Origin of the sequence: Corynebacterium sp. CNJ-954 (genome assembly GCF_001942345.1) — a bacterium.
GTDB lineage: Bacteria > Actinomycetota > Actinomycetes > Mycobacteriales > Mycobacteriaceae > Corynebacterium.
The window spans coordinates 57,672-384,578 of the sequence record NZ_MKKI01000022.1; the positions used below are offsets into that span (position 1 = coordinate 57,672).

A 326,907-nucleotide genomic window follows, 5' to 3' on the forward strand; every position below is an offset into this window, starting at 1 on the left:
GAGGATGAGGGTGTCCCAGTGGCGTAGCCGCCAGGCGGCGGAGAGGCCGGACAAGCCTCCTCCGATGATGATTGCGTCCTTCACGGTGGACTCCTTCGCGAAGTGGGGCGTGGCGGGAGGTCGGGACCGGCCGCCGGATTCGCCGGGATTGGAGTGGATGAGCGCGGGGCCCCGTAGGTGTCCCAGTCAACAGTGGCTGTATTACTGTTGTGGAAACCACAGTAATATGTGATTTGTGATCACACAAGTGGGAATTCTGCTGATCCTGCCGCATGGTTGCGGCCCCGTCAGCTCAACGCATCACGGATGCGGCTATGGCCGAGTTCAGGGAGGCGTCGGTGATCCCCACTGCCGTCGACACATCCCCGGCCTGTGCGGCATCGATGAGATGGCGCTGGTGGGTGAGGAGCTCTGTGGCGGAACCGGATTCCAGCTCATCCCGTGCGCCCACGATCTTGAAGTGACGGCACCGGGCCCACAAGCTCCGGATCGTCTCGTCCAGCACCCTGTTGCCGGACGCGCCGTACACCGTTCCCAGTAGGTCCTCGTCGAGGGAGAGGTAGTCGATGACGTCACCGCGTTCCAGGGCGCTGTGCATCCTGTCGTACAGGGTCTCCAGGGTCTGAAGATCACCGGGCTCCAGCGCGGTGATGCCCGTCTCGGTGGCCCGGACCTCGAGAACCCGGCGGACCTCGTAGATGTCCAGCAGTTCCTCAGGGGAGAATGCCTTGACGACGGCACCACGACGGGGACGGGTCTCGACGAGTCCGACCTCCTCGAGCCGCTTGATGGCTTCGCGCACCGGCATCACGCTGATGCCGAGTTCTTCAGCGAGGTCCCGGATCTGCAGCCGTCGGCCTGCTTCGTAGCTTCCGTTGACGATTGCAGTATGGATCGCCTCATAGGCCAGGTCGCCTACGCGGTCAGTGGTCTGCAGTCGGCTGAGTGCCATGCGGTTCACTATACCGAGGGCGGCGGAGGGCTCTGCCCTCTGGGCGACCCGCTCTTGTGCCGGGCCGTGTGGGCCGATAGTTTCGTGATCACATATCACCTAGGAAAGGCAGGTTGTCCCTGTGGAGGTCTCTCCGGACACCCTCGAATCACAGTGCCGGGACGTTCTCCGACGGGCCGGCGCGAATGCCCTGACCGCAGGCAGTCTCGCCCGGGCCACCGTCGCCGCCGAGATCCGCGGACGCGCGGAGGTGGGCGTCCTGCACCTCCTGGACTACCTCACCGCCCTCCGGCGGGGCGCTCTCAACGGCACGGCGGTTCCCTCGGTCTCCCGGTCTGGAGCGGTCGTCAGCGTCGACGCCGTCGAAGGTACGGCGCAGGGGGCGTTCGACACCGCACTCCCCGCACTGCTCGAAGCCGCAGGTGACCAGGGTATTGCGGTGCTGCGTCTGCACAACTCGTTTACCTGTGGTGAACTCGCGTACTACACGACAGTGCTGACAGACCACGGTCTCATGTCCCTCGCGGTCGCGAACTCTCCGGCGCTCGTCGCTCCGGACGGTACCGTCACCGCAGTCCTCGGCACGAACCCGATGTCGTTCGCGGCGCCGGCCGATCCGTCACCGCTGGTGATAGACCAGGGCATCAGCGCAGCCGCGTATGTCACCGTCCGACGTCACGCCGACGAAGGACGGGAGATTCCGTCGACATGGGCCGTCGACCGTGACGGCCGTCCGACCAACGATGCCGCCGACGCACTCGCCGGCTCTCTCCGCCCGGCGGGCGGGCAGAAGATGACGAACATCGGACTGATGGTCGAGGCCCTCGCCGCATTCGCCGGTGCCCGGTGGTCCACCGATGCCGCCGGGTTCGACGCCGGGAGCGACAGCCCTTCCGTCGGGATGTTCCTGCTGGCCGTCCGTCCGGAGTCTGCGGTGGCGGGTTACACGGAGCGACTCGGCGCCCAACTGCGCCACCTCGAGGAGGATTACGGGATGGCCCTGCCCGGACGGCGACGACCTCCGGCGCAGGTTCTCGACATTGCCGACGACGTGTACCAGGCGCTCGTGGAAAAACTGTGACCTGCCATGTCATCTGAGCCGTCACACGGGGCGTGAACCTCCCGGCGATCAGGCCTTCAGGCGCTCCGACCTCAGCCGGGCGACCTCGTCGTCGAGCTGGGTGGCGAAAGCACCGGTCAGTGGGGGCAGCTCGGCGAGTGTCGTGTCCATCGCGGAGGCGAGCAGCAGATCAGCCAGCTGTGGGTTCCGGGCGAGCACCGGGCCGTGCATGTAGGTCGCCACGATCGAGCCCTGCACCGCACCCTCGAAGTACACTTCCTTGCCCGCACGGTCATGGCCCAGTCCGCCGGACAGTGCACCGTGGGCGTCGGTGTTGCCCACCCCTTCGGTGACGTACCCCAGCGGGGAGGCGTCCGGGCCCAGCAGCGTCGCCCCCTGGTGGTTCGCGAAGCCGGTCAACGGCTCGGTCAACACCCCTGCCGCGCCGAGCGAACCGGCGGTCAGCCCGAACCCCTTCAGGTCAGGGTTGGACCGCACTTCGCCGATCATGCGGGTCTGCAGGGAGGATGTGGTGACGTCGAGGAGTCCGAGACCGTCGACCATCCGGTCCGAGGCACGGAAGGAGGTGCCGAAGACCTGCAGACCGGCGCAGATCGCGAGGACAGGTCGGCCAGCCTGGACCGCGCGCGCCATCGCGCCGTCGGCGATCAGATGGTCGGCGGCGAGGATCTGGGCGACGTCCTCGCCACCGCCGACAGTGTAGATGTCCAGGGTCTCCGGAACACCGTCGCCGAGGGTGATGGGGTGGATCTCGGCGCTGATACCGCGCATCCGGGCACGTTGACGCAGGACCAGCGCGTTACCGTCGTCGCCGTAGGTGCCCAGGACGTCGGGCAGGACGAGGCCGATATTCAGGGTCGCTTCACGGGCAGCATTCACTGGGAGATCTCCTTCTGCAGGTCCTTACGCAGGTCTCGGAAAGCGGTGTAATTGGCCAGGACCTCCACCCGACCGGGCGGGCAGGCGCGCACCGCGGCGACGGTGTCGGTGACGGTCTGGTGTTCCACACCGGCGTAGCCCAACCGGACAGCCAGGTCGGCAGACCGTTCACCGGCGGCGACGACCTTGATGTCCTCGAAGTTCTCGAACTTCACGTCCCACAGCCAGGACAGGTCCTGACCGTCGGCGACCTGGCCATTGACCGCGATGACCAGGCCGTCCGCCGAACGGTCGACCATGGACAGGGCCTCCTGCCATCCCGCGGGGTTCTTCGCGAGGAGCAGGTGGATCTCGCGCCCCTCGAGGTTGACGGTGGAGTACCGGCCGGCGACATCGTCGACACGTTCGGCGGCGGCGAGAGCCGTCGTCTCGTCCACTCCCAGTGCGACGGCTGCGGCGATGGCCTGGGCGGCATTGCCGCGGTTGGCGTTGCCCGGCAGCTTCAGTGACATCGGCATCAGTTCCGCATCCGGGGTGGTCAGTCCCTCGGAGGTGACGGTCCAGGTGGGGGTCGGGCGACGGAACTCCCGGCCGTCCGGCAGGTGCTTCACCGCGAACCAGTCCGGCGAGCCGTCGGACTTCTCGGTTCGGACCACCGCACCGCCGGTGCGCGGGCAGGACGTGGAGTCACCGGTGAAACCGACACCGGCGGAGACCCACACGACGTTCGGGCAGTTCCACGCCACCGAGGTGACCTGGACGTCGTCGCAGTTGGCGATGACGGTCATCCCGGGACGCTTCTCCACGCACTCCCGCAGAACCCGTTCGATCTTGTTGATCTCGCCGACGCGGTCGAGCTGGTCGCGGGACAGGTTGAGCAGGACCAGCACATCGCAGTCGAGCTTCTCGGCGATGGCGGGAACGTGGAGTTCGTCGACCTCCAGGACGATACGGTCGCGGCCACGTCCAGCCAGCAGAGCAGAGATGACCCCGGCGTCCATGTTGTCGCCGCCGTCGTTGGTGGCGACGGTGCCCAGCGTGCGGACTGCTTCGGCGAGCATGCGGGTGGTCGTGGACTTGCCGTTCGTCCCGGTGACGATGGTGCAGGGGCGGCCGTCGCCGAGCTGCTCCATGAGCTTGGGGTCAATCATGTTGGCGATGAGCCCGCCGATCATGCCGCCGGAACCACGGCCCGTCTTCTTCGACGCCCAGGTCGCGAGGTCCGCGGCACGGACAGCAAGTGAGGTCAACACACCCATTGCTTCGATCACCCTCGTTTCTGATTCTGAGTCTGATTTTGAGTCTGGTTCTGTTTCTGCCGGTTCTGGTTTCCGCCGCCGGAGCGTCCTGAACCTCGCCGGCGCCGCCGACGGTTGGACGAGGAGCGTCCCGCTCCCGTCCCGCCACTGTTCCTGGTGGCGGAGGACGTCTCCTTCGACGTGTCATTCTTTTCGCTCTGGTCACCGTGGCCGGGCTGTTTCCCCTGACCACCCTGGCCGGCTTGCCCGCCTTGCCCGCCACGACCGCGCCCGCCGCGGGACTGGTTGCGGCTGCGGTTCTGACCGCGGCCCTGACCACGGCCCTGGTTCCTGCCCTGGTTGCGGTTCTTTCCCCGCTGGGGTGCAGGAATCCTGGGGGTCGCAGGCCGGGCGTCCGGCACCGCTATCTCCGTGGAGCCGTCGGAGACGTCCTCCAGTGCCGCGAGGAACTCGTCGTCCGTGAACAGCGGGATGTTCTTGCGCTCCCCGTGCATCGCCTTGCCGCGCAGTTCATGACTGCGGTTGCAGACCACCAGGCTGGAGGTCCGGTTGAGTTTCTCGCTGTAGACCAGGCCTGCGCGGGTCGCGGAGCTGATCAGGACGTCGGGGTCAACACCGACATCCGGGCTGACGACGAACTCCATGCCCTGGACCAGGTTCGGTCCGTCGGGCGTGCCGGGATTACCGAAGGGGCGTGGCGATGTCGTGGCGTCCACCCGGACTGCACTGCGCTGCAGGCCGAAGCGGTCGGCGGTGAGCACCGACGGGTCGGCGACCGACAAGCCACCGGGGGTATTGTCGGCCGTGTCCGCCGCCAGATACCGCTGGGTGCTGTAGAGCGGAAAGAGAATACGGTTGTCGGCGAGCAACAGGTCGTCGGCGAGGGTGTCGGCGCGTTCCAGACTCGCCACCTGACCCAGCCCCGGTAGGGCGTCGGAGGGAAGGACAAGACCGTGGGCCTCGGCGTAGTGGGCTGCGATGCTCCGTAAACGGGGGTCCGCCACCGGCACACCGGCGCGTTTCGACGACGCCAGGGTGTCGACGATGCGTGCCGGCGTGGGGACGGCGACCTTCTTCGGCCGGCGCTGGTTACGACGCCGCCCACGCGGGTTGTTCCGCTGGGCGCCCCGGTTGGCGGCGCGCTGTGCGCGCCGATACTCGAACTGGATGAAACCCCAGGTCAAGGTGGTGTTATGGCAGATCAGGGTCCGTCCGTCGATGAGGTCGAACAACAACGGGGCCACGGTGGCGAATCCGGGCGCCTGTCCGAGGTCAGCCTCGGTGTATCCGTGCAGGTGCCACGGGCCGGGGTCCTCGCCGGGGTTGATCTGCTGCACGATCCCGGTGACCGGGGTCGTTTCCACGGCTGGCTCGTCACCGCCGGCGGGGGAGCCTGCAGCCATGGTGGAGCCGGCCTGCGCGGAGGCGGGACGGTTTCCACTGAAGACGGCACGCTCACCGTCGGCGGTGTGCAGGGTCGCAGAGAACGCGACGAGCCGCGAGGTGCTGGGGTGGATCCCCGAGGCCGCAACGGTGATCTCGACGAAAGGCGCCTCTTCCGCACTCGGCAGCGTGCCGTGGAAAGTCTTCGGAAGATGGCGGTGCGAGGTCTTCGGGGGGAGGGTGCTGTCGGCACCAGCGGGGGTACCGGCAGCACCGGTACTGTTGCCCTGCTCGGCCTGCTCAGCCTGCTCGATGATCTGGGCCGACGGGGGTGCGGAGCGGCGGTGAACCTGACGGCGGCGGCGTCGGGAACGACCCTGCCCGCTTCGCGGGGCGCCGTCAGCGGCGTCGGGGCCGGAACCGGGGGAAGTCATGGAGGACATCATACGTTCCGCCACGCCGTGGGTGCTAAGGCTCCCGAACTTCGGGGCTGTCGGTGGTGAACCACACGGTGATCCAGTTGTTGGGGTCAGCCCCTCCGAGTTCCGCGGCGACGACCTGACGGATGCCGTGCCATTCGGTCAGTGGGCGTGGCGGAGTGTCGGGAGAGACATGGAAGGCGATCTCCACCTGGCGGGACCGTCCGACCTGCGCAGCATAGACCTCAGCACTGAGGAACCCCTCGTCCGCGACGACCCGGTCGGCGACCGCGCGTCCCTGCGCATGCAGTTCCGGTGGAGTGACCAGTGCGATCTCCGAGAGCGCGCGGGTGAGGGTGCGCAGCGGGACCGGAATCAGCACAATGGCCACGATGATCAGCACGACTGGGTCGACGTACGGCATCAGGTGCCCGTAGGACGTTCCGTCGATGATCATGCCGATGACGAATGCGACCAGCAGCGCGCCGGTCACCCCGGCCCCCATGATCCAGCCCTTGACGTCCATGGCGACGAGGGCGGAGTTGATCGTCCTGTTGGCACGGTGCTCGGCGACGGCGGTTCCACAGGCCAGGACCAGAACAACGACCGTGTAGATCACCGCGGGACCGAACTCCACCTCGCGGCCGCCGTCCAGCACCGCGGTAACTGCCTGAAGGAGTGCATAACCGGCGACCGACATCATCACCAGAGCATTCAGGCACAGGACGAGCGGTTCGAAGTGCCAGAACCCCATACTGAAGCGACGGGGGAGACCGCGTGCGGTAGAGGTGGCGATAAGCCCGGCGAGGATGATGGACACCACCGACATGACGGCGTCGACGAGGGAGAAGACACCGTCGAACATGATGGCTGCGGAGCCGGACACCAGGCCGAAGCCGATGCCGAGACAGGACAGGACGAGGATCGAGACCAGCGACACGCGCAGGGTCTGTTGTTCGGTACGCACGGGGCACCTCGGAGAGAAGAGTGAACGGCAGGCGGCGTCATGCGAAAAACGCCGGACACCGGAGGTGTCCGACGTTCACTCTGGCACAGTGGCCGAGGTCCGGCCAACTGCTGTCACACGGGCTCAGATCCCGCCGGGGACACTCTGGGCGACCGGCTCCTTGGCGTGGGCACGGTTGACACCGGAGGTGATCGCCTTCAGGGACGCGTAGGTGATCGAGCCGGCGATACCGACACCCCACACCTGCTGCCCGTCGATCTCCGCGAGGACGTAGGCGGCGGCCTCGGCGTCGTCACCGGCGGTGCGGGCGTGCTGGAAGTACTCCTGCACCTCCACGTCGACACCCAACGACTCCAGGGCATTGCAGTATGCGGCGATCGGGCCGTTGCCGCGACCCTGGATGGTCCGGGCGGAACCCTCCCACTCGACTTCGGCGGTGACCTTGGTCTCGGAGCCTTCGGACTGCGGGCCGTCGACCGTGACGGAGATCTGCTCCAGCGGGGCGGTCCGCTCCAGGTACTCACCGGTGAAGATGTCCCACATCGCCTTGGAGTTCACCTCGCCACCTTCCGCCTCGGTGACGGCCTGGACGACTCCGGAGAACTCGACCTGCATCGGGCGGGGCATGTCGATGCCGTGGTCGGTCTTCATGATGTAGGCCACCCCGCCCTTGCCGGACTGTGAGTTCACGCGGATGACGGCCTCGTAGCTGCGCCCGATGTCCTTCGGGTCGATCGGCAGGTAGGGCACCTCCCACTGGATCTTGCGGAACTCCTCCTCCGAGATCTCGTTGGCGTGGTGCCCGGGAGCGACGATCTCCGCCAGGGCGTCGATGCCCTTGTTGATGGCGTCCTGGTGCGACCCGGAGAATGCGGTGAAGACCAGGTCGCCGCCGTAGGGCTGGCGCTCGGGGACCACCAGCTGGTTGCAGTACTCGACTGTGCGGCGGATCTCGTCGATGTCGGAGAAGTCGATCTGCGGGTCGACACCCTGGGTGAACATGTTCAGGCCCAGGGTCACCAGGTCGACATTGCCGGTACGCTCACCGTTGCCGAACAGGCACCCCTCGATCCGGTCTGCTCCGGCCATGTAGCCCAGTTCCGCGGTGGCGACACCGGTGCCGCGGTCGTTGTGCGGATGCAGGGACAGAATCACCGAGTCACGACGGGAGATGTTCCGGCTCATCCACTCGATACCGTCGGCGTAGACGTTAGGGGTGATCATCTCCACGGTGGACGGCAGGTTGATGATGATCGGGTTGTCCGGCGTCGGTTCCATGATGTCGATGACCGCGTCACAGACCTCCTTGGCGTACTCCACCTCGGTGCCGGTGTAGGACTCCGGTGAGTACTGCCAGCGCCAGGTGGTGTCGGGGTAGTCCTTGGCGACGTCCTTGATCAGCTCCGCTGCATCGGTCGCCAGCTTCTTGATGGCGGCCTTGTCCTTACGGAACACGACCCGGCGCTGCAGGATCGACGTGGAGTTGTAGAAGTGCACGATCACGTTCTTCGCGCCTTCACAGGCCTCGAAGGTCCGACGGATCAGGTGCTCGCGGGCCTGGACCAGGACCTGGATGGTGACGTCCTCAGGGATCATGTCGTTCTCGATGATCTCGCGGACGAAGTCGAAGTCGGTCTGGGAGGCGGACGGGAAGCCGACCTCGATCTCCTTGTAGCCCATGCGGATCAGCAGGTCGAACATACGCCGTTTACGCTCCGGGCTCATCGGGTCGATCAGAGCCTGGTTACCGTCGCGCAGGTCGACGGCGCACCACTGCGGTGCGACGTCGATGACCTTGTCCGGCCACGTGCGGTCCGGCAGCTGGAAACGCTCGACCTCGGTGAAGTGCGGCTGGTAACGGTGTACCGGCATCCGGGAAGGGCGCTGCTTGTTCCAGCTCTTCTGTCCCTCGGGGATCTCACCGGCCGGAGTAGAGATGCGGGCAGGTGCTGCGATGAAAGAATCGGAGGGGGTCAAGGTGGTGCTCCTTGGATCGGTGGGAAGAAAAATGGTCATCACCGACCGGCACGACTCAACTCCGCGACGGGGAGCCGGTCGGTTTTTCAGAACCTGACCCCGCCGCGGCAGAGAAGGAGGAGCTGCGCGCGCGAGTTATGCATGGCGACCACTGTAACACGGTGACTGTCACGGAGTGAAAGGGGAAGTGTGACCGGGGCTACGTCCGGGGTGGGACGGTACGCTGGTCGACCGTGAACACTTCACTGTCCGCAGGTCCCCGCACGCCCCGTGCGACAGGGGCACACGTCCCGTTGACCACGGCGGTGGTCGCGGCCGTGGTGACCGTGGCGACCGGAGTCGTGCAGTTCATCGTGATGGCGGTCTGGGGTGGACGCGAGGGGCACAGTCTCCGTGAGGTCCTGATGCAGTGGGATGCGCACTGGATGACGATGATCTCGGAGTACGGCTACTCAGGTTTCGTGATGTCTCCTGACCAGACTGATCCCGTCCAGTGGGAGTCTGTGGCCTTCTTCCCCGGATATCCGGTGCTGGTACGGATTGTCGCGGCGCCAATGGCCGTGCTGGACGTGGCCGATGCCACCTATATTGCGTCGCTGATGGTGTCCACCGTTGCGACGGTGGTCCTGGCCTGGGGAGTGTCCATGCTGGCGGTGGAGTTGTGGCGTCGACGGGGGACGGAAGGTGGTGGTCTGCCCGACCGCAGGACGCTGGTCGTGCTGTCAGTGGTGGCGACGGTACTGGCGGTCGGGGCACCGATGGGGATCGTCTACTGGATGCCTTACTCGGAGAGCCTGTTCACCGCCGTGACGGTGTGGGCACTGTACTTTCTGCTGCGACGCCGTTTCCTCCTGGCCGGCGTCCTGACCATGGTCGCCGGTGCGACCCGTCTGACCGCCACGGCACTTATTCTCACCCTGTGCGTGGCTGCTGTCGCGGAACTGTGGCGGTGGTGGCGGAACCGTCGCACACCTCAGGAACGGCTGATGGGGGAGTTTCCTGCGACAGCAGTGGCCGCTCCGGTGATCGGGTCCCTCGGCATCGTGACCTATCTGGCGTGGGCCGACAGCAAGGTCGCGGACATCGGCGGGTACTTCGCCGCACAAGAACGGGGCTGGCACTCCGGGGTCGACCTGGGTGCGGCGACACTGCGGTGGGTGGCGGGAAACTTTCCCGGTGAACTGACCGGGTACACGATCTCCAGTTGGTCGATGATCCTGGTGGCCCTGCTGTGCGCAGTGTCGGTCTGGATTCTGTGGTCCGGACGTATCCCGTGGCAGGTGTGGCTGCCCGCGATCATTCTGGCCGGCATCGTCCTGGGCTCTGACGGGATCATGCATTCCCGTCCGCGACTCCTGCTGGTGCCGGTGCTTCTGCTCGCACTTCCCCTGGTGGTAGAGCTGGTGCGCATGTGGAGGACTGCGACGCGATCGCAAACGACCGTCATGGCGGGCGTGGCACTCGGTGCGGGTGCGGTGTTGTGGTGTGTGCTCGGCTTCTGGGTGTCCGGCGAGATGCTCATCGTCTTCGAATACGCGATCTGAGCCTTGCTGGAACCAAGGTTCTCCCCGGCTCGTGGTGTCGGGCGTCGGGGGTGAGTGCTGCTGTTATAGGGTATATGAGGTGCTTATGGCGGCCTGGGGTCCTCGGAGTAAGCAACCTACGCTGGTCTCATTATGACTGGTCGAATGACGCTTGAAGCGCTGAGGTACGCGGATGCCGTCACACATATCGGTTCGTTCAGCGCAGCGGCACGTCGGTTCGGTGTGACCCAGCCGGCGCTGTCGACGGCTATCGCCAAGCTCGAAGAACATCTCGGAGCCAAGTTGTTTCTGAGGACGCCCAGGGGGACCAGGCCGACCACCTTCGGTGAGACGATCCTCCCGAAGATCTCGCAGGCCATCTCGCTGTTGGCGAGTATGGAGACAGAGGCGGAGTCGCTCACGTTGAGCGGCTCTGGGACGGTCCGGGTGGGCACGTCACCACAAATCGACAAGAGAATCGTGGCGCAACTCAGGGATGCCGTGCACGGCCCCGATGCCCTGGTCTCCGGACGCGACCTCACTCTTCTTGAGGCCGAACTCGATCCATTGGAGGAACATCTGAGGATCGGCAGTCTCGATATGCTGATCATCCCTGCGCTGGGTGTACTGCCCACCTACAGCCACCGGCTGATCGACTCCGACTATCTTGTACTTGTTGAACCGAAAGACGACCCGACATCACTAGACGGCGACACCGGAACCCCTGTGACGGTGAAGCAGCTTTCCGAGCGGGAACTTATCCTGTCACGCCACGGATGCGGTATTACCCGGATGACCGAAGGAATGTTCCGGGAAGAAGGGTATGACCTGGTCCTGTCAGACGTGGAGGTGACGAACTGCAGCACCCTGCTGGGATGGGCTGACAAGGGGATGGGGTCGGTTCTGTTGCCGGAACGTAATGTACGGGGTTTTCCCACCAGACGTATCGCGCGGGAGGACGGGACTTTCGTGGAGATGTTCTACGAGTTCATCTGGAATCCCGAGTCCAGGAACGCCGTATACCTGGAAATGCTCGCTGATGTTCTCATGGCGGCATCGCTGAAGTCGGAGTGACCGGTGAGTAGAAGAAAGATCTGCTATTTCCCAGCTGAATGCCCGCCATTGCGAACGGTAATGAGGGGGCTTTCTCCAGACTATTTTCCACATTATCGTGCTGAGATATGACCGGACGTTTGACGCTCGAGGCGCTGCACTATGTTGATACCATTGTGGCTGCCGGATCTTTCAGCGCTGCCGCACGTCGGCTCGGTCTCACGCCCCGGGCACTGTCCCGCTCCATCGCTAAACTCGAGACGTATTTCGGCGCGGACCTCTTCCACCGGTCGTCACAAGGTACGGCGCTGACAGCGTTCGGGGAGACGGTTTTTCCCAGGGTCTCTCAGTTCCTCGAACTCCTCGACCATGTAGAGAAGGACGCGGAAGCTCTCACAGCGGGCGAACCCATGGTCGTGCGGGCCGGGGTGTCCCCCCAAATTGACATGTCGATCGTAGCCCGGCTGCGGGAGACTGTCCATGGTCCTGAGGCATCGGGGCCGAGACGGGGGCTCACAGTGCTGGAGGCGGAGCTTGATCCACTGGAGCGGGCGCTGCATTGCGACGACGTCGACATGCTGCTCGTTCCGGCACTAGGGGCTTTTCCGGAGTGCAGACACCGTCTGATCGATTCTGATTATCTTGTGCTGTCAGGGTCACCGGGCGACGTTCCCCCCGGATCGGAGAATGACGGGGCTTCGGTAACGGTGAAACAACTCTCCCAGCGTGAACTGATCCTGTCCCGCCATGGATGTGGAATCACCAGGGCGGTGAGGGAGATCCTGGACGAGGAGGGTTGTGCTCTGGCAGTAGCAGATGTGGAGGTGAGTAACTGCAGTACTCTTCCTGGGTGGGCAGTCACAGGGATGGGCTCCGTGGTATTGCCGGAGCGCAATGTTCCTCCGGGACGATCCGTGCAGAGGATCACACGCGAGGACGGTACGTTCGTCGAGGTGTTCTACGAGGCGGTTTGGAACCCGGAAGTCAGGGACTCGGAGTATCTGGAAGCTCTCGCGGAAACTCTCGCGTCGGTGATGTTGTGACGGCGTGCGGGACATAGAACTGGCTGATAGCCCACATAACCCGTTCGGCTCTACCGGGACACCGTACGCTTCCTTAGCCTGAGTATGACGATGAAATGTGACGGGCTCACGAGGTTTCCTTGATCCGGGCCGCCACGGAAGCTTCAGGAGGTACGGAAAAATGACTACCGTTGCGCCCCGGGAAGAGGAACAGGCTGTTCAGTCCCGACCGGCGCCCCATGGAGAGAGATCCAAGAAGGGCGGTCACGCATGGACGATGCTGACCACCACGGATCACAAGCAACTCGGCATCATGTACATCGTGACCGCTTTCATCTTCTTCGGCATCGGTGGACTGATGGCGCTGATGATGAGGACGGAGCTGTTCAATCCTGGTCTGCAGTTCCTGTCCAATGAGCAGTTCAACCAGCTGTTCACCATGCACGGTACGATCATGCTGCTGCTGTTTGGCACGCCGATCGTCTGGGGTTTCGCGAACTTCATCCTGCCGCTGCAGATCGGTGCGCCCGACGTCGCCTTCCCGCGGTTGAATGCTTTCGGTTTCTGGATCACCACGTTCGGCGGGATCATCATGTTGTCCGGTTTCCTGACCCCCGGCGGTGCAGCGGACTTCGGCTGGACGATGTACATGCCCCTGGCCGACGCCATCCATTCTCCCGGCGTGGGATCACATTTGTGGATCATCGGGGTGGGAATGACCGGTGTCGGTACGATCGCCTCGGCGATCAACATGATCACCACCCTGCTGTGCCTGCGTGCACCGGGTATGACGATGTTCCGGCTGCCGATCTTCTGCTGGGGAATCCTCACCACTGCGTTGCTCGCACTGTTGATCTTCCCGCTGCTGACCGCTGCCGCCCTCGGCGTGCTCTATGACCGGTTATTTGGCGGCCACATCTTCGACGCTGCCAACGGTGGCGCGATCCTGTGGCAGCACCTGTTCTGGTTCTTCGGTCACCCCGAGGTCTACGTGCTGGCCCTGCCGTTCTTCGGTGTAATTTCCGAGATTCTTCCAGTGTTCTCCCGCAAACCTGTGTTCGGCTATGTCGGCCTGGTGTTCGCGATGCTGTCGATTGCGGCGTTGTCGTTGGCGGTGTGGGCGCACCACATGTTTGTCACCGGTGCGGTGCTGCTGCCGTTCTTCAGTTTCATGACCTTCCTGATTGCTGTGCCGACCGGCATGAAGTTCTTCAACTGGCTGGGCACGATGTGGAAGGGCCGGATCAGTTTTGAGACACCGATGGTCTTTGCGCTCGGTTTCTTCGCTACCTTCCTGTTCGGTGGTCTGACCGGCATTATGTTGGCGTCCCCGGCACTGGACTTCCAGCTCTCGGACACCTACTTCGTGGTCGCGCACTTCCACTACACCTTGTACGGCACAGTTGCTTTCGCCTCGTTCGCTGCCGTGTACTTCTGGTTCCCGAAGATGACCGGCCGCATGCTGGATGAGAAGTTGGGCAAGATCCACTTCTGGTTGACCTTCATCGGTTTTCACATGACGTTCCTGGTGCAGCACTGGTTGGGCAACATGGGGATGCCCCGTCGTTACGCTGACTACCTGGATTCCGACGGGTTCACCCTGCTGAACCAGGTTTCCACGGTTGGTGCGTTGATTCTGGGTATCTCGGTGTTGCCGTTCGTGTGGAATGTGTTCAAGTCCTGGCGTTACGGTGAGGTCGTCACCGTGGATGATCCGTGGGGCTACGGTAATTCGCTGGAGTGGGCGACGTCGTGTCCGCCGCCGCGGCACAATTTCACGTCGATGCCGAAGATCCGTTCGGAGCGTCCCGCCTTCGAACTGCACTACCCGCACATGGTGAAGACCGCCCGCGAGGAAGCCCACGTCGGACGCCACTTCTAGGGCCCCTTTGGCTGGAATGGACCCTTGTAGCCTGGCAGCAATACTGATCGTGGGGCCGACCGGCTCGAGCCGGTCGGCCTTACGGCGACTGTAGTCTTCTGGTCCCCAACAAGATTCACGGCACCTCGGAGTGGAATGTTGGCCGTCGGGGCGCTGTCCCAGCGGGTCGGATGTAGCGTCGCGATGGTTGGATTATCCGGCACCACGATCTGCGGGGTTCCGCCGAAGAAGGCGAATGCTCTGCTGTGCGCGCCGAGCCAGGCGGGGATCTTCATGTCCGGGTAGGCGTGGGTGGACAGCGCCCCGGAGTAGGGGGGCAGTACCGCGACGAACAGTATCGCCCGGGTGACCGTGCCGGTGAATTCGTCGGTGATGGAGATGGTGCCGCCTGCCCAGTCGACCAGCATCGCGCGGCCGGGCTCGTGGGGGATGGCCCCAAAAAGGTCGTGGCGGCGGACGTGCTCGGCGAACAGGGCGCAGAACTGGGAGTGGAGTACGGGCCCGAACCCCGTGTCCACTATCCGAGGTTCGGGCCCCGATGAGATAGCTCGAGTAGGCCCGTCGTCTCTGGCAACCCCGGGTGTAGACGGGGAGTGGGACCGACCTCGTCCCTAGACACAGCAACAGCAGAATGCGCCTTCCGAGGACTACTACGGGCGAGTCCTGCTGTTCTCGGCTCGGACGTGGATCAGTGGTCATGCCCCGCGTGGGGGTTAACCTCCAGGTGCTCGGGACTGGCGACGGTGGCGTCAACGTGTTCGTCGATCCGCGTAGCTGGTGGGACCGGAGTAGCGTCCGCTTCACCGGGAGCGCCCGGCATATCATCAGCACCGTCGCTGAATGGGGCAGCCAGGGTGTCCTGGATGTACACATTGCCTCCGACCATGGTCATCTCGACATTCATGAGGGAGTCGATGTCCTCGAGAGGGTTGCCGTCCACTGCGATGAGGTCCGCGACCTTCCCCGGCTCAAGGGTCCCGACGTCGGAGTCGATCCCGAGGAAGCGTGCCGGGTTCACCGTCGCTGCCCTGAGGGCGTCAACGGGCTCCCATCCGTACCCCACCATCTCGCGCAGATTGGTATGCATTCCGAGACCTACGTGGTCCAAGGGGGCATCGGTGCCGACAAGGACCTGGGCGCCGGCTTCTCGGGCGCGGTCGAAGGCCTGGGCCTCGCGGCATTCTGCTGTCTGGCAGTCCGGATCTGACGGGTACTCGTCGTTCTCCCCGAATGCTTCCATAAGCTCGTCCTGTTTCCAGGAAGGGAACAACTGGAACTTCGGATCCGAGGTGAGATCGTCGGCGAGCATGAAATCCTTGCTGAAGAGCGTAGTCGTCATCGAACGGTTGCCTTCGCCGTAGATTTCCGGGACATCGTCATATGTCTGGCCGGTCTTGGATTGGGTCCTGGCGTATCCCAGTCGCTGGGTCGCAGCCAAATGTGAAGTGCCGTCCTGTCCCAGGAATAAGCCTGGGGCCATGTAGTGGGAGGCAGACGGCAGCCCGCGGTCATGGGCGGTCTCAATAACCTTCTCCATCCCTGCAGCGGGCAGTCGCACGTAGGTCTTGAAGAAGTCGTAGTCCAAGTTTTCTGCTCGGTCCAGTTCACGCTGGATGTCTGCGTCGCCGTCGGTCGGTCTCATGAAGTTGTAGTACACACGGGAACCGTCGACGGGTTCGCCGGTGGCATAGAACCTCGGACCCGCACGCTTCCCGGCGTCGACTGCGTCGCGGTTTTCCATCGCCCGGTACGCCTGATCGCCGAGCGAAAGCGTCGATGTCACCCCGTACGCGAGGTTGATACGGTCCTGCCGGTCACCGAAGAACCGCGACTCCAGCCCCTGGTGAATGTGCGCGTCCATCAGCCGGGCATGACCGTCTTATCCTTGAGATCGATGACGTCGCCCTGGGGGTCCTGTTCGTCGCGGTCGGTGATGGTGTCGATGCGATTGTCTTTGACGACGATGTCGACGTTTTCCCGGAGCGTGTCCGTTGTGCCATCCCAGATGGCGCCAGCCTGAATAGTCTGTGTGCCGGAGGCGATGTCAGGCTCGACGTCGAGGGGGACATCGATGGTTTCTGCGTCGCCGGACTCCACGTCGGCCAGTTTCACCTCGTCGCCGGAGAGGTAGAGGAGTGACGAAGAGTCGCCGCTCCAGGACGGAGCATCGGCGATATCGTCGTTCACGGGTTCCGGGTCACCCGTGGCTCGTCCGCTGTCATCGACATCCATGGTGAACAACTGTGAGTTGACGATGAACGCGAGCGAGGTCCCGTCAGGGGACCAGACGGGTCCGTCGTCACCGCGGGTGGAGATGGATGAGTCCTGTTCGCCGGGGGCTTGGAACGTCTGTTGCCCAGACTCCACGTCAACGGTGAGGATCTGACTGGTGCCCTCACGAAAACGCTCCGAATACTCCTTGACGGCGGCCAGCGCGATGGTGCTCCCGTCCTCGGACCATGTCGGGCGTCCGGGGCCGAAGATCTCCGGCACCAGTTCACGGACATTGTTGTCCTCCCGGTCCAGAACGTAGGTGGCTCCGTCCTGGTCCTGGAATGCCAGGCGAGAACCGCCCGGTGAGAATGACGGGGCGACCTCTGCGCCATCGATACTGGTGACGCGAGTCTCATCGTCGCCTTCCAGCGAGCGGACGTAAATGTCCTGGGTGCCGGCCTTGTCACTGGCATAGGCGATCTCCGTGCCGTCTGGAGAGAACACCGGGTCGACTTCATAGAACTCGTCGTCGGTAATCTGTTCCGGCTCGCCGCCGATAGGCATGTGCCAGATATCGCCGAGCGCGACGAAAAGGATGGACTTTCCGTCGGGGGACAATTGTGGTGTCAGCACTGTGGCCTGGCGGGACTCGGTGTTGTCGAAATCGTGAGATTTCTTGTCGTAGTCGGCACCCGGGATGGAGAAGGTCGCCTCAAACGGAATGTCCTTCACGTCGTCGGCATCGAGGGTCCTGTCGCGGAGTTTTCCGTCGGCGGTGTAACGGAGCTGATTATCCCCGGTCCAGGACGGGGTGAAGGGGAAGACGTCTTCGCCGTCAGTGACGGGTTCGTCGTCCAACATCAGGTCCGCGACGTTCTCGTCATGCCGAACCCATGCGACGTGTTCGCCGTCCGGGCTCATGGCGGGAGCGTGGACGGTCATGCCGTCCTCGGCACTGGATTCTTCTTCGCTGGGATCCTCTGGGGCAGGGTCTTCGACGAGAGTCTCGGTATCGCCGTCGGGGTTCACGGTCGCGATCTCGTTACCGTTGATGTAGACGATCTCTTCACCGTCGGAAGACCAGGAAGGTTGGGTCTCATCACCGGGATCGCTGGTCCATTGCGTGAACTCTCCACTGTCAATATCGATTGTCCAGATATCGTAGGAGCCCTTGTCGCGGTCGGAGGAGAACGTGATCTGTGTACCGTCCGGTGACCAGCGCGGTTCGCGGTAGTCGAAGTATCCGTCGGTGATCTTCTCCCGGTCTGAGCCGTCTGGTTCAGCGATCCAGATATCGAAGTCACCACCGTCGTAGGACTGGTAGACGATCCGTCCGTCGGGCCCTACGTGGGGACGGGCGACTTCGTGTTCCGGGTCGGAGAGTTTCTCTGCTTCACCACCGCCCTCCGGGACCCGGTAGAGCATGCCGTGGAGGTCCATGATGGTGGATCCGTCGGGGGCTGCGGTTGCGGTGATGTTTGTTCCCTCGGTGACCGTTACGTCTGCTTCACGTGGGAGGGAGCCTTCAGCGTTGGTCCCCGGCTCGCCGGAGTCTGAGCCAGCCGCGACCGCGAACCAAACGATGAGGGCAATTACGGCGAGGGCGGCCACAATTATCCAGGGAAGTACGTTCTTTTTTCCTGCAGGGGGAGTGCTGGTGTCAGTCATTTATACCTCTTGAGCCTCATTTTTTACCAGATGGTCGATGCGTCGTTTTCTGTGGTGCCACGTCAGCGGAACCTCCTGGATATGGTAGTGATGTAGATCATTTCCAGCAACTAATATTCAATAAATACTATAGATGTAGCTATTCTTTTGATCATTCAGAATTCGTGCTACAGGAATTCCTAAAGCTAGGACTTCAGTTGCCGGCGAAGGATGAAGTAGGATTCTTCTGCATAACGCGTCCGTAACAGCTCTCATCTTGTCCGACCGCGGCAGCAATAGCCTGGAGCACCATACCCGCTCAACTGCGATCACAGCGGTCCTGTTTCAGCGAATCCAGACCGTCCCGGTGGTTGTCGACAGGATGGCGAATGCACACGTCGCTGAGCATGTATAACTACGGCCTCAGGGTGGAATTGGCGCGAACGCCACAGCGAAGCGGGTATGACAGGCTCGGCTCGAACACGTCGGTTACCTCGACATCGTCGATACCATCCCTGGCGCGCCGACCGACCAAGTATCGAGGGGCCCCAGTGGTCGTCCCGACCGCTGAGTGCGCATCTCGTACTGGCTGACGCCACGGTTGTGCACGTCTGGCGGGCCTACGGGTACATCTCCTGGAATGCTGAAACGTAGACATTCCTCACCGATCGAGAGTTGGTCGCCAAGATCTTTGACGTCGTCGGCGTGTAGCCGGCGCGCCGGACAACGCGATTGTGTACTGCGTCGCTGAGAAGTCACAGTTCCAGGCGCAGGACCGCGATGCCCCGGTGAGACCGTTGCACATCAGTGGCACTGGAAAATCGCCCAGGACCGCAAGTATCACGGATCAAACACCGTTGTTCGACGGACTTGAGGTCGTCAATGGGAAGGTCGACGGTGCGGCCAAACCCAAGGACCGTCCCAGCGAGTCCTTGGGCCTCCCGCACCAGATCGACCGCGCTCACCCAGACCAAGAGTTGTACATGGTGATGGGTAATGACGTCATTCACGGAACCGCCGAGGTGCGAGAGGAGCTGATCAGTAACGTGGATTTCTGAAAGGTGTGGCCAGGCCGCGGGGTATTCATCGACAATCGGAAGGCACAGAAGAAGTGGTACTTTTGCCAGAATATCATCACCGCGTACCAGCAGGAGCATCACTGTGACGGGGACATCTCGAATGCTCATGCTGATCGAAGCGCTGCACCTGACGATCCTAACGATGGGCGGGAACCACCGGTACCAGGCCAGACGCGCGGGGGGGGGGGGGTGTCCCTATCTAGATTGTCAATCCCCTCGGACGTCTTTTCCCTGACCCGCGCCATCCGCCAGGATTGAGGGCTGTCGAACACGCGGGCGTAGACGTTCCACCGGTTGTTACGGTGGAACGCCGGACGTGCGGCTGGCGGGATTCAGCTCAACAATTTAGACAGCAACAACCTCCGCAGTCGGCCGGGGTGGCAGCTGCCGGAAGAACTCCCCGCGGGTGAGCATCGCGAACATCACGTTGCACCTGCGCCGTGCCAGACACATCACGGCCGCGTTGTGACGCTTACCCTCGGCCCGTTTCTTGGCGTAGTACGACCGGGAAGCGTCGTGGCAGTTCGATGCGATCCAGGCGGATCTGAACAGGGCATTCTTCAACCGTTTGTTGCCGGATCGGGCGGGAAACTCCCCACGGATTGATGTGCCGGACCGTCTGGTCACCGGGGCGATGCCGGCGTAGGCGGCCAGGTGGGCGGCGTCGGGGAAGTCGGAACAGTCGCCGACAGACAGCAGGATGTTGGCGGCGGTCTTGATGCCGACCCCGGGCATCGACATCAAGACTGCAACTGGCTCCAGGAAAGAGGGAAGTCATCAAGCATCTCCTCGACCTGCCCGGCGATGCTGTCACGCTGGGTTTTCAGCGCCTTGATGTTGGTCGCCAGCATCGGGATCGCCACTTCCGCGGCCGCGGTGCCCGGCACGGCGACGGTCTGGGCGTTCAGGGCTTGGAAGATGGCGTCGACCAGGGCCTCGGGGTCTTTCTTGGCGTGGTTTCGGGCCCAGGTTAGCACCCGCTTCCTGCCCATTTTCTTCAGTTTCGTGGGCCCGGCGTAGTGGATCAGCAGGTCCAGGACGAATGTTCGCTGGATGATCTCACCGGCGAAGACCCGCTCCAACGACGGGTAGATCTGCACCAGGATGCTGCGCAGCCGGTTGATCGTGCGGGTGGCGTCCCTTGCGATGTCGTCATCGAGTCCGGACAGCATCTTCAGTGCGGAAAATACCTCAGCATTGCGGTCCACCGCACGCAGGGTATGCGGCATCGTACGGGCGGTATTGGCGATGATGAACGCATCCCGCGGGTCAGTCTTGGCTTGTCCGGGGTACAGATCAGCTGCCTTACGCATCGCCAGGCCGGGCAGGTAGGCAACCGCGCAGTCGCAGGCCCTCGCTACGGCGATCGGCAGGGCACCGATGGTATTGGGCTGGTCCACGATCAACAGCACACTGCCATGGGCAGTGAGCTCGTCGAAGACGGTGCGCAGGCTGGTTTCGTCCTGGGGTAGAGCTTTGTCGTAGACCGTGGTGCCATCGGTGGTCAGTGCGCAGCCGTGGTGGGCGGTTTTGCCGACGTCGAGTCCGAGGTAGACGTCGTAGGTGGTGGTGTCTTCCATGGTGGTTCCCCTCCTTGAAGTGGGGAGGTTGGTATGTGGTTGTGGTGGAAGATCACTGGTGGTGGTCGGACACTCGGTGCGGGCACCCACGTTACTGAGAGACTTCACCGCACCCGAAAGCCGGTGAGCCGCGTCCCTATTAGCCGTCAGCGTGTGTCCTGGTACCTCGGCGGCAACACCCCCCGGATCATTGTGTAGAACAACAGGGCGAATCAGCCATACCAAGGCCAGTGACCTGCCCCCGAGCTTACGGGGGACACCATCAAGGTAACGGGCGCCGACGAGACACAAACCTACTTCAACACCGACAGGTTCAACGGTGTGAAGGAGAAAGTCAGCGGGAAGCTGGAGCACCTGCCTGGTAATCCCCCAGGGTTCTTCGACCAAGTCGAACTGCATCGTGGACCCCGATCCATTCTGGCAGGGTCCGGGAGGTTATCAGTGCATTCCGAAGCCAGAAGAGCCAGGAAACAGTATGTGTTCACCTCAGCCAGGATCCAGATTGGACGATCGAGACTATTGCCCGACGTAGGAATGGGGCATCGGCGGCTGTTTCCGTGGACGAAATACTGAGGATAGCGTTGAGAAATCGAGCCTTCGACAGCGTCCAGAAAAATGACACTAGATGGGGAGCCCTTCGAATGATAGCATTTTATCATGAGAACCAATGATGGGGATGCCGGAGGTGGCTTGCGTTCCGTCCAGAACGCTCTGCACATCATCAACTTCTTACAGGAACGGCATGGAGCCACACCCACTGATATCGTTGAAGCTCTCGGACTCGCTCGGTCGACTGTCCATAGGTTGCTTACTACGCTGGAGGCCGAAGGTTATGTCGAGCGTGACCGAGTGCAACGGAAGTACCGCACGGGTCGCGTCCTGGTTGCACTGGGTATCGAGGCAGCCGGCGGCTTCGATGTGAGGCGAAGGGCTCATCAGTATCTAAGCAAACTGTCGGAGGCTACAGGAGAGACTGCCCATCTCTTCATTCTCGAGGGTGCGAATGCCCGTGTTATCGACAGTGCTGAAGGTCGGTTGCCGGTGCGTGTAGCCCCGGAAACCGGACAACTGGTGCCCGCACACACGAGTGCTGCGGGAAAAGCACTACTCGCAGCCCTGTCGAATCAGGAACTCCATGAACGTTTCCCCCGCGGCTTGCCGAAGCTCACGGCGACGACGCTCTCTGGGTTACAGAACCTCGAAGACGAGATTGAGATGATTCGATCCCGTGGATTCGCAGTCAACCGGGGTGAGTTCAATAGGGACGTCGCAGGTATCGCAGTTCCAGTCCTGCACCCTGGTCGGCTACTCGTAACATCCCTGGCATTGGCTATTCCCGTAGAAAGGTTCCGCGAAGAGCGTATTTCCGGGCTCGTCGTCGAGCTCCGTAAGCAGGCGAGGTTATTAGCAGATAGCATTATCTGAGATAGGATACAGTTGGTCGAGTCAGTCGTGGAGACATCCGTTTGACGCAAGCGTCAACATCGCTCGGTGTACGCTGCGGACAGCAATGTCGAGAAGCCATAGCCTGGCCATTGCCTACGCTGAGGTCGCATCGAGTAGCCGGGACACGGCAGCATCGACCGTACTTCGCGGGCAGCCTAAATTTATCCGCATGTAGCCTTCCCCTTCGATGCCGAACTTGGTCCCTGCGTCGAGCCAGAGCCCCGCCTCCCGGAGCATGAAGTGGTGAAGTTCTTCGGGACTAAGGCCAAGCTCGCGACAGTCAATCCACGCCAAATACAAAGAATCTGAAGGTAAGACATGGAGGGGCGAGTCGGAGTCATTGATCGAATCGGCGAAGGAAGACCGATTTACTACAATATATTCGAGAAGACTCTTGAGCCACTTCGCTCCGTGTCTGTACGCTGCCTCTGCGGCCACGGTACCTAGAGCGTTGACCCTAGGGTACAGGTTCCGTGTGTACTGGCGAGCAAACTCTTCACGCAGGAAGCGATCAGGGATGAAGACGTTGGAGCATTGCAGTCCCGCGAGATTGAAGGTTTTGCTTGGCGCAGTACAAGTTATGCTGCGTGCAGCAATCCGGTGATCGAGCGAAGCGAAAGGGATATGTTTCTTTTCCGGGACAAGGATGAAATCTTGGTGAACCTCATCCGAGATAACCAGGACGTCATTTTTTAGGCAGATCTCCCCCATCAAACGAAGTTCCTCTTCACTCCAAACATTTCCCGTGGGGTTGTGAGGGTTGCTGAGAATGAATATCCGGGTAGACGGCGTTATAGCTGCTTCGAAAACTCCCGGGTCGAATACGTAGCGATCACCATTGCGGGCCAAAGGAGCGTAGGCCAAATGTCGTCCATTGACAAGAATATCATCATGGAAGTGACTGTAGACAGGTGGCTGAATGAGGACGGAGTCTCCCGGTGATGAGAACGCCTGGACCGCAGTTTTTAGAGCCGTGATGACGCCCGCGGTAGGTATAATCCAATCGCGAGGGATATCCCAACCAAACCTCTCTCCTTGCCAGTTGGATATAGCGTCAAAATACTCCTTCGAGGGAGCAGAGGGATAGCCAAAAACTCCGTGGTCGATCCTTTCGTGTAACGCCTCCAGGACCGGTCGGGGTGAGCGGAAGTCCATGTCTGCGACCCACATTGGTAGGACGTCTGAAGGCAAAGGCGTGTTGGTCGAGTCGAAATCATCATGGGACCACTTCAGTGACTGAGTGTTTTTCCTATCGACAGGGGAATCGAAAAATTGGTCAGTCCGCTCATAGCAGGACATATCAGAGTTCCTTTCAAGAAAGACGTTCGCGCCGTTCAGACACAGTGTGAACACGAGCATTATTCAAAGCAAAATCCGACAACTCATTCCCAATGCCGGGGATGTCTGGGATATCGAAGGACCCATCAACTGGCTGGTAATCGTGGCAACAGAGCTCTTTATTCCACTTCATCCGATTAATGACGTGGTGCTCATGAATCACAAAACTTGGTAGTGCGGCTTCCACTTGTAATGCCGCCGCGGTAGAAATTCCAGTACCACAGGCATGGACTTGTACTCCGACGTTGTACGTCGAGGCCATATCGCCGATCTTCTTGGCTTCGGTTATGCCACCGCATGTTCCCAGGTCCGGCTGTACTACACCGAGGATCCCTTGTTCGATATATGGAACGTACTCCCCACGTCCGTATATACGCTCTCCACTTGCGAGAGGAATACTTACCGCATCAGCAACTCGCTTGTGCAGTAGCGGTGAGGGGTCGGTGGGTTCCTCGTAGAAGAAGATCCCGTACTTCTCGGCGCGCTTTCCGATTTGGATCGCTGAAGCGACGTCGGTGTTCGAATGTGCCTCGATAATGATGTCACCCGAACCCATGGTTCGCCTGGTCTGCTCAAGACGACTTTCTACGAGATCGAGTATTGACGGGGGAAGAAGGCGGGTGGTCTCCTCAGGGCGGAATCTACGGCGGGAGGAGTCGAAAGTAAGGTAGTCAATTTTCACAGCATCGAATCCCTCGTCCAACGCACGTCGACACGCGTAGTCGTAATCTTCGAGGCTTGTTGCCTCTTCCAATGAGGACCCCCAACCGAAGTGCAGCTGGCTTGCGTAGCTGCGTAGCTTCGAACGGAGCTTCCCTCCGAGCAGAACGTGGACGGGTTGATCGTAGAACTTTCCCTTGATGTCCCACACTGCCATGTCAATCGCACTTATGGCGGCGAAAAATGCAGCGCCACCGTTCTGGGCCCACATCGTCTCACGATGCAATTTGTTCCAGATCACTTCATTCTCAATCGGGTGCATGCCGATCACAAGCCCCGAGAAGTCTTTCAGGGCGCCTGCTGCAGCCGACGAGCCGATACCGTAGGCGAGAGCAGCCTCTCCATAGCCATACACTCCGGCGTCGGTATTGACTCGACAAATCACTGGGTCCCAAAACATTCCGACGCTTCGGGTTTTCAGCTGCATGACATCAATCGAAGTAATCTTCATGAATGTACTCCATTCTGTATACTTTGGTGGGGCATCATTTCGGTTCATTTCTGTCCGCGGGCTCTGGAGGCGAACCGTCAGGATCAGACTCGCTGTTTGTACTTGAACTGCTGCGGCGAATGATCGAGAAGTCCTTACCCCTTAGTAAGGACAACATGACGATACTGCCGAAAAGACAGAGTCCGACTAGTCCAAGCACTCCGGTATTTCCAAACCGGTCGCTCAAAATCCCGATTACGGTGTTGGAGGCAAAGGTCGATGCGCTTGATGTTGAATTGATGATCGCAATACCCACGGCAGCCTGCGCGCCGGAAAGGTACATCGTCGGAATTGTCCAGAATATTCCATAGAACGCGGGGTATGCCGTGGCGTAAATTACGATTCCCGCTACTTGGATGATGATCTCGTTGCCGAGTACGGCAATGAGAATTCCAACTACTGCGATCGCAGGTGACGCTAGGGCGTGATATTTCCTCTCACCTGTGCGGTCAGAGTGCCGGCCGAGCAGCATCATGAAGGGAATGGCGAGAAGTGGGGGGACTGAGAGGATAAGCCCGATAGTCGTGTTTCCGAGTGTGTCGGAGAATCCTTGGAGGACACTAGGCGCCCAGTATCCCATTCCTTGAGTCGCCGCCTGAAAAAGAAGGTAGGTTACCGCGAGATGCCACACTTTGATGCTTTTGAAAGCCTGGGCAATACCGTGATCTTCAGTCCTGTTGGCCTCTCGTTCCGACGCAATCCTGGATGTTAACCACTCTTGTTCTTCCTGCGTGAGCCACTGGGCGTCCTTAGGTCGGTTGGACAGGTAGAACCAGGCGACGATACCTAGAATGATTGCGGGTATTCCCTCTAGGACGAACGTCCAGCGCCATCCGGCGTGTCCGAACCAAGAGATGTTGTCCATGATCCACGTCGACACTGGGCCGACTAGGGCAGTCCCGAACTGGCTCCCGACAAAGAACATCGTTGTTGCAAAGGCGCGCTGCTTGGCGGGGACCCATTGAGAGACGTAGTATACGATCCCCGGGAAGAAGCCAGCTTCCATTATCCCGAGGAGGACCCGTAGCGTATAGAGTTGCCAGTATTCGGTAACGAAGAACATGAGAAACGTAACTATTCCCCACGTAATCATTATTCTCGATATAACCGATCTTGCTCCGAATTTTTCGAGGAGGATGTTGCTCGGGACCTCAAAAAAGATGTAACCGATGTAGAACGCCGCGGCCAGGGAACCGAAGGCGGCTGCGGATATCATAAGATCCGTACGCATGTCGAGCGCGACATATCCTAGATTCATTCGGTCGAATATGTTCACGACATAGAGGATCATTATGAACGGAATTATCCGCCAAAGAACTTTGCGCGTGGTACGCGGACCGATGTGATCCGCGCTTGTCCTGCCGGGATTCATGCTCGTCCTTTCCGTGACGGTTTCTGACCGCCTCGCCCATGAAGGGGTGCTGCCTTCCCGGCAGTGACGTAGGTCACTTGATTGCCGGCTGTGTTCCTAGAGTGAAGTACTGGCTTCTTCGGGGCAACGCCGATGGGGCTTTTTCTTCTATGCGGCACGTGTGGTCTCACTTGCTGGGAATCCTACGGACCGCTCGTTGATTGACCGATACTCCAACATGGTGATGTGGCTACTCGCTGTCTCCGGCTTCGGAGGGGCTTGGCTCATGGTCGCAGTCGTCCGGTCACTGCGCCGTTAAGGGGCTCTTCGTGTGTTAGAGACCCTTCTATGTCTGTCAAGCCGCAATCAGTACAGGGTCCGCCGCGCTGAGTGTCCGATAGACTCTTCGGGCGAGATAGCGCTTCACACTGCGAAGAATCTCTTTGGTGGTGCGTCCCTCGGCCTGCCGTTTAGCGTCATAGGCCTTGGTTTCGGCGTCGTAGGTCATCCGGTTCAGCGCCACCATGTGCAGCGCCTGGTTGAGCCGACGGTCGCCACCTCGATTGAGCCGGTGGCGCACTGTGTTGCCCGACGACGCTGGAATGGGATTGACCCCTGCCAACGCGGCGAACGCGGCCTCTAATCGAATCCGACCGTGATGCGACCACGCCATCAGGCAAATCGCGGTGGCCACCGGCCCGAACCCAGGCTGAGCCAGCAGTGCGGCCCCTTGACTGAACTGCAGCAACTCAGTGAGCTCGACGAGATTGCCAGTGAGCTCAGCGTCGAGCGCTGTAACTCGTCGGGCCAGTCGCATCGCCTCAGCCCGGGCAGTGGCCTGCACCAGCGGTTCGTTGCGTGACCGCCAGCAACCCACCTGGTAAATCTGCGTGTTGGTCAACCTGCGGCGAGCATCGATTCTCAGATCATGGGTGCGCAGCAGCACGGTCAGCGCGTTGATGTCGCGGGTGCGCTCCTCGGCCATGGCGTCGCGGGCAGTGACAAGCACACGTACAGCGGCTCGGATTCCGTCATGGGTCCGGGGTGTGCGCAGTCGGGCTTCGTCGACCGGCAGGGTGTCCACGGCGATGCGCTGGGCATCCAGGGTGTCGGTCTTGCCCTTGCCAGCGGCAAGATGCCGGCCGAGCTGCGGTGCTTCGGCGACCCGGAATCCGCAGGTCGTGACCGCGGCGGTCAGCAGTGCCCCGTAGGAGGCTGCTCCTTCGATGACCCAGAGAATTTCTGGGGTGTCATCGGTACGTCGGGCAACCCAGTTCATGGCACGGTTGATGCCGGAGTTGCTGGTGGGGAAGATTCTCGTGTCGATGATTTTCACCGACGTTGGTGGTGATGGCGTAGACGTGGTTGCGGGCGTGGGTGTCGACACCGACGACAAATCGGTATGTGTGCGCAATAGTGGACATTGCGGCTGTTCCTCCCGTTCGACTCTTCGAGTGTGGGTCACGGTCGCAGACCGGCCGGTGCCCGTCCGGGTGGAGTCACTTCGGAACAACACTGTGATGAGTCACGCCCCGGATGGGTGTCTGGGGTGGACAACCTTCTGATCAAGTCACCGTAAGTGGGCCGAGTAGGTGCCGGCCGGCCACCCCAAGTCGTTTGATCGGACAGTTCTCTAACAAGGCACCCCATGGGGGCCGGTGCGTTGATGAGTCACGATCACAAGGGGCGGGTGCGGCCACCATCTACTCTGCCAGCCAGTCCCAGACCGGCCAGTTCCAAGTCTCACAGTGCGTTGATCCGGCGCTGCAGTTGCCCGGAGTGGATCAATGACCGCAAGATATAGTGGTCGAGTTTTCGGAAGCCCAAGGCGATGCCCCGCAGATGCTCCCACCGGCTCGACGGGCCCGTTGGACGCGCCGATGTCGAAGTACGCCAGCACGTCCTCTCGCCGCCGCCACATCGTCCGACCGAGCTGCGCTAGCTCCTCCAAACCCTTTGGTAGACCCCTACGCAGCATGTTGATCACCCCGCGCATCAGTTTCTTTCACTCCGCTTTGCGTGGGTGCCCGTACGCGGCGATCATCTCCTGGTAGAACCCCCAGGTCACCTGCAGTGCCGCGTAGTCATCGTCGGTGCTCCACAGCAGGTCCAGGCGTTGTCTCTCCCGGTCGGTGAGGTAGTTCATCCTGGTCAGCAGACTGCGCCGGTGCTTGTAGAGCGGATCGTCCTTGTGCCCGCGCCGCCCGGTCGTCTCTCGTTGCAGATGCTGTCGACACCCGGTGAGTTTCTCGGCGGCGAGGTGGACGACGTGGAACTTAGTCCATGACCTTCCGCGCCGCGGGAAGGGCATAGTCCACAGCGGTGGCGTACCCGGTGAACCCGTGCCACTCGTCACGACCTGCATCCCATCCCGGAAGTGCGGGTCACGTTCAGTCAGCCAGGTCTTCAGGACGTCTGCACGGCGGCCCGGCCGCATGTCGATCAGACGGGCCGGCCCGTGCCCATCGACCAGTGGAGTGAGGTTTACCAGGACCGTTACCATCGAGGAGGGCTCCCCGGGCCGGCGGGTGTGCTTCCACACGTGCTCGTCGACCCCCAGGATCCGCATGCCGGTGAGATGTTCGCTGGAGTCGGCGTAGACGAGGTTGCGGCACGCCTGCACTGCGACTGAGTTGACCAGTTGCCATCCGATACCCAGAGCTTTCGCGTCTCGCCGCCACGCTCATCCGGTCGACTGCGAGGCGTTGAAGGATACAGCGGGGCATCCGACCGGTGAGCTTCGCCCCGTCATCGGCGCAGGCTAACGAGATCTGGAAGATTATCCGGCTGCAGGAGGCATTGTGGCAGGTGAAGCGGGGAACTCGGATGTGTGGGCGGGTGGAGAAGCCCACCACCGGCAGGTCCGCCAGCCGGCGAGTCACGTGGTCTCTCCTGGTACCGCAGGTCCCTCAGTCCGGGAAGGTGTCGTCGACGGTGACCGGCACTGCGTCGATGACGGTTACCGTACCGGCGTCAGCGGCGTCGGTGATCGTCAATCCAAATCTCTTCCGGTGCGGCGTGAACAGTGTCGGCGACGAGGTTGCCAGTAGTGGGCACGGTAGTGTCCTGGTTCGGTCAGATGAAAGTGTGGTAACTCTTATCTTGTACCGTCCAGGGCCTCTACATGTTGTACCACACCGGACCCGCCCCACCGTCAGCTACGCACTCCGAACCGCGAGAAGCCCGTTAAGGGCCGGGCTTCGGACTCTGCGCTTTGCTGCCGTATCGACCGAGAAGCACTGGCAGTAGAGTGGCTGCACAGATGGCCGCTGATGCAACGAACGTGGTTGTTTTGGGGATCGTCGAAGATAGTGAATTGGTTAGTATTGGCCATGTGTAACCTGTGTATGCCAGGACGTAGAAGATGCCGGTAACCAGGGGTCGACTGGGCTTTTTTGCGATGCGCTGCACCGCCTGCAAACCCGTTGTTAGTAAAAATCCGTACGCGGCACCCAACATGAGTGCTGATAGGACGAGAAGAAGAGGTGCCTCGGTGACTATCGTCGCGCCGCCTACGAGTAGGCCAACTGAGAGAAGAATGAGTCCGAATGCTGTGGGAACGTCCAGCCGTCGGGCGGTCGCCCGGCGTGCGACGGGCTGTACGGCGACCCCGGTCATTAGGGTGAGGGCTGCCAACGCTCCGGAGCCTAGTGCCTGGGTGTGACCGAAACTCACTGATTGTGGAAGGACTACGATTGCTGCTGAGACGCTGGCGAATACCCACGGGGCGGTGGGTAGTATCAGGAAGAGGAATGTACGGCTGCGTAGCGTGGTGAAGACCTCGGCGGTGAGCTCCCGTGTTGCCCCTCGGGCTGGGGCTGTCTCTGGCGTGGCCCGGATCAGTGGTGTCACAATGAGGACGAGAATGATGTGGACGAGGTACGGCATGACTGAGGGGAGGGGCAGCCACTGTGCTAGCGCTCCGGTCACTAACGGACCGAAAGCGAAACCACTGGTCAGGGCTACAGAAGTGAGGACTGCAGTGGAACGGCCAGATCCGTAGCGTTCGCTGAGTTCGTTGAGCCACACTGTGCCTGGGCCGAAAGCGGCACCCGCGGCCATGCCGACGAGGATCCGCCCAGCGATCAGTCCGAACAGGGAATCGCCGGCGAGTATCAGAGCTGTGGAGCCGAATACCGAAACTGCTGCGACCGCGAACATGAGCGACCGACGTCCTAGGCGGTCGGAAAGTTGCGGTCCTGCGAGGAGGGACGGGAACAGTCCGAGTGCGTATGCTCCGAATATTACTGAGGTCTGGGTGTCATTTAGCGCACTGGAGTAGACGAACAGCATGGGGGTGAACATGTTGGCGCCCCATGCGACGGCGAACATTGCTGCTGCGGGGCGAACCAGCGCGGTGCGCGGCTGGACAGGTTCTTCATTCACGGCGGTCTTTCTGAGTGGTAGCGAGCTATTCGGATATCTTTAACAGATTTCCTTTGCTTGGTGTCTCCGGTGCAGAGGTGCCAGTGGGTAGTTCGGATCCAGCAAAGGCTATCAGGAGCTTCTGTCGGATCCTAACAATATTTCGCTATGGCATTATAGCCTGAGGTTAGAGTCGTGAAAGTTTCTGGTCCGAGTTTAGCCCTTCCGCATGTCTCTATCGGCACGTTACGGTTAATTTTAGTATTACAACTGGCTACGCGACTGGCGGGATTGGGTGGATTTTCGGTGTGTCGCCCGTGTTGGCTGACTATCACAAACTAGCGCAGAATTCTGAACTGCGACGTCACTAATTTATCATCTATTTGAGTATCTTCGGGAGCGACGGAACTGCCGCCACAGTATGCCGATATCAGCATACGATCGAGGTAGTAGGCTGAATACCGCCGAACGTGACACCGCCGTTGCACACCCGCGTCCCCGCTCAGCGGGTCTCCCGCTGCTGACAAGCGATTGATCCTGCCGTAGTCATGCCTGTTTGCCCGTCGCGGGAAGCATGACCAGCGATGGGGTTGGAGCCGAAGAATTCCTTCGACCTGCTGATGCGATGAACACGCTGAACTCGTTGGACCGGGGCTGTCGTTCACATTGCTGGGGTGCTCCGGATGTCCGCGACGAGTTACACCTCTGCCGCTCTTTTCGTTAGCAACGGCCCACTCGGCCCTGTCAGTGCCCGTCCCTCGGATGTCGGGTGATGACCACGGTACGTCTATCCCTGGCGCCGGGGAGGATTGGTGTAGACAGCAGAGTTTCGAGCGCTTGCGCCCCACGGTGGTCGAGATGCTCGAAGGGCTCATCCAGCAGGAGTATTGGTGCATCTGTGAGAAGCATGCGGGCGATGAGCAGTCTCCGACGTTCTCCACCGGACAGACTGTCGGCCCCTGCGGGGAGAAGGGTGGACAATCCAGAGGGGAGCGAGCCCACCCAGTCTTCCAGTCCCACCGCCTCCAGCACCTCGTGCATAAGGTCATCTTCGGCAGCAGGTGCCCCGACGGCGAGGTTATCGCGTACCGTTGTCGCGAAAATCCGTGCGTCCTCCGGGAGGTAGGCGACGGTACGGTGAAGGGACTCGGCATCAGTCGAGGCCAGATCCCGGAGATCCCTGCCGTCCAGGAGGACCCGTCCTTCATACGGCGGGATCAGGCCGGCCAGCGTCATCAGCATCGTGGTTTTCCCGGATCCGGACGGCGCTGTCAGAGCACGGAAGGACCCGAAAGGCAGGTCCAGGTTCATCGTGCCGAGGGCTGTGTCCCGGCCGTACGTCACGTCGGTTCCCGACAAACTCGGTTCGGGCCCGGTGCCTGCCGAGGGGTGGGCACCATTCGGTCCGTAGGGGCAGTCGGGGATGCTGCGGAACAAACCGCTGAGACGGTCAGCGGCACCCGATGCCCGGACCACCGACACGGCAGCGTCCGAGAGTCGGCTCGTCGCCTCGAATGCTGCGAGGCTGAGCAGGACCATGACACCAAACCACTGGGGAGAATATGTCGCAACTCCGCCGGTGGCGTAACCGGTCACAGCGACGAGGAGCACCCCCAACGCTGTACCGGCAGACGCGGCCACCGCCAAGGCCGCCCCCGCTGCCCGCGACGGGGCCCCTGCCTCGTCGGCCTGCGTCAGTTCGTGTGCCGTCGTCTGTGCGTCCTGGAGAACCGGATCCAGCTGCCCCCGTACGCGCAGAGCGGCGGGATCGGTGAGGACCCTGTCGACGGCAGATACGTACTGCTGAGCATGATGCGCCCGCCGGCTTTCCGCCAGTCTGACAGATCTGCTGACGGCCCACGGAGCGGCGACTCCTGCAACGAGAAGCCCCACGGCGAGGACCACGGCGGCCGGGACAGAGAGCAGTGCCATGAACGCGACCGCGACGACGCCGGTCACCAGGGACACCAGAGCAGGGATCACCGCCCGGACAATGACGTCGGACACCGCGTCGATATCGTCGGTGAGCCGTGTCGTCACATCGCCCCGACCGAGTGACGCGACTGATGCCGGAGGGGCGTCCGCGAGGGCACGGTATGTAGCGACCCGTGTCGTCGCCGCACAGCGGAGCGCGAGTCCGTGGGCGACGAGACGGTCGACGTAGCGAAAAGCGGCACGGGAAATACCGAGAGCCCTGACCGCCGTCACCGCCACGGTCAGGTCGAGTACCGGGGGCATCTCCCATGCACGGGCGATCAGCCACGCTGACACGACGGTGAGGGTGAGCGCCGACAACAGTGTCATCGTCCCGGCGAGGACGGGCCAGAGCAGGTTACGCCAGCGAAGTCCGGTCACCGGGAGAAGAGACACCAGCGTGCGGAGGCCGCGCATCACTCCACCTCGATCCGGTTGTCGGCCGCATTGACGACGACGGGGTCATGTGAGGCAGCCACAACGGTAGCACCCGCCGCAGCCCACCGCCGTAGTCGGTCCATCACCGCGACAGCGTTGTGTGTGTCGAGGTGCGCCGTCGGCTCATCCAGGACGAGAAGCGACCCCGGTGCCTGACGACCCTGGGGCCTCTCCACGTCCCCCAGTTCTTCATCGAGGGCCCGGCGTTGCTGTTGTCCGAGGGACAGCTCCGAGGTGTCGCCGATGAGCGTGGGGTCGAGAACCGGGCGCTGGGGGAGATAGGACGTTCGCTCCCAGAGGGGTCTCCCCGTGTAGACCGTACCGTCGACCGTGACGTCAGCACGCCCGTGGATACCGTCGGTGGCGATGCCGAGGAGGGCGAGGAGTGCCGTGGTCTTCCCTGACCCGTTGGGTCCGGAAAGCACAGTTAGCTCACCGGGGGCCGCAGTGCCCGTGACATCGCGGGGCCTGGGGCCGTCTCTGCCGTCAGCCCGCAGTCCTGAGAAGACCACCCGCACACCGAGATCACCGCTGTCGGTGTCTGCGCTGGGTGCACCGTCTGAACGGCTGCTTGGTCGGGGGGCACTGGACGACGTCTCTGTCGTGCCAGCCTCGTCAAGAAGGGTGAGGATACTGTCGACGGCGACAAAGCCGTCCTTGGCATCGTGGAATCTGGCCCCGACCTGGCGTACGGGATTGTAGACCTCGGGGATGACGATCAACACCGTGAGCCCCGCGGCCAGTGTCATCGACCCGTCGAGAAGTCGGAACCCGATACCGACGGCGACCAGTGCGATGGACAAGGTGGCGAGGAACTCGAGGACCATGCTGGACAGAAAGGCGACGCGCAGCACTGACATCGTCGACCTGCGGTGCTGGCCGGAGAGTCTGTCCACCTCGGCGACGGGGGTGTCGACACGACCGAGTCCCTTCAGCGTGGGAAGCCCGGCGATCAGATCGAGCATCTGGTCGGTGAGCACACCCAGGTCAGCGAGCTTGCGTTCAGTGCGGCCAGCGGTGAGCGTGCCCACCAACCACATGAATACCGGGGTCAGGGGTAGTGTCACGACGGCGATCAAGGCTGAGCCGGCATCGAGCCACCAGATGACCACCAGGGTCACCGGGACCGTCACGACGGTGGAGACCAACGCCGGCAGGTAACCGGTGAGATAGGGGCCGAGTCCCTCGACTCCCTCTGTGAGAAGCGTGCGCCATATCGCCCGGTCGACACGACGGGGGTCACTGACAGCCAGAACTCCCAGTGCAGTGACACGCAGGTCCTCCGTCGCCCGGGCGGCCGCCCGGTGGCTGTAGCGTTTCTCGGCCCAGGCGAGGACCACCTGTACTGCGACGAGAATGCCGAGACCAAGCAGAGGTCCGGCATGGTCGGACAGACTGAGGGACGGATCTGTCACCGTGTCGGCGGCGATGGACCCGGTGAGTACCCCCGTAGTCACCAGTGCCAGGGTGCGGCACGCGGTCAGCACCGACAGTAGAACGACCCACCGCCTGGTGTGCGAGGACAGCCTGAACAGCCGGAGGTCAACCGGCCCCGGTTTCTGCTGCCCTGCTTGCTTCCCTGTCTGAGCCTCCGCGCTCGTGTCTCCCTCTCCCTGTTCGATCGGAGCGTTCACGGTGTCGCGGCCCCTTCCGGCTCGGCGTCCACCGGGTCGGCGGCGATACGTTTGCGGAACACCCAGTAGGTCCACCCCTGGTACAACAGGATCAGGGGGACAATGAACAGCGTGGCCCAGGTCATCACCGTCAGCGTGTAGTCCGCGGACGAGGCGTTACGGATGTCGAGGCCGGTCCCGTCAGCAAGTGTTGTCGGCATCAGCCACGGGTACAGTGAGCCGAACAACAGGACCACCACCCCCAGGACCGTGACGGCGGTCGCGGCGAATGCCGTCCTGTCACGGTGCGTCACCATGGCGATCACCGCAACGACGACGCCAACCGCAGCGAGGGACGTTGCCACCCACGTCCACGGCTTGCCGTGGGAGAGTTGGGTCCACAGGACGAACGCCACAGCGGTGACCGCGGCCGACGCACCCGCCGGAAGGGTGATCCGGCCTGCACGCTCACGCAGAACCCCGGTCGTCTTCAGTCGAAGGAAGCTCAGTCCGTGCAGCAGGAAAAGACAGGTGAACGCTGCCGCTCCGAGTAGTGCATAAGGGTTCAGCAGGCCGAGCAAAGTGGACAGGTCACTGGACATTTTCTGATCGGCGTCCACCGGGACGCCCCGCACCAGGTTGGCGAACGCCATGCCCCACAGGATCGGCGGCAGCCACGAGGAGACCGCCACGGTGGCGTCACACCAACGACGCCAGCGTAGTGTGTCGACTTTCCCTCTCCACTCAAGAGCAACTGCACGGAGGATCAGCGCCATGAGTATGAGGAACAGCGGGAGGTAGAAACCGGAGAACATCGTGGCGTACCAGCCTGGGAACGCCGCGAACAATGCCCCGCCTGCGGTGATGAGCCAGACTTCGTTGCCGTCCCACACCGGACCAATGGTCCGCACCACACCGCTGAGTAGGGAGTCACTGTTCCTCCCGACTACCGGGAGCAGCATCCCGACCCCGAAATCGAAGCCCTCCAGGAGAAAGTATCCGGCGAACAGGACGGTGATCAGTATGAACCAGAGTACAGGCAGATCAAGACTGGACACGGGTCACTCCTTTCCTTCGGTTTCCGGGCCGCTGCCTGAGCTGGCGGCTGTACCGCCACCGGTCATGCTGAAACGTACCGGTGACCGCCCGTCCTCGGGGCCGGGGAGGCCGAACCGGGCGCCGACGGTTGCCGCGGGTCCCGGGGCGTCGTCGGCGGGCGGCCCGTCCTGATCGGGCGGGCCGGCGAGGACCACGCGACGGATGAGCCAGAACCAGATGATCGCCAGTACAAGGTAGACCACTGTGAATCCGACCAGGGTCACGATCACCGTCCACGGCGCGTGATCGGACACGCCCATGTCCACGGTCATCCGGATCAGTTCCGTCCGGGAATCCCCGACGGAATCGGGGTTCGGGTGAACCACCCACGGTTGACGTCCCATCTCCGTGAAGACCCACCCGGCGGAGTTCGCCAGGAACGGCGTGGGGATGGCCAGCAGGCTGATCCAGCTGAACAGCGTAGCGGAACGGCCCGTAGGCATTCGTCCCTTCCGGGTGAACCACCAGCTCACGGCCAACAGAATGCCGGAACCGGCCATCAGGCCGATCATCAGCCGAAAAGCCCAGTAGGTGACGAACAGGTTCGGGGAGTAGCTTCCTGCCCCGTACAGCATCTCTGACTGCTCCTGGAGGTCCTGGACCCCCTCCAGCGTCACACCGGAGAACTTCCCTTCGGCGAGATAAGGGAGGATCCAGGGCAGTTCGATGAGATGGTGGACCGAATCACAGTTGTTGTGCGTGCCGATGGTGAGAATCGAGAACATCGGGTCGGACTCGGTGTGACACAGTGACTCCGCCGACGCCATCTTCATCGGCTGCTGCTGGAACATCAGTTTCGCCTGGGAATCCCCCGTGATGAAGAGGCTACTGCCGATACCAACGTGGTCCACCAGGCAAAACGGTGTGCGGGACGGTGCATGTCGTGTCGTCCGTCGGTACCGCGTCCCCTGGTCGCGGAGGTGTTCTCCGGAACCTGTCCCGAAGCATTCAGGGCCCGGCGGGCACGGTGGTCACGGACCATCCACCAGCCGGTGATGCCCAGCACGAATGTCCCCGCAGTGAGGAAGGAACCGGCGACGGCGTGCGGGAATGCTGCGAGTGCCGTCGGGTTCGTCAGGAGTGCGACGACATCGGTGAGTTCGGCACGTCCGGTCTCATGGTTGTACTCCGCGCCGACGGGATGTTGCATGAAAGAGTTGGCCACGATGATGAAGTAGGCGGAGAGGTTCACCGCGACGGCCACGACCCAGATGGACGCGGTGTGCATCCACCCCGGGATTCTCCCCCACCCGAAGATCCACAGGCCCAGGAACGTGGATTCGAGGAAGAACGCAACAAGCCCTTCGAGCGCCAGGGGGCCGCCGAAGACATCGCCGATCATGCGTGAGTATTCCGACCAGTTCATGCCGAACTGGAACTCCTGGACTATGCCGGTGGCGACCCCCATCGCGAAGTTGACCAGGAGGACGGTGCCGAAGAACCTGGTCGCACGGTACCACGCAGGTTTCCCGGTGACCTGCCAGAACGTCTGCATGACCGCCACCATGGGGGCCAGCCCGATCGTCAGTGGAACGAAGATGAAGTGGTAGACGGTGGTGATACCGAACTGCCACCGTGAGATGTCGACGATGTCCATATGCCTGCCTCCGCAGTGTGGGTTGTTCCCTCTACGACATGTGTACGTCCTAGCGGTCGTTTCTGGTGGCAGGTTGGTTCCCGCGGGGGTGCGTGGCCGGTTATGTGGCCATTGAGGAACCGACGGAACACAGCATCCGACTACTGGGGGGAGTCGTCAGTTGTTTCCGCGTCCTGTCGAAAGGTCCCTGATGTTCACGTTCGATGCCATGCCGGTCATGTTCGTCGGCCTACTGGTGATGTTTGGTTGGTGCAGTGTCTGGTCGGCCCGGGAATTTGCCGGCAGCCGGGACACCCGGCAGGGAGTGTCGAACCTGCTGCACCTCGTGATGTCTGTCGTTATGCTGCTGATGGTGGCCCGCCCCACCTGGCGGGTGCTGACCGGTGTCATCCTCGTGCCGGGGCTTGTCGGGTTCTTCGCGGTGGCGACCGTCTGGTTTGTCTGGCTCGCCGTCGGGGCCGGTCGTTCGCCAGGGCGGGGCGCACGGCTCCACTTCCTCGGGCACGCCGTGATGTTCACCGCGATGACCTGGCACCTGTGGGCGATGGTGGTGAAACCGTCGGTGGGTCACGGAGCGCATGGAGGACACGAGTCTGCTGGTTCGGGCATGGACGGCTGGGTGAGCGCGCAGAGCCAGGCTGGTGGGATTCTCTGGTGGTTCGCCGTCATCGGTCTGCCTCTGATGGCGTACCTCCTGGTGGCCGGTGTCCGGGGAGTGTGGCTGGCGCTCTTCCCGGCTGCCCGGGTGCAGCCCCCCGACTGCCATGGCGCGCGGACCACGGGGCCAGCAACCTACCGGATGGCAGCGCTCACCGAATTCGCGATGAATGTCGGCATGTTCTGGATGAGTGTCGGGTTGATGACGCCCGTGCTTCCTTTCCTCGGTTCCCTTGCCTTCTGAATCTCCGGGTCGGTCGAAGGGGGACTCCTGACCCCGTCACGTCCAGGGAATATCGACGGGCTTCCCACGTCCGTCACAGTTGAGGACGGCTGCGACGTCGCCTGTCACCTGAGTGAGGGTGGCGCGTTCGCCGACGGTGCAGGTGTCCCGCAACTCCACGGGACGGTTGTGGTGACATGATTTGCGGCGGACCGTCAGCAAGGGGGTTCCCACATCGATCTGCAGCTGGTCTGCGATCTCCGGCCACGCGGGGGCAGCGGTGGTGTACTCGACGGTACCGGACAGCTCGACGCCGGCGACGGTGTGCAGGATCTCGTAGACGGAGCCGCTGGACAGGTCGGTGTCGAGCAACGGACGCGCCACGGCGACGTCAAACCAGAACCGGTCGGCGGAAAAAGGGAGGCCGTTGGTGTATCTAATTCGGACGGCATGGACATACTCGGTGGTGGATGGAAGCCCGAGTGCCGTGGAGACAGCAAGGTTCGTTTCTATCCGCTGGACGGGGATGGCAGGAGGGGTTTCGTCTCCTACCGCGCTGATCGCATCATGCAGGCTCCGCACGGGGCCGAGCCCAGGGGAGCGACCAGCGTCGATGACATAGGACTGTCGTCCGCGCCCTCCACCGACAATCCCCTGGTCCCGTAAGGGTTGGAGGGCGCGACGGATCGTGCCGCGGCTTACCCGGTACCGTTCGCTGAGCTCCAGCTCCCCGGGGAAGGTGTCGGAGAAGGCCCCGTCCTGCAGCTTCTGTAGGACGTCCTCACTGATTTGACGCCATCGGGGGGTCGAGGGCACGCCGCCTCCTTGTCGAATGTATATACATTACGTAGTGTACCCGTCATGAACTCCCGTACACGACGTATCCTCATCGTAGTCGGTGCTGTTGCCGTGATTGCGGTGCTCGCCATCGGACTGTTGTTCTCCACCAGGGACGGCGACGACGACGCCACTGCAGATAGCACCGCTTCGCAGGGCAGTCAGGCCCGCGCGGACGAGGAGGAGCTCGGTCTCGCCCGCCGCGACCCGGACGATGTCCTCGCTGTCGGTGACGTGGATGCACCGGTCGTGTTGATCGAGTACTCGGACTACCGCTGCCCGTTCTGTGGTGTCTTTTCCCGGGAGACCATGCCGAAGCTCCAGGAGAAGTACATCGACACCGGGAAAGTTCGTTTCGAGTGGCGTGACTTCCCGGTATTCGGTCCGGAATCTGTTGAGGGGGCTGTCGCCGCGCGTGCCGCTGGGGAACAGGGCCTGTACTGGGAGTATCACGATGCCCTCTACCGCGACGCGCCGACGAACGGGCACCTGGACATTGACCGTCAGAAGATCCTCGCGTGGGCTGAGGACGTTGGCGTCCCCGACATGGAGAAGTTCGAGGCGGATCTGGACGATCCGGAGCTCCAGTCGCTCGTTGATCAGGACGCGGAGGAGGCATCCCGACTCGGTACGACTGGAACCCCGACCTTCTTCATCGGTAAGACTCCCATGGTCGGGGCCCAGCCCGCGGACGTTTTCGACCAGTACATCGATGCTGAGCTCGAGAAAGCGGGTGTGAACTAGATGGACATCGGATATACCGGCGCATTCCTCGGCGGCATCCTCAGTCTCCTCAGCCCGTGTTCGGTACTGCTCCTCCCCGCCTTCTTCGCCTACGCCTTCACATCCCCGACGAAGCTCATCGGACGGACGGCGGTGTTCTATGCCGGTCTTGCTGCGACACTCGTTCCCCTCGGTGTCTTCTCCGGTACGTTGGGCTTTCTCGTCACCACTCACCGATCCACGCTGATCGCGATCGTGTCCGTGGTAGTTATCGTGCTCGGGTTGTGGCAGTTATCGGGGATCCCTTTCCCCGGTATGGTGAGGGTGCGGGCCCAGTCCGGCGACCGAACATCGCCTACCTCGGTTTTCGCCCTTGGGGCGGTCTACGCGGTGTCCGGCGTATGCGCCGGACCGATCCTTGGATCGGTCCTGATGGTGGCGGCACTCGGAGGAAATGCCGTGTACGGCGGTGTGATGCTCGCCCTCTACGCTCTGGGGATGACCGTCCCCTTGTTCATCCTCGCCTTTCTCTGGAAACGGGCGGGCAGTCGCGTCCGGTCGTTGGTGAAGCCGAGGAAGATCAGCATCGGCGTGTGGGAGAACACCTGGACCATGCTGATCTCCGGTGTCCTGTCCGTCGCCATCGGCGTATTCCTCCTGGTCACCGACGGCACGGCGGATCTCGGCGGGGTATTCACCATCGGCACCCAGTACGAGGCGGAGTCGTCCCTGTCCTCCTGGAGTCAGAATATCTCCGACATCTGGTTCGTCGTCGGGGCCGTCGTGGTCCTGGTGGTGTTGCTGCTGTGGCGGGCCCTGCGCGGGAACCGGCCTGGCGCGGGGGATACCGTCGGCAAAAGCGCAGGGGGCACAGACGACCTTTCTGATGCAGTGGGGTCAGTGGTCGACGCGTCCTTCGCACTGAGCGGGAAAAGAGGTCACGGTCCTGAAGAGACGAGGAGTGAGGACCTGTGACAGTGCGTCTGAAGTCTCTGCGGACCCTGTCCACCTGGCCGGCACGACGCTGGTTCACCGCGGTGGCCACTGCGGTGGCGACGGTCTTGGTCACCGCGGTTCCGACGGCGATGATCCCTACGCCGTACTTCACCCGCGACGTGCCGACGACTGCATGGGCGTGGCCGGTGCTTCTGGTGACGTCACTGCTGGTCGGGATGGTGACTGCCACCTACGTCGCGAGGAAGGACGCAATCCAGTCGAAGGACCGCAGTTCGCGGCTGGGTGCTCTCGGCGCCGCCACCACGTTTTTCGCCGTCGGCTGCCCGGTGTGCAACAAGCTTGTGCTCCTGGCCCTGGGGTACACCGGAGCGATGCAGTACTTCGCCCCGGTGCAACCGGCGCTGGCAGTACTGGCGGTGCTGGTGCTGGTGTGGGCCCTTGTCACACGGGTCCGCAGGGAGGACAGCTGCCCGGTCACTCCTGCTGTTGCTCTGGCCGGGGCGTCTCCCGGCGGACGAGGATGACTGTGTCCGCCGCGCGGTCACTGTTGTGTCCGGAGATACCGGAACGCACCACCGTCCATTCCGGCTGGGCCTGACCGTCATCCCCTGTCACCCCGAGCGCATTTAGTTCGGAGTCAGGAGAGTGCCGGGTGCGGTCGTTAGCGTTCTCTTCTCGGGAGACGGGCAGTGGGGGGAAGACGGAATGGGAGACAAGCAGGAGGTGCCCGCCGGGTCCTGTGGCGTCCCGTGCCGCGTGCAGGATGGCCCGCCGGAGTTCGTCGGCGCCAGGCATGTGAAGATAGCTGACAGTCACGAGTTCCATGGTCTCACCCGCCTGCGAGATCCGGGAGAGGTAGTCTACCGCGTCAGCGGTGATGAACCGGGTCCTGGAATCCAGGCTGTAACGGCGTGCGGCATCAGCGGCACGCCGAACCGCCACCGCTGACAGATCGACGCCGGTCACATCCCATCCACGGGAAGCCAGCCACAGGGCGTCCGCGCCTTCGCCGCAGCCCACGTCCAGTGCTCGACCGGTACCGGGGATCGCCTTCTCAACAGTAGCTTTCATCGCCGGGTTCACTGCTCCCGACCACACGCGGTCGCTCGAGGCGTACCGTTGGTCCCATTCTTCTCGGAGCGCGGCCGTGTCACAGGGATCTCCGGTGGCTTGTGGTGACGGGCGTGATGTCATCGTCGACTCCCCCTCCCCGGAGACATGTCGAGGACGATGCGAAAACGGGCCTCACCGGACTCCATTCTCTCCACCGCCTGCTCCGCCTCCTCCAACGGCATGATCTCCGTCCACGGCCGGATGCCGTTGACCAATGCGAACCGCATCGCGTCCTCGATATCCGTGGCACTGCCGGTGAGATGTCCGGTCAGTGTCTGGGAGTTCATCACCATCGGTGTGGTCGGGACACTGACGCTGTTGCCGTCCATCCCGATCATGGTGAGTCCACCTCCCACACGGAGACCGGCGAGAAGGTCCGGGACCGTAGTTGTCGTCGGCGCCGTGCAGATGATGAGGTCCGTACCGCCGCGAACATGCAGGGCTTCCCCGACTGATCCTTCTTCGGCGTCGATGTAGTGCGCGGCTCCGAGCTCTTCGGCCGCTGCCTTTCGTCCAGGGCCGCGTGCGATCACGGTCACCTCGTACCCCATTGCTCGAGCGAATTGCACAGCCAGGTGTCCCAGACCGCCGAGTCCGAAAACGGCCACATCGGCACCGGGGGCGAGGCCCGCTTCACGTAGGGCGTTGAAGGTGGTCACTCCGGCACAGCCAGGGGCGCGGCATCCGCCGGTGACAGACCGTCCGGGATCCGAGCTAACGCATCCGACGGCACCAGTATGCTTTCCGCCCACCCGCCAGCGTAGGAGATCCCCGGAGTCATCCGCTCCGGGCAGTGCACGACGTCGCCTCGTCGACAGAATCTGCAGTGGCCGCAACTGCCGCCGAACCATCCGACGGCCACAGCATCTCCGATGCTCCATCCGGCGACCCCGGCGCCGATCTCGTCCACGGTGCCGGCAATCTCGTGTCCCGGGGTTCTGGGCATGCCGTCCTGGTGGCCTCGGACGGCCCCTACATCCGCACCGCAGACACCGCAGGCTCCCACGGAGATACGGACCTCTCCTGGTCCAGGGGCAGCGAGGGGCACCGTGGTTGTCGTGAGACGGCGGGTCTCCGAGTCGATTGTCGCGGTCGCTGCTGTCGTTGTCATCCTTGAGAACTCCGTCGCTTCCCGTCGTGTTTAACAGTTTCCGTCATTCTAAGATCGCCCCCGGGGCCGCCGGTAGCCCACGGACGTCGATACCGCGATAACATAAGGGTATGCATGACAAGTTCAGTATTGACACCCTCCGCTACGTCCGGGCGGTAATGGACGAGTTGTCGTTCAGTGCGGCCGCCCGGGCACTAAAGGTGTCCCAACCTGCACTGTCGACTGCAATCGCGCGCCTGGAGCAGCAGCTCGGTCAGCGGATCTTCGACCGCTCGTCACGGGGCGTCACGACGACCGAGTTCGGGGAGGAGATTCGTCCGATGGTAGATGCAGCGCTGGGTGCGGTGGACGGAATAACTTCCCACGCCCGTCAGCGGCAGGAAGCCGAGCGCGGGACCATCAGGATGGGTGTGTCTCCCCTGATAGACACGTCACTGGTGGCCGGCATCCACAGTGAACTGGGAATCCGCTCCCAGGGGAACCACCGTCCCGTGCTCAGTGAGGGAAACCTCGATAGTTTGGTGAGAGATCTGAAGAACGGGGAACTGGACCTGCTGCTGGTCCCTTCGGTGCGACCGTTACCGGGATTCCGGCACAGGATTGTCGGGTCAGAGCCCATGGTCGTTGTGGAGCAGAACCCGGCACTCGACGGCCCGACTGAGTTGTCTGAACTCGCCGACCACCAGTTCATACTTGTTCCGGACGCCTGCGGACTGACAACGTTCACCCGAGACCTCTTCGCCGAGCAGGGACTGACGCTGAAACAATACCCCGGTGAAGCCGCCACCTACCGCGTGCTAGAAGAGTGGGCGGAACTGGGGCTCGGGGTTTCTGTCCTCCCGCGGTCGAAACTCCGAACTCCGGATGCACCGCATCGTCCACTGTACGAAGGGGCTTCGGAAGTTGAGATCTTCTATGAGATGGTGTGGAGCCCCTCCTCGCCGATGTCCGAGGATTTCAAACTGATCGCTGAGTCAGTGTTGCAGAGCGCCCACGAAGAAGATGCGCGGAGACAGCAGGACGGTGCGGTCCGGCGATAGCATCCAGTTATGCCGACATTGGCTGTTTCACTCTACCGCAGCCCAAGCACGTTGCTTAGTCTCGAGCTGGTACGAGATCAACAATCCTGACAAGGAGTGAACACCATGGCTTACCTTCAGATTACCCTCGATATTGCCCCAGCTGATCGCGAAGCGGCTGCCGGCGTGTACCAGAAGTACCGTCAGCCCTTCCTGGATACCGTTCCCGGAGCCACCAGCAAGGACCTGCTCATCCGTGACGAGGATGTCCAGGTTCTCCACGGATTCGACACCGCAGAGAATGCGCAGGCCTACCTCACCAGCGACCTGTTCACCAAGGACGTCGTCGGGGGGCTCTCCCCACTCCTCAAGTCCGAGCCCGAGATCCGCGTCTACGACGTCGCCTGAGACGCATGACGCACAATGACACCCCTACCATCGATGTCATCATCATCGGGGCCGGGATGGCTGGACTTACTGCCGCGGCGGAACTGCACCGTCGCGGCAGTTGTGTGCTTTGCCTCGAGGCACGTGACCGGGTTGGCGGCAGAGCATACAGTCGGTCGGTCGGGGAGAACGGAGAATTCTCCGACGTGGTGGACCTCGGTGCCACCTGGTATTGGCCAGGAGAGGAAACCGTAGCACAGCTGATCCAGGACCTCGGTGTGGCCACGTTCGACCACTACACCGCCGGGGACGCGCTCCTCCAGGGGGAGATCCCTGGCCAGGTCCCGGACGGTGTGCACCGTCTCCGGGGCAATATGATGGCAGGCCCGTCAAAGCGATTCACCGACGGTGCCCAGGCGCTTGCTGACGCGCTGAGGGACTCGCTGCCCACTGAGGCTGTCCGTACTGGAGCGGTCGTCACCGCTGTCACCGATACCGGTACCGGGGTCGAGGTGTCGGCGATTGACGAGCGAGACGGCACTACGGTCGTTTATTCGGCGGCATCGGCGATTCTCGCCGTACCACCGGCGTTGGCCGTTGACGGCATCGCGTTCTCCCCGGGGCTTGACGATGCCCTGGTGGATACCGCTCGTCGCACCCCGGTATGGATGGGCGGAGTAGTCAAGGCCGTCGCGACGTACTCGGGTTCGCCCTGGCGGGCCAGGGGGCTGGCCGGTACCGCAATGAGTCGTACCGGGCCGTTCACGGAGATCCAGGATCTTAGCGACGTCGCCGGCTCCACTGGGCGCCTGTTCGGCTTCGCACAGTCTGAGGTCTTCCACGGCGTAGGGAGGACCGAGATTCAGGACGCGTTTCTCCGCCAACTCGTCGCGATTTTCGGTGATGAGGTGGCACATCCGACGGACGTTTTGGTCATCGACTGGAACCGGGAGAAGTTCACGAGCCCGCAGGGCATCAGAGGCTACGGAAGGACGGCGTTGCCCTCCGACCCGTCGGCCATGAGTTACGGTCAACCCGTGTTCACCGCGGGCCAGTGGGAGGGCCGACTGCAGTGGGCGTCGACCGAGATCGACGATGTTTTCGGTGGACACATGGAAGGGGCATGCCGGGCAGGTCTCAGAGCGGCCGACGCGGTGACCGGGGACAGGAGCGGGCAATGAACGGGAAGACCGGGCTTGCCCCGTCTCGGAGCCGTTGGTTCGTGTGGGGGATCACCGCTGTCGTCCTCGTCGCGGTTCTGGCGGTTGCCGCTCTGGTGATTTACGGGCGCTCTGCTGGGGGAAAAGCGGCTTTCGAGGTGAGCTATGCAGACGGCGCTGTCACAGCACGCAGCGACCAGGCGACGGAGGAGACACCGGTCGTTGACGTCTTCAGCGATTTCAGCTGTTCCCACTGTGCCACGTTGGCCGAGGCGACCAGTGAAGACCTCAAGACCGCCGTCACAGCAGGAGATCTGGTCGTGAACTTCCGCTTCCTCAACTTCCTTGACGGTGACGATGCGGGTCCGTCGACACGTGCGGCGTCAGTTGTATCGGCGATGGGAGAAGCCGGTGATGCCGAGGCGTTCTGGGAACTGCATGACAAAGTGTTCTCCGATCAACAGACAGTGGCCACCACTTGGGGTGACGGTGAATTCGCTCAGGCTGCGGAGGATCTGGGCGTGGATGCGTCAGTTGTTGACGCGATCCGGGACGGCAGCGTCCGGGACGGTCGCGACGGGATGTTCCGGACCAACAGCGATGAACTTGAACGTCGCGCCGGGCAGGTGGCCACACCCATGGTCTTCCACGGGGACGACCAGATCGAGCTCCGCCGCGACCCCGCCACCGGGGGCATGGTGTCATGGGTTCCCGAGGTGGTCCGGTCCTGACAGGAGTGCAGTCAGGAAAACGGGTTGAAAAGGAGATAACCGTCGACTCGTTGGATAGCGCCGCTGTCGGGGTCGTCGGGGAGGGCGTGACCGAGATTCTGGGAGCGCACCTCCCCGATCCACTGGTCGTGCTGGTACTCGTGGTTGATCATGGCGGTGAGCATCGTGGCGGCCACGACCTCCATCTGAGCTGGCGAGCCCACCTGGCCAGACGCGATTACGCCGACACGCTCCCGCACCCGTTCGGCGACGGTCGCGCGGAAACCCCGGAGGCGGTCGATGGTGGGGAGGGCGCCCCGGAATTTCTCCGGGTTCGCCGAGTCCATGATCCTGTCGAGTTCCGGGTCCGGGCTCGGCTCGGCGGCGGTCAGGTTCCGTACCATGAAGTGGGCCACGTGCGCCTGGTGGCCGAGATGCCAACCGATCGGGGAGAAGTCCTCCTCGGGACGCCAGATGATCTCGTCCGGGGACAGGTCGCGCCACAGTTCGTCGGTGTAGGCGAGCGCGCGGTCGTATTCAGTGAGCAAGTCGTTCAATGACGGCATATCATCGGTCCTTGTCTACTAGGGCTGTCGTGTGTGCTGTTCCTGCGGGTATTCAGGGGCTCTCACGGCTGCCGGGAGCGGTGGGCCGAGCGTCCCGCTCAGACAGTTCGCGCAGCATGTCGTTGTAGGCGTCGACGTCGTGTGTCTGCCCGGAGTCCTCACGACGGTCGATACGGTGCCCGACCTTCTGATCGTGCCGGAACCACTGGACACCGACAGCGACCGCGACAATGAGAATGGGAATCTCGCTCAGGCCCCAGGCCAGTGCTCCACCGAGCCACTGGTCGTCCAGTCGGGAGGGCAACCAGTCGAATATCAGCCGGTTGTAGAAGTCACCGGCGACGAGTTCCTTCGTCGCCATCAGAGCGATGCCGAAGAACGCGTGGAAGGGCATCGCCCCCATCAGCAGGCCTAGCCGGGCCAGGTACGGCAGAGGTTTCGGTCCGGGGTCTGTACCGATGATCGTCCAGAAGAAGAGGTAGCCGGTGATCAGGAAGTGGATCGTGACCGCCATGTGCCACCAGTGGAATTTCGCGAACATCCCGTACAGGGGCGTGAAGTACACCACGTAGAGCGAACTGACGAACATGATGAACGTGAACGCAGGGTGGGTGATCAGCCGGGCGTAGCGGGAGTGCGTGAGCGAGACGATCCACTCCCGCGGTCCGGGAGCCGTCCCACGTGTGGATGCAGGGATGGCTCGCAGCGCGAGTCCGATCGGGGTAGCGAGGACCAGCATGACCGGCACGTACATGTTCAACAGCATGTGGTTACCCATGTGCACGCTGAACATCGGTGTGCTGTAGGCCACGAGCCCCGAGCTTGTACCGAAGAGCATGAGGACACACCCCGCCAGCCAGAAGAACAGTTTGTGGACCGGCCAGTCGACTCCTGCCCGCCGTAGCCGGACGAAGCCCCAGACGTAGAGGGCCGCCATGACGATGGCGGCGGTGCCGAGCAGGAAGTCGAACCGCCACTGGGTGAGTAGACGCAACGTGTCGGGCGGGCCGGGGAGCTCGTAGCCCAGGTAGACGTCCCAGATCGTGAAGTCGTGGGCCAACAGAGACGGGGCAGTGTAGAGATCGACTGCCGCGCGTACGGTGACCAGCACAATGGCGCCGACGATGGAGAGGGGGAGACCCGGTACCACCGGGAGACGTCCGATGCTGCTCTTGTTCCTGCGGTGCCGGTACACCACGGCAGTATCCGTGGCGGCGAACGCGAGCAGGACGACGCCTGTCGCCAGGCACGCCCACCCGTACACCGTGTTGGTGAGGAAATCCCCTGGTGCCAGAGTGAGGACCATCAGGATGCCGAAGACGAGAGCGACACCTTCTGCGATCAGCGTGACCAGGGAGGCCCGGTGGGTCGGGATCTTCGCCCCGTCGACGATGAAGATGGACATCGTCTTCATGCCGACGACCATGGGGATCAGTAGGAATACGACGACGCCTAGGGTAGTGAGCGTGTCGTGCTCGGGCCCCTGCCCGACGTCACCGGTCAGGGGGACGGCGAGGATACCGACGGCCACGGGCAGCGCCGTAAGCGTCGTGGGCGTCCACCGCGAGGAGAACGCCAGGATCAACCAGGAGACGGTGGCCGCAACCGCGGTCGCCAACCATGCGTAGGGGAGTTCCGCTGCCGACATCAGAGCCGTGAGGTTGCGAACCTCCACGACCCGGCTCAACGGGATCCCTGAGGTGACCGCCACGGAAGTAGCGACCATCAACCAGGACAATACTGCCCACATCAGGGCAGCACCGGTGGCGGCGCGCTGCACGAGATAGGTCTCCACCGACAACCAGCCCCGCCGGTCCGGCGTGGACAGGACCGCGACGAGGGCGATTCCGCCCAGGGTGAGCGAACCGGAGAACCAGGAGAGGCCCCCGGCCACGACAGACACCGTCGAGGTCACCGTGCCCGGAAATGGCTCGGTGGACTGAAGGTAGGGGGTTTCTCCAGCCCAGAGGGCAAGGAGGACCATGGCGGCTGCGGCGATGAGGAAGGCTGAAAGGGGAGCAACTGCCTTTCTGGTCACTGTTTCACCTCCGCCCTACGCAGTCGCAGGCTGTTCGCCACGACGAACAGTGAGGACAACGCCATCGCCAGACTGGCGATCAGCGGATTGAGGACGCCGACGGCAGCCAGGGGGATAGCGGCGGTGTTGTAACTGAACGCCCACGCCAGGTTACCGCGGATGGTGCGTCTTGTTCTCTCCGCCAACCGGAGAGCGGTGGCGACGGTGGTGAGGTCGTCACGGACGATGATGATGTCGGCGGTGTCGAGAGCGACATCGGTCCCGCTGCCGACGGCGATGCCGAGATCAGCAGCGGCCAGGGCAGGCGCGTCGTTGACCCCGTCCCCGACCATCGCTACGGTCGCCCCATCGGCACGCAGCGTCCGCAGATGGTCGACTTTCTCGGACGGTAGGACACCGGCGATGACAGAGTCCGGGGCGATTCCGGCGCGGCGGCCGAGAGCGCGTGCCGTCGTCGGGTCATCCCCGGTGAGCATCACGCAGCGCAGTCCCGCGGCCTTCAACTGCCGGATCGCTTCACAGGTCGACAGTCGCAGATCGTCGGCCACGCTGATAAAACCGACGACATCGTCACCGGCGGCGAAGAGCACGGCGGTTTCCCCTTTGTGCCGGGCCTGCTCGACAGCTGAGGCCAGAGGAGCGGGGACGTGACGCCTATGGCCGATCCACTCGGGGCGCCCCACACTGATCCGCTGTCCGGAGACGGTCGCGGACACCCCCTGCCCGTGGACGGTGTCAACGTCCTCCACGGGAGGCGGTGTCGTGCCGCCGGAGGTCTCGTTGTGGTGGGCGAGAACAGCCCGCGCTACCGGGTGTTGTGAGGTGTATTCGACGGCGGCGACTAGGGGGATCAGGTGACGCGTGTCGTGGAGACCGGTCACGACGGGAATACCGGTGGTGAGGGTTCCGGTCTTGTCGAAGACGACGGTGTCCACCGTTCCGGAGGCGTCCAGGGCGTCGTTGCCCTTGATGAAGACCCCAAGTTCGGCGCCTCGCCCGCTGGCGACCATCAGGGCCATCGGTGTGGCGAGGCCGAGGGCGCAGGGACAGGCGATGATAAGGACGGCGATGCCGTTGCGCACCGCGGTTGACAGGTCACCGGTGCCGACGCCCCAGGCAACCGCGGTGGCGACGGCGAGAACGAGCACCGTGGGGACGAACACGGCGGATATCCGGTCGGCGAGGCGCTGGGTGCCGGCCTTCTCCGTCTGAGCGTCGGACACGAGCCGGAGCATCTCCGCTAAGCGGGTGTCGTCGCCGACGCGGCGGGCCTCGACCGTGACCGCCCCGGACAGCGCGATGGTGCCTCCGGTCACGCTGTCCCCGGTGCCGACTGTCACGGGGCGGGACTCACCGGTCATTGCGCTGACGTCGACGTCAGCGTGTCCGTCGACGACGACGCCGTCGGCGGCGATGCGCTGCCCCGGACGTGTGAGGAACCGGTCGGAGACCGTGAGCGTACGGGTCGGCACCGTCATGGTCCCGCCGTCGGGGGAGAGGACCTCGACATCGTCAGGCACCATGCCGGCCAGCGCCCGCAGCGCCTGTCCGGCCGTCGACTTCGCCTTCGCCTCGACATAGCGACCGGCGAGAATGAAGACGGTGACGCCGGCGGCGACTTCGAAATACAGCGAATCGCTGTGGGCGACCGCGTCCCACACACCAGTGGGCACGCGCCCTTCATCGACGGTGAACATGGAGTAGACCGACCAGCCGGTCGCGGCGATGATTCCCGTGGAAACCAGGGTGTCCATGCTCGTCGCTCCGTGCATTAACCCCCTGACACTGTTGCGGTGCAGTGGCCACGCGCACCACACGACGACTGGGACGGCTACGGCGAGGAGGATCCACCTCCATCCGGGTACGCGCGTGTCCGGTAGGACGCTGAAGAGGATGGACAGGTCAGCGACGACGATGAACAGTACGATCGCGACGATCAGCCGAAGGAACATACTGTTCGCAGCGTCCCGGTCACGGTCGACGAACCTATTGCTCCGGTCTGACTGGGGAGTTGCGGTGTACCCCGCGGATGAGACGGTCTCGCAGAGCTCGTCGGTGGTGATACCGGAGGACGCGTCGACGGTCGCCGTGGCGGTGGCGTAGTTGACTGTCGCACGGACACCGCCGAGCTTGTTGAGCTTCCGCTCGACGCGGGCGGCGCAGGCTGCACAACTCATCCCTGAGACCTCGAGCTGTCGTCGACTGAGGGTGTCAGCCTCTCCTGTGATCGGTTGCCGCTCTATGGACTCGGAATAGCGCACGCCCGCCACGTTAGGACGAGGGGACGCCTGACGGTAGAGGAGTGACGGTGATGGGGACATAACCCAAGGCAATGGCCTCGACGCAACGGGTATAGGAGATCACTATAGCGGTATTGCCCTTGGAGGGGTTCAGTATAGGGTGCCGGTCCCCGTACTCTGAGCCAGTGAAATTCACCAGCGAGACAGTATCCGGCGCATCGCGGCCCACATCATCCGGAGATGCGGACCACCGTGGCCGTATTCAGAAGCGGACGATGGTCGTCTTGGCTATCTCCCAGGTCGTGGGCACGGTGGGCGTGGGGATCGCTCCGTCAATCGGTGTCCTTCTGGCGGAGGAGGTGACCTCGAGCGAGACCTGGGCCGGGCTTGCTCGTACTGCGAGTACGCTCGGTGCGGCTTTCCTGGGACTGCCGTTGGGGATGTTGGCGGCGAGGTTCGGACGGAGAGCCGCTCTTGCCTCGGGGTGGTGGGTGTCTGCGGTTGGTGCCGGCGTGCTGATTGCTGCGGCGCAGTGGAGCCTCACTGTGCCGATGTTCCTGGGGCTGCTGTTCATTGGCGCGGGTACGGCGACCAGCCTACAGTCCAGGTTCGCTGCCACCGACCGAGCGCGTCCGCAGGATCAGGCGAAGGCGCTGGCGTTGATTGTGTGGGTGGGGACGCTGGGCATGGTTTTGGGACCGAACCTCGGTGTCCCGGGTGGGGTGATCGGCGAGGCGACCGGGTTGACAGTGTTTGCCGGGGCATTCGCTATCGCCGCAGTGTGCCTGGCTGTGGCGGGCCTGCTGGTTTTCGTGTTCTTGCGCCCGGACCCTCTGGCGGGGCGGTCTGAAGAGGTGCGGCTGGCTGGGAAAAGTGGTGCCGGGCTGGTGAGGACACCGCTGAGGGAACGCGCGCGGGGGGCGGTGGATGAGCTCAGGTACAACCGTCCCGCTCGCACGGCCGTCATCGCGGTCGTCACTGCACAGGTGGTGATGGTCTCGGTGATGACGATGACGCCGGTGCATGTGTCGCATCAGGGTGGCTCCGTGGAGTTCGTCGGTGTGACGATCAGCCTGCACATCCTCGGCATGTACGCTCTGGCTCCCGTGGTGGGTCTCGTCACGGACCGGATCGGGCACCGTGCGACCATCGGAATCGGAATCGTCATCTTCGGAGCGTCACTCACTGTCGGTGCCGTGTCACCGGAGAGCCCCGCGGCGGTCGTGACATCACTGATATTGCTCGGGGTGGGGTGGTCATTCGTGAACGTGGCAGGTTCTGCGTTGTTCAGTCGAGCGGTGCCGGATGAGAATCGTGCAACTGCGCAGGGCGGGGTAGACGCTTTGTCGAACCTTTGTGGTGCTGTGGCGGCATTCGCATCAGGGCCGCTCATGGCCGTGACAAGTTTCCGGGTGTTGTGCATCATCGCCATGGTGGTTTTGGTGCCGTTGATCATCATCACCGTGGCACGTACCGAAAATAAGGTCGCTCCGGGCGCTCGGTCAGATGGCTAACGCCACTAGGAACCGTGAAACCATATTGTAGGCGGCGACAGTGGCCGTGGCTTCCACTGTCTGTTCTTCGCCAAATAGTTCCTTGACATCGTTGATGACGCCTCCGTCAACGCTGACGTTCAGTGTTGACTGGTCGGTCAGCTCCAGAAGCGCACGTTCTTCTTCACTGAAAATGTCCGCGACGGTTGTTTCTCTGAGCTTCAGTGCCTTGGCCTCCGACCCGCCGGCGTCGAGGTATGCAGGGTGGTGGACGTTCCACTCGAAGTCGGCTCCGTTGAGGTGGGCGACCCTCAGCATGATCATCTCCCTGTATTCCAGTTTGAGAGCGAACTCTGCGCGGACGCGTCCCAACAACCCGTTCCACCCGGTGGCGAGGGGAGTACTGCGGAGCAGCACGCGGTCGATCCCGATCAACTCACCCCCGGGGCGCCGTTGTCGTATTTCTTTAACGATATCGGGCTCATCGCCGTCCTGATCTTCGGAACTCCACGGCGTCACACGTACATTACTCATGGTATTTCCTTCTTCGGTAGTTCTCTTCCAGGGCCATGTTAAGCGGCCGGTGGAGTGTTTTCTCCTCCTGCTCGCCAGGACAACGAATATAGTCGGGTGGAAGTGCAGCTTCTAGGTCTGATTGTCGAATAGGAGGATAGCGTGTCGTTATATGTGCCGCTCTGGAGCGAAACCGTGGCGAAGAATGCGGCGTACTGCGGACTGTGTGGTGGCAGGCCCTAGTAGCGAGGAAGTGGTGGTATTCATTCCGTTGATGCCGCGATAGTCCCTGCAGGACTGGTGGTGCTACGGGAGGTGCGACAAGATAGGGGTATGTCACGTACATTTTCTGGTCAGAAAGTCATTGTCCTTGGCGGCACCAGCGGTATGGGCCTCGCCGTCGCAGGACAAGTCGCAGCCTCAGGCGGGGCAACGGTGGTCGTCGGTCGCAACAACCCATCGAAGCTCGAGACAGCCCGGACGGTTCTGTCCGAGTACGGTGTGGATGTCGACGTCATCGCGGCTGACCTCACTGCCGCCGCCGACGTCACCGAGCTGCGGCGCCAACTCACGGACCGCCACTTCGACGCCACCTTATTAGTGAACGCCGCGGGGGTATTCGTCCCCAAGCCCTTCCTGGAACACACCGAGACAGATTACGATTCCTATCTGGACCTCAACAAGTCCCTTTTCTTCATTACGCAGACAATCACCCAGAACATGGTCGACGCCGGCAACGGCGGGTCGATCGTGAACATCGGATCGATGTGGGCGCATCAGGCCATAGGTGCTACACCGTCGTCGGCGTACTCGATGGCGAAGGCAGGACTCCACGCTATGACGCGGAACATTGCGTTGGAACTGGCTGACAAGGGGATCAGGGTCAATGCCGTTGCTCCTGCCGTGGTGCGTACCCCGATATACGAGGGTTTCATACCGCAGGATGAGGTCTACGATGCGGTCAGCGGCTTCTCCGGTATGCACCCGCTTGGACGGGTGGGAACCCCAGAGGACGTCGCCAATGTCGTGGCTTTCCTTCTGTCCGGATCCGCGGACTGGGTGACCGGTGCGATCTGGGACACGGACGGAGGGGTCATGGCGGGGAGGAACTAGACTCGCGGCCCCCGGGGATCAGTCGTCGATGGCGGCGTCCTCATCGTCCGCGTTGGAGCGGGCGTCCTGTTCCTGTTCCCGATGTTCCTCGCACCGGCGCAGTCGCCACCGTCTCCGGCTCATGTCGCGTGCCAGCGTCATCGGCTGCCGCAGTTTCTTCTGCGTCGCCCATGAGAGGTCCTGCATGCCGGGGAGCACCCACCCCCGCCAGTAGGCGGTGATCATCAGCCCGGAGCCGAGGAACGGCGCGATGATCAGGCCGACCAGGAGCACCGGGAAGTCGCCCGCCACCCCGGACGCGTCGAGGGAGTAGATCCCGACCATGACGGCGGCGGTGAGGACGGCCGGCGTGGCGTAGAGCGTCGCTCCACCGAAGATGGCGGGGACCGAGCCGGTCATCACGTCGCGGATCATCCCGCCTCCGACTACGGTCAGTACGCCGAGGAAGAGGGCGGATGACCACGGAAGGCCGTTGGCCAGGGCCTTCGTTGAACCGGTGGCGGCCCAGACGCCGAGGACGACGGCATCGCCGTGGACGCGGAAGATCTCCCACCCACGCGAGTTCATGTGGATCATCGTCGACACCACAGCGCCTACCAGAGCCATGCCGAAGTACCGCATGTCCTGCATGGCTGCCGGAGGGCCGTTGTCGATGAGGACGTCCCGGATCATCCCACCGCCCAGGGCGGTGATGATGGAGAGGAAGACGATCCCGATGAAGTCCAGGTTGCGGGCGCGGGCGATGATCGCCCCGATCATCCCGTAGAGCACCACCCCGATCAGGTCGAGGGTCTCGTAGACCGTCCTGATCGACGGGTCGACAAAGTCCATGCCGCCGAGAGTATCGTTTCCTCGCCGATACTTGGCAACAGGGGCGGGTGGAGGTCACACCCCGGCTACTCGACTCCCCGCCGCGACAGCACGACCGTGGACACGATCATCACGACCAGCGCGCCGGCCATGATCAGCCACTGCGTCCCCTCCACCTGGAAGCGCTCACCGAGGACGAGGTATCCCAGGACGAAGGCGACGATCGGCTCGGTGATCGTCATTGCCGGCAGCGAGTTCTTCAGTGCGCCGGCATTGAAGCTGGCCTGTTGGACCAGCGTGCCGATGATGGCGCATGCGACCAGGCCGTAGGCCTCCCAGCTGGTCAGCAGGGCCGGGACGCCTTCCTGGTTGAAGATGTTGACGACCGACTTCGAGAGGACGGCGAGGTACCCCATGATGGCGCCGGTCACCGCCCCCAGAATCAGGGCGCGGGTGCGTAACCGGAGTCGGGTGGCCACCCACATCAGGCAGAGCAGGATGACCACCCCGACGCCCAGGGTCACCATCCATCTGCTCAGGGTGGGGAAGTCGTTTCCCGGTAAGGGGCGGCCCCAGACCACGACGACGCCGACGGCGACGGTGAGCAGGGCGGCCCACGCCATTTCCGGCCGCGATACCCGTCGTCCGTCGAACCGGGCTGCCAACGGCAGGGTGAACATCAGGGACAGGACGAGGATCGGCTGGACGACCAGCAACGTCCCGAATCCGAGGGCGACGATCTGCAGCCCGTAGGCTGACAGCGCGCAGAAGACGCCGGCCCACCACTTCGGGCGGGCGACGGCGGCGAGAACCGGGGTTCCGTGGGCGTTGTCGCGATCGCCTGATGTCTGTTCGGCGACCTGGTGCCGGAGGATGGTTCCCCAGGCGACGGTGAGGGCTGACAGGAGGGCGAAGACGACAGCGAGCAGGTTGCTGTGCATCATCAGCACCTCAGACTAGTCGCCGATTCACAGCGACGTGTCAGCGGCCTTACTTCTTGAAGTACTCCTCGATCTGGTCGAGCATCAGCATCGCGCTGTAGAAGTCGATGCGGAAGGTCTCAGCGCCGAACTCGAAGATGCGGTCGTTCTTGACCGCGTAGGTGTCACGGGCGGTGGGCTTCTCCTTCAGCTGCTCACTGACCGGGTTGTCGGCGTCGGCGTTCGTGGCAAAGACCGTCTTGCCGGTGAGACCCTTGTCCAGGTTCTCGTCGGTCACCTGCACCACGTCAGTACGTCCTGCGTAGTCGCCGTCGGTGCGCACCACGTCCTTACCGGGGACGTCGAGGTCCCAGCCCAGTTCGGTGATGATGCGGCCCTGGGCGGACTCGCCGGTCATGAAGTTCACGCCGCCGTCCTGCGCGGGCAGGATGAACTGGACGGGCTGCTCCGGTTCCTCGATGTTCTCGGTGACCTCGGATGCGCGGTCCTTGAACTCCTGGATGGTGTCCTCGGCCTCTGACTCATGGCCGGTGATCTCACCGAGCTGGGTGGTGACCTCGGTCCAGTCCTTGTCGGAGTAGTCCAGGACGACTGTCGGAGCAACCTCCTTGAGGCGGTCCACGAGGTCGACAGCGGTGTCGGCACCGGCGGAGGAGACGATGATGAGGTCGGGGTCCTCGGCGGCGATCTTCTCGAAGTCCGGCTCCAGCTGCCCGATCTCCTTGACTCCGCGCTCATCGGCGACGTCGGCCCACTGCTTGAAGAAGCCCTTGTCGTCCGAGGTCGGCCCCGGGCTGGCGGCGCCGGAGGCAATGACAGGAGCGTCGATGGAGAGCAGGCTGCCGGTGAGGGTCACCGAGGTGGAGACGATCTTCTCGGGCTTGGCCGGGATCTCGACCTCCTCGGTCTTGTCCGTGGGGCTGCCGTTGTCCACTGCGATCGAGTCGACGGTGCGCGGCCACTCACCCTGGGATTCCGAGGCAGACTCGGACGCCGACCCGGACGCCGACTCCGTGGCGGCACTGGTGTCGTCGGAGGACGAACTGTCGTCGTCGCTGGAGCAGGCGGCGAGGCTGACAGCGACGCCGGAGGCGAGGAGCGCGCCGACGATCCGGCGACGCATGGTAGGCAGGTGGGTCATGGGTTCTCTCCCTTGAAATGAACAGGACGACGGTGAAACGACCGCCGCGCAGGTTGTGCGGGGAACATATTAGCCACCGTGGCCCGCGTGGGGTAGGGGGTAGTTCAGGTGATGCTAACCTCGGTGTCGTTACTCTCCGTCCGCCCGCGCCGCCATCAACAGTGAGGACCTCCCCGACGTGCCACGTATCAGCCGAGACACCGACATCTACCCCATCACCATGCGCGAGCTGGAGGTGCTGCGTATCGAGGACGTCACCCCCGGAATGCGGCGCGTCGTGTTCGGCGGCGCGGGGCTGCGGGCCCATACCCGTGACGGTGAGGAGGTGCCGGCGATCGTCTCCGACGGTTTCGACGACGACATGCGGATGATCTTCCCCCACCCGGTCACCGGAGAGCGCCCCTACCCGGTCTCTCTCGGTGACGGCCGTCTGGACTGGACCGCAGAAGTCAACGAGCTCTTCCGTACGTACACGGTACGGAAGTGGGACCCGGAGGCCGGTGACTTCGGGGAACTGGTCGTCGACTTCGCCCGCCACGGTGCAGGTCTCGCCGAGGGGTGGTCGGCCGGCGCCTCCGTCGGCGACTGTGTTTTCGCCGCCGGGCCGAAGAACTGTGCCTCGCTGCCGGTGCACACCGACTGGCTGCTGCTCATCGGTGACGAAACCGCGCTGCCCGCCATCGGACGATGCCTGGAGGAGACGCCCGCGGGGCACCGGGTGGTGGCGGTGGTCGAGGTGGCTGAGCGCGCTGACATCCAGTCGGACCTCACCGAGGTCGCCTGTGCGGCCTCCCTCGACCTGCGCTGGGTCGTGCGTGCCGAAGGCGGGGATTTCACCGAGGTGGTTGCCGCGCTGAGGGATGAGGAAGATGTGCTGCCCAAGGGCACACCGTTCGTCTGGGCCGGGGGAGAGGCGGGACGCCTGAAGGCGGTGCGCCGTTTCGTCAAGGAACTCGGTGTCCCCCGGGAGCACGTGCAGATCACTGGCTACTGGCGCCGTAACGACGCTGCCACGGAGGCGGACGCCGGTGACGCCGCAGGGACGGACGCAGGCGCAGGCACCTCCAGTATTTCCCCGTTGATGCAGCTGCACGAACTCAGCGAGACTGCTCCGGGGTTCGCCCTGCAGGCCGCGGCGCAGCTCGGACTGTTTGAGGCGGTCGACACGGCGGCTGATGCTGCGTCCGGCGACGGGGCGCCCGTGGCGGCGGTCGCCGAGGCGGTGGGTGTCCCGCAGGAGCGTCTGGTGAGGTTCCTGCGGTACCTGGAGTCGGTCGGTCTGCTCACGCTGCACGCGGAATCGTCCGATGGAGGTCCGCTCGTGAGTCTCACCACGCTCGGGACGGAACTCGCTGACCCGGAAGGACTCGTCGCCGGTCTCACCGGCCCGGGCGCGCTGCAGTCGCTGACGTGGCTGCACCTGGCGGAAGGCCTGCGTGGCGGTGCGTCGGTGCAGGTGGGGGCCACCGGGAGCGACTGGGACGGACTGCGCCGTCAGGATCCGTCACTGGGGGAGTCGCTGGCGGACAGTGAGGCCACCCGGGCACAGTGGGTCGCTCCCGCACTGGCCACCCGACTGGACGATCTGCCGGGCGGAGCGCCTGCCCGTGTCGCCGTACTCGGCGGGGCGGAAGGCGTCGCCGCCGCCGTCTACGCCGATGAACTGCTGCGCCGCAACAGTGACCTGCAGGTCACCGTCCTGGTGATGCCCGACGGGCAGGGAAACCCACGCTGCCCGCATGAGCGACTGCGTGCCGAGGTCGGCGAACAGCGCCGCGACCGGGTCGAGATCAGCGACTGGGCCCGCGGTGGGGCCGAGGCAGACCTCGTGCTCCTGGTGGACCCCTTCGCGTTGTGCGTCCCCGACGACGTACCCGAACTGTTGGTGGCCGCAGCGGCGGCGACAGGTGGGACGGGACGGATCCTCGTGATCACCAGGTTGCTCGCCGTGAGCGGTGACGAGGACCACGACTACGAGGAAGACCTCACCCGCATGCTCGTCAACGGACGGTGTCTGCCCACCGCGCGTGACCTGTCCGACGCGGTGGCACAGGCGGGATTGCGCGGCGTGGCAGACATACCGGTCGGTTGGGGTAGCCACGCAGTCGTCATCGGTGCATGATGTGCCATGATGTGCGCAGTACGCGGGGGATAACCGCGGGTACCGACCGGGCCGTCTACTCAGGTACTCTGTCTAAGGTCTGAGCAATAATATCGAGTTATCCCGTCAACGCGGGAAGGTGGAGCTGGGAACTGTGGCCCTGATCGTCCAGAAGTACGGCGGATCGTCGTTGGAGAGCGCCGAACGTATCCGGCGCGTCGCACAGCGGATCGTGGAAACCAAGAAACAGGGCCACGACGTCGTCGTGGTGTGCTCTGCGATGGGTGACACCACCGACGAACTGCTCGATCTCGCCAACCAGGTCAATCCGGTGCCGCCGGGTCGTGAGATGGACATGCTCCTCACCGCCGGTGAGCGGATCTCCAACTCCTTGGTCGCCATGGCCATCGACTCCTTCGGTGCCGAGGCGCAGTCGTTCACCGGTTCCCAGGCCGGCGTGATCACCACCGAGCGTCACGGCAACGCCCGGATCGTCGACGTGACCCCCGGGCGCGTGCGTGAGGCGTTGGACGCGGGGAAGATCTGTCTCGTCGCCGGTTTCCAGGGCGTCAACCGTGAGACCCGTGACATCACCACACTCGGCCGTGGCGGTTCGGACACGACCGCGGTCGCACTCGCCGCGGCACTCCACGCCGACGTGTGCGAGATCTACTCCGACGTCGACGGTGTCTACACCGCCGACCCGCGCATCGTCCCGAACGCCAAGCGGCTGGACAACATCTCCTTCGAGGAGATGCTCGAGATGGCCGCCGTCGGTGCGAAGATCCTGATGTTGAGGTGTGTGGAGTACGCCCGTGCGTTCAACGTCCCGATCCGTGTCCGTTCATCATTCAGCAACGAAACCGGCACCCTCGTGTCCGGCTCATTGGAGGATATCCCCGTGGAAGAAGCAGTCCTGACCGGTGTCGCCCACGACCGTTCCGAGGCGAAGGTCACCGTCCTCGGCATCCCCGACAAACCGGGCGAGGCGGCGCGGGTCTTCCGTACCCTGGCGGACGCCGAAATCAACATCGACATGGTGCTGCAGAACGTCTCCTCACTCGCCGACAATCTCACCGACATCACCTTCACCTGCCCGCGTGAGGACGCCCCGCGTGCGGTGGAACTGCTCAAGGGACTGCAGGGCACCGAGGACCACCAGAAGTTCGGTCAGCTGCTCTTCGACGACCAGGTGGGCAAGGTTTCGCTGGTCGGCGCGGGCATGAAGTCGCACCCCGGCGTGACCGCAGACTTCTGCGAGGCACTGCGGGACGCCGGGATCAACATCGAGCTGATCTCCACCTCTGAGATCCGTATCTCCGTGCTGATCCGGGACACCGACCTCGACGCGGCCGTCGCCGCGCTGCACGAACGATTCCAGCTCGGTGGCGAGGAGACCGCCACCGTGTACGCCGGCACCGGCCGGTAACGTCACGGACGAAAGGACACCAGTCATGACCACCCTCGCCATCGTCGGCGCCACCGGCCAGGTCGGCCGCGTGATGCGTGACATCCTCGAACACCGTCCTTCTGTCCTCGAGAAGATCGACACGGTGCGGTTCTTCGCATCGGCACGTTCCGCCGGCACCGGTATCGAGTTCAACGGCGGCACCGTCGTCGTCGAGGACGTCGAGGCGACCTCCACCGAGGACCTGCGCGGCATCGACGTCGCCCTGTTCTCCGCCGGCGGCGCAACGTCCAAGGCACAGGCCCCCCGTTTCGTCGAGGCCGGTGCCACCGTGGTCGACAACTCGTCGGCGTGGCGCAAGGACCCGGACGTCCCTCTGATCGTCTCCGAGGTGAACCCGGAGGACGCGAAGGACGTGCCCAAGGGCATCATCGCCAACCCGAACTGCACCACCATGGCGGCTATGCCGGTGCTGGGGGCACTGCACGGCAAGGCGGGTCTGAAGCGCCTGCATGTGTCCAGCTACCAGGCCGTGTCCGGTTCCGGCCTGGCCGGAGTGAAGGCACTGGCGGACCAGGTCCGCGCGAATCTGGAGGTCCTGGAGAACCTCGCGACCGATGGGTCGGCCCTGCAGGTCGACGATTTCGGCCCGTATGTCGCCCCGATCGCGTTCAATGCGCTGCCGATGGCGGGAAGTATCGTCGATGACGGCTCCGGGGAGACCGATGAAGAGCAGAAGCTGCGCAATGAGTCGCGCAAGATCCTGCACCTTCCCGATCTGCCGGTGGCGGGTACGTGCGTGCGTGTGCCGGTGTTCACCGGCCACACCATGACCGTGCACGCGGAGTTCGACACCGCGATCACACCGGCCCAGGCCGAGGAGATCCTGTCTGATACCCCGGGTGTCCAGATCTCCGATGTCCCGACGCCACTGGCGGCGGCCGGTGTGGATCCGTCACTGGTGGGCCGTATCCGTCAGGACCAGTCGGTGGAGGACGGGCGCGGTCTCGTGCTCGTCGTCTCCGGAGACAACCTGCGTAAGGGTGCGGCACTGAACACCATCCAGATCGCCGAGCTGCTGCTGTAGCTCTCCGACTACCCGCACACCGCCCTTGTGCGTTCCGTGGCGTGTCATCTCACACGACCGCGGCGACCACCCGGGCGAGCGTCGTCCTGCCGTCCTCCAGGGACACCGTCCCGAGGATGTAGGCACGGGCGATACCGTCCGCCGCGCCGAGGATCGCCTGCATCGCGGCGTCGGTGACGTCCCCCGTCGTAGCGAAAGGCAGCAGCGCCGCCTTGCACCGCGTGCTGAAGGCCACATCCGCTTCCTGTCGCAGCTGTTCCAGCTCTGCCGAGCCCGACAGCGCACCGCTGACGCCCGGTAGGGCGGCGCTCTCCTCGTCCACGCAGTCCAGGTAGGAGTCTGCGACGACCTGCGCCGTCGATGCCAGCGTCGCGGCCGACCCCTCGGCGGCGGCAGCGTCGGCTGCCGCGTCCAGCTTGTCGTAGGTGCGGCCCTTGAACTCCCGGTAGAGCTCCACCAGGATGCCGGCCTTCGTTCCGAAGTGCTGGTAGACCAGCGGCTTCGTCACGCCGGCGTGCTCGGCGAGGCGGGCGGGGGTCAGTGCGTCGACACCTTCGCGGCCCAGGAAATCACGTGCGGCCTCCATCAACTGGGCATGACGGTCGTCGTAGGACATCCGGCGGCGGGAGCCGGTTGTGGCAGGGGGCATTGCGAACCTTTCAACGATGCGCTAAGTTACGAACAGTAAGTTACAGTTCGTAACTCCGTGAATACACCGCAGTCTAACCGAAAGGTGCAGCAGATGCATGCCCTCGTTCTCTTCGCACACCCGGAATCCGACTCCCTGACCGCCTCGGTCGCCCGCCAGGTCAGCGAACGGCTCGACCAGCAGGGATGGACGGCTGACATCGCCGATATCGCCGCTGAGGGGTTCGACTCCCGTCAGAGCAGTGCCGATCTCGACGTGGTCCGGGGAATCGGCGCCCCACCCGCTGACGTCGTACGTGAGCAGGAGCGCGTGGAACGCGCCGACGCCGTCGTCATCGTCCACCCGGTCTACTGGTGGGCCATGCCCGGTCTGATGAAGGGGTGGTTCGACCGCGTCCTGACCTTCGGGTGGGCCTTCGGCACCGACGACGCCACCGGCCTGGCGGACCGGGACATCCACCTCGTCCGTGTCGGCGGCAGCTCGCCGGAAACCTACGACAGGCACGGCTACCGCGATGCGATGCGCACCGGCGTCGAACACGGCATCTTCGAGTTCGCCGGCTCACCGCTGGTGTCGTCCCACCTCCTGCACAGCGCGCCGGAGGGCGTCGCTGGTCGGCTCGACGAAACCGTCGACGCTGTTGTCGACGCGGTCGTCAACGCCCGGGTGAAAGTGACGGTGTCCTAGATGAGTACACCTGAGAACCTCACCGCCGTCGAGATCGGGGTGGACACCTTCGGAGACGTGTCCTCCCTGGAGAGCGGCGTCGTCCTGACCCCCGCTCAGACACTGCGCGCCATCGTCGACGAAGCGGTGCTGGCGGACCGGGTCGGCCTGGACTTCTTCGGTATCGGTGAACACCACCGTGCCGACTACGCGGTGTCCTCACCGGAAATGGTGCTGTCCGCCATCGGCGCCCGGACCGCGAACATCCACCTGACCAGTGCCGTGACCGTGCTGAGCTCCGATGATCCGATGCGGGTCTACGAGCGGTTCTCCGCGCTGCAGGGGCTCACGTCAGGACGCGCCGAGATCATCGTGGGGCGTGGCTCCTACATTGAGTCGTTCCCACTGTTCGGCTACTCCCTGGACCAGTACGAGGAACTCTTCGACGACCGTCTCGACCTGTTCAGCAGGCTGATCACCGGCGAGCCGGTCACCTGGCAAGGCACCACCCGGGCCCCGCTGGAGAACCAGTCGGTGCATCCCGCAACGGAGTCCCCGCTGCCGGCCTGGGTGGCCGTGGGCGGTACTCCGCAGTCGGTCGTGCGAGCGGCACGCTACGGCATGCCCGTCATACTGGCGATCGTCGGTGGCCAGCCGGCCCGCTTCGCGCAGTTCGCCGACCTGCACCGTCGCGCCCTCGCAGAGTTCGGACACGCCCCGCAGTCCCTGGGGGTGCACTCACCCGGCTACATCGCAGAAACCGACGAACAGGCGCGCGACGAGTTCTTCCCCTACTTCGCGGAGGCGATGGAGAAGTTCTCCAAGGGGCGTGGCGGCACCGGTTACAGCCGGGCCCAGTTCGACCGGGACGCCACCCGGGGCGCATTGATGGTCGGCTCACCGGAGACCGTGGCGCCCCGGATTGCCGAGACATTGACCACGCTCGGCGCATCGCGGTTCTCGTTGAAGTACTCCAGTGGCCACATGCCCCACGAACTGTCCCTGAGGTCCATTGAACTGTACGGGACGGAGGTGGCTCCGCGGGTCCGGGAGATCCTCGGGCGGCAGACCGCGGCAACCAGAGAAGGAGAATGATGGGTCACCGTCTCAACGGGAAACGCGTCCTTGTCATCGGTGGCGCGAAGTACCTCGGCAAGTCCGTCGCACAGGCTGCGGCCGACGAGGGTGCCGTCGTGGTGCTCGGTGCACGCGACGAGAAACTGGCATGGTCCGTCGTCGCTGAACTCGGCGGTGACCACGCGCAGGATCACTCGGCGATCCACCTGGACGTGGCCGACGAGCCGTCCATCCTCGCCGCAGCCCAGTCGCTCGGCGAAGTGGACCATGTCGTGATCACCGCGTCCGCGCACCACAACGTCCCCGTCGCCGACCTGGAGCATGACGGCATCCTCAACGCCGTCGAGGCGAAGATCATCGGTCCGATGCTTGTCGCCAAACACTTCGCTCCGCGGATGCCGTCCACCGGGTCTTTCCTGCTGTTCTCCGGGACGGCGGCCTGGAATCCGTCTGCCGGGTTGACGGTGATGGGAGTGACCAACGGGGCGGTGGCCTTCATCGCCAGCCAGCTGGCGCATGAACTGGCCCCCGTGCGGGTCAACGCGATCTCGCCGGGGATCACCGACTCCGGCACGTGGGACGATCTCGACGAGGAGGGCCGCACGGGCATGTACGACAGTGCAGCAGCGGGAAGCCTCGCGGGACGGGTCGGTACCACGGACGACATCGCCGACGCCGCCGTATGGCTGCTGGCGGCCGAGTACGTCTCGGGCGAGACGATCCACGTCGACGGCGGCTCACGGCACGCCTGAGCGTCGATCTGGACAAACATGCAACACCACGAAGGAGAACACCCATGTCACGTATCGCAGTGATCTACTACTCGTCCACCGGATCCACCTACTCCATCGCGAAGGCCTTCGTCGAAGGCGCCGAAGCGACGGGGGCGGAGGTCCGCCTGCGACGCGCGGAGGAGCTCGTCCCGCAGCAGGTCATCGACAACAACCCTGCCTGGGCCGAGCATCTCGCCGCGACCAGCGACATCGAGGTCGCCACCGCGGACGACCTGGTGTGGGCGGACGGCTTCGTCCTGGGTTCCCCGACCCGGTTCGGTCAGCCTGCTTCGCAGCTCAAACAGTTCATCGACACGACCAGCGGTCCGTGGGCGGCCGGGGAACTCGCGGGTAAGCCCGCCTCGGTCTTCACCACGACGACGGAGGAGCACGGAGGCCAGGAGGCGACCCTGCTGGCACTGCACCACACACTCTTCCACTGGGGCGCCACGATCGTCCCGACCGGGTACGTGGATTACCCGCTCTCCCATGCGGCTGGAGGCAATCCCTACGGTGTCAGTGCCGTCACGGGGAACGGCGCCCCGGACGAGCATGTCCTGGCGCTGGCGACGTTCCAGGGTAAGCGTGTGGCTGCCATGGCGGACGCACTGGCACCGGTGAACGCCTAACGGACACCATGCATTGGCTGATGTGACGAGTGCTACTGTTTCTGTCATCGACTATTTGTGATCACAGATTTCATGAAGTGTCGGGACGCCAAACCTGGGACACCCCGGTTCCAGCACATCGCTGAGCAGCCTGTCAGGTCTCAGTAGCCAGCGCCCCGGCGCTGGAACAGGAGAGCTCTCGTGAAGAAGGCACTGGTCATCGCACTTGCCTATTTCGGCGTGACGGTGGGCGCAGGTTTCGCGTCAGGCCAGGAACTGCTGCAGTACTACGCTTCCTACGGGTTCTGGGGGATCGCGGGCGCCGCAGTGGTCGTGGTGCTCATGCCCGTCACCGCCATGGTGATTCTGCAGTACGGGAGCTACTTCAGGGCACAGTCCCACGAAAAGGTCTTCACGGGGGTCACGTCGAAACCAGTCGCAGTGTTCCTCGACTATTCATTGTCCGCAGCCCAGTTCTGTATCGGGTTCGTGATGATGGCCGGGGCAGGGTCCAACCTCAACCAGCAGTTCGGTCTACCACTCTGGGTCGGGTCAGGCCTGATGGCGGTCCTCGTCCTGATCACCGGCATGCTCGACGTCGACCGCGTCACCAATGTCATCGCGATGATCACCCCGGTGATGATCCTCCTGCTCGTTGCTGCGGGAATCTACGCCCTGACCAGTCCTCCTGAATCTCTGCAGGCAGCCAGCGACTTCGCGATCGCCAACGTGTCCTCCCCGTTGCCGGGGTGGTTCTTGTCGACGTTGAACTACGTGGGCCTGGCGATGTTCAGCGGGATCTCCATGGCGATCCTCATCGGCGGAAGCCACTGGAACACCAAGACCGCCGGATGGGGAGGGTTCCTCGGAGGCAGCCTCTTCGCCGGTATTCTGGTCCTCATCACCGTCGCATTGCTGTTCCGGATCACGGATGTCGCAGACAAGGACCTGCCCACCCTCGAGCTGATCAACCAGATGAACCCCGGTATCGGCATCGTGGCCTCCATCGCGACGTACCTGATGATCTTCAGTACCACGCTCGGCGTGTTGTACTCCCTGGGCAAGCGGCTGACGGTGAACAGGGCACAGGGGTACCGTCCGGTGTTTATCGTGCTGACGCTCGCCGCCTTCGGCCTGAGCTTCTTCGACTTCGCCCTGCTGGTCAACAACGTCTTCCCGATTCTCGGCTGGCTCGGTATCGCGTTGGTCGCTGTTCTGTTGGGGACGTGGGTGGCGAACGGGCGCAAGCGCATCGGCAGCGAGGTCCTGCGACGCGACCGGATCCGTACGCTGATTCTCCGCCTCGTCGATCCGAAGGGGAAGTTCACCCGGAAGGACTGGGTGACGCTCCAGAAGTCATTCAAGGAGTCCAACGTCGCCGTGGGCCAGCTGCGGGATGACGTCACCGAGGACGTCGTCGAGGAACTGGACAGCGACGACGAGAGCGAATTCTCGGCCGAGGACTTCGACTCCGAGGAATTCTGGGAAGAGACCGTCGAGGAACACCGGGGAGAGGGTCAGGACCGTTGACGGGCAGTCGTGGAGGCGGCCGCACCTGACGACTGGTCCACCAGGTCGAGCACCAGTTCGGTGAACTCGTGGGTCGGGCCGGGTGTCGCTGCGCGGACCATCGTGACCCCCAGCTTGGCTGCGGTGTCCGCAGCTTCATTGTCGAGGTCCCACATCACCTCCATGTGGTCCGAGATGAAACCGACGGGAACCAGCACGATGGGACGGGCGTCCCCGTCCTCTCCACCGACGGTGGCTTCCAGGTGGTCGCAGATGTCCGGTTCGAGCCACGGAATATGCGGGGGGCCGGAGCGGGACTGCCACACCAGCTCGACATCGGTTCCGTCGTCGCCGTCGGAGGCGAAGCTGCTCAATGCGCGGATCTCCCGTGCCGCGGTCAGGACCTGACCTGAGTAACGGTGGGTGGCGTCGACCGAGGACGCCTCGTCGGCGGACAGGGGCACCGAGTGGGCGGTGAACAGGAGGCGGGCGTCGTCCTGCTGGTCGGCGGGAAGTGACTGCCGGGCCTCGTCCACGAGCCGGGCGAACGTCGACAGGAACAAGGGGTGGTCGTGGAAGGGACGGATCTTCGTCATCGCCGGTGGGGTGATACCGGCGTCACGACAGGACTGCAGGGCTCGTTCGATGTCCTCGCGGTACTGGATGTCGCCGGAGTAACCGCCCCAGGCGGACGTGGCGAAGACGATGACCTCCGTGATGCCGTCGGCCACCATCTGCTTCGTGGTGTCCTCGACATACGGCTCCCAGTTACGGTTGCCGAAGTACACGGGGAGGTCCAGTCCACGTGCCGCGATCTCGGCGCGGAGATGGTCGATGATCTCGAGGTTCTGGTCGTTGATGGGGCTCTTGCCCCTGAAACGGTAGTAGTGCTCGCCGACCTCGACGAGCCTCTCCCGGGGGATGCCCCGCCCCCGGGTGACGTTCTCGAGGAAAGGGACCACATCCTCTTCCTTCTCCGGTCCTCCGAAAGAGAGGACGAGCAGTGCCCTGCGGGCGGTGGTGCCAGACATGCCAGACTCAGCCATGTCCCTGATCCTACTCGTCGGGGAGTCCCAACTCGTGGACCAGGGCGGTACGCAGGGTGGGGTGGCGGAAGGTGTGGCCGAGGGTTTCGAGGACCGAGGGGGCGACGTTCTGGTCGGCCAGGGCGAGCTCCTCCGCGCCCTGGACCCCGAGGAGCAGCGCCGGGGCGGCGGCCGGAACCGGGAGACTCAGCGGAACCCGGATGCGCTGCAGCTCAGCCAGGGTCGCGGTGAACTCGGCGTTCGTGATCATCTGCGGGCCGACCGCGTTGACCGGCCCCGTTGTCTCGCCGTCCAGCACAGCCCGCACATAGACATCCACCAGATCGTCCACCGAGATCCACGGGAAGTGCTGGCGACCCGAGCCGAGGGCGCCGCCTCCGAGACGACTCGAGGACCCCAGTGCGGTGAGCAGCGGTGACCCGCCGGCCATGACCAGACCGGTGCGTACGTTCACCACGCGGCGGTCGGCGTTGGCGGCCGGGCCGCAGGCGTTCTCCCACTCGGAGACGACGTCGGCGAGGAAACCTTCGCCGGCTCCGGCACGCTCATTGACCCGTCCTGCCCGGCTGTGCCCGTAGAAGCCGACCGCGGACGCACAGATGAACGCCTGGACACCTTCGGTGGCGGCCGCGAGTTCGGCGAGCCGTCGGGTCGGACCGATGCGGGAGTCGCGGACGGCCGCCTTGTGTTTCTCGGTGAAGCGTCCCGCTATGCCCGCGCCAGCGAGGTGGACGACCGTGTCGACACCGACGAGAAGGTCCGGTGACGGATCGTCAGGGATCCACACACGGGCGTCCGGCTCATGGGGGAGACGGGAGCGTGACAGCGGCACGACCGTGTGCCCCAGCGACCGGAGAAGAGCGACGAGACGGGTCCCGACAAGTCCCGTTGCCCCGGTCACGGCGACAGTGTGGTGTCCCGTGACCGACGCGTCCCCCACCCGCGCCCTGTGCTCCAGATCGGCGGCCAGCTGACGGTGACGGTAATGGAAGACCCGGTCGAGAAGCGCCGCCGGGGCGGTACCCTCCACCGCGTCGGTGAGCACGGCGCCGCGGGTGGTGGCGGTGTCGTCGTCACGGAAGGAGTGGGTGTGTCGCCAGTGGATGATCTGCCGGAGCGGAAAGTTGACGCACTCATCGACGAAGAGGTGTCCGTCGACGAAGTCGTCAGGCTGGTGCCGGGCCTGCCACTCCCGTAGCCCCGGGATCCTGCCGGGGAGGGAGAGCACGGTGGTGCCGTCCTTCAGCGACGATGCCTCGGCGGCAACGCTGAGCAGTGAGAATCCTGGTGTCAGGCGCGTCACCGCGCCGGGACGGGTGTGCCAGTCCCAGACATCCTGGCGGGGGAAAGGGAGGTGTTGGTGGTAGCGGTGGGTCACGAACCCCAGTGTAGGGCCGGTCCTGAGTCTGTGCCCTCAGTGTCGTTCCGCAGACTGCCTCGCCCTGAGGCTTCGAGCAGGTCCGCACGTGCCCGCGCGACCCGGGAACGGATCGTGCCCACCCTCACGCCGCAGATGTCGGCGGCCTCGGCGTAGGTGTGGCCGAGGATCTGGGTGAGGATCAGGGCCTCCCGTCGGTCCGGGGCCAGGTCATCGAGCATGGCGCGGGCGTCGACCAGTTCCGCCCAGGTCTGTCCACCCGTGGTATCCGGGGACGTGGTGAGTTCGGTGGCGTCCTCCCACTGCTCGGCGGACTTCCGCGGGCGGGCCATGTCGTGGCGTACGCTGTCGACCCAGGTGTGCCGGGCGAGTGCGAGGATCCACGTCCGCGCTGACGACCGGGCGGCGAACCGGGGGAGTCCGCTCAGTGCCCGGAGGTAGGTCTCCTGGGTGAGGTCGTCCGCTCGGTCAGCGTCGGCGAGATGGGCGAGAAGGCGCCAGACATCACTGTGGGTGGCCTCGATGAAGTCGTTGAGGGCTTTACGGTCGCCGCCGGCTGCGCGCAGGGCGAGGTCGGTGACGGCTTTGTCCGCCGTGTCGTTCGCACGGGCGCCGTCGCGTGCCGACTGCGGGGATCTTCTTCGCACGGTTCTGAAGTCTAGCACCGTGGACGGACCCCGGTGACCCTCTGTGACCCCCTGACGACCACTGATTCTGTCGCTATTACTATCGCAGATCGGTTACAAATAGTTGTAACCATTCAATGTCGGCATATTGATAGTGCGAACCTGAAGATTGACGTGTATAACGGGGATTGACGGCACAGCGCCTCCGTGACTGACGATCACGACCGCCGTGCGCCCGCCGTCATCCACGACTGACATGTGCGCGATCCGTGCACTACACGGCAGCCTCCAGGAGGGTTTACACATGAGCACCGACGACAACCGCACCACCGGAGCGGGCAGCTCCCCCAGCACTGAGGAGATCGCCAACCGCGGCGTCTGCCCCTACTCCGGGCATTCCACCAACGCCAATGGTTCGCCCGTCACCACCGAGGAACACTCGGTGACTGTCGGCGAGCAGGGCCCGATCGCCCTGACGGACGTCCACCTCGTCGAGAAGCACGCCCACTTCAACCGTGAGCGCATCCCCGAGCGCAACGTCCACGCCAAGGGCTCCGGCGCCTTCGGTGAACTCACCGTCACCGAGGACGTCTCCCGGTACACCCGTGCCGACCTCTTCCAGAAGGGGCGCGTCACCCCGATGCTCGCCCGGTTCTCCACCGTGGCAGGCGAGCAGGGCTTCCCGGACACCGTCCGCGACGTGCGCGGGTTCTCGCTGAAGTTCTACACGCAGGACGGAAACTACGACATCGTGGGCAACAACACCCCGGTGTTCTTCGTCCGTGACGGCATGAAGTTCCCTGACTTCATCCGTTCCCAGAAGCGACTGACCAACGGTCTGCGCAGCGCCGACATGCAGTGGGACTTCTGGACCCGCAGCCCGGAGTCCGCCCACCAGGTCACCTACCTCATGGGCGACCGCGGAATTCCCAAGGACTTCCGTCACATGGACGGCTTCAGCTCGCACACCTACCAGTGGATCAACGCCGACGGTGAGCGTTTCTGGGTGAAGTACCACTTCAAGACCCGTCAGGGCTGGGACTTCTTCACCGACGACGAAGCTGGCGAACTTGTCGGTTCCGGCGACTTCGACCACTCCCGTTCCGACCTCTACGAGGCCATCGAGCGGGGTGACTACCCGACCTGGGACGTCAAGGTGCAGATCATGCCCCTCGACGAGGCCGAGGGATACCGCTTCAACCCCTTCGACCTCACGAAGACCTGGTCGCAGAAGGACTACCCGCTGATCGACGTGGGTCACTTCACCCTCAACGCGAACCCGCAGAACTTCTTCGCGCAGATCGAGCAGGCGGCGTTCGCCCCCTCCAATATCGTCCCCGGTGTGGGCTTCTCCCCGGACAAGATGCTGATGGCCCGTGCCTTCGCCTACGCAGATACCCAGCGCTACCGCCTGGGTGCGAACTACCCGCAGCTTCCCGTCAACCGGCCTGTGGTGGAGGAGCGGAACTTCTACACCATGAAGGACGGTGCGGCAGCCTACGAGTTCCCTGCCGACGGCACCCCGGTCTACTCGCCGAACCGGTTCGAGCGTGCTGAAGGGACCGCGGACGTCTCCGACGGTTCCGGTGCCGTCGAGAAGGGCGTGGAGCCCGGTGAATCCACCTACGGTTTCGGACGTGGACAGGAGTCCGCCACGGGGCCCGCTGATGACCTCGGCCTCTTCGACAACAACTACGGTGGGGATCTGACCCGCGGTGCCTACGTCCGGCATGCGGAGGATGATGACTTCGCCCAGCCCGGGAACCTGGTGCGTGAGGTCCTGGACGATGCGGCCCGTGAGCGTCTGGCGGGCAACATCGCCCGCGCCATGCAGGGCGTGTCGGAGCAGGTCGAAGGGCAGTGCTGGACCTACTGGGGCAGGGTCGACGAGAACCTGCGCGACCGGGTCAAGGAGATCTACACCGAGCTCAAGAACGGGTAGAGCCTGAGGGCCACCGTCACCCCCGGGCTCGGGGAGGACCGCCGGGGCTGTCGACGGAACTCATGTACCGTGGTTTCCTGACAGAAAATTCGAGATGAACCTCGAATTTTCAGTGAGGATTCACATAAAACATGAGAAAGGTCGGCATGGCAGAAACCCGTATTGATTTTCGCTACCTCAACGAGCAGGAGATGATCGAAGCCGGTGTCACCGACGTCGCAGCATGCGTCGACACCATGGAGGAGACGCTGATTCTCCTGGCCGACGGTGACTACCGTATGGCCGGGCAGTCGGCCAACTCCCACGGTGCACAGATCAACTTCCCCGAGAAACCCGATCACGACGGAATGCCCGTCGACGGGCCAGATCGTCGCTTCATGGCGATGCCGGCCTATCTCGGCGGGCGTTTCCGTGCCTCGGGAGTGAAATGGTACGGGTCCAACACCGAGAACCGCGACCACGACCTGCCCAGGTCGATCCACCTGTTCATTCTCAACGACGCCGTCACCGGCGCACCACGTGCGGTGATGTCCGCCAACCTGCTCTCGGCGTACCGTACCGGCTCCGTCCCCGGCGTCGGAGTCAAGCACCTGGCCGTCCAGGATGCGGAGAGCGTCGGCATCATCGGCCCCGGTGTCATGAGCCGCACGAGTTTTTCGGCGGCGGTGAGCCAACGTCCGTCGATCCGCCGACTGAAAATCAAGGGCAGGTCGACGGCGTCCACGGAACGGGCCGCCCAGTGGTTCCGCGACCACCACCCCCAGCTGGACGAGGTCCGGGTCGTCGACAGTGAGCAGGAGGCTGTCGAAGGAAGTGACATCCTCATCGCCGGAACATCGACGTCGCCTGACGGGCCCGACGGATTCCCCTACTTCGCCACGGAGTGGCTCAAGCCCGGGGCCCTGTTGCTGATGCCGGCGGCCGCGAGGCTGGACGACGACTTCATCCGGAGTGAGCGGGCGAACCTCGTCGTCGACTACACCGGCCTCTACGCCGAGTGGTACGAGGAGAACGGTCCTGACGTGACCTATGAGCAGCTCCTCGGTATCCCCGGCAACCGTTGGTGGGACATGTACAAGGACGGCTCCCTCGACGGTGACCGTCTCACGAACATCGGTGACATCGCCGCTGGGCGTGCACCGGGCCGCACCGATGACGAGCAGATCTTCTGCTACTCGATCGGTGGTATGCCGGTCGAGGACGTCGCCTGGGCCTCTGACGTCTATGACAATGCGGTGGAGAAGGACATCGGAACGACGCTCAACCTCTGGGACGTCCCGGAGCTCAGATAGGAGCATTGGAAGTGGCGACCACATCACCCGACAGTGCTGACCCGCAGAGTCTCTCCCAGTTCATCGAGGACCGGGGAATCCGCTGGATCGACGTGCGGTTCACGGACGTTCCCGGCACCGAACAGCACCTGTCCGTCCCCGCGTCCTCGTTCAACGCCGAGGCGATGGAGGAGGGGCTCGCCTTCGACGGGTCCTCGATCAGCGGGTTCACCAGCGTCGAGAAGTCCGACATGCTGCTGTTGCCTGATCTGAAGACGGCGTACGTCGACCCTTTCGTCGACTCCCGTACGTTGAACATCCAGTTCTTCGTCCATGATCCCCGTACCCGGCAACCGTTCTCGCGCGACCCCCGCAATGTCGCCCGTAGTGCCGAGGAGTACCTCGTCTCCACCGGTGTGGCGGATGAATGCTACTTCGGGGCGGAAGCTGAGTTCTACATCTTCGACTCCGTCCGGTTCGACTCGGCGTCCAACTCCTCCTTCCATGTCGTGGATTCCGAGGAGGGCTGGTGGAGCACCGGCGCGGAGAAGGATCCGGACGGCACCACCAACCTGGGGCACAAGGTCCGGCAGAAGCGGGGATACTTCCCGACCGCGCCCTATGACCATCTCCAGAACCTGCGCAACGAGATCGCCGACAACCTCATCGACCTCGGCTTCGAGGTGGAACGGGCCCACCACGAGATGGGTAGCGGGGGCCAGCAGGAGATCAACTACCGGTTCAACACCCTGCTCCATGCAGCCGATGCACTGCAGACATTCAAGTACGTGGTGAAGAACACCGCGAAGGCGAACGGTAAATCGGCGACCTTCATGCCGAAGCCGCTGGCGGACGACGGTGGCTCGGGGATGCACATCCACCAGTCGTTGTGGAAGGACGGTCGCCCCCTGTTCTACGACGAGTCCGGGTACGGCGGGCTGTCTGACATGGCGCGGCACTACATCGGCGGGGTCCTGGCGCATGCACCGGCCGTCCTGGCCTTCACCAACCCGACGATGAACTCGTACCACCGGCTGGTCCCGGGCTTCGAAGCGCCGACCAACCTGGTGTACTCGGCGGAGAACCGCTCCGCAGCGATCCGGATCCCGGCCACGGGGACCAGCCCCAAGGCCAAGCGGATCGAGTTTCGGGCGCCGGACCCGTCCGGCAATCCCTACCTCGCGTTCGCGGCCGTGATGATGGCGGGGCTCGACGGGGTGGTCAACCGCACCGAGCCCGCGGATCCGGTGGACAAGGACCTCTACGAGCTGCCGCCCGAGGAGGCGGAGGGGATACCCACCACACCGACATCGTTGGAACAGACACTGGAGGCACTGCAGGAGGACCACGACTTCCTCACGGCGGGCGGAGTGTTCACTGAGGACCTGATCGAGAGCTACATCGCTGAGAAGGTCGACAACGAGATAACCCCCGCCCGGTTACGCCCCACGACCCTGGAGTACGAACTGTACTACGACTGCTGAGGGTAACCTGAGCTTCTCGTGGTGTTCTGATGTGAGTTACGGTGCATGTGACCCCTTAACCACGTCAATCACCACGCCGTGAGGAGAGCGCCATGAGCCGCCACCGAGATACCCCTGCCCGTACCCGTTCACTTCGGAGCCGTGTGCTGGCGGCGGGGACCGCCGTGCTGAGCGTCTTCGGTCTCGGGGCTACCGCCCTCCCCGCCGCTCAGGCTGACACCCGCAATATCGTGGCGCTCGGCGACTCGTTCTCGTCCAACCCGGATCAGGTCCGCAACACCTTGCGTGGCGTCCCGGGACCGATCGGGGACTGGGCGGACGACTACCCGCAGACCGCCGGTTGTCTGCAGGCGCCGAACAACTTCCCGGCGAAGCTCGCGCAAGCCACCGGCCGTCCTGTCGACGACTACTCCTGTACAGCCACGACCTCCGGATCGATGATGCACCGGATCAACCAGGCGATCGATGCGGGAGTCGTCCACGACGACTCGACTGTGGTCCTCGCTGTCGGCATGAACGACTACGGTCTCTTCGGAGCGTTCGACAACGGCACCAATATCCTCGACCCGGGCAATGTCGCTGCCGCCTACCGGTCCAACATGCAGAAGGCGGCGGACCGGATCCGGTCCGTCGCTCCGGAGGCGCGCATCGTCGTGCCCGGGGCCCTGCCGACGGTCGACCGTAAGAACACCACGTTCTGTGCACTCAACGTCGTCCCCGACTTCCCCATGGGGGTGCCGGTGCCGCCCCTGCGTGACGTGGAGAACTGGAACCGTGACAACCAGCGTGCCGCTGCGGAGGACATCGACGCGACCTACGTCGAGGTCATGGACGGAGCCCGCGGGCATGACACGTGTGCCGCCGACAGCGACCGCTATGTCGCCGGGATCATCGACACCACCACACCGAACTACAACATGATGTTCCACCCCTCGGAGAACGGCTCCCGGTACCTCGCAGACACGGTGGCGCCGCACGTCTGAACCGTGTTTTCGCAGCCACATCGCCTGAAACGGCAGAACCCCCGACGTGAGATACCCGAATCTCACCGTCGGGGGTTTCCTGCACATGCAGGATACTGTCGGGGGATCAGTTCGACTCCTTGGCCCGTTCACCGCCGGACAGCGGAACGGTGTGGTCCCACAGCGTGGCGTGCAGGGCACGGCCCATGACGTAGGACCCCACCGCCTGGACCACGAGTAGCGCCAGTACAGCGACAATACCCCTGACCAGGTAACCGACCACGAACCCTTCGGTTGCCCAGGAGTTCACGAAGTCGGCGGCGACGAGCAGAGGCAGGCCCATACCGAGGGCGGGGCCGAGCATGTTGACCTGGCTCAGCGCGTCGGGCGCGAGGTACATGGCGACAGCCGAGACGAGCACGTACAGTGCTCCGACTACGGCGAGGATACTGACGATGATGGCGGGGATCCACCCGATGTCGCTGGTCTCTTCAACGACGCTGCCTTCGGCGGCGAGCAGGTGGACGGTGGACAGGGTCTGTGTGGTCATCATTTCTCCTACCGGCGTCCTCGGGTGATGATTCGGGCGAAGGCCATGGTGCTGATCGCGCCGCCGAGACCAGCCACGAGAACGACGTCGTAGGTGATGGCGGAACTGTAGAACAGGCAGTACACCAGGAAACCGGCGATGATGGTCAGGAAGATCATGTCCGCCAGGACGGCCCGTCGGGCGTCGTTACGGGTCGACACCGCCCGCCACAGGACGAGCGCCATGGACGCGGCGATGATGACTGCGGCTGCCCCGGCGAAGATCCACAGGAACTGTGTCGGTGTCACTTCGACTCATCCTCTCTCGTGTCGGGCTCGGTCGGTTGCGGTTCGTCGGCGGTATGACCGGGATCGCCGGGTGCGGGGTGGCCGTGACGCCCTCTCAGACGCGACAGCGGTGTGCCGGGGAGCCCCCGACGACCACTGAGGTCCAGGTTGGGTTGCGGCAACCGCGACCGTACTTCGAGGGCATTGACCAGGGACGCGATCGGTGACGTGCGACGACCGCTCCGGCTGGCCCGGGAGCCTCCGGTCGTGGCGGCGCTGCCGACGCCCTCGGACAGCGCACTGATGCCACCGTCCTGTGACGGGGCGACGCGTGCCGGATCGATGCCCGCCTCGGTGTCCTCAGAATCATGGTCGTCGCCGTCGTCGTCAAGGTCGAGCTCCGGAGACTGAGCTCCTCGGCGAGCTTGCGCCGGCGACGCTGTTCCTCTTCCTCCAGCCTGCGGCGCTTCTCTTCGGCGGCCTTGCGGGCATGGGCCTTGGCGATCTTCTCCCGCTGTTCACGCGAGAGACTGTCGAGGTCGTTCTCGTCGAGATTGTCATCCTGGCGCATGATGGCCGCCACGAAAGCCGCCGCATGCGGCGTCGAATCGACTTTCTCGATGTCGAAGACCCCGTCCTCGCTGGCACGGCCACCCCGGTTGCCCCGGTAACCACGGGGACCGGGGACGCCACGCTCCACGAGGTGTTCCACGTCGAACTCGATCTTGCGTTTGCGGACCGACGGGGAGATCTTCGCCTCCATCACGGCCAGGGAGTGCAGCAGTTCCTGCGGATCGGCACCGTACATGGCGTGGACCGCGAGGAACCGTTGCACGCGGGTGAGCCCGTGGGTGCGGAATTCAGAGGTGGCCACGGAGCTGGCGTCGTCCAGATTGCGTTTACCGGCGGCGGCGTCCTCGTCGACCTCCTTCGGACCGGTCACACCGAGGGCGAGGGTGCCCGGGGTCATCGTGATGGACGCGATGAAGACCGCGATGTCACGTTCCCGGGTCAGCCGCAGCGGGTAGTAGATCATCACCGGTGCAATGTGGCGACCGGTGGTGAAGGTGTCGTAGGCCATGATCGTGGACTCCTTGACGATCTGGCCGATGAGCCAGACGGAGTAGGAGGTCCCGTGACCGATCTGGTGGAGAACGTTCTTCAGCCCCATCACCGCGCTCCTTCCGTGGCGGTCGCCGCATCAGGTGCAGCGGTGGTTGATCCGGAATCCGTGTGTGCCAGGCCGTACTCCTCTGAGGGCAGGACGGCTCCCACGGCCTCATCCGGGTCACCGATCACCGAGTGGACGTAGTCCGTGGTGTCGGTCAGTGATGCGGCAGCGTCCCCGGTGACCTGGGTGAGCACGCCGACGAAGAGGAACATGCCGACGCTGATCACCATCATCGTCGCGCTCGGGAGGGTGAGACGTACGCTGACCGCGAGACTGGGGTCCATGTCCTGCTTGTCCATCGGTTTGCCCCAGAAGCACTTGCGCCACACGTGCAGCATGCTCAGCAGCGCACCGACGGACGCCACGATGACCGCGCCGACACCGACCCAGACGGTCGGGCCGGAGTCGCGGACCATGGCGAAAATCAGCATCAGTTTGCCCCAGAGGCCGGAGAACGGGGGGAAGCCGATCAACGACATGGCCGCGGCAGCGAAGATGACGGAGATGATCGGGTCTCGGCGCATCAGACCCGAGAGGCGGCGGAGCCGACCGGTACCGTACGTCTCTTCGACGGCACCTGCGGCCATGATCATCGCCCCTGCGGTGATCATGTGGTGGAGCATGTAGAAGATCGCGGCGGAGAGCATCAGCTCGGCGCTGCCACCGAGGAAGGCCAGGGCGACGAGAATGAACGGGATGCCGTTGACCATCTGGTAGGAGATCACGCCGCGGAGGGTGGTTTCACCGAGTGCGGCGAAACCGCCGATCAGCATACCGATGACCGCGAACACCAGGATCGGCAGTGCCCACCGCTGGTCGCCTTCGAAGATGGTCATGTACACCCGCAGGATCGCGTAGACACCGACCTTGGTGTGCAGTCCGGAGAAGAGCGCCATCACCGACGGTGAGGTGGAACCGTAGGCCCGCGGCAGCCAGGTGTGCACGGGGGCGGCGCCCGACTTCACCGCGAGGGCGATCAGGACGATGCCCAGGGCGAGCCACAGTTGCCACTGGGTGCCGAAGATCCCGTCGGCGAACCCGTCGGAGCCGCGTTCACCGGCTGCGCCGGCGAGGGCGGCCATGTTCGTCGTACCGACGACGGCGTAAACCAGACCCACTCCAGACAGCAGGGTCAGCGACGTGACCAGGTTGACCAGGATAAACGTGCGGCCTGCGGCCAGGCGGGCCCAGGTACCGGTCATGGCGAGCAACCCGAACGAGGGCATCAGCATGACCTCGATGAAGACGAAGAGGTTGAACAGGTCCGCGGTGAGGAAAGCACCCCACACGCCGGACAACAGCATCAGGGTCATCGCCGGGTAGAAGCGGGAGCGGGATTCGCCGACGGTCTCGGCGAACCAGTTGGCCGTCAGTGCGACAACGGAGGTGGCCACGATCATGACCGCGGAGAGGGTGTCCGCGGCGAGAGGGATTGAGACTCCACCGACGAAGTCACCGATATTGTCGGCGACGACGGTCGTGTCACCTCCGCCTGACACCTGGGTGAGCAGCAGGACACCGCCGACGAGGCCGATGAAGGGGATGACGAGGCCGAGGAGGCGACGGGGGAAGCTCCACGGTAGAGCTGCCGCGATACCCGAGGACATCAGCGGGACGACGACGAACAGCGACAGGAGACTGCCGAGAGTATCGAGGCTCATCAGTAGTCCACCTCACGATCGCGGCGACGCTTCGCCTGTGCTGAGTCTTCGTCGATCCGGTGGGCGGAGCGGAGACCCACGGTGTCCAGTGCACGGAACTCCCGGCGGGCGCGCTGGACGTCTTCGCCCGAGCGGGTGTCGTCGTCGCGGCCGAGCCCGGCGAGAGCCAGCATGACGGCGGTGGCGGCCATCGAGATCACGATGGCGGTCAGCACGAAGGCCTGGGGGAGAGGGTCCGCGGCTTCCGAGACCGGGGTCCGGTCAGCGAGGGGGTCGGCACGCCAGGCGCCGATCCCCGCCGCCAGGAGAAGCAGGTTCACGCCGTGACTCATCAGTGTGGTGCCGATGATGACGCGGACCATGCCACGTTGCATCACCATGTAGACGCCGGCTGCGACGAGCAGGGCGATGATGGCCGCAATGATCACCGGTCTTCACCGTCCTTCCGGGGGTTCTCGTCGGTCGCTTGACCGTTTGCTTCGCGTCGTTCCTGTTCTCGACGGTGTTCCGTCTGGTTCTTCCGTTGTTCCTCCGCGACGGCGGAGGGGTTCAACGGGACCGCCGATCCTCCGGCGGTGACAGCCACCTTCGATCCGGCGACGGCCTGCAGCTCCGGTCGGTCGGCCAACGAACGTGAATACTCGACGGGGCTGGCCTTGGACGACTTGCCGGGCTCGGCGCCGGGCCGGTCCCGTCCGCCGAGTGTGTTGAGGACGATCATGACGGTGCCGATCACCGCGAGATAGACGCCACCGTCGAAGAACAGTGACGAGCTGAAGTGCTCTGACCCGATGTAGAAGTGGATCGGCGCGAGGAAACTTCCCTCGACGAATCCGAGTAGTCCGGTGAACAGGGCCAGGACAATGCCGCCGCCGGCCAGCTGGTAGCCGAGGTCGGCCCCGCCGATGCGCCGGGCCGTCGGCTGCACCAGGTACCAGAACACCAGCCCGAGGGCGAGCATCAGCGCGGCGAGGAATCCACCGCCCGGCGCCTGGTGGCCACGGTAGAAGGTCACGGCGGAGTAGACGATGAGCACAGCCAGGAACGGCCAGATCACGGCGCGGCCCAGGATCGAGTTCAGGTGGGTGCTGCGCAGGTACTTCGAGTAGAAGGGTGCCAGCTCGGGGATCTTGTGCACGTCCGGGAACTTGGTGGTGCCCTCTTTGCGGAACAGTTCGGCCGTGGAACCCGGGCCGTAGCCCGGCACCGGTGACTTCGGCACCGAGGACACGACTGCGGCGATGACGATACCCGCCATGGCCAGGACGGACAGCTCGCCGAGCGTATCCAGTGCACGGAACTCCACGATGATCGACGCCACGATGTTGTTGGCACCGGAGACGTCCGTGGATTCGTTGAGGTACCACTCCGCCAGTTCCGGTCGCGGGTGGCGACCCACGAGCAGCCAGACTCCGACGAAGACGACCAGACCGACGATCGCGGACAGCGTGACCGCGAACTTCGTGCGGTTCTCGCCCTCCTTCAGGTAGAGACGTGGCTGGTGGCGGATGATGAGCATGAGGAACACCGTCACGATCAGCTCGACCATGAGGTTGGTCATCGCGACGTCCGGGGCGCCCAGCGTCAGCATGATCCAGGAGACGCCGATCCCGGCGACGCCGACGAGGACCACTGAACCCATGCGGGAACGGGTGGAGATGATCGCCATGGTCACCAGGAACATGATGAGCAGTCCCGGGATGTCGGTGATGCTGTCGATCCCCGCGTCGCGTGGCGGCAGGGCACCGAGATGCTCGAGCCCGCCCGGCCCGAAGAATGCGGCGACGGTGAGCACCAGGATCATGACGAAGATCCACAGCAGATGACCGTTCGGGCTCAGGGTGTTCCCGAGACGGCTGACCAGCCGTCCCCACCTGTTCGCCATGCGCAGGGTGAAGGCGATGAGTTCGTTGCCGGTGAAGGGGAACAGCCGGTGGTCCTCCATCCAGTCCGTGTACGCCCGGTGCCGCAGGGCCACGAGGACGGCGCCGACGACGATCACTGCAGCAGTGATGAAGAGCGGGATGCCGAGCCCGTGCCACAATGCCAGGTGGGAATGGGACTCACCGGCACCGATTGACCCGACGACCGAGTCCAGCGGGGAGTCCATCGCGGTGAGGAAAAGCACGACCGGAAGGGAGAGGACGCCGGGGATGGCAGCGGGGAGCCAGAAGGAGACGGGTGCCTCCTTGACCTCGTCGACCGGGACAACGTCGGCAGTGTCCACGGCGGACCCGGAATCGATGAACGCGCCGATCAGGTACTTCGCGGAGTACATGAACGTCGCCACGGCGCCGATGCCGGCGGCGATGAGCAGGACGATTTCCCAGGACGGCACAAGCGGGGACTCGGTGAAGGACTCGAGCATTCCCTCCTTCGACACGAAGCCGAGTGTCGGCGGGATGCCCGCCATACTTGCAGCGGCAATGGCCGCAGCGGTGAAGGTCGCGGGCATCCGGCGCCAGATTGAACCGAGTTCGCGGATGTCACGTGAGCCGTTCTGGTGGTCGACGACACCGATGACCATGAACAGTGAGGACTTGAACATCGCGTGGGCGGCGGTGTGGACGACGGCGGCGGCGAGGGCGTAGGGGGTTCCGATCCCGATGGTCGCCACGATCCAGCCGAGCTGCGACACCGTGGAGTAGGCGGTGAGTCGCTTGAGATCGGTCTGCTGGTACGCGAAGACCGCGGCCATCACCGCCGTCGCCATGCCGGAGATGATCAGCATCAGGTTCCAGACCAGTACGTCCGAGAAGATTCCGGAGAACCGGAGCAGAAGGTAGATGCCGGCCTTGACCACGGCGGCGGCGTGCAGGAACGCCGAGACCGGAGTCGCCGCGGCCATGGCCTCGGGCAACCAGACGTGGAACGGCAACTGTGCGGCCTTGGAGAATCCGGCGAGAGCCACCAGGACTGCGACGATAGCGGTGAGCGAGGTGTTCTGGCTCCAGACGTCGCTGGCGATGATCCCGGAGATGCTCGTCGTTCCTGTTGCTACGACGGAGATGCCCAGGGCGACGAGGAGGCTGAGACCACCGGTGAAAGTCAGGATCAGCGTCCGGACGGCACCAGGTTCTCCGGTGTGCCCGGCTCGGGCGATGAGGAAGAAGGAGGCCAGGGAGACGAGCTCCCAGCCGATGAACAGCACGGCGACGTCATCGGCGAGGAACAGCAGCACCACCGAGAGCATGAACCCGGTCATCAGGACGTAGAAATTCATGATGTGCTCCCCGCGGTGGAGGTACCGCGCGGAGTAGGCGAAGACCGCTGAACCGATCAACAGCGCCAGCAGCGTGAAGAACATGCCCAGGGAATCCATGCGCAGGGCGAAGTCAAGATTGGCCCCGTCCCCGCTGGCGCCGGGGACGATGCCTTCCACCCAGGTGGCGGAGAAGACCGCGTCCTGTCCGTCTATGATGTCCCCGGCGTGGGACAGGACGTAGGCGGCCACCCCGAGGAACACCGCGGCCAACGGCCAGCCGGCGTTGCGGTCGAGAGTTTTGACCAGGACCGGGGTTAGTGCGAGAGCTATGGCAAGCACCACAGGAACGACGATCAAGGTCACGGTCTCATCAACACCTCACAGTTGTTCTGACTCGGCAGCCGCCCCGTGGTTCCCGCGGATCCGGCCTGGACCCCGGTAACCCTCATGCGACGCGCCCAGTTTATCAGGCGTGTCGCACACAGGTTCCGGCGGGACTTTGCAGTAGTGGCAGCCTCCGGGGGTTGTTATGATCGGGAGGATGTCGCATACAGCATCATCCACACCGACGTCACCGGAAACCTCCCTGGAACTTCCCGCACTCGGTTTCGGGACCTACAAGCTACGGGGGACCGACGGCAGCGAGGCGGTCGCCGGAGCGGTCGAGCTCGGCTACCGGCTCATCGACTCCGCCTACAACTACGAGAACGAAGGCACGGTGGGTGCGGGTATCCGCGCAGCGGTCGACGGCGGGCACGCGTCCCGTGAGGAGATCATCTACACCAGCAAGCTCCCCGGCCGGTACCACGAGAGGTCGGCCGCCCTCGCCACAGTGGAAGAGTCCTACTACCGCTCCGGTATCGGACCGATCGACCTGTACCTGATCCACTGGCCGAATCCGAAACAGGGTCACTACGTTGAGGCGTGGAAGGCGCTGATCGAGGCCCGTGAGCGCGGGTTGGTCAAACACATCGGGGTGTGCAACTTCCTTCCTGAGCATCTGGAGGTCCTGGAGAAGGAGACCGGTGAGCTGCCGGAGGTCAACCAGATCGAGCTCCATCCCGCGTTCCCACAGGTCGGCGCATTGGAATGGAACACCTCGCACGGCATCATCACCGAAGGTTGGAGCCCTCTCGGACGTGGGGCTGCACTCGACAGTGCGCCGGTGCTGGATGCTGCACGGGCGCACGACGCCACCCCGGGCCAGGTGGTTCTCGCCTGGCACCGTGCGGTCGGATCGCTGGCCATCCCCAAGGCGTCGAGCCGGGAGCGGCAGCAGGAGAACCTGGATTCCCTGAAACTGGACCTCACCACGGACGAGGTCGAGGCGATCACCTCGCTGGGTACGCCTGACGGCCGCCTGAAGGGGCAGGACCCGGCCACATACGAGGAGTTCTGAGCCTGCCGGCTCCGCTTGATTTCCCGGTGACAGGGGAGAACGACAGGCGGACCCAGTAGACTCAGTGATGTGTCTACTCCTTCTTCACCTCCCTACCGGCTTCGTCTGCTCAACGACTACGAGGTCGTGGTCGCGGGGCTCAGGACGATGCTCACGCCCTACCAGGACCGGGTCCGCATCGTCGAGACAGATGTCGGTACCACGGGAGACCGTGCGGTGGACCTGACCCTCTACGACACGTTCGGGTTGACCCAGGCAGACGGCAACGAGATTGACGAGGTCCTCCGCGATCCGGAGGCGGGTCACGTGGTGATCTACAGCTGGAACATGCAGGCGGACCTGATCCAGACCGCCCTGAACAAGGGGTGCAGGGGCTACATCGACAAGTCCATGGGGGCCGGTGTGCTGGTGGAGTGCCTTGAGGCGATCGGTGCGGGAGAGGTGCTGGTCTCGGACACGGCGGAGATCGTGGCCCCGGCAGGCGCTGTGGGCCTCTCCGGTACGACGACGGCGGACCCGGCCCTCGCCCGGGGGACCTGGCCCGGCCAGGCGGAGGGGCTGACTGCCAGGGAAGCGGAGATCGTCGCGCTGATCACCCGCGGCCTCACGAACGCCGAGATCGCCACGCGCAGCTACATCACCATCAATTCGCTGAAGTCGTGCATCCGTTCCGCCTACCGGAAGATGGGCGTGGAGCGGCGGTCGCAGGCGGTCCGGTGGGGGATGGAGCACGGTATGGTCCCGCCGCGGAAGGAGAAGATCCCGCAGTAGGCCCCGAAAGCGGAGGAACCCCGCCCCCAGGCACGCTTGTGTCCGGGGGCGGGGTTCCTGTGCATTGCAGCAGTCGGGGCTGGGGTCACCTCTTGCGGGTGAGCAGGCCGACGATCCACAGCAGGATCACCGCGCCGACCAGGCACGTGATGAAGCTGAAGATGATTCCGCCGCCGGCGACATCCACACCGAACAGGGTGAGCAGCCAGCCTCCGAGGAAGCCGCCGATCACGCCGACGATGATGTTGAGGATGATCCCCATGGAGGCGTCGGTGCCCATGATCTTCGAACCGATCCAGCCGGCGAGGCCGCCGACGATGATCCAGCCGATGAAGCTCAGCGTCGGCGCCGAGTCGGCTGCGAGGATTAGCGTGGTGGAGTCCATGTCATTCTCCGTTCATGAAGCGTTATGTGGTGCTCACGGACGGAAGTCCGCGATGCTCTAGTTTCCGGTGATCTTGTTGATTCCCTCGGAAACCTTGTCCTTGGCATTCTCTGCAGCGTCCTTGACGCTGGATTTTGCCTGATCCGTCTTTCCGTCGCCCTTGAGGCGATCGTTGTCAGTGGCGTCACCAGCGGCTTCCTTGGCCTTACCGGTGGCGTCCTCCGCCTTGTTCTTGATCTTGTCGTCGAGTCCCATGAGGGGTTCTCCTTTCGACCGTCGGAAACTATGTCAGTGCCCGACTGTACGTGAATAATGTGTCTTCGTGGGAAATGGAAGGAGAAATTTACGCGTTCATTCTCGACGTCAATATTCGTTAATGCACGCGAAAGTCGACGATCCGAATTTCGGCAAAACGGATCGACTTTTAAATCGTGTGAATGGAGGTAACTAGATGATGATGGTGGCTCTCCTCTTCTAGGTCTCGACCGTGGATTCCGCGGCTGGTTCGGTGCAGGACGTCTGGGTGTCCATGTCGCGCAGATAGTCGGCGAACCCGCCTGATACGCGGCTCGTCCGGCGCGCCGAGGTCAGGACTCGGCCACGGTCTGTCGCCGTCCATGGGACACCGATGTCCTTGAGCAGGCGAACCGTCGCCACGTCCTCACCCACCGCGATCCCGGCGAATCCACCGACGGCAAGCAACCGGTCGAGTCGCACTCCGAGGTTCGCTCCATGTACGGAGGCATGTCCCTCGTCCAGGGTGTGCCGTGCCGACCACAGGCGAACGGTCTCCGAGTCCGGGGCCTCGTCGGGGGTCACCGTCCCGATGACCAGGTCATGGCCGGCATCGGCGTCATCGCGCTGGCACGACAGCCACTGGGGCGGGACAAGGGAGTCGGCGTCCGTGTGTGCGGTCCAGTGACGCTCAAGTGGGACACCGGAGGTGGCACCCCAGGTTGCGGCATCAGCCACCCCGGCATTGCGCACTGCGCCGATGTGGGCGAAGTACCCGGACAGTGTCCGGATCTCCAGGTCGGCGCAGTAACCCCGCACGTCCTCGACCTGCTCCTCGCTGGTGTCGGTGCACCGGTCGAAGACCACGGTCAACGAGACCGGGAGATCCACCTGCCGAGCTGCCTCCGCCACGGCGGAGACGGCGGAACCGACGGTGCCGGCCTCATTGTGCACCGGCATGATGACGGACATCGCCGCCAGAGCACCCGGTGTTTGCGCTGAGCAGGTCATCAGTCGTCCTCTCCGTCGGTGGGGGTGGACCACATGATGACCTCGAAGTCCGGGTCTTCGATCCGTAGCGACTCCGGTAGCTCGAGGATCCCGGCGAGTGCGGCATGGACTGCCGCCGCGTCCAGCGGCCAGCCGACGACCGGATGCCGCCAGTGGCAGGCGAGGACGACCGGGGCACCCGAAGCCCGGATCCTGCGGGCAAGGGCCAGCATCCGGCCCGGGCTGAGGAAGTACCCGGTCTCCGAGAGCACCACGACGTCGGGGTGCAGCTCCCCGTCGGCGGAATCCGGGTCGGAGGGCCACTGCTCCGGTACCCGGCACTGTCGGAGATCCACCCGCGGATCCTGGATGGTGCGGCGGGCCTCGGCGAGGGCTGCCGCGCTCTCATCGACGGCGACGACGCGGTCACAACGGTCGGCGAGATCAGCGGCGAGGGTGCCGACCGAGCAGCCGATCTCGAGGATCGTACCGGTGCGGCTAAGAGGCAGTGCCGCCATGGTGAGTGCCCGCTTACGGGTCTCGTACCACCTTGACCTGGTCGACCAGGGGTCGTGGGAGCGCCGGTGCAGATCATCGAGAGGGGAGTGCCGGTCGGGCTCGGTCAGGACGAACGTCTCTGTGGCTCGGGAGAAATGCGTGAGGACGCCGTGGTGCAGGAGGGCCTCGTTGCCGGGTTCCGGACCGAGCGGCTTCACCTGGGACTCATGGGTGGTGATCGCAGACTGTTTGGCCGACCTGGCGGACCGGTCCAGGGCCAGGGTGAAGAGGCGGCCGTCCCGGGAGAGTAGAGGCAGGTCTGACGGGGACGCCCAGTGCCAGAACCACAGGGGTGTCTCCATGTGGGTGGCATCCGTCCGCCAGGCTGCCGCCGAAGCCGCGAGTGCGGCTGCACGGTGGTCGGGGTGACGGTCGCCGCGCCAGGTGGAGACCAGCAGGCAACCGGAGCCGTCGCCGACGGTCTCGACGGTGGCGGTGGTCATCGGCTCGGTGTTCTGCGAGGTCTCCCCGTCAGGAAGACACAGGAAACGGAGGTGTGCCTGCGGTGCGAGGCCTGTCACCGCGGACGTGCATTCACGGCGACGGAGGATGGCGAGGTCGTCCGGGGAGTGTGTGGGGGAGTCGGGGTGGGAGGCTTCCCCGTCGGTGGCCACGATGACCTCGACCGGCATACCCTGCGCGGCGGCCATCGCGATCAGGCCACCGCACATGAGGGTCTCATCGTCAGGGTGAGCGGCCAGCACCACCAGACGGTCGAACTCCGACAGATCCAGAGAGGAAGGGGTTTCGCAGGTCACCACGTTCGCCGCCTGCCACACCGACTCGTCGGTGCCGCCGTCACGGTGGTCGAATGCCGTCGTCTCGGCCACTACCGTCCACCCCAGACCGTGGGAAGGCCGTCGAGGGCGCGGGAACCCACGGTGGCGAGATCCTTCTGTGGTTTGTGCTGACGCAGGTAGACCTGGAGATCGGCGACACGGCGAGCATAGTCGTCGTCGCCTGTCAGGGGTGCCGGGCCGAGGGCATGCAGGACGTTGGTGAGGGTCGTTTCGCAGGCGTCATGGACGATTCCGCGGACGCGGAGCACCTCGGCCCATTCGGGACCGCGGTCGTCCTCCTCCCGGTCGGCGCGTCCGGCGGCCTGGTCGAGGACGGCGCCGGCTGCGGACAGCACCGAGTCGCAGCGTCCCAGCTGCCACAGACTGATCTGGTCGACGTCGTCGCCAGGGGCGTCCGGATCTGCGGTCTCGACGCGGTGTGACAGGTTCATGTGCAGTGCCTGGGCCAGGGCGGTGGCGGCGCCCCACCACACCGCGGCGACGCCGACGCCGCCGAGGGCGAATCCGGGGCGCGTCAGATACCAGTCTTCAGGGCCCACGTCGTGGGCCTGGACCGTGTCGAAGTCCAGGGTGACTGTCTCGACGTCGCGCAGTCCGCGGGAGACCCAGGGTGCATCGGAGACGGTCACCCCGTCCTCGTCGAGACGGACGGCGAAAAGGGTGCGTCCCGTCTCCGAGGTCCAGGCGCTGACGAGCGCATGACTCAGTGAACCTGCCAGCGAGCACCACGGTTTCCGGCCTGTGAGACGCCAACCACCCTCGGGGGCGCGCTCAGCGCGCAGTGGGGCGTCCCCTCCCTCGGCAGCGAAGACACCCCAGGTCGAGCGTTCGGGGACGAAGATCACCGGGTTGAATTCGCGTGCCTGATCGAGGATTCCGAGCGCGTCGAGGTGTGGCTCCACAGCCCGCGCCACTGTGAGGTCGAGCGCGCCGAGTTCCGCGAGGCCCTGCCACAGCCGGCGGGCGTTGCCGGGCGACTGCAGTCCGAGAGCTGTCCGGATCGCGGGCGCCAGGTCCAGGGCCTTACGCGCGTCTCCCCGTGCCCAACGGATCTTGGACTGGAGCGACACCGGATGGACATGGTGTTCGCCGTACGGGGTGAAACGTGTCATCCACCCAACGCTAGGAGGGTGCTGAGGCGCAGGACACACCCCTGAGGGTGGGATCGTGTGAGGCTTACAGCGGCATGTGGATGAGAAAAACACCCTCCGTCCTGCCTGAGCAGGTCGGAGGGTGTCCCTCTGGCTGTCGGGGTAGCGGGATTTGAACCCACGACCTCTTCGTCCCGAACGAAGCGCGCTGCCAAGCTGCGCCATACCCCGGTCTGGAACGGCACACCTCATCCCTTGCGGGAATCACTGTGTCGCAACAGATAAGCACTATAGACCGACATCCGGCCCACTGGCAAAACAGCTGTACACACCGCTGTCAGGAGGGCCGCTCCACCACCCTGAGTACCGTCGCCGACGGGCGGCAGAATGTACGGAACGGGACGTACTTCGATGTCCCCAGGCCGTTGGTCACGTGCAACCACATGCGCTCAGACCAGCGGGAGAGTCCTGACACCCGCGACCGGTCGATCCCGCAGTTGGTGACGACCGCCCGTCCGCCGGGGAGGCACAGTTGGCCACCATGCGTGTGGCCCGACATCATCAGCTGGTAGCCGTCCGCGGCGAACTCGTCGAGGACACGGGGCTCGGGGGAGTGGGACAGGCCGATCGCGAGATCGGCCTCCGGGTTGGGGGTACCGCCGAGGGCTGCGTAGTCGTCCCTGTCCAGGTGCGGGTCGTCCACCCCGCCGACCGCCAGTTTCACCCCGGCGGTGGCGAAGTCGACGCGACGGTGGGTGGCGTCCTCCCACCCGTGCTCGACGAAGGCTGCACGCATGCCACGCCACGGCAGCTCGACGTCACTCGGTTTGTTGCGCTTGCCCAGCAGGTAGTTGAAGGGATTGACCGGGTGAGGTGCGAAGTAGTCGTTGCTGCCGAAGATGAACACCCCTGGACGCCGTAGCAGGGGACCCAGGGCGCGCAGGACGGCAGGTACAGCCTGCTCCTCCCCCAGATTGTCGCCGGTGTTGACGACGAGGTCGGGTTCCAGGGCGTCGAGACCGGCGACCCAGTTCTGCTTGAGTCGCTGAGCAGCCAGCATGTGCAGGTCAGAGATGTGCAGGATCGTGAAAGCGTCCCGACCGTCGCCCAGCGTGCCGGGATCCAGCACCGGGACAGTCACCTCGTGCAGGACGAAGGCACGGGTCTCGAGGACAGCCGCTGCCGCGGTGGCGGCTCCGACCGCTGCCAACGCGCTCGTGGCGGAGAGTGCCGTCGAAGCGATCCGGGACAACGCACCCCGGTGCCGTTCCTCGGGGGGTGCGGATTCGCGGCGGGCAGCGGGCGGGTGTTCTGGACTGCGTCGGTTACTCACCCTGCCCAGTGTAACGGCGGGCAGCCGGTGCTCTACCCGACCTCGTCGAGTGTCATGTCCCAGCCGGTCGTGGTCTGCTGCTGCGACCCCGCGCCACCGGTGGCCCCGGACGTGTCCGCCGCATTGCGGTACCGGGTGGGGTTGCCCCGGTCGTAGCCGCGGTCGTACCGCGGCAGGCCGGTGCCGCCGTAGCTGTCGATGATCGAGTTCGCCGCAGTGAAGAACGCCCGCGCCGGCTCATTGCCGCCGTACAGGTCGCCGTTCCCGCACTGGCGTAGGGGGGAGGTGCACAGCGGCGAGGCCTGGGAACCGTCGTTGAAGGCGTAGGTGGCACCGGCCAACCCCGGGGTGAAGCCGAGGAATCCGGCGGAGAGGCTGGTCTCCGTTGTGCCGGTCTTCGCCGAGATCGGGCCGCTCCACCCGGACGCGTCCGCAGCACTGGACGCCGTACCGTTACGTACGTCGCCGCCCATCCCGTTGGCCAGGGCGTCCGCCACGCCCCGGGAGAGTGCCTGTTCGCAGGGCGCGGCGTCCAGGGCGACGTCTTCCCCGGTGCGGTCCTTGACCGACAGGACGGGGGACGGCTCGCACCAGCGGCCGTGGTCGGCGAGGCTGGCGGACACATTCGCCAGTTCCAGCGGATTGACCTCCAGCGGGCCCAGGACGAAAGAACCGAGGTTGCTGTCCTTGATGAACTCCGCGACCGAACTTTCCCCGTCGTACGATCCTGGTTCGCCGTAGGACCGCAGGCCGAGTTGCACGGCGATATCGGTCATCCGGTCCGTGCCGAGCTTCTCCGCCATGGCCACGAACGGGGTGTTGGGGCTGGTGGCGAGTGCCTCCCGCAGGCTCATACGGGGCTTGAAGCTGCCGGCGTTCTCCACGCAGTAGCGGTTCTCCGGGCAGCCGGCGGCACCGCCGCTGCCCATGCCTGACACCTCGATGCGGGAGGGGACGTCCAGGGTGGTGTCCAGGCCCATACCGTTCTCCATCGCCGCGGCGGCCGCGAAGATCTTGAAGATACTGCCTGCCCCGTTGCCCTCCGAGGTGTGGGTCACCGGGAGGACGGTCTCACTGACGTCGGCGTCGAGACCGTAGGTCCGCGACGATGCCATCGCGACGACCTCGTGGGCGTCGTCGGTGGGGGCGATGAAGTTGGAGGTCAGTGACACTCCCGGGGTGGAGGCGTCGGCCTGGGAACGTACCGAGTTCACCGCGGCCTCCTGTGCCGAGGGATCCAGGGTGGTGCGCACCGTGTAGCCGCCGCGTGCGAGTTCGTCGGTGTCGAGGTCGTGGTCCTCGAGATACGAGAGCACGTAGTCACAGAAGAAACCGGCGTTGTCGGCTCCGATGCAGCCGTTGGCCTGACCGACGGGGTTGTCGTTCACGCCGAGCGGCTCTTCGACGAAACGGTCGCGTTCAGCGGGGCTGAGGGCCCCGGTCGACTCCATGGCGTTGAGGACGTCATTCCGACGTGACGTGGCGCTCTCCGGGTTTGCCCACGGGTCGTGGGCGCTGGTGGACTGCACCATGCCGGCCAGCATCGCGGACTGGGGGACCGTGAGGTCTGCGGCGCTGGTGGAGAAGTATGTCCGTGCAGCTGCCTCGATGCCGTAGGCGCCGTTACCGAAGGAGATGAGGTTGAGGTAGCGGGTGAGGATCTCGTCCTTCGAGTACCGCTTCTCTAGATCGGTGGCCATCTTCATCTCCCGCAGCTTGCGGGTGGCCGATGTCTCGGTCGCCGCGGCGCGTTCCTCGTCGTTCGCGGCATCGATGAGCAGCAGATAATTCTTGATGTACTGCTGGTCGATGGTGGAAGCGCCCTGCTCCACGCCACCACTGGAGAAGTTCGCGGCCAGCGCCCGGAGGGTGCCGCGGACATCGACGCCGTCGTGTTCGTAGAATCGCCGGTCCTCGATCGCGACGATCGCCTGTTTCATGCTGTCGGCGATCTCGTCCTGGCCGACCGAGTACCGGCGCTGGTCGTAGAGGGTGGCGAGGGTGTTTCCGTCGCGGTCTGTGATGGTGCTGACCTCGGGGAGTGACTCATTGTCGTCGATGTCGGCCAGATCGCTGTCCACGGTGTCGGAGCCGGCGTTGACGGCGAAGCCCGCGCCCCCGACCAACGGGATGGCGGCGAACGCGGTCAGCACGCCGATCATGACGATGGCGAGGATGAGTGTGGCCGCGTTCCGGAGGTATGTCACACGCAAAGGGTATCGGATGCCGCCAGTGAGGGGGCGTTCCCGTCGGGATCGTCGGCAGGGGGAGTTTTCGGGGGTGGTGTCAGGACGGGGTCGCCGAGGGTCTGCGGAGTGCCGCGAAACCGGGTCGAAGTGCGTGCCCGGTAACAGTGCCGACGGATTCCGGCGGCGAAATCGACTATCGGTGACGGACATCACATGTCATCGAGTCGGTACGCCCCGGATGTGATGACCAGCACATTTTCTGGGACGTTCGCTCCATTCAGCCACGGCCGCCCGTCTGATGTGCTGTGGGTCAGGGAAAACTCGCACCGGTGTCCGTCGGTAACGCGCGGGGCGCGAGCGGAGGTCGGAGGAGGGGTCGGTCATCGTCCGGTGATGTGCCCCACACTTTCTCGGATCATGTGCGATTCGACACTTCTAAATCTGTGTGAATACACTTACATCCAGTTTGCTGATGATCACTTCCGGGGTCTCGATCTCCGGAGCCGGGGATCGTCATCCCGGCCACTATCCACAGCGGAAGGACATCATGACCGCATCACTCCGACACCCTGACAGCACCGCCGGCACCACGTGTGCGGACGACGGTGCCGCCCCCGAGGTCCGTAGCGGTAGCCAGGGCGTCCTGCACCGCACGGCCGGTCAGGTGACCACCCGCGAGTCCTTCAACAACCGCGGCGAGTGGATCACCCAGGCGCACTGCCGCAACATCGACCCTGAAGAACTGTTCGTCCGCGGTGCGGCCCAGCGCAAGGCCGTGGCGATCTGCCGCCACTGCCCGGTCGTGCTCCAGTGTCGCGCGGACGCCCTCGACAACGACGTCGAGTTCGGCGTGTGGGGAGGCATGACCGAGCGTCAGCGACGTGCCCTGCTGCGCAAGCACCCCGAGGTGGAGAGCTGGGCGGACTTCTTCGCCGGCCAGCTCGAGGCGTCCCAGGGCTGATTCCTCCCGGCCCCACCAGTCCCGCTCCGGTCCTGTTCCACGCGGCCGGAGCGTTTGTATACTCGTCGGCATGACTCAATGGGAATATGCCACCGTTCCGCTCCTGACCCACGCGACCAAGCAGATCCTCGACAACTGGGGTGAGGACGGCTGGGAGCTCGTGTCCGTCCTCCCCGGTCCCACCGGCGAACAGCATGTCGCCTACCTGAAGCGGGAGAAGTAGATGGCTGACGGTACCGCCGGTAACCGCACGGTCTCGGACCGCCTCGTCGCGCTGGGGATCACGCTTCCCCCCGTCGCAGCGCCGGTCGCCGCCTATGTTCCTGCGGTCCAGGCCGGTGACCTGGTCTTCACCTCGGGGCAACTGCCGTTCGCCGACGGTGCACTGCCCGCCACCGGGACTGTGGGTGAGGATGCGGCCGTGTCCCCGGAGGACGCCGCGTCCTACGCCCGCACCGCCACGCTCAACGCCCTGGCTGCGATCGACGATCTCGTGGGGGTCGACCGCGTCCGCCAGATCGTCAAGGTCGTCGGATTCGTGGCCTCTGCGCCCGGCTTCGGCGGACAGCCTGCCGTCGTCAACGGTGCCTCCGACCTGCTCGGCGAGATCTTCGGCGAGGCTGGCGCGCACGCCCGCAGTGCCGTCGGTGTCGCCGAACTGCCGTTGGGGAGTCCCGTCGAGGTCGAACTGGTCGTCCGCGTGTCGTAACTGCCCCGCCCGGGGATCACCCCCGCCGGGCCTGTCGATTGGCGTTCCCCACAGTAGGATCGGTGACATGGAGCACCCCGCGTACAGCCAGTTGCGTCCCGTCACCCCCTCCGTCGGAGTGGTTCTGTGTGACAACCCCAGCTACCAGGCCTCGAGGGCACCAACTCGTGGGTCATCCGGGCTCCCGGTGACGCTGTCAGTGTCATCGTCGATCCAGGCCCCCACGACGAAGGCCATCTCAATGTCCTCCGCAGAAAAGCCACCGAGGGCGGCGCAGAGGTGGCGCTGATCCTCCTGACCCACCATCATCCCGACCATGCTGACGGAGCTGGCCGGCTCCGGCAACTCGTCGGGGCCCCTGTGCGTGCCGTCGACAAGCGCTACTGCATCGGCGGGGAGCCGCTCGTCGACGGCGAGATCATCCGGTGCGACGGCATGACCCCGAGCATCGAGGTGCTCGCCACACCCGGTCACACCGACGACTCGGTCTGCTTCGCCGTTCACACCGAGGGTGGAGAGTCCAGGGAGGACCTCGAGGGGATCCTCACCGGTGACACGATCGCCGGTCGGCACACGACGATGATCTCGGAAACGACTGGTGACCTGGGAGACTATCTGGAGTCCCTGCGGTTGCTCGCGCGGCGGGGGTCCGGGGTTCGGATGCTGCCGGGGCACGGTCCTGACCGGGATGACACCGCCCAGTTGGCAGTCAAGTACCTGCAGCGGCGCGAACACCGGTTACGGCAGGTCACTGAGGCAGTGAAGGCGTTGGGCCCGGATGCGACCGTCGGGCAGATCGTCGACGAGATCTACACCGACGTCGACCCGGTGCTGCGGGACTCGGCCAAACAGTCCACCCGGGTGGCACTCCGGCACCTCGGCAAACTGTAGGCGGATCCCCGGGCTCCCGGACTCAACGGCTCTCCGTCGGGGAGCGTGACCGGTCCGGGGCGAGCGCAAGGACCACCAGCACCAGCCCGATCAGGACGAGGCCGATCCAGCCCAACGGGGCGAGCCGCTCTCCGACGACAAGTACCGCCAGCAGGGCGGCGACGGCCGGTTCGAGCAGTGTCACCGTGGTCGCTGTGCTCGGGAGAGTCGGGTGAGTCCGTAGCCGAACAACACGTACCCCAGGAACATGGGGACCAGCGAGATGTAGGCCGCCACACCCAGCGTCGTGGCGGAGTCCAGGAGAGGCGCACCCGTCGCCAGTAGCACGGGTACCAGCAGCGCCCCGCCGACGCCGAAAACCGATCCCATTGCCGCGGCCCGTCCCGTCCCGGCGAGTACTGGTAGAGATGCATATCAGGAAGTCGACAATCATCGGGGGTGACGGGTGTTGTTACGATCTTCGGCTTCACGTGGATACGGGAGCGTGTGCATCACGAGGCCGGGGACGAGATGAGGGGCATGGAGGAGCTCAGGCTACTGGGGTGGGGCCTTGGACTGAAATGTGACACTGTAGAGCGGTGAGACCACAGGGCACTCTGCTCTCACGGCTCTCGGTTCGGGCTTTGGCGACGTGCGCAGAGAGAGTATTCCGACATGACAGATACTGACGGTCTTGGAGCACCAGAACAATCTCGATAAAACGCGGACAACATGGGACCAGCTACGCTACCCCTGTTATCGAGCGTATCCAGCTGATTCTACTTTCAAGGGAACTATGCCACATTTTCTTTCCTTGTCCGGAAAGGCATGATGGATTGAATCCGCCTGCTGAGTGTACAGCGTATATAGTGGAACCTTTAAAAACGGGCGCGCCGGAATCTCCGCTGCATGACCTCGAAGCTGTCTCAGATGTTGACTCGATCATATCTTTATACTCGACATCACCGATTTTCTTACGGTCCAGCGTAGACTGGACCCGCACGGGAGCGGTAGACAGAAAGCCGTTCGCGATCCCATAACCAGACAAGGTTGCCGACTCGCCGTTCTTTAAAGCTCTCTCTGGAAGCTCAAATGGAGCCGCGTCGGACTCTATATCTACCTTCAGCAAGGCTACGTCTTCTTCAGGTGATTTGGAGTAGACTTCCAATATATTCGCTTCACTGAGGTCTCTGGACTTGAGATACCCACCCGTCTTTAGCTCAGAATTTACGCAATGTAGTGCGGTTACCCAGAATCTCTCTCCGATATATGAGGCAGTACACGTGGGGATATGAGATGAGGAGTGATTGGAGTCAGGCTCCCAAATCTGGGCTATCCTCGAGTCGCTTACCGGCACCGTGCTGGTCGCTTTAGGATGGATGTAGGGTTGGCCAGCTACGGTTTCCGCGAACGATAGCGGGTAAAATGGGAAAATACTTACAGCCAAGAAAGCTAGCATCATCTTCTTAATTCTCATTGTTAGCTCGCCTCGCTCACAGTAATCCGGTTAGAGGATTAAGTCTACGTTATATTCACTAATTATCACAGGAAGGATGATCCCATGCCGGGTCTTCTTCTAGCTTTTCGTTAATGTCGTCCAGTTCGTGCATGTCATCTCGGCTTCTGATGAAACCGACGACAACCAAGATTAGAGCCACAAGCCCAAAACTATGGACGAATATCTTCTGATCTTCTCCAACAGTAACGAGAAGTGCTAGGTATAAGACAACGAGAACTGCTGTAATCGATATCTGTCGTACTGCTGCTCTGCGGTCCACTGCAAGCCCTCTTCTCGTTCCCATCGGCGTTCCGTTCTAGTTTACTTTGAGCAGTTGAATGCCGCGTTGGCAATTCCTCCTGTGATCCCTGCGAGTGCTCCCGGCCCGCAACCTACTCCACCGAAGAAAGCGCCCGTTATGCAGCCTGCGGCGGCTCCACCGTTGACGGCATCCGTGTAGCAACGCCACTGAGGTTTCTGGAGACTCGGCTCGTCACTGGTGAACTGCATGATAGCCTCGTTGGCAGAGACTATCGAGTAGTGAACGTCGACTGTCTCCCCGGTTTCCAGCGTCACCGACTCAACGAGTTTCTCGACTGTCTGCCCGTCAGCGTCTACGATCTCGGTGTGTGAACCGACTTCGCGGAACTCAACACCGGAGACTCCGATTTGGACATCGCCGTTGTTTTGCGGTTTGACGGCCCAGGCACCCTGCCCCTGATCTGAATCCTTTGCGACCTGTACCGCATCTTCTTCAGCCTCGGGGGTGAGGTACGATCCCTCCAGTTGATCCTTGGATATCTGCCCGGCAGATTGGTTGTTTACCGGGGACCCCTGCGCTAGAGCGGGGGATGTCGTCAGAAGCGCGCCGCCAATCGCGACTGCGAAGATTGATTTCCGAAGGTGCATAAAAGTCTCCTCCTGCAAGAGCGAAGTTTAGCACTCGATCATCTTGAATCTAGTGCCATGTCATCAGTGGGATTACTGACACAGTGCTCATAGGATCACATCCTGTGGTCCTCGCGACAGGGGCAAACTTCGATTACCCCCGGGCTGGGGTGGCCAAGCAGATACCCTCCCCAGGGTACCCGAGTGTCATGCTAAACCCTTGGTGATCAGCAAAATTGACAGGATTGGGATACCGCTCCGATCCGCCGGATAAGCTCAAGGTCTACGCAGCGTAGCACATACGGAAGCTCTTCATTTTTTGCAGCTCGCGGTTCATTTTGATAGCTACTTCTGTGTTTGTAGAGTGAAGGTGGCAGATGGGAAATATTTTCAAGAAAAGGTGATCTGTTATTCTTCCGGCAGTCGCAAAGTGGGGTAGGATGTCCAGTCGCCCCCGGCGATCCGCCACCATGCATTGGCGGAAGTGGTGCTGATTCCCAGTAGGTCCGAAAGGACACGCGGGTGCATTTGTCTGGCCAGATCCATCAGCGCAAACGATCGAGCAGGTATGTTCTGAAATCCTTCTCGGCGAAGTCTCTTGCTTAACGCACTGGTACTCAGTGGGCTACCCGGAATGCGACCTGGGAAGAGCCAACTCGTGCAACGCTTAGCACTATCGTCTGCAAGTTCAGCGAGTGTCGTTCCGAGCCGGTCGGGTACTTCAATCGGGTCGCTTCCTATGGTGAGGGTGACCATGTCCGACTGGACATTGACTTGGGACGTACGAAGAGAAACGACGCGTGTGAGCTGCATTCCATAGAGTAGGACAAGAAGACCACCCGCGCGGGAGCGCACGTCCATGGGGGTGTCGGAAAGAAACTTCTTAGCCATCATCCATCTGTGATTGGCCTCACCGTGTGTTCCTTCAAGCTGGTGATTGCGATTCCCTACACGCAGCTTGGTGAGCCGTTCTTGACGTAGCCATCGCGTAAAACGGGCTAGAGCATCACGCTGGGACGATGAGCCACTGAGGTACGCTTCAAGCTTACTCTGTGGGAAAGACATCGTCGTGTCCCCGTGGGAACGAATCTCATACAATAATGCACGACATTCTTTTAGTATTGATCGGTATCGATTGTAACGCGATCTATAACTGCCGACTCTGTTGTTGGGCGGTGGGTTATTATCTGCGGTTGAGAGTAGGCTCCAGCGAGCGTATCGCTTAAGAATAAGACGGTCTTGGGGGTCGTCAATGTTCTTAAACCAGTCTTTTAACCAAAAGTCAAATCGGGCCTTTTGGACATCGAGTTCTGGGATCGTCCCAGAATGGGATAATAACGAGAGTAGAAAAACTACGGGGTTGTCAGCGTTAGCTCGTTGGATGATCGCATCAGGCTCGAGCGGCAGGGTTCGATCTGCTATCTCTCGGAGAATACTTGCGCATTTTCCTCTCTGGAGCCATATCTCGAGGGAGGCTGCTTTCTGATGGTGAGTAAGTAGGTAGTCAAATAGGGGCTGTAGATTCTGTGGTACTTCTTCATCGCTTCCGGAGAGAAACTCTTTCAAGATACTGGGGCGGCGACATGAGCTGCAGAAGTGGCTCTTTCGACTCTGGGTAATTGTCCCGCATCCCGGGCAGGCCATGCGCACTGGTTCGCCGGCACAGTTAGCACAGATCGCTTCGCCGTTCACAAACGAGGTGAGGAAAACCTCTCGCTGGCATCGTGGACAAGGGCGAGGGCGTCGCATGCTAGAGTAACAGCGCGAACATACGCATGTTCCGTCAATGTATACTGCTGGACGGCCCACTCTTTGGCAGTGCCCACATTGCTTTTCTGGTGCGGCATAGCAGTCGCGGCAGATGATGCGTGGTCGCCGCTGGATGACTGGTCCTTCTTGTCCACACTCTGAGCATTTATCGTACGAGCGCGGATCTCGGTGCCAGCAGTTGCGACAATAGTGTTCCTTGCCGACTGACGTGTATACCCGTTTAATGCGACCGCAGACAGCGCAGTTCGCGGCATTGCTTTTCGCGGCGCAGCTCGGACAGTGTCTCCCCCCTCCCGGTGCCTTATTTGGCATGTAAACTGCCCTGCCACAACCTTCGCATGTCGGAAGGACGACCCTAGTCGCTCCCGCTGCTGAGAGCGCGTGTGCGAGCTGTTGGATCGTTCTCGGAACATCCTTGTGCTCTCCGGAGAGGATCCCGGGAAGCTTTCTAAGTTTGATGACCAGTAGGCGACGCGTCGTGGTTCCGGGGGCAACGGTCATGACGATGTCTTCAAGTTGACGATCTGATAGCTCAGGGGTGAGTTCTCGTACCAAAAAAATAACTTCGTGGAGGTGTAGGTGGTCTTGGTTGTCGGTCATTGAGCTCTATTTCTCTCGTGGCCGTCGGATTGCGGCCCGCACAGGGCGTAGGTCACCAATGGAGCCACGGGTTTTCTCACCCCCTACCGCTTCTTTCTTTTCAGGCGATTCGTGACGGGTGATCGTGATCAAGTCTGATAGCGAGCATTCGAGGGCATCGCACAGTGCAGCGAGCACATCTAGTCGAACACGTTGCGGAGGTTGGGTAACCAGCCGATAGACTTGTTCTCGTGACAGCTCAATCCCTCGATCTTCGAGAAGGGGTTTGAGTTTTGAGGTTTGGAATATTCCTTGCGCAGCCATCAGGGGCCGTAGATTCCAGGATGTTGAGATATCAACGATCATGTTCTTCTCCTTCGATCAATGATTTGAGAGCTTTGGCTAGCACTCGGTTTTTGTAGTCTGAGCTCACTGATGCATATATTGAAGTGGTTGACGCATGCACATGTCCCACCTGTTCCTGTATAAACCTTTCAGCGTACCCGAACTCTAAAAGATGAGTGACGTATGAATGGCGAAGACTGTGAAGTGTAAGGTTGCTGGGGAGCGAGGCTTCATCGCGGATCTCGGAGAATCGACGGTCGAGATAGCCTGCGGATAGTCTCGTATTGCGTTCGGTTACCCATAGTGCTTCCAGGCTTCCTGGTGCGAAACGCTCACGGGCCTGTTCGACCCACTGTTGCATCCCCGGTATCCACCAGTCGAACTCGGGTACAAGCATTACGGTACGTCGACGGGGAGCGCCGCCGCCGGCTGCTTTCGCCCATCTTACGTACAATGCGCCGAAACGTCCCCACTGCTTCAGTTGGGGGTTGTGGTGAAGGTCAGCGACATCTAGCATGATTGCTTCGGTTCTCCGCAGGCCAAAGGCGTAGACGGTCTTGAGGAGCTGCGCGTCTCGTAGAGCCCCGAGCGCACCCTTTTTTCCCGAGTTTATGAGCGTGTCGACACGTTCATCGGCCGTGTCGAAAAGGCATTGAACTTCTTCGTAGGTGAGTGGACGCCTGGTAGCGCGCCCTTCAAATTCGTACTTGTGGGAGACAGTGTTCCAGGGAAGACATACTTGGGCAGGTACTTGGCTGAACTCGCTTTCGCAGATATCCATCCAGTCATACAGGGGGTCGGTGAGATACTCGCAGAACATGTGGAGCGCGTTGTGGTATTGGCGCACTGTGGATAGTGCTCGTGCGTTTGCGACGATTTCGCTGGTGAACTCGTCGACGTCTGCGACTGTCCACTGCCACGGCACTTTGTCGGTGTAGTCATGGAACCGGCGCACGACCGAGAGTCGCCGACGAATGGTGACAGCGCGAAGCCCGCGAGAGTCCTGCTGCTTCTTCCATCCTTCAAGCATGGCCTCGAAGACGTGATGCTCGGGGTTCGCCAAGGCGACATTCGCTGCCGACGTCGCCAATCGCAGCGGGGGCGGGGCACCTCCAAAATCTTTCATTAGATGCAACAACGTACGGACTACTGCATCGTTCTGTCAAGTACCCCCTGTCTTTGCTGGTATCGGCAGGGGTAGGCTGGCGTTGCCTGAATCGTGGTCGCCGGTTTGTGGTGCCTAGCGTTCAGCGATAGATGTATCAGGTGCAACAGTCGACGTTTCATCAGCCGGAAGGCCACCCAGGCGTACAGCGCATAGGACACCCCGGCCAGCAGGCCGAGCGCGATGCCGGCGAGGGTTGCTGAATTGTCGGCGGTCGTGTCGTCTCCGCCGGAGGCCGCACTGATCAGCACCGCGCCGGTGATCCCGAGCCCGGCTGCGCTGCTCCACCAGGGGCCCAACGAGGTCCCTCCGGTCATTTTCTCGATGACCCCGGCGGCCAGCGGCGCTGACGCCAGGGAGATGACCGTGCCCACTGCGACCCCGGCCAGGTGCATCGAACTGTAGAACGCCAGAGGATAGGTGAACACGGCGACGCCGCCCAGCAGGACCATGCCACGCTGCTCCCGGAGCAGTGCACGGGTGCGCCACAGGTCGGGAGCGGCGATCAGCGCCTGCAACAGGCCGCCGACCCCGAGGGACACGGCCCCGATCGCCAACGGGCCGACGTTCTCGGCCAGACTGGCGGCGGTGCCCGTGGTCCCCCAGAGCACGGCGGTGACGGTAACGGCCAGGAGAGCGGGAATGCGGGAGGCCGTCATGCGGCGCCGGGGAAGTCGGACGTGGCCCGCCGGACAATCTCCTCGGCAAGGTCACGCGCGCGACGCAGATGCTCCGTCGTGCCGTCCAGCCCTGAGCGTGTCATGGCGCCCTCCAACAGGAAGGAGAGGTGCCCGGCAGTGACGCAGACCGCGTCGACAGTCAGGGGGCTGGGTTCCAGGGCCGTACGCAGGAGATCCTCGACCTCTTGCTTGTGCCTGCTGACCTGGACACGCGGTGGCGAGCCGGCCGGGAACTCGGCGGCGCTGTTGAGGAGGCCACAGCCGCGGAAGCGCTGACCGTCGGCCTCGGCGTGGTCGGCGTAGGCGTCGAACACGGCGAGGACCCGGTCCGCCGGTGTGGGGCCCGCGTCCCGGAGACGGCCGTGGTAGAGGTCGAGCCACTGGTGGTGCCGTTGTTCGATGAAGGCGGCGATGAGATCGTCCTTCGACGAGAAATTGTTGTACAGGCTCTTACGGGCGACGCCGGCATGGTCGACGACGGTGTCGATGCCCGTAGCGGCGATCCCCCGCTCGTAGAACAGTTCTGTGGCTGCGGCGAGAATGCGCTCACGGGCAGGGCGGCGTCGGGTCTCCGGCACGATGATCTCCTCGGTCGAGTTAAGTAGCCAGATCAGTCTACCTACTTTTCTTGGACGGCGAGGCAGGCGGTCCATGGACGGCAAAAAGCGTGAGTTTCCGTCCCGTTCTGCCGTGCGCCGGTGTCACCGGGGCGGGGAACTGGGACGGAAACTCACGCTGGGACGGGAGCCGCCGGGAGGAAGGGGCTCAGCGGGCGCGCTTGGCCAGTCGCTCGGTGTCGGAGATCAGCACCGACTTGCCCTCCAGGCGGATCCAGCCGCGGTGGGCGAACTCGGCCAGGGCCTTGTTGACCGTCTCCCGCGACGCGCCGACGAGCTGTGCGATCTCCTCCTGGGTCAGGTCGTGGTGGACGCGGAGCGCGCCCCCCTCCTGGACGCCGAACCGGTTCGCCAACTGCAGCAGTGCCTTGGCCACGCGACCCGGGACATCGGTGAAGATCAGGTCCGCCAACGTGTTGTTCGTACGGCGCAGGCGACGGGCCAGTACCCGGAGCAGCTGTTCGGAGATCTCCGGATGAGCCGAGATCCAGTCATGCAACATCTGGGAGTCCATCGTGGCGGCGGTCATCTCGGTGACACACACGGCCGCGGAGGTGCGCGGCCCCGGGTCGAAGATGGACAGCTCGCCGAACATGTCGGACGGTCCCATGATCGTCAGCAGGTTCTCCCGACCGTCCGGCGCATGCCGGGCCAGCTTCACCTTGCCGCTGATGATGATGTAGAGCCGGTCGCCCGGTTCGCCCTCGTCGAAGATGGTGGTGCCTCGTGGGAACGTCACCGACTCCAACTGCTCGATGAGTGCGTTGACCGCGGTGGCCTCGACACCCTGGAAAATTCCGGCGCGAGACAGGATCTCAGGTACTTCACCCATTACTCGTCTGACTCCTGGTCTTGGTACTGTTTGTCTGCTGTTCGGTGGCAAGCTGGCGGTGCTGGCGATGCTCTGGCCGACGGTGACGGGTTGGTCACACCGGCCCCCGAAAAGGGTCACTCCACACAATACAGCGTAGGGGGCGTGTTCTGTGGAACGCGGGTTAGACTGTCTCCACCATGGTCGCCACATCCTCCTCCCAATCCTCCCGGTCTGCACGGTCCTCCCAATCCTCCCGGTCTGCACGGTCCTCACGGTCCTCGGCCTCCGCCGCCCGTCACCGTCCGTCCGGTGAGAGCCCGCTGGCGCTGACCCGTCGGACCCGTTGGGTCAACCGGACCCTGGCGCAGGAGTACCCGGACGCGCACTGCGAGCTCGACTACTCCACGCCGCTCGAACTCCTGGTCGCGACGGTGCTGTCCGCCCAGTGCACGGACAAGCGCGTCAACCAGGTCACTCCGGAACTGTTCCGGGAATTTCCGGACGCCGCCGCATACGCCGGTGCCGACCGGGAGCGGCTGGAGGAGCTCATCCGCCCGACGGGTTTCTTCCGGAACAAGGCGTCGAGCCTCATCGGTCTGGGGACCGCACTGTGCGATGAACACGGCGGAGAGGTGCCCGGGACGATGCCGGAACTGGTGGCCTTGCCCGGTGTGGGCCGCAAGACCGCGAATGTCGTGCTGGGCAATGCCTTCAACGTGCCGGGTTTCCCGGTGGACACCCATGTCGGGCGGGTCGTCCGCAGACTGGGGCTGACCACGCAGACCGACGCCGTCGCCGTGGAGCGGGAAATCACGGCGATGGTGGAGAAGAAGGAGTGGACGATGTTCTCGCACCGGTTGATCTTCCACGGTCGGCGTGTGTGCCATTCCCGCCGACCCGACTGCGCCAGTTGCGTCCTGGCGCCCAAGTGCCCGTCATCCGAGGCCGGGGACCAGGCAGGGGCGCGGGCGTGACCGGCTCTGAGGAAAAGTCCCGGACCCCGGACCGACCCGACGCCGCAGGATCGCGGTTGCGCACGGTCCTGCTGGTCGTGGTGGTCATCGTCGGGTTGGGTGTCGCTGCCGTGCCGATGATCATCTCGCTGACCGGTGGCGACGACGCGACGACCTCGGTTGCACCGACGTCCTCCGTCTCTCCCGATTCCGCGGAACCGGACGAGTCCACCCCACCGGACCCGGCCGGCACGTCCTACGATGTTCCGGCAGGCCAGCACATGTCCTGTCCGTCGCCGGAGGGTGACGCTCCGGTGGCACAGGACGCCGAGCTTGCCGACGTCGTCCTACCGTGCCTGACCGACGGAGGCGGGGAGTCCACCGCATCGGTGGCCGAACTCGCTTCAGGGCGCCCGACCCTGGTCAATGTCTGGGCATGGTGGTGCGGCCCGTGCCGTCAGGAACTGCCGGTGCTCCAGGAGGTCGCTGAGAAGCATCCGGAGTGGAATATCGTCGGTGTGCACGCCAATGAGCGTGGGCAGGCTGGTGTGGATCTCCTGGCCGACCTTGACGTCCGGATCGCGAGTTTCCAGGATTCGACGGGAGCCGTCGCCGCTGCGGCGTCGCTGCCGGCGGTCGTCCCCCTGTCGGTGGTCTACGACGCCGACGGTTCGCGTCTGGAGATGCACCCCGGCGAGCTGACCTCCGTGGAGCAGGTGGAAGAGCTGATGGCACGTAGTATGGGGAACTCATGAACCGACCCACCGGGTCCCCTGACCGGGACCACTCACTGCAGGACTGGCTGGATGCCGCCCAGACGCAGCCGGAACTCCCCGCTGACCTGCCTGGATGGGTCCGCGCCCTTGTCGGGGCAGCACGCACGGACGCCGGGGAGGACGCCGCGTCGGGAATCTTCAGCGAACCGGCACGGACTGTCCCGGACACCGGCCCGGACGGCACACCGCCGCGGTACTCCGCAGTGCTCGTGCTGGTCGGCGAGGACGGGACAGGGGAGAAGACAGTCCTGCTGACCCACCGTAACCCCAGGATGCGCACCCACTCCGGGCAGATCGCCTTCCCCGGGGGTCGTCGTGAGCCGCAGGACGCGGGCCCGGTGGAGACCGCCGTGCGCGAGGCGGTCGAGGAGACCGCCCTTGATCCTGACTCGGTTGTGCCTGTGACGGTGATGGACCCGTTGTACATCGACCGGACGAACCACGCGGTCATCCCGGTCATCGCCTGGTGGCGGACTCCGGGCCCGGTGCACCCGGCGACCCAGGAGTCGGACTGGGTGCGGGCCTACCCCGTGGCCCGCCTGGCGGAGCCCACCCTGCGCAGCAGGATCGGGTTCCTCGGCTGGCACGGTCCGGCCTTCGACGTCGACGGCTACCTCCTCTGGGGGTTCACCGGTGGCGTCGTCGACGCGTTGCTCCAGATAGCAGGATGGGATCGGGTCTGGGAGGATCCGTGGACCGACGGGGAGCCCCCCGAGGTCGGTGACCTGTTTGCGGCGCTGGAGGCGTCCCGTAACGGCGAGAACCTCGCCCCGGCAGTTCTCGGTGACCGTCTCGGTGGCGAGCTCGAGAACGACAACGGTGAGAACGAGAACGGGAAGGAACCCCGATGAGCGGTTCGGTCATCGTCGATGTCGCCCTGGTCGTCATCGCACTGTTCGCGCTGCTGTCCGGCTGGCGCCAGGGGGGCTTCTCCGCCCTGCTGTCACTGGCCGGCGTGCTCGGCGGCGGCGTGCTGGGCCTGCGGATCCTGCCGTGGGTGATGGGCTACGTCGACGGCGACACCCAGCGGTTCCTCGCCGCCCTCGCCGTCGTCGCCGGATCCGTCGTGATCGGGTACACGCTCGGATCGGTGATCGGTGGACGTCTGCGTGATCTCATCCGCACCCGGGTGGCCCTGCGTGCCGACTCCGTGGTCGGGGCGCTCGTACAGGTCGTCACCACAGTGGTCGTGGTCTGGCTGATCGTGGTTCCGGTGGCCGGCAACAACTCCGGTGACCTGGGAAAGTCGGTACGCGGCTCGTCGATTCTCTCGGGCGTCAGCGACATCGCCCCGTCGTGGCTGGAGGCGCTCCCGCAACAGACGGCGTCGTTCTTCAGCGACTCCGGGTTCCCCGTGATCACCGACCCGTTCGATGACGTCCCCTCGGCCGAGGTGGACGCGCCGGACACCGCGCTGTCGGACAATCCTGTCGTCGCTGAGACCCGTCCGTCGCTGGTGCGTGTGCTGGGTGAGGCCGAGCAGTGCAGCCGGATCCTGCAGGGATCCGGTTTTGCCGTCGAGCCGGACCTGGTCATGACGAACGCCCACGTTGTCGCCGGTACCGGCCGCGTTGCGCTGGAGACCGTGGACGGCGACGCCGAAGGTGAGGTGGTCTACTACAACCCGTCGGAGGACATCGCCCTGATCCGTACCACGGACGGGACGACGCTCCCGCCGCTGGACTGGGCTGACGGCCCTGCCGCGCAGAATGACGACGCCATCGTCATGGGATTCCCGCTCGGCGGCCCCTTCCAGGCCACTCCGGCGCGTATCCGGGAAATGTTCACGGTCTCCGGACCCGACATCTACGCGGACACGCGCGTGGACCGTGAAGCCTACACGCTGCGCGGAACCGTGGTGCAGGGAAACTCGGGCGGCCCCCTGCTCGACAGGGACGGTCGGGTCCTGGGGCTGGTCTTCGGTGCCGCCGTCGGGGACTCTGACACCGGATACGCACTGACCAAGAATGAAGTTCTCTCCCATGTCGGGGACATCGCGTCCTACCGCGACCCGGTGGACACGCAGAAGTGCGTGGTCAGCTGAGCCGGAGACAGGTGGACTGTCTAGACTCGGTGGGGTGACACGTGAGCCCGACAGTAGGAAGCGCCGCTGGTGGAGACGGGGTTCCGCCGTCCTGGCTGCCACCGCAGTCGGTGCCGCCGCGCTCTCACCCGTGGTAGTGCGTGACGGGAGGGATGAGGGGGGCTGTCGTCCTGATATCAGCGAGTTCCGCCACAAAGGGCGCAGCAGCCAGGTGTACACCTACAGCTGCGGAGAGGTCGCGGACCAGGACGGTTCGGGTCCGCCGAAGGGCGTGCTCGTCCACCTGCACGGCGACGGCGCGGGAGAGTTCGACCTTGACGGGGGCGGTGACGACGGGGGAGAACCCACACTGACCGAGATCGCACAGGTGGCGGCGTCCCGCGACATGGTCCTCATCGCACCCCGTACCCCGGACCACCGTCGCGGAGAAACGTGGTGGCGTAAACTCGACAGGAATCTCCGGTGGTTGAACGCGCTGGTCGATGACCGCGTACACGGCGAAAACGGGCTGGATCCGGGCAACGTCTGGTGGTCGGGATACTCAGGCGGGGCCGAGATGCTGAGTTACGGTGTTCTGCGCAGCGCCCGGGAGCTGGTGTCCGGCGGGGCGGTGCTGATGGCGGGAGGAGGGGCTCCCGAAGAGACACCTGACCCTGATGCCGAACCGCTCACGGTTCCGCTGCGGTGGTACGTCGGGGACCTCGATGACGGGACACGCAGCGCTGACGGCTTCGATGCTCTCAGCGCAGCCGCGGGAGGCTCCGCATGGCACCAGGCGGCAGGTGCCGAAGGGGTTGGGCTCCACATCCTCCCTGGTGTAGCCCACCTGGATTTCCCTCAGGCTGAGGTGCTCGACCGGGTACTGCCGCCTAGTGCTCCTGATCGTGACGGGAAACGGCGCGGATGATCGCCGCGACGGCCGGGGGGTCCTCGATGTGGGGGAAGTGGCCGACGCCGTAGAGGAGCTCCGATCCGGACCCTTCGGCCCCCCGGGCGGCCGAGCGCCGCGCGATCCGACGGGAGTAGGCGGGATCCATCGATCCGTCGACGCAGACGGCAGGGGCCTCGGTACGGGAGGGGAACGTCCGGTTGAAGTCGCCGCCCTCGGGACGCAGTCGGCTGCGCAGGGTCCAGCGCCGGTATTCACAGGACAGGTGTGCGACCTTGTCGATCTGCATCGCCTCACGGCGGAGCTCTTCGTGCTCCCGGCACCTGTCGGTACCACGGAATCCGGGTGCCACCTGGCGGCGGAAGGAGGTGGCTACGGCAGCGGAACCGTTCCTGCGCAGTGCACGCTCGGGGAGACGGGGAAGTTGGGCGTAGAGCGAGGCCCGCACCCGCGGCCACTGGGAAACCGGGTGCAGGAGGACTGACCGGGCAAGCACCAGGGGGTGCGCGGAGGCCAGGGTGACGATACCGCGGACACGTTGCGGCTCATGGGCGGCCATCGTCCAGGCAATCAGACCGCCTTCACCGTGTCCGACGACCAGGCGTCGGTGTGTCCGAGCGCGCGGATGGCCCCGCACATGTCGGAGGCGGCGGTGGTCAGGTCGTAGCCGCGGGGTGTCTTGTCCGAGCGGCCGTAGCCACGCAGGTCGACGGCGGCGACACGCACCGGCGGGGCGTCGGGGTCGCAGAGCTCAGGCATGAGGTCGCGCCAGTCGAAGTGACCGCCGGCGAAGCCGTGGATGAGCAGAACCAGCGGGGCATCGGCCGGGCCCTGGAGCACGACGTGCAACCGGATGCCCCGGGTATGGATGTACCGGTGCGCCGCGTCGGGGGGAGGGGTCATCGTAGAGAGGGGGTCGCCCGAGCGGGCTAGGTGAACATCCCGTTGTCTGCGGTGGCGTCGTTCTTGCCGGAGGGGACGACGGACTTCAGGTCATTGATGGAGTCGATTGTCGCCTGCGGTTTCTTGACCCCCTTCACGAACTTCACGCCGAAGAGCGCCAGGAGCGCCACCAGGACGAACATGATGCCGAAGACGATCAGGAACGCCGACCAGCGGGGCAGCCAGTTGTCCAGCAGCTCCGCGAGGAAGAAGAAGAAGAAAAAGGAGCTGTAGGCCAGCACGACGCCGGCGGCACCGAACAGGGCGACGGCGATCCCGGCCTTCTTGGCGGTGCCGGAGATCTCGGTCTTGGCCAGTTCCACTTCGGAGCGGATCAGGGAGGACACCTGGGCGGTGGCGTCTTTGACGAGGTCGGCGATACTGCCGCCACGACCTGCGGCCTGCGCGTCCACGTCGGACAGCGGAATGGAGTTGACCTTGGGGTTGAAGCTGTCCTGGTCAGTGAACAGGCCGTTGCTGTTCTTGTCGCTCACTACGCACTCTCCTGGTCGATGGTCTAACTCGGATCCTACTGGTTGGTTCTCCACGCTATTGTGCCAGAGGCTCTTCCATGGTGAGGGAGAAGCCGTACTCTTTCTACTCGTCCTCACGTCCCCGGAGCCAGACCAGCAGTCCTGCGGCGACAGTGCCGACGAGGGCGACAGCGGCGGAGGTGCCGGCGATGGCGCCGGTGTGCTCGGGAAGTGTGAACAGCGGTTCGGTGCGTCCGAACCTGGCGACGGGCCAGTCACGGGTGGTCGCTTCGCGGCGGAGGGCACGGTCGGGGTTCACTGCGGTGGGATGGCCGACAGCCTCGAGCAGGGGGAGGTCGGTCGCTGAATCGGTGTAGGCGTAGCTGACGGAGAGGTCGTAGCCTTCCGTCCCGGCGAGGCGGTGGAGCCCCTCCACCTTGGCCGGACCCTTGCAGAAGAACGGGACTTCGCCGGTGAACAGGCCGTCGTCGTCGACGTCGAGTTCGGTGGCGATGAGATGGTCGGCGCCGAGTTCGTCGGCGATGGGGGTCACCAGGACGCGGGCGGAGGCGGTGATGATCGCGACATGGTGCCCCAGGCGTGGTGCCGTGCGATGAGGGTGCGGGCCTCGGAGTAGATGACGGGGACGATCACGTCCTGCAGGGCTCCGTGTGCGACGTCGGCGAGATCGGCCTGGCTGCGCCCCCGGATCATGGCCACCAGGGTGTCGCGGGTGGTGTTCAGGGAGTTGTCGTCGTGTCCGCTGATCATGTAGTTGCCCAGCATCATGAGCATGCGCAGCATGTCGGTGGTGGTGATCAGCCCGCGTTCGGCGAGGGGTTTGCGGTAGGCCATCGACGCCGAGGTGTCGATGATCGTCTTGTCCAGGTCGAAGACGGCGAGGACGGTTGAGGGGTCCGCGCCGGAATCGGTGGTGATGGACTCGATCAGCTCGGCGACGGGTGTGTTCTCGGCATGGGCGTCGTCCGGCTCGCGTGGTTCTCCCTGCGGCGTAGTCACACCTACACCATACGTCCCAGCAGTCACATTCGTTACCCTGCGTCTCATATTTTCCTCTCTGGGTGAGCGTTGTCCACAGGGCCTGGGGACAGTGGCACGGAATCCGGTCCGAAGTTGTCCACAGGCTCACCTCCTGCTGGTCCGGCTCTACCGTCGGGGCGGCCGGTGGTGCCACTATCTACCGCCATGAGGGGAACACGAGGTGTCAGGGGAGTGTCCGGCAGGTACACCGGGGTCAGCCGTCGTCGGCGGGAGAAGGCTTCGCCGGTGCTGTTGATGCTTGATGACCCCGGGCTGGTGGACGAGGTCGCCATGATCATCACGGTGACCGGGAGACAGATTGTCCGGGAAGGTGAGGTCGCCGACCTCCCCGGTCTGGTCGTGGTGACGGACTCTCCGGATCCGGAGGTGCCGGAGACGGTCGGAGGCCGGTCCTCGGTGCGTGTCATCCGGGTCAGCGGTGTTCCGGGCGACGGGTCCGGGGCCCTGCAGATCCCGGAGGCGGCGAATGAGTTGGCGGCCGTGATCGGCTGTCATGACCCACGCGACATCGCTGTCGCGGGCGTGGTCGGCGGCGCCGGGACCAGTATCTTCGCTGCCGCACTCGCCGGAGCCGTGGCGGATCCGGGACCGGACGGTACGGACGGCCCTGGCCAGGCGCTGTTGGTGGATGACGACCCGTTGTCCCGGTCAGGGCAGTTCCGGCTGCTTCTCGGCGCCGAACGCGACGGGGAGGGCGACCCTGCCGACCGGGAGGTGACCTGGGTGCAGGATGTCGGTGTGGTCGAGCCCCGGAGTTCCTCCGTGGCGGTGTGCACGGCGCTTCCGTCGCGTCCGGTCGTCAGGGACTGCGGCCGCCGTGACCTGTCGGCACTGCCGGAGACGGTGACTGCACGGATTCTGGTTGTACCGCAGACCGTCCCGGCGGTCCTGGCGGCCCGGCATGTCGTGGACACCTGTAGCCGGATCCATGTCGTGTTGCGCGAACTTCCGCGTTCCGGCCTCACCTGGAACCAGACGCTGAGCCTGCTGGGACGGGCACCCACTGTGACCTGGGAGGACGATCCCTTCCTCACCGTGGATGTGGACCGCGGTGACTTCCGGCCCACGGGAAGCGCTGCGGGGACCGCCGGAACTGCGGCTCTTCGGTTGTTGGAGGAGCTCCGGTGATCGGTCGGATGAAAATGCGTGCGACGGCGCCTGTCCCGTCGACGGACTCCGGGGCCCACTCCCCGTCTCCCGCCCTTCTCGACAGGGTGAGGGATGAACTGGTGGACCGTGCCGTGCTCCGCCCGTCCCCGGGGGACATCGCCGGGGTCATCGGGGCACTGGATGGTGTGGAGGGCGCCGGGGTCGAGCAGGTGCGGGTACTCACCCGTGAGTTCTCCGGACTGGGTGAACTGGCGATTCCGTTGGGTGACCCGAACGTCACCGATGTCCTGATCAACGGGCCCGGGCCGGTCTGGATCGACCGGGGCAGGGGAGTGGAATCGACGGATCTGCGTCTGCCGGACGAGGACGCCTGTCGGCACATTGCCGTGCGTCTCGCAGCGGCGTGTGGTGTTCGTCTGGACGACGCCTGTCCCTTTGCCGACGGCATCCTCACTGATCTGCCACCGGGAGTGGCCGCGGCCGGGGTTCGTGTGCACGCCGTCCTGGACCCTCCTGCCGGCGCGGGTGCCTGCGTGAGCCTGCGGGCCCTGTCCGGTAGCCACCGCAACCTGGAAGCACTGCAGGATGCCGGTATGTTCCCGGCAGAAGGCGCCCGCCTGCTGCGCGAACTCATCGAACAACGGCGCTCGTTCCTCGTCAGTGGCGGTACGGGTGCAGGTAAGACGACTCTGCTTGCGGCATTGCTGAGCGAGGTTCCCGTCGACGAGCGGCTGCTGCTTGTCGAGGACACCCCGGAGCTTCTGCCGGACCATCCGCAGGCGGTGAGGCTGCGTACCCGGGACGAAGGGCCCGACGGGGCAGGCGGCATCGACATGCGGATGCTCGTGCGGCAGAGTCTGCGCATGCGTCCGGACCGCATCATCGTGGGAGAGATCCGCGGCGCAGAGATCGCGGAGCTGCTGCTGGCCTTCAACACCGGACATGCGGGTAGTGCGGGAACGCTGCACGCCAACAGTGTGTCTGCTGTTCCAGGACGCCTCCTTGCGCTCGGGGCGCTGGCGGGTATGCCGGCAGAGTCGGTGGCGCGTCAGGTTGTCGACGGAGTGGACACCGTGGTGCACCTGCACCGGCAGGAAGGGCAGCGGCGGCTCGCACAGATCGGTCAGTTGACCGGTACGCACGGCAGTCTGACGGTGGAACCGGTGTGGGGTCAGTCATGGTGACTGTGATGGCGTTGATCGGAACCACGGCGATGGTGCTCTTCACCGGCGGTCGTGTCATCAGCGCAGTCCGGGCATTGTCCGGGAGTCGGAGGAGGATCCGGGAATACCGTGACTTCACCGACGCCTTCGCGGTGGAACTGCTGGTTGGTGCGCGGCCGGTGAGAGCGGCGGAACACGCACTCACCCGGGAGCACGGTATCAGCGACGGGTTACGTCGGCAGATCCACCGGATCCGGCTCGGTGCGGACATTGACGGTGACCCTGACCAGGATCGTCCTGCAGGTGACGGAGTGGATCCGGAGCTTGTCAGACTCCTGCGACTGTGGGCTACCGCGGAGCACCACGGTCTGGCACTGGGAAGCCTGATGGGGCGGTCCGTCCAGGATCTGGACACCCGCCTGAACCACCTCGGCCACGTCTCCGGCGCACTGGCGGGTGCACGCATGACAGAGGTGATCCTGCTGCTCCTGCCGGTCGGGGCGCTCGGTATCGGCCAGTCCATGGGGCTGGAGCCGCTGGCATTCCTTGTCGGGACCACTCTGGGTGCTCTGGTGCTGCTGCTCGGGACCGGACTCGCCTGTGCCGGCGTCCTGTGGGTAGAGTCTCTGACCGTGACGGTGCTCGGCGGGGTCGGCGGTCGCGCCGGGCCGGGTGGAAAAGCAGGGGTCTCAGGGGGCTTTCGCATCCCGGGGGTCTCAGCCAAACAGGGTCTCGGCGCGATCGCTGCTGCCCGGGTTCTCGATGTCTTCGCCGCAGCTGTTCAGGCAGGTCTCCCTGTCGGGACGGCGTGGCGGGCAGCGGTACACGGGGCAGCTCAGGACACGCGGGATGACGATGACATGAACCACGCGGTCGCCGACCTGCTGCGCGTTGCCGGCCTACTTGAGTTGGGGGTGGGGGCGGGTGCATGGCAGCACCTGGCCTCCGACCCGAACTTCGGGCCGGTGGCGCGTCGGGCCGGGTCCCAGGTCAGGAACGGTGGGCGGATGTCAGAGGCAGTCACGGCGCAGGCAGACCGTCTACGGACACAGGCCGATGACAGTGCACGGGCGGCCGCGGAACGGGTGCTCGTCGCTGTTGCTGCACCGCTGACACTGTGCTTTCTCCCCGCTTTCGTGGTGGTGGGGCTGGTTCCACTGGTCATCGGATTCGCTGGTGTGTGACAACAATCGGAATTACGGAGGGGAAGACATGGAAGAGATGGAAGAGAACGGCATGGACAGGGACCGGGATGTCCGGCGGGACATCGATCGGAAAGAAGCCCCGGCAGCCCCGGAAACCCCGGTGGCTGCGGGGAAAGACGGGGTGGCGCTGCCGGTTATGGGCGATGACCAGGGGATGAGCACTATAGAGTACGCACTGGGATGCGTCGCGGCCGCGGCGCTAGGCGCACTGCTGTATCTCGTGGTGACATCTGACGCCGTGGAGGGCGCGTTGACGGCGATCTTCCAACGCGCGCTGGATACCCAGTAGCCGGTGGCGGCAGCGTGAGGAGGGTCTACGGCGATGACGGTTACGTGACGGTCGAGGCGGCCATTGTTTTCACCGCCTTGACCGCCGTCATCGGCACCGTCATCGCCGGGGTTCTCACAGTCGCGACGTCCCTCGGAGCGGTGAGCATAGCCCGCGACGGAGCCAGAGCCGCTGCGTTGGGTGACGCAGCGGCGGCACGGTCTGTCGTCACGGAGCGTGAACCGGAGGCGTCGGTGAGGGTGACCACCGGGTCTCCCGGAGGTCCGCCGGATTCAGGCACCGGTCATCTGGTGTACCGGGTGCATGTCACCGTGCCGGGACGGTTGTTTGATGTGTCCGCGACGGCGGTGATCGTCGGTGAACCACAGGATGTGCCGGGATGACGCCGGCTCTGTGACTGTGGCCGGCGTGTCAGTCATTCTGGCGGTGGTGGCGTTGGCTCTTGTCATCGGCACTGGTGTGGCAGGCATGCTGCAGGGTCATCGCGCGTCCGCAGCAGCGGACCTGACCGCGTTGTCGGCGGCGACGGTGATGCAGCACAAAGGTCTGGAGGAAGCGTGCGGGACGGCGGAGGAGATCGCCGAGGCGAACAGTGCCCGGCTCACCTCATGTGAACTGGTACGCGGTGAGGACACCGACTACGGCCCGTCAGGGGTCGTGGGGATCGGTGTCACCGTCGTCGTGGCAGGTACAACAGCCTCCGCTGCTGCAGGGGCAGTGAACTGACGCCGGTTCAGGATGCTCGTAGACAACTCGCGGTTGTCTCTTTCTGGCTGTTTCTCTGCGACCATGTAATGATCGGTGAATGGATTGTGGGGAACGGAACTTGAATGTCCGTGCCATAGTTTTCGACGTAGGCGAGACCCTGGTTGATGAGTCGAGGGCATGGGCCGCCCAAGCTGCTGCTGCAGGTGTGCCGGTGTTCACGTTCATTGCGTTGTTCGGCTCCTTGATTGAACGGGCCGAAGACCACCGGAAGATCTGGAGCGAGCTCGGGGTACCGTCGCCCCGAAGCTCTCCTGAGATCACACGAGCTGACCTCTACCCAGACGCCCTGCCATGTATCGAATCGGCACGGGCGGCAGGGTTTTCTGTCGGCATCGCAGGTAACCAGCCTGCAGGTGCCGCCGAACAGCTCACCAATGCCGGGCTGGCTGCTGACTTCATCGCGTCGTCCGCACAATGGGGCGTACACAAGCCGTCGGAGAAGTTCTTTGAGCGGGTTGTAGACGGGGCAGGAGTCGAAGCGTCTTCCATTCTCTATGTTGGCGATCGCCTCGATAACGACATTCTGCCCGCCCGGCGCGTGGGAATGAAGACGGCATTCCTCCGGCGTGGACCATGGGAGTACGTGCACTCCCGACGCCCCGAGGTGCAGCTGACGGATTTCCAGGTGGACTCGCTCGCTGAGCTGACCGAACTCTGGGCATCGCCGTAGCGCTAATTCTCAACCGGAGCTGAGCCCTGAGACCACGGACAGCCCCGGTGAACTGACGCCGGTTCAGGTGAACAGTGAGCGCAGGAACGGGGTGGAATCCGCCATTGAAGCGACCATCGCTCCGCTGTGGTCCTCGGGGTACCAGTGCACGTCGACCTGCTCATTGGAACCGACGAACTGATTGATCCACATCTGCGAGTTCAGGATTAGCCCGATGGGGCTGGGTACGTCGATGTCCAGGAGTCCGTGGCCCACGAACACCGGTTTGTCGTAACCGTCAGTCGGCGTGGCCATGTACGCGCGTAGGGCAGGCTCGAGACCAGGTACCGAGTTGATGGGGGCGGTGAAAGCGCGAGACATGCCAACTCCGTCGAGGGCGTCAGCCAACGCGGAGTAACAGGCTGTTTCAGCCATGTCGGCGATCCGCCGTCCTTCGTCCGACAGAACGGAATCCAGGTCGATCTCAGGGTGTGCCTCCCGGAATCCGGCGAGGATGTACGCGGTGTACACGTTCAACCCGGTCGGAAGCACGACCGGAGGGAAGGACGGCGACCCGGCGAGCACCAGTTCCTCGACGTAGGCAGGAGCACCGGTGGCGACACCGCCCCGGTAGTCCAGCCCGAGTTCGTTGCTGCGTTCCGTCGCAGCATGGGCAACGTGCAATGCCGCTCCGCCGCCCTGGGACTGGCCGATCACCGCCCAGGACGAGGACAGTGAGGCACCGACCGAGCCGAGGGACCCTGCCGCGGCCACTGAGTCGATGACATTGGCTGCGCTGACCGATCCGTTGAGATATGACATCAGTCCGGGCGTCCCCATCCCCACATAATCCGAGGCGACGATGGCATAGCCCTGGTCCAGCCAGTGGTTGAGGTAAGCGGCGTCCCGGTCCCCACGTGGCAGGGCAGACGGAGTGCAGTCGTTGCCGAGCCCCACGGTGCCGTGCGCCCAAGCCAGCACAGGCCACCCGCCCTCAGGAGTGGGGCCCGTCGGCAGGAAGACCGCAGCCGTAGATGCCGCAATCTCTCCGTGCTGGTCCACGGTCGAGTACACGAACCGCTGTTGGCTACCCGCAGAGCTCAGGCCGAGTCCCGGGGTGAGCGGTACCTCGTCGACGGGCTCGCCGACCCGGTCGGGAAGTCCGACACCGGAGGTGACATCGAGGCCGGACCAGTCCGGCGTCTCCTCATTGGCCGCCGGCTGGCGCGGAGCATTGCCGGCATCGACGAGATCCGTCGGGAGTGAGCCGACGGCGGAGCTGTCCGTCGCAGGCACAGGTACTGCGCCAGTGGCCGGGATGAGACCGCCACCCGCCAGTGCAAGGACAGCCGCGGGGACCAGGAGACTCCGGAGTGGGGAAAGTACGGATCGGGACATCGGACTCCTCGGGTTCCTCAACAAACATCACCGGCAAAACTATATTTTCTCCTACAGTAGCCTCCGGCAGACGGGTACGGACGGAAGAACACCCGGAGGGAACCGGTTCCCCGGTGTTCAGACGTGGGTGGAGGCATCCGCCAAGGCGCGCAGCAGTACCGCGGCGCCGTGTTTGAACAGTGGGTCATTGCCGTTGCCGCACTTCGGTGACTGCACGCAGGACGGGCACCCGGCTTCGCACGCACAGGACTCCACCGTGTCCGCGGTCATCGACATCCACTGGGTGAACCGTTCGAACCCTGCCTCGGCGAACCCGGCACCGCCCTCGTAACCGTCGTAGACGAAGACGGTGGGGAACCCGGTGTCGGCGTGCAGCACCGTCGAGACCCCGCCGATGTCCCACCGGTCACAGGTGGCCAGCAGGGGAAGCAGCCCGATGGCCGCATGCTCGGCGGCATGCAGCGTACCCGGCCACAGCGGTTCCTCGATACCGAGATCGAACAGGACGGCCGGATCCACGGTGTAGGCCACCGCGCGGGTGTGCAGCCGTTGTGGCGGATAGTCCAGCGGCACGGTGGTGAGTACCTCGCCGTCCAGCGTGCGCCGCTGGTAACCGGTGACCTGGTGGGAGACCTCGACGTCTACGTCCGCCATCCACACGCCCGACGGTGCGGATGCCGTGCCGCCGATCTCACGGGTGCGGCGCACACCGTCGACGCGGATGGAGACGGTCTCCTCCGGCCGGGTCGTCCACTCGGGGGTCTCCGGGTGCACCAGGGACACGGAGTCCTGCAGTGACAGTGCGTCGACCAGGTAGCTCTCCCCCTGGTGGACGTACACGGCGCCGTCGTGGACCTCGCTGACCGCCCGTGCGGCATCGACGGTGCCGAGCACCTGACCGGTGTACTGGTCGACGATGACCACCTCGTCGCCGGCACCGCCGCGGATACTGACCCGACCATGGACCTCTCCGGAGATCTCCAGGTCACAGAAGACTCCCCGGGGACGTCGGCGCAGCGAGCCGTCGGCCACGAGTGCGTCGACGACGCGCCGGGCCGTCGGGCCGAAGCCCTCGATCTCACCGTCGGTGAGGGGAGCTTCGGCGGCGGCACACAGTAGGTGACCGGCGAGGATGTAGGGGTTCGAGGGATCGAAGACACTGGCCTCCACGGGTGTGTCCAGCAGTGCCTCGGGATGGTGGACGAGGTAGGTGTCCAACGGATTGTCGCCGGCGACCATGACCACCAGGCACCCCTGCCCCCGTCGCCCGGCACGACCGGCCTGCTGCCGGAAGCTGGCGACCGTCCCGGGGAACCCGCAGGAGACCACCGCGTCCAGGCCGCCGACATCGATACCTAGTTCCAGGGCGCTCGTGGCGGCGAGGCCGAGCAATTCACCGTTGTCGAGGCGTCGTTCCAGGTCGCGTCGGGCTTCCGGGGTGTATCCGGCCCGGTAGGAGGCGATGCGGGAGGCATCCCCGGGGCGCCCGGCGGCGGAGAGGTCCTCGGCGCAGGCCAGCGCGGTGATCTCGGCGCCACGTCGGGAGCGCACGAACGTCAGCGTGCGCGCGCCCTCGCCGATGAGCCGGGCCATGATGCCCGCAGACTCCGTGGTGGCGGCGCGGCGGACGGGGGCACCGTGTTCGCCGACGACGTCCTCGCGGAAGCCCGGTTCCCACAGGGCGATGGTGCGCTCGCCCTGCGGCGAGCCGTCGTCGGTGACCGCGACGGTGGGACGACCGGTCAGGCGCTCGGCGTGACGTTCCGGTTCCGCGGTCGTCGCACTGGCCAGGATGATCGTCGGCTCCGCGCCTGCCCGCGCCGCCAGTCGCAGCAGACGTCGCAGCACCAGCGAGACGTGTGCGCCGAACACACCCCGGTACACGTGGCATTCGTCGACGACGATGAAACGCAGCGACCGTAGCAGCCGGGACCACCGTTGGGACTGTCCCAGCAGTGAGGCGTGCACCATGTCAGGGTTGCTGACGAGGATGCGGGCGTCGTCGCGGATCGTCCGCCGGGCCTCGGTCGGGGTGTCACCGTCGTAGGACGCGACCATCACATCGCGGAGCTGCGGGATCTGCGAACACAACCGGGCCAGGGCGGCGCGCTGGTCCTGCGCCAGCGCCTTGGTGGGGGAGAGGTACAGGCAGGACGCTGTCGGCTCGGACGCCAGACGTGACAGGATGGGCAGCTGGTAGCCCAGGGACTTTCCCGACGCGGTGCCGGTGGCGACAACCACGTCGTGGCCCTCCCAGGCGTGTCCGGCGGTGGCGACCTGGTGCGACCAGGGGGCGGTGATGCCGTTGTCCATGAGGTGGTCGCGGAGTGCGGGCAGCACCCAGTCCGGCCAGTCGGCCGGTGAGGAGGGTCGGGCGTCCTCGGTCCGCACGTGGGTCAGCGTGTCCGAATCGGCCCCTCGACCGGGACCTGATGCATGACGCAGCGTCTCGAGGAGTTCACCTCCGAAGGATTCGCTCATGGTGAACAGTCTAAGCGTGACCCCACCGGAGACATTCCGCGACGTATATGTGCAGGTCAATGCGGGTTATTTTGATGACAGGTATAACCGGAACCTGTGACCGGCCTGCGAATCCGGCATTTCGGGGGAGAAAATACCGCCGCTGGTATGGTGCTGCGGCGCGAAACGTGGAACACTGGTGGGCGGTCACAGTTTCTGTGCGTCGCTTTGCTCGCTGTATCACCGGTTAGACCCGCAGTCAGTAGGTAAAACGTTCGCGGGAGTTGTTTGCATGCGGACGGACCAACCTTTATCGGTGGTTCTAGCATCGGCCCGGTGGCCTCGCGAAAAGTTGGCGGGGCACCGATCACCGAGAAGTAAGTAAGGGAAAGAACATGGCACAGGGAACCGTCAAGTGGTTCAACGCTGAAAAGGGCTACGGCTTCATCGCACCGAACGATGGTGGCGCTGACGTCTTCGTCCACTACTCCGAGATCCAGGGCAACGGCTTCCGTACCCTCGAGGAGAACCAGCAGGTCGAGTTCGAGATCGGCGACGGCGCCAAGGGCCCCCAGGCTCAGGCTGTCACCGCTCTCTAAGAGCTGCGGCTGAACCCGCTGGCCCGGGGGTGACACCCCGGACCATGCAGTGAAAGACCGACGCCGCCCGGCGTCCGCGGAGTATTCCGTGGGCACCGGGCGGCGTTGTCGTACCTAAGGGGGCGGGTGACACCTGTGCTGGGCCGCGTGACGGGTTTTCGCACCCGTTAAGCAACTGACTGAAGTTTGACCTGGGGTTTCAGGTGCATCCCGTTCTTATGGGGTGCGAATGTCGACATCGTCCGTCCTGCGGTGCTCCACCACGTCCGACATGTGTGCGACCGTCCACTCGAACAGTGCATGGACAGGGGGTAGTGCAGACCTGCCGAGGTCCGTGAGTTCGTAGACCACCCGAGGGGGGATCTCGGGGAAGGCGGTGCGGGTGATCAGGCCGTCCGTCGCCAGAACAGTCAGGCGTTGGGACAGGACCCGTACGGAGATGCCGTCCACCGCCGACTGGATTTCACCGTTACGCAGGGGGCCCTGTTCCAGGGAGAGCAGGATCAGCATGTTCCACCGGTCGCCGAGGGTGCTGAACAGGTCACGGCTGGGGCAGTCGCGTGCGGCAGGGTTCCAGGGGGCGTCCGTCATGTGGGGAACTCTACCATGACACTATTTGAGGAATCCACTTTACAAATGGAAGTGACCAGCTTATGCTTCCGGACATGGCTAACATCACCGTTTACGGATCGACCGGCATGGTCGGCAGCGACATCACCCGTGAAGCAGTCTCCCGTGGTCACCGGGTCACCGGCGTCTCTCGCCGTGAGAACCCGGACAACCAGATTGACGGCGTCACCTATGTGACAGGAACTCTCCAGGACACCGCCGACGTGGTTTCCAAGGCGCAGGACGCCGACATCGTCGTCATCTCCGTGCCGGGACCGAGGGACGGCAGCTCCGTCCGGCCCGTCATCGACGCTCACGCCGCGCTGATTCCCGCTCTGGCGGACCAGGATGTCCGTGTCTTCGTCGTGGGTGGGGCAGGGGCGACCCTGACTGAGGACGGCACCATGCTCGTCGACACCCCGGATTTCCCCGAGGCGTACGCCGTCGAAGCCCGGTCTTTCGCCGAGGTGCTCGATCTCTACCGTGCTGCCCCCGGTTCCCTGGACTGGACGATGCTGGCTCCGGCCCCGGAGATCGCCCCGGGCGCACCCGCCGAATCGTATGTCCTCGGCGAGGATCACCCGGCCGGTGGCAGCGTCACGACCGGCACCTTCGCCCGCGCCGCCCTGGACGAACTCGAGAACCCGGTGCACCGTCGCGCCCGGTTCACCGTGGCTGACGCCTGAACCGGCCTGAAACCCCCCGTGGGGACGGCGTTTCCGCGGAGTTGCGCTCGCGGCGTGTAGGGTCTCACCTCGAACCCCCCTTGTGATTCAACTGGGCACATAGGAAAGGTTGAACACACGGGGCCACGGGAACGACAGGAGAAGGTGGGAGCAACACCGATGGCAGCGCAGGAGACCCAGGGCGGCGGCGGGAAGAAGCTCGTCATCGTCGAGTCCGCCACAAAGGCGAAGAAGATCCAGCGCTACCTCGGCGACAAGTACATTGTCGATGCGTCTGTCGGACATATCCGTGACCTTCCCCGCGGCGCCGCCGACGTCCCCGCCAAGCACAAGAAGGAACCCTGGGCCCGTCTGGGCGTGAACGTCGACGACGACTTCGAGGCCCTGTACGTCGTCAGCCCCGACAAGAAGAAGAAGGTCTCCGACCTCAAGAGCAAGCTCAAGCAGGTCGACGAAGTCTATCTCGCGACAGACCCCGACCGCGAGGGTGAGGCCATCGCCTGGCACCTGCTGCAGGTACTCAAGCCCAAGGTCCCGGTGCGCCGGATGGTGTTCCACGAGATCACCGAGGCTGCGATCAAGGAGGCCGCAGAGAACACCCGCGATCTCGACCTGGATCTCGTCGACGCACAGGAGACCCGTCGCGTCCTCGACCGTCTCTACGGTTACGAGGTCTCCCCGGTGCTGTGGCGCAAGGTCATGCCCCGGTTGTCCGCGGGCCGGGTGCAGTCCGTCGCCACCAGAGTGATCGTGGAGCGCGAACGCGAGCGCATGGCCTTCGTGTCTGCGGAGTACTGGGATCTCACCGCCACGCTGGACGCTGCGGACCTGAAGGACCAGGACTCCGGTTCGGCCAACCCGACGTCCTTCGACGCGTCACTGGTCGCCGTCGACGGTAAGCGCGTCGCGCAGGGGCGCGACTTCGGTGACGACGGCAAGCTCAAGTCCGGCAAGGCCCAGGCCAATGTCACCGTGATCAACCAGCAGGTCGCGGAGACCCTGGCGGAGAACCTCACCGGTGTGTCCATGTCGGTCTCGAAGATCGAGGAGAAGCCGTACACCCGGCGTCCCTACCCGCCGTTCATGACCTCAACGCTGCAGCAGGAGGCAGGACGCAAGCTGCACTACACCTCGGAGCGCACGATGCGGATCGCGCAGCGTCTCTACGAGAACGGCCACATCACCTACATGCGTACCGACTCGACGACCCTGTCGAAGTCCGGTATCGACGCCGCGCGTCAGCAGGCACGCGAGCTCTACGGTCCGAGTTTCGTCGCGGATGCGCCGCGTCAGTACAACCGTAAGGTCAAGAACTCGCAGGAGGCCCACGAGGCCATCCGTCCCGCCGGCGAGACCTTCGCCACCCCCGGGAAGCTGTCGAGCCAGCTCGACACCGAGGAGTTCAAGCTCTACGAACTGATCTGGCAGCGCACCGTCGCCAGCCAGATGGCGGACGCCCGTGGAACGTCGATGAAGGTGACGGTCTCCGGCACCGCCGCCAGCGGTGAGAAGACGGACTTCCAGGCGAACGGACGCACCATCACCTTCCCGGGCTTCCTGAAGGCGTACGTCGAGACCAGCCAGCTGTCGGACGGTCGCAACGTCGCCGACAACGCGGAGAAGGCGCTGCCGGTCCTCACCGAGGGCGACGGCCTGTCGACCGAGAAGGTCACCGCCGACGGCCACTCGACCAACCCTCCGGCACGTTTCACCGAAGCGTCACTGGTCAAGACGATGGAGGAGCTCGGTATCGGGCGTCCGTCCACCTACGCCTCGATCATCAACACGATCAAGGCCCGCGGCTACGTGGTGTCCCGTGGCTCGGCGCTGGTACCCAGCTGGGTGGCGTTCGCCGTGGTCGGGCTGATGGAGCAGAACTTCGGCTCGCTGGTGGACTACGAGTTCACCTCGTCGATGGAGGACGAGCTCGACCGCATCGCCCGCGGTGAGGAGAACCGGTCGCACTGGCTGCGCGGCTTTTACTTCGGCGACGACAAGGCTTCGGACGCCACGGCGGAGACCATTGCCCGTCTGGGCGGGCTCAAGACGATGGTCGGGGACAACCTGGAGCACATCGACGCCCGCAAGGTGAACTCCCTGCACCTGTTCGACGACTCCGAGGGCATCCCGGTGATCGTGCGCGTGGGTCGGTACGGTCCCTACCTGGAGCGCACGAAGCCTGTCCCGGACGGCGCACCGGAGGGTACCGAGCCCGAGGTGCAGCGCGCGAACCTGCCGGAGACGATCACCCCGGACGAGTTGACACGTGACGTCGCCGAGAAGCTGTTCGCCACGCCGCAGAGTGGGCGTGAGGTCGGCATCAACCCGGAGAACGGCCGGATGATTGTCGCCCGTGAGGGGCGTTACGGTCCCTACGTCACCGAGCAGGTCAAGGACGACGAGGAAGCCAGGGTCACCGCCGAGGCGGAGAAGACCGTGGAGGCCGAACGTGATCAGGAGGACGCCGACCGTGCGGCGGAAGGCAAGAAGCCGCTGAGCCGGGAGACGAAGACCGCGGCGAACAAGAAGGACAAGCGGATCAAGGAGATCCTCCAGGAGACGCTGAAGCCGAAGACAGCGTCCCTGTTCGAGTCGATGGACCCGGCTTCTGTGACTCTGGACGAGGCGCTGAAGCTGATGAGCCTGCCGCGCGAGGTGGGTGTCGATCCGTCGGACGGGGAGATGATCACGGCGCAGAACGGTCGGTACGGCGCATACCTGAAGAAGGGTTCGGATTCACGGTCCCTGCAGAACGAGGAGCAGATCTTCACGGTCACCCTGGATGAGGCACGGCGGATCTACGCCGAGCCGAAGCGTCGGGGACGGGCCGCGGCCAAGCCGCCGTTGAAGCAGCTGGGTGACAACGACGTGTCCGGCAAGCCGATGACGGTGAAGGACGGGCGCTTCGGGCCGTACGTCACCGACGGCACGACGAATGCGTCGCTGCGTCGCGGTGACTCGCCCGAGACGATGACGGACGCCCGTGGCAATGAACTTCTCAGTGAACGGCGCGCCAAGGAAGCGGCGGACGGTGGTGCCCCGGCGAAGAAGTCGGCGAAGTCCACGCGCAAGACCGCGAAGAAGTCCACCAAGAAGACCGTGAAGTCGACCACGAAGCGGACCGTGAAGAAGGGGTCGAAGAAGGCGGCGACGAAGAAAGGCTGATTTCTGGCGGCTTCTCTGCGCGTGAGGTATATAAGCTGACTGACCTGCCGTTAGGTACCCCCGGGGGTATCTTTCTCCCCTTTTAGTTTCCAGTGGGATAATGTTCAGGTTGTACGGGGAGTGATGACCTCCGCACAGGACTCACTGGATGGGTCGAACCTTTCGAAGTGAACGCGCGCTTTGGCGAAGGATCTTTCGCTGAAGTGCGCGTTTGCTCTGCGCTGGCCCTCGTATACCCCCGGGGGTAACTACGTTCACCAGGGGAATAGTTTTGCCGGGGATTGATCTGTATTCTCCGAGTTGTAGTGGAAACACCTGCTGCACCCCTTCCTCCTCAGAAAGAGAGACCATCATGATCGAGGCTATTCAGACCATCATCGGCGCCGTTGCTGACGCCATCGTCGGTGTCTTCAAGGCCCTCGTGGGCTCCCTCCAGGGCTGACGCACGCCGGCATCCGTGAGAAGAGCACCCCTGGGCCATGGCCCAGGGGTGCTCTCGATGGGGTGCTGTTGCCACCGGACGACAGTGTTTTTGCAAAAGTAGGTAGGATGCAGTGTGCGGCCCGGAACAGCCGGACCGTTCAGCATTGTCTTCCATCGAAAGGACGATCATCATGATCGAGACCATCCAGGGCATCATCACCACCGTTTCCGAGGCTCTCGTTGAGGTCTTCAACTCCATCGTCAGCTCCGTTCAGGGTGGCGGCGAGGCCTAAGTCGTATTAGCGACTGCGACCCCCGTGCTGCGGCACGGGGGTTTTGCATGGGCGGGTGCTGTGTTGCTCATGCTGTGATCGAGGTGCGCGGTCCTGCCGGCACAGGGCGACGTCGTTCGCCGGTGTGAGTGCTTGTTTGACCAGGTTTTTGCGTAAGCCTACGATCGAGTTCATTAGTTTGAACTTTAGATCTAAGGATGGCGAACAATGACGGTAGATGCGGCGGACGTCGATCTCGGGCAGCAGGATGCGCGAGCCGATTCGTTACAGAAGCAGCCACGTCTGACCAGCCTCCTCGGACCCGCGTTCGTGGCGGCCATCGCCTACGTCGACCCGGGGAATGTCGCTGCGAACCTGTCGGCGGGAGCCGAGTACGGCTACCTGTTGCTCTGGGTGCTCATCGTCGCCAACCTCATGGCCGCGGTGGTGCAGTACCTGTCGGCGAAGCTGGGGCTGGTCACGTCCAGGTCGCTCTCCGCCACGCTCGCAGACTGGTTCGACACACGCGAAAAGCGTGGCACGGTGGCACAGCGACGTCGGGGAAAGATCGGACGTCTGGCCTACTGGGGTCAGGCGGAGATTATCGCGGCAGCCACGGATGTCGCCGAAGTCGTCGGTGGCGCTATCGCCCTGAACCTTCTGTTCGGTACTCCACTGGTACTCGGTGGTGTGGTCGTCGGAGTGGTGTCGTTGGGCATGCTCGTGCTGCAGGGTGGGCGGACGCAGCGACGGTTCGAGTTCGTGATCATGGCATTTCTGCTGGTCATCACCATCGGATTTCTGTCTGGGCTGTTCGTCACCGGACTGTCGGTAGGCGAGATGGTCGAGGGGATCGTCCCCCGCTTCCAGGGCACGCACTCCGTGGTTCTCGCGGCGAGCATGCTCGGTGCCACGGTGATGCCGCATGCGGTGTACCTGCACTCCGGCCTCGTGCGTGACCGGCGCTTCATGCCGCAGGGGGAGGCGGGGATGAAACGGCACCTCACGGCCACCAAGTGGGACGTGGGAACTGCGCTTGTGGTGGCGGGGACGGTCAACATTGCGATGCTGTGCCTTGCCGCTCAGGCCCTGCGGGGTGTGGACGGTACCGACACCATTGAAGGTGCCCACGCTGCTGTCGAGGGTGCCCTGGGGCCGGTAATCGGCATGATGTTCGCGGTGGGGTTGCTGGCGTCGGGTCTGGCATCGACCTCCGTCGGCTGTTACGCCGGCGACATGGTGATGCGGGACCTGCTGAAGGTCCGGATTCCGTTGCTGTTGCGCCGGTTCCTGACGATGCTTCCGGCCCTGGTGATCCTCGGGGCGGGTGTCGAACCGACGTGGGCGCTGGTGATGAGCCAGGTCGTCCTCAGTGTCGGCATCCCTTTCGCTCTGGTGCCCTTGGTCGCGGCGACCGCGCGGAGGTCAGTGATGGGGCGGTGGGCGAATCCGCGGACACTGACCGTGCTGGCGGCGGTCATCTGCGCGGTGATCATCGCGTTGAATGTGGTGTTGATCTGGCTGACGCTGACCGGACAGGCTTAGCCAGTTAACCGCGTTCCGCCAGCGTCGACCGGATGGGGCGGGCGAGCTGGGTCATTTCCTTACGCCCGCGTAGTTCCACCGACTTCATCAACGTCCAGCGGGCCTGCTCTGCCTCATTGGCCTTGCGCAGCGTCGCCGCGTTGGTGAGGACGCGGCCGGGGGTGTCCTTCGCCAGCTCGGTCAGCCGGGCGGCGGCGTTCACCGCATCACCGATGACGGTGTATTCGAAGCGGTCGCTGGCGCCGATGTGGCCGGCCACGACTTCGCCGACTGCGGCGCCGATGCCGGCCGGGAGTTCATGGTCGGCGAGCTCCTGGTTGAGCTCCCGGGCCGCTGCCAGTGTGTGGCCTGCCATGTCGTCCAGCGGAATCGGGGCACCGAAGACTGCCAGGGCGGCGTCGCCCTCGAACTTGTTGATGATGCCCTTGTTGCGGTGCACCACCTCGACGACCTTGTCGAAGAAGCTGTTCAACGCCTTGACCACGTGTTGCGGGGACGAAGACACGGCGAAGCCGGTGGAGCCGATGACATCCACGAACAGCACACCGACGAACCGGTTCGCTCCGCCGAGCTCCGGTTTCTCCTCGATGGCTCGTCGGGCGACCTCCGTCCCGACGTAGCGTCCGAACAGCGTGCGCACCTGCTCGCGTTCGCGGAGCCCCTGCATCATCTCGTTGAAGCCGGCCTGCAGGACGCCGATCTCGGTGGCGTCGTAGATGCGCACCTGGGCACGTGAGTCGCCGCGACGTACCCGGTTCATGGCGTACTGCAGTTCACGGATGGGGTCGACCACGGTCATGGTGATCAGACGTGTCCCGGAGAAGCCGGTGAAGAGGGCGGTGAGGCTGAGTGCGAGGACGCCAGGCAGGATCTCGCGGGCGTCACCGGTGAAGAAGTTCGTCGCCTGGGCGACGACCATCAGCACCACACCGATGACGGGGACGGCGGACGTCAGGATCCAGACACTGGTGATCTGCAGGGACAGTGGCGAGATCCGTTCCTGGGGCGCACCGGTACGGTTGAGCGCCTTGGCAGCGACAGGGCGCACGAGACGCTCGGCGACCATGAACGTCATCAGGACGACCATCGCCCCACCGAGGATGGCTGTGACGGCCACGGAGAGGGCCCACCTGGCGGAGACCTGGGAGGCGACGACGGTGAAGATGACGACGCCAATGCCCCACAGCACCGCACCAAGGACGGCCTGGAGAGCGGGGATACGCAGGACAAGCCGTCTGATCATCACGGGATCGACGGGGTCCGGGTTGCGCTGCCACCGCAGTACCGGTGCGAAGAAGAAGAGGGTGGCGCTGATGCCCGTGACCAGGGCGACGATGAAGTACACGGTGTAGAGCGTTGCGGTCATGGTGTTGACCGTCGTCAGTTCGGCGGCTCCGCCGAGTGGCACGAGAAAACGGAGGAAAGACGCCACGGCAAGGGAACCCACGACATTGACCATGAACACGGACAGGGCGTACAGCGGCCAGGTGGTGCCCCACGCCCACGCAATGTACTGCCCCAGTCTCTGCATGCGCTCCAGACTATCGGAGGGTCACGTGGTTGTCCCCGTTGTGTCCGGACGAGGGGAGCGGGAGGGGACTAGACTGGATCCCTGTGAGTTCCTCGTCAGCGTCCGGAGTGACTGCCCTCCCCGAGTCCGTGTTTTCCGCAGCCGTGCTGAGCCCCCACGTGACCGAGCCGTTGATCGCTGCCGTGGAGGCGGCCCGGGGAGGTGGGCAGGCGGCGGCGATGACGCATTCATGGTTGTTCACCGGCCCGCCTGGTTCAGGACGGTCAGTGGCCGCGAAAGCGTTCGCCACGGCGCTGGTGTGTGAGGATCCGGACGTGCCCGGCTGCGGTCGGTGCGACAGTTGTCGGTCCGCTGCCGCAGGGTCACACCCCGATATCACCTGGGTGCACACCGACGGCGTGGTGATCCAGGTGTCCGAGGCGCGTGAAGTCATCAGGACCGCGGCGGCGATGCCGACGGTGGCGCCGTGGCGGATCGTGGTGTTCGAGGACGCGGACCGCTTCAACGACAGCAGTGCCAATGCACTGCTGAAGAGTATCGAGGAGCCGCCCGAGCGCACCGTGTTCATCCTCTGTGCCCCGAGCACGGATCCGGAGGACATCGCGGTGACGCTGCGGTCGCGGTGTCGGCACCTCTATGTTCCGACACCCTCGAGGGCAGAGGTGGAGGCCGTGCTGTTGGGTGATGCCCGGCTCGGGCTGTCCCAGGAACAGGCGTCCTGGGCGGCGGATGTCGCCGGGGGGCATATCGGACGGGCACGGCATCTGGCTTCGGAGGAGAAGGCGCGGGCGAAAAGGGCGAACGCCTTGAAGCTTCCCGGACTGGTGTATGAGCCGGGGGAGTCGTACCGTTTCGTCACTGACCTGGTGTCGTCGGCGACGGAGGAGGCGACTGCCACCGTGGCGGAGCGTGAGGAGAAGGAGCTCGCGGACCTCCAGAGTTCCCTGGGGATGGGAGCGAAGGGGCGTGGTGTGGCGAAGGCGCAGTCCGGCTCCGCCGGCCAGATCAAGGAGTTGGAGAAGGAGCAGAAGAACCGGCGGACCCGCATGCTGCGGGATTCGTTGGATCTGGCCCTGATCGATATCGCCGGCCTCTACCGGGATGCGATGATGATCGCGGCGGGCGCTGTTGAGGGTGATGAGCCGGTCGGCGGTTTCCTGCATCCCGACAAGTCGAAGGTCTCGAGGGAACTGGCCCGGCGCAACGCCCCGGAGAATCTGGTCCAGTGTATTGACGCAGTGTCAGCGTGCCGTGAGACTCTCACGTACAACGTGAAGCCGGAAGTGGCCTTGTCGGCCATGGTCGGGCGACTGCGGGAGTGTTGTGGGCAGGTCTGACCTGCAACGGAGGTGCTGTCGGGGGTCATTTTTGTGGAGGGTTGAGCTGTCCGCTAGGATTACCCGTCGTATGCAGCACCATCGTTGATGGAGTGCGTGCGCCGCCTTAGCTCAGTCGGTAGAGCGTTTCACTCGTAATGAAAAGGTCGCGAGTTCGATTCTCGCAGGCGGCTCAGAAACGAAGGCCCCGTCAGATGACGGGGCCTTTCGTGGTATTGCGGGGCGGTCAGTCCTCCGGAAGGGGCCATTCCTCGGTTCCGCCACCACCGCCAGGGATCCCCTGGGTGATGTAGCCGATGACCAGCTGCGCGATCTCGATGAGTTGTTGCAGTAGGTTTCCCAGAAACTCGAACATTGCGGCATTCTCCTCGTGTCAGGTTGTTCACCTCGTTGAATTATGAGTGTAGTGCATCGATGCAGCTCGCCAGCGCCTCATGGAGTTGAGCGCGCTGCTCATCGGAAAGCCTGGATACCATGAGGCTTCGATGGCCTGAATGTCACTTGTCGCATCGTCAAGCAGGCGGTCACCGTCGGCTGTCAGGGTGGTGGGCAGCGACCGGCCGGAGGGGGCGGTGGCCGGACGTTCGATCAGTCCGCGCTCCCGGAGGCTGCGTAGCAGGGTGCTCATGGTCTGCCTCGTGACGAAGGCGCCTCTGGCGAGTTCGGAGTTGGACGCGCCGGGGTTACGTCGGAGAAGCTCCAGGCAGACGTACTGGGGGGTCGTCAGGCCGAGGGGGCGGAGGGTCTCGTCCATCCGGGCGCGGAGGACGGATTGAGTCTCTTTGAGTTGGTAGCCGATGAGGGCGCCGAGTGCGACTGGTTCTTGCGTCATGTCAGCATTCTGTCATAGAGTGACATATGTCAGGACACTGACATTGTCGATATGTGAAGGAGATCCCGATGGCTGTCACTGGTCCAGATTTCATTGCCCTCCAGGTTCGTGACCTGGAGGCGTCCGCAGCATTCTATGAGGAGCGTCTCGGCCTACGCCGTGCCCCGGCATCCCCTCCGGGAGCCGTGGTATTCGCTACTAGCCCAATTCCGTTTGCTGTCCGGGAACCGCTTCCAGGTGTCGACCTGGACGGGGTGACGCGCCCAGGGCTCGGAGTGGCTCTCTGGTTGGCTGCCGAGCGACCGCAGGATCTGCACGATGCCCTGGACTCTGCGGGTACGCAGATCCTCAAGGCTCCTGAGAGCGGTCCCTTCGGCCTGAACTTCACCTTTGTGGACCCGGACGGCTACGTCGTGACGGTCCACGGTGACGCCTGACCGGCGAGGAGCCTACCGGGCACCGAAGTGGTCGGTAAGGTCGTCGTTCGGCTCCGTAGGCATGCCGGTGGTTTTCTCGTCCGGAACTTCCGGACCGTCCGTGGGCGTTTCGGAGGACTGACCGGGCTCATCATCGCCCCCGGTGTTGTCGTCCTCCTTGTCGGTGTCTGAGTTGCTGCCACCGCCGGAGTTTCCACCGCCGTTGCCCCCGGCGCCACCGCCGGTACCGGCTCCCCCGCCGGTACCGTTGCTGCCGGCGCCCCCGTTGTCCCCGGCGGGAGCGGGTTCACCGTTGCTTCCCTGACCTTCATCCTGGCCGCCGTTCTCACCGCCACGGTCGGCGTCCGACGATGCGGAACTCGAGGACGTGGCCGACGTCGTCGAGGACGCCGACGTCGTGGTCGTGGCAGAGGATGTCTCGGTGCTGTCACCAGCGTCGTCCGAGCCACAGGCGGTGAGTGAAACGGACAGGGCGGCTGCAGCGACGACAGCGCCGAGCTTGGTACGGTTGCGCATTTTAGTCTCCTGAATAGTCGTGCTGTCTCTCATGTGAGGAGAGACAGGCTGTGAGCAAACTAACGTACGGCGGTTTCTTTAGCAAACGATCTTTTTCTTTCTTCGGTCCGTGATATGGGGTCGATTTCTCCCCTCGGTCCGTTTCACGTCCGGGGTGGCCTGTAGAACTGTCACGGAAGTGGATGGCAGGCGCAGTCGTTGCGAGGAAGGTGGAACGCCAATGGTCATGGGGCCCTCTCATGCGATGTCTGGCGCTGCGTCAGGAGCGGCGGTAGCTGTCGTGGCGGCATACAGCACGGGAATTCCGGTCGACGCCACCTCGACGGTCGTCCTCGCGGGCGTCACGGCCGGGGCTGCCGTCCTGCCCGATCTGGATCACCCGTCGGGGACGGCGGCGCGGACCCTCGGACCGGTGAGCCGCCTGTTGTCCGTGTTCATCAACCGGGCGTCCTCGATGTTCGCCGAAGCCACTGGAGCGCAGGGGAGGCGGGTCGGCGGGCACCGGACCGCGACGCACACCCTGTTGTTCGCCGCGGTGACGGCAGCCGTGACATGGTGCGCCGTCGATCTCGGCGACCAGCGGGTGACGATCGGGATCTTCGCGACGTTGGTGCTTCTGGCGCTGCACTCGTTGGTCCGTCCGGTAGTCAGGAAATGGGGGTCTGTGGGGGCGGTGGTGATCGCAGTCATCCTGACCCTGCTGGTGACGAGGGACATGCCCGGGATGTTGTCGCCGTCCGTGATGGCCACCGCCGTCGGGGTGGGGTGCGTGGTGCACTGCGCAGGGGATGCGGTCACACGGTCCGGAGTGCCGTTCTTTGCCCCGTTCGTACCTGTCGGGGGCGACCGTTGGGGTGCGGTGCATCTCCTTCCGGGACCGTTGCGGATCCGTGCCGCAGGATTCGGAGACACCCTGGCCATGGCGGTGTTCACCGCTCTGCTCGTCGGGGTGTGCATGCTCGGTTGGAACCACGGGCTGATCGTGCGGTGACTCGCCCGCGGGTACTCTCGTGGTCAGTCACTGGGTGCTGACGATGCCCGGTCGTGAAACAGGAGGTTGACCATGTCCGTGCCGAAGGACACCGCTGAGCGTTTCCGCGTGATCGCGGACGGCTTCACAGAGCAGACCAGGAACAACGACTGGGATGCGCAGACCCCGTGCGAGGAATGGACAGCGCGCGACATCGTGGGGCACCTGATCAGCTGGTTCGGCCCCGCCCTGGAGGATGTCGGAGTCACGGTGGACGTCACGGAGGACAAGAACTCGGATCCGGCCGGAGCCTGGGAACAGTTTGCCGCGATCGTCCTGGCCACGCTGGAGGATGAGGTCAAGGCGGAGGCGCTGGTTACCCGTGGCCCGATCCCCGGGCAGTCCCTTGAGACGAATGCGAAGGGGTTCTTCATCCCGGACGTGTTCATGCACACCTGGGACCTCGCCCGCTCCCAGGGCCGTGATGTCGAGCTGGACGAGGAGTTCGCCGAGCGGAACCTCGGTGGGCTGCAGTCACTCGGCGAGCAGTTGCAGGCACGCGGCGGCTTCGGCCCGCCCCGGGAAACCCCCGCCGATGCTTCGTCGACGATCCGGCTGATGGCCTACGTAGGGCGCGACCCGAACTTCGGGTTGAGCTCCTGACCGGTTCTGGCGGCTCACTGCCAGAACACCGGGGGCGGCGGGGCGGGACGGCCCTCGTCACCGGAGCTGATCAGCGGACCGCCGTCGAAGCGTACACCCGCTGGCGGAGCGGTGGGTGCAGACTCCGCAGGATCCGTCACGGCGGCAACCGTCCCCCGGGCGTAGGCGTGTCCACGGACCAGGTCCTTTTCCGAGAGCGGGACACGGTTGGACACCGGGATGCCGCAGTTGTCATCCTCTCCGCCGCGGAGCCGTGTGGTGCCTGACCGGTCAGCGGCAACCGGGACCGTCCCAGGGGCGGGAACGGCGGTGCGGGCGGTGTCGGGTGCTCCACGGAGTACGGACGGGTCCTCGGGATTCCGGTTGTCCACGCCCACGAAGACCACGTCGTACGCGTAGCACACGTAGTGGTCGACCCCGTGGCCTTCTGAGGGGTCGGATAGCCGTACCTGGTCCGGGGACCGTACGACCTTGTCGTAGACGGTGATGTCCCACACGAAGAGCCGCCCGTCGTCGGCGGACGTGGCGACGGTGGCAGTTTCCCCGAAAGGCAGGGTGGACCCGCCCCGGGTGAGGGAGAGCTCCTTCCCGTCGGGGTACAGGGTCACGGATTCGCCGACGGTCGGTGCATGGTCCCCGGCAGACTCCGGAGCCTGATGCGGAGGTTGTTCCGTCGTCTCGGTTTCTCCGGGCGGTTCGCTGCGGTCTCCTCCACGACGGTCTGGACGGAGGGCTCGTGGAGGCCGACGTTCCCCCTCGTCGGAATCGCCGTGACGGTCAGGGGATCCCGGGCCGTCGGCGGCATCCGTTGCGGTGTTCTCCTCGGGAGGGTGTGGGAGGAACCGGTCACCGAAGCCCTCGGAACAGGCCGTGATACCCGATGCGCCGCCGATAACCGCCAGAACCCCGAGTACGGCGGCACACCGTCGGAACGTGAAGATACGGTTCACCGGCCCTCCTCGTGCAGTTCGTGGGTAACGTTTGGCTGGCCCGGTCGGTCCGGGGACCTGTCAGGGACGAGAACACGCCCGGCTGCCCGGCATGTCAGTGTGACGATGTCCTCCAGAGGACCGCGACCGCGGGCGAGGCTCCAGGCAGTGGCGAAAAGAAGGATCGTGACCAACTGCACGAGGAAGTACAGGGAGGAGTGCTCCTCGACACTGTCACCGATGAAAGTCAGGAACAGGAGATGTGCGGTGTACAGGGTGAGTGTCATCGAACCGGTGGCGATCAGTGGTGTACACAGGTCATTGAGCGTCCGGGTGATCACCAGGAATGCACCGACGGTGAGAATGGCGAGACCGGCGGAGGCGATCACGGCGAAGCTGGTGTTGGAGTGGGGGCCGGCCGTGGTGAGCCACCACCAGGTGTCGGTGGGCAGCTGCCCTTCGGGTCCGTAGTCGAGTATGTCCTGGATATCGTCTGCGTCGAGGCCTGGAGTGAGTTCGTACAGTCGGGAGAATCCGCCCGCGTAGTCGATGAGGTAGGCCGAGATGCCATAACCCACGGCGGCTGTGAGGCTGCCGTAGACCAGTAGACGGATCTGGGTGACGAGCCACCGCAGCCGCATCCGACCGACAGCCATACCGAGACAGATGTAGGTCATCCAGGTCACTACCGGATAGGCTCCGCCGACCAGCAGTGTCAGCAGCGTGTCGGTCGGCATGGTGACGAGGCTTGTCACGCTGGGGTTGTCCAGCGTCGTGTATCCGTTCCACTGGTTGCTCAGGAAGATCAGGACCGGCCCGGCCAGCGCGCAGAACACCGCAGCCGTCAGCAGTCCGCGGATACGCAGCCTGGTCAGGGGAACTGCCAGGAGGAACAACAACCCGTAGAACGGAAGGATGTTGTACACGGCAGGGTCCAGCTGATTCAGAGCAAGTCCGAGCACGAGGATCAGGGCAGCGCGGGTGACCAGAGAGGTCCGGCTGCGCCGTAGTTCACGGCCGTGGTGCGGGGTAGCACCACCGGTGAGGATGGCGACGGTGATACCGGCGAGAACGCCGAAGAGTACGGCGGCGTGGCCTGCGAAGAGACTCCAGACCAGCGTCGGTCCGTCTGTTACGTCGTTGTAGGCGGGGAGGGTGTGCACCGCGACCATGCCCAGCAACGCGAATCCGCGCGCGCATCCAGCCCGGTGATGCGGCGGGGGTCGCCGGACGGTCCGAAGGCCGCGTTCTTCGTCCAACGGGAGGGTTGTGGATCAGGTTCGGGTTCCGGTCGCGGGCGGAGACTACCTGGGTCGATGCTGGTCTCCCCGTCCCAGATGGAGCGTACGTGGGACGGTCCCGGGGCAGGGCGGGACGAGGAAGGAAGGTCGGTGGTCATCGGGTCTGCTCCAGCTCGGCGGGTTCTGCGGTGTGGTTCTCGTCGGTGACGTGGACAACGGGATTGCCTTCCCACACGGAGTCGGGCGGTACGTCATCCTGCCGCAGCACCAGGGAACCTGGACGCACGGTGGTGCGTTCGCCCAGTGTGGAACCGGGAAGCATGAAACTGTTCGGCCCCAACGTCGCCCCACTGCGCAGGGTGACCGGTTCCAGGGACATCACACGGTCGTGGAAGAGGTGGGTCTGCAGGACGGTCCCCCGGTTCACAGTGGCGCCGTCGCCGAGCGTGATCAGGTCGAATTCGGGGAGCCACCAGGTTTCGCACCACACGTTCCGTCCGATGCATGTCCCCATCAACCGGGCCCACCAGTTGTAGAGCGGGGAACCGAGGGACACACGGATCAGCGAGGGGACGGCGAGCAGCTCGGCGAAATTGTCGGCGAGCTCGCCCCGCCACACGAACGTGGAGAACAGCGTGTGCTGTCCCACCCTGAACCGTCCGACGAGCATCCATTTGGCGACGACGGGGACGAAGCTGGCTACGGTGCCGGCGGCGAGGACAATGGGGAAGGACCAGATGACGACGGCACGGATTCCGTCCCAGCCGGTCCCCGCGTCCATGTAGATCAGGGTTCCTGCCCACACGATGAACAGGTCGATATACGCGGCGATGACGGGAGGGATGAAGCGCCCGGCCTCGACAAGCGCGCGGGCGCTCTTCAGCGTGGGGGAGGGGGTGAAGGTGCGGGAGGTGTCGGCGTCGAGGTGCACCCGGGGAATCTCACGGGCATTGCGGCCCAGCCAGGACGAACCACGTCCGGGATGATGCGGAGTAGAGGACAGGACGGCGACGAGCGACTGCTCAGGCAGATCGTTGTCCGGACCGACGATGGCGGAGTTGCCGACGAAGGACCCGTCTCCGAGCACGGTCGTACCGACGTGGACCCACCCTGCGCGGTGACGGGGCAACGTGCACAGCGAATGGTCCGCGAGGAAACACCGGCTTCCGATGGACGTCAGGTGGGGAATCGTCTCGACGGTCGAGATCTCGGTGTCGTCGCCGACGCGGGCCCCCAGCAGCCGCATGAACGCCGGAGTCAGCCAGCCGGCGTACATGAAGTAGGTGGATGTCAACGTCTTCTGGAGCAGCACGTGGGTGAGCCAGAGGGCCCAGGCGGCGAGGACGGGGAAGACCTCCTCGTACATCTGGCGTTCCACCACACCGGGAAGAATCAGGAACAGGCCCGGGAGAAGCGCAATCACCGGGAGCACCGAGGCCCAGGCGATTCCTGCGGCATACAGCAGACGGCGGGGAGCGGGTGCGACCGCGGATACGGCACCGTCGGCGACCGCGTCGTGGGGTGTGACCTCAGGCCAGGACAGGCCGGCGGTGCCGCGCTCGGAGAGCGGGGTCCCACCGAGGAGCAGGCCACCGGTGACTTCCGCGGAGACACAGGATCCGGGGAGGATTTCTGCGCCGTCATTGACGCGGGCACCGGGCGACACGAAGGTCCGCATGCCGATTCGGACATCCTCCCCGATGATGATGCTGCCGACGTGGAGGGTGTCGCCGTCGATCCAGTGTCCGTTGATGTCCACCTCGTTTTCAACGGCTGTTCCCCGTCCGATCACGGCCAGTCCGGTGACCGGGGGCAGGGTGTGGAGGTCCACGTGGCGCCCTACACGGCATCCGAACAGGCGGTACAGCGTGGCGGTCATCGGTGTCCCGAGCAACGGTTCGAACTTGAGGTAGGTGATGAAGCGTTCGGCCGCCCAGATACGCAGGTGGGTCCACCCTCCGCGGGGGTAGGCTCCGGGTCGGACACCTGCGGTGAGGAGCCTGGCGGCCACGACCCCTTGCAGTACGCGACCCGGCGTAGAAAACAGGAGCAGCCAGCCGACGGCGAGGGGCGCCAGCGGGAGCCCCGGCACCCACCCGGCGTTGAAGAAGAATCCCAGTGCCCAGACGACCAGAAGTGACCCGAGCACGTACCGGGCGGCATTGACGACGTAGATGGCACAGACGACGAGGAACTGGACGATTCCTGACCAGCGGGGTATCGGGGCCGGGGCAGGCCGTTGCCCGGACTTCTGGTCCAGGGTGACGAGGTAGGTCGACATCGATTCCAGGGTCGGGTGGTCGTAGAGGGCGCCGATATCGGTGGCGGGGTACTCGGTCCGGAGGTCGACGGCGAGTTTGGCGACCGCCACCGAGGAGCCACCGAGGTCGAAGAAGTTGGACCCGGGCTCCAGCGGTAATGGGCCGAGCTGGCGTGCCCACTGCTCGGCGAGCCAACGCAGTTCCGTGGGAAGGGTTGATTCAGCGTCGGCGTCCGCGCCGGGCAGTGGCCACGGCAGCGCGTTCCGGTCGACTTTGCCCGAGGTCTTCACCGGTAGTTCGTCGATGACGCACAGACTCGGGGCGAGACCGCCGGGCAGGACTGCACGGAGATGCTCCCGGGCTGCGGCGCCGCCGGGGTACTCCGCCGGACAGTCAGCTCCGGAGCGGCGGGACGGGCGGATAGGGACGGCACCCATTGCTTAACGACCCTCCCCGGTGAAGTCAGCAGGTCTCGGGGTGTCTTCGGGTTACGACGGGGGACTGCCAACTCCTGGTGAGCGGGCCCGCCATGAGCGAAGCCCCCGGCTCAGTTTCCTGAGTCGGGGCCCCTGAAGGGGAGCGTGGTCCCGTGATCTTCCTTAGAGGATGGAGCCGACTATGGCGACGACCCCGCCAAGACCGGCAAGGAGTCCACCGACGAGAGCGGTGATGGGGGTGAGAAGACTGCTGACGATACCCATGTGAAGGACCTTTCGACTGATCTACAGGTGGATCGCTGCGGGGATTCGAGAGTCTGAACCGGGTCAGCTCGTTGCAACGATACATTCGATCTTAAACATAGCCTGTTAAAAGTTCCACCCGATTGGCTGATATGTGCCGGGGTATTCACAACCTCCCCGGGAAGTGCGGTTAGTCCCAGGGGTGGAAACGGGTACATCTATCGTCTGATAGAGGTGCTCCATGGCATGAAAAACCCCGCCTGGCCCTCGAGGGGAGGCGGGGTGTTCAGGCATGCCCCGGAGGGCACGGCATCAACTAGTCGTTGATGGAGGAGACGATAGCCTCGAAGACGTCGACGAGGGCGGTGGCGACGGTGTCGATGATGCTCTGGATGGTCTCGATCATGATGATCAGCCTTTCGGTTCGGAAGTTGTAGTTTTCGCAACGAGGGTCCGGGGGTGGCTCCTTGCTGCTCTATGGTCAATATCGGTGCCGGAAGTGAAGTGTTACATCATGCCAAGAAAATTTCTGCTGACTGTGCCGATGCTCGCTCGGGGGAGGGGTGGAGACGCGAAAACCCCGCCTGGCCCTCGAGGGGAGGCGGGGTGTTCAGGCATGCCCCGGAGGGCACGGCATCAACTAGTTGTTGATGGAGCCAACGACGTCCTGGAAGACGGAGACGATGGCCTCGGAAACGGTGGTGATGATGCCCTGGATGGTCTCGATCATGATGATCTACCTTTCGGTTGAACGTATACGGTCTCGCGACACTCCGAGCCGGTGGGGCTCTGTGTGTCGCGCCATTAACACTAACGCAGACCCATCAGCCGGCGTTAGGTCACGAAGAGATAACGATGAACACGCGGCTTTGGCGGGGGTGGTCGAATTATGTCGACATGCATTTACGCCGTTCATGACGGGGGTGGTTATGTTGGACGATGTAAGCGACGTCAACTGGCGGGAACGGCTACGTAGCTGTCGCTACATACCCGCGGCAGGGTGGGTCTGTGCCCGCGGAACCATGTCGTCGTAGTCCGTCATCAACGGAACATCGGCAATGTTCTCCGGCACCGCGAAAGCGTCCACGAGCGTCTGCGACCAGGGGCCAAGCGAATCCACCAGGTCATTCAGTGCTGCTCGCGCCGCCTTCGTCCTGGTTCCCGTCAGCAGGTTCTGCTCCTGGTACCAGCCGCTGTGTTCGTGGATGATGCTCAACACGAACACGTCACGTACCTGCTCCATGACCTCCTTCGCCTGACCGTCTGCGAGTTCAGCCTCGGCCTGCAGCATCGCCTCCAGGATGATGCGGTCCACGTGGGCCCACGAGCACTCGAGGAGGTGGTCCTGCGCCTTGTCCACCAGATCGGCGGCATCCTTGATGTCCATCTTCTGGGCCGGCCTGATGCGACGGATCAGCGACATCAGCAGCCGGTCCTCGCGCTCGGTGAGCAGCTCCACCTGGTTCGCCGGGTCAAAGAGGGATGTCTCCTCCCGGTCGGTGAAGGAGTCCACCAGGTTCTGGATCAGCGTGTCCGCTGCCGTCCGACGCTTCAGCAATGTGCCGAAGTTGTCCAGGCCGAAGCGCACCAGCTCCAACGGCTTCAGGTCCCCGACCTCGCGGGAGAAGCCGGTCAACAGTTCCTTCGCCGCCAACTGCATCATCACCACGTTGTCGCCCTCGAACGTGGTGAACACGTCCGAATCCGCCTTGAAGGTGGTCAGCAGGTTCTCCGTCATATAGCCTGCACCGCCACAGGCCTCACGGCACTCCTGGATCGTACGGGTCGCATGCGCGGTGTTCGCAGCCTTCAGCGCAGCGGCGTGGGCCTCCAGCTCGCGCTGGTCCCACCGCTGCTCCTTCGTCATGGCTGTCCGGTCGATCTCCTGGCTCTCCAGGTCGTGGATCCGGGCGATCAACTGGTTCGACGCCAACTGCAGGCCGTAGCTGCGTGCGATCAGCGGAATCAGGCGCAGGCGGTGCTTCCGGTGTTCGATGAGTTTGTTCTCCGGCAGATCGTCGTCCGCCGCGAACTGGCGGCGCAGATTCGCGTAGCTTGTCGCGATCGTCAGGGCGGAGCGGGCCGCGGCACCGGAGGCGGCGCCCACGGTGATGCGTCCGCGGATCAGCGCGCCCAGCATGGTGAAGAAGCGGGCTCCGTCGGACTCGATGGGGGAGGAGTACTCACCGTTCTCCGAGACGTCCGCGAAGCGGTTCAGCAGGTTCTCCCGGGGGACACGCACATGGTCGAAGGTGAACGTCCCGTTGTCCACACCCTTCAGGCCGCCCTTGTGCAGGTGGTCGCCGATGCCGACGCCTGGCTTGGCCTTCCCGTCCTCGTCGCGGACCTCCACGACGATGCAGTGCACCCCGTGGGAATCTCCGAGGTCGCCGTTCTCGTCCGGCGTGAACAGTTGGCAGAACACCGCGGCCATGCGGGCGTGCTTCGCGGCATTGCCGATGTACCACTTCTCCGCCGAGGCGACGGGGGTGTCGATCACGAACTCCTGGGTCTCGCGGTCGTAGACCGCGGTGGTTTCCACTGACTGGACGTCCGATCCGTGCCCGCGTTCCGTCATGGCGAAAGAGCCGAGCGTGCGCAGTTCCATGATGTCCTTGATCAGCGGGATGTGTCGCTTGGTGCCGAGATTCTCCACGGCGCCACCCCACAGTCCCCACTGCACCCCGGCCTTGACCATCAGTGACAAGTCGGCGCCACCCACCGCTTCAATCGCGGTCAGGGTGGCACCGAGATCACCGGTTCCGCCGTGGTCCTTGTGGAATGTCCCCCGCGGTGCACCGGTCTCGAGCATGTCGGACATCTGGGACAAGGTGCGTTCCCGTGCCTCGTCCATACTCAGTGTGTCATCCGGGTAGAGGTTCTTCTCCGCGATCAATGCGCGGGTCTCGTTCTTCACGTCCGCCCAGCGGCCGTCCAGAATCTCCTGGAGTTCGGCGGCCACGGCCTTGCGTACCGCGCGGTCCGCCTGATCACGCAACTTCGCCGGACGGTCGTTGCCGCGGCGGGTCAGACTCGCCGCAATCTCAGTGGTGTCGGGGGTCTTGTCAGTGTGTGCCATACCACTAGATATTACGTGGGAATCAGGTCCCTCGGTGAGCGGTTGGACATCGTGAGGTCCTACCATGTGGGGCATGACCGAGAACGCACGCAATGAGCAGGTTCCCTCACTGAACCCGCACCACCGACCGGCCGGACGCACGTCCCGCTACTCCAGAGCCTGGCTGTTCGTGGCTTTCGCCGTGTTCAGCGTGGCGTGGGGCGGGAACGAAGCCACCCCCATGCTCGTGTTCTACCGTCAGGAAGCCGTGTTCAGCGACGTTTTCGTCGACTCCCTGCTGGTGTCCTACGCCGTCGGCATCATCGTCGGTCTGTTGATCTGTGGTCCTCTGTCGGATCGCTTCGGTCGAAAGGCCGTGATGCTCCCGGCGCCGGCAGTTGCGCTGCTGGGCAGCATATTCATCGCTCTCGGTGAAACCACCGAGGCAGTCATGTTCATCGGACGGATCCTCGCCGGGCTCGCTGTAGGTATCGCCATGTCGGTCGGTGGTTCGTGGATCAAAGAACTCTCCACGCCGTCGTTCGATCCCGGTGCGACGCCGTCGTCCGGAGCCAAACGCGCGACGATGTCGCTGACGGCGGGCTTCGGGCTCGGTGCGGGCCTGGCCGGAGTCCTCGCGGAATGGGGTCCCATTCCCGGGCAGCTGCCCTACATCGTGCACTGCGTCATCTCCGTTGTCGCCCTCGCCGGTCTGATGACGGTCCCCGAGACCCGCCAGTCCGCACACCTGAAGGTGAAGGGGTCCTTCTGGTCCGACATTCTCGTGCCGACGATCAAGCATCCGCGCTTCCTCACTGTGGTGGCACCGATCGCGCCCTGGGTGTTCGGCGCCGCCGGCGTCGCCTACGCCATCACACCTCGGCTGGTCCAGGACCAGGTGGACGTGCCTGTGGCCTTCTCTGGTCTGCTCACCGTCATCGCCCTGGCATCGGGTTTCACGATCCAGCAGTTCGGCCCCCGGATCAACACCGAGCACAATGCACGCGGCCCGATCGTCGCCTTGATCCTCGTGATCGTCGGCATGGCTGTCGCCAGCGCCGCAGCAGTGGACATCGCCGTGTGGAGTGCGGTCATCGTCGCGATCATCCTCGGTGCGGCCTACGGACTGTGTCTGATCAGCGGGCTGACCGAGGTCCAGCGCATCGCCGGGCCGGATGACCTGGCCGGCCTGACCGCTGCGTACTACACGTTGACCTACATCGGCTTCTTCTTCCCGATGATCCTCACACGGTTGTCCTCCACGTTCACCTATCCCGAGATGCTCGGCGCGGGGATCGTCGTCGCCGTCGTGTGCCTCATTGCCGTCACCGTGTTCTCCCGCAGGAATCTGCCAGCGACGAGGGGGTGAATGTCGGGCGTCGCGCCAGCACGGCGAGGTGAACGACGACTCCCGTCAGCGGCGCCAGTCCAAGGGCGAGTACTGCGCGGGCTTCGGGTGAGACGTCGATGAGCAGTAGAGAGATCGCGGCGACTGTCGCCACGGCCCAGCCGGCCAGGTAGAGGGAATGACGTTCTGCCGCATGCGCGGCCGAACCGGTCACCATCAGTAGTGCCGTCGATGCAGATGCCACCGTCAACAGTGCGAGCACCAGTGGTGAGCTGATGAGGTGGGCATCGAAGAACACCAGCATCAGCGGGCGTGCCAACCAGTACGCGGCAATGCCACCGGCAGCTGCGGTCCCCACGATGATCGCGGACGGCAGTACACAGGCCCGCAGTATCCGGTCGCGGTGCTGCGTGAAATGCACGATCAACGCCGGTTGAAAACGTTGCAGGGGGACGAGCAGTGGGGCGCGGGTCAGCGTCACCGCCGTGATGACGGCGGCCAAGGCCCCGGGAGCGACATCTGCGCCGGTGGTGAAGGTGATCAATACAGGGAATCCGGTGATCAGCACCGCATTCGCACCTGACGCGAGCATCGCCTTGACGGTCCGCCGGATGAACTCGCCGGTCGCGACGTCTCCCACTTCCCGCAGCAGGTCTCGCTGGGACGGGACAAGGAGAAGCAGCCCCAGCCATGTCACGGCACCTATGACGGTGACCAGGAGGAATGCGAGAAGATGCCAGCCCAGCGCCCAGGCGACCAGGGCGAGCAGAATACGGACCGCACTGTCCACGCTGATCAACCACGCGAACGTGGTCCAGCGGGTGGCTGCAGACAGCAGGCCGCAGACCACGGCCTGGAAGGTGTAGGACGCCAGCCCGCTGGCCAACAGGACGACCCCGGCGGCTTCGAGGTTCTGCCCGTCCGGAAGGATTCTTCCCGACCACAGTGGTGCAAGGCCCACGGCAAGGAGTCCGGCGATGACGGCGAAACCGACGGCGACGGCCATCGGACGTGCGCCGGGGACGTCGGGACTCAGTGTCCGTCCCGACGTGGTGTGACGGGCCGCTACTGAGCGCGTCGTCTCCTGCAGGAGTCCGTCGATCAGGCCGGTCAGTGCGAAGAAGAGACCCCAGAACACCGAGAAGGCTTCATAGCTGACGGTGTCCAGCGCGCGGCCTGCGACGACGATGACCGCATAACCGGAAACCGCCACCACAAGAGTGGCGGCGGACAGGGCCCTCACGGGGCCGGTTGTTTTCCGTGTGGCGGTGGGAATCGGACGTCAGCCCGTGTTACTCGTCGCCATCTGCATTCTGTTCGGCGAGTGCCTCGCCAACCGCGTCGGTGATCGGCAGCAGGGAGGACACCGGGGTGGAGCCCTTGGCGCCCATGCCCGGGTTCTTCTTCAGGTAGTCGGCCTTGCCTGCGTCGCGCTGTTCGACGGCCTTTGCCCCGTTGCCGGGGAAGAGGCCCTCGGAGATCGTGGGCCAGGAGTCGAACATGTCGTCCTGCCAATAGCCCCACTGGTGGGTGCCGGTGTTGCGGAAGTTGTACACCAGGTTGTTGGAGGCCTGGGTGATGCCTTCGGCGTCGGTGGTGGACTTCAGCATGTGGGTGCAGGCGTTGGTCACGGCCTCGATGGCACCACCTTCGACGGCGGGGGTGATCGAGCCGGGGAGGAAGCCGTTGAGCCGGTCGCCGGACGGAACGTCGTGCTCGCCCATCAGTCCGCTGGAGGAGGAGACGTAGATGTTCTTCTGGTCCTTGAGATCCGCGGCATTGACCAGCGCGTCGTTCTCCAGCGCGGTCGCGCCGTTGCGGTCACCCCACATCTGCTCGTAGGTTGCGCTACCGCGGTCCAGGACGATGTCGACGGTGCGTGCCATTTCACCTGAGGTGGCGGCGCATCCTGAGTAGGCGCCGACGGAGTCGTAGAACCCGGGGTACTTCTCGCCGTAGACCAGGGTCGTCGAGCCGGTCATGGACATGCCGATGATCGAGCGGTTCGGGTTGGACGTGCCGAGGGCGGACTCCATCGGTCCGGGGAGCTCCTGGACCAGGAAGGTCTCCCAGGCCTGCTTATTGCCGCCCTTGTCGAGGGTCTGGTTCGGCTGCTGCCAGTCGGTGTAGTAAGAGAACGCGCCTTCCATGGGGATGACCACGTTGACGTTGCCGATCTGGTTGCCGTAGAAGTCGACGGCGTTGGTCTGGCGCAGCCAGTTGGCTGCACCCTCGCCGCCGTCGGCACCGTTGAGCAGATAGATCGTCGGCGCGGTCTCTGGATTGTTCTTGGCACGGATCGTTACGATCGGGATGTCACGGTCCATGGCCTTGGAGTGGACCATGCGCTCCTCCATGCGCTTGTAGCGGTCGCCGGCCTTCCAGGAGCTGTTCTCTTCCTCGTTGGAGCCGTCTTTCGCCTGGTAGATGTAGTCGCGCCAGGCGGCCTTGGACTCGTCGATGTAGTTGGCGCCTTCAGCAGCCGCGCGGGTGGGGAAGGGGTTATTGACCGTCGCCCCATTCCGGAAGTCGGAGTCCGGGCGACCGTCGCCGGTGCTAGTGGGCGCGGCGGCTGGCTGGGCCTCGCCGGCGAATGCGGCACCGGTGCCGAGCACACTCATGACGGACAGGGGCAGGGCTGTGGCGACGGCGGCAGCCGTGACGCGGGCGATGGCGCGCTTGTTCATTCGGTCCTCAACAAGAAAAGTCAGTAAAGCGGTGCAAGGCAGACTCCGTCAGCATAGCGGGTGGTCCCGCAGTCTGTAAGCCCGAACCCTATTTCACGTGAGGAAACGGTCGCACCGTCAACCCCGTTACTCCCCCGGTGTCACCGGAAGGGAGGGGTCGGGACGTGACCGGGAGGGGCAGCCCGCCGTCCCACCCCTTTTTGCGTCATGAATTATGCCCGGTTGTAGCGACTCCGGTCGCTGGACCGTTTAAGGTGGAGCGCGCCACCAAGGCGCGCATCCCCGCACACGTGAAAGAGGAACCAGTAGTGAATCTCGCTCCCATCGACCAGTTCATCGTCAGCTCCAACGAGGTGCTCGGCGGAAACATCAACAACTTCCTCTCGACGGTCACCGACCTCATCGTGCGTTTCCTGTAGTACCCCGGTCGCCGTCCTGACCTCTACTTTCGTCGGGGAACACTGTGGACGGCGCCCCGGCTCTGCACGTCCCGGACGAAAAGTCGTATCCTTGACCACGTGGCTGAACATTATGACGTAGTAGTAATCGGTGCGGGCCCCGGCGGATATGTCTCCGCCATCCGTGCGGCACAGCTGGGCCTGAAGACCGCAGTGATCGAGAAGCAGTACTGGGGCGGCGTCTGTCTGAACGTCGGCTGCATCCCCTCCAAGGCGCTGATCCGTAACGCGGACATCTCGCACATCCTCACTCACGACGCCAAGACCTTCGGCATCTCGGGTGACAACATCAGCATGGACTACAGCGTGGCCCACAAGCGCTCACGCAAGGTGTCCGCGGGCATCGTCAAGGGTGTCCACTTCCTGATGAAGAAGAACAAGATCACCGAGATCAACGGCCTCGGTTCCTTCACCGACGATCACACCGTCGAGATCACCGAGGGTGACGACGCCGGCAAGACCATCACCTTCGACAACGCCATCATCGCCTCCGGCTCCGTGGTGAAGTCCCTGCCGGGTGTCGAGATCGGCGGCAACATCGTCTCCTACGAGGAGCAGATCCTCGACGAGAATGCCCCGAAGTCCATGGTGGTCATCGGTGCCGGTGCCATCGGCATGGAGTTCGCCTATGTGCTGGCCAACTTCGGCGTCGACATCACCGTCGTCGAGTTCATGGACCGTGTCCTTCCGAACGAGGACAAGGACGTCTCCAAGGAAATCGCCAAGCAGTACAAGAAGCTCGGCGTGAACCTCAAGACCGGTCACAAGACCACCGCCGTGCGTGATCTGGGTGGCGACGCCGGTGTCGAGGTCGACATCGAGGCCGCCGACGGCTCCAAGTCAGAGACCATCAAGGCGGACCGCGTCATGGTCTCCATCGGTTTCGCTCCCCGTGTCGAAGGCTTCGGGCTGGAGAACACCGGTGTGAAGCTCACCGAGCGTGGCGCCATCGACATCGACGAGCGTATGCGCACCAACGTCAAGGGCATCTACGCCATCGGTGACGTCACCGCCAAGCTGCAGCTCGCCCACGTGGCAGAGGCGCAGGGTGTCGTCGCTGCCGAGACGATCGCCGGTGCGGAGACCCAGGAACTGGGTGACTACCAGAACATGCCGCGGGCCACCTTCTGCAGCCCGCAGGTCGCCTCCTTCGGCTACACCGAGGAAGCCGCCCGGAAGATGGCGGAGGAGAACGGCCGCGAGATCAAGGTCGCGTCCTTCCCCTACAGTGCCAACGGCAAGGCGATGGGCCTCAACGAGGGCGTCGGCTTCGTGAAGATCGTCGTCGACGCCGAGTACGGCGAGCTCATCGGCGGCCACATGGTCGGCCCGGACGTCTCCGAGCTGCTGCCCGAGCTCACCCTGGCGCAGCGCTTCGACCTCACCGCCGAGGAGATCGGGCGCAACGTCCACACCCACCCGACGCTGTCGGAGGCCATCAAGGAGGCCGCCGAGGGCACCATGGGACACATGATCAACCTGTAGATCATCCCGGGTTCGGCCTGCTCTGCCCGCGCACATTGTCACTTCCTGACGTGTGCGCGGGCGCAGGTGTTTCCGGGCTCGTCAGAACGCTCATGTAGTGCGCAGGCCGATAGACTGACGTCATGAGCCGGATCGTTCCTTTCATCACATTCCAACCCGGGCGTGGTCAGCGTGCCTCAGAGGCAATGGCCATGTACCTCGAGATCTTCCGAGACGGTCGGGTCATCTCTGACAACCGGCATGGACCGGACGGTCCGGGTGAAGAGGGCACGGTCATCATGGCCGAATTCGAGATCGCCGGGCAGCGGCTGCGGTGCAGCGACAGTTTCGTCCGGCATGAATGGGACATCACCCCGGCCGTCTCACTCACGGTGGAATGTGAGTCGACCGACGAGCTGCAGCGGTTGTTCACGGAACTCAGTGCGGACGGTGACGTGTACATGCCACTCGACGACTACGGTTTCGGACAGTTCGGGTGGGTCGGGGACCGGTTCGGGGTCACGTGGCAGTTGAGTGTCGCTGACGCCTAGAGCCTTTGCCGCTGAGGGTGCCCTGCGCGCGAGACGAATGCGCGGGGTTGTGCTCAGAAGCCCCAGGTTGTCCCCGGCGATTCAGGCCATGACAGGGCGGTGTGGAGGCGGTCGACCGATCCTGGAGTGTGTTCCACCAGGTCCTCGGACGGACCGAGTCGTCCGGTCGGAGCGAGTACCGGGCGTCCGAGATACGCGGCGGACAATTTCGCGATCGACAGTGACACGTCCGGCGTGATTCCAGCATCTGTGGGGGAGACCTCGCCCTTCCCATCGACGACGCGCAGGGTCCAGACACCGTCATTTGCCTCGATCAAGGGATCCTTGATTTTCAGGACGACGTCGACGTCGGCACTGTAGCGTCGTGCCGTCAGGCAGGTGGGGAGGTCGAGAATGCGGGCCCAGAGATCGTCGTGCAACGAGGGGGAGGTGGCGCGGGGGTCGGGGAGGAGGGACGTCAGGGCAGTGTCCACCGGGACACGGCGGGCTTCCACAATGTCGATGAGGTCCTGGTTGAGTAACACCTGCCACAGCGTGTACTCCGCCGCAGCGCCCAGGGCGTTCCAGTCCGTCACCGGCGCGACGGACGGCCCCTCGTCCTGAGGTCGACTGAACAGTGCATACGCCACCGGCTCGTCACCGCGCGTCACCCGAACGATGCGCAGTGGTTGTGCCGGGGCGGGCGGCGAGGTCAGCGCCCGGTGCTGGAAGCCAGCTAGTTCACGGACCGGGGTGCCCGGACGGGCCTGGGCCCGCTGCACCCGGTGGATGAACGGGGCATCCCGGTCGGCCGAAACATAGTCCACGTCGACGCTGAAATCGGCGCTGTCCGTGACTCCCTGCGGCGCGGACAGTTGCGTACCGCGGGGGATGCGCAGCGTGACGACGTCACTGGCATGGCCGTAGCCGAAGCGTCCGTAGATCCCGTACTCCTGGGCCAGCAGGAGGCTGAGGGCGTCGCCACGGGTGGCACTCATGTCGAGGTAACGGCCGATCATGCGTCGCAACAGTCCCTGACGACGGTACGTCGGCTGTACCGCCACCGAAGTCAGACCGTTGGCAGCGAGGCGCCCGCCGGGGACGGCGAGCTCCGGGAACGGGTAGAACGCAGCTTCTGCGGCGAGGCGGTCACCGTCCTGCTTGTCGGCCAGTGCCACACTGTGCCCCCATTCGAACGGCAGAGGCAACCCGGTGAGCTCCTCCGCGGCATAGGACGACGGCCACGTCCAGGCGTTGAGCGCCTCGTAGCGGTGGCGCCATGTGTGGTCCATCTGCACGAATTCAACCTGAGACATGTCCCCACGATACGTGTCTCGCATCACTTTCCCCGTGAGTCTGTGTCCAGGTACGATTCTCGCCGTGGACAAGGAACCTATTTTCACCGTCGGCGTCATGGTCGACCGGGGGCTTCCGGAGAAGCGAGTACGCAAGGTTCTCGAGAAGCTCGGCGTGCATCGGGACGAGACGAACCTCAGCGACGATGACCTGAATGCTCTCGGGTTGCCGCGAGTAGAGGTCCGCACCAGCACCCTTCCGATGAGTCTTGACGGGAGTGTGCGACTGTCCGACAGCGCGGTCGGCATCATGGAGAGCCACGGTTGGGACCGCATGATCTACGTGACCGACCTGCCGCTGACCACCCGACGCCCCGTCATCAGCCAGACGGTGAACCGGGGACGCGTCACTATGCTCTGTCTGCCCGCATTCGGCTTCCTCCGTGCACAGGAAGGTCTGCGTCAGGAGCTCAGCCGCCTGTTGCGCAAGAAACCGGCGGGTGCCGGCGTCCTGGAGGACGTGTCGGACTCGAGCGACATTGAGGGCGGCGATTCGGAGGCGGACACCACCCGCGTCATCGACGGGTGGGGGCGGTCGTTCCGGCTGCTGCTCGGCATGGTGGCGGGGAACCGCCCGACCGAGCTTTACCGGGTGCTCACCGGCTGTCTGGCGATCGGGATCGCGACCGGTGCCTACGGCATCTTCTACGGCTCGATGTGGCAGATGTCGCACACGATCTCCTTCTTACGGATGTTCGTGATCAGTCTTGTGGCGGTCGGGGCGTTGACGTTCTGGTTGATCTACCACAACGGCCTCTGGAACCGCTGGCCGAACCGCGAGTCCGACAGCGTGGCGAAGTGGCGTGCCCGGATGGACAACCGCGCGACGCTGGCGACGGTGCTGATAGCCGCCGCGATGATCTACACGACCGTCTTCGCTGTGCTACTGGCATTGTCCATCGTCATCGTCGACACGAACTACTTCCGCGCCCAGGTCAATGACGAGCCCTTCCCCTGGGGATATGCGAAGCTGGCCTGGCTGACGGCGTCGCTGGGGACGATGGCCGGCGCGATCGGCTCGAGTTTCGACAATGACGAGGCGATCCGCGAGGCGACGTACAACCGACGCGAACATATTCGCCGCCAGATCACCGGCCTGTACGAGGACAAGCCCCCGACCCGTTTCCGTGACCGCAAGCGGCGGTAGGGGTCGGAACTGTGCATGGGGGATATTCTGCTCTGTCAGTCATCGCACCCCATAAGGGGCTTCATTTTAGGTGACCTGGCGGTTTGCGAACATAGGTCGCTTATAGGGTGCGACATGCCGCCTCGAGCACACAAAAACCGGCCGGTCAGCATCTCTGCTGACCGGCCGGTCTGATCCTCAGTCAGGAACCGACGGGGAGAACCCCGGGCCGTCCTAGAACTGGGTCTCCTCGGTGGAGCCCTTCAGGGCGGTGGTGGAGGAGTTGGGGTCCACGGTGGTGGCGACGCGGTCGAAGTAACCGGCGCCGACCTCGCGCTGGTGCTTGACGGCGGTGAAGCCACGCTCCTCGGCGGCCTTGAACTCGCGGTTCTGAAGGTCGACGAAGGCGCTCATCTGGTTGCGGGCGTAGCCGTGGGCCAGATCGAACATGGAGTAGTTCAGGGCGTGGAAGCCAGCCAGGGTGATGAACTGGAACTTGAAGCCCATGGCGCCCAGCTCGTTCTGGAACTTGGCGATCTCGTCGTCATCCAGGTGGGCGGACCACTTGAAGGACGGGGAGCAGTTGTAGGACAGCAGCTGGTCCGGGAACTCGGAGCGGACGCCCTCAGCGAACTTCTTGGCGAGCTCGAGGTCCGGGGTGCCGGTCTCCATCCAGATCATGTCGGCGTACGGAGCGTAGGACTTCGCACGGGCGATGCAGGGCTCGAGGCCGTTCTGGACGTAGTAGTAACCCTCGGCGGAACGCTCACCGGTGAGGAACTGGCTGTCGCGCTCGTCGACGTCCGAGGTCATCAGGGTGGCGGCCTCGGCATCGGTACGGGCGATGACCACGGTCGGGGTGTTCGCGACGTCCGCAGCCAGGCGCGCGGAGTTCAGGGTGCGGATGTGCTGCTGGGTGGGGATCAGCACCTTGCCACCGAGGTGGCCGCACTTCTTCTCGGAGGCCAGCTGGTCCTCCCAGTGGGTACCGGCGGCGCCGGCCTTGATCATGGCCTTCTGCAGTTCGTAGACGTTCAGGGCGCCACCGAAGCCGGCCTCACCGTCGGCGACGATCGGGACGAGCCAGTTGTCGATGGAGTCATCGCCCTCGACGCGGGAGATCTCGTCGGCACGCAGCAGGGCGTTGTTGATGCGCGAGACGACGGCCGGCACGGAGTTGGCCGGGTACAGCGACTGGTCGGGGTAGGTGTGACCGGAGAGGTTCGCGTCACCGGCGACCTGCCAGCCGGAGAGGTAGACGGCCTTGAGGCCGGCGCGGACCTGCTGGACGGCCTGGTTACCGGTAAGGGCACCGAGGGCGTTGATGTAGCCGTCGCCCTCCTGGGTCACGGCGTCCCAGAGGATCTCAGAACCGCGACGTGCGAGGGTGTGCTCCTCGACGACGGTGCCCTGGAGCTCAGCGACCTGCTCGGCGGTGTAATCGCGGGTGATCCCCTTCCAGCGGGGGTTCTCGTCCCAGTCCTTCTGGATTTCGGCGGCGGTACGGGCCTGTCCGACGTTCGACATGTTAAGTACTCACTCCCTTTAAGTGGTGAGAGATTGGCGGTAACGGCGCTCTACCCGGAGCTCCGGGTCGGCTGTCCTTGAGGATACCGATGGAAAAGGGCACGTCAAAGGCTTTGGGTGTTCCAGGTAACACCGGGGGTAGCGCCGAAAACGCTTCACCCCTGTTCTCTATATGCGGGACAAAACTTCTCACGATGTGGGCAAAATGGTCCACTTGCAGGGGTTACGTGCGATCCTCGTCACGTAAGGTATACCTTCATAGCGATCACCGGGCCGTCGGGTGGTCTCCGAAACTTCCCACCGGTGGGGGTGACGGCACTCTCGGTACCCTCGGTTGCTCGCCGCCGGTGACGTGGCTCACCTAGTCTGGTCACTACAGCGACGGTCGTCCCACCGGCGTCCGTCATGCGAGTCCCATTTACGAAGGAGCAGTCAATGACGTCACAGTCCCAGCAGACGGAACGGGTCACCGCCGGAGGCCTCAAGGTCTCTGCGACCCTCTACAACTTCGTGACCGACACGGTTCTGCCCCGGGTCGGTGTCGACGCGGACACGTTCTGGGCTGGTTTCGGTGAGATCGTCGCCAAGCACACGCCGCGGAACCGCGAGCTGCTCGCCGTCCGCGACGACCTGCAGGCCAAGCTCGACCAGTGGTACACCGAGCACCCCGGTACCCAGGACGCCGAGGAGTACACGGCGTTCCTCAAGGAGATCGGCTACCTCGTCGACGAGCCCGGTGACTTCGAGATCACCACCCAGAACGTCGACACGGAGATCTCCGAGACCGCCGGCCCCCAGCTGGTCGTCCCGATCCTGAACGCCCGCTTCGCCCTCAACGCCGCCAATGCGCGCTGGGGTTCCCTCTACGACGCCCTCTACGGCACCGACGTCATCTCCGAGGAAGACGGTGCGGAGAAGGGCAAGGGGTACAACAAGGTCCGCGGCGACAAGGTCATCGCCTGGGGACGCGACTTCCTCGACCAGGCCGTGCCGCTGGAGTCCGGCTCCCACGCCGACGTCGAGAAGTACGACGTCTCCTCCGACCGCTTCGTCGCCGTCATCGACGGCAACGAGGTCCACCTGCAGGAGCCTGAGGTCTACGCCGGATTCGCCGGCGACAAGGACGCCCCGACCGGCATCCTGTTGCGCCACAACGGCCTCCACCTGGAGATCCAGATCGACCCGTCCCACCCGGTCGGCGCCGACGACAAGGCCGGTGTCAAGGACATCCTCATGGAGTCCGCCGTGTCCACCATCATGGACTTCGAGGACTCCGTCGCCGCCGTCGACGCCACGGACAAGACCCTCGGGTACTCCAACTGGTTCGGTCTGAACACCGGCGAGCTCAGCGTCGAGGTCTCCAAGGGCGACAAGACCTTCACCCGCGAACTCAACGACGACCGCACCTACACCGGCCGTGACGGTCAGGAGCTGCGCCTGCACGGCCGCTCGCTGCTGTTCGTCCGCAACGTCGGGCACCTGATGCAGAACCCCGCGATCCTCGACGCCGACGGCGAGGAGATCTTCGAGGGCATCATGGACGCGGTCATCACCACCGCCTGCGCCATCCCCGGCACCGACCTGGACAACCCGCGCCGCAACTCCCGCACCGGTTCGATCTACATCGTGAAGCCCAAGCAACACGGCCCGGACGAGGTCGCCTTCACCGGCGAGCTCTTCTCCGACGTCGAGGATCTCTTCGGCCTGCCGCGCAACACCCTCAAGGTCGGTGTCATGGACGAGGAGCGTCGCACCACCGCCAACCTCGACGCCTGCATCGCCGCGTCCTCCGAGCGCCTGGCGTTCATCAACACCGGGTTCCTGGACCGCACCGGTGACGAGATCCACACCTCCATGCTCGCCGGCCCCGTGGTCCGCAAGCCGGAGCTGCAGACCGCTGCGTGGAAGCTCGCCTACGAGGACAACAACGTCGACGCCGGCCTGGCTCACGGCCTGCCCGGTAAGGCACAGATCGGCAAGGGCATGTGGGCCAAGACCGAGCTGATGGCCGACATGATCAAGGAGAAGATCGGCCAGCCGAAGGAAGGTGCGACGACCGCGTGGGTCCCGTCCCCGACCGGCGCCAGCCTGCACGCCACCCACTACCACCTCGTCGACGTCTTCGCCGTCCAGGAGAAGCTGCTCACCGACGGCCGTCGTGACACCCTCGGGGACATCCTGACCCTGCCGGTGCAGCCCGAGGCGGGCTGGAGCGAGGAGCAGATCGAGGAAGAGATCGACAACGACTGCCAGTCGCTGCTGGGCTACGTGGTCCGCTGGGTCGAGCAGGGTGTGGGTTGCTCCAAGGTGCCCGACATCCACGACATCGACCTGATGGAGGACCGCGCGACCCTGCGCATCAACTCCCAGATTCTGGCGAACTGGCTCAAGCACGGTGTCGTCAGCGAAGACCAGGTCAACGACGCCCTGCAGCGTATGGCGAAGATCGTCGACGAGCAGAACGCCGGTGACCCGGAATACCGCAACATGTCCGATGACTTCGAGGCGTCCGTCGCCTTCCAGGCCGCCAAGGACCTGGTGTTCAAGGGCACCGAGTCCCCGGCCGGTTACACCGAGCCGATCCTGCACGCACGTCGCCGTGAGTTCAAGGAGAAGAACGGCATCGCGTAAGCGGTACCCGCATCACCCGGCAACCCCGGAGGTTGGTCCCACCGACCTCCGGGGTTGCTGCGTGCGGTGCCGGTCGTGCACAGCAGACGCCCGCCCGGCGCACTATCATTGGCCCCCTGACACGATCCCCACACCGAGGAGCCTGCGCCGGATGACCGACCAGCCTGATCAGCCCGACCAGCCCACTGCCCGCCCAGAGCTCAGTACATTCGACGCCGTCCTCTTCGACCTGGACGGCGTCATCACACCCACCGCGGACCTGCACCGCGCCGCATGGGCGGCGATGTTCACCGGGTTCCTGGACGCGCAGGGCTCAACCCCGTACACGGAACAGGACTACTACGAGCACCTTGACGGGCGTTCCCGTGAGGAGGGGGTCCAGAGTCTGCTGGCCTCCCGCGGAATCACCCTGCCCCACGGCGACACGGACTCCGCCACCCCGGACGACGACACTGTCCTCGGCCTCGGGCTCCGGAAGAACGACGACTTCCTGCGGGTCCTCGAACAGGGTATTGACCCCTACCCGGGGTCGGTGGCGCTGTTGGACGATCTCGCCGACGGAGCTGACGGTGACCATGTGCCGCGCGTGGCGATCGTCAGCTCGTCGAAGAACGCGCGCCAGGTCCTCACCGCCGCCGGGCTGATCGACCGCTTCGAGCTCATCGTCGACGGCACGGTCGCCGCGTCCGAGGGACTCCCCGGAAAACCCGCGCCCGACACCTACGTCTTCGCGGCACGGTCGCTCGGCGTCGAGCCGGCCCGTGCCGTCGTCGTCGAGGACGCGACGTCCGGTGTCGCCTCAGGACGGGCCGGAGGTTTCGGTCTCGTCGTTGGTGTCGACCGCGGCGCTGGACGTGAGACCCTGCTCGACGCCGGGGCGGACATCGTAGTGTCCGACCTGGCGGAACTGACCATCAACGAAACCGGAGGCAACGCACGATGAGCGGAAACGACGCGACCGACGGCAGCGGCACGAACGGAAGCCGCCACACCGCGTTGGAGAACTTCCTCGACCAACGCCGCCGGGTGGCCTCCGTGGTCAACCGGCCGATCGACACCGCCGACATGGCCAAGGCCACCGAGGTGGCAGGCATCGCTGAGACCGTGGGCGGTGCCGACGAGGAGAAACTCTTCCCCACGGGTTACCGGGCGGACCAGCACCACCACGACGTTGACCCGGCCGAGGGGATCGACCGTGAGAACAACCCCGTGGATGAATGGGGCTGGTACGAAAAGCGGCCCGAGCGCACCTCGCTGGGTCTCACCGAGAGCCACTTCGCGCTGAGCAACGGCTATCTCGGGGTGAGGGGGACACCTCCGGAGGGTCGTGACTCCGACGAACACGGCACCTTCATCAACGGTGTCCACGAGACGTGGCCGATCTCCCACGCTGAAGACGCCTACGGCCTGGCCCGCGAAGGGCAGGCGATCGTCCAGGTCCCCGACGCCAAGACCGTGCGCATCTACGTCGACGATGAGCCGCTGCGCCTGTCACAGAACGAGATAGAGGACTACTCGCGCGGTATCGACTTCCGGGACGGCGTCCTGCGTCGCAGCTTCGTCTGGCGTACCCCCTCCGGCAAACGTGTGCGGATCACCAATGAACGCATGGTGAGCTTCAACGAACGCCACCTCATGGTGACCAGCACGGAGATCGAACTGCTCGACGCCCCCGCCGCCGTGGTCGTCTCCTCACAGATCCTCAACCGGCAGGACGGTGAGGACGAGTACTCCACCGTCATCGACCACACCGGCACCACCGCCGACGGCCCGGTCGGCGTGGGCAGCGGTGCTGACCCCCGCAAGGCCGAACAATTCAAGGACCGGGTGTTCATTCCCACCTACCAGGCGCAACCGGAGGATGAACGGGTCACCCTCGGCTACCGGGTCAACCATTCGGGCATGACGGTCGCGGTCAGCATGGACCACGAGATGGAACTCACCGGAACCGACGAGGACGGTGACCACGCTGTCGACGGGGTGGAGGTCCACACTGAACTGCGTGAGGACGTCGCCAGGGTCGTGTACCACATGGCCGGACGCGCGGGCATGAAGCTGCGGCTCGAGAAGTTCATCTCCTACCACTCGTCCCGGCACGTCGCGGCCGATGAACTGGCGTTCCGCTGTGCACGCACCATCAACCGTGCCAAGGCCGTCGGCTTCCGCACGCTCCAGCGGCACCAGAAGAACTGGCTGGCCGGGTTCTGGGACCGCTCCGACGTACGGATCCCGGACCATCCTGAACTCCAGCAGGCCGTGCGGTGGAACATCTTCCAGCTCATCCAGGCGTCCGCCCGTGCTGAAACCCAGGGCGTCCCCGCGAAAGGGCTCACCGGGTCCGGCTACGGCGGCCACTACTTCTGGGACACGGAAATCTACGTGATGCCGTTCCTGACCTACACCAACCCCCAGTTCGCGCGGAACGCGATGCGTTTCCGCTACAAGATGCTGCCCGCCGCCCGCGAGCGCGCCCTGGAACTGTCGCACGACGGGGTGCTGTTCCCGTGGCGGACCATCAACGGTCACGAATCCAGTGCCTACTACGCCGCCGGTACGGCGCAGTACCATATCGACGCCGACGTGAGCTACGCGCTGATGAAGTACATCTACGCCAGCGGCGACACGGACTTCCTGTTGGATGAGGGCATCCACATCCTCGTCGGAACCGCGCGGTTCTTCATGTCCCTCGGGTTCTTCAACTCCTCGGGCACCCGCTTCGAGATCCACTCGGTCACCGGCCCCGACGAGTACACCACCGTGGTGAACAACAACCTGTACACAAACGTCATGGCGCAGTACAACCTCCGGGTCGCCGCCGAGGTCGTCCGGCAGATGAGGTCTGACCGCCCCGGGGCCTACCGCGACATGATGCGTCGCACCAGTCTCAGCGAGGACGAGCTGGACCTGTGGGACCAGGCCGCCGACGCCATGTACATCCCCTTCAACGAGTCGACGAAGGTCAACCCGCAGGACGACCAGTTCATGCAGCGCCAGTTGTGGAGTCTGGACGACCCCGAGGTCGGCCCGAAGCGTCCCCTGCTGCTGCACTACCACCCGTTGACGATCTACCGGTACCAGATCCTCAAGCAGGCGGACGTGGTCCTCGCCCTGTTCCTGCAGGGATCGCAGTTCGACGCGGAGACCAAGAAGCGTGACTACAACTACTATGACCGGCTCACCACCGGCGACTCCTCGTTGTCTGCCGTGGTGCAGTCGATCATGGCTGCGGAGTTGGGGATGCATGACAAGGCGATGGACTTCTTCCACCGCGGGCTGTTCATCGACCTCAACAACCTGCACGGCAACACCGCCGACGGGGTGCACATCGCGTCCTGCGGTGGTGTGTGGAGTTGCCTGGTGTACGGCTTCGGTGGTTTCCGGGACCACTACGGTCAGTTCACCATCGACCCTCGTGTCCCGGAGGAGTGGGGCGGTCTGGAGTACTCGGTTACGCTGCGCGGCAGGATCGTCCGGGTGTCCGTCACCGACGGCGAGGTGACCCTGTGTACCGCCGACGATGATCCGGAGGTCGTCGGGCCGATCACGGTGTGCGGAGAAGAGACGATGGTCGGGCCCGAGCCGGTCACCGTGTCCGGGGAGACGCTGCTCCGGGCGGAGTAGCGGGCCGGAACCGGTGGGCGACGGCACCGGAACCAAACTCCCGACGGTCCATCAGCTCGAGCGGGACGCTCTCCTGCAGGCCCGACATCAGTGTGGGACCCCGGCCAGCGAGGACGGGGTGCACGACGAACAGATACTCGTCGATCAGCCCGAGGTCCGCCAGCGCCCGTGGCAATTCCACTCCACCGGTGAGCAGTCCCTCGCCCGGCTGCTCCTTGAGACGCAGCACCGCGTTACACAGGTCGCCCTGCACCAGTTCTGAGTTCCAGTCCACGCTGGTCAGGGTCCGCGAGACGATGTACTTCTTGGCCCGGTCGATGGTCTCGGCGAAGGGGACCTCCCAGTCCTCCATCCAGTCCGGCCACGGGCCGTGCTCCGGCCGCCGCCATGCGGATTTCATCATCCCGTATATCACCCGACCGTAGAGCAGGGCGTCGGCACGCTGCATTTCAGCGGTCCAGAAGTCCATTGACTCCCGGTCCGGGGGCAGTCCCTCTTCGTGGTGACAACAGCCGTCCAGTGTGACATTGACGGCGTAACGCAGTGGTCGCATCTCGGTGCACCTCTGTCCGCGGTTCTAGGTGGGGACTTTCGAGCCTACCGCCCGGCATCGCTGCGTAGGACCCCACACTTGTGTCGGTCCTGCACCCTCCACACCGACACAGGTGTGGAGTCTCAGCGGGTGACGTCCGTGGAGGGGGCAGTCGTCGAGAGCTGAACTCCAGTCAGGACGTCAGTCGCCCGTCGCGCATCTCCACCACGCGGTCAGCCTGGTCGAGGAGACTGCGGTCATGGGTGACCAGGACGGTGGCCAGACCTCGCTCGGTGGTGAGTTCACGCAGCAGCTCCACGATCCGGCGCGACAGCGCGTGGTCCAGGGCAGATGTCGGCTCATCGGCCAGCAGCAGCGACGGGTCCCCGGTCAGGCCCGGGCGATGTTCACCCGCTGGCGTTGACCGCCGGACAGCTGGTGGACGCGCCGGTCACCGTACCCGTCCAATCCGACGCGACTGAGCAGGTCGTCGGCGTGACGGCGACGCGAGCGGGTGATCCGGGTGCCGCGGATATGGTCGGTGACCAGCAGCTGCTGCCGGACCGTCAGGGAGCCGAGCAGATTCGCCGACTGGAACACCATGCCGGTGGCGCCGTTGACGTCCACGGAACCTGTGTCGGGGGTCGACAGCCCGGTAGCGACGGAGAGCAGCGTCGACTTGCCGGAGCCGGATTCGCCGACGACGGCGGTCAGTTCGCCGGCGTTCGCGGTGAAGGTGACGTGGTCGAGGGCAGTGACCGCGCGGTCCCCGTCCGGGTAGGTCACGCACACGTCGTCGAGGTTCAGGACGGTACGGGTGGCGGTGACGGTCATGCTGATGCTCCTAGCGCGAGGTGGGGGTCGACGGTGGACACGCGATGCATGGCGACCAGGGCGCCGCACATGCCGAGAAGGAAGACGCCGACCGGCGGTAGCAGGAACGTCCACAGGGAGAGGGTGAAGGGGACGGCTCCGGCGACCAGGGCTCCGAGCAGGCCGCCCGCCGCACCACCGGCGGTCACACCGACAGTGAGGATCACTGCGGCCTGGGCCGCGGCATCGGCGACGACATAGCGGGTGGAGGCGCCGAGAGCCCGCAGGACGGCGATATCCCGGGTGCGCTGGATCGTCCACACGCTGAGGAAAGCCACGACGACCAGGGCGGAGATCCCGTACAACAGGCCCTGGATCGCCAGGAGCGAGCCACGTTCGGACTGGTAGGCGGGGAGGGCGGCGAAGGAGTCGTCCACGGTGGTGGCGACGGTGCCGGTGCTGTCCGCGGCGGCGTCCCAGTCGTCGTCGCTGAGATCGGCGGTGACCATGAGGACGGTGGGGGAGGACGCCCCGGTCATCGCTTCCCAGGTGTCCAGGTCGGCCCAGGCGACCGGTTGATGATTCATGTACTCGGTGTCTGCGGTCCCGCCGAGGCTCTCGGGCAGCAGCAGCCCGTGGTCGGGGACGTCACCGCCGGGAACCGGTGTCCCGGCGGGCAAGCCCATCAAGGTGACCGGTTCGGCGGTTCCCCGGGCGTCGACCCGGGTCGTCGCGATACCCAGCGGCACCACGTCGGCGTCCGGACCGGCAGCGTCCTGCCATGCCTCCTCGTCCCCGGTGGTGACCGACGATGAGGTGAAGGACGGTTCGCCTGCGGCGGAGAACACGTAGCGGTCCGGCCCGAGTGCTTTCAGGGCGGAGGTGTTCTGGTCAGCCAGGCCACCGGCCAGTCCGGTGAGCATGACCAGCAGCAGCGTGATCAGTGCGACGACTGAGGTGACCAGGGCGAATCTTCCCATCGCCGCGCGGATGTCCCGGAGTCCCAGGTACATGGTTGACCTCCTGTGGTCGGTGAATCTGTCACCTCCTGATCTCACCGGTCTCCCCCACGGAATCCATCGACCGGACTCCGTATTTCCCGGTCAACCGTTCGGTTGATGCAGTGGTCCGCCCGCAGCGTTTAAGCTCAGGTGCTGTGAATCCCCGGACGTCTCTGCCGCAGATCCTCGGTACCCTGCGTATCAGCCTGCATGTGGTCTTCGCTGCATTGGCGGCGTTTGCGCTGGTGCGCGTACTGGTGGATGCGACCTCCTCACGCAGGATCGCTGCTGCGGTGGTCATCGGCCTCCTCGCGGTGGTCTACCTGGCAGGCACTGTCGCCGAGAAGCGTTTCGCAGACGGCAGGACGTCGCGTGATCCGCGGCCGGCTGCACTGTGGTGGCTGCTGGCACTGCTGGTCCTGTGGACGGCGGCGACGGCCCTGAGTCACCACGCGGTGTGGTTGCTGTTCCCACTGAGCTTCGTGATCCTCGCGGTCCTCGATCTCTTCCGGGGACTGAAGTTCGGTGTGGTGCATGTCGCTGTGCTGATCCTGGCGTGGGCAGTGGCGGCGTTCGTCCCTCCTCTGACGGGGCAGGGTGGGGGAGTGGCCGCTGTGGTCGGCCCCGGAATCGGTGTCGTGTTCGGGGCTGGCGCGTACTGGACCTACCGGGCGCTCACCGCGGAGGCGGAACGCCAGCGCGCGACCGCCGACGAACTGCGTCGCACCCGTGACCGACTCATGGTCACCGAGAAGAACGCCGGGCGCCTGGAGGAGCGTGAACGAATCTCGCGCGACATCCATGACACTCTCGCTCAGGGGTTCAATGCGGTGGTGCTGTTGTCCCGTGCCGCATCGACGGCGGTGCGCCAGGAGCGGGCGGACGACGCACTGAGCCAGCTCTCGCTCATCGAACGGACTGCCGGTGACAATCTCGATGAGGCCCGCGCGTTGATCAGGGATCTGGCCGCGGGGCTACCGGTCGAGCCCGTGGGGGAGGCGTTGCTCCGCATCGTTGACGATGTCACTGCCACCCAGCGCGCCCTCGGCGACGGTCTGGTGGTGGAGTTGGATGTGGCGGACGAGCTGCGTCGGACCCTCCTGCCCGCAGCGGTGCAGGACGCCGTCGTCCACGTCGTGAAGGAATCGCTGACCAACGTGGTCAAGCACGCCGGCGCCCGCCAGGTTTTCGTGGGCCTGCGGACCGACGACTCTTTCGCCCCCGGGGCCGATGTCCTGGAACTCACCGTCGACGATGACGGCTGTGGTGTCGACCTGAGCGAGGTCATGCAGCCGAGCGGCGATGGCTACGGACTGACAGGGATGCGGCTGCGGGTGGAGGAGGCAGGGGGCAGCTTCGACGTTCTGACGGGCGGCGGGACATGCATCGTGGCAGGGTTCCCGTGGGGGCGGGAACAGTGACCATACAGTGACCAAGGTGAAGGTGATGCTCATCGACGACCACCCGGTCGTCCGCGCCGGGCTGCGCGCGATCCTCGACGGCTTCGACGATGTCACCGTCGTCGCTGAAGGTGCGGACGGCGCGGACGCCGCGCGTGCGCGGCACGTCGGGGCGGACGTCCTGGTCATGGATATCCAGATGCCGGGCACGGACGGGATCGCAGCCACACGGAGCAACACTGCCGCCGGTGGGCCGCCCGTTCTCATGCTGACCACCTACGACACCGGCAACCACATCATGGACGCTCTTGAAGCAGGAGCGACCGGCTACCTCCTCAAGGATGCCCCGGAGGACACGCTGCACCGGGCGGTGCTGGACACCGCCGCGGGTCGGCGAACCTTGTCACCGGACATCGCCGTGCGTCTCGCCGAGCAGGTCGGCCGTTCCGGCAGGACCGGCAGGGCCGGGACGGAAGCGCTGTCCTCCCGGGAAACCGAGATCCTTGAGGTGCTCGCCACCGGGGCCAGTAACCGTGAGCTGGCACGGCGCTTCGTGATCTCACTGGCAACTGTGAAGACTCATCTGATACATATTTATCAGAAGTTGGGGGTGGAGAATCGCACGGCTGCGGTGGCGGAAGCCCGGGCGCGCAGGCTGATCGAGGGGTGATCCGGTGGTCAGGTGTGATCTTATTCACGACGACCGGGGTCGGTTGGTGCTTGCCACTATGAGGGTCGTACAGTGTCTATGACACTGGAGGTGCCATGACTGTTAAATACGACGATCCCGCTGCAATCGAGCACGGGAAAATTTCCATCAAACCGTTGAGGGAGAAGCCGGGCTTCCCCTCCTGGGCGATGAAGCTGACGATGGCCGTGACTGGCATCATCTTCGCCCTCTACGTCCTCGTCCACATGGTCGGAAACCTGAAGGTTTACACAGGTGCCGACCACTTCAACGAGTACGCAGGCTTCCTGCGGAGCATCGGCGAGCCGCTCGTCCCGCACGAAGGCTTCCTGTGGATCGCCCGCGTGGTCCTGCTGGCCTCGCTGATCCTGCACGTGTGGTGTGCTTTCGCACTGAAGAAGCGGTCCCGCGAGTCCCGTGGCCGGTTCCGCCGCACGGCCAAGGTGAAGGGGTGGAACACCTTCACCGCCGGCTCCATGCTGGAGACCGGCATCATCCTGCTGCTGTTCATCATCTTCCACATCCTGGACCTGACCATCGGTGCAGAACCGGCGGCAGCGACCGCGTTCGAGCACGGCGAGGTGTACGCCAACCTGGTGGCCTCCTTCGAGCGCCCGGGTGTGGCGATCTTCTACATCCTGTGCATGGTCGTTCTCTTCCTGCACCTGAGCCACGGAATCTGGACCGCATCCTCTGACCTGGGCATCACCGGCCACCGGACCCGTCAGGTCATGCTGTGGATCGCCTACCTGCTGCCCGCGGTCGTCATGATCGGCAACATCTCCATCCCGCTGATGGTGATGTTCGGCGTGGTGGATTAGTCCCGGACGTCAGCGAACAAAAGGGACCTAGGAAGAGAGAAGAGACTATGGGAATCAGTAAGCCCCACCCGCACAACCAGACCCCGGACTTCAACTACGACGAGGCACTGCAGGCCTTCGCCGCCCCGAAGTCCAAGGTGGACGGCGTGTCTGTCGGTAACGTCATCGGCGACAACGCCCCCCACGAGGTCGGCCAGCAGCAGCAGTGGCAGTTCGACAAGGAGCACTTCAAGCTCGTGTCGCCACTGAACCGCGCGAAGTTCCGCATCCTGATCGTCGGTACCGGCCTGGCCGGCGGCGCGGCAGCCGCGGCGCTCGGTGAGCTCGGTTACGACGTCAAGGTCTTCACGTACCACGACAGCCCCCGTCGCGCGCACTCCATCGCCGCGCAGGGTGGTGTGAACTCGTCACGGTCGAAGAAGCTGGACAACGACTCCACCTACAACCACACGAAGGATACCGTCAAGGGCGGTGACTACCGGTGCCGCGAGAACGACTGCTGGCGTCTGGCCATGGAGTCCGGCAAGGTCATCGACCACATGAACGCCATCGGTGCCCCGTTCTCCCGTGAGTACGGCGGAACCCTGGCGACCCGTTCCTTCGGTGGCGTGCAGGTCTCCCGTACCTACTACACCCGTGGACAGACCGGTCAGCAGCTGCAGCTGGCCACGACCTCGGCCCTGTACCGTCAGATCGGTGCCGGCAACGTGGAGATCTTCACCCACTCCGACGTGCAGGACATCATCGTCGAGGACGGTGTGTGCAAGGGCATCGTCACCCGCAACATCATCACCGGCGAGCTGTCGACCCACACGGGTCACGCCACGGTGCTGGCCACCGGCGGGTACGGCAACGTGTACCACATGTCCACGCTGGCCAAGAACTCCAACGCCAGTGCGATCATGCGTGCCTACGAGCAGGGCGCCTACATGGCGTCCCCGTCCTTCGTGCAGTTCCACCCGACCGGCCTGCCGGTCAACTCGGACTGGCAGTCCAAGACCATCCTGATGTCCGAGTCGCTGCGTAACGACGGCCGTATCTGGACGCCCACCACCAAGGGCGACGAGCGCCACCCCAACGACATCCCCGAGGACGAGCGCGACTACTTCCTCGAGCGTCGGTACCCGGCGTTCGGCAACCTGGTCCCGCGCGACATCGCCTCCCGTGCGAACGCGCAGCAGATCAACGCCGGTTACGGCGTCGGTCCGAAGAAGAACTCGGTGTACCTGGACCTCACCCATGCGATCGCGAAGCTGGGCGAGGACACCATCCGTGAGCGTTACTCCAACCTCATCCAGATGTACGAGGAGGCCATCGGTGACGACGCGTACAAGGAGCCGATGCGCATCGCCCCGACCTGCCACTACACCATGGGCGGGTTGTGGACCGACTTCCACGAGATGACCTCCATCCCCGGGCTCTTCTGCTCCGGTGAGTCGTCCTGGATGTACCACGGTGCGAACCGTCTGGGAGCGAACTCCCTGCTGTCGTCGTCCGTGGAAGGCTGGTTCACCCTGCCTTTCACCGTCCCGAACTACCTGGCGCCCCTGCTGGGCCAGGACGCCCCGGACACTGACTCGGAGGCCGCCCAGGCCGCCCTGAAGCGGACCGAGGAGCGCATCGACAAGATCCTCAGCATCCGCGGCCCCAACCCGCACGGCGCAGAGTACTACCACCGTCAGCTCGGTGAGATCCTCTACCGCTGCTGCGGCGTGGCCCGCACCGTCGAGGGAATGCAGTCCGGCATCGACGAGATCCGGAAGGTCCGCGCGGACTTCTGGGAGAACGTCTTCGTGCCCGGCGGCAAGGACGAGATGAACCAGCAGCTCGAGAACGCCATCCGCGTCGCCGACTACCTGGATCTCGGTGAGCTCATGTGCGTCGACGCCCTCGACCGCGACGAGTCCTGTGGCGCGCACTACCGCGAGGATCACCTCGACGAGGACGGCGAAGCCGAGCGTAACGACGACGAGTGGTGCTTCGTCTCCGCCTGGGAGCCGGGCGAGAAGCCGGAGACCTTCGTCCGTCACTCGGAGCCGCTGTACTTTGACCGCATCCCGCTGATGACAAGGAACTACAAGTAATGAAACTGCATCTTGAGATCTGGCGTCAGGCGGACCACACCTCGGAGGGCCACTTCGAGTCGGTGGACGTCCCCGATGCCGAACAGGAAATGTCCATTCTGGAACTCCTCGACCACGTCAACTCGACGTACGTCGAAGACGGCAAGGAGCCCTTCGCCTTCGCCTCGGACTGCCGTGAAGGCATCTGCGGCACCTGTGGCCTGATGGTCAACGGCCGTCCGCACGGTCCGGACAAGAACAAGCCGGCCTGCCAGCAGCGTCTGTACAGCTTCAACGACGGTGACAGCATCAAGCTCGAGCCGCTGCGTTCCGCGGCATACCCGGTGATCAAGGACATGGTCGTCGACCGTTCCGCACTGGACCGCGTCATGGAGAAGGGTGGCTTCGTGTCCATGGCCGCCGGTACCGCCCCGGACGCCGACAGCCTGCTGGTCAACCACGAGGACGCCGAGCTGGCCCTCGACCACGCCGCCTGCATCGGTTGCGGTGCCTGCGTGGCCGCCTGCCCGAACGGTGCATCCCACCTGTTCACCGGCGCGAAGCTGGTGCACATGACCCTGTCTCCGCTGGGTCGCCAGGAGCGTGGACGTCGGGCGAAGAACATGGTCGACGAGGCTGAGGGTACCTTCGGCCCCTGCTCCCTCTACGGTGAGTGCGCTGACGTGTGCCCGGCGGGTATCCCGCTGACCGCTGTCGCCGCGATCACCAAGGAGCGCGCCCGCGCCGCGATCCGCGGCAAGGCAGACTAGTCCGCCACCCGGATTCCCCAGGGCACGAGTAGGCCCCCGCCTACACCCGTGCGCTAGAATCATGATGTCGCCCGGGACCGACGTCCCCGGGGAGTACCGAAGGATGAGAGAAGAACCGATGATGTTTCCGCATTCAGATACCAAGGGTGAGCACTCGGCGTCACCGGAGTACCTCGAGGCTATGTCCCCTCCAGCTGGGACGCGCCGCATTCGTCGCTGCAGCGCGGCGTGACCTGGATGTCCATGGGACTGCTGGTCGCGGCCGTCGCCATCATGGGCATCGGGATCTTCGGGTTCGCCGCCTACAGTGTCGACGCCCAGGAGCACGGTGTCACCATCGGCATCGTCGGCTGGGCAGTCGGTGTGGTTCTCCTCCTCGCCTCTTTCCTCGGTATCCGCATCGGTCGCCGCGGCACCCGCGAGTACCGTAAACAGACCGGTCGGGTGTACTGACCGATCCTGCGCCTCCAGCGCTCTTCAGCCCCCTGATTCCCGTCCACGTCCCCGGGCGGGCAGGGGGCTGAGGCATGTCCGCGTGGAATGTCCTCCACAGGTGGAATAATGGGCCCGGTGATGTCCCCCATCGACAACAGTCCCACCAACGACCGACTCGCAGTTCCCGGACCATCACCGGAATCCGAGGCGGAGCGTCGCCGTGACCTGCGCCGCCACAAGGCCTTCGCCACCAGCCTGCTGGTGGTCGCCACCGTGATCTACCTGGTCTGCCGGTGGTTGGAGGCCACCGGCAGAGACGCCGGTTGGACGGGCTACGTCCGGGCCGCCAGCGAGGCCGGCATGGTCGGAGCGCTGGCTGACTGGTTCGCGGTCACCGCACTGTTCCGGCATCCGCTGCGTATCCCGATCCCCCACACCGCGATCATCAAGCGCAAGAAGGACCAGGTGGGGCACGCACTCAGCTCTTTCGTCGGAGAGAACTTCCTCAATGCCGCGTTGATCACCGACAAACTCCGTCAGGCCAGGATCCCGGAACGTGCCGCCGACTGGGTGTTGGACCAGGGAGGCGCGGAACGCACCGGTGCCGAGGCATCCCGGTTGATCGACCTCGTGGTCAACGGGGTGGATCCGAGGGAAGCAGAACAGCTGCTGCGGACACTGGTGATCGACAAAGTCTCCGAGCCGACCTGGGGGCCTCCACTGGGGCGAGGACTGGAGCAGCTCATCAGCGAGGGCCGCACCGAGCCCGTGGTCGACGCCGTGGTCGTCTGGTTGGACGACAAAGCCCGGGACAGTGAGGAGCTCATCGTCCGGCTCCTGGACGAACGTACGCCTACCTGGGCGCCCCGGTTCGTCCGCGACCTGGTCGGCGACAAGGTCTACCGGGAGGTCGTGCAGTTCACCGGCGACGTGCGCGGCAATCCGGAGCACGAGGCCAGGCACGCGATCCGCCGGTTCATCAGCCAGCTCGCCCGCGACCTGCAGCACGACCCGGCGATGATCACCCGGGTGGAGAACCTCAAGGGCGACATCATGAACTCCCCGACGGTGCAGGCGCTGCCCGGTGCGTTGTGGGAGTCGGTACGGTCCACGCTGACGACGATGGCACGGGACGAGAACTCCGTGCTGCGGACGAAGATCGTCACCTGGGTGTCGGATTTCGCCACCCGTGTCCGCACGGAGGAGGAGCTTCGGGCCTCGTTGGAGAAGCGCCTCGTGGGGGCTGCGTCCTACCTGGCGGAGAACTACGCGGGAGAGGTCACCGGGATCATCGGTGAGACCGTGGAGCGTTGGGACGCCGACGAGGCCAGCGACCGGATCGAGTTGATGGTCGGCAAGGACCTCCAGTTCATCCGGGTGAACGGTACCGTGGTCGGGTCGCTGGCCGGGTTGACGATCTACACCGTGTCGGAAATCTTGTTCACGCTGTTCTGAGAGCCGGGTGGGAGTCCGATAGACTGGATCACCATGAATGACTTCCTCACCCTGGCCTTCTACTCCGTGAACATGCTTCAGTGGGTCTTCCTGGCCCTCGTGGTCATCGCGGCGGTCTGGGGTGCGATCCAGGTAGCGATGACCAGGGATGACGCCTTCACGGTCATCGACCGGTCGAAGCAGAACTGGCTGCTGCTGCTCGGTGGCTCCGCCCTGGGTGTGCTGTTGCTCGGGACAGTGATCTCCATGGTCTGGATCGTCGGCGCCGTGATCGTGGGAATCTACTGGCAGGACATCCGTCCGTCCATCCGTGACGTGCTCGGCAACGCCCAGTGACCTCCGCGAGTTCTGTCCGCGGGCCGTGGCTCGAAGCGACCCTGCTCGACCCCACCTGCACCCGTGCTGATGCGACTGCCCTGCTTGAACGGGCGATGGCTCACGACTGCACGTCGGTGTGCCTTCCGCCCACGATGTTCCCCCTGCGTGACGTGCCGGAGGGACTGCGTCTGGTGTCGGTCGCCGGCTATCCGACGGGCAAGCACCATCCCCTGGTCAAGGCCAGCGAAGCACATATGGCTGTCGTCAACGGAGCCCACGAGGCCCACGTCGTCCTCGACCCCGCGAATGTCGTTGCGGGCGACAGCAACGCCATGATCAGTGAGATCGTCACCCTGCGCGAGGCTGTTCCCTATCCGGCGCGGTTACGGGTCGCCGTCGGCCAGACGCCGGTGGACGACGCGCACCTGGAGGCTTTCTGCCGTGCCGCGGTGACGGCGGGCGCGGACGTCGTCGTGGTGGACGTCGTAGAGCAGATACCCGTTGCGGTCGCGGCGGTGACGGGCTCGGCACTGTCGGTGGTGTACGCCCTCCACGACGCCGAACCCCCGGCGGTCGACCTGCACGCGGTTCGTGAGGCGGGAGCTGTGGGAGCCAGCATGCCCGTGGAACTGATTCAGGAGTAGTTCGCCTCCACCTGGTCGGCGAAGTTCGCGGCCACGGGCTTGCGGCGTAGTTTCAGTGACGGAGTCAGCTCCGCGTTCTCGACGGTGAGATCACGGGGGAGGATCTGGAACCGTTTGACCTGCTCCCATCGATTCAGCGATGAATTCAGCTCATCGATGTAGCCCTGCACCAGCGTCCTCGTCCGGGGGTCGGCGGCCACGCGGGCGTAGCCGCCGTCAACGCCGGTACGCTGCGCCCACGCCAGCAACGCGTCCTCGTCCAGTGCCACCAGTGCGCTCACGTAGGGGCGCCCTTCGCCGATGACAACCAGGTTCGAGGCGACCGGGCACAGTCCCTTGAATTCAGCTTCCATGAGTGCCGGTGCCACGTACTTGCCGTTGGAGGTCTTGAACAGTTCCTTCTTGCGGTCGGTGATCCGCACGAACCCGTCCTCGTCCATGTCCCCGATGTCCCCGGTGTGCATCCAGCCGTCCTCGGACAGAGCTTCGGCGGTGGCCTCCGGATTGTTGTGGTACCCGTCCATCACCCCGGCGCAGCGGAAGAGAATCTCGCCGTCCTCGGCGATCCGCAGGTCCACGCCGTCCAGAGGACGTCCGATCCATCCGGCGCGGTAGGCGTTCGGCATCCCCAGGCAGGAGCCGCCGCCGGACTCGGTCATTCCGTAGGCCTCCAGGATGATCATCCCTGCGGCACCGAACCACCGGGAAATGTCGGTGTTGAGGGCGGCGGACCCGGAGATGAAGTAGCGGATCCGCCCTCCGAAACGTTCCCGGACCGTGGAGAAGACCAGTCGGTCGGCCAGACGGGCCTGGATGCGGTCCCACCGGGTCGCGGTCGTGCTGCCGTCACCGTGGTCGGCGTCGAAGACCTTCACTCCCACCCGGCTGGCCCAGTGGAACAGCTTCTCCCGGACGCGCAGGGGGCCAGGGTCATCGGCCATCATGGTGACGATGCCGTTGTAGGCTTTCTCGAATATCCGGGGCGCGGACCCCATGAAGGTGGGGCGGACGACTGGGAGGTTGGACACGATACGGTCGACCCGACCGTCGATGGCTGTCTCGAAGCCGAGGTGGACCGGCATCATCAGCAGCAGTTTCCCCATCACGTGCGACAGAGGAAGCCACAGGAACTGCTTGTCGTCGATGGTCAGTACGTCCTCGGGGGACGTCCGGCGCAACGTGCCCTCCATAGCCAGGACCTCGAAGACCAGGACGCGGTGGGGGAGAAGCACCCCTTTGGGGCGCCCGGTGGTTCCGGAGGTGTAGATCAGGGTGGCGAGGTCGTCGAGGTCGGTGTCGTCGATGCGCGCGTCGATCTCCCCGGGATGTGAGCCGAGTCTTTCCCTGCCACGACGTCGCAGGTCATCCATGCTGATCACCCACCCGCGGTCAGCACCGTCGGGGAGTGCGTCGTCGAGGACGACCACTGTGTGGACTTTCGGCAGTGCCGGGCGGAGACCGGTGATCTTGGCCAGCTGGGCAGCGTCCTCGACGAAGACGACGGTGCTGTCTGAGTCATCGAGGATGAAGCGGACGTCTTCGGCGAGCGTGGTGGGGAAGACGGTCACAGTGGCGGCAGCGGCGAATACGATGCCGTAGTCCGCCAGAGCCCACTCGTAGCGGGTCGTGCTGGCGATGGCCACGCGCTGCTCGGCCTGGACACCCAGGGAGATCAGCCCGGCACCGACCTCGGCGGCCTGGGTGCCGACCTCTCCCCATGTCAACGTGGTCCAGTTTTCCTCTGTGCCGTCGGTGACGGGGTAGCTGTAGGCACGGCGGTCCGGGGTCTCGGTGATGCGTTTGCGCAGCATGTGTCCGGTGGAGCGGATCGGAGGATCGAAGGTGGTGACGTCAGCGGTGGTCATGGTGTTCTCCTTGGGCGGTCGGGTACAGCGAAGCGATGTCGGAGGCGAAGTGGTCGGCCACGGGGCGTCGCCGGAGTTTCAACGACGGGGTGAGCTCCTGCTCGTCGACGGAGAGTTCCCGGTCGAGGATGTGGAACGTCTTGACCTGTTCCCACGGGTTGAGGGTGCTGTTGAGCTCATCGACGAAGCGCTGGACCATGGTGTGTGTCCGGGGGTCGGCGGTGATCTCGCCGTAGTCACCGGGTACGTCCTCCCGACGCGCCCAGGCGGTCACGGCGGCTTCGTCCAGTGCGATCAGGGCACCGACGTACGGGCGACGTTCACCGATGACCACGATCTGTGAAGCCACCGGACAGAGGCCTTTGAACCGGGCCTCCATCAGCGCCGGTGCGACGTACTTGCCGTTGGAGGTCTTGAACAGTTCCTTCTTGCGGTCGGTGATGCGAAGACGTCCCTGGTCGTCGAGTTCGCCGATGTCTCCGGTGTGCAGCCATCCGTCCTCGGTGAGCGCCCGCGCGGTCTCCTCCGGGTTGTCGTGGTAGCCGGCCATGACCCCGGGGCCGTGGACGAGGACCTCACCGTCGTCCGCGATGCGGATCTCGAAGCCGTGGAGTGGTTCACCGACAGTCCCGGCCCGGTAGGTCGACGGTAGCCCCAGTGTCGCGACGTTGCTTTCGGTCATGCCGTACCCCTCCAGGACGGGGAGCCCGGCGGCACCGAACCACCGGGCGACGTCGGTGTTGAGGGCGGCGGATCCGGAGATGAAGTAGCGGATCCGCCCTCCGAAACGCTGGCGCACGGTCGAGAACACCAGCCGGTCGGCGAGGAGTGCCTGGATGCGGTCCCACCGGGTCGCGGTCGTGCTGCCGTCACCGTGGTCGGCGTCGAAGACCTTCACTCCCACCCGGCTGGCCCAGTGGAACAGTCGCTCCCTGATTCGCCAGGGACCGGGCTCCTCGACCATCATCGTGGCGATGCCGGTGTAGGCCTTCTCGAAGATCCGCGGCACCGACGCCATGAAGGTCGGACGTGACGTCCCGATATTGTCGACGATCCTGTCGACCCGGCCGTCGATGGTGGTCTCGAACCCGATATGGACGGGCAGCAGGACCATCAGCTTCCCCATGACATGTGCCAGCGGCAGCCAGAGGAACTGCTTGTCCTCGATGTCCAGTAGGCCGGCCGCGCCGGTATCGCCGGTATCGCCGGTATCGCCGGGGTCACCGGGCACAGGCTCGGCACGGACGGTCTCGGCGATGGCGCGGACCTGTGAGACCCACACGCGGTGTGGGAGCAGCACGCCTTTGGGACGTCCGGTGGTTCCGGAGGTGTAGATCAGGGTGGCGAGATCGTCCGGCCCGGTACCGTCGGTGCGTGCGGCGACGGCGCCGGGGTGCCTGGTGAGGTAGTCGCGCCCGCTGTGCCTCAGCTCATCGAGGGTGACCACCCAGTCGTCGGGACGGTCGGGCAGGTCGTTGTCGAAGACGACGACGGTGTGCACGTCCGGGAGCTGGTCACGCAGGACGGCGAGTTTGGCCAGTTGTTCGGCGTCCTCGGCGAAGACGACCCGGGCGCCGGAGTCGCCGATGATGTGGCGAACGTCCGTTGTGACGGTGGTGGGGTAGACGGCGACGGTCGCCGCGCCGGCGCTCATCGTGGCGTAGGTCGCGGTGACCCATTCGTAACGGGTGGAACTCGCGATAGCGACACGCTGCCCCGGGGCGACTCCCAGGGCGATGAGCCCGGCTGCGACCTCGTTGGTGTCGGAGCCGACCTGTGACCAGGTGGCGACCGCCCAGTCTCTGCCGCTCGAGGTGGTGTCGGGGTAGGTGAATGCCCGTCGGTGTGGAGTCGACTCGACCCGTCGGCGCAGCATGTGGCCGACGGTCCGGTCGGTGGTATCGGTGGTATCGGTGGTATCTGTGCTGAGGCTGGTCATGGATGGTCCTCCGGGGAACCTCTCAGTTGACGCTATTGTTTCTGAAGCTAAGGATGTGGAGAGAGACGTGTCCCGTGGTACGTGGTGACAGGGAGGTCAGGGAGGCGGTGAGGAACGCGAGGTGGTCAGTCGTTGCGCTTGATGTCAGCCAGGATGGCCGACCATGTTTCCAGCGCGTGGCGCTGGTGTTCGCGGGTGTCCACGAGGACCGAACCGAGCCCGAGCCCGCGGGCGACGTCCAGGGTGAGGCCCAGGAGCCGGCGGGTGTGCTGGTCGGACAGGTCCGCGTTCAGCGCCAGCGCGGTGAGCTGGTAGACCTCTCGCCCGTACCTGGCCTCGGCGGGAACGATCATCTCGCGGAGGCTGGCGTCCGTACTTGCTGCGGCCCAGATGTGGAGGGCCGCGTGGAACGGCCGGTTGCTGAAGAAGCCGAAGACGAGCTCGAGGACCTCATCCACCGGGGCACCGTTGGTGCCGGTGGACAGGTTGGCCACACTCGTCCGGAGCTTCTGGGTGCGTTCCGAGAAGAACTCCTCGAGGGCTGCCTCGACCAGCGAGTCCCGGGTAGGGAAGTGATGCTGGGCGGCTCCCCTGGAGACCCCGGCGCGGGCAGCGACGGCACTGACGGTTGTTGCCGGGAAGCCCTGGTCGGACAGCGTCGCAAGAGCAGCTTCCAGCAGGCGACGCCTGGTCACCTTGCTGCGCTCCTGCTGGGCTACTCTGCTCGACATGTGTCCTCCGGGCTCCTCGGTCGATCGTCAGTCACTGTAACACCTGGTGTCCTGGTGTGATGGCGCGGTCGGCGTCACGCAGCCCAGTTCGGCGGACGCTTCTGGAGGAAGGCGGTGATGCCCTCCAGCGCTTCCGGGGTGGCGAACAGTTCAGCGGACTTCGCGGCCAAGGCATCTGCCCCGGTGTCGAAACCGTCGATGACGGCCTGGTTGAGGATCATCTTGGTTTCCCGTAGTCCCTGGGGGGAGCAGCGCAGCAGGTTATCTGCAGTGTCACGTGCCTGTTGACGAGGGTCCTCGACGACGCCGGTGACCAGCCCGTGGCGTTCGGCGGTCTCCGCGTCGAACCGTTCACCGGTGAGCAGGTAGCGGGATGCGGCACGGGAGGTGAGCCGGGGCAGGACGGTGAGGGCGATCATCGCCGGTGCCACACCGATCCTGGTCTCCGTCGTCGCGAAGGACGAGTCTGGGGAGGCGAACACCATGTCGCAGGCGGCGACCAGGCCCGTTCCTCCGGCACGCACATTGCCGTCGACGACGGCGGTGACAGGTTTGGGCAACTCGACGATGGTCCGCAGCACAGCGATGAAACTGGCGGTGACCTGCTCGGGCGGGGTGTCGCCCACGGCGGCGAGGTCGGCGCCGGAACAGAAGGTCGATCCGGTGTGGTCCAGGATCACGCTGCGGACGGCCTCATCCTGCGCGGCTGCCTCGAGGGCGTCGGTGAGGTCCCGGATCAGTGCCGGTGACAGGGCATTCCGGCGGTCCGGGGCGTCGATGATGATCCGCGCCGTGCTGTTCTCGGTGGCGGTGGTGATGGCCATGTTCTACTCCTGGGGGTGGTGGGCCGGTCAGTAGCTCTTGGGCAGGCCCATGACGGTCTGGGCGACGTAGTTCAGCAGCATTTCGCGGCTGACCGGGGCGATGCGGGCAGTCGTGATGCGGCGTACATGCGTGCCAGCCCGTACTCGGCGGTGAGCCCGTTGCCGCCGAGTGTCTGGACGGCCTGGTCGATCGACTTGGCGGAGACTTCGCCGGCGGCGTACTTGGCCATGTTGGCCGCGGTCGCGGCGCCGTCCAGGTCACCCTGGTCGAACCGTGCCGCGGCGTTGCGGCACATCAGCCGGGCCTGTTCGAGTTCGATCCGGCACTGGGCCAGCGGGTGGGACAGGCCCTGGTGGGCTCCGATGGGTGTGTCCCACACGACACGCTCGTTGGCGTACTTCACGGCGGTGTCGAGGGCGTAGCGGGACATTCCTGTGGCCATCGCGGTGGCGATGATGCGTTCCGGGTTCAGTCCCACGAAGAGCTGGAAGATACCGGCGTCGCTGTCACCGACGAGGTCCTCGTCCTTCAACCGGACGTCATCGAAGTGCAGGGCGTACTGCCACTCGGGCAGCATTACCTCGGTGGGGATCTGGGTCTTGGAGAATCCCTCGGAGTCGGTGGGGACCATGAACAGTGCCGGCTTCAGCTTGCCGGTGCGCTCGTCGTGGGCGCGGGCGACGACGAGGACGGCGTCGGCCTGGTCCACGCCGGAGATGAAGGTCTTCTGGCCGTTGAGGACCCATTCGTCACCCTCCTTCTTCGCGGTCGTGGTGATCTTGTGGCTGTTCGTGCCGGCGTCGGCCTCGGTGATGCCGAAGGCACTGATGAACTCGCCGGAGGCGATGCCCGGGAGCCAACGCTGCTTCTGGTCGGGGGTGCCGAAGGCGGCGATGATGGATCCGCAGATCGCGGGGGAGACCACGAGCATCAGCAGACCGCAGCCCTGGGAGGACAGCTCCTCCTGGACGATGGAGAGCTCCAGCAGGCCGGCCCCGCCGCCGCCGTATTCCTCGGGCAGGTTCACGCCGATGAAGCCTAGTTCGCCGGCTTCCTTCCACAGCTCGGTGGGGTACTCCTTGTCGTCGGCCTTCTTGGCCATGTACTCGTAGCCGTACTTCTTGGCCAGGGCTTGGACGGTCTTGCGCAGCTCCTCCTGCTCAGGGGTGTCATTGAGCGGCATGCTGACCTGGGGCTGTGACATGGTGTTTCTCCTTGGTGGTTGAGCGGGTTAGTTGTCGGTCTGGCTGTCGGTGTCTGATGCGCCGGGGGAATCGATGACCGCTAGCAGGGTGCCGGTTTCGATGTGGTCGCCGGCGGCAGCGGCCAGTTCACTGACTGTGCCGTCGGAGGTGGCCGAGATGGTGTGCTCCATCTTCATGGCCTCGATCGTCATGAGCTTCTGGCCCGTGGTGACCTCGTCGCCGACGGCGACGGAGACACTGGTCACCGTCCCGGGCATGGGCGCCACCAGGGCTCCCTCGGCGACGATGTCGGACGGGTCGTCGTACCGGGGGCGCTCGGTGAGCATGACCGGGCCGAGGGCGGAGTCGACCCCGACGCCGCCACCGGGGTAGCGGTGGACGGTCAGGGTGCGGCGGATTCCGTCCACCTCGAGGATTACGGTGGCCGCCTCTGTGTCGCCGGGTGCGACCCCCGTAGAAGGGGCGAGCTCAACGAGCCGGACATCCTCGCGTCCGTCCAGGGTGACGGCACCGTCACGGACGCGGGAGCCACGCACGACGCTCACCTCGACCTCGTTGTCGGTGTCGTGACCGCGAAAGAACCGGTGGGTGGTCCGTGCATCACCGAAGACACGGTATCCGGCCGGGACGCGGCGGGTGGGGTTGGTCGCGGTTCCGGCAGCTTCAGCGACGAGCGACGCTGCGAAGGCGGAGACCGCCACAGTGTCGTCGTCAGCCAAGGGGGCCATTGAGACCTCGGTGTGGGTGCTCTCCAGGAAGGCGGTGTTGATGTCGCCGGCCCGGAAGTCCACGTCATCGAGAATGCGGACCAGCTGGTCACGGTTGGTGCCGAGTCCGTGGATACGGGCCCGACGCAGAGTCCCGCTGAGTCGCCCCACGGCCTCCGCGCGGTTCGGGGCCCAGGAGATCACCTTGGCCAGCATCGCGTCGTAGTTCACGCCCACCGCGGCGGGACGTCCCGGGGCGGTCTCCGGCCCGGCATCGAGCCGGATCCCGGGGATGTGCGGGCCGGTGAAGGACGACACGACGTCGTCGAAGTCGAAGCGGAAGATTTCACCGGACATGGGGCGGTAGTCGTGCCGGGGATCCTCGGCATACACGCGGGCTTCGACGGCCCACCCGTCGAGGGCGGGAGGGTTCTCCGAGGGCAGGTGAAGCCCGGCGGCCACGTCGAACTGCAGACCCACCAGGTCGAGGCCGGTGGTGGCCTCGGTGACCGGATGCTCGACCTGCAACCGGGTGTTGACCTCCAGGAAGAAGAACTCGCCCTTGTCATTCGCCAGGAACTCCACGGTGCCGGCACCGCTGTAGCCGATGGCGTGGGCTGCCGCCCGCGCGGCTTCGAAGAGCCGGTCACGCATCCCGTCGACACGCTCGACCAGCGGCGACGGGGCTTCCTCGATCACTTTCTGGTGGCGGCGCTGGATCGAGCACTCACGCTCGCCCACCGCCCACACTCCGCCGTGGTTGTCCGCCATGAGCTGGACCTCGATATGGCGGCCGGACTCGATGTAGCGCTCGATGAACACGGTGCCGTCGCCGAAGGCGCTCTCGGCCTCGCGGACGGCGGCGGAGGTCTCCGACTCCAGCTCGTCCAGAGTGCGGACCACCCGCATGCCGCGACCGCCGCCGCCGGCGGAGGCTTTGACCAGGACAGGAAGCATGTCCTCGGTGATCTCAGCGGTGTCCAGGTTGGTCAGTACCGGGACCCCCGCGGCCTCCATGAGCTTCTTGGCCTCGGTCTTGGAACCCATGGCGTCGATCGCCTCCGGTGACGGTCCGATCCAGACCAGCCCGGCGCCGATGACGGCGCGCGCGAAACCCGCGTTCTCGGAGAGGAATCCGTAGCCGGGGTGGATCGCGTCGGCTCCGGTGCGACGGGCGGCGTCGAGGACAGCCTCGGCGTTCAGATAGGTCTCTGCCGGAGCGTTGCCGGGCAGACGGACGGCGGCGTCGGCTTCCCGGGCGAAGGTCTCGTCACGGTCGGCGTCCGAGTACACGGCGACGGTTGACAGTCCCCGGTTGCGGGCGGTGGTGAATACGCGCCGCGCGATCTCGCCGCGGTTGGCGACGAGGACGGTGGAAAATTCTGTGTTGGTCATGTCGGTCATGTCTTCTCTCATCTCTCGTTCTCGCCCGTCACATCCGGAAGACGCCGAAGCCTTCGGCGCCTTCCACCGGACCGGAGTGGATGGCAGACAACGCCATCCCCACCACAGAACGGGTGTCGCGGGGGTCGATGATGCCGTCGTCGTAGAGCATCCCGGACATCTTCAGCGGTGCGGACTCCACGTCGGCCTGCGTCTTGAGCATGTCGAAGAGTTGCTTCTCCGCGTCCTCGGTGTAGTCGAGGCCTCGTGAACGCGCCGACTGGGCGCTGATGCTGCTCACTACGGACGCCAGTTGTTCGGAACCCATCACCGCAGACCGTGCCGAAGGCCAAGCGAAGACGAACCGGGGGTTGAAGGCGCGTCCGCACATCCCGTAGTGGCCGGCACCGTAGCTGGCGGCGGTGATCAGGGAGATGTGTGGGACTTCCGAGTTCGACACGGCGTTGATCATCATCGCGCCGTGTTTGATGATCCCGTTCTGCTCGTACTCCTTGCCGACCATGTAGCCCGTGGTGTTGTGCATGAAGATCAGGGGCGTATCGGACTTGTTCGCCAGCTGGATGAACTGGGTGGCTTTCTGCGCCTCCTCGCTGAACAGCACTCCGCGGGAGTTGGCGAGGATGCCCACCGGGTATCCGTGGACCTGCGCCCACCCGGTGACCAGGCCCGAACCGTAACGGGGCTTGAATTCATCGAACTCACTGCCGTCGACGAACCGTCCGATGATCTCGTAGGGGTCGTAGGGGACCTTGAGCCCGTCGGGGACGATGCCGAGCATCTCCTCTTCGTCGAGCACTGGTTCTGCGACATTCGCGGCGGGGTTCTGCCCCTTACGGTGCCAGTTTAGGCACCGGACGATGGACCGGCCGATTCGGGCGGCGTCCAGTTCGTCGACGGCGAGGTAGTCGCCGAGCCCGGAGATGTCGGTGTGCATCTGAGCACCACCGAGACTCTCGTCGTCGGTGACTTCGCCGGTGGCCGCCTTGACCAGCGGGGGGCCGGCGAGGAAGACCTTGGAACGTTCCTTGATCATCACCACGTGGTCGGACATGCCGGGGATGTAGGCGCCGCCGGCGGTGCAGTTGCCGTAGACGATGGCGATCGTCGGGACCCCCGCCTTGGACGCCTGGGTGATTGCCCGGAACATCGCACCACCGGGGACGAAGACCTCTTTCTGGCTGCGCAGGTCTGCACCGCCGGACTCGACCAGGGTGAGTACCGGAAGCCGGTTTTCGACGGCGATCTCCTGCAGACGGTTGCACTTGCGCAGCGTCCACTCATTGGACGCGCCACCCTTGACCGTGGGGTCGTTGGCGACGATCATGCAGTCCACGCCCTCGACGGTGCCGACACCGCCAACGACGGAACCACCCACGGTGAAGTCTGTGCCGTACCCGGCCATCGTGCAGAGTTCGAGGAACGGGGAACCCTGATCGAGGACGGAGTTGATCCGCTCACGCGGGGTCATCTTGTCACGGCTGCGGAGCTTCTCCAGCGACTTCTCGCCACCACCGATGAAGGCTGTCTCGTAGGCCTCGCGGATCTCGCCGAGCTTCTCCTCCATGGACCGCCGGTTGGCCTGGTACTCCTCGGAACTGGTGATGACGGCTGATGTTGCGGTCATGACGCTTCCTTACTGTTGTTGCTGTGCTTGAGCAGATTCTCGGGGATCTCGACATGCCGGGAGCGCAACCATTCGCCGAGCCCCTTGCCCTGCGGATCGAAGCGCGCTCCGTGGGCGACACCCTGGCCGAGGATGTCCTGGACCACGATGTTCACTGCATTGAGTCGGGGCAGTGGATACACCTCGACCTCCAACCCGGCAGTCTCCGGCAGGAGTTCCTTGACCGAGTCGACGGTGACCGTCTCCAGCAGCCAGGGGTAGGCCTCACCGGTCCGGGTCCAGAGGCCGATGTTCGCGCTGCCCCCTTTATCTCCGCTGCGGGCGTCGGCGAGCAGGCCGATCGGGGCACGTCGGGTCTCGCCGTCTGCACGGCGGTCCGGTACCGGCTCATCGGTCTGCGAGGTGCCGAGCTCCGCGGTGATGTCCGGCGGGCGGACGACGACGGTCGTGCCGTCCGCGAGGTGGGCGGTGTGTGCGGGGACGTCGTTGTCGACATAGGCGGGGGAGAAGGTGCCGTACATGCTCGGCTTCGGCGGAGCGCCGTCGAAGAAGGTCCCCGGGGGCGACGCCAGGGCTGTTCCCACGACCCCACGCCCCCATTCGGCGATGCGGTGCTGGTCGGGATCCCAGACCACACAGACGAGTCGGGCGGAGGCGGCGGCCTGGTTGTCCGCATCCGGATGGTCGGTGCGTTCCAGGCGGTATTCGACGGTGCGGGGGCGGGGCTCCAGGGTGTCGAGTTGACGGGTGAACAACTCCGCCTTGTCCTCCACGTCCAGCCCGGAGAAAAGGACCTGGACCTCGTTTCGGAAACCGCCGAGTCGACTCACCCCGACCTTGGTCGTGGGGGGAGGGGCCTCGCCGGTGGCGCCGCTGATCCGTACCCGGTCGCTGCCGAGGTCCTCGAGGTGTACGTGGTCGAGGCGAAGAACGGCGTCCGGGCCAGCGTAGCGGGCTCCGGTCACCTCATAGAGCAGTTGGGCGGTGACCGTACCGGCAGTGACGGCACCACCGGTGCCGGCATGTTTGGTGATGACGGAGGTGCCGTCGGCATGGATTTCGGCGAGGGGGAAGCCAGGCATCGGGTCGGCCCCGGTGAGGATCCCTCGGTTGAAGCCGGAGTAGTTTCCTCCCGTGGCCTGGGTGCCGCACTCGATGACATGCCCGGCTGCCATGGCACCGGCGATCTGGTCCAGGTCGTCGGGACCCCAGCCGAAGTGGTGGGCGGCGGGACCGACCACGACAGAGGCGTCGGTGACACGTCCGGTGACCACGATGTCCGCACCGGCGTCGAGGCATTCGACGATGCCGAAGGCACCGAGGTAGGCATTGGCGCAGAGAGCGTCAGGAAAAGTCGGTCGTAATGGTTCTCGGACGTCGTCACCGTCGACATAGGCCACAGTGAGGCTCAGGTCACGCTCGGTGATCTTTTCGCGGAGGGCGTCTGCGAGGCCGGAGGGGTTGAGTCCGCCGGCATTGGTGACGACCTTGACTCCGCGCTCCGCGATGGCGTCCAGGCAGGTGTCGAGGTGGTCGATGAACCGCTTCGCGTACCCGAGCGTCGGGTCCTTCATCATGCCTTTGGCGAGGATGAGCATGGTGAGTTCGGCGAGGTAGTCGCCGGTGAGGTAGTCGACCTCGCCGCCGTCGAGCATCTCTCGCATTGCGCTGTCGCGGTCACCGTAGAAGCCGGAGAAGTTGGCGATTCTCACGGGTGGGGTGTCGCTCACGGAAAGCCTCCGATGGTTGTTTGTGTGGCGGGATCTTTCGGATCGTGAACACAGTTGTAGCATCGGAAAACAAGCAGTCGTGACTGATTGATTCAATCGGCGTACTAGCCCGGAGAATACCCCCGTCCGGGGGAGGTGCAGTATGTGGAAGGGCCCCGGACTCGTATCGAGTCCGGGGCCCTGTCGGGGTGGTTGTCGGTCGCGGCTAACTGTCCTGCCGGCCACCGTCCGAGAACGTGGACGTGCTCGACGAGACCTCGTCGAGACTCACGTCAGTGCCGTGCAGATGGACGCTCAGGCCGCCCTCCGTGATGTCGGCGCTCTGGATCTGCAGCCCCTCCACGTCATTGACCGTCTCCTGCAGGGAATCGGTGAGGGACTTGACCATCGACTCCGGGAGGTCCATCCCGAGGATCTGGAGGTTCTCCACCTGGAAGTTCAGCGCGTCCTCCTCCACGACGGGCGTCATGCTCAAGGTTGCCAGGCCCCCGGTGATCTCCAGGTCCATGGTGTTGTCTTCCGTGTTCATCTTCACGCCGGTGACCTCGATCAGGCCCTCGAGTAGTCCACCACCGTCGCCACCGTTCCCGTCGGTCGCCTGGGCCTGGGACTTCTGGATCTCGGCGAGGAGGAACTCCGGTGGCAGCGTCGTGTCCACGGTGATCTCGCCGGCCGTGGGGTTACCGGTGTCGGTGGACATGTTCTTGGCATTGATCGCCATCTCCGGTTGGCCGGAGACGACGGGCCGGGACTGGTCGGAATCCTCGTAGGAGACGTCCAGGCTCGACGGGATCGTCGCGTCGAAGGACGGGATCTTTCCCTGGGCGAGTCCGAGCAGCAGGGGAGAGGTACCGAAGCTCACCGAGGGGTCCTCGGAGAGTTCGGTGCCGTTCTTCTGTGCCGACGACCGGATCTCATCGACACGGTGTTCTTGGCATAGGCACGGACGCCGAATTCAGCGACAGCGGCCAGCAGTACAAGGACCACGACCAGGGCGATGAGGATCTTCCACCATAGGCCTGACCGCTTCTTGCCGGCTTTGCTGCCGTCCGGCCGGGATTGAGCCCCCCAGCTCTGCGGGGCGGCGGGTTGTCCGGTGTTGTTTGAAGTGCTCACCGGACCAGTGTGAACCATCACTGCCCGTCGGCGCCAGAGTTCCGCCGTTTACCCGGCGTACTGTGCGGAGATCCGCAGGTTCCCCCGGTCAGGAATCAGAGGTTCTCTTTGATCCAGGTGTCGATCAGGGTGTTCTCGTTGTTGATGATGTCGCGGACCGCGTCGGCGACCTTCGGCTCGATGACAGGGCCGACCATCGGGATGGTGACGTCGATGTCCGCCTCGGCGGACAGGGTGGTCGAGTCGCCTTCGCCGGTCAGCGTGAGCTCAGCGCCGAACTTCACCGGGGCACCCTTGACCTCGGCCTGCATCTCGCCGTTGACGACGCCGTCCTGCTCGGCACCGAAGGACACGGTGCGCTTGAGCTTCAGGTTCTGGGACACCATGGAACGCACGGCCTCGGGCAGTGCGTCGGTGGGGAGGACCTCGAAGAGGACGACCTCGATCGGGTCAGCGGAGAAGGAGTTGACCTCACCGGGGACCTCGGAGAGGTTCTGGGCCTCGTACTCCCAGTACTCCTTGGAGCTCAGTGCGGAGAGGACCTTGTCGAGGGGGTGGTTGACGGTCGTTGAAGACTCGATGTGTGTTGTCATGCAGAAAGGCTAACATCATAAGTGTGCAGTGTCCTGATTTTAGATTCCATTCGCGAACAATTGCGTCCACCTCCCCAGTTGTGGCCCGGCTGGTGGAGCGCGGTGACGTCGAGGCGTCGTCACGCAGTTTCGCTGAACTGACGACCCTGCAGGTGGGAGGGGCACCCGCCCTGGTGCTGTCGTGCCGGTCGACGGAGTCGGTGGCGGAGGTGGTCCGCACCCTCGACGCCGACGGCGTCCCCCTGCTGGTCGTCGGCGGCGGCTCCAATCTCGTGGTCGGTGACGATGTCTCCGACCTGGTGGCCGTCGTCCTCGAGGACGGTGGACGGCCGGAGATCGACGGGGAGTCGGGCCTGGTCCGGGCGTTCGCCGGTCTGGTCTGGGACGATGTCGTCGCAGCCACGGTCGATGCCGGTCTCGGCGGACTGGAATGTCTGTCGGGGATCCCCGGTTCCGTCGGGGCGACGCCGGTGCAGAACGTCGGTGCCTACGGCGCGGAGGTCGCCCAGACCCTGCACCGTGTGCAACTGTTCGACCGGGCTTCCGGGGAGACGTCGTGGGTGGCGCCGGAGTCACTGGACCTGGCCTACCGGTACTCCAACCTGAAGTTCACCTCGCGCGCGGTGGTCACGGCGGTGGAGTTCCAGCTGACCACGGACGGGCAGAGCGCACCGTTGCGTTTCGGCGAACTTGCCCGGCGTCTGGGCGTCACCGCCGGTGACGCCGGGCGGGACGGCGACGTCCGGCGTCCCGTGGCGGAGGTCCGTGACATGGTGCTGGAATTGCGTCGGGGAAAGGGAATGGTGCTGGACCCGCACGACCACGACACCTGGTCAGCTGGTTCCTTCTTCACGAATCCGGTGGTGGACAGTGCTGTGGCCGACGAGGTGCAGCGCCGTGTCGCGTCCACCCGGGGAGAGCGGGACGCGACGGCGATGCCACGGTTCCCCGCCGGCCCGGCGGATTCGGTGGGCTCCCTGGAGAAGCTCTCGGCGGCTTGGCTGATTGAGCGTGCCGGTTTCTCGCGCGGGTGGCATGTCCCCGGCAACGACCGTGCCGGACTGTCGGGCAAACACACACTGGCGTTGACCAACCGCGGCTCAGCCACCTCGGCGGACATCGTCGAACTGGCCCGGGCCGTGCGCGACGGTGTGCGGGAGGCCTTCGGGGTCACCCTCGTCCCCGAGCCCGTGTGGATCGGTGTCACTCTCGACGACGAGTGACCCCGACGGGCGCACGGACGGGGACGAGTGACGCGTATTCTGGGACGCTATGCGCGTCGCCATGATCTCCATGCACACATCCCCGCTGGAACAACCCGGGATCGGGGATGCCGGGGGAATGAACGTCTACGTCCGGAACGTCGCCGAGCACCTCGCGTCTCACGGTGTCGAGGTGGACGTGTTCACCCGCGCCACCCGCGCATCACAGGGGGAGGTCGTCGAGGTCGCGCCGGGGCTGCGTGTGATCAACTGCGTCGCAGGACCGTTCGAGGGGCTTCCGAAGGAATCTCTGCCGACCCAGCTTGCCGCGTTCACCGGGTCGGTGTTGTCGTTCGTGCGGCGTGAGGCGGGTAACGCCGCGAATCCGTCGTCCCCGGCCGACCGTGCCGGCGCCGGGCACTACGACCTGATCCACAGCCACTACTGGCTCTCGGGCCAGGTCGGATGGCTGTTGCGTGATTTGTGGGGGGTCCCGCTGGTGCACACCGCCCACACCTGGGCGGCGGTGAAGAACCTCGGCCTCGCGGAGGGCGACACCCCTGAGCCGGAGTCGCGTCGGATCTGTGAGCAGCAGATCGTCGACAACGCCGACCGCATCATCGTCAACACGCAGGACGAGGCGGATGCTCTCGTGACCGCCTATGACGCCGAGAACTCCGACCTCGCCGTCGTGTCCCCGGGAGTCGACGTGGACCGGTTCACCCCGGGATCCGACCGTGCCACCGAACGCTCGCGGCGCGAACTCGGTATTCCTCTGCGAGCGAAGGTCATCGCCTTCATCGGACGCCTCCAGATGCTCAAGGGTCCGCATATCCTGCTGCGGGCGGCCGCCGACCTGATCCGACGCCATCCCGAGCAGAACATCCGTGTGGTGATCTGCGGTGGCCCGTCGGGTACCGGGATGGAACGTCCCGACGAGCTCCACGACCTGGCCGCGGAGCTGGGGGTGTCCGGCTACGTCCGGTTCCTTTCGCCTCGGCCCCCGGAGGAACTGGTGAGCGTGTACCAGGCAGCCGACATCATCGCGGTCCCCAGCTACAACGAGTCCTTCGGCCTGGTGGCCCTGGAGGCACAGGCCGCGGGGACCCCGGTCGTCGCTGCGCGGGTCGGAGGGCTTCCGTTGACGGTGACCGAGGGTGAGAGCGGACTGCTCGTCGACGGACATGACCCGGCAGACTGGGCCCGTGCCCTGGAGTCGCTGGTGATGGACGACGACCTGCGCAACTCCATGTCGGACCTCGCGCCCTCCCACGCTGCCGAGTACTCCTGGGACGTCACGGTCGAGAGGATGATCACCGAGTACCGCCAGCTCGTCGACCGGTGGCGTGCCCGGGGGTGCTCGGAACCTGACGTCGCCCTCACATCACTGGAGTCCCGCGACCCCAGCGGGTCACGGGAGTGATCACAGGGACGACCCCGAGGGATCACCACGGCGATGCCCGGGGGCGGGTAGATTCGGTCGCATGGAACTACAGCAGCTGACCGACCTCCTCGATGGTGCCGAGGTCGACTACGAGGTCTCCAACGAGGTCGCCGTGGTCGTCCTGCCCGGTGAACGCCGTCTGAAGACCAACACCCTGTTCATCCCGCAGGACGGCATGTTCCGTGTCGAGGCATTCGTGTGCCGGGCGGTGGAGGAGGCGCATGCGGAGGTGTACCGGCTGCTGCTGCAGCACAACCGTAAGGCCTACGGGGTGCACTACACCCTCGACAACAACAACGACATCTATCTGGCGGGCCAGTTCCCCGACACCACCACCGGCGAGGACGTCCAACGTATCCTCGGTCAGGTGCTCGAGCTCGCCGACGGCGACTTCAACCACATCCTGGAACTCGGTTTCGAGACGTCGATCCGACGTGAGTGGGAATGGCGGATAGACCGCGGGGAGTCGACCCGCAACCTCGAGGCCTTCCAGCGGCTGCGACCGGGGTACGAGCAGGAACGCGCCGCCGACCGGGCTGAACGCGCCGACGGGACGTCTGACGGGGCACCCTCCGTCCCACCGACCCCGCCGGGAAACTGACCTCCGTGGCGACTGCCCTGTGCGGGACGCCCCGCCGTGGCAGAATAAGGAACCATGAGTGACAACAACCACGGCACACTGATTCTTCTCCGCCACGGGCAGAGCGAATGGAACGCATCCAACCAGTTCACCGGGTGGGTCGACGTCGACCTCACCGACCAGGGACGCGAGGAAGCCGTCCGCGGCGGCAGAATGATCGCCGACGCGGGTCTGAAGCCGACCGTGCTGTACACGTCCCTGCTGCGGCGGGCCATCACCACCGCGAACCTCGCACTCGACGCCGCCGACCGCCACTGGATTCCCGTCGTGCGTGACTGGCGCCTCAACGAACGCCACTACGGTGCACTGCAGGGCCTGAACAAGGCGGAGACCAAGGAGAAGTACGGCGAGGACCAGTTCATGGCCTGGCGCCGCAGCTACGACACTCCGCCGCCCGAGCTCGAGGACGGCACCGAGTACTCCCAGTCGGACGACCCCCGCTACGCCGACCTTGCCGAGGTCCCGCGGACCGAATGCCTGCTCGACGTCGTCAAGCGCTTCGTCCCCTACTACGAGACCTCGATCCTGCCCCGTCTGGAGGCCGGCGAGACCGTCATCGTCGCAGCCCACGGCAACTCCCTGCGCGCCCTGGTCAAGCACCTCGACAAGATCTCCGACGAGAACATCGCCGGCCTCAACATCCCCACGGGGATCCCGCTGGTCTACCGCATTGACGAGAAGGGTACCGTGCTGAACCCCGGCGGCGAATACCTGGACCCGGAGGCCGCCGAGGCTGGTGCTGCGGCCGTCGCGGCCCAGGGCGGCAAGTAGGACCCCGGGGGACGGTCTACAGGACATCGGGACGTGACATCGTCATCTTTCGCCCTGTTGTTCGGCGGAGTCATCGCCGGACTGGTCGTCGGGATCGCCGTCACGGTTGTCGTGACGGCCCTCAGACGCCGGTCGGAGCACCGTGAAGAGGAGCGTATCCGGAGGGAGACCCAGCACAACAGGGTCTCGACCATCGCCCAGGTCATGCACTTCGCCCTCGAGGCGTCTCCCTTGGGGGTGGCGGTGGTGGACCTGCGGGAGGACCTCGTGTTCACCAACCGCAGTGTCCATGAACTGGGCGTCGTGGACGGACGCCACCTGGTACCCGAGGTCTACCGTCTGGCACAGCGGGTCTTCGACGACGGTGAGCCCCGCGAGGGCGTCCTGCACCCCGGGAGCACAGCCGTGGGACCCGTGTTTTCCGTCGCCGTCACCGTCCGGCGTCTGGCCGCTGTCGACGACCGGTTCGTGGTCGTCTACGCCACGGACAACTCGGAGAACGTCCGGATGGAGGCGGCCCGGCGGGACTTCGTGGCCAATGTGTCCCACGAACTCAAAACCCCGGTCGGCGCCATCTCCCTGCTCGTCGAGACGATGCTGGAGGCCAGGGACGACCCCGACACCGTGGAGTACTTCGGCAACAAACTCCATACCGAGACACGGCGTATGTCCACGATGATCTCCGAGCTGATCGGTCTGTCGAAACTCCAGGGGGCGGAGTCCCTCCCGGATCCCCGTCCGGTGAGCGTCGACCGGATCATCGACAAGGCGGTCGAGCGGTCCCGCATCGCCGCCGAGGTGGAGAACATCGACCTGGTCACCGACGCGCCCGGGGACGCCTGGCTCACGGGCGACGAGGAACTGCTGGTCACTGCGGTGACGAACCTGATCGCCAACGCCATCAACTACTCACCGGAGGACACCCCGGTCAGCATCAGCAGGGCGGTCCGTGGACAGTCCGTCGTGATCCGGGTGACCGACCGCGGCATCGGCATCGCCCCCGGGGACCAGAAACGTGTCTTCGAACGCTTCTTCCGTGTCGACAAGGCCCGCTCCCGGGCAACCGGGGGGACCGGGCTGGGGCTCGCGGTCGTCAAACACACCGTGATCAATCACGGCGGGAATGTCTCCCTCTGGTCGCAGCCGGGCACAGGATCGACGTTCTCCCTGGAGTTCCCCGTGCTGGAGAGGGGTGCGCTGCCTGATGAGGACGTCCCCGACCAGGGGAGGTTCACTGCCGCAGAACTGCTGCCCGACCGGGACTGAATGCTTTCACCCGGCAGGATCGTCGGCCGGAGTTTACAATGACGTCGTCCAGAAGCAGTCTCCCCGCAATGTTCGTCATCCGCGCCGGCCGGCACACGGCCGTCATTCATACGTGAGGACCAGATTCTCCTATGTCCAGTGACCGTCCCACCGTCCTGCTCGTCGAGGACGAGGAATCACTCGCTGAACCATTGTCATTCCTCCTGCAGAAGGAGGGTTTCGGTGTCTACACCGCAGCAGACGGGCCCACGGCCCTGAAGCTGTTCGACGCCCACGGCATCGACCTGGTGCTGCTTGACGTGATGCTTCCGGGTATGTCCGGCACCGAGGTGTGCACCCAGTTGCGCGCAGTCTCGTCCGTCCCGGTGATTATGGTGACCGCCCGTGACAGTGAGATCGACAAGGTCGTCGGTCTGGAGATCGGGGCGGACGACTACGTGACCAAGCCCTACTCCGCCCGTGAACTCATAGCGCGTATCCGGGCTGTGCTGCGCCGTGGGGGCGACAACGGGGCAGACGAGGGGGAGGGCGACGACGGGATGGTGCTCCGGAGCCCGCGGGTCGTGCTGGACGTGGAACGGCACACCGTCTCGGTGGACGGTACGTCGGTGTCCCTGCCCCTGAAGGAATTCGATCTTCTGGAGTACCTCATGCGCAATGAGGGACGGGTGCTGACCCGTGGCCAGCTGATCGACCGGGTGTGGGGCATCGACTACGTCGGGGACACCAAGACTCTCGATGTCCACGTGAAGAGGCTGCGTTCCAAGATTGAGGAGACGCCGTCCTCCCCGTCGATCCTGGTGACAGTGCGTGGGCTGGGCTACAAGTTCGAGGGGTGAGAGGAACCGCCGGTCGGCGCACGATGTCTACCTTCACCGTGAACGTCGGACCCGGCAGAGGTGATGGTCCTGTGGCAGAGGTAATGGTCGGATATCACCCCGAAATCGACCACCCCCTCTGCCATTCGAACGGTGGGTCTGCCACCTGACGTCCCGGAACCCCGACAGAAACGCTCACTGCCGGGAGGACGGGTGTCCTGTCGTCGCGGCTGCGGTCGCCGGATGGATCGACAGCAACGGGAATCCGGACGGTGAGTACCGGGCCATCTCCTCACGTTGACGGCAGTGGGCCGCGACCACCTCGTAGGACTCCGGCCCGATGAGTTCGCGGAGTTCCTCGGCATGGGTGGACCAGAGCGATTCGCCGCCGGTGTGACATCCGGGGTCGGACGTGCAGTACCAGTCGAAGTCTTCACCACCCCCACCCCATCCCCGCCGGGTGTACTCGGTGACGGTGGTGCGCAGGACCTCGACGCCGTCAGGACGGGTCTCCCAGTCCTCGAGCCGACGTAGCGGCAGTTGCCAGCACACCTCGGGCTTGGCGACGGTGAGGGGGACGTCGTTTTTCAGGGCCCAGCCGTGCAGGGCGCAGCCGGCACCGCCCTGGTGGCCCGCCCGGTTGGCGAAGACACATGCCCCGTCGTGTACCCGGGTCTTCAGGGCAGGTTCGGGTTCGCCGGAGTCGGTGTCGTCTCCGTCGAGCTCGTCCCAGACCAGCCACGGCTCCGTGTCATCGTCGTCGTCCCCGTCACCCATGACGAGGGGTCTGAGCTGCCAGTCGTCGTCGGTGAGGTGGGGGACGATTTCTGCCAGCGCGCCGCGGTCGTCATCGTCTGTGAGGAAGGCGCCGTGGACGCAACAGCCCACGTCGGGATGCTCGGCGTCGATGCCGTGGCAGGCGTCGGTCCCGAACCTGCACCGGTAGGTGGAGAGGAGCCACGTAAGATCGACGGAGACGATGTGTTCGGAATCCGCCGGATCGGTGAACTCCAGGTACTCGCGCGGATGGTCGGCGGGAGTCTCCTGCCCTGAACGCACCGCGAGATCAGCCGGGGTGCCTGCCGGGTAGCCGCTGGTGATGTCGGAAAGAACAGAATGTGTCACGGTGAACACCGTAGACCGGATAGGGTGGAAACCGTGCGACTAGGTGTCTTGGATGTGGGAAGCAACACCGTCCACCTCGTGGTGGTGGACATGGCTCCGGGCGGTCCTCCGACCCCGATGAGCAACTGGAAGACGCCGATGCGCCTGGTGGAGTACCTCGATGACGAGGGTGCCATCAACACCAAGGGCGTCCGGAAACTGATCAAGGGGGTCGGGCTCGCGGCGGAGATGTCCGAACAGTTCCACTGCGACGAGATGCTCCCGTTCGCTACATCGGCATTGCGCTCGGCGACCAATTCCGAGGCAGTGTTGGCCCAGGTTGAGGAGGAGACGGGTGTCCGACTGCGGATCCTGTCGGGCACCGCAGAGGCTGAGCTGACCTTCCTCGCCGTCCGCCGCTGGTTCGGCTGGTCCGCAGGACGGATCTGTGACCTCGACATCGGCGGTGGATCACTGGAGATGTCGGTAGGCGTCAACGAACTGCCGGACGTCGCCCTGTCGGTGAACCTGGGTGCCGGACGTCTGACACATGACTGGTTCAGGACGGACCCGCCGAGCCGCAAGGAGATCAAGGCGCTGGCCGCGCATATCGACGAGACATTGGAGGAGCCGGTCGCCCAGCTCAAGGAGGCGGGACCGGTTGATCTGGCTGTGGGGACATCGAAGACGTTCCGTATGCTGGCCAGGCTCACCGGCGCGGCGCCGTCGTCGGCGGGCCCCAGGGTGCGTCGTGTACTGACCCGCCCGGGCGTGCGTCAGCTGACCTCCTTCATTTCCAGGATGACGGCTGCAGACCGTGCGGAGCTGGAGGGGGTGTCCGTGGATCGTTCGGCGCAGGTGGTCGCGGGAGCCCTGGTGGCGGAGTCCACGATGCGCCATCTGGGGATCGAACAGCTGCAGTTGTGCCCGTGGGCGCTGCGCGAAGGTGTGATCCTTCGCCGTGCCGATGCCGCGGACGCCGCCGAATTCGATCCGAACGTCGATTTCGACAGCACGACGTGAGTTTCGGCGACACGTGACGGAGGCCGCTGACGGTGTCCGGATAAAAAGCTCGGAAAGGATCCCGGGAAAAAGTCCTGGTGAATTACCGTTTGTCGACGGTTCTACGGGAGCGTTGATCCACCGATGTGGGCTGTACACGTGATAACTGTAAACTGTCACCTGATAATTGAGGCATGCGTGTAGGACGCCGGACGATGCGGTGGCCACCGCGGTGCCTTGTGCCCGCCGCCCGGTCCGGCGGGAGATGACCGATGATGGGAACGACGGATGAGTGAGAAGCTGACTGTTGCGGAGCTTATGGCCCGCAACGCCAAGGACGGTGCTCGCAGAGCTGACCGTCCTCGGCGTCGACGTAATCTCGAGGACGGCGGGGTCTCGGTCTCCGAACTGACCGGTTCCATTCCCGTCGTCAGCGACGAGGACCTCGGTCAGGACGGTGCGGTCGGCACCGCCGAGGATCTCGCACCCGCCGATGCAGATATCCCCGCCGGCACGACCGCCGACCGTCATCCACATCAGGGTGGACACGAACTCGACGGACAAGACGTCGTTGACGGTGAGGTCATCGACGAATACGACGAGGCTGAGGCTTTCGAGGGGCCTGAGGAGTCCGAGGAGTCCGAGGAGTCCGCGGAACCCGACGAGGTTGATGCAGTTGACGGCATCGCTGGAGCCGACCAGGACGAGCGGGACATCGTCGCTACCGACACCGGTGAGACTCCGGATGAAGCAGACGCCGGGGCGGCAGAGACCACCGTTCTCCCTCGTGTCGACGCCCGGACGGAATCGCCTGTAGGCGCGGACACCGGGGTCGAGTCTGAGGTCGCCCACGATGCGGAACCGCTCGAGGATACTGCCGGAGAGGCTGAGTTCGTCGGGTCCGTCGGGTCCGTCGAGCAGACGGTTTCCGCCGAAGAACAGGCTGACGGGCAGGCAGAGGCAGACCCCGACAAGATCATCGAGTACGAGGACGACGCCATCTCCTGGCCCGCACTGCTGGGGCAGACTGCTCTCGCCGTGGTCATCGGCGTCGTCATCTTCTTCGGCTTCACCCTGCTGTGGGACAAGCTGGGCACTGCCCTCGTCCTGGTCATGTCCGGCATCGTCACCCTGGTGTGTGTCGGTGTCGTCCACGCTCTCCTTCGTCACCGTCACACACTGGTCCTCATCCTCGCGTTCATCGTGGGCCTCGTGATCACGCTGGGGCCGCGTCTGATCATGTCGATCTGACTCCTGCCTTCCTACCGCCACCCGTGAGTGGCGAGCTTCACCGCCGCGTGGCACGCTGGTGCGCATGACACGTATTGCATTCATCGGTGGAGGAAATATCGGAGAGGCCCTCATCTCGGGCCTCGTGAGCGGGGACGGTTCGGCAGACAAGCCCGACGTCGTCGTGTTCGATCCGAGCGCCAAACGTCTGGACTTCCTCCGCGAGAAGTACGGCATCACCGGAGCGGACGACGCCGCCACCGCCGCCTCGGAGGCGGATTTCGTCGTCATCGCCGTGAAGCCCCACATCGTCCCCTCCGTCCTGGAGGACATCTCCTCGACCCTCGACAACAACGACACCGAGACCGTCGTGGTCTCGGTGGCGCGGGCGTCAGCCTGGCGACCATGGAGGCAGGCCTGGCGGCCGGTGTCCCGGCCGTCCGCGTCATGCCCAACACACCCATGCTCGTCGGCAAGGGCATGAGCGCCGTCGCCGGTGGCCGCTTCACCTCCGAGGAGCAGGTCGAGTCCGTGAAGGACCTCTTCGCCACCGTCGGCCAGTCCGTCGCCGTCGCGGAGAAGGACATCGACGCGGTCACCGCCGTCTCAGGCTCCGGACCGGCGTATATCTTCATGGTCGCCGAGGCGATGACCGATGCGGGAGTGCAGCTCGGCCTGACCCGCCCGATCGCTCAGCAGCTCGCCGTCGCCACCGTTGAGGGCGCAGCCACCATGATGGCCCAGGGAGACAAGAACCCGGTGGATCTCCGTGCCAATGTCACCAGCCCCGGCGGTACCACGGCCGCTGCCACCCGCGGCCTGGAGGAGAACGGTCTCCGCACGGCGTTCTTCCGTGCCATGCAGGCCTGTGTCGATCGTTCGGTGGAGCTCGGCCGTCCGGCCGGAGAGAACTGACCCTGAAGCCCAACTTCCCCCCGTCCGGGGGTGGCGGTGAATGGAAGACACCACCTGTGCCCCTCAAGTCACAACCGTGTCACCAGTGTCTCCCGTCTCCCGGATAATCAGCCGTCATCTTTTGTCATTCGCGTCGCAATATTCTCAGGAATAACGATAGGATGGTGCCAGCGCCCGACGTGTCGAAGTTCTGCAGGAGGGGAAGCCTGCAGCGCGTGCGTGCGTCGTAAGGATTGGAAATTATGGCAAACAATGACAGTGGTACGTTCCTGACGGTCGCGGAGGTCGCCGAGCTTATGCGGGTGTCCAAGATGACCGTCTACCGCCTGGTTCACTCCGGTGAGCTGCCGGCGGTGCGTGTCGGCCGCTCTTTCCGCGTGCATGAGCAGGCGGTGGAAGAGTACCTGGGTGCCTCGATCTATGAGGCCGGCCAGACAGGCTAGCGCTGCCGTCCCCCTCGTGGGGACGGTTCCGGGGCCACCTGACCCCGGCGCCCCTTCAGTCCACCGGTGATGAGCCGGTGGGGTGGAGGGGCTTTTTGCTGGGGTCTTTTGCTGTGGCAATGGTGCGCCAGTTAAACTGGTCTCCATTCGTGTCGGATCGGTCCCGATCGGTGAGGTTCCCCTGCCGTTTGCCGTCCGCCCGCGGTGCCACGGGTATCGTGCGGGAACCGACCAGCAGCATGATCCTTAACCGAAGACCAACCACGAGGGAGGACCCATGGGTTCTGTCATCAAGAAGCGTCGTAAGCGCATGTCGAAGAAGAAGCACCGCAAGATGCTTCGCCGTACCCGTGTCCAGCGGCGGAAACTCGGCAAATAAGCCGGTGCACCACGAGGCGCGGTTCTGCCACCCCTTCCCGGGGTCGGGGCCGCGTCTTGTTCTGTGTCCGGGGTCGTCCGGGCTCGTCTGGGACAGCTGAGGGTGTCACGTGCGGGGAAGGGGCGGCAGACTAGTCTCGGGGAGTATGGACAGTACTCCGCAGCTTCCGGACCATGGCCCGACCGTGACGCTCATGGTCCGGGCCACCTGCGGCTCGTGCAGACGGGTCAGGGAACAGATCGCTCCGGTCTGCCGTGAACAGGGGGCGCCACTGCAGGTCGTGGACGTGGATTCGGAGCGCGCCCTGGCCATCCAGTTCGGTGACCGGGTGCCCGTGGTTCTCGTGGACGACGAGGAGATCGCCTGTTGGGAGATCGACGACGACGAACTCATTGACGCACTGAGATCGGCACGCGCCACGGGGTCACCGGGAGTCCTGTGAAAGAACTTGTGGTGCCGGGGCATTAACCGGGGGTCGGTAACAGTGCTCTCCGGTGCTTTTGTTATTGGGGGGCATAAGGGGATACCGTAGGTACCTGGTACCGCATGACGGCGTCGACCACCGGGGACCGGTGGGCGGAAGACGCCGCTGCGGAAAAAATGACCACTGACGATTTCGCGGGAGGCTGTGCAGCCATGGCAGGACTCGGGATCACCGGACCGGCAGCCGTCCTCCTGGTCGGCTTGTCCTTCCGGTCGGCACCTGTGCCAGTTCTCGAGAAGGCCTCGGTCTCTCCGGCGGAATTGAATCGTCTGGAGCGTGACCTTGTCGGGGGAGAGTGCGTCACTGAGGCGCTGATCCTTTCCACGTGCAACCGTATGGAGTTCTACGTCGCCACGTCGGCGTTCCACCCCGCGCTGGACCATGTGGTCGAGACTGTCGCCGCGCATGCGCAGATGGACGCCGTCGAGCTCGAACCTTATCTGTACGTCCGTTACGCGGATGCGGCTGCGGAACACATGCTGACTGTCGCCGCCGGACTGGATTCAATGGTGGTGGGCGAGCAGCAGGTCATCGGACAGCTGCGCAACGCGTACACCTCAGCCTCGGACAACGGTGTGGTGGGTACCGCGCTGCACGACCTCACGCAGCGTGCACTCCGCACCGGCAAGCGGGTCCACACGGAGACCAGCGTCGACGAGGCGGGTTCCTCCATGGTCAGTTTCGCGTTGGACCATGCCCTGGCTGAACTGGGCGTGCAGGACATGTCCGGCCGTGATGCGGTGGTCATCGGCGCCGGTGCCATGGCCTCGTTGGCGTCGACCTACCTCGGTCGGTCCGGCGTCCGCCACGTCACGGTGGTCAACCGGACGGTCGGCCGTGCGGAGAACCTGGCCGCACACGCCAGGGAGGCCGGCGTCGACGCACATGCGGTGGGGCTGGACAATCTGGCGGACGCCCTCAGCGGCGCGGACGTCGTGGTCTCGGCGACCGGTGCCGTCGGTACGGTGCTGGGTCCCGATGACCTCGCGGCGACGCAGCTGGACCACCCCCGCCGGATGGTTCTGGTTGATCTGTCGATGCCCCGTGACATCGACGATGCGGTGGTTGAGGTCGCAGCGGGGGACGGTGCGGCAGACAGTGCTGACGTCCGGCTGTTGAACATCGAGGAGCTCACCGCACTCGCGGGCGACGGCGCCCGGGACGAGTCCGCCGCGCGTGACATAGTGGCCACCGAACTGTCGGAGTACCTGGAGCAGGTGCGTGTGCAGTCGGTCGTGCCGACGGTGAAGGCGCTGCGCCGTCGCGCCGCCGATGTCGTGGACGATGAACTCGGCCAGCTGGTCCGGCGGACACCCGGCATGAGTGACGAGGACCGTGCCGAGGTCGCCCGTACCGTACGCAGGGTGGTCGACAAGCTTCTCCACGCACCGACGGTCCAGGTCAAGAAACTGAGTTCCCAGGACGGGACAGTGAACTACGCCGAGGCACTGGCGACCCTGTTCAATCTTCCGTCCAGCGGGAGCTCGGTGGTCTCTCAGGCCATCGAACCCGGTGACGCCGGCAAGGCCCGGATCGGGAATGTACTGCAACAGAGCACGACGATCCCGCAGGAGTACGTGGAGTTCCCGGACGCGGCGTCCGAGGTACCTGACAGGACAGAGGAGGCATCGTGAGCGGTGAGACTGCTGCGCCGCGGAATCTTCTCGTCGGCACCCGGGCGAGCAACCTCGCGCGGACCCAGGCAGGGACGGTCCGTGACGCGCTCACAGACGTCCTACGGGGTATGTTCGCTGATGCCGCCGGCGAGGCGGAACTGCACTTCGTACACACTCCGGGAGACGCGTCCCAGAAGGCGCAGACACCGGTCAACCGCATCGGCGTCGGCGTCTTCACCGAGACTCTGCGCAACGCCCTCGCCGCCGGGGAGTGCGATGTCGCGGTGCATTCGTTCAAGGACCTGCCCACCGCACCGGACGACAGGTTCATCATGGTCGTCCCGGCCCGTGTCGATCCCCGCGAGGTGCTCGTGAGTCTCGACGGTGTGGCCCTGCGGGATCTCCCGGACGGGGCGAAGATCGGTACTGGCGCTCCCCGGCGTGTCTCCCAGATCCGTGCACTGCGTCCGGACCTGGAGGTCTGTCCGTTGCGGGGCAACATCGACACCCGGATGGGCCGGGTCGCCGCCGATGACCTCGACGCGGTCGTGCTGGCACGGGCCGGACTTGAACGGGTCGGGGAGATCGACCGGGCCTCTGAGACCGTGTCTGTCGATGACATCCTTCCCGCGCCCGCCCAGGGTGCGTTGTGCGTGGAGGTCCGGGCCGACGATGAAGAGGCAGTAGCTGCAGTCCTCGGACTGGATGACCCGGTGTCCCATGCGACCGCCGTCGCCGAGCGTGCCGTCCTCGCTGAATTACAGGCGGGATGCACGGCCCCTGTCGGCGCATGGTCGACCTACGAGAACGGGACACTGACGTTACGTGGCGGTGTCTTCGCCTTCGACGGGTCAAGACAGCTGGTGCGTGAAGACTCCGTCTCCCTGGAGATCCCCGAGGGGCCGTGGCTCCGCACCGCCGCCGAGCTCGGCCATGCGGTCGGTCGTGATCTCATCGACGGCGGCGCCGCCGAGATCATCACCGACATCGTCGGTGCCCGTTGACCTGGTATTGACCGGTCTGTCGCACCGTTTCCCTGCGGCCCAGCCATGCCCCCAGCCCACCAGCACTGCCTGACCTACCTGAGAAAGTCACCTCGATGACCACTGCCGGAATTGCCCAGACGGGTCCCACGAACAGTCCACTGACTGGCCGCGGACGCGTCCTGTTCGTCGGCGCCGGCCCCGGAAACCCGGAGCTGCTGACGGTCCGTGCCCGCGAGATCCTCGAAAACACCGCCCACGTCTGGGTCGACCCCGCTGTCACCGAGGCCGTCCGCGCCATCATCGCCGATGCCCTGCCGGTCCCGGAGGACAAGCGCATCGCCGCAGAGAAGGAGTGGGAGGCCGAGCTTGAGGCAGCGAAGGCGGCGGGTGCCCGACGTCGGCCCCGTCGACCCGCTGAGGTCACCGCCGCCGAGATCGTGTACGCGGCGCCTCACACGACTGAAGCAGTGGCAGCACACGCCGCCGCGGAGGATGCTGCGCGCGAGGCTGAGGCCGGGGGCTACGCCAGCTACCCGGACACGCCGGACCCGGATGAGATCCGTCCGGTCGAGGCCTCCGAGGTCGCACATGCGATGGTCGACCACGTCCGCCACGGCCACAGCGTTGTCCGGCTCGTCGCCGGGAATCCGGTGAGCAACCCCGCCGTCCTCATGGAGCTGCAGGAGGTCGCGGCGCTCGGTGTGGAGTTCGAGGTGGTGCCGGGAATGACCGGTGCCTCGGCGCTCCCGGCGTACACCGGCATCGCCACCGGCGACGGCTACACCGCGGTCGACCTGAGGTCGGATGCGACATCGGAGGTCGACTGGGACGGTATCGCCGCGGCACCGAAGCCGCTGATCCTCACCGCCGGGCCGTCGGATCTGCCGACGATCACCGCGGAGCTGAAACGGCGCGACGTCGTCGGAAGCACCCCGGTCACCGTCACCTCGCACGCCACGACGCGCCGGCAGCGTTCCTACGACGTCACCCTCGACACCCTGAAGTCCGTCGTCGCGGCCTCGGGCCCGTTGGCCAAGGAAGGGGAGATGCCCCAGGAACTGGTCGTCACCGTCGGTACCCAGGCCAGTCGTCGCAGCAAGTACTCATGGTGGGAGAACCGGTCCCTGTACGGGTGGACGGTGCTCGTGCCGCGGGCGAAGGATCAGGCCGGTCCGATGAGCGCCCGGTTGGCGTCGCACGGGGCGATTCCGATCGAGGTCCCGACGATCTCGGTGGAGCCGCCGAGGAGCCCGGCGCAGATGGAACGTGCGATCAAGGGGCTCGTCGACGGCCGGTACCACTGGATCGTCTTCACCTCCGTCAACGCGGTGAAGGCCGTGTGGGAGAAACTCGCCGAGTTCGGGCTGGACGCCCGTGCACTGGCGGGTGTCCGGGTCGCGGCCGTAGGCGCGAAGACCGCCCAGGCCGTCCGCGACCTCGGGATCACCCCGGAACTGCTGCCGAAGTCCAACGCCCGCAACGCCTCGGGACTGGTGGACGTGTTCCCGGCGTACGACGAGGACCTCGACCCGGTCGACCGGGTCCTGCTTCCGCGTGCCGACATCGCCACGGACACCCTGGTCGACGGGCTCGTTGACCTGGGGTGGTCGGTCGAGGACGTCGTCGCCTACCGCACGGTGCGCGCCGCGCCTCCCAGCCAGGAGGTCCGGGACATGATCAAGTCCGGTGGTTTCGACGCAGTGTGCTTCACCTCGTCATCGACGGTGAAGAACCTGGTCGGCATCGCCGGAAAGCCGCACACCCGCACCATCATCGCCTGCATCGGCCCCATGGCCGCCCAGACGGCGCGTGAACACGGCCTGCGGGTGGACGTCATGCCTGAGGTGGCCGGTGTCCCCGAGCTCGTGGACGCCCTGGCCCACCACGTGGCCGAGCTCCGCGCCGCCGGTCAACTGCCGCCGCCGCGGAAGCGTCGTCGTCGGCGCCGTCCTGCGACAGGGCAGTAGGAGGCGTCACGGGGGAGAGCCGGGCTGATCCCGACCTCCGCGCCCGGCGTACCATCAGCACCATGACTGATGATGTGCACCCCGTCCGCCGTCCCCGTCGCCTCCGCACCACGCCGGCGATGCGTAACTTCGTGGCCGAGACCCACCTGGAGCCCAACCAGCTGGTCCTGCCGATGTTCATCGCCGACGGCATCGACACTGCCCGTGACATCTCCGCGATGCCGGGCGTCCAGCAACACACCGAGGACTCCCTGCTGCGTACCGCTGAGGAAGCCCTCACCGCCGGAGTCGGCTCGGTCGATCTCTTCGGCGTCCCGACCCCTGAGGCGAAGGACGCCACCGGTTCCCAGGCATGGGCGGCAGACGGCGTCCTCAACAGGGGGTTGTCGGCGCTACGCCGCGAGTTCGGTGATGACCTGATCGTCATGGCGGACACCTGTCTCGACGAGTTCACCGACCACGGTCACTGCGGCGTCCTCACGGAAGACCGTTTCGGTACCACCGTCATCGACAACGACGCGACGCTGCCGCTCTACGCACGCATGGCGGTCGCCCAGGCGGAGGCCGGGGCACACGTCGTCAGCCCATCCGGCATGATGGACGGCCAGATCGCGGTGATCCGACGTGCCCTGGACGAGGCGGGCTTCCAGGACGTGTCCATTCTGGCGTACTCCGCCAAGTACGCCGGTGCCTTCTACGGTCCTTTCCGCGAAGCGGTCGGCTCGTCGCTGCAGGGGGACCGCAAGACCTACCAGCAGGATCCGCGCAATGCCCGGGAATCCCTCATGGAGGTGGACCTCGACATCGCCGAGGGAGCCGACATGGTGATGGTCAAACCGGCGATGCCCCACCTCGACATCCTGCGTCAGGTGGCCGACATGTCCACCGTCCCGGTTGCGGCGTACCAGGTGTCGGGTGAGTACTCCATGATCACCGCCGCGGCACAGAACGGGTGGATCGACCGCGAAGCGGCGATCATGGACTCGTTGACCGGCATCCGACGCGCCGGTGCCGACATCATCCTGACCTACTGGGCGACCGAAGCTGCCCACCTGCTGCGCGGCTGACCATTGGTTGACTAAGCTGGTCGACGATATGACACAGCAGACTTCACCGACACCGCCGAAGGTCGGACGGCCGGACGGACTGGCTCCCTCATCCAAGGACGCACCCGAGAATGTCCGGGACGGCGTCCGCGCCTGGTACATCGTCGGCGCCGTACAGGCGCTGACGGCCGCACTGCAGCTGGTGATGAACCTGCAGGACCCGCGTGCCCTGACGAGTCAGGTGCGCGAGCAGATGGACTCCGTCTCTCTGCCCGACGGTGTTTCCGAGGACACCCTGGTGACCGGCACCGCGATCCTGAACCTCCTGTTCAACCTCGTCGCGGTGGCCGTGTGCATGTACCTGACGAGACGGGTGTCCCGGGGCGGTGTACGGAGCAGGATGGTGCTGTGCGTGGGGTCGGTGTATCTGGCGCTGATGGCGCTGCTGCAGGTGTTCTCCAGCCCGCCGGACACCGGGTCCACGCCGTTGGTTCTGCTCGTCGGTGCGGGCACGATCATCTCGGGCGTCATCGCCGTGGTCGGCATCTGGCTGATCACCCGACCGGACAACGCCGACTGGTTCGGTCTCCCGGACAAGGCCGAGATCGAGGCCTACGCCGAGAAGATGGCCAAGCGGAGTGAAGAACTCGACAAGGAACGCGCCGAGAAGAAGAAGCGAAAGGCCCGTGAGGCCGAGGAGAAGAAGAACAGGGGACGTTGAGCCGTGCCCACCATGTTCCCGGTCTCCCACAACTCCGACCCCGGAGACCGTAACCGCGCGATCAGGTACTGGAAGCCCGGCGACGGGACGCCCGGGTCGGTGAAGACGGCGGTGGTGCTGTTCCTCATCGCAGCCGTCGGCCTGTTGGTGAGTGGGGCGATGATGTGGACCGCCGACCGTCCGGTGGTCGACGACGCCGACCAGATGGCCTACGTCGAGACCTTGTCCTCGAACATGAAGTGGGTGGGGTCGATACAGATCCTCGCCGCCCTCGTGATCGCCCTGCTGATCCCCGCTCTGGTGCGCGGCAACGGTCGTCGGCGCCGTTGGCTCATGATCACTGCGTCTGTGGCGATGGGCTTCACACTCGTCGGCTGGGTCTTCAACGTCGGAGGGTTGGAGCAGCCGTTGCTGGCACTGGCCATGGCACTCGGAGCGTTGGCGATGTACCGTCCCGCCGTGCGGACGTTCTTCGGGGAATCCCCCTCGGAGCTGGAGGGCTGACCTGTGGAAACGTCGGGACACACGGCACCGGGTCCGGGGGAGCACAAGATGTCGGCCACAGGCGGGGATTCCACGCGTGGCGGCGAGCAGGAAGAACCCTCGGACGCGGTGACCCGGCTATCGCCGATGCCCGTCGGGCAGCCCGTGCTGTGGGGCTCACTGCCGACGATGACACCGATGACGGGCCTGAGCAGCGGGGGAGAGGCGGGGCCCGCCTGACATCCTTCACCTTCCACCTGGGCGACCTGGGATCGGCGACACAGGCGGGGAAGGTCGAGGCTGCGCTCAACCTTCTTCCGGGGGTCCAGGCACGCGTGGTGTACTCCACGTCCATGGCCTGGGTGACCGCCCCGGAGTCCCTGCAGCCCGACGTCCTCCGTGACGTCATGACGGATGCCGGAGTGGATTCCTGGTTGACCGTGGCATCGTTGCGACGACGGGCCGAACGACTCGCCCGTGCCCGTCCGACGAGTGTCAATGCGCACCTGCACCGCGAGAACCGCGACCGCACACCTCATTCCGGTGGAGCCTTCCACCAACTCGGCCAGCGACGGCGGCGTCAGACCGGTGGTACCGAGGTGCTCTACACCGCGCGGAACCTGATTACCGGAGCCCGCCTGCTCGTTGCGGTGCTTTTCGGTCTTCCGGTCGTCGTCCTGCAACTTTTCCCGGAATGGCAGTTCGACTACTGGCAGTGGATCTGCCTGGCGATGTCCACCCCCGTCGTGCTGTGGTGCGCCTGGCCGTTCCACCGGGCGATGCTCGGTGGACTGCGACGGGGGATGCCTGCCCTCGACGCCGCTTCTTCCGCGGCGATCCTCCTGGCCTACCTCTATTCGCTGGCGGAGTTGCTCACCGGTTCGACCGGTGACCTCGGCTGGCGTTCCGGCAACATCCTCATCTCCTGGGGGTACCAGACCGACGCGGTGTTCTTCGACGTCGCCTGCGGCTGCACCATCCTCCTGTTGTTCGGGCGGCTGGCTTCCCGACGGACCCGCCTGCGGTCCCTCCTGGCGCTGAACATGCTGTCCGTCGAGCGGGCCGGCGACGTCACCGTGGTGCGCAAGTCACGCCATGGAAAGCCGGTGAAGCGGAAGATCCCGTCGACGGAGGTCCGGGTCGGCGACGACGTGATCGTCGGCGTCGGTGCCGTGATCCCCTGCGACGGTGAGGTGGTCGGTGGTCGGTCGACCGTCGAGGCGGGTCCCTTCACCGGCGGACGGGGGGAGACCGCTGTCGAAGTGGGCGCGAGCGTCTACGCGGGATCCCGCAACACCGGTGGTGAGCTGAAGGTCAGGGTGAACAGGACGGGATCGCGGACCCGTATCGCTGCAGTGCGACGGTGGATCGCGGCCGCCGAACGGGAGGAGAACAGGCTGGAGCAACTGGCCACCCGCACCGCGTCGCTGCTGGTGCCGTGGGCGGTGGCTATCGCGGTCATCGCGGCGGTGGGCTGGTTGACCATAGCGGAGAGCGTCACGGCGGCAGTCGCCACGGCGCTCACCGTCCTGGTCTCCGTCGCCCCCGTCGCCCTGGCCCTGTCCACCACGCTCGCGCTCCGACTCGGCCTGGCCCGCGCTGCCTCGGGTGGGATGCTGCTGCGTGACACCGGCACCGTCCACCGTCTCGCGGCGGTCGACACCATCATCTTCAACCGCGCCGGGACGTTGACGACCGGCCCGATGAACGTCGTCGGGGTGACCGCTGCCAAAGGGGAGGTCGCCGAACTGGTGCTCCGGGTGGCGGGTGCGCTGAGTCTCGAGAGCCCGCACGGTGTCTCACGGGCGATTGTCCGGGCTGACCGTGAGTCCCGCGACAGCGGTGCCGGCGGAGACAAGGTGCCGCACTGGCTGGAGGCCGGTCCCGTGGAAGTCGACCCCCGGGGCGTCTTCACCGCCACCGTGGACCTACCGGTCGCTGACCCGGGGACCGGGGAGCAGACCGTCCGGCCTGTTCAGGCGGAACTGTGGCGCCCCCGTGATCTCTCGGAACTCGAGGACCCGACCCTGGCCAACGCGGTCCTCAGCGGTGGGGCGCCGCTCGTCGTCAGTTGGCGGGGGAAGGCCCGGGGTGTCATCAATGTCGCCGACAGCATCAAACCTGATGCGGAGTCCTCCGTGCACTGGCTGGAGGACGCCGGGGTGGAGACCTACATGCTCTCGCGGGACACCTATCCCGTCGCCCGTCGGATGGCTGACTCGATCGGGATCTCCAAGGTGCTCGCCGGCATCATCCCCGCGCGCAAGGCCGCGACGGTGCGAAGTGTGCACGCCCAGGGCGCCACCGTTGCGATGGTCGGTGACCAGGATGTCCTGGACTGTCTCGATGTCGCCGACGTCGGAATTCTGATGGGCTCTGCGGACCGGCTGGACAATCTGGGCGGTGAACACGGCCAGGCGAGGGGCCTCGATTCCGCAGCCAGCGATGTCGTGATCATCAGGGAAGATGTCGCCGTCGTGGCGGAATCGGTGAATCTGGCCCGTCATGTCCGCGCCACCGTCGACTGGAACCTCTGGCTCGCCTGGGGATACAACGTCATCGCCCTGGTGCTCGCCGTGTCCGGGTTCCTCAACCCGCTCCTGGCGACTGCCTGATGCTCGGGTCGTCCCTGCTGATCGAGTGGCGGTCGGCGCGGATCAGCCACCGCGACTACAGCATCGGTGACCCCCTCGGACGGGAGGGGACAGATGCCCCCGGCAGCCGACCTGACACGCGGCTCGGGAGACTGCGGGCCTGGGCCGGTGAGAATCTGAGTCCCTGGCAGTCCCGGTGAGACGTTGTGGGGCCCGGTACCGCGGAACGGCGCCGGGATGGACGCCCAGGGTCGGTGTCGGCCCCGCAGAACACCCTCAGGCGTCTGTGTGACCGGCCGTTCACCCGGGGGCCCGCTCCTGCGGTCCGGTCATTATGCTGGGGGCAGTTGGGATAAGCGATCTGAAGGAGTGGCAGATGAGTGGACGGACGAACAGCTCGGCGGCGATGGACCGGGCGAGGGGTGTCACCCCCGGCGGCGTGAACTCGCCGGTACGCGCATTCGGCTCGGTCGGTGGGACCGCACCGTTCATCGCCTCTGCGGCAGGGTCGAGGCTCACCGACATCGACGGGAACGACTACGTTGACCTGATCTGTTCCTGGGGGCCGATGCTTCACGGAAACGCCCATCCCGCAGTGGTCGAGGCGGTTCGTGAAGCGGCCGGGAAGGGGCTGTCCTTCGGTGCGCCGACCCTCGCCGAGACGGAGCTCGCCCAGGAGATCATCGACCGCACCAGTGTGGAGCGGGTCCGGTTGGTGAACTCCGGAACAGAGGCGACGATGTCGGCGGTCCGGCTCGCACGCGGGTTCACCGGCCGGGACAAGATCCTGAAGTTCAACGGGTGCTACCACGGGCACGTGGACTCTCTCCTGGTGGCTGCGGGATCCGGTGTCGCGACCCTGGGACTGCCCGATTCGCCGGGGATCACCGCGTCCGCTGCGGCAGAGACGATCGTCGTGGACTACAACGACCTTGATGCCGTCCGGGCGGCCTTCGCCGACAATCCCGGTCAGATCGCCGCGGTCATCGCGGAGGCCAGTGCAGGCAACATGGGTACGGTGCATCCACAGGACGGGTTCAACGCCACCCTGAAGGAGATCGCCCACGCTGACGGCGCACTGTTGATCCTCGACGAGGTCATGACAGGTTTCCGCACCTCACGTTCCGGGTGGTTCGGGGTGGACGGGGTGGCCGGTGACCTGACCACGTTCGGCAAGGTCGTGTCCGGCGGGATGCCGGCCGCAGCGTTTGGCGGGCGGGCCGAGATCATGGACATGCTCGCCCCGGAGGGACCGGTGTACCAGGCGGGGACGTTGTCGGGGAACCCGGTCGCCACGGCATCGGGCCTGGCGTCGCTGCGTCTGGCGGACGAGTCGACCTACACGACGTTGCAGAGCAACGCCGACCGGTTGTCGTCACTGATCAGCGAGGCGTTGTCGAGTGAGGGCGTGGCACACCACATGCAGCGGGCCACCACGATGCTCTCGATCAGGTTCGCCGAGGGCCAGGGGCACAACTTCGCCGAGATGCAGGCGGCGGACACGTTCCGCTATGCACCGTTCTTCCACGCGCTGCTCGACAACGGGGTGTTCGCGCCGCCGAGCGTCTTCGAGACCTGGTTCGTGTCCACCGCGTTGACCGATGACGACTTCCAGCGCATCGAGTCCGCCCTGGTTCCGGCTGCCAAGGCGGCTGCGGCGGCGACAGTAGCCTAGCAGTTTAGCCAGCGTGGGCTGCGTAGTCCGTCTCCGTAGTTGGATTCCTAGGAGAGCGCTTCCTCGATCATCGGGACATAGCGCTCCAGGGTCCAGGGGACGGTGAGGGGGTTGATCATCGACGACGCGGTCACGAAGGACTGGTCGGTGGGGGCGACCTCGGCGCCGTCGCGTATTGCCGTGACGTTGCCGTAGACCGGGTTGTCGTGCATCTCCCGGCGGTTGGCGTCGTCGGAGTAGAAGGTGAAGATCAGGTCGACGTCATTGAGCCGGTCGGCGTCCTCAAGGCTGAACTGGGCGGAGTCGGTGCCGACGACCTCGTCGTCCTTCATCTCCTCGACGACGGGCGCTGTCTTCAGACCCAGGTTGGCGACCATCGCCGCACGTTGCTCGGACGGCAGGAAGACCCCCATGTTCTGGGCGGGGCCCTGGTTGTAGATGAACGCGAAGTCGTGGTCCGCGAATTCAGGGTGGTCGTCACGGACGGCGGCGAAGTCGTCCTCGATGCCGTTGATGAGGTCCTCGGCACGGTCGGGTTCGCCGAGCGCGGTGGCGATGGTGGTGATCTGGTCTTCCCAGTCGATGGTCCACGGATGTTCGGGGTAGGCGACGGTGGGGGCGACGGCGCTGATCTGGTCGTACTGGTCCTGGGTCATGCCGGACCACGGTGCCAGGACCAGATCGGGGTCCAGCGCCGCGATTTCCTCGGCGCTGACCTCCTCACCCCCGGTGATGAGTTCGGGGAGTTCCCCGCCCTCCTCTTCGACTGCCTCCCGGATCCACGGAAGTTGCCCTGAATCGTCGGCGCCCCACTCGTAGCTCTCGGTACCGACCGGCGTGACTCCGAGCGCGATGGCGGTCTCGGCGGACCCCTGGCCCAATGTGACGACACGTTCGGGCTTCGAGGTGATCTCAGCTTCGCCGAGCGCATGGGTGATGGTGGTCGGGGTGAACGCGTCGTCCCGGTTGTCCTGGGACGCGTCGTCTGAACCGGAGGAACAGGCGACGAGGAGTGCGGTGGTGAGGCAGGACACCGCGACGGCGGCCAGTGTGCGGCGCTCTGTGCGGCGGAGAATGAAAGTCATGAGGGTAGGCTAGCATGCCTACAGATGGTGACTGTCATTCACCACACCGCGGCCGGGGAGCTGTTCACTTATGAGCTGAGCACCATGCCGGGTAGTGTCAGACACCATGACAACGATCGTCCACCTCGTCCGTCACGGGGAGGTCCACAACCCCGACCGCATCCTCTACGGTCGTCTGCCCGACTGGCACCTCAGTGTCCGCGGCCGTCAGATGGCCGCCGCGGTCGCCGCTGACCTGTCCGATCATGACGTCAGTTACGTCGTGTCCTCCCCGCTGGAACGTGCCCGCGAGACCGTGGCCCCGTTGGCGGAGACCGTCGGAATTGCGCCGCAGGTGGACGAAGACCTCCTCGAGGCCGGAAATGACCTGGAGGGTCTCCACATCAAGGGTGTCCGTTCGGCCCTGTGGAATCCGAAGCGGTGGCCGATGCTGAAGAACCCCGGCGTTCCGAGCTGGGGCGAGCCGTACACCGAGATCCTCGACCGTATGTGGCGTGCCGTCGACCGTGCCCGCCGGGGGGCGGAGGGCGGTGAAGCCGTGTGTGTGACCCACCAGCTTCCCATCGTCTGCGTCCAGCGGGATGTCCAGGGACTGCCGCTGAGGCATAACCCGGCGGCGCGCCGGTGCGAACTTGCGTCGGTGACGTCGCTGGTCTTCGAGGGCGACGACCTTGTCGACATGGTCTATTCGGAGCCTGCGCAGGAGATCTGATCCGGTGATGAACGTGAAGCAACAGGGACGACGGGTGGCTGCCGCTGTGATCGCCGCGTCACTGGCGTTGGCCGTGTCAGCATGTGGTGAGGACAACACCGCCGGGACGGATGCCGTCGTTGACGGGGGTACCTTCGAATTCGTCTCCCCGGGCGGCCAGACCGAGATCACCTACGACGAGGGCGACCGTGAGCCTGTGGGAAACCTCCAGGGCGAGTCGTTGATGGAGCCGGAGCAGACGATCGCCCTGGAGGACTACGAGGACCAGGTGGTCGTCCTGAACTCCTGGGGGCAGTGGTGCGGCCCGTGCCGCAGTGAGGCCGACGACCTGCAGCGCGTCCAGGAGAAGTTCGAGGACGACGGTCGCGGGACCATCCTCGGTATCAATGTCCGTGACTCCGTGGCAGACAAGGCCCGCGACTTCGTCACGGACAACGGGATCACCTACCCCTCCATCTACGACCCGCCGTTCAAGTCCGCGCTCGCGCTGGGCGGCCTGCCGGCGTCTGTCATCCCGACGACCATCGTCTTGGACAAGCAGCACCGTCCCGCGAAGGTCTTCCTCCGCGAGATCAACGATGACGAGCTGTGGGCGGCCGTGGAGCCGTTGCTGAACGATGAGTGATCTCGGAACCGCGTTCTCCGAGGCGGTGACCACCGGGCCGATCCTCCTGGCCCTGGCTGCCGCGGCGGTCGCCGGCCTGGTCTCATTCGCCTCCCCGTGCGTGATCCCGTTGGTTCCGGGATACGTCTCCTATCTCGCCGGAGTCGTCGGCGCGGACACGGAGTACACCCGGGAAGGCACCGTGGTGACCGGACGCCGGGGCAGGGCAGGCGGTGCGGCACTGTTGTTCGTGGCAGGTTTCACCGTGGTCTTCGTCCTCGCGACGGCGACCGTCTTCGGCGCGATCAGCGCGTTGATGATCAACCAGGAAACGCTCATGCGCGTCGGCGGGGTGGTGACGATCATCATGGGCATCGTGTTCATGGGGTTCATCCGCCCGTTGCAGAACGACACCCGCATGGCGCCCAAGCGGTGGTCCACCCTCGCGGGTGCACCGCTGCTCGGGGGGGTCTTCGCCCTGGGGTGGACTCCCTGCCTGGGGCCGACCCTCGCAGCGATCATCTCCGTGTCCGCCGGTACTGAGGGCATGACCGCGGCACGGGGGGTCATCCTGATCATTTCCTACTGCCTGGGCCTGGGACTACCGTTCATACTTGTCGCCCTGGGCTCCGCCAAGGCTCTGCGTGGGGTCGGCTGGCTGCGGAGGCACTCCCGCACCATCCAGCTCATCGGCGGTGCCCTGCTGATCATCGTCGGCATTCTGCTGGTCTCCGGCCAGTGGGCACTGTTCATCGACTGGATCCGTCAAGGTCTGGTCTCCGACACCACGCTGCCGATCTAGGCTTCACCCGAGTTCCTCTCCCGAAAGGTTTCCATGATCCGCTGGTTCCTGCGTCTGCCGAAACGGGCCTGGCAATGGCTGACCCGTATGCGGACGGCACTGGTCCTGCTGTTCCTCCTCGCTCTCGGCGCCGTTCCCGGTGCGTTGCTGCCGCAGCGTTCCCTGAACGCGGGCAATGTCACGGAGTACATCGAGAACAACGGTCGGATCGGTGAGATCTACGACAAACTCGGACTGTTCGACGTCTTCAGCTCGCCGTGGTTCGCAGCGATCTACGTCCTTCTCTTCCTCTCCCTGATCGGATGCATCCTCCCGCGCAGCTGGGACCACTACAAGGCCCTGCGGACGCGTCCGCCGTCAGCTCCGAAACGGTTGACCCGTATGCCGAATTTTGTGGAGGGGACGGTCGAGACCCCCGCGGAGGACGTCCAGGAACAGGTGACCCGACGATTCCGCAAGTGGCGGGGCGGGGCCACCGAGGCCGCGGACGACCGTGCCGGGAAGTGGTCGTTCGCTGCGGAGCGGGGTTACCTCCGCGAGGCGTCCAACCTGGTGTTCCACCTGTCGCTGGTCGGTATCCTGGTCGCCGTCATGGCGGGACGACTTGTCTACTACGAGGGCCAGGTCATCGTCATCGCGGGTACGGATTCCGCAAGCTCACAGTTCTGCAACTCTGCTGTCGCGAACTTCGACTCGATGCGTCACGGCCCTCTCTTCGACGGCACCACCCTGACTCCGTTCTGCGTGAACGTGAAGAACTTCGATGCGGAATACACCGCAGACGGTCAGGCGACCCACTTCTCCTCGGACGTCGACTACGCCGAGGGCGAGGACGCGATGCTGCCCACCGACGAGTGGGACCATACTCAACTGCAGGTGAACCATCCTCTCAACGTCGACGGAGACCTCGTCTACCTCCAGGGGCGTGGCTACGCGCCGACCTTCACGGTCACCTGGCCGGACGGGGAGACCCGGACCGAGACCATCCAGTTCCGTCCGGATGACCTGACCTACTTCCTGTCGTCCGGTGCGATCAAGATGGACCCGCCGGCGGGAATGTACGAGGACCTCTACGACCGACGGCAGAATCAGCTGGCGATCCAGGGGCTCTTCGCTCCGACGGCAGAATTTTCGGGCGAGAACGACTCCCTGCTGACCTCGTCGCACCCCGACCTGCTGGATCCTGCTGTCGCCATCGACATCTACCGGGGCGACACGGGACTGGATGCGGGGACCGGACAGGACATCTTCTCGCTGGACTCCAACCAGCTACACAGTGGTGCCTTGCAGAAACTGGACCGGGTCAATCTCATGGAGGGGGAGTCGGTCACCCTCGACGACGGCACGGAGATCACCTTCGACGGTGCCAAGAGGTTCGTGAACCTGCAGGTCAGCAGAGATCCGACGACACCCTTCGTGCTCGGGTTCGCCGTGCTGATGCTGGTCAGCCTGGTCGGGTCCCTCACCATCAAGCGTCGCCGCTTCTGGGTGCGGGTCACCGACAACGGTGACGGCACCTCCCAGCTGCAGATCGCAGGACTGGCACGGACTGATTCGGCCGGATGGGGTCGTGAGTTCAACCGCGTGTCCGAGGAACTGCTTCAACTGGATGAGGAAGAGCTCGACGAGGAGTTCGACCAGACTGACAGTGAATGGGAGGACTGGGAGGACGAGCTTCAACGCGAACTGGACCGCGAGGTCTCATCGGGTGAGCTCGCTGACAGCAGCGATACAGAGGACGGTGGCACACAGGATCGACCTGAGGAACGCTAAACCCCAGCTCACTTTTGGTTTTCGCTACAGGTGCGCAGTAACGTGGGCCGAGTTACGGTCCAGTCATAATCGACGGAGGAACTGACGGATGGACATCCACGACGCCAACGAGGGCCTGGCGAATTTTTCCGACCTGGCGTTCGCCACGACCGCGGGTCTGTACTTGATTGGCCTCGCCATCTCCCTCATCTTCTACGGGATGCTGCGTTCGGCGACGGAAGCTCGCCGTGAGCGCGCCCGTATCCTCGGCGAGAACAAGGCCGAGCGTGCCAAGGAGAAGGTGGCGGTCGCTGCAGCAGGATCGGCTCCGGCAGACGGCCCCGGCCCCGCGACCGGTGTCGACAAGGATGCCGTCGACGGTGGCAGCCACGACGTCTCGGGTATTGCCACGGGCTCGCTCTCGGAAGAGGATCTGCCGAAGAACTTCCAGGTCGATGCCTTGCGGAAGAAGTTCCGCCGGACGGACCAGTGGGGTGGCATGGCCCAGGCCGTGATCTGGCTGGGTGTGGCGATGCACCTGCTCTTCCTCGTGACACGTGGACTGGCTGCGCAGCGTTTCCCCTGGGGAAACCTGTTCGAGTACGTCTCTGTGGTCTCGGGCGTGTCGATGGTCATCGCCTGCTACGTCCTCCGGCGGAAGGCCATGCGTGTGCTGTGGCCGTGGATTCTCACCCCGATCCTGGTCCTGATGTTCTACGCCGGCACGGAGCTCTACGCTGACGTCGCCCCACTCGTGCCGTCCCTGAACTCCTACTGGTACTGGATCCATGTCTCGGTGGTCTCGATCGGCGGTGGTATCGGTCTGGTCTCGGGCATGGCGTCACTGCTCTACCTGCTCCGGCGCGCCCAGCCGAAGGGTCAGGAGAAGGGGTTCTTCGGCGCGATCGCCGTCCCGTTGCCGGACGCCTCCAAACTGGATGCCCTGGCCTACCGGGCGGCGATCTGGACACTCCCGGTCTTCGGACTCGGTGTGGTCTTCGGCGCGACGTGGGCACACTTCGCCTGGGGTCGTTTCTGGGGCTGGGACCCCAAGGAGACCGTCTCCCTGATCACCTGGATCCTCTACGCCGCTTACCTGCATGCCCGCGCGACGCCGGGCATGCGTGGCAAGCCTGCCGCGTGGATCAACGTCCTCGCATTCGCCACGATGGTCTTCAACCTCTTCTTCATCAACATCGTCATCTCCGGTCTGCACTCCTACGCCGGACTGAACTGACATGCCGCACCATCCTGACCGCCGGATCACCCACCTGCTGGTGACCGGCGGTGCCGGTTTTATCGGGGCCAATTTCGTCCACCGCACTCTCGCGACCCGGCCGGATGTCCGGATCACCGTGCTGGATGCCATGACCTACGCGGCGAACCCCGCCAACCTCGCGGGGGTCACGGAGAGCGGCGTCAGCGTCGTGGTGGGTGACGTCTGTGACACGGGGCTGGTGGACGACCTTCTTTCGGAGGTGCGCAGGGCGGCGACGGCCGAGGGCGGTGATGCCGCCGTGGTGCATTTCGCGGCGGAGAGTCACAACGACAACGCTCTGCGGGATCCGTTGCGTTTCGTACGCACCAACACCGAGGGCACCGGGGTTGTCGCCGATGCATGTGTCCGTCACGGTGTCCATCTGCACCACATCTCCACGGACGAGGTCTTCGGCGATCTCCCGCTTGACAGTGGAGCCCGCTTCACCGTGGACACCCCCTACATGCCGTCGTCGGTGTATTCCGCGTCGAAGGCGTCCGCCGACCATCTGGTGCGGGCGTTCGTGCGTAGTCACGGTCTCAGCGCGACGATCTCGAACTGCTCGAACAACTACGGGCCGCGTCAACATCCGGAGAAGTTCCTGCCTCGTCAGATCACCGGCCTCATCAACGGGGAGAGTCCGCGCCTGTACGGCGCGGGAGACAATGTCCGGGACTGGATCCACGTCGATGACCACAACGATGCTGTCTGGACGATCCTGGATCGCGGCGTACCGGGGGAGACGTATCTCATCGGTGCCGACGGCGAGAGGTCGAACAGGCAGTGCGTGGAGACGCTCCTGCAGTTGTTCGACCGGGACCCGGGGGACGTCATCCACGTGACTGACCGGCCGGGGCATGACCGTCGATATGCGATAGACCCGTCGTCCGTCGAGGCGCTGGGATGGGAGCCCCGGTACACCGATTTCGCTGCCGGGTTGGCGGATACGGTGCAGTGGTACCGGGACAACCGCTCCTGGTGGGAAGTCAGTCGGAAAGATGCGGAGGAGACCTACCGGGATACGGAACAGGTCATTGACTGACCTGTATCGGGGGTGATGTTCGGGGGTAGTGAAAAATGGTTGTGAGCTGCGACACATGCTGTCGCGGCCGGGTTTCCCGGAGCGATTGTTCCAGATCGTCGCTTTCGCGAACATAAATAAGGGTAGGTTGACCGATGTAAGTCTCCACTGCCTCACCCGGCGCCACACCGGGGAAAGGATCACCAGCATGACCATGTCCCGAGTAGTCACTGTTCCGTCCGCCCGTCGCACGTGGCGCACGCTTCTCCTGAGCGGTGCAGCGGTGCCGCGCCTGGCGGGCGCCCAGCCTGCTGACGGCTACCAGATCGGCGACGAGGCCGTCGTCCTGCCCAACCCGCCGGCAGACTTTGCCCTCACCGTGCCTGGCACGACCCTGGCGCATGGCCAGTCCGCGGAGGTGCTCACCCGACTCCCGCAGGGCCCGACGCTGTACTGGGAGATTTCCACCGGTTGTCCCCGCACGGTCGCTCCCGAAGACACGGACCTGGGGAGTGTTTTCGGCGCGGGCGTCAATCCTGCGCCGGATGAGGTCGACCACTACATCCTGACCCCGTACGATATAACGTTCCTCGGCGACGGCGGCGACGGCAACCCCGTTCTCCAGTCCGCAGTAGCGGTTCCGGTGCTGATTGCCACGGATGCCGCCGGTAACGCCGTGGATCCGTTGTTGTACTCCGCAGAACTGCACGGTGGGGTCGACCCGGCGGACATGGTCCCCGGTGATCTCGACAAGCTCGTCGAAGGCAGGACATACCGTGGAGCCGTGCTGGGATGCGTCCGTAACGACGGATCCGGCGCAGCGCGCAAACCTGCAGGAGTCCGCTTTCTCTTTCAGGCTGAAGGATCTGACCTCGACCCGTTGCACACCGGCCGAGTGGTCTGGCGCTGAGCACGGCTTCCGGCTGCACTATCCTCGTGGGCATGACTGTTTCACAGAAGTGGAGACGTGCGCTGGTCGCCGGAGTGACCGTCTCGGCCGTCGTTCTTGCCGGCTGCTCGGTGGGGGACGGCGCGACCGGTGGCGCTGAAAGCAGCGAGGGTCCGGCGGGCAGTAACGCTGGTGACGCCGGTGATGTGGAGGGTGTGCGGGACGACGGTGACGGGGGGAACGAGCTGATCTCGGAACGTGACCTGGACGGGGCACCGGAGGGGTTCCGGCCCACCCGCCCGGGCACCGAACTGGATTTCGGTGACGCCGCTTATGTCGTCAGTCAGCGTCCCGTGGACGACGACTCTGCTGCCCCGGGTCCTCTGCAGTTCTGGAAGGTCACTGCCACGGGGTCAGACACTCTCGACGCCGACGAGGTACCTCTGACGGAGGGCAGTGACGATGTGGAGGAGTTCGTCTGCCTCACCTACACACTCGCATTCCTCGGGGGAGGCGCGACGGCCGACGACCGGGACTCTGCGACCGTCGCTGCGCCGGAGCTCGTGCCTGCCGATGACGAGGGCACGGGTGCCAATGTCATCGAGCGCGCTGACCCGGGGACGTGCGGCGTGGATGAACAGGACCTTCTGCCGTCCAGCCTCGCCGACATCGACGAGGACGCGACCTACGGGGCCGCGGTTCTCAGTTACGTCGACAAGCAGAAGACCCGCGGCATCAACCCCACCGGCCTGGCCTTCACCTATGACTTGGCTGATACGCCAGAGTCACCCGATGAGTCGGAGCCGACGGAAATCGAACCGATCCGCTGGAACTGACGCTCGCGAGCGTCAGGCCAGGAAGGTCGGCCGGGCCTTCTTCAGCAGGGCCAGGCCCTTCTTCAACTGCCGGGGTCCGGTCTGCTCTGCGATGTCCGGGTTGGCGGTGAATGCGGCGTCCGACCGTACCTCGGGCGCATTGGAGGCGTCGGCCCGCAGCATGGAGTTGGGGAGCGAGAGTTTCAGCAGTGTGCGCTGAACCTGCATCAACTGTTTCGGGAAGCTGTCGGTGTTGTAGGGCAGGCCGTACTCGTCGGCGATGCTCTCGACCTCCTTGCTGATCTCTGCGAGGTGGTTCGACGGCATGTCGGGGAAGAGGTGGTGCTCGATCTGGTAGTTCAGGTTGCCCGACAGGACCGACAGGACGGGTCCTCCACGGAAGTTCGCCGAGCCGAGCATCTGGCGCAGGTACCATTCGTCCTGTGTCTCTTCACTGAGAGTGCGTCGGGTGAAGGTTTCGACGTCGTCGGGGAAGTGGCCACAGAAGATGACGGCGTAGGCCCACACGTTGCGTGTGAGGTTCGCCATCAGGGCGGTCTTTAGTGCGGCGCCGGCCCGACGCTTCGCACCTGCGGCGCGGGAGAGCTTCCGGCCGTTCTTCGTCCCCGGGAAGAGGTACCCGGTGGCGGCGGCGATCGCCGGGAAGCCGATGTAGTCCTTGCCGAACTGCCGGCCGGTTTTCGCGAGAGCGTCGAGCAGGCGGGGCTTGGTCTCCTCCCAACTCTGGCTGCCGGTGAAGTACCGGCCCAGTTCCACGTCGTAGAAGCCGACGGCGAGTTCGAACAGGCTGGCCAGCACCACGTTGATCAGCGGCTGCATCAGTGCCTGGGGTGTCCACTTGCGGTCCCGGGTGACCCGCAGGATGCCGTATCCCACGTCATTGTCCATGCCGATGATGTTGGTGTAGGTGTGGTGGACCACGTTGTGGGAGTGCTTCCAGCCCGACGAGGGGCCGGTGTTGTCCCACTCCCAGGTGGAGGAGTGGATCTCGGGGTCGTTCATCCAGTCCCACTGCCCGTGCATCACGTTGTGGCCGATCTCGAGGTTCTCGAGGATCTTCGCCAGACCGAGCATCATGCCCGCGGGCACAGCCACCGTGGAGGAGGTGGCGGTGGCGATGCGGGCGATCAGGTCCAGCGCCCGCTGGGTACGGATGAGGGACTTGATGTAGTCGGCGTCCTTGCCACCGAGGGACTCCCGGTGGGCTTTCTCGATCGCGGACAGACGGCGACCGATGTCGCGGACGTCGTCGTCCGACAGGTGGGCGTAGGCGGTGATGTCCTGGACGGCCATGTGTCGTCGCTCCTTTGGTGGTAGAGGGGGCTCGTTGGTGCAGCTGGTGTACCGGTCAGCTGCCGGCGATGTGGAGGTAGCCCGACGGGACGCTGCAGCAGGTGCGGATCTGTTCACCGGGGCCGTAGGTGGCACCGTCTCTCAGGTCCACGGCGGTGCCGTCGGTGATGGGGGTGACGCACGTCCGGCAGATTCCCATGCGGCAGCCGTGCACCAGACTGATGCCGCAGTTCTCGGCTGCGTCGAGGATGGTCGTCGACCCTGTGGAGGTGGTGACGACACCGGTGTCACCGAACTCGATGTCGCCACCGAGATCCGCAGGGTCGGGCGAGGCACCGGCGTTGCCGGACGCCGCGCCCTGTGCGTGGAACGTTTCGGTGTGGATGTCGGGGATGGCCTCGGTGAGGGCCTCGAGCAGGGGGCCGGGGCCACAGGCGAACGCCTCGCGGGACTCCCAGTCCGGGACCGCGGCCGTCACGTTCTCCACCCCCAGCCGTCCGTCGCGGGAGGAGTTCCACGTGATCAGCCGGTAGGACGGGGTCTGTGCGTGAAGGTCGTCGAGCTCGTCGGCGAAGGGCTCGGGAGGTCGGGGGCCGCGCTCACTGTGAATGTGGACGACGTCGGGCCAGGTGTCCGGGGTGTGCTCTTCACGGATCCACCGCACCATCGACATGACCGGGGTGATGCCCGCGCCGGCGGTGATGAAGAGTAACCGGTCCGGCACAGGTGACGGCAGATGGAAGTCGCCGCCGGGGGCAGTCAACCGGATGATCTGTCCGACGGTGGCGTACTCGGCGAGGTGACCTGAGACTTCTCCTCCCGGTACAGGCTTGACGGTGACGGTCAGGGTGCGCGACCGGCCGTGGCCGGCACGCACCGGAGCATTCGTCAGGGAGTAGCAGCGCCAGCGCCACCGGCCGTCGATGTCCAGGCCGAGGCCGATGAACTGGCCGGCGTGGAAGGCACCCGTCATGCCGGGGCCCGGTGAGATGGTGAGCGTGGTGTAACCGCCGTCGCGGGAGACCGCCATGATGCGGCCCCGTACCTCCCTGCCACGGAGGGGATCGAAGAGGCCGGCGTAGTCGGTGGGGGTCAGGGGGGTGGTCAGTTTTCTCAGGGCAGGCGTGAGTGGTTTCGTGGCGCGGGCCACGACCTTCCCTAGTCGCACTTTGTTCATCACAACGACATTACAGACAGAAAGATATATGTTTCAAGATAAAGTAGCTGGGAATGTCCTGGCGACACCGTGCCTGAGGGCTCTGCCGTACCCTCGATGACCTCGTGACGTTATGGTGGTGGGCATGCATGACATCACCGACCTCGAGATTCCGGGCGCCTGGGTCGCCGAACCCCGCGTCTTCGGAGACGATCGTGGCACCTTCCACGAATGGTTCCGTGCAGACATCGTCGCCGAGAAGCTCGGACATCCTCTCGACGTGCCACAGGCGAACCTGTCGACGTCACGGGACGGCGTGATCCGTGGAGTCCACTTCGCTGACGTTCCCCCGGGGCAGGCGAAGTACGTCACGTGTGTGGCGGGGCGCATCGTCGATGTTCTCGTGGACCTCCGGCGTGGTTCGCCCACCTTCATGAAGCACGTGGTCGTGGAGCTCTCTGCGGACAACCGCACGGGCGTCTACATCCCGATCGGCGTCGGCCACGCCTTCGGTGTCCCGGCAGGGACGGGGGAGGCGACGGTGAGCTACCTCGTCTCTGAAGGCTACGACCCCGGTGCCGAGCATGCCGTCAACCCCCTTGATCCCGCGCTCGGCATCGACTGGGGGGCACACGGTGTCGCCGGGGACACCGGAGACGTGGTGCTCTCGGACAAGGACCGCGCAGCGCCCACCGTCGCGGAATTCGAGCGTGGTGGCCTGGCGCTTCCGTCCTGGAATGAGTGCCGCGGCTGGGAGAAGGAGTTGCGGCTGGCGTGGGAGCAGGCGCAGAGTGACGCCGAGAACTGGGAAGGTGAGTGATGCGCGGCATCATCCTGGCTGGTGGTACCGGGTCCAGGTTGCGGCCCATCACTCTCGGGGTGTCCAAGCAGCTTGTCCCCGTCTACGACAAGCCGATGATCTACTACCCGCTGAGTACCTGATGCTGGCGGGAATCCGAGAGATACTTGTCATCACCACCCCCGAGGACAATGACCAGTTCCGGCGGCTGCTCGGTGACGGTTCGCAGTTCGGTGTCAGTGTCGAGTACACCGTGCAGGACGCGCCCAACGGTCTGGCCGAGGCGTTCGTCCTGGGTGCGGATTTCATCGGTGACGAACCGGTCGCCTGGTGCTCGGCGACAACATCTTCTACGGTGCCGGGCTCGGCTCCCAGCTGCGTCGTTTCCATGACGTCAAGGGAGGAGCGATCTTCGCGTACTGGGTCGCGGATCCTTCGGCGTACGGCGTGGTCGATTTCGACGAGGCCGGGACGGCGACGTCGCTGGAGGAGAAACCCGAGGATCCGCAGTCCCATTTCGCGGTGCCCGGCCTGTACTTCTATGCGCCGGACGTGGTCGACGTCGCCAGGACGCTCGAGCCCTCGGCCCGTGGCGAACTCGAGATCACCGACGTCAACCGGGCCTACCTGGAGCGTGGGGAACTTCAGGTAGACATCCTCCCGCGTGGAACGGCCTGGTTGGACACAGGCACCGTCGACAACCTCATGGCCGCGGGTGACTTCGTGCGCACGATCGAGGAACGCCAGGGCCTCAAGATCGGCTGCCCCGAGGAAGTCGCCTGGCGGATGGGATACCTGACGGACGACGAGCTCGCCCAGCGGGCCGATGCTCACGGGTCCTCGGCGTACGCCGCTTACCTCCGGACGCTGCTGCGGCGCGGAAAAGAGGTCTGAGGAGGGCTACCCCTGGGCGCCGTTCTCGCCGTCCTTCTTTTCCTGGTGCCCCGGGTCCCCCTGGCTGCCTCGGGCTCCCTTACCGTCAGACTGTCCCTTGCCGGGATTCGTGTCCGTGGACTCGGGTGATGCGGCGGGAGGAGTGCTGTTGTCCTTTTTTCCGGACTCGCCCTGCTCCCCGTGTTCCCCAGACTTCCAGTGCTCACCGCGCCGGGCGCGTTCCACCGCCTCCTGCTCGCGTCGTTCGGCCTCGCGCTGGGCTTTGAAGCGTTCTTTCTTGATGTTCCACAGGAAATCGGGGTCGTCGTCCGGCCCCTTTGTCTTGGTGGTCTGGTTCTTCTGGCGGCCCAGCGACGGGAACTGAGTGTTCTGCGGGGTACGTGACGTGTTGTTCCACGTCTTCGGCCCGAACGCCTTCCACAGCACGATGACTGTGACGATGACGAGCACAACGATCACTAGACGTCCCATTGTTGTCGACCTCCTGTCGGCGTAGGGGTGGTCGGTGTCGGACCGACGTGTCTTCCCCCATGCTAACCACCTCGCGGCGTGGAGTCGATCACGGGGCGTGAATAGGGTTCATCGCCGAGAGCGAACGCGGGATGCGAGAGGTTTGGGGCTGTGTCACGACGGGTCGTAAGGTGGTCGTCGTGGACGAGAACAGCACCAGTTCAGAAAACGTAGGCGGCCCGGACCTGAAGCCGGGACGGCTTCCCGCAGGCGCATGGCGTGACATCGCCCTCTACGGTCTCGCGCGCCTGCTGGTGTTCGTCGTGTTGACGGTCATCATTCAGTCGGTGGCCGTTCTGCTCGGTATGGGGCAGTCTTTCCCCCTGCTGATGAGTGCACTCCTGGCGTTGATCGTGGCACTGCCTCTGTCGATGCTGCTGTTCAAGAGGTTGCGGTTGCGTGTCAACGAACAGATCGCGATCCGCGACGCCGGGCGCCGGGCGCACAAGGAGCAGATGCGGGCGCAGCTCGAGGAGCGACTCGACTGACTGCCGAATCGGCGGCTGGGCCCTTGCCGTGAACGGACCCGGTCAACAAAACTCCGGGCAGTGAGCAACCCCGTAGGTCGGCGTGAGCGACCTGCGGGGTTGCTCCGTCAGTACCCGGAGGGGTGACACCGACGGATGCCCGCTGCTGATCACCCCAGCAGCATCGCGATGAACATCGCGAGTGCCCAGACAAGCATTCCGCGTCCGGTCAACCCCAGGACGGGAATGAGCTCCTTGCCGGTCGCTCCTCTCACCACGGGGAGCGCAGCCACGAACAACAGGGGTACCGCGGCCAGGGAGATCAGTGCAGCGATGCCGGCGGCAGACACCGCCACGGTGACGACCACGGACACCAGCACCAGGACCACGTACAGGACGCGGGTCAGACGGTCACCGAGGATCACGGCAAGGGTTGTCTTCCCGGCCTCTTTGTCGGTGGGGATGTCGCGGAGGTTGTTGACCAGGTTCACCGACGCCGACAAACTTCCGACACCCACGGCCAGCAGTAGCCCGACCCAGCTGACCGTGCCGGACTGGGTGAACTCGGTACCGGTCACGGCAACGAGTCCGAAGAACACGAAGACGGCGACCTCTCCCAGGCCGCGGTATCCGTAGGGGTTCTTCCCACCGGTGTAGAACCAGGCACCGAGGATGCACAGTGCACCGATGAGGATCAGCCACCACGAGGAGAGCAGCGACAGGATGACTCCCGCCACTCCGGCGACGGCGAAGCTCAGGAACGCCGCGTACTTCACCCGTTCCGGCGGGACGAGCCCGGAGCCCGTCAGTCGCAGGGGACCGGTGCGGTCGTCATCGGTACCGCGGATTCCGTCGGAGTAGTCGTTGGCGTAGTTCACGCCGATGATCAGGGCCATGGCAACCACCGCCGCCAGAAGGGCCCTGGTCCAGGATGCCTGTCCGTCGTACACGGCGGCGGCTGTACCGGCCAGGACCGGGGCGACGGCATTTGCCCAGGTGTGTGGGCGTGCGCCGGTCAACCAGTCGCCGGCGGTGGCGGTGTTCTCGGACAAAGGGGTCTCCTGACGGGGTGCCTTCAGCTTTTCAGGGTTCCAGCCTAGTCCGGAGTTCCTCACGGACCGCCCGGCGGTCGATCTTGCCGGGGCCGGTCGTGGGAAGGCGTCGGGTGGTGAGGAGACGACGCGGTACGAGGTGCGCCGGGAGACCGGCGTCCTTCATGACGGTACGCAGTTGGGCGGTCCGTTCCGCCGGGACGTCATCGGGGAACTCGACCAGAGCGGTGACGATCTCGCCCCAGTCGGTATCGGGGAGTCCGACCACGCAGGACGTGTATCCGAGTTCATCAAGTGCGGATTCCACGTCCTCCGGGAGGATCTTCATGCCGCCGCTGTTGATCGCGCCGTCGGCGCGGCCCCGTACGGTAAGGATGCCGTCGTTGACGGTCCCGAGATCGCTGGTGCGGAAGGTGCCGGCCGAGGGGAAGGCATCGTCCTCGACCGCTCCCGAGACATTGCAGTATCCGTCGGCGACGGTCGGGCCGGACAGGAGGATCCGACCGGACTCGTCGTCGATCGCCACCTCGGTTCCGGGGAGAGCGCGGCCGTCGTAGACCATGCCACCCGCAGTCTCCGAGGAACCGTAGGTCAGCACGATCGGGATGTCGTGGCGTCGTGCGGTCTCGGCGAGGGCGGTGCTGGTCGCAGCTCCGCCGACCAGGACTGCGGCGTACTCACGCAGGGCCGAGCGCCCCTGCTCATCGTCGATCAGCCGGTGCAACTGGGTCGGGACCAGGGAGGTGTGGAGATCCCGGGACGGATGTGAGGACCGCAGGGACGAGGTGGCCCGGACGAAAGCCTCCGGGGTGAAGGTGCCGCCGGGGAGGACGCTGGGCGAGTATCCGGCGTGGAGACTCCGGAGAATGACCTGCAGCCCGGCGATATGGTGCGGCGGCAGGGCCAGCAGCCAGGGACCCGTCCCGGTGTCGAAACGCTCGGCCAGGAAAGCAGCGGTGGCCTCGGCCGAGGCAGTCAGGTTCGCGGTACGCAGACGGGCACCCTTCGGCTGGCCGGTGGATCCCGACGTGCATGCGATGAGGGTGCCGGGGGCTTCATCGCCTGCGACCGTCATCCGGGACATCAGCTCCTGGGATTGTCCCGGTGTCGTGGGCAGGACCACACGGCGACCGTCGAGTAACTCCTCCAGTACCGGGAGGGCGTCGGCGATGCTTCGGGGATTGAGATCGAGGGGGAGTGCTTCAAGCGTCACCCGGACCACGCTACGCCGTGGACGGGATGCGCGGAGATGGGTCAGGCCAGGAGACCGAAAGATGCCACGTCGGTGCATGCAGCGGTGGCCTCTGCGGTCGACGGGCGGTACCCGTGCAGTGCACGGAACGCGGCGCGGACCTCACGGGGCGTGGCGGGAGTGCGCCCTTCGTCGATGAGGAGGGCCAGCACATCTGTGCTGTCGGAGCCGACACCGAGCGCGGCGGGCGAGAACACCCGGGCGTTCGGCCCGGTGTGCTCGGGCCGCACGGTCCGGTGCAGCGTCGTGGTGCCCCGCGCCTGCGTCGCACCGGTCTGGTGGGGGTCAGGGCGAGACCCCGGGAGGACGCCGAGGACCGTGCTGTCGGTGGTGGTGTGGACGCCGGCGCCGGGCTTGCGGTACCAGTCGAAGAGACGGACCAGCGGCCGGGTGATGGATGTCGGGTACGGCATGGGACTTCACTTCCTTCAGACAGGTACTCGCCGGGAGTGGCGGGGGTACGGGAACGACGTTGACGATCTCCCAGAGATGGTAGATACAAACAATGGGAGTCGTCAAGTATTGTCTATGTTCTGCCTGCGTGAAAGGTATTTTTCGGCGCGTCTGGCCGAGTGGCGGGCTGCCGGGAGGGTCAGTGACCGCCGCCCTGTCCGGCCGTGCCGAAGACATCCCAGCCGAATGCCGAGTAGATACGTCCCTGGGTGATCCACAGCAGGCCGACGACGATCGCCAGGCGATAATGCCGAAGATGATGACGGCAGCAGTTCGGCGCCAGGGGGCGATGTCCGCGGTTGCGCCGGCACCTGCTGCGGACCCGTCGGAGCTCGGGACCCAGAGGCGGATACCCACTCCGAACAGGATTGGCAGCCCGGCACCCAGTACGAGACCGGCGATGGTGACCTGCAGCAGTGATTCAAGGATGGTCATGGTCAGTTCTCCCTGGAGGTGCTGGTCTGGTGTCCGGCGGAGGTGTCGAGGACGGAGGCGGGGTCACCGCGTCCGATGGCCGGGTCGTCGGTGCTGGTGCTGTCGGAGGGTGTCCCGACACCCGCGCCGGCGAGTGCGTGGACGAAAGTGTCGGAGTCCTGCTTCGCCGGGACTCCGTCGGAATCCGTGTCGCCGTCGGTCGTGCTGCCGGCACCTGCCTCAGGGGCCAGTCCGTGCTCGTCCCAGTCCTCGTTGACGTTGTCGGCGTGTACCGGCTGCTTCCGTGCCTTGTACACGATGAGTCCGACACCGGCCGCCAGGATCAGGAAGGAGAACAGGGAGCCCACGGCCATTGTCGTGGCTTCCGCGACCAGGTTGGAGAGCGTCCACACCAGCCAGGACACCGCCGCTGCCAGAGGCAGCGTCGTGATCCAGGCAATGCCCATCCGTCCGGCGACACCCCACCGGACCTTGGCGCCGGGCTTGCCGACGCCCGAGCCGAGGATTGATCCGGTGGCGACGTGAGTGGTGGACAGTGCCATTCCCATGTGTGCAGAGGTCAGGATGATCGCGGCGGAAGATGTCTCGGCGGCCATGCCCTGGGGGGAGGTGATCTCCACCAGGCCCTTGCCCAGGGTCCGGATGACGCGCCAGCCACCGGCGTAGGTTCCGGCCGCGATGGCGATCGCACAGCTCGCGGTGACCCAGAAGGGCATGTCCGCGGCGGCGTCGAGGTTCCCGCTGGCGACGAGGGCCAGGAAAATCACGCCCATCGTCTTCTGGGCGTCCGAGGTGCCGTGGGCGAGGGCGACCAGGGACGCCGAGCCGATCTGTCCGAGACGGAACAGGTTGTCGCGTTCACCTTCGCGGGTCCGTCGGGTGAGCTTGAAGACCCCGGCGGTGCCGACGGCGGCGACCAGGCCGGCGATCACGGGCGCCGCCAGTGCCGGGACGATGATCTTCTGCAGGACGCCGTCCCACACGACGCCCGATACGCCGAGGGCGGCGATGGCGGCGCCGATGAGTCCACCGAACAGGGCGTGGGAGGAACTGGACGGCAGTCCGAAGAGCCAGGTGAAGAGATTCCACAGGATGCCGCCGATCAGTCCGGCGAAGACGACGAGGAGGAGCTTGTCCGCCTCGGCGACGACACTGAGGTCGAAGTCCTCCAGGTTCACGATCCCGTTGGCCACCGTCTTGGCGACCTCCACGGAGAGGAACGCTCCGACGAGGTTCAGCAGGCCAGCCAGGGCGACCGCTGTCTTCGGCTTCAGGGCTTTGGTGGCGATGGAGGTGGCCATCGCGTTGGCGGTGTCGTGGAAGCCGTTGGTGAAGTCGAAAGCCAGGGCGGTCCCGATCACGAGCAGAAGGATGAGAAGCTCAGTCACACCTAGAAATATCCCGCCTATCGGCGGAAACGTCTACTCCCAGGAAAAGAACGGGGGTGAAAAATGGGGGTATATGATGTTCACTTAAGTAGTGATCTTTTCGGCGAATCTGCAGGTCACCGCTGTCGGAGTTGTTGCAACCGACGACGGAGAGGGTAAACAGTGGGTGAATTCAAGGGAAATTCCGCAGTTGTGCTACGGGAATGACCTGCGCGGCATGTCCGGGGGTGAGCTGATCGTTGACGGATCCCATGGTCAGCGGTGGACGTGTCGAAAAATCATTGTGGATTCCCTGAATTCTCAGCATTTACTCAGTAGTAGTAGGGGAACTCATCCCAGCGCGGGGAACGCTTCTCCAGGAAGGAATCGCGTCCCTCCACCGCCTCATCGGTCATGTAGGCCAGGCGGGTGGCCTCCCCGGCGAAGACCTGCTGACCCATCAGTCCGTCGTCCGAGAGGTTGAAGGCGAACTTCAGCATCCGCTGGGCGGTGGGGGACTTGCCGTTGATCGCCCGTGCCCACTCGACGGCGGTCTCCTCGAGCTCGGCATGGTCAGCGACCTCGTTGACCGCGCCCATCTGCATCATGCGTTCGGCGGAATAGGACCGACCCAGGAAGAAGATCTCCCGGGCGTACTTCTGACCCACCTGCTTGGCCAGGTACGCGGAGCCGTAACCGGCGTCGAAGGAGCCGACGTCGGCATCCGTCTGCTTGAACATCCCGTGCTCGCGCGAGGCGATGGTGAGGTCGCAGACCACGTGCAGGCTGTGGCCGCCGCCGGCCGCCCATCCGTTGACCACGGCGATGACGACCTTCGGCATCGTCCGGATCAGCCGCTGCACCTCGAGAATGTGCAGTCGGCCGCCCTCCGCCTTGGCCCGCGCTTCATCGACTTTGTCGGCGGTGGCGGCACTGACGTCGTTGTCGTGGTCGGTGGCGTACTGGTAGCCGGACCTGCCCCGGATGCGTTGATCGCCGCCGGAGCAGAAGGCCCAGCCGCCGTCCTTCGGGCTGGGCCCGTTCCCCGTCAGCAGGATGGTTCCGACGTCCGGGGAGCGCCGCGCGTGGTCGAGGGCGCGGTAGAGTTCGTCGACGGTGTGTGGACGGAAGGCGTTACGCACCTCGGGGCGGTCGAACGCGATGCGGACGATACCGTTCTCACGTCCTTCCCCTGCATGACGGTGGTAGGTGATGTCGTCGAAGTCGAAACCGGGGACCTCGCGCCACTGGGACGGGTCAAAGGGGTTGTCTGTCATGTCACCATCGTAGGGTGTGGGCATGCAGTCTTCTGACCGTCCCGTCGAATCCGGCCCACCGGCCCTGTCGGAGCTCGCCGACCGCGCCCGGATTGTCACCTGCCCGCTGCGTGTGCCGTTCCGGGGTGTCACCGAGCGTGAACTGATGCTCATCGAGGCACCGTCCGGCTGGGTGGAGTGGTCACCGTTCCTGGAGTACCGGGCAGAGGAGGCGTCGCGGTGGTTGCGCAATGCGGTGGAACTCGGGTGGGACGTCCCCCGGAGCCGTCGCTGTCGTCGGTCGAGGTCAATGCGACCATTCCGGCGGTGGACGTGGTCGCCGACCCGGAGGCCGTACCCCGCCTGCTGGATCGCTACCCGGGCTGCACCACGGTGAAGGTCAAGGTCGCGGAGAAAGGGCAGATGCTCGACGACGACCTGGCACGGGTCCGCGCGGTACGGGACGCCCGGCCGGGGGTCAGCGTCCGCGTGGACGCGAATGCCGGATGGAGCGTCGACGACGCCTTCGCCGCTGCCCGGGCTCTCACCGACCCGTCCCAGGGGGGTGGGCCCCTGGACTACATGGAGCAGCCGTGCGCCACGGTCGCTGAACTCGCCGAACTACGGCGGCGACTCGGCTCGCGCGGAATGATGGTCCGCGTCGCCGCAGACGAGCTGATCCGTAAATCCACTGATCCCCTGGCCGTCGTCCAGGCCGGTGCCTGCGACGTGGCGGTGCTCAAGGCCGCGCCGTTGGGTGGGGTGTCCCAGGTCCGTGCGATCGCCCGGGAGGTCGGACACTTCGGAGTGGCGGTCACGGTGTCCTCTGCCCTGGAGTCCGCGGTGGGCATGTACGCCGGAATCCTCGCCGCTGCGACGCTTCCGGGCTACACGGACGACGAAGACATGGTTGTGGCACCGCAGGCGGCGGGGCTGGCCACCGGGTCGCTGTTCGCCGAGGACGTCTGCGCCCCCCGCGAGATCGTCGACGGGCGCCTCACCGTGGAGCAGCTCAGTCCTGATGTGGACCGGCTGGACTCCCTCGAGGCATCTGCTGCGCGCCGGGACTGGTGGTTCCAGCGGCTTGCCGCCGCCTACGAGTACCTCTAGCTCAGACGGGTGGGTGTCAGGCGCCGCCATGTCCTCAGCCGTGTGGGCGAGTGGCAGACCTCTGGGCAGGGTGGCAGACCCGCCGGTCGGTTTTCACCACCTTTGTGACCGGTACCCCTGCCCGGCTCGCCGTTGCCTCTGCCGCAGTGCGGGGGACACACCACGAGTGGGGCGACGCTGCCGGTAGACCCTGTTCTTCGGCTATAACAGATGCAATGAGCGACTCCCACGACACCAGTCACGACACGATCCACGTCCGGGGAGCCCGGGCCAACAACCTGAAGAACATCGACGTCGACATCCCCAAGAGGAGACTCACCGTCGTCACCGGGGTCTCCGGGTCGGGGAAGTCCTCGCTCGTCTTCGGCACGGTCGCCGCCGAGTCCCGCAGACTGATCGACGAGACCTACAGTGCCTTCATCCAGGGGTTCATGCCCAGCCTGCCGCGTCCGGACGTCGACGTGCTGGAGAACCTGTCTCCGGCGATCATCATCGACCAGGAGCGCATGGGGGCGAACTCCCGCTCCACGGTCGGTACCGCGACCGACGCCTCGTCCCTGGTACGCATCCTGTTCAGCAGGCTGTCCGACCCGTACGTGGGAGCGTCCGGTCATTTCTCCTTCAACCTCCCCGAGGGTTGGTGCCCCACCTGCGAGGGCACCGGAGTGGGGGCCACCATCGACCTGTCGGTGTTCCTCGACGAGTCGAAGTCGTTGAACGAGGGCGCGATCGATGCACCGGGGTTCGGTGTGGAGGACTGGTACTGGTCGTCCTACGCCAACTGCGGACGACTCGACCCGGACGTTCCGGTCCGGGACTACAGCCCGGAGCAGAGGGAGTTCTTCCTCTACGCACCGTCGCAGAAGATCAAGGTCCCCAAGGAGGACAACAGCGGGTTCTCGAACCTCAGCTACGACGGGCTGGTCACGCGCATCCGTCGACTGTGGATCGACCGTGACACCCCGCCGAAGCAGAAGCAGATCGTGAACTTCGTGGACCGGATCAGCACGACCGGTCCGTGTCCGGACTGTCACGGTATCCGGTTGAAGGAGGCGTCGCGGACGGCCACTGTCGCCGGGCGCACCATCGGTGAGTGGAATTCGACGCAGATCACCGAATTGCGCGGGCTGGTCCAGGGGCTCGCGACAGAGCCGTCCGTGGCACCGGTACGGTCCAACCTGCTCGGCATGCTCGACAATCTCGTCGACGTCGGCCTGGGCTACCTCAGCCTCGACCGTCCGGCGGGGACGTTGTCCGGAGGAGAGGCGCAGCGGGTGAAGATGATCCGCCACCTCGGCTCCCCGTTGTCGGACGTGACCTACGTCTTCGACGAGCCGACGATCGGCCTGCACCCGCATGACATCGACCGGATGATCGACCTGCTGCAGCGGATCCGTGACAAGGGCAACACGGTCCTGGTTGTCGAGCACAAACCCGAGGTCATCGAGGCCGCGGACCATGTCGTCGATATCGGACCGGGTTCCGGCGAGGCCGGTGGGGAAGTCGTGTTCTCAGGCTCCTACGAGGGGCTCCGTGGCGCGGACACGGTCACCGCCCGCTCACTCGACCGCGGTGTGGCGCTCCGGGACACGGTGCGGACCCCTACCGGGGTGATGTCGTTGGAGCACGTCAGCGTGAACAACCTGCAGGACGTCTCTGTGGACGTTCCCCTCGGGGTACTCACCGTGGTCACCGGCGTCGCCGGGTCCGGGAAGTCGTCGCTGATCCACGGCGGCCTGACCGGGCGGGACGGGGTGACGGTGGTCGACCAGTCCGGTATCCGCGGGTCACGACGGTCCACTCCGGCGACCTACACCGGTGTCCTCGACGACGTCCGCAAACTCTTCGCCCGGGCGAACAAGGCGGCCGGGGCCACGCCGGCGCAGTTCAGTCCGAACTCCGAGGGCGCGTGTCCGGTGTGCAACGGGCTCGGCGTCGTGTACACCGACCTGGCGATCATGGCGGGTGTGTCAACCCCCTGCGAGGAGTGCGGCGGGCGCCGGTTCCGGCCCGAGGTCCTGGAGTTCACCCTGGCAGGACGCACCATCAGCGATGTCCTGGATATGACGGTGAGACAGGCCCGTGACTTTTTCACCGACGGTGTCCCGCCCAGCGCGGCGTCACGGACGGTGTCCGGGACCCTGGACCGGCTCATGCAGGTCGGCCTCGACTACCTGCGCCTCGGACAGCCACTGAACACCCTGTCCGGCGGAGAACGCCAACGCCTGAAGCTCGCGGCGAAGATCGGCGACGGTCTGGAGTCGTCGGGCGGTGCCTCCGTGATCGTGCTCGACGAGCCGACCTCGGGACTGCACCTCGCCGACACCGGAACACTGGTGACGATGATGCAGTCCCTGGTGGACGACGGCTACAGCCTCGTGGTCATCGAACACAATATGGCGGTCATGGCGGCAGCCGACCACATCATCGACGTCGGCCCCGGGGCCGGGCACGAGGGCGGCCGCGTGGTCTTCTCGGGGACACCGAGGTCACTTGTGGGGTCCGGGACGTTGACGGGAGAGCATCTGGCTCACGCCGTGGGGTGAACCAGTCTGCACCGGGCTTTTCCCGAGCCGTTTTCAGCACCCCCGCGACTGCCGGGTAGCGTCAGGGACTGTGACTGACCCGATCGACACCCCTGACTCCACGCACGCTGACCTGTGTCCGACACTGGCGCACCTCTCGCCCGCCACACAGGTGGCGGCGATTGTCGTGGACGCTTTCATCGCCAACGGTGTACGGGAGGCTGTCGTCTGCCCGGGGTCGCGGTCGGCTCCCCTGGCTCTGGCGTTCGCCGAGGCAGATCGTCTGCGCCGACTGCGGCTGCACGTACGCACCGATGAGCGCTCCGGCTCCTTCCTGGCACTGGGACTGGCCAAGCGGTCAGGACGCGCCGTCCCGGTGGTGATGACCTCCGGTACGGCGGTGGCGAACTGCCTTCCGGCCATGGTTGAGGCCACGGCTGCAGGAGTACCGCTGATCGTGGTGTCGGCGAACCGTCCGTGGGAACTGCTGGGCTCCGGCGCGAATCAGACGATCGACCAGTTCGGTATCTTCGGCACGCACGCGGTGGAGGCCGTCGGTATTGATGCGGCGGTGGCGGGTGGACGCCCGGCCACCGGGCAGGACGTACGCGGGCAGGTGGCACATGCCGTGATGCGGGCCACGTCTCCGGTCGACGCCGGTGGTGTCCAGATCGACATTCCTTTCGACGAGCCGTTGGTGCCTTCCTCGACCACGGACGTGAGCCTGGCCGCGCGGGAGGTCGGCGGCGGCGAGGGGGAGCACCGCAGGATGTCGGACGTGCTCCGGACACCGATGCTTCCCTCCGCGGTGGTGGACCTGTCGAGTCGTACGCTGGTCGTGGCCGGTGACGTCCGTGACCGGGTGTGGGCACGGCACGTCCTCGACGAACTCGCCGGAGTCCCGACTATCGCCGAGCCGGGGTGCCCTGCCCCCGATGCGCCGGTCCATCCCGCCGCCGCTGGGCTGTTTGCCGCTGAGATCGGTGCAGGTGTCGGGGACGGGGAATACCGGGCGCAGATGCGCCCGGAGCAGATCGTGCTCATCGGCCGCCCGACACTGCACCGCGGTATCGCACGGTTGCTTGCGGACCCGGACATCCGGGTGTTCCCGGTGTCCGACCGCCCGACGGCCCCCGCGGTGGGACGCACGGACCTGGAGACGGCGGCACCGTTGCGCGGTGTCACCGTGACAGGTGAGCATCCCCGGGGATGGTTGCGGACCTGTGCCGCGGCCGGCGAGGTTGCGGCGGAGGCGGTCAGGGAGGAGATCGCCGGCGAGGAGTTCACAGGACTCCATGTCGCCGCCGCCGTCACCGACAGCCTGTCCGACGGAGATGCCGTGGTGCTCGGCGCCTCCTCCGCGGTACGTGACGCGTCCCTGACCGGCCTACCGTTCCCCGGCGTGCACGTGGTCGCCAGTCGTGGTGCCGCCGGCATCGACGGGACAGTCTCCACGGCGGTGGGGGTGGCTCTGGCGCATGCGTCCGCCGAACCGGACCTGATGCGGGCGCCGAGGACCGTCGCCCTGATGGGCGACCTGACATTCCTCCACGACATCAACGGACTGTCGATGGGGCCCGGCGAGCCACGTCCGGAGAACCTGGTGATCGTGGTCTCCAATGACGACGGTGGTGCGATCTTCGAGACGCTCGAGGTCGGCGCGCCGGGGCTGAGGACGTTCGACGACGGAGTGTCCGCGTTCGACCGCGTCGTCGGCACCCCGACGGGAGTGGAGCTCGGCGCACTGTGTGACGGCTACGGAGTCGCACACCAGCAGGTGGGGACGCTCCAGGAACTGAGCCTGGCCCTCGAGAACCATGCCGAGGGGCCCGGCGGGCTGCTGGTCGTCGAGGCCGCGGTCTCCCGCAGCCCGCGGGAGCGTATGCACCGGGCCCTGACGGCCAAGACCACGGTCTCGCCGACGGGGGAGGGATAGGCCGTGTTGACCGTTCCGTCTTTCCTCGGATCCTTCCGCCCGACGCGGGCACTGGTCCACCGCCGTCTGGTTCAGGCGGTGCTGGCGTTGTTTCTTCTCGCCACCGCCGTATGCGGGATGATCGTCGTCAATGCAGCGGTCAACGACGCGAAGATTTCCGGCGACCGGGGCGTCGCCGTGGCCGACGTGCTCAGTGACGGTTCCACCACGCTGGTGCGCTTCCGTGACGACACGGGGGCCTACCACCAGCCCGACCGCGGTCTGAAGTATCCGACGGGCCTGTCCCAGGGCGACCGGGTCTACGTCGACTACCAGCGCTCCGACACGGAGAACGTGAAGGTGCAGGGACGGGGTTGGACGTTGTCGGTGATTCCGGCACTGTCAGTGTGGTTGGTTTCGGTGGCGGTGACGGGACTGTTGTTCGGGGCGGTGCAGCTCTGGTGGCGTCGGGGGAAAGCGGGGGAGGACCCGACGATCGACTAGGCTTGGTCACCGTGTCACGAGCCAGCCTGGAGAAGAACCCGAACGACGTCGCCCGCATGTTCGACGCCGTCGGAGAGAACTACGACCTGACCAATACGGTGCTTTCCTTCGGGCAGGACCGTATCTGGCGTAAACGTACCCGTCGACGGCTTGAGCTCGCCCCGGGAGACAAGGTCCTCGACCTGGCTGCGGGGACCGCGGTCTCCACGGTGGAGCTTTCGGAGTCTGGTGCATGGTGTGTGGCCTGCGACTTCTCCCCGGGGATGCTGGCGGCGGGGAAGGACAGGAATGTTCCGAAGGTGTGTGGGGACGGGATGAGTCTTCCCTTCCCGGACGACACCTTCGATGCGGTGACCATCAGCTTCGGGCTGCGGAACATCGTGGACCCTGCTGCCGGGCTGCGTGAGATGGCCCGTGTCACCAGGCCGGGGGGACGGCTCACCGTCTGCGAGTTCTCCACCCCGGTGGTTCCGGTGTTCCGTACGATCTACATGGAATACCTCATGCGTGCACTACCAGCGGTCGCGAAGGCGGTCTCCTCGAACGCGGAAGCCTATGTGTACCTGGCGGAGTCGATCCGCGACTGGCCGGACCAGGAGGCTCTGGCGTCGCTGATCAACCGCTCCGGGTGGGAAGGGTGCGGGTGGCAGAACCTCACCTTCGGAATCACGGCCCTGCACAGTGCCACGAAACCGGCCCCGAAACCGGCCACCGCACCCTCGACGACGGAGTAGCCACACACAGCAGCCGGTCTGCTTGCGGCCCCGGTCAGCGCCCGAACAGCGGACGCGACTCTGCGTGCCAGAACCGGTCGTGGGCGCTACTGAGCTTTCCCGCGGTCAACCAGACCCGGGCGGTCAGGTCCCGGTCCTCCGGGGTCACGAGGTTGCCCATCAACCGTGCGGCAGATCCCATCAGCTGATCTGAAAGAGGACCACGCATTCCCAGCGGGCCGAGGGCGGCGAGGAGCCCCGGCATCGTCAGCAGCGTTGCGGCCCGTCGTGCCAGGGAGAACGCGTCTCCGTAACGTTCGCTCAGGTGCGCGGGCCACATGTAGCGGAAACCGTCGGGGGAACGGTCGGCGTCGGGCAGGAGGTCGACCAGGTCCGCGGCGGACTCGAGTGCGTAGTCGATGCCCTCACCGTTCAACGGGTTGACCAGTGCGGCGGTGTCCCCGACCGCCGCCCAGTTGATCCCGGCGACGCGGGTGACCGCCCCGCCCATCGGCAGCAGGGCGCTGGCGACGTGGGTCGGTTCGCCGAGGCTCCACTCGCCACGACACTGTTCGGCATAGGTCGCCAGTAACCGGCGGACATTGACCTTCGCCGGACGCCGGGACGTGGACAGCGCGCCACAGCCCAGGTTGACCGCGGAACCGTGCTCGCCGTCGGTGCCGAGCGGGAAAATCCAGCCGTAGCCCGGCTGCGCAGTGCCCTCGGTGTCCCGCAGCTCCAGGTGCGAGTGGATCCACGGCTCATCGCCGAACGGAGTGGGACAGTACGAGCGGGCAGCCACACCGTGGACGAGACCGCGCAACCAGCGGGTCCCCAGTGTCCGGGCGATTCCACTGCGCACCCCCTCAGCCAGGACCAGGTAACGGCAGCGCACCGTGGAACCGTCGGCGAAGTGCACGGCACGTACCCTACGCGCACCGCCGACCAGGTCGGTCTCCACGTCGACGGCCTTCGTCCCGGTACGCAGCCGGGCGCCGGAGGAGACAGCCATATCCACGAGTGCGTTGTCGATGTCAGTTCGGGCGACCGCCGTACCCCGGGCAGGAAACTCGGCGTATTCGGGCCACGGGGCGGTGACTGAACCTCCGAACCCGTGCAGCTTCAGTCCGTGGATCTCCGGACGTCCGGCGGAGGTCGAGATGAGGTCGGACGCACCGAGACGTTCCAGTGCATGGACGGCCCGCGGAGTCAGTCCGTCACCGCAGGTCTTGTCCCGTGGGAAGTCCTGCATATCCACGAGGAGAACATCGCGGCCTGCGCCGGCGGCCCGGTGTGCCGCGGCCGATCCGGCCGGTCCGGCACCGACGACGAGAACTTCGCACTCTGTGTCATTCATCGCGACTATTGTGGCACGGCGCCGTACCGGGAGGGGGATCAGCGCGACGGTACCCCGCCTCCACCGATCTTTGTTCCTGCTCGTCTGGGTCCGTGCCGAGGTGCTGGTCTACAGTAGCGGGGAGCAAGATTATCCAGAGAAGACGTTTGACGGACAGAGGCTACGTAATTCATGGCAAGCACTAACTCGGATGTGCGGGTGGGGCTCGATCTCGGTGACGAGTACCTGAACACCGCTGTCCCGGACGGCCTGGCCCGTGTGGAGGCCAGGCTCCGCGAGGTCCTGTCGTCCGGGGAGACCTTTCTCACCGACAAGATCAGCCATCTCGCGGTGTCCGGGGGGAAACGCTTCCGTCCGATGTTCGCCCTGCTGGCGGCGCAGTACGGGCAGGACGAGCAGGGGAGTGGGCGCGCTGAAGTTACCGACGCGGCCGTCGTCGTCGAGCTCACCCATCTGGCTACGCTCTACCACGATGACGTGATGGATGAGGCGGAGCGTCGTCGGGGCGCCCCCAGCGCCAATGCGCGGTGGTCCAACTCCGTGGCCATTCTCGCCGGCGACTACATCTTCGCCGTCGCTTCCGGATTGATGGCGGATCTCGGGACCGAGACGGTCCGTCATTTCGCCGACACGTTCGGCGAACTGGTCACCGGGCAGATGCGTGAGACCATCGGCCCCCCCGACGGGGACGACGACATCGAGCACTACATGCAGGTCATCCAGGAGAAGACCGGGGTGCTCATCGCCTCCGCAGGCTACCTGGGCGCTCTCCACTCGGGGGCGGCCGAGGAGCACCGTGCCGCGTTGTTCCGGTTCGGCCGTCACCTGGGGCAGGTCTTCCAGATCGTCGACGACATCATCGACATCTGGTCCGATCCGGAGACGTCCGGTAAGACCCCCGGCACCGACCTGCGCGAAGGTGTCTTCACTCTCCCCGTGCTCTACGCCATGCGCGAAGAGACCGTAGGTGGTGCCCGTCTCCGGGAGTTGCTCACCGGTCCGGTGACTGACGATGAGCTCGTGGACGAGGCGCTGACGCTCATCCGTGCCTCGGACGGGCGGGAACGCGCACTGGCCGACGTCGAGCGTTACCGGGGTCTGGGGGAGGCGGAACTGGCACTGCTCCCGGCGATTCCCGCGACGGGTGCTCTCCGTAACCTCATGGAGTACTCCTTGGACCGCCTGGGCTGACTGTAGCTCTGACCAGGTGATTTGCGGATACCATGTCGCCTCGTAGTAGGGTATCCCTCGCACCGTGAGGTGCACGCCAGGTTGCCCGAGCGGCCAAAGGGAGCGGACTGTAAATCCGCCGGCATTGCCTTCAAAGGTTCGAATCCTTTACCTGGCACAGAATGAACCGCCCGAGGAGTGGAGACACTCCCCGGGCGGTTTTCTCGTGCTTGGTGCTCCTGTAGCGGTTTCTCCGTCTCGTCCGCGAGTCTCTCCCGCCCGCGCGAGACTGAGGGAGCAACCCCAGAGGTTGGTGCGACCAACCTCTGGGGTTGCTCCGTGCCGGGGACGCTGTGGCGGTCGTCCGGGCGGTGCTGAGATGGGGGCCGTCGACGGTGATGAGTGGGGAGACTGGGGGGCCATGCGCGGCTGAGGTTGCGGTGCCACAGGTTCACGGAGTGCGATTTATCGCCAGTGACCTGTGGATTTGTGCCAGGGCGGTGACTCTGGTTATTCTACTTCAGGCTTCAGGAGCTGGAGCGGGAACAACCAAGGTTGTCTACCGGTCCTGTTGTATGGAGTACGCCCCCTTAGCTCAGTCGGCAGAGCGTTTCCATGGTAAGGAAAAGGTCGACAGTTCGATTCTGTCAGGGGGCTCAAGTCATTTTGAGGCGATATCCGGCATGCCGGTCACAGCCGGTTGAATGGCCCTGGCGGTGTAGCTCAGATGGTTAGAGCGCACGACTCATAATCGTGAGGTCCCGGGTTCGATCCCCGGCATCGCTACCAGAGTACGACGAGGAACACCCCGCACCCTGCACCTCAGGGCGCGGGGTGTTCTGCTGTGTGGGGATAGTAGCGGGGTCGGTCGAGTGATAGGGGAGTGGTGCGGGGTACGGGTCCTGACCTCGGTATTCAACGTCCACGGCTGCGGTACCGTGGCCCAGTTGTTACGCGGGACGGGCGGCTGATAGACTGCTGCGGCGCCGTTAACGCGGCACCGTCCGTGAGACATCGTGGTCTGCCCGTCGTGGTAGGCTGAGATCCATCGCGAAGGGGCGTGGCTCAATTGGCAGAGCAGCGGTCTCCAAAACCGCAGGTTGCAGGTTCAAGTCCTGTCGCCCCTGCACATGCCCCGGGATGCCGGGCCGGCAATCACCGGCCCGACATCACCGGGGTTTTCCATATTCCGAGGAGCTGTAGATCACGTGAGCGACGAGAAGAACAACGAAGTCGGGTCCACCGGCGGTCCGTTGCGTCCGTCCGGTAAGCGTCAGGTCAGCGGGGAAGGAAGCACCGCCGACCAGGACAACCGTACGTCCGCCAAGGTCGCGGATGTCGACGGGGCCAAGTCGGGCGGCAGTCGTATCCTCGCGTTCCCGCGTTCCGTGGGATCAGAGGTGAAGAAGGTCATCTGGCCTACGGGCCGTGAGATGGTCACCTACTCCATTGTCACGCTGGTGTTCCTCATCGCGATCACCGCGATGTGCACGGTTGTCGACCTGCTCACCGGTGAAGGTCTGGAGTTCATGTTCGGTCTCTGACCGTGCTATGATCGACCTCAGTATCCACCGCCTCCGCCTCACGGCGAGGCGGATTTTTCATGCGGGGCACGGTTGCCCACCCGCACTTGGAAAAGCAGGACAACGAACGAACCCACATACAGCGTCCGTACCATCAGGGAGATGATCAACCCATGAGTGACGAGAACACCCACGACAGCAGCACGGCGGAAGGTCTCGCTGCCGCAGCGCATGATGACGTGCAGCAGGCCGTCAGCGAACTCGGAGACACAGATACCGCGGCGCAGGACAGTGTCGACGGAGCAGAAGCCGCCGTTGACGCCCCCGCGGCCGAGCAGAGTCCCGAGGACGCGGCCATGGCCGCGTACCGTACGCGACTGCGCGAGTTCATGCGTGCGCTGAAGAAGCTCGACGGTGACTGGTACATCATCCAGTGCTACTCGGGTTACGAGAACAAGGTGAAGACGAACCTCGAGATGCGCGCCCAGACCCTGGGTGTGGACGAGCAGATCCACGAGGTCGTCGTCCCGATCGAGGAGATCACCGAGCTCAAGGACGGCAAGCGTAAGCGGGTCAAGCGTAAGCTCCTGCCCGGATATGTGCTTGTCCGTATCGAGTTGGACGACGCCTCATGGTCCGTCATCCGTGACACCCCGGGTGTCACCTCCTTCGTCGGTAACGAGGGAAAGCCGACTCCGGTGAAGATCCGCGAGGTCGCGAAGTTCCTCCTTCCCCCGGAGACGGCCACCGCGCCGGCGTCCCAGGAAGACGCCGAGGCGGGCGCCCCCGTCGATGTCAGCGACACCGGTGTCGCCATGGCACCGACGCCGCTCGGCGATCAGGTCGAGGTGGACTTCGAGGTCGGCGAGTCCGTGACGGTGCTGTCCGGCCCGTTCGCCTCGGTGTCGGCCACGATCTCCGAGATCGATGCAGCGAACAGCAAGCTGAAGGCCCTGGTGTCGATCTTCGGTCGCGAGACCCCCGTCGACCTGGCATTTGACCAGGTAGAGAAGCTCAACTAGAGTTTGACCGTTGCTCATCACGAGCACATGAACATTCCACCCGGTGGCCGGTAACCAGACCGGCATCCGGACAGGTGTGTCCTGTCCCCGCCATAGGACGGGCAAGGTCGTCTGTGCAGGCGACACACCTGGTACCACGTGAAGAGGTGAACCATGGCGAAGAAGAAGAAGGTCTCCGGCCTGATCAAGCTGCAGATCCAGGCGGGTGCCGCTAACCCGGCGCCGCCGGTCGGCCCGGCGCTCGGTGCGCACGGCGTCAACATCATGGAGTTCTGCAAGGCCTACAACGCCGCCACCGAGTCCCAGCGCGGGAACGTCATCCCGGTCGAGATCACGGTCTACGAGGACCGCTCCTTCGACTTCAAGCTGAAGACCCCGCCGGCAGCGAAGCTGCTGCTGAAGGCCGCAGGCATCCAGAAGGGCTCCGGCGTTCCTCACGCTGAGAAGGTCGGCCAGGTCAGCTGGGCACAGTGCCGCGAGATCGCGCAGACCAAGTTCGAGGACATCAACGCCAACGACCTGGAGAACGGCGCCCGGATCATCGCCGGCACCGCACGCTCCATGGGCATCGACGTCGTCGACCAGCCTGCCTGACGCTGTAGCACAGGCATCACCCGTGGCAGGGCCACTTGCGGCCCGTCAACCACACTCCAACAACCACTGATTGGACCAGTACCATGAGCAAGAACTCCAAGGCGTACCGCGCCGCCGCAGAGAAGATCGACGCCGATCGTCTCTACACCCCGATCGAGGCCGTCAAGCTGGCCAAGGAGACCTCCTCCAAGACCTACGACGCCACCGTCGACGTCGCGATCCGCCTGGGTGTCGACCCCCGTAAGGCCGACCAGCTGGTTCGCGGCACCGTCTCGCTGCCGAACGGCACGGGTAAGAACGTCCGCGTCATCGTCTTCGCCGAGGGCCCCAACGCCACCGCCGCCGAAGAGGCCGGTGCCGAGGCCGTGGGCACCGCCGAGCTCATCGAGCGCATCCAGGGCGGCTGGACCGACTTCGACGCTGCGATCGCCACCCCTGACCAGATGGCCAAGGTCGGTCGCGTCGCCCGCGTCCTGGGTCCGCGTGGCCTCATGCCGAACCCGAAGACCGGTACCGTCACCACGGACGTCGCCAAGGCAGTCTCCGAGATCAAGGGCGGTAAGATCTCTTTCCGCGTCGACAAGGCTGCCAACCTGCACGCCATGATCGGCAAGGCGTCCTTCGACGAGAAGGCCCTCGCCGAGAACTACGGCGCGCTGGTGGAGGAACTGCTCCGCGTGAAGCCGTCCGCTGCCAAGGGCCGCTACATCAAGAAGATCACCGTCGCGACGACGAACAGCCCGGGCATCCAGGTTGATCCGTCCGTGATGAAGAACTTCACCGGCGACGAGGACTAGTTTCCTCCGTTCCCGTGAACAACGCCCCTGGCGACCCCGGAATGACGGGGTCGCCAGGGGCGTCGTCTGTCGTCGTCAGTACCCGCGTTGCCGAAGTTGCCCCAGTACGGGGATGACGCGGGCAACGACGTGGGGATGCGTCTCGCGGTAGCTTCCTGGACTGCCGTTGTCACTGTCCGAGAGCCGTTCAAGGATCAGGTCGAAGGTCCTCGGTGAGTAGCACAGGGACAGGTGGTCGCTCCAGTCCCGTGCATTGCCGTCGGACTGTACACAGAAGTTGTGCACGGTTGCGTCCTCACCGGGAGTGAGGAACTGGGTGCGCCATGGCGTGACGACTTCGTCATAGCGGGTACCGATCATCGTGTAGTGCACGCCGGGAACCGTGTCGCCGTCGCGGTTGATGTACCTGACGACATCGGAGTCCACGATCTGGTCTTCAGCGCACTGGCCCAGCGCAGCGCGGAGGAGCCCGGAGACATTGATTTTTCCGCGCAGTTTGTCGCGGAGCCATGCGGCGAGGGTGCCGAGGCCCATCATGGTGGTGCCGTGGCCCGATCCTGCGAGGCCGATGATGTTCCTGATCTTGGGTTCTCCGCCGGCGAACCGCCCCTCGTTCTCGGTGACGATCATGCGGGCCTGGGCGGATCCCTGGGAGTGGCCGATGACATCCACCTGGGACGCCCCCGTGCGCTCGAGCACGGTGTCGATGAACTCGCCGATCTCGGCGGTGGCGTCCAGGAGCCCGCCGTTTCCGAAACAGCAGGTGCGTCGGCCGAGCAGACTCTCGTCGTTGCTGCCGTAGTTCAGGGCGAACACCCTGAAGCCGCGGGCGGCGAGTTTCGGGGCGATCATCGACCACGTCCCGTAGGCGTTCATCCATGTGCCGTGGAGGAGGACGACGGGTACCGGGTGTTCCTCGGACAACGGGGCGTCCCAGTCGTTGACGCCTGCCGGCATCGGGTCGGCGTGTCCCCACGACTTCAGGAACGCGGTCAGGAAGAACCGGTGTTCGGGTGTGCCGGAGGCGGCATAAGTATTTGACGGTGAACTCATTCCACCGAACCTACTACCCGGGGCCGGGGATGCGGTGGCGTTCGACGGAACGGCCTGCCGGCATTCCGGTCTCGACCGGGGCCGGGGTGGTGACGGGCGCGACGATTTGGGCCTCTGGGGGCTCGGCGTCTATAGTCATGCGAGAAGTTTGATCGTGGGGTGACCCGCGAACGTTCAAGTTTCACCGGAGACCGTCGGTTGACGTCTTCACCGGGCAGCACCGGGGAGGACGGACGAAGGATCATCACCATGACACGGTGATGGCGACCTACGCAGGGAAACACGGAACACGCCGAGCGGCACCGGACCCCAGCGGTCCGCGACTGCCGCCCTCCGCGCCCCGTGCCCTGTGCACGGGGCGTCGCTGTGTGTGCATGATGGCCGTTCAGATACCGTCTGGTCGCACCACCGACAGACATCAGGAAGGAGGCGAGAGTATGGCAAACGCAAAGAACACCGCATCCGTCGCGGAGCTCACCGCACGTTTCGAGAACGCCAGCGCCATGGTGCTCACCGAGTACCGTGGTCTGACCGTCGCTCAGACGACTGAGCTGCGCAAGGCCCTGGGTTCCGAGGTCACCTACTCCGTCGCCAAGAACACCATGATCAAGCTGGCCGCGAAGCAGGCCGGCGTCGAGATCGCTGATGAACTGCTCACCGGACCGACCGCCGTCGCCTTCATTCAGGGTGAGGCAGTGGACGCTGCCAAGGCGTTCAAGAAGTTCGGTGCAGATCACAAGGCGCTCGTGATCAAGGGCGGCAGCATGGACGGCAACCCGCTGTCCGCGGCCCAGGTTGAGGCAATCGCTGAGCTGGACAACCGTGAGACCACCCTGGCCAAGCTGGCCGGCGCCCTGCAGGGCTCCCTCAGCAAGGCTGCTGGTCTGTTCAACGCTCCGGCATCCCAGGTTGCACGGCTTACCGCCGCGCTCCAGGAGAAGAAGGAAGCTGCCTGACCCGTCAGGCGGCTTAACCCCCATACGCTCTACACCCCGTTTCCCGCTCAATGCTGAGCGGGACAAAGAAAGGAAGCCGACATGGCTAAGTTCACCAACGACGAACTGCTCGAGGCCTTCAAGGAGATGACCCTGATCGAGCTCTCTGAGTTCGTCAAGCTCTTCGAGGACACCTTCGACGTCACCGCCGCTGCCCCGGTCGCCGCTGCTGCCGCTCCCGGCGCTGCTGCTGCCCCCGCTGAGGAAGAGAAGGACGAGTTCGACGTCGTTCTCGAGGACGCCGGCGCCAAGAAGATCGGCGTGATCAAGGTTGTCCGCGAGCTCGTCTCGGGCCTGGGCCTGAAGGAGGCCAAGGAGCTCGTCGAGGGCGCACCGAAGGCCCTCCTCGAGGGTGCTTCCAAGGACGACGCCGAGGCTGCCAAGGCCAAGCTCGAAGAGGCCGGCGCCAAGGTTTCCCTCAAGTAAGAGGTCTCCGGCATACGCCGCATTCTTCACCACCCCCGTCAGGGACGTTCTCAGGACGTCTGTGGCGGGGGTGTTGTCGTCTGTTCCCGTCTGTCCGGTGGGGGCATTACGATGGTCCGCATGCTTCCGAGATCCCGCGTCGCCGCCGTCCTCACACTCGGGCTGGGGTGCATCCTGCTCGCCGTCGGTATCGCTCTGCCACTACTGGTGCCTCCAGAACGTCCCGTACCGCTGGAACTCAGTGAGTCGCAGCTGACGCTGCAGGACGACGAGGCCCGTATCGGCCCCTCCTACCTGGCGGGCGAGGGGCAGGACGAGGGGGAGTCTCCGCAGCCCGTCACGGCCCCGGTGACCAAGACCTATGCGGTGTCTCTGGGCGAGCCGGCAGACGATGAATCGGCGGCGGCGACCGTGGGGGTCACCTCGCTGAGGGAGGACATCGAAGGCGATGGCGGCCTCCTTGACGCTGAGGTGTGGAGCTACCGGATCGACCGGATGACAGGGCGCTCCCTGGGGGACGCGAAGGTGGCGGATACACCGGCGACACCTGCTGCGCCTACCGAGGTCGACGGTCAGTGGCTGGCGTTCCCCAGGAACACCGCACAGGAGGAGTATCCTGTCTTCGACAACCTGCTCCGCCGTGAGGTCCCTGCGCAGTTCGTGCAGACCGAGGACGTCAACGGCACTGAGGTGTACGTCTTCCGGCAGGACTTCGACGCAGAGCCGGTGAGGCAGGCCAACCCGGGGTACTACCGGTCGACATCGACCACGGGGGAGGGGGCCCCGTCCTCGCTCTACCGCAACGGCTCCAAGGAGTTCCGGGTGGAGCCGGAGAGCGGGATGATCGTGTCGGTGACCGAGGACATCCAGGATGTCTATGTCCCCGACGGTGACGGCGCCGTTGGCGAGGCGCCGGAACTGCTCAGTTCCTTCAACGGTGCGACTCCGGACGCGGAGCGCAACGACCTGCTGGTTCAGGCCGCGGACCTGGGACACGACCGCCCGACACGAGGATGGGGTATTGTGCTGACTGTCACGGGTGCTATCGTGGCACTCGGTTCGGCGGTCGTGGCCTTACGGCCACAGCGTGTCCAGCGGTCTGGATCAACGCAGTCGCCGAAGAAGTAGACGGCGCGACACGGGCCGGTTCACGGGGAGGGTGGCCCGGTGTGTCGTAGGGGTGGACATCCGCACGCGGGTGATATACGATCGATCGTTGCGCTGGATTGACGTCCGGCGACGTTGCGATAACAGCAGGACACGACCTTGATGAGCGATGGTACGGAGGGGATCGACATGGTCACGGCACGGCGGAACGCCAGAGTGCCCGACCACGCCGATTCGGCCCGGACCGGCTACTTGACAAGGTCCATCAACTGTTTCCGGACACTGGTTCGCAACTGACCCGGCTCCCGTCAACCCCCACAGAACCCCACAGATTTCCACAGACCACCGCAGACCGTACGCTCATAGCAACCGTGTCAGCCACCGTCCGGACCGATTCACCGGTCCCGGGTTACGGCAGACACGTGAGGTGCTGGAAGGACCCCATCTTGGCAGTCTCCCGCCTGACCAGTTCCACCCCGGGAATTCCCGGAGCTTCGCAACGTCACTCGTTCGCGAAGATCGATGCCCCGATCGAGGTTCCCGGTCTTCTCGACATTCAGAGGGACTCTTTCGCCTGGCTCGTCGGCACGCCGCAGTGGCGTGCCCGCAAGCAGGCCGAGGCCGGGGAGGGCGTTCGTATCACCTCCGGTCTCGAGGACATCCTCGAAGAGCTGTCCCCTGTCGAGGACTACTCGGAGAACATGTCCCTGGTCCTGTCCGAGCCGCGCTTCGACGATGTCAAGAACACCGTCGACGAGTGCAAGGACAAGGACATCAACTACTCGGCTCCGCTGTACGTCACCGCGGAGTTCACCAACGCCACCTCCGGCGAGATCAAGAGCCAGACCGTCTTCATCGGTGATTTCCCGATGATGACCGACAAGGGCACCTTCATCATCAACGGCACCGAGCGTGTCGTCGTGTCGCAGCTGGTCCGTTCCCCGGGCGTGTACTTCGACGAGTCCATTGACCCGGGCACCGAGCGCCCGCTGCACTCGGTCAAGGTCATCCCGTCACGCGGTGCGTGGCTGGAGTTCGACGTCGACAAGCGCGACACCATCGGTGTGCGTATCGACCGCAAGCGTCGTCAGCCGGTCACCGTCCTGCTGAAGGCGCTGGGCCTCAGCGCCGAGGAGATCACGGAGCGTTTCGGCTTCTCCGAGATCATGATGTCGACGCTCGAGAAGGACGGCGTCGCCAACACCGACGAGGCGCTGCTGGAGATCTACCGTAAGCAGCGTCCCGGTGAGTCTCCGACCCGTGACTCCGCACAGGCTCTGCTGGAGAACAGTTTCTTCAACTCACGCCGTTACGACCTTGCGAAGGTCGGCCGTTACAAGGTCAACCGCAAGCTGGGTCTGGGTACCGGCGGTGAGGGCCCGATGACCCTCACCGAACAGGACATCCTGACCACCATCGAGTACCTGGTGCGTCTGCACGCCGGTGAAAAGGACATGACCTCCCCGGATTCCGTGGAGATCCCGCTCGGCACGGACGACATCGACCACTTCGGTAACCGTCGCGTCCGTACCGTCGGCGAGCTGATCCAGAACCAGATCCGCGTCGGCCTGTCCCGCATGGAGCGCGTTGTGCGTGAGCGTATGACCACGCAGGACGCGGAATCCATCACTCCTACCTCGCTGATCAACGTGCGTCCGGTCTCCGCCGCGATCCGCGAGTTCTTCGGTACCTCGCAGATGTCGCAGTTCATGGACCAGAACAACTCGCTGTCGGGCCTGACCAACAAGCGTCGTCTGTCCGCGCTCGGCCCGGGCGGTCTGTCCCGTGAACGCGCCGGCCTCGAGGTCCGCGACGTGCACCCGTCCCACTACGGACGCATGTGCCCGATCGAGACCCCTGAGGGCCCGAACATCGGTCTGATCGGATCCCTGGCGTCCTACGCCCGGGTGAACCCGTTCGGATTCATCGAGACGCCGTACCGTCGCGTGGAGAACGGTCAGATCACCGACACGGTGGACTACCTCACCGCCGACGAGGAAGACCGCCACATCATCGCCCAGGCGAACACCCCGTACAACGCGGACAAGCAGTTCACCGAGGAGCAGATCGAGGTGCGTCTGCGTGGCGGTGACGTCGAGGTCGTCCCGGCTGACCGGGTCGACTACATGGACGTCTCACCGCGCCAGATGGTCTCCGTCGCGACCGCGATGATCCCGTTCCTCGAGCACGACGACGCCAACCGTGCCCTCATGGGTGCGAACATGCAGCGTCAGGCTGTGCCGCTGCTGCGTGCGGAAGCTCCGTTCGTGGGCACCGGTATGGAGCAGCGTGCCGCCTACGACGCCGGCGACGTGATCGTGTCCCCGAAGGCAGGTGCGGTGGAGTTCGTCTCGGCCGATTACATCACCATCATGGACGATGACGGCGTGCGCGACACCTACATGCTTCGCAAGTTCGAGCGCACCAACCAGGGCACCTGCTACAACCAGAAGCCGTTGGTCAGCCAGGGTGACCGCGTGGAGGCCGGCCAGGCCATCGCCGACGGCCCCGGCACCGACAACGGTGAGATGGCGCTCGGCCGCAACCTGTTGGTCGCCATCATGCCGTGGGAGGGCCACAACTACGAGGACGCCATCATCCTCAACCAGCGCATGGTTGAGCAGGACATCCTGACCTCGATCCACATCGAGGAGCACGAGATCGACGCGCGGGACACGAAGCTCGGGCCCGAGGAGATCACCCGTGACATCCCGAACGTGGGCGAGGACGTCCTGGCGGATCTCGACGAGCGCGGGATCGTGCGCATCGGCGCCGATGTTCGTGACGGCGATATCCTGGTCGGCAAGGTCACGCCGAAGGGCGAGACCGAGCTGACCCCGGAGGAGCGTCTCCTGCGTGCGATCTTCGGTGAGAAGGCCCGCGAGGTCCGCGACACCTCCATGAAGGTGCCGCACGGCGAGACCGGCAAGGTCATCGGCGTCCGCGTGTTCTCCCGCGAGGACGACGACGACCTGTCGCCGGGTGTCAACGAGATGGTCCGCGTGTATGTCGCGCAGAAGCGCAAGATCCAGGACGGCGACAAGCTCGCCGGCCGCCACGGCAACAAGGGTGTCGTCGGTAAGATCCTGCCCGCCGAGGACATGCCGTTCCTGCCGGACGGCACCCCGGTCGACATCCTGCTGAACACGCACGGTGTGCCGCGCCGTATGAACATCGGTCAGGTCCTCGAGACCCACCTGGGCTGGCTGGCGAAGAACGGCTGGACAGTCGACGCGGACTCCGACGACCCGACGGTCAAGGCCATGCTGGAGACTCTTCCCGAGGATCTCTACGACGTGCCCGCCGACTCGCTCACCGCGACCCCGGTGTTCGACGGTGCCTCCAACGAGGAGCTCTCCGGCCTGATGAAGTCAGTCCGTCCGAACCGCGACGGTATCCGTCTCACCGACGGTGACGGCAAGGCTGAGCTCATCGACGGCCGCTCCGGTGAGCCTTTCCCGTACCCGGTCTCCGTGGGCTACATGTACATGCTGAAGCTGCACCACCTCGTCGACGAGAAGATCCACGCTCGTTCCACCGGTCCGTACTCGATGATCACCCAGCAGCCGCTCGGTGGTAAGGCGCAGTTCGGTGGACAGCGCTTCGGTGAGATGGAGGTGTGGGCCATGCAGGCGTACGGCGCGGCCTACACCCTGCAGGAGCTGCTGACCATCAAGTCCGACGATGTCGTGGGACGTGTCAAGGTGTACGAAGCCATCGTCAAGGGCGAGAACATCCCGGACCCGGGCATTCCGGAGTCCTTCAAGGTTCTCCTCAAGGAGCTGCAGTCGCTGTGCCTCAACGTCGAGGTGCTCGCGGCGGACGGTTCCCCGATGGAGCTGAGTTCCACGGACGACGACGAGTTGGACCACGCCAACGCCGCCCTGGGCATCAACCTGTCCCGGGACGAGCGTCCGGACGCTGACAGCGACGTGGGATAACTCCCACCACCAGACAAGCACTGACCTTTTTTCACTGCACCACCCGCACTACCGCCCTCCGTATGAAGACGGAGGGGAAAGGGAGTCCACGTGCTGGACGTCAACTTCTTCGACGAACTGCGTATCGGTCTCGCGACCGCCGACGACATCCGTCGTTGGTCACATGGCGAGGTCAAGAAGCCGGAGACCATCAACTACCGCACCCTGAAGCCCGAGAAGGACGGTCTGTTCTGCGAGCGGATCTTCGGGCCTACCCGTGACTGGGAGTGTGCCTGCGGCAAGTACAAGCGTGTCCGTTACAAGGGCATCATCTGCGAGCGTTGCGGCGTCGAGGTGACCAAGTCCAAGGTCCGGCGTGAGCGCATGGGCCATGTTGAACTCGCTGCCCCGGTCACCCACATCTGGTACTTCAAGGGTGTTCCGTCCCGCCTCGGGTACCTGCTCGACCTCGCCCCGAAGGATCTCGAGAAGATCATCTACTTCGCCGCGAACATCATCACCTCCGTCGACGAGGAAGGTCGTCACAACGACCAGACCACGCTCGAGGCAGAGATGCTGGTCGAGAAGAAGGAAGTCGAGAACGAGCGCGACGCCGACCTGGCCGACCGGTCCGAGAAGCTGGAGGCCGACCTGGCCGAGCTCGAGGCCGCCGGTGCCAAGGCTGACGCGAAGCGCAAGATCCAGACGGCGGCAGAGCGTGAGATGCGCCACATCCGTGAGCGTGCCGAGCGCGAGATCGAGCGTCTGGACGAGATCTGGAACACCTTCGTCAAGCTGGCACCGAAGCAGATGATCGTGGACGAGGGCATCTACACCGAGCTCGTCGACCGCTACGAGGACTACTTCACCGGCGGCATGGGCGCGGAGTCGATCCAGACGCTGATCCGCTCCTTCGACCTCGAGGCAGAGGCAGAGAAGCTGCGCGAGGTCATCCGCGACGGGAAGGGCCAGAAGAAGCTGCGTGCGCTCAAGCGGCTCAAGGTCGTCGCGGCGTTCCTGCGGTCCGGTAACGACCCGGCCGGCATGGTCCTCGATGCAGTCCCGGTGATCCCGCCGGAGCTGCGCCCGATGGTGCAGCTCGACGGTGGTCGTTTCGCGACCTCTGACCTCAATGATCTCTACCGTCGCGTGATCAACCGCAACAACCGTCTCAAGCGCATGCTGGACCTCGGGGCACCCGAGATCATCGTGAACAACGAGAAGCGCATGCTGCAGGAGTCGGTCGACGCACTGTTCGACAACGGTCGTCGTGGCCGTCCGGTCACCGGACCGGGCAACCGCCCGCTGAAGTCGCTGTCTGACCTGCTGAAGGGCAAGCAGGGGCGTTTCCGTCAGAACCTGCTCGGCAAGCGTGTCGACTACTCCGGTCGTTCCGTGATCATCGTCGGTCCGCAGCTGAAGCTGCACCAGTGTGGTCTGCCGAAGCAGATGGCCCTGGAGCTGTTCAAGCCGTTCGTGATGAAGCGACTGGTCGAGAAGTCCTACGCGCAGAACATCAAGTCCGCCAAGCGGATGGTGGAGCGCCAGCGCCCCGAGGTGTGGGACGTGCTCGAGGACGCCATCGCCGAGCACCCGGTGATGCTGAACCGTGCACCGACGCTGCACCGACTGGGTATCCAGGCGTTCGAGCCTGTGCTCGTCGAGGGTAAGGCCATCCAGCTGCACCCGTTGGCGTGTGAGGCCTTCAACGCCGACTTCGACGGTGACCAGATGGCCGTCCACCTGCCGTTGTCCGACGAGGCGCAGGCCGAGGCCCGTATCCTCATGCTCGCGTCGAACAACATCCTGTCTCCGGCGTCCGGTAAGCCGCTGGCCATGCCGCGTCTGGACATGGTCACCGGTCTCTACTTCCTGACGCTGCAGAAGACGGAGGATGAGATCGGTGGCCAGGGCGCATACCGCCCGGCCGACGAGAACGGCCCCGAGCGGGGTGTCTACTCCACGCTGGCCGAGGCCATCATGGCCCGCGACCGTGGGGTCCTGGGTCTGCAGGCCCCGATCAAGGTGCGCATCGACCACCTCCGCCCGCCGGAGGACGTCGAGGCGGAGCAGTTCCCTGACGGCTGGCAGAAGGGTCAGGTCTGGCTCGCGGAGACCACGCTGGGTCGTGTGCTCTTCAACGAGCTCCTGCCCTGGAACTACCCCTTCGTCGACGACGTCATGGCGAAGAAGCCGCAGGCGCGGTCATCAACGACCTCGCTGCCAAGTACCCGATGATCACGGTCGCCCAGACCGTGGACAAGCTGAAGGACGCCGGTTTCTACTGGGCGACCCGTTCCGGTGTGACCATCACCATGCACGACGTGCTGGTCCTGCCGAACAAGAAGGAGATCCTCGATCGTTACGAGGATCGTGCCCGCGTCATCGAGAAGAAGATGGCTCGCGGCAAGATCAACGCGACGGAGCGGTACAACTCCCTGGTCGACCTCTGGAAGGAGGCCACCGACTTCGTCGGTGAGTCCGTCGAGAAGCTGTACCCGGACGACAACCCGATCCCGATGATCGTGAAGTCGGGTGCCGCGGGCAATATGCGTCAGATCTGGACCCTGGCCGGTATGAAGGGCATGGTGACGAACTCGCGTGGTGACTACATCACGCGTCCCATCAAGACGTCCTTCCGTGAAGGCCTGTCGGTGTTGGAGTACTTCAACAACTCCCACGGTTCCCGTAAGGGCCTGGCGGACACGGCTCTGCGTACCGCGGACTCGGGTTATCTGACCCGTCGCCTGGTGGACGTGGCGCAGGACGTCATCGTGCGCGAGGACGACTGTGAGACCTCCAAGGGTGTCACGATCCCGTTGGCGGAACCGGTCCTGGACGCAGAAGGCAACGAGACCGGTGGCTTCCGTCGTGCGGAGTTCGTCGAGACTGCCGCGACCGGCCGCTTCCTCGCCGCAGATGCGGTGGACGCTGCAGGCAACGTCGTCATTCCCGCGGGTCAGGATCTCGGTGATCCGGAGATTCAGCGGCTCGTCGACGCCGGCGTCGCAACGCTCAAGGTCCGTTCGGTGATGACCTGTGACACCGCTACCGGTGTGTGCGCGACCTGCTACGGCCGTTCCATGGCGACCGGTAAGAAGGTCGACATCGGCGAGGCCGTCGGCATCGTCGCCGCCCAGTCCATCGGTGAGCCCGGTACGCAGCTGACGATGCGTACCTTCCACCAGGGCGGTGTCGGTGGAGACATCACCGGCGGTCTGCCCCGTGTCCAGGAGCTGTTCGAGGCGCGTGTCCCGAAGGCCAAGGCCCCGATCGCGTCGGTCGACGGCAAGGTCCGCATCGAGGACGACGACAACTTCTACACGTTGACGATCATCCCGGCCGACGGCTCGGACGAGGTCGTGTACGAGAAGCTGTCGAAGCGCCAGGGCCTCGCGGTCATCAAGGTCGGTGACTTCGAGCGCCAGATCAAGGACGGCGACAGCGTCGTCCGCGGTCAGCAGCTCCTGAAGGGCTCCGCGGATCCGCACGAGGTCCTCCGTGTGATGGGGCGTCGCGGCGTCCAGCAGCACCTGATCAACGAGGTCCAGAAGGTCTACCGCGATCAGGGTGTGGCCATCCACGACAAGCACATCGAGATCATCGTGCGCCAGATGCTGCGTCGCGTGACCGTCATCGACTCCGGCTCGACCGAGTACCTGCCGGGTTCCCTGGTCGATCACGCTGATGCGGTCGCCGCCTCCAAGGCTGCTGTCCAGACGGGTGGCCGTCCGGTGGAGGTCCGTGCCGAGATCATGGGTATCACCAAGGCCTCGCTGGCCACCGACTCCTGGTTGTCTGCCGCGTCCTTCCAGGAGACGACCCGTGTCCTCACCGATGCCGCGATCAACAAGCGCTCCGACAAGCTCATCGGGCTCAAGGAGAACGTGATCATCGGTAAGCTGATCCCGGCTGGTACGGGTATCTCGAAGTACCGCAACATCGCCGTGGAGCCGACCGAGGAAGCACGTGCAGCGGCGTACCAGTTGCCGTCGACCTTCGGCGACGGTTTCTACGGAGACGACTCCTACGGGGAGTTCACCGGTGCCGCCGTCCCGCTCGACGACATCGACCTGAACTGACACCTCCCGTCCGGGTAGTCACCTGACCCGGCTCCTGCTTCTCGCAGGGGCCGGGTTTCGGCTTTTCCGGGTGGTGGTCGGTAGGGGAGCGGCCGCGGCGACGTATGGTACGGCCGAACCACGACGGACGTGTTCCGGCGCGCAGCCAGCGAGGGCCAGGTGCCGGTCACCGTCACTCAGGATGAGGATATGATACGGATGTATATCTGCAACGCCCGGGCCGGCGCCGCGGTACACGTGTTCCCGCTGGTATCCGCAATTTGGTGGTATCCGGCGTGTCGGGTAGTGTCAGGCCACAGTCCCACTTATCAGGACGCGTCTGCCGGTCTTCCGGCCGATATGAACTTCTACCCCGTAGGCCAGCGAGAGCGGCTGAGGGGTTTCGGCACGTTCAAAACAAAGACGCTCGTGAACAGCAGGGAAATGATCTCGAAGAAGGTCTCGTCCGACCACGAGGGCCCACCGGTTGAGTGCCGGAAGTGCCCGGGGTCACGGCAGGACACGAACAAGCAGAAAGTCGGTTAATGCCTACTATCCAGCAGCTGGTCCGCAAGGGCCGCCACGACAAGTCTGGCAAGGTTGCCACGGCTGCCCTGAAGGGCTCGCCGCAGCGTCGTGGCGTGTGCACCCGCGTGTACACCACCACCCCCAAGAAGCCGAACTCGGCTCTCCGTAAGGTCGCCCGTGTGCGACTCACCTCCGGCATCGAGGTTTCCGCCTACATCCCGGGCGAGGGCCACAACCTCCAGGAGCACTCCATGGTGCTCGTTCGTGGCGGTCGTGTGAAGGACCTTCCGGGTGTCCGTTACAAGATCGTCCGTGGATCCCTCGACACCCAGGGTGTCAAGGACCGCAAGCAGGCCCGTTCCCGCTACGGCGCGAAGAAGGAGAAGTAGCACATGCCTCGTAAAGGTCCCGCACCCGCACGCCCCCTCGTCAAGGACCCGGTCTACGACGACGTCATCGTCTCCCAGCTCGTGAACAAGGTTCTGCTGGACGGCAAGAAGTCGACCGCCGAGCGCATCGTCTACGGTGCCCTCGAGGTCTGCCGTGAGAAGACCGGCACCGACCCGGTCCTCACCCTGAAGAAGGCCCTCGACAACGTGAAGCCGGCCCTCGAGGTCCGCTCCCGTCGTGTCGGTGGCGCCACCTACCAGGTGCCGGTCGAGGTCCGTCCCGGCCGTTCCACCACCCTGGCACTGCGCTGGCTGGTCACCTTCACCCGTCAGCGTCGTGAGAACACCATGACCGAGCGTCTCGCCAACGAGATCCTTGACGCTTCCAACGGTCTCGGTGCCTCCGTCAAGCGTCGTGAGGACACCCACAAGATGGCTGAGGCCAACCGCGCCTTCGCCCACTACCGCTGGTGACCTGAGAGGACCCTGCCGTCGGCAGGGTCCTCCCCGGCCGGTGTAGAACCTGCGTGGTCGCCCGGTCGATGGCACAATCATCTACGACATTCCGACTACATTGAGGGAATAGACTGTGGCACAAGAAGTGCAGAAGGACCTGAAGAAGGTCCGCAATATCGGCATCATGGCGCACATCGATGCCGGTAAGACCACGACCACCGAGCGCATCCTCTACTACACCGGTATCAACCGCAAGGTCGGCGAGACGCACGACGGTGCCTCCACCACGGACTGGATGGAGCAGGAGAAGGAGCGTGGTATCACGATCACCTCCGCCGCCGTCACGTGTTTCTGGGACGAGAACCAGGTCAACATCATTGACACACCTGGTCACGTCGACTTCACCGTCGAGGTCGAGCGCTCCCTGCGCGTGCTGGACGGTGCTGTCGCCGTCTTCGACGGCAAGGAGGGCGTCGAGCCCCAGTCCGAGCAGGTCTGGCGTCAGGCCGACAAGTACGACGTTCCGCGCATCTGCTTCGTCAACAAGATGGACAAGCTGGGCGCTGACTTCTACTTCACGGTGCAGACCATCATCGACCGTCTCGGTGCCAAGCCGTTGGTCATGCAGCTGCCGATCGGCGCCGAAGATGACTTCGACGGCGTTGTTGACCTGCTGACGATGCAGGCCATCACCTGGCGGGGGCGCGTCGAGGTCGGTGCTGAGCCGACCTACGAGGAGATCCCGGCCGACCTGGCCGACAAGGCCGCCGAGTACCGCGAGAAGCTGCTGGAGTCCGTCGCCGAGTCCGATGAGGCTCTGATGGAGAAGTACTTCGCCGGCGAGGAGCTCTCCCTCGAGGAGATCAAGGCCGCCATCCGCAAGATGACGATCAACTCCGAGATCTACCCGGTCTTCTGTGGTACCGCCTACCACAACAAGGGCATCCAGCCGGTTCTCGATGCGGTCATCGACTTCCTGCCGTCTCCGCTGGACGTCGAGAACATCCAGGGCCACAAGCCGGGCCACGAGGACGTCGAGATGTCCCGCAAGCCCAGCGACGACGAGCCGTTCTCTGCTCTGGCCTTCAAGATCGCCGCACACCCATTCTTCGGCAAGCTGACCTTCGTGCGTGTCTACTCCGGAAACGTCGAGCCCGGCCAGCAGGTCCTGAATGCCGTCACCGGCAAGAAGGAGCGCGTCGGCAAGCTCTTCCAGATGCACGCCAACAAGGAGAACCCGGTCGACAAGGCCCACGCCGGTAACATCTACGCGATGATCGGTCTCAAGGAGACCACCACCGGTGACACCCTGTGTGACATCAACGACCCGATCCTGCTGGAGTCCATGGACTTCCCGGAGCCCGTCATCAAGGTCTCCATCGAGCCGAAGACCAAGTCCGACCAGGAGAAGTTGGGTGTCGCCATCCAGCGTCTGACGGAAGAGGACCCGACCTTCACCGTCAACCTCGACGACGAGACCGGCCAGACCATCATCGGTGGTATGGGCGAGCTGCACCTCGACGTCTTCGTTGACCGCATGAAGCGGGAGTTCAAGGTCGAGGCCAACGTCGGTGCTCCGCAGGTCGCGTACCGCGAGACGATCCGCAAGGCCGTCGAGAAGATCGAGTTCACCCACAAGAAGCAGACCGGTGGTTCCGGCCAGTTCGCGAAGGTGATCATCGCTCTCGAGCCGTACAACCCGGAGCCCGAGGAGCTGGAGGAGGGCGAGGACGCGAACTACAAGTTCGTGAACGCCGTCACCGGTGGTCGTATCCCGAAGGAGTACATCCCCTCCGTCGACGCCGGTATCCAGGACGCAATGCAGTACGGCTACCTCGCCGGCTTCCCGCTGGTTGACATCAAGGCAACCCTGATCGACGGTCAATACCACGACGTCGACTCCTCCGAGATGGCGTTCAAGATCGCCGGCTCCCAGGCCCTGAAGGAAGGCGTCGCCAAGGCGAAGCCGGTCCTGCTCGAGCCGCTGATGGCCGTCGAGGTCACCACCCCCGAGGAGTTCATGGGTGAGGTCATCGGCGACATCAACTCGCGCCGCGGTCAGGTCTCCGCGATGGAGGACCGCTCCGGTGCGAAGGTCGTCAAGGGCAAGGTCCCGCTGTCCGAGATGTTCGGCTACGTCGGCGACCTGCGTTCCAAGACCCAGGGTCGTGCGAACTACACGATGATCTTCGACTCCTACGGCGAGGTTCCCTCCTCTGTCGCGACGGAGATCATCGCTGAGCGCACCGGCAACGCCTAAGTTCCGGTAGCCGTCGGGCACACTCCGGCGACTATGTCCTCGCCTCCCCGTTTCTCACCACCCGTCCCCGGGGCCATCCCGGGTACGGTGCGCTTGCTTACGGGAGGGTAGGGGCCAGCACCCGGTATCCTCACAACCAGCCTCCACCACGCAGTTTTCCCTGCGGCGCTGGTTGCAGTAGGATGCAGAGTGCTGGCCGTTACCCAGCACCTGCGTGAAGGCAGGAAGCCCTTTCAGTCCCGCCGTTTCCGGTGCGGGGATGTCACGGCCGCCAACGCGCTGTACGATGCTGTAATCGGCACAATGAAAGATTCCGGTGTTCCGGCCGCTGCGATCAGCGGTGGACCCGGTACCGGAAAATACAACCCCACGTGGCTGCGAAAGTCGTAGTCACCGAAGAGTCCAGGAGGACATCACAGTGGCGAAGGCTAAGTTCGAGCGTACTAAGCCGCACGTTAACATCGGCACCATCGGTCACGTCGACCACGGCAAGACCACGACGACTGCCGCTATCACGAAGGTTCTGGCTGACACCTACCCGGAGCTCAACCAGGCCTTCGCTTTCGACGCGATCGACAAGGCGCCGGAGGAGCGCGAGCGTGGTATCACGATCAACATCTCCCACGTCGAGTACCAGACGGAGAAGCGCCACTACGCACACGTGGACGCCCCGGGTCACGCCGACTACATCAAGAACATGATCACCGGTGCCGCTCAGATGGACGGCGCGATCCTCGTTGTCGCCGCCACCGACGGCCCGATGCCGCAGACCCGTGAGCACGTCCTCCTGGCCCGCCAGGTCGGCGTCCCCTACATCCTCGTTGCCCTGAACAAGTGCGACATGGTCGACGATGAGGATCTCATCGAGCTCGTCGAGATGGAGGTCCGCGAGCTCCTGGGCGAGCAGGACTACGACGAAGAGGCTCCGATCGTCCAGATCTCCGCGCTGAAGGCACTCGAGGGTGACCCGAAGTGGACCCAGGCGATCGTCGACCTCATGCAGGCCTGCGACGACTCCATCCCGGATCCGGAGCGCGAGACCGACAAGCCGTTCCTCATGCCCGTCGAGGACATCTTCACGATCACCGGTCGCGGCACCGTCGTCACCGGCCGTGTCGAGCGCGGTCAGCTGAACCTGAACGACGAGATCGAGATCATCGGCATCCGCGAGAAGTCCACCAAGACCACGGTGACCTCCATCGAGATGTTCAACAAGCTGCTGGATTCCGCAGAGGCCGGCGACAACGCCGCACTGCTGCTCCGTGGCCTGAAGCGCGAGGACGTCGAGCGCGGTCAGGTTATCGCCAAGCCGGGCGCATACACCCCGCACACCGAGTTCGAGGGCTCCGTCTACATCCTCTCCAAGGATGAGGGCGGCCGCCACACTCCGTTCTTCGACAACTACCGCCCGCAGTTCTACTTCCGCACCACCGACGTCACCGGCGTCGTGAAGCTGCCGGAGGGCACCGAGATGGTCATGCCCGGCGACAACGTCGACATGAGCGTCACCCTGATCCAGCCGGTCGCCATGGACGAGGGCCTGCGGTTCGCCATCCGTGAGGGTGGCCGCACCGTCGGCGCCGGCCGTGTCACCAAGATCAACAAGTAGTCTGATCTGACAGGCTTCGTCATCGTTTCCTCTCGGAGGCGTTGAACGACTCTCAGCCCCCATCCGTATGACGGGTGGGGGCTGATCTGCGTCTGCGGTCCGGTGGTCAAGAATGTAGCGGTCGATCCAGGCGGCTGTGGCCGTTGTTGTGAGAAATGCCATAAGTAGGTCTGCCATACCCGAATACAGGGTAGGGTACGCTGCGTGCCGTCCCCAGTGGTGGCGACAGTCCCTCACATCTCTCTCCCTCAAGGAGGACGCAGTGCTTCCCTCTATCCAGTCATATCAGCTACCGGTGGCAGATGACCTGCCGAACAGTCGGGCCGATTGGCAGGTGGACGCCCCTCACGCGGCTCTGCTGATCCACGATATGCAGAACTACTTTATCGACGCGTTCGGCGCAGACTCGCCGATGATCGCGACGGTCATCGAGAACATCGGGTCACTGCGTCGAGCCGCAGAAGACGCGGGCATCCCCGTGTTCTACACCGCCCAACCTCCGAACCAGGACCCGGCCGACCGTGGTCTGCTATGGGACTTCTGGGGCCCCGGCCTCCAGGAGGAGGCGGAGGCAGGGATCGTCGACGCCCTGTCACCCGGTGCGACGGACACCGTCCTGACCAAATGGCGCTATGACGCGTTCTCCCGTTCAGACCTCGAAGAGATCCTTGCCGCGGACGGTCGGGACCAGCTCATCATCGCCGGTGTCTACGCCCATATCGGTTGCCTTGCCACCGCGACGTCCGCCTTCATGCGGGACATCAAGCCTTTCCTCGTCGCCGACGCCATGGCTGACTTCACATCCGGCGATCACCGTGCCGCGCTGACGTTCGCCGCCGCACGGTGCGGCCAGGTTGTCGACACCGACCACGTGGTGGCAGGTCTGTCGTCCTCGGCTCGAGTGACCGAGACTGTGGGGTCGGACGCTTAGCATGGTTGCAGACTCGTACGGGCCTGCGCGTCATCACGTGGTGACTGGCGCTGCGGGCGGAATCGGGAACGCTGTCGTCACGCAGCTCCTGTCCGAGGGTAATACGGTGACCGCCGCGGACATCACCTACCCTCGGGAAATAGTCCGGGTGGAATCCTCATTGCCAGGTGCGCTGTATCGGGTAGGTCTCGACGTGGGGGATTCGGACCAGGTCGATTCGGTGACCCGCCAGATCTGGGAGACCGTAGGAGCGGTTGACTCCCTGGTCAACGGTGCGGGTGTCATTGCCACCGGTCCGGGAAAGGACGCCACGGACGACGACTGGGACCGGCAGTTCTCTGTCAATGCGTTCGGCGTCTTCGCGATGTGCCGCGCCCTCGGCCCCCGGATGGCGGCCAACGGCGGAGGTTCGATTGTCACGGTGGGATCGAATGCGGGGACGGTGCCACGGTCGTCCATGGCAGCCTATGCAGCGTCGAAAGCCGCTGCCAGTAGTGTGACGAGGTCCTTCGGCCTTGAGCTGGGCCGTGAGAATGTACGGTGCAACGTCGTCTGCCCGGGGACGACACGTACGTCAATGATCGAGGGGCTCGGTTCAGACGAAGCCCTGGTGGCTGGCCAGCCGGACCTGTACAAGTCCGGGATCCCCCTGGGGCGCATCGCGTCCCCCGAGGACATCGCGTCAGTCGTCGTATTTCTGTCCGGTGACGGTGCCCGTCACATGACTCTCCAGGAGGTGGTCGTCGATGGTGGTGCCAGCCAGCGTTGACCCGCGTGGTCCGCACGCGATGTTCGAGTTTTCGACGCCGGAGTACCGGCTCACCGCGCGAGGCGTCGCGCATGTCGTCGCACCGGAAACCTGGGACGGTCCGGGTGTCGCCGATGCGATTGAATCACTCCTCACACATGCCGGTCATGACGGCCCGGTGGTCGGGTGTATTCCGTTCGACACCGCGCGTCCTGCCGCGTTGTACATTCCCGAGGACGTCACATGGCGTCAGGCGACCGGGGGCGACGACGTAGGGGAAGGCTCGGGGGATGGCTCAGTACCGACTGCCATGCAGGGAGCGGCGTCCTCGACACCGGTCAGCCTCCCCGACTCGCCCGGGTACCGGAGGGCGGTGGCCCGGGCGGTCGAGCGGATCGACGCGGGCGACCTTGAAAAGGTTGTGCTGGCACGGACCGCCGTTCTTGACGCAGACGAGGATTTCGACATCGACCGTCTGGTCTACGATCTAGGCGTGGCGAACCCCCATGCCTACGTGTACCGGACCAACATCGACGCCACCGACGGCAGTGCCTGCGGTGAGGGGACACTGGTCGGTGCCAGCCCAGAGCTCGTCCTCCGTAGTCGACGTGGCGCGGTGACGAGCTTCCCTCTGGCTGGTTCGGTCCCCCGGGACCGGGAGAACCCCGCCCGGGACCGTGACCTCACCCGGGGGCTGCTGAATTCCCCCAAAGACCGGGCAGAGCACGCGCACGTCGTGCGACAGGTCGGCGAGGTCTTCCACCGGTACGCGGAGAGCGTCGTCGTCCCGGAGGCGCCCGGTGTGGTGTCGACCCCGGTCATCCTCCACCTCGGGAGCCGGATCACCGGCAGGTTGCCTCAGGCGGGCTCCCCGGGAGCCTTCATGAGGATGCTCTATGACCTGCATCCGACCCCTGCTGTCTGTGGTTGGCCGACCGCGACGGCACGTGACGTCATCACGGAGCTCGAGGATTTCGACCGGGGAATGTACTCGGGTCTGGTCGGCTGGGTCGACGCGGAGGGAAACGCGGAATGGGCACTGTCGCTGCGGGGTGGCGTGGTCTCCGGTAGCAGGGCGCAGCTGTTCGCGGGTGCCGGGATCGTCTCGGGGTCAGTACCGGAGGAAGAACACCGGGAGACGGCGACCAAGTTCGCGACCTTCGCGCGGGTACTGCAGAACCAGCAACGTCGTCCCGTCACAGTCTGACGGGACGACGGAGACGCCGGAGACGGGTTCGCCGCGTACGATTGCCGGGTATGCGACTGTGGAGCCTGCACCCCTCGATACTTGACCGCGCTGCCCTCGTCGCCTGCTGGCGTGAAGCCCTTCTCGCCCAGAAAGTGCTCGAGGGCGGGACCCGCGGATACAAGGCACATCCCCAACTCATCCGCTTTCGGGCACACCCGGAGCCGACCCGGGCGGTCGGGGCATTTCTGACCGGCCTGCGCGCAGAGGCGACGGCACGTGGTTATTCCTTCGACGGTTCTCGGATCCACGTCCCCGCCATCCCGCAGGAGACGGTGTCCATCCCGGTCACCGACGGTCAGCTCACCTACGAGCTGGGGCATCTGCGCCGCAAAGTAGCTGCCCGCGCAGAAGAGTGGCTCCCGCACCTGCCGACGAACGGGGTGGTACCTCCGCACCCGTTGTTCACCGTGGAAACCGGACCGGTGGAGTCGTGGGAGGTCGTCAGTGACTCCTAGCAGCGGGACGACTGCCCACCGGGTCAATAACATCGCCGGCAGCGTCCGCCTGGCGAGGATCGAGGGGCACGATGGTCGGTGTGCCGGTCACCGGGTCGGGTACGACAAGGGCCCGTAAGCCGAAGACCTCTTCGACGAGGTCCGGTGTCATCACCTCGGAGGGAGCGCCGGTGGTGACGATCGCACCATCGCGCATCACGATGAGGTGCCCAGCGTACCTGCAGGCCTGGTTGAGGTCGTGGAGGACGGCGACCACGGTCTTCCTGTGATCATGGAAGGTGCGTAACAGCTCGAGCAACTCGTACTGATGGGCGATGTCGAGGAACGTGGTCGGTTCATCCAGCAGCATGATCGGGGTCTGCTGGGCGAGGAGCATGGCCACCCAGACCCGCTGTCGCTGGCCTCCGGAGAGTTCTGCCACGAGACGACTGGAGAGTTCGTCGGTATGCGTCGCGACCAGAGCATCCTTGACGGCCTGCTCGTCTTCGCGGGACCACTGGTGAAACAGCGACTGGTACGGTGCCCTTCCGCGGGCGACGAGGTCCGCGACGCGGATCCCCTCCGGCGCCAGCGACGTCTGGGGGAGGAGACCGAGTTGGCGGGCAACGTCCTTGGCACCGTAGGAGGAGATCTCCTTACCGTCCAACAGCACCGATCCCTTCACCGGTGACAGGACCCGGGCCAGGGCCCGGAGAAGCGTCGACTTGCCACAGCCGTTCGGCCCGATGATGGCTGTGAAGGACTCGTGCGGGATCTCCACGGACAGCTCGGTGGAGATGATCCGCTGGTCGTAACCGATGGTGGCGTCGAGTGCCTGGAGCCGACTCGTCGCGGAGGGTGTCGTATCAGTCATGCGGTGGTCCCGTCAGTTCGTCTGTTTCGGTGTTCCGTACTGCTTACGTGCCTCACGCACGAGCAGCCAGATCATGTAGATGCCGCCCACACTGACGGTCAGGAGCCCGACCGGGATCGACCGGTAGAACTGGGCGATGACCAGCGAGAGGAAGTGGGCGAAAGTAAGGAGCGCGGCACCGACGGCGGCAGCGCCGAGAACGGTGACTCCCGGTGTTCCCGCGATGCGCCGGGCCAGTTGCGGGGCCACCAGGGCGATGAAACCGATGGGTCCCGCTGCGGCAGTGACCAGGGCGGTCGTCGCGACACCGGTGATCATCAGTGCCAGGCGGGTTCGCTCCACGTTGATGCCCTGGGTGGTGGCCGCATCGTCGCCGAGTTCCATCTGCTTCAATGCGGGCGCGAGCAGTGCGATCAGCACGATTACCACGATGCCGATGGCCAGGACCGGGAGCAGGGACTGCCAGGTGACGCGGTTGATCGACCCGGCGGACCAGAATCCGACCATCATGGCGTCCTCGACGTCCGCGCGGGTGATCAGGTACGCGTTGAGGGACCCGAGAGTGGCGGATACGCCGATCCCGACGATGATCAGGCGGAAACTCTGCACCGACTTGTTCTTCCTGGCAAGGAGGAACACCAGGAAAGCAGTCAGTACGCCTCCGATGATGGCGGCGAAAGCGATGTTCCAGTAGGCGGTTGAACCGATGACCAGCATGGTCAGTGTGACGGCGGTGAATGAACCGGCGTCGAAGCCGATGATGTCCGGGGATCCCAGGGGGTTTCGGGTCATCGACTGGAAGACCGCGCCTCCGATCCCCAGGAGCGCGCCGAAGAAGACGGCTGAAATGGCCACGGGCATACGCCACTCGACGACCACGATGCGGTGGAAGGGTTCGCCCTTGCCGATGATGGCGTTGAAGACCTCCAGCGGGGAGAGCGGGTACTGTCCGATCCCGATCGCGACGAGCGCCAGTAACGCGGCCGAGCCGATGAAAAGGCAGGCGACGACACCGGACCGGATATGCAGCCGGTGGTCGGTGAAGGGTGTGCGGACCGTCCGGCTGATGTAACCGAAATCGATGGACGCATTGCTGATCTTCGCAGTGTTCTGTACAGGCGTTCTCACAGGCCGCTCGCATTCTTTCGCCTGACCAGCGCGATAAGCACCGGTGCGCCGATGACCGCAGTCAGGATGCCGACCTCGATCTCGCCCGGGCGCGCGATGACACGACCGAGTGTGTCGGCCAGAAGCACCATCACAGGCCCGCCGATCAGGCAGTAGAAGAAGATCCAGCGTTGATCCGGCCCGACGATCCACCTCACCACATGGGGCACCATCAGCCCCACGAAGCCGATACCGCCGGTGAGCGCCGTGGCGCCACCGGCGAGCACGGTGACGGCGAGGATGGTGAGAATCCTGGCACGTACGACTTTGGTGCCGAGTGAGGCGGCGAGGTCATCACCCAGGGCGATCGAGTTCAGGTCGGTGGAGACGATGACCGCCAGCACGAATCCGAGGAGGAGGAACGGTAGAACCGACTGGGCGTCATCCAGGGAGGTTCTGGCCACGGATCCGAGGTTCCAGTTACGGATGGCCTCGAAGGTGTCGGGGTCGATGAGCTGGAGGAAGCTGGTGATTCCTCCGAACACTGCGGCGAGGGCGACACCTGCCAGGACGAGCGTGGCCGGATTGGCGCCGCGTGCGCCACCGGCGAGCCCGATGATGTACACCAGGATTGTCGTTGCTGCTGCGCCGATGAATGCGAACCAGATGTACTGGGTGATTCCCGCGATGCCGAATACCCCGACCCCGACGGTTACGGCGAGTCCCGCGCCTGCATTGACTCCCAGGATGCCGGAGTCGGCCAGTGGGTTCCGGGTGAGTGCCTGGATCAGCGCGCCGGAGAGTGCGAAGGCCGCCCCTGTGACGATGGCGATGACCGTCCGGGGGAAACGTTGGTCCCAGACGATGTAGGACGCTTCATTCTCCCCGCGGTGCCAGATGGCGTCCCACACGTCCGCGTAGGGGATCGGGTTGGCTCCGTGTGCGAGACTGGCGATGAATGCGGCGAGGAGGACAACGAGCAGCGCCACGAGACCAACGGCACGTTTGGTGTAGAGCCCGGCGGTCCCGGCGGTCGCCGTGGAACGGGCCTCCGAGTCCTGCGTTCCGGCGACGGCATCCTGCCGTGTGTTCAGGGTGTGTGTCATGGGCACGTGGAGGTCCCGAACCCAGCCGGAGACCACGTTCTTCCTTCTGATGGTCGACGCGGAACGGACCCTTGTGAGGGTTCGCTTACCTGGGGAAGACTATCAGTAGGGTAGCCTCACCGTCAAGGTTCTCTGCCGCGTTCGCGCACCCCGCGGAAGAGGTCTCGGCCGGGTTAATCCGGGCGTGCCGGTTGCTCCACCTGGAGAAGGAACCGGGGGAGAACCTCCTGCCCGGGTAAGGCGGCGGTGATGTCCGCGGCGGCGCGGCGGCAGCTGTCGTTGAGTTCAGTGACATCGGCTTCCGCGGGGATCCGCAACCGGATCTCGATGATGTCGATTCCCCTGTCTTCACTTGCCCGGTAGGTGGCGGAGCGGACGTCGTCACGTTTGTCGAAGGTCTGCGCGACGGCGGAGGCGATGTCGGCTGGCGACGTACGGATGGTGCCGGTCGGCGCGGAGGTCGGGGATGCGCTGCGCCCGAGGCGTTTACGCTCGATGTTGATCCCGATGAGCAGGAGACCGAGGACGCCCGTCACCACGGCTGCGATGACGAGAATGGTGTCGTAGTTGTCGCGTGTGCTCAGGTCCGCCCAGAAGTCCCTGTTGACGTAGTCACCGATCCGTGTCGCGGGTGCGAGGTCCAGGCGGAGACCGATCATCCAGAAAGCGATACCTCCGAAGACAAGGAAGAGCAGGAACGTCACGAAGCGGTCGAATGAGGCCTTTCCACGGTTCATCGCCCTTCACCTCCCGGAGTAACCGTCACCTGGACAGTCGGGGTGGGGTCCAGGAGTGCGGAGAGTTCGGAGACATGCGTGGCCACCCGGGCACGGATCGTCTCGGCGGACTCCGGCGTGACCGCCGTCACGACCTTGACCGAGATCTTCTTACGCGTCGTCACCGTGTGGGCGGAGAGGACACCGGGGACCCGCCGGGCGGTGGCTGTGGAGAGCCGCGCGACATCGACAGGACGGGCGTAGAGCTCCGATCCGTCACCGAAAGCCATGTGGGTACGTCGACGGGGTCGCACGGAGACAAGGAGGAAGAACACGGCGACGAGGGCACATCCGATGCCGGCCCACAGCATCCAGGATTCACTCTCCACGGTGGCGAACCAGTCGAAGACCGGGGGGAGCAGCTGGCGTCCTGACACGGAGCCGTTGAGGATGAGCAGGTCACGGACAATGACCGCTGTGGCACAGAGCAGGACCAGGCCCAGGACGATCGTCCACCCGCGTGCCAGGGGAGAGGCTTTTGGCTGAGGGGCCTGTGGTTCGTCGCCGGGGGCCGCGGTCGTGGTGTTGTCGGACAGGTCCAGGTCGGCGGCGAATCTGCCTGACGGTTCCGGCCGGTAACGCTCCGGATGCTGTGCTGTTGTCATCGCGGACTCCTGTCGTCGTCGCCGGGCGCCCTGTTGTCGCCCGTGCCGGTGGAACGCCAGCGACGGGACGTGTCGACGGTCACCGGAATGCGGCGGCGTCTCCGGACGGTCGGAAAGATTGTCACCCCGAGGCCCTGGGGGGTTGGCACGGCGCGGGTCGGCAGGCCACGCGGGGTCGGTATGTCGTGTAGTAGCGGTGCCCCAGGGGTGGGCACGTCGTAGAGGATACGGAGCCCGCGCGGCGGTGGTGGAGCCGTGACGGTCACGTGATCGACGATGACCGGTTCCAGCAGGCGCGGACGAGCCGTGCTGTGGGTGACCGTGGGTGCATCACAGGGCCAGCGGACGGAGTCACCGGGTGCATCACTTCGGTCGGCCGGGGCGGCTCGACCGGCGTCGCATGGACCGGTGCCGGCGGTGTGGGATGCAGGACCGGACGAAGCGTCGGTGCGGAGACGTGCCGTGCAGGTTCCGGACGACGTGCGGTGACCGGCGTGAGCTGGACCGACGTCACTGCCCGGGGGTGGAACGGTTTCTGCGGTACGGGCGTCGCCGGCACGGTGACCTCCGTGATCTGCCGGGTGACGGCCGGGGAGGACGCTTTCAGCGGGGTGGCGGACACGCGGGTGTACTCCGGGGTCCGGGGTGCCGTCTCCAGGTCGGTGACGGTGACTGTCTCGTCGGACCCCGGGACGACGGCTGCCACATCCACGTTGACGGCCAGTACCGGTACACCGGTCGAGTGCTCGATCCATTCGCCGACAGTCTCCCTGGTGACCTGCGCTACCGCGACAGTGGGCGCCGGCCAGGCGGTGGCGATCTGGATGTCCGCGACGGCGGCACGGCCACCGGGGTCCATCTGTACGCTCACCCGAGGCAACCGGCGGCCCGTGAACTGGCCTATGCCCGAGGAGTGCCGGATGACACCGGGCACGGAGAGCGCGGCCCGGGTGGCGATCTTCTCCAGGACCTTCATGTCGATGGAAATGTGGGTCCGCTGCTGTCGGTAGGCCCCACTGCGGGGGAGCTCGTCAGCGGCACCACTCCCGCCGGGGACCGCAGTACTGTCAGCGGTTGAGGCGATCTCGGAATGAGAAGGGGACACGGGGAATCAGCCCCGTCCCCGACCGCTGCTGTTGAAGGCACGGCGAAGGTCGATGACACCTTCCACGTGGGCGCCGACGGCACCGCCGACTCCGCAGAGGACCAGCACAACGAGGAAACCGACCACGCCGTCCCAGAGGGCACCGACTGCCAGGAGGAACCCCAGCAGCACGCCAATTATTGTCGCGTACTTCATCATGACCTCACTATCAGTTGGATTTCTCGTCGGTACCGGTGTCCGAGAACCGTCGGGCACCGGGGAAACTGGTGGGGAGTCGCGACCGGACGGTGCGGTCAGCGTCCCGGACGAACTTGCCGGCGGCGCGCATCACCCGTCGGGTTCTCGGGGAATGCGCGATGACGGCACCCTTGGCCCGGAGGTCTTCTGTCCGCCGGAGTACTTCATCGGATGTCCGACCCGCGAACTCGGTGGCTTGCCGCGCCACATCGTCGGGTATGAAGCCGGGGAGGCGGACGCTCTCCACGCCATGCCGAACCGACGCCCGGCGTTGCCAGCGGGAGTCGAGTTCGCTGAGGGCCGCGATGAGCCGGGCATCCGAGCCACCGGTATCGGGGTGGTTGTCGCGGATGACCTGACGGCGCTCACGGACGTACTCCGGATCCTTGCGGAAGTCCGGGGGCGGGCCCTGTGCTCCGGGGGTACTCATGACGGCTCCAAGGTGACGTGGTGGCGGGGACGGGGGCTGGGGACGGGAGGACGACAGCGGTTACTGGACGCGGGGGCCTGCTCCGGCTCGTCCTCCTCATCGTCGTGGTCCTCGGGAAGGTGGACATCGTGGACGACGACGTTGACCTCGGTCACCTGCAGGCCCGTCATCTCCTCGACGGAGAGGATGATGTTGCGGCGAATCGCCTCAGCCAGTTCGTGGATGGCGACGCCGTACTCTGCCACGATGGAGATGTCGACGGCAGCCTGGCGGTCGCCGACCTCCACCGAGATACCCTGCTGGACGTTGACCCGGCCGCCGGGGATGCGCTCGCGCAGCGCGCCGATGGTGCGGGAGGCGCCGCCGCCCAGGTCATGGACACCGGAAACCTCGCGTGCTGCCATGCCGGCGATCTTCGACACGACGACGTCGGCGACAGAAGTCCGTCCGTGATCGGTGAACAGTTCAGAGTCGACGGAGTTGTCGTCCTGGACAGCGGGAGCGTTCGCCTTGCCGGCGTTGTTCGTGGAGTCGTTGTCACTCATAGGGTGGCCTCACTGTTCTTGATGGTGCTGAAGGAAGGTGTGGGCGCCAGCGTACTCACTTTTCGCGGCCGTGCTGGTGGCGGCGTGGGACCGCACCAGTTCGGGGGAGGGTGGATGGATTTGAAGGAACCGGCTCTCCGTGGTTAAATAGCGGACGTTGCTTTGACATTGTGTCTGAGCGCCATTGCTTTATGCCCCGTCATCAGGCCGTATCGGAACCGGTGGTTGGGAGGGTTGTGGTGCAAGACGGCGCAGATGGTGAAGTGAGCATGAACCATCATCGGCAGAATGCCTCGGACCGGAATTTCATCCGTCCGGGGTGGAACTGTCGTGCGGTAACCCACGCGGAGACGGCAGACACGCCCGACCGCGGGGGCCGGAGTGGGGCATGGCAAATAAACAGCGGCAGTAAGTGAAGATCCCGGCCACCACGTTGGAGGGGCTCTTCCTCACCATGATTCGGCGGTCGTCGGGAAGTGTCCCGGGACCGGTCGGACGGACACCGTGTTTGCCATCGTTTCTGCGACGGCATCCCGGGAGACCGTGAGACCAACCGAAGTCATAACTGGCGACTGTGCCAGGCCCCCGGCCGGACAGCGTTGACATTGAAAAGAAGTTCCCTCGGACCCGGGTCACCGGGCGAGGGGGACACGAGGAAGAGGACTAGCGTGGCGGGACAGAAGATCCGCATCAGGCTCAAGGCCTACGATCACGAGGCAATCGACGCTTCTGCGAAGAAGATCGTCGAAACGGTCACCCGTACCGGTGCTCGTGTGGTCGGCCCTGTGCCTCTGCCCACTGAGAAGAACGTGTACTGCGTCATCCGCTCGCCGCACAAGTACAAGGACTCGCGCGAGCACTTCGAGATGCGCACCCACAAGCGCCTGATCGACATTCTCGACCCGACGCCGAAGACCGTTGACGCCCTGATGCGCATCGATCTGCCGGCAAGCGTCGACGTCAACATCCAGTGATCTCGTCAGAGATTGTGGACTTGAGTCTGAACTGAGGCAGCGGAGACTGAATTATGAGTGAAAACGAGATCAAGGGCATCCTGGGCAAGAAGCTCGGCATGACCCAGATCTTCGACGAGGACAACCGGGTCGTTCCGGTCACTGTCGTCGAAGCTGGGCCGTGCGTCGTCACCCAGGTGCGCACCAAGGACATCGACGGCTACGACGCCGTCCAGATCGCCTACGGCGACATTGACCCGCGCAAGGTCAACAAGCCGCAGGCCGGTCATTTCAAGAAGGCCGGTGTGACCCCGCGCCGCCACGTGACGGAGATCCGCGTCGAAGACGCCTCCGCCTACGAGGTCGGCCAGGACATCACCGCAGAACTGTTCAGTGAGGTCAACTTCGTTGACGTCACCGGCACCTCCAAGGGCAAGGGCTACGCCGGCGCCATGAAGCGCCACGGCTTCGCCGGCCAGGGTGCTTCCCACGGTAACCAGGCCGCTCACCGCCGCGTCGGTGGCATCGGCGCTTGCGCCACCCCGGGCCGTGTCTTCAAGGGCACCCGGATGGCAGGCCGTATGGGCAACGAGCGCGTCACCCTGCAGAACCTGAAGGTCGCAAAGCTGGACCTCGAGTCCAACCTGCTCCTCATCAAGGGTGCCATCCCCGGAGTTAACGGCGGTATCGTTACCGTCAAGACCGCAGTGAAGGGCGGTGCACACGCATGAGCAACCTGACTCTCAACGTCCAGACCGCTGACGGCGCCACCAACGGCTCGGTCGAGCTGCCCGCGTCCATCTTCGACGTGGAGCCGTCCGTTCCGCTGATGCACCAGGTCGTGGTGGCCCAGCTGGCCGCGAAGCGACAGGGCACCCACGCCACCAAGACCCGCGGTGACGTCCGCGGTGGTGGCCGTAAGCCGTTCCGTCAGAAGGGGACCGGCCGCGCCCGTCAGGGTTCGATCCGCGCCCCCCACTACACCGGTGGTGGCACGGTCCACGGCCCGCAGCCGCGTGACTACGACCAGCGGACCCCGAAGAAGATGAAGGCGGCCGCACTGCGCGGTGCCCTCACCGACCGCGTCCGCAACGAGCGCATCCACCTGGTGGAGGAGCTCGTCGCAGGCCAGACTCCGTCGACCAAGGCCGCGCGGACGTTCATCGAGCGTCTCACCGACCGGAAGTCCGTCCTGGTCGTCCTCGGTCGCGAGGACGTCACGGCGTGGAAGTCGGCCAACAACCTGCCGAACGTCCACACCCTGGCCTTCGATCAGCTCAACACCTACGACGTCCTGAACGCAGACGACATCGTGTTCTCCGTCGAGGCGCTCAACGGCTTCATCGCCGTGGCTGACACCGCCAAGGCCGCAGCCAAGGAGGAGGCAAAGTGAGCACCATCGCCGACCCCCGGGACATCATCGTCGCACCCGTGGTCTCCGAGAAGTCCTACGGACTCATGGAGCAGAACGTGTACACGTTCCTGGTGAACCCGGACTCCAACAAGACCCAGATCAAGATTGCCGTCGAGCAGATCTTCGGTGTGAAGGTCGCCAGCGTCAACACCCTCAACCGCGTGGGCAAGCGCAAGCGTTCCCGCACCGGTTACGGTCAGCGCAAGGCCACCAAGCGCGCCATGGTGACCCTGGTCGCCGGCAGCGATCCCATCGACATCTTCGGTGGTGCGACCGCGTAGCGGCCGTGCATACCGACAGGTAAAGAGAGAGCAGAAGTATGGCTATTCGCAAGTACAAGCCGACTACGCCGGGTCGCCGCCAGAGCTCCGTTTCCGAATTCGACGAGATCACTCGCTCGACCCCGGAGAAGTCTCTGCTGCGCCCGCTGTCGAAGAACGGCGGCCGCAACGTCCACGGCCACATCACCACCCGTCACAAGGGTGGCGGCCACAAGCGTCGTTACCGTGTCATCGACTTCCGTCGCAATGACAAGGACGGTATCACCGCCAAGGTCGCGCACATCGAGTACGACCCCAACCGCACCGCAAACATTGCGCTGCTGCACTACGTCGACGGCGAGAAGCGGTACATCATCGCTCCCCGCGGTCTGACGCAGGGCACGATCGTCGAGTCCGGTGCAGGTGCCGACATCAAGCCGGGCAACAACCTGCCGCTGCGCAACATCCCGACCGGTACGACCATCCACGCCGTGGAGCTCAAGCCGGGCGGCGGTGCCAAGATGGCCCGCTCCGCCGGTGCCTCGGTCCAGCTGCTGGGTAAGGAGGGCAAGTACGCCATCCTGCGTATGCCGTCCTCCGAGATCCGCCGCGTCGACATCCGTTGCCGCGCCACCATCGGTCAGGTCGGCAACGTCGACCAGATCAACATCCGTTGGGGCAAGGCCGGCCGTATGCGCTGGAAGGGCGTCCGCCCGACCGTCCGCGGTGTCGTCATGAACCCGGTCGACCACCCGCACGGTGGTGGTGAGGGTAAGACCTCCGGTGGTCGCCACCCGGTCTCCCCGTGGGGCCAGCCTGAGGGCCGTACCCGCAAGCCCAACCGTCCGAGCGACAAGCTGATCGTCCGCCGTCGCCGCAGCAACAAGAACAAGAAGCGCTAAAGGAGGTAGTTGAGAATGCCACGCAGCCTCAAGAAGGGCCCGTTCGTCGACGAACACCTCCTCGCGAAGGTGGACGTTCAGAACGACGCCGGCACCAAGAAGGTCATCAAGACCTGGTCTCGCCGGTCCACCATCCTTCCCGATTTCATCGGCCACACTTTCGCCGTCCATGACGGTCGGAAGCATGTGCCGGTGTTCATCGACGATTCGATGGTCGGTCACAAGCTGGGCGAGTTCGCCCCGACCAAGACCTTCAAGGGTCACATCAAGGATGACAAGAAGGGTCGGCGATAGACATGTCTGACACCGCTGTCAACAATGCACGCGCGACCGCCAAGTTCGTCCGGGTCACCCCGATGAAGGCACGTCGCGTCATCGACACGATCCGCGGCAAGTCCGTGGAGGACGCCTGGCACTGCTGCGCTTCGCGCCGCAGTCGGCTTCCGAGCCGATCGCCAAGGTTGTCGCCTCCGCTGCAGCCAACGCGGAGAACAACTTCGGCCTGGACCCCCGCACGCTCGTCGTCTCCGAGGCTTTCGCCGACGAGGGTCCGACGCTCAAGCGGTTCCAGCCGCGCGCCCAGGGTCGGGCCTTCCAGATCCGTAAGCGCACCAGCCACATCACCGTGGTTGTCGAGAGCCAGAAGGGAAGTGCTCAGTAGTGGGCCAGAAGATTCAACCCCACGGCCTCCGGCTGGGTATCACTTCCGAGTGGCGCTCCCGCTGGTACGCCGACAAGCAGTACGCTGACTACCTCGCCGAGGACATCAAGATCCGCGAGTTCCTGTCGAAGGGCCTCGACCGCGCCGGCATCGCCGACGTCGTCATCGAGCGCACCCGCGACCGGGTCCGTGTGGACATCCACACCGCTCGTCCGGGTATCGTCATCGGCCGCCGCGGCTCCGAGGCCGACCGTATCCGCGGTCAGCTGGAGAAGCTCACCGGCAAGCAGGTGCAGCTGAACATCCTCGAGGTCAAGAACATCGACGCGAACGCTCAGCTGGTGGCACAGTCCATCGCCGAGCAGCTGAGCAACCGCGTGGCATTCCGCCGCGCGATGCGCAAGGCCATCCAGTCCGCGATGCGTCAGCCAGAGGTCAAGGGAATCAAGGTCGTGTGCTCCGGCCGTCTCGGCGGTGCCGAGATGGGCCGCACCGAGCGCTACCACGAAGGTCGCGTTCCGCTGCACACCCTGCGCGCCGAGATCGACTACGGCACCTACGAGGCCCACACCACCTTCGGACGCATCGGCGTCAAGGTGTGGATCTACAAGGGCGACGTCGTCGGTGGCCGCCGTGAGTCCCTGCAGAACGCACGCGACGAGCGTCCGCGCCGTAACAACCGTGAGCGTCCGCGCCGCGGTGGTGCCCGCCGCCAGCGTGCAGAGCAGAAGCAGGAGGGTTAACCCGTGCTTATCCCCAAGCGCACGAAGTACCGTCGCCAGCACCGTCCGCACCGCTCCGGTGTGTCCAAGGGCGGTAACCGGGTGACGTTCGGTGACTACGGCCTGCAGGCCCTGGAGCCGACCTACATCACCAACCGTCAGATCGAGTCCGCCCGTATCGCCATCAACCGCCACGTCAAGCGTGGTGGCAAGGTGTGGATCAACATCTTCCCGGACCGCCCCCTGACCCAGAAGCCGCTCGGCGTGCGTATGGGTTCCGGTAAGGGCCCCGTGGAGAAGTGGGTGGCTAACGTCAAGCCCGGCCGCATTCTCTTCGAGATGTCGTACCCCAACGAGGAGATCGCCCTCGAGGCTCTCCGTCGTGCCGGTAACAAGCTGCCCTGCAAGGTGCGCATCGTGAAGAAGGAGGATCAGTTCTGATGGCTACCGGAACCCCGGCTCACGAATTCCGCGAGCTCAACAACGAAGAACTGACCACCCGTCTCACGGAGGCGAAGGAAGAGCTGTTCAACCTGCGCTTCCAGTCCGCCACCGGTCAGCTGTCCAACAACCGTCGACTGGGCACCGTGAAGCGCGACATCGCCCGGATCTACACCGTCCTGCGCGAGCGCGAGCTCGGACTGTCCACCGTCCCCGGTGGTGACGACGCATAATGAGCGAGGCTACTGTGAGCAACGAGAACACCAAGGGCGCACGTAAGGTCCGCTCCGGATACGTCGTGTCCGACAAGATGAGCAAGACCATCGTCGTCGAGCTCGAGGACCGTAAGAAGCACGCCCTCTACGGCAAGATCATGCGCGCCAACTCCAAGGTGAAGGCGCATGACGAGAACGAGACCGCCGGCATCGGCGACCTCGTCCGTATCGAGGAGACCCGGCCGCTGTCCAAGGACAAGCACTTCCGGCTCGTCGAGATCATCGAGAAGGCCAAGTAGTTCCTTTCCGGGAACTCCCGCCTTCTGACGCGAAACCCCCGCCGCCCGGGTATCCCGGGTGTCGGGGGTTTCGCGCGTGCGGAGACAGCGAACCCAACTGCCCGCCGTGACCTAGCAACCCCGGAGGTTGGCGCGACTGACCTCCGGGGTTGCTGTGTTGCGGCCTCAGACCGTCTGGTCCTTCTTGCTGACCTTGCCCACACCGGTGAACGGGAACTCATCGACGATGTCGATGATGTCGGGCACAGCGAAGCTCGCCAACCCCTGCTCTCTCACGTACTTCTTCAAGGCCGTCGGCTTCAGTGGCATGGCGGCGTTCTTCCGGGGGATGACCAGGGCACGTGTCTTCTCACCGAGGAACTCATCGGGGACGCCGACGACCGAGACGTCATGTACTCCCGGGTGGGTGAGGAGGACATTCTCGACGGCTTCGGGTGCGATCTTCTCTCCTCCGCGGTTGATCTGGTCTTTCGCCCGTCCGACCACGGTGATCGTACCGTCCTTGAAGATCACGATGTCGCCGGTGCGGTAGAACCCGTCACTGGTGAAGGAGCGCGCATTGACCTCCGGTGCGCGGTGGTACTGGCGGATGGTGTACGGACCGCGCGTGAGGAGGTTCCCGGGCGTGCCTTCGGGGACCTCGTTGTCCTCGTCATCGACGACACGGATTTCGTCGTACGGGCTCATCGGCCGGCCTTGTGTCGACACGATCTCCTCGATCCCGGCGTCCAACGGTGTGTAGTTGACGAGTCCCTCGGCCATGCCGAAAACTTGTTGGAGGTTCCATCCGAGCTCCGGCCGGACCCGACGGGCCGCAGCCTCGGAGAGTTTGGCACCGCCGACCCACACGGTTCGTACGCTGTGCAGATCGTGCTCTGCCCTGTCCGGGTAGTTGAGCACGCTGATCAGTGCCGGCGGAACCAGTGCGAGATGCGTGACCCGGTGTTGTTCGATGAGAGGCAGCACCTCAGTCGGCATCGGGCCGTCAGCGAAGACGATCGTCGCACCGACCTGCACCGCACCGAGAATCCCCGGCGAGCTCATCGTGAAGTTGTGTGACGCCGGCAGTGCGACCAGGAGCACGGCGTCGGCACGTAGGTCGCAGACGTCGATGGAGGCCCTGACGGAGCACAGGTAGTCGTCGTGGGTCCGGGGGATCTGCTTGGGGACCCCGGTTGTACCGCCGGACAGTTGCAGGAACGCCAGATCATCTGCTGCTCCCGGGGTGGGGGTGGCAGGGAGGGCGCCCTGCACGGGGGAGCGGGTGTCGCCACGGGTCCAGGGCTCGTCGGCGCGTTCGTCCACGAGGATGCACGTGGGGTTTCTGCCGTCCGGGAGTGGTTGGGTGAGTTCAGCCTGCACACGCGTCAGGTGTCTGTTCGGGTTTGACGTCCCGACATAGTGGGAGGCGGGCGCGTGCATCGCGAAGTGGCGCACATCGGATGCCCCGTGAGCGGGCAGCGCGAAGACCGGGACCGCACCGAGCCGCCAGAGGGCGAAGACGGCCTCCAGGTAGGCCACGCTGTTCGGCAGTTGCACGATGACCTTGACCCCGCGCCTCACTCCGGCGTGGGCCAGGACGGTGGCCGCGCGGGCCACACCGGCGTCGAGCTCCGCCCACGTCAGCGAGCGCACCTTGTCGACGGCGGCTGTGGCGTGCGGACGGGCTGTCACGGTCCGTCGGAAGAGCTTCCAGTGGGTGTCGCCGTTCCATGCTCCGAGCTGTCGGTAGTGCTCAGCGCTCTGACGGGAGAAGCCGTTGGCGAGGAGGTCGGTCATGACAGTGATTCCTTTGCGGTCGTCAGGGCTTTGATGATGACGGGGGCGATACGGTCCCACCCGTCGTCGCTGGTGAGTCCTGCGTGGGTCGTGTCGAGGGACAGGGTCTCAGGGTCCCGGGGCAGGGCGGTGCGCCAGGCGGGGATCGGGGCCCAGCCGCGTGCGGCACCGGTGTCGTCGGGCCGGCCGGCGAGCCGGTGATCCGCGCGGGTGGCGACGATGATCTGGCTGCCCCGGTGAAGCCGGACAGGTCGACCGGGGCGGCCGACCGCAGTAATGCGTCGCAGAACACCAGGTTCTCGCGGAGGGTGGGGAGCGCCGAGAGCCCGGACGTCTCTGCCTGCCCGTCCGTCCCCGTGAGCGCCTCGAGTTGTTCGCCGGTGAGTTGGTCCACTCCAGGCAGGTCGGTGGTCCCGGCGCGGGTATCCGACGGGGCCGTGCCGGCGGGATAGGCGTCCAGGATGCCGAGGTAGCTGACCTCCTCGCCTCTGCGGAGCAGTTCGGCCGTCATGGTCTGTGCAACGACACCACCGAAGGAGTAGCCCAGCAGACGGTAGGGGCCTGTCGGGTGAACTTGTTGCACCGTGTCGACGTACCGGGCGGCCAGGCCTTCGACATCTGTACCCTCCGGGTGGGGGTCGGGAAGTTGGAGACCTGTCACTGGGATGTCGAGGTGGTCCAGGCGTGCTGCCAGTCCGCGGAACGGGAGGGCGAGCCCTCCGGCGGGATGGACACAGACCAGTGGTTCTTCGTTGCCGTCGGCCAGTGGCAGGACGTTCTGCACGGGTGTGGCTCGGCCGTCGTCCGGGGTGAGTCGTGCTGCCAGAGCATCCGGGGAACCGGTCTCGACGATGTCCTGGATCGTGACTACGTCGAGCCCGTGGGTGCCGGTACGGCGGAGTTTCCCGAGCAGTCGCATGGCGAGCAGCGAGTGCCCGCCGATGTCGAAGAAGTTGTCCGCGGTGCGTACGTGGTCGACACCGAGGAGGTCCGCCATGACACCGGCGATCACGTCGGCGGCGCTGGTGGCACCGGCGGTGGTCGTGGGTGCGGACGGTGTCGTACGGGGTGCGGAGGGTGCGGAGAGTGCGGAGGTGGCCGAGATCGACGCGACATCCGTGTTCCAGGGAGGCGTGGTGGCGGCGATCGTGCTGAGTACATCGCCGACGGACCGTCCGTCCGGTGCAGTGGTGTCGGCGAAGGTCTCGAGTATGGTGGTCAGGACCTGTGCTGCGCATTCGACGAACGCCGGGTCGAGCAGGTCCGGGCGGTGCGCCAGGACGATGCGTGGAGTGTCTCCAGGGGGGACGACCACGGAGAGCGGGAAGTTCGTCATTCCGTCGGCATGGACCTCGGTGACCGCTATCCTGCCCGCATCTTCGCCGGATTCGTCGGCATCGTCAGTGACGAGGGCGGGGAAGTTGTCGTAGACCACCAGCGTGTCGAAGAGTGTGCCGAGCCCGGAGAGCTGTTCGATGTGGACCAGCGGTGTGGAGGCGTGGACTGTCATGTCCGCCTGAGCACGGCCGATGCCGGTGATGAGATCGGTGAGGGAGCTTCCGCGGTCCAGTTGCACGCGGGACGGCAGGGTGTTGATGAACAATCCCACGGTGTGTTCGATGCCGTCCAACTCGGTCGGCCGACCGGACACGGTGGTGCCGAAGACCACGTCATCGCGTCCGGTCAGGGCGGCTAGCGTGAGTGTCCAGGCGGCCTGCAGCACGGTGTTCGGGGTGACTCCCTCCTGTCGGGCACGTCGCAGCAGGGATGTGGTGGCGTCCGGGGTGATCTCCTGCACCGTCTCGCCGGCGGTGTCCGTAGTGCCGCTGCGGCGCGCCGGGGCGAGAGAGCCGACGAGGGTGCCGCGTTCGAGTCCACTGAGACGCGACCGCCAGGCGTCGTCGGTGTCGCGTGGGTCCTGCCCGGCCAGCCAGTCCAGGTAGTCGGAGTACGGCGCGGCCGGGGGCAGGGGCTCCCCGTGGTAGAAAGCCAGCAGGTCACGGAGCATCACCGGGGTCGACCAGCCGTCAGTGAGCAGATGGTGGTTGCCCAACACGAGCCGTGCCGAGGCCGTGCCCACCCCGTCGCCCTCTCCGGCGTCGGGCAGAAGAACGAGGGTGGCGGTGACGAGAGGGCCGGTCTCAGGGTCGACGGAACGCAGCGCCGTCTCGTGCAGCAGGTCGTCCGCTGCGCGGACGGCGGCGGGGCGGGGGATCGACCGTAGGTCGACACGGCGCCACGGGAGGTCGACGTCGCGGGGGATCAGTTGAGCCGGGTCGTCACCTGCCGCCGTGTCGAAACGGGCGCGCAGCAGGTCGTGCCGGGCGAGCACGTCGTGGAAGGCGTGGTGGAGCCGGTTCTCGTCGACGGTGCCACGCAGGTCCACACCTGCTGCGAGGACGTAGCCGTCACCGCCGCTGACGGAGTGGTAGAGCAGCGCCTCCTGTAGTGGTGACACGGGGAGGACATCCGCCAGCGGCCCGTGGCGGCGCTCCCAGGTGTCGATCGTGTCCTGGCTGACCCCGTCCAGGTGCAGGTCCGAAGGGGTCGCGCCTCCGTCGCTGGTCAGCGACAGCACCGCCAGGTCGGTGAAAGCGTCGGTGATCTTCTCCAGCATGTCCTGCACACGGTCGGAGCCGGTGGCCAGGACGATGTCACCGTCACCGTCACCGTCACCGACGGTGAGGAGAGGGGAGTAGGCGGTGTCGCCGTGGGGGACCATCCGTGTGTCACCGCACACGACGGTCAGCGCGGGGGAGCGTGGTGTCCCATCTTGGCCGTCGATGCTGCGTAGATGCTCCTTGGCGTGCAGGAGTGCGGAGCGGGGTGACCCGGGTGCCGTATCGGGGAGGGCGGGGATGTGGCGGACTGTGCTCAGCGCGCCGAGCACAGTGTCCTCGACCGTGGACGAGGGCCTGGTCCGCGTCCTTGTGAGGAGGTCGACCGGGCCTCCGGTCGCCAGCAGTGCGGCGGCCGCGGCCACGTCGTCGGTGGTCGCGGAGTACAACGCTGAGAGGCGGTCGAAGAGTTCGGCCGCACCGGGCAGGGGGCATCTGCGGGTGACGATCGGGGAGGAGACGACATCCCGGGGCGCGGGCGCGTCGCGCGCCATGAGTGGACGGCGCCGTCCTGGTGGCTGAGGTGATGTCCCTGCAGAGCATCGGCAAGATCATCCAGCAGCGTCGCGGAGGACGCGGGGTCCATGACTCCGGCGTCGACGGCGACACGGACAGTGTGTCCCACACCCGGCTCCGGCGAGACGGCGAACCGCCACACGGTGCCCGACGCAGGGTCGAGGGACCCGGCGAGTTCGTCGTCGGTGACCGTCGCAGGGGCGATGACTGAATCCGCAGGCACGAGAGGGGTGCGGGGGACGATGAACCTCGGAGCGTCGGCAGCGGAGTTGTCGAGGACCGCTCGCAGGGCGGCGTGTGTGGTCATCATGGCCGTGGCGGCGGTTGCCGCGGTGGCCGCGGTGACCGGTGCGGATCCGTCGGGAAGCGTCATGCTCCCGAGGTAGACCGGACGGGGTCCTGACACGGTGCTGGTGGGGACGGCACCCGTGTCGTAGCGCAGTTCCCGGACGGCTCCGGTGGCAGCGGTTCCACCGGTGCCACCTTCTGCGGCCTGGTCGCCGGTCGCTGTGACCCTGGTCGCCGCTGCGGCGACATCGGAGAGATCCACACCGGTGAGCAGGTCCTTCGCCTGAATGGCCCACCCTCGGCGGCGGAGACGCCCGGCGACGGTGAGGGCGCCGATACTGTCGCCACCGAGGGAGATGAAGTCGAGGTCCAGGTCGACGTCGCCGGTCCCGAGCAGCTCGGTGACGACGTCCGCCACTGCCTGTTCGGAGTCGGTCAGCATGCGGCGGGCGGAGTGCCCGGCGTCGGGACCGGTCGCGGCGGGGGTTGCCTGAGACGTCAGAGATGCCAGCGCGGTACGGTCAATCTTTCCGCCGACGGTCAACGGCAGGCGGTCATGCACCAGGAGCCGGGTGGGGACGAGGTGTCCGGGGACAACGGCGGCCAGGTCGGTGCGCAGCGATGCCGCGGTCACGGGGGAGCCGTCCGTCGTGACGTGGGCGATGAGCTTCAGCGCGCCGGGGTTGCCGAACGTCCCCACGGCCGCACCGGTGACCGGTGGGAGGGACAGCAACGCGGCTTCGACTTCGGCGGGCTCGACCCGGTGGCCCCGGATCTCCAGTTGCTGGTCGCGCGCCCGAGGAAGTGGTGGGAGCCACGGCGTGACCCGTCGGCGGCCGGCACCCAGGTGACCAGGTCGCCTGTGCGGTAACGTCGGCGGGAGTCCGTGACGTCGAAGGCTGCGGCGGTCTGTTCTGGACGACCGTGGTACCCCAGTGCGACCTGGGGGCCCGACAGGTAGAGCTCACCGACCTCGTTGTCGGGTACGACTTCGCCGTCAGCGTCGAGGATCTCCGCGGTCATACCGGGAACGGGGACACCGATGGTCACCGGGCCGTCTGTGACGCGGGTGGCGAGGGCGTCGACCGTGGTTTCGGTGGGGCCGTAGACGTTCCAGGCTGCGAATGACGACCCGGTCGACAGCTCGGAGAGCCGGTCCCACAGTGACTGCGGGACGGCTTCACCGCCGAGGATGACCGTTGATACGACTGTACCGTTCGTCCCGTCCGTCCCGTCCGTGTCATCGAGTGTCCCGGAGTCGATCAGGGCCCCCGCCAGGGACGGTGTGGCGTCCAGGACGTCGATCGTGTCGGAGATGAGTGCCGCCCGCATCAGAGCAGGGTCGCCGACTGTCTCTGTGGAGTAGAGGTGCACCGTTGCGCCGGTGAAGATCCAGGAGAGCTGGTCGATCGCGGCGTCGAAGGAGAAGGATGCGGTGTGGGCGACGTGAAGGCTGGCACCGTCGGTGCCACCACGCGCACGGGACCAGGCGTCCGGATACAGCGTGGAGCGGTGGCCGGCGAAAAGTGCCTCGACGGCGCTGCGGGGAACCTGGACACCTTTGGGCGTGCCCGTCGTGCCCGAGGTGTAGAGCAGGTACGCCAGGCCGGTGACCACCGGTGATGTACCGACGGGGCGGGTCGTGTCGATGGGGTGGACACCGGTGTCATCGAGGACGGCGACGGCGCCGGAGTCCGCGAGGATCTGTTCGCGTCGCGCCTGCGGGTGTTCGCGGTCAAGGACGACGGCGACACGGTGGGCCCGCCAGGTCGCCAGGAGCGCCGCGGCAAGGTCCACCCCTTTGGGGAGGTCCAGGGCGATGACCTCGTCATGGTGGGTGTATCGCGTCACCAGGTCGGACAGTTCGCCGATGCGGGCGGACAGGGTGGGGCCGTCGAGTGCGGTGTGGTCAGCTGCAGCACTACCGTGGACGAGTCGTCCGGTACCCGTGGCCAGCCCGTCGATGAGTTCGTCGAGGCTCGGGCGCTGGTCAGGCAACGTGACTCCGCGACGCTCCCGGGCGGCGGATTCGATGGCCTCCGCGGTCCGCAGGCGGATGCCCCTCAACGGACCGTCGGCAGTGAGCAGTGCCCGGATGTCCTCGAGGCGGCGGAAGGCGGTGGCCGCGCTCACGCTGTGCGGGTCGGTCTCGAAGGCCAGGTCGACACCACCGTCAGCGGCGGGGGTCACCACCAGGACGAGATCTTCCGGCGGACCGCCGGCGACATTGCGGAGTACACCGGGGATCCCGTGGAAGTCGAGGGTGAAGTCGAATGTCTTGAGGTTCACCCCGATGCCGTGCAGGACGGCCGGGGTGCCCAGTTCCCGGGCCAGCTCACTACCGGGGAAACGCTGGTGGGCCCGGACCGCGTCGAGCGATTCGCGGGCCACCGCAGCCAGGTCGGTCACCGTGGCGTGGGGGTCCACCGGGAACCGCAGGGGAAGCATGTTGACCAGCATGGCCGGGGTGCGGCGGAGCGGGCCGGACGTCCGGGCCATCATCGGCAGCGCGATCAGTGCCTCGCACTGCCCGTCGTCAGTGCTTCCGGCGAAGCCGAGCTTGCGTAACCAGGCGGCGTAGGCCGCGATGACCAGATCGGACCACACCAGTCCGTGGGCCTCTGCCCGGGCCTTGAGTTCGTCGACGTCGGCGGCACCGAGCCGTAGGGAGGTGGTGATGCTGGCCGTTCCGGCTCCGTGGACCAGGTCTTCGCGTCCGGACGTGTCAGGGGTGGGTGACAGGCGGTCCCGCCAGTAGCCCCGGTCGGCGGCGTGGTCCGGACCCGAGAGGTAGGCGACGTCGGCCTCGACAACCTCCCTGACGGAGGCGAAGCGGTTCTTCCGCGCCGGGCGCCCGCCGGCGAGGGCGGTGTAGTGGGCCGCGGTACGTCTGGTCAGCAGTGCAGCGCTGTAGCCGTCGACGATGATGTGATGGTACAGCTGTATGCACCACACCTCGCTGTGTTCTCCTCCGTGCTGTCCGCCGAGGTTGAGGACCAGGTAGCGGAACAGTGGCCCGGTGGTCATGGTGCGCCACCGCTCACCGCAGGCGGCTTTTTCGGCGTCGATGACCGCCATCGCTGTGAGACGGGGGTCGGGGGAGTCGGAGAGGTCCAGGATCTCGGGAGTTTCTGCCGGGGTCTCGTCGACGTACTGGCGTGGCCCGTCCGTAGTCTCTGTGAAGCGCAGACGGAGTGTCTCCGCTTCGTCGACGGTCAGCCGGAGTGCCTCGGCAAGCAGGTCGGTGTCGGTTCCGGAACCGGCCTCCGGGGTACCGCGCAGCTCGAGGACCTCTCCCACCACGTAGTACGGGGACGTCGGGTCCAGCTGCTGGGCATTCCAGATCCCGCGTTGTGCAGCGGTCAGGGGGAGGAGGGACGGGGACGACTGGTGGGGCACCGGTGGTCCTTTCGTGGTCGATGATTGGAGAGGCTTACTTAATCTGTTGGTGCGGTGGTACAGTCTGCGCGTCACCGATGCGATGACTTCAGAGAACACGACAGACGAAGGTGGAAGATGACGGACGCGACGACTGGCACGACGACGGGCGATCAGGTTGAGAGCCGGGTGGAGGCTACGATGCAGCGGTTGCTCAACAGGGTGGCTGAACTCCTGAACATTGAGGTCTCCCAGATCGACACCGGGGAGGAACTCATGGACCAGGGGCTCGATTCGGTCCGGCTCGTCGAGGTTGTGACTTTCCTGCGGAAGGAGGGGTTCGACGCCGACTTCGCCGACCTCGCCGAGGACAGTTCGGTGGACGCCTGGCGTGAACTGCTCGCCGAACAGGCGTAGCTAACTCGGCCAACTCGGCCAACTCGGCAGGTCCGGACCATTCAGCCCTCGCCGCGGTGTGCTTTCAGCGCGGCGCGGTCGAGTTTTCCGTTGGGACTGACCGGAAGCGCATCAAGCACCGTGATCCGGGTGGGGACCATGTACTCGGGCACGCTCCCGGCCAACTGTGCGCTGAGCTCTGCGGTATCCGGGGCGGCACCCGGTTCGGCGGCGACGATGAAGGCGAGCAGGGTGTCGGCACCACCGTGGTTCACTGCCACGGCTGCCGCCTGGCGCACTCCGTCCAGTTCGCGGAGTCGGGACTCGACTTCCCCGAGCTCGACGCGGTTGCCGCGGATCTTCACCTGGTCTCCGATCCGTCCCAGGAACTGCAGCATCCGCGTACCGTCGACCTCCGTCCAGGAGACCACGTCGCCGGTGCGGTACATGCGGCCTCCGTCGATGTCCGGACGGGGAGACTCCACGAAGACCTCCGTCGTCAGTTCCGTCCGGCCGAAGTAGCCGTTGCCCACCTGGGGCCCTGAGATGCACAGTTCGCCGGGACGGTTCCAGTTCGGTGAGGAGGGGTCGACCTCGACGCCGTCCTCGTCCAGGACGTACACGCCCACATTGTCTTCGGGCAGGCCGAGCAGGCTGGCACGGTCGTCGAAGTCTTCGGCGCTGATGAGTTCGTCGGTGTACTCCACCCAGGTGACGTCCATCGCCGCCTCCGTCGGTCCGTACAGGCCGTGGACGCGACAGCCGATCCCCGCCCGCGCCCGCCGGACGACGTCGGCCGGCACGGCCTCGCCACCGAGAAGCAGGTGCCGGATATTCGACAGGGAGGACAAGGGTGTACCGAAATCGTCGAGGATGTCGAGGAGCACGCGCATCAGGGACGGCACCATCGACAGGACCGTCACGTCGTGGCCGGAAATGAGTTCCACCATGGTGTCGACGTCCCCGGGCCACCAGTCCGGGCCCGGTACCACCACGGTGCCGCCGGTCGACAGCGGGCCGAGCAATTCGGCGACACCGACGTCGAAACTGACCGGGGCTTTCTGCAGCATCCGGATACTTCCGGCGTTTCCGAGCACCCGGCCCATCCACAGGAAGTGGGCGGCGACGCCGAGGTGGGTGTTCAGTGCTCCCTTGGGCGTGCCGGTCGTGCCCGAGGTGTAGATCAGGTAGCAGTCGTCGGTCGGTCGGACAGGGCGGGACTGCCCGGCGGCCTCGAAACGGGGTCCCTGGTCGGACAGGAACGCCCGACCCAGCGGTGAATCGTCGGTGACGGTGCCACCCACCGTTGCGCCTTCGAGTTCCGTCTCCGGCGGCAGGGAGGCACCACCGAGCGCGAATGCGGCGGAGGGGGCGCAGTCCTCGAGGATGAAGCTGACGCGTTTAGCCGGGTAGGAGGCGTCCACCGGGACGTAAACTGCACCGGCGCGGATGATGCCTACGGCGAGGACCGGCAACCAGCCGCAGCGGTGTGCCACGACCACGACCCGGTCGCCGGTACCGATACCGTTGGACCGTAGGTAGCGGGCGACCGCTGACGATCTACGGTCCAGTTCGGCGTAGGTGAGGTTTCCTCCGTCACCCACCACGGCGGGACGGTCACCTCCGCCGGCCAAGGTGCGGTGCAGGAGGGCGTCCAGCGTCGCCGGTTCCACCGGAGCGGCGGGGCCGAAGCGGAGGTCCCCTTCCAGGCCGGTGTAGAAGCGGGTGGTGGTGTCGGGTGCGGTCACAGAAGGGTCCTTTCGGGACGGGAGGGGGCACGGCGCAGAGACTCCGGGAGTGGGGCGGCGCCCGCTCCGAGACCGGCGAGGATGCGGTCGGAGAGCTCACCGAGACAACTGAGGTTGGCCATGCCGGGCCCCTGGGACATGCCGGACAGGGTGGGGAGGAACAGTGGCGGGTTCATACCGGTCAGGGCCAGGTCGGCTCCGATCCTGTCCTCGACGGTGGACGGGGTCACCGCTCCGCCACAAGCCTCGATGAGGCGGGCGACGACCTGGTCGTTCATCATGCGGGTGAACCAGAGCGGAGAGTTGCCGCGGGCGTCGACGACAAGGTCCACGAGCTCCGTACGGTCCCCGATACGCAGTTCGGCCATTCCATCCCGGTCGTGGACTGCGGAGACCCGGCCGCGGAGGTGGCTGACCCTGTCCTCGGCCATGAGTTTCTCCTGCACCTGGGCGGAGAATACGCCGCGGTCGCAGCGGTTGATCACGTCGCGACGGGCTGCATCGTCCAGGTCGGTCCAGAGTCTCGGATCAGTGTAGAGCTCGTTCTCGAAGGAACCTTCCGCACGAGTGAAGATCGTGGGGGAGGGAGAAACCACTGCGATATCGACGACATCGTGGCCGATGAGTTCCTCGACGATGCTGGCGGAAGTCTCGCCGCCGCCGATGACCGCCACCCGGGACGCCGGGGGAAGCTGCGCAGATGACACCGCCTGCCAGAACCCCGCCACCGAGTACACCGTCGGGAGCGGAGCGATACGCCGGTCGGACCGTCCTGGCCCGGTGAGCATCAGGCGTCGGCTTCCAGGCGTGACGATGTCCCGTCGATTCGGTCGACGGACAGGGACCAGCCCCGGGATGAACCGTCGCGGGCAGAATCGGCGCGGAGTCCGATGCGTGTCACCTGACCGTGGACCAGCGTCATCCGCGACTTTTCCGCGGCCCAGCGCAGGTAGTCCGCCCACAGGTAGTGCCGTGGGTTGGGGTGACCGTGATCCACCCACCAGGCGTACCGGTCGGTGTCGACGAGGAAACTCGTCCATCCGATGTCCAGCAGTGTCCGGTCAACGGCCCGGTTTACCCCGTCGGCGTCTCCGGCAATGCGGGTGCGGTACGGGAATCCGATGTCTTTGGTCGGGGACGTGCCCAGCTGGTGTCGACCGTCGGTCCAGCCACCGCCGGAACGCCAGTTACCGCCGACCCCTGGTAGTCGACGACGGTGACCGTCGGCGAGGGAAGGCCGAGTGTGCGCAGAGCATGGGCCTTGGCCTGGACGGCGACGGCCTTGGGGCCGGCGCCGAGGATCACGAGTGAGGAAGCGGGGGGCTGTTCAGCGGGACGTCGGTGTGGCAGGTTCGACACTGTGAGGGGTGCTCCTGTGGTTGTGTGACGGTTGGGTGTCAGACTGTTTACCGGGCAGGGTACTCTGTCACGGCAGCCCTTATCAAAGGGTAGGAATCCCTAAGTATCAAATGTGCTGTATGACCAGCAGGAGAGGGAAGTAACTGTGACCGAGAACAACATCACGACGGAGGGAATGGCGCAGACGGGGGTAGTGGATCTCAGCGTCCTGCACCGACTGCGTACCGACCTCCCGGACAGCGAATTCCTCGACACCCCGCCCCGGATTCCCGAGGAGTATCAGCGGGGGGCGGACGGGATCACTCTCCGTGTGGCGGACCCGGAGACGGACGCTGAGACGGTCTCGACGTGGATGAACCGGCCCCACCTGGTCGAGACCTGGGACCAGGCATGGAGTGCGGAGGCATGGGCCGCAGACTGGAGAGCGAAGCTGTCGACCACCTACGCCGTGCCGCTGATCCTCTCCTACGACGGTGACCACGGACGTGAAGACGTGGGCTACATGGAGATCTACCGCCCGCGACGAGACGAAATCGGTCAAGCGTACCGGTCTGAGCCCCACGACCTGGGATTCCACGTCGCCATCGGCGAGGCCACGTTGACGGGGAAGGGGATCTTCGGCCCCTTCGTCGGTGATTTCGCGGCGCGACTGCTGCAGTCCGACCCGGAGTGCAGGCTGGTCATGGCGGAACCTGACGTGAGCAACCACCGGGTCCACCGGGTCATGAGCCGTGGCGGAGGGGTGGACGCCGGACAGTGGCAGCAGCGTGCCGACCGGCGCGTCCGGCTGTTCTTCTGGCCGGGCGTGGGCGTCGATCCGCTGTCCCGGTTGAACGGCACCCCCGAGGACGGCGACCTGGTCTGACCTGGTCTGACCTGGCCTGACCTGGTCTGGCCGGGTTGGAGCTTTCCCGGGCTTCGCGCCTCCCGCCTTTGGGGTCAGCCGGTGATGAACCGGCCGGTGACCCCGCTGCCCACCCGCCCGGACCGGCCTCCGGTGCTCTTCGGGTCGGTGACACCGGGCATGCGCACCATGGTCGTGCCGCCGGGGTGCCCACGCTGCAGCCGTTTGGCCACCTGGAATCCGTTGACCTCGGGAAGCTGCGTGAGGTCCACGGTGTAGTCGGCGTCGACGGCCCGGGGCCCGAACAGGTTGATCGCATTCGCCGTACGGGAAACGGTCGGGGGTCCGGTGGTCTCCTCCGGCAGCCCCGCCTCGATCAACCGTGCCAGGACTGCAAGGCTGATCAGCGACTGCTCGAGGTGCGGCCACAACAACACGCCGCCAGCTCCACCGCGTTCATCGACCACCGTCACCCGGGCGAGCCGTTGTGTCCCCAGGATCACGTGGGGAACGCCGTCGACGGGACGGACAGGGCCGGAGACAGAGAGTTTCGCCGAGCTGACCTCCACGGTCGCCCCGGGAGACTGGTCCGGGGCCTGTCCTGTTGCCCTCTCCTCCCCGTGACGCAACCCGTCACGGACCATCTCCAGGGTGCGCAGGACGGCAGGTCCGCCGGTCAGCAGGTCACCGTCGGCACCATCGGGGAGCGCAGGGGGCGGGACGGAGTACTGACGGTCGAGGCGCCCCAGCGTCCGACCCACACCCGGGCTCAGTGGAGAGGTCCGTCCCCGTGCACGCAGTGCCACCGGTGCGGCAGGCAATCCGGCGGTGGCACGGGCGAGCATGACAGCGGTCAGGAGAATCTCGTCATGACTGACACCTGTCTGTGCCGGCAGCATGTCGAGCAGGGCATCGGCGTCGCTGACATCGAAGGTCTTGTACGTCGACGGGCCGCCGCCGGCGAAGGCGGCGGGCGGGTCCATCTCCGCCTGTGGGCCCCAGTCGCCACCGGGAGCGACGGCTTTCCCGTCCAGGAGCATCCGGGCGTCAGTGACCAGTGTGGACCAGGATTCGGCGTCGATGATCCCGCGGTGTGCACACAGCAGTACCCGCGTTTCCGACAGCAGACTGACCCGCCACACCTGGCCGTTCGCCGGGTCCAGCGACGCCGCCAGGTCGCCTGGGCCGGTGCGGTCCGCCGCGATGATGTTGGCCGGGGGGAACCGGACCGCGTCAGGGACCGTCACCACACAGTCGGCGCCGTCTCCGGTCAGCACGGCGCGCAATGCCCCGTGCGCGTCCATCAGTCCGGCGACGAGGAACCGGAGGTCGGCATCCTCGACGGGCGCGGTGGTGTCGAGCGTCGTCCAGTAGACGGCGGAGGTCGGTACCGCGGGAACCCTGAAAGTCATGCCCTGCAGGTTACCGGCTGTCCGGGACCCGACGGCACCGAGGTCACAGACGGCGTCCGGGCACGGGATCGTCGCCACTCAGCGCGGCACGGCCGATCACCGTGAGTTTTTCACGGCGTCGGTCGTGGAGCGTGTGAGTGCGCAGGTCACGCCAGTGACGTGCGAGCGCCCGGCCGCGGTCACCCGTCGCTCCTCCTGTCCCGGTGAGCTCGAAGATCCGGGACGCCAGGTCGACGGTCAGAGCACCGGTCATGGCCTTGGCCGCGGCAACACTGAGGGAGGCGGAGGCGCCCGGTGCGGTACCTGACCAGACCTCATCGACCGAGCGCCCTGCTTTCTCGAGGACGGCCTCGGCCGCAAACTGCTGTGCGACAAGTTCCCCCGCCACGTGGGCCGTGAGCGGATCCGGGTCACGGGAGTGTGCGATCTCCAGGGCGGCATCCAGGGCGGAGCCGGAGATGCCTACGTCGATGGCAGTGTGCAGCAGCTGGGCGAAGGCTCCGTAAGCAGGAGGCGTGAGGGGTGATGACCTCGACACGGATCCCGACACGGGCATGTACCGGATGTCGTCTGCGTGTACCTCGACGTCCTGCAGAATGACCGTGCCGGATGCGGTGAACTCCTGGCCCAGGGCCGTCCAGTCGTCGAGGACGGTCACCCCGGGGGTGTCCACGGGGAGGAAGACGACGAGGCTTTGGTCGTCCTGGCCGGGGTGCCGGGCGGTGACGGCGAGAACGTCGGCGTAGGCGGAACCGGTGCAGAAGACCTTCCGGCCGTTCAGGCGGTTGTTCTCGAGAACGACCGGTGTCCCCTCGGCCTGGGCATTGGCGATGAGTGTGCCGTCGAGAAGGCGGCGGGCCCACCGCTCTTCATCGTGGGGATGGCTCCCGGTGAACAGCCATCGGCTGAAGGTCATGTGACTCTGCGGGATCTGGCCCAGGGACCCGTCCCCGGACGCCAGGATGCGACTTACCTCGGCGATGACTGAGGCGGGGAGTTCCGGACCACCGAGCCGGGCGGGGACGGTGGCGGCGAGCAGGCCGGACCTCTTGAGTCGTTCCACCGCGTCGCGGACGGCAACCGCGCGCCCGGTGCTGTTCCTGCCGGTGTCGTTCATGACCTGACGGGGACCGGCTGCGCTGGGGTGGCGGCACGTAGCGGCTGAATGATTTCCCGTCCGAAGCGTTCGGCCTCCTCCTGGAAGTGCAGGTAGCCGGTGAGGATGAGGTCCACGCCGATACGCCGCAGCTGGTCTATGCGTTCCTCTATCTGCTCCCTCGTCCCGATCAGACCGGTACGGAACCCGTCGTTGTACTGGACGAGGTCCTCGACGGTAGAGTTGGCCCACATTCCCTGCCCGTCGGACGTGGACTGTCCGGCCTGTTTCACTGACTCGCGGAATCCGTCGACGGCGGCGTGGGAGGCGTTGTCCACGATGTGGCGCAGTTTGTCGTGTGCCTGCTTTTCGGTGTCCTCGAGGATGACGAAGGCGTTGACCCCGATACGGGTCTCCCGTCCGGCCGCCTCGGCGTGGTGTCGGACCTTGTCGATCTGCACCGTGAGCTCATCAACGGGGGCGCCGTTGATGAAGTACCAGTCGGCGTAGGCTCCGCCGTTGGCCTGTGCGGCCGTGGAGTTCCCACCCTGGAACAGCTCGGGGGCAACCGTCGGCTGAGGGCTGATGGTGTAGTCGTGCAGCCGGTAGAAGTCGCCCTGGAAGTTCGCCGGGGACTCGGTGAAGACGGCACGCAGCACCTGGAGGAACTCGGCCGAGCGACGGTAGCGTTCATCATGCTCGAGCCAGGGCTCACCGAATTTCTGGAATTCGTCCTTCAACCATCCGGAGACGACGTTGAGCGCGAAACGGCCGTCGTGAATTTCACTGGCCGTGGTGGCCAGGTTCGCCAGGACCGCGGGCTGCCAGAAACCGGGGTGGACGGCGGCGATGACCTTGAGACGTTCGGTGGCTTCGAGCAGCGACAGGGAGAAACTCACCGACTCGTGCTGGGACTCTGCGCCGTAGGAGCCGAGATAACGGACCTGGGTCAGGGCATAGTCGAATCCGACCTGTTCGGCGGTGCGTGCGAGGGTGCGGTTGTAGTCGATACCCCAGTCGGTGCGTTGTTCGACCTCAGAGACGACCAGTCCGCCGGAGACGTTCGGCGTCCAGTAGGCGAACTGGAGGTCGCGGGCGGCGCGTGTGGTTGCGGTGGACATGGCCGGGGGTTCCTCAGAGCTCTCCGACGACGGTGACCTGGGACCCGTGGAAGACCAGTGGGGTCTCCGAGGGTGCTTCCTCATGGACGCGGTCGATCTGCAGGATGGCGGTGATGTGGTCGCCTGTGTCGATGTCGTCGATGACGTGTCCGGTGAGGTGGACGGCGGCGTCGTCCACCAGGACGGCGCCACGGTCAGTCTGCCAGCCGACGCTGTCGAAACGGGTCTCGACCGGGCCGGCGAGCTGACGGACGTGCCCCTGGTGGGTGCGGGTGAGCACGGAGATCCCCAGGTGCTCTGCCGTGCGGAGCAGAGGCCAGGTCCGCGAGCTCTTCTGGACACTGACCGCGACCAGCGCTGGTTCCAGGGAGAGACCCACATAGGATCCGACGATCAGGCCGACCGGATGTCCGTCGACGACTGCGGCGACAGTGGTGATCGGGGTGGGGATGGACGCCCATGCGCTGCGCAGGGACGTCGGTGTCAGCGGGCTGGTTGCGGCGGCCGTGTGCGTCGGCTGGGTAGGCTGGATCGGCTGGGTAGGCTGGATCGGCAAGGTCATGGGGTGTGCTCCTGTGTGGTTGAGCCGGGGCGGGGTGCGGAATGCCGGTGCACTACGTCACCTGCACCTCCGAGTAGACCATGCGGTCTATCGGAGGTGCCAGCATTCTTCTAAGGGGTGAATGGAACGTCCGACGCCCCTCGGACTCCGGCACTCCAGGCGTAGGGAAGTGCTGAGCTGTCCCCGGTGAGAGCGTATTTCCCGATCGCCTGCTGCTTGTATACGGCGGGGTTGTGCTGGGCGAGGGTCCGGGCGTTCCGCCAGTGCCGGTCGAGATTCAGTGCACCCGAGGCCAGGGATGCACCGCCGGTCTCGAAGAGTTCGTTGACCGCGTCGAGGACCAGCGGTATCAGGGCGACCTGGGCCTCGGCGGCCGCGAGTTCGGCGGCATCGACTTCTTCGTCCGTTCCACCGGCGGCCTGGCTTATGAGGTCGGCCACCGCCAGCGTGGTTGCCCGCGCAGCGAAGGCCGCGGCGTTGATCCGGCCCAGGACGGCCTGGACCAACGGGTCTTCCCGGGGAAGGTCGGCGGGAGCGTGGGAGTAGGTACGTTCGCGCCGACCGACGTGGTCCCGGGCGTCATCGGCAGCGCGCCGGACGATGCCAGACAGGGCCGCCAGGTGGAACAGCTGCAGGAACGCAGTGTCCGGGGTCCGTCCGCCGGTGCCGTAGCCGCCAGCGGTGACTGCGTCGCTGTCCACCGGCACATTGTCGAAGATCGTCGTGCCCGATCCAGTCACCCGTTGACCGAAACCGTCCCAGTCATCGATCTGGTGCACCCCGTCCGCGGTGACCGGCACGGTGACGGTCACGCGTTCCCCGTCAAGGTCAGCGGCGACAACGATGACGTCGGCGAAGAGGCTGCCTGTGCTGTAGTACTTTGTCCCGTTGAGGAGGTATCCGTCTGTTCCGTCGGATCCGGTGGTGCCGGTGCCGTCCGTGCTGCGCCGGGTGAGTCTCGTCTGGTAGCGCTCAGCAGCTCCGACTCCACGTTCGGAGATGGCGTTTCCGAAGAGTGTCCCGTTGACGACGGCATGGAGACCGGCCTCTGCGGCCTCTGCGGTCTCGGTGGCATGGGCGCTAGCCGGGTCGGTGGAGTTCACCGCAGTGAGGAATCCTTCCACGGTGGAGAAGTGCACCCGCAGCGCCTGCGTGAGATTCGGGTCCGCCGCGGCCAGGTCAATGAGCAGTGAGAATGTCTGGCGAAGTGTTGCCCCGAACCCGCCGCGGTCAGTGGGGATCCGCAGAGTCCCGAAACCTGCGTTGCGCAGGAGTGTGATGGCTTCGGTAGGTAGCTCGCGACGGTTGTCACGGTCGGCGGCGTCTTCGGCGATGCGGGCGAAGACTGGGCCGAACACCTCCGCAAGCTGTCCGTCACTGACGGTTGTCGTGCGGGAGATGGTCATGTCCGTGCTCCTTCGGTGTCGTTGAATCGTGCTCTGGCGGAGTGCGCCGGGTGGTTGCCGGGGACACGGTCGCCGCGGTTGAATAACCGCTGGCGGAGGGTTCCGGCTGTGTGGCTGGTGGGGTACTCGCCACGGTCCTGCAGGACGGGGACGACATGGTCGATGACGTCCTGGAAGGTCCCCGGGGTGACGGCGTAGGCGAGGTTGAACCCGTCGACCCCCGTGGTGTCGACCCAGTGCTCCAGTTGGTCGGCGACGCTCTCGCCGGAACCGACGAGCACTGGACCGAGCCCTCCGATACCGCCGAATTCCGCGAGCTCGCGCACGGTCCACTCGGCACCGTCTTCGCCGGCGGCGGACTGGAATGCCGCGACGGCGGACTGGATCGCATTGGACCTGATACCGGCGACCGGGTCATCCAGGCCGAACGTGGAGAAGTCCACACCCATCCACCCGGACATCAGTGTCAACGACCCTTCCGGGTCGACATAGGAGCGGTAGTCCTCGGCCTTCGCCCGTGCCTTGTCATCGGTGCTGTCGGTGATGATTGTGAGCAGGGCGTACACCACCACGTCCTCGCGGGTACGCCCGGCGTCGTGCAGTTTCCGTGTCAGCGTCTCCACGACACCGGCGAGTTTCTGCGGTGTCGGGGCTGCGACGAACACGGACTCTGCGTGGGCGGCGGCGAATGTGCTCCCGCGGTCGGATGCCCCGGCCTGGAAGATCACCGGCGTGCGCTGGGGTGAGGGCTCGGACACATGGATGCCCGGCACCGTGTAACGGGCACCACGGTGATGGACGGGATGGACTTTCCCCGGGTCGGTGTAGACACCGCTCGCGGGGTCGGCCCGGACTGCGTCGTCTTCCCAGGAACTTTCCCACAGTTTGTAGAGGACGTCGAGGTACTCGTCGGCGTGGTCGTAGCGTGCGTCGTGGTCGAAGGTGTCGAGCTGCCCACGGGACTGCGTGTTCTCCGCGGCGGAGGGGAGGTATCCGGTCACCACATTCCACCCCAGCCTTCCACCGGTGAGATGGTCGAGGGTGCTGATGCGACGGGCGAACGGGAAGGGGTGCTCGAAGGCGGTCCCCGTGGTCAACCCGAACCCGAGGTGGTCGGTGACCGTGGCCATGGCGCTGATCAGGGGGAGTGGGTCGGTGACAGGGATCTGCGCACCCGAGCGCAACGCGGACTCCGACGAGGCACCGTACAGGTCGTACACACCGAGGACGTCGGCCAGGAAGATCCCGTCGAACAGTCCGTCCTCCAGTGTCCTCGCCAACGAGGTCCAGTACCCCAGGTCGTTGTAGCGGCGTGACTGGTCCTCCGGATGCCGCCAGAGCCCGGGGGACTGATGGACCACGCAGCTCATCTCGAAGGCGTTGAACCGGATGCGACGTCGTGGTGTCGCTGCCGGACTGTCCGGACTGTCCGGACTGGACGGGTTCAGTGCGCTCATGCCGCAGCCTCCCGGAAGGAGGCCACGAAGCTCTGCACGTCGGCGGTGGTACGCAGGATCAGTGCAGGTGAAGGGTCGGAGAACAGACTGAACAGGGCCGTGGCGGCGGCAGGGTCGGTGGCGGCGGAGGCGAAGAACTCCTGTGCCACATCAGTGAACAACGGATCCCCGAGGAACAGCGACGTCACCTCGACGCCGGCTTCGGCATGCTCCCGCCAGTGGTGTTCGAAGAGTTCGGTGAGCAGTTCCCCGTCCCAGCTCCGCCCCTCGTCGAGCGCGGTACGCAGTCCGTCGCGCAACCCGGCCACCTGGTAGGTGCCGAGCTGGGCCCCCTGCCCGGCGATCGGGTCGACGGCGACGGCGGTGTCGCCCAGCGTCGCGACGAGGTGTCCACCTGCCGTGCGGGCGGTGGGCCGGTGGACACGCGGAGTTACCGCGCCCTTGAGCCAGGAGTGCGGATCGGTGTCGATGGGGCGCAGTTGGTCTATGTCGTCAGCGACATCCGGGAACTCGCGGTGATGCAGGGTCTGGAGTACGTCGAGGGCTTCCCCGGCGTCGGTCGCTGAACGGAATGCTTCCTCCGTGGCGGTGCCGGGCCTGGCCCATGCCAGGATCACCCAGGTGTCGTCAGAGACGTGGTCAGGGTCGTCGTCAGAGCCGGTGCTGTCCTTGTGCAGGTGGCGTCCGACGAAGATCTCGCCGTCCTCGTGCAGGGACAGCAGTCCACCGGGAACCGTGCTGCCGCGTCCGCGGAAGACATGGTCGACCGGGAGTCCGTGGGCGGTGACGGTGAGCAGGTAACGCTGCGCGGAGTCGTAGGGTGTGCGTTCGAGATCCGTCTCGAAGAGGTCGGCGAGCCCCGCTTTTCCGGTGGCGACGAAAGTGACGTCGTGTTCGGCGGCGATGGCGTCCAGGGACTCGGGCGTGACCTCGTCGACGATGAACCGGCTGGCGGCCCCGTTGTCGAGGAACTCCCCGAGGCGGTCGTCGGTGCGGAGGCGTGGGTCGACCGACTGGGCCTCGTAGGTGAACCGGGCGGTGAACGAAGCGTCCGGCGGAGCCCCGGCGATGCCCACTGAGCTTGCGGTGAACTGGGCCGTGGGTGACCCGGCGTAGCGGTCGTCGGTGATCGTGCGGTCCGGTACGCGGGAGTTTCCGAAGAGGATGGCGGTACCGGTGGCCGGGAGATCGTCACGGAGCGACGAACGGGAACGGTTGCTGTAGAGATCGACCCGCCAGCCCTGGTTCTGGAACGCCAGTGCGGCGTTGACTCCGGTGAGGCCGGCGCCGACGACGGCGATGGAGGGGACGGGGGACGTGGGTTCTTGGGTATCTGTCATGACCCGGGATCGTAGGAACACCGGTCGCGGTGCGACACTGTTCGTCACGTGCTGTGGAGAACTCTTGACCACGTCGGATGTCGGGGAGTATTACGCGGCGCGCGTGAGGGGGCTCCTGCCACTGCCCGGAGTTTCCGCCCTGACGGCCGGGGAGTAGGTTTGCAGGGGTTCTGACGACGAGATAATCCAGGAGGACGGTAACGGTGGCCGACAGCAGCCAGGCGGGTAGCCAGGCAGACAGCCAGCAGACGGTGCAGAAGGATGCACGTCGCGGACTGCCGGGTGGCCCGGTGATCCCGGTCGTCCTCGCATTCATCGCGGTGGCGGTCGCCGCCGTGAACCTGCGCGCGGGCATCGCCTCACTCGGCCCGGTGCTGTCCGACGTCCTCGAGGCCTTCGGTACGTCGAGCTCCTACGCCGGCCTGATCACGGCTCTCCCGGGCGTGCTCTTCGGTGTGATGGGGCTGTGTGCGGTACCTCTGGCCCGGCGCCTGGGGTTGAGCCGCACCATCCTCATCGGCATGGTCGTGTCCCTGGTGGGACTGGCGGTACGGCCGTGGGTCGGCACCATGGCGGTGTTCATCGTGTTGACCGGGCTGGTGGTCGCCGGCATTGCCCTGGGCAATGTGCTGATTCCGGCGTGGGCGAAGAACTACGGGGGACGACGGACCGTGGCACTGATGACGGTCTACAGCGCACTGTTGGGGGTGTCGGGTGCGGCGGGGCCCTTGTCGGACCTGTGGTTTGACGGGGACGACTCCTGGAAGTGGGCGCTGTTCGTGTGGGCGTTCCTCTGTCTGGCCCAGGTACTCGTCTGGGTGGTCGTGGCGTTCCGCACCGGATCGGACTTCCCGGGTACGCAGGGTAGGAGGTCCGGCGGTGACGCGATCCCGTCGGCGCTGCCGCAACCTACACCGGAAGAGACCGAGAAACTGGCCCGGACCTCGCTGTGGCGCTCGCCGACAGCGGTATTCCTCACCCTGTTCTTCGGGGTCCAGGCGATGAACGCATACCTGCAGATGGGATGGCTGCCGCAGATCTACGTGGACTCCGGTGTCTCCCGCGACGTGGGAAGTGTCGCTCTGGCGATGATCGGTGCCTTCAACATCCTCGGCGGTATCGTGATGCCCACGGTCATTGACCGGGCACGGAGCCTCGCACCGTTCCCGCTGGTGTTCGCGCTGCTCACCGCCGGAGGTTATCTGGGTGTCCTGCTCGCCCCCACAGCGGCGCCCCTGCTGTGGGCCGCACTGCTCGGCCTCGGCGGGTTCTGCTTCCCGACGGCGATCGCCCTGATCACCGCGCGGAGCCGTTCATCGCTGGTGACCGCCCGTCTGTCCGGCTTCGTGCAGCCGATGGGGTACTTCATCGCCGGTGTCGGCCCGTTCATCATCGGACTGGTTCACGGGAGTACCGGTGACTGGTCCGGGATTCTCGTGGCGCTGGTGGTTATCGCGGTGATCATGGGGGTGCTCGGGGTACGCGCGGGGAAGAACACGCTGATCGACGATGAACTGCTCGCACCGCACTGGCGCGAGTACGCAGGGCACTGAGACCGCCTCCAGGTCCCTGACTGTTTCGTTCAGCGGGAACGGAAGTGTAGGACCAAAAGTAGACAGAGTGGTTCACTCGTGCCATGCCACGACACGATGAACCCCCACAGACCCCCGACCACCCTGAACTGACCTTCCACTGGTACCTGCCGCCTTTCGTCGACTCACGCTACGTCGTCGGCGGCGGACCCGGCGGCAGGGTCGCGGCCCACGGTCGCGACGGACTGCCCGACCGCGCGGTGGACGCCAGATACCTCACGCAGCTCGCCCTGGCCGCAGAACAGAATGGTTTCGACAGTGTGTTGATCCCGGTCGGACTGTGGTGCGAGGACCCCTGGTTGATAGCCACCAGCCTGCTCGGTGCCACGGAACGGTTGAAGTTCCTGGTGGCGGTCCGTCCCGGCCTGGCCACCGCCCTGAAAGAAGCGCAGTCCGCCGCCACATTCCAACGACTGTCCGGAGACAGGTTGCTCATCAATGTCGTCACGGGTGGGGAACCGGCCCAGCAACGTGCCACCGGCGACCGCGTGCCCAAAGCCGAGCGCTATGAGCGCACCGCCGAGTACCTCGACGTGTGGAAGCAGCTCTGGACCAGCCCCGAACCGGTCGACTACGCCGGACGTCACGTCGACATCCGGGGTGCCAGACTTCCGGTCCGTCCGGCGACCGTGCCGCCGGTGTACTTCTCCGGATCCTCCCCGGAGGCGGTGCGGGTCGCCGCCGACCACGCCGACACCTACCTCACCTGGGGCGAACGCCCCCGGGACGTCGGGAAGAAGCTCCATGAACTGCCCGGTGCACGGGGAGGGCTCCGGGTACACGTCATCGCCCGGGAAACGTCGGATCAGGCGTGGGACGCCGCAGCACAGCTGCTGACCCATGTCTCCGAGTCCGACGTCCGGGCAGCTCAGGAGGCGATCGCATCCTCGGAGTCGGAGAGTCAACGGCGTATCGCCGAACTCCACGGCCGTGGCTCGGCCTTCCGTCGGGGAGATGACGTCCGCGCCCTGCAGATCCACCCGGGCCTGTGGACCGGCGTCGGCCTGGTCCGGGGTGGGGCGGGAACGGCGCTGGTCGGATCCTATGACGAGGTCGCCGACCTCGTCGCCGAGTACCAGCGCGAGGGCGTCACCGAGTTCGTCCTGTCCGGATACCCGCACCTGGAGGAGACCTACCACGTCGGGGAAGGGGTCATTCCCGCGCTCCGTCGCCGCGGTTACCCGGTCACCCACCACGGTGGGCCGCTGGTCTCCGACTCGGCCTCCGGTTCGGACTCTGAGACCCGGGAGGAGGTGAAGAGCGCATGAGAATCGTCCGGAAGAACACGGCGTCCGGGACGGTCACGCTCGTCGCGCTGACCTCGCTCACCGCGCTGGCGGTCAGTGGCTGCAACGCCGTGGGCTCCGATGCCGGAGGTGACGACTACGACGAGACGGCCGTGATCTCCGACGCGGTGGACAAGGACACCGTCCTGCGCATCGGCGACCCCCGCACCCAGGTCGCGCTCGAGGCGTCCGGTCTGATCGACGAGCTGGACTTCACCCCGGAATGGGCGAACATCGACGGCGGACCGAAAACCCTCGAGGCCTTCCGCGCCGATGCACTGGACGTGGGCGCCGTCGCCGACATCCCGCCCCTGTTCGCCACGTGGACGAACACACCGGTGCGCATCGTCTCCGCGCGCCGCACCGTCGACCCGCTGGAGCACCCGACCTACGAGCTGGGGGTCGCGCCGGGTGCCGATGTCCGCGAGCCGGCTGACCTGAAGGGCAAGCGTATCGCCTACAGTCCGGGACAAGCGCAGGGGGCGCTGGTGCTGCGTGTCCTCGAGGAGGCGGGCCTGTCCCAGGACGACGTCGACCTTGTGGAACTGCAGAGTACCGACGACACCTTCGTCAACGTCATCGCCAAGGGGGAGGTCGACGTCGCCCCGCTCGGCATCGAACAGGCGCGGTCCTACCTGGCGAAATACGAACAGGACGGGGCGAGCACCATCGCCCCCGGGGTGCCCGACGACCCCTGGCACCTGTACGTGCCGACCACCACGCTGCAGGACGGGAAGAAGACCGCGGCACTCAAGCAGTACGTGCAGGTCTGGAACAAACTCAACCTGTGGATCAACGACCACCGTGAGGAGTACGCGGACCTCTACCTCGTCGACCACCAGGGGCTCTCGGAAGCGGACGCCCGGTACGTCGTCGACCGGCAGGGGGACTTCGCGGTTCCACAGAACTGGGACGGGTTGATCAGCGAACACCAGGCGACCGCGGATCTGCTGTCGCAGGAACAGGATCATCCGGAGATCGAGGTCGACGACCTTTACGACCGACGTTTCGAACCCGAGGAGTTGGCGGCATGACCACCACATTGGAGCACACGGTACGAACGAATGATCCGTCGCAGCAACCACCTGCCCCGCCCCCGGGGTCTGCGGGTGACGGGCCTGAGGACGTCCGGCCCCGGCGTCGGAACTACGGGCCGGGCGGTCGCCTGACACTCGGTCGTGGACTCGGAGTCCTGATCCTCCTACTGGCGTGGGCCGGTGGGTCGGCGACAGGGCTGATCGACCCGCGGATCATGGCGGCCCCCTGGCAGGTCGTGGCGGCCGGCGCTGACCTCGTGGAGTCGGGCCGACTTCAGGAATCACTGGTGGCGTCGCTGACCCGTGCGGGCGCCGGGATCGCCCTGGGGGTCGTCGCCGGCGTCATCCTGGCCACCGCGGCCGGGCTGTCACGTTGGGGAGAATCACTGATTGACGGTCCGGTCCAGGTCAAACGGTCCATCCCGACGCTGGCTCTGATGCCGCTGCTGATCCTGTGGTTCGGGATCGGTGAAGAAATGAAGGTCACCACCATTGCCCTGGCCACGGTGATCCCGGTCTACATGAACACCTTCGACGGGCTCCGGTCGATCGACCGGAGGTTCGTCGAACTCGCCAGCACTCTGGAGGTCGGTCGCGTGGAATTCCTGCGTCGGGTGATCCTCCCCGGCTCCATGCCTGGCGTGATTCTGGGGCTGCGGTACGGAGTGACCGCCGGTCTGCTGGCTCTGGTCGTCGTGGAGCAGGTGAACACGACGTCAGGCCTGGGCTACATGATCACTCTGGCGTCGAACTACGGGCAGACGGAGATCATCGTCGTCGGCCTGGTCACCTATGCGGTGCTCGGTGTCGCTGCCGACGCAGCAATTCGCGCAGTAGGACGGAGGGCGTTGTCATGGCGACGGACGATCAGCTGAATGCGGTGACGGGGAGGGGCACAGTCAGTGTGCGGAATCTCCACCGTTCCTTTGACGGCACCGCCGACATCCTGGCGGGAGTGGACCTGGACATCGGCGCCGGCGAGTTCGTTGCACTACTGGGACGCAGCGGGTCCGGGAAATCGACCTTGCTGCGTGCACTCGCCGGGCTGGACAGCGATGTCACGGGCCACGGCGTGGTCGAGGTGCCCGAGCGGGTGTCGGTGGTATTCCAGGATTCCCGGCTCGTGCCGTGGCTCCGCATCGCCCAGAATGTCGCCTTCGGCCTGCCGTCGGGCGGGGTGACCACGAGGAATGTCCGCGATGCACTCGCAGAGGTCGGACTGTCAGGTCGTGAACGTGCCTGGCCGGTTGAACTGTCCGGTGGTGAGCAGCAGCGCGCCGCACTGGCCCGGGCGCTGGTCAGGGAACCGGAGCTGTTGTTGGCCGATGAGCCGTTCGGTGCTCTGGATGCCCTGACCAAGATCCGGATGCACGGACTGCTGCGGGACCTCGTTGCCCGTCACCGGCCGTCGGTGCTGATGATCACCCATGACGTCGATGAGGCCGTCACCCTCGCCGACCGCGTCATCGTCCTGAAGGACGGGCAGCTGAGCCTCCAGTGCACCACGGACGGAAAGAATCCCGATGACCTGCGGTCCCGTCTGCTGGAGGAACTCGGGGTGGAGACCGTGGCATGAGGGCGTCGGACGTGCCACACTTCGGGGATGACCGACTCCACAGTTCTTGACACCGTCGCAGGCCTCCTGCAGGACAGGGTCCGCGACGGTCGGCTGCCCGGCGCCGTCGCCGCGTACCACCGTGGTGGCCGATACGGCGGGGCGGGCCCGGTCACCGAGACCGCCGCCGTCGGGGTGCAGGACCTGGCGTCGGGCGAACCGATGTCGCCCGACTCGCTGTTCTTCTGGGACTCGCTGAGCAAGCCCGTGACCGCCGCCGTGGCATTGACACTCGTCGCAGAGGGCAGCATCGCCCTGGACACACCGTTGTCACGGTGGTTACCGGAGCTGGACGGTGCCGAGAAACCCGAGGTACTCCGTGACCCTGCCGGACCCCTGGATGATCCCGCGAACCTGATTCCGTGTGCGTATCCGGCCACGGTCGAGGACCTGCTGGCCCTGCGCGGTGGACTGGGATTCACCCCGGACTTCGAATCGCCGTTCTGCCGGAGGTTGTTCACCGTCCTGCAGGAGGAGACCCTCGGACGCTCCGTGAGCAGGGAGGAATACCTCGCTGCCGCGGCCACGCTACCCCTGGCCCATCAACCCGGGCACGGATGGACCTACAACTCCGGAAGTACCCTGCTGGGGCTGCTGTGCGAACGTGTGGCGGACCAGCCGCTCGACCAGCTGACGCAGGACCGGCTGTTTACGCCGCTCGGCATCGGTGACACCACGTGGTGGGTGGACCAGCAGAGGCTCGACCGGTTCACCGCCCGCTACGCCGACGGAGAGGAGGGCTTGAGCCTGGTCGATCCTCCTGACGGTGTTTATGCCGCACCACCAGCGTTCCCTGATGCGGCAGGTGCCCTCGTCGGTCCGGTGGGCGACTGGATCACCTTCGCCCGCATGCTGCTCGGCGGCGGCGAAGTGGACGGCACGAGGATCCTGCCGGCAGCACTGGTGGCGGCGATGATGACCGACCAGCTGTCGCCTGCGCAGCGGGAGATGTCGGGCTTTTTCCTGACCGACGGTGAAGGCTGGGGCTACGGCGGCAGCGTACGTCCCGACGGGACATACGGCTGGGCCGGTGCCGCCGGAACCTGGGCACGGGTCAACCCACGGACCGACGAGGCAGTCGTCGTGTTCACCCAGCTGGCGTTGCACGGCCCCGAGGGTGGTGGACTTTTCGACGAGATCGAGCAGATCGTCGGCGCTGCGTGGTGACGCGGGCACGGATCTAGACTCGTGTCATGGGAGTTGCCGTACCGTCTCTGCTGCGCACCACCAAAGCGCAGGTCGTCACCGCCGCCGTCGCCGGTGTGCTGGGGTATGCCGTGGTCGGGGCTTTCGTGGACACGGCGATGGGGATCATGGGTGGCATCACCCTGGGAGAGGTCGTGTTCCTGACCCTGTCGTCCACCACTCTGTGGCCGATGACTCCGCGGGACACCGCGGACTCCGCGACCCGCGAGGACCTGGCCCCGTTCGCTGACGAGATGCTTGTGGCGGTCGCAGCGGTCCTGGCGATGGTCAGCGTGGTCACCCTGCATCTGGGAGCCAGCGGGAGTGGGTCCGACCATTCAGCGCAGGCGGTGATGACACTGGTCGGGGTGTTCGGTGCCTGGGCGTGCGTGCATCAGACGTACGCCGTCCACTATGCGCACCTCTACTACGTCGACGATGACGGGGGCATTGACTTCGGCCCGGACGGGACGCCGTCCTACGTGGACTTCCTGTACCTCAGCTACGCCGTCGGAATGACCTACGGGGTCACGGATTCCACCGTGACCTCACGGGACATCCGGAAGGTCGTCCTGCGGCACAGCCTGCTGTCCTTCATCTTCGGAATGGTGATCCTCGGAGCGGCGATCAACCTCGTTACCGGTATCTTCGGGTTGGGCTGATCCGTCTACGGGCGGGGCCGGCCCTCGATCCAGTAGGCGACCCAGTCCACGAAGGCGGTGTCGACGTTCCACTCGTCCACGGCGATGCCTCGCACGGTTTTCGTCATCCCGACTTCTCCGCTGGCCCACACGTACTCCACGGATGCTGACGGGTGCCCGGATTCCGCCGCCTCGCGGAGATGAGTGGCGACGGCCTCGGACTCCATCCCCGGTGTGGTGTAGATGATCTGCAGGGACGCCACCCGGTCAGACCAGTCCTCCGCCAGCCCGCTTTCCAGGTCGTCGGGGGAGTGGGCGACGACGACAAGGTGGTACCTCGCGAGGTCGTCGGGGTGGTGGTCGTCGGTGAACTCGAGGACTGTCAGCAGAGCGGGGACGGCTGACGGGTCGGCGACGAAGAGGGGCGTTCGGCGTGGCGGATCCAGATGGCGTTGCACAGCCAGACCCCGGCGGTGGCGCCGGGGCGGACCTGTGAGACCCAGCTGGCACCGGGGCCCGGGTGGTCGTCGTGCATCACCACGTCGACGTCGATCTCCCCCTCATCCTGCCGCAGGTGGCGCACGGTGTACCACCGCAGCCCCGGACGTACCGTCTCATCGATATCTGCGACGGCGGCGCGGATGTTCCGTCCCGCGGTGTCGAACGGTTGGAAGTCGTGGCCCGGCTGGGGCATGAGCAGGCCGAAGAACTCGTCGGGCCCGGTGAGTTCCAGTTCCCTGAATTCGGGGGAGGACAGCGTGAGACGCCGGAGGTTCGGGGCGATCAACTCGTTGGCGGTCACCGTGACCGGGACGAGTCGCCCACCGAACTCGTCGGCGGGCTCGGTGCCCTCAGACGGATCACGTCGCGGGTGCTCCCGGAGTTCGGTGTCGCGGACGGCGGTGGCGGGTGTGGTGGCCATGGTGGTGATGCTCCTGTCTACTGTGTTTCTGGTGCTTCCGGGATCCTCGGGACCCTCGGGTGCCTCTAGGTGGCGTCGTCGCCGAGGTGGTCGCCGGTCTCGGGTGGGGCGGACGGGACAATCAACGGGCCGCCGACCACCGGATCGTCAATGACGACGGCATCGAGGTTGAAGACGTCTTTGAGCAGGCGGGAGGTGATGATCTCGCCGGGACTGCCGGCCGCCTCGACCGCACCGTCACGCATGACCACCAGGTGGTCGGAGTAGCGTACGGCGAGGTTGAGGTCGTGCAGCACCATGACCACGGTACGGTCGAGACGTCCCTTGAGCTCCCGGACGAGGTCGAGGACCTCGATGGAGTGGGAGAGGTCGAGGTAGGTCGTCGGCTCGTCGAGGAAGAGGACCTCGGTGTGCTGCGCCAGGACCATGGATATCCACACCCGCTGGCGCTGGCCGCCGGACAGTGAATCCACGGGACGGTCGGCGAGGTTGGCGACCGACGTCATCTCGAGGGCCGCCATGACCTCCTCTTCATCCGTGGACGACCACTGCCTGATCCAGCTCTGGTGGGGGTGACGGCCACGCGAGACCAGGTCGGAGACGACCAGGCCGGGTGGGGCGACCGGTGACTGCGGGAGTACACTGATGATCTTGGCGAGGTCCTTGCGTTTCATGCCGCTGATGTCGGTGGAGTCGAGGTGGACGTCGCCCGCCCGGGAGGGCAGGAGCCGAGCCAGTGACCGGAGCAGCGTGGATTTTCCGCACCCGTTGGGACCGATGATGGTCGTCACTTTGCCTCCGGGGATGTCCAGCGACAGGTCGTCGATGATCGGAGCACCCTTGCCGTAGCCGACGGTGAGGCCGGAGGCGGTGATGGTGTTGGTCTGTGTAGTCTTCTGGGTGCTCATTCGGTGGAGGCCCTCCGGTTGTTCTGGACGAGCAGGTAGATCAGGAACAGGCCGCCGACTGCGGAGGTCAGCAGTCCCACGGGGAGTTCGACGGGAAGAAGTGACTGGGTCGCCATGTCGGCGAGGAGCAGCAGGCAGGACCCGAACAGTGCGGACGCCAGCAGCGGTGGGGTCGACCGTCCGCAGAGCCGTTGAGCGATCTGCGGGGAGACGAAGGCGACGAAGCCGATGGGGCCGGCCGCGGAGACGGCGACGGCGGCCAGTGCGACGGAGAACACCAGAAGCGCGACCTGGACCCCGGTGACGTTCTGGCCGAGTGACCGGGCCACGTCGGGGCCGAGCACCCCGGCGAGCAGCTGGAACGAGATCCAGGCGAAGATCGGTGCCCCGATCAGCACCAGGAGGATGACCGGCAGTGCCCGGGTCCAGTTGGTCGCGTTCAGTGACCCGGAGAGCCACATCTGTGCCGTGGTGGCGTCGCGTAGGTCGGCGCGGGTCATCAGGAAGTTGATGAAAGCCATCAGCAGTGCGGAGATGATGATGCCGGAGAGCACGAGACGGAACGGGTCCATGCCACGGCGGTAGGCGAGGATCCAGATGGCCAACCCGGTGAGCAGTCCACCCGCGAGGGCTGCGACGGGGATGCCGACGCCGGAGAGCCACCCGACGAGGCCGCCGGAGGCGCCGCCGCCGAGCACGATGATCGTCACCGCCATCGCGGAGGCGCCGGTGGTGATGCCGAGGATGTCGGGGCTTGCCAGGGCGTTGCGGGTGACCGACTGGGTGAGGGCACCTGACAGGCCCAGGGCGGCGCCGACGACGATGCCGGTGACGGATCTGGCATGCGCCAGTCGAAGACGACGAGTTCCTCGATGCGGGAGGGCTCGACGATGAGGTCGCGGAGACCGGCCAGATGCAGGGAGTCGAAGAGCCGGGCGCCGATGATCTCGGCGACACGGATCGGGGTCAGCGGATAGTCGCCGAGGCAGATGGACAGCAGGAACAGGATGACGGCCATGACGGCCAGCAGGACCGTCACGAAGAAGTGGCGGGGGCGCCACACGGTGGACAGTGCGCCGAGCCGGAATGCGGGACGTCCTGGCACCCGGGAATTGTGGACCCAGGTGCGCCGGGGCTTCCGCTGGGACTTCTGCGGGGTCTCCGTGTCGGCGGTCGTACCGGTGGGGGTCACAGTTGCACGACCTTTCTGCGGACGAGCATGTAGATGAACAACGGCGCGCCCACGAACGCGAGGACGATGCCGACCTGGAGTTCACCGGGGCGGGCTACGAGGCGACCGAGGACGTCGGCGTAGATCAGGAGGGTCGCGCCGCCGAGCGCCGAGTACGGCAGGATCCAGCGGTAGTCCGGTCCGGTGATCGAACGTACGAGGTGGGGGACCACGAGGCCGAGGAAGGCGATGGGGCCTGCGGCGGCGGTGGCGGATGCCGCAAGCAGTGCGATGACGACCATGCCGATGAGTCGGGCGACACGGGTGTTGATGCCCAGGGCGGTGGCCACGTCGTCACCGAGGTTGAGGAGGTTGAGCTGGGGGCCGGTGGCGAAGGCGAGGAGCAGGCCGATGACGATGACCGGGAGCACGCCCCAGAACACCCCCATGTCCCGTCCCGCCACAGAGCCCACGGTCCAGAAGCGCATACGGTCCAGGTTGTTCTCGTCGGTGAGGACGAGGGCGCTGATGATCGCCTGGAGGACGGCGTTCATCGCGGCGCCGCCGAGGATCAGCGTCAGCGGGTGGACGTTGCCGCCACCGACGGAGGCGAGGCCGAAGACGATGAAGGTCGCGACGATGGCGCCACCGAAAGCCCATGCTGCGGTGGCGCCCGTACCGGTGACGTTGAAGAGGGCGAAGCTGGTGACGACGGCCAGTGACGCTCCGGCGGAGATACCGAGAATACCGGGGTCGGCCAGCGGGTTGCGGGTGTGGCCCTGGATGAGTGCTCCCGCGACTCCCAGCGCCGCGCCGACGACGATGCCGATGAGGGTCCGGGGGAATCGGAGTTCGGCGATGACCTGGAGGTCGGGGTTGTCGATACGGTCGGCGCCCAGAGCGGAGGGTAGTTGGCGCAGTGCGTCCAGGAGGACGTCGCTGGGGATGACACGGGAACCGTAGGCGAGACTGAGCAGGAAACCGACAACGAGGAGGACGGTGAGCCCCAAGAGGCCGAGGAGTCTGCGCCGACGGAGGTTCGCTGCCGCCGACACGGTGGGCCGGGGACGTGTCGGGCCCGGTGGTTCGGGGACGTCTGTGGTTCCCGTCGTCATCGGGCCCCTTTCGCTCGTGGGAAAGAGCGTGGTGGCACAGAAGAACCCCTGCCTCCACGCTCGAGGATAGGTTCACCTTAGATCGTAGGTGAGCCTCGCGCAATGAAAGCAGGGGCTGTGCCCGGGCCTGGTGCTGACAGGCGATGGGCCTAGATGAACGCCAGGATGGCACCGATCAGGCCGATGATTCCGGCGACAGCGCCCGCGACGTCGCCGATGTTGCCGATCCCGTTGACCCAGTCGCCGTCACCGCCGAAGGAACCGAGGATGCCGTCTTCCTCGAAGAGGTCGTTGAGGGAGCCGGTGATCTCCGAGGTGGAGGACCCCTCGCCGGAGCCTTCCTCGGAGGACTGGGAGATCGAGCTGGCAGGCAGGTCGGTGGATCCTTCCTGTGCGGAGGCGACGCCGACACCGGCGAAGGCGACAGTGGCGGCGGTGGCGCCGGCCAGGAGGGTCTTCTTGAGCTTCATGTGTTGAGTCCTCTTGAGTCAGGGAGCGCCGACACGACAGTGCCGACGCGGAAGAACTTGTTTTACCTGATCCATAATCTGGTATCAGAGAGAAAATCTCCACACCGTGCGTCTGTTAATTCGCGCCCTGAGCGTGTCGGCAGGCTGCCGCGACACCACGATCGCGTACTTTATCTGCGGTAATGATGTTGTCGTCCGATCGTGGACGGTTGCAGGCGAACCACTCATTATGGGGGGCTTGGCGGGGGTCCACTCGATCCTCAGCGGATACGGGGGAAGAAACTGATACTGCAGACAGAACAACACCCCGTCACGGTGACGGGGTGTTGAGGGGGTGGCTGAACTAGCCGAGCTGGCTCTCGATGAAGTTCCGGCTGTTCTGCAGGACACCCTGGAAGGCGTCAGAGGCGTCAATGGCGGCAGTGTAGGCGCCGGCCAGAGTTGCCACGGCTGCGCCGCCGACGGCGAGGCTGACCAGGGCCTCGGTGGCCTTGCCGTAGTCGAACTGGTCACCGGTCCAGGAACCGAGGGCATCGGCGCCGGTGACGGATCCGAAGACGTCGCGCTCTGCGGAGAGTTCGGCGGAGCCTGCGGTCGGGGCGCTGCCGGAATCTTCGTTGGAGGCGGAGCTTCCGGTGCTGGCGTCGTCAGGCAGTTCCTCCTGTGCGGAGGCGACGCTGGTTCCGGCGATGGCGAGGGTGACGGCGGTTGCTGCGGTCAGAAAAGTCTTGCGGGTCTTCATGGCGATTCGCTCCTCTTGAGGATCGTTGGTGAGGGGTACGAATCAGAACTTAGCATGCCGGATGTGAGTCGGATACCGATATGTTCTTGCTGATCAGACGGTGAATACGGGGGAGGGTATCGGTTGTTTTGCGGTGTGCGCAGTGCGGCGCTGCCCGGACGCGGTACGGGGAGGGGTAATGGGAACAGCTGTGACAGGCGGCTGCGTGTGCGCCGGGATATTCAGAGAACGGTAACCGGGCGCGGATGGTCCGTGTGCACGCCGGTAGAGCTCAATCTGGAGTGTGTCCCACGAACGGGGGGTCCGGACACAGGAAACGGCCCCGACCATGTGGTCGGGGCCGCTTCTGGATGGCCCCGCAGGGGCCAGCATCATTGATGATGCGTCACATCAGAAGGGGAAGTTCGGGATCTTCCCGGCGATGTCGTCCACCATGTCCTGGAAGTCGTTCACGGCGTCGTTGATGTTCGGCAGGATGCTGATCGAGCCGGCCACAGCCTTGCCGAAGTCGTTGATGATGCCCAGGGTCTCGGTGGAGCCCTCCATGCTGCCGAGCAGCTCGGCGGAGGAGGAGGTCTCCTCGGTCGGCGGGGTCTCCGGGGTATCGTCCTGTGCGGAGGCGATGCCGGTGCCGGCGATGGCGACGGTGGTGGCGGTGGCTGCGGCGAGCAGGCCCTTCTTGAAGGTCATGTGTATATCCTCACTGAACTTGTGCGGCCGACCGGAGGTGCGGTTCTCCGGCCGGAGGCGGGGGTCCCGCCGTTCGTCGAAGAAGTTACCAGCGCTGCCGTGATCTGTCGTGGGGTAATTCCAAAGAAAATGCATCAGTGGGTAAAACCATCACTTGTGAGAGCCTTACCTGAGTAGGTCGAGGCAATCTCGTGGAGATGACTAGTTCATATGGATGTCACCTACGGGGCGGATTGCATGCGGTGTCTGGTGTTGTCATTCTTGATGGGCATTGGCGGCATCGTTCCAGATAGGGAGGTATATGCCCCGGCGGGTACTCGTGGTGACGCGTTGTGACGGCGGCTCTCCGGTGCAGTGCGCTTACACGAGGCGTGACGGGTGCGGGGATTGTGATGTAGTCAAAGTCGCAGTGTTACTGTGATATGTCGCACATCCCGCCGATCGGGGGTGGTGTGGCCTTTAGGCTCGCTCGTCATTCCGCCGATCGAGAGCCTGGAGAGACTCGGGCGGTGCCGGCTGCTCGTGGCGTTGACGGGATGGGTGATCGTCGGGTTTGGTCCGTGTCTCTGCCAGTGGCATACTTGAGCGGTTGCCTGTGGTCCACAGGTTCGTCCGCCGTGTCCTGTACGCCGGCGGGTGATCCTGAGTGGCCACGGAGAGGCACGGACCGCGCGCGTGAGGGTCGGTAATCCCACGCGCACAGAACTACTAGGTCTACAAGGAGACTAGAAGTGATTCAGCAGGAATCGCGTCTGAAGGTCGCCGATAACACCGGAGCCCGGGAAATCCTGGTCATCCGCGTGCTCGGCGGCTCCACCCGACGCTCCGGCGGCATCGGCGACGTCGTCGTCGCCACCGTCAAGGAAGCAGCCCCCGGTGGCGCCATCAAGTCCGGTGACATCGTCAAGGCCGTCATCGTGCGCACCAAGAAGGAGACCCGTCGTCCGGACGGCTCCTACATCAAGTTCGACGAGAACGCAGCCGTCCTGATCAAGGGCGTCGACAACAACGACCCGCGCGGCACCCGTATCTTCGGGCCGGTCGCCCGCGAGCTGCGTGACAAGCGCTTCATGCGCATCGTTTCTCTCGCTCCGGAGGTGCTGTAACTCATGAAGATCCGTAAGGGCGATACCGTCCTGGTCATCTCGGGCCCGGACAAGGGTGCCAAGGGCCGGGTCATCGAGGCCTACCCGCAGCGAGACAAGGTTCTTGTCGAGGGCGTCAACCGCATCAAGAAGCACGTCGTCAACTCCGCACCCGAGCGTGGCGCCGAGTCTGAGGGCATCGTCACCCAGGAGGCCCCCATCCACGTGTCCAACGTGATGGTCCTCGACGCTGACGGCGAGCCCACCCGCGTCGGCTACCGCTTCGATGAGGACGGCAAGAAGATCCGCATCTCCCGCCGCACCGGGAAGGACATCTGATGAGCGACAACTACACCCCCCGCCTCAAGACCCGCTACCGCGGCGAGATCCGGGAGACCCTGAACAACGAGTTCCAGTTCGACAACGTCATGCAGATCCCCGGCGTGACCAAGGTCGTCGTGAACATGGGTGTCGGCGAGGCAGCCCGCGACTCCAAGCTGATCAACGGTGCCATTAAGGACCTCACCCTGATCACCGGTCAGAAGCCGCAGATCCGCCAGGCCAAGAAGGCGATCTCGAACTTCAAGCTGCGTGAGGGCATGCCCATCGGCGCCCGCGTCACCCTGCGTGGCGACCGCATGTGGGAGTTCCTCGACCGTCTGCTGACCGTCGCCCTGCCCCGAATCCGCGACTTCCGCGGTCTCTCGGACCAGCAGTTCGACGGTAACGGCAACTACACCTTCGGTCTCAACGAGCAGTCCATGTTCTACGAGATCGACGTCGACTCCATCGACCGTCCCCGCGGTATGAACATCACCGTGGTGACCTCTGCGACCAACAACGACGAAGGCCGTGCGCTGCTGCGCGAGCTGGGCTTCCCGTTCAAGGCCGGCCAGAACGCCGAGAAGTAGTCTTCCGGCTGCGCCGAGATCATCTCGGCGGCACTGACGCCGTCCCACCCCGCTGACTCAGCGGAGTGGGACGGCGTTTTCTGTGCTGTGTGCAGGTCGTGTACCACTGATGTGCGAACGGGGCGGCGCAGTTTTTTTTACCTTCCGGATGGTAAAGTCAGCGGGCGTGAACAGCCAACGAACCAGCATTCTCGACGGTGCACTCCAGTTGCTGGATGAGTCCGCCGCGGGAGGGGGCCTGTCCCTCGACCGGGTCGCCAAACAGGTAGGAATCACGAAGCCGGGACTGATGTACCACTTCCCGTCCAAAGAAGCGCTGATGCTTGCCCTCGTCGACCATGTCGTCGACCGGTGGGAGAAGCAGCTCAACGACGCGCTCGGCGCTCCGGTGCAGGGGGCGGGACCTGTCGAGCGCATCACCGCCTATGCCGAGTTCACCCTGTCCTCCACCTTCGGCACGTCGGACATCGTGATGCTCGCCGACCCTCGGCTGCGCAAGCAGATGACCGCCCGGTGGCAGCAGCGCATCGCGCCCTGGGTCGTGATCGAGGAAGACACCCGTACCGGTCTCGACTCCTCGGCGCGTGCCCGGCTCAACGGTGTGCGGCTGATGGCGGACGGTGCATGGTTGGCGTCGGCCACCGGCGTCCTGGACCCCGGTGAGGAAGAACGCCTGGAGGTCCTCGAGGTCGCACGTGACATCCTGACGTCCTTGGAGGTGGACGGATGATCGGCTGGCTCACCCTGCTGGCGGCGATCTTCTCCGAGGTCGGCGCATCGCTCTCCCTGAAGGCGGCTGTGGACAACCCTGCCTGGTACATCACCGTCGTCCTCGGTTACACCTTCGCCTTCGTCATGCTCTTCCAGTCGCTGAAGGCGGGACTCGCGCTCGGCGTGGCCTACGGAGTCTGGGCGGCGTCCGGTGTGGCGTTGACGGCGATCCTCGCCTCGGCGGTCTTCGGCGAGCCGATGACCGCGATGAAGACCCTCGGTATCGTCCTGGTCATGGGCGGTGTGCTGCTCGTCGAGATCGGTTCGCAACGGGCGAACCAGCGTCGTCTCGACGAACAGGGGCAGCGAGGGGTGGCCTGATGGCGTGGGTCTTTCTCGTCGCCGCCGTCGTCTTCGAGGTGTCGGCGACCATCTGTCTACGCATGTCGGTCACAGGCACGAGGGCCTGGTACATTCCTGTCGGAGTGGGCTACGTCCTGGCGTTCACCGCACTGTCGTCTGCGCTTGTCCAGGGGATGGAACTGGGCGTGGCCTACGGGATCTGGGCAGCGACAGGGGTCGCGCTGACCGCGGTTCTCAGTCGTGCCTTCTTCAAGGAGCCGCTGACACTGTTGATGACCTGCGGCATCATCCTGATCATGGGCGGCGTGCTGCTCGTTGAACTCGGGAGTGTTTGACCAGGTGTTCCGCCGCCGCGGAGAGCTCGTCGCGGACGGCCGCCAGGTCTTCGGAGGAGGCGGTGTCCAGCATCGTCACGATGGTCTGGTGTGCTCTCGTCCGGTGCTCCCGGTCGTCGTCGTCCCATTCGCCGCTCACGTGGGCGGCGATCAGGTGCGCGTCATCATCCAGGGTGAGGGCAGCGTCCTGCGCCGTCGGTGCCGCGGTGGTCGTGGCGTCGATGTAGGTGCTGACGATGCCTCGCAGTTGCGGGGGAATGGATTCGGAGGACATGGAGTCCAGTGTTGCCGCGCAGCGGCGATGTTCGCAACCGCCCTACGTTGAAAGGTGCCCGAACCATGCCAGGGAGGCAAGAAGGTCGTTGGATGAACGACCAAACGCCATCCGCTCCGGAGTCGCACATGGCAGAGCCCTCAGGAGATCTACGGTAAAGCAGTACGAACAAGGGCATCGATCAGTCATGCAGGTGATGAGTGGCGCGCGACCGCCGGTAGCGCCAGAGGCTATCTTCCAGTTGTTAATCGCGCCTCCTTTCCTCGACGAGCCCGGTGAACCGCCGACCGCCGAATGTGTACAGACCCGATGATTCGGAACCGATCGGAATGGGAGACGTACGCTAATCGGACACGGTCACACCCGCAGTCAATTTTCGCGACTCTGCTGCATACATTCTGGTTACGGAGACATCTGTCTCCATGCAGTCGATAAGCTCGTCCAGTGACGCGAAATCCTGTTGACCACGGATGAAGCGTTCAAGATGAACCTCGAGATTCCTCTCGTACAGGTCGCCAGCGAAATCAAGAAGGAAAGCTTCTACTAGTAGTGGTCCCTGACGATCGTAGAATGTCGGACGTCTTCCCACAGACACGGTGCTGACGAAGCTGTTTCCGGTGGCCGAGTCTTCGACCCGGCCTGCCCACACACCGGTCAGATCTGTCTCCCTGGACCGAGAAACATCGGAGATGTCGATGTTCGCGGTCGGGAAACCGAGCTCCCGCCCGCGGCGATCACCGTGCTCCACAGTTCCGTGAATAACATGGATGCTACTCATACCGGATCCTCCTCAGCTCTCCTACTGGAAGTTCGGGACTACTTCGTCGATGAACAACTGCAGGGACTTCTTCTTCTCTTCGTGTGACATCGAGTTGTCCGTCCAGAAGGCGTACTCGTCGTATCCCATCTCTTCGTAAGATTTCAGGCGCCCGGTGATCTCCGCCGGAGTTCCGATCATTGCGCTGTGGTGCAGTGAGTCGACATCGAACTCCGGCCGGTCCTCAACCGTGGACAGCGGCTGTGGTTCAAGGAAGCCGTCCTCTGGAGATTCTTTTCCGAACGCCCACGAGCTGAAGGTGCGGTAGAAGCGGCTGACAGCATCGGCCCCGGGACGCCATCCCTCCGGATCGTCCGGCGAGTGGACGTAGGTGTGCCGCAGGACCATGATCTCGGGATTGTGGTCGGCTTCTGGGTGGGCTTCCACGGCCGCGTCGAATTTGTTCTTGAGGTCCTGCACTTCCGAGTCGTCCTTCATCAGAGGCGTGACCTGGACGTGACAGCCGTTGGCGATGGCGAATTCATGGGTTTCAGGTGTACGCGCAGCGACCCATGTTTTCGGTCCGGGCTGCTGCATCGGCTTCGGTACCGAGGTTGAAACCGGGAAGGACCAGTGCGCACCATCGTGGGCGTAGTCGCCTTCCCAGAGCTTCTTCACCGCTGGGATAAGTTCGCGGAGGTAAGTGCCTCCGTCCTTGGCCGACAGTCCGCCAGCCATGCGATCGAACTCAAACTGGTAGGCGCCGCGGGCGACACCAAGTTCTGCGCGACCGTCGCTGATGACGTCGAGGAGGGCCGTCTCGCCGGCAGCACGGATCGGATTCCAGAATGGAGCGATGATGGTGCCTGCACCCAGGCGGATGATGCTGGTCTGCGCTGCGAGAGATGCGAGAGCCACCATCGGGTTGGGGGCGACGGTGTACTCCATTGAGTGGTGTTCGCCGGTCCAGACAGTGCCGAAGCCTCCTTCTTCAGCCATTTTCACCAGCTCGACGAGGTTGTTCCAGTGCTCCTCGTGGCTGATGGAGTCATCCCAACGCTCCATGTGGATGAATAGTGAGAATCGCATGTCATTTCCTTTCTGTGATGGTGGTGTTTGTTCTCGCCCAAAGGTCAGGGGGGACCTCGCGGACGATTACGGTGATGTTTTCCGGAGCCGCGTCGACGGTGGACTCTGCTACACGGTGGAGACCGTCGATAAGATTCCGAAGTTGCTCGGGTGTTCTGCCTTGAGCGATGGATACGTCGATCAGTGGCACGGTGGTCTATCCCCTCATCACGAATGGATCAGCGACGGGGGCTTCGTCGGTGTTGATCCAGACGGACTTCAGTCGCGTGTACTCGCTCATTGATTCGATGCCGTGCTCGATACCGACCCCGGACTGCTTGAATCCCTGGCGCGGTGACATCGGTGACATCGCCCGGTAGGTGTTCACCCACACGGTCCCCGCCTCGAGACGCTGGGACATGCGCATGGCCCGTTGAAGGTTGGACGTCCAGACACCGGCCGCCAGGCCGTAGTCGGTATCATTCGCCAGGCGGAGAGCCTCATCTTCAGTGTCGAACGGGATGACCGCAGCCACCGGTCCGAAGATCTCCTCCTGACACACCCTCATGTCGTTGGTTGCGTCGGTGAGAACAGTGGGGGAGAGGAAGTAACCGGGAAGGTCCAAGCCTTCAGGACGGGTGCCTCCATAGTGCAGTGTGGCTCCCTCATTGACCCCGATGTCGACGTAGGACTTCACCTTGTTCAACTGGTCCTCGAACGCAAGCGGGCCGAGCTCGGTCTCGTCGGACAACGGGTCGCCGATCTTGATGGTGGAGGCACGGTGAGTGATCTTCTCCACCAATTCATCGTGAATGCTTCGGTGCGCGAAGATCCGTGAACCCGCGATGCAGGTCTGGCCGGCTGCGGCGAAGATGCCGGCCACTGCACCCATGGCGGCATTGTCGACATCTGCGTCTTCGAAGACGATGTTCGGGCTCTTGCCACCCAGCTCCAGGGTGCAGCCGATGAAGCGGGCCGCAGCACTGGCGGCGATGTTCGACCCGGTGCCCGTTGAACCGGTGAATGAGATCTTCGCCAGTTCCGGGGAATCGACCAGTGCGGCACCGGCTTCTCCACCGTATCCGGTGACGACGTTGACGACCCCGGCGGGAAAACCAGCTTCAACAGCGAGCTCTGCGAGACGAAGGATCGTCCGGGAAGTGTACTCACTCGGCTTGATCACAAGAGTGTTACCTGCGGCAAGAGCTGGTGCGAGCTTGGAGATTGTCAGCGTAAGCGGGGAGTTCCACGGTGTGATTGCTCCGACTACGCCCAAAGGCTCGCGCATGGTGAAGTTGATGATGTCCAGTGAGGATGCCGGGATCTGTGAGCCCTGCACCTTGTCCGCCAGCCCGGCGTAGTAGTAGAGATACTCCGGAACGTTCTTGAGCTGGCCGGTCATTTCGCGCAGCAGTTTGCCGTTGTCTAGGCTCTCGTACCGCGCGAGCTCGGGGCCGTTCTCGCCAATCAGGTCGCCGAGCCGCCGCAACAGATGGCCACGTTTCGTCGCTGTAAGACCGGCCCATGAAGGATTCCGGAAGGCTTTGTCGGCGGCTGCCACCGCGACGGCTACGTCTTCGGCTGTTCCGCGTGCGGCCTCGTACAGGGGTTCGAGTGTGGCAGGGTTCGTCGAGGTGAAGTATTCCCTGTCTGCCGGGCTGTGGTGTTCCCCGTTGATGAAGTGGGCGAGGCGTTCAGTCATGTGGTGCTCCTCTCGGTGGTGAAAATCAGTGGTGAAGCTCGATGGCGCGGCCCACGTTCTGCCGGATCAGTGCCGCCAGGTGGTCCGGATGGGTATCAGGGATCATGTGCCGGGCGTCGCTGATGATGTGGACGGGTGTGCCGGGGATCCGCTCAGCGATACGTCTGCTCATCTCAGGTGTCGACCCGGGATCGAATTCGCCGGTGACCGCGAGGACGGGTATCCCTATCCGGTGGAGCTCCGGCTCCAGCTCTTTGTCGCCTTCGGCGAAGACACGGTAGGCGTGCAGGTAAGAACTGACGTCGTTCGCTAGCAGTATCTGTCGTGTCCGCGTTCGAAGCGCCGGGGCATCCGGAATGCCGGGCTCATCTGGGAACCAGCGTTCCAGTGCTTTCTGTGCGCTCTGCGGAAAGTCCATGGCTGCTGTGTCCAGGCGTTGCAACACGGCGGCTGTTTCCTCGTCTGTTCTGGCACAGACGGAACTGACGCAGGTAAGGGAAGCGACTCGTGCCGGGTAGTGTACGGCGATGTACTGCGCTATGAGGGACCCTAGTGAGAAACCGACCAGATGGGCTGGTTCATCGGGATCCCCGGGAAGCCGCCCCACGACGTCGGCGGCCAATTCCGCCAAGCTGGTGGGAGCTGTCAGCGGGGGCTGACCGCCGTGCCCGGGCAGGTCGAGAGCGATGACCGTGCCGACGGCATCCCCTTCGCTGTCGGTCAGCGTGGAAATAACGGCGTTCCAGATGCTGGCGTCGAGGCCGACGCCGTGGAGTAGAACGATGGGATATCCCATGGGAACGACCCGCTACTTCGTTTCCGTCGAGAGATCCGCGAGACGCTGCTGGGGCCGCCCGGTACCCGTACCTCCGAGAGCGATGACGATCTCGTCAGGATGGGGGGCGTCCGCGACCCGGCACTCCACAGTCTGGTGGTGAGAGCGGATCGTGGCATCAGTGAAGTGCTTCAGCGGCATGTCGAAGGAAGCTCCCGAAACACCTCGGCGCTCGACGGCGGGCAGGAGTGTGGAGGCGTCGGCGGCGTCCCGGAAGTGGTTGCCGAACTTCAACGTATGGATCAGAGCGGAGCCGTGTTCGATCTCGCCGTTGGTACCGACGATTGCGGCTTTGCCGTAAGCCTCGAGGGGGACCCCCAGTGCTTCCATCACTCGGGGAGCCAGGAGAGCCCCAAGATCTGAAGCGTTGGCGTCGATGCCAGGCGCTAGGTCGTCGACGAAGCCTTGGCCCGCCCACGGGTTCTTGATGACCGCCGCAACGACGACGACTCGTTTCACCGGGTCGACGTCGCGGCCGCCCTCGGAGAAGATCTCGTCGACGGTGGTGGTGAGTTTACGGAGTTCCATTAGATGAGTCCTTTCAGGATGTCAGTGGTGACCGGCTGATCGGTGCGCCGGTCACCGATACGGGGGAACGGCCGGGGTCCGGTGGATGCCGCAGCGATCACGCAGATCTCATCGGCGTGAGGTGCATCAGCGAGGTTCACGTCGATCGTCTGGTAATGGTCGCGGTTGGCGGCGTGGGTCTTGTGCCACATCGGCACGTGTACCGATGTGCCCTCCGGCACCCTCCCGTCGGTGAAGCAGATGATGGACGTACCGCCCAGCAACTCGCGGACGAGGTTGCCGAAGTACGGGGTGTGGACGAGCGCTCCAGCGTGCTCGAGCTCGCCGTCGGTGCCGACAAGCGCGGCTTTTCCGAAGGCCTCGATGTTGTCTGCCCCGCCAAGCGAATCAGTCAAACGCTGTGCCAGGAGTGCCGCCAGGACCGGGGCCACGGTGCGAGTCTCTGTGGACAGGTCCCTCTCTGGCCCGCTGCCGACCCAGGGATTGCGAAGTACCGCGATAGCCGCGGCCTTGTGTACAGGCTGGGCCAGGCTTCTACCAGTCTCGGCGACGACTTCCTCATGTGCCAGCGATAGTCTTCGCACACCGAGACTGGCTCCCAGTTCCTCGAAGGTAGTTGGTTTGTCTGTCATCTTTTCTCCTCTGTGTGGTGGTCGGCTGGGACGCCCGGTCCGAAGTCATCACCGAAACTCTGGTAGAGCGCAGCACGGCTCGACGCCCCGACATGCGCCCGCATCGCCATCTCTGCGCCGTAGGGATCCTTGTCCCGGATTGCCGCAAGTACGTCGTGATGCTCCCGGTCTGACTCGCTCAGGCGTTTGGGATCGGTCACGGTCTTCTTGACGAGGTGGTCGTATGCCAGCTGATTCATGAGCCAGCCGTAGGTTTCGTAGAGCTTTTCGTTGTCTGCGCCGCGGACAAGTGTCCAGTGGAACTCGCTGACCAGCTGTGCGTACCGGGCACTGTCACCCTGCTGGGCGGCGTCGTCGGATTCGAGGACGTTTCGCTCGAGAACATCAAGTTCGGGTACTCGACCGCGCTGTGCCATAAGGCTTGCGGCCAGCCCTTCGAGGGATTCCTTGAGTTGGAAGAGCTCGATGATCTCGCGTCGGGTCGGCTCTCTGACGAACGTCCCTACTCGCGGCCGGATCTCGACCAGCCCGATCATCTGCAGGGCCTTGAGCGCTTCACGGACAGGCGTTCGGCTGACTCCGTATTCCTCAGCGAGCGAGGTCTCCGGGATCTGCTCTCCTGGGGCGAATTCTCCGGTGACGATCCGAGCTCTGATTCGCTCGTGGAGTGTCAGTTCAGGTGCGGGAGCCGACGTGCTCGAAGTCGTATGTTGCATACAAGGAATGTAACCCGAGAGTGCGATGTAATGCAAGGTTCCGATTGGATCGACGCAGAAGTCATGCTCCTATGCAGTTCAAAGCCACTTGCTCTGAACGCTTGACGTGATGCTCGACACTCTCTATCGTTTGTTGTGTGCAACGTAACGCTAATGTTGCATACAAGAGACGCGTTGTGTCCGGCAGGTTGGACGACGCCGGGCACCTGCATAAGAGAGAGGTGGGCATGAGCCACGATCTGAAGAAGGCCATCACCGAGGCATGGCACGCGGCATGGGACAAAGGTGACGTCTCGGTCTTCGATCAACTCACGGACGACAACTTCCGTCGCAAGAGTGCGCACTCGGGAGGTCTGATCGATCTGGAGGCAATCAAGACCGACATCCTGGGGATCCGTGCAGCGTTCCCCGATTTGACGACCGTCGTCGATCACATCGTCATCGACGGCGACGACCGTGACTGTAAAGCTGCGGTGTACTGGCATTCCACGGGTACGTTCACTGAACCCCTAGGCGACGTGCCACCCACTGGAACCAGCGTTGTGACACATGGTTCCAACCTTCTCACCTTCGATGCAGGCAGGATCATCCTCGAGGAAGCTACCTGGGACCCCAGTGCTCTGCTTGCCGATCTCGGTCTCAAGTCTCTTGCCTCGGCATTCGATCAAGAGAATGAGTCAGTAAGCGACAATTTGGATGGGGAACCGACCAAGGATGCCTTGAAGGCGTTCAACCGTCAGTTCATTACGGGCGTCACCGTGGTGACTGCCATGGACGCGGAAGGTAAACCGCGGGGTCTCGCCGTGAATTCCTACAATTCCGTGTCCTTGGAGCCCCCTTTGGTCATGGTCTGTGTACAGAAGTCCTCATCGACCTACGCATCTCTGTTCCAGGCGAGCCACATGGGGATCAACATTCTCGGTGGTAGCCAACGTGACACCTTGCGAACATTCGCGTCGAAGGGGGCCGACAAGTTTGCTGACCTCGACTGGCATCAGGGGCCCAACGGATCCCCACTGCTGGATGGATCATCGGCGTCCATCGAGGTCGAGATCAAAGAGCGGTTCCAGGCACATACTCACACGATCTTTGTCGGACGGGTGCGCTCAGCTGAAGCCACTGAGGACGACCCGATCATCTACAAGGCGGGGCAGTTCTTCGACAGCTCCGATCTCACTCCGCTCGACTGAGCTGGCTAGTTTCCCGAAAGGCGAACCACCGTATGTCACTGCCCACCGCTGTACCCACTGGCGTTCTCATAAACGGAGAATGGCGCGAGTCCTCCGACCGCACCAGCTTCGAGGTCCATAATCCCGCTACTGGCGAGACTATCGCTACGTTGTCGTCGGCTACCTCGGAGGATGCTGTGGCTGCTCTTGACGCCGCCTGTGCAGTGCAGGACCAGTGGGCCCGGACCTCCCCGCGGACACGCTCTGAGATCCTGCGCCGCGCTTTCGACCTGGTCCGCGCCCGTGCCGAGACATTCGCGACCCTGATGACCCTGGAAATGGGCAAACCCCTTACCGAAGCCCGCGGAGAAGTCACCTACGGTGCCGAATACCTGCGCTGGTTCGCCGAAGAAACCGTCCGCCACTACGGCCGGCACACCGAGGTCCCTGAAGGCACGCTGCGCATGACCACCCGGCATAAACCCGTCGGCCCGTGTCTGTTGATCACTCCCTGGAACTTCCCGTTGGCGATGGCGACCCGCAAGATCGCCCCGGCGATCGCCGCCGGCTGCACGATGGTGCTCAAACCCGCCAAACTCACTCCACTGACCGCCCAGTACTTCGCACAGACACTCCTCGACGCCGGGCTTCCCGCCGGGGTGCTCAACGTCGTGTCCTCGGCAAGTGCTTCGCAGATCTCGGAGCCGTTGATGGCTGACCCGCGGCTGCGGAAAATCTCGTTCACAGGATCGACCCCGGTGGGGGTGACGCTGCTGAAAGCAGCGGCGGACAATGTGCTGCGCACCTCCATGGAACTCGGTGGCAACGCTCCGGTCATCGTCTTCGACGATGCGGATATCGACGCTGCTGTTGATGGGGCGTTGGCAGCCAAGACTCGTAACGGCGGGGAAGCATGCACCGCGGGTAACCGCATCCTGGTTCACGAGGCGATCGCCGCGGAGTTCACCGACAAGTTTGCTGCGAAGATGACTGCCCTGTCTGTCGGCAACGGGATGCACGAGGACACCGACATCGGCCCGATGGTCGAGCCCAAAGCGGTGACGAACCTGGAGTCACTGGTCAGCGATGCGTTGGCCCGTGGTGGTAGGGCGATCACCGGGGATGCGCCGATCACCGAGCCGGGGTACTTCTTCCGTCCGACGGTGATCGTGGATGCGCCGAGGGATGCGCGGGTGTTTCGTGAGGAGATCTTCGGGCCGATCGCTCCGATCTTCACTTTCAGTTCGGAGGCGGAGGCTGTTGCGATGGCTAATGACACCGAGTTCGGTTTGGCATCGTATGTGTTTTCGCAGGATCCGGGGCGGATGTACCGGTTGGCTGATGGGTTGGAGTTCGGGTTGATGGGGTTCAATTCCGGGGTGATCTCGAATGCGGCGGCACCGTTCGGTGGGGTGAAGCAGTCCGGGATGGGTCGTGAGGGCGGCGCTGAGGGCATCGAGGAGTACTCCACCGTGCAGTACATCGGACAACCCGACCCGTATCGGCCATAACAAGGCCCCAGAACCAGCTCAATCAACCGCAGAGACAGGATCACCGACATGAGCGACAAACCAGAAGACACAGATCATCGTAATGAACATCGTAAACGCGTGTGGAACAGACCGTCGCTGAACCCCGTTGACGCGCTCCGGACTTCGACGACCCACAGCTCTGTCGGGCTGTACCCCCACGACCTCCATCCGGGACTGGTTCCTGGCATCAGCGTTGAAGAGCAGCGCAACAGGTTCGGCCTCGACAAAGTGGTCTTCGGAATCACCGCTGCCCTCATGGTCTCGTTCATTACATGGGGGATCACGAGCCCAGAGTCAGTGGGGTCTGTGTCCTCGACAATGTTCACCTGGGCTCTGGAGCACTTCGGGTGGCTGTTGAACACAACGATGATGCTCGGTGTAATCGTGATGGCGTACCTGGCCTTTTCCCGTTTCGGGAAGATCAAGCTCGGCAAGGACGACGAGAAACCGGAGTTCTCACGTTTCGCGTGGATCGCCATGATGTTCGGCGCCGGAATCGGCGTCGGTATCTTCTTCTTCGGCCCCTCGGAACCGCTGTCGTACTACTTGAGCCCCCCGCCTGAAACCGTCGATGCCGAGAGTCCAGCGGCGCTGCACCGTGCCATGGCGCAGTCGCACTTCCACTGGGGCCTGTTCATCTGGGGTCTGTACGCGATGGTCGGCGGAGCATTGGCTTATAGTTCGTATCGTCGAGGTCGTGTGACCCTGATCAGTTCGATTTTTCGGTCGCTTTTCGGCCGACGACAGACCGAGGGCGTTGCGGGGCGGCTCGTTGACATCATGGCGATTATCGCCACGCTCTTCGGCACCGCCGCCACTCTCGGGCTGTCTGCCATCCAGATCGGACAGGGTGTGCAGATCATCTCTGGTGCTAGCGAGGTGACCAACACCATCCTCGTCGCTATCATCACCATCCTGACCATATGTTTCATCATCAGTGCAGTGTCCGGCGTCGCCCGCGGCATCCGCTACCTGTCGAACATCAACATCACGTTAACCCTCGGGCTGGTCCTCTTCGTTTTCCTGCTGGGGCCCACCCTGTTCCTCCTGAACCTGGTGCCCGCGGGAATCCTCAGCTACTTCGACAACATGCTCGACATGATGAGTCGAGGGCTGTCCTGGGGTGAGGAGACGGTTGAGTTCCAGTCGGTATGGACCGCGTTCTACTGGGCATGGTGGATTGCATGGACCCCGTTCGTCGGTATGTTCATCGCCAGGATCTCGCGTGGTCGGACGATCCGAGAATTCGCAATCGCGACGACGATCGCGCCGACTTTCATCCTCATCCTGGCATTCACTATCTTCGGCGGCACCGCCATCAGCTTCAGCAGGGAGGGCAAGGAAGGGTTCGACGGTTCAGCGTCGCCCGAGAACGTTCTGTTCTCACTGTTCAATGACCTGCCTCTCGGGGCAATTACCCCATTCCTCCTGATGTTGGTTCTCGCGATCTTCTTCATCACCTCCGCAGACTCCGCGTCCGTGGTGATGGGCACCTTGTCAGAAAGGGGGAATCCGGAACCACGCAAGGTCATCGTGGTGTTCTGGGGCCTGTGCATGATGGGGATAGCCGTGGTGATGCTCCTCGTCGGAGGAGAAACCGCGCTCACAGGACTGCAGAACCTGACCATCCTCGTCGCCATGCCGTTCGCGCTGGTACTTGTAGGTATCGCGGTGGCGTTTATCAAGGATCTGTCCACCGATCCCGCGGCGATCAGGAGGACATACGCGCAGAACGTCATTCAGAATGCCGTCATCAAGGGCCTGGAAGAGCACGGTGACGACTTCGAACTTGAAGTCTCGGCGTCATCGGATGGACGTGGAGCCGGTGCAGATTTCGACTCGACTGACCAGAGCCTCACCGACTGGTATAGGCGTACAGACGAGGAAGGTAATGAGATCGCCTATGACTATGAGTCTCGCGTTTGGGCGGATAGTGATGAACCGGTCGAAGGTAGTCATACCGGGCCTGAGGGGAATGAACCCGGGCGATAGCCGAACAACTGCCGAGAACCTGCGGTGGTGGGGTGGCATATAGGGGTGTCCCACCCGCCGTGAGACTCTCAGCAGCTTAAGGTGGTCAGCTTATTTCCGCGTCGGCCGTGCCGGTCGGTTCCATCGTCCGGTCGTAAGCCCGCTCATCGTGCAGCACGGCGTCGATGCCCCTGCCCTCGTCTTCCTCGGTGATACGGATCGGATGGATCCTGTCCATCACCCAGGCGATGATGTAGGTGATGATGAACGAGAACCCGACAGTCACCACGATCGCTACGATCTCTCGCCAGATCAGGTCTGATGAACCTCCAAAGAACACACCGGCACGTTCCGCTGGTGCTGCGGCGGCACCGAAGAATACAACGAACATCGCACCGGCCATCCCGCCGACACCGTGCACCGCGAAGACGTCCGCCGAATCATCGATCCCGTAACGCCGGGCCAGCTTGATCGCTCCGAACGCCGCCGCTGAAGCCAGCATCCCGACGAATATCGCGCCGACCGGGTGCACCGCGTCGGCGACTGGGGTGATGCCCACCAGCCCTGCGACCATGCCGGTGCCCAGGCCCATCAGCGTGTAGTGGCCGTTGACGATCCGCTGCATGATGATGAAGCCCAGCATGCCACCGGCCAGGGACAGGAGTGAGGTCAGGATGACGTACTGGGCCAGGAAGTTTGCTCCACCGGCGGTGCCGCCGTTGAAACCCATCCAGCCCATCGCGATCATCCCGGCGCCGATGAGCATCAGCGGGAGGTTGTGGGGGCGGTCGTCCTTCGTGGCGCGACGCCCGAGGAAGATCGCTAGGGCGAGGCCTGCCGCACCTGCGTTCATGTGCACCGCAGTTCCGCCGGCGTAGTCGTGCAGTCCGAGTACGTTGATCATCCATCCGCCGGTCGTCCCGGCTTCGGCGTCGTCGGCGGCGAACACCCAGTGTGCCATCGGGGCGTAGACCAGCAGCACCCAGATCGCGGCGAAGATCATCCAGGCATCGAATTTCATGCGGCCGGCGGCCCCGGAGGACACCAGGGCCACGCTGATGGCGGCGAAGAGGGTGAAAAATGCGGCGTTCAGGGTGCTGCCATTGCCGTCGTCGGTCATCAGGTCGTTGAAGAAAGCGAACTCGAAGGGGTCGCCGATCAGGCGGAGTCCGGCGACGGTGTCGCCGATGACCAGGCCATGGCCGACGAGGATGTAGACCACGGTGGTGACCGCGAGCGAGGACATCACCATCATCATCATGTTGAGGACGCTTCGTCCGTTGAGCATTCCTCCATACAGCATCGCTAACCCCGGGAACATGAGCAGGACCAGGGAGAATGCGGCGAGGATCCAGGCTACGTCTGCAGCAGGCATGAGCACTCCTTGTCAGGAATCAGTCGTAAAAGTCAGACAGTCAAGTAGATGCGAAATGTGGCGACGCAGATACCGGGCATGGACGTGGCGAAGCCGTTGTTTTCGGCCCCCGGCTTTTGCGGTGCGGTCAGGTGTTGGTACTGGCAATGGCGCTCTGGCGTGGCGGTTATGCGAGTTCGGGTTTGTCCCACAGGTTCAGGACGGTACCGATGTTCTTCTCCTCGGCAGTGGAGTACAGGTCCGTCGCCCAGGCGACATCCTCCACCGGCATACCGCCGACCGAGTACACGGTCACTGTCTCCGGATCCCAGCCGGGGGCCTTTCCTTCAGCGATGTCGGCGACGACCTCGATCTTCGACTTGTCGATCTTTCCCTCCCGAGCGAGGTCATACCATTTGGTGCCCGGGATGCCGAGCAGCACGAATGCCTGGTCGCCGTACTCTTCCTCCCACGCCTCGTACAGGCCATAGGCATCAAGCACCAGCCGGGCATCCAGGGCGAGGAACTCGTCGTCGAACCGTGCCGCAGCAGGGGCAGCCACGAGACACCCTGGCTTGAGCCACTCTTGCTTGAAGTAGGGGAAGGCTTCCGGCCCGGCGGCATCGGTGGTGGTCGAGGCCATGACGATGTCGGCGTCGGCGACCGCTTCTTCGATGGAGTTACAGCCGATGACCGTGACCTCGGGGTACTTCCCGCTGACGTAGCCGGCGAAGCCGTCGATGCCGTGCTGACTGCGGCCCTTGACCTTGATCGTGGTGATGCCAGGGCGCAGCGCCATGATCGCGTCGGTGTTGGTCCGTGCCATCACTCCCGGTCCGATGACCGCCAGGGTGGTGGAGTCCGGGTTGGACAGGTACTTCACCCCGACCCCGGGCACTGCCCCGGTGCGCACCGCTGAGAGGATGTTGGCGCTCATGATCGCCTTCGGAGCCCCGGTGGCCGTGTCGTTGAGGACGAAGACGTGGATCGAGCGCGGAAGGTCGCTCTTCCGATTCTCCGCGTTGGAGCCGTACCACTTGACCCCGGTGTTGTTGAACCGGCCGCCGAGGTAGGCGGGCATCGCCATGAAGCGGCGGTCTGGGCCGTCGTGCGGCATACCGGGGAACTGGGGATCCTCGGGGAAGGAGATCATCGCACCGTGGGAGTTGTGGTTGAGCCCGGCCATCATGTAGTCACCCTGGTTGAGCAGGATCAGGGTCTCCTCCATCACCTCGACGCAGCGGGCGATGTCGCGGACCCCGGCGGCGATCATGTCAGGTTCGCTGAGGTAGCGGAAGTTGATGGCGGTGGCTGAGTCGGCGGTGGTGGGGGTGGCGTCCGCCTGGGTTGCTGCGGTCATGTCGACAGTCTCCTAGGGTCGATGTCCATGAGTTTGATACTCACAGTATTCAATGTTGAACACTAGGAAACTTACGAGCTGGGGTTTTCCCGTCGGTGTCGACTCTGTTACCGACCCATTAACCTTGTTGTGAACCCGTTGACCACTATTGACGTCATCCTCGGCGGATCAGTTCAGCCAACGAGCGCACCAGTGCTCGTAGCCCCGCCAGGACATCCTCATTGGCAGCATCTTCGCGTGGTGAATGCGAGATCCCGTGTGGTGAGCGGATGAAGAGCATCGAGGTAGGTACCCGAGGTGCCAGAATTCCAGAGTCGTGACCGGCCTGCGTGGGAAGCTCCGGCAGGTACTCTCCAGCATCAGCGGCGAGTTTTGCGTGCATGTCTCTCAAATCGGCATCAAACTCAACGACCGGAGCGTAGGACAGTCTCGTCACCGTACAAGCGACGCCGTGGTTGTCCGCCGCTGACCGAGCTGCTTCAGTGATCGTCTCGACCAGAGTGTCAAGCGTGTCATCGTCAGCGGCGCGGGCGTCCAGTAACGCCACCACGCGGGACGGGACAACATTCGGCCCGGACGGTTCGACATGAAACCGTCCGAACGTTGCTCTGGCTTCACCTAGTGACTCCGCTGTTGAGCGCGCTGCCAATACGGTGGCCGCGAAAGGGAGCGCAGCATCATGCCGGTCAGCCAGCCGGGCAGTACCGGCATGGTCAGCTACCCCATCGAAGGTAAACTCCCAGCGGCCGTGCGGCCAGATGGCCGTCGCCACCCCAACCGGCGCCCCGTCCGCACTCCCGGGGAGAGCGCCGGCGAGATTACGGCCCTGCTCGATGTGGACTTCCACTTGGGCCCCAGTTCGGGCGAGCTCTACGGCATCTTCACCGATCGCCTGAGGGTCAGCCCCGTAGGCCTGCATTGCCTCGGCAAGGCTGACCCCGTCGACGTCGGTGAGCTGCCGTGCGGTCTCTGGCGCGATTGCGCCACTCATCAACTTCGAGCCCAGGCAGGCCACGCCGAAGCGGGCGCCCTCCTCGTCCATGTAGTCCACCACTGCCAGTGACCGGTGGGTCTCGAGCTGGCCGGTCTGCTGCGCAGCCCGAAGAACGTCGACGGCGAGGAACCCGAGAACGACACCGAGAGGGCCATCCCACAGTCCACCGTCAGGTACTGAGTCCAGATGCGAACCAGTGACAACCGAGTCCGGCTCGGGCTGTCCCCACCATGCCCTGAGGTTGCCGTTGCGGTCCATGTGGACCTCCATGCCCCGGGACGAAGCCTGGTCGGCGAACCAGTCACGCAACTGCCGATCCTCGTCGGTCCAGGAGTAGCGACGCACACCCGTGTCAGTGACCCCAATCTCAGCCAGCTCAGCCCACATTCTGCGGAAACGCTGCAGTGCGGTCTCGGTGTCGAGGTCGGCAGCAAGGTCGGCGGCAGTTCTTGCCGGATCAGTCATATCGGGCTCCTGTTCTGAGAAATGCAACGCCGCTGTTACATGGGCGTCACATCCGTTGTGTTTCATGTCAGTACACATCGATTCACAGAGAGAATCATCTTCACGATAACCGACCTTCCTCCCTGCCACAACAGCACCACGCAGGACAGGCACCATCAGTAGAAAGACACAGGATTCATGATGACCACAGCCCCGACTGGACTGCAGACCGACGTCCTCGTCATCGGCGCGGGGCTTTCCGGCTCCGCCGCCGCGTGGAAGCTCGCCGAGCTCGGCTACGACGTCATCGTCGCCGAACGCGACATCGCTGCCTCACCACAGGGCAGCTCACACGGCTCAGCCCGCATCTTCCGCTATTCCTACCCGGACCCGCTCTACACACAACTCACTGTGGAGGCGAAGAAAGGATGGGACGACCTGGAACGGCGCAACGGACGCCGACTGATCACACCGTCCGGCTCATTGGACTTCGGGAGCATTCGCAATCCTGCCGTTCTGGCGAACATCCTCGACGGTACCGGGGTCGAACACGAACTACTCAGCGCGCATCAGGCGGGGGAGAAGTGGCCCGGACTCTCCTTCGATCCCTTATGCACCGGCAGTGACCTGGTGCTCTGGCAGCCCGGTGCCGGTGTGATCAACGCTGAAGCGACAGTCAACGCCCAACTTGCCGAGGCCAAAAAGAGCGGTGCGGCAGTTCTCGAACACTGGGAGGCCGTTTCAGTCCGCCGATCGGGGAGGCGCCAGCCAGGCTACACAGTCACCTCCACCACCGGCGAGACGATTGAGGCCGGGCAGGTCGTTCTCGCTGCCGGCGGATGGGTCGCTGACCTCCTCGCGGCCGCGGACCTTCCCGACGCTTTTCTCCGCCACCTTCCCCCCGTCGAAGTCAGCCAAGAGAACGCCTACCATTTCCCCTACCGGGACGACGCCGACTGCGGCCCGGTACCCGAGGGGCATTCGACAAGCTGGCCCACATTGATCAACAAATCCCCGGATATCCAGGTCTACAGCCTGCCTGGAGGGATGGACGCTGACTTCCGTGGCCAGAAGCTCGCCGAGTACAATGCCGGACGCAAGATGTCCTCGGCTGCAGCGCAAGACGGGCGTATCGACGGCGCCAACCGCGAACGAGTCATCGAGTATGTTCGCACCATGATGCCCGGTCTTGTTCCAGAGCCCTATGCCGAGACCACCTGCCTGTTCACGAACCTGCCCGGCGAAGACTTTCTCATCGACCGCGCCGACGGCATCACCGTGGTCTCCCCGTGCTCAGGGCACGGAGCGAAATTCGCCCCACTGATCGGTGACTTCACTGCCGCACTGGTCGCAGGGGCATCGCGGGGAGACGTCAATGTGCCAACACGCTTCCGAGGCGTCTCTACCGCGTTGAAAACCGCCGTCTCATGATGACCGTGACGACTACTCCTGTGCGGGTGGCTATAGCGCACCCCAGCTCGGCTGACGCGGTGACGCTAGTATCTGTGACCATGGCCCACCGTGACAATAGTCCTGCCAAGGCAGCTGATATCTCCGACCACGAGCTTGCACCGGCGACCGAGCCCGGGGCCGATAGCCATGGAGACGGCGGAGTCGAGGATCGGTCGATCGAGGCAAGCCTCGGGCGCCGGGTACGCACACTGCGGACGTCCAGGGGCATGTCGGTCTCCGGCCTGGCAGAACGTGCCGGCCTGTCACGAGCAATGATGTCGAAGATCGAGAACGCTCAGACGTCCTGCTCGTTAACCTCAATCGCCCAGATTGCTGAGGCCCTGGATGTCCCTGTGTCCACGCTGTTTCGCGACGCTCAAGTGGAACGACCCGCTGCGTACACCCCATCAGGTACCGGCACCCGCATCAATGGTCGCGGAACCCGTCACAATCACATCTACGAGTTGCTCGGCTCCTTCCGTGGTCAGGGCGACGTGGCGTCAGGACCGCACATTGAGCCGGTGCTGGTTACTCTGCATGATCGCTCGGAAATCCATCCGCGGTTTCAGCATCCCGGCACTGAGCTTCTTTACATGCTTGAAGGTGAGATGACTTATCGTCACCAGGACACTGATTACCATATGCGGCCGGGGGACGCTTTACTGCTCGACGGCGAGGCAGTCCACGGTCCCGTGGAGCTTACTGAACTGCCCATCCGGTTCCTTGCAATTACCGCCTACCCACAGG

The 326,907-nt window shown here is 65.0% G+C and carries 287 protein-coding genes, 6 tRNA genes and 16 pseudogenes (1 of these 309 cut by a window edge); 162 read left to right on the forward strand and 147 right to left on the reverse strand.

Features of this window, described 5'->3' with window-relative positions; all coding sequences use genetic code 11:
* Positions 1–84, reverse strand: the beginning of a protein-coding gene (locus tag BJF89_RS08150; RefSeq protein ID WP_075813907.1) for an NAD(P)/FAD-dependent oxidoreductase. The gene continues 1,287 nt to the left of window position 1, outside the view; the window shows 84 of its 1,371 coding nt (coding positions 1–84); it begins with the start codon at positions 82–84; its stop codon lies beyond the left edge, outside the window.
* Positions 85–292: 208 nt separating this feature from the next.
* Positions 293–952 carry a GntR family transcriptional regulator gene (locus tag BJF89_RS08155; RefSeq protein WP_075813909.1) on the reverse strand — a complete coding sequence of 220 codons (660 nt, stop codon included), beginning with the start codon at positions 950–952 and terminating at the stop codon, positions 293–295.
* Between the two features lie 121 nt (positions 953–1,073).
* Here BJF89_RS08155 and BJF89_RS08160 point away from each other — a divergent pair, with 121 nt between their 5' ends.
* Positions 1,074–2,033, forward strand: a complete 960-nt coding sequence (locus tag BJF89_RS08160) for an Ldh family oxidoreductase (RefSeq protein ID WP_075813911.1) — start codon at positions 1,074–1,076, stop codon at positions 2,031–2,033.
* A gap of 48 nt (positions 2,034–2,081) precedes the next feature.
* On the opposite strand, the gene BJF89_RS08165 is transcribed toward BJF89_RS08160, so the two are convergent.
* From BJF89_RS08165 to leuA, 5 genes are all read right to left on the reverse strand, one after another.
* Positions 2,082–2,912: a type 1 glutamine amidotransferase gene (locus BJF89_RS08165; protein WP_255372543.1), complete on the reverse strand. Its 831-nt coding sequence runs from the start codon at positions 2,910–2,912 to the stop codon at positions 2,082–2,084.
* Positions 2,909–4,171 (reverse strand): MurT ligase domain-containing protein, encoded by a 1,263-nt coding sequence (locus BJF89_RS08170; RefSeq protein WP_075813913.1) that lies wholly within the window; start codon positions 4,169–4,171, stop codon positions 2,909–2,911. The genes BJF89_RS08165 and BJF89_RS08170 overlap by 4 nt, the downstream gene beginning before the upstream one ends.
* Before the next feature lie 8 nt (positions 4,172–4,179).
* Positions 4,180–5,988 (reverse strand): hypothetical protein, encoded by a 1,809-nt coding sequence (locus BJF89_RS08175; RefSeq protein WP_075814337.1) that lies wholly within the window; start codon positions 5,986–5,988, stop codon positions 4,180–4,182.
* 34 nt (positions 5,989–6,022) lie between these two features.
* On the reverse strand, positions 6,023–6,940 hold the full coding sequence (locus tag BJF89_RS08180) for a cation diffusion facilitator family transporter (RefSeq protein WP_075813915.1): 918 nt from the start codon (positions 6,938–6,940) through the stop codon (positions 6,023–6,025).
* Positions 6,941–7,063: 123 nt separating this feature from the next.
* Entirely contained in the window at positions 7,064–8,917 is a 1,854-nt protein-coding gene (gene leuA, locus BJF89_RS08185; protein WP_075813917.1) for a 2-isopropylmalate synthase, read from the reverse strand.
* A gap of 233 nt (positions 8,918–9,150) precedes the next feature.
* Between leuA and BJF89_RS08190 the strand changes: the two genes are divergently transcribed.
* The 4 genes from BJF89_RS08190 to ctaD all read left to right on the forward strand — a co-directional run bounded on the left by BJF89_RS08190 (position 9,151) and on the right by ctaD (position 14,397).
* Entirely contained in the window at positions 9,151–10,461 is a 1,311-nt protein-coding gene (locus BJF89_RS08190) for a hypothetical protein (protein ID WP_255372544.1), read from the forward strand.
* Positions 10,462–10,605: 144 nt separating this feature from the next.
* Positions 10,606–11,514, forward strand: a complete 909-nt coding sequence (locus BJF89_RS08195) for a LysR family transcriptional regulator (protein WP_255372545.1) — start codon at positions 10,606–10,608, stop codon at positions 11,512–11,514.
* A gap of 119 nt (positions 11,515–11,633) precedes the next feature.
* Entirely contained in the window at positions 11,634–12,536 is a 903-nt protein-coding gene (locus BJF89_RS08200; protein ID WP_255372546.1) for a LysR family transcriptional regulator, read from the forward strand.
* Positions 12,537–12,696: 160 nt separating this feature from the next.
* Positions 12,697–14,397, forward strand: coding sequence for a cytochrome c oxidase subunit I (gene ctaD, locus BJF89_RS08205; RefSeq protein ID WP_075813923.1), 1,701 nt, complete (start codon positions 12,697–12,699; stop codon positions 14,395–14,397).
* On the opposite strand, the gene BJF89_RS08210 is transcribed toward ctaD, so the two are convergent.
* The 5 genes and pseudogenes from BJF89_RS08210 to BJF89_RS08230 form a co-directional block, all read right to left on the reverse strand.
* The gene (locus BJF89_RS08210; protein ID WP_075813925.1) at positions 14,394–14,915 is read right to left on the reverse strand and encodes a hypothetical protein; all 522 of its coding nucleotides are present in this window, start codon (positions 14,913–14,915) and stop codon (positions 14,394–14,396) included. The genes ctaD and BJF89_RS08210 overlap by 4 nt on opposite strands.
* Positions 14,916–15,085: 170 nt before the next feature.
* Positions 15,086–16,258, reverse strand: a complete 1,173-nt coding sequence (locus tag BJF89_RS19110; RefSeq protein ID WP_075813927.1) for an amidohydrolase family protein — start codon at positions 16,256–16,258, stop codon at positions 15,086–15,088.
* Complete coding sequence (locus BJF89_RS19115; protein WP_222843817.1) at positions 16,258–18,279, reverse strand: hypothetical protein; 2,022 nt, start codon at positions 18,277–18,279, stop codon at positions 16,258–16,260. The genes BJF89_RS19110 and BJF89_RS19115 overlap by 1 nt, the downstream gene beginning before the upstream one ends.
* A 734-nt stretch (positions 18,280–19,013) precedes the next feature.
* On the reverse strand, positions 19,014–19,445 hold the full coding sequence (locus BJF89_RS18525; protein WP_139311944.1) for a hypothetical protein: 432 nt from the start codon (positions 19,443–19,445) through the stop codon (positions 19,014–19,016).
* A 237-nt stretch (positions 19,446–19,682) separates the two neighbouring features.
* Positions 19,683–20,917 (reverse strand): annotated as a pseudogene (locus tag BJF89_RS08230) (IS110 family transposase).
* Positions 20,918–21,574: 657 nt separating this feature from the next.
* Between BJF89_RS08230 and BJF89_RS08235 the strand changes: the two are divergent.
* The gene (locus tag BJF89_RS08235; protein ID WP_075813933.1) at positions 21,575–22,342 is read left to right on the forward strand and encodes an IclR family transcriptional regulator; all 768 of its coding nucleotides are present in this window, start codon (positions 21,575–21,577) and stop codon (positions 22,340–22,342) included.
* A 114-nt stretch (positions 22,343–22,456) separates the two neighbouring features.
* Here BJF89_RS08235 and BJF89_RS08240 read toward each other — a convergent pair whose 3' ends face one another.
* The 10 genes and pseudogenes from BJF89_RS08240 to BJF89_RS08285 form a co-directional block, all read right to left on the reverse strand.
* Positions 22,457–23,662, reverse strand: coding sequence for a MalY/PatB family protein (locus BJF89_RS08240; RefSeq protein ID WP_075813935.1), 1,206 nt, complete (start codon positions 23,660–23,662; stop codon positions 22,457–22,459).
* A gap of 13 nt (positions 23,663–23,675) precedes the next feature.
* A complete protein-coding gene (locus BJF89_RS08245) occupies positions 23,676–24,872 on the reverse strand; it encodes a mandelate racemase/muconate lactonizing enzyme family protein (RefSeq protein WP_075813937.1) in 1,197 nt (398 codons plus the stop codon).
* A 34-nt stretch (positions 24,873–24,906) separates the two neighbouring features.
* Positions 24,907–26,283 carry an MFS transporter gene (locus tag BJF89_RS08250; RefSeq protein ID WP_075813939.1) on the reverse strand — a complete coding sequence of 459 codons (1,377 nt, stop codon included), beginning with the start codon at positions 26,281–26,283 and terminating at the stop codon, positions 24,907–24,909.
* 334 nt (positions 26,284–26,617) lie between these two features.
* Positions 26,618–27,686: pseudogene (locus BJF89_RS08255) on the reverse strand (IS110 family transposase).
* Between the two features lie 581 nt (positions 27,687–28,267).
* Positions 28,268–28,885, reverse strand: coding sequence for a transposase (locus BJF89_RS19995; RefSeq protein WP_083650587.1), 618 nt, complete (start codon positions 28,883–28,885; stop codon positions 28,268–28,270).
* A gap of 563 nt (positions 28,886–29,448) precedes the next feature.
* Positions 29,449–30,648, reverse strand: coding sequence for an MFS transporter (locus BJF89_RS08265; protein ID WP_222843818.1), 1,200 nt, complete (start codon positions 30,646–30,648; stop codon positions 29,449–29,451).
* A gap of 723 nt (positions 30,649–31,371) precedes the next feature.
* A complete protein-coding gene (gene cydC / locus BJF89_RS08270) occupies positions 31,372–33,018 on the reverse strand; it encodes a thiol reductant ABC exporter subunit CydC (protein WP_075813943.1) in 1,647 nt (548 codons plus the stop codon).
* On the reverse strand, positions 33,018–34,673 hold the full coding sequence (locus BJF89_RS08275) for an ABC transporter transmembrane domain-containing protein (protein WP_369803683.1): 1,656 nt from the start codon (positions 34,671–34,673) through the stop codon (positions 33,018–33,020). Before BJF89_RS08275 ends, cydC begins: the two co-directional genes overlap by 1 nt.
* The gene (gene cydB, locus BJF89_RS08280) at positions 34,670–35,710 is read right to left on the reverse strand and encodes a cytochrome d ubiquinol oxidase subunit II (RefSeq protein WP_075813945.1); all 1,041 of its coding nucleotides are present in this window, start codon (positions 35,708–35,710) and stop codon (positions 34,670–34,672) included. The genes BJF89_RS08275 and cydB overlap by 4 nt, the downstream gene beginning before the upstream one ends.
* Before the next feature lie 3 nt (positions 35,711–35,713).
* Positions 35,714–37,347, reverse strand: a pseudogene (locus tag BJF89_RS08285) (cytochrome ubiquinol oxidase subunit I).
* A gap of 190 nt (positions 37,348–37,537) precedes the next feature.
* On the opposite strand from BJF89_RS08285, the gene BJF89_RS08290 reads away from it, so the two are divergent.
* Positions 37,538–38,248 carry a DUF5134 domain-containing protein gene (locus BJF89_RS08290; RefSeq protein WP_075813947.1) on the forward strand — a complete coding sequence of 237 codons (711 nt, stop codon included), beginning with the start codon at positions 37,538–37,540 and terminating at the stop codon, positions 38,246–38,248.
* Positions 38,249–38,284: 36 nt separating this feature from the next.
* On the opposite strand, the gene BJF89_RS08295 is transcribed toward BJF89_RS08290, so the two are convergent.
* Entirely contained in the window at positions 38,285–39,043 is a 759-nt protein-coding gene (locus tag BJF89_RS08295) for a GntR family transcriptional regulator (protein WP_075813949.1), read from the reverse strand.
* A 45-nt stretch (positions 39,044–39,088) separates the two neighbouring features.
* Here BJF89_RS08295 and BJF89_RS08300 point away from each other — a divergent pair, with 45 nt between their 5' ends.
* The 3 genes from BJF89_RS08300 to BJF89_RS08310 are packed head-to-tail and all read left to right on the forward strand — an operon-like array spanning position 39,089 to position 41,268.
* Positions 39,089–39,808, forward strand: coding sequence for a DsbA family protein (locus BJF89_RS08300; RefSeq protein WP_075813951.1), 720 nt, complete (start codon positions 39,089–39,091; stop codon positions 39,806–39,808).
* A complete protein-coding gene (locus tag BJF89_RS08305; protein WP_075813953.1) occupies positions 39,809–40,762 on the forward strand; it encodes a cytochrome c biogenesis CcdA family protein in 954 nt (317 codons plus the stop codon). It abuts the gene before it with no gap.
* Entirely contained in the window at positions 40,759–41,268 is a 510-nt protein-coding gene (locus BJF89_RS08310) for a hypothetical protein (RefSeq protein ID WP_075813955.1), read from the forward strand. Before BJF89_RS08305 ends, BJF89_RS08310 begins: the two co-directional genes overlap by 4 nt.
* On the opposite strand, the gene BJF89_RS08315 is transcribed toward BJF89_RS08310, so the two are convergent.
* Genes BJF89_RS08315 through BJF89_RS19440 form a run of 3 tightly spaced genes read right to left on the reverse strand, consistent with a single transcriptional unit; the run spans position 41,219 to position 42,968 of the window.
* Positions 41,219–41,938 carry a bifunctional 2-polyprenyl-6-hydroxyphenol methylase/3-demethylubiquinol 3-O-methyltransferase UbiG gene (locus tag BJF89_RS08315; protein ID WP_083650588.1) on the reverse strand — a complete coding sequence of 240 codons (720 nt, stop codon included), beginning with the start codon at positions 41,936–41,938 and terminating at the stop codon, positions 41,219–41,221. The two genes, BJF89_RS08310 and BJF89_RS08315, sit on opposite strands and share 50 nt — an antisense overlap.
* A complete protein-coding gene (locus BJF89_RS19435) occupies positions 41,935–42,516 on the reverse strand; it encodes a zinc-binding dehydrogenase (RefSeq protein WP_255372548.1) in 582 nt (193 codons plus the stop codon). The genes BJF89_RS08315 and BJF89_RS19435 overlap by 4 nt, the downstream gene beginning before the upstream one ends.
* Positions 42,513–42,968, reverse strand: coding sequence for an alcohol dehydrogenase catalytic domain-containing protein (locus BJF89_RS19440; RefSeq protein WP_255372549.1), 456 nt, complete (start codon positions 42,966–42,968; stop codon positions 42,513–42,515). The genes BJF89_RS19435 and BJF89_RS19440 overlap by 4 nt, the downstream gene beginning before the upstream one ends.
* 110 nt (positions 42,969–43,078) lie before the next feature.
* Here BJF89_RS19440 and BJF89_RS08325 point away from each other — a divergent pair, with 110 nt between their 5' ends.
* The 4 genes from BJF89_RS08325 (at position 43,079) to BJF89_RS08340 (ending at position 46,265) form a co-directional block, all read left to right on the forward strand.
* The gene (locus tag BJF89_RS08325) at positions 43,079–44,008 is read left to right on the forward strand and encodes a LysR family transcriptional regulator (RefSeq protein ID WP_075813957.1); all 930 of its coding nucleotides are present in this window, start codon (positions 43,079–43,081) and stop codon (positions 44,006–44,008) included.
* 105 nt (positions 44,009–44,113) lie between these two features.
* Complete coding sequence (locus tag BJF89_RS08330; RefSeq protein ID WP_075813959.1) at positions 44,114–44,395, forward strand: hypothetical protein; 282 nt, start codon at positions 44,114–44,116, stop codon at positions 44,393–44,395.
* Positions 44,396–44,400: 5 nt separating this feature from the next.
* Positions 44,401–45,555 (forward strand): FAD-dependent oxidoreductase, encoded by a 1,155-nt coding sequence (locus tag BJF89_RS08335; RefSeq protein WP_075813961.1) that lies wholly within the window; start codon positions 44,401–44,403, stop codon positions 45,553–45,555.
* Entirely contained in the window at positions 45,552–46,265 is a 714-nt protein-coding gene (locus BJF89_RS08340; RefSeq protein WP_075813963.1) for a thioredoxin domain-containing protein, read from the forward strand. The genes BJF89_RS08335 and BJF89_RS08340 overlap by 4 nt, the downstream gene beginning before the upstream one ends.
* An 11-nt stretch (positions 46,266–46,276) precedes the next feature.
* On the opposite strand, the gene BJF89_RS08345 is transcribed toward BJF89_RS08340, so the two are convergent.
* From BJF89_RS08345 to BJF89_RS08355, 3 genes are read right to left on the reverse strand one after another with little or no spacing between them, the layout of a single operon-like run.
* A complete protein-coding gene (locus tag BJF89_RS08345; RefSeq protein WP_075813965.1) occupies positions 46,277–46,810 on the reverse strand; it encodes a DinB family protein in 534 nt (177 codons plus the stop codon).
* A gap of 52 nt (positions 46,811–46,862) precedes the next feature.
* The gene (locus BJF89_RS08350) at positions 46,863–48,848 is read right to left on the reverse strand and encodes a cytochrome c oxidase assembly protein (RefSeq protein ID WP_075813967.1); all 1,986 of its coding nucleotides are present in this window, start codon (positions 48,846–48,848) and stop codon (positions 46,863–46,865) included.
* Positions 48,845–51,109 carry a cation-translocating P-type ATPase gene (locus tag BJF89_RS08355; RefSeq protein ID WP_255372550.1) on the reverse strand — a complete coding sequence of 755 codons (2,265 nt, stop codon included), beginning with the start codon at positions 51,107–51,109 and terminating at the stop codon, positions 48,845–48,847. The genes BJF89_RS08350 and BJF89_RS08355 overlap by 4 nt, the downstream gene beginning before the upstream one ends.
* Positions 51,110–51,363: 254 nt before the next feature.
* Between BJF89_RS08355 and BJF89_RS08360 the strand changes: the two genes are divergently transcribed.
* Positions 51,364–52,602 carry an MFS transporter gene (locus tag BJF89_RS08360; protein WP_083650591.1) on the forward strand — a complete coding sequence of 413 codons (1,239 nt, stop codon included), beginning with the start codon at positions 51,364–51,366 and terminating at the stop codon, positions 52,600–52,602.
* On the opposite strand, the gene BJF89_RS08365 is transcribed toward BJF89_RS08360, so the two are convergent.
* The gene (locus BJF89_RS08365; RefSeq protein WP_075813969.1) at positions 52,591–53,115 is read right to left on the reverse strand and encodes a carboxymuconolactone decarboxylase family protein; all 525 of its coding nucleotides are present in this window, start codon (positions 53,113–53,115) and stop codon (positions 52,591–52,593) included. The genes BJF89_RS08360 and BJF89_RS08365 overlap by 12 nt on opposite strands.
* 312 nt (positions 53,116–53,427) lie before the next feature.
* Here BJF89_RS08365 and BJF89_RS08370 point away from each other — a divergent pair, with 312 nt between their 5' ends.
* Positions 53,428–54,207: an SDR family NAD(P)-dependent oxidoreductase gene (locus tag BJF89_RS08370; protein ID WP_075813971.1), complete on the forward strand. Its 780-nt coding sequence runs from the start codon at positions 53,428–53,430 to the stop codon at positions 54,205–54,207.
* An 18-nt stretch (positions 54,208–54,225) separates the two neighbouring features.
* Here BJF89_RS08370 and BJF89_RS08375 read toward each other — a convergent pair whose 3' ends face one another.
* From BJF89_RS08375 to fepB, 3 genes are all read right to left on the reverse strand, one after another.
* Positions 54,226–55,038: a trimeric intracellular cation channel family protein gene (locus BJF89_RS08375; RefSeq protein ID WP_075813973.1), complete on the reverse strand. Its 813-nt coding sequence runs from the start codon at positions 55,036–55,038 to the stop codon at positions 54,226–54,228.
* A 65-nt stretch (positions 55,039–55,103) separates the two neighbouring features.
* Entirely contained in the window at positions 55,104–55,958 is an 855-nt protein-coding gene (locus tag BJF89_RS08380) for a DMT family transporter (RefSeq protein ID WP_187344692.1), read from the reverse strand.
* 49 nt (positions 55,959–56,007) lie between these two features.
* Complete coding sequence (gene fepB / locus BJF89_RS08385) at positions 56,008–57,099, reverse strand: Fe2+-enterobactin ABC transporter substrate-binding protein (protein WP_075813977.1); 1,092 nt, start codon at positions 57,097–57,099, stop codon at positions 56,008–56,010.
* 178 nt (positions 57,100–57,277) lie between these two features.
* On the opposite strand from fepB, the gene BJF89_RS08390 reads away from it, so the two are divergent.
* The 3 genes from BJF89_RS08390 to BJF89_RS08400 all read left to right on the forward strand — a co-directional run bounded on the left by BJF89_RS08390 (position 57,278) and on the right by BJF89_RS08400 (position 61,695).
* A complete protein-coding gene (locus tag BJF89_RS08390; RefSeq protein WP_075813979.1) occupies positions 57,278–59,221 on the forward strand; it encodes a siderophore-interacting protein in 1,944 nt (647 codons plus the stop codon).
* Positions 59,222–59,354: 133 nt separating this feature from the next.
* Complete coding sequence (locus BJF89_RS08395) at positions 59,355–60,629, forward strand: aspartate kinase (protein WP_038545932.1); 1,275 nt, start codon at positions 59,355–59,357, stop codon at positions 60,627–60,629.
* A gap of 25 nt (positions 60,630–60,654) precedes the next feature.
* Positions 60,655–61,695: an aspartate-semialdehyde dehydrogenase gene (locus tag BJF89_RS08400; RefSeq protein WP_075813981.1), complete on the forward strand. Its 1,041-nt coding sequence runs from the start codon at positions 60,655–60,657 to the stop codon at positions 61,693–61,695.
* Between the two features lie 49 nt (positions 61,696–61,744).
* On the opposite strand, the gene BJF89_RS08405 is transcribed toward BJF89_RS08400, so the two are convergent.
* Positions 61,745–62,344: a TetR/AcrR family transcriptional regulator gene (locus tag BJF89_RS08405; RefSeq protein WP_075813983.1), complete on the reverse strand. Its 600-nt coding sequence runs from the start codon at positions 62,342–62,344 to the stop codon at positions 61,745–61,747.
* 93 nt (positions 62,345–62,437) lie between these two features.
* Between BJF89_RS08405 and BJF89_RS08410 the strand changes: the two genes are divergently transcribed.
* The 5 genes from BJF89_RS08410 (at position 62,438) to BJF89_RS08430 (ending at position 66,998) form a co-directional block, all read left to right on the forward strand.
* Positions 62,438–63,031: an NAD(P)H-dependent oxidoreductase gene (locus tag BJF89_RS08410; RefSeq protein ID WP_075813985.1), complete on the forward strand. Its 594-nt coding sequence runs from the start codon at positions 62,438–62,440 to the stop codon at positions 63,029–63,031.
* Positions 63,032–64,105, forward strand: coding sequence for an LLM class flavin-dependent oxidoreductase (locus tag BJF89_RS08415; RefSeq protein WP_075813987.1), 1,074 nt, complete (start codon positions 63,032–63,034; stop codon positions 64,103–64,105).
* Complete coding sequence (locus tag BJF89_RS08420; protein WP_369803684.1) at positions 64,102–64,839, forward strand: SDR family oxidoreductase; 738 nt, start codon at positions 64,102–64,104, stop codon at positions 64,837–64,839. Before BJF89_RS08415 ends, BJF89_RS08420 begins: the two co-directional genes overlap by 4 nt.
* Before the next feature lie 44 nt (positions 64,840–64,883).
* Complete coding sequence (wrbA, locus tag BJF89_RS08425; protein ID WP_075813991.1) at positions 64,884–65,489, forward strand: NAD(P)H:quinone oxidoreductase; 606 nt, start codon at positions 64,884–64,886, stop codon at positions 65,487–65,489.
* A 180-nt stretch (positions 65,490–65,669) separates the two neighbouring features.
* A complete protein-coding gene (locus tag BJF89_RS08430; protein WP_075813993.1) occupies positions 65,670–66,998 on the forward strand; it encodes a hypothetical protein in 1,329 nt (442 codons plus the stop codon).
* On the opposite strand, the gene BJF89_RS08435 is transcribed toward BJF89_RS08430, so the two are convergent.
* Genes BJF89_RS08435 through BJF89_RS08445 form a run of 3 tightly spaced genes read right to left on the reverse strand, consistent with a single transcriptional unit; the run spans position 66,986 to position 70,048 of the window.
* Positions 66,986–68,023 (reverse strand): ferrochelatase, encoded by a 1,038-nt coding sequence (locus BJF89_RS08435; protein ID WP_075813995.1) that lies wholly within the window; start codon positions 68,021–68,023, stop codon positions 66,986–66,988. The genes BJF89_RS08430 and BJF89_RS08435 overlap by 13 nt on opposite strands.
* Positions 68,024–68,033: 10 nt before the next feature.
* Positions 68,034–69,401 carry a TIGR01777 family oxidoreductase gene (locus BJF89_RS08440; RefSeq protein WP_075813997.1) on the reverse strand — a complete coding sequence of 456 codons (1,368 nt, stop codon included), beginning with the start codon at positions 69,399–69,401 and terminating at the stop codon, positions 68,034–68,036.
* Positions 69,398–70,048, reverse strand: coding sequence for an RNA polymerase sigma factor (locus BJF89_RS08445; protein ID WP_075813999.1), 651 nt, complete (start codon positions 70,046–70,048; stop codon positions 69,398–69,400). The genes BJF89_RS08440 and BJF89_RS08445 overlap by 4 nt, the downstream gene beginning before the upstream one ends.
* A gap of 283 nt (positions 70,049–70,331) precedes the next feature.
* Between BJF89_RS08445 and BJF89_RS08450 the strand changes: the two genes are divergently transcribed.
* From BJF89_RS08450 to BJF89_RS08465, 4 genes are all read left to right on the forward strand, one after another.
* Complete coding sequence (locus BJF89_RS08450) at positions 70,332–71,969, forward strand: catalase (RefSeq protein ID WP_075814001.1); 1,638 nt, start codon at positions 70,332–70,334, stop codon at positions 71,967–71,969.
* 146 nt (positions 71,970–72,115) lie between these two features.
* Positions 72,116–73,261, forward strand: coding sequence for a tyramine oxidase subunit B (locus BJF89_RS08455; RefSeq protein ID WP_255372551.1), 1,146 nt, complete (start codon positions 72,116–72,118; stop codon positions 73,259–73,261).
* Positions 73,262–73,323: 62 nt separating this feature from the next.
* Positions 73,324–74,724 (forward strand): type I glutamate--ammonia ligase, encoded by a 1,401-nt coding sequence (gene glnA, locus BJF89_RS08460; RefSeq protein WP_369803690.1) that lies wholly within the window; start codon positions 73,324–73,326, stop codon positions 74,722–74,724.
* A 92-nt stretch (positions 74,725–74,816) separates the two neighbouring features.
* A complete protein-coding gene (locus BJF89_RS08465) occupies positions 74,817–75,707 on the forward strand; it encodes a GDSL-type esterase/lipase family protein (protein ID WP_075814007.1) in 891 nt (296 codons plus the stop codon).
* Positions 75,708–75,813: 106 nt separating this feature from the next.
* Here the strand turns inward: BJF89_RS08465 and BJF89_RS08470 are convergent, their stop codons facing one another.
* The 6 genes from BJF89_RS08470 to BJF89_RS08495 form a co-directional block, all read right to left on the reverse strand.
* A complete protein-coding gene (locus tag BJF89_RS08470; RefSeq protein WP_187344687.1) occupies positions 75,814–76,239 on the reverse strand; it encodes a Na+/H+ antiporter subunit G in 426 nt (141 codons plus the stop codon).
* Positions 76,240–76,244: 5 nt separating this feature from the next.
* Entirely contained in the window at positions 76,245–76,523 is a 279-nt protein-coding gene (locus BJF89_RS08475) for a monovalent cation/H+ antiporter complex subunit F (protein WP_075814009.1), read from the reverse strand.
* Between the two features lie 94 nt (positions 76,524–76,617).
* Positions 76,618–77,673, reverse strand: coding sequence for a Na+/H+ antiporter subunit E (locus BJF89_RS08480; protein WP_083650593.1), 1,056 nt, complete (start codon positions 77,671–77,673; stop codon positions 76,618–76,620).
* Complete coding sequence (locus tag BJF89_RS08485) at positions 77,673–79,334, reverse strand: monovalent cation/H+ antiporter subunit D family protein (RefSeq protein ID WP_083650594.1); 1,662 nt, start codon at positions 79,332–79,334, stop codon at positions 77,673–77,675. Before BJF89_RS08485 ends, BJF89_RS08480 begins: the two co-directional genes overlap by 1 nt.
* Positions 79,334–79,762, reverse strand: coding sequence for a cation:proton antiporter subunit C (locus BJF89_RS08490; RefSeq protein WP_075814011.1), 429 nt, complete (start codon positions 79,760–79,762; stop codon positions 79,334–79,336). Before BJF89_RS08490 ends, BJF89_RS08485 begins: the two co-directional genes overlap by 1 nt.
* Positions 79,759–82,902 (reverse strand): DUF4040 family protein, encoded by a 3,144-nt coding sequence (locus tag BJF89_RS08495; RefSeq protein ID WP_075814013.1) that lies wholly within the window; start codon positions 82,900–82,902, stop codon positions 79,759–79,761. Before BJF89_RS08495 ends, BJF89_RS08490 begins: the two co-directional genes overlap by 4 nt.
* 178 nt (positions 82,903–83,080) lie before the next feature.
* On the opposite strand from BJF89_RS08495, the gene BJF89_RS08500 reads away from it, so the two are divergent.
* Entirely contained in the window at positions 83,081–83,938 is an 858-nt protein-coding gene (locus BJF89_RS08500) for an aldo/keto reductase (RefSeq protein ID WP_075814349.1), read from the forward strand.
* A gap of 69 nt (positions 83,939–84,007) precedes the next feature.
* Positions 84,008–84,709 carry a response regulator transcription factor gene (locus BJF89_RS08505; RefSeq protein ID WP_075814015.1) on the forward strand — a complete coding sequence of 234 codons (702 nt, stop codon included), beginning with the start codon at positions 84,008–84,010 and terminating at the stop codon, positions 84,707–84,709.
* A gap of 85 nt (positions 84,710–84,794) precedes the next feature.
* Here BJF89_RS08505 and BJF89_RS08510 read toward each other — a convergent pair whose 3' ends face one another.
* From BJF89_RS08510 to BJF89_RS08545, 8 genes are all read right to left on the reverse strand, one after another.
* Complete coding sequence (locus BJF89_RS08510) at positions 84,795–85,094, reverse strand: GlsB/YeaQ/YmgE family stress response membrane protein (protein WP_075814017.1); 300 nt, start codon at positions 85,092–85,094, stop codon at positions 84,795–84,797.
* Between the two features lie 57 nt (positions 85,095–85,151).
* Complete coding sequence (locus tag BJF89_RS08515) at positions 85,152–85,349, reverse strand: CsbD family protein (protein ID WP_075814019.1); 198 nt, start codon at positions 85,347–85,349, stop codon at positions 85,152–85,154.
* 219 nt (positions 85,350–85,568) lie between these two features.
* The gene (locus BJF89_RS08520; protein WP_083650596.1) at positions 85,569–86,339 is read right to left on the reverse strand and encodes a glycosyltransferase family 2 protein; all 771 of its coding nucleotides are present in this window, start codon (positions 86,337–86,339) and stop codon (positions 85,569–85,571) included.
* Entirely contained in the window at positions 86,339–87,706 is a 1,368-nt protein-coding gene (locus tag BJF89_RS08525) for a bifunctional PIG-L family deacetylase/class I SAM-dependent methyltransferase (RefSeq protein WP_075814020.1), read from the reverse strand. The genes BJF89_RS08520 and BJF89_RS08525 overlap by 1 nt, the downstream gene beginning before the upstream one ends.
* Positions 87,706–88,788: a hypothetical protein gene (locus tag BJF89_RS08530; protein ID WP_075814021.1), complete on the reverse strand. Its 1,083-nt coding sequence runs from the start codon at positions 88,786–88,788 to the stop codon at positions 87,706–87,708. The genes BJF89_RS08525 and BJF89_RS08530 overlap by 1 nt, the downstream gene beginning before the upstream one ends.
* Positions 88,789–88,924: 136 nt before the next feature.
* A tRNA-Pro gene (locus tag BJF89_RS08535) sits at positions 88,925–88,998 on the reverse strand.
* A 106-nt stretch (positions 88,999–89,104) separates the two neighbouring features.
* A complete protein-coding gene (locus BJF89_RS08540) occupies positions 89,105–90,019 on the reverse strand; it encodes a metallophosphoesterase (protein ID WP_075814023.1) in 915 nt (304 codons plus the stop codon).
* A 113-nt stretch (positions 90,020–90,132) separates the two neighbouring features.
* Positions 90,133–92,307 carry a transglycosylase domain-containing protein gene (locus BJF89_RS08545; protein ID WP_369803686.1) on the reverse strand — a complete coding sequence of 725 codons (2,175 nt, stop codon included), beginning with the start codon at positions 92,305–92,307 and terminating at the stop codon, positions 90,133–90,135.
* Between the two features lie 529 nt (positions 92,308–92,836).
* Here BJF89_RS08545 and BJF89_RS08550 point away from each other — a divergent pair.
* The 4 genes and pseudogenes from BJF89_RS08550 (at position 92,837) to BJF89_RS08565 (ending at position 94,850) form a co-directional block, all read left to right on the forward strand.
* A complete protein-coding gene (locus tag BJF89_RS08550; protein WP_304441333.1) occupies positions 92,837–93,250 on the forward strand; it encodes a WhiB family transcriptional regulator in 414 nt (137 codons plus the stop codon).
* Positions 93,251–93,320: 70 nt separating this feature from the next.
* Positions 93,321–93,473, forward strand: coding sequence for a DUF4177 domain-containing protein (locus BJF89_RS18535; RefSeq protein ID WP_075814027.1), 153 nt, complete (start codon positions 93,321–93,323; stop codon positions 93,471–93,473).
* On the forward strand, positions 93,474–93,959 hold the full coding sequence (locus BJF89_RS08560) for a RidA family protein (RefSeq protein ID WP_075814029.1): 486 nt from the start codon (positions 93,474–93,476) through the stop codon (positions 93,957–93,959).
* Positions 93,960–94,026: 67 nt separating this feature from the next.
* Positions 94,027–94,850, forward strand: a pseudogene (locus BJF89_RS08565) (MBL fold metallo-hydrolase).
* A 22-nt stretch (positions 94,851–94,872) separates the two neighbouring features.
* Here BJF89_RS08565 and BJF89_RS19120 read toward each other — a convergent pair.
* The 9 genes from BJF89_RS19120 to glxR form a co-directional block, all read right to left on the reverse strand.
* Entirely contained in the window at positions 94,873–95,034 is a 162-nt protein-coding gene (locus BJF89_RS19120; RefSeq protein WP_222843819.1) for a hypothetical protein, read from the reverse strand.
* A complete protein-coding gene (locus BJF89_RS19125; protein WP_222843820.1) occupies positions 95,031–95,219 on the reverse strand; it encodes a hypothetical protein in 189 nt (62 codons plus the stop codon). Before BJF89_RS19125 ends, BJF89_RS19120 begins: the two co-directional genes overlap by 4 nt.
* A 352-nt stretch (positions 95,220–95,571) precedes the next feature.
* Positions 95,572–96,306 (reverse strand): trypsin-like serine protease, encoded by a 735-nt coding sequence (locus tag BJF89_RS08575; protein WP_083650597.1) that lies wholly within the window; start codon positions 96,304–96,306, stop codon positions 95,572–95,574.
* Between the two features lie 342 nt (positions 96,307–96,648).
* On the reverse strand, positions 96,649–97,254 hold the full coding sequence (locus tag BJF89_RS08580) for a hypothetical protein (RefSeq protein ID WP_139311946.1): 606 nt from the start codon (positions 97,252–97,254) through the stop codon (positions 96,649–96,651).
* 2,337 nt (positions 97,255–99,591) lie between these two features.
* Positions 99,592–99,930, reverse strand: coding sequence for a helix-turn-helix transcriptional regulator (locus BJF89_RS08590; protein ID WP_075814037.1), 339 nt, complete (start codon positions 99,928–99,930; stop codon positions 99,592–99,594).
* Positions 99,920–100,972 (reverse strand): tyrosine-type recombinase/integrase, encoded by a 1,053-nt coding sequence (locus tag BJF89_RS08595; protein WP_075814355.1) that lies wholly within the window; start codon positions 100,970–100,972, stop codon positions 99,920–99,922. Before BJF89_RS08595 ends, BJF89_RS08590 begins: the two co-directional genes overlap by 11 nt.
* An 83-nt stretch (positions 100,973–101,055) precedes the next feature.
* A complete protein-coding gene (locus BJF89_RS08600) occupies positions 101,056–101,733 on the reverse strand; it encodes a DMT family transporter (RefSeq protein ID WP_075814039.1) in 678 nt (225 codons plus the stop codon).
* The gene (locus BJF89_RS08605) at positions 101,730–102,332 is read right to left on the reverse strand and encodes a TetR/AcrR family transcriptional regulator (RefSeq protein ID WP_075814041.1); all 603 of its coding nucleotides are present in this window, start codon (positions 102,330–102,332) and stop codon (positions 101,730–101,732) included. Before BJF89_RS08605 ends, BJF89_RS08600 begins: the two co-directional genes overlap by 4 nt.
* A gap of 187 nt (positions 102,333–102,519) precedes the next feature.
* Complete coding sequence (gene glxR, locus BJF89_RS08610; protein ID WP_075814043.1) at positions 102,520–103,203, reverse strand: CRP-like cAMP-activated global transcriptional regulator GlxR; 684 nt, start codon at positions 103,201–103,203, stop codon at positions 102,520–102,522.
* 179 nt (positions 103,204–103,382) lie between these two features.
* Between glxR and nth the strand changes: the two genes are divergently transcribed.
* From nth to BJF89_RS08635, 5 genes are read left to right on the forward strand one after another with little or no spacing between them, the layout of a single operon-like run.
* On the forward strand, positions 103,383–104,159 hold the full coding sequence (nth, locus tag BJF89_RS08615) for an endonuclease III (RefSeq protein WP_083650599.1): 777 nt from the start codon (positions 103,383–103,385) through the stop codon (positions 104,157–104,159).
* Complete coding sequence (locus BJF89_RS08620) at positions 104,156–104,893, forward strand: TlpA disulfide reductase family protein (protein WP_075814045.1); 738 nt, start codon at positions 104,156–104,158, stop codon at positions 104,891–104,893. The genes nth and BJF89_RS08620 overlap by 4 nt, the downstream gene beginning before the upstream one ends.
* Positions 104,890–105,765, forward strand: a complete 876-nt coding sequence (locus tag BJF89_RS08625) for a CoA pyrophosphatase (protein WP_075814047.1) — start codon at positions 104,890–104,892, stop codon at positions 105,763–105,765. The genes BJF89_RS08620 and BJF89_RS08625 overlap by 4 nt, the downstream gene beginning before the upstream one ends.
* Positions 105,762–106,958 (forward strand): MarP family serine protease, encoded by a 1,197-nt coding sequence (locus BJF89_RS08630; RefSeq protein WP_075814049.1) that lies wholly within the window; start codon positions 105,762–105,764, stop codon positions 106,956–106,958. The genes BJF89_RS08625 and BJF89_RS08630 overlap by 4 nt, the downstream gene beginning before the upstream one ends.
* Positions 106,959–106,992: 34 nt before the next feature.
* Positions 106,993–107,865: an alpha/beta hydrolase gene (locus tag BJF89_RS08635; protein WP_075814051.1), complete on the forward strand. Its 873-nt coding sequence runs from the start codon at positions 106,993–106,995 to the stop codon at positions 107,863–107,865.
* Here BJF89_RS08635 and BJF89_RS08640 read toward each other — a convergent pair.
* From BJF89_RS08640 to BJF89_RS20000, 3 genes and pseudogenes are all read right to left on the reverse strand, one after another.
* A pseudogene (locus tag BJF89_RS08640) lies at positions 107,828–108,750 on the reverse strand (alpha/beta fold hydrolase). The gene BJF89_RS08635 and the pseudogene BJF89_RS08640 sit on opposite strands and share 38 nt — an antisense overlap.
* Before the next feature lie 26 nt (positions 108,751–108,776).
* Positions 108,777–109,283 (reverse strand): phage holin family protein, encoded by a 507-nt coding sequence (locus BJF89_RS08645; protein WP_075814053.1) that lies wholly within the window; start codon positions 109,281–109,283, stop codon positions 108,777–108,779.
* Between the two features lie 103 nt (positions 109,284–109,386).
* Positions 109,387–110,330: pseudogene (locus BJF89_RS20000) on the reverse strand (HAD family hydrolase).
* Between the two features lie 138 nt (positions 110,331–110,468).
* Between BJF89_RS20000 and BJF89_RS08655 the strand changes: the two are divergent.
* The 7 genes from BJF89_RS08655 (at position 110,469) to BJF89_RS08685 (ending at position 115,529) form a co-directional block, all read left to right on the forward strand.
* Positions 110,469–111,452, forward strand: a complete 984-nt coding sequence (locus BJF89_RS08655; RefSeq protein ID WP_139311947.1) for a hypothetical protein — start codon at positions 110,469–110,471, stop codon at positions 111,450–111,452.
* Positions 111,449–112,618, forward strand: coding sequence for a TadA family conjugal transfer-associated ATPase (locus BJF89_RS08660; protein ID WP_255372556.1), 1,170 nt, complete (start codon positions 111,449–111,451; stop codon positions 112,616–112,618). Before BJF89_RS08655 ends, BJF89_RS08660 begins: the two co-directional genes overlap by 4 nt.
* A gap of 5 nt (positions 112,619–112,623) precedes the next feature.
* On the forward strand, positions 112,624–113,781 hold the full coding sequence (locus BJF89_RS08665; RefSeq protein ID WP_255372557.1) for a type II secretion system F family protein: 1,158 nt from the start codon (positions 112,624–112,626) through the stop codon (positions 113,779–113,781).
* Between the two features lie 28 nt (positions 113,782–113,809).
* Positions 113,810–114,091: a DUF4244 domain-containing protein gene (locus BJF89_RS20005; RefSeq protein ID WP_369803687.1), complete on the forward strand. Its 282-nt coding sequence runs from the start codon at positions 113,810–113,812 to the stop codon at positions 114,089–114,091.
* Positions 114,092–114,105: 14 nt separating this feature from the next.
* The gene (locus BJF89_RS08675) at positions 114,106–114,474 is read left to right on the forward strand and encodes a hypothetical protein (RefSeq protein WP_075814059.1); all 369 of its coding nucleotides are present in this window, start codon (positions 114,106–114,108) and stop codon (positions 114,472–114,474) included.
* Complete coding sequence (locus BJF89_RS08680) at positions 114,461–114,817, forward strand: Rv3654c family TadE-like protein (RefSeq protein ID WP_075814061.1); 357 nt, start codon at positions 114,461–114,463, stop codon at positions 114,815–114,817. The genes BJF89_RS08675 and BJF89_RS08680 overlap by 14 nt, the downstream gene beginning before the upstream one ends.
* Positions 114,818–114,896: 79 nt before the next feature.
* On the forward strand, positions 114,897–115,529 hold the full coding sequence (locus BJF89_RS08685; protein ID WP_075814063.1) for an HAD family hydrolase: 633 nt from the start codon (positions 114,897–114,899) through the stop codon (positions 115,527–115,529).
* A gap of 63 nt (positions 115,530–115,592) precedes the next feature.
* Here the strand turns inward: BJF89_RS08685 and BJF89_RS08690 are convergent, their stop codons facing one another.
* Entirely contained in the window at positions 115,593–116,906 is a 1,314-nt protein-coding gene (locus tag BJF89_RS08690; protein WP_139311948.1) for a lipase family protein, read from the reverse strand.
* A gap of 117 nt (positions 116,907–117,023) precedes the next feature.
* On the reverse strand, positions 117,024–119,387 hold the full coding sequence (locus BJF89_RS08695; RefSeq protein ID WP_075814065.1) for a DEAD/DEAH box helicase: 2,364 nt from the start codon (positions 119,385–119,387) through the stop codon (positions 117,024–117,026).
* Positions 119,388–119,761: 374 nt separating this feature from the next.
* Between BJF89_RS08695 and BJF89_RS08700 the strand changes: the two genes are divergently transcribed.
* Positions 119,762–119,965, forward strand: coding sequence for a cold-shock protein (locus BJF89_RS08700; RefSeq protein WP_038546005.1), 204 nt, complete (start codon positions 119,762–119,764; stop codon positions 119,963–119,965).
* Positions 119,966–120,181: 216 nt separating this feature from the next.
* On the opposite strand, the gene BJF89_RS08705 is transcribed toward BJF89_RS08700, so the two are convergent.
* Positions 120,182–120,556: a helix-turn-helix domain-containing protein gene (locus BJF89_RS08705; protein ID WP_075814067.1), complete on the reverse strand. Its 375-nt coding sequence runs from the start codon at positions 120,554–120,556 to the stop codon at positions 120,182–120,184.
* A gap of 74 nt (positions 120,557–120,630) precedes the next feature.
* Between BJF89_RS08705 and BJF89_RS08710 the strand changes: the two genes are divergently transcribed.
* The 3 genes from BJF89_RS08710 (at position 120,631) to BJF89_RS08720 (ending at position 126,665) form a co-directional block, all read left to right on the forward strand.
* A complete protein-coding gene (locus tag BJF89_RS08710) occupies positions 120,631–121,260 on the forward strand; it encodes an NAD(P)-dependent oxidoreductase (RefSeq protein ID WP_075814365.1) in 630 nt (209 codons plus the stop codon).
* 159 nt (positions 121,261–121,419) lie between these two features.
* Entirely contained in the window at positions 121,420–124,425 is a 3,006-nt protein-coding gene (topA, locus tag BJF89_RS08715; RefSeq protein ID WP_075814069.1) for a type I DNA topoisomerase, read from the forward strand.
* Between the two features lie 923 nt (positions 124,426–125,348).
* The gene (locus BJF89_RS08720; RefSeq protein ID WP_075814071.1) at positions 125,349–126,665 is read left to right on the forward strand and encodes an Nramp family divalent metal transporter; all 1,317 of its coding nucleotides are present in this window, start codon (positions 125,349–125,351) and stop codon (positions 126,663–126,665) included.
* Between the two features lie 4 nt (positions 126,666–126,669).
* On the opposite strand, the gene BJF89_RS08725 is transcribed toward BJF89_RS08720, so the two are convergent.
* On the reverse strand, positions 126,670–128,196 hold the full coding sequence (locus BJF89_RS08725) for an adenylate/guanylate cyclase domain-containing protein (protein WP_075814073.1): 1,527 nt from the start codon (positions 128,194–128,196) through the stop codon (positions 126,670–126,672).
* 83 nt (positions 128,197–128,279) lie between these two features.
* Between BJF89_RS08725 and BJF89_RS08730 the strand changes: the two genes are divergently transcribed.
* Positions 128,280–129,533 (forward strand): DNA polymerase III subunit delta', encoded by a 1,254-nt coding sequence (locus tag BJF89_RS08730; RefSeq protein ID WP_075814075.1) that lies wholly within the window; start codon positions 128,280–128,282, stop codon positions 129,531–129,533.
* A gap of 100 nt (positions 129,534–129,633) precedes the next feature.
* Positions 129,634–129,706, forward strand: a tRNA-Thr gene (locus tag BJF89_RS08735).
* A gap of 53 nt (positions 129,707–129,759) precedes the next feature.
* On the opposite strand, the gene BJF89_RS19465 is transcribed toward BJF89_RS08735, so the two are convergent.
* Together BJF89_RS19465 and BJF89_RS08740 are read right to left on the reverse strand one after the other, a co-directional pair.
* Positions 129,760–129,888, reverse strand: a complete 129-nt coding sequence (locus tag BJF89_RS19465; protein ID WP_255372559.1) for a hypothetical protein — start codon at positions 129,886–129,888, stop codon at positions 129,760–129,762.
* 27 nt (positions 129,889–129,915) lie between these two features.
* A complete protein-coding gene (locus BJF89_RS08740; protein WP_255372560.1) occupies positions 129,916–130,365 on the reverse strand; it encodes a MarR family winged helix-turn-helix transcriptional regulator in 450 nt (149 codons plus the stop codon).
* 68 nt (positions 130,366–130,433) lie between these two features.
* Here BJF89_RS08740 and BJF89_RS08745 point away from each other — a divergent pair, with 68 nt between their 5' ends.
* Entirely contained in the window at positions 130,434–130,802 is a 369-nt protein-coding gene (locus BJF89_RS08745) for a VOC family protein (protein WP_075814077.1), read from the forward strand.
* A gap of 12 nt (positions 130,803–130,814) precedes the next feature.
* Here the strand turns inward: BJF89_RS08745 and BJF89_RS08750 are convergent, their stop codons facing one another.
* Positions 130,815–131,318: a hypothetical protein gene (locus BJF89_RS08750; protein ID WP_075814079.1), complete on the reverse strand. Its 504-nt coding sequence runs from the start codon at positions 131,316–131,318 to the stop codon at positions 130,815–130,817.
* 226 nt (positions 131,319–131,544) lie between these two features.
* On the opposite strand from BJF89_RS08750, the gene BJF89_RS08755 reads away from it, so the two are divergent.
* Entirely contained in the window at positions 131,545–132,309 is a 765-nt protein-coding gene (locus BJF89_RS08755) for a metal-dependent hydrolase (protein ID WP_158026054.1), read from the forward strand.
* A gap of 72 nt (positions 132,310–132,381) precedes the next feature.
* Positions 132,382–132,951: a TIGR03086 family metal-binding protein gene (locus BJF89_RS08760; RefSeq protein ID WP_075814083.1), complete on the forward strand. Its 570-nt coding sequence runs from the start codon at positions 132,382–132,384 to the stop codon at positions 132,949–132,951.
* 14 nt (positions 132,952–132,965) lie between these two features.
* Here the strand turns inward: BJF89_RS08760 and BJF89_RS08765 are convergent, their stop codons facing one another.
* The 4 genes and pseudogenes from BJF89_RS08765 to BJF89_RS08780 all read right to left on the reverse strand — a co-directional run bounded on the left by BJF89_RS08765 (position 132,966) and on the right by BJF89_RS08780 (position 141,141).
* Positions 132,966–133,901, reverse strand: a complete 936-nt coding sequence (locus BJF89_RS08765) for a hypothetical protein (protein WP_075814085.1) — start codon at positions 133,899–133,901, stop codon at positions 132,966–132,968.
* Positions 133,898–135,052 carry a heparan-alpha-glucosaminide N-acetyltransferase domain-containing protein gene (locus BJF89_RS08770; protein ID WP_075814087.1) on the reverse strand — a complete coding sequence of 385 codons (1,155 nt, stop codon included), beginning with the start codon at positions 135,050–135,052 and terminating at the stop codon, positions 133,898–133,900. The genes BJF89_RS08765 and BJF89_RS08770 overlap by 4 nt, the downstream gene beginning before the upstream one ends.
* A gap of 223 nt (positions 135,053–135,275) precedes the next feature.
* A pseudogene (locus BJF89_RS08775) lies at positions 135,276–137,744 on the reverse strand (phosphopantetheine-binding protein); the annotation flags it as partial.
* Between the two features lie 1,300 nt (positions 137,745–139,044).
* A complete protein-coding gene (locus BJF89_RS08780) occupies positions 139,045–141,141 on the reverse strand; it encodes an acyl-CoA dehydrogenase family protein (RefSeq protein WP_075814091.1) in 2,097 nt (698 codons plus the stop codon).
* A 73-nt stretch (positions 141,142–141,214) separates the two neighbouring features.
* Between BJF89_RS08780 and BJF89_RS08785 the strand changes: the two genes are divergently transcribed.
* Positions 141,215–142,489, forward strand: coding sequence for an MFS transporter (locus tag BJF89_RS08785; RefSeq protein ID WP_075814093.1), 1,275 nt, complete (start codon positions 141,215–141,217; stop codon positions 142,487–142,489).
* Here the strand turns inward: BJF89_RS08785 and BJF89_RS08790 are convergent.
* Both BJF89_RS08790 and BJF89_RS08795 read right to left on the reverse strand, forming a co-directional pair.
* Positions 142,446–143,711 (reverse strand): hypothetical protein, encoded by a 1,266-nt coding sequence (locus BJF89_RS08790; protein ID WP_075814095.1) that lies wholly within the window; start codon positions 143,709–143,711, stop codon positions 142,446–142,448. The genes BJF89_RS08785 and BJF89_RS08790 overlap by 44 nt on opposite strands.
* Before the next feature lie 49 nt (positions 143,712–143,760).
* A complete protein-coding gene (locus BJF89_RS08795) occupies positions 143,761–145,155 on the reverse strand; it encodes an alpha/beta hydrolase family protein (protein ID WP_075814097.1) in 1,395 nt (464 codons plus the stop codon).
* A 518-nt stretch (positions 145,156–145,673) separates the two neighbouring features.
* Here BJF89_RS08795 and lpdA point away from each other — a divergent pair.
* Together lpdA and BJF89_RS08805 are read left to right on the forward strand one after the other, a co-directional pair.
* Positions 145,674–147,098 (forward strand): dihydrolipoyl dehydrogenase, encoded by a 1,425-nt coding sequence (gene lpdA, locus BJF89_RS08800; RefSeq protein WP_075814099.1) that lies wholly within the window; start codon positions 145,674–145,676, stop codon positions 147,096–147,098.
* A gap of 122 nt (positions 147,099–147,220) precedes the next feature.
* On the forward strand, positions 147,221–147,628 hold the full coding sequence (locus BJF89_RS08805; RefSeq protein ID WP_075814101.1) for a VOC family protein: 408 nt from the start codon (positions 147,221–147,223) through the stop codon (positions 147,626–147,628).
* Positions 147,629–147,681: 53 nt separating this feature from the next.
* On the opposite strand, the gene eis is transcribed toward BJF89_RS08805, so the two are convergent.
* Positions 147,682–148,923, reverse strand: coding sequence for an enhanced intracellular survival protein Eis (eis, locus tag BJF89_RS08810; protein WP_075814103.1), 1,242 nt, complete (start codon positions 148,921–148,923; stop codon positions 147,682–147,684).
* Between the two features lie 64 nt (positions 148,924–148,987).
* Between eis and BJF89_RS08815 the strand changes: the two genes are divergently transcribed.
* Positions 148,988–150,109 carry a hypothetical protein gene (locus tag BJF89_RS08815; RefSeq protein ID WP_255372561.1) on the forward strand — a complete coding sequence of 374 codons (1,122 nt, stop codon included), beginning with the start codon at positions 148,988–148,990 and terminating at the stop codon, positions 150,107–150,109.
* 213 nt (positions 150,110–150,322) lie between these two features.
* Here the strand turns inward: BJF89_RS08815 and aceA are convergent, their stop codons facing one another.
* A complete protein-coding gene (aceA, locus tag BJF89_RS08820) occupies positions 150,323–151,615 on the reverse strand; it encodes an isocitrate lyase (RefSeq protein ID WP_075814105.1) in 1,293 nt (430 codons plus the stop codon).
* A 435-nt stretch (positions 151,616–152,050) separates the two neighbouring features.
* On the opposite strand from aceA, the gene BJF89_RS08825 reads away from it, so the two are divergent.
* The 3 genes from BJF89_RS08825 to BJF89_RS08835 all read left to right on the forward strand — a co-directional run bounded on the left by BJF89_RS08825 (position 152,051) and on the right by BJF89_RS08835 (position 157,867).
* Complete coding sequence (locus BJF89_RS08825) at positions 152,051–154,246, forward strand: malate synthase G (RefSeq protein WP_075814107.1); 2,196 nt, start codon at positions 152,051–152,053, stop codon at positions 154,244–154,246.
* Positions 154,247–154,397: 151 nt separating this feature from the next.
* Positions 154,398–155,189 carry an HAD family phosphatase gene (locus BJF89_RS08830; protein WP_075814109.1) on the forward strand — a complete coding sequence of 264 codons (792 nt, stop codon included), beginning with the start codon at positions 154,398–154,400 and terminating at the stop codon, positions 155,187–155,189.
* A gap of 122 nt (positions 155,190–155,311) precedes the next feature.
* Positions 155,312–157,867, forward strand: coding sequence for a glycoside hydrolase family 65 protein (locus BJF89_RS08835; protein WP_369803692.1), 2,556 nt, complete (start codon positions 155,312–155,314; stop codon positions 157,865–157,867).
* On the opposite strand, the gene BJF89_RS08840 is transcribed toward BJF89_RS08835, so the two are convergent.
* The 3 genes and pseudogenes from BJF89_RS08840 to BJF89_RS08850 form a co-directional block, all read right to left on the reverse strand.
* Complete coding sequence (locus tag BJF89_RS08840; protein ID WP_075814113.1) at positions 157,830–158,420, reverse strand: dihydrofolate reductase family protein; 591 nt, start codon at positions 158,418–158,420, stop codon at positions 157,830–157,832. The two genes, BJF89_RS08835 and BJF89_RS08840, sit on opposite strands and share 38 nt — an antisense overlap.
* A 172-nt stretch (positions 158,421–158,592) precedes the next feature.
* Positions 158,593–159,233: pseudogene (locus tag BJF89_RS08845) on the reverse strand (ABC transporter ATP-binding protein).
* Positions 159,230–160,225, reverse strand: a complete 996-nt coding sequence (locus tag BJF89_RS08850) for an ABC transporter permease (RefSeq protein ID WP_075814115.1) — start codon at positions 160,223–160,225, stop codon at positions 159,230–159,232. Before BJF89_RS08850 ends, BJF89_RS08845 begins: the two are co-directional and overlap by 4 nt.
* Before the next feature lie 143 nt (positions 160,226–160,368).
* Between BJF89_RS08850 and BJF89_RS08855 the strand changes: the two genes are divergently transcribed.
* From BJF89_RS08855 to BJF89_RS08895, 9 genes are all read left to right on the forward strand, one after another.
* Positions 160,369–161,634 carry a sensor histidine kinase gene (locus BJF89_RS08855; protein ID WP_075814117.1) on the forward strand — a complete coding sequence of 422 codons (1,266 nt, stop codon included), beginning with the start codon at positions 160,369–160,371 and terminating at the stop codon, positions 161,632–161,634.
* Positions 161,635–161,659: 25 nt separating this feature from the next.
* The gene (locus BJF89_RS08860; RefSeq protein WP_075814369.1) at positions 161,660–162,283 is read left to right on the forward strand and encodes a response regulator transcription factor; all 624 of its coding nucleotides are present in this window, start codon (positions 161,660–161,662) and stop codon (positions 162,281–162,283) included.
* Positions 162,284–162,378: 95 nt separating this feature from the next.
* Positions 162,379–163,122, forward strand: a complete 744-nt coding sequence (locus tag BJF89_RS08865; RefSeq protein ID WP_075814119.1) for a succinate dehydrogenase cytochrome b subunit — start codon at positions 162,379–162,381, stop codon at positions 163,120–163,122.
* Between the two features lie 47 nt (positions 163,123–163,169).
* On the forward strand, positions 163,170–165,206 hold the full coding sequence (locus tag BJF89_RS08870) for a fumarate reductase/succinate dehydrogenase flavoprotein subunit (RefSeq protein WP_075814121.1): 2,037 nt from the start codon (positions 163,170–163,172) through the stop codon (positions 165,204–165,206).
* Positions 165,206–165,955, forward strand: coding sequence for a succinate dehydrogenase/fumarate reductase iron-sulfur subunit (locus BJF89_RS08875; protein WP_075814123.1), 750 nt, complete (start codon positions 165,206–165,208; stop codon positions 165,953–165,955). The genes BJF89_RS08870 and BJF89_RS08875 overlap by 1 nt, the downstream gene beginning before the upstream one ends.
* Before the next feature lie 243 nt (positions 165,956–166,198).
* Positions 166,199–166,408, forward strand: coding sequence for a hypothetical protein (locus BJF89_RS08880; protein WP_083650603.1), 210 nt, complete (start codon positions 166,199–166,201; stop codon positions 166,406–166,408).
* Between the two features lie 120 nt (positions 166,409–166,528).
* Entirely contained in the window at positions 166,529–167,845 is a 1,317-nt protein-coding gene (locus BJF89_RS08885) for a DUF445 domain-containing protein (RefSeq protein WP_075814370.1), read from the forward strand.
* 33 nt (positions 167,846–167,878) lie between these two features.
* Positions 167,879–168,181, forward strand: coding sequence for a DUF2516 family protein (locus BJF89_RS08890; RefSeq protein ID WP_075814125.1), 303 nt, complete (start codon positions 167,879–167,881; stop codon positions 168,179–168,181).
* Positions 168,178–168,807 (forward strand): hypothetical protein, encoded by a 630-nt coding sequence (locus tag BJF89_RS08895; protein WP_075814127.1) that lies wholly within the window; start codon positions 168,178–168,180, stop codon positions 168,805–168,807. The genes BJF89_RS08890 and BJF89_RS08895 overlap by 4 nt, the downstream gene beginning before the upstream one ends.
* Here BJF89_RS08895 and BJF89_RS08900 read toward each other — a convergent pair.
* The 11 genes and pseudogenes from BJF89_RS08900 to BJF89_RS08945 all read right to left on the reverse strand — a co-directional run bounded on the left by BJF89_RS08900 (position 168,798) and on the right by BJF89_RS08945 (position 182,546).
* The gene (locus BJF89_RS08900; protein ID WP_075814129.1) at positions 168,798–170,672 is read right to left on the reverse strand and encodes a long-chain fatty acid--CoA ligase; all 1,875 of its coding nucleotides are present in this window, start codon (positions 170,670–170,672) and stop codon (positions 168,798–168,800) included. The genes BJF89_RS08895 and BJF89_RS08900 overlap by 10 nt on opposite strands.
* The gene (locus BJF89_RS08905; RefSeq protein ID WP_075814131.1) at positions 170,659–172,611 is read right to left on the reverse strand and encodes a long-chain fatty acid--CoA ligase; all 1,953 of its coding nucleotides are present in this window, start codon (positions 172,609–172,611) and stop codon (positions 170,659–170,661) included. The genes BJF89_RS08900 and BJF89_RS08905 overlap by 14 nt, the downstream gene beginning before the upstream one ends.
* A gap of 125 nt (positions 172,612–172,736) precedes the next feature.
* The gene (locus tag BJF89_RS08910; protein ID WP_075814133.1) at positions 172,737–173,342 is read right to left on the reverse strand and encodes a TetR/AcrR family transcriptional regulator; all 606 of its coding nucleotides are present in this window, start codon (positions 173,340–173,342) and stop codon (positions 172,737–172,739) included.
* 74 nt (positions 173,343–173,416) lie between these two features.
* The gene (locus BJF89_RS08915) at positions 173,417–174,166 is read right to left on the reverse strand and encodes an enoyl-CoA hydratase family protein (protein WP_075814135.1); all 750 of its coding nucleotides are present in this window, start codon (positions 174,164–174,166) and stop codon (positions 173,417–173,419) included.
* A 27-nt stretch (positions 174,167–174,193) separates the two neighbouring features.
* A pseudogene (locus tag BJF89_RS08920) lies at positions 174,194–175,350 on the reverse strand (acyl-CoA dehydrogenase family protein).
* A gap of 48 nt (positions 175,351–175,398) precedes the next feature.
* Positions 175,399–177,474, reverse strand: a complete 2,076-nt coding sequence (locus tag BJF89_RS08925) for a biotin carboxylase N-terminal domain-containing protein (protein ID WP_139311950.1) — start codon at positions 177,472–177,474, stop codon at positions 175,399–175,401.
* A 37-nt stretch (positions 177,475–177,511) separates the two neighbouring features.
* Positions 177,512–179,107: an acyl-CoA carboxylase subunit beta gene (locus BJF89_RS08930; RefSeq protein ID WP_075814139.1), complete on the reverse strand. Its 1,596-nt coding sequence runs from the start codon at positions 179,105–179,107 to the stop codon at positions 177,512–177,514.
* Positions 179,104–180,837, reverse strand: coding sequence for an acyclic terpene utilization AtuA family protein (locus BJF89_RS08935; protein WP_075814141.1), 1,734 nt, complete (start codon positions 180,835–180,837; stop codon positions 179,104–179,106). Before BJF89_RS08935 ends, BJF89_RS08930 begins: the two co-directional genes overlap by 4 nt.
* A gap of 205 nt (positions 180,838–181,042) precedes the next feature.
* Positions 181,043–181,699 carry an LmeA family phospholipid-binding protein gene (locus BJF89_RS08940; RefSeq protein WP_222843821.1) on the reverse strand — a complete coding sequence of 219 codons (657 nt, stop codon included), beginning with the start codon at positions 181,697–181,699 and terminating at the stop codon, positions 181,043–181,045.
* Complete coding sequence (locus tag BJF89_RS18540; RefSeq protein WP_139311951.1) at positions 181,696–181,953, reverse strand: hypothetical protein; 258 nt, start codon at positions 181,951–181,953, stop codon at positions 181,696–181,698. The genes BJF89_RS08940 and BJF89_RS18540 overlap by 4 nt, the downstream gene beginning before the upstream one ends.
* A gap of 95 nt (positions 181,954–182,048) precedes the next feature.
* On the reverse strand, positions 182,049–182,546 hold the full coding sequence (locus BJF89_RS08945) for a DUF2505 domain-containing protein (protein WP_038546096.1): 498 nt from the start codon (positions 182,544–182,546) through the stop codon (positions 182,049–182,051).
* Between the two features lie 89 nt (positions 182,547–182,635).
* Here BJF89_RS08945 and BJF89_RS08950 point away from each other — a divergent pair, with 89 nt between their 5' ends.
* From BJF89_RS08950 to BJF89_RS08975, 6 genes are all read left to right on the forward strand, one after another.
* A complete protein-coding gene (locus tag BJF89_RS08950) occupies positions 182,636–183,769 on the forward strand; it encodes a UDP-N-acetylmuramate dehydrogenase (RefSeq protein ID WP_255372578.1) in 1,134 nt (377 codons plus the stop codon).
* Positions 183,770–183,818: 49 nt separating this feature from the next.
* The gene (gene mshA, locus BJF89_RS08955) at positions 183,819–185,171 is read left to right on the forward strand and encodes a D-inositol-3-phosphate glycosyltransferase (protein WP_083650606.1); all 1,353 of its coding nucleotides are present in this window, start codon (positions 183,819–183,821) and stop codon (positions 185,169–185,171) included.
* Between the two features lie 61 nt (positions 185,172–185,232).
* Positions 185,233–185,793: a YbjN domain-containing protein gene (locus tag BJF89_RS08960; protein ID WP_075814143.1), complete on the forward strand. Its 561-nt coding sequence runs from the start codon at positions 185,233–185,235 to the stop codon at positions 185,791–185,793.
* Positions 185,794–185,847: 54 nt separating this feature from the next.
* Positions 185,848–186,603 (forward strand): phosphoglyceromutase, encoded by a 756-nt coding sequence (locus tag BJF89_RS08965; protein WP_075814145.1) that lies wholly within the window; start codon positions 185,848–185,850, stop codon positions 186,601–186,603.
* Between the two features lie 33 nt (positions 186,604–186,636).
* On the forward strand, positions 186,637–187,869 hold the full coding sequence (locus BJF89_RS08970; protein ID WP_075814147.1) for a cell wall metabolism sensor histidine kinase WalK: 1,233 nt from the start codon (positions 186,637–186,639) through the stop codon (positions 187,867–187,869).
* A 131-nt stretch (positions 187,870–188,000) separates the two neighbouring features.
* Positions 188,001–188,708 carry a response regulator transcription factor gene (locus tag BJF89_RS08975; RefSeq protein WP_075814149.1) on the forward strand — a complete coding sequence of 236 codons (708 nt, stop codon included), beginning with the start codon at positions 188,001–188,003 and terminating at the stop codon, positions 188,706–188,708.
* Between the two features lie 174 nt (positions 188,709–188,882).
* Here the strand turns inward: BJF89_RS08975 and BJF89_RS08980 are convergent, their stop codons facing one another.
* Positions 188,883–189,812 (reverse strand): hypothetical protein, encoded by a 930-nt coding sequence (locus BJF89_RS08980; protein WP_187344689.1) that lies wholly within the window; start codon positions 189,810–189,812, stop codon positions 188,883–188,885.
* 33 nt (positions 189,813–189,845) lie between these two features.
* Here BJF89_RS08980 and BJF89_RS08985 point away from each other — a divergent pair, with 33 nt between their 5' ends.
* The 15 genes and pseudogenes from BJF89_RS08985 (at position 189,846) to hemL (ending at position 205,332) form a co-directional block, all read left to right on the forward strand.
* Positions 189,846–190,814 (forward strand): Ppx/GppA phosphatase family protein, encoded by a 969-nt coding sequence (locus BJF89_RS08985; RefSeq protein ID WP_075814375.1) that lies wholly within the window; start codon positions 189,846–189,848, stop codon positions 190,812–190,814.
* 267 nt (positions 190,815–191,081) lie between these two features.
* On the forward strand, positions 191,082–192,044 hold the full coding sequence (locus BJF89_RS08990) for a stage II sporulation protein M (protein ID WP_139311953.1): 963 nt from the start codon (positions 191,082–191,084) through the stop codon (positions 192,042–192,044).
* A 64-nt stretch (positions 192,045–192,108) separates the two neighbouring features.
* A pseudogene (proC, locus tag BJF89_RS08995) lies at positions 192,109–192,938 on the forward strand (pyrroline-5-carboxylate reductase).
* Positions 192,939–193,180: 242 nt separating this feature from the next.
* Positions 193,181–193,381: a helix-turn-helix domain-containing protein gene (locus BJF89_RS09000; RefSeq protein ID WP_038546114.1), complete on the forward strand. Its 201-nt coding sequence runs from the start codon at positions 193,181–193,183 to the stop codon at positions 193,379–193,381.
* 277 nt (positions 193,382–193,658) lie between these two features.
* Positions 193,659–193,760, forward strand: a complete 102-nt coding sequence (locus tag BJF89_RS09005) for a 30S ribosomal protein bS22 (RefSeq protein WP_003855542.1) — start codon at positions 193,659–193,661, stop codon at positions 193,758–193,760.
* A 145-nt stretch (positions 193,761–193,905) separates the two neighbouring features.
* The gene (locus BJF89_RS09010) at positions 193,906–194,202 is read left to right on the forward strand and encodes a glutaredoxin family protein (RefSeq protein WP_075814153.1); all 297 of its coding nucleotides are present in this window, start codon (positions 193,906–193,908) and stop codon (positions 194,200–194,202) included.
* Positions 194,203–194,396: 194 nt separating this feature from the next.
* A complete protein-coding gene (locus BJF89_RS09015) occupies positions 194,397–195,878 on the forward strand; it encodes a glutamyl-tRNA reductase (protein WP_083650630.1) in 1,482 nt (493 codons plus the stop codon).
* The gene (hemC, locus tag BJF89_RS09020) at positions 195,875–196,864 is read left to right on the forward strand and encodes a hydroxymethylbilane synthase (protein WP_075814155.1); all 990 of its coding nucleotides are present in this window, start codon (positions 195,875–195,877) and stop codon (positions 196,862–196,864) included. The genes BJF89_RS09015 and hemC overlap by 4 nt, the downstream gene beginning before the upstream one ends.
* A 95-nt stretch (positions 196,865–196,959) precedes the next feature.
* Entirely contained in the window at positions 196,960–198,813 is a 1,854-nt protein-coding gene (locus BJF89_RS09025; protein ID WP_075814157.1) for a uroporphyrinogen-III synthase, read from the forward strand.
* Between the two features lie 62 nt (positions 198,814–198,875).
* Entirely contained in the window at positions 198,876–199,880 is a 1,005-nt protein-coding gene (hemB, locus tag BJF89_RS09030) for a porphobilinogen synthase (protein ID WP_075814159.1), read from the forward strand.
* Between the two features lie 28 nt (positions 199,881–199,908).
* On the forward strand, positions 199,909–200,580 hold the full coding sequence (locus BJF89_RS09035) for a hypothetical protein (RefSeq protein WP_075814161.1): 672 nt from the start codon (positions 199,909–199,911) through the stop codon (positions 200,578–200,580).
* Positions 200,581–200,583: 3 nt separating this feature from the next.
* Positions 200,584–201,084 carry a hypothetical protein gene (locus tag BJF89_RS09040; protein WP_075814163.1) on the forward strand — a complete coding sequence of 167 codons (501 nt, stop codon included), beginning with the start codon at positions 200,584–200,586 and terminating at the stop codon, positions 201,082–201,084.
* A 149-nt stretch (positions 201,085–201,233) separates the two neighbouring features.
* The gene (locus BJF89_RS09045; protein ID WP_255372562.1) at positions 201,234–203,678 is read left to right on the forward strand and encodes a cation-translocating P-type ATPase; all 2,445 of its coding nucleotides are present in this window, start codon (positions 201,234–201,236) and stop codon (positions 203,676–203,678) included.
* On the forward strand, positions 203,678–203,857 hold the full coding sequence (locus BJF89_RS19470) for a hypothetical protein (RefSeq protein WP_255372563.1): 180 nt from the start codon (positions 203,678–203,680) through the stop codon (positions 203,855–203,857). The genes BJF89_RS09045 and BJF89_RS19470 overlap by 1 nt, the downstream gene beginning before the upstream one ends.
* Positions 203,858–204,033: 176 nt before the next feature.
* Positions 204,034–205,332, forward strand: coding sequence for a glutamate-1-semialdehyde 2,1-aminomutase (gene hemL / locus BJF89_RS09050; RefSeq protein WP_075814165.1), 1,299 nt, complete (start codon positions 204,034–204,036; stop codon positions 205,330–205,332).
* Between the two features lie 47 nt (positions 205,333–205,379).
* Here the strand turns inward: hemL and BJF89_RS09055 are convergent, their stop codons facing one another.
* Positions 205,380–206,417: an iron-siderophore ABC transporter substrate-binding protein gene (locus tag BJF89_RS09055; protein WP_075814167.1), complete on the reverse strand. Its 1,038-nt coding sequence runs from the start codon at positions 206,415–206,417 to the stop codon at positions 205,380–205,382.
* Positions 206,418–206,523: 106 nt separating this feature from the next.
* On the opposite strand from BJF89_RS09055, the gene BJF89_RS09060 reads away from it, so the two are divergent.
* The 8 genes from BJF89_RS09060 (at position 206,524) to BJF89_RS09095 (ending at position 214,291) form a co-directional block, all read left to right on the forward strand.
* Positions 206,524–207,129, forward strand: a complete 606-nt coding sequence (locus BJF89_RS09060) for a histidine phosphatase family protein (RefSeq protein ID WP_075814377.1) — start codon at positions 206,524–206,526, stop codon at positions 207,127–207,129.
* A gap of 7 nt (positions 207,130–207,136) precedes the next feature.
* Complete coding sequence (locus tag BJF89_RS09065; protein WP_075814169.1) at positions 207,137–207,754, forward strand: TlpA disulfide reductase family protein; 618 nt, start codon at positions 207,137–207,139, stop codon at positions 207,752–207,754.
* Positions 207,747–208,535, forward strand: a complete 789-nt coding sequence (locus tag BJF89_RS09070; protein ID WP_075814171.1) for a cytochrome c biogenesis CcdA family protein — start codon at positions 207,747–207,749, stop codon at positions 208,533–208,535. Before BJF89_RS09065 ends, BJF89_RS09070 begins: the two co-directional genes overlap by 8 nt.
* Before the next feature lie 33 nt (positions 208,536–208,568).
* Positions 208,569–210,308, forward strand: coding sequence for a cytochrome c biogenesis protein ResB (locus BJF89_RS09075; RefSeq protein ID WP_075814173.1), 1,740 nt, complete (start codon positions 208,569–208,571; stop codon positions 210,306–210,308).
* A gap of 88 nt (positions 210,309–210,396) precedes the next feature.
* Positions 210,397–211,524: a c-type cytochrome biogenesis protein CcsB gene (ccsB, locus tag BJF89_RS09080; protein ID WP_075814175.1), complete on the forward strand. Its 1,128-nt coding sequence runs from the start codon at positions 210,397–210,399 to the stop codon at positions 211,522–211,524.
* Position 211,525: 1 nt separating this feature from the next.
* On the forward strand, positions 211,526–212,587 hold the full coding sequence (gene rfbB, locus BJF89_RS09085) for a dTDP-glucose 4,6-dehydratase (RefSeq protein ID WP_075814177.1): 1,062 nt from the start codon (positions 211,526–211,528) through the stop codon (positions 212,585–212,587).
* A 187-nt stretch (positions 212,588–212,774) separates the two neighbouring features.
* Positions 212,775–213,476 carry a hypothetical protein gene (locus tag BJF89_RS09090; protein ID WP_075814179.1) on the forward strand — a complete coding sequence of 234 codons (702 nt, stop codon included), beginning with the start codon at positions 212,775–212,777 and terminating at the stop codon, positions 213,474–213,476.
* 32 nt (positions 213,477–213,508) lie between these two features.
* The gene (locus tag BJF89_RS09095) at positions 213,509–214,291 is read left to right on the forward strand and encodes a hypothetical protein (protein ID WP_075814181.1); all 783 of its coding nucleotides are present in this window, start codon (positions 213,509–213,511) and stop codon (positions 214,289–214,291) included.
* Between the two features lie 12 nt (positions 214,292–214,303).
* Here BJF89_RS09095 and BJF89_RS09100 read toward each other — a convergent pair whose 3' ends face one another.
* Entirely contained in the window at positions 214,304–215,584 is a 1,281-nt protein-coding gene (locus BJF89_RS09100) for an acyl-CoA desaturase (RefSeq protein WP_075814183.1), read from the reverse strand.
* A gap of 55 nt (positions 215,585–215,639) precedes the next feature.
* Complete coding sequence (locus BJF89_RS09105) at positions 215,640–216,761, reverse strand: flavin reductase family protein (protein ID WP_075814185.1); 1,122 nt, start codon at positions 216,759–216,761, stop codon at positions 215,640–215,642.
* A 124-nt stretch (positions 216,762–216,885) separates the two neighbouring features.
* Between BJF89_RS09105 and BJF89_RS09110 the strand changes: the two genes are divergently transcribed.
* The gene (locus BJF89_RS09110) at positions 216,886–217,560 is read left to right on the forward strand and encodes a dTDP-4-dehydrorhamnose 3,5-epimerase family protein (protein ID WP_187344690.1); all 675 of its coding nucleotides are present in this window, start codon (positions 216,886–216,888) and stop codon (positions 217,558–217,560) included.
* A pseudogene (rfbA, locus tag BJF89_RS09115) lies at positions 217,560–218,433 on the forward strand (glucose-1-phosphate thymidylyltransferase RfbA). The gene BJF89_RS09110 and the pseudogene rfbA overlap by 1 nt, the downstream one beginning before the upstream one ends.
* 6 nt (positions 218,434–218,439) lie before the next feature.
* Here the strand turns inward: rfbA and BJF89_RS18990 are convergent.
* Complete coding sequence (locus BJF89_RS18990; RefSeq protein ID WP_075814189.1) at positions 218,440–218,904, reverse strand: hypothetical protein; 465 nt, start codon at positions 218,902–218,904, stop codon at positions 218,440–218,442.
* A gap of 179 nt (positions 218,905–219,083) precedes the next feature.
* Here BJF89_RS18990 and BJF89_RS09125 point away from each other — a divergent pair, with 179 nt between their 5' ends.
* Positions 219,084–219,431: a DUF4229 domain-containing protein gene (locus tag BJF89_RS09125; protein WP_255372564.1), complete on the forward strand. Its 348-nt coding sequence runs from the start codon at positions 219,084–219,086 to the stop codon at positions 219,429–219,431.
* 149 nt (positions 219,432–219,580) lie between these two features.
* Here BJF89_RS09125 and BJF89_RS09130 read toward each other — a convergent pair whose 3' ends face one another.
* From BJF89_RS09130 to BJF89_RS09155, 5 genes are all read right to left on the reverse strand, one after another.
* Positions 219,581–220,462: a 1,4-dihydroxy-2-naphthoate polyprenyltransferase gene (locus BJF89_RS09130; RefSeq protein WP_075814191.1), complete on the reverse strand. Its 882-nt coding sequence runs from the start codon at positions 220,460–220,462 to the stop codon at positions 219,581–219,583.
* Positions 220,463–220,493: 31 nt separating this feature from the next.
* Positions 220,494–221,675 carry an AMP-binding protein gene (locus BJF89_RS09135; protein WP_075814381.1) on the reverse strand — a complete coding sequence of 394 codons (1,182 nt, stop codon included), beginning with the start codon at positions 221,673–221,675 and terminating at the stop codon, positions 220,494–220,496.
* A 41-nt stretch (positions 221,676–221,716) separates the two neighbouring features.
* Positions 221,717–222,127, reverse strand: coding sequence for a hypothetical protein (locus tag BJF89_RS09140; RefSeq protein ID WP_075814193.1), 411 nt, complete (start codon positions 222,125–222,127; stop codon positions 221,717–221,719).
* Positions 222,128–222,604: 477 nt separating this feature from the next.
* Positions 222,605–223,990: an inorganic phosphate transporter gene (locus BJF89_RS09150; RefSeq protein WP_083650610.1), complete on the reverse strand. Its 1,386-nt coding sequence runs from the start codon at positions 223,988–223,990 to the stop codon at positions 222,605–222,607.
* A gap of 311 nt (positions 223,991–224,301) precedes the next feature.
* Complete coding sequence (locus BJF89_RS09155) at positions 224,302–225,246, reverse strand: 1,4-dihydroxy-2-naphthoyl-CoA synthase (RefSeq protein WP_139311954.1); 945 nt, start codon at positions 225,244–225,246, stop codon at positions 224,302–224,304.
* Positions 225,247–225,268: 22 nt separating this feature from the next.
* On the opposite strand from BJF89_RS09155, the pseudogene BJF89_RS09160 reads away from it, so the two are divergent.
* The 5 genes and pseudogenes from BJF89_RS09160 (at position 225,269) to BJF89_RS09180 (ending at position 232,013) form a co-directional block, all read left to right on the forward strand.
* A pseudogene (locus tag BJF89_RS09160) lies at positions 225,269–226,335 on the forward strand (o-succinylbenzoate synthase).
* A 215-nt stretch (positions 226,336–226,550) separates the two neighbouring features.
* Positions 226,551–228,881 (forward strand): excinuclease ABC subunit UvrA, encoded by a 2,331-nt coding sequence (locus tag BJF89_RS09165; RefSeq protein ID WP_075814197.1) that lies wholly within the window; start codon positions 226,551–226,553, stop codon positions 228,879–228,881.
* 70 nt (positions 228,882–228,951) lie between these two features.
* Positions 228,952–230,796 carry a 2-succinyl-5-enolpyruvyl-6-hydroxy-3-cyclohexene-1-carboxylic-acid synthase gene (gene menD, locus BJF89_RS09170; protein ID WP_075814199.1) on the forward strand — a complete coding sequence of 615 codons (1,845 nt, stop codon included), beginning with the start codon at positions 228,952–228,954 and terminating at the stop codon, positions 230,794–230,796.
* 6 nt (positions 230,797–230,802) lie between these two features.
* Entirely contained in the window at positions 230,803–231,279 is a 477-nt protein-coding gene (locus tag BJF89_RS09175; RefSeq protein ID WP_075814385.1) for a DUF3592 domain-containing protein, read from the forward strand.
* An 11-nt stretch (positions 231,280–231,290) separates the two neighbouring features.
* Positions 231,291–232,013, forward strand: a complete 723-nt coding sequence (locus tag BJF89_RS09180; protein ID WP_075814387.1) for a demethylmenaquinone methyltransferase — start codon at positions 231,291–231,293, stop codon at positions 232,011–232,013.
* 34 nt (positions 232,014–232,047) lie between these two features.
* Here BJF89_RS09180 and BJF89_RS09185 read toward each other — a convergent pair whose 3' ends face one another.
* Positions 232,048–233,349: a geranylgeranyl reductase family protein gene (locus BJF89_RS09185; RefSeq protein ID WP_075814201.1), complete on the reverse strand. Its 1,302-nt coding sequence runs from the start codon at positions 233,347–233,349 to the stop codon at positions 232,048–232,050.
* A gap of 171 nt (positions 233,350–233,520) precedes the next feature.
* Between BJF89_RS09185 and BJF89_RS09190 the strand changes: the two genes are divergently transcribed.
* The 9 genes from BJF89_RS09190 to rplA all read left to right on the forward strand — a co-directional run bounded on the left by BJF89_RS09190 (position 233,521) and on the right by rplA (position 238,455).
* Positions 233,521–234,540, forward strand: a complete 1,020-nt coding sequence (locus tag BJF89_RS09190; protein ID WP_075814203.1) for a polyprenyl synthetase family protein — start codon at positions 233,521–233,523, stop codon at positions 234,538–234,540.
* 75 nt (positions 234,541–234,615) lie between these two features.
* Positions 234,616–234,697: transfer RNA gene (locus tag BJF89_RS09195), tRNA-Tyr, on the forward strand.
* Between the two features lie 406 nt (positions 234,698–235,103).
* Positions 235,104–235,176: transfer RNA gene (locus tag BJF89_RS09200), tRNA-Thr, on the forward strand.
* Positions 235,177–235,231: 55 nt separating this feature from the next.
* A tRNA-Met gene (locus BJF89_RS09205) sits at positions 235,232–235,308 on the forward strand.
* 265 nt (positions 235,309–235,573) lie between these two features.
* Positions 235,574–235,646 (forward strand) — tRNA-Trp (locus BJF89_RS09210).
* A gap of 81 nt (positions 235,647–235,727) precedes the next feature.
* Positions 235,728–236,063: a preprotein translocase subunit SecE gene (gene secE / locus BJF89_RS09215; protein WP_075814205.1), complete on the forward strand. Its 336-nt coding sequence runs from the start codon at positions 235,728–235,730 to the stop codon at positions 236,061–236,063.
* 152 nt (positions 236,064–236,215) lie between these two features.
* Complete coding sequence (locus BJF89_RS09220) at positions 236,216–237,064, forward strand: transcription termination/antitermination protein NusG (RefSeq protein ID WP_075814207.1); 849 nt, start codon at positions 236,216–236,218, stop codon at positions 237,062–237,064.
* 153 nt (positions 237,065–237,217) lie between these two features.
* Positions 237,218–237,658 (forward strand): 50S ribosomal protein L11, encoded by a 441-nt coding sequence (rplK, locus tag BJF89_RS09225; RefSeq protein WP_075814209.1) that lies wholly within the window; start codon positions 237,218–237,220, stop codon positions 237,656–237,658.
* Between the two features lie 83 nt (positions 237,659–237,741).
* The gene (gene rplA / locus BJF89_RS09230) at positions 237,742–238,455 is read left to right on the forward strand and encodes a 50S ribosomal protein L1 (RefSeq protein WP_075814211.1); all 714 of its coding nucleotides are present in this window, start codon (positions 237,742–237,744) and stop codon (positions 238,453–238,455) included.
* A gap of 75 nt (positions 238,456–238,530) precedes the next feature.
* On the opposite strand, the gene BJF89_RS09235 is transcribed toward rplA, so the two are convergent.
* Together BJF89_RS09235 and BJF89_RS19480 are read right to left on the reverse strand one after the other, a co-directional pair.
* On the reverse strand, positions 238,531–239,508 hold the full coding sequence (locus BJF89_RS09235) for a triacylglycerol lipase (RefSeq protein ID WP_075814213.1): 978 nt from the start codon (positions 239,506–239,508) through the stop codon (positions 238,531–238,533).
* Between the two features lie 13 nt (positions 239,509–239,521).
* Positions 239,522–239,647, reverse strand: a complete 126-nt coding sequence (locus tag BJF89_RS19480) for a hypothetical protein (protein WP_255372565.1) — start codon at positions 239,645–239,647, stop codon at positions 239,522–239,524.
* 298 nt (positions 239,648–239,945) lie between these two features.
* Here BJF89_RS19480 and rplJ point away from each other — a divergent pair, with 298 nt between their 5' ends.
* From rplJ to BJF89_RS09305, 14 genes and pseudogenes are all read left to right on the forward strand, one after another.
* Positions 239,946–240,464: a 50S ribosomal protein L10 gene (gene rplJ, locus BJF89_RS09240; RefSeq protein WP_075814215.1), complete on the forward strand. Its 519-nt coding sequence runs from the start codon at positions 239,946–239,948 to the stop codon at positions 240,462–240,464.
* An 81-nt stretch (positions 240,465–240,545) separates the two neighbouring features.
* Entirely contained in the window at positions 240,546–240,929 is a 384-nt protein-coding gene (rplL, locus tag BJF89_RS09245) for a 50S ribosomal protein L7/L12 (RefSeq protein WP_075814217.1), read from the forward strand.
* Between the two features lie 120 nt (positions 240,930–241,049).
* Complete coding sequence (locus BJF89_RS09250) at positions 241,050–242,057, forward strand: DUF3068 domain-containing protein (RefSeq protein ID WP_255372566.1); 1,008 nt, start codon at positions 241,050–241,052, stop codon at positions 242,055–242,057.
* Positions 242,058–242,482: 425 nt separating this feature from the next.
* The gene (locus BJF89_RS09255; protein WP_186314526.1) at positions 242,483–245,977 is read left to right on the forward strand and encodes a DNA-directed RNA polymerase subunit beta; all 3,495 of its coding nucleotides are present in this window, start codon (positions 242,483–242,485) and stop codon (positions 245,975–245,977) included.
* A gap of 90 nt (positions 245,978–246,067) precedes the next feature.
* Positions 246,068–250,038: pseudogene (locus BJF89_RS09260) on the forward strand (DNA-directed RNA polymerase subunit beta').
* 159 nt (positions 250,039–250,197) lie between these two features.
* Positions 250,198–250,563 carry a hypothetical protein gene (locus BJF89_RS09265; protein WP_139311955.1) on the forward strand — a complete coding sequence of 122 codons (366 nt, stop codon included), beginning with the start codon at positions 250,198–250,200 and terminating at the stop codon, positions 250,561–250,563.
* Positions 250,563–250,934, forward strand: a complete 372-nt coding sequence (gene rpsL / locus BJF89_RS09270; RefSeq protein WP_038546228.1) for a 30S ribosomal protein S12 — start codon at positions 250,563–250,565, stop codon at positions 250,932–250,934. The genes BJF89_RS09265 and rpsL overlap by 1 nt, the downstream gene beginning before the upstream one ends.
* 3 nt (positions 250,935–250,937) lie before the next feature.
* Positions 250,938–251,408, forward strand: a complete 471-nt coding sequence (rpsG, locus tag BJF89_RS09275; protein WP_038546231.1) for a 30S ribosomal protein S7 — start codon at positions 250,938–250,940, stop codon at positions 251,406–251,408.
* A gap of 115 nt (positions 251,409–251,523) precedes the next feature.
* Positions 251,524–253,650 (forward strand): elongation factor G, encoded by a 2,127-nt coding sequence (gene fusA, locus BJF89_RS09280; RefSeq protein ID WP_075814225.1) that lies wholly within the window; start codon positions 251,524–251,526, stop codon positions 253,648–253,650.
* 418 nt (positions 253,651–254,068) lie between these two features.
* Positions 254,069–255,259, forward strand: a complete 1,191-nt coding sequence (gene tuf / locus BJF89_RS09285; RefSeq protein WP_075814227.1) for an elongation factor Tu — start codon at positions 254,069–254,071, stop codon at positions 255,257–255,259.
* 295 nt (positions 255,260–255,554) lie between these two features.
* The gene (locus BJF89_RS09290) at positions 255,555–256,190 is read left to right on the forward strand and encodes an isochorismatase family protein (protein WP_369803694.1); all 636 of its coding nucleotides are present in this window, start codon (positions 255,555–255,557) and stop codon (positions 256,188–256,190) included.
* A 1-nt stretch (position 256,191) separates the two neighbouring features.
* The gene (locus BJF89_RS09295) at positions 256,192–256,959 is read left to right on the forward strand and encodes an SDR family oxidoreductase (RefSeq protein ID WP_075814231.1); all 768 of its coding nucleotides are present in this window, start codon (positions 256,192–256,194) and stop codon (positions 256,957–256,959) included.
* Positions 256,937–258,145, forward strand: coding sequence for an isochorismate synthase MenF (locus BJF89_RS09300; protein WP_075814233.1), 1,209 nt, complete (start codon positions 256,937–256,939; stop codon positions 258,143–258,145). The genes BJF89_RS09295 and BJF89_RS09300 overlap by 23 nt, the downstream gene beginning before the upstream one ends.
* A 50-nt stretch (positions 258,146–258,195) precedes the next feature.
* A complete protein-coding gene (locus tag BJF89_RS09305; protein WP_075814235.1) occupies positions 258,196–258,642 on the forward strand; it encodes a pyrimidine dimer DNA glycosylase/endonuclease V in 447 nt (148 codons plus the stop codon).
* Here BJF89_RS09305 and BJF89_RS09310 read toward each other — a convergent pair.
* The 9 genes from BJF89_RS09310 to BJF89_RS09350 all read right to left on the reverse strand — a co-directional run bounded on the left by BJF89_RS09310 (position 258,629) and on the right by BJF89_RS09350 (position 265,406).
* On the reverse strand, positions 258,629–259,495 hold the full coding sequence (locus BJF89_RS09310) for an ABC transporter ATP-binding protein (protein WP_075814237.1): 867 nt from the start codon (positions 259,493–259,495) through the stop codon (positions 258,629–258,631). The two genes, BJF89_RS09305 and BJF89_RS09310, sit on opposite strands and share 14 nt — an antisense overlap.
* A gap of 12 nt (positions 259,496–259,507) precedes the next feature.
* Positions 259,508–260,623: an iron chelate uptake ABC transporter family permease subunit gene (locus tag BJF89_RS09315; protein WP_075814239.1), complete on the reverse strand. Its 1,116-nt coding sequence runs from the start codon at positions 260,621–260,623 to the stop codon at positions 259,508–259,510.
* Positions 260,620–261,708 (reverse strand): iron ABC transporter permease, encoded by a 1,089-nt coding sequence (locus BJF89_RS09320; RefSeq protein WP_255372567.1) that lies wholly within the window; start codon positions 261,706–261,708, stop codon positions 260,620–260,622. Before BJF89_RS09320 ends, BJF89_RS09315 begins: the two co-directional genes overlap by 4 nt.
* 173 nt (positions 261,709–261,881) lie before the next feature.
* Entirely contained in the window at positions 261,882–262,445 is a 564-nt protein-coding gene (locus tag BJF89_RS09325) for a hypothetical protein (RefSeq protein ID WP_075814241.1), read from the reverse strand.
* Entirely contained in the window at positions 262,442–263,089 is a 648-nt protein-coding gene (locus BJF89_RS09330; protein WP_255372568.1) for a DUF6286 domain-containing protein, read from the reverse strand. Before BJF89_RS09330 ends, BJF89_RS09325 begins: the two co-directional genes overlap by 4 nt.
* Before the next feature lie 262 nt (positions 263,090–263,351).
* Entirely contained in the window at positions 263,352–264,194 is an 843-nt protein-coding gene (locus BJF89_RS09335) for an Asp23/Gls24 family envelope stress response protein (protein ID WP_075814243.1), read from the reverse strand.
* Between the two features lie 6 nt (positions 264,195–264,200).
* Positions 264,201–264,392, reverse strand: a complete 192-nt coding sequence (locus tag BJF89_RS09340; RefSeq protein ID WP_038546250.1) for a hypothetical protein — start codon at positions 264,390–264,392, stop codon at positions 264,201–264,203.
* Positions 264,393–264,402: 10 nt separating this feature from the next.
* Positions 264,403–264,861, reverse strand: a complete 459-nt coding sequence (locus BJF89_RS09345; protein ID WP_075814245.1) for a hypothetical protein — start codon at positions 264,859–264,861, stop codon at positions 264,403–264,405.
* On the reverse strand, positions 264,858–265,406 hold the full coding sequence (locus BJF89_RS09350; RefSeq protein ID WP_083650611.1) for an Asp23/Gls24 family envelope stress response protein: 549 nt from the start codon (positions 265,404–265,406) through the stop codon (positions 264,858–264,860). The genes BJF89_RS09345 and BJF89_RS09350 overlap by 4 nt, the downstream gene beginning before the upstream one ends.
* Positions 265,407–266,074: 668 nt before the next feature.
* Here BJF89_RS09350 and rpsJ point away from each other — a divergent pair.
* The 11 genes and pseudogenes from rpsJ (at position 266,075) to rpsQ (ending at position 271,273) form a co-directional block, all read left to right on the forward strand.
* The gene (gene rpsJ, locus BJF89_RS09355) at positions 266,075–266,380 is read left to right on the forward strand and encodes a 30S ribosomal protein S10 (RefSeq protein WP_010120790.1); all 306 of its coding nucleotides are present in this window, start codon (positions 266,075–266,077) and stop codon (positions 266,378–266,380) included.
* 53 nt (positions 266,381–266,433) lie between these two features.
* Positions 266,434–267,090 carry a 50S ribosomal protein L3 gene (gene rplC, locus BJF89_RS09360; protein WP_075814247.1) on the forward strand — a complete coding sequence of 219 codons (657 nt, stop codon included), beginning with the start codon at positions 266,434–266,436 and terminating at the stop codon, positions 267,088–267,090.
* Entirely contained in the window at positions 267,087–267,752 is a 666-nt protein-coding gene (rplD, locus tag BJF89_RS09365) for a 50S ribosomal protein L4 (protein WP_038546273.1), read from the forward strand. Before rplC ends, rplD begins: the two co-directional genes overlap by 4 nt.
* Positions 267,749–268,054, forward strand: coding sequence for a 50S ribosomal protein L23 (rplW, locus tag BJF89_RS09370; protein ID WP_038546277.1), 306 nt, complete (start codon positions 267,749–267,751; stop codon positions 268,052–268,054). The genes rplD and rplW overlap by 4 nt, the downstream gene beginning before the upstream one ends.
* A gap of 38 nt (positions 268,055–268,092) precedes the next feature.
* Positions 268,093–268,935 carry a 50S ribosomal protein L2 gene (gene rplB, locus BJF89_RS09375; RefSeq protein WP_075814249.1) on the forward strand — a complete coding sequence of 281 codons (843 nt, stop codon included), beginning with the start codon at positions 268,093–268,095 and terminating at the stop codon, positions 268,933–268,935.
* 15 nt (positions 268,936–268,950) lie between these two features.
* Positions 268,951–269,229, forward strand: coding sequence for a 30S ribosomal protein S19 (rpsS, locus tag BJF89_RS09380; RefSeq protein WP_014010890.1), 279 nt, complete (start codon positions 268,951–268,953; stop codon positions 269,227–269,229).
* 2 nt (positions 269,230–269,231) lie between these two features.
* Positions 269,232–269,596 (forward strand): annotated as a pseudogene (rplV, locus tag BJF89_RS09385) (50S ribosomal protein L22).
* A complete protein-coding gene (rpsC, locus tag BJF89_RS09390; protein WP_038546290.1) occupies positions 269,596–270,339 on the forward strand; it encodes a 30S ribosomal protein S3 in 744 nt (247 codons plus the stop codon). The pseudogene rplV and the gene rpsC overlap by 1 nt, the downstream one beginning before the upstream one ends.
* Before the next feature lie 3 nt (positions 270,340–270,342).
* On the forward strand, positions 270,343–270,759 hold the full coding sequence (gene rplP / locus BJF89_RS09395; protein WP_038546294.1) for a 50S ribosomal protein L16: 417 nt from the start codon (positions 270,343–270,345) through the stop codon (positions 270,757–270,759).
* Complete coding sequence (rpmC, locus tag BJF89_RS09400; RefSeq protein ID WP_038546298.1) at positions 270,759–270,992, forward strand: 50S ribosomal protein L29; 234 nt, start codon at positions 270,759–270,761, stop codon at positions 270,990–270,992. The genes rplP and rpmC overlap by 1 nt, the downstream gene beginning before the upstream one ends.
* Positions 270,992–271,273: a 30S ribosomal protein S17 gene (gene rpsQ, locus BJF89_RS09405; protein WP_075814251.1), complete on the forward strand. Its 282-nt coding sequence runs from the start codon at positions 270,992–270,994 to the stop codon at positions 271,271–271,273. Before rpmC ends, rpsQ begins: the two co-directional genes overlap by 1 nt.
* A 165-nt stretch (positions 271,274–271,438) precedes the next feature.
* Here rpsQ and BJF89_RS09410 read toward each other — a convergent pair whose 3' ends face one another.
* From BJF89_RS09410 to BJF89_RS09425, 4 genes are all read right to left on the reverse strand, one after another.
* Positions 271,439–273,052 carry a (2,3-dihydroxybenzoyl)adenylate synthase gene (locus tag BJF89_RS09410; protein WP_075814253.1) on the reverse strand — a complete coding sequence of 538 codons (1,614 nt, stop codon included), beginning with the start codon at positions 273,050–273,052 and terminating at the stop codon, positions 271,439–271,441.
* Between the two features lie 22 nt (positions 273,053–273,074).
* Entirely contained in the window at positions 273,075–275,774 is a 2,700-nt protein-coding gene (locus BJF89_RS09415; protein WP_369803695.1) for a condensation domain-containing protein, read from the reverse strand.
* A 152-nt stretch (positions 275,775–275,926) separates the two neighbouring features.
* The gene (locus BJF89_RS19485; RefSeq protein WP_139311956.1) at positions 275,927–277,207 is read right to left on the reverse strand and encodes a phosphopantetheine-binding protein; all 1,281 of its coding nucleotides are present in this window, start codon (positions 277,205–277,207) and stop codon (positions 275,927–275,929) included.
* Positions 277,144–279,873 carry an AMP-binding protein gene (locus BJF89_RS09425; protein WP_075814259.1) on the reverse strand — a complete coding sequence of 910 codons (2,730 nt, stop codon included), beginning with the start codon at positions 279,871–279,873 and terminating at the stop codon, positions 277,144–277,146. Before BJF89_RS09425 ends, BJF89_RS19485 begins: the two co-directional genes overlap by 64 nt.
* Positions 279,874–279,990: 117 nt before the next feature.
* Here BJF89_RS09425 and BJF89_RS09430 point away from each other — a divergent pair, with 117 nt between their 5' ends.
* The gene (locus BJF89_RS09430) at positions 279,991–280,269 is read left to right on the forward strand and encodes a phosphopantetheine-binding protein (RefSeq protein WP_075814261.1); all 279 of its coding nucleotides are present in this window, start codon (positions 279,991–279,993) and stop codon (positions 280,267–280,269) included.
* 41 nt (positions 280,270–280,310) lie between these two features.
* Here the strand turns inward: BJF89_RS09430 and BJF89_RS09435 are convergent, their stop codons facing one another.
* Complete coding sequence (locus BJF89_RS09435) at positions 280,311–281,996, reverse strand: amino acid adenylation domain-containing protein (RefSeq protein ID WP_255372569.1); 1,686 nt, start codon at positions 281,994–281,996, stop codon at positions 280,311–280,313.
* Positions 281,993–283,346, reverse strand: a pseudogene (locus BJF89_RS20010) (SidA/IucD/PvdA family monooxygenase). The gene BJF89_RS09435 and the pseudogene BJF89_RS20010 overlap by 4 nt, the downstream one beginning before the upstream one ends.
* Positions 283,347–283,500: 154 nt before the next feature.
* On the opposite strand from BJF89_RS20010, the gene BJF89_RS09445 reads away from it, so the two are divergent.
* Positions 283,501–284,220 (forward strand): GNAT family N-acetyltransferase, encoded by a 720-nt coding sequence (locus tag BJF89_RS09445; protein ID WP_075814263.1) that lies wholly within the window; start codon positions 283,501–283,503, stop codon positions 284,218–284,220.
* A gap of 74 nt (positions 284,221–284,294) precedes the next feature.
* Here BJF89_RS09445 and BJF89_RS09450 read toward each other — a convergent pair whose 3' ends face one another.
* The 7 genes from BJF89_RS09450 to BJF89_RS09480 all read right to left on the reverse strand — a co-directional run bounded on the left by BJF89_RS09450 (position 284,295) and on the right by BJF89_RS09480 (position 292,593).
* Complete coding sequence (locus BJF89_RS09450; RefSeq protein ID WP_139311957.1) at positions 284,295–285,611, reverse strand: hypothetical protein; 1,317 nt, start codon at positions 285,609–285,611, stop codon at positions 284,295–284,297.
* 43 nt (positions 285,612–285,654) lie between these two features.
* Positions 285,655–286,728 carry an acyl-CoA dehydrogenase family protein gene (locus BJF89_RS09455; protein WP_075814266.1) on the reverse strand — a complete coding sequence of 358 codons (1,074 nt, stop codon included), beginning with the start codon at positions 286,726–286,728 and terminating at the stop codon, positions 285,655–285,657.
* Positions 286,725–287,828: a dimethylsulfone monooxygenase SfnG gene (gene sfnG, locus BJF89_RS09460; RefSeq protein ID WP_075814267.1), complete on the reverse strand. Its 1,104-nt coding sequence runs from the start codon at positions 287,826–287,828 to the stop codon at positions 286,725–286,727. Before sfnG ends, BJF89_RS09455 begins: the two co-directional genes overlap by 4 nt.
* A 13-nt stretch (positions 287,829–287,841) precedes the next feature.
* Positions 287,842–288,390, reverse strand: coding sequence for a flavin reductase family protein (locus BJF89_RS09465; protein WP_083650614.1), 549 nt, complete (start codon positions 288,388–288,390; stop codon positions 287,842–287,844).
* A 110-nt stretch (positions 288,391–288,500) separates the two neighbouring features.
* Entirely contained in the window at positions 288,501–289,796 is a 1,296-nt protein-coding gene (locus tag BJF89_RS09470; RefSeq protein WP_075814269.1) for an acyl-CoA dehydrogenase, read from the reverse strand.
* Entirely contained in the window at positions 289,793–291,253 is a 1,461-nt protein-coding gene (locus BJF89_RS09475; protein WP_083650615.1) for an LLM class flavin-dependent oxidoreductase, read from the reverse strand. The genes BJF89_RS09470 and BJF89_RS09475 overlap by 4 nt, the downstream gene beginning before the upstream one ends.
* Positions 291,250–292,593, reverse strand: a complete 1,344-nt coding sequence (locus BJF89_RS09480; protein ID WP_075814398.1) for a monooxygenase — start codon at positions 292,591–292,593, stop codon at positions 291,250–291,252. The genes BJF89_RS09475 and BJF89_RS09480 overlap by 4 nt, the downstream gene beginning before the upstream one ends.
* A 293-nt stretch (positions 292,594–292,886) precedes the next feature.
* On the opposite strand from BJF89_RS09480, the gene BJF89_RS09485 reads away from it, so the two are divergent.
* The 7 genes from BJF89_RS09485 (at position 292,887) to BJF89_RS09515 (ending at position 299,970) form a co-directional block, all read left to right on the forward strand.
* Positions 292,887–294,146, forward strand: coding sequence for an MFS transporter (locus BJF89_RS09485; protein WP_075814399.1), 1,260 nt, complete (start codon positions 292,887–292,889; stop codon positions 294,144–294,146).
* Between the two features lie 83 nt (positions 294,147–294,229).
* Positions 294,230–295,453 carry an LLM class flavin-dependent oxidoreductase gene (locus BJF89_RS09490; RefSeq protein ID WP_075814271.1) on the forward strand — a complete coding sequence of 408 codons (1,224 nt, stop codon included), beginning with the start codon at positions 294,230–294,232 and terminating at the stop codon, positions 295,451–295,453.
* Positions 295,450–296,505: an ABC transporter substrate-binding protein gene (locus BJF89_RS09495; RefSeq protein ID WP_075814273.1), complete on the forward strand. Its 1,056-nt coding sequence runs from the start codon at positions 295,450–295,452 to the stop codon at positions 296,503–296,505. The genes BJF89_RS09490 and BJF89_RS09495 overlap by 4 nt, the downstream gene beginning before the upstream one ends.
* Entirely contained in the window at positions 296,502–297,383 is an 882-nt protein-coding gene (locus BJF89_RS09500) for an ABC transporter permease (RefSeq protein ID WP_075814275.1), read from the forward strand. The genes BJF89_RS09495 and BJF89_RS09500 overlap by 4 nt, the downstream gene beginning before the upstream one ends.
* Entirely contained in the window at positions 297,362–298,084 is a 723-nt protein-coding gene (locus BJF89_RS09505; protein ID WP_075814277.1) for an ABC transporter ATP-binding protein, read from the forward strand. Before BJF89_RS09500 ends, BJF89_RS09505 begins: the two co-directional genes overlap by 22 nt.
* A 27-nt stretch (positions 298,085–298,111) precedes the next feature.
* Positions 298,112–299,290, forward strand: a complete 1,179-nt coding sequence (locus BJF89_RS09510; RefSeq protein ID WP_075814279.1) for a serine hydrolase — start codon at positions 298,112–298,114, stop codon at positions 299,288–299,290.
* A gap of 26 nt (positions 299,291–299,316) precedes the next feature.
* Positions 299,317–299,970, forward strand: a complete 654-nt coding sequence (locus BJF89_RS09515; protein WP_075814281.1) for a DUF1345 domain-containing protein — start codon at positions 299,317–299,319, stop codon at positions 299,968–299,970.
* A 5-nt stretch (positions 299,971–299,975) separates the two neighbouring features.
* On the opposite strand, the gene BJF89_RS19505 is transcribed toward BJF89_RS09515, so the two are convergent.
* The 8 genes and pseudogenes from BJF89_RS19505 to BJF89_RS18860 all read right to left on the reverse strand — a co-directional run bounded on the left by BJF89_RS19505 (position 299,976) and on the right by BJF89_RS18860 (position 305,967).
* Positions 299,976–300,407 carry an SIP domain-containing protein gene (locus BJF89_RS19505; RefSeq protein ID WP_255372573.1) on the reverse strand — a complete coding sequence of 144 codons (432 nt, stop codon included), beginning with the start codon at positions 300,405–300,407 and terminating at the stop codon, positions 299,976–299,978.
* Entirely contained in the window at positions 300,332–300,871 is a 540-nt protein-coding gene (locus tag BJF89_RS19510; RefSeq protein ID WP_255372574.1) for a siderophore-interacting protein, read from the reverse strand. The genes BJF89_RS19505 and BJF89_RS19510 overlap by 76 nt, the downstream gene beginning before the upstream one ends.
* Before the next feature lie 65 nt (positions 300,872–300,936).
* Positions 300,937–301,779, reverse strand: coding sequence for an ABC transporter ATP-binding protein (locus BJF89_RS09525; RefSeq protein ID WP_075814283.1), 843 nt, complete (start codon positions 301,777–301,779; stop codon positions 300,937–300,939).
* A pseudogene (locus BJF89_RS09530) lies at positions 301,776–302,884 on the reverse strand (FecCD family ABC transporter permease). Before BJF89_RS09530 ends, BJF89_RS09525 begins: the two are co-directional and overlap by 4 nt.
* 83 nt (positions 302,885–302,967) lie before the next feature.
* Positions 302,968–304,065, reverse strand: a complete 1,098-nt coding sequence (locus BJF89_RS09535; protein WP_083650616.1) for an iron ABC transporter permease — start codon at positions 304,063–304,065, stop codon at positions 302,968–302,970.
* 149 nt (positions 304,066–304,214) lie between these two features.
* Positions 304,215–304,535, reverse strand: a complete 321-nt coding sequence (locus BJF89_RS09540) for a hypothetical protein (RefSeq protein WP_075814285.1) — start codon at positions 304,533–304,535, stop codon at positions 304,215–304,217.
* A 343-nt stretch (positions 304,536–304,878) separates the two neighbouring features.
* Positions 304,879–305,277, reverse strand: a complete 399-nt coding sequence (locus tag BJF89_RS09545) for a hypothetical protein (RefSeq protein ID WP_075814287.1) — start codon at positions 305,275–305,277, stop codon at positions 304,879–304,881.
* 390 nt (positions 305,278–305,667) lie between these two features.
* Positions 305,668–305,967 carry a hypothetical protein gene (locus BJF89_RS18860; protein WP_075814289.1) on the reverse strand — a complete coding sequence of 100 codons (300 nt, stop codon included), beginning with the start codon at positions 305,965–305,967 and terminating at the stop codon, positions 305,668–305,670.
* A 731-nt stretch (positions 305,968–306,698) separates the two neighbouring features.
* Here BJF89_RS18860 and rplN point away from each other — a divergent pair.
* From rplN to BJF89_RS09580, 6 genes are all read left to right on the forward strand, one after another.
* Positions 306,699–307,073 (forward strand): 50S ribosomal protein L14, encoded by a 375-nt coding sequence (gene rplN, locus BJF89_RS09555; RefSeq protein WP_038546346.1) that lies wholly within the window; start codon positions 306,699–306,701, stop codon positions 307,071–307,073.
* A 3-nt stretch (positions 307,074–307,076) separates the two neighbouring features.
* Entirely contained in the window at positions 307,077–307,391 is a 315-nt protein-coding gene (gene rplX, locus BJF89_RS09560; RefSeq protein WP_038546349.1) for a 50S ribosomal protein L24, read from the forward strand.
* Complete coding sequence (gene rplE, locus BJF89_RS09565) at positions 307,391–307,963, forward strand: 50S ribosomal protein L5 (RefSeq protein ID WP_038546352.1); 573 nt, start codon at positions 307,391–307,393, stop codon at positions 307,961–307,963. Before rplX ends, rplE begins: the two co-directional genes overlap by 1 nt.
* Before the next feature lie 166 nt (positions 307,964–308,129).
* Positions 308,130–308,693: a TetR/AcrR family transcriptional regulator gene (locus BJF89_RS09570; protein WP_158026055.1), complete on the forward strand. Its 564-nt coding sequence runs from the start codon at positions 308,130–308,132 to the stop codon at positions 308,691–308,693.
* On the forward strand, positions 308,690–309,055 hold the full coding sequence (locus BJF89_RS09575) for a multidrug efflux SMR transporter (protein WP_075814293.1): 366 nt from the start codon (positions 308,690–308,692) through the stop codon (positions 309,053–309,055). The genes BJF89_RS09570 and BJF89_RS09575 overlap by 4 nt, the downstream gene beginning before the upstream one ends.
* Positions 309,055–309,372: a multidrug efflux SMR transporter gene (locus BJF89_RS09580; protein ID WP_075814295.1), complete on the forward strand. Its 318-nt coding sequence runs from the start codon at positions 309,055–309,057 to the stop codon at positions 309,370–309,372. Before BJF89_RS09575 ends, BJF89_RS09580 begins: the two co-directional genes overlap by 1 nt.
* On the opposite strand, the gene BJF89_RS09585 is transcribed toward BJF89_RS09580, so the two are convergent.
* The 9 genes from BJF89_RS09585 to BJF89_RS09625 form a co-directional block, all read right to left on the reverse strand.
* Positions 309,332–309,646: a hypothetical protein gene (locus BJF89_RS09585; RefSeq protein ID WP_075814297.1), complete on the reverse strand. Its 315-nt coding sequence runs from the start codon at positions 309,644–309,646 to the stop codon at positions 309,332–309,334. The two genes, BJF89_RS09580 and BJF89_RS09585, sit on opposite strands and share 41 nt — an antisense overlap.
* A gap of 343 nt (positions 309,647–309,989) precedes the next feature.
* Positions 309,990–310,424, reverse strand: a complete 435-nt coding sequence (locus BJF89_RS09590) for a riboflavin kinase (protein ID WP_075814299.1) — start codon at positions 310,422–310,424, stop codon at positions 309,990–309,992.
* Positions 310,425–310,445: 21 nt separating this feature from the next.
* The gene (locus BJF89_RS09595; RefSeq protein WP_075814301.1) at positions 310,446–311,492 is read right to left on the reverse strand and encodes an LLM class flavin-dependent oxidoreductase; all 1,047 of its coding nucleotides are present in this window, start codon (positions 311,490–311,492) and stop codon (positions 310,446–310,448) included.
* Position 311,493: 1 nt separating this feature from the next.
* Positions 311,494–311,682, reverse strand: coding sequence for a tautomerase family protein (locus BJF89_RS09600; protein WP_075814303.1), 189 nt, complete (start codon positions 311,680–311,682; stop codon positions 311,494–311,496).
* A 6-nt stretch (positions 311,683–311,688) separates the two neighbouring features.
* Entirely contained in the window at positions 311,689–313,173 is a 1,485-nt protein-coding gene (locus BJF89_RS09605) for an aldehyde dehydrogenase (RefSeq protein ID WP_075814305.1), read from the reverse strand.
* 25 nt (positions 313,174–313,198) lie between these two features.
* Entirely contained in the window at positions 313,199–313,969 is a 771-nt protein-coding gene (locus tag BJF89_RS09610) for an alpha/beta fold hydrolase (RefSeq protein ID WP_075814307.1), read from the reverse strand.
* A 12-nt stretch (positions 313,970–313,981) separates the two neighbouring features.
* On the reverse strand, positions 313,982–314,536 hold the full coding sequence (locus BJF89_RS09615; RefSeq protein ID WP_075814309.1) for an amino acid synthesis family protein: 555 nt from the start codon (positions 314,534–314,536) through the stop codon (positions 313,982–313,984).
* Positions 314,536–315,168, reverse strand: a complete 633-nt coding sequence (locus BJF89_RS09620; RefSeq protein WP_075814311.1) for an amino acid synthesis family protein — start codon at positions 315,166–315,168, stop codon at positions 314,536–314,538. Before BJF89_RS09620 ends, BJF89_RS09615 begins: the two co-directional genes overlap by 1 nt.
* Positions 315,165–315,884 (reverse strand): GntR family transcriptional regulator, encoded by a 720-nt coding sequence (locus tag BJF89_RS09625; protein ID WP_075814313.1) that lies wholly within the window; start codon positions 315,882–315,884, stop codon positions 315,165–315,167. Before BJF89_RS09625 ends, BJF89_RS09620 begins: the two co-directional genes overlap by 4 nt.
* A 227-nt stretch (positions 315,885–316,111) precedes the next feature.
* Here BJF89_RS09625 and BJF89_RS09630 point away from each other — a divergent pair, with 227 nt between their 5' ends.
* The 3 genes from BJF89_RS09630 to BJF89_RS09640 are packed head-to-tail and all read left to right on the forward strand — an operon-like array spanning position 316,112 to position 320,577.
* Positions 316,112–317,074 (forward strand): flavin reductase, encoded by a 963-nt coding sequence (locus BJF89_RS09630; protein ID WP_075814403.1) that lies wholly within the window; start codon positions 316,112–316,114, stop codon positions 317,072–317,074.
* A 32-nt stretch (positions 317,075–317,106) separates the two neighbouring features.
* Positions 317,107–318,564 carry an NAD-dependent succinate-semialdehyde dehydrogenase gene (locus BJF89_RS09635; RefSeq protein WP_075814315.1) on the forward strand — a complete coding sequence of 486 codons (1,458 nt, stop codon included), beginning with the start codon at positions 317,107–317,109 and terminating at the stop codon, positions 318,562–318,564.
* A gap of 48 nt (positions 318,565–318,612) precedes the next feature.
* Positions 318,613–320,577, forward strand: a complete 1,965-nt coding sequence (locus BJF89_RS09640) for a BCCT family transporter (protein ID WP_083650618.1) — start codon at positions 318,613–318,615, stop codon at positions 320,575–320,577.
* A gap of 85 nt (positions 320,578–320,662) precedes the next feature.
* Here the strand turns inward: BJF89_RS09640 and BJF89_RS09645 are convergent, their stop codons facing one another.
* The 3 genes from BJF89_RS09645 to BJF89_RS09655 all read right to left on the reverse strand — a co-directional run bounded on the left by BJF89_RS09645 (position 320,663) and on the right by BJF89_RS09655 (position 324,729).
* Positions 320,663–321,931 carry an ammonium transporter gene (locus BJF89_RS09645; protein WP_075814317.1) on the reverse strand — a complete coding sequence of 423 codons (1,269 nt, stop codon included), beginning with the start codon at positions 321,929–321,931 and terminating at the stop codon, positions 320,663–320,665.
* Positions 321,932–322,097: 166 nt separating this feature from the next.
* Positions 322,098–323,270, reverse strand: a complete 1,173-nt coding sequence (locus tag BJF89_RS09650) for a tyramine oxidase subunit B (protein WP_075814319.1) — start codon at positions 323,268–323,270, stop codon at positions 322,098–322,100.
* A gap of 154 nt (positions 323,271–323,424) precedes the next feature.
* On the reverse strand, positions 323,425–324,729 hold the full coding sequence (locus BJF89_RS09655) for an allantoate amidohydrolase (RefSeq protein ID WP_083650619.1): 1,305 nt from the start codon (positions 324,727–324,729) through the stop codon (positions 323,425–323,427).
* Positions 324,730–324,906: 177 nt separating this feature from the next.
* Between BJF89_RS09655 and BJF89_RS09660 the strand changes: the two genes are divergently transcribed.
* Together BJF89_RS09660 and BJF89_RS09665 are read left to right on the forward strand one after the other, a co-directional pair.
* Complete coding sequence (locus BJF89_RS09660; RefSeq protein ID WP_222843822.1) at positions 324,907–326,139, forward strand: FAD-dependent oxidoreductase; 1,233 nt, start codon at positions 324,907–324,909, stop codon at positions 326,137–326,139.
* A gap of 80 nt (positions 326,140–326,219) precedes the next feature.
* On the forward strand, positions 326,220–326,907 hold a 688-nt coding region (locus tag BJF89_RS09665; RefSeq protein WP_083650633.1), incomplete at its 3' end, for an XRE family transcriptional regulator.

Excerpts from the sequence above, each read along its gene's own strand:
- BJF89_RS08155 (WP_075813909.1), bottom strand. The coding sequence starts at position 952 with ATGGCACTCAGCCGACTGCAGACCACTGACCGCGTAGGCGACCTGGCC.
- BJF89_RS08170 (WP_075813913.1), bottom strand. The coding sequence starts at position 4,171 with ATGGGTGTGTTGACCTCACTTGCTGTCCGTGCCGCGGACCTCGCGACC.
- BJF89_RS08175 (WP_075814337.1), bottom strand. The coding sequence starts at position 5,988 with ATGACTTCCCCCGGTTCCGGCCCCGACGCCGCTGACGGCGCCCCGCGA.
- BJF89_RS08195 (WP_255372545.1), top strand. The coding sequence starts at position 10,606 with ATGACGCTTGAAGCGCTGAGGTACGCGGATGCCGTCACACATATCGGT.
- ctaD (WP_075813923.1), top strand. The coding sequence starts at position 12,697 with ATGACTACCGTTGCGCCCCGGGAAGAGGAACAGGCTGTTCAGTCCCGA.
- BJF89_RS19110 (WP_075813927.1), bottom strand. The coding sequence starts at position 16,258 with ATGGACGCGCACATTCACCAGGGGCTGGAGTCGCGGTTCTTCGGTGAC.
- BJF89_RS19115 (WP_222843817.1), bottom strand. The coding sequence starts at position 18,279 with ATGACTGACACCAGCACTCCCCCTGCAGGAAAAAAGAACGTACTTCCC.
- BJF89_RS18525 (WP_139311944.1), bottom strand. The coding sequence starts at position 19,445 with ATGAGCATTCGAGATGTCCCCGTCACAGTGATGCTCCTGCTGGTACGC.
- BJF89_RS08235 (WP_075813933.1), top strand. The coding sequence starts at position 21,575 with ATGAGAACCAATGATGGGGATGCCGGAGGTGGCTTGCGTTCCGTCCAG.
- BJF89_RS08240 (WP_075813935.1), bottom strand. The coding sequence starts at position 23,662 with ATGTCCTGCTATGAGCGGACTGACCAATTTTTCGATTCCCCTGTCGAT.
- BJF89_RS08245 (WP_075813937.1), bottom strand. The coding sequence starts at position 24,872 with ATGAAGATTACTTCGATTGATGTCATGCAGCTGAAAACCCGAAGCGTC.
- BJF89_RS08250 (WP_075813939.1), bottom strand. The coding sequence starts at position 26,283 with ATGAATCCCGGCAGGACAAGCGCGGATCACATCGGTCCGCGTACCACG.
- cydC (WP_075813943.1), bottom strand. The coding sequence starts at position 33,018 with ATGCGCGGCCTCCGCACGCTGGTGTCTCTTCTCCCGGTGACCGGACTT.
- BJF89_RS08290 (WP_075813947.1), top strand. The coding sequence starts at position 37,538 with ATGTTCACGTTCGATGCCATGCCGGTCATGTTCGTCGGCCTACTGGTG.
- BJF89_RS08300 (WP_075813951.1), top strand. The coding sequence starts at position 39,089 with ATGAACTCCCGTACACGACGTATCCTCATCGTAGTCGGTGCTGTTGCC.
- BJF89_RS08305 (WP_075813953.1), top strand. The coding sequence starts at position 39,809 with ATGGACATCGGATATACCGGCGCATTCCTCGGCGGCATCCTCAGTCTC.
- BJF89_RS08315 (WP_083650588.1), bottom strand. The coding sequence starts at position 41,938 with ATGACATCACGCCCGTCACCACAAGCCACCGGAGATCCCTGTGACACG.
- BJF89_RS19440 (WP_255372549.1), bottom strand. The coding sequence starts at position 42,968 with ATGACAACGACAGCAGCGACCGCGACAATCGACTCGGAGACCCGCCGT.
- BJF89_RS08325 (WP_075813957.1), top strand. The coding sequence starts at position 43,079 with ATGCATGACAAGTTCAGTATTGACACCCTCCGCTACGTCCGGGCGGTA.
- BJF89_RS08330 (WP_075813959.1), top strand. The coding sequence starts at position 44,114 with ATGGCTTACCTTCAGATTACCCTCGATATTGCCCCAGCTGATCGCGAA.
- BJF89_RS08335 (WP_075813961.1), top strand. The coding sequence starts at position 44,401 with ATGACGCACAATGACACCCCTACCATCGATGTCATCATCATCGGGGCC.
- BJF89_RS08340 (WP_075813963.1), top strand. The coding sequence starts at position 45,552 with ATGAACGGGAAGACCGGGCTTGCCCCGTCTCGGAGCCGTTGGTTCGTG.
- BJF89_RS08345 (WP_075813965.1), bottom strand. The coding sequence starts at position 46,810 with ATGCCGTCATTGAACGACTTGCTCACTGAATACGACCGCGCGCTCGCC.
- BJF89_RS08360 (WP_083650591.1), top strand. The coding sequence starts at position 51,364 with ATGGTCGTCTTGGCTATCTCCCAGGTCGTGGGCACGGTGGGCGTGGGG.
- BJF89_RS08365 (WP_075813969.1), bottom strand. The coding sequence starts at position 53,115 with ATGAGTAATGTACGTGTGACGCCGTGGAGTTCCGAAGATCAGGACGGC.
- BJF89_RS08370 (WP_075813971.1), top strand. The coding sequence starts at position 53,428 with ATGTCACGTACATTTTCTGGTCAGAAAGTCATTGTCCTTGGCGGCACC.
- BJF89_RS08375 (WP_075813973.1), bottom strand. The coding sequence starts at position 55,038 with ATGGACTTTGTCGACCCGTCGATCAGGACGGTCTACGAGACCCTCGAC.
- BJF89_RS08380 (WP_187344692.1), bottom strand. The coding sequence starts at position 55,958 with ATGCACAGCAACCTGCTCGCTGTCGTCTTCGCCCTCCTGTCAGCCCTC.
- fepB (WP_075813977.1), bottom strand. The coding sequence starts at position 57,099 with ATGACCCACCTGCCTACCATGCGTCGCCGGATCGTCGGCGCGCTCCTC.
- BJF89_RS08400 (WP_075813981.1), top strand. The coding sequence starts at position 60,655 with ATGACCACCCTCGCCATCGTCGGCGCCACCGGCCAGGTCGGCCGCGTG.
- BJF89_RS08405 (WP_075813983.1), bottom strand. The coding sequence starts at position 62,344 with ATGCCCCCTGCCACAACCGGCTCCCGCCGCCGGATGTCCTACGACGAC.
- BJF89_RS08410 (WP_075813985.1), top strand. The coding sequence starts at position 62,438 with ATGCATGCCCTCGTTCTCTTCGCACACCCGGAATCCGACTCCCTGACC.
- BJF89_RS08415 (WP_075813987.1), top strand. The coding sequence starts at position 63,032 with ATGAGTACACCTGAGAACCTCACCGCCGTCGAGATCGGGGTGGACACC.
- BJF89_RS08420 (WP_369803684.1), top strand. The coding sequence starts at position 64,102 with ATGATGGGTCACCGTCTCAACGGGAAACGCGTCCTTGTCATCGGTGGC.
- wrbA (WP_075813991.1), top strand. The coding sequence starts at position 64,884 with ATGTCACGTATCGCAGTGATCTACTACTCGTCCACCGGATCCACCTAC.
- BJF89_RS08435 (WP_075813995.1), bottom strand. The coding sequence starts at position 68,023 with ATGGCTGAGTCTGGCATGTCTGGCACCACCGCCCGCAGGGCACTGCTC.
- BJF89_RS08450 (WP_075814001.1), top strand. The coding sequence starts at position 70,332 with ATGAGCACCGACGACAACCGCACCACCGGAGCGGGCAGCTCCCCCAGC.
- BJF89_RS08455 (WP_255372551.1), top strand. The coding sequence starts at position 72,116 with ATGGCAGAAACCCGTATTGATTTTCGCTACCTCAACGAGCAGGAGATG.
- BJF89_RS08465 (WP_075814007.1), top strand. The coding sequence starts at position 74,817 with ATGAGCCGCCACCGAGATACCCCTGCCCGTACCCGTTCACTTCGGAGC.
- BJF89_RS08470 (WP_187344687.1), bottom strand. The coding sequence starts at position 76,239 with ATGATGACCACACAGACCCTGTCCACCGTCCACCTGCTCGCCGCCGAA.
- BJF89_RS08480 (WP_083650593.1), bottom strand. The coding sequence starts at position 77,673 with ATGGGGCTGAAGAACGTTCTCCACCAGATCGGTCACGGGACCTCCTAC.
- BJF89_RS08485 (WP_083650594.1), bottom strand. The coding sequence starts at position 79,334 with ATGAGCCTCGATACTCTCGGCAGTCTCCTGTCGCTGTTCGTCGTCGTC.
- BJF89_RS08500 (WP_075814349.1), top strand. The coding sequence starts at position 83,081 with ATGTCGCATACAGCATCATCCACACCGACGTCACCGGAAACCTCCCTG.
- BJF89_RS08510 (WP_075814017.1), bottom strand. The coding sequence starts at position 85,094 with ATGGACTCCACCACGCTAATCCTCGCAGCCGACTCGGCGCCGACGCTG.
- BJF89_RS08515 (WP_075814019.1), bottom strand. The coding sequence starts at position 85,349 with ATGGGACTCGACGACAAGATCAAGAACAAGGCGGAGGACGCCACCGGT.
- BJF89_RS08520 (WP_083650596.1), bottom strand. The coding sequence starts at position 86,339 with ATGACCTGCTCAGCGCAAACACCGGGTGCTCTGGCGGCGATGTCCGTC.
- BJF89_RS08530 (WP_075814021.1), bottom strand. The coding sequence starts at position 88,788 with ATGACACGTTTCACCCCGTACGGCGAACACCATGTCCATCCGGTGTCG.
- BJF89_RS08550 (WP_304441333.1), top strand. The coding sequence starts at position 92,837 with ATGACCGCATCACTCCGACACCCTGACAGCACCGCCGGCACCACGTGT.
- BJF89_RS18535 (WP_075814027.1), top strand. The coding sequence starts at position 93,321 with ATGACTCAATGGGAATATGCCACCGTTCCGCTCCTGACCCACGCGACC.
- BJF89_RS08560 (WP_075814029.1), top strand. The coding sequence starts at position 93,474 with ATGGCTGACGGTACCGCCGGTAACCGCACGGTCTCGGACCGCCTCGTC.
- BJF89_RS19125 (WP_222843820.1), bottom strand. The coding sequence starts at position 95,219 with ATGGGATCGGTTTTCGGCGTCGGCGGGGCGCTGCTGGTACCCGTGCTA.
- BJF89_RS08575 (WP_083650597.1), bottom strand. The coding sequence starts at position 96,306 with ATGAGAATTAAGAAGATGATGCTAGCTTTCTTGGCTGTAAGTATTTTC.
- BJF89_RS08590 (WP_075814037.1), bottom strand. The coding sequence starts at position 99,930 with ATGATCGTTGATATCTCAACATCCTGGAATCTACGGCCCCTGATGGCT.
- BJF89_RS08600 (WP_075814039.1), bottom strand. The coding sequence starts at position 101,733 with ATGACGGCCTCCCGCATTCCCGCTCTCCTGGCCGTTACCGTCACCGCC.
- glxR (WP_075814043.1), bottom strand. The coding sequence starts at position 103,203 with ATGGGTGAAGTACCTGAGATCCTGTCTCGCGCCGGAATTTTCCAGGGT.
- nth (WP_083650599.1), top strand. The coding sequence starts at position 103,383 with ATGGTCGCCACATCCTCCTCCCAATCCTCCCGGTCTGCACGGTCCTCC.
- BJF89_RS08625 (WP_075814047.1), top strand. The coding sequence starts at position 104,890 with ATGAACCGACCCACCGGGTCCCCTGACCGGGACCACTCACTGCAGGAC.
- BJF89_RS08630 (WP_075814049.1), top strand. The coding sequence starts at position 105,762 with ATGAGCGGTTCGGTCATCGTCGATGTCGCCCTGGTCGTCATCGCACTG.
- BJF89_RS08655 (WP_139311947.1), top strand. The coding sequence starts at position 110,469 with ATGAGGGGAACACGAGGTGTCAGGGGAGTGTCCGGCAGGTACACCGGG.
- BJF89_RS08665 (WP_255372557.1), top strand. The coding sequence starts at position 112,624 with ATGGCGTTGATCGGAACCACGGCGATGGTGCTCTTCACCGGCGGTCGT.
- BJF89_RS20005 (WP_369803687.1), top strand. The coding sequence starts at position 113,810 with ATGGAAGAGATGGAAGAGAACGGCATGGACAGGGACCGGGATGTCCGG.
- BJF89_RS08680 (WP_075814061.1), top strand. The coding sequence starts at position 114,461 with ATGTGCCGGGATGACGCCGGCTCTGTGACTGTGGCCGGCGTGTCAGTC.
- BJF89_RS08685 (WP_075814063.1), top strand. The coding sequence starts at position 114,897 with ATGGATTGTGGGGAACGGAACTTGAATGTCCGTGCCATAGTTTTCGAC.
- BJF89_RS08690 (WP_139311948.1), bottom strand. The coding sequence starts at position 116,906 with ATGTCCCGATCCGTACTTTCCCCACTCCGGAGTCTCCTGGTCCCCGCG.
- BJF89_RS08695 (WP_075814065.1), bottom strand. The coding sequence starts at position 119,387 with ATGAGCGAATCCTTCGGAGGTGAACTCCTCGAGACGCTGCGTCATGCA.
- BJF89_RS08700 (WP_038546005.1), top strand. The coding sequence starts at position 119,762 with ATGGCACAGGGAACCGTCAAGTGGTTCAACGCTGAAAAGGGCTACGGC.
- BJF89_RS08705 (WP_075814067.1), bottom strand. The coding sequence starts at position 120,556 with ATGACGGACGCCCCCTGGAACCCTGCCGCACGCGACTGCCCCAGCCGT.
- BJF89_RS08710 (WP_075814365.1), top strand. The coding sequence starts at position 120,631 with ATGGCTAACATCACCGTTTACGGATCGACCGGCATGGTCGGCAGCGAC.
- topA (WP_075814069.1), top strand. The coding sequence starts at position 121,420 with ATGGCAGCGCAGGAGACCCAGGGCGGCGGCGGGAAGAAGCTCGTCATC.
- BJF89_RS08720 (WP_075814071.1), top strand. The coding sequence starts at position 125,349 with ATGACGGTAGATGCGGCGGACGTCGATCTCGGGCAGCAGGATGCGCGA.
- BJF89_RS08725 (WP_075814073.1), bottom strand. The coding sequence starts at position 128,196 with ATGCAGAGACTGGGGCAGTACATTGCGTGGGCGTGGGGCACCACCTGG.
- BJF89_RS19465 (WP_255372559.1), bottom strand. The coding sequence starts at position 129,888 with ATGTTCGAGTTTCTGGGAAACCTACTGCAACAACTCATCGAGATCGCG.
- BJF89_RS08740 (WP_255372560.1), bottom strand. The coding sequence starts at position 130,365 with ATGACGCAAGAACCAGTCGCACTCGGCGCCCTCATCGGCTACCAACTC.
- BJF89_RS08745 (WP_075814077.1), top strand. The coding sequence starts at position 130,434 with ATGGCTGTCACTGGTCCAGATTTCATTGCCCTCCAGGTTCGTGACCTG.
- BJF89_RS08750 (WP_075814079.1), bottom strand. The coding sequence starts at position 131,318 with ATGCGCAACCGTACCAAGCTCGGCGCTGTCGTCGCTGCAGCCGCCCTG.
- BJF89_RS08755 (WP_158026054.1), top strand. The coding sequence starts at position 131,545 with ATGGGGCCCTCTCATGCGATGTCTGGCGCTGCGTCAGGAGCGGCGGTA.
- BJF89_RS08760 (WP_075814083.1), top strand. The coding sequence starts at position 132,382 with ATGTCCGTGCCGAAGGACACCGCTGAGCGTTTCCGCGTGATCGCGGAC.
- BJF89_RS08770 (WP_075814087.1), bottom strand. The coding sequence starts at position 135,052 with ATGGTCGCGGTGCACACCCTCCCCGCCTACAACGACGTAACAGACGGA.
- BJF89_RS08780 (WP_075814091.1), bottom strand. The coding sequence starts at position 141,141 with ATGGCACACACTGACAAGACCCCCGACACCACTGAGATTGCGGCGAGT.
- BJF89_RS08785 (WP_075814093.1), top strand. The coding sequence starts at position 141,215 with ATGACCGAGAACGCACGCAATGAGCAGGTTCCCTCACTGAACCCGCAC.
- BJF89_RS08795 (WP_075814097.1), bottom strand. The coding sequence starts at position 145,155 with ATGAACAAGCGCGCCATCGCCCGCGTCACGGCTGCCGCCGTCGCCACA.
- BJF89_RS08805 (WP_075814101.1), top strand. The coding sequence starts at position 147,221 with ATGAGCCGGATCGTTCCTTTCATCACATTCCAACCCGGGCGTGGTCAG.
- eis (WP_075814103.1), bottom strand. The coding sequence starts at position 148,923 with ATGTCTCAGGTTGAATTCGTGCAGATGGACCACACATGGCGCCACCGC.
- aceA (WP_075814105.1), bottom strand. The coding sequence starts at position 151,615 with ATGTCGAACGTCGGACAGGCCCGTACCGCCGCCGAAATCCAGAAGGAC.
- BJF89_RS08825 (WP_075814107.1), top strand. The coding sequence starts at position 152,051 with ATGACGTCACAGTCCCAGCAGACGGAACGGGTCACCGCCGGAGGCCTC.
- BJF89_RS08830 (WP_075814109.1), top strand. The coding sequence starts at position 154,398 with ATGACCGACCAGCCTGATCAGCCCGACCAGCCCACTGCCCGCCCAGAG.
- BJF89_RS08835 (WP_369803692.1), top strand. The coding sequence starts at position 155,312 with ATGGCCAAGGCCACCGAGGTGGCAGGCATCGCTGAGACCGTGGGCGGT.
- BJF89_RS08840 (WP_075814113.1), bottom strand. The coding sequence starts at position 158,420 with ATGCGACCACTGCGTTACGCCGTCAATGTCACACTGGACGGCTGTTGT.
- BJF89_RS08850 (WP_075814115.1), bottom strand. The coding sequence starts at position 160,225 with ATGTACCTGGGACTCCGGGACATCCGCGCGGCGATGGGAAGATTCGCC.
- BJF89_RS08860 (WP_075814369.1), top strand. The coding sequence starts at position 161,660 with ATGCTCATCGACGACCACCCGGTCGTCCGCGCCGGGCTGCGCGCGATC.
- BJF89_RS08865 (WP_075814119.1), top strand. The coding sequence starts at position 162,379 with ATGACTGTTAAATACGACGATCCCGCTGCAATCGAGCACGGGAAAATT.
- BJF89_RS08870 (WP_075814121.1), top strand. The coding sequence starts at position 163,170 with ATGGGAATCAGTAAGCCCCACCCGCACAACCAGACCCCGGACTTCAAC.
- BJF89_RS08875 (WP_075814123.1), top strand. The coding sequence starts at position 165,206 with ATGAAACTGCATCTTGAGATCTGGCGTCAGGCGGACCACACCTCGGAG.
- BJF89_RS08880 (WP_083650603.1), top strand. The coding sequence starts at position 166,199 with ATGGGACTGCTGGTCGCGGCCGTCGCCATCATGGGCATCGGGATCTTC.
- BJF89_RS08885 (WP_075814370.1), top strand. The coding sequence starts at position 166,529 with ATGTCCCCCATCGACAACAGTCCCACCAACGACCGACTCGCAGTTCCC.
- BJF89_RS08890 (WP_075814125.1), top strand. The coding sequence starts at position 167,879 with ATGAATGACTTCCTCACCCTGGCCTTCTACTCCGTGAACATGCTTCAG.
- BJF89_RS08900 (WP_075814129.1), bottom strand. The coding sequence starts at position 170,672 with ATGACCACCGCTGACGTCACCACCTTCGATCCTCCGATCCGCTCCACC.
- BJF89_RS08905 (WP_075814131.1), bottom strand. The coding sequence starts at position 172,611 with ATGACCAGCCTCAGCACAGATACCACCGATACCACCGATACCACCGAC.
- BJF89_RS08910 (WP_075814133.1), bottom strand. The coding sequence starts at position 173,342 with ATGTCGAGCAGAGTAGCCCAGCAGGAGCGCAGCAAGGTGACCAGGCGT.
- BJF89_RS08915 (WP_075814135.1), bottom strand. The coding sequence starts at position 174,166 with ATGGCCATCACCACCGCCACCGAGAACAGCACGGCGCGGATCATCATC.
- BJF89_RS08925 (WP_139311950.1), bottom strand. The coding sequence starts at position 177,474 with ATGACCAACACAGAATTTTCCACCGTCCTCGTCGCCAACCGCGGCGAG.
- BJF89_RS08930 (WP_075814139.1), bottom strand. The coding sequence starts at position 179,107 with ATGACCGCAACATCAGCCGTCATCACCAGTTCCGAGGAGTACCAGGCC.
- BJF89_RS08945 (WP_038546096.1), bottom strand. The coding sequence starts at position 182,546 with ATGACAACACACATCGAGTCTTCAACGACCGTCAACCACCCCCTCGAC.
- mshA (WP_083650606.1), top strand. The coding sequence starts at position 183,819 with ATGCGCGTCGCCATGATCTCCATGCACACATCCCCGCTGGAACAACCC.
- BJF89_RS08960 (WP_075814143.1), top strand. The coding sequence starts at position 185,233 with ATGGAACTACAGCAGCTGACCGACCTCCTCGATGGTGCCGAGGTCGAC.
- BJF89_RS08965 (WP_075814145.1), top strand. The coding sequence starts at position 185,848 with ATGAGTGACAACAACCACGGCACACTGATTCTTCTCCGCCACGGGCAG.
- BJF89_RS08975 (WP_075814149.1), top strand. The coding sequence starts at position 188,001 with ATGTCCAGTGACCGTCCCACCGTCCTGCTCGTCGAGGACGAGGAATCA.
- BJF89_RS08990 (WP_139311953.1), top strand. The coding sequence starts at position 191,082 with ATGAGTGAGAAGCTGACTGTTGCGGAGCTTATGGCCCGCAACGCCAAG.
- BJF89_RS09000 (WP_038546114.1), top strand. The coding sequence starts at position 193,181 with ATGGCAAACAATGACAGTGGTACGTTCCTGACGGTCGCGGAGGTCGCC.
- BJF89_RS09005 (WP_003855542.1), top strand. The coding sequence starts at position 193,659 with ATGGGTTCTGTCATCAAGAAGCGTCGTAAGCGCATGTCGAAGAAGAAG.
- BJF89_RS09010 (WP_075814153.1), top strand. The coding sequence starts at position 193,906 with ATGGACAGTACTCCGCAGCTTCCGGACCATGGCCCGACCGTGACGCTC.
- BJF89_RS09015 (WP_083650630.1), top strand. The coding sequence starts at position 194,397 with ATGGCAGGACTCGGGATCACCGGACCGGCAGCCGTCCTCCTGGTCGGC.
- BJF89_RS09025 (WP_075814157.1), top strand. The coding sequence starts at position 196,960 with ATGACCACTGCCGGAATTGCCCAGACGGGTCCCACGAACAGTCCACTG.
- hemB (WP_075814159.1), top strand. The coding sequence starts at position 198,876 with ATGACTGATGATGTGCACCCCGTCCGCCGTCCCCGTCGCCTCCGCACC.
- BJF89_RS09035 (WP_075814161.1), top strand. The coding sequence starts at position 199,909 with ATGACACAGCAGACTTCACCGACACCGCCGAAGGTCGGACGGCCGGAC.
- BJF89_RS19470 (WP_255372563.1), top strand. The coding sequence starts at position 203,678 with ATGCTCGGGTCGTCCCTGCTGATCGAGTGGCGGTCGGCGCGGATCAGC.
- hemL (WP_075814165.1), top strand. The coding sequence starts at position 204,034 with ATGAGTGGACGGACGAACAGCTCGGCGGCGATGGACCGGGCGAGGGGT.
- BJF89_RS09055 (WP_075814167.1), bottom strand. The coding sequence starts at position 206,417 with ATGACTTTCATTCTCCGCCGCACAGAGCGCCGCACACTGGCCGCCGTC.
- BJF89_RS09060 (WP_075814377.1), top strand. The coding sequence starts at position 206,524 with ATGACAACGATCGTCCACCTCGTCCGTCACGGGGAGGTCCACAACCCC.
- BJF89_RS09065 (WP_075814169.1), top strand. The coding sequence starts at position 207,137 with ATGAACGTGAAGCAACAGGGACGACGGGTGGCTGCCGCTGTGATCGCC.
- BJF89_RS09070 (WP_075814171.1), top strand. The coding sequence starts at position 207,747 with ATGAGTGATCTCGGAACCGCGTTCTCCGAGGCGGTGACCACCGGGCCG.
- BJF89_RS09075 (WP_075814173.1), top strand. The coding sequence starts at position 208,569 with ATGATCCGCTGGTTCCTGCGTCTGCCGAAACGGGCCTGGCAATGGCTG.
- ccsB (WP_075814175.1), top strand. The coding sequence starts at position 210,397 with ATGGACATCCACGACGCCAACGAGGGCCTGGCGAATTTTTCCGACCTG.
- rfbB (WP_075814177.1), top strand. The coding sequence starts at position 211,526 with ATGCCGCACCATCCTGACCGCCGGATCACCCACCTGCTGGTGACCGGC.
- BJF89_RS09090 (WP_075814179.1), top strand. The coding sequence starts at position 212,775 with ATGACCATGTCCCGAGTAGTCACTGTTCCGTCCGCCCGTCGCACGTGG.
- BJF89_RS09095 (WP_075814181.1), top strand. The coding sequence starts at position 213,509 with ATGACTGTTTCACAGAAGTGGAGACGTGCGCTGGTCGCCGGAGTGACC.
- BJF89_RS09100 (WP_075814183.1), bottom strand. The coding sequence starts at position 215,584 with ATGGCCGTCCAGGACATCACCGCCTACGCCCACCTGTCGGACGACGAC.
- BJF89_RS09105 (WP_075814185.1), bottom strand. The coding sequence starts at position 216,761 with ATGAACAAAGTGCGACTAGGGAAGGTCGTGGCCCGCGCCACGAAACCA.
- BJF89_RS09110 (WP_187344690.1), top strand. The coding sequence starts at position 216,886 with ATGCATGACATCACCGACCTCGAGATTCCGGGCGCCTGGGTCGCCGAA.
- BJF89_RS18990 (WP_075814189.1), bottom strand. The coding sequence starts at position 218,904 with ATGGGACGTCTAGTGATCGTTGTGCTCGTCATCGTCACAGTCATCGTG.
- BJF89_RS09140 (WP_075814193.1), bottom strand. The coding sequence starts at position 222,127 with ATGCCGTACCCGACATCCATCACCCGGCCGCTGGTCCGTCTCTTCGAC.
- BJF89_RS09155 (WP_139311954.1), bottom strand. The coding sequence starts at position 225,246 with ATGACAGACAACCCCTTTGACCCGTCCCAGTGGCGCGAGGTCCCCGGT.
- BJF89_RS09165 (WP_075814197.1), top strand. The coding sequence starts at position 226,551 with ATGAGCGACTCCCACGACACCAGTCACGACACGATCCACGTCCGGGGA.
- BJF89_RS09185 (WP_075814201.1), bottom strand. The coding sequence starts at position 233,349 with ATGAATGACACAGAGTGCGAAGTTCTCGTCGTCGGTGCCGGACCGGCC.
- BJF89_RS09190 (WP_075814203.1), top strand. The coding sequence starts at position 233,521 with ATGGCAAGCACTAACTCGGATGTGCGGGTGGGGCTCGATCTCGGTGAC.
- BJF89_RS09220 (WP_075814207.1), top strand. The coding sequence starts at position 236,216 with ATGAGTGACGAGAACACCCACGACAGCAGCACGGCGGAAGGTCTCGCT.
- rplK (WP_075814209.1), top strand. The coding sequence starts at position 237,218 with ATGGCGAAGAAGAAGAAGGTCTCCGGCCTGATCAAGCTGCAGATCCAG.
- rplA (WP_075814211.1), top strand. The coding sequence starts at position 237,742 with ATGAGCAAGAACTCCAAGGCGTACCGCGCCGCCGCAGAGAAGATCGAC.
- BJF89_RS09235 (WP_075814213.1), bottom strand. The coding sequence starts at position 239,508 with ATGAGTTCACCGTCAAATACTTATGCCGCCTCCGGCACACCCGAACAC.
- BJF89_RS19480 (WP_255372565.1), bottom strand. The coding sequence starts at position 239,647 with ATGACTATAGACGCCGAGCCCCCAGAGGCCCAAATCGTCGCGCCCGTC.
- rplJ (WP_075814215.1), top strand. The coding sequence starts at position 239,946 with ATGGCAAACGCAAAGAACACCGCATCCGTCGCGGAGCTCACCGCACGT.
- rplL (WP_075814217.1), top strand. The coding sequence starts at position 240,546 with ATGGCTAAGTTCACCAACGACGAACTGCTCGAGGCCTTCAAGGAGATG.
- BJF89_RS09250 (WP_255372566.1), top strand. The coding sequence starts at position 241,050 with ATGCTTCCGAGATCCCGCGTCGCCGCCGTCCTCACACTCGGGCTGGGG.
- rpsL (WP_038546228.1), top strand. The coding sequence starts at position 250,563 with ATGCCTACTATCCAGCAGCTGGTCCGCAAGGGCCGCCACGACAAGTCT.
- rpsG (WP_038546231.1), top strand. The coding sequence starts at position 250,938 with ATGCCTCGTAAAGGTCCCGCACCCGCACGCCCCCTCGTCAAGGACCCG.
- BJF89_RS09295 (WP_075814231.1), top strand. The coding sequence starts at position 256,192 with ATGGTTGCAGACTCGTACGGGCCTGCGCGTCATCACGTGGTGACTGGC.
- BJF89_RS09300 (WP_075814233.1), top strand. The coding sequence starts at position 256,937 with ATGGTGGTGCCAGCCAGCGTTGACCCGCGTGGTCCGCACGCGATGTTC.
- BJF89_RS09305 (WP_075814235.1), top strand. The coding sequence starts at position 258,196 with ATGCGACTGTGGAGCCTGCACCCCTCGATACTTGACCGCGCTGCCCTC.
- BJF89_RS09310 (WP_075814237.1), bottom strand. The coding sequence starts at position 259,495 with ATGACTGATACGACACCCTCCGCGACGAGTCGGCTCCAGGCACTCGAC.
- BJF89_RS09320 (WP_255372567.1), bottom strand. The coding sequence starts at position 261,708 with ATGACACACACCCTGAACACACGGCAGGATGCCGTCGCCGGAACGCAG.
- BJF89_RS09325 (WP_075814241.1), bottom strand. The coding sequence starts at position 262,445 with ATGAACCGTGGAAAGGCCTCATTCGACCGCTTCGTGACGTTCCTGCTC.
- BJF89_RS09330 (WP_255372568.1), bottom strand. The coding sequence starts at position 263,089 with ATGACAACAGCACAGCATCCGGAGCGTTACCGGCCGGAACCGTCAGGC.
- BJF89_RS09340 (WP_038546250.1), bottom strand. The coding sequence starts at position 264,392 with ATGATGAAGTACGCGACAATAATTGGCGTGCTGCTGGGGTTCCTCCTG.
- BJF89_RS09345 (WP_075814245.1), bottom strand. The coding sequence starts at position 264,861 with ATGAGTACCCCCGGAGCACAGGGCCCGCCCCCGGACTTCCGCAAGGAT.
- BJF89_RS09350 (WP_083650611.1), bottom strand. The coding sequence starts at position 265,406 with ATGAGTGACAACGACTCCACGAACAACGCCGGCAAGGCGAACGCTCCC.
- rplC (WP_075814247.1), top strand. The coding sequence starts at position 266,434 with ATGAGTGAAAACGAGATCAAGGGCATCCTGGGCAAGAAGCTCGGCATG.
- rplD (WP_038546273.1), top strand. The coding sequence starts at position 267,087 with ATGAGCAACCTGACTCTCAACGTCCAGACCGCTGACGGCGCCACCAAC.
- rplB (WP_075814249.1), top strand. The coding sequence starts at position 268,093 with ATGGCTATTCGCAAGTACAAGCCGACTACGCCGGGTCGCCGCCAGAGC.
- rpsS (WP_014010890.1), top strand. The coding sequence starts at position 268,951 with ATGCCACGCAGCCTCAAGAAGGGCCCGTTCGTCGACGAACACCTCCTC.
- rpmC (WP_038546298.1), top strand. The coding sequence starts at position 270,759 with ATGGCTACCGGAACCCCGGCTCACGAATTCCGCGAGCTCAACAACGAA.
- rpsQ (WP_075814251.1), top strand. The coding sequence starts at position 270,992 with ATGAGCGAGGCTACTGTGAGCAACGAGAACACCAAGGGCGCACGTAAG.
- BJF89_RS09410 (WP_075814253.1), bottom strand. The coding sequence starts at position 273,052 with ATGACCGACCTCCTCGCCAACGGCTTCTCCCGTCAGAGCGCTGAGCAC.
- BJF89_RS09415 (WP_369803695.1), bottom strand. The coding sequence starts at position 275,774 with ATGGTCCCCCACGGCGACACCGCCTACTCCCCTCTCCTCACCGTCGGT.
- BJF89_RS09430 (WP_075814261.1), top strand. The coding sequence starts at position 279,991 with ATGACGGACGCGACGACTGGCACGACGACGGGCGATCAGGTTGAGAGC.
- BJF89_RS09450 (WP_139311957.1), bottom strand. The coding sequence starts at position 285,611 with ATGACTTTCAGGGTTCCCGCGGTACCGACCTCCGCCGTCTACTGGACG.
- BJF89_RS09455 (WP_075814266.1), bottom strand. The coding sequence starts at position 286,728 with ATGAACGACACCGGCAGGAACAGCACCGGGCGCGCGGTTGCCGTCCGC.
- sfnG (WP_075814267.1), bottom strand. The coding sequence starts at position 287,828 with ATGTCCACCGCAACCACACGCGCCGCCCGCGACCTCCAGTTCGCCTAC.
- BJF89_RS09465 (WP_083650614.1), bottom strand. The coding sequence starts at position 288,390 with ATGACCTTGCCGATCCAGCCTACCCAGCCGATCCAGCCTACCCAGCCG.
- BJF89_RS09470 (WP_075814269.1), bottom strand. The coding sequence starts at position 289,796 with ATGACCATCTCCCGCACGACAACCGTCAGTGACGGACAGCTTGCGGAG.
- BJF89_RS09475 (WP_083650615.1), bottom strand. The coding sequence starts at position 291,253 with ATGAGCGCACTGAACCCGTCCAGTCCGGACAGTCCGGACAGTCCGGCA.
- BJF89_RS09480 (WP_075814398.1), bottom strand. The coding sequence starts at position 292,593 with ATGACAGATACCCAAGAACCCACGTCCCCCGTCCCCTCCATCGCCGTC.
- BJF89_RS09490 (WP_075814271.1), top strand. The coding sequence starts at position 294,230 with ATGCCACGACACGATGAACCCCCACAGACCCCCGACCACCCTGAACTG.
- BJF89_RS09495 (WP_075814273.1), top strand. The coding sequence starts at position 295,450 with ATGAGAATCGTCCGGAAGAACACGGCGTCCGGGACGGTCACGCTCGTC.
- BJF89_RS09500 (WP_075814275.1), top strand. The coding sequence starts at position 296,502 with ATGACCACCACATTGGAGCACACGGTACGAACGAATGATCCGTCGCAG.
- BJF89_RS09505 (WP_075814277.1), top strand. The coding sequence starts at position 297,362 with ATGGCGACGGACGATCAGCTGAATGCGGTGACGGGGAGGGGCACAGTC.
- BJF89_RS09510 (WP_075814279.1), top strand. The coding sequence starts at position 298,112 with ATGACCGACTCCACAGTTCTTGACACCGTCGCAGGCCTCCTGCAGGAC.
- BJF89_RS09515 (WP_075814281.1), top strand. The coding sequence starts at position 299,317 with ATGGGAGTTGCCGTACCGTCTCTGCTGCGCACCACCAAAGCGCAGGTC.
- BJF89_RS19510 (WP_255372574.1), bottom strand. The coding sequence starts at position 300,871 with ATGGCCACCACACCCGCCACCGCCGTCCGCGACACCGAACTCCGGGAG.
- BJF89_RS09525 (WP_075814283.1), bottom strand. The coding sequence starts at position 301,779 with ATGAGCACCCAGAAGACTACACAGACCAACACCATCACCGCCTCCGGC.
- BJF89_RS09535 (WP_083650616.1), bottom strand. The coding sequence starts at position 304,065 with ATGACGACGGGAACCACAGACGTCCCCGAACCACCGGGCCCGACACGT.
- BJF89_RS09540 (WP_075814285.1), bottom strand. The coding sequence starts at position 304,535 with ATGAAGCTCAAGAAGACCCTCCTGGCCGGCGCCACCGCCGCCACTGTC.
- BJF89_RS09545 (WP_075814287.1), bottom strand. The coding sequence starts at position 305,277 with ATGAAGACCCGCAAGACTTTTCTGACCGCAGCAACCGCCGTCACCCTC.
- BJF89_RS18860 (WP_075814289.1), bottom strand. The coding sequence starts at position 305,967 with ATGACCTTCAAGAAGGGCCTGCTCGCCGCAGCCACCGCCACCACCGTC.
- rplX (WP_038546349.1), top strand. The coding sequence starts at position 307,077 with ATGAAGATCCGTAAGGGCGATACCGTCCTGGTCATCTCGGGCCCGGAC.
- rplE (WP_038546352.1), top strand. The coding sequence starts at position 307,391 with ATGAGCGACAACTACACCCCCCGCCTCAAGACCCGCTACCGCGGCGAG.
- BJF89_RS09575 (WP_075814293.1), top strand. The coding sequence starts at position 308,690 with ATGATCGGCTGGCTCACCCTGCTGGCGGCGATCTTCTCCGAGGTCGGC.
- BJF89_RS09580 (WP_075814295.1), top strand. The coding sequence starts at position 309,055 with ATGGCGTGGGTCTTTCTCGTCGCCGCCGTCGTCTTCGAGGTGTCGGCG.
- BJF89_RS09585 (WP_075814297.1), bottom strand. The coding sequence starts at position 309,646 with ATGTCCTCCGAATCCATTCCCCCGCAACTGCGAGGCATCGTCAGCACC.
- BJF89_RS09590 (WP_075814299.1), bottom strand. The coding sequence starts at position 310,424 with ATGAGTAGCATCCATGTTATTCACGGAACTGTGGAGCACGGTGATCGC.
- BJF89_RS09595 (WP_075814301.1), bottom strand. The coding sequence starts at position 311,492 with ATGCGATTCTCACTATTCATCCACATGGAGCGTTGGGATGACTCCATC.
- BJF89_RS09605 (WP_075814305.1), bottom strand. The coding sequence starts at position 313,173 with ATGACTGAACGCCTCGCCCACTTCATCAACGGGGAACACCACAGCCCG.
- BJF89_RS09610 (WP_075814307.1), bottom strand. The coding sequence starts at position 313,969 with ATGGGATATCCCATCGTTCTACTCCACGGCGTCGGCCTCGACGCCAGC.
- BJF89_RS09615 (WP_075814309.1), bottom strand. The coding sequence starts at position 314,536 with ATGGAACTCCGTAAACTCACCACCACCGTCGACGAGATCTTCTCCGAG.
- BJF89_RS09620 (WP_075814311.1), bottom strand. The coding sequence starts at position 315,168 with ATGACAGACAAACCAACTACCTTCGAGGAACTGGGAGCCAGTCTCGGT.
- BJF89_RS09625 (WP_075814313.1), bottom strand. The coding sequence starts at position 315,884 with ATGCAACATACGACTTCGAGCACGTCGGCTCCCGCACCTGAACTGACA.
- BJF89_RS09630 (WP_075814403.1), top strand. The coding sequence starts at position 316,112 with ATGAGCCACGATCTGAAGAAGGCCATCACCGAGGCATGGCACGCGGCA.
- BJF89_RS09635 (WP_075814315.1), top strand. The coding sequence starts at position 317,107 with ATGTCACTGCCCACCGCTGTACCCACTGGCGTTCTCATAAACGGAGAA.
- BJF89_RS09640 (WP_083650618.1), top strand. The coding sequence starts at position 318,613 with ATGAGCGACAAACCAGAAGACACAGATCATCGTAATGAACATCGTAAA.
- BJF89_RS09645 (WP_075814317.1), bottom strand. The coding sequence starts at position 321,931 with ATGCCTGCTGCAGACGTAGCCTGGATCCTCGCCGCATTCTCCCTGGTC.
- BJF89_RS09650 (WP_075814319.1), bottom strand. The coding sequence starts at position 323,270 with ATGACCGCAGCAACCCAGGCGGACGCCACCCCCACCACCGCCGACTCA.
- BJF89_RS09655 (WP_083650619.1), bottom strand. The coding sequence starts at position 324,729 with ATGACTGATCCGGCAAGAACTGCCGCCGACCTTGCTGCCGACCTCGAC.
- BJF89_RS09660 (WP_222843822.1), top strand. The coding sequence starts at position 324,907 with ATGATGACCACAGCCCCGACTGGACTGCAGACCGACGTCCTCGTCATC.